This window comes from Methyloceanibacter sp. wino2 (assembly GCF_003071365.1).
Taxonomy (GTDB): Bacteria; Pseudomonadota; Alphaproteobacteria; order Rhizobiales; family Methyloligellaceae; genus Methyloceanibacter.
Genome location: NZ_CP028960.1, coordinates 226173 through 687545, shown reverse-complemented (window position 1 = coordinate 687545; position 461373 = coordinate 226173). Strand labels below are relative to the sequence as shown.

The window sequence follows — 461373 nt, the reverse complement described above, 5'->3', positions numbered from 1 at the left end:
GCGCACCGATCACGGCCGAGGTCAGCACGATCACGACGATGGTTCCGTAGAGGGCCACCGTGGGCAGCTTGCTCAACATCGTCGTGCCGATACCGCCGGCGATGAGCACCGTGGCCATGATGACGACAGGGCCCACATCCATGGTGGTCTTCCTGAGCGCGGCGGCCACGGAGTCCAGGCTCGCGCGCTCCAGGCGGTAGCGGGTGAGATAATGGATGGTCGCGTCGACCGCGATGCCAAAACCGACCGCAAAGGCGACAAGGCTGGTGAACTCGAGGCCGCCCTCCACGAGGTGCAGATAGGCGCCGCCCATGGCGATCGGGAATAGGTTCGGCAGGACGCTGGCAAGGCCGGCCCGCAGCGACCGCATGCCGACGCCGATCAGCACGAGAATGAGACCGATCGCCGTGATTAGGCTGATGTTGAGCTGCTTGATCATTTCATGGCTCGCCGCCGACGACACCGGCACGATCCCGGTGACGGCGATCTTGAGCCCCGGGTTCTTTGCCTCGATCCTCCGCATCTTGCGCTCGACCTTGTCGAGGATCGGCGTCATCTGGTCGGACGTCATGGCGTGGAACTGTGCCGAGATGCGGATCGCGTTCTCATCGAGAGCCACGAAGCTCGCGGCGAAGTCCCGCGTGTTCTTGGCTTCCAGAAAACCGATCAGCCGGTCCTCACCGACTTCGCCGCCGCCGAGCCACTCCTCGACCGTATGGAGCGAGGTCACCGCACCAAAAGCGGGCTCGTCGTCGAGGACCTTATGGACCTGCCGAATGATCTCAATTGTCTTGTACGACTTCAGAGCGTGCTTCTTGGGGAAGTACAACAGCACCTCGAGCGTACTCGCGCCAGCAAGCTTGCTGTCGTAGGCCTGGATCGCCTTCAGGGCCGTACTTTCCGGCGGCATGTTGTTGGCATAGCTGTATTGCGGCTCGTTCAGGAAATGGAGCCAGAGACCGCCTGCAGTCAGCACCAGCCCGATCAGGGCGATGGCCCGCGGAAACGACGAGACCGCGTCCGCCGCCTTTTCGCAAAGGCCGTCGATACCTTTCCGGAAAAGATCGGTCTTCTGCGTCTTGCCGTGGACCTTCTTGGCGAAGCCGCGAAGGAGGAGTACGGACAAAGCCGGGACCATCAGCAGCGTGAGGATCAGCGACATGGCTGTGCCGGACGCCGTGGTGATGCCGAAATGCGCGATGAACGAATGCGGCATCCAGATCAGCGATGACATCGCCAGAGCCGTCGTCAAGGACGTCAGTACGCAGGCCGGTCCGACGCGCTTGACAGCTCCCTCGATCGCCTCCTCCAGGGGATCGCCGCGTTCGAGACCGCGGCGTATCGAGAACAGCAAGTGTAGGCAGTTGGACAACACGATCACGAGGATGATCGTCGGCGCGATGCCCGTCAGCAGGTTGATGTCCTGGCCGAACAACCACATGCCGCCCCGCAGCCAGGCCACGGCAAGGATGGCGGGTACGACGGCGATAATGATGAGAGGAATGCTGCGCAGGAAGATCCAGCAGACGATGATCCCGAGTCCGACCGCGACGAGGCCGAACATTTGCTGGTCGCTCGAAAGCCCTGACAGAATCTCGTCGCGTATCACCGCAAGCCCGGTCAGGCGCGCAGTCACGTTGGTCCCGGCCAAGGTCTCTTGAGTGGTCTTGCCGATTTCGGCGACAAGCGCGCGTTCGGCCGCTTGCCCTTCCGTGTCCTGCGCTAATTGCTCCAGCGTGAGCGCGAAGACTGCGATGGTCCAGTCGTCGTCCAAGAGCTTGCCCTTGACCAGCGGGTGATCGGTTATCTCTTTTCGCGCAGCGTCGTTGTCTTGGAGTTTCGAGAGGTCTTCCGGAAAGACCGGCAGGGACTCGGCGTCCTCATCCTCGGGCGCCGTGACCGCGGTGAACATGGACAGCACGCCGGTGACGCCGTCGATCTTCAGCAGATTGTCGCGAAGAGCGCGAAGCGCCTCGAGATCCTTGGTGTTGAACGGCGTCGTGGATTCAGTGACGATCTGAAGGTCGGGCTGGCTGGCGGGGAAACGCTCGTTGAGGAGATCGAGCTGGACGAATGCCGGATCGTCAGAGCGGAATATTTCGCGAACGTCGCTTGAAAAGCGGTTGTGGGTGGCGCCGAAAATTGCAAACGGCGTAATCACCGCGATGATTAGGAGGCATAACCAAGGATATCGTAGAGAAACGAGCCCGAGTTTCTCTATTCCGAAACCAGCCGTCATCGAAAATCTTCCTCTCAGTCGCGCGCCCCGAATCGAGTCTACTTCTGCCCACCGGCGCAAACCATTAGCCCCGACCTGTAGCCTTAATTGGCGGACTTGAACAGGTGCCTTGGAACAGGTGCCGTACAGGACACCCGGTCCCGAAAACCCTCGGTTTTCCGCCCGTACTCGCCCGTTCCGTGGTCGTCTCCGTGCCTTTCATGCGGCGGGATACGGTGAGAACTGCTTACGAGCCACTAGTGACGGAATCTCTAAGGCGTTCCAAAGGCGCCGGCAGCCAATGATTGGCCGTGGCCGCCCCGTGAAACGGTCCCGATTGGACGCCCCCGTGCGCCCCCTTGAGCTTGGAGCCTTTTATACAGTGGTCTGTGTAGCAATCCAGAGAGGGTAGGGACTTGCGTCGGGCGGTGCTCTCCGGCGCCGGCTGGCTCAACTGCGGCGACACGGCGCAGTTGGGAGGGCTGCCGCGTCGCTACACTCTATGCTGGCGAAGACTGGCGTCGATGTCACGGGGGTGATATGGGCACCGCACATCTTTGGCTGCGCAACTGGGGGAAACTGGCATGAGAGAAGCAATTTCGGCCGCCGCCGCCGCGGAGCTGATCCCGGACGGCGCGACCGTTTTGATTGGCGGCTTCATGGGGGTCGGCTCACCCCTCCGGCTCATCGATGCTCTTGTCGCTGCGGGGCGCAAAGATCTCACCATCGTCGCGAACGATACGGCGATGCCGGGCAAGGCGATCGGCAAGCTGGTAACCGCCGGCGCCGTCTCCAAGGCGATCGTCAGCCATATCGGCCTCAACCCCGAGACCCAGGCCAAGATGATTTCCGGCGAGATGGAAGTCGAACTCGTGCCTCAAGGGACGCTGGTCGAGCGCATTCGCGCAGGCGGTGTGGGGCTTGGCGGTGTACTGACGGCCACGGGCATCGGGACGCCGGTCGAAGAGGGTAAGGAGAAGGTCGAAGTGAACGGCAAGCCTTACCTTCTCGAGATGCCCATCAAGGGTGACATTGCGCTCCTTGCGGCGAGCCGCGCCGACTATGTGGGCAATCTGGAATTCTCGCTGACGGCCCACAATTTCAATCCTGTCATGGCACTGGCGGCCGAGACTGTCATTGCCGAGCCGACAAGCATTGTCCCTATCGGCGTCATCCCGCCCGACGCGGTGAAGACGCCCGGCATTCTGATCGACCATTTGATTGAGAGGGCTCCCGTATGAACCCGAAGGAACGCATCGCGCGCCGCGTCGCGCTCGAGGTCAAGCCCGGTTCGCTCGTCAATCTAGGCATCGGCTTGCCGAGCATGGTCGCAAACTATCTGCCCGACCAGGTTGATGTTTTCTTCCAGGCCGAGAACGGCGTGATCGGCCTCGGCGCCCGTCCGCCCGAGGGCATGGAAGATCCGAACCTGACGGATGCCGGCGGCGGTTTCGTCACCGCCGTTCCCGGCGCGGCCTCTATCGACTCGGCCATGTCGTTTGGGATCATTCGCGGCGGCCATCTCGACATGACGGTCCTGGGCGGGCTGCAGGTCGACGAGCGTGGCTATCTGGCGAACTGGATGGTGCCCGGGAAGATGGTGCCGGGCATGGGCGGCGCTATGGATCTCGTCGCCGGCGCCAAGCGCGTCGTCGTCGCCATGGTCCACACCGCGAAGGGCACGCCCAAGATCGTGCCGGAATGCGCTTTGCCGCTCACGGCCGTCCGCCGGGTCAGTCTGATCGTGACGGAAATGGCCGTGATCGAACCGACGGAAGAGGGGCTCGTCCTGCGCGAGGTGGCTTCCGATTCCAGCGTGGACGACGTCATCGCCGCCACATCGGCGAAGCTGATCGTCGATGAACCGCCGTTGGAAATGAAGCTCGCCTAAGTTCCGACGGCTACACCGGACACGCGCGCGAACTCACTACCGCGGCGCCGCGGACCCGCGCCCCCGGAACAACAGCACGAAAACGTAGAACAGCCAGACGCCGATAGCCGACACGGCGGCCGCCACATACGTCCAGGCCGCCGCATCGAGAACGTGATCGACGCCGTCGATCTGCGTGTCGCCCTCGATGATGCCGTGCGTCACGAGCAGGTTCTTCGCGCGGCGGCTGGCGTCGAACTCGACGGGCAGCGTCAGCAGCGCAAAGACGAAGGACGCGCCGAAGAGAATGACGCCGCTCCAGGTCAGGGCGTTGGCCTGAAGAACCAGGCCCGCCACGAACAGCCACGGCGCGATCTGCCCGGCGAATTGCACGAAGGGCACCACATGGGTGCGGAATTCCATGGGCCCGTAATCCTCGGCGTCCTGGATTGCGTGGCCGGTTTCATGCGCGGCAATACCAGCAGCCGCGACGCTCGGCGTGAAATAGACGTCCTGACTCAACCGCAGCACTTTTGCGGCTGGATCGTAGTGGTCGCTGAGGACGCCCGGCGTGGATTCGATGGCTACGTCCTGCAGACCCTTGGCGTCGAGCAGTCGCCGCGCGACCTGCGCACCGGTGATCCCGCTGGTGGTCCGCACCTGGGAATATTCCGTGACGTTCTTCTTGATCCGCGCCTGCGCATAGAAGCCCAGCAAGAGACCGGGCGCGACCAAGATCCAAAATAGCGGGTCCTCGAACATGGCTCTCGCGGAAGGCACTGGGAGCGGGCTGTCCCGGCGGATGGCCGATGAGCTTCGAAGAGCTCCGCCGCCGAGCCGCTCCTTTTGGTCTACCCGCGCCTCTTCCAGGTGTTGAATGCGAACGCGATTAGAACGGCGAGGATCACGCCAATCCCCACGGCGGCCAGCACGCCCCAAATCGTGACGGTTTCGCCCTGCATGGTGCGATCCTCCCAAGACAACATGCCGCGCGGGCACATGCGCGCGCGACGCCGGGAGTCTACGCTATTTTCGCGTGCCGCCTGAAGTCTTGCTTATGAGGTTTTATCGCGCCGGTCCCAGAGCCCAGGCGCGTGCCGGCTGCTTGTTCCGCCCCAGGAGGCGCTTGAACAGACCGCGATTGCGCGGCGCTGCCTGGACCTCGCGCGTTTCGCGCGTAGCTTGCGGCGCCAAGGCCCGGCTGAAGAGGCCCCGCCGCTGAGGCGGAAGTGCCGCGGCGATGCGGTCGACAGCGGGTTCGGCCACCGGCTGCTTAGGATGTGTAGGCTCCTGGACGCTCGCGACCGTCGTGGGCTCATGCCGCTGGACGTCTGGGTGATCCTCGGCCGGCGTGTTGGCTGCAAGGGCCGCCGTCTCGACCGTGCCCGCAGAACTCGAACTCTGGCTGCCGTACGGTTCCGACGTTTCGTTCGCGGCCAGCATCGTGGTCGCGGCCCGCGGGCGAACGCGAATGCCATCGCGGAGCGACCCGAGGGTCGGGCCCCAAGATGTCAGAAGCGGCTTATCGTTGTGGATGGGAATCTCGTTCGCGCTGAGTGCCATCTTGGACTCAGGCGGCTCAGTCAGCACATAGGCGATGCCGATGAGTAGAGCGATAAAGAGTACAAACCTTGTCATGGCCAGATCTCCGAACCTGGCCCCCCGTACCGTTTAGATGGGGGAGCGCGTCTCGCGTTTCAACCGGGCCCCTCGATTGATTGGGCGATAGGCCGCCTGTCCCCCCGAATCCGGACATCGGCGCGACGCCACGAAGACGCTACCGCATCGGTGCCCCCAGCGCTTCTTGTTCTTTCTCCGATGGTTAGCTCGCTTGGTTAGCGGCCATGGTTAGTGAAACCTTGGGGACCCTTGATCGGCCTTCAAACACGCGCGATCGCCGATCCAAGGCCCTTCCATTGTCCCAAAGGACGAGACAGGGAGGCCCTTGCAGGGGACGCGGAGACTGGCATTCTTGCACTGCAGCAAAACGAGCAATTCCCAAGAGCCAGGAAGGGGTACCCCATGAGTGCGCTCTACAGTGTCCTGATCGCCGATCCGATCCACGATTCGGGCCGCGATATTCTCGACAGCGACGCCCGCATTCGCGCCGATGTCGAAACAGGGCTCGACGAGGAGGCATTGATCGCGCGGATCGGCGACTATGACGCCCTGATCGTCCGTTCCAAGACCAAGGTCACCAAACCCGTCATCGAGGCGGCGAACCGCCTGCGGGCCGTCGGCCGGGCGGGGATCGGCGTCGACAACATCGACATCCCGTCCGCCACCGAGCGCGGGATCGTCGTCTTCAATACGCCGGACGCGAACGCCACGACCACGGCGGAACTTTCCATCGCCCACCTGATGTCGCTCAGCCGCAATCTGCCCCAGGCGGACCGCGCCGTGCGAGGCGGCGAGTGGAAGCCAGCGCGCTACTCCGGCGTCGAGCTCTCCGGCAAGACGATCGGCGTGATTGGTTTTGGGACGATCGGACGCCTTGTCGCTGAGCGATGTGCGTCCCTGAAAATGCGGGTGCTTGCCTATGACCCCTTCGTTGCGCCGGAGATCATGGCCCAACACGGAGCCGAGGCCGCCGATCTCGAGACGCTACTCGCATCCGCGGACTACGTCACGCTTCATTGCCCCTTGAGCGACAAGACGCATCACCTACTCGACGCGCCCCGCTTGGCCACGATGAAGCCGGGCGCCCGCATTATCAATTGCGCGCGCGGCGGCCTCATCGACGAGGCGGCGCTGCTCGATGCCTTGCAGAGCGGACACCTCGCCGGTGCCGCGCTCGATGTCTACGAAGCCGAGCCGCCCACGGGATCGCCGCTGCTCGGATTGGACAACGTTGTCTTTACACCGCATCTGGGCGCCTCGACGGAGGAGGCGCAGCAAGCCGTGAGCCTTCGCATCGCCGAGGACATGATCAAGTTCCTAAGTACCGGTGCCGCTGAGACAGCAGTCAATCTGCCCCGCGTTACGGCCGACCAGCTCACACAGACCGGGCCATACCAGAGCCTGGCCTATGCGCTCGGCCGTCTCGTGGGAGCGCTCTGCGAAGGGCCGATCTCACAATTGGACGTGCACCTGTTCGGCCGGGTAACGGAGTTGGATTCGCGGCCCATCACCGCCGAGGCACTGGTGGGGTTGCTCAGCCAGCGCATGACCGGGCGGGTGAACCGGGTCAACGCCGGCCATCTCGCCAAGGAGCAGGGCATCGAGGTGACCGAGTCGCGAACCGAGGAGGCGCGGGATTTCGTTTCGCTGGTGGAGATCTCGGCGCAGAGCGGCGGGCGTACGACGACCGTGGCGGGAACGTTGCTCGGCGGCAGCCATGCGCGACTTGTGCGGATCGACGGTTACGACGTGGAAGCCATCCCCAAGGGGAACTTCCTCTTCACGCGCCATCAGGATCAGCCGGGCGTCGTCGGCGCACTGGGCAGCATCTTGGGCCGCGAGAACATCAACATCTCGCGCATGCAGGTGGGCGTGGGCGATGACCCCGACACCGCCATTGCGCTGATCAGCATTTCGGCTTCCCTGTCGGCCGCGGCCATGGAGGAGATCCGGTCGCTGCCGCCCATCGAGCAGGCCGTGGGCTTTGCGCTGTGACGGCGTCCGGCAAGCCCTTCGACATCGTCTGCTTCGACTGTGACAGCACCCTCAGCCGGGTGGAGGGCATCGATGAATTGGCGCGCCGCTCCGGGGTGGAGCAAGAGGTGGCTCCGCTGACGGCGGCGGCCATGGCGGGCGAGATCGCGCTCGACGCCGTGTACGGGAGGCGCCTGGACCTCGTGCGGCCTGACCGGGCGGCGGTCGAATGGCTGGCGCAGCTCTACGTGGAACAGATGGTCCCGGGCGCGGAGGAGTCTGTGCAGGCTCTGTGCGGCGCCGGGACGGACGTTCACATTATCAGCGGCGGACTGCGGCAGGCAATTCTGCCCTTGGCAGACACGCTCGGCGTGCCGGTGGCGAATGTCCACGCCGTCGACGTGATGTTCGGCGGCGACGGTGCCTATTGCGATTTCGACCGGAACTCGCCCCTGGCCCAGCCAGGGGGCAAGGCCGAAATCTGCCGCCTATTGAGCGGCGGGGAACGGTCGGTGGCCCTCGTCGGCGACGGCGCGACGGACATCGAAGCGCGTGAAGCCGGGGCCTTTATCGTCGGCTTCGGCGGCGTGGTCGTCCGCGAGACGGTGAAATCGGGGGCCGACGTCTTCGTCGCCGGGCCGTCGCTCACGGCGGTTCTCGACGCACTCCTGTAAAGCTAGGCTGCGGCAATCATGAAAATGGGAGGCACCGAACGGCGCCTCCCACAAAACTCTCGCATCACGCCTGTGACGTCTCGGGCCGCTAGCTCTTCATCGCGTCGTTGAAGTTCTTAGCTGTCGTCTCAAGCGACTTCGCAAAGGCATTGCGCGACTGGTCGAGCGCGTCGCTCATCGCCGACCAGGAGGATTGGCCAGCCTTGGTCAGTTCGTCGACTTTCGCCGCGAGATCCGCTTGGGCCTTCTTGGCGTCCGCCTGGAGCTGCGCGACCTGTGCCTGCGCTTGCGCCTTGTTCTTGTCGTGGACGTCGCTCACGCGCGCCATGTACGCGTTGACCGTGTCCTGCCAGGCTTGAACTTGCGCTTGGGCCCGCGCCTGGAACATTGCCTGATTGTCCTTCAGAAGACCGGCCCAGTCGCCGGCGTTGTTCTGAAAGTTGGCCCAGAGGGTTTCCATGTCGGCCTTGGCCTGTGCCACGGAAGCCTCGCCCTGCGCTTGCGCGGTCTTGATATCGCGCTGGCCTTGCTCGACCCATTGATTCAATTGCGCAATGGCCTGCTCGGCTTGCGCGCGCGAATTCGCATCGAGCTTATCGAGATTGGCCTGCAGCGTTCCGGCGTTGGCGGCCATCTCGTCGAGACGTGCTTTCGCCCAATCGACGAAGACATTCACACTGTTCTGAAGGGGAGATTGTTCACTCATATCTCAGGCCTCACTTGCTTGGAGTTTCCAGGGACAGCCAATTGGACACCAATTCCATTGCCGCTCTCTTCTTGTATGTGCGGCTGCTGGCCGAAAGCCGCGTAGCGACAGCATTGAAAGCATTGTCGGGACGCTGCAGCGATACGGGACTCCCGTAACAGCAATGTGGTGACTGTCGGCCTAACTGCACAGATCAATACCTGCCGGCATGCGAAAAACTTTGGCTCCGCCGACTACGGCGCGAAGAGCGCAGCACCGCATCGTTGGGTGTGCCCAGACATCATCCGGCCAGAACAATGGCGAGAGGCCAAGTTCCGGTGGCTAGCCACAACATTTGCAACATATTCCCGTCATTTTTACCAAGCCTGCGTTTTGGCACGGTTCTGGAGGCCATGTTACCAAAGCCAATCAGAGGTGCACTGGCTGGCTTTTCAGGGGTTTAGGGTGCTGAAACGACGGGTTGAATCCGGTCCGCGCTTCCACCGGGAAACGTGGCTCGCCGCGGCGCTGAATGTTCTGGCCGAGGAAGGCCAGGCAAAGCTGCGGATCGACAAACTCGCGGCCGATCTCGGCGTCACCAAAGGCAGCTTCTATCATCATTTCAAATCGCGGGACGATTTCGTCCAGAAGCTCCTCGACTACTGGTCTCGGAGCTACACGGATCGCGTCATCAAGGAGATCGGGGCCCTTCAGGTGCCCGCGCGCGAGCGCGTCCTCGAGATGATGCGCCTCATCGTTCGCGAGCGGTTGGATCGGTATGACATCGCCTTTCGGAGTTGGGCGGCTCAAGAGCCGTCCGTGGCCGAGACGGTTCGGAAGGTCGACGCCAGGCGCCACCTCTTTTGCCGGTCGCTTTTTGCCGAGATGGGTTTCGAAGGCGCGGAGCTCGAATTCCGCACCCACGCTTTCCTCGCGTATCAGGTGGGGAAGGGGATCATCTATGTCCCCGAAGCATTGCGCGATCCCGACGAGCGGCTGCGGTGGGCGGAAGGCTTTTTCGCCAATCCGTGTTTGCCGGGCGACGTTTGCATCCCGGCGGACGCCGGGGCCGACGTGACTGTCTAGGCCGGCGGTGGCACACGACTTCGCACCTCTGAGATTCAATCCGCGCAGGCAGGCCCGCCGCGTCAATCCGCCTGGGGCGGTATCGCTCCGAAACGATCGAAAATTTCCTGCAAGCTCGCCGTGTCGTGCTCGTCAAGGCTCGTGCCGTGTTCAAGCGCGTTTCCGAAGACCATAGAGCCTGCGCCCGAGGCTGCGAGCGACTGACGTGCTGAGCGGCCTTGGCCGAGAGCACCGCCGAGGATCTCCTTCAGGATATCGCCGAAGATGCCCCCGCCTTGAGGCTGCACCTGTCCGCCGCCAGCGGGAGTGCCTGTGCCGCCCGGGCCGACGATCACCGGTTTGACGCGCCCCTCCTGAACGGCCTTGCCGAGTTCCTTCAAGATCTGTCCGAAGATGTCGCCGCCCGGTGTCGCCGGGCCGCCCGGGAAGGTTTGATCGCCGCCGGATGCAGGGGGACGGGGAACCGGCTGCGATTGTGTGTCTGTGTCCGGCAGTTCGGCAGAGACGTCCGGGACGGGAAACTTCGGCCGTGCGGGCTCCGCAGGCGCGCGGCGCCCGTCGCCGACCGAATCCAGGATATCGCCAATAGGCGGCACCGGACTTTGCCCCGGCTGATAGGGCGCCGACGAGCCGCCGCCTTGCTGGAAAATCTCGCGGAAGATATCGAAGATTCCCCCGCCGCCGGGCCCCGGCTGTTGGGGCACAGGCTGTCTCGGCATCGGTTGCCGTGGCATCGGCTGTTGTGGTGCGGGTTCGGCCTGACCCGAACTGCCGCGCATCAGACCCGACAGAAGCATCCCCACCAAAACAGGCAGGATCTTCTCGAGGATCGCCCCGCCCACGCCGGACAGTTGCTGCGCGTGGGCGGCGACCGCTCGGCTGGCCTGCGGTGACCCGAACAGGTTGGCCAAGACCGCGTTGCCGGAAGCGACCCCTTCCGGCGAGAGCGCGACGTCCGGGTCATCGTACATGGCGTAAAGACTGGGCTGGCGCCCGGCCACATCGAACAGGTCACCGAGCCCTTCGGGCGTCGCGGTGGACCGTTTCAGGCCCAGGGAGATCGCAGGCAGAAGGGCGGCGACGGCGGCCTCGGTCTGTTCAGGCGTCAGGTCGTAGGCACGTGCGATGAGGTTCATGGCGTCGCCGTGCTGGGAGGCGGCGAGGATGTCTTGCAACGTTGCCATGCTGGAATCCTCCTTCCGTGAGTTGCCCGCAGCTCAAGCGCTGAGGGTCTTCTGTATGTCGGCCAATGTCGCTTTTTCCGCGTCGCTCACCCTGACCCCGCCAAAGCCGAGAAAGCCGCCTTCCTTGGAGGCTTCCGCAACCTTCAAGCTGATCTCTTCCAGCCAGGCCTTGAAGGCGGCGGCGTCTTCAGGCGCCTTGGTATCCAGAATGCGGGCGACATCGGCGAGGACGGACAAAGCCTTGGGCACGATGTCGTCTGGCGTGGCGCCGGCAAAGCGTGCCTTCAGGGCTTCTATGATTTCACCGCGCCCATCCGCGGACTCGAAGTCGGTGACGACGGCTTTGACCAACGGACTGGCATTCGGATCCGACTTGGCCGTGGCGAGGGCTGTGCCGCTTGCAAACGACTCCTTGAGCATTCCCCACAGTCCGCTGGGGTCGGCAGCTGTGATCGCCATGCCGGCGATCGTCGGGCTCATCAGGATCGTGATCCATTCGTCTTGTGTGAAGCTTTGTTTGTCGGCCATCGGCACCTCCTCATAGAACGTAAGTTCCTATCAAAAGAACTGCACAATATCGAAGCAACGCGATCTTCGCGGGGGCGATGTGCGTGCCCGACCATCTAGAACGGACAGTGTATCCTGATCGTTCTCCCGCATTCGGCAACCTTTTTGGCGAACAAAGTCCGTGCGTGGCGGTTAATGACAATGATGGCCTTGTAAATTGGCGTAGTTGGTTACACCTAACGGGTTATTCGTGGCAGACAACGGGCATCAGAGGGGGATGTATGCGCGGTGGAGCATTCGGCCTTGGCGTAAGACGCGCCAGTTTCGCAGTCACGGCGGTCGTCGTGAGTGTGTTCATGGCCGGACAGCCGTCGGCGAAGGCGGCTACAGACGAGGTCAGCATGGAACTCAATAAGTTGAGCAACGATGCGGCCGGCTGTCAGGCCTATTTCGTCTTCGATAACCAGGGCGCTGCCGAATACGACAAGCTGAAAATCGATCTGGTCGTTTTCAACTCCGAAGATGTTTTCGAGCGCCGGTTCGCCATGAGCGTCGCGCCGCTCGATGCCAAGAAGCGCACCTTGCGGATGTTCGAGTTCAAGAAGATCGCCTGCGACAAGATCGGGAGTTTCCTGATCAACGGTGTGCTTGAGTGCCAGCAGGGCAAAAAAACCAAGTCAGATTGCGTTCAGCGCCTCGTGCCGTCGAGCCGGGTCGACGTTGAGCTGACGAAATAGATCGGCGCAGAAATCGAGATTTGCGTCACGTTCTTGTAACCAGTTTCCCGGAAAACGGGTGTGTGATTCCACTCGTTTGACCGCAGCGAGGAAGAATTATGAGGTTTACGCACCTCTCCACCTTGGCAGTCTTATTCGTCCCGGCGCTCCCGCTGTGCGCGGGTGCGGCTGAAACGCAGCCTTCGGCCATGAGTGCTTCGCTTTCGGCCATGAGTGCTTCGGATGCGGCGGAAATCTCCAAGGCGCCGCTGGTCGAGCTGATCGACACCGGCCCCGCAGGTATCACCGATGCACCGGTCGTCGCTGGCGACAGCGAACCCATCGAGACCTCCGAGCTTGACACACAGGAACAGGAGCTGTCCGACGGGCTCGACGTGGTTCAGGTCATGCAGCCAATTGCAATGTCCGAAAACCTTGATGCCGCGGAACCGCGCCACGAGCAACTGGCGGGCCTCCAACTGCCCGACGCCGTGCCGCTCGAGGCCGCCAAGCTCATGCCGGTCTCGCTGACGACACCGTCTCTCAAGGAAATCGCCCTCCAGTCCAAAGCGGTGCCGGAGCCGTTGGCTGAGACGGTAGCGCGCGACGACCTGGTGGAAATCGAGCCGAGCGAACCGATTGAGCCCGTGGAAATCGCGTCCACGGACATCAGCGGGCGGCATATCGCCGAGCCGCTAACGCTCATCATCTCGCTGAAAGACCAGCAGCTCCATGTCTACCGCGGACTTGAGCGTGTCGAGAGCACCCGCGTGTCGAGCGGCAAGACCGGATACCAAACGCTGACCGGCGTTTTCGGCATTCTGGAGAAGAAGCCGGAGCACTTCTCTAACCTGTATGACGCCGCACCGATGCCGTGGATGCAGCGCCTGACGCGCTCGGGAACCGCATTGCATGCCGGTGCCGTGCCGAACTATCCGGCGTCCCATGGCTGTGTACGCATGCCCTATGCGTTTGCGCCTAAACTCTTCCGCATGACGGAGGTCGGCGGCAAGGTCGCCATGACGACGGGGCCGATGGTCGCGCCGAAGCGCATCGAGAGCGCCGCCCTGGTGATGCCGGCAGCGGCGGCGGACCCGAGTGATGTATCGGCTGACGACAGCGTCGATGCGGGCCTTCGCGCCGGCGCCCTGGCGGCCGCCTTTGCGCCCGAGGAGAAGCTTGCAGTTGCGACCGGTGAGGCCAGCGACGTCGAAGAAGATGAAAAGCCCTGGCATATTCTCGTGACCCGCCGTGAGGAGCGAGACATCGCGATCGGCACGCAAGAGGCTCTCGCGGCCATGGGCTACCTCGAACCCCAGGATCAATTCGTCGGCTACCTCGGGGACGGCACCAGGAAGGCCATTCGTGCCTTCGAAAAAGATCATGGCCTGCGGCAGCGGGGGAGCTTCAGCGAGGACATCGCGGCCAAAGTCTACGAGGCCGCCGGCAAGGGCCCGCTTCCCGATGCCTATCTGTTCTTGCGCAAAGGCTTCAGCCGGGTCCGGCATGTTCCGGTGCAGCTGAACGATCCCAAGAAGCCGCTCGGGACGCATCTTTTCACCTATGTGCAGCCCAGCGACGGGAGTGATCCAGGCTGGGTCGGGTTCAGCCTTGAGGGCGAGGACTCCCAGTCGGTGCTCGACCGGATCACGATTCCCGACGATATGAAGGACGAGATCGCCGGGGGCCTGACGTCGGGCGCGTCGTTCATCGTCGCCGATGTCGGCAAGCACTCATCTGTCCTGCCAGAGGGTGACGACTTCATCGTGCGGACGACTGACTCGGCCAAGTCCAACGTGGTCGCGGAGAAGGCAAAGGCCGAACAGCGCAATCTTGCGCGTCAACGCGCCTCGCAGAAGAAACGCTTCGCCCGCGAAGAAACGCAGCGTCGTCGCGTCATCACGAGACAAAGGACGACCACGCGGCGCTCAGTCTCGGCTCCGCGCGGATTCGGCCTCTTCCGGCGCGGTCGCTAGGCCAACGGCTTCCGCTCACGCTCGCCAAGCCGGGCTCCTTGAAGCGGGGTTCTCAACGCTGACCGTGGGACGTCTCGTATTCCTCGCGCAAGCGGCGCCTTAGCAGTTTGCCGTTCGGTCCTTTCGGTAGCGACTCCACCTCCGCATAGATGCGCGGGCATTTGTAGCGCGCGAGCTTTTCGGCTGCGTGCCGCTCTATATCCGCCAGGTCGACGGGCCCATGCGGCACGTAGAATGCTGCGATCACCGTCGTGTCCGCCTTGACCAGCACCTCGACGGCGGCGCTCTCGGCGATGTCCGGGTGGGCGTTGAGAACGTTCTCGACTTCGAGAGGCGAGACCCGGATGCCGCCCGCATTCATCATGTCGTCGGCGCGTCCGAGATAGGTGAGCGCCCCGTCCGGCGCCATGCTCACGAGGTCTCCCGTCAAGAACCACTCACCGTCGAAGCGGGCCGCTGTCTCCGCCTCGGCGTTCCAATAGAACAGCATCACGCCGGGGTCGCGCCGCGAGACACTGAGGACGCCGTGTTCGCCGCGGGCGACGCAGCCGTTTTCGCCGAGCACCGCCACGCGCCGTCCAGCTTGCGGAAACCCGAGCGTCCCATGAGGGGCCGGGTGAGCCGGACTGCCTGATACGAAGGTGGAGCATTCGGACATGCCGAAGGCTTCGAAGATCGGCGTGCCCGTGGCCTCTTCCCAATGCGCCCGCGTCGCGTCCGGCAGCTTCTCGCCGGCCGACAAGCCATGGCGCAGCGAGGCGCAACGACCGGGCGGCGTTCTGAGGAGTTGCCGATAGACTCCGGGCGAGGCCGCGAAAAGGGTGGTCTCGTGCGCGCCGATGAGGGCGCCAAGCTGGTCGGGCGTCACGCCCTTCGCAGGGATCAGAGACGTGGCGCCGTGCGACCAGGGATCCAGCAATCCTGTCCCGAGCGTGTAGGTCCAGTTGAAGGATCCCGCATGCATCAGCCGGTCGTCCTCGGTCAGCCCATACCACCCGTCCCACATCATGCGGCGCGCCCAGATGGCCCGATGGGCGTGGGTGACCGCGCGCGGACTGCCCGAGGTGCCGGAGGTATAGATGATGTAAGCGGGACGGTTCGGGTCGCCGAGCGCGTAGCCGCCGGGCGGTAACCTGTAGAGGGCCCGGAAGGCGTCCTCTCCCATCACCGGGCATGGCGTGTTGGACGGGACGGCGACCCCGGCGCCGGCGACGATCAGCCGGGGCGAAACGTCCTCGCAGATCTGCGCGACCTCGTCTTCCGTCAGGAGCGCGGACGTCGGAACGGGAATGATGTCGGCGGCAAGCGCCGCGAGGTAGCAGATAGGGAACTCGACGCTGTTGCCGAGGCGCATGAGGAGCCGGTCCCCCGGCTCGAGACCTTGTTCCTTGAGCCCCGTTGCGGCGCCGAGCACGGCTGCCTCCAGCGCTCCGTAGCTCCAGGTCTCCGCGCCATCGGGCGAGAGCACGGACAGCGCTGTTTTCTCGCTGAGGTCGCCCGCCCGGGACAGGACGTACGCTGCCAGGTTGAACGGCTCGGGGCAGGGGGGTGGAGGGCCCTGATCGAAGATCGCATCCATGCCAGGCCTGCTACGCGCTTCGCCTGTGCCTTGCAAGCCTTGCCGCATCCTCAACGCGACGCGGTCTAGCCGCCGGTCGCGGGTTGACCCTCGGGCGTCAGGATCAGCGTCGACAGCGGCGGCAAGGTCAGCTTCACCGAGTAGGGGCGCCCATGGCACCGCACCTTTTCGGCCTTTACCGCGCCCAGATTGCCGACGCCGGAGCCGCCATAGAGCTTGCAGTCCGTGTTGACCCGTTCGAGCCAACGTCCACCGGACGGAACGCCTACGCGGTAGCCCTCACGCGTCACCGGGGTGAAGTTGCAGACGACGAGGGCGGGCGCATCGCCGTCATTGCCCAGGCGCAGGAAGGAAATCACGCTTGCTTCGTTGTCCGTCGTGTCGACCCACTCAAAGCCGCGCGGTTCCGTGTCGTAGACGTGCAAGGCAGGCGTTTCGCGGTAGAGCCGGTTGAGATCGCCGATGAGTTTCTGCACGCCCTGATGCATGCCGTCGGCGAGCAAATGCCAATCGAGACTGTGGTCGTGATTCCACTCCGCCTCTTGCGCGAACTCGCCACCCATGAAGAGAAGCTTCTTGCCCGGATGACCCCACATGAAACCGAAATAGGCGCGAAGGTTCGCGAATTTCTGCCAGCGGTCGCCGGGCATCTTGTTAAGGAGCGAGCCCTTGCCATGCACGACCTCGTCATGGGACAGCGGCAGCACGAAGTTCTCCGAATAGGCATAGAGCAAGCCGAAGGTGAGCTTGTCCTGATGATGACTGCGATGGATGGGCTCGTTCTGCATGTAGACGAGCGTGTCGTGCATCCAGCCCATGTTCCATTTGAAGCCGAAGCCGAGCCCGCCCACGTACGTCGGCCGTGAGACGCCGGGCCAGGCGGTAGACTCTTCGGCGACCGTCGTAGCGCCGGGCTCTTGCGCGAACACGAGTTCGTTCAACCGCTTCAGGAAGGCGATGGCCTCGAGGTTCTCGTTCCCGCCGAACTTGTTGGGGATCCACTCACCATCCTCGCGGCTGTAGTCGAGGTAGAGCATCGAGGCGACGGCATCCACGCGCAATCCGTCGATCCCGAACCGCTCCATCCAGAACAGCGCGTTGGCCAGGAGGAAGTTCATCACTTCGCGCCGGCCGTAATTGTAGATCAGCGTATTCCAGTCTTTGTGGAAGCCGAGCCGCGGATCCTCGTGCTCGTAGAGAGCCGTGCCGTCGAAGCGGCCGAGACCATGAGCATCGGTCGGGAAGTGGGCCGACACCCAGTCGACCATGACGCCGATCCCGGCGGCGTGAAACCGTGCGACGAATTCGGAGAACTCTTCCGGCGTGCCGAAGCGCGAGGTGGGCGCAAACAGTCCGATGGGCTGATAGCCCCAGGACCCGTCGAACGGATACTCGCTCACCGGCATCAGCTCGATATGGGTGAAGCCGAGCATCTGCACATAGGGAATGAGCTTGTCCGCAAGCTCGGCGTAGGAGAGGTAGTCATTGCCGGGCCCGCGCATCCACGAGCCCAGATGAACCTCGTAGATCGAGATGGGCGCGTGGATGTCGTGAGCCGCTTGCCGGTGTTTCCGCCACTCTGAGCCGGCGGCCGGGCGGCGGGGCATCGGATGAACGATGGAGGCCGTAGCAGGCGGATGCTCCTGCTGAAAGCCGAACGGGTCCGACTTCAGCGGCAACAACTCGTTGCCGGGCCCAGGATCTCGTATTTGTAAAGCGCGCCGGCCTCGAGACCCGGCACGAAGATTTCCCAGACACCTGCCTCGGGACGCTTGCGCATCACATGACGGCGGCCGTCCCAGTCGTTGAACGGGCCCACCACGCTGACGCGCGCCGCATTGGGCGCCCAGACGGCGAAGCCGACGCCCTCGACGCCCTCGTGCCGGATGAGATGAGCGCCAAGCTTCTCGTAGAGCCGCAGATGGGTGCCTTCACCCAACAGATGCAGATCAAGTTCGCCGAGGATCGGACCGAACCGGTAGGAGTCGTCGATCTCCTCCGTCTCGCCGTCCCGCACGCAGCGCTTGAGATAGGCGCTCGTGAAGGTCATCGGCACCTTGGCGCCGAAAATGCCTGCCTCGTGCAGCCGGACAAGCGGAATTTCCTCGCCCGTCTCCGGATCGAAAACGCTGACGGAGTCCACGTCGGGCAGAAAGGCGCGGACCGATGCGCCGTCGCGCGACCGCTTCAGCCCGAGTACCGCATACGGATTGCCGTGCTCGCCGCGCGCAATGGCGTCCATGTCGGCTTGGCTCGGCATCCAGCTCTTGCGGGGCAAAGGCGTGGCGGAGGTCGGGGCGGGTCGCGGCACGATAGGGTCTTTCACGGGGCTAACGATCTTGGGCTTAGGGTTCCATGTGGACTAGGAAAGGATGACGATACTGCGGCGCATGAGACGGTCTCGGGCCAACAGTTGTGTATCGTCTAGCTGTCCGTACGTGACAGCCTCGCTCGTAAGCGCTCTATGTCGCTCAAGGCGATACGGCGTGGGCCCGACTCAATCAAGCCCTGATTGGCGATATTTCGCAGAAGCCGCGCGATAACCTCCCGGCTGGTTCCGAGGTGACGGGCGATTTCATCCTGTGACAATGCCACGATGCCGGCGCTATCGGCCTTCGCGAGCAGGAGCGCGATGAGCCGTTCCTCCTGCGGCAGCCGCATACGTTGCTCGAGGAGTTGGAGCAGGGAGAAGACACGCGCCGATAGCTGATCGAACAGAAAGCGCTGGGCGGCCGGCTCGTGCGAGAACAGCTGGCGGAACACGCCGCCGGGGATCGCCAGAAACGCGGCGCCATCCTTGTCGGCGGCGGCAAAGGCCGGGTAGGGGATCTCGGAGAACAGGCTGTTCAGCGCGAGGATGCAGCTCTGCCCCGGTTCGACCCAGTAGAGCGTGCCTTCGCGGCCGTCCTCCTCGATGTAGTAGACGCGAATAGCCCCGCCCCGGACCAGATACACGCCGTCGACGGGATCGCCCGGCCGGAGCAGGTCTGTCCCGGGCGTCACGGCCTTGGGCGCGATCGAGCCGAGGAGGCGGTCACGGGCCGCTTGGCTCATGGCGCGGACGAAGGGGAAAGCGGCGGAGACGTCGTCTTCTACGGTCATCCGCCACTTTTAAGCGGAATAGGCGGGGTCAGGCCACCTTCGCGAAGAACATGTCGCCAGGCGTCGCCATGGTGACCTCGGTGATTTCGTCGAACGGAAGACCGACCTTGTCGTGAACGCGCCGGACCGCGTCCGCGTCGGGGGCCATGTTGAGGCAGAAAGCCCGTCCCGCTTCAAAACCGACATGGACGCGAAGGCTCACGACGCCTTCTTCCTCGCAAGCCGCTTCGTACTTCTTGTAGAAACCGGCGAAGTCTTCCTTAGAGATGCCTTGTGGGAATGTGCCGTTCGCCTGGTCGTGAGTGTCGACGAAGAATTTCATCTTTTGCATGGGTCTCGCTCCTTGTGAGATCGGCGCGTGTTTGCGCCGCCCTTTCGAAGCACAGGCCGCGGGGCGCGTTCTGGAACAATTGTTACGGTGGGCCGGGGGCGGAGTTCCTACGCCCAGCGGCCGGCGGCCGCACGGTCGGCAAACCAGAGCACTTCGCCCAATGCCCGGATATGGGAGGCGGGGAAGCTGTCGTCACCGGAGAGGATCTTGTCGAGAACCTCACGCTTGCCCTCGCCGGAGACGAGGAAGGCGACGATCTCGCTCGCATTGATCGCCGGATAGGTGAGGGTGACGCGTTCCTCGACCCGGCCTTTGGGCACCGGCGCCACCCAACGATCGCGCACCTGCAGCACCGGTTCGTGGGGCAGGAGCGAGGCGGTGTGGCCGTCGTCGCCAAGTCCGAGCAGCGTGATGTTCAGCAGGGGCTTGCCGGGCTGCAGCGTGTCGGCGCCGTAAAGCCCCTGCAGCATCGCCTGGTAATCCGCGGCGGCTTCGTCGAGCGTCACGCCGTCCGTCTTCACGGGATGCACGTTCTGCGGCGGCACAGGCACATCGTCGAGAAACGCCGCCCGCGCCATGCCGTAATTGCTGGCGGGGTCGGATGGCGGCACGAAGCGCTCGTCGCCGAGAATCCAATGCACCCGATCCCAGGGCATGGCGGACTTTACCGGCTCCTGGGCGAGGAGCTCGTACAACGGCTTCGGCGTATTGCCGCCGGACAAGGCCACGATCGTCCGCTCGGTCCGCGCCGCTGCGTGCTCGCAGAGGAACTTGGCGCCCTTGTGCGCCAGATCGGCGGCGTCCTCGCAAATCCGCAATGTGCCAAATGCCGGTGTCATATCGCCTGCCTCTTCTCGGTTCGGGGTCGGGACACGATAGGGGCAGAAAGTGACACGTGTCGCAACCGTGCGATGGGAAGATGTTTAGGGGTGCCGCGGGTTTCGACACCGCACGTCGACTCGCGATAGGGTAAGCCGCGCCCGGATCGATCCGAGGGACCTCTATGACCAGAGACATCGTCACTGATGACATCGTCATCGCCGCGTCGATCTTGTCCGCCGACTTCGCCAAGCTCGGTGAAGAGGTTCGCGCAGTCGACCAGGCCGGGGCCGATTGGATTCACATCGACGTCATGGACGGGCACTTCGTGCCGAACATCACCATGGGGCCGAATGTGGTGAAGGCCATCCGCCCCTATACGAAGAAACCTTTCGACGTTCATTTGATGATCGCGCCGTGCGATCCGTATCTTGCCGATTTCGCCGAGGCCGGAGCGGACATGGTGACGGTGCACGCGGAGGCCGGGCCGCACCTGGACCGGTCTGTTCAGCTGATCCGCAGTCTCGGATGAAGGCCGGGGTGGCGCTTACGCCATCCACCCCGGAAAGCGCCCTTGAATACGTGCTCGATAAGCTGCATCGGGTCCTGGTGATGACCGTCAATCCGGGCTTTGGCGGTCAGTCGTTCATTCCCGAACAGCTGCACAAGATCCGTGCGATCAGACGGATGATCGGGGACCGCCCCATCCACCTCGAAGTGGACGGCGGCGTTCACCTCCAGACGGCGCCGCTCGCGGCCGAAGCCGGCGCGGACGTCTTTGTGTCCGGCTCCGGTGTGTTCGACGGCGGCGACTATGAGGCCAACATCGAGGCGCTGCGGGACGCGGCTATGTCGGCCCGCGCCGCAGCCTAACGCCCTTACGAAAACTTGTGTGCCCGGTAGCGCTCGATCAGCGCGTTGGTCGATGAATCGTGGCTGAGCTTCGGCGCGTCCTTCGCTTCGAGTTCGGGGATGATGCGGTTGGCCAGCACCTTGCCGAGCTCCACGCCCCACTGATCGAACGAGTCGATGTTCCACACCGCGCCTTGGGTGAACACGCTGTGCTCGTACAGCGCCACGAGCCGTCCCAGCGTTTTCGGATCGAGCTTGTCCGCGAGGATCATGTTCGTCGGCCGGTTGCCTTCGGTCACGCGGAACGGCGTCTGCGCCGCCGGGGAGCCTTCCGCCGTCAGTTCGGCGGCCGTCTTGCCGAACGCCAGCGCTTCGGCCTGCGCGAATAGGTTCGCCATCAAGAGGTCGTGGTGGTGGGCGAGGGCGCTGAGCGGCGTCAGGAAGCCGATGAAGTCGCAGGGGATCAGCTTCGTCCCCTGGTGGATGAGCTGGTAGAACGAGTGCTGCCCGTCCGTGCCCGGCTCGCCCAGATGATGGGACCCGTCTGCAGGTCCACATGCTTGCCGGCCATGTCCACGTGTTTGCCGTTGCTCTCCATCTGCAGCTGCTGCAGATAGGCCGGGAAGCGCTTCATGTGCTCCGAATAGGGGAGCACGGCGAGCGTCTGGGCGCCGAAGAAATTGTTGTACCAGACCGTCAGCAGACCCATCAGCATCGGCAGGTTCTTCTCGACCGGCGCGGTGCGGAAATGCTCATCCATCTCGTGGAAGCCCGCCAGCATGTCGCGGAAGCCGTCCGGCCCGATCGCGATCATGGTGGAAAGACCGATCGCCGAGTCCATCGAATAGCGGCCGCCGACCCAGTCCCAAAACTCGAACATGTTGGCGGTGTCGATGCCGAACTTCTCCACGCCCTCGGTGTTGGTGGAGTTCGCCACGAAGTGCTTGGCGACGGCGTCCTCCGAACCGAGCCTTTTCACCGCCCAGGCGCGCGCCGTCGCGGCATTCGTCATGGTCTCGAGGGTCGTGAAGGTCTTGGAGGAGACGATGAACAGCGTCTCCTCGGCGTTCAGATCATGTGTGGCTTCGTCGAAGCAGGCCCCATCCACGTTCGAAACGAAGCGAAACGTCATGTCGCGGTCCGAGTAGGGGCGTAGCGCGAGATACGCCATCTCGGGGCCGAGATAGGACCCGCCGATGCCGATATTCACGACGTTCTTGATGCGCTTGCCCGTATGGCCGACCCACTCACCGCTCCGGATCTTGTCGGCGAAGGCGCCCATGCGATCCAGAACGCCGTGCACGTCCGGCACCACGTCGTGTCCGTCCGTCTCGATCACCTCGCCGCTGGGCGCGCGCAAGGCCACGTGCAGCACGGCGCGGTCCTCGGAGACGTTGATTTTCTCGCCGCGGAACATGGCGTCGCGCCGCTCGGCAACCTTACGCTCCTTGGCGAGCTCGGCGAGCAGCCCCACCGTTTCCTCGGTGATGCGCTGCTTCGAGTAATCGAGCGTCAGTCCCGCGCCCTCGACCGTGAACTTTTTCGCGCGGCCGGCGTCCTCGGCGAACAGATCGCGCAAATGCACGTCCTTGATCTTGTCGTGGTGCACGGCAAGCTTCTGCCAGGCAGGCGTATCGGTGACGTTGGACATGTCGAAAACTCCCTAGCCGAGGGCCTTGCTCTTGGTTTCGATGGACTGCAGCAGGTCCTCCCACGACTTCACGAAGGACGCCGCGCCTTCCTTCTGCAGCTGTGCCGCAAGGTCTGAAACGGAGATGCCCGATTTCTCGAAGGCGGCGAGCGTCTCTTCGCAATCGCCGCCGTTCGGGGGCAACACGCCACTGAGCTTGCCGTGGTCGGCAAAGGCCAGAAGCGTCTTGTCCGGCATGGTGTTGACCGTGTTCGGCGCGGCCAGCGCCTCCACATAGAGCGTATCGGGCGCGGACGGGTCCTTGGTGCTGGTGGACGCAAAGAGCAGCCGCTGCGGCCGCGCGCCCATGGATTCGAGCCGCTGCCAGCGGTCGCTGTCCAGAAGGTTCCGGTAGTCGCGATAGGCTTGCGTCGAGACCGCGATGCCGAGCTTGTCCTTCAGGTCCGCCGGCACCTTGTCGATGATCGCTTTGTCCCAGCGGCTGACGAACACCGAGGCGACCGAGCGCACGTCCGGCGAGAGCCCTTCGGCAACGCGCCGCTCCAGGCCCTTCATGTAGGCATCGGCGGCATCGATGCAGTGTTGCGACGAGAACAGCAGGGTCACGTTGACGGACACGCCCGAGTAGATCGCTTCCTCGATCGCGGGTAGGCCTTCTTTCGTGCCGGGGATCTTGATGAACAGGTTCGACTTGTGTGCCCGCTCGAACAGCCGCTTCGCTTCGCCTACGGTCGCCTCCGTGTCGTAAGCGAGGAGCGGCGAGACTTCGAGAGAGACAAAGCCGTCGACGCTCGCAGTCCGTTCGTGCACTGGCAGGAACATGTCCGCCGCGCGCGACAAGTCTTGCAGGGCAAGCTCGAAGAACAGCGCTTCGCCCGAGTAGCCCGCCTTGAACAGGCGCTTGACCTCGTCGTCGTAGCTGTCGCTCTTCGAGATGGCGTTGTCGAAAATCGTCGGGTTCGACGTGAGGCCCGTCACGGAATACTCGTCGATGTATTTCTTGAGCGTGCCGCTATCGAGCATGTCGCGGGTGATGTCGTCGATCCACAGGCTTTGTCCGAGATCGTGCAAGGCTTTCGTGGGCTTCACGGGTCTATCTCCTCATTGTGCCGTCAGAGCGTACTGAAATCGTGCGTCATCAATTCGGCGATGCGGGCGATTTCGATATCCGCCGGCGGCAAGTCTTTCAATTTTTCAGGATCGTTGGCGTAGTGGCCTTGGCGCGGGAAAACGGTGGTGACCTTGTCGCCCCAGGCGCGCTTGACCGCGTCGAGGACGCTGAGCTTGTCGTCGATCAGGACGTAGTGCTCGGCCGGGAAGGCCCGCTTCACGGCGTCCAGCTCGTTTTCCTTGTGCACGTAGTTCAGAACACGCCCGTCGAACGCCGTGATCAACCCGGCCCGCTCCAATTTGTGCGGCTGGTAGACGCCGTCGCCGTCGGTGAGGATCACGGGCAGGCCCCATTGGCTGACATGGCGAACGGCGGCCAACGCGTCCGGGAACAGCCGCTCGGCGAAGGGGTAGTCAATGACCCAGTTCGCCAATTGGCCAATGCGCATGTCGTCCAAATGCGCGAGACGGAAGCGCTCCAGCGTGCCGAGAAAATCGGCGTAGCCATGCTTGTCTCGCTGCTCTTCGTAGATCGCCCAAAGCTCGTCTCTCGCGGCATCGCCAAAAGTCGCCGCAACGTAGTCGCCCAAGTCCGACTTCATGCGGTCGTTGTCCAGCAGCGTGTCGTCCACGTCGAACAGAAAGACGGCCTTGTGGGTTTCGGTCATAGCGTTTGACGTTTTCGCGTTCGGCTATTTCGGGCTTGGGTTGAGCCAGCGTCCATCCATGCCGAACAGTTGCTCGGCTTCGGTCGGTCCCCATGTGCCCTGGTCGTAGCTGTAGACCGGCGTGACGTTGTCGAGAATGTTTCCGACGATGCGCCACTCCGCATCCACGATGTCTTCGCGGGTAAAGAGGTCCGCGATGCCCTCCATGGCGTCGCCCAGAAGCCGCTGATAGGGCGGCCGGTCCACGCCTGGCTGCCGCGTCAGCACCAGTTCGACGTCGTCGCCGATCATGCGGTCGCCTGGAACCTTCACGCGCGTGCCGAGTGCAATGGCGACGTCGGGCTGAATCCGGAACCGCATATGGCCGCAGCCGATGGCCTTGATCTCGCCGAACGTCTCGCGCGGCGGCCGTTTGAACTCGACGACGGCCTCGGCCACGCTGACGGGCAGGCACTTGCCGGTGCGGATGAAGATCGGCACGCCTTCCCAGCGCCAGCTGTCGATATAGAGCTTGGCGGCGGCGTAGGTCTCCACCGTCGATCCCGGCTTCACACCGGGGACGCTCTGATAGCCCTTGTACTGGCCGCGCACGAGATGGTTAGCGTCAAGCGGACGTACGGATTTCAAGAGGCTCGCCTTGCGGTCGCGCAGCGCCTCGTGCTCCTGGCCCGTTGGTGGGTCCATGGTGAGCGAGGCGAGGATCTGCAGCATGTGGTTCTGCAGCACGTCGCGGATGGCGCCGGCGCTGTCATAGAATGAGCCGCGATCCTGCACGCCGAAATTCTCGGCCATGGTGATCTGGATGCTGCGCACATAGTTGCGGTTCCAGAGCGGCTCGAAGATCGAATTGGCGAAGCGGGTGTACAGAATGTTCTGCACCGGCTCCTTGCCGAGATAGTGGTCGATGCGGAAGATGTTCTTCTCGGAGAAATACTTGTCGAGGATCTGGCTGAGTTCGTCCGCCGATTCCCGGTCACGCCCGAACGGCTTCTCGACCACGAGCCGCGCATTTTCCGCGCAGCCCGATTGCGCGAGCTGGCCGGCGACCTCGGAAAAGAGAAACGGCGGAATAGCCAGGTAGTGCAGGGGACATTTGGCGTCGCCCAACTCCTTACGCAGCTGCGCGAAGACCTTCGGATCGGCATAGTCGCCCGAAACGTAATGAAGCAGGCTCAAGAGCTTCTTGAAGGCATCGCTCTTGATGTCGCCGCCATGGGTCTTGACGCTTTCCTCGGCGCGCTTCTTGAACTCATCGAGAGACCATTGCGTCCGGGCCACCCCGATAATGGGAATGTCCAATCCCTCGTCGCGGACAAGGCCGAGAAGCGCGGGAAAGATCTGCTTGAATGCGAGATCGCCGCTGGCGCCGAAGAAGACGAAGGCGTCGGAATGCGTATTGTTCGGGATGGCCATGGCGCTGTCTATCTAGTCCTTCTTCTCGAGATGGCCGCCGAATTCGAAACGCATGGCGGACATGAGCTTGTCGGCAAACTCCGCATTGCCGCGCGAGGCGAAGCGCGAGAACAGCGCCGATGAGATGACGGGCGCCGGCACGCCCTCGTCGATCGCGGCAAGGAGGGTCCAGCGGCCTTCGCCGGAGTCCGAGACGCGGCCCTCGAAATTGGCAAGGTCCGGGCTCTTACGCAGCGCGCTTGCGGTGAGGTCGAGCAGCCACGATCCGATCACGCTGCCGCGCCGCCAGACTTCGGCGACTTCGGGCAGGTTGATGTCGTACTGATAATATTCCGGGTTCCGCAGCGGCGTCGTCTCGGCATCCGTGGTTTGCTTCGTCTTGCCGATATTGCCGTGGTGCAGAATGTTCAGCCCTTCCGCATAGGCGGCCATGATCCCGTACTCGATACCGTTGTGGACCATCTTGACGTAATGTCCCGCGCCGTTCGGCCCGCAATGCAGATAGCCGTTCTCGGCAGGTGACGCTTCGCCGGTCGCGCCCGGGGTGCGCGGGGCTTCGTCCACACCCGGCGCCAGCGTCTTGAAGATGGGGTCGAGGCGGGCGACCACGTCGTCTTCGCCGCCGATCATCATGCAATAGCCGCGATCGAGGCCCCAGACGCCGCCGCTGACACCGACATCCACATAGTGAATGCCCTTGTCTTTCAATTCGCCCGCGCGGCGGATGTCGTCGTGATAGTAGGAGTTGCCGCCGTCGATCATGATGTCGCCGGCGTCGAGCAGCGGCGTGAGTTCGGCGATGACCGCGTCCACGGCGCCCGCGGGCACCATCATCCAGACCGCACGGGGCTTATCGAGCCCGTCCACGAACGTCTTCAAATCGGTACTGCCCTTGGCGCCCTTCGCGATGAGGCCGTCGACAGCCTCGGCGTGGGTATCGAAGACGTGGCAGTCGTGTCCCGCCTTCATGGCGCGAATGACCATGTTGGCGCCCATCCGGCCGAGGCCGATCATGCCGAGTTGCATTGCGTCTCTCCTCGATTCGTAATCTCAAGACATGCGCTCCGGGATCGCGGAGCGCGGCAGTTCTATCGTCCCAATGTTTTCTTCGCGGCCTCGGCGACTTTTTCAGGCGTGAAGCCAAAATGCTCCGAGACGACCTTGAGCGGCGCCGACAGGCCGAACGTGTTCATGCCGAGCACGATGCCCTTAGGCCCGGCGTACCGGTCCCAGCCGAGCGGGGAGGCCTCCTCGACCGTGACGCGCGCGGTGATCTCTGGCGGCAGAACCGAACGCTTGTAGGCGTCGCTTTGGTCCTCGAACATTTCGCGGCAGGGCATCGACACGACGCGCGCCTTGATGCCGTCCTTGGACAGGAGTTCACGTGCCGCCACGCAAAGCGCGACTTCGCTGCCGGTTCCGATCAGGATCACATCCGGCTTGCCGCCGTCCGCGTCCACCAGCACATAGGCGCCCTTGGCGAGCCCCGACGCGGGCGCCATCGTGGAGCGGTCGAACGTCGGAACGGCTTGTCGCGTCAGAACCAGCGCCACGGGCCGGCTCTTATGCGGCATCATCAGGCGATAGGCTTCGGCGGTCTCGTTGGCATCCGCCGGCCGGATCACGACGAGCCCCGGCATGGCGCGCAACGATGCCAACTGCTCGACCGGTTGATGCGTCGGCCCGTCTTGGCCGAGGCTGATGGAATCGTGCGTCCAGATGTGGAGCACGGGAATATCCATCAGCGAGGAAAGACGGATCGACCCGCGCGCATAGTCCGTGAAGATCAGGTAGCAGGAATCGTAGGCCCGCAAGCCCGACAGCACCATGCCGTTGACCACGGCGCACATGCCATGCTCGCGGATGCCGTAGCGCATGTTGTGGCCGGCATAGTCGCCGAGTTCGCCATAGGCCTGGAAGTCGCCGGCGTCCGGGTAGTCGAGAATGACCTTCGTGCTGCCGGCCACGTCCGCGGCGCCACCCAAAACCCAAGGGACCTTTGCGGCGATGGCGTTCAGGACCTTGCCGGAAGCCTGGCGCGTCGCGATCCCGGTGGGGTCCGCATCGAAGCTCGGAATGTCCGCGTCCCAGCCTTCGGGCAGTTCCCGGTCGCGGATCAGTTCGATCTGCTTGGCTTGATCGGGATGGGAGCGGGCGTAGTCGGCGAAGAGCGCTTCCCATTTGGCGCGCAGGTCCGCGCCGCGGCTTCCCATATGAGATGTGAAGTGTTCGCGCACGCCGTCCGGCACCACGAAGAACTTGTCCGGATCGAAGCCGAAGAACTCCTTGGTCCGGCGCACCTCGTCGGGACCCAACGGTTCGCCGTGCGCGGCGGGCGTGTCGTGCTTGCCGGGAGAGCCATAGCCGATGTGACTGTGGATGATGATGATCGTCGGTTTGTCGTCCGTCGCCAGAAAGACGTTCAAGGCGCCGGCCAGTTCGCCGAGATCATTCGCGTCGGATACGCGCACGACATTCCAGCCATAGGCATCGAAGCGCTTGGCCACATCCTCCGTGAACGTGATGTTGGCGTGGCCGTCGATGGTCACGTTGTTGTTGTCGAAGATCCAGCACAGATTGGACAGCTTCAGATGTCCGGCGAGGGAGGCGGCTTCGCTGCCGACGCCTTCCATCAGGCAGCCTTCGCCACACAGCGCATAGACATTGTAATCGAAGAGTTCGAAATCGGGTTTGTTGTAGGTTGCGGCCAGCCATTTGCCGGCGATGGCCATACCGACGCTGGTGGCGACGCCCTGGCCTAGCGGCCCCGTGGTCGATTCCACGCCCGTCGTCCAGCCATATTCCGGGTGACCTGGGCAGCGGCTGCCTTCCTCGCGGAAGCTCTCGATGTCGTCGAGCGTAACGGCCGCGCCATCGTGGCTTTGGTAGCCGATGTCCGCCGCTTCGATCCCCGCAAGATGGATCAGGCTGTAGAGCAGCATCGAGGCGTGGCCGGCCGACAGAACGAAGCGGTCGCGGTTGATCCAATGAGGGGCCTTGGGATCGTAGCGGAGAAACTGCTGCCAAAGCGTATAGGCGACGGGCGCCGCGTCCATGACCGTGCCCGGGTGTCCGGAATTGGCCTTCTGGATGGCGTCGATCGACAGCGTTCGGATCGTGTTGATCGCCAGCTCGTCGATCTTGTCTTGAGTCTGCGCCACGGTGCCCGAACCTCCTACGCTTCTCATGCTCAAGCCTTCAGGTGCGCGAAGGCTTCCGTCAAAGTCACAAACGCGAATGACAGGCCGGTGAAAGTCTCCGTTCACCGCGTGTGCCAGCCTGATAAGCCGATGGCGGCTCCGAGGAGACCGGAGCCAGTACGCACAGTGTCCGTCTCTGGCGTTTCGATCAAGTCTTAGAACTGACGCATGAGTCTTGTACGCGATAATTTTGCACAATGTCTTAGGAAGCCTGGAGCATGGTAAGCGGATCGCGCATCATGCAGGCTCTTCAGTCGACCAGGCGGGCTTGGACGAGGAGGGCGACCTATGGCGGATGCGACAGCCGATTCACCGGCGAGTTCCCACGCGAAGACGCAATCCGGGTCCGGTAATGGGTCCGCCACTGTTAACCAATCCGACTTGTCCAATCTCGATATCGGCAAGCTCGAGCAGAAGCTCGGCACCTCGCCCGGGACAGGGCTGAGCAAGGCCGAAGCCGATAAGCGGCTCGCGCAGTACGGCGCCAACGAGATCGCCGAAAAGACGACAAACCCGTTCCTGAAGTTCCTGTCCTATTTCTGGGGACCGATCCCGTGGATGATCGAGGCCGCGGCCATTCTTTCCGGTATCGTCCATCACTGGTCCGACTTCGTCATTATTACGGTGCTGCTCCTCGCCAACGCCATCGTCGGCTTCTGGGAGGAGTATCAGGCCGGCAACGCCATCGCCGCGCTCAAGGCCAAGCTCGCGCCCCATGCGCGCGTCAAGCGCGGCGGTGCCTGGTCGGACGTGCCCGCGCGCCTTCTCGTGCCGGGCGATATCGTCCGTTTGCGTCTCGGTGACATCGTCCCGGCCGACTCCCGCTCGCTCGGCCCTGATGCCGTCGAGGTCGACCAGGCCGCGCTGACCGGCGAGTCGCTGCCCGTGTCGAAGGGCAGCGGCGACGTTCTATATTCGGGCGCGATCCTGCGTCAGGGCGAGGCCGACGCGATCGTCTATGCCACGGGCGGGGACACGTTCTTCGGCAAGACCGCCGCGCTCGTGCAGGAAGCCCATACCACCAGCCATTTCCAGAAGGCTGTGATGAAGATCGGCGATTACCTGATCATCATCGCCATCGCACTGGTGACGCTGATCTTCGCCGTCGCGCTGTTCCGGGGCGACGACGTCATGGAGACGCTGCAGTTCGCCCTCGTGCTGACGGTCGCCGCTATCCCCGTGGCCATGCCCGCCGTGCTGTCCGTGACCATGGCCGTCGGCGCCCGCCGGCTTGCGGCGCGCCAAGCCATCGTCAGCAGGCTCGCGGCCATCGAGGAACTCGCCGGCGTCGACGTTCTGTGTTCGGACAAGACGGGCACGCTAACCCAGAACAAGCTGACCCTCGGCGATCCCGTCTCTGTCGGCGGTGAGAGCCAGGACGATCTCGTTCTCGACGGGGCGCTTGCCTCCCGCGCCGAGGACCAGGACACGATCGACATGGCGGTCATCGCGGGCGTGAAAGATACGGCCGAACTCAAGGACTACACTGTCGGCCACTATCAGCCCTTCGACCCGGTTCACAAACGCACCGAAGCGACGGTCACCGACAAGAGCGGCAAGACGTTCAAGGTCACGAAGGGCGCCGTCCAGGTGATCCTCGCGCTGTCGAAGAACGCGGACGCCGTCAAAGAGGATGTCGACAAGACGACAGATGCGTTGGCGAAGCGCGGCTATCGGGCGCTTGGCGTGGCGAAAGCCTCCGATGGTGGCGACTGGGAGTTCCTCGGCGTACTGCCGCTCTACGATCCGCCGCGCCCGTCCTCGAAGGACATGATTGCGCAAGCCGAGGCACTCGGCATCGACGTGAAGATGATCACGGGCGATCAGCTTGCCATCGCCAAGGAGATCGCGAGCCAGCTCGGCCTTGGAACGGACATTCTCGATGCGAGCCAGTTCGGCGACACCAAGGCCCACGAAACGTCAAAGCTCGACCACGACATCGAAACGGCCGACGGCTTCGCGCAGGTGTTCCCCGAGCACAAATTCCACATCATCGATGTGCTGCAGAAGCACGGCCATATCGTCGGCATGACCGGCGATGGTGTGAACGACGCGCCTTCGCTGAAGAAAGCGGACTGCGGCATCGCGGTTTCGGGCGCCACCGATGCGGCCCGTGCCGCGGCGGCCATCGTGCTGCTGACGCCGGGCCTGACGGTCATCGTCGACGCGGTCCAGGAAGCGCGCAAGATTTTTCAACGCATGAACAGCTATGCGATCTACCGCATCGCGGAGACGATCCGCGTGCTGCTGTTCATGACGCTCTCGATCATTGTCTTCAACTTCTACCCCGTCACCGCGATCATGATCGTGCTGCTGGCGCTGCTGAACGACGGCGCGATTCTCTCGATCGCCTACGACAACGTGAAACCGTCGCCGAAGCCCGAAGCCTGGAACATGCGGCGCGTGCTCGGGGTCTCGACGCTGTTGGGGCTGGCCGGCGTCGCCGCGTCCTTCGGCATGTTCTATATCGGCGAAGACGTCTTGAAGCTCGACCGCGAAGTGGTACAGACGCTGATGTATCTGAAGCTCTCGGTGGCGGGGCACCTGAACATCTTCGTCACGCGCACGCGCGGGCCGTTCTGGTCGATCGCACCGGCAAAGATCCTTTTGATTGCCGTGTTCGGCACCCAGGCCTTGGCGACGATCATCGCAGTCTCGGGACTTCTAATGCCCGCCATCAGCTGGGAACTCGCCGCGATGGTCTGGGGCTATGCGCTCGTCTGGTTCCTTTTCAATGACCGGGTGAAGCTGCTCGCCTACCGCATCTTCGATCCCGCGGCCAAGCCCGTGATCGATCAGCGCAAGACGCCTGCGCCTGCCGCCGCATAAGGCAGGCGCGCGTCTAGTTGATGCGCGTTGATGCGTGCTACTCGCGTTTGGCTTCGACGATGGTCATGAGCGCAGCCATTGGCGGGCGCCCTGAGTCGGCCGCGATCTCCGATACGCTGAGATCGGTCGACAGAACGACGAAGCCTTGTTGTTCAAGGATGTCGGCAATGCTGTCTGCGGGCAGTTCCAGGACGCGCGCGAGATCGTCGAGTTTAGCCTTCTCCAGAGACTGGAACAGAACCGGCATCGGATTCTCGCGCCCGGAGAGCGCCGCGGGCACGACAAAGGCCGCAGCAACGACCGCGGCGACGGCGACCGGGGCGATGATCGTACCGCGCCGGAAATACGTCTTCATGCCACCCCAATTCCGGACGATATGAAGACCGATGGCGACAACAAAGATCACCGCGAGCCATTCGTGCATCTCTTTCACGAGGTCCTCGCCGATGCCGAAAAACATGGCGAGGCCCGAGCCTGCCACGACAAGGAACAGGGCCGCGGAGATCGCGGTGATGTACTTCTTCAACGTATCGTTCATCTCGTCTTTCTCGTTCTCTCGCTCATTTGCTTCGAAGCGCCGTCCGCCCAGGCTCGGCGCGTCCGCTGCCACGCGGGCGAAAGGATCGGCCAAAGGACGCCGATCGTCAGCGCCGCGGCGAAGAGGCGGAGGGCCGCAATTGTGAACTCGATCTGCATCGGCAATCCCGCAGGTTGGGTGACCCCTTCAAGGTGCGAGCTTGACACTAGGCGCCGATCTTTGCCGGGGTCGTGCTCGACCGTTTCGGAACGTTTCCCGCGCCGGAAATTTGTTTCGAAACGTTGCTGGGGTGCGAGTTGCTTGGTTTCGTTACAAAATTTTCCGGCAACGCGCGCTGCAAGACGCTAATTTGACACTCGTCAACGCGGGCGCACGGTGCACTCGCATAAGGCCGTGACCCGAAGGAAGTCCATGAACGAAGTCGTGCCCCCTGAGAAGATCAAGCCGGAGGACACAAAGGCCGAGCTCGAGTCCGTCTTAGGGCTTGGCAAACCGGCATCGCGCCTTCGCCGGTTTCGTCCTGTCATCATTCTCGGCCTTGTCGCGGCCGCCGCACTGCTCGCCTACACGCTCTTCGGGGGCGGCGGGTCGACCAACGGTGTCAACTACGTCTCGGAGCCCGTGACACGCGGCGATCTGACCGTGACCGTCACGGCCACGGGCACGGTTCAGCCGACCAATGACGTCGAGATCTCGAGCGAGCTGTCCGGCATCGTCCGCACCGTCCTCGTGGACTACAACAGCGCCGTGACCGAGGGGCAGGTCCTCGCCGAACTCGACACGCAAAAGCTCAAATCCGCTGTCGACAGTTCCAGCGCCAGGCTGCAAGCGGCCAAGGCCAAGGTCAGCGAAGCGCAAGCCAGTGTGGCGGAGACGCGGCTGGAGTTCGAACGCAAGGGCAAGCTGGCCAAGACCCATGCGGGCTCTATCCTCGATCTGGAAGTGGCCGAAGCCAATCTCAAGCGCGCCCTGGCGTCGGAGGAAAGCGCCAAGGCCGACGTGGCTGCTGCGAGCGCCGATCTCGCCCAGGCCGAGACCGACCTGGAAAAGGCACAGATCCTTTCACCCATCACCGGTGTCGTCTTGAGCCGCAATGTCGAACCCGGCCAGACCGTGGCTTCCTCGCTGCAGGCGCCCATTCTGTTCACCATCGCCGAGGACCTCAAAAAGATGGAGGTCCAGGTGGATGTCGACGAGGCGGATGTCGGTAAAGTTCACGAAGGCCAGAAAGCCAGATTCACCGTCGACGCCTATCCCAGCCGGCACTTCGATGCCGAAATTCGGGAGCTCCGTTACGGGTCGGAAGTGGTTCAGGGCGTCGTGACCTACAAGGCCGTGCTGACCACGGACAATTCCGAACTGCTGTTGCGGCCGGGCATGACCGCGACGGCAGAAATCATCGTCGCCGAAGTCAACGATGCGTTGACCGTGCCCAATGCGGCCTTGCGGTTCACGCCGCCCAGCACCGAACCGCGCGACCAGCGCAGCTTCCTGCAGAAGCTGATGCCGGGGCCCCCGCGGCTGCGCCGGCCGAGTTCAACAGGCCAGCCGGCGGGGCCGGAACGAACCGTCTGGACGCTCAGCGATGGCGCGCCTGAAGCCCGTTCCGTCACCATCGGCGCAACCGACGGCAAGCGCACTGAGATCGTGAAAGGCGACCTCAGCGTGGACGAGGGTCTGATCGTCGACACGGAGACGGCCAAGTGAGCACGGACAAGGCCCGCAGCAGCGCTGCGCCGACCGTCATCGACCTGCGCAACGTCTCGAAGATCTACGGACACGGCGAGGCCGAGGTGCGGGCGCTCGACGGCGTCGACCTGACGATACCCAGCGGCGAATTCGCGGCGGTCATGGGGCCGTCCGGGTCGGGCAAATCCACGACCATGAACATTATCGGCTGCCTGGATCAGCCGACGTCCGGCAGCTACCTGTTCAACGGCGTGGAGGTGGGCGGTCTCGATCGCACCCAGCGCGCGCTTCTGCGCCGTAACTATCTCGGCTTCGTGTTTCAGGGCTTCAATCTGCTGGCTCGGACCTCCGCCGTCGAGAATGTCGAACTGCCGCTGATCTATCGCGGCATGCGGCAGGCCGAACGCCGTCCGCTTGCGATGGACGCCCTCGAGCGTGTCGGCCTTGCGGGACGGGCCGGACACACGCCGGCGGAATTGTCAGGCGGTCAGCAGCAGCGCGTCGCCATCGCCCGGGCGATCGTGACGAACCCCGCGGTGCTGCTTGCCGACGAACCGACCGGCAATCTCGATACCAAGACGAGCGATGAGATCATGACCTTGCTGGTAGACCTCAACCGGTCCCGTGGGATCACGGTGCTCATGGTCACGCATGAGCCGGAGATGGCGCGCTATGCCAGCCGCGTTGTCGAGTTTCTCGATGGCCGTATCGCCCGCGACAGCGCCGTCCTAAAGGCCGCCTGATGTTCTACGAGACCTTGAAGCTTGCGGTTCAGGCGATCCGGCGCAACGCGCTGCGCTCGTTCCTGACGCTGCTGGGTATCGTCATCGGCGTCAGCGCCGTCATCGCCATGGTCACGATCGGCAACGGCACGACGGCCAAGGTCAAGGAAGAGATGGCCAAGCTCGGCACGAACGTCCTGTTCGTCCGTCCCGGGCAATGGGGGCCGGGACGGTCGAGCGCGACCGCGAAGCCGTTCAATGCGCGCGATATTATCGAGATGCGCGAGCAATTGCGCGGCGTCCGTGCGGTCGCGCCGTTGGCGCAGCAGTCCGTGACCGTCGTCTATGGCAATGAGAGCCGGAGCACCGGCACGATCGGGACCGACGCAAGCTATGTGGTCGCGCAAGATTGGAATCTCGCGGAGGGCCGGAATTTTCTCGATAGCGAGACGCGCAGCGGCCAGGCCGTCTGCATTCTCGGCAAAACGGTGCAGGACGAGCTGTTTGGCGGCGAAGACGCAATCGGCAAACGCATCCGCTTGAGCAATGTCTCCTGCGAGGTGATCGGTATCCTGGAGTCCAAGGGCGAATCCGGTTTCGGCAACGATCGCGACGATGTGGTTCTGATCCCGCTTCGCGCCTATCAACGGCGCATCGCCGGCAATACCGACATCAACCGGATCACCGTGTCGGCGGAAGACGGCACCGATACATCGAAAGTTCAGGCGGACATCGAACGGCTGCTCAGGGAACGGCGCGGCATCTCCGCCGGCAAGGAGGACGATTTCGGCGTCGCGGATATGAAACAGATCGCCGACACGCAAGCGGCGACCACCGGCGTCTTGACCATGCTGCTTGGCGCCGTGGCCGGCGTCAGCCTGCTGGTCGGCGGCATCGGCATCATGAATATCATGCTCGTCTCCGTGACCGAGCGAACGCGCGAGATCGGCATCCGGCTGGCGATCGGCGCGCAGGAGAGTCAGGTGCTGATGCAGTTCCTGGTGGAGGCTGTCGTGCTTTCCCTGTTCGGCGGCGTGGTCGGCGTCCTATTGGGGCTGGGGCTTGCGGGCGCGGCCTCCGCCGGCATGGCCATCCCGTTCGTCTTCGATCCCGGGATCGTGCTAATCGCCTTCGCCTTCTCGGCTCTGATCGGCGTGGTGTTCGGCTATTTTCCGGCCCGCCGCGCTGCGCAGCTCGATCCGATCGATGCGCTCCGGCACGAGTAGCGCTAGGACGCTTGCGTGATCCAGAGCCGGGCCTGAGCCGCCTCGGCGAGCGGGTAGACGCGGACCGAACTCGGCAGGAAGACGGCGAAGATCTTCACCGCGCCCGCGATCCACTCGATGTCGGTGATAACGGCAATACGGTCCCACTTGGTGAAGTGCTCCATGCCGGTCTTGAAGTCCTCCCAAGCCGCACCGGCATCGTAGCCGGTAAAGTCGGGCGCGACCTCGTACAGCATGCGGACCTTGTCGTGGGATTGGAGCGCCTTCTCCACCGCTGGAATCAGCACGTCATCGTAGTCCTGCCGCGAGACATTGCCGTGGCAGGCAATGGCCACGACGTTGCTCGGGAAGCCTTTGAGTAGCTCGATCATGAAGCGCTCCTTGTATCTGAAGGACGGACCCTCAAGGACCCTTGGAAACGCACGTCTCGTCGCCGGCGTTCCACGTGCAGCCGAAACTGCTCGTATTGCAGGTCGACTCGCCGAGATGATTGGAGCAGGGGTCCGATGCCGGGGCAGGACCGGGGAGGCAACCTTTGTTGTTGGCCGCGTCGTACCAGCATTCGGGCTGGGACGCGCACATGGCGGAGTCGCGGATGGCCTGGCAGCGGATCTCCTCGGCTTGGGCGGCGGTCCCGCAAAGCGTGAGCGCGACGGCAGCGATGCCGAAAGCAATAAAACCCGAGCGCATGATTCCTCCGATTTGTTTTGTTTGGGCGTCCGACCCTTTTCTTACCGAAGCGCGCGGGCGGTGAACAGCCCCGCCGGGGCGCGCGGTCCGAGGCGTTCCGGCGCGCCAAGGACCGCATCAGACGGCGTCCTACTTTAGGCTTCTAGACCGGCCGGTATGGTCCGGGGTAGAGCGTGGGGCGGAATTGCCGAACTCTCGCGTAAACGGCAGCCGGTTTTGTGACGATGTTGGCCGGGCTTTAGCGCCCTACGGCGACGGGTCGTGGCGGGATCGGGGAGGGGGCTCGACGACAGTGCGACTTGTTATCAATTGCATGGATATAGCCCTGGAAACCCTCTCTGGACGTGCTATCAGCAGCGGGACTTCACAAGCGGCACGGCGCCGGGCGCGGACCCGGCGGGGCATTCTATGCCCGTAGTTTCAACGACTTGGATGGACAAGGTCGTTACCGGGCCCTGTTGCCGCGCAAAGCCCCTCGGTACATCCAGGCCGGATGCGACGCGGGGAGCGTCAGGTTTGACTAGGACGGCGGCGCTAGACCGGCCGGCCGTTCACAGAGCTTAGGAGAGAGCGTTTCTATGGATATCCCTCACATTCCGGTCGGCGATAATCCGCCCCACGAAGTCAATGTGATCATCGAGATCCCGCAAGGCGGATCGCCGGTGAAGTACGAAGTCGACAAGAAGTCGGGCGCGCTTTTCGTCGACCGCTTCCTGCACACGGCGATGTTCTATCCGGCGAACTACGGCTTCATCCCGCACACGCTCTCCGAAGACGGAGATCCCGTCGACTGCATCGTGATCACGCCGACGCCCGTGGCGCCGGGCGCGGTCATTCGTGCACGTCCTGTCGGGGCTCTTCTCATGGAGGACGAGGCCGGGATCGACGAAAAGATCATCGCCGTGCCGATCGACGAACTCCATCCGTACTACAAGCGGGTGTCGAGCTATCGCGACCTGCCCGAGATTCTCGTCGAGCAGATCGGCCATTTCTTCGAGCACTACAAGGATCTGGAACCGGGCAAATGGGTCAAGGTCGTGCGCTGGGCCGAGGTTGGCGAGGCGGGCGAGCTGATCCGCGCCGGAATTGAGCGCAACGCGGAAGCCTAGGGGCGTCCGGATCGCTTGATCCAACTCAAGGTGGCGGCCTTCCCTCTGTCGTCCAGTACCCGGACAGCGCGAGATCGATCCGCGCAGCCCGGGGGAACGTCATGACCGATCCAAAGCCTGAACTAGCCGGCTTCCACCGTCAGGTCCTCATGGAGGACATGATGGAGACAGTCGGCGTGGAGCAATTCGATGTCGTCGATCTCGACGGCGGCCAATCCTACATCCGCGCGCGTGCGAATTGTCATGCCTGCGAATGTAAGGACGCGTGCACGAATTGGCTCGCCGCCCACACCGCAGGCGATCCGCAACCGTTCTGTCCGAACGCCACCCTGTTCCAGGCCGTCAAGAGCTAGCGCATACAGCATGGTGCCGTGCGGGCCGGCCGGGGAAACGGTCAAATGCGTGCCCGGGCAGTAGGGTCTGTTTCAGTATTGTGAAAAAACGGGCGTGCGTCGCTGCCGCGCGATGGTATTATTGGCCTGGGAGTAGTCTAGGGTATTTCGGGCCTTACAATACAAACTGGTATGCATCTCGACTTGGTAACAATGTCGGCCGCAGACATTACTGTGGCCGCAGTGCTAGCTGGCATGTTGCTGCTCACTTGGGGCCGCGACGGCTGGTCGCTTGAGGCTGCGCCGCGCTTCGTGGGCTCGTGGGGCCTCGCGGTGTTGGTTTTCAGCCTGGGCGGTATGGCCATGCTCTGGTCCATCACGTCGGGCTTCACGGGTGGCATGGTGCTCGGGGCGACCCTGGCGACCCTGGCGTGGGGCATGAAATGGCATGCCGTGCGGCGCTTTGCCGGGCGCCCGTCGGCGCCGTTCCTGATCCTGCTCGGTCCGGCAGTCCTGCTGCTTTCCGTGTTGTTGGGGCTTGCGACGTCGATGGACGACCGCTTCGTGGTCGTTTGCTCGATCTTGGCCGCTTATGGTTTCGCGTCGGCCTATGAGTTGAGACGGATGCCCGATGCATCCCAGTCTTGGCCCGCCATCGCGCTCTTGGTGCTCGCCAGTACTTTGTATGTCTCCTGGATCCCGGTCGCCGTCACGGTGCCGCTCGAGTCCGTCGCCGCGGCCATGACCAGCAAATGGCTGCCCTTTGTCGTGCTCGCGACCCTGCTGCTGCGCGTTGCGCTGGCCTTCATGGTCTTGTCCATGGCGAAGGAACGCGACGAGGAGGAGCAGCGGCGCAATGCGCTGACGGATAGTCTCACCGGGTTGCCGAACCGGCGGGCCCTGTTCGAGATTGCGGAGTCGGTCGTGGAGCGGCGCCTGCACGGCGGGGGCACGCCGGTCTCGCTCATCATCGCCGATCTCGACTACTTCAAGGATACGAACGACACCTTCGGGCATACGCTCGGTGACGAGGTACTGCGCCTCTTTGCCAAGGTCGCGCAGCTGAGCCTTGAGGAGAACCACGTCATCGGCCGCCTCGGCGGCGAGGAGTTCGCGGCCATATTGCCTGGCGTCGGTGCCGAGGAAGCGGTCGAAGTGGCCGAGCGTCTGCGGACGCGTTTCGCCGAGTCCGGCGGGTTCGTGAGTGGCCTTCCGGTTGGCGCCACGGTGAGTATCGGCGTGACCGCCGACCGGCAAGTCGACTCCGGGCTCTCGAGCCTCTTCCGCCGCGCGGATGCGGCCCTGTATGCCGCCAAGAGCGCGGGCCGGAACCGGGTCGTGTTCATCGGCTCCGACGACACGGTCGTGCCGGTCGGCGAAGGGCGCGTCGTGCGTACGTCTCCAACACGGCTCTTTGCGAGGCCCGGTCTGTTGGAGTTCTCGCAGGTGCGGTCCGCCTGACGCTATCCGCCGCAGCACCAACGGCCTTATGGCGGTCGATCCGCGCTGCCGCCACATGTACCTTCCTGTTACGCAAGGCTAGAATAATCGCCACAAACGGCATCGGCGTGCCGCTACCGGTCGTATTGGGAGGGGATTGTGTCCGGAGAGACCCCGGCGAGTGACGCAAAGGAAATCGAGCTCAAGCTCGTCTTTGACCCCGAGCACGCCTCGGCCGTGTTGGCGCACCCCCTCCTGGCGGCAGGAGATGGCGCGGCGCCTGGGCCGCGCGTTCTTGAAACGAAAGAGCGCGAGCTTCTTTCCGTCTATTACGACACGCCGGACGATCTTCTGAGAAAAGCCGGCGTCTTCTTGCGGGTGCGCAGTACCGGCACGGGCTATGTCCAGACCATCAAGACCGCGCGCGCCGAGAGCGAGTTCTTGGAACGGAGCGAGTGGGAATGCGATCTGCCGACCAAAAGCTACGACCTGTCCGCGGCCGCGGGAACCGCTCTCGAGCCGCTGCTCAGCGACGCGGTGCGCGAAGGCCTCGGCCCGCGTTTCGAGACGAGGTTTTTGCGCCGGACATTTCTGATCGACGACGGCGGGAGTCTGATCGAGGTGGCGGTCGATCAGGGCGATATCGTCGCCGGTGAGGAGAGGGCGCGTGTTTGCGAGCTTGAACTCGAACTGAAGTCCGGGACCGCGGCCGTCTTGTTTGGACTGGCGAAGCGCCTCGCCGAAACCGTGCCGTTGACTCTCAGTGTCAAGACCAAGGCGGAACGCGGTTTCGATCTGCTCGACGGCGGCGAGCCCGAATTCGAAAAGGCACTCCCTGTCGACATCCCGCCCGATGAGACCTGTGCGAACGCATTCCGCATCGCCGCGCGCAATTGCTTGCGACAAGTGCTCGCGAACTTGCACGGGACCCGTGAGGGCAAAGCCGAAGCGTTGCACCAGATGCGTGTCGGGCTCCGGCGCATGCGGGCAGCCGTGCTGCTGTTCGGAGACGTCGTCGACAGCCCGCAGCGTCCCCGAATTGCCGCCGAACTCAAATGGATCGCCAGCCACCTCGGGACCGCTCGCGATCTCGACGTGTTCAGCTCCGACATCGTGGCACCGCATCGCGCGGAGTATCCCGACGATCCGGGATGGAAGGCCGTCGAGGATCGTGTGCGGGAAGCGCGGGCGCAGGCCCAAAGAGCGGCCGTCGAAGCAACCGGTTCGGCGCGCTTCCGCATGGCGCTTCTGGATCTCGGGGCGTGGATCGAGTTTGGCGATTGGACTCACAGCGATAACCCGCTCGCGGGAAAGCCCGTCGCGGACTACGCGTCGGCGAAGCTATCGCGGCTGCGCCGAAGCGTGGTGAAGAAGGGGAAGGGCCTGCCGAAGCTGAGCGTGGCCGAGCGCCACAGGGTGCGCATCCATGCCAAGCGGATGCGGTACGGAAGCGAATTTTTCAGCGCGACGTTTCCGGGCAAGAGACAAGCCAAGAGGTGCCGGAAATCCCTCGCGGCGCTGGAGCTGCTGCAAGACTCGCTCGGGACGCTCAACGATATCGCCAACCGGCAGACGATCTTCAACATCGGCGGCGCCGGGCATGAGTCCGGGACGATGCCCATGCCGAAAGTGGATCCCGGCGAAGAGAAGGCTCTCATGAAAACGGCGAAGCACGCCTATGCGCGCTTCGCCGACGTCAAGCCCTTCTGGAAGGCCTAGGCGGACTACTCCGCAGGCGGAACGGCGCTGTCGCGGGCGGCCGGGTGATTCTTCACATCACCGCGCATCCGGCGCGCATGGTCTTCGAGCTGGCGTTCCGCGGCGTTGAACGCATCGCGAACCGCGAGATAGACATCCTCGTGGGCATGGTCGAGCGGTTTCGCCCGGTCCACGACAAGGTCCTTGCCGGGGACGCTGATGTCGATGTGAACGCTGTAGAGCTTTCCCTTGTGGTGATGTCGGTGAGGGGCTTCGACGACGACCGTGCAGCCTATGATACGATTGTAGAGCCGGCCGAGCTTGGCGGCCTTTTCGCGGATTCGCGTTTCGACTGCCTCAGAGGATCCATGTTGCGGAAGCTGATATCCAAGGGAAATTCCATAAAGCGCCTCCATACTGCGTCTCAATTCTGCAAACGATACCCACTATTTTGCTCCCAAATGTGGAGAAAAGGCGAGCGTCTTGTTTGCGTTGAGTCAAAGCGCCGATACGGTGCGGCGGACAGCGTGTACAACTAGCCGAACGGAGTATTTCGAGGTCCGTCATGAAGCCCACACGAGTGCTACTTCCCATCAATTCGAAAGGAACGACGGCCACCTGTTCCGACGTGGCTTTCGGGCTTGCGCGGCGTTTCGAGGCCGAGCTTGAGGTCTTGCATCCCTGTCCGCCGCCGTCCCAACGCTTGCCCTATGCGACGGAGCTCAGCCCCGTCTACTTCGAAGCCTATCTGGACGTGTCCCGGAAGCAGGTCGAGTACGAGGAAAAGCAGGCGGTGGCCTGGTTCGAAAAGGCTGCGGCCAAGTGGGACGACGTCGAATCGCAATTGCTTACCGTCGAAGGCCTCGTGGGGCCGGCGATTGCACAGCGGGCGAAGACCGCGGACTTCAGCGTGTTGCCGACCGTCTCGGCGGCCGACGACGAGATGTTCGGGGAAGCCCGGGATGCCGCGCTGTTCTCATCGGGGCGCCCGGCGCTGTTCGTGCCGGACGAAGCGAGCGACCATATCGGCGAGACGGTCGTCATTGCTTGGAAGGATTCGGTCGAATCCGCCCGCGCCGTTGCCGCGGCCGCGCCGTTTCTCGAAGGAGCGCGGCGGGTCCGGCTGATCAGTCTTGTTCCCGATGGCGAACCCGAAGACGAGACGGCCACGGCGATGGCCAACTATCTGAAAGCGGCATGCCTGCCGGTCGAGTTGACGTCGGCCCCTCTGGGCGCACGGGACGTCGGCGATGCCATCCTCGAGGAGGCGGGTTCAGGCGTTCTGCTCGTCATGGGCGGATATGGCCGCTGGCGCTGGCAGGAATGGGTGTTCGGCGGTGCGACCGATCACGTGCTGCGCAACACCGACGTTGCCGTCTTGATGAGCCATTAGACGTGCCGCGCTCCAGCCTGTCCGGCGTAGGCGCGGAAGGCACATGACGGACGCGTAGAAACTGACGCGCAAAAAGGGGCGCGGGCCTTCCGGCGTCGCGCCCCATATCGTTCTGAGAGCGAACGGCGATGGAAGCCTATTGAGCGCTCTCGCCCATGCCCATCGCGTCCTTGGTCACTTCCTTGCCCATATCGACCGCGGCATCGGAGCCTTCCTTCGCCATGCCGGCAGCGCCTTCGACGGCGCTATCCATCATGCCGCCGGCGGCTTCGCCCATGCCCATGGCGTCTTTGGACATTTCCTTGCCCATGTCGACCGCGCCGCGACCGGCGTCCTTGGCCATGTCGGCCGCACCCTCGACGGCGCTTTCAGTCATGCTGGCCGCGCCTGAAGCGGCATTCTCCGCGGCGCCGGTTGCACCTTCCACGGCGTTCTCCGTGGCCTTGCCGGCCGTGTCGGCGGCGCCTTCGGCGCTATCCGCTGCCTTATCGGCAGCGTCTTCGGAGAGTCCGAGGGCACCCTTGATGGTGTCCAGCCAGCTCTCTTCGGCGTGCGCCGTTCCGAGGCCGAGGCCAATCGTCAGCGCAAGCGCGACGCAAGCCTTTTGGGTGATCGTCATTGGTTTCGTCTCCCTGTCTTGAAGTCCCGAAGTCTTGAAGTTCTGTAGTCTTGAAGTTTCGTAGTCCCTTGCCGCCGTGTGTGACGGCAATCCCGATAGGTCGAATCGACCGGGGTGTGCGATGGACCCCATCACACACCCCGATTGTGCATTGCAAAGATAATCGACGGTCTAGTTGCCGCCGCCGACAACGCCTTCGACCGCGCCCTTGGTCATCTTGGCTGCGCCGCCCACAACGCCCGCGGCGCCGCCGACAACGTTCTTGCCGGCTTTGACGGCGCCTTCGCCGACGCCCTTCGCGACGCCGACCGTGCCGCCCACGGCGCTCTTACCGACGTCGCCAGCGCCCTTGACCGGATTCTTGGTCATTTCGGCAGCGCCCTTGGCCATGCCGCCGACACCTTCGACGGCGCTCTTGCCCGCATCGACCGCGCCTTCACCGGCCCCTTTGGCGGCGCCGACAGTGCCTTTGGCTGCGCCGTCGGTCATGGCCTCCGCGCCGTCCTTGACGTCGCCGGCCTGCGCGGCGGCAACCCCGAGAAGCAGCATGAAAGCCGTCGTGGTGCCTGCAATCTTGGTGAATGTCATGAGCTTGGTCTCCTTAAGGTAGGCCCCCGAACGGGCCAAATTCAACATCGCCACCCCCATATGGGAGCGGCTCTCGACCTTTCCAGCGGTATGGCGTGAAAGGACAAATGCCTCGGCATGCCCTGTCGAAAATGTCGCGGGCAGGTGCGGGGAAAACGGCCGAACGGCACGGAGGTTCCGTGTCGCAAATCGAAGCGGCGGCAAAAAGGCGATGGTCAGGGTCTATAGCGATCGCGGGGAGGCCTGCCCCGGCAAAATCGCCCAATTGGAGGGGTATGTAGACGACCTCCGGCTATGTCCCGGTTTTCCCAGTCTTGGTCGGGAACATCTTGCAATGCTATTACCACGAGTGGCATTGCTATTTGGCCACTTCGGGCGTGGACTGCGTAGGGCCTACCCGTGCGATTCCAATGCGTTACGTAGCGCGCTTGAGGCTGATGATAGGCGCACCCGGGTACTTGCATAGGTAAGGCCGATGACAAGCCGCGAGGGTTCATTGCTTGTCTTGGTCCGCTGCACTGTGGAGACATACTGAAAGTGCTGCAAAAGCTCTGGTATGATCAGCCAGTTCGCACCCAACTTATTGTGGTCGTGGCGGCGATCAATCTCTTTGCCGCCTTGTTGGCCGGCGTCGTTGCGATTCTCAACACGCGCACGGCGACCAAGGCCGAGATGGAGTCGTCGCTCGAAGTCGCCGAACGCTTCGTCGACGTGACGCTCAGGGATCTCTCCCGGCAAGGCAAGCTGGATGACCTCGACGAGGAACTGCCGCCCCTGCTGAGACATCTGCGGCACGTCCGCATCATGTTCTTGAGCGACTCCGGCCAGCTGGCCATCATTTCGCCCAAGGGCGCCGCCGCCGGGGTCAAGGGATCCCATGCTCCCGGCTGGTTCGTTTCCCTGGTCCATCCCGAGATCGCCCAAAGGAAGGTGCGCCTTCTCCCGGACGGTTCGCATCCTGTGATCATTCTCGGAGAGCCGTCCGACGAAATCTCGGAGGCCTGGCAGGACTTTCTCTCGCTTGCGCTGATCTGGGGCGCCATCAACGCCATTGTCTTGGTGGTGCTCTACATTGTGCTCGGGCGGGTGCTCAATCCGCTTGCGAGCCTATCTCGAGGCATGCACCAGCTGGAGGGTGGTGAGTATTGGGCCAGGTTGCCGAGTGCGAAGGTCAAGGAAGTGGCCGTCATCACGGATCGGTTCAACATGCTGGCAAGCGCGCTGGACGTGGCACGCAAGGAGAACGAGAGCCTCTACCAGCAGCTAATCAACGTTCAGGAAGCCGAGCGCCGCGAAATCGCCAACGAACTCCACGACGAGGCGGGCGCCTGTCTGTTCGGCATTGCCGCGAACGCGTCGTCGATCCAAACCACGGCAGGGCATTTGGACGGGGAACGGGCGACGAGGATTTCCAGCCGCGCCGGTGAGATCCTCTCGATTGCGGAACGGTTGAAGGTCATGAACCGGGGGCTTCTCAAGAAGCTGCGGCCGGGCCCGCTCGGCCAGGTCAAGCTGGCGGACCTGATCGTCGAGCTCACCGCTGGTCTTCAAAGCCAACACCCCGATACGCAGATTCATACGGCCGTCGGATCGGTCGCGAAATCCTACGGGGAGTCTGTCGATCTTGCGATTTATCGCTGCGTTCAGGAGGCGATCACCAATGCGATCCGCCACGGGCATGCAGGAAACATCGATGTGGATCTGGACCAGATGCAGCTCGCGAACGGCGCCGGCGATTACGAAGCGGTCCGTCTGACGATCGCGGACGACGGCAAAGGCATGGAGCCAGACAAAGCCAAAGGTTTCGGACTTACGACCATGACGGAGCGCGTCAGATCGGTCGGCGGTACCTGCGTGATCGAGGGTGTCCCATCCAAGGGCACCACCGTTCGCGTCGAAATTCCAATCAAGCAGAAAAAAAATGAATCTACGGCGCCCGTTCGGGCGCGAGAATCGGTCAGGGAGCTATCATGACTAGAGTCCTCGTCATCGACGATCATCCGATCGTTTTGCAGGGAACCCGGCAGTTACTGGAGGATGTCGGCGTAAAAGAAGTGCATCAGGCACAGAGTTTGGCCGACGGTTTCCGTGCCTACAGAATGCAGAAGCCCGACGTGATCATTGTCGACCTTGCCATGCATAGCGGGTCGCTCGGCGGCCTGTCGTTTATCCGTCGCCTGCGGCTGCACGATCCGAACACACCCATCCTGGTTTTCACGATGCATTCCGATCCGGTGATCGTGTCGCGTGCGCTCGAGGTCGGGGCCACGGGTTACGTCCTCAAGGATACGCCGCCCGAGGAAGTTCAAACGGCGTTTCAGCGCGTCCGGGAGAACAGGCCCTATCTCAGCCACGACCTCGCGTCGGAGGTTGCCTTCATGGAAGCGCGCGGTACGACCAATCCGCTACGCCGCATGACGGTTCGCGAACTGCAGACCCTTGCCCTCGTGGCGGAAGGGAAGCCGTACGGAGTCATCGCCGAGCATCTGCACGTGAGCTACAAGACCGTGGCCAACACCTGCACGCAGTTGAAGGCAAAGCTTGGTGTGCGGACGTTGCCGGAACTCATGCGAATCGCCATTCAGCATCTTCCAGCCGCCAACAGTAAAATGCAGCGGTAGCATTGCCATAAGTTCGCCGGCCGTTACGCGGCCGCCGCGAGTCTAGTCAGCAAGCATACTGGAAGGTCTGTGCTAGGATTCGGCGCAACGCATAGAATATCGAAGTCTCTCGAATGACTCGATTGGCAAGACTGCGGGTGCAAAGTGGCAACCTGCGGGATGCTATCTTCCAACTACTATGGTGAAAGTCGTCTCGGCATTCTGCGCTAACTTGGAAGTCGCGAATGCCGCACGATGACAAGTGAGATCGCTGCGATTGGCAATTGCCAGTCATCCCGCGCAGCCCACTCCGATTCGCATCACTGGCATTCCGAACCAAGGTCGGAGAACGAACGACCACGGCTGGGACACAACCAGCCAACGCGTGTCGGTCTCCGGCAAGTGGATGCTTGGTCTCTTGCGGCCGAGTAGCTAGGGAGAGGAGAAAGATATGAAACTCAAGTTAGGTGTCCTGACCGGCACCGTCGTCGCAGTGACGATGGGGCTCGCTGGTCAGGCGTCGGCCATGAATACCGACGAGGAACAGCTGAAGCGTATGGCTGATCCCGACCAGTGGCCCGCCCCTGGTCGTGACTTTGCTCTGACGCGTCACAGCAACCTGTCCGACATTACGACGGATAATGTGAACAAGCTGCAGATGGCGTGGATGCAGGGCACGAACGCCCTTCGCGGTCACGAAGGTCAGCCGCTTGTGATCAAGGACGTGGGTGGCAAGACCATGCTGTTCATGATTTCGGGTTGCCCGTCCATGGCCAATTGTAACGTGGTTCAGGGTCTGGATCTTTCGGATCCCGACAATCCGAAGCAGGTTTGGTCGTATGTGAAAAAGACCGACCGCGACGAGTCGGCTGTGCCGCGCGCTTGCTGCGACACCGTCAACCGCGGCGGTTCCTATGCGGACGGCAAGTTCGTGTTCGGCACGCTCGACGGCTTCTTGATCGCGCTCGACGGCCAGACCGGCAAGGAAGTCTGGGTTGTGAAATGGGCCTATCCCGAGAAGGGTGAGACCATCACGCCGGCTCCGTTGATCGCCGACAACAAAGTGTTCATCGGTTTCGGTGGTAGTGAGTTCGCCGCTCGCGGCCGCGTCGGCGCCTTCAACCTGGCGGACGGTTCCGAGGCTTGGGTGTGTCACACCACGGGTTCGGACAAAGACGTCTGCCTGACGCCCGAGACCAACAAGGCCAACCCGCATTACGGCACGGCCGGACAGGATCTTGGTATCAAGACCTTCCCCGGTGAGGATTGGAAGATCGGTGGCGGCACGGCGTGGGGTTGGTACTCCTACGATCCGGACACCAAGCTGGTCTACTACTCGACCGCCAACCCAGGTCTGTGGAGCCCGCAATATCGCTGCCCCGACAAGACCCACGAGGAGTGCAACGCAGTCGATCCTTCACTCGACGGGCAGGTGGGTCGCTTCGACAACAAGTGGACCCTCAGCATGTTCGCTCGGAAGATCGAGACTGGTGAGGCTGTCTGGGTCTACCAGATCACGCCGTTTGACCAGTGGGACTATGACGGCATCAACGAGAACATCATCACGGAGATGGAAGTCGACGGTAAGAAGCGGAAGGTTCTCTCCCACTTCGACCGCAACGGCTTCGCCTATGTCTGGGATGCTGCCGACGGTACCGTTCTGCGCGCCACGAAATACGTGACGACGGACTGGGCCGAGAAGATCGATCTCAAGACGGGCCGTCCGATCAAGGTGCGCGATCATTCGCCGCTCGAGGTTGGCCGCAACGTCTCTGCCTGCCCGTCCGCGATGGGTGGCAAGGACCAGCAGCCCGCTTCGGTCGATCCGAAGGAGCCGAACCTGTTCTATGTGCCCACCAACAACTGGTGCATGGAGCTGGAGCCCCAGGAGCGCACGCACACGAACCAGGGCACGGTCTACGTGTTCGCGAACGTGTACATGTATCCTGAGAAGCAGGGCGTGACCGGCAAGATCAAGAAGTACGACGTCCTGACGGGTAAGACGCTCTGGGAGATCCCGGATCCGTATCCGAACTGGAGCGGCACCATGAACACCGACGGTGGTCTGATGTTCTACGGTTCGCTGGGCGGTGATTTCCGCGCGGTCGACCGGGAGACCGGTAAGATCCTGTGGAGCCGCAAGTTGGGCTCGGGCATCATCGGTAACCCGATCACGTTCAAGACCGGCGGCAAGCAGTACGTCGGCGTGTACTCCGGCATTGGCGGCTGGATCGGTCTTCCGGTCACCGCTGGTCTGGACCTGAGCGATAAGTTCGGCGCCATCGGTGCGACGGCCATGACCAAGGCCGCTGGCCTGCAGCATGTCCCGCAGGGTGGCACCCTGAACGTCTTCCGCATCTACGACTAACACTCGTATCTGCTAGGACACTTAGAGGATTGGCGCCCGGTGCAGCACAGCACCGGGCGCTTTTCGTTCGACGGCGGCTTTGACGGCCGAATGGCATGCGCGTGAGTCGCAATCACTTGGCGGAGACGAACGCGTGACGCCGGCGCTTGCGGTCGATGACGGCGCGCCGCGCATTTTCGCCAGGCCGAGTCTTCCCGCCGGGTGAGGCGCATTGGTCATCGGCGACGTCTCGCCCGACGTGAAATTCAGACGTGAAATGCAGATGAGAAAGCGCTCTACCGCGTGCGCACAGTCGAATCTTGTGCGGCGCAACAAATGAAAACTGGATTTGGCAGAAATCGTTGCCATCGGCACATTTCACTTGCAATGGCATTACATTTGGCAATTATGAGGGGGTAGCTCGGCAATGAGTGAGTGACGAAGTTCCACAGAAAGAACGGTGCAACGTGACTTACAAAGAGTCGGGCGCAATTTCCTCGTGAGGTGTCACCGCGTCTTGTGTTCAACGGAGAACCCGCAGCCAGTAGCGGGCGCGAGGCGAGATTTTGCTTCTGCGTTTTCTGGCAGTCTCCAATTTCCACAAACACGTTGGCAGCTTCGGAATTTGCTGAGGGCTCATTGACCTTAAGCAACGCTTAGGGTTGGGGCGCCAAGGCATAAAGAATTGCTCAGAGTTCGTTTCGGTGAACTGAGTAGCTAGGGAGAGGAGAAAGATATGAAACTGAAGTATGGTGTCCTGACTGGCACCATCGTCGCAGTGACGATGGGTCTTGCTGGCCAGGCGTCGGCTATGAACACCGACGAAGAGCAGCTGAAGCGCATGGCTGATCCCGACCAGTGGCCTGCCCCTGGTCGTGACTTTCAGCTGACGCGTCACAGCACGCTCTCAGACATTACGACCGATAACGTCAACAAGCTGCAGATGTCTTGGGCCCAGGGCACGAACGCCCTTCGTGGTCACGAGGGTCAGCCGCTTGTGATTAAGGATGTTGGTGGCAAGACCATGCTGTTCATGGTTTCTGGTTGCCCGTCCATGGCCAACTGTAACGTTGTTCAGGCTCTCGATTTGACGGATGCCGACAACCCGAAGCAGGTTTGGTCGTATGTCAAGAAGACCGACCGTGACGAGTCGGCTGTGCCGCGCGCTTGCTGCGACACCGTCAACCGTGGCGGCTCCTATGCCGATGGCAAGTTCGTTTATGGCACTCTCGATGGTTTCGTGATTGCCCTGGACGGCCAGACCGGTAAGGAAGTTTGGGTCGTCAAGTACGCCTATCCCGAGAAGGGTGAGACCATCACGCCGGCTCCGTTGATCGCCGATAACAAGGTGTTCATGGGCTTTGGTGGCGATGAGTTCGCCGCTCGTGGCCGCGTTGCCGCCTTCAATCTTGCAGACGGTTCCGAGGCTTGGGTGTGCCACAGCACGGGTTCCGACAAGGACGTGTGCCTGACGCCTGAAACCAACAAGGCCAACCCCCAATTCGGTCAGGCTGGTGAGGATCTTGGTATCAAGACCTTCCCCGGTGAGGACTACAAGATTGGTGGTGGTGCTGCTTGGGGTTGGTATTCCTACGATCCCGAGCTGAAGCTGGTCTACTACTCGACCGGTAACCCCGGCCTGTGGAGCCCGTCCTATCGTTGCCCCGATAAGACCCATGAGGAGTGCAACACTGGTGCGTTCGACAACAAGTGGTCGATGACGATCTTCGCTCGTAAGATCGAAAACGGCGACGCTGTCTGGGCCTATCAGATGACTCCGTTTGACCAGTGGGACTATGACGGCATCAACGAGAACATTCTTACCGACATGGAAATTGACGGTAAGAAGGTGAAGGCTCTCACCCACTTCGATCGTAATGGCTTTGCCTACGTCATGGATCGTACCGACGGCACGCTTCTGCGCGCCACGAAGTACGTGACCACGGACTGGGCTGAGAAGGTCGACATGAAGACCGGCCGTCCGATCAAGGTGCGTGACCACTCGCCGCTCGAAGTTGGCCGTAACGTCTCTGCCTGCCCGTCTGCGATGGGTGGTAAGGACCAGCAGCCTGGTGCTGTTGATCCGAAGGAGCCGAACGTCTTCTACATGCCCACCAACAACTGGTGCATGGAGCTCGAGCCTCAGGAGCGCACGCACACGAACCAGGGCACGGTTTACGTGTTCGCGAACGTGTACATGTATCCTGAAAAGCAGGGCACGACCGGCAAGATCAAGAAGTACGACGTCCTTTCGGGCAAGACGCTCTGGGAAATCCCGGATCCGTATCCGAACTGGGGTGGTACGATGGTCACCGACGGTGGTCTGGTGTTCTACGGCTCGCTGGGCGGTGACTTCCGCGCAGTCGACCGGAGCTCCGGTAAGGTCCTGTGGAGCCGCAAGCTGGGTTCGGGTATCATCGGTAACCCGATCACCTACAAGGTTGGTGGCAAGCAGTACGTTGGCGTGTACTCCGGCATTGGCGGCTGGATCGGTCTTCCGGTCACCGCTGGTCTGGACCTGAACGATAAGTTCGGCGCCATCGGTGCTACGGCCATGACCAAGGCCGCTGGCCTGCAGCATATCCCGCAGGGCGGTACGCTGAACGTCTTCCGCATTTACGAGTAACTCTCGTAAACGTGTAGAATAATTGGCGCCCGATGCCCTTGTGGCATCGGGCGCCTCTTTTTATATATTCCGGGAAGAAATAGACCCCCATGGCGGGTAAGCCTGGTGGGATCAAGTCCCGCCGATCGGCCCCGCCTTACCAGTTGAGGCGAACGCCCGTGCCATTCCGAATTTCCAGACTTTCCGCGACAATTGCAGTCGCTGCGCTTGCGATCTCTGTTGTGTCGGCCCACGCCGACGACAAGCAGCCTGTCCGGCGCGATCTCAATAAGACCTATGAAGAACTGACCCCCGCCGAGCACATCGCGATCCGTGCCGCCGCGAAGGCCGCCTATAAGAGCAAGAAGCTCAAGACCCTGAATGTCTGTGCCGACCCCGGGAACATGCCGCTCTCCAGCATTCAGCGAGAGGGCTTTCAGAACAAGATGGCCGAAATCCTCGCCGACGCGACTGGCGCCACGATCAAGTATCACTGGCAGCCCTTTATCGAGCGCGGCCTGACCCGGTCGACCTTCGACGAACGCCTCTGCGACGTCATGTTCGACATTCCCACGGGCTATGAGCGTCTGCTTACGACCGAGCCGGTCTACAAGACGCCGTATGTCTTGGTTTACCGCAACGACAAGGGCTTGAAGCTGTCGGGCCTGGACGATCCCAAGTTGAAGGATCTGACCATCGGCGTCTTCCAGACCTCCGGTGTGCGCCAGGCGATGGCGAAGCGCGGCATCATCGACAACGTGAAGCTGCAGCTCCAAACCCACGACGGCGACCTCGTGCCCGAGAATCAGCCCTGGTACGTGATCCAGAGAATGCTGGATGGAGAATTCGACGTTGCAGCCGTATTCGGGCCGTTCGCCGGTTGGGTGAAGACCATGAAGAACGAGCCCGTCGACATCGTTCCCATCAACCTCGACGACGACACGGTGCCGATGGAATTCGAGATGTCGATCGGCGTGCGTCCGACGGACGTCTTCCTCAAATACCTCCTCGAATGGGCCATGGACGACAAGGCTGAGGAACTCACCGCGCTGATGAAGGAATACGGCGTGCCGCTGGTCCAGTGCAGCAAGTGCTACGTTCCCGGTGATCTGCCGGCCCACGGCAGCTACATCAAGCTTGCCGATCAGAAGTTCGAGGCGCGTCCCGATCTCGCTTCGCCCGATCAGATCGTGACCCAGGAGAAGCTGGAAGGCTGGCTGGAAGACGGGGCGGATCCCAATCAGGAACTGAGCAACGCGCTCCTGTCCGGCGACAAGGACCGCATCAAATTCCTCGTGTCCAAGGGCGCCGACGTGAACAAGCCGGACTTGCAGGGCTGGACCCCGTTGACGGCCGCAGCCCGCCAACGGCGGGACGAGACGATCGACCTTCTGGTCGAGTTGGGCGCCGATCCCAACAAGGCTGACGGCAATGGCATGACGCCCTTGGCGGCGGCGCTGATGCGGGACCACGTTCCCTCGATCAAGACTCTGATCGAGCACGGCGCCGATGTTGAGGTGCCGGGTCAGGAAGACTTCCGGCCGCTCGCCCTGGCGCTGGCGGAGAAGAAGTACGAGGCCGCGAAGGCGCTGATGAACGGCGGTGCCGATGTCAGTGTCGCCTCGGGCAAGCAGGGCTTGACCCCGCTGATGGTTGTCGCGGCGCAGACAGGCCCTGCGGAAGGGTCGATCTTCTTGCCGGGAAGTGTTCGCCCCACCGACATTGCCAAGGCGCTGGTCGATGAGGGTGCCAATATCGACGCACAGGCGGCGAATGGCATGACGGCGCTGATGATCGCGGCTGCAAACAACAGTGCCCCGATGATCGGCCTGCTGATGGCGGCCGGCGCCGACCCGGACGTCAAGAATACGGAAGGCCAGACAGCCGTCGATGTCGCCAATCTCAACGACAACAAGGAAGCCTCGCAGGCGATCCGGGTTCTGTCGTTGTCGCGGCCCAGTGCTTCGACGAAAGCAGACAGCGACGACAGCAGCACCGTGAAGCAGTGATACGATGACCGGAATTCTGCGGAAAAACTGGGGGGCTGCGGCGATCGCCGCGGCCCTTTTGTTTGGAGCGGTCGGTTTCGCGCAAGCGGCTGACTATCCGGATTTCGACGATGCCTCGGTAACGGCACGAACAGAAGCGGTCATCAAAGAGCGGTCGCAGGACGGTGTGTTCGTCTTTCACGATCCCAAGCTCAACAAGGACCTCAATCTCGTCTACGAGAAGATGCGTGTCGTACGCGGCATGAAAGGGTACGGCTGGTTCGCGAATGCGATCTTCCACGACAAGGAAGATCCTCGGAAACAATACGCGCTCGACTTCTGGTTCAAGCCCCAACGGGACGGGGACAGCCTCGATCTCATTGATATCCGCGTTCAGAAGGGACCGAAGCGCGAAGGCGATGGGTACATCATGGTGACCCGTCTGCCGGTCGCTTGGTGGTGGCTGCCGGTGCAGGAGCATCCGGGCGACATGGAAGTGGTGCGGGCTTGGCACGTGATGAGTGCCATCCACAACTACATCGCCGAGAACAAGAACGACGACGGCGCGCTTGAACTGAAGGACGAGAAGACCGGGGAGACCATCCCGCTGGAGTTCGTCGAAATGCACCAGCCGGTTCGCTATCTCAAGAAGGACGGCCACTACTTTGCCTGTACAGACTTCCGGCGCGTCGGCAGCAAGGACGAGTATTTCGACGTGGACTTCTGGGTCGACGAGAAGACGGGCCGGCTGAATGTGACGGACGTGAAGATCCACAAGGTCCCCATCAATGAGGACGGCATCTGGATCCAGGTGCCGCGCTACACCTTCGAGGATATGGATTTCGAGATCACCCAATAGGCCCGAGGGCGAGGGCGCGTCGCCGGGTGGGCCCGCTTAGGGCGCATCGCTTTGCCGCATGTGACATACTCTTGCGCTTCGCGCCATTTCGACTATGACGGTTGCAAAACGGCCAAAGCGCCCAAGAATCCAAAGAAAAAATTCCTATTGTTCCCAATCGAAAGATTGCACCCCTTCCGGGGCTGAGGAGGACAACGCCATTTCGATCGTGGCGAAGAGTAAGACGGGCCGCTTCATGAGCGGCGCGGCTGGGCAACACGGAACCGGCAACGCAGGGCGATCGCGTCCCGCGCCGGGGAAGATTTGGCATGCTCAACTGCCGTGCGAGTCCTTTGCCCGTGGGCTTTTTTCCGACTTTTTTCTGACGCAACCGCCTTCAAAGGCGGTAGTGTGGCGCGGCATGCCCTCAATTGAAGGCATGTCAGCCAATTGCTCGAGGAAGGTCGAAATAGGCGTTTTTTGATTTCGATAGGCTCAACCAGAACTGAAACTAGGGTAAGGAAGACGTACCGTGCGCAAGATTATTACTGGAGTAGTAGCTGCCGCCTTTGTCGGCGCGATTGGCCTGTTTGCATTGGATGCTCGTGCTGAGGAATGCTGCGAGAAGGGCGACACCACGCCCCCGCTGGAACTCATTGAGAAGACCCCGGTTGGCGGTCTCCACAACCCCTACAACGACGAAATCGATGGCGTCGCGGAAGCGGGACATAAGATCTATCTGTCCTATAGCTGCAACGGCTGCCATGGCGGCGGCGGTGGCGGCGGCATGTGTCCGCCTCTGACGAACGATGCCTGGGTCTACGGCGCCGACGACGACACGGTGTTCCGCTTGATCGCCGAGGGCTCTGACAAGCTGCAGGAGCAGGGCTACAAGCGTGTCCGTAAGGAAATCGTGACCGGCCCGATGCCGCCGTTCGGCACGATCGCCAAGACATCCGACGATCTGTGGAAGGTCATCGCGTTCATCCGCTCGAAGAACCCGAGCTCGATGAAGAAGGTGAACGAGCCGGCCCAGACGCCCGGTCAATAGGCTTCGCAGCCTACCAATTTGGTCGTGAAAGGCCGCCGCCCCATCCCGGGACGGCGGCCTTTTTGCGTCCTAAAACATTGGTAATGAAAAGCACCATCACTTGGCATTGGTTCCTGAGCGCGCCTATATCATTAGTACAGAACCGTCGTCCTCTTGCCTTGGCGCATAAGCCGTATTGTGCAGCGCACATTGCCAAGGGACTGAAGGTCTGAGACAGAAGGGCGCAAAGCCCTCGGCAAAAAATGTTGGTCGGAAACGTTCAAGAGAGATGGTGCCGTTGCGTTCAATTTCCCCCCGTGTGCCCCATACCCGCTTTTTCGGACTGGTAAGTGCGGCACTCCTCTTTTCAGCTCTTGCTGTTGGATCTTTGCCCGCTGGTGCCCAAGACGCCCCGGGCACAGATGACGTCGAGACGCCAGCCAAGACCGGCGACGCGCAGCCGAAGGCTAGCGACGACGCTGCCGCGGATGCCGGCAAGCCGAAGGCTGCAAAGCCGGACGCCGCCAAGAAGACGATGCATGTCGTCTATCTCGGTAAGGAATACGAAGAGCCGCTCCCGCTCTCCTACGCGGAGAAGGTGATCACCGACAAAGGCATCCAAGGCGCGCGCCTCATGCTCAAGGAGGCGAACCAGGCCGGTAATTTCGTCGGCTATGGCTTCGAGCTCGAGGAAGTCATCATCCCCGCAGACGAGGACATCGTGGCGAAGGCCAAGGAAGCGCTGGCGGCCGGCCACCGCTTCTTCATCGCCGACCTGGAGCCCGACGATCTGCTGGCCGTGGCCGATCTGCCAGAGGCCAAAGACGCGCTCATCATGAACATCCGCTCCAGCGCGACCAAGCTGCGCCAGGAGGAATGCCGCCAGAACGTCTTCCATATCATTCCGGACTACGCGATGCGCGCCGACGCCCTGGCGCAGTACCTGATCTGGAAGAAGTGGCCGAAATGGTATGTCATCCGCCGCGATACGCCCGAGGATCAGGATTATCTCGCCCAGGTCCAGCGTGCGGCCAAGCGCTTCGGCGGCAAGGTGGTGGAAGACCACCTCTACGACCTTCCCCCTGGAGCCCGGAATCTGGACTCGGGCCATCAGCAGATCCAGCAGCAAATGGCGCTGGAGACGCAGCGTGCGCCGGAGCACGACGTCGTTTGGTCCATCAATAGCGACGACGATTTCGGCGACTATCTGATGTACCGCACCACCATGCCCCGCCCGGTAGTGGGTACGCAGGGCCTTCAGGCGACGGCCTGGGACAAGTCCTACACGGAGTCGGGCGGCATGCGCTTTCAGCGCGCGATTCCGCGTCTGGCAAACCGCCCGCCGGTCGAACGGGATTATACGGCCTGGCTGGGCCTCCGCGCTCTGTCGGACGCGGCGCAGAAGTCCGGCACGGTCGATCCCAAGGGCGTGAAGGATTACATGCTGTCGGACGAGTTCCGGCTCGAGGCCTTCAAGGGCCAAGCGCTGAGTTTCCGCCCCTGGGATCACCAGATGCGCCAGCCGATCATTCTGGGCGGCGGCACCCGCGTACCGGTCTCCACGTCGCCGCAGGAAGGCTTCCTGCATCCGAAATACGTCACCGACACGCTCGGCTTCGACAAACCAGAAACCAAGTGCAAATTCTAACGAGCTGCCGCAAAGGGTACCAAATGACACGCATCGGCCTTGCAACTGTTTGTGCGACGGCGTTTGTTCTCGCCGCCGCTCCGCTGGCTCACGCCGAGACGATCTTCGTCTCCAACGAGAAAGACAACACCGTCACGGTCATCGACGGCGACACGATGGAGACCATCGATACGATCGAGACGTCGCGCCGTCCGCGCGGCATCGTCCTGAGCCCTGACAACAAGGAACTGTTCGTCGCGGCCGGTGACGGCGACATCATCGACGTTGTCGACACCAAGACGCTCAAGATCACGCGACAGCTCGAAAGCGGCCCTGATCCGGAATTGATGGACATCGATCCCGACGGCAAGATCATCTATATCGCCAACGAAGACGACAGCATGGTCACGATCATGGATCTCGGCTCCGGCGACGTCTTGGCCGAGGTGCCGGTGGGCGTGGAGCCCGAAGGCATGGCAGTCAGCCCGGACAACAAGTACACCGCCGCCACCTCGGAAAGCACGAGCATGGCGCATATCATCGACAACGAAACGCATCAGCTGATCGCCAACGTGCTGGTCGACTCCCGGCCGCGCGAGGCGAAGTGGACCAAGGACGGCAAGGAGCTGTGGGTCTCTTCGGAAGTGGGCGGCACGGTTTCCGTGATCGATCCGTCCACCTGGGAGATCACCAACAAGATTCGCTTCGAGGTGCCGGGCGTGCGTCCCGAGCAGCTTCAGCCGGTCGGCATGGACTTCGTCAAGGACGAGTCGCTCGTCATGGTGCCGCTCGGTCCGTCCAACCGCGTTGCCGTCATCGACACGGCCAAGAAGGAAGTCGTGGACTACATCCTGGTCGGTCAGCGCCCCTGGCACGGCGAGACCAGCGCGGACGGCAAGAAATACTACGTGGCCAACGGCCTGACGAACGACATGACGATCATCGACCTCGACTCGCTGAAGGCGGTCAAGTCCGTGCCCGTCGGACGTCTGCCCTGGGGTGTCGCCGTGATGCCGGGCAAGCCTGACGCCTAGGTCACAGGCAATACATTGCAGGTGAATTTGGCGGCCGCTCCATCATCGGGAGCGGCCGTTTCTTTTGCGCGAGCGTGAGCGTTGCTGCCGACAGCGCGCGGCCGTAAAGGCCTAGGTGCCCTGGAAGCTGGTCTCGGCGGGCTTCTTCACCTCTTTCAGATGAAGGATCGCCTCTTTCACGTACGGATCGAGGCCGTCTCCACCTTGGTCGAGATAGGCGAAGATCGCCTCGCGCATCCGCGGGTCCCAAAACTTCTTGATATGGCTGGCGATCCCCGGAACGATTTCGTCTTCCTTCTGGTACTGGAAGAACTTTCCGATCTGGTTCGCCATGTAGACGAGATTCTCGGGCTTCATAAACGCAAGGCTCTCCGTGATGCGAGGCGAGGGGGCGGAGGACTACTCCGCCGCCACCAAAGGTTCGGCGATACGGCGCGCTGCCTTCGACAGCTCCTCGTACTCCTCCTGCCACTCGGACGGCCCGTTGGACGGCGCGACCTGAACGGCCGTCACCTTGTACTCGGGGCAGTTCGTGGCCCAGTCGGAGAACTCGGTCGTCACCACGTTCACCTGCGTCGTCGGGTGGTGGAACGTGGTGTAGACAACGCCCGGCGCCACACGTTCGGTGATCAGCGCCCGCAAGGTCGTCTCGCCGGTGCGGCTGGCGATCTTCACCCAGTCGCCGTCGCGCACGCCGCGGTTCTCGGCATCGAAGGGATGAATCTCGAGGCGATCCTCTTCGTGCCAGACGACGTTCTCCGTGCGCCGCGTCTGCGCGCCCACATTGTACTGGGACAGGATGCGTCCCGTGGTCAGCAGAAGCGGGAAGCGCGGGCCGGTCTTCTCGTCCGTTGCCACGTATTCGGTGACGACGAACTTGCCCTTGCCGCGCGTGAAGCTCTCGATATGCATGACCGGGGTGCCTTCCGGCGCCTCGTCGTTGCACGGCCACTGCACGGAGCCGAGTTCGTCGAGCTTCTCGTATGAGACGCCCGTGAAGGTCGGCGTGAGGCGTGCGATCTCGTCCATGATCTGCGACGGATGATCGTAATGCATCGGGTAGCCCAGAGCGTTGGACAGCATCTGGGTGATCTCCCAATCCTCATAACCGTTCACCGGCGCCATCACCTTGCGCACACGCTGGATGCGGCGCTCGGCGTTGGTGAAGGTTCCGTTCTTCTCGAGGAAGGTCGAACCGGGCAGGAACACATGGGCGTAGTTGGCGGTCTCGACCAGGAACAGGTCCTGCACCACCACGCATTCCATCGCGGCGAGGCCGGCGGCCATGTGCTGGGTGTTCGGGTCGGACTGAAGAATGTCTTCGCCCTGGATGTAGATGCCCTTGAACGAGCCATCGAGCGCGGCGTCGATCATGTTGGGAATACGCAAGCCCGGCTCATCGAGCAGCGGACGGCCCCAAAGGGACTCGAACAGCTCCATGGTCGCCGTGTCGGAGACGTGGCGATAGCCGGGCAGCTCGTGCGGGAAGGATCCCATGTCGCAGGAACCCTGCACGTTGTTCTGACCGCGCAGCGGGTTCACGCCCACGCCTTCACGGCCGATATTGCCGGTCGCCATGGCGAGGTTGGCAATGGCCATGACCGTGGTGGAGCCCTGGCTGTGCTCGGTGACGCCGAGACCGTAATAGATGGCCGCGTTGCCGCCCGTCGCGTAAAGCCGGGCCGCTTTGCGGATCAGCTCGGCGGGAACGCCGGAAATCTTCTCGACCTCTTCGGGCGCGTGACGCGGGTCGGCGACGAACCGGGCCCAATCCTGGAACTCGTCCCACTCGCACCGCTCACGGACGAAGTCCTCGTTCACGAGGCCTTCGGTGACGATGACGTGGCCGAGAGACGTCACGACGGCGACGTTCGTGCCGGGCCGCAGAGGCAGATGGTAGTCGGCCTTGACGTTCGGCGACTTCACCAAGTCGGTTCTGCGCGGATCGACAACGATCAGCTTCGCGCCCTGGCGCAGGCGCTTCTTCATGCGCGAGGCGAACACCGGATGGCCGTCCGTCGGGTTGGCGCCAATCACCAGGATGACGTCGGATTTCTCGACGGAATCGAAGTCCTGCGTGCCGGCGCTCTCGCCGTAGGTCGTCTTCAAGCCATAGCCGGTTGGCGAGTGGCAAACGCGGGCGCAGGTATCGACATTGTTGTTGCCGAAGCCGGCGCGGATCAGCTTCTGCACCAGGAAGGTCTCTTCGTTGGTGCAGCGGGAAGAGGTGATGCCGCCGATCGAGCTCTTGCCGTATTTGGCTTGGATGCGTTTGAACTCCGACGCGGTGTATTGAATGGCTTCTTCCCACGAAACCTCACGCCACGGATCGGTGATCTTCTCGCGGATCATCGGCTTGGTGATGCGGTCCTTGTGGTGCGCGTAGCCGTAGGCGAAGCGTCCCTTCACGCAGGAATGGCCGCGATTGGCCTTGCCTTCCTTCTGCGGGATCATGCGGACGAGTTCGTCGCCGCGCATCTCGGCCCGGAAGGAGCAGCCCACGCCGCAATAGGCACAGGTCGTCACGGTGGCCGTGTCGGGCGTACCGATCTCGATCACGGATTTCTCGTTGAGCGTCGCGGTCGGGCAGGCCTGCACGCAAGCGCCGCAGGACACGCACTCGGACTCGAGGAAGCTCTCCTGCATCGAGGGCGAGACCACCGACTGGAAGCCGCGATTGGCGATCGTCAGCGCGAATGTGCCTTGCACTTCCTCGCAGGCGCGGACGCAGCGGGAGCAGACGATGCACTTGGAGGGTTCGTAGGTGAAATAGGGGTTTGAGTCGTCGATGCCCGGATTGGGATGTTTCTGACCGTCATAGCCGTAGCGCACATCGCGCAGGCCCACGGCGCCGGCCATGTCCTGCAGTTCGCAATCGCCATTGGCCGAGCAGGTCAGGCAGTCGAGCGGATGCTCCGAAATGTAGAGCTCCATCACGCCCTTGCGGAGCCGCTTCAGACGGTCGGTCTGCGTCTTGACCACCATGCCCTCGCCGACAGGCGTGGTGCACGAGGCGGGTGTTCCGTTACGGCCTTCGATCTCGATCAGGCAAAGCCGGCAAGACCCGTAGGAGTCCAGCATGTCCGTGGCGCAGAGCTTGGGGATTTGAGTCCCCATCTCCATCGCCGCCCGCATGATGGACGTTCCCTCCGGCACCGTTACCTCGGCGCCGTCGATGGTCAGCGTGACGAGCTTCTCTGACTTCGATTTTGGTGTTCCGTAGTCGGTTTCCGGATTCAAAGGCATCGGATTTTCCTCACTCAGCGGCCTCGAGGCGCTTCTTCTCGGCGCCGAAATCTTCAGGGAAATGGGTTAGCGCGCTCATTACGGGATAGGGCGCAAAACCTCCGAGCGCGCAGAGGGAGCCCAACTTCATCGTGTTGCAGAGATCTTCGAGGATCTCCAGGTTCTCGGCCCGGTTCTCGTTGGCGACGATCTTGTCGATCACCTCCATGCCACGCGCAGAACCGATCCGGCACGGGGTGCACTTCCCGCAGGATTCGATCGCGCAGAACTCCATGGCGAAATGTGCCTGTTGCGCCATGTCGACGGTGTCGTCGAACACGACGACACCGGCGTGGCCGATGAGACCATCGCGGGCCGCGAAGGCCTCGTAGTCGAACGGCGTGTCGAAGAGTTCGCGGGGGAAGTAGGCGCCGAGCGGGCCGCCCACCTGAACCGCGCGAACCGGACGGCCGGAATAGGTGCCGCCGCCGATGTCGTCGACCAGTTCGCCGAGCGTAATGCCGAAAGCCGTCTCGTAGAGACCGCCATGCTTGATGTTACCGGCCAGCTGGATCGGCATCGTGCCGCGGGAACGGCCCATGCCGAAGTCATGATAATACTTGCCGCCCTTGTCCATGATGATCGGGACGGTCGCCAGCGACAGGACGTTGTTGATGATGGTCGGCTGCCCGAACAGGCCGATATGGGCCGGAAGCGGCGGCTTGGCGCGTACCTCGCCGCGTTTGCCTTCCAGGCTGTCGAGCAGGGACGTCTCCTCGCCGCAGACGTAAGCGCCCGCACCGTCGCGGACTTCCATGTCGAACGCAAAGCCCGACCCGGCCACGTTGTCGCCGAGAAGGCCTGCTTCGCGCGCCGAGTCGATGGCGGCGCGCAAGGCGACGCTCGCATGCGGATACTCGGAGCGCAGGTAGATGTAGCCGTAGGTCGCGCCAACCGCGACGCCGGCGATCGTCATGCCCTCGATGAGCACGAAAGGATCGCCTTCCATGATCATGCGGTCGGCGAACGTGCCGCTATCACCTTCGTCCGCGTTGCAGACGATGTATTTCTGCTGCGGCGGACAGTCGGCGACCGTGCGCCACTTGATCCCGGTGGGGAAGCCCGCGCCGCCGCGACCGCGAAGGCCGGAGGCCAGGACTTCCTCGATAATGCCGTCGGGGCCGACCTCGAGAGCCTTTTTCAGGCCGGCGTAACCGCCATGGGCCTTGTAGTCCTCCAAGGACCGCGGATCGGTGGTGCCGACCCGGGCGAAGGTGAGGCGGGTCTGGTTCTTGAACCAGGGATACTCATCCACGACGCCGATGCATTTCTTGTGGGGCTTGCCCTCGAGCATGCCGGCATCGATGAGGTCGTCCACCTTGGAGGCCCGAACCGGGCCGTAGCCGACGCGGCCTTGGTCCGTTTCCACTTCGACCAAGGGCTCCAGCCAGTACATGCCGCGCGATCCGTTCCGCACGATCTCAAGATCGAGTCCACGTTCCTTGGCTTCTTTCTCGAAGCGTTTGACGACGGCTTCGGCCCGAGGGCCAGTGCTCCGGAATCGCGGGAAATATAAATGCGGGTCACGCCTGCGCCTCCTTGAGCAGCTCATCCAGCCGCTCCTCGTCGAGCCCCGCGTACACATCCTTGTCCAGCATGGCGGCGGGGGAGGAATGACACAGTCCGAGGCAGTAAACGGGCTCGAGGGTCACGCGGGCGTCAGCCGTGGTGCCGCCCATCTCCACCCCGAGCTTCTCTTTCGCGCGCTTCTCCAGCGACCGCACGCCGGCGGCTTGGCAGGATTCGGCGAGACAGATCTTGAGGACACGGCGTCCCGGCGGTTCACGCCGATAGTCGTGATAAAATGTCACGCACCCATGCACTTCAGCCCGTGTAATATTGAGGGCCTCGGCAATCAAGGGCTCCGCCTCTAGCGGAACGCAACCGAAAACCTCCTGCAGAGCATGGAGGATAGGGAGCGTCGCGCCCTTCTGATCCTGATGCTGCGCAATGATCTCGATTGCGCGCTCAGACGTCCATTTTTCGTACTTTTGCATTGCCCAGGAACGTTTCTTCAACCGTGTTCAAAATGAACATTTAGAATTATGAAATCAATAAAGCAAAGCCGTTAGGGGATCGGGATTCCTGATCGAACCGATAGGCATTTGCCTCGGATTTCCCGGTTGTTAGATCGTTTTTTTCAACCGTTAGGCATCTGCGATCTCCGGTGACGCTTTCATCGCCGCTATGCCCTCCAAAACCGGCGCAAGTTGCTTGGCCTCCGCCACGAGCGCGCTGATCAACGGCGTCAGCGGGTTACGGTGGGGTACGACGAGCCCGATCGAGTGCGTCACCACGGGATCGACGATCGGGATGGCGCGCACGTTCTTGGTGACACCCAACACTTCTGCCAGTCGTGACGGCATGACGCTGGTCCATTTGCCTGTCCGCACATGCGCGATGAGAACGATGACGGAGTCCGATTCCAGCCTCGGCTCCACTTCCGCGCCGACCTCCGCCAGCTGCGCATCGATGATCCGGCGATTCTGCATGTCGGGTGTCAGCAGGCAGAGCGGCATCTGGCCGACCTCCTGCCATGTGACGCTTTCCCGATCCGCCAGCGGGCCCTCGCTGGAGGCGAGCAGGCGGTAGTACTCGGTGTAGAGCGGCACGGATTGCACCCGGCCGAGCGGTTCATTGTCGAGATAGGTCAGCCCGGCGTCGATCTCCAGATTCTCCAGCATGCTCAAGACCTCGATGGAGGTCCTGGAGTGGATGGTGAAGCGCACGTCCGGATGGTTCGACTGATAGGGGGTCGTCAACATGGCCACGATGGGCAGCGCCGTCGGGATGGCGCCGATCCGCAAATGCCCGGCAAGACCATGTTTTAGCGCATCAATTTCCTGGCGCATGGCGCGCGTGTCCGAAACGATCCGCCGCGCCCAGTCCAGCACGCGCTCGCCTTCCGGCGTGAACCCGCGGAAGCGCGAGCCGCGCTCGACGAGAAGCACCCCAAGCGTGTCCTCGAGCTGCTTGATTCCGGCCGAGAACGTCGGCTGGCTCACGCCGCAGCTTTCTGCGGCGTGACCGAAGTGGCGCTCCCGCGAGAGCGCGATGAGGAATTCAAGCTTGTCGATCATGCCGTGCCCGCGCGCCGTCCCGGTACTAGTTTGGCAGCCAATTCCGATAGTGGAGGCAGCACGCCGTCACAGCAACCTTTGAAGTGGTCCAGCCTAGTCCTTCTTCTCCGCCCGGAAGGTTTTGTGACAGGTCTTGCAGGCGTCGATGACGTCCTTGAACTTGGCTTTCCACTCCGGGGATTCACTGGACACCGCCTCTTCCAGTGCCGCTGCTGCTGTCGCCAGCTTCTCGGTATCCGTTGTGAACTTGTCCCACTGGGTCCAGACCTCGGGTTTCGCCTCGCTGGGATGACCGCCGGAGCCTTCGGGGAAGAGCTGCGGAATCTCGGCGGAGGTGGCCTCGATCTCCTTTGCGGCAGCGCTTGCCTTCGCCGCATCGAACGAAGTCTTACCCTTCGCCATGTCGCCGAGGACCTTCATGGCGTCCTTCTGCTTATCCATGAGGTCCATGCGCTCCTTGACGACGCCTGTCGCTTCTTCGTGGGCGGACAGAACGGCGGGTGTCAAAACCAAAGCGCAAACGGCAACGAGCTGAGCCAACTTCAATTTCATTAGAGTCTCCCGAGCAGGCATTGTTGAACGTGGCGCGGTTGGACGATGGGCTGGTCCCAGTTTGCTCAGCCCGTGTTACGCCGTCCCCCGAATCGCGACCGACTAGACTAAGGGCAGTATTGGGGCCTCAGGAAGACAGGCCCCGGTCACGCTCGCGTGATCGGCGCCGTCGAGCGTTCCGGAGCCGAGGAAAAGGCAAAGCCGATTGAGAAATAGTCGCCGGACGGCGCCAAATCGGCTAACACGGGGGCCGCAATTTTCGCGGTCGCTGCTCCGGATGTCTGGGGTGGGGCCACGGGTTCGATGCCGAGGGTCCGACGCCATGACGACAAAACTTCCAGCGTACGCACTTGTCGCCGATATCGGCGGCACCAATGCGCGCTTCGCGATCGCCGATCTTACCTCGCTCGATCTCTCGGACATCCGCACCTTTCCCACGGCCGAGCATGCGACCCTCGCGGCCGCCATGCGCGCGTATCTTCAGGATGCGCCGCAGAAGGTCGCCCATGCCGGCTTGGCCGTGGCGGCGCCGCTGCTGGAAGACACCGTCTCGTTCACCAACGCGACTTGGACGTTCAAGCGAAGCACGCTCGCCCAGGAAGCCGGGCTCGACGCGGCCTACGTGTTCAACGATTTCGAGGCTCAGGCCTATGCGCTTCCCGTTCTGACCGCGGATGAGCTCTACACGCTGCACGGCGGGACTGCCGTGGAGAAGGCGCCCAAAGTGGTCCTCGGCCCGGGAACGGGCTTGGGCGTGGCAAGCCTCGTTTGGTCGCCGACCGGCTGGGTGCCGGTGCCGGGCGAGGGCGGGCATCAAACCTTCCCCGCGGAGAACGAGCGCGAACTCGCGATTCTGGAGCGCATGCGCAAAGGACTTGAGCGTCTCTCCGTGGAGCGCGCGCTGTCGGGTCCGGGCCTTGCCGATATCTACCGGGCGGTCGCCGAGTCTTACGGTTTCAGCGACGCGGAGCATACGCCGGCGGAAGTCGAACAGCTTGCCATCGCCGGCGAGGACGACATGGCCGTCCAGGCCTTGGACTATTTCGTCAAGTGGCTGGCGCGGTTTGCCGGCGACATGGCGCTCGCCTTCGGTGCCCGTGGCGGGGTGTATATCGGGGGCGGCATCGCCCCCAAGATGCTGGCTCGGTTGGAGCAAGCGGATTTCCGTGAGGAATTCGAGCGCAAGGGCCGCATGAAACCCTTCGTGGAGACGATCCCGATCAACGTGGTCATCAGCGACTATCCGGGCCTGAAGGGGGCCGCCGCGGGGCTGCGCACCAAACTCGCAAACGCTTAAGGGTCAGCCCGCCGCCGCCGCCCCGATGGCGCGGCCCACATCGGCCAGCGCATTGTCTCGCGCGGCCGCATCCGCCTTCGAGCCGGTCAGAAAGGCGGCGATCAGAATGGGCCGGCCGTCTTCCCCCCACGCCATGGCCACGTCGTTGCTCGTGCCGTGGGGCCCGGTTCCGGTGCGGTCTCCGACCCGCCATGTCGGCGGCAGGCCGGCCCGAAGCCGATCCTTCCCCGTCTGATTGGCGACGAACCATTCAGTGAGCCGGTCTCGCGACAGCGGGGACAACGCATCGCCCAGAAACAGCTTTTGCAGATCGCCCAGCATCGCCTCGGGCGTTGTGGTATCGCGCAGCTCGCCGGGGCCAAATACATTCGCGTCTGGCTCCATGCGGTCGATCCGCGTGACGGTATCGCCCAGCGAGCGCACATAGGCCGTTGCCGCTTCCGGGCCCCCGAGCCTTTCGAGGATGAGGTTGGCGGCAGTGTTGTCGCTCCACACCATCGCGGCTTCGCACAGCTCCGAGATGGTCATGGTGCCGCCGGCATATTCTTTGGCGACGGGGGCGTAGTCTAGGATCGCATCGGGCGGGACCGGGATTTCGCGCGAGAGCATCTCGTCGCCCTCGTCGACCCGGTGCAGCACGGCCGCCACCACAAGCAGCTTGAACGTGCTGCACATGGGAAAGCGTTCGCCGCCATGATACGCCGCCTTCAAGCCGTCGCCGGAGACGGCCACGCCCAGCCGACCGCCAATTTTCTTTTCGATTTTAGCGAATTGACTGGCGAGATCGGCTTCGGCGGCAAGCGCTTGGGTAGCGGCTTCGGCGCCTCGGGCGAGGGCGAGCAGCGATATGGCCGTAGCGCCCTGAGCGAACTGGCGGCGGGTGAGCATGGGCTCCGTCTAGCGGAGGAAAGCGACCGAAAAACGTCCGGTCGCTTTCCGAAAAAGTCCCTAGACCGGATACGGCTCGTTGCACTTCTCTCCCGCCGCGCGCTGCTGCTCCAGAAGCGCCGAGAACTCGGGAATGCCGAACGTGGTCGCCACGCCGCCGTTCTCATCCAGGATCTCGTAGACCACGTCCTTCACGTTGCGGTTGGAGAAGAACACGATGACGTCCTCATCGCCGCCGCCTTCCGTATGCGTCTCACCCGGGCCGGCGGACACGTAGCTGCCGACGGGCCGGATCTCCTTGATCTCGCCGTTGGGGCGATAGATCCGCAACTCGCCCTGCAGTACCAGAGTCCGGTAGGGGACCATGTGGTTGTGCATGGCGATCTTGGAGTTGGCGTCGAACTTGAACAGCAGATCGACAGTGCCGTTCTCAACGTCCACCTCGCAGATGTGATAGGCGATGTGGTCGATGCCATCGATCGTGCGCCAGTTGATGTTGCTGTCGTCAAATCCCTTGCCTGTCATGGCTTCCTCCTTATTGGACTGTCGTTGTTGTCCGCCGCCGGAGGGCCAAATCTATTCGACAAGTTTTTGGACAAGCCTTTTGGCCAAACTTCCCATCGGCAGCGATGCGGAAGGACGGTAGGGTCCGGAGAGGACTGCACTTGCCATTTGGTGCCAAACGGACAGCGCCTCAGGAAATGGAGCCATGCGGAGCTACGCGCTCACCAAAGCGAGCACTGTCGGGCCGATCGCCGATATCGTGGCGGCGTCCGGCGGCTCGATTACCAAGGTCTTCCGGAAGGCGGAGCTCCCGCTCACGCTGTTGGAGCAGCCTCAGCGACTGATCCTATTGCGCGATCAGTTTCATCTCCTGGAGACAGCCGCCCGCACTATCGGCGATCACAGCCTGGCCGTCCGCCTCTCGACCGAAGCCGGGATCCCGGGCCTCGGAGCCTATGGCGCGCACCTGATTACTCTGCCCACCTTGGGCGAGGCCATTCTCGAAAGCAGCCGCTCTCTCGCCAGCCTCTTGCAAGGAGCGACCACCATCGCGCTGGCGGTGGAAGGGCGCTGGGCCAAGTGGACCTATTGCGTCACGGAGAATTTGGGGCTCGGCCAGCAGAAGAACGAGATGCTGGCCATAGGCTACATGCTCGCTTTTCTCCGATACTTTGCGGGGCCGAGATGGACGCCCGACCGGGTGGAAGTCGCGGGCCGCTTCGACGGACGCCGGGAGATCGAAAAGGTCGTCTCTTGCGATGTGATCAGCGGCGACCGGGCCGGGGTCGTCTTTCCGGCGAGGCTTCTGGCGCTGACCAACCCGCGCCCGCCCCAAGATCGCGAGCCCGACTATCCGCCCGTGCCCGCCGAGACCGAGTTCACCGAGGTGGTCCGTCACATCCTGCTGTTGCAGCTTGATCAAGGAGAGGCCGGTATCGACAGCGTTGCCCGGCGGCTCGGTCTCTCGCGCCGAACCCTGCAGCGCCGCTTGTCGGAACAGGGAATGAATTTCGAAGGGCTGGCCCAGCGAACCGTGCGCGATCAGGCGCGCGGCCTCCTAGAGGAAACCGAGGTTCCGATCACGGATATCGCCTACGAGCTGGGCTACTCGGATCCGGCCCACTTCACCCGAGCCTTCCGGCGCTGGACGGGTGAGACGCCGCAACAGTGGCGGCGTCGCTTGGTCCAATAGAGTGTATCGGAAGAAAGGCGCTGCCCCCGGGGGCAAGCTTATTTGAACTCGACCTTGACGATCTCGTAGGACTTGCCGCCGCCGGGCGTCGAGACTTCGACCACGTCGTTCTTGCGCTTGCCGAGCAGGGCGCGGGCGATCGGGGAGGTGATGGAGATCTTGCCTTCCTTCACGTTGCCCTCGACTTCGCCGACGATCCGGTACTTGACCTTGTCTTCGGTATCTTCGTCGATCAGCGTGACCGTTGCACCGAACATGACCTGGTCGCCTTTGAGCTTGGACACGTCAATGATGTCCGCGCGGCTGAGCTTGTCCTCGAGATCGGCGATGCGCGCCTCCGTAATACCCTGCAGCTCCTTGGCGGCATGGTATTCGGCGTTCTCGGACAGGTCTCCGTGCGAGCGGGCTTCGGCGATCAATTTGATGATCCGCGGCCGTTCGGCGGTCTTGAGATTCTTGATCTCGGCCTCGAGGGATGTGTATCCCTCTGCGGTCATCGGCACCTTTTCCATGTCAGTTCAAACTCCTTAAGGGCGGGCCCCCTTTGACAATACTGTCAAGGAATTGACCCACCGAAGTCAAGAATCTGTTGATTTAGACCGTTTTCTAAAGCTAGCCGGTGGGCTCCGCGGAGCCTCAGCCAACGTAGCTTTGTAGAGGGGCGACGGTCAGGCTGCCTGCCCGCAAGGCCCGAATGGCCTCGGTAGCGGCGAGCGCGCCGGCGAGCGTTGTATAGTAAGGAATGTGGTTCAGCAAGGCCGACCGGCGTATCGACATGGAGTCCGCCAGAGCCTTGGCGCCCTCGGTCGTGTTGAAGACGATGTCGATATCGCCGTTTGTGATGGCGTCGACGATGTGCGGGCGCCCCTCGAGGACTTTGTTGACCCGCTCGCAGGCGATCCCATGTGCGGCAAGATGGCGCTGGGTTCCCCGCGTTGCGACGATGCGGAACCCCATCTCGATCATAGTCCGCACCGGCGCGAGCAGCTTGTCCTTGTCGAGATCCTTCACGGAAACGAAGACGGTTCCCGACAGGGGCAGCTTGGCGCCACCGCCGAGCTGGCTCTTGGCGAAGGCGACGGCGTAGTCGCGGTCGAGGCCCATCACCTCGCCGGTCGAGCGCATCTCCGGTCCCAGCACGGGATCGACGCCCGGGAACCGGGCGAAGGGGAAGACGGCTTCCTTCACGGCGATATGGTCGAGCTTCGCCGGTGTCAGGCCGAAATCGTCGAGCGGTTTGCCGGCCATGACCTCGGAGGCGATGCCGGCGATCGGCTTGCCGATGACCTTGGCGACGAACGGCACCGTGCGCGAGGCTCGCGGGTTGACCTCCAGGATGTAGATGTCGTCGTTCTGGATCGCGAATTGAATGTTCATCAGCCCGACCACGTTCAGCGCCCGCGCCAACTCCCTCGCTTGCCGTTCGAGTTCCGCAATGATTGCCGGTTTCAAGGAATGGGGCGGAAGCGAACAAGCGCTGTCTCCTGAATGCACGCCCGCTTCCTCGATGTGCTCCATTACCCCGCAGATAAAGACGTCGCGGCCGTCGGCCAGCGCGTCCACGTCCACTTCGATGGCATCGCGCAAATACGAGTCGAGCAGGACGGGGCTCTTACCGGACACGACCACGGCCTCGGCGATGTAGCGCTCGAGTTGCGCTTCGTCATGGACGATTTCCATGGCGCGGCCGCCGAGCACGTAAGACGGCCGGATCACCACGGGGAATCCGATCCGCTTGGCGATGGCGACCGCCTCCTCGGCCGAGCGGGCAATGCCGTTGTTGGGCTGGCGCAGACCGAGCTGTTCGATCAGCGCCTTGAAGCGGTCGCGGTCCTCGGCGAGATCGATGGCGTCGGGTGACGTGCCGAGAATGGGAACTTGCGCCTCTTCCAAGGCCGCCGCCAACTTCAGTGGCGTCTGGCCGCCGAACTGGACGATCACGCCCTTCACGGCGCCGTTCGTCTGTTCCTTCTGCACGATCTCGAGCACGTCTTCTTCCGTGAGCGGCTCGAAATAAAGGCGGTCAGACGTGTCGTAGTCGGTCGAGACGGTTTCGGGATTGCAATTGACCATGATGGTCTCGAACCCGGCCGCCGACAGCGCGAAGGCCGCGTGGCAACAGCAATAGTCGAACTCGATGCCTTGGCCGATCCGGTTCGGGCCGCCGCCGAGAATGATGATCTTGTCCGCGGCGCTCGGCCGCGCTTCGCAGGACTCGCCGCCGGTGAACCGCGTCTCGTAGGTCGAGTACATATAGGCCGTGGGCGAGGCAAACTCCGCCGCGCAGGTGTCGATGCGTTTGTAGACAGGGTGTACGTGCAGTGCATGCCGCGCGCTGCGGACGTCGGCGGGTGTCAGCCCGGCAAGCGTGGCCAGGCGGTCATCCGAGAAGCCCATGGCTTTCAACGCACGGAACGCGCCCGGCGTTTGCGGCAGTCCGTGTTCGCGGACGCGGGTCTCCGTGTCGATGATGTCCTGAAGCTGCCGGATGAACCACGGGTCGATGCGGCAGCTGTCATAGATCTGCTCGTGATCGACCCCGAGCCGCAGGGCTTGCGCCACCTTCAGCAGGCGGTCGGGCGTCGGCGATCCGAGCGCTTCGCGGATCACGTTCTTGTCGTCCCCCTGGCCAAGACCCTCGAAATGGAACTCGTCCAACCCCGTCAGGCCCGTCTCCAGTGACCGCAGTGCCTTCTGCAAGGACTCCGGGAAGGTCCGGCCGATGGCCATGGCCTCGCCGACCGACTTCATGGCCGTGGTAAGTGTCGGAGCGGAACCCTGAAACTTCTCGAAGGCGAAACGCGGAATCTTCGTGACCACGTAATCGATCGTGGGTTCGAACGAGGCGGGTGTTGCGCCGCCCGTAATGTCGTTCTCAAGTTCGTCCAGCGTGTAGCCGACGGCGAGCTTGGCGGCGATCTTGGCAATGGGGAAGCCGGTCGCCTTCGACGCCAGCGCCGAGGAACGCGACACACGCGGGTTCATCTCGATGACGATGAGCCGTCCGTCGTCGGGGTTCACGGCGAACTGAACGTTCGACCCGCCGGTCTCGACGCCGATCTCGCGCAACACCGCGATCGAGGCGTCGCGCATGATCTGGTATTCCTTGTCGGTGAGCGTGAGCGCCGGCGCCACGGTGATCGAGTCGCCTGTATGCACACCCATCGGATCGATGTTCTCGATGGAGCAAATGATGATGCAGTTGTCGTCCTTGTCGCGGACGACCTCCATCTCATATTCCTTCCAACCCAGCACCGACTCTTCGATCAGCACTTCGCAGGTGGGGGAGGCGTCGAGGCCGCGCTCGACGATCTCGAGAAACTCTTCGCGGTTGTAGGCAATGCCGCCACCGGTGCCGCCGAGCGTGAACGAGGGACGGATGATGGCCGGCAGGCCGACGTCCTGCATGGCCTCAAGCGCTTCGATCAGGCCTTTTTCGACATAGCGGCGCCGCCGCTCGGTCTCGTGCCGGCCCCAGTCCGCTTCGAATTCGAGCATCGCTTCGGCGCGCGCGTCGGGGTCCGAGTGCTCGGCCTCGATGCGCTCCACCTCCGCCTTGTACGTCTCACGGTCTGCGCGTTTCAGAGAGCCCGCATCGGCGAGGCGCGACTTGGGCGACTCGAGCCCGATCTTGTCCATGGCCTTGCGGAAGAGTTCACGGTCTTCCGCCTTGTCGATGACGTCGGCCTTCGCGCCGATCATCTCCACACCGTACTTCTCCAACACGCCGGCGCTCTCAAGGCTGAGCGCCGTGTTGAGGGCCGTCTGGCCGCCCATCGTGGGCAGCAGGGCATCGGGCCGTTCGCGTTCGATGATCCGTGCGACGAACTCGGGCGTGATCGGCTCGATATAGGTGGCGTCGGCGAGATCCGGGTCCGTCATGATCGTGGCCGGATTCGAATTGACCAGGATGATCCGGTAGCCCTCGTCTTTCAGCGCCTTGCAGGCTTGCGTGCCCGAATAGTCGAACTCGCACGCTTGGCCAATCACGATCGGTCCGGCGCCGATGATCAGAATGGATTTGATGTCTTCGCGTTTGGGCATCGTTCCGGCCGGGCTATGAGGTCTTCCGCGCGGCCATCAGCTCGACGAAGCGCGTGAAGAGGTAATGACTGTCTTGGGGGCCGGGCGAGGCCTCCGGATGGTATTGCACCGAGAAGACGGGCTTGTCCTTGACCTTCAGCCCGGCGTTCGAGCCGTCGAACAAAGACGTGTGAGTCTCGGTGACCGTCTCGGGCAGGCTTTCCCGTGTCACGGCGAAGCCGTGGTTCATCGAGGTGATCTCGACCTTGTGGGTCTCGAAATCCTTGACGGGGTGATTGGCGCCGTGATGGCCCTGGTGCATCTTGGCCGTCTCGGCTCCGAGCGCCCGGCCCAGCATCTGATGGCCGAGGCAGATGCCGAAGGTCGGGACCCCGCTGTCGATGATCTTCTCCAGCTCAGGCACCGCGTATTCGCCGGTCGCCGCCGGATCGCCCGGACCGTTCGAGACGAAAACGCCGTCGGGCTTGCGTGCCAGAATGGACTCGGCGCTGGTGTCGGCCGGGACCACGGTGATCTTGCAGCCCACAGTCGCCAGCTCGCGCAGGATGTTGCGCTTCAATCCGAAGTCGATGGCGACCACATGGAAGCGCGGCGACTCCTGACGGCCGTAGCCCTCGCCCCAGCGCCAGGACGTCTCGTCCCAGGTGTAGCTTTGCCCGCAGGTGACGTCCTTGGCGAGATCGAGGCCGACCATGCCGGACCACGCAGCGGCCTCGCGCTTCAGCGCGTCGATATCGAAAACACCGTCCGGGGAATGCGCGATCACCGCATTCTGCATGCCGTTCTCGCGAATGAGTGCCGTCAGCGCCCGCGTATCCACGCCGGTGATGGCGATGATGCCGCGCGCCTTGAGCCACGAGTCCAGGTCCTGCGCGGCGCGCCAATTGGACGGCGCGGTGATCGAGGTGCGCAAGACACAGCCCTTCACGCCGGACGAGGCGGCGAGATTGGAGGTTTCGATGTCCTCGGTGTTGGCGCCCACATTGCCGATATGGGGGAAGGTGAAGGTGATGATCTGTCCGGCATAGGAGGGATCGGTGAGGATCTCCTGATACCCGGTCATGGCCGTATTGAAACAGACTTCGCCCACGGCGCTGCCGGTCGCGCCCGCGCCGCGCCCTTCGATCACGGTCCCGTTCGCCAGAACGAGCAGGGCCGTCGGCGCTTCGTCCGCCCAAGGCTGCGTCCTTGGCGCATGCGTCCGCGCAAGGGGCGAGGACCCTGTGTCGTGCTCGTCAGTCATCCGCGAATATCTATGTTCGGCCGGTGTCGGTGGTCGCCAAAACGAAAGCTGCAAACGGTGGGGCGTTGCGCTCTGGTCAGTCAGGCGTGAGAACCACGATTTTTAAGGAGCGCGCGTCCTTAAGATGCGTTCTTTACGTCAGCTTTGTGACGGGGTCAATGGCGGAGCTCAAAAATTTTCTTGTTAAAACAATGCCTTAGATGCGCAAATTCGCTTGCGTGTCCGGGCGCCGTCGATTAGGTTGGGAGCTTCCTTCGAAAAGCAGCCCGAAATCGAGACAGATGCGCGAGACCATCACCGCCGCACTGAAAGCCGCGACCAAAGCGCGCGAGATGCAACGCGTGTCCACGCTTCGCCTTGTCAGCGCCGCCATCAAGGATCGCGATATCGCAGCCCGGACTTCGGGAGCCGAAAAGGCGACCGATGCCGAACTGCTCGAACTCTTCGCCAAGATGATCAAGCAGCGCGAGGAGTCGCAGAAGATCTACGCTGACGCCGGGCGTACCGAGCTTGCCGCGCAGGAAGGCGCCGAGGCCGACATCATTCGCGAGTTCCTGCCCAAGCAATTGTCCGACGCGGACATGGCCAAAGCCATCGACGACGCGATCGCCGAGACGGGCGCGAGCGGCATGCGCGACATGGGCAAAGTCATGGGCGTGCTCAAAGGCCGCTATGCGGGCCAGATGGATTTCGGCAAGGCCAGCGGCGCCGTGAAGGCCAAGCTCGGCTGATCCGTCGATTTGCTCCAAGAGTTGAGTGTGGTTAACGCGCGACTGCCTTGCGGCGCACGACCGTACCGGCACGTCGACCTGCGACATCTTTCCATCGATCGGAATTCGATCATCGTCAGTGCCCTGATCGTGCATTGTGCAGATGCACAAAAATGCGCGCCGGACACACATTACAAACGCGTCTTAGACACGCCAAAACCACATTGCGTTAACGCTTCCGTCACACTCGCGCGAAGCCGAAACGAGTCGCGACTCTTGATCGGCTTTCCTGATCGAGACATTCAAAAATGCCCACAAAATCAGCAGGTTTTTCGTTCTGAATTTCTGATCGAGTCATCAGGAAAATCGTGCGGCAGCGAGCCACGCGGCAGTATGTCATTGCGCTGCACCATAGACATGACGCGATGCAACAATATCTATGAGTGCAACGGGGCGCGGAATCAGTTCGCGTCCGATTTTGAGATTGGAGGCCTACCGATGTTCAAGAACATCCTTCCTATTGCCGCCGCCGGCGCGCTTTCGCTGTTTGCGGCTACAGGCTTTGCTAGCGCCGACGACTCGCATGCGACGAATCTCGGTCCCGTCGGACCGTACCAGCCGATTCTCGCAAAGGTCGGTGACTCTCGTCTTCTTGCCTATTACGAGCCCGATCAGGGCAAGTGTGCGGTAAGCGCCGTCATGTCGACGGCGGCAGCCGACGGTGCAGTCGAAGCCAAGCGCGTGCGTGTCGCGCTGCACCCTGGTGAACTGTTTCACCTCGACGGCGTGAAGAACGAGCGTGTGGTTTTCACCTGCGCGCCCGATGCCAAGGCCATGACCGTCCTCAACAAGGGTGAGGTTCTGACCAGGCAGGCGAGCAACGTCGTTTACTAGACGACGTCTTTGACGAGAGCCCTTGCTGCTGCGAGCGGGGACCTGGCCGGGCGGAACATACGTTCCGCCCGGTTTTACTTTGTCAGTTTCTTTGCAGCACTTTCCCTTGTTAGCCGCCCTCAAGCAGGGCAGCATGCGCGCGGTTTTCACTGCAACGCAAAGGGACAATCTGATGAAACTTTTAAAGTTTGCGGCTGTCGTGCCGTTCGCGGCCGTGGCGCTCTCGGCTGTGCCGGCACACGCTGTGCCGAAGTATGCATGCGCCGTGCACGAAGTTTTCGAGTGCACCGCCGTTTCGGGTTGCAAGCGCATCAAGCATGAGACAGCTGGCATCCCGCCCATGCTGACTCTCAACGTCAAAGAGAAGAACCTGTTCTCGGGTCTCTTCGGCGGTGGCGCTCTCCTGCAACAGGGCGATGTCTACGACGACGAGAAGGTCTTGATCATGCGCGGGCGCAAGGGGCTCCAGACCTGGTCGGCGGTTGTCGAAAAGCCGTCGGGTAATATGTCCGGAACGATTGCGCAGGCCGGCCGTGCCTTCACGCAGTTCGGGACGTGCGTCGAAGCCAAATAGGCTTCGCGACGCGCGAGAGAACATGCGTGCCGTCAAAGCGGCACACTGAATTGGGGCCGGGAGCAAAAGCGTCCGGCCTTTTTTCTGCGCTGTCGTCGCTGTTGCCTACGGCTCGTCGCGATACGGGCTACGCCGTGCGGCTATCCGTTCGCGCCGTTTCATTAGATAGAAGAGCGCGAAGACCCCGATCCCGAGGAGCAGAATGCCTCCGACCCAGGCGAGAGCCGTGCCGTAGACATAGATGAGGCCGATGCCGATCGCCGGCGTGACGCTCGATGCAACGACATCGGAAAGGTCGATGTCGAACCGCCACCAGACGAAGAGGGCGATCACGGCGAAGAGCGCGAGCAATACGACCAGAACAACTTCCATCGTCACCTGTCCCCGAAACGTCTCGACATCCGTAGAGTGCACTTTCCGGCCGCGTGGACAACGAGCATCGCTCGAACGTCAGCAGCCCCGCACGTGCTAGAGTCCTTGCTCGATGGCCTTGAGCACGGAGTAGCGCAGCCGGCCGCCGCCTCTGAGGGCGATGACGAAACGCACGCGTCCATGATTGGCCGTGTCGGCATAGCCGGCCAAAGTCCTGATCCCCGACATGGTGCCGGTCTTGTTCGTGCCGCCGTCGTGTCCGTGCATCAGCTCCGCATAGGTCACGAAGAGATCGAGAACCTTGGCGAGCCCCTGCGCCGTGAAGCGGTTGCCGCGGCTGAGACCGGAACCTTCTTCCAGATAGATGTCGTCTTGAAGCCCGTGCGCGGCCAGCATCTCGTTGGCGACCTTGAGAGACTTCTCGAGACTCACGGGGCCGCCGTAACGCGCCGCGCCGATCTCCAGGAAAACCTGGTTGGCGATGTAGTTGTTGGAGCCGATCAGAAGCAGATTGATGATGGCCGCGAGGCTTCGTGACTGCTGATGCACGTAAACAGGTTGAAGTCCTGGCGGCACCGGCCCGATCGTGATCTTGCCCTCGACCTTGCCGCCGGATTTCTCGATGAATGCTTCGAGGAGTTCTCCCGCATAGATCAGGCTGAGCTCGGGATCCTTCGCAAGGCTGATGCGGCCGCGTCCGTTCGGGCCCCGTGACCTGAACTGACTCACGGCCAACGGCGTAAGGGGCGTCTGTTTCTCGCCGGGATAGACCTTGGTGCCGCGGCGCACCGCGCTGATCGTGTTGAAGTTCACCGCCAGCGCGGAGTTCAACGCGTTGTACGAGCGGCTGTTGTCTTCGATTCCCGGGATGCTGACCTTCTCGGGGTAGTAGCTGGGATCCAGCACCATGCCCGTGATCGGCTCAGTTCCGATCGCCGCGACCAGTTCCGGCGCCAGCAGGGCTAACTCCTCGGAGACCAGCATCGGGTCGCCGCCGCCGCGCACGTAGAGCACGCGATTCTCATCGAGATAGAAATGCGTCTTGAAGCGATAGGCCGGCCCCAAGACCTCCATCGCGAGCCACGAGGTCACGACTTTCGCGACGGAAGCCGGCACGAACGGCTTGTCGGCGTTCTGCGTGATGAGCTCGGTGCCCTGTTCGTCGATCACATAGACAATGCCGTTGGGCGCCAGCGCTCTGACGCGTTCCTTCGCGCCGGCGAACGCAGCCGCGGCGAGTCCTTGGGCGGGCAGGAGAACGAAGGCAAGGATCAGCAGGCGGGACCACATGGCAGCTCTCTTTTACAGGCCGACCGGACGCAATGGCTAGACTGATCTTGGTTTGCGACAGCGGCGTTTACATGACCACCCGCACGCGGGTGGTATCAAACGGTGACATTGCGCGGCGGCAGCGCCAATCGCGCGAGCGCGGCGTGCCGAACGCTTGCCAGCCAAAGCGTGCCTTCCGATTGCGCTACGGCGGTCACGAATGAGAAGCCGCGGTGCCGCATTCGGATATTGTAGACGAGCCGTCCATCGAGATCGTAGGCCTGCACCCACACGATACGTTTCGGGCGCGGCTGCAGGACGCGGGGCAGCTTCAGCGCGAGCGTCCGCAAGGCCGGGTGCCGGGGCAGCAGGAAGTCGAGCAACGCAATGCGCGGCGCCGGCAGCGCCACCCACAACAGTCCCGTGCTCGATAGGCTGATGTTGTCGGGGAAGCCGTGCAGCCCGGTGACGAAATCGCTCCACGTTCCGGCGCGCTCGCCCTTCAGCCAATAGCGGCGGATCCGGTAGCCGAGTGTTTCAGCGACATAGAGACAGGACTCATCCGGTGCGAGGGCAATCCCGTTCGCGAAGGAGAGGTTCCGGTCGAGGACGGTGGTATCGCCATTGGGATGCACACGGATCAATTTTCCTGATGTCGCGTGCGCGATGGCGTCCGCCTGGTAGTCGTCCCACGTTGCCGTTTCGGACGACGTTGTCAGGTAGATGCTCCCGTCCTCGGACCGGGCGGCGTTGCTGCAAAAGCGCAAGGGTGCGCCGTCGATCTCGTTCAGTACGACTGTGACGCGCCCGGTCGCGGGATCGACGCGCAGCAGGCCCTTGTCGTGATCGCACACCAGCAATGTTCCGTCCGCGCAGGCCTCGAGACCCAGCGGCCGTCCGCCCGTATTGCCGAGAACGGCAGTGCCGTCCGTCGTCAGGCGCACCACATCGCCATTGCCGAGCCCCGTGACCACCGATCCATCTTGCTCGATCAGGACATCCTCGCCGCCGGAGCCGGGGAGGCCGTGCAGGGACAGCGGTGCCGTAATCGCCTCGTCGCGCGACTCGTTCATCCGGAATTTAGGCGGCGGCTGCCAGCGGACCGGTCTGTGCAAAGCCGACTGTCTCGAAGCCATGCTTTGCGATGCCACGTTCCGCGGGGCGAGGGAAGGGCGCGGTTAGCGCCGGCCGGGTTGCCCCCGCTTATTCCGGCAGAGGCCCAGGGACCAGGTCGCGGTAGGCGCGCCAGCTGGCAAGACCGAGCCACGGGAACACGACGATCAGCGCGATGAAGCCGGTCGCGGCGCTCGCCAGGGTCAAGACGCCGAGGATCGCGGCCCACAGGAGCATCGGCCAAAAATTCTCGGCCACGGCCCGGACGCTGGTGGCGATGGTGGTGAACACCCCTGTATGGCGATCGAGCAGCATCGGCGCGGCCACGACGACTCCGCAATAGGTGAGAAAGGCGATCAAGCCGCCGGCGAGCGTGCCCGTGACAAGCATGGTGTTCCCGTCGGACGTCGTCAGAGCGAAGGTGACGAAGTCGTCGACGGTCCGATGCAACTGATAGGTCGACAGGCCATACACGATCTGGGCGATACGCCCCCAAAGCAGGTAGATCATCAGCAGGAATAGACCGAGATAGGCAAGATCGCCGCGGACGGCGTCCCGGACATAGAGCATCTCTCCGAGCGTCGGCTTCTCGCCGCGCTCGATGCTGCGTCCCGCCTGGTACAGCCCCATGGCGATCATTGGGGCGACGAACACGAAGCCGCAGGTCAAGGCCAAGGCCCAAAACTCCGCGTTGGAGACGACCAACGCGTAGCCGATGGCAAAACTCACGATCGCGAGGAGAAGGCCATAGGTCAGGCAGGGCACCGGCGCCTTCCAAAGATCGCGCCAGCCTCCGGCGAGCCACCGGAACGGCGCCTTCCAATCGACAATGGCGATATCGGGCAGTCCGCCTGAAGTCTCCACACCATCCTCCCCCAAAGTGGTCCCGCAGCGAGCAACGGCCCTATGGCCGTCGCCGGCAGAGCGGTCACATGCTCGCGAAATGGGGCGTATGCGTCCTTGCGGCACATCAAGCCCACGCGGGTCCTTAGGGGCTTAGCCGGGTCAGCGCAAGGCGGATCTAGGACGCTTCGGCCTGTCCGCCGGTGGACGCCGTGAGGCCCGGCGCCTTGGGTACGTCATGCGGCTGGGCCGATTGAACGTCCCGCGCCGCCGGATCGAGCTTTGTCCTATTGGGCTTGGTCTTCGCCAGAACGCGCTGCATCTGCTTCGGCAGATACGGCTCGGCGCGGTTCAGTTTCTCGTCCAGCCCCTTGTTGCGCTGGCGCAGGAGCCGGGCCCAGGCGGCGATGGTTGGGCTGCTGGCGATCAGGAGCGTCAGTCCGATCACCATGAGAATGAGACCGGTCGGGATCGGCAGCCAAACGGTGGCAAGGCCCGCGATCATGCAGACCGCGCCGGTGATCTTCAAGATGAGGTTGCTCAGGCCCGAGCCATTCCTGCCGCGCATCCGTCCTGGGTAGTGAACGCCGGTGACAGTTCTATGGCGCGACCGTGGCGCGGGCGGGGAACGCCGATCCGCCGCCGGCATGTTCGCGATCAGTCTTGACCGTCGGCTTGGCCATGTCCCTCCAGCCGCCGAAGCAGCGCGGCCATGGTGTAGCGCGTCGTCTCGATGGCCTCGACAGGTAGGCCTTCGGCGAGGTCGTTGACCCAAGGCGCCTGTAATTTCATGGCCGCGTCGAACCTGCGCCTACCCTCGTCGGTGAGAACGACAAGCTGAGCGCGCTTGTGATGCGGGTTCGGCTTGAACATCACGAGACCGTCTCTCTCCAGGTCGTTGACGATGCGCTGGATGTTTTGGCGGTTGGCGCCCATGTCGCGCGCCAGCCAAGCCACCGGCTGCGCCCGCTCCGCGGCAACGATTGTTCCGAGCACTTGCCAGCGTCCGCTCGTGAGACCTAACCCGGAAATCAGCCGGTCTCCGGCGGCGAGGACGCGGTTGTTGAGGCGAAACAGATCGAGAATGAGGTCGGTCAGGGCGCTTCCGGCCGGCGTTCGCAGTCGAGGGGTCATGATTGGTTCCATAGGCTGATATTGACATCATCATGTCAAATATATATGTGAGCATTATATCAAATTGACATCATGCTACCAAACCGAACGGAGCTTTTCATGTCCTTCATACGGCCACTGGACCCCGCCTTTCCGATTGACCGTCAACTGGCGGTGGATGCCTCCCCCGTCGTGCTGGTGAACGTCTTCACGCTCGAAAAAGCGGACGAAGAGCTGTTTCTGAAGGCGTGGGAGCAGGACGCGGAGTTCATGAAGCGGCAGCCGGGCTTCATATCCACCCAGCTCCACCGCGCGATCGGCGAGAGCCCTGCCTATCTCAACTATGCGGTCTGGGAATCGACGGGCCACTTCCGGGCGGCGTTCGAGAATCCCGAGTTCGTGGCAACGCACGCGGCCTATCCGTCATCCGCCGTGGCCGCGCCGCACCTGTTCCAGAAGGTCGCTGTGGCCGGGATTTGCGTCGCCTAGCGGCCGCGAACGCCCCGGAACGGAGAGTGTGGTGATGCTTAAGATCCTTCATCCAGTCGCGGGCGCGGTCGCGCTCGCGACGATTGCGACCTTCTGGCTCTCAACGGCCTTCAGCGAGCTATTCGCGTCCGAAGCGGCCGTGACCGCCGTCAAGACGGCCATACCGTGGGGCTTTCTCCTGCTGATTCCGGCCCTTGCCGCTGCGGGAGGATCGGGCTTTGCCCTGGCGCATGGGCGCCGAGCCGGGTTGATCGGCCGGAAGATCAAACGGATGCCGCTCATTGCCGCGAACGGCATCCTGGTCTTGATCCCGGCGGCGCTTTTTCTCGCCTTCAAGGCGCGCGCCGGAGAGTTCGATGCCGTCTTCTATCTGGTGCAAGCGGTCGAACTCGTGGCTGGCGCAGTGAACATCACGCTTCTTGGACTCAACATGCGCGATGGCCTCAAGATGGCGGGGCGGTTGCGCGCCCGGCAGGGGTGACCCATTCCGGGCAGACCGCCCCTTTGGCGGCGCAGTGCCCGCCGGGATCGGCCGATCCCACCGTTTCTCTTTTGTTCCAAACAGTGGATAGTGTTGAAGATTGAGAATCGCACCGCGCTTCGGCGCGCCGATAAGCCCACTGTCGTTGAAATGAAGTTCTCCGATTCGTTCTTGGATGAGGTCCGTGCCCGGCTCCCTGTGAGCCAGGTCGTGTCGCGCCGCGTGCAGCTCAAGCGCGCCGGGCGTGAGTTCAAGGGGCTGTCTCCCTTCAACAAGGAGAAGACCCCGTCCTTCACCGTGAACGATCAGAAAGGCTTTTATCACTGCTTCTCGTCCGGCCGGCATGGCGACATCTTCCGCTTCGTCATGGAGACGGAAGGTTTAAGTTTTCCCGAAGCCGTGGAGCGGCTGGCGGGGGAGGCGGGCGTGCCGATGCCGGCGCCCGATCCCCAATACGAGCGCACGGTCAAGGAGCGGCTCGGGCTCATGGACGCGCTCGAAGCCGCCGCCAAGTTCTTCGAGCAGGCGTTGCGGTCGGGCACAGGGCGCGACGCGCTCACCTATGCCGAGGGGCGCGGGCTGAGCCGAGAGACCATCGCCGAGTTCCGCATCGGCTATGCACCCGGAGGACGCGACACGCTCAAGAACGCGCTGCTGCAAAAAGGCTTCAGCGAGGCGCAGCTTCTCGATGCCGGGCTGATCATCAAGCCGGACGACGGGCGTCCCACCTACGACCGTTTCCGCGACCGGCTGACGATCCCGATTCTCGACGTGAAGTCGCGTGTCATCGCATTCGGGGCCCGCGCGCTCGCTCCAGATGCGCAGCCGAAATATCTGAACTCGCCGGAGACGCGACTATTCGACAAGGGCTCCCAAGTGTTCAACTTCGCCCGCGCGCGCGGTTCCGCCTTCGACAAGGGCGAGTTGATCGTCACGGAAGGTTATATGGACGTGATCGCGCTGCACCAGGCGGGTTTCAAGAACGCGGTGGCGACGCTTGGCACGGCCTTCACGGCGCGGCAGATGGAGCAGCTGTGGCAGCTCGCGCCCGAGCCCGTGATCTGCTTCGACGGCGACCGGGCAGGCGAGGCCGCCGCGGCGAGGGCCGTGGATCGAATGCTGCCCGTGCTGCGCGAAGGCCATTCGTTCCGGTTTGCCTTCCTGCCCCAGGGCCAGGACCCGGACGATCTCGTTCGCAGCGCCGGGCCGTCCGCCTTCTCGGCCTATCTCAAGAACGCCATGCCGCTGATCGACATGGCCTGGCGCCGGGAGATGCGCGCCGGCGCCATCGATACGCCGGAGCGGCGCGCCGCCTTTGAAGCGCGGCTCGAGGCGCTGCTGAACGAGATCGAGAATGTGCGTGTCCGCGAGCACTATCGCCGCGAGATCAAGAACAGGCTGTTCGAACTGTGGCGGCCGCAGCCTCGGTCCGGCAGAAACGGTGGGCCCGGCAAGAGAAACGGAGCGAAGCCCGCCCGCCGCGAGGCGCTGCCGCCGCCAACCGCCTATGGGTTCGGTACGATTGTTGCGCTGGCGCTCGTGAACCATCCTTGGCTGCTCGATCAGTACGCCGAAGAGATCGCGAGCGTGGATGTAACGGACAAGAAGCTTGCCGCGTTGCTCGCCGCCGCCACGAAAGCGATCCACGATGACCATGCCATTTCGCGCGACGCGTTGATCGCGAAACTGCGCGACGGATCCAACGGGGAACTGCTGGACCGGCTGTTCTTGGAAAGCCATCATGCGCGGCACGCCTTCCTGAAACCCGATATGCCGCGCGACGAGGTGGAGGAGCAGTTCACGGACATGCTCTATCGCTGGCGCGCGCTGCCGACGCTCAGCCGTGAGATCGCCGAGAGCGCCGAGGTCATCGCCGACATGTCCGAAGCCGAGTTCGAACGCTTTGCCGTTCTGCAGCAGGAAGTGGCGAGCGTCGGCCTCAAGCAGGACACGGACGACGCGGCCATGCGCGACGCGAAGCAGCGTTTTCAGGACATGCTCGCGCGCCTAAAAAGCGCGCCCCCCGCCAAAGGCCGCCGCCGGCAGGGCTGAGTCCCACGCATTGTGCGCTGCCCTCGGCGCATAGCCGGCCTAGAGAACATCCGAGACACTATCGTACCCCGCGCGCCGCCATGGATAAGCGGCGGCAGGAATGTGCGCGCGGCATGTCGTGAGGCTTGCGACCGGCAACGGCCATTCTGGATCTTGCTGGATCTTGGTCTTGGGCGGGCACCTGGCCGACCTTGCGACACGTACAGCGGTTATGGGGCAGGCCTATCGGAAGTTCGTCCGTACACGTACACCTTTCTAATCTGCGCCCGTATTGTTTAGCTTTTTTTCGACTGTTGCTCATTTGCACTAGCTGCCGTGCAACGACTCACCCAGGCTTTGCATCACATAGACGCAAGTGTGACGTGCGGTGCTGACTGACCGAGGGAGAGCGGGATGTCGCGATGGGATCGGCGTAAACGGCGTGCGTTGGTAAGGCGTGGGGCTTCTGATCCGCGCAGTACGGAGAGGTCGGATTCGGCGCTCCGAACATTTTCACAAAGACCGATCAGCAAACTGATCACCAGACAGTCGTTCGATCGCCGAACGCTGCTTCTGGGCACGGCGCTCGCGGCCGTCGCTGTATTCGCGCCCGTTGCCGCTCCTACGCCGGCACAGGCGCAGGTCGACTGCCTGACCGGAAACCCGCCGCCCGGCCCGATCGACGTTACAACACCTGGCGACGCCATCGTCTGCGCGCCGACCGAATACCGTACCACTGCGGGCGGCACTGTTATCAATCTCACCACCAATGGTGATGGCCGAAGCATCACCATCGACAACAGTGGGCCGCTAACCAGTATCCATCCCACCTTGGACTCTGTTGGCATTTTTGCCTCCACTGCAGGGACCAATAGCGACATCAGCCTCACCAATAGCGGTGCCATCACGGTTTCGGGCGACAATGCCACGGCCCTTAGCGTGGTGACGAGCAGTCCGGACAACGCCCTGATTGTCGACAACAGTGGAACACTCATCGTCACGGGCGCGGATGGCGCCAGCGGGATGAGCGTGTCGGGTACGAGCCAAGTTCCGGCGCGCATCTCGAATAGCGGCGACATGATCGTGAGCGCCGGTTCACAACCCGCCACCGGATTTAACTTTCAGGGGGCGGTTGGGCTCATCCTCGACAATAGCGGTGATCTCACGGTGACTTCCGCAAACAACTCGGGCGTCGGCATCTTCGCGCAGGCCGTGGCAGGTTTTTTTGACATCACGAATAGCGGCGATATCACGGTAAGCGGACGGGGCGTCGCGAGCGGCATTTTTGCGCAGTTCGGACCGGCCGGGCAACGCATTAGCATCGACAACAGCGGCGATATCAACGCGACGACGACCCAAGGTTACGCCTCCGGTATCCTTGCTCAAAACACGGGCGATGATGCGCCAATCGACGTTTACAACAGTGGCGGTATCACCGCCGATGGCGACGTTGCACGCGGCATCTACGCCACGACTGGTGGCTCCCGCAGCCCGATCACGATCGTGAATGGCGGCCCGATCGCCGTGAACGGTCCGACGGCAATTGGCATCGACGTGGAGAGCAGCGGCAACGAGAGCACGGTGTCGGTGAGCAACACGGCGGCGATCGACGCGACAGGACAAGGGCAGACGGTCGGTATCTTTGGCCGCGTTGGGGGGTCGACAGCCGCTCCCACCGCCACGTCGGATAGTCCACTGACCATCCTCAACAGCGGTGAGCTTACGGTTCTGGACACCGGACCTTCCGGTCGGGCAACCGGCATATATGCGACGTCCAATGGCGTGATTGGCCTAGGCCCGATCGCCATTACCAACAAGGGTGCAATCGATGCCCGCGCCACGGGCGCGAACAGCTATGCCTACGGCATCAACGCGTTCAGCATCAGCCCGAACAGCGCGATCACGATCGACAACCAGGCGATGGTCACGGTTCGGGCGCGCGAGCAGGCCGTGGGTCTGCAGGCCGTCGTTACGCCGACAGCCGAGGTGGACCCGGGCTTCACGCCGATCTCGGTCACCAATAGCGGCGATATCCACGCAAAGATCACCGACACGACCGGCGGTCCTTACAACTATGCCATCGGCATCATCACGCTCGCGATCGGCCCGAACGCGCCCATCTCGATCAACAATTCCGGCTCGGTGTATGCGGAGGGCGGCCCGCGCAATGTGGGCGTCTATTCGTATAGCTACTACGTCGGCAATAAGACGACGATCACCAATACGGGCGAGATCGGGGCGCAGTCTCATCTGGCCATCGACGTGAAGGGTCTCGGCAACGCCGACATCTTCAACGCCGGAACGATCACGGGCTTCGTGGATCTGACGGAACAGAATGACCGCTTCGTGAACCGGGCGGGCGGTGTCTTCGAGACGAAGAAGACGTCTCTGTTCGGCGGCGGCGAGGATGTGTTCTCGAACCAGACCGGCGCCACTGTGCTGGCCGCGACGAATGCCTCCAAGCGTGAGTCGAGCGGCTTCCGGGGGCTGGAGACCTTCAAGAACAACGGCGGCACGATCTCGCTGGTCGACGGCGGGGTGGGGGACACATTCACCCTCGCCAACACGCCGGGGTCTGCGGATCTCAAATTCGAAGGCGGCGGGTACCTGGCTGTGGATGCGTCCTTGCGCGGGGCCGGCTCGAAGGCGGACAACTTCATCGTCGACGGCGACGTGTCGGGCGTGACCAAGGTGATGGTCAACAATACCAGCACCCTGCCGGGCGTCTTCAATTCGCAAGGCATCCCGGTCGTGTTCGTGGAGGGTCAGACCCCGAAGGCAGGCAACTTCGTGATGGCGGACGGACCCATCGATACGGGGCTGTTCGACTACGACCTCTATTTCGTGCCGACAGGCTCCGGATATTGGGAGCTGCGCAGCTTTGCGGGCGCGTCCGCTCATATGCTGCCGAAGCTGCTGACCGCGGCCCAGGATCTGTGGCACGAGACCTCGAGCACCTGGTTCGACAGGACGGCGGATTTGCGGGTGGTGCTGAACGGGGGCGGGGCCCCGGCCTATGACGCCGGCGCCAAGTCCATGAGCGAACCTTCGTCAAATGGCCTGACGCCCGGCGTCTGGATCAAGGGCGGCGGCTCGCGTCTGGATCGCAACGGTTCGGCCACCACCTCGGCCTATGGGCGCAATTACGACTACGACCTCGACAACGAGCTCTCCACGGTCGACCTGCAGATGGGCGTCGACATGGGCAGATACGATGTGCTCTCGGAAGGCGATGTGCTGGTCTTCGGCGTGCTCGGCGGCTTCGTCGGCGCCGGCCTCGACTACGACAGCCTCGCCGACAGTTTCAACTTCTCCGGCGGCCAGGTGGGAGCGTATGCCACCTATCTCAAGGACGGTCTCTTCGTCGATACGCTGCTGAACGTGCATCTCTATGAGATCGACACGCCGAATCTGGGCTTCCCCGACAGCCTGAACGCCACCACGGTGGGCCTCAGAACCGACGCCGGCTACCGCTTCGGTTCATTCACCGGCGGGGCCTTCTTCGAGCCGCTGGCGACGATCGAGATCGCCTGGGCCGATATCGACGGCTTCAACGTGGGCGGCAACAAGGTCAGCTTCTCCGACGATGCCAACGTCAGAGGCCGGATCGGCGGGCGTGTCGGCACCACCACGGAAGCCTGGGAAGGCACCATGATGGAGCCGTTCCTGATCGCGAGCCTGTGGGGCAACCTCTCGGAAGACAATGCGGCGACGCTGGTGTCCTCCGGCACGACCTTCCAGTTCCAGGACGATCTGGACGACGTCTGGGGCGAGTTCTCGGCCGGCGTGAACCTGTTCAACTTCTCCCAGACCACCGCCGTGTTCGCCAAGGTCGACTACACCTTCGGCGAGGACGTGCAAGGCCTCGGCGGCAAGGCCGGCATGCGCGTGGCTTGGTAAAAAGGAGCCGTTGGCCCAGAGCCCGTGCCGTACCCGCTATCCCTTCGATTCGAGGAATTTCTTCAAGCCATCGAAATCCATGACCGGGGCGATCTGGTGCACGTTGAGATCCGTCCAGGGGTCGAACAGGGCCATGATCGCTTCGGCGCTGTCTGATTCGAAGATGCTCCAGGTTTCCTGCTGCGTGAGCGATATCCACGCGCCGAGCAGCTTCACGCCTGAGGGTTCGACCACGCCGTTCTCCATGAATCGCGCCAAGCTCTCATCGCGCGCGTCGGGATCGATCGTCACATAGCAAACAAAAAGCATGGTGTGCTCCACTCGCTAAGCCGTCGCCGTTGGCCGCACGGCGCCAAGCCTTAGGGCAAGCCCGTACGGTAAGAAGATTGGCGATTGTATACGACATCGCGTTGACCGCACGCGCCGATGATTGCTGGCGGACAGTCCTGACCGGACCAGACAAATCCCGGAATCCTCCTTGATTTTAGCGTCCCACGCGACCATTCTCCGCGGCAATTCAAGGATGCGGAAGGAGCCTTATGGCGAAGGAAGAAATGCTCGAATTTCCGGGGGTGGTCACCGAACTCCTCCCGAATGCCACTTTCAGGGTGAAACTCGAGAACGAACACGAGATTATCGCCCACACGGCGGGACGTATGCGCAAGAACCGGATTAGGGTGCTTGCTGGTGACAAAGTTTTGGTCGAGATGACCCCTTATGATCTCACTAAAGGTCGGATCACTTACCGGTTTAAGTAGCAAGCTCGGGCTGAAACGGAGCACGCCGGCGCCAGCCGAGTCGGAGCCCGTGGCCGCCGCTGTGCCGGGTAAGATCAAGGCGCCGAAGCGGCCGACGCGCCGCCGCGCGCCGAAGCCGGGCTCCAGCTTTCGGCCTAAACTCGTGCTCGCCTCCGCGTCGCCGCGCCGTTTGCAGCTGCTCGAACAGGCAGGGCTTGCGCCGGATGCGCTGCGCCCGTCATCGGTCGACGAGAGCGTGTCGAAGGGCGAAGTGCCGCGTCAGATCGTGCGGCGGCTGGCCAAGGCCAAGGCCGAGGCTGCGCTGAAGCTCGTCAAGAACGAGCCGGAACTCGCCAAGTGTTTCCTGATCGCCGCCGATACGGTTGTGGCCGTCGGCCGGCGCGTGCTCGGCAAGGCCGAGCTCGAGAACGAGGCGGCGGACATGCTGCGGCTTCTGCGCGGCCGCGCCCATCGCGTCTACACGGCGGTGACCATGGTAACGCCCGAGGGGCGGTGGCGCGAGCGCGTGGTCGAGACCCGCGTGCGCTTCCGCAACATCACCGACCAGGAGATCGGCGCCTATCTCGCCAGCGGCGAATGGCGCGGCAAGGCGGGCGGCTATGCCATTCAGGGCATTGCCGGGGCCTTCGTCATCAAACTGGTGGGCTCCTACACGAATGTGGTGGGGCTGCCGCTGACCGAGACGGTCAGCATGCTGGCGGGCGAGGGCTATCCGGTCGCGCTACTGTGGCTGGCCAAGGCCGAGGTCGACTCCGAGTGACCGCCGGCCGGGACAGCAAAGCGGCGCAAAAGGCGGTCGCGCGCTGCCCGATCTGCCGCAAGCCGACAGTCAAGGCCCATCGTCCCTTCTGCTCGAAGCGCTGCGCGGAGCTCGATCTCGGGCGCTGGCTCAAGGGCGCCTATGCGGTTCCCGGAGACCCGGCCGAGGAGGCCTATCCCGAGCCGCCCGCCGGCTGGGACGAAGACTAAGCCGGCGCTTTTGCCGGGCACACGCGGAGGCAAAAACCCGCGAAGTCCGGTCTCGACAGAGCCCGGCCGATTGCCTATAAGCCAGGGCCTTACGGGATAGGGCCTTGCATGCAATTCTTGCCAAGCGGCCCATCGCGTCCAGCCTGACAGTAGGCACGCCCAGGTAGCTCAGTTGGTAGAGCAGCGGACTGAAAATCCGCGTGTCGGTGGTTCGAATCCGCCCCTGGGCACCACTCTCCGCCCTTCGCCGACGAGCCCCAATCGCCCGGTCAGGAAAACATCCGCCGTATTGCGCGTAGCGGTGACGTGAGGCGCCAGGAAGAGCTTTCCTGGATGGAGCGGAGTTTCTCGGACAGGCGTTGCTTCTCCGCCAGCTCTTCGCTCACCTTTTCTGCCTCGTCCTCCAGAGCGGCGAGGTGCGCGCGCAAGTTTCGGGCCTCGGCGTCTTTGCGGCCGATGATCCGTCGGTACTCTTCGAAGATCACCTCCGCGCCGGTGTCGAGGTTTGCCTCCGCGGCCAGCTTCAGAACGTATTTCAGGGGATCCCTCCGATTGACGCGCATCCGGAACGCCGTCCAGAAGTCGGCGAGGTCGCGATCCACATCGACGGGATGCGGTTCGTAAATAGCGTGCCGGCCAGGCGCGGCCTCTTTGAGTTCTCGCAGCCGTTGCCGCCAAGCCGGTCCGCACTGAAGTCCGACGACCGCCTCGTGAAGCTTCGCCTCGGTCGAAGCGCGCAACGTGTCCGACTTCGCCAGTGAGATGGCCTGGGCCAGATAAGCTTCGACATCGGCGGGTTGGGGCACCTCCGAGAGAGGGAAATCGTGCGCGGAAAAGGGCGGCACCACGCAGGCGGGGATCCGCACCACCGGCAGCCCGGAGACAGCGGCTTCCAGCAAGGCGGTATGCGAGTCGAAGGGAAAGCCTTCGAGATAGATGTCCGCGGCGGCGTGGTATGCGGCCACGTCGTGCTGAACGCCCACGGGGATCAGACGGTCCCCGAGCGCTTCCACGGCGGCGTCCCAGTCGTCGTCCTCGGCGCTCGGTCCGACCGCCACGAGATACGCGGCCGGCAGCGTGCTCAAAAGCGCTCGCACCATCGCCAGAAAATCGAGATCGCCGAGCGCTTTGTATTTGTATGCCGCGCCAACGGTCACGAAGACGATGGCCGTTTCGGGAATGCCCAAGCGGGCACGCACCGCTTGGCGATCCTGCGCCATGATCGACGGGTCGCGCGGGCTCGGCAGCGGAATGCGAAACAGAAAATTCCTGTCCACGCCGCGATTGCGGCGCGCCAAGTCCACGCTGGCCTGGCGAACGTTGACCACGAGGTCGGCAATGGAGGCGCCGACCCAGAACACGTGGTCCGCATGGTTCAACAGCAGAACCGGCGGCCCGCCGGCAACGCCGAACGCGACTGTCGGGACGACGTCCCACATATGGGTATGCAGCACGACACGGTCTGCCTCGCGTGAAGCAAGCTCCCGCAGCACTCGAGCCCTTTCGCGCAGTGACGGAATGCCGCCAAGCGCCGTTACCGTTCCGCCGCTTCGTTCGACCGCGGCTTTCAATTCAGGAAGAGCAAGCGCGTCCATGGAGGTCAGCGCCAGATGGTGTTCATCTCCGCTGTCGTCGTTTTCGATCCACCGGTGCAGCAGCGCCGTATGGCCGCCGACGGCGTAAGCGATCGACAGGACGTGAAGCCATCGCCGAGGTTCGGAGTTGGCGGCCGGACGCTCCTCCGGGGCAGCGCCAAGTCGTGCGGCGATCTGGAGGGCCGCGTTCTCGAGCCGCGACGAGGTCAGTTGGCCAAAACCGAAGGCACTCGCCAAGTTGGCCGCAACGTGCAGCCAGTTGACGGCCGCGTCATCGTCTTGGTCCTTCAGACATGCTTCTGCGTGCCCCAGGCACCAGTCGAACAGACCCCGGCATAGCGTCTGGCGCGCGACGATTTCTTTGGCAGAGGGCGCAGGAGACGGCGACATGGCTATCGGCACCGCATGGCTCAATTTCCGGCAGGCAGGCGATCGATTGTCTCGCGCGCATACCATGTCCCGCCGGTTGGTTCGAATCCGGCCTTGGCGAAGGCGCGCAAGGACGCCGTGTTCTTGGGGAATATCTCCGCGAGAAGCCGCAAGTGCGGCGCCAGCCCGTTGGCGGCTCGCAGAGCCGCGCTGCCGATGCCTTTTCCGCGCGCACTTTCGGTGATCAGGATGCTGACCTCGAAACCTTCGTCGCCGCGGCGGTCGAGGCGAAGCACCCCTCTGGGCCTGCCGTCCACCATGATGACCATCGGATGGCACGAAGGATCGGCGAGCTTCTCCGCCATCCAGGCGGCGTGTTCTTCACGCGATGGCGAATTGGTATTGCGCGAATGGGTGCGTGCGCCGGGTTCCCATTGCCAACCGAAGATCAACAGCTCGTCGCTTGCGTCCATGGGCCGGAGCCACACCTGCGCGCCGGAAGGGGTTCGTTCGGCGCCGACATCGGCTTGAACTAGTCGTGACATGGAGCCCATCGCGACGCATGGGCCTTCACGACAGAACGTGCGAGAGACGCATCGGATCCCGCCGGGAGCGTCTCTCCAAGCCTTATGCGTTGCTTTTCGCTCATACGCGCCCTCGCTCCCTGAGCATCAAGTCAATTGAGAGCGTGCCCTCCTTGTCAAGGCATCTTTCCCGCATATTCAGCAGCTATTGTTCGAGCATGGGCAATGGTTTGGAGCTAAAAACCTGCCCTGGTATTGGCGCTTGTATGACCCGCAGGGGAGGCTAGACGTGGAGGCTGCAGGTCCGGACATTCCCTTTTTCCGGCTCGATCTCGACGACGAAGACATCGCTTCGGTGGTCTCCGTCCTTCGAGGCGGCTGGCTAACGGCCGGCCCGCAAGTGGCGGCGTTCGAGGACGAGTTCGAACAGTTCATGGGAGAGGGTGTTCGAGCCGTTGCGGTTGCATCCAACACGGCGGGAATGCATCTAGCTCTCGAGGCGCTCGGGATCGCCCAAGGCGATGAGGTCATCGTTCCGACGCTGACCTTCACGGCCACGGCGGAAGTCGTTCGCGCTCTCGGTGCCGATGTGGTGTTCGTCGATATCGATCCGCAAACGCTCTGCATCGATCCCGACAAGATTGCCGAGGCGATTACCCCGAGAACGCGCGCCATCATGCCGGTCCATTTCGGCGGGCTCCCTTGCGACATGGGCCGCATCTACGCACTGGCCGAACCCCATGGAATTCACGTCGTCGACGATGCTGCCCATGCGCTGCCGGCCTCAATAGACGGTGTTCACGTCGGGGCCGGCGCCTCGGATGCCGCGGTCTTCAGCTTCTATGCGAACAAGACGATTACGACGGGGGAGGGCGGCATGATTGTCTCGCGCAACGAGTCGCTCATCGAGCGCTGCAAGCTGACGCGGTTCCACGGCATCGATCGCGATAGCTTTGACCGCTCAGCCCCGGATCTTGCGAAGCTCTGCTACGATGTCGTCGCTCCAGGCTTCAAGTACAACATGAATGACATGGCCGCATCGCTCGGCCGGACGCAGTTGTCCCGGGCGCACGACTTTCATACTAGACGCCAGCACATCGCCGCCCGATACCACGACGGCGTTGCCGGGCTTCCCTTGACCCTGCCGGCGTGGCCCAAGTCCCACCAGACCCATTCCTGGCATCTCTATCCAATACAGTTCCACGATCGCGCGGCGCGCGACCGGTTCCTAGAGCACCTCTCCCGGCATGGGGTAGGCTTCTCGATCCACTACAGGCCGCTGCACCAGATGACCTATTGGCGCGAGCGCAACAATCTACGCGACGACCAGTTTCCGGTGGCAACGCGGTATGCGGAACGGTGCGTCAGCCTTCCCATTTTTGCATCGATGCGAGACGACGAGATCGCCAGGGTCATCGACGTCGTCCAGGCGGCATTCCACTAGCGTAGGTAGGATAAGTCCAACTCATTGGGACCTGGCTGCGCGGTCTTTTCGGCGGAGGGTGACTCGCGTCTGTCTTGCTGGTGGTTCGCGTTCCGCATTCCGGCCTTCGCGGCGGTCCTCGTCATCGTTTGGCTGATGATCGCGCGGGCGCCGCCGGGGCTTCATTGAGCCGCCCGACCTCGCCACACCCGGCAGGCTGATCCGCTCGCGGGCCAGAGGGGGCTGAGATCTCATGGTCCAGCCTCGCTAACGTCTTAATTTGCGCTTCAAAGTCAAAGGATTCGGCGCCTGCAGAGGGGAGTCGGCCCTCCCGGGCCCGCGAACCGAGCCCTGGGCATCGCCCCCCGGCTCGTGCTCTAATGGACTGAAGGGGGGCGCGATTCTAGGATCTGCGCCGGCCGTCGGCGTGGGCGGTCAAGTTTGGGGGGAAATGCGATGTCGGCGATGCAGCCCATTTCGAGGCCTGGGAGACTCTGCGCCTGATGTCGGCTGGGTTTGGCCTTGAGAGGATTGGGCTTCTCGCCCTGCGCTTTCCGCGCGCGACCCTTCTGCTCATTGTCTTGATTACGGTGCCGCTGGCGTACTTCTCGACGAAAGTCGGCTTCTCGAGCGACATTCGCGAGATCTTCCGTTCCGGAACCGTCGACTATGCCAAGTTTCAGCTGGTCGAGGAGCAGTATCCGGACAGCGGCCAGGATGTCCTGCTGCTCATCCGGTCCGACGACCTCTTCACGGTCAAGAACCTCGAGCGGCTGCGGGATCTCCATCTCGAGCTGAGCTTCGCGAATGGCGTGCGCGATGTCGTATCGATGTTTTCGGCCCGCCATCCGCCCGACAATGCCGGCGGCGCCGAGCCGCTCTTCCCTCCGGAGATCACGGAGAAGGATTTGCCGGAGGCGAAAGAAGCGATTCTCCACCATCCGCTCGTAGCCAAAAAGCTCCTGTCGCCGGATGGGCAGACCACGCTCTTCGTGATCGCGATGCAGCCTTACCCGGATATCGACGACTTGCGCGTCGTCGCGAGTGAGTTGCGCGATGTGACGGAGCGCATGCTCGAAGGGACCGACATGACGGTCCAATATTCGGGTCTGTCGTTTTTGCGGCTCGAGATCGTTTCGTCGCTCATGGCCGACCAGATGACGTTCATCTCCGTCGGCTTCCTGATCGTCCTGCTCATCTCCTGGCTCTTCTTCCACAGCATCACCTATGTCTGCGTGGCGGCGCTTCCGTCCGTCATCGCTGTGATCTGGCTGGGCGGCATCACGGGCTTGCGCGGAACGGAGGTCGACGTCATGAGCGGGGTCGTGCCCGCCCTCGTCATCGTGCTCGTAGTGGCAAGCTCGCTCCATCTTCTCTTCAAGGTCAGACGCGAGCTCGCAGAGGGCGCCGATGTCTACGACGCCGTGGATCGGTCCGTGCGCGAGATCGGGCCCGCCTGCGTGCTGGCCTCGCTGACCACGGCAATCGCGCTGTTCTCGCTCACCCTGGTGCCGCTGAAGATCGTGGCGGGTTTCGGACTCACAGCGGCGATCGGTACGGCGATTGCGTATCTTGTCACCATCACGGTCGTCCCGTCGCTGGCCTTTCTGCTCTTCAGCCGTGTGAAGAAGAAAAAGTCGCTCGGGAACAAGGCCGACCTGGCCTTCGGCGCGGCAAGCCGTTGTTGCCACGGCGTTGCGCATTTCGCCTTGGTGCGGCCGCGGTTGGTGCTCGGATGCGGTCTCATCCTCTTGGTCGGCGCGGGCATTCTCTATTCCCAGATCAGTCCCCGCTATCAATATCGGGAGTACCTGCCCGAGCGCAGTCCGGCGCATCTCGCCATGAACGCCATCGACGACCGGCTGGCGGGAACCGAGAATATCTTCGTCCATATTCAGATGCCGCCGGGCGCGCGTATAGACAGCCCCGAGAGCGCGGAGCTCGTGAACAAGGTCGATGGGATCGTCGCCGGTTTGCCTCTGGTGCGCAGCGTGACGTCGCTCCATGGCATCGAAAGTTGGGCGGTTGCCGGCGAAATGACCGAAGATCAATTCTTCGGCCTCCTCCAGGAAGCCAAGACGCCGCTCATGGATAGAATCCTATCGGTGGACGACAACTCGACGCTTGTCACCGGGTATTTCCCAGGGACGGATGCCGCGGATCTCCTGCCGGTGGTGAAGGAGCTGGAAAGCAAACTCGATAAGTTGCGCGCCGCCTATCCGGGGGTGGTCTTCACCGCGACGAGCCTTTCGGTTCTGTCCGCGAAGGCGAGCTACGAGATGATCGCCCAGCTGAACAGAAGTCTTCTTCTCGCGATCTGCCTCAACATCCTGCTTGTCGGTCTGGTGTTCCGGTCGGTGCGCGCGGGCCTCTACTGTGTCTTGCCGAATCTTCTTCCGATCATGGTCGTTGCCGGGTTCCTCTATCTCTCCGGGTTGGGCTTGCAGTTCACCAGCGTCGTCGCCTTCACCATCGGATTCGGTATTGCGGTCGACAACACGATCCACATTCTCAACTATTACGGCTTGATGCGCTCTCACGGCCGGGCCGTGCGACCGGCGCTGGAAGAGACGCTGACCACGATCGGGCCGGTTCTGACGGTCGGGACGGTTGTTTTGATCTCCGGATTCGCCGCAACACTGCTGAGTCAGCTGCCGAATCTGCGTCTTTTCGGCGAAGTCGCCATTATGTTGCTTGCCACGGCCCTGTTGGCGAACCTACTGATACTCCCCGCAACGATTGCAATCCTGGAAGGTGGTCCGCTAAAGAAGAGCGGATCGCGGCATTGATGGCGGATTGGGGGCGTCAGCCATCATGCTCAGTGGGCAATGAGCGGAGGTACATTTATGCAGGTGATGGGGAACCGTCTTTCGCGCGGGAGTTCGATGGTGCCAGGTCGGGAATTTGCGCAGGTCACCGGACGCGCGTTTTTTGGGTTCGCACTGCTTGCCCTCATGGTGGCGGTGGCGCCGAGCACAGCGGCATCGGCGGCCGCGCTGGCCGGAGAATGGAGCGGCGAGGGCACGGTCACCCAGACCGAAGGGCCGACTGAGAAGGTCCGGTGCCGCGTCAGCTATAAACAGGAAAGCGCCAAGGTCTTCGGTGTTGTCGCTCAGTGCGCCTCGACGTCGAAGATGATGAAGCAGATCGGCGAACTCCTGGAAGTGCGCCCCGGTGTCTACACTGGCGAATTCCTCCTCACGCAGTACGACGTCAGCGGCCGGGTCCGCGTTGTCGTCGAGGGTGAAACCCAGACGGTGACGTTCAAGAGCCCCCGCGGCGAAGGCGAAGTCATCCTCAACCGGCGATAGGGTCGCCGCTCACGGGCGCGTCTCGCACCCGGGGATTACGACTGCCCTGAGGTCGAAACGCCTTTCGCCTTGACCTTGGCCTGCCAGATTTGCGTGTCGCCTAAGATGAAGAGCACATCGTTCTTCGGGCCGCCAAAGGTGAAATTGGCGACACCCGGCGCATCTATCTCGCCCAGAAGATCGCCCTCCGGCGAGAACACCTGCACGCCGGTCGCCGACGACGTGTAGACCCGTCCTTTCGTATCGAGCTTGATTCCGTCCGGGCAGCCCGGCGCGACCGTCGCGAACAGTCTGTCGCCGCGCAGGTGACCGCCCTTGTGCACGTCGAAGGCGCGGATGTGGTGCGGCAGGTTCACGAAATACGTGCCGGGAGCCTGATTAGCGCCCGTGTCGGTGATGTACAGCACGCTCTCGTCGGGCGAGAAGGCGAGGCCGTTCGGCTTGTTGAACGAGTCCGCCACCACGGCCGTTTCACCGCTCGCGGGATCGTGGCGATAGACATAGGCGCCGATCTTGGCGGCCGGTTTGAAGCCTTGCAGCTCGCCGTAATTGGGATCGGTGAACCACACGGTGCCGTCCGACTTCTCGACGATATCGTTCGGCGAGTTGAGCGGCAGCCCGCGCCAGGAATCGACGAGCGTTTCCAACGCGCGCGTCGCAAGGTCCATCCGGCTGATGCGCGCATGCTCGTCCAGCGTGCCTTGTTCGCAGATCAGGAGCCGGCCCTTGCGGTCGAGGCACATACCGTTCGCCATGTTCGACGGCTGCCGCACGACCTCGAGCGGGCCGGCTTCGAAGGGGAACCTGTCGCCCTTCAAGGCAAGCCGCATGATGGCGATGTTCTTGGGGCCGGGCTCCGGCACGGTGGTGAAATAGAGCGCGTGTTCGGCGGCGACAAAGACCGGGCCTTCATGGGCGTTGGTCTCGATCAGGACCAGCCGTTTGAAGTCCTTGCCGAGGACTTTCCGGAATCCGGCCTGGAAGCAGGTGTAGCTGTCGGCTTCTTGCTTTGCTCTTTCGTCCGTCATGGCAGACCTCCGTTCGAGCGGCGCGAAAACGCCAATAGCACGCCTCTATAACAAAGGTTCCACAACCTTGCTGACGGCGACGCCAAGCGTGCGCTGTGCTTCCGGATCAAGGTGCACGCCGTCAACGGCGCTCACCTTGACGACTTCGCCCGCGTCGAGAAAACCGATGCCGAAACGCTTGGCGACCGTCTCATAGGCGCCGGCAAGCCCCCGCGAGGTGCCTTGCCCGCCGGAATACATCAGGGACATTTCAGGGTTCAGCGATCCAAGTGGCGGCGGGGCGATCACCACCATCTTCGGTGCGGTGCCGCCCGGGCCCGCCTGGCTCGCGTTCACCGTCCGGACCATCGCCATGAGATTGATGCCGGCCCGGCCCGCGGTGAGCCCATAGCAGGGCGCACTGTCGTTCGTCCCCAACATGACCGCGACCACGTCGAGCGGTGAGTGGCTCTCCAGGAGCGGCGGCAGCATCGCCATTCCGTTGCGATAGGGACGGGCGGGATCGTCGGTGGCGATCGTCCGCGCGTTCAGCCCTTCCTCGACCACCCGGCCGCGCCCCTGCAGCGCGGCTTCCAACGCGCGGGGCCAGCGGTCTTCCGGCACAAACCGCGTTCCGTCTTTGGGATTGTAGCCCCAGGTGATCGAGTCGCCGAAGCACAGGATGGTTTTCGTCACGGATGTCTCCCCGGTCGCTTGGTGCCGCCAAGGCGGCTCTCGTCAGTCTCGCCGTCATTGTGCGGCCGGCGCAACGCGCCAAACAGTATTGCCCACATCGTCGGCCACGAGCAGGGCTCCGGTGCGGTCTTCGGCCACGCCGACGGGGCGCCCGTAGGCCTTGCCGTCCGCGCCGAGAAACCCCGTGAGGATGTCTTCGGGTCCTCCCGACGGCATGCCGCCCTCGAACGGCACGAAGATCACCTTGTAGCCGCTCGGGGCCGGCGGTTCCAGGACCCGTGCTGGCCGACGAAGGCGCCGCCCCGGAAGCGCTCGGGAACAGGTCGCCGGTGTAGAAGGCAAGCCCGAGCGAGGCCGTGTGCGGTCCGAGCGCATAGTCGGGAACGATCGACGTCTTCACGAGATCGGGGCGCTGCGGCTGGACCCGCGTATCCACGTGGTCGCCGTAATAGCTGTAAGGCCAGCCGTAGAAGCCGTTCTCCTGGACCGAGGTCATGTAATCCGGCACGAGATCGCTGCCGAGTTCGTCCCGTTCGTTGACCGAGGTCCACAGCGTGCCGCTGTCGGGCTGAAAAGCGAGGCCCACGGGATTGCGAAGGCCCGACGAGAACAGGCGCGAAGACCCGCTGTCGAGATCGATTTCGTGGATCGCCGCGCGTCCGGCCTCGCTGTCGAAACCGCGTTCGCCAACATTGCTGTTGGAGCCCACCGAGACGTAGAGCTTCGTGCCGTCGGGGCTGGCGATGATGTTCTTCACCCAGTGGATGTTGACCGGACCGGCGGGGAGTTCCGCAACCAGTTCGCCTTTTTCGGAAATCTCCGTGTCGCCGGCTGCGTAGGGAAAGCGGAGGACGCTGTCGGTGTTCGCCACGTAGAAACTGTCGCCGACGAGCGCCATGCCGTAGGGCGAGTTGAGCCCTGACAGAAATGTCGTGCGCGTCTCGGCCACGCCGTCGCCGTCGCCGTCGCGCAGCAGCGTGATGCGGTTGGGGCTCTCCACGCCGGCGCCCGCCCACCACATGCCGAGCTTCATCAGGTGCCCCATGATCCCGTCGGTCATGCCGGGTTGCGGTGGCGCGGCGCTCTCGGCGGCCAGCACGTCGCCGTTGGGGAGGACATAGAGCATGCGCGGATGGTCCAAATCCGAGGCGAAGGCATTCACTGTCAGGCCGTCCGCGGCTTGCGGTGCCTTCCCATCCGGCCAGCCTGTCGCTTCGGCGATCACGACCGTGGGCAACGTGGTTTCGACAGGCGGGGGTAATTCGGGGTTCGGGCCCGTGCCGGCCGATACGGGCAAGGTGGCTTCCTCGCCGCAGCCCGGCAGAAGCACGCAAATCAAAGCGGCGAAGAGACCGGCGATCAGACGTCTATGCATGGAGCTTCGGATCCTCGCGGGCGCCAACTTTGGCCAAACCTGGGCAGGGATGGGACGTCGGCGGTCAAATTGGTGTGAAACGGCCATTAAGTGCTTCGGCTGTTTGGGTTTTTGGGTGCCCCGCTGCGACATTGCGGCCTTTCAGCCTATGGGACCGTGCAGGCGAGTGAGATAATGTGATAAGCCCACGGCGAAGTCGTGAATCGCAGTCTTGCGGGCGACGGTAGTCATCCTCCTCGGATCATTAGAATGCAGCAGAGAAACGAAAGCGCCAAGCGCGAGGCACAGGACTCGAAGGGCGGCAAGCCATCCGTGTCCGATACGCCGGCATCCAAGTCGCCGTCCGGATCGGAACAGGAAGCGTCCGCGTCGGGCCGTGGCGGCAGACTCCTTTTCATCACGCTGGCTGTGCTGGCCGTGGCCGGGCTCGTGTACTGGTACATGTCGGCTCCTCAGGAAGCGCAACAGGCCGGTGCTCCCGATGGCGCGCCACCCGCGCCCCCGGTGACCGTGTCCGCGCCGCTGGTCGAGACGCTGCGGGAGTGGAGCGACTTCACGGGACAGTTCATTGCTCAGGAATCCGTCGAGATCCGCGCCCGGGTCAGCGGCTACCTGGAATCGATCAACTTCAAAGACGGCCAGTTGGTGAAGAAGGGCGAACTTCTCTTCGTCATCGAGCCGCGTCCGTTCGAGATCGCGCTGGACTCGGCCAAGGCCGATCTCGCTCAGGCCGAAGCTCAGCTCGACCTTGCCAAGGTGCAGCTCGAGCGCACGGCCGAACTGCATAAGAAAAGCTATGCCTCGGGGCAGACCTTCGACGAGCGCGCCGCGGAAGTGAAGAACGCGACCGCGGCCCGCGATCGCGCCCGCGCGGAAGTGGATCAGGCGCAGTTGAATCTCGATTACACGCGCGTCATGGCCCCCGTCTCGGGCCGCGTGGGCCGTCATGAAGTGAGTGTCGGCAATCTGGTCGTCGGCGGCACCGGCGAGACGACCTTGCTCACGACCATTGTTTCGCTCGATCCGATCTGGCTGATGTTCAACATCAGCGAGGGCGACGGCATGACCTACAAGCGCCTCATCCAGAAAGGCGAGGTGCAGTCCGCCCGCACCAACAGCGTGGCGGTCGAGGGCCAGCTCATGGACGAGACGGACTGGCCGCTGAAGGGCACGATCGACTTTGTCGACAACCAATACGACCGTTCGTCCGGCACGATCCGCGTCCGCGCATCGTTTCCCAACAAGGACCTGTTTATCACGCCCGGACAGTTCGGCCGCGTGCGCGTGCCCATGTCCCAGGAGAAGCCGACGATGCTCGTGCCCGACGCCGCCGTGGTCACGGACCAGTCGACAAAGCTGCTGTTCACCGTGGCCGAAGACGGGACGGTCGTACCGAAACCCGTGGAGCTTGGTTCTGTGACGGATGACGGCTTGCGTGTCGTCCGGAGCGGCATCACCCGCGACGACAAGGTCGTCATCAACGGCTTGTTGAGGGCGCGGCCCGGTCAGAAGGTCACGCCGCAGCCCGGCGAAATCAAACCTCAAGGGCAACAGGCCTCCGCTCAATGAAGCTCTCGCACTTCTTCATCGACCGGCCGATCTTCGCCGCCGTTATCTCGATCCTCATTACGCTGATCGGCGGCGTCGCCTATTTCAGCTTGCCGGTTTCACAGTATCCCGAGATCGCGCCGCCATCGATTCAGGTGACGGCGCAATACCCCGGCGCGTCCGCCGAGATCGTCGCCAATACCGTCGCCACGCCCATCGAGCAGGAAGTGAACGGCGTAGACGACATGATCTACATGACGTCTCAATCGACCGGCGACGGCTCGATGTCGCTGACCGTGACGTTCAAGCTGGGCACGGACCTCGATACGGCCCAGGTGCTGGTGCAGAACCGCGTCGCGATCGCGACCCCGCGTCTGCCCGAGGAAGTGCGCTCGCTCGGCGTCCAGGTCGTGAAGCAGTCGCCGGACCTCATGATGGTGATCCATCTGAGCTCGCCCGACGATAGCCGCGACATGCTGTACGTCTCGAACCATGCGACGCTGCATGTGAGGGATGTGCTGTCGCGTATCGACGGCGTCGGAAATGTCAGGATCTTCGGCGCGCGAGACTACGCGATGCGCGTCTGGCTCGACCCCGACAAGCTGGCCCTCCGCAATCTTACCGCAGGCGACGTCATCAGCGCTTTGCGCGGACAGAACGTGCAGGTCGCGGCCGGCGTGATCAACCAGCCGCCGGTACCCCAGCCTGGAGCCTTTCAGCTCAATGTCGAGACGCAAGGGCGTCTGACGACGCCCGAGGACTTCGGCAATATCATCGTGAAGGTCGAGGGGAGGGGCGTGTCGTGCGGGTGCGCGACGTGGCCCGGGTGGAACTTGGGGCCGCGGACTACAACCTGAATGGCTATCTCGATGGCCGCATCGCGATCCCGATGGGCATCTTCCAGCGTCCGGGCTCCAATGCGCTCGATACGGCCGCCGAGGTCGAGGCCGCCATGGAGGAGCTTTCGAAGTCCTTCCCGGCCGGTCTGCGTTACGACATCGTCTACAACCCGACGGTCTTTATCTCCGAATCGATCGAGGCGGTGCTGCATACGATGTTCGAGGCCGTCATCCTGGTGGTGCTCGTCATCGTCATCTTCCTCCAGACATGGCGCGCGTCGCTGATCCCCATCGTCGCAATTCCGATCTCGCTCGTGGGCACGTTCACTGTGCTTTCGGCGATCGGGTATTCGCTGAACAACCTGTCGCTCTTCGGCTTGGTGCTCGCGATCGGCATCGTGGTCGACGATGCGATCGTGGTGGTGGAGAATGTCGAACGTAACATTCGTGAGGGCCTCAAACCGCGTGAAGCGGCCTACCGCACGATGGACGAGGTCGGCACTGCGCTGATCGCAATGACCCTCGTCGTTTGCGCGGTGTTCATCCCGACACTGTTCCTGAGCGGCATTCTCGGCCAGTTCTTCCGCCAGTTTGCGGTGACCATCGCGACAGCCACGCTGATCTCACTCGTCGTGTCGCTGACCTTGAGTCCGGCACTGTGCGCGTTGCTGTTCAAGCCGCATGAGGCCGGCGAGAAGAAGGGGCTGATCGGGCGGGTGCTCGACCGGGCCTTCGGTGTCTTCAATCGTGGCTTCGATTGGGTGGCGAACAAATATGGCGCGCTCACGGGCCGGCTCTTGCGCATGTCCGGCATCATGCTGGCGATCTATGCCGGACTGATCGGGTTGACCGTCTTTCAGTTCCGCGCGGCTCCAACGGGCTTCATTCCGAACCAAGACCTCGGCTATCTCATCAACATCATTCAGTTGCCGCCGGGCGCCGCCCTGTCGCGTACCGACGAGGTGGCTCTGAAGGTGACCAAGATCGCCCTCGAGACGCCGGGCGTCGCTCATGCGGTTCCGATCGTTGGCCTGGACGGCGCCACCTTCACCACGAACTCGAACTCGGCCGTGGTGTTCACGCCGCTCGAGCCGTTCCAGGAGCGGGCGAAAAAGGGCCTGAGCGCGGCCGCCATCTCCGGTGCGCTCAACCAGGGCTTCGCGTCCATCGAGGATGCGTTCATCTTGAGCATCTCGCCGCCGCCGGTGCGCGGTATCGGCACCACGGGCGGCTTCAAGATGGAGGTGCAGGACACCAAGGGCGCGCCGTTGTCGCAGCTTGCGGAGGTCGCGCAGACGCTGATGGGCGCGGCGAACCAGGACCCCGGTCTTTCGCGCGTGTTCACGACCTTCAACACGGGCACGCCCAGTGTCTACGCGGATATCGACCGGGTGCGCGCCGAAATGCTCGGTGTGAACGCCGACGATATCTTCCAGACGCTCGAGGTCTATCTCGGCTCACAATACGTGAACGACTTCAACTTCCTCGGCCGCGTGTACCGCGTGACGGCGCAGGCGGACGGCAAGTTCCGCCAGGATCTGCACGCGATCTCGCAACTCCAGGCGCGCAATGCGGCAGGCGAAATGGTGCCGCTGGGTTCGGTGGCCGCGTTCCGCGATATCACAGGGCCCTACCGGGTTGAGCACTTCAACCTGTTTCCCGCGGCGGCCGTGCAAGGCGGAACGAAACCGGGCTTTTCGAGTGGCTACGGATTGGAGGCCATGGAGAAGCTCGCGGCCGAAGTGCTCCCTGAAGGCTATTCCTACCAATGGACCGAGCTCGCCTATCAAGAGAAACAAGCCGGCGACACCGCCATCTTTGTGTTCGCCGCGGCGGTTGTGTTCGTGTTCCTGCTGCTCGCCGCTCAATATGAGAGCTGGGGCTTGCCGCTCGCGGTCATCTTGATCGTGCCCATGTGTCTGCTGGCTGCGGTCAGCGGATTGATGCTGCGCGGGATGGACATCAACATTCTGGGCCAGGTCGGCTTTGTCGTCTTGATTGCCTTGGCCGCGAAGAACGCCATTCTGATTGTCGAATTCGCGCGGCAGAACGAGGAGCAAGGCCAGGACCGGTTCCAGGCCGTGGTCGAGGCGGCGCGCGTGCGCTTGCGGCCTATTCTGATGACGGCATTGGCCTTTATTCTCGGTGTCGTGCCGCTCGTCATCGCGACCGGGGCCGGCTCCGAGATGCGCCAGTCCCTGGGCACGGCCGTGTTCTCTGGCATGCTGGGCGTTACGGCGTTCGGCCTGATCTTCACGCCGATCTTCTATGTCGTGGTGCGGAAGTTCATGCCGGACCGGAAGTTGCCGGAGGAAGAGAGCGCCAAGCCTGCGGAGTAGGGCGTTTTGCGTCCGAAGGCTGCGGGACCGGACGCTCGTGTCAGGGCCTTAGGACCTCGTTGCGGTGGGCAAGCTCAGGCCGGTGTTGCCCAATCCAGTAGCATCCGACTATGATGCCTAAAAAATACGACTACGGGACGGAAACGGACGTGAGGAACGGGCGATCCAAGGCGCTTAATGGAGACGGCTGAGTTTGCCGCAAGACACAGAGACGCTGATGGCAGGGGAAGTTCCGACGGACTCTGCCGAGTATTACGCCAAATTTTTCAATGAGATGAAGGATTCCGAGGGCAATGTGCGGCCTGCCTATAAGCAGCTCGCCAAGTTCCTCGACGGCCTTTCGCTCGAATCCCTTGCGACCAAGCAAGAAGCCGCCGATGCGCTCTTCCGCAGGCTTGGCATCACCTTCGCCGTCTATACGGAAGGCGGTTCGACCGAGCGCCTGATTCCCTTCGATTTGATCCCGCGAATCCTGCACCACTCCGAATGGGAGCTGGTCGAGCGCGGTTGCCTTCAGCGGGTGAAGGCAATCAACATGTTCCTGTACGACATCTATCACAACCAGGAGATTCTGAAGGCCGAACTCATCCCGGCGGAGTTGGTGTTCAAGAACCCCGCCTACCGGCCCGAGATGATCGGTGTCGATCTTCCGAAGGATGTCTACGCGCACGTCGCCGGCGTCGATCTTGTCCGCACCGGCGAGCGCGACTTCTTCGTGCTCGAGGACAACGTCCGCACCCCGTCGGGCGTATCCTATCTTCTCGAGAACCGGGAAATCATGATGCGGCTGTTCCCGGATGCCTTTAACGGCCAAGCCGTGTCGCCGGTCGGCAACTATCCCGAGCGCTTGTTGGAGAATTTGCGCGCGGTTGCGCCGGGCGGGGCGGAGGACCCGGTCGTCGTGCTGCTGACGCCCGGCCGCTACAACAGCGCCTATTTCGAACATGTATTTCTGGCCGAGCAGATGGGCATCGATCTCGTCGAAGGCGTCGATCTGTTCGTGCGCGATGGCTATGTCTGGATGCGGACGACTGAGGGTCCGGTCCGCGTCGATGTTATCTATCGCCGTCTCGACGACGACTTCATGGACCCGCTCGCGTTCTATCCCGGATCGTTGCTCGCGGTTCCGGGCCTTCTGTCGGTGATCCGCGCAGGCCATGTTGCCCTCGCCAACGCGCTCGGAACGGGCGTGGCCGACGACAAGGCCATGTACACTTACGTGCCCCGCATGATCGAGTTCTATCTCGGCGAGCACGCGATTTTGAACAACGTCCAGACCTACATGCTGCGCGATCCCAAGCAGTGCCAGCACGTTCTCCAGAACATCGAGAACCTCGTTGTGAAAGAAGTCCAGGGCTCCGGCGGCTACGGCATGCTGATTGGGCCGGCCTCGACCAAGGCGGAGCAGGAGGCCTACAAGGCGCGCGTGCTGCAGGACCCGGCCAACTTCATCGCTCAGCCCACGCTCACGCTGTCCACCTCGCCGACCTTGTGCAACGGCAACATTGCGCCGCGTCACGTGGACTTGAGGCCGTTCGTGCTCTCGGGCAACGAGACATCCGTCATCCCGGGCGGGCTGACCCGCGTGGCGCTTCGCGAAAAGTCCCTAGTCGTCAATTCGAGCCAAGGCGGCGGGACGAAGGACACTTGGGTTTTGGAGCGTGGAGCATGCTGAGCCGGACCGCCGAGGATCTGTACTGGATGGCGCGCAACATGGAGCGCGCCGAGAACACCGCCCGCATGCTCGAGGTGAGTTTCCGGTTGGCCCTCCTGCCGACCTCGCTCGACCGCGAAGAGCAGTTCGAGCCGATCCTGACCATCGCGCCGGGCGACGATAATTTCCACGAGCGCTACGACGCGCTGACCCACGAGAACCTGGTGCGCTACGTCGCGCTGGATCCGGAGAACAACGGTTCAATCTACTCGCTCATTCGCAATGCACGCGAGAACGCGCGTGCCCGCAGGGCCTCGATCTCGAGCGAGGCGTGGGAGACCCTGAACGCGACCTGGCTGCAGATGCAGAGCTTCGACTACGACGAGGTCGAGCGCTGGGGCTTTCGGGATTTCTTCGACTGGGTCAAGGAACGGTCTCATCTCTTCCGGGGCGTGGTCTTCGGCACCATGCTCCACGACGACGGGTTCCGGTTCTTGCGCCTCGGCACCTTCATCGAGCGTGCCGACAACACGGCCCGCATCCTCGATGTGAAGTACCACGTCCTGCTGCCCGACACCGAACAGGTCGGCGGGTACGTGGACTACTATCAGTGGGCGGCGCTGCTGCGGTCGGTCGGCGCCTACCGCGCGTATCGGCGCATCTACCACGACACGATCTATCCCTGGCGCGTGGCCGAACTCCTGATCTTGCGCGAAGACATGCCGCGCTCCCTGCATCACTGCTACGCCATCGTACTGTCGACCTTGGACGAGCTGTCCAAGGAGAAGCCGCTGGAGTGCCGCCGGCTCGCGGGCCAGACCCATGCGCAACTTTGCTACGGGCAGATCCAGGCGGTGTTCCGCGAAGGGCTGCACGAATATCTGACCCGCTTCATCGAGGACAACCACGCCTTGGGGTCGCAGATCCAAGAGGACTTCCTGATGACCCCGATGGTGATGGCGGAGGCCGTCTAGCGCATGCTTATCCGCATCGAGCATTCCACGTCCTACGAGTACACGGAGCCGCTTCTGGCGACGACGCAGTACTTGCGCATGACACCGCTTTCCGGTCGCACCCAGGCGGTGGAGAACTGGGCCCTGATCTGTCCGGGCGCCACCACGACGCCCTGGCAGGACCAATACGGCAACGCATGCCATACGCTTACGGTGACCAAGCCCGTCGAGCGCCTCGACCTCCGGGTCAGCGGCCTTGTGCGGACGCGCGACACCAGCGGCGTCGTCGGCGTGGCGTCCCCGGAACTGCCTGTCATGCTGTATCTTCGCGAGACGCCGGCGACGGTGGCCGCGGAGCCGATTCGCGAGCTTGCGGTCGCGGCCCAGGGCAAGGACGAGCGCGACCGGATCGAGGTCCTGCACGACATCATGTTGGCCATCGCCAAGGCCGTCGCCTACAAGCCCGGCGAAACCCACGTCCACACGACGGGCGCCGAGGCTATGGAGCAGGGCAGCGGCGTATGTCAGGACCTTGCGCACATCTTCTGCGCGGCCGCCCGCTCGCTTGACATTCCGGCCCGCTACGTCAGCGGGTACATGACCCAAGGCATTGGCCACGACGCTCATGCGGCCAGTCATGCCTGGGCTGAGGCATTCGTTGACTCTCTCGGCTGGGTAGGGTTCGATCCCACCAATCGCGCTTGCCCAGATGAGTCGTACGTCCGGACCGCGATCGGTCTCGACTATTCCGAAGCAGGTCCCATGCGTGGCGTTCGGGCAGGCGGCGGTGACGAAGAGATGAGTGTCCGGGTTAGTTTTCCAAACCAGCAATAAAGCCGGGGACGGTGGGATCAGTGACGTATTGCGTCGGTATTCTGCTTGATGAAGGGGTGGTGCTCGCGTCCGATTCCCGCACCAATGCCGGCATCGATCGCGTTTCGACCTTCCGTAAGATGTTCACCTTCGAACGTCCGGGCGAACGGTTCTTCACACTGCTTACGGCTGGCAATCTGTCGCTGACGCAAGGCGTGATCAGCCTCATCGGTGAGTGGCTGGATTCCGACGATCCGGAGAAGGACCTCTACGCCGCCACCTCGATGTTCAACGCCGCGCGGATCATCGGCCGGGCCCTGCGCGAGGTGCACAAGGTCGATTCCGGGTATTTGCAGCAGCACGACATCGACTTTTCCGCCTCGTTCGTACTCGGCGGGCAGGTGCGGGGCGGCAAGCTTCGGCTGTTTCAGATCTATGACGCGGGCAACTTCATCGAGGCCATGGGCGACACGATCTATTTCCAGATCGGTGAGGTCAAATACGGCAAGCCTATCCTCGACCGGGTTCTGCGGCGGGAGACGACGTTGAAGGACGCCGCCAAGTGCGCCTTGATCTCCTTCGATTCGACCATGCGCTCGAACGTCTCGGTGGGGCCGCCCATCGATTTGATGATCTACCGGCGCGATACGCTGAGCCGTGCCTTCACCATCCGGCTCGAAGAAGACAACCCGTATCTGCAAGAGCTTCGCGAGGGCTGGGGGACGGCGCTCCTCAATGCCTTCCATACTGTCGGCCACGACCCCGGCTGGGTCCTGTGACCGCGGCGCGCGGCGACGGGGACTCGCCGGCGATTGACCTGGAGGACTTGCGGTGAGCCTGGAGGATGCCGGAGCCCTGATCCTCCGTCTTGCCGTCGGGGGCTTGTTCCTGATGGGAGCCTGGGGCTCGGTCAAGGACAGGGCCGCACGCAAGTTCACGACGGCCGAAACGGGGCTCGTCTTCAAACGCAATCCGACGTTCTTTGCCTATGCGGGCATCGCCATGATGGGGCTCGGCGGCTTGTCGATCGTTTTCGGCGTCTTCCCCAGGTTGGGGGCATTGGTGCTGACGGTCTTCCTGTTCGGCGGCGCGATGATCCACTTCGCCAAGAGAGCCCAACTCGAAAGCTACGAGAAAGAGATCGAGCCTGCGCTGACCGGTGACGGCACGCGGCCGGCGCTACAGGCGCTCCACGCGCTGACCGCGGCGGGCGTGATGGGTCATTTCACGGCGGGGCTGAAAAATTATGCCTTGGCGGGGGCCACGGCCTATCTCGTTCTTGCAGGCGGTCGCACCCCGATGATAATCGGCTTTGGTCCGGACGGGACTTTGCAGGGGATGTTGACCGGCTTCTAGCGCCGCGTTTGAGGAACACGGATTAGAGGAACGATGGCCGAATCCAAGCAGCCGGCGGATCACGAGGGGGGTGCTTCAGGCGGGGCGGGCGCACCCCAGACTCTCCTCAGCATCCTGCGCGCCGAGTCCGGTCTCATTGCGGGCATCGTGACCACTGCGCTGTTCTTCACCGTCGGTAAGGGGTGGCTCGGCTACCTGGACAGTCTGCCGTGGCTTGGCCTGATGTTCGTCTGGCTGTTCGGGGTCATGATTTGGTGCGCGTTCGGCGTCGTGCGCCATGCGGACGCCCTGGCCGAACTTTTGGGCGAGCCTTACGGCACGCTGATTCTGACCCTCTCGGTCATCAGTATCGAAGTCGCAATTCTCGCGACCGTCATGCTGGGCAAGACGCCCAACCCCACGCTGCCCCGCGAAACCATGTTCGCCATTCTCATGATCGTCCTCAACGGCATGGTCGGGACGGTGCTCGCGGTCGGCGGTCTGCGCTACGTGCAGCAGCAATACAATCTGCAAGGGGCGCTGGCTTATCTCGCGGTCATCACGCCGCTCGCCTTTCTGGCGCTGGTGATCCCGACCTTCACGGAATCGACATCGGGGCCGACACTGCAATGGCAGCAGGCGATCGTCATCGGCGCGATGACGGCGCTCCTCTACGCGGCGTTTCTCAGAATCCAAACGACGCGGCATCGGAAATTCTTCGTGCAGCCGAAGCTCACCGCGGGCAAGGGGGTAGGGCAAACCCCTGCCGTCACGCCGAGCGGCTCAGACACGGACATGGGTGACTCCGGCCATCACGGCCCGATCTATTCCGGTCCTGTCCACGCGGTGCTGCTGCTCGCGACGCTGCTGCCGGTCGTTCTCCTGTCGAAGCCGCTGGCGGCGCTTCTCGACCACGGTATCGCCCAGATCGGCTTGCCCAACGCCTTGGGCGGCGTCGTGATCGCCATGCTGATCCTTTCGCCCGAATGGACGGCCGCGCTTCAAGCGGCCATGCGCGATCAATTGCAGCGCGCCGTCAATCTCAGTCTCGGCAGCGCGCTCTCGACCATCGGACTGACCGTTCCCGTCATGCTGGCGATCAGTTTGTTCACCGGAACCCCCCTCAAGCTTGGCCTCAGCTCGGTCGACATCGTTCTGCTCTCGGTGACGCTGTTCGTCTGCCACATCACCTTTTCGGGCGCGCCCACCAACATTCTGCTGGGGTTCGTGCATCTGGTGTTGTTCGGCACCTATGTGCTCCTGATCTTCAAGCCCTAGCGCTCGCGTCGCGGCCCTCGGCCGGGTGCATTTTCTGCCAACTTGTGGGGAACAAAGCACGCATTCGCTTACTCATGGTTGTGGCCTTGGCGCTTCCGCACAGCGTGGTTGCCGGGCTTTTTGCAACGCTCCGTCTACGATGACTGACCAACAACCACAGGTGGAGTAGGCGCGTGACGGCGGACCGGCTAGGCGACGCGGCGGGTGAGGCTACCCGCCGCGCCCTGGCCATCGGGTCGTGTGTCCTGCTCGCTGTCGCCGCAGGTGCCGTGTTCTCAGCCGGTGTCGCCAAGGCCGATGAGGCAGCGCCGCGGCGCGAAGTCTTCGGCGGCGTCGAGACCGCCAACAACTACACGAGCATCTATGCTGGCGGCGGCTATGCCTTTGGCGAGGGGTTTGACGCGCCGGGCTGGCGGCTTCGGGCCGTCGGGGCCTGGGGCCCCTACGATTATGACGGTGCGCTGTTCGACGGTGCCGCCTATCGCCGGACCACGTTTGACGGTGAGGTCGCGTTTCTCTCCGTGCAGGCCGGGTATGAGTTCCATCGCGGCCGCACAATCGTGCGTACCTACGCGGGCATCGAAGCCGTCGACCAATCCATCACCCCGTTCGATCCGAACAACTCGGTCCAAGGAACGGAACTCGGTCTCAGGCTCACGCTCGAGACCTGGACGGACATCTCCGATCGCTGGTTCCTCTCCGCGGACGGCGCCTATGGCACGGCCTTCCAGGAGTACTGGCAGCTCACTCGTATCGGCTGCCGCATGGGACCGATCTTCGCGGTCGGACTCGAGGGCGGTGTGCTCGGCAATCAGGAATACGACGCGGGGCGCGGTGGCGCTTTCGTTCGCGGCAAGTTCGAGGCTTTCGAGGCCACCGTGTCGGGCGGTTTTACGGGCGACTATCTCCTAAGCGACCCGAGCGGTTATCTCGCGGTTGGCCTCTATCGCAAGTTCTAGAGAGATCATTGCCGCGCAGCCGAAGCGCCGCTGAAAGAGGGAGGCGGCACCACCGCCATCGAAGGCTGTCTGCTTCTGCCGGCGGGCAAAGTGCACTGCCGGCCCCGCCCCGGCAGTGCTTTGAAACGCGAACCGCCCCGGCGGACGGCCCTTCGGATGGTGCGTTCTGTGTAGAGAGTGTCCAGGAGGGGACTCGACTCGAAGACAATTGCGCTTCGACAACGAAGACCCGAAGACTCGCTCCATCGGAAAGAATGACACGAAGCTCGCTGGCAGCGCAATTGGACGTCGCGCTTATACCCGTACTTTCTTACGTGCTGTGGATGCGCGCTTGCGCTTCATCGCCCGCGTCTCAAGGAGCGCTCGCTGCGGGGGCATTCGCCCCATTGCTCTTGGGTTGCTCGGGGCTTGCGGTCTTTGGTGCGCGCAAGCTCGCAGCCCATGCGGCGAAGCGCTTGTTTAAGGCATCGCCGTTCTCCGCCCACCAGAGTTCGTCGAACCGAAGTGCTTTCCGGGAGTTCTCCGGCGCCGTCGGGAGAAACCGCTGCATGTCGACGCCGATGGCAGGATGCTTGCCGACTTGCGCGAGGGCCGATGTCCGCATGGGACCATAGGACGTGAGCCTTGCCTGGGCGGCCAGTTGGGCGGGCTCGGTTGCGAAACGGATGAAGCGCATGGCCTCGTCCTTGTTCGGCGCGCTCTTGGGAATGGCCCAGGCGTCAAGGTCGTAGATCTGTCCGTCCCACAGGATCTCGAGATTGCGGTCGACAACCGCGGCCCGGAAGATCCGGCCGCTATAGCCGGCAGCCATTGCGGCCCGGCCTGTTATGACCCACGCCATCGGTTCCTCGGGCTTGCTCCACAGAAGGACGTTGCCTTTGATCTTATCGAGAGCGGCAAAGGCCCTGTCAGCGCCTTCGGGCGTTGCAAGCTCCTGGTAGATGCTGCCTGGCGCGACGCCGTCCGCCAGCAGGACCAACTCGAGAGTGCGCGGGGCGTTGTCGGGGAGGGCGCGTTTGCCGGGGAACCGGCCCGTATCGAGCAGCGCGTCGATCGTTGTCGGCGGGCCGCCCTGGAACGCCTTCCGGTTGGCGACGATCGCCATGGCCCAGGCGACGGAGGCGACGCCGCATTTCGATATGGCCCCCGGCAGGAAATCGTCCGCCGTATCGCCATCGGTCTTCAGCGACTCCGGATCGAGAGGCTCCAAGAGACCTTCGTTGCAGAGGGTCTTAAGGGCGCCGGCCGAGACATCGACGACGTCTACCGGTGTCTTGCCGTCCTTAATCAGTGATCTGACGTTTTCAACGTTGCCGCCATAGATCTCCGTGGCGATGGCTGTGCCGGTCTTCCTCGCATACGGCTCCAAGAGCGCGATCTGCTGGGCGCGGCCATAGGCGCCGCCCCAGGTCGCGATGTTCAACGTCTGTTGCGACCATGCCGCCGACGGAACGCTCCAAGCCAAGACGAACGCGAGCGCCGCGGCAACGCGGGCCCGGGGCAAGCCGTTCGAAACGCGGGGGGTGGCGGAGTGGTGCAACACAAGCAATGACCGTCGGTTGTCGTCGTCTTCGTTATAGGCAGCCATTCAAGGCGTGCGCTACTGCTTCTCCGTGTCCTGTTCCGGTACGGCGACCTCTGGATCCGCCGCCGGCGCGCGCGCCATCTCCGGAGCCGTGAGCGAACCGTTGATCGTGATGCCTGGCTCGGTCCCGGAAACGGGGTCGTCGGCATCAGGAGAAGCCTCAGAATCCGCCATTCGCAGGTCCCAATCAAGGGTCTGACGCGCGATGTCCAGGCCTCCCGCACCCGAGACGGGTTGGCCGCCGGTGGTCATGTGAAAGCTCTGGCACCACAAATGCCCGGCCGAAAGGCTGCAGTCCGCTTTGAGCTCTGAAAACGGGGTGGCCGCCCCCTCGCTCCATCCCGTGGCCTCGGCGTCCGGCTTGGACAGCAGCGTCGTCAGATCGATCGGCAGCGTTCCGTCTTTGGCCGTCACCGCGACGGTGCCTGCAAGGCCGCGAATGAGTTCCTCGTGCGAGGTGCCTCCCGTCGACACGTCGGCGTTCACCGTGCCCGAGCCCGTGATCGGCACGCCGAGGCCGAGTGATTGCCGGCATGAATCGATCGCGACGTCAGCGAGACTGCCCGCCAACGCCGCTTCCACGCGCGACGAGGAGAGATCGAGATCGAACCGGCCTTCGGCCTGGCCGCCGCAAATCTCCAACGAGCCGATCTCGCTGGAGATGACCCCGTTCTTGGCGTTGATGGTAAGGCCGCCGCCGCCGAGCTGTAGAGCGCCGGCCGATAGGCGGCCTGTCGATACGCGCAGGTCCGCATCAAGATGCTTCAGCAGCACCCAGTCGAACAGGGGAGCGTTCGCCCGTGAAGCCGAGGCGCCGGAAAGATACGGGTCGAGCGATAGGGTTTCGAAGTCGAGCGTACCGTCGATGCGCGGGCGTGGTCCAGCAGTAAGCGCCAATAAGCCCACGGCCTCGTTCCCATCGAAATCAAAGGTGCCGTCGTCGAAAGTCAGGGTTGGTCCGAGCCAATGCACGCGACCGGTGGCGCTCGCATCCTTCAGGCTCTCGCCCTCCGGCAAGACGACCCCGACCCAAGCCAGGAAGCGGCGGATGTCGGGCAAATTCGCCTCCAGACGGCCTTCGCCGCCGAGTTCGTCGCCCAGCTGCATCGTCCCCGCAAACCGGGCCGTCAGAGGCGCGGAGGTGACTTTCAGCGTGAGCGGCGAGCTTTGTCCGTCTTCGGTTTCCCTCGTTCTGCCCCGGTCCATCGAGAAGGTGACTTGCTCGCCGTTGAAGACGAACGAGCCCACGGCTTCCAACGCGCCGGATTGTCCGCGCGTGTTCAGCCGGAGATCGAGCTTGCGAAGGAGCGGCTGGCCCGTCGCCGGCTCGACCACGCCTCGATGGATGCGCACGCTTTCGAGGGGCGCGCCCGCCATAAAGGCCGTGAGCTTCCCAAGCACCGCTTTCGCCGTTCGCGCATCCTCCCCGGGTTTGAGCGTGAGTGTCGGGCCGTCCAGCCGCAGCGCACTGAACGAGACATTGCCTAGGAGGAGATCGGGCAGCGACAAGGTGAGGCGGAATTTGGGAGCGGTCACGGCTTGGACGCTCGGCAGTTTCTCGGCGCCCGACAAGGAGAAGGCACCCTCGATCGAGGGCGGCAGGTAGCGCACGCTCAGGGGCTCAGGAAGTCTTACGGTTCCACCGGTCCAGTCCGAAAGGGAGGCTTCGACACGGTCCCGGAGGTCTGCCGGGGGTCCCGCAGGCCGCAGGAGCAGAACCAAGACGCCTACGGCGATGACCGCGAGAAGTACGGCAAGAAGCCATTTCCAAATAGATTGGCGCGGCCTCATCCCGACCCTTCCACATACCCGGCTGCATGGGTTCTGCCCGCGCGGATCGGCTGTCCGTGAACGAGCGGCGGACAGTGCACCCCGACAGGTGCCGACGACCCAAGCTAGGCGAACCCAAGGGGTTCATTCTCTTGGGTTATCAGGAAATTGGCAACGCCAATTCCTCCTTCGTACCCGGCGTTTGAGCCCGCGAGGCCGACGTACCGGGCCGGCTCTTGGCAATAATCCCGTGGAGAAACAGTACCGGCACCAAGCTCACCAGGACGATGGTCAGAGCCGACAGACCAGCCTCCTCGTAGCGATAGAGCGAGGCCAGGGTAAAGACCTGTGTCGCGAGCGTATCGAAGTTGAAGGGACGCAGCAGCAACGTGGCCGGGAGCTCCTTCATGGAGTCCACGAATACGAGCAGCGCGGCCGCGCCAAGAGTGGGGCGGAGGAGAGGAAGATGGACGCGCCAGAGCATCTGGGTCACCGATGCCCCCAAGGTCCGGCCGGCCGCATCGATATTGCGCGTGATCTTGCTGAGCCCCGCTTCCACGGAGCCGAGCGAGGCGGCCAGAAAGCGGATGGTGTAGGCGACGACGATGGCGAAGGCGGAACCCGAGAGGATCAGCCCCGTGGACACGCCGAACAGAGAGCGGGCCGCGTCGTCGATCGTGTTGTCGAGACCGGCGAGCGGGATCAGGATGCCGATGGCAAGAACGGTCCCCGGGACCGCATAGCTCACGGCGGGCACGAAGCTCGCAATATGCACAAGCTTCGACTGGGTCTGACGCCGCCCATAGGCGAGGACGACGGCGAAGATCACGCCGAGTATGGCAGCTGCAAGGGAAAGCGTGAGACTGTGCATGGCCGCGCGCCAGAAGTCCTCGGTCAGTCCGGACGCAAGGTGAACGATGGCGTCGCCCGCCAGTACGTAAGTGGGCAGGATGAAGCCGATCAGGATGGGCAGGGCGCAGGCCAGCGTCGCGAAGCCCGCCTTCCATCCTGTGAGCTGCGACTCAGGCAAATCCCGGTACTTGCCGGTCGTATGATGAAACCGCTTGCCGGCGCGCAGCGCGCGCTCCAGTCCCAGCACCGCCAGCACGAAGAGCAGCATCACGCAGGAAATCTGGGCGGCGCCCGCGAGGCTGCCGCGATCGAGCCACGTGTCGTAGACGGTCACGGTGAGCGTCCGCACCCCGAAGAACTCGACGGCGCCGATATCGTTCAGCGTTTCCATGAGCGCCAACGCCGTTCCAGCGGCAAGGGCAGGGCGGGCGAGTGGCAAGGCAATTTGCCAGAATGTTTCGGCGGCGCTGCGGCCCAGCGTGCGGCTCGCCTCGATCACGCAGATCGACTGGGCAACGAAGCTGGCGCGCGCGGTGATGTAGACGTAAGGGTAGAGGACCGCCCCCATGACGAAGATCGCGCCTGTCAGGGTCCGAATATCCGGGAACCAGTAGTCCCGGGCGCTCTGCCAGCCGAACAGGTTTCGCAGCACCGTCTGCACCTCTCCGGAGTAGTCGAAAAGCTCGATGTAGCAAAAAGCGATAATGTAGGTGGGCATCGCCAGGGGCAGCAGCAGCAGCCACTGGAACAGCCCCCGGCCTGGAAAGCGGTACATCGTGACGAGCCACGCGGTCCCGGTTCCCGTGACGAGAGCGATGGCCGCGACCCCCGCCATGAGGATCAGCGTGCGCCGCACGGCGCCCGGCAGGACGTTCTCGATGAGATGGGGCCAGGTGTCGCCGCTCGACTGCAACGCCATGATGGCGATCGCGAACAGCGGCGCCGCCGCGAGCAAAGAGAGGATCAGGGCGCCTGCGGACCAGGAAAAGTTGCCCTTCTCAAACAGCCTTGCGAACCGGCGCCTCAAGGACGCCGGCCGAACCTGCGCGACCTGCCCTGAAGGCAGATCAGCGCGGGACAGAGAGCGAGCCTCCATGCGCACGGGCCTCGGAGGCGACCAGCGCGGCCACGATCTCCTGGTTGAGGCGGTAATCGGCTTCATCGAGCGCGTCGGCGAAGGCGTTGGCGGCATCGATGACCGGGTCAACCGTGTCCGATCCCGTCAGGGCGAGTGCGCAGGCCTGCATGGCCGGGCAGCGATGATGCTGCGAGGCGGCGATCAGGGACATGGCCATGCACTCGTCGGCGCAGAAGCGCCGGCTGTCGAGCGCGTTGTACTCGATCGGGCGGGAGGCCGCAGCCCGCGTGGCGCGCACCCAACAGGCAAGTTCGGTAACGGCGCGCTTCGCGCGTGCCGGACCGAGAACCCGATTGAAGGTGTTCCAGCCGTTTTCCCAGCAGGTGATGTCGCCTGTGTCATACCCTGCGAGCCAGCAGCGGAAGCCGACGCCTACGAGCCATTCGGGCCCGGAGAAGGCGTGGACTTCGCCACGTGTTTCGTGATGGTTGGTGAATCGTGGTTGAAAGCTCATTACCGCCCCCTTATGAGCTCGGCCCGTCGTCGAAGCCGACTTTATCGATCATCTCACTTGCCGCCTTACGCAGTGCGGCGATCTCGTTCAGCGATATTGGATCCGCCTTGAATGTTCCCCAGGACTGGACAAGGTCCGACCACGGAACACCGTCCTTGGTCGGGTATTCGTGGTTCACTTCCGCGTACATGTTCTGACCCGTATCCGAGGCCAGAAATTCGATGAGCTTGAGCGCGTTGTCCTTGTTCGGCGCGTTCTTCGCCAAGACGACGCCGGAGACGTTGACGTGCGTGCCACGGCCGTCCGTGTTCGGGAACAGCATCTTCACGGACTCGGCCCACTCCTTCTGCTCGGGATGGTCCTCGTCGGTCAGCATCTTGCCCATGTAGTAGGTGTTGCCGATCGCCAGATCGCATTCGCCCGCGTAGACGCCCTTCACCTGAAGACGGTCGTTGCCTGCAGGCTTGCGGGCGAGATTGGATTTGACGCCGCGCAGCCAGGTCTCGGTCTCCTCGGGCCCAAGATGCGCGATCATCGAAGCGACAAGCGCGACGTTGTAGGGGTGCTGGCCGGAGCGGATGCAGATCCTGCCGCGCCATTTTGGGTCGGCGAGTTCTTCGTAGGTGATGCTGTCCTGATCGACCCGGTCCTTGGAGGCGTAGACCACGCGGGCGCGCCGCGTCAGTCCGATCCATTCGTCGTCGGTGCCGCGGTAGGACGCAGGGATCGACTCATCGATCGCCGCCGACGTCACGGGTTGCGAAATGCCCGATGTAACCGCCTGGCTGAGATTGCCGATGTCGGTCGTCAGCAACAGGTCGGCCGGGCTGTTGCGCCCCTCGGCCTGGATGCGTTCGATCAGGCCTTTGGACGCGAAGATGACGTTGGTCTTGATACCGGTCTCGGCGCTGAACTCTTCGAGCAGCGGTTCGATCAGATAGGGTTGCCGGTAAGAATAGATGTTCACTTCGCCGGGCGCTTCGGCGCGGGCCGGGATGTGAGAAACGGAAGTAGCGAGAAGTGCCGCAGCCGTGGCCGCGCACGCAAATGTCCAGCGCATTCAATCCTCCAATGGCCAGGGTTCAAGGCCCTGGTATCGGACAGTGGTACCTCTCCCCGGAACACGCCGGGGACACATAATATTCGCTTAAAGCTGCCGGACTGGCGGGTGTCAATAAGATTATGTAAATGAAACGGAACTTAGAAGCCTTCTAAACCAAAGATTGGATTTAGAAGAATTCAAATAAATAAGTATTCGCAAGAAGAGACCTCCATACTTAACAGTCTGTTCTTGCAACGTGAACGCGTCTTCTCGGCGCCGGAGAGCAAATTTGCCGTATGGCCGTGGTTCTGGAAGCGGGGCCGCGTCGCTTCGCCGCTAGCGCCGGAACAGGCGTTCCTTCGGGAAAATCACATCGGCGGAGGTGCCGACGCCAGGTTCGCTCGTGAGTTCGAGCCGGGCGCGAATCGCATCGGTCAACGCCTTGGTCAGCGGAAGACCGAGCCCCGTTCCGGATTGGTGCCGGGGCGAGGTGTCCAGTTGGTGGAAGGGCTGCATGGCATAGGCGATGTCGTTCTCGCTCATGCCGACGCCGCTGTCGCGAACACGCAAGCGCAGTTCGTTGCCGACCATCGTACCGGAGACGATGACCTGCCCGCCCTCGCGCGTGAACTTGATGGCGTTGGTGAGGAGGTTCAGGAGGACCTGCCGCAGGCGCCTTGGGTCGGCCAGCACCAGAGGCAGGTCGTCTGCGAAGGATGTGCGCAGCACGATCCGGGTCCGCTTGGCGAGCGGCTGTAGGCTTGCGACGCACGCTTCCACGACCTCGGCGACGTCGACGGAGGTGAAGTCGAGTTCGAACTTTCCGGCCTCGATCTTCGAAATGTCGAGCAGGTCGTTCAGTAGGCTGAGCGCATAGAGCCCGCTCTGATGAATGTCTTCCGCGTAGCCCTTGTAGCGAGTGTTGCCGATCGGGCCGAAGCGCTCATGCAGCATCAGCTCGGCGAAGCCGATGATCGAATTGAGCGGGGTTCGCACCTCGTGGCTGACCTTGGCGAGGAAATCGAGCTGCCGTGCCGCGGCTTCCCGGGTCCGCTCGCGCAACGCGGCGGCCACGGCAGCGGCTGTCTCCGCCTCGTCGCTCCGGTCCTTCGTAACGGTCGTGCTTGGCGCCGGCTGCGGTGGCGCTAGCTCTGGTGCGCTCTCGGTAGGCGCGGGCTCGGCAATTGCGGGCGCCACTGCCACGGCCACCGGCTCCTCTGGCTCGGTTGGGGCTTCTGTCTCAGCCGTCTGGCTGGCGGGAGTAGTGACCGCACTGGCGGCTGTATCGGCCTCGGGTGCGGGCGGTTCGGGCTCGAGATCCGACGGGTCGACCAGACGCAGGAGCTGCACCTGCCCGCCTTGGTCGAGCGGGCTCAGCAAAAAGGTCACGCTCAGGCGCCGCCGCGACCGGGAGACGGCCGCGATGCCGCCGATCGGCTCGCGCGGCGGATGTCCACGCAACTCGGCCAGGCCGCCGGGCAGGATCGCGTCGAGGCCCCCCGCTTCGATCAGCTCGGCCGGTGAGCGATAGCCGAACGCATAGGCGAAGGCACTGTTGAGGGAGTTGAGGGCATCGCCCTTGAGAATGCCGATCGCGGCCGGCATCGCCTCGATCAGGGCTTCGACGCCGGCGGGGTCGAGTTGAGGCGTGCTCAGCTGCTCGTCCGCGCTGCCGTCTGTCGCTGCGGGCGCGGCAAGACTGCCATTGGCCGTCTCGCCATTGACGTTCGCGGGCTCACCGACCGAAGCGGGGCCGGACAACACACGGCCCTCGAGAGCGCGCGCGATATGCTCAAGCGCTTCCCGGTCGTCCTGTCCTATCCGATTTTGCAGCCTGAGGTCGGTCATGATCCGCCCCGGTGAGACCCTTCCTGAGCACGTCTTACGCACATTTGATGTGCATCTCTGCCCAGCCAAATGGTGCCTGTCTAGCGGCGTCAGATCGACTCGACCACCAAACCTAGCCCAATTGGATTCGATCCATAGGCCGAAAGCAAGATTTTCATCCAGCACCGATAAATAGAGCCTTTTTTGACGGCTCTGTCACTTGAATCAGCGCGGCGCACAAAATATAGTGCAGTGCAACAAAAGCGGCGGCTGAGAGTTTAATCCGCGTTCGTTCCAAGACCTGGCGAATTGAGGAAAACAACGGAGAGGTGCCCCCGATGGCCGAGACTTCAGAACTGCCCCAGACGCCCATGGAAACCATGGAGAAAATGACGGAGTCGTTCGAGACTGCCGCCAAGGAATTCGACGCCCTGAAATTCGATGCCGAGGTGCCCGAGAGCGTGCGCTCGATGGCGGAGAACACCGTCAATCAGACCCGCGAGGCCTACGAGCGTGGCAAGGAAGCGCTGGACGAATCGATCGACGCGCTGGAGCGCTCCTTCGATGCGGCGGGCCAGGGCGCCACGGCTTTCAATCGCAAGCTGATCGATATCGCGCAGCGTAATTTGAACTCGGGTTTTGACTACGCCAAGAGCCTGGCCGGCGCCAAGACCCTTGCCGAGCTCGTGGAGCTGCAGTCGTCCTACATCCGCAACCAGTTCGAGGTGTTCGCGGGCCAGGCGACGGAGATCCAGGAGCTGACGAAGAAGATTGCGACCGACACGTCCGGTCCGCTCAAGGATCAGATGACCAAGTCTTTCGAGACGGTGCGCAAGGCCTCTTAAGCCAGGCGCCGCCGCCTCGCGTGGCCAAGTATGTGTAGCGTAGCCGAGTATCGCGTCGTGTAACCGAGTTGAAGCGTAACGAAGGTGCAAAAAGTCGCCTGTAACAGCGTTTGTCAGTAGCGTATTGCGTTATCACTCTTGAGGCTCGGGTCTTATCCCGGGCCTTTTATTTTCAGTTTGTTTTCTGCGGCTCTTGATTTTCCGCGCCCGTCGTGAAATCTGCGCCTCCGGCGTGTTGCGGGGGCGATCGGACGGCTTGCTTGCAAGCGCAAAGGGCTGCCCTTAGGGTCCGGTCGAGGTGCCCGCCAGGCAACCGGTCCGAGGCGCTTTTTCGACGACGTTCCCGGACGCACGGCCGTCCGGCTCTCGAATGCCCTCGGGCAAGAGCAGGAGCCGTCAGGCAGATGTGCCGCTGTAGCTCAGTTGGTTAGAGCGCTTGATTGTGGATCAAGAGGTCACTGGTTCGAATCCAGTCAGCGGTACCATTCTTTGCGTTGCTCGCCACTCAGCCTTTGGATCGCGTCTCGAGATAGATTTCGAGGTTGTAGTGCCCGAACACGTAACTGGCTTCGCGCGCCAATTCGGCGGCAATATCCTCAGGGTCGCTGCCCCCATCAATGTACCGCTTGATGAGCGCGTTGAGCTCCCTTGCGAACTCCTTTGAGTCTGCCATCCGACGATCCTCCCGTTGGATTGTCCTTCAAGGATGTTCTCTTGCTGAGATCGACACAAGCCTCAAGGCGGACTGCTCAGGACCCCGGAACGTTGGCGTCGGTTCCGGCGATTGCGCACTGGGGTGCGTCCCGGCCACACCTTCGTGAGGCACGAAAAAACCAGCCGGGTGCGCGGATTGCGCCCTTGACAGGGGCCGGGCTGCTCGCCAAGTCATCCTGATACGTCAGATGTCGGACGCCAGAGTGCGCGCGTTTTTTTCGCAGTGCCCGCGTCGCTGAAAAAATCCGGTATTTCCGGGAAAAACCGGACAATTTTCCGGATTTGAGGGTTTTCGGGCGGAAATCGCCGCCCGCCCAAGGTGCATGCTTAATTGACGATTAAGGATGCGCCCGTTAATCGCTTCTGGTCCGTCTGGAGGGTTGGGCGGAACCAGAGACAACCGAAGAGGCTTTAGCCCTAGACAGGCCTGACCACAGGCACAGCTAGAGCCGCCGATCGGCGAGGCGCTTTTGAGCGCTTCCCGCCACGATACTGGCGCCGTTTTCGCCCGCGCGCCCCGGAGTGACATGCATGGCCACCAAGACCGCCCAAGCCGAAGATCAAGAGACCGAGACTCAGTCCCAGGACGGACCTGTTCTCGACATGTCCGACGCCGCCGTCAAGAAGCTTATTAAGACGGCGAAGCAGCGCGGCTTCGTCACCTATGACGAACTCAACGAGGTGCTTCCGTCCGAGGAAGTCTCGTCCGAGCAAATCGAGGACACGATGTCCATGCTCTCGGATATGGGCATCAATGTGATCGACAGCGAAGAGGCGGAAGAAGGAGAGAACGCGGACGGAGAGGGCGGCAAGGCCGTCGTCGCGCAGTCGGCCGTGGCCAAGCCCGAGACCACCACGCGCGAGCCGGCCGAGCGCACGGACGATCCGGTGCGCATGTATCTGCGCGAGATGGGCTCGGTGGAGCTTCTGTCCCGCGAGGGCGAGATCGCCATCGCCAAGCGCATCGAGGCCGGCCGCGAAGCCATGATCGCCGGGCTGTGCGAAAGCCCGCTCACCTTCCAGGCCATCATCATCTGGCGCGACGAGCTGAACGAAGGCAAGATTCTGCTCCGCGACATTATCGATCTCGAAGCCACCTATCAGGGCCCTGACGCCAAGCAGGTGCCCTCGCAGCCGCTGCCGGGCGAGGAGCCCGAGGAGGGCGAGGACAAGGCCAACGGCGCCGCCAAGGCCGAAGGCAAGGACGACGAGGAATCCGAGGAAGAGGGCGCCGAGGGCGAGTCCGAGGAAGATGACGACGACGACATGGAGAACTCGCTTTCGCTCGCCGCCATGGAGGCCGAGCTGAAGCCGCAGGTTCTCGAGACCTTCGACCTCGTCGCCAGCAACTACAAGAAGCTCCGTAAGCTGCAGGATCAGCAGGTCGAGAAGGCGCTCAAGAACGAGGACCTCTCCACTAGCCAGCATCGCCGCTACAAGCAGCTCAAGGACGAGATCGTCACCGAGGTGAAATCCCTCCAGCTCAATGCGAACCGCATCGAGACCCTGGTGGAGACCCTCTACCTCATCAACAAGAAGCTGATGGGCTACGAGGGCCGGCTGCTCCGCCTTGCCGAAGGCTATGGCGTGAAGCGCGAGGACTTCATCGGCGAATATCAGGGCAACGAGCTCGACCCCAACTGGCTGCGCCGCGTGGGCCGCCTGAAGAAGAAGGGCTGGGCCGACTTCATCCACGACGAGCGCGGGCTCGTGAAGGAGCTGCGCGGCGAGATCCACCAGCTGGCCACCGAGACCGGCCTGCAGATCGCCGAGTTCCGCCGCATCGTCTCCATTGTGCAGAAGGGCGAGCGCGAAGCGCGCCAGGCCAAGAAGGAGATGGTCGAGGCGAACCTGCGTCTCGTGATCTCCATCGCCAAGAAGTACACCAACCGCGGCCTGCAGTTCCTGGACCTGATCCAGGAAGGCAATATCGGCCTGATGAAGGCCGTCGATAAGTTCGAATACCGCCGCGGCTACAAGTTCTCGACCTATGCCACGTGGTGGATCCGCCAGGCGATCACCCGCTCGATCGCGGACCAGGCACGCACCATCCGCATCCCCGTGCATATGATCGAGACCATCAATAAGATCGTGCGCACCTCGCGCCAGATGCTCCACGAGATCGGCCGCGAGCCGACGCCGGAGGAGTTGGCCGAGAAGCTCGCCATGCCGCTCGAGAAGGTCCGCAAGGTCCTGAAGATCGCCAAGGAGCCCATCAGCCTCGAGACGCCGATCGGCGACGAGGAAGACAGCTATCTCGGCGACTTCATCGAGGACAAGAACGCGGTGCTCCCGATCGACGCGGCCATCCAGTCGAACCTGCGTGAGACCACCACGCGCGTGCTGGCCTCGCTCACGCCGCGCGAAGAGCGCGTGCTTCGGATGAGGTTCGGCATCGGCATGAACACGGACCACACGCTCGAAGAGGTCGGCCAGCAGTTCTCGGTCACCCGCGAACGCATCCGCCAGATCGAGGCCAAGGCCCTGCGCAAGCTGAAGCACCCGAGCCGCTCGCGGAAGCTGCGGAGCTTCCTGGACAACTAGGCACTTCGTGCCTTTTATAGATTGCAGTAATGCCCGGCCTCGCGCCGGGCATTTTACTTGGGCGCCCCGCGCTCAAGTAGGCCAGAGCCCTGAAGTGGCGCGAATCGCGTGTGCGCAGTAAGTTCGTGCTCAAGTAGCGCGCTAGCGCGATAGCACACGAAACATGCGCTCAAGCAGCCGCTAGGCGATAGGGCAAGCAAACTCGCCCTCAAGTAGCCGCTAGGCGATAGGGCAGGGAAAATGACCGGTCTGGAGATCATCAACGCGATGCCGGTCTGGCTGCTCGCGAGCCTCGTCATCGGCGCGAGCGTAGCTTTCAGCGTGGGGCTGCAGCTCGCGGTCCGCTGGACGTTCGGCGTCAAGGTCATCGCCACCAATCACGAGGTCGCCGGCTTCAAATATGCCGTGGTCGGCGTCGCCTATTCGGTGCTGCTGGCCTTCGTCGTGGTGGGCGTGTGGCAGGAGTTCGAGGACACCAAGCACGCCGTCGATGCGGAGGCCGAGCGCTTCTACAATCTCTACCGCAACAGCTACAACTATCCGGAAGCGGACGGCGCGAAGATCCGCAGTGCGCTGATGGTCTATGCGGTCGCCGTGCGCGACGACGACTGGCCGCAGATGGAGATCGGCCGCCACGGCAGCAAAGCGGCGTCCGAGGCCTATGCGAAGCTGAGCTACACGCTGGGGCAGATCCAGTCGAACGATCTCGCCCTGATGCCGACCATCCTGCACGGCATCGACCTGTTGCAGCAGACGGCGGACTTGCGGCTGGAGCGGCTCTCGGACGTGGGCGGCCACATGACCCCGGTCATCTGGGGCGTGCTCGTCCTCGGGGGCGTCATCACGCTCGCCTATCCCGCCTTCTTCGCCACGCAGAAAGTGGGCCCGCAAGTGCTGATGACGGCGGGCCTCGCCATGATCGTCGGCGCGACCTTCTTCCTCGCCATCCACCTGAACTTCCCGTTCTCAGGCCCGGTCCACATCACCCCGGACCCGATCGACGCGGTCATCCAGCGCATGAAGACCGAAGGGCCGGTCGGGGCGGAGTAGGGGGCTTGGCGCCGGGGTCTGAAAGCCTTGCCGATACTAAGGCCCGCGACAGGACAAGATCGAGTTACCGACAGGCGCTGGAGAAATCAACGGGTGCATTGAACAGGTTTTCGCGTTTGTATTTTTCCCTCCTAAGAATTTGCCGCATTGGTGAGGTCATGTACACGATGCGCTTCAATTCTGCATCGGAGCACTTCGAGTAGCGCTCTGCAACGGAACGCACGACATTCCGCAGTCCGTCTCTTAAGCTGTCGTCCTCGATTTCCGGAAATAACCTTGTATGTGGAATGCTGACAAACAGCCGATCTTGCTCGGTTGATATGTGCAACTCGGGAATGGCCTTTTTTATCCTTCGAATGTTTAGCTCGGCGACATACGGCCCATCTTTCTGACGCAGTATGAAGCATGTTGTCATACGTTTGCCCGCGTGCCTGCAATGCTCGTACTCGACCATGTAAAATAGCTTATGTAAGCCAAAGTAGCTCACAGTGCCGCACGCTCCGAGCAATTGTCGGACGATCGCCGATACAGGGGGCGATGCAGGCCTAGCCGTTGTAGTGGCACGTTTAGGCGACCTCAAACGCCGCAAGGACTCCGCAACGAACCTATAGTCAGCGAGCTGATTCAAGAAGCTTCTGTGGATCAGGGCGCGTTGGCCTGGGTGATAGAGTGGGATCAACTGTCGCCCATACCAGTGCCATTTCTGCCGCACGCCTTCTGCCAAGGCGACGCTGTGGTCCTCGACGAGTCTCAGAGCCTGCAGAGCTTGTCGGCCGAGAGTCACGACAATCTTGGGATCAACTAGGTCTATCTGACGCTTGAGAAACCTAGAGCAGTTGACGACCTCACCACGGCTCGGTGTTGCGTTGTTTCCCTTCGTATCCCTTGGGTTGCACAGCACAGCATTTGTGATGAAGCAATCGTATCGACTGAGGCCGGCTTGTTCGATTAGGTTCTCGAAGTTTTCTCCCGCCTGGTCACCGTGAAATGGTATCGCGGATGCATCGGCTCCGAGGCGCCCAGGTGCCTCGCCGATGAACATCACGGGCGCACTCACGTAGCCGCTCGAATGACCGAAAATTCGACTGCTGTTCTGCATCCGGTCGCATTGGCGACAGATACGCACCTGCTCAATCAGGTCACTTAGAGTCTGAGGTTCTGGCGCTCTCATATATTGGCTAGCGTCCGCGCATCTTGTTGGCTGGAGACATAAGCATGCATCGAGTGGCAGACCAACCTACCCGTCTGCTTTCCAGTTTCCGAGCAAATGAACCTTTGCAGGTCCGCCAAACCAACAAAGTTGCCCAGCGCCTTATCGATGAAGTCATGGTTTCGATAGACCGCCGCCAAGTCCACCGTGCCGTTTGCATGCCAAAGCAACTCAATGAATTGCAGACACGGTCCACCACGCGTGCGTGGAGGATCTAATGTTGGTGCTGAAAGATGAAACACTAACCCCGTCCGCGAACTCCGCGTCCACGTTCTCATCTTCTCTATCGCGACTTCTAGTTGGTTCGCAGTGCCATGAAATGCCAACAGCCTTTCAAAGTACGTTTCCCCCCAATTTGAAAACATCAGATGCCGACGCCTCAGCCGGTCCAAAAATGTGACTGCACGGTCATAGAAGTCTTGTCTGTCAGCGGATGGTGGGTAGAAGCGATAGGGGCATATTGTGGATGAAACGCCAGCGACAGAATCCTTTCCAGACGGGACTTGTCGACCGTCATAGATGTGAAGGTTAGGTGTTTGTGACCCACTTGGATTGGTGATCTCAGTTACGAGGTGAAACGCCTCGCCGCGCGACCCGACAATCTCTCGAACACCTAACTTCCATGCTTCCAACTCATCCGTAGATGTAATCAGAGTTGGCATGCGCGGAGCTACCGTTCCTTGTTGTCCTTGGCTTGACTTGTTTGACCAGGCGCCAAAGCGCCATCGTTCGGGGAACTCCAGTCCTGCCACGCACCGCGGATTGTCGGTGTAACGACAACGCCAATCAAAATGGCAAATATTGCCATCGCAGCCCATTTAATTATTGCGTTCTGCAGCTCAATGGTTCCGATCCGCTTGTCATAGTCCTTTTTCAAGTCGCCAATTTTTGCGTTCAGACCCTCAAATGACATTACAGGGCCGCTGATCTTGGATACCAAGTCCGTGTTGATGGAATTAAAGCCATCTTTGTCTCGTATCATCTTGGTATTTGGATCGTCGAGGCTCGCTAGCCACATCAAAAAACATTCATCTCCACGCCTAAGGTGAATAGGCCTAGGACCGGCGTTGAACACAGCAAAGATGAGGCGACCAGAGTAGCCAGGATCAACGTGAAAACCAGAGACGTTCACAAGCCCGCGAAACTTGATGCGAGTCTTTATCGAGATGAATCCTATGGCACCTTGAGGGATCTTGATGTGTTCCTCGGTGAGTAGGAATGCAAATTGTCCAGGGGGGATCGTAAAGGCGCCGGCACGTCCGATTTGCTGGATAGTTATTTTTTTTGGATCCTGTTCCGCCTCAGATGGAGAAACATAGGCCTCTGAACCCATGCGAAGGGTGTATGCGGCGCAATCGACCCTGTCGGGATCGTAGCCCTCTGTGACTATGGAAGGGAGCTCCCGTAACAAGGTCTCCCCACTCCAAAATGGCATCGGGCCTCCCTTCGTTGAATTAGTTGTCGAGGTAGAAGCAACGAGCCTTCAGCTCTTTCCTTCTATCCGTCGCAGCTGAGACCAAATCAAGGGAGCGCTCGTCGGCAGCGTCTACAATCCAATGCATCACATCAACGTTGGCCCTTCGTGCGAGGGCGACGAACTCTTCGAGGTGATCAATCTTTTCGCAAGCATCCGCAAATCGACCAACAGCATCCGCTAAGGTCCGAAGAGGATCAACTTGCCTTCTGCTTCGCTGTGGGCTCCTCTCTCCGTCGCCGAGTCTCTGGTGGAGGGTGTTCGCTGCGCTGAGGCTAATGAGGAATGCATCCACAAGTGTTCGTTCGATCGGCTTGGACTCTTCTGCTTCCCTTGCCAATCGCCCCACATACTTCGCGAAATGGAGACCGTAGTGTTTGAGACGCTCCGTCTTGTGCAGTGATGTGATATCTGAGTGGTGCCGCACATCATGAGCGTACTGGTCCTTCTGGAGCTGTAAGAAGTCCTCATCTGAAAACATGGTGGCCTTTTCCGACTGAGATCGCGCAGGTAGAGCATACGAATCACTGCTAATTTTAGCGCCAGAAACGCTTGGGAAAGCCCATTCAACACATTCGTCCCCAGAACATATAGAGAACATAATTGTCAGATTCAAGACGATGTATTCCTTCTTTCTCGGCGCTACCGGCCGCCGACCTAGTTAATCACCCCTTATCCCCACCCCCCGAAACCGGCCGTACACTGCCTCCATCCCTCGTTCGTGAGGACGCGAGCTGCAGACCGTCTGCTCTCGGGGCGGGGGATGCAGCGCCCGAGGTGGCGCGGTACGGATGGTGTCGAAGTCTCAGTGGAGGCCGGTGCCGGAAAACCGCGTCGCGGCTAACGGACCAGCCTCGGGGGTCCCTAATCCGCCCACCTGCGCTGTAACGCGTGGGTCGTCGGGTGAGGCGCGCGTTCGCGCGTGCCTGTGCCACTGGAGGTAAGCCGCGCGGCATGGGGCTCTAAAACATCGCTGCGGCCTTGAGGCGAGCTTCGCTCGGTTTTGTTATTGTATGCGAAGCACTGTCCAAAGGCCATGCGGGGCGCCGGAAGGCTGCCCACCAAAACTAAACGGACGGCGGCCGACCAGCGCCCCGCACGTCCCGCTTCGCGGGTTTGAGTTTTGAGACGTAGGGAGTTTGAGGAACCTGGTGCCGGACGGCAGCGGGGGTTTTGGCGCGCCCGCGCTCAAGCAGGCCGCTAGGCTGGTAGGGCAAAAACCAGAGCCTCTTAGAGGTCCCCTTCGGACACCATCAGGGCGGCGTCGTTGGGATCGCGGTGCACATGCAGGTTGAGGCTGTGGGCGAGTTGGAGCATGGGGCCGTTCTCCGAATGGATCGTGCCCCAGATATGCGTGTAGCCCATCTCGCGCGCTGCCTCGAACACGAGCTCGAGTGCCTTGTGGGCAAGGCCGAGGCCTTCGGCTTCCGGGCGGAGCGTCACGGAATATTCGGCCGTTTTGCCGTCCTGGCTGCCGGTGATGCGCGCTCCCCCTAAGATCTCGCCTTCGAGCGGCCCGTCGCCTTCCAGCACGATGCACAGATCGCGCTCGGGGTCGGGCGTGCAGAAGTCGCGCGCCATGTCTTGCGAGAGGTGCGGCAGGTGATGCAGCACGCGGAACCAGCGGCCCCGGTCCGTCATGGCGTCGTAGCAGCGGATGAGCCTTCCTGCGTCCGTCTCGTTGATGGGGCGGGCGAGATGGGGATGGCCGTCCTTGCCGGCGATGGTCACCTTGCGGCGGAGGAGTCGCTCGCGCAGCGGCGAGAAGGGCCGCGCCGAGACAGGTCGCGCCGACGTCAGCGTCGACACCTTGTTGATGGGCGCTGAGGTGGCGGGCGCCTCGTTGACGGCGGGTGTCATGTTGGCCGGCGCCGGGATGGCGCACGCGGGGGCCGTGTCGAGCGCATGGCTCATCCGGATGGCCTGGCCGGTCTGCCCGGCTTGGCCGTCTCGAAGGGCTTGGCTGTTATGGTGGGCTTGGCCCATGAATTCTGCGTCCGGTCTTGTTTCTCGAAAAAGCCTCTTAGAGGCTAGGCCTCTTCGGAGGTCCTTTGGCCGACCTTGACGCTGCTCCCTTGGCTGAGCCGCCGATTCACTCGGCTGTTGTCCTTGGAGATAGGCATAGCTTGGGCAAAAGCCATGGCCGGATGGTGAAGTTTTTGCGGCGCAACAAGCGGCGTTTCGTCTCACGCGCGCAGGGTGTTTCGCGCTCAAGCAGCCGCTAGGCGGTAGGCCGACGACCCCGCGCTCAAGCAGCCGCTAGGCGATAGGGCCCACAAAAACTTGAGCATCGGCCCCGATGCGGACACCTGGATGCGTGATAAGGTCCGCGTCATGACCGATACGTTGATTCATCATCTCAAGGACGCGCCGCCGCCCCCGCTGGGGCCGAGCGACACGGAGGCGTGCGTCTCCGGGCAGATCGCCGATGCGATCATCGCCTCGGGGCTCACAGACCGCCCCATCGGCGACCTGATCCAGACGGTCATGGACCGGCTGACCCAGGCCGGCGTGCCCCTGGCGCGGATGATGGTTGGCTTTCGGATCCTGCACCCGCTGTTCGACGGCATGACCATTGCCTGGACGGCCGAGAACGGTGTGGAGGTCGAGTATTATCAGGCCCTCACGGAGGACAATCCGGATTTCACGCTAAGCCCGTTCTACTGGATGATCAAAGGCCAGGTGCCGGAACTGCAATTGCGGATCGACCGGGACGCGATGGTCGACAAGTTCCCGCTGCTGCAGCGCCTGCGCGAGCAAGGCTTCACTGGCTATTACGCGCGCGTGGTCACGTTCGGGGAAGGGCCGATGCAGGTCGGCACCACGGACGGGCTGGCGCTGTCCTGGTCGACGAAATCACCCGCCGGCTTCTCGGAGCGGGATATCTGCATCATGCAGCAGATCCTGGCGCCGCTGTCCTTGGCCTTGCGGGTGATGATCAAGGATCAGATCGCGCGGAATACGCTCAACGCGTTTCATGGGCCGCTGGTGGGTGAGCGCATCCTGTCCGGCACGGTCAAGCGCGGCGACGGCGAGCGGCTCGCCGCTGCGCTGTGGTACAGCGATTTGCGCAACTCGACGGGGCTTGCCGACCAGCTCTCCGTGGAGGGCTTCCTCGAATTGCTGAACGTCTATTTCGATTGCGCGGCCGGCGCCGTGATCGAGGAGGGCGGTCAGGTGCTCGATATCGTGGGCGACGCGATCCTCGCCTTCTTCCCAGCCGATGCGGCGGGCGAAGAGGCGGCGGCGACGTCCGCCTTGCGGGCGGCGCTCAAGGCGCAGGAGCGGCTGGTCGAGGCCAAGGCGCGCGAGTGCAAATGCGCGGTCGAGATCAATTTCGGCGTCGGCGTCCATTTCGGCGATGTGGTGTTCGGCAACGCGGGCACGCGCGAGCGTCTGAAATTCGGCGTCATCGGCCGCGCCGTGAACGAGGTCGCCCGGACTCAAGATATGTCGAAGCTATTGGGCCAGCCGATCGTGGCGACGGACCAGGTAGTGAGCCGCGCGCGGCCCGACGCGGGCCTCAGGCTGAACGATATGGGTTTGCACGATTTGCGCGGAATTCCGGCAGCCAAGCGTCTGTGGGCCCTGCGGCACAATGCCGATATTGCGCCCGCTAACGCCGGGTAACTGTGGATTTTTTTCTAGAACTGTCACAATTGACGGGTAGAAAATCGCAGATTCGCGCGGATGTTGCGTTGCAACACCCCCACTCTTGCTCTATATCCACAAACGAGAGCAATAGGTCCTTGGAAGGGCCTGCTTGGGATTCATATTAGGAATCTTGGGGCGAACAATTGTTCCTGACCATGTTGAAGACAAAGCTGCACCGGGCCACGGTGACCGGCGCCGACTTGCATTACGAAGGCTCGATCGGGATCGATCGGGACCTGCTTGATGCGTCCGGCATCCTGCCCCATGAGCAGGTGGATGTGCTGAACATCAACACGGGCGCACGCTTCACCACCTACGCCATCGAGGCTCCGCGCGGCTCGTCAGAGATTGCCGTGAACGGTGCTGCGTCCCGTCTCGTGCAGAAGGGCGACAAGGTCATCATCGTCGCCTATTGCCAGCTCCCGGCCGAGGAAGCCCGCAACTATCATCCGAGCGTGGTGCTGCTGGGCGAAGGCAACGAGATCGTCTCGACGTCTTAGAAGCGCGCTACGCGAACACGCCTACAATCCAAACGGAAATGTTTCGTCGGGCCCATGAGGATGGGCTTGAGGCCTTGCGTCGACGGCGTTCGTTTCGGTGAACCAAATCCACGCGTCGAACTGTTTCGATAGTTCCGCCTGGAAGTAGTGCGATAGCAGTTCCGTCTCCGGCCGGTAGATGACGCCGATGGCCCGTTCCAGCATGGGTTCGGCAAGCGCTTCGCGCACGCTGTCCTTTTGTCCCGTTCCGGTCTCCAGGAAGAAAGCCTCGATGCCGGCGTCGCGGGAGCGTCCCTCGTAGGAGTCGTTGCGGGCAGGGCGCACACGCTTGATTTCCATAGGCTCGTCCCAGTTCGAGGCAGCGGCGACCGTGCCGCGATCCGTGCCGAAACCGATAAGCGCGCAGTCCTCGCCAAAGCGCGCGCGCGCCAGCTGGCCGATATTCAGTTCACCGCGTACCTGGCCCATCTCGGTGAACTCCGCATCGCCGATATGGGAGTTGTGGGCCCAAACCACCGCCTTCGCGTCGGGACCGCGGTGCTCCAGAACACGCTCCAGCGTGTCGAACATGTGCTGGTCCCGCAAGTTCCACGACTGCGCCGCGCCGTAATACATGATGCGGTAGTACTGCTCGGCGGCCACGACGATGCGGGCGTTTTGCTCCGCATTGAAAAAGGCGCTGCCGTCGCGGGCTAGATAGCCCAGACGCTTCTTCAATAGATCGACTAGGGCCTGGGTGACGGGCCTCTCGCATATGGCATAGCCCTGCGACAGCGCCATGCGGCCGTAGCGGGCCGGGTCCGAGCGGAACGGCGCCAAGCAGCCGTAACGCTCGCGTGCGATGCGGGCGGTTTCAGGATCGATATTGTCCAGATAGTTGAGAACCGCGCCGATCGAGGTCGCCAGGCTGTAGACGTCTAGCCCGTAGAACCCTGCGCGCTTGTCGGGATCGGCGATGCTCTCGTTGATAGCCTTCAGGCGTTGCAGGAAAGCATTGACCTGACCGTTGCGCCACATCCAGGCCGGGAAGCGGGTGAATGCGCTGGCGGGAGTCTCAGGCCTGGGAAGGCCACGCACGAAAGCGTCGTAGACCGCAGCGTCCGGCCAGTCGGCTTCCACGGCAACAACATTGAACCCATGTTTTGCGACGAGCATCTCGGTGATGCGGGCACGCGCTTCGTAGAATTCGGCAGTGCCGTGCGTTGCCTCACCGAGAAGCACGACGCGCCGGTCCGCGAAGCGCTCCGCGAGTGCGGTCAGTTCCGTGAAGTCGCCGAAGGGTTCCGCGGCGCCGGCGATCACGTGGCTGAGGTCGGTGTGGGGAGCCCGTGCCTGCGGCGCGGGCGTCAACAGCCCATTGGCAATGCCAGATGTTTCGGAATCGATTTGGGTTTCCGCCTTGGCTTGGCGTGGGGCCTCCCAGCCTTCTTCGCCGATAAGGGGAACGAAGGTCACGCCGCCATGGTCTTCCTCCTCGAACGTATCCTCTCCGGTACGCCGTACGCGAATAAGGGTCTGGTACACGTCCCGGCCCACCGGGATGACGAGACGTCCGCCAACTGCAAGCTGCCGCTTCAAGGCCTCCGGAACTTTGGGACCGCCCGCCGACACGATAATCGCGTCGAACGGTGCCTCCGGCGGCCAGCCCTTGGTGCCGTCGCCGCAGATGATCTCGACATTGTCGTAGCCGAGCCGGGCCTCCCGCTCGCGCGCCAGATCGGCGAGTTCTTCGTGGCGCTCGATGGCGTAAACGGACGAGGCGATGCGGCCTATCACGGCGGCGGCGTAGCCGGAACCGGCGCCGACCTCGAGGACGGTGTCGCCGGGGCGGATCTCGGCCAACTCGATCATCCGCGCGACGATATAGGGCTGCGAAATGGTCTGCCCCGCCGCGATCGGCAGGGCCGAGTCCTCATAAGCGAACTCGGAAAGGGGCTGTGACACGAAGACTTCGCGCGGCACCTGCGCCATGGCGGCAAGCACATCGGCGTCGCTGATCCCGCGGGCCTCGAGATGGCGCATGACCATCAAGGCCCTGTCGTGTGCGTGCGGGTCTTCGGTATGCGGGTCTTGGGCATGGATGCCGTCCACGCCCGGGGAGTTTCCGGGAGATGACATCATGGTCGAAGACTACACGATGCCGCGAAGGCCGACCTTGATTCTGATCAGGGGACGGCGCGTTTCGGGGTGTCGTCAGAAACCGCCCGAGACGCACCGTTTTCCCGTATTCCGGGTAAGTTCTACCTAAGCTCCCATGAGACCTGGACTTTCGCTTCGACCGACATCGTGCCGCCCTCCACGGGAACCTGCTTTGCTTCGGCCATCATCGGGGCCGCGGCCGCCATGGCGCGATAGGGGCGGGGCGTATAATCGCCGCTTTCGGTGATCTTGATGACGGGGCCGAGCTCCACGCCGGCCGCTTCCGCGTAGAGCTTCGCGTTGTCGATCGCGTTGGTCATGGCAAGCCTGCGCGCCTCGTCCTTCATTTTCTCCGGTTCGGCAATCCCGAAACTGATCGAGTTGATCTCATTGGCGCCCGCCTGCACCACCTTGTCCAGGACGTCGCCGAGCTTGTCGATGTCGCGCACGGTGATGTTGACGTTGTTGCTGACCCGGTAGCCGGTGATGAACGCGGCCTGCTCGTCCTTTTTGCGTTCGTAGACCGGCGAGACGTTGAAGTCCGTCGTTTGGATGTCCTTCGCCTTGAGGCCAGCCTCCTTGAGCGTGCTGACCACCTTGGTCATTGCGTCGGTGTTCTTCGACAGCGCGTCCTGCGCGGTCTGCCCTTCGGAGGTTACGCCTGTGGAGATGCTCGCCATGTCCGGTGCGGCCTTTACGGTGCCGGAGGCTGAGAGGGTGATGGTCCGCTTGGCTCCGGCTGCGGAAGCCGAGAGAGGAAGCGCGGCGGCGAGCACGGCGATCGCTGGGACAAGCATACGAAGTGGGCGGGCAAAGGTCATGGGGAGGCTCCAGGTCTTTCGAGGTGGTCCTTGAGTTTGGGACACATAAGGAATCTGTTATGAGGCGGAATTGTGAGGCTGGGCAGAACGCTCTAAAAGGCCAGCCTCTGCCGCGCACGACTCGTTACGCGCGGCGTGTGACATTCGGATCATCATCCGTCATTCGCACATCGGGGGCCCGTAGCTCAATTGGTTAGAGCCGGCGGCTCATAACCGTCTGGTTGCTGGTTCGAGTCCAGCCGGGCCCACCACCCTTGGAGCGTTCAACGATACAGGCACGTGGACGCGCGTTCACAAACTCGGGTATGTCGGCTTTCGCATCATCCGGCGGGGGAGGTGCTTCTTTGCAAAAGGAATCAGAACGCCGGCCATCAGGATGAGACCGCAACCCGCCAGAAGCCCGTCGATAATCCAAGCCACCGGATCGGCCATGCCTTCGCCGCGGAAGTTCGCGACATGGGCCACGGCGACGGCGCAAAGGGTCAGCCCCGTCAAAAGCCGCAAGATCCGGGCGCAGGCCGACTCGCCGGGGGCGAAGTAGCCGATGACGAGCGCAAGCCCGAAACACACGAGATAGCTCGTGAGGGCGAAATTAGACGCGGCGGCAAGTACGACCAGGGCCGCGGCGGCCAGCGCGAAGGGCTGGCTCCATGCGAGCGCGGCCCAGATCCGCTCCCAGAACGGCTCGGGATTTCCTTTTTCGCGCTTCCGGTGAAGCCAGATGGTCACGCCGGTGTGCGTGACGATCGTCAGCGCCAGTCCAAGCAAGCCGTAGGCGATCTTGACGAGCGTGCCGCCGAACCACCCGAAATGGATCGGGTGAAGCGCACCGAGAATCTGCTGGCCCACGGAGCCTCGTTCGAGGCCGCCGTCGCCCACGAGTTCACCGGACCCGTCGAAATAGTAGGGATTCGCCGTCGACAGATGTCCGGGCGTCTGCATGGAGAGGTGGGTCATCTGCCCGGCGGTCCCGGCATGTTCGACGTGCACGCTTCTGAACTCCGCGTCGGGGTGCTCCTTCCTAACCTGCGCGATCATGGCGTCGAGATTGGGCAACGGCGCTAGCTTGTGATCCTTGCCCGCTTGCGGACCGATGAGCACTGCGAATGCCTTCTCGGAGTCGCCTTCATACGCCGCCAGCGCCAGCACGCCGATGACCAGGACGGACAAGCCCAGAAGGGCGCCGGTCAGCGAAACGGCGATGTGAAACGGCAGTCCCCAAACACCGAGCCTGTTATGCAAATCGGCATCCTGCAGCCTTCGTGACCCGCCCAAGCGAAACGAGAAGGCGTCGCGAAAGATCCGTGGATGCGACAGCACGCCAGAGATCAGCGAGGAGAGCAGGGCGACGCCGGTCAGTCCGACAATGAACAGGCCGTAGGTTTGTGGCAGATGCAGATGGATGTGCAGCTTGGCGAGAAACTCCGACCAAGGCGCATGAGCTTTTTCGACGATCTGACCTTGTTCGTTGGCGAGCCATTCGCCCTCGGCGCTGCTCTCATGATCATGGAAACTGACGCCAAGATGAGGCGTTCGCGATCCGTCCCAGGCGATGAAGAGGTCGGGGACCTTCGAGCCCATCTTCGCACGGCCAAAGGCCGCGCGCATGGCGGCTTGGAGTGCGGCCGGTGCGGGTTCCGCGGCGACCAGCGGGGCATTGGGCTGCTCCCAGCGCTTGAACTCGAGCACGAACACGGCAAGCGTTCCCGACAGGCAAACGATGTAGATGAGCGCCGCAAAGGCGAGGCCGAGCGCGGAGTGGCCGGCCAGCATGGCGCGGACGAAGTCCGGCGAGAGCCAGTTCTTCTTTCGGGGTGTGCGGATTGAGCTCGGTGTGTCGGTCATGAAAGGAGGCTCGGAAGGAAGGCGATCCCGTAGCCCGCAACACAGATGGCGAAGAGGATGGCAGTTGCCCGCAGGAGCTTCGAGTCGGCCAGCGTCCAAGCCATGCCCGCGCCCCACAGCACCGGGACCATGATGCCGCCGATGACCATCTTGTCCGTTGCGGGCATTGGCATGGCGACGGCGAATGCGACGCCGACACCGATCGACGCGGCGCCGGCAAGCACGATGGCCAACAGGCTCTTGGCGATCGCCCGCGTCCAATTGGTGTTGCGCTGCTCGGGTTCCGCCGGCTTGTCGCGTCCATTGGAGCGCCTTGCACGGAACTGAACCGTCGCGCCGACGCCAAGCAGTGCCACCAGCGAGAAGACGATCAGGGCGAAGGCGGTTCCACGTTCGCCCCCCAACGCGTCCACGAAGATGGCGAAGCTTGCAGCGATCGCAAGCCAGCCCGTCGCGACGACGGCCGTCATGCCGCTACGTCGTTTTGCAAGCCAAGCCCACCTCAGGAGTGCGATGCCCGTGGCGAGCAGGCCAATGGCCACCGCGATCAGGCCCAAATCCGAACTCCATCACACATATGTCGCCTTCTTTCCCAGCAATCTCATGCAGCGGTGCCCACCCGCCGCCGCATGGGGGGCAGGTGAGCACCGGAACCTCAGTCGCAAGCGCGGATCAGTATCTGTATGTCGCGCTGCCGATAATCGTGCGTGCTTGGCCAATGCCGCAGGTGAGGCTGAACGCGCCGCACGACACGAGATACTCCGTGTCCGCGATGTTCTGTCCCGTGACGGCCAGTCGCCAGTGATCGGTCTCGTAGCCGATCGAAGCATCGAACAGCGTGACGTCAGGCGTGGTGACTGTGTACTGCAGACCGGTCGTCAGGTCCTCGCCCACATCCGTGACTTCGCCGATGTAGCGCACGCCGCCACCGATCGACACGCCTTCGAGAAGGCCCCCGCCGAACGTGTAGATGCCCCAAAGAGACGCAAGGTGCTCAGGCATGTTCGGATCCTCGGTGCCGATCTTGTAGCCGAGCGGATCGGGATAGTCGGTGAATTCGGAGTTCGTGTAGGTGTAGGACGCGATCACCTTGAGCTCGGGCGTGAGATTGCCGATCGCCTCGAACTCGAAGCCCCTGATCCGCCGCGCGGCGCCGATCAAAGTCTCGAAGAGCGTGTCCGGCGACACGGTGAGATTCTCTTCTTCAATCTCGTAAGCGGCGAGGTTCACGGCGAATTGCGATCCGCGCGGCTGGATCTTCAGGCCGACCTCGATCTGATTGCCTTCGCGTGGTGTCGCACCCCGGCCGTTTGTTCTGACATAGAGCGTGTCGGAAACGATCACGCCCGGCTGAGGCGTAAAGGACTGCGACCAGGACACGTAGGGTGCGAAGCCGGCGTCGAACTCGTACATGAGCGCAGCCCGGCCCGAGACTGCTTGCTCGTGATCGTCGGGCGATCCTTCAAACCCGATATTGACCCAGTCCTGCCGAATACCGGCAATGCCGATCCAGTTTCCAAGACGCATCTGATCCTGAAGGTAGATGCCCGTCTGGTACTGAGCCTGATTGGGGTTCCGTGTCGGTTTGACATCCTTCGGGCTGACGGGCTGCAGGTTGTCGAGGTTAATTTGATAGCTGGAGCGCTTATGATTGCCCTTGAAGACGTTGTACTTCTTCTGCGTGCCCGGATAGCCGGCGAAGTCGAGTATGTAGTTGCGGTCGATGCCGAGCCCCGCGACATAGTCGTTCGACAGTCCGGACGTAATGCCCGGTGCTTGTGTGAGGGCCTCTGCGAGGACGGAATCCCGATAGCCCGGCGGCAGGAAGGGAAGAAACGGCGCCAGTTCCGCGTCCACGGCTGACGTGATGCCGGCCCTTACTTGCGGCAGGATGAACGAGTACGCCTGATCGTAAGCCAATGCCTCGGCCGCCGGGATGGTCGCCGGATTGACGCCCGACGCGGTCAGAAGATTGTCGATCAGGTTGATGTCGGAGGAGCTCTCTCTGAAGCTCATATAGTCGGCGCCGCCGGTGACTTCGTGCTCGAGCTTCCCGGTGTCAAATTCGCCGGTTAGATACGTGTCCGTGGTGAACACGCGCGTGTCCGTCTCGGACACATACCGGGACCGGGCGAGTTCCGTTTCGTCGGCGTTGAGATACGGGGCGTAGTCGGGGATGACCAGCGGCACACCGAGGAATTCCTCGAACGGTCCGTTGAGGATGTTCAGCCGGGCACTCGTCAATCCTGCCGGGTAGGTGGAATCGTATTGGTTCTTGGTGTGGGTGTAGCGCATGCCCGTGTGGAACTTCAGGCCGCTGTCGAACTTCTTGTCGACCAGGAGCGTGCCGGACTCCTGCTCGCTGTCGTAATAGTCCGTCGGAATGCCGGCAAACGTGCTCTGGGGAATCTTGCGGCCTTGGGCGTTCGGATAGAGCGTTCCCTCCAGAGGAAAGAACTGCGCCGAAGAACCGGTGTCGTCCTGTTGGAAATTACCCAGCAGCAGAACCTCGGTATCCGCATCCGGCCGGTACGCGATCGAGGGCTGAAGCATCCAGCGGTCGTTGTCGACGTAATCGACTTGCGTCTCCGAAAGACGCCCAAGGCCGGTGATGCGATAGTAGAGACCGGCTTCCTTGGAGATCGGTCCGCTGAGGTCGCCTCTAAGCTGCTTGAACTCGAACGACCCGTAGTCGATGCCCGCTTCGGCGAAGGGCTCGAGCGTCGGGCGCTTGGAAATGCCGTTCACAATGCCGCCGACACTGGTGGCGCCGTACAGCATGGCGGACGGGCCGCGCAGAACCTCGATGCGCTCGAGGGCGTAAGGCTCGATCGGAATCGTATTGTAGTAATAGCCGCCGTGGATGCTTTTCGCCAAACCGTCGACGAATAGCGAGCCCTCGGTGCCGCGAATAACGATGTTGTCGTTCCGTGTGTCGACGCCGAAACCGTTGGCGAAAACGCCAGGGGTATAGCGAACGGCTTCGTCGAGGGTCTGGACGCCCTGCTCCTGCATCTGCTCGACACCGATGACGCTGATGGACTGCGGCGTTTCGATGAGGGGCGTGTCGGTTTTCGTGCCTGTTGCGGAGCGCGTCGCCACGTAGCCCTCGACGGGGCTGTACGCCGTCGGCTCGCCTCCGGCGAGGGAGTCTTCAACGCCTTCCGGCGCCGGGACGTTCAAGGGAGCGGGAACGGCCGTCCGAACGGGAGCGACAGGCTGCCGTGGGGCTGGGGTGCGAACGTAGCTGGTGGTGCGGCGTGGTGTAGCCGCCGGGGCCGGGTCGGCCTCAGGAGTGGGCTCGCGCCCTTCGACCACCATGGGGTCGAGTTCGACGCCCGAAGCGGTGTCCGCTTCCTGGACAGCATCGGACTCGGACGCGGTGTCGGCCTGTTCGGTCGAGGAGGAGTCTGACGGTTCCGTTGAAGACTCTGAAATCTCGGCGGACGACTCCGAGACGGTCGGCGAAGCCTCTTGCGCCTTGGCGATGCCTAGACCCGTGCACGCTGTTACGAGAAGCAGCGCAGCCGAGTGAAAGCGAACATAACCGAACAGGCTGCCAGTAATGGCAGCCGTCTTAGCGAAAATCCCCAATTTAACCCCCCAATCACTTCCAAAAGGTCGGGTCTTTGACCCATTAACCTTCCGTTAAGCGTAGACGGAGGGGCGATCAGATCAGTACTGAATTCTCCTCAACAAGTTTGTTGAGAGCTGTTGTGCGACAACTTGTTCAGAGATGCGTTCTTCGAACAGTACTGCAGGGGGACAATGAATCGAAAGCATACCAATTAGTATCGAGGTCTGCTTCAGACCTTCTCAGAGGCTTCGATTCCACGGCTGTGGGGAAAATATTTATCTAAGTATATTTGCTCACAGATACAGCCACAAGGTGTAATGCGGTTAGGGCCATTGGCGCCGCTGGCACGGCATTTATCGAGCCAACGCGGGCGAGAACGAATGCTCGCAGGCCTTCGGTGCTTCGCGCAGGGGTCCACGTTCGCACACGTGCAGCTCAGGGCCGGGTCTTGACAGACCCAGGTCGGTGGGAGAAGAGAGCGGTGCTGGGCGTTGGAGAATATTAGTGCGCTTCTTGAATTTCGGGAGGCGGCCCGCGCTCAGTGCTGCCAGCCTTCTTACGCTTTTCGCGTGGGTTTTCGGAGCAATTCCGAGCCCGCTTACACCCATCGTTGTGCCTGCCGTCTACGCGCAGGCGGCGCTGCAATCCGACGCGCCAGTGCCGGTTTCGCCGCTCGGCGAGACCCCCTTGCAGTCCGAGGAGGCGGCCCCGCCGAACGGCGAGCCCTCTGCTGCGGAGGCTGTCCCGGAGCCCGAGGTCACACCGGAACCAGTCGAGCCTGCTGGCGAAGAGACGGCCGCAAACCAGGGCGACACCCTTCCGCATAATCTGTCCCCCTGGGGCATGTTCATGGCCGCGGACATCGTGGTGAAGGCGGTGATGATCGGTCTGGTCATCGCATCAATCGTCACTTGGACGGTGTTCCTGGCCAAGTCGCTGGAGCTGTCGGCGGCCAGAGGCAAGGCGCGGCGTGCGCTTGGACTCATCGCCAAAGAGAGTTCCCTGGCCGGTTCCGCGCGGCGGCTCGGAAAGGCCCGCGGGGTCGTTCCCGCGTTCGTCGACGCCGCGAGGATGGAACTGAAACTCTCTCAGGGTGGCGCGGACGCGGCCGGAATCAAGGAGCGTGTGGAGTCGCGTCTCGACGGGCTGCGTGTTGCCGCGGTCCGTCAGATGAACGCGGGCACGGGCGTGCTCGCCACGATCGGCTCGACGGCGCCGTTCGTCGGTCTGTTCGGCACGGTCTGGGGCATCATGAACAGCTTCATCGGCATTTCGAAGGCCCAGACGACCAATCTTGCCGTGGTGGCGCCGGGCATCGCCGAGGCCCTTCTGGCGACGGCGCTGGGTCTGGTTGCGGCCATTCCGGCGGTGATCGTCTACAACTACTTCGCCCGCTCAATCGCGGGTTACCGCGCGCTTGTGAGCGACGCCGCGGCAGAGGTCATGCGTCAGCTTTCGCGCGATCTGGATGCCGCACCGAGCGCAGACAAGCCCGAAATCCAGGCGGCGGCGGAGTAGCGCGATGTCGATGAAGTTCAACGACGACGGCGAGGATCTCACGGAGAACGGCGAGATCAACGTCACGCCGTTCATCGACGTGATGCTGGTGCTCCTTATCATCTTCATGGTGGCGGCGCCGCTGTCGACGGTCGACGTTCCCGTAGATCTGCCGGTCTCGACGGCCGCGCCGAAAAAGAAGCCGGACAAGCCGCTCTACCTGACCATCAAATCGGACTTCACGATCGCGGTCGGCAACGACACCCTGGCGCGCGGCGGCATGGCCGCGGCACTCGACAAGGAGACGAATGGGGACCGGAAGCGCCGCGTGTTTCTTCGGGCGGACAAGACCGTGCCTTATAGCGAGCTGATGGAGGTCATGAATCTTCTGCGTGCCGCCGGCTACCTCAAGGTGGCGCTGGTCGGCCTTGAGGGCACGACGGTGAGCGAGGGGCAGCAGCACGTTGACGCTCCATAGCGATGTCTTCAAGGAAGGCGCCCCGAGCTTCCACCGGTGGTGCGAGATCGCGGCGCTGATCCTGGTCCTTCATGTGGGGGGAGGGATCGCGGCAACGGTCACGTGGCCGAAGGAGGTCGAGCCGGACCCTGCCGGTGCGGTGGTGATGGAACTTGCCGCGATGGCGGTCGCGCCGCTCAGGCCCGAGGATCTGGCGATCGGCCCACTTTTGCGGGAGTCGGTGCCGACGCTCCAGCCCATCGACGAAGCCGTGCCTGAAGAGTCCGAGTTTCCCGAGCTCGCGGAGGCGCCGCTGGCGCCGGACCCCGAGGTCGCACTGCCGAAAGCCGAAATGGTGGAGACGGTGCAAGAGGCCGAAACGGTGGACACGCTGCGCGAGGCTCAGCCCGGCATCGAGTTGAACGCGGCCGCGGCGGTGGCCACGGCACCGCCGAAATTGGACGCGGTTCCCGGCGAGACCATCACGGCGCAATCCCTTGGCGCGAATGTCAGATCCAACCCCGCGGAGATCGCGTGGCAGAAGGAAATCCTGTTCCACCTCAACCGGTACAAGCGCTATCCCGCGGCCGCGCGCGCCCGGGGCGTTCAGGGTGTAACCAAGGTCGAATTCAAAATCGACGCCGCGGGCAAGCTCGTCGATGCGCGGATCATTCGCGGATCGGGGTCGGAGCCGTTGGACGAAGAGGCATTGGCCGTGTTGCGCCGGGCGAGCCCGTTTCCGGAGCCGCCGGACCGGCAGCCCGGCGAGCAGGTCCATCTCGTATTGCCGATCGAGTTCCTCATTCGGCGCTGAGCCGACATTCACGGTTGACACCGAGGCGATAGAGATGCGGCACTCGAACCGCTTCCTTTCGGCCCGCTTGAGGAGAAATCTCGGTGCGCAAGCTTGCACTCCACTGGCAGATACTCATCGCCATCGTCCTTGCGGCCGTTGTCGGGTCGATTGTCAAGCAAGTCACGACTGATACTTTCGCGCCGGGGTTCTTCGGAGTCAGCTTCGTTTCGGTGTTCGAGTTTGTCGGCGCGATCTTTCTCAACGCCCTGAAGATGATCATCGTGCCGCTGATCACGTCGTCGATCATCGTCGGCGTTGCCGGGATCGGATCCGGCGGCAATATCGGCGCGCTCGGCATACGTACGTTGCTGTTTTATGCGGTGACGACGCTGGCCGCTATTCTGATCGGTCTCATCACCATCAACATCATGACGCCGGGCTATGTCGACGGCGAACCCGCCGGCGACATTCTGGCGCTCGAGGGGCCACCCGAAGATATCAGCGACAGGATCGAAGGTCGAGGCGTCGGCGACGTCGTGGAATTGTTCAAGCGCCTGGTGCCGCCGAATATCGTCATGGCGGCGGCCGAGGGGCAGATGCTCGGGCTGATCTTCTTTGCCATCCTGTTCGGTTTCTTCATGACGAGGCTCCAGCACGACTATGCCGAGCCCTTGTTCAAGTTCTGGAACGGCGTCTTTCACGTCATGATGCACATGACCGAGTTCATCATGAAGTTCGCGCCGATTGGCGTGTTTGCCCTCATCGCTGCGGTGATCTCTCAAACAGGGTTTGCGGCTGCGAGACCGCTGGCCAATTTCGCGCTGGCGGTTGTCGCAGCGCTCCTTCTGCATTCGCTGATCACGTTGCCGCTGCTCTTGCGGTTCATCGGCCGGGTCAAACCGTTTGCGACGTTGCGGGCGATGTCGCCGGCCTTGCTCACCGCCTTCTCGACATCGTCGTCCTCGGCAACCTTGCCGGTCACCATGGATACGGTCGAAGAGAAGGTCGGGGTCTCGAACCAGGTGTCGAGCTTTGTGTTGCCGCTGGGCGCCACGGTGAACATGAACGGGACGGCGCTTTATGAATGCGCGGCGGCGATGTTCCTGGCTCAGGCCTACGGGCTGGAACTCAGTTTCGGCGTGCAGTTCACGATCGTCACGATCGCGCTTCTGACATCGATCGGCGTTGCCGGTGTGCCGTCAGCGTCGCTGGTTGCGATCGCGATCATTCTCGCCGCCGTCGGTTTGCCGGTGGAAGCTATCGGTGTGCTCATGGTCTTCGACCGGGTGCTCGATATGTGCCGCACCAGTGTGAATGTCTGGGGCGATGCGTGCTGCGCGACCATCATTGCGCGGCTGCGGGGTGAGGAAACCAAGGTCGCGATCGACACCCCCACGAGGACTCGGTCATAGGGGAGCCGGGCCCTCTTTGACAGGCGAGGGTGGCGGAGAAGCTCAGCTTTGCGTGATCTCGGCGCTTAGCATCGGAGGCGCAATTCGGGTCATTTCAGGGCACGCTGCCTTAGTTCGCCCGCGAGGGAACCAACCTCCAAGACCGGCGTTTTTTCGTCCGCCTGCAGCAATCGCAGGTGCGTTCAAACGGAGGAAAAGACCATGAAGTATTTCGTCACCATGCTCGCTCTCGCTACCACGCTTGCCGCCGCTGCACCGGCTTTCGCCGGCCCGGACAACCAGGCCGACTGTGAGGCCGCTGGCGGTACGTGGAACGCCGACAGCAGCTCCTGCACGGAGTAGGTCGTCGCGCGGAGCGGCGGGCCGGACGCGGCCTGCCGCACGCGCCCACGACACCATCAGACAACTGATCAGAAATCGTAACCCAGCAGCTCGATTTCCGGTTGGTACCAATTCGCCACCTGCTCTTGGAGCGCCGGCGTGTAATAGCTGCGGTAACTGCGTTCCGAATCCTTGTTCGGCGTCACGTTGACTTTCGGCACGCTGACTTTCATCTCGACACCGGCTCGGCTGAGCGCCGTGTTCAGATCCTCTTCCAAATTCTCGTAGCGGCCGAGGAAGTCGACGGCCAATGCTCCGTCCAGCATGTAGAGTTCGTGATTGTCCACATAGGCCGTGGGCCGCTGCATGTAACGCTCGAAGCTGGGGCGCGTCTTCTTCGACTTGGTCTTGTAGTTGTACCAGGACACCTGCCGGTCCCATGGATTCCGGTCGAACGCGAACTTGAAGTAGCTGTTCCAGATCTCCTCGCCCACATAGTTTCGGATGCGCCAGGCGGGCATGTGCTCGTAATAGCCGATGGTGGGATGCCAATAACGTTCTGGCCGGCCGAGGAGCTTGCGCCAGAGCGGCCGCTGCGGCTTCAGCGGATGGTCGATCCGGTAGTTTTGCGGACCGAGACCTTTGCGGTCCTTCTCACTCGCCGCGCGATAGGGTGTGATGACGTCGTCCGGCCCGCAGAGCTGCGAGATCGCGGCTTCGATCGCCGTTCCGGCCGTCTTCTTCGTCTTGATGAAGATGAATTTGTGCTTGTGTGAGAGGATCATGGGTCCGTGTGCCGCGAGACGTGCGGGCCGGACCCTAGTCGGTTCCGGGGCGCTTTCGCAAGCCGGATTGGTGCCTACTCGTGGAGCGAGGCGGCGAGTTCCTCGAGGAGCGCGCTGAGGTGAATCTCCGAGATGTGAAGGGCCCTGGCCATCTCGTGCAGCTCTTTGCGTTCTTCGCCGGCGACCCTGTTGTCCGCCAGGAGCACGCGATAGGCGGCGCACAGGATCTCGTCCTTCGTGGTCAGGTCGAGGGAGGGAGCCAGGTCCGCGAGAACGTTGCGGATATCCTCAGCTTCGTTCTGATGGGCCGCGCGCGCGACCGCATCCGCCCCCAGCGCCTTACCGGTGCAGTCCTTGAAGATATCCTGAATGAGGCCAACCTCGCGCGAATCCAGGTGCCCGTCGGCACTCGCCATGGCGACCATGGCTTTCAAGATCACGTCGCAGCTGCCAGTTTTGTCGCTCACGGAGGGCTCCTTTTCTCGCGTCACGGCTCGGCCGCGTAATGGCTGGGCGGATTGTGCTGAAACCCGGCCGGTTTGCCAAGCACGCTTGAAGGGCTTTGAAGAGGCCGCCAGGGTGCGGTATCAACCTGCCGCCGGTCCAGAAGGGTTGCCGCATCGATGTCAGACACAACGCCCCTTCGGGTCATCTTCCTCGCCGATACGCGGCCCGGGCACTACCACATCGCCCAAGGCGTAATTGCGGCCCTGGCGCGGCTGCGGCCGGTCGACGTCACCCGGATTGAGGTGAAACGCAAATGGATCGTCCCGACAAGGTGGCTGCGGGCGCGCATCAACGCCGACAGCTTCTATCCGCCGCGCATGCTGCGCATGGCCTACCGCATCGACGCGGACACGCTCCCCGAAGCCGACCTCGTGGTCTCGGCGGGCGGCGAGACGCATATGCCGAATATTTGCGTCACGCGGTTATTGGAAGTGCCCAACATCTTTTGCGGCTCGCTACTGCGGGGGCTCGAGCCGGACAATTTCAGCTTGATCATCTCGTCCTACGAGCGCGACGAAGGCAGCGACAAGCATCTGGTCGTGCTGAAGCCATCCTCAATCGATCCGGACGAGCTTGGGCGGCCTGCGACCGTGTCCCGCTATGGACTGGAGAACCTGCCAAAGACCCTGGGCTTGCTTGTCGGCGGTCAGGCAGGGGGCTTCCGGTATCGCGACAGCGATTGGGCTGCATTACTCGCCTTTGTCGCGGCGGTGTCGAAGGCCTGGGGCACGCGGTGGCTGATCTCCACCTCCCGGCGCACGCCCGATAGTGTGGCCGACAAGATCGCCGAGATGGCCCGCGACGAGAGCGTGGTGGAAAAGTTCGTCGACTTCCGCACCGCCGGGCCGGGCACCCTACCGCAGATCTTCGCGAAGTCGGACGCCATCGTCTGCACTGAAGATTCCAGCTCCATGATCTCCGAGGCGGTGTCGGCGCGGCTGCCCGTCATTGGCGTGTCGCCGCGTGCTGCCCGCTTCACCGAGGACGAGCAGCTCTACCGGGACTTCCTGATGGGCAAGGGCTGGTCGCGCACGATCCCCATCGCCGAGCTGACGCCGGACCACTTCGCGGAGGTTCTGTCCACGATCGAGCCCTTGCAGGAAAACCCGCTCGATGCCCTGGCGCAGAAGCTGAAAGTCCGGTTGCCGCAGTTATTCTGATCCTGGCCGCCGGAGAAGGCTAGCGCCTGTGGCGCTTGTCGTAGTTGCGGCGCTGACGGCGCCTGTCCTTCTGGATCTCGTTGCCGACCACGCCGCCGACCAACGCCCCTCCAATCACGCCCACCGCGCTGCCGCGTGTAAGCGCGGCGCCGACGCCAATGCCGATCGCGCCGCCGACCAGCGCCCCCTCTTGAGCCATCGCGGGACGAGGAGCGGTCATCGCCAAGGTTGCGATTGCCACACCAGCCAAGAGGGCGAGACCACGCTTGTGAAACTTGGAAACGGTCATGGCTAGTTCCCCTCGCTCTTCTTCGTTTCGTATTCGGTGACTTCGTCGACGTTCAGCGCGCCGTCCTTGTTGGTGTCGGCCGCCTCGAAATCGGCGAGCTTCTCAGCGATGACTTCCTCGAGCGACAGGCTCCCGCTCTTGTCGCTATCGCCGTCGCCGAACTCGGCATCTTTGGCCAGGTCACCCAGTTCCTCAGGCTCAAGCGCGTTGTTGGCGTTCGTATCGAGTTTTTGGAAAACCTCGATGGGCGCGAGCAGATATTCGGTCTTGCTGAGGAGCAAGTCCCCATCCTTGTCGGCCAGAATGAAGTTGACCTCCACGACGGTGTAGTCGGCCTCGGCGCGCCCCGCGGGCAGCGCGAGTAGGCAAAGGGCAAGCAGCCCCAATACGGCATTTTTCAAGCGTTCCTCCCTGGGCTCCGGTCTTCGCTCTGTCGTCGGCCTCTTGGCCGCGTCAGCTGCCGGGAGCTGGCGGAACTATCATCCTGCCCCCGAGCCATTTCAACCCTGTGATGAGGGAAACATGTTTCGACTCGGATAGGCCGCTACGACATTGAGTTCGCGCGCACGACCCGCTAAAGCTGCGGGCAAATTTCCTCTATTCGAGACACACGCCAAGGGACCCCGAATGGCCAACCCGCAATACGTCTACGTCATGACCAAACTCAACAAGACCTATCCCGGCGGGAAGCAGGTCTTGAAGGATGTGACCCTCGCTTTTCTCCCCGGCGCGAAAATCGGCGTGGTGGGCGTGAATGGCGCTGGTAAATCGACGCTCTTGCGGATCATGGCCGGCGACGAGAAGGAGTTCACGGGCGAGGCTTGGGCTGCGGAAGGCGTCCGCGTCGGCTATCTGCCGCAGGAGCCGCAACTCGATCCGGCCAAGGACGTGATGGGCAACGTCATGGAGGGCGTGGCCGAGAAGAAGGCCAAGCTCGACCGCTACAACGAGCTCGCGGTGAACTACTCCGACGAGACGGCCGACGAGATGGCGCAGCTCCAGGACGAGATCGACGCCCAGGATTTGTGGGATCTCGATACCCAGGTCGAACAGGCCATGGATGCGTTGCGCTGCCCGCCCGGCGATGCGGATGTGAGCAAGCTGTCGGGCGGCGAGCGCCGCCGCGTGGCCCTGTGCCGGCTGCTCCTCGCGAAGCCCGATATCCTGCTGCTCGACGAGCCGACGAACCATCTCGATGCGGAGAGCGTTGCGTGGCTCGAACATCACTTGCGCGACTATCCCGGCACGATCGTGATGGTGACCCACGATCGCTACTTCCTGGATAACATCACCGATTGGACACTCGAACTCGATCGGGGGCAGGGCGTTCCCTACAAGGGCAACTACTCGTCCTGGCTCGAGCAGAAGCAGAAGAGGCTGGAGGTCGAGGGCAAGCAGGAAGAGGCCAAACAGCGCACGCTTGCCCGCGAGCTCGACTGGATCCGGGCGAGCCCCAAGGCGCGGCAAGCCAAGTCCAAGGCCCGCATCAAGGCTTATGACGAATTGCTCGCGGAGGCCGGCGCAGACAAAACCACGAAGGCGCAGATCACCATTCCGCCGGGCCCGCGGCTGGGTGACGTCGTGATCGAGGCCGAGGGCCTGGAGAAGGCTTTCGGCGACCGGCTGCTCGTGGACGATCTGTCCTTCAAGCTGCCACCGGGCGGCATCGTGGGCGTGATCGGGCCGAACGGCGCGGGCAAGACCACGCTGTTCCGCATGATCGTGGGCCAGGAGACGCCGGACAACGGCGCGATCCGTGTGGGCGATACCGTGAAGCTCGGCTATGTGGATCAGTCCCGCGACGCGCTCGACGAGAAGAAGTCGGTCTACGAAGAAATTTCCGAAGGCGCCGAAGTGGTGACGCTTGGCAAACGCGAAGTGCCCTCGCGCGCTTATGTGGGCTGGTTCAACTTCAAGGGCGGCGACCAGCAGAAGAAGGTCGGCCAGCTCTCGGGCGGTGAGCGCAACCGCGTCCACCTCGCCAAGATGCTGAAGTCCGGCGCCAACCTGATCCTGCTCGACGAACCGACCAACGATCTCGACGTGGAGACGCTATCGTCCCTTGAAGCGGCATTGGAAGACTTCGCCGGCTGCGCCGTCATCATCAGCCATGATCGCTTCTTCCTCGACCGCATCGCCACCCACATCCTCGCTTTCGAGGGCGACAGCCATGTGGAGTGGTTCGAAGGCAACTTTGAGGATTACGAGGAAGACAAGAAGCGCCGACTCGGCGAGGACTCGATCGTGCCGAAGCGCATCAAGTACAAGAAGTTCGCCCGGACCTGAGTGAGCCCGGGCGTCTTTACGGCCTAGCTCGCGGGCTTGACGAATTTCAGCGTCATGCGATCACTCTCGCCGATCGCCATATATTTCTCGCGATCCTCGTCGCCGAGAGTTAGCGAGGGGGGCAGAGTCCACACGCCCTTGTCGTAGTCTTTCGTGTCCTTCGGATTGGCGTTGATCTCGGATTTCTCAGCGAGTTCGAAGCCCGCCTTCTCGGCAATCGCGATCACGTAGTCTTCGGTCACGTACCCTTTGCCGCCTTTGGGGTCCTGCTCCACGTCGGGATCGCCACGATGCTGGACGACGCCGAGCACGCCGCCGGGCTTCAATGCGTTGAACATGGCGGTGAAGGTCGCATCCTCAGCACCCCTTCTCATGAGACTATGGGTGTTGCGAAAGGTGAGGACGAGATCGGCCGGCTCCGAAAGCTCCATGTCCCCCTCGTTGGTGAGCGTTGTGCGTTTCACTTCTCCATAAAGCTCGGGCGCGTCCTTCATTTTCTGGTCGAAAGCCTCGACCGCTCTCTGACCCGGCGCGTAGGAGGGGTCGCTCGGGCGTTGGGCGGCATAGAACGTGCCGCTGTCCTTGAGGTAGGGCGCGAGAATTTCCGTGTACCAGCCCCGACCTGGGTAAACCTCGACCACCGTCATGTCCGGCTTGAGTCCAAAGAAAGTCAGCGTCTCGTACGGGTGGCGGTATTTGTCACGCGCCTTGTTCTCCGCCGACCGGTGGTCGCCTGCAACAATCTCATTCAGGCGGCTGTCTTGGGCCGGTGTCTCTTCCGCGCGCGCCGCGAACGAAGCGATTGCGAAGAGTCCGAGCATCGGAAGCAGAAGGGTGGAGCGTGTACGCAGTGCGATCATCTAAGTCCTCTTGGCTGGATGGCAGATTCGCAATCAACGTAGCAGCTTATGGCGACACACAAGCCCCTGCGTCCGTTCAAGATTTGTTGAATTGGGGGCTCGCGGGATCAGACCGTGTGGCTGATGGCGGCGTAGTAATCGAGCGCGTAGTCCGCCACCAGCCGCGACTTGTCGCCGGGATTGACGATCGCGCGTGCCGAGATCCAGCGGTCTGTATCCTTGTCGAAGTAATCCGCAAACTTTTTGCCGGTGAAGACGCCATGCTCCATGCCGTAGAACATGATCTTGGCGGCAAGTTCCGGTTCGAGCGCACGGTCGGCGGCCTTGTCCGAAATTGTGAGATCGACACCGAATCTGCGCTGCATTTTTGTGTAGTTGTCCCGGCCCGTGAGCTGCACGAATCCGCGTCCGTGAAACAAGATGCCGTCACCCGGATAGATGTTGCCGAGCTGACGCGCGACGCGCGGGCGGTCTCCCTCGATGTCGTACATGTGGAAGAAGTAGCGGGGCCCGCCATACTCGTTGATGGGCTGGATCGTGGCGCCCGTCTCGTGGTGGGTGGTGCCGAGCGCGTAGGCGAGCCAACGCTCGTCCTTGCGGGCATGGTGCGCCTCCCACGTATCGAGAATGAAGTTCAGGCCCTCGACCTGCTTTTGCCTCATCCTGCCCTTGAACAGCACGCGCCGCGCAAAATCGAAGAAGAACCTGCGATTGATCCCCATAGTGGGCCTCTTTCCGTTGCCGCTGCCCAAAGAGCGCCGAGAAAACCTGACCGCATTTTAGCCCTTTCGCGTGAGCCTGGGGGTTGCGGGCGGATAGGAGAAGATATAAACATATCTTTATGTCAGATGGTCTCCAGCATACCGCTCAATCGCCCGAGGCACCGTCGGCCGTGGCCGGGAAACGCACGGCTGCGCAAGGCCTGGACGAGGGGCAGGGATTGTCCAGCGCGCAAGTGCTTGCGGCACTGCGCGGTGCTGGCGAGGCCACGCGCCTGCGCATTCTAGCGCTGCTGGCGGCGACCGAGCATAACGTGAAGGACCTCACGCAAATTCTGGTGCAGAGCCAGCCCCGTATCAGCCGGCATTTGAAGCTCATGGCCGAGGCCGGGATCATCACCCGCTTCCGCGAAGGCTCGTGGGTGTTCTTCCGCATCGCCGATACGGGCCCTGAAGGCGCGTTGGCGCGAGCCATCGTTGACAGTCTCGATCCGTCGGACCTGACGCTGGCGCGCGACCGGGCGCGGGCGGAGGCGGTTCAGAAGGCGCGGGCCGAGGCCGCACAGGACTATTTCAAAGCCCATGCCGCCGAATGGGACTCGATCCGGGCGCTGCACGTGGCCGAGAGCCAGGTCGAAAAGGCGATGGAGCAGGCGCTGGGCCCCGGGCCCTTCGAGCTACTGGTCGACCTCGGCACGGGCACGGGCCGCATCCTGGAGCTGTTCGGTCCCCGCGCGGATAAGGCGCTCGGGTTCGACCTGAACCACGACATGCTGGCCTATGCGCGGGCGAAGCTGGAGCGCGAGGGGCTTGGCCAGGCACAGGTGCGCCACGGCGACCTTTACAACATTCCGCTGCCCGATGGCGCGGCCGACGCGGTCGTCGTTCATCAGGTGTTGCACTTTCTCGACGATCCGGCGGCCGCCGTTGCGGAAGCCGCGCGTCTGCTCGCGCCCGGCGGTAGGTTGCTCGTGGTCGATTTCGCACCGCACGAGCTCGAGTTCCTGCGGGAGCAATCGGCACATCGACGGTTGGGATTTGGCCGCGCGCAGCTCGGCCGCATGATGGAGACAACGGGGCTCAAGCTTGTGAGCTTCCAGGATCTGAACCCGCTTGGTTCCGCGTCGCGGGACAAGGCGTCTCCGGAAGGCAAGTTGACGGTCTCTCTGTGGCTCGGCGAAAAGCCGGCCGCGACGGGCAAGACAAGAAGACGGAATGGCAAGGTGGAGGTCGCCGCATAATGTCCGGAACTGAAGACACGCAAGGCCAGCAACCGCCGAAGCGCCGGTTTCTCGGTCGCGGCGACATTGAGGTTTCGTTCGAGTTCTTCCCGCCGAAGAACCCGGCGATGGAGGAGACGCTCTGGCGTGCGATCAGGCGGCTGGAGCCGTTGCGCCCCAAATACGTCTCTGTGACCTACGGGGCCGGGGGGTCGACGCGCGAGCGCACGCACGCCACCGTGGCGCGCCTCTTGAGCGAAACGACACTCATTCCGGCGGCGCATCTCACGTGCGTGAACGCGACCAAGGAAGAGGTCGACGACATCATTCGTGAGTATTGGGATCTTGGGGTTCGCAACCTCGTGGCCTTGCGCGGCGACCCGCCGGAAGGCGTCGGCGAACGCTATGTTCCGACTCCGGGCGGCTATGAAAACGCTGCGGCGCTGGTTGCCGGCATCAAGAACATTGCTCCTTTCACGACTTCGGTGGCGTGCTACCCGGAGAAGCATCCGGAGTCGCCGTCGGTCGAAGCTGACATCGACATGCTGAAAGCCAAAGTCGATGCCGGTGCGGATGGAGCCATCACGCAGTTCTTCTTCGATAATGAAGTTTATTTCCGCTATCTCGACAGGGTGCGGGCCGCGGGCATCGACATCCCGATCATTCCGGGCCTCATCCCGATCAACAATTTCAAGCAAGCTGCCAGTTTCGCGAAGAGATCCGGCGCGAGCGTCCCCGACTGGCTGGAGCGGCGCTTCGAAGGGTTGGAGGACGATGCGGAAACGCGCCATCTCGTGGCCGCCGCGGTTGCGGCTGAGCAGGTACTTGGCCTCGTCGACCAGGGCATCACCTCGTTTCACTTCTATACGCTGAACCGGGCCGATCTCGTCTACGCGATCTGCCATCTGCTTGGCTTGCGGCCGGCCAAGGCGTTCGCGCATAAGGCGGACGAGAGTTCGGAGCCGACAAAGATCGCAAAGGTGGCGTCATGACCCGCGAAGAACGTATCAAGCGTCTCTACGAGGCCGTCAAAGAACGTATCCTCATTTTGGATGGCGCCATGGGCACCATGATTCAGCGCCACAAGCTGGACGAGGACGGCTATCGGGGCGAGCGCTTCAAGGATTTCGACCGCGATCTGAAAGGCAATAACGACCTCCTGGTCCTCACCCAGCCGGACATCATCCGCGACATCCATAGTGCTTACTTGGAAGCGGGCGCGGATATCATCGGGACGAACACGTTCAATGCGCAGGCCATCAGCCAGGCCGATTACGGCCTGGAAGACCTGAGCTACGAGATGAACGTCGCGGCCGCAAAGCTCGCCCGCCAAGCGGCCGATGAGTGGGAGGCCAAGACACCGGACCGGCCGCGTTACGTTGCCGGCGCCATGGGCCCGACCAACCGCACCGCCTCCATTTCGCCCGACGTCAACAATCCGGGCTTCCGCAATGTGAGCTTCGACGAACTGGTTGACGCCTACTCGACGCAGGTGCGCGGACTGATCGAAGGCGGCGTTGATCTGATCCTGATTGAGACCGTATTCGATACGTTGAACGCGAAGGCCGCGGGCTTCGCGGTCGAGGAGGTGTTCGACGAGATGGGCGTGCATTTGCCCATCATGATTTCGGGGACGATCACGGACCTGTCCGGGCGCAACCTGTCCGGCCAGACGCCGGAAGCGTTCTGGTACTCCATGCGCCATTTGCGGCCGTTCTCCATCGGCTTCAATTGCTCGTTCGGTGCCGAGCAGTTGCGCCCGTCCGTGGACGAGATCTCGAACGTGACCGACACCTATGTCAGCATCTATCCCAATGCGGGCCTCCCCAACGAGATGGGCGCGTATGACGAGACCCCCGCACACATGGCGGGGCTACTGGAGGATTGGGCCAAGAACGGGCTGATCAATATCGTCGGCGGCTGCTGCGGCACGACGCCCGAGCACATCCGGGCGATCGCGGAAGCGGTGGCGCCGTACAAGCCGCGCGTCATTCCTAACGTGGAGCATGCGCTCCGCCTCTCCGGCCTTGAGCCGTTCGTGCACGGGTGAGCGGCCAGGTGACCTTCGACCCCGTGGAAGCAAAGCAACTTGTGGAGCAACTTTTCCGGATAACCGACAAGCTCCAGGAAATGACCAAACGGCCTTTCACACCGGACGGTCACTTGGTTGGCAGTTTGGGAGAGGTCTTGGCCAAGAGCGCCTATGATCTCGAGTTGACGGACCCTTCGACGAAGGCATGCGATGCGTGGACCAAGGATGGCCAGCGGGTCGAGATCAAGGCCACATTCAACAATCGAGTAGCTTTTCGCGATCACGATGCTGACTTTCAGCCGGAAAAATGTCTTGTCCTCCGACTTGGGCGGGATGCCGGCTTTGAGGAAATTTACAATGGGCCGATGTCACCGATTGTCGAGCGCCTTAGCTCTCGAAAGCTCCCCAGCAATGGGCAAAGGCAGATAACCCTCGCGCAGCTGCTAGAGCTCAACAAAAAAGTGAACGACGCTGACCGGCTCCGCCGCAAGACCACTGAGGCCAAGTAGGACAATGACCAACGCTGCCCAAAATTTTGTGATGGTTGGTGAGCGGACCAATGTCACGGGCTCCGCCCGCTTCCGCAAATTGATCGAGGCCAACGACTACGCAGCCGCGCTCGAAGTCGCGCGCCAGCAGGTCGAGAATGGCGCGAACATGATCGACATCAACATGGACGAGGGCATGTTGAATTCCGAGGAGGCCATGCGGACCTTCCTCAATCTTATCGCCTCGGAACCCGATATTTCGCGGGTGCCCATCATGCTGGACTCGTCCAAATGGTCCGTGATCGAGACGGGGCTCAAATGTGTGCAAGGCAAGGCGGTGGTGAACTCCATCAGCATGAAGGAAGGCGAGGAGCCGTTCCTGGAGCATGCGCGCAAGGTTTTGCGCTACGGCGCGGCCGTGGTCGTGATGGCGTTCGACGAAACGGGCCAGGCGGAAACGGCCGAGCGTAAATTCGAGATCTGCAAGCGGGCTTACGAGCTGCTGACGAAGGAGGTGGGCTTCCCGCCCGAGGACATCATCTTCGATCCCAACATCTTCGCCGTCGCGACCGGCATCGAAGAACACAACGACTACGGCCGCGCCTTCATCGAGGCCACGCGGCGCATCAAGGCCGAACTGCCGTACGTGCACATTTCCGGCGGCGTTTCAAATCTGTCATTCGCGTTCCGCGGCAATGAGCGCGTGCGCGAGGCCATGCACACGGTGTTTCTCTATCACGCCATTCAGGCGGGCATGGATATGGGCATCGTCAATGCGGGGCAACTCGGCCAGTACGACGACATCGAGCCGGAACTGCGCGAGCTTGCCGAGGATGTGATCCTTAATCGCCGCGACGACGCCACGGATCGTCTGCTGGAGGCTGCCGAGCGCTACAAGGGCGGCGCCTCGCAGAAGAAGGAAGCGGATCTGTCCTGGCGCGAGAAGCCGGTCGAGGAGCGGCTTACCTACGCGCTCGTGCACGGGATCGGCACCTATGTCGAGGAAGACACCGAAGAAGCGCGGCAGCGCGCCGAGCGTCCGCTGCACGTGATCGAAGGCCCGCTGATGGACGGCATGAACGTGGTCGGCGATCTGTTCGGCGCAGGGAAAATGTTTCTGCCGCAGGTCGTGAAGTCCGCGCGCGTGATGAAGCAGGCGGTCGCCTATCTCATGCCCTTCATGGAGAAGGAAAAGGAGGAACTCGGCGTCGTCGACCGGCCCGCGGCCGGCAAGGTCCTCCTCGCGACCGTCAAGGGTGATGTCCACGACATCGGCAAGAACATTGTTGGCGTCGTGCTCCAGTGCAACAACTACGAGGTGATCGACCTCGGCGTCATGGTGCACTCGCAGGTCATCCTCGATACCGCGAAGGAACAGAACGTCGACATTATCGGCCTGTCGGGCTTGATCACGCCGTCTCTCGACGAGATGTGCCATGTCGCGTCGGAGATGGAGCGGGAGGGGTTCGATATTCCGCTGCTCATCGGCGGCGCGACAACGAGCAAGGTCCATACCGCCGTCAAGATCAGCCCCAACTACCAACGCAACCAGGCGATCTACGTCACGGACGCCAGCCGCGCGGTGGGCGTTGTCTCCGGCTTGATCTCGAAGGAGCACCGGGACGCCCACATCGCAAAGGTTCGCGCGGAATACGTTCAGATGGCCGAGAAGTACGCTCGCGGTCAGGCGGAGAAGTCACGGGCAAGCATCGCACAGGCGCGCGCCAATGCGCTCAAGCTCGACTGGGTTGGCTATACGCCGCCGAAGCCATCGTTCCTGGGAACCCGGACCTTCGAAGCCTACGATCTCGCGGAGCTCGCGCGCTACATAGACTGGACGCCGTTCTTCCATGCCTGGGAGCTGAAAGGGACATACCCGCGCATTCTCGACGACGACAAATACGGCGAGGCCGCGCGGCCGCTCTTCGAAGACGCGCAAGCGATGTTGAAGCAGCTAATCGACGAGAAATGGCTGACGGCAAATGCCGTGGTGGGCTTCTGGCCTGCGAACAGCGTCGGCGACGATATCGAACTCTATACGGACGAGAGCCGGGAGAAGCCGTTCGCGACCTTCCATACGCTACGCCAGCAAATGGCGCGCGATACGGGCAAGCCGAACCTGGCCTTGGCCGATTTTGTCGCGCCGAAGGAGACGGGACTCCCCGACTATTTGGGCGGCTTCGCTGTGACGACCGGCGTCGGAGAGGACGAGGTCGCGCGCCGCTTCGAACTCGCCAATGACGACTATTCCAAGATCCTGGTGAAGGCGCTTGCAGACCGTCTGGCCGAGGCTTTCGCAGAAGCGATGCATGAAAAGGTGCGTCGTGAACTCTGGGGCTATGCGCCGGACGAGAAGCTGTCAAACGACGCGCTGATCGCGGAGGACTATGCGGGCATTCGCCCAGCGCCCGGCTATCCGGCCCAGCCTGACCACACAGAGAAGCGTACGCTCTTCCGCACGCTGGATGCGGAGAAGGAGATCGGCATCAAGCTCACGGAGTCTTGCGCCATGTGGCCGGGAGCAGCCGTGTCCGGCATGTACTTCTCACACCCGGACGCCCGGTATTTCGGCGTCGGTAAGATCGGCCGCGACCAGGTCGCCGATTACGCGGCACGCAAGGGCTGGTCTCTGGACGAGGCCGAGAAGTGGCTCGGGCCGATCCTCAATTACGATCCGAAGCAGGTCACCGACGCGGCGGCGTAAAAGCCAACACAACAGAGGGGGCGCCAAGACGGGGTCGTCCGTCTACGGCGTTTGTTCTCTGCTGGCTTGATGTTGGCGGGCCTTGGGCCCAATTGCTCGCCCTAGATCATTCCAAGAATGACGGCGGCGAGAAAGCTGAACGATAGTACGACCGAAGCCACGGTCAGTTTGGCTGTGAATTCCATCGGAAGTTCTCCTTTCCGATTGGAGGGGTGCCCGTTCTGCAAGGTCATCATTTTACAAACTCCCCGAATTACGTGCCAAGCTGTTTCCTTGTTGCGCCGCACAAACAACTGAACGCCGCAAGCGTTGCCATTCAACGCGTCAAGTGGAATTCGGTTCGCGCGTGACGCATTTTATTTTGATTTTCGGCCTTGGATTGAGCGCCGTGCAGAGGACTGGCCGGTGCGACATCGTTGCGCGCGGGCCGGTGCATAGCGTGTGGACAATTGGCCTGGCGAATCGGGCTCGGGGCCTTGCTCGCGCCCAAAAACGGCGGTGCTAGGCGAGCGCCTTTCTGTACAGCACTTCGGCGAAACCGTCCGTGACGAGATCGGGCAGCGTCCCGACTTCGACGAATCCGCGGCGGTCGTAGAAGCGCCGTGCGGGGCCGTTGAACTCAGAGGCGCAGACCCAGACATTGCGCGTCCCGGCCCGCTTGGCTTCGGCCTCGACGAACGTCAGAGCCTTGGTCCCGAGCCCGTGTCCTTGATGACCGGGAAGGATGGCAAGGAGTTCGACGTACGGGCCTTTGAGCCAGGGAAAGCGTGTACAGATAACGCCCGCCGTCGTGCCGCCGACGGTTATGGCGTAGTGCTGGGTACCCCCGTCTCCACCAGCCAGAAAGCGAGAAAGGCCGTCTTCCGGAATGGCCAGTGTCGACCACGGGGGCATGGTCGCGAGCGCCGCGGCCAACGTCTGCCGCGCATCGTCCGTGATGGGGCACAATTGCGCGCCCCCGAGATCGGCCGTTGGCAGGAAGGGCGACGGCATCACTTTCTATGCGCCCGGCGGCGCTTCTTGACTTGCGCGTAGCGGTGCTGATCGCCCGGGTGTTCGATGTAGCAGCTCTGCGCGATCACCGGTTCACCGGCTGCGAGCAACTCGCTCACAGTCACGAAGCGGTAGCCGTCCTCTTTCAGCTTGGGGATGGCGATCTTGAGGGCCTCCGCCGTATTGCGGCCATGTCCGTTCGCGTGACCGATGACGATGGCGCCGGGATGGGCCTGGTCGATGATGGCCTTGGCGATGCGCTTGGCGGAGAGACCGGGATCGGGATCGCCGGTCACGATGTCCCATTGAATGGCGAGCTGTCCCGCATCGGCGACGGCGGACAAAGACTTGGCGCTGCACCAGCCGTACGGGAACCGCATCAGGGTCAGTTGGTCTTGCGGGGCGGCGTGCTCCGCAAGGTCCGCGGCGCAGCTCTTCGCGACGAGCTGATCGCGGGCGCGGAGGAAGGCAGCCTCCGTCAGATGAATTTCGTCGTCGATTGTGGCCGCGCTTGCTTTCGTGAAATCGCGGTGGGCGAGGCCATGGCCGCCGATCTCGAAGCGGGTGTCGGCGATGAGCTGGGCGGCCCGTTCGGGGTGGCTTTCGAACCACTTGCCACTCACGAACAGCGTGGCTTTGACGTCCTCCGCGCGCAGATAGTCGATGACATGGCCGTCATAGCCGGTCCGATGCCCGTTGCTCTCACAGATGTCGAAGGTGAGGGCGATGACCTTGTCGTCGGGGGAGACCTTCACGCTGCGGATCGAACCACGCAGCGGCTTGGCAATAGGCGCCCGCTCGGGCCGTGCAATCTTGCGCAAGGTCTCGAGATCCACGCGCGTCCGGTCGAATTTGGAAGCCCGTTCCTTGTCTGTGCCCGCGAGCGCGTCACTGCTCCAGCAGCGGGAAAGGAGGCTGTCTTCCGGGTCCGCCGCTGCAGGCGCGGGATCTTCCGCTACGGCGTGGGACAGTCCGGCCATCAGGATGCCAAGGGCGACGAATGCCCGCCCGCACAGAACCATTGCCGCCCATCCCCAAAAAAACCTGATCGATGGCTTCTTGAGCCGGTTTGGCGGCACGCGTCAATGAAAAGATCGGCGATGAAAAGCGAGGAGGCGTTGGGGCCCTAGCGGACTGCGCCCATAGACAATGGCGCCTGCGAAATCATCGGGCAATCGAGCGTCTTCTCGAGGGCGTCGGCGAGCTCTTCCTCGTTGTTGGCCTTGATGTAGAGCCCGTTGTTCTCATTCGCGAGACACATCAGATCCATGACGCTGTTCTGGCCCGTCCAGGAATAGCCCGAGTAGCGAAAGCCGATCACGTGGATGGTGAGCCGCGCCGCGTTGTCGTGAAGCCGCTTGGCGAGCTCGCACGGCGCCCGGCCGCAAGTCTCCTCGCCGTCCGTCACGACGACGATCACGCCGGGATTGTTGCGATAGTCAAGTGCCTCGGCCGCCTGCTCGACCCCGGAGGTGAGAGGCGTTTTACCCGCCGGGATGATCCGGTTGACGGCCCGCATGATTTTCTTGGCCGCGTTGGCGGTCGGCTTCAGGGCGAGCGACACGTTGCACTGATTGTAGGGTCCGGGACCGTATGTCACGAGACCGACGCGGCGGTAGCGTGTCGCGCTTGGAAGAACCTGCGCCAGCGCCCAGCGCACTTCATCGATACGGGGCTTGGAATTGGGAATGCCGAGCTCCTGATTCCCCGACATGGAGCCCGAAGCGTCGAAGACGATCATGGCGTCGTCGGTGCAGGGCGCCTTCGACGGATCGGCCGTCTCGGCGTCTTGCGCCTGCGCGATAACGGACGAGCCGGCCAAGGCGGTGGCTGCAATGCCAGCGACCAACCATTTACGCCAACGCATTGCAATTCCGCTGCCACGATCTTGCATTTTGTCTGGGCTCCCTAGGCAATTTTGCGCAGCATAACCTAACTCGATTTGGTGCGGAATGGCAGAAAATGAGGGAATTTGAGGGCGCAACCGCGACGCCTGAGGCTATGGGCTGAAGATCAGGATCACGTAGACCAAGAACAGCAGCAGGTGCACCACGCCGTTGATCACGTTGGTCCGGCCGCCGCCAAAGGTCATGCCGCTCACGAACAGGGTCAGGACCAGCAGGACCGTTTCCAGCTGCGTCAGCCCGAGTTCCGCATCGCGCCCGGTGATCATGCCGATGGCCAGAACCGCCGGCACCGTCAGCCCAATCGTCGAGAGCGCCGAGCCGAGACAGATATTGATCGATCGCTGCAGCCGGTTCGCCAGCGCGGCGGAGAAGGCGCTTAGGCCCTCCGGGGTCAGGACCAGCACCGCGATCAGCACGCCGCCGAGTTCGTCCGGTAGGCCCAGGTCCTCGATGCCGTAGTTGACGATCTCACCGAGATACTCGGCGAGGACCACCACCGGCAGCAGGCAAAGGACCAGCATGATCGTGTGGAAGGTTAGCGAATGGGTTTTCTCCCCTTCCTCGCCAGTATCCGCCCCGTCCGCGCGCGCCGAGGCTGCTGTCCCATTCTGCTCCGGCTCGTCAAAGAACGAGCGGTGGCGCATGGTCTGAATGATCACGAAGGCCGCATAGAAGAGCAGGGTGATCGCTCCGAACAGGATCGCTTTCCCGGGAGCATTCACCGGATCGGGCGCGGTCTGCGTATAGTTGGGGACCACCAGGGCGAACACGGACAAAGCCGTGAGCACGACGAGGAAGGCCCGCGCGCCCGCGAGGTTGTAGTCCTGCTCCCAGTAGCGTAGCGCCCCCATGACCAGGGCAAGGCCCACCATGCCGTTGAGCACGATCATCAGCGTGGCGAACATGGCGTCGCGGGCTAGCGTCGGGTTGTTCTCGCCTTGCAGCATGATCGAAGCGAGCATGGCGACCTCGATGATGATCACCGAAAGCGTCAGGATCAGCGTGCCGTAGGGTTCGCCGAGTTCCTCTGCCACGGCTTCGCCCTGCTGCATCACCGCATAGGCGCACCACATCATGACCGGAAACAGCCAAACGAAGAGCAGGGTGGACTTCAGGTGATTCTCGAGGTTCGACAGGAGGTCGGCGCCAAACAGGACGAAGATTACGGCCGTAAGGCCGCCGACCACTGCCGGCGCGATTGCGTGCAACAGGATGTGCTTATTCATGACTGCTCTATGAGACGGGGCCTGCGGGAAGGTCCGCCCCTTGGAAAGGCTTGCGGGAACGACTTTGGACTGATTCTGGTACCGGTATAACAGGGGGGACCTGACGGTGAAGCTAGCCGAGCGACCGGCTTTTATGTAATAGCCGTTTACATGACCGATCCCAGCCGCCGTTGGCAGCGGCGCTCCTATCACCACGGCAACCTCAAAGAGGTGCTGGTGGAAGCCGCGCGCAAACTCATCGAAGAGCACGGCGCCTTCGGCTTCAGCCTTACCGAAGCGGCGCGGCTGGCCGGCGTCAGCCCGGCGGCGCCTTATCGGCATTTCCGTGACAGGGACGCCTTGCTTGCGGAAGTCGCCCGCAGCGGGTTCGAGCGTTTCGCGGCGCGTTTGGACGCGGCCTGGAATAACGGTATTCCGACGCCGCTATCGGCATTCGAGGCCTTGGGCCGCGCGTATCTCACCTTCGCCCGCGATGAGCCGGCCAGCTATGCGGTCATGTTCGAGACAGGCGCGTCGGTGGACGAGGGCGGTGAGGCGATCCAAGCCGCCACGTCATCGCCGGCTGCCGAAAAGGCCTTCAACGTGCTTCTTGAGGCCGCTGCCGCGTTATGCCGGCAATTGCCGGAGAGCGAACGCCCGCCGCTGAAACTCGTAGCCATGCACATCTGGACGATGTCCCATGGCGTCGCATCGCTCTTCATTCAGGAGGGCAGTGCGGCCAAGAAGGTACCGCTCTCGGCGGAAGAGGTGTTGGAGAGCGGCCTGCTCATCTATTTGAAGGGTCTCGGTGTGCTGCCCGAGTCGCCGGACGAGGGCACGTCCGCGGAGTAGCGCTAGCGGCTGGCGGTTCTGGAGACCTGGCCCGCTTGCGTAGCGCTCGCCTCGAGCCATCTCAGGACCTGATTCCAGTCCGCCCGCGACCCGTTGTAGATATTGCGGTCGCACTTGCCCGGCACGCCCGGCACGCTTCCCGTTGCGGTGAACTGCCAGAAGGCCCATTTGCGGCCGGGATATCTCTTGTGCGGTTCCGCCGCGACCGACCGGAGCCAGAAATGATAGTCCTGGAATTGGCCCTCGAGGATGTCCTTATGAAACCTCGGGTCGGTGTAGATGATCGGCCGTTTGCCGGTATGGCGCTCCATCGCCTCGAGAATGATCTTGATCTTCTTGAGCGCGAGATCCCGGGAGACCTTCTTGGGGCAGGTCTTCGAATCCGGGTGCCACTCGAGATCCAGAACCGGCGGCAGCGCATCGGGATCGGCGGGCACGTTCCGGACGAACCAGTCGGCCTGCTCCGAGGCATAGCGGCACCAATAGATGAAGTGATAGGCGCCGCGCGCGACGCCGGCGCGCTTGGCCGCATTCCAGTTCTGACGAAACTTCGGATCGAGGTGGTCGCCGCCCTCGGTCGCTTTGATATAGGCGAACTCGATGCCCGCCTGGCGGACCCGGTTCCAGTCGATGTCGCCCTGCCAGTAGGAGACGTCGATTCCTTGGACCGGCATGGAATGGGCCCGTTTCACGCCCGCATGCGGCTTGTGGTCCTTCAGCGACCGGGCCACGGCCGTGCCGCTCCCGAACGCTCCGGCAGCAACGGCTACCGCGACGGCAAAACTGACAAATTGGCGATACGCAGAACTCATAGTGACGCCCCCAGAAAACGCCCGATAACCGTACATTTTTCAGCGAATTGACGGGGAACTCTCGCGACTTGCGGTTAATTTTGTCTTGGCCGGTGGCGCACCTTGAGTCGCACCGGTGGCCTCCGAAAACCGCAAAAGGTAGACGAGAATCAGGCGCGGGGGCGTTGAACGGCTTGTCAGCAGGGCCCATATATGTGAATGTGAATAACATTCACTTACCCCCTGAAAGGACCCCGATGCAGCTAGTTGCGACCCTCGACGAGTACGGAAAGCCCGCTTGGTTCGCCGCGACGATCCTCGGCTTTATCGTCTGGTGGCCAATCGGCCTTGGTGTTTTGGCTTATCTAATCTGGAGTGGACGAATGGGATGCGGAAATAAGAAGGCTTGGCGCTCGTACTTCAAGGAAGAGGCGCAGCGGTTCCAAAGTGGTTTCGGCTCGACCGGCAACCGTGCCTTCGACGCCTACCGCGAGGAAACCCTGAAGCGGCTCGAAGAAGAAGCCGATGAGTTTCAGGCTTTTCTGAAACGGCTTCGCGATGCCAAGGACAAGGCGGAGTTCGACCAGTTCATGGCCGAGCGGAAGCAGGTTCAACCGGTGCAGACAAGCTAGGCGCGTTCGTCCCCTGCGAACGAGTTCTGGAAGGCGCGGGGTCTTGCCCCGCGCCTTTAATTTTGTGTGCGGTCCGGTCTTTTCATCGCCAAGGTGATTTGTAGGATGCAGCCCAACGCGCCCGCGCAAAGGGTGCGGCACTGAAACTCGTAAGCGTTCGAGGTAGGAAGCGATGACTTGTTCCATGGGCCGCCACGCGGCTTTTCTTGTTGCCGGCGTAGGCTTGTTCGCATGCGTCACGCAGGTCCAGGCCAGCGAGCTCGAGGATCTCATCAAGAGCCCCAGAAATATCTCGGGCAGCAAATCGAGATGAAGGCGTACTGCACCAAGGGCGGCAGGTCGGGCGACGTGTTGGGCTATGAGTGCACGACAAAGGACGGCGTCTATCTCGACACGGACGACATCACCCCGGACGAGGCGAAGGAAAAGTTTGCCGACGACTGCGCTGGTGGAAAATGCGAGGCGACGGTCACCTTCGAGCCGCACTCCTACTCGGTGTCCGGTGTGATCGAGCCGGACAGGGAAGTCGTCATCTTCAATGCCAAGACCGCGAAGGTCAGCTTCTAGGCGAACGCATTTTCGGCGAGCCTAGGCCTCTCCATTTTCATCGGTTTCGTTCTCGAGGATGCTCTTCGATCCGAAGTAGCGAAGGGCGAACGGCAGGACGAGCGGGTTGAAGCCGGCCTGGATCACGAGGCGCCGCAGCCACGGCTTCGACTGCGCCGTGGGCATGAAGATCTTGGCGAAGGCCGCGGCGTCCTCCTGCCGTCTAGCGATTTCGGGCTTCATCATCGCCTCGTAGGAGGTGAAGGCGGCGACATGGTTGCCGTCGTAGCGCTGCAGTTCCTGCGCAAGGAGATACGCGCCTGCCATCGCCATATGCGAACCCTGTCCAGCCAGGAGCGTCAGGCATCCGCAGGCATCGCCGAGCAGCGTGACTCGGCCGCGCGACCAGCGCGGTATCGCGATCTGCGTCAGCGTGTCGAAATAGAGGGGCTCGGTTCCTTTATACGAGTCGAGTAGCGCCTCGCCGATCCAGCCGGAGCCTTTGAAGGCGCGCCGGACGAACGAAAGCTGCTGGTTGTGCGGGACATCCACCTCGTCGAGCCGGAACACGAACGTGGCGTCGAGCGAGCGATCGCCGAGTGGATAATAGAAGGCGACGCGGTTCGGCTCCTCGTGGATCTGCGCCGTCCGGCGGACCGGTAGGTCGTGGTCCTCGATATGGAACGCCGCGACATAGGCCCCGAGAAAACGCGCGAACTGGCTCTCCTCGCCGAACATCAGGCGGCGAACGCCCGAGTGCACGCCGTCGGCCCCGAACACGAGCGCGAATTCGTCGGAGCTGCCGTCGTCGAACCTGACGTCGACATGGTCTTCACGTTCTAGCAGGTCCGCGATCTCTTTGCCGAACCGGACTTGAACACCAAGGGCCTCAGCGCGGTCGAAAAGGATGCGTACGAGATCAGGTCGGCGCACATAGACATACTTTCCGTCGAGCGCGCGTTTGATACGCTTGATCGGTACGGACGTGTACGGCTTCCCGTCCGCGTTCACGAACTGAAGTTTGTCGATGGGATAGCGCAGTACACGGAGCTTGTCCGTGAGGCCCAAGCGCTCGGCCACGTCCCAGCCGGAGCCGAAAAAGTCCATCATGTAGCCTTGGTCGGGCAGTTCGGGACTCTGCTCCACCACGACGGGGTCCCAGCCATACTCCTTGAGGCAAATGGCGAGCGTGAGCCCGGCGATCCCTGCGCCGGAAATTAAGACCCTGCCGTTGATCGCCATGCACTCTTGCCCTTCGCGCGCGAACGTTCTTGCCAATTGCCCCAGGCATCGGCGCGCCCATACCTCGCGCCAACGCTTATCATCTAAGCGGACTTATCCCCGGACGGCTTACCATACCCGCCGCCGGTCGGTGTTCTGATTATCACGGCTTCGCCGGGAGCGATTGAGGTTTGATCGGAGCCTCTCAGCCGCTCTAGAGTTCCGGAGTTCCGGCGCACCCAGTTCTCTCCGGTGCGGCCCGGTGCGCCACCCTTTGTGCCAAAGGGCTGCCGCTTGCGAAAGCCCGACAGGATCGCGCAGTCCATCTCCTCCAAAAATCTCAGCGTCCGGACCGTCCCGTCGCCCGCGCGCCAACGCCCCGCGCCGCCCGAGCCGCGTTCAATCTCGAAGCGCTCCAGCAGCACGGGGTAGCGTAGTTCGAGGACCTCCGGGTCTGTCAGACGGGAATTTGTCATATGCGTCTGGACGGCGGAGGCGCCGTCGAAGCCGGGTCCCGCCGGCGCGCCTGAGCAGATCGTCTCGTAATACTGCACCCGCGCGTTGCCGAAGGTCAGATTGTTCATCGTGCCTTGCGCCGACCCCAGGACACCCAGCGCACCGTAAAGGCAGTTCACGACAGTTTGGCTCGTCTCCACATTCCCGCCCGCGACCGGCGCCGGATAGCGCGGTTTCAGGAGCGACCCTTCTGGCACGACGATGTCGATATGCCGGAGGCAGCCTGCATTCAGCGGAATGTCGTCGTCCACCAGGGTGCGGAACACGTAAAGCACACAGGCCCGCGTGATGGGCTCGGGCGCGTTGAAAGTCGTCTCCGTCTGCCCGCTCGTGCCGGTGAAATCGACGAGGGCCTTGTTGGTCTCGCGGTCGACCGTGATGGCCACCTCGATGCGGCTCCCCTGGTCCGTCTCGAGCGCGAAACGCGAATCCTTCAGCGTGCCGATGACTTTGCGCACGGCCTCGGCCGCGTTGTCCTGGACGTGACCCATATAGGCTACGACCGTGGCGAGGCCGTACTGGCGCACCATCTTGCGCAGCTCGATGACACCTTTCTCGTTGGCGGCGACCTGAGCTTTCAGGTCCGCGATATTCTGCTCGACGTTCCGGGCCGGGTAGGGCGCGTCGGTGAAGAGACGCCGTACGGCGTCTTCCTGGAAGCGCCCCCCGCCGACTAAGCGGAACGGATCGATATAGATGCCTTCCTCTTCGATCGTCGCGGCCTGCGGGCTCATGGACCCCGGCGCGATGCTCCCGACATCGGCGTGGTGGCCGCGCGCGGCGACGAAGAAGAGGATCTCCGCGCCCGCTTCGTCGAACACGGGCGTCACGACCGTGATGTCGGGTAGATGGGTCCCGCCGTTGTAGGGCGCATTGAGCATCCACACATCGCCGGGGCGAAGGTCGCGGCCCACCTCCCGCACGATCGTTTCCACGCTCTTGTCCATCGAGCCGAGATGCACGGGGATATGCGGCGCGTTCGCGATCAGCGCACCGCTTGCATCGAAAATGGCGCAGGAGAAGTCAAGCCGTTTCCTTGATGTTGACTGAGCGTGCCGTGTTTTGAAGCGCATAGCCCATCTGTTCGGCGATGGAGACGAAGAGGCTGTTGAACACCTCCAGCATGACCGGATCGGCTTCGGCGCCGACGGCCTCTTTGGTCAGCTTCTCGCGCGTGCGCGTCAGCAGGAGGTGGTTCTTCGCCGTCACGGCCGCGCGCCACGCGGGTTCGACCACGACGGTCTGGTGGTCCTCGATCAGAAGGGCGGGACCCTCGATAGCGGCGCCCGGTGTCAGATCGGTGCGGGTGTAGACGGGAACGTCATGCCAGTTCCCATGGGTGAACATGTCGGCCCGCGTGTGTGGGGCAGGCTCGGCGCGCTCGTTGGGAAGGGAGATGTTGGCCTCCGTGATGGGGACACCACCGCCAATGGCTTCCACTTCGACGGCTTCGATCTCGATTTCCTTCTCGGGGCTGATGAACCCGAAGCGCTTCTGATGGGCCGCCTCGAACGCCGACCGCATCGCCGCCAGCGATGCGACGGGAATGGGCAATGAACTGTCCGTGCCGGCGTACCGCAGATGCGCCTGAGCCTCGACCGTGGCCTTGTCGGCATCGATGCCCTGCAGGGAAAGTTCGCGCCGGGCGTCGCGCTCTATGGGGGCTTGGGTCTCGGCGAGTTCTTCAAGTCCCTCGCCGTCGAGCGGCGCGAGCACCGCCTGCGTGCGCGTCGCGCGGACGCTCGCGAGCCCCATGCCATAGGCGGACAACACGCCCGAGAACGGATGCAGCAGGACGTTTTCGATGCCGAGTGCATCGGCCACGAGGCAGGCATGCTGCCCGCCCGCGCCGCCGAAACAATTGAGCACGTAGCCGGCGACGTCGTAGCCGCGCTGCACGGAAATCGTCTTGATGGCATTGGCCATGTTGGCGACAGCGATCTTGATGAAGCCTTCGGCGATCTCTTCCGGTTGGCGCCCGTCGCCGAGCTGCCGGGCAAGTCCATGAAACGCCTTCACCACCGCGCGGCGGTCGAGAGGCTGGTCTTGGTCGGGACCGAAGATGCGCGGAAACAGGTCAGGCTGGAGCTTGCCCGTCATCACGTTGGCGTCCGTGACGGTCAGCGGACCGCCGCGGTGATAGGCGCACGGTCCAGGGTCGGCGCCCGCCGAATCCGGCCCACTCGGAACCGGGACTCGTCGCAATGAAGGATCGATCCACCGCCCGCAGCCACCGTGTGAATCAGCGTCATCGGGGCGCGGACGCGCGCGCCCGCCACGACGCTTTCGAAGGTGCGCTCCAGCTGGCCGTCGTAGTGGCACACATCGGTCGATGTGCCGCCCATGTCGAAGCCGATGACTTTTCCGAATCCGGCCGCTTCCGCTGTCTCCACGGCGCCGACGACGCCACCGGCGGGGCCAGACAGGATCGCGTCTTTGCCGCGGAACAAATGCGCGGACGTGAGTCCGCCCGAGGACTGCATGAACAGCAGTCGCGGCGTGTGGCCGCCGGCATTCGCGCCGCCATCCTTCGTGCCACCGTCGGCCGACAGCGCGCCCGCCACGCGGTCCACGTAGCGGCTGAGCAGCGGCGACAGATACGCATCCACCACGGTGGTGTCGCCCCGGCCGACGAATTTCACGAGGGGACTGACTTCGTGGCTCACGGAGACCTGCGCGAAGCCCATCTCGCGGGCGAGCTTGGATGCCGCGTGCTCATGACCGGGATGGGCGTAGGCATGCATGAAGACGATGGCGACGGACTTGATGCCCTCCTTGCGGGCGTCTTCGAGAACGGCGCGTGTGGCATCGAGATCGAGGGGAACCTCAACCGTGCCATCGGTGTGCACGCGCTCGGGCACCTCGGCGACGCGCTCATAGAGCATCGACGGCTTCTCAATATGCCGCGCGAAGATCTTCGGCCGCGCCTGGTAGCCGATCTCCAAAGCGTCGCGAAAGCCCTCGCTGACAATCAGGAGAACGCGGTCGCCCTTGCGCTCGAGCAGCGCATTGGTGGCGACGGTCGTGCCCATGCGCACGGTTTCGATGAGGTGAGGGGGCAGGGGCGCATCGCGCGCCACGCCGATCAGATCGGCAATCCCGGCGATGGCAGCGTCCTCATAGGACTCCGGATTCTCCGAGAGCAGCTTCGCGGTGACGAGCGCGCCGTCGGGCGTGCGCCCGACAATGTCGGTGAACGTGCCGCCCCGGTCGATGAAGAACTGCCACTTGCCGGTCATGCCGCGGTGTATCCGCCTGTCACGCGATCCGCTTCAAGCCTGCCGCGTATTGCTTCCAGCGCCGGACATAGACGTCGGCACCCCGGGCGATCATGGCGCGCATCTTGTCGTCCACCTCGCGCACGGCCTTGGCGGGCGATCCGATGATCATGGAGTTGTCGGGAAACTCCTTGCCCTCGGTGACGAGAGCACCGGCGCCAACAAGGCAGTTGGAGCCGATCTTGGCGCCGTTGAGGACGATCGCGCCCATACCGATCAGCGTATTGTCGCCGATGGTGCAGCCATGAAGGATAACGTTGTGCCCGATGACGCAGTCCTGGCCGATGGTCAGCGGGAGGCCTGGATCGGTGTGAAGAGTGGAGTTGTCCTGAACCTGCGAGCGCGTCCCGATCTCGATCCACTCGTTGTCTCCGCGCAGCACCGAACCGTACCAGACACTGGCGTCGGACTTCAGCCGCACCTTGCCCGTCAGCACGGCTGTTTCGGCGACCCAATAGAGCCCGTCTTCGGGAAATTCGGGTGCCTGCCCGTCAAGCTCGTAGACCGCCATCGTTGCTCCTTTCGCCGCTTCGCTGCCGTGGATACAATTCTGAGGCATCCTTGTCATGCAAGTTCGGGACGGACATCCGGCCGCCCGGCGTGCTCGAACCTCTTGTAACAAGGGGATCGCCCCGGTAAGGAAAAGCGCCCCTAGAAGATTCTCAAGGGTTTGAGCGAGCTGATGAGCACCGAAGACACCAAAAAGGGCGGAAATCCGCTGACGATCTTTATCGTTTCGCTTTGCGCCGCCATCGTGATGGCAGGCGGCTTCGCGATCGTGATCGAGGCCTTTGTCCTTGCCGCGGCCAATCTCTTCGAGCTGGGATCGACTTTTGTCTGGGTCGCGAGCGGCGCCAACGCCCTTCTGGCGCTGTGGTTCGCCGTCTGGACCTTCGTCCGGTCGTGGCATGTGGAGCGGCGCCTTGGGGCCGGCCTCGAGGTCGATGAGCCGAAAATGTCGATACTGGCCAATCTGCGAGGATAGCAGCAGGCAATGCGCCCGGCAGCGAGACGCTACGGGGACGAATATCCCATGCGGTGCAGCTGAAAAGCCCGTATGGTTTAACAGGATCAAGAGTTTCAAGGGGGTCCACTATGTCGGTTTGGGGAAAGCTCGCAGGTGCAGCCGCAGGTCTCGCGGTCGGAGGGCCGATCGGTGCGCTGGTCGGCGGTGTCGCCGGACACTATGTGATCGACCGGGACGGTGAACAGAAGGGCGGCGGCGACGGTGAGGACCAGGTGGCCTTCACGGTCGGTGTCATTGCGCTGGGCGCCAAAATGGCCAAGGCGGACGGCGTCGTCACCATGGACGAGGTGAATGCCTTCAAAGAGGTCTTCAAGGTCCCCGACGGCGAAATGAAGAACGTGGCACGGGTGTTCAACCTCGCCAAGCAAGAGGTCTCCGGCTACGAGGCCTATGCCGACCAGCTCGCGGGGATGTTCAAGGGCAACCGCAAACTGCTTGAAGACGTCCTCGATGGTCTGTTCCACATCGCCAAGGCCGACGACGAGTTCGATCCCAGCGAAGAACAGTTCCTGCATCAGGTCGCCAAGCGTTTCGGGTTCACCGACACCGAATTCAGCTACATCAAGGCGCGGCACGTGGTGGCGTCGAAGCGCAATCCTTACGAGGTGCTCGAGGTCCAGCCGACCATCTCCAACGACGAGCTCAAGGCCCAGTACCGCAAGCTCATCGCGGACAACCACCCGGACAAGCTGATTGCCCGCGGCGTGCCGGAAGAGTTCATCGCCATCGCCACGGACAAGGTCGCCGCTATCAACGAGGCCTATCAGCAGATTGCGAAAGAGCGCGGTCTCTAGGGCCGCGTATTCCGCTGCTGCCACGCGTGCGGGAATCCTGGGGCCGGCTCAGCGCCGGTGCAGGGACCGACTTGCAGCGTGGATGATCTTGCATGAGGACACGGTCGGATGACGTCTTCGCCCGACAGTAAGCTCGCCGCGCACTGGGTTCCGTCGCCCAATTTCGAGCCGCGTCGCGACGGACGGCGGCCGGATATGCTGATCCTCCACTATACGGGCATGGAGGCCCACGATGCCGCGCGCGATTGGCTGGCATCGGAGGACTCCAAGGTGTCCGCGCACTATGTCGTCGACGAAGATGGGACGATCACCCAGATGGTGCCGGAGTCCGAGCGGGCCTGGCACGCGGGACAAAGTCACTGGGCCGGCGAGACGGATTTAAACTCCGCATCGATCGGCATCGAGATTCACAATCCCGGTCATGATTTCGACTATCCGCCGTTTCCGGACGTGCAGATGCAGGCGGTGGAGGCGCTGTGCCAGGACATTTTGAGCCGTCATGCGATTCCGGCCGCACGCATCCTGGCTCATTCGGACATCGCACCAGGGCGCAAGCGCGACCCGGGCGAGCGCTTCGATTGGGCGCGGCTCGCCCGCGCCGGCATCGGCCTCTGGACCGAGCCGGTACCGGCCGGCGAGGATTCCGGCCTTGGTCTTGGCGACGAGAGCGCGGCGGTCGCCGACCTGCAGCAGGATCTCTTGGATTTCGGCTACGGGGTGGAGGCCACTTCGACCTACGGCCGCGGCACCGAGAGCGTCGTGGAAGCGTTTCAGCGGCACTATCGGCCGGAGCGCGTCGATGGCCGCGCGGACCGTTCTACGTGCGAGACGCTGAAGAGACTGCTTGTGCTCCGTGCGGGCGCTGCCGTCTGATACTGCCGCGCTGACTTAGCCTTGGCCGTCACGAAAAAGGCCCGCCCAAGAGTTGGGCGAGCCTTTGCTGCCTAGCGTTCGGCGCTGAACGCGCCGTCGGCGTGACTAGTTGTCGTTGTAGAAGCTCTCGGCCTTGGCCACGTTGCCTTCGGGGTCCTTCATGAACTCCTCTTTGGCTTCCTGCTTGCTGAAGCAGTAGAGCTTGTCGCCGACCTTCTCGTGGACCGAGCAGTCCGTGTATTTCTTCGTGCCCTGGGTCAGGCCCCAGGCGCAGTTGTTGCCGAATTCACCGAGAGCACCGGCGGCAAGAGCAGCGGAACCGGAAAGAGCAATCACGGTGCCGGCAACCGCAGCGGCAAGAACAACCTTCTTCATAAATTCTTCCTCCAAGACTTTACGTACGAGACTTTCGTGTATCTGGCGTATTCGGCCGATGAGACGGCATTGAATCGTCAGAAATGCCCGCGCCGTCAATGGACAATTGCTCTACCAACCCGAGGAAGTGAAGCCAGCCGGTGGGAAGGTCCGGCGCTACGCGCCGGATCTTCCGAAGACACGTCGTTGAGAGACGCTGTCGGCATGCGCCTTGGACGTGGGGCAGAGCCTACTGATTGTCGTTGTAGAAGCTCTGCGCTTTTTTGAGGTTCCCCTCGGTGTCCTTCATGAACAGGGTCTTGGCCGTCTCGTTGCCGAAGCAATAGGTCTTGCCGTCGATCTCCGCATTGACGGAGCAATCGGTCTCGACCTTCTTCTCGAGGGCCAAGCCCATGGCGCACATGTTGTCGTACTCACCCGTCGCGGCGATCGCCGAGCCGGTGAAGAGAAGAACGCCTGTGATAAGGACGGGGGTCAGAAATTTCGTCATGGTTTCCTCCATTACTCTCTCCGTTCCATGTCTCCGCTTTGCGGGCAGGCCTTGTTGGTCCCGCCTATCGCAAGCGTTTGATCATGTTACAGAGGGACAACGCGCCGGGAGTGTGACTGGGATCACGCAGAGGCCATCACAACTTCGCGATTTCCAGCCGGAACTTTGGCAAAGAAAAGCCGCCCCGTTGGCATGAGGGGCGGCGGATCGTTTCTGGTGGGCCGCCCGAAGACGGGCCCACACCATTAAAGCGTTTCGTCGAAGTCCATGCCTTCGAAGGTGTAGCGGTCGACCTGGGTCCAGATACCGTCCTCTTGGACCGGGACCTTGTGAACCTTCACATTGCCGACCTTCAGCGAGCCGTCCTTCTCGTCGACCCAGAAGTCGAGATCGTAATACTCGTCCTTGCTGCCGGGTTTACGGAAGTCGGTGCAGGCGAAGTATTTGTCCTCGCCTTTGAGGCGACGCACCGGCCGGTGCATCTCGACGAATTGCAGGGTCAGATCCTCGCCGGTCTTGTCATCCTTGACGGTGATGTTCCCGTCCTCGTCCTTGTTCTCGAGGATGTAGTCGTGGATCGAAGCCATCACTTCCCAGGCCCGCGTACCTTCGATGCTGCCGGGATGTTCCTGCACGGGCAGCCACCACCAGGCAACGGGGAGCCGCGTGATCATGAAGTAGCCGTCGCCGTCGCGCTTGGGGCCCTTTTGCACGCGGATGTCCTGGAGCGTGAGCTGCTGTCCTTCGGGCTTGAACCAAAAGTCGAGGGCATATTGCTTCTTCGGCTCTTCGATATCGCTGAAGATGACATTGGCGAACCAGCCGTACCCTTCCATGCCGCGCACGATCTTGATCTCGTCGAACTTCAGATTGAGGTCGGCGTTAAGCTTGGGGTCATGGAACACGAAGGCGCCACCATCAGAGCGTTCCTCGATGACTTCCTTCACCCGCGCATTCACGTCCTTGTCGGTGAAAACCTTCTGGCCGGAGGCCGCCTTGGCCTCCTGCTCGTCGAGAAACATCTTGGCCTTGGCGATATTGCCTTTCGGGTCCTTCAGGAACGCGGACTTCGAATTCTCGGACGAGAAGCAGTAGACCTTGCCGTCCTCGTCTGTCCAACTGACCGAGCAATCCGTCTTCACCATCTGCCCGTCGGCGAGCCCCATGGCACAGCTCTCGTCGAACTCTGCGTCGGTATCTCCGTGATCATCCATGGCGACCGCAATCGCCGGGAGGCCCGTTGCAAGCATGCCCGCCAAGAGCGCTCGCAATGTCAGCCGGGTAATAAACCGTGTCGGTGTCGTGTCCGTCATTGTCATCGGTCCTTGGGCGTTTCGTCTCGTTGGCCACGCGTTAGTGTTTGTTCCATTTTGAGGAGCGTTGGTCCTCAACCTCCTTAGGTCCTGATCACGGCGCTCGTCTGTGACCTGAGTTACGTTGTGCGCGCGTCACGCTTGCGAGCCCGATTGCAGCGTCGCGCCGTGGGAGGCGCTATCGCCCGCGCCGTAAGCGGCGAGGGCGCTTCGGTTCAGAACCTCGATCGATCCGCGCGAAGAGCGCACCCAGCCCATGCGCTCCCATTCGGAGATGTAGCGGCTGATGACTTCGCGCACGCTCCCGAGATCCAGAGCCAGTTGTTGATGCGTTTTCGAAATAACGCTCGCGTCCTCTGCCTCCGCGAGCAGGCGCCGGGCCAAGCGAAGATCAAGGCTTGCGAAGGCCACCTCGTCCACCAGCATGATCAGGCTCGACAGCAGGTCGCCGTAGTTCGACAGCACGTAGTTCCGGAACTTCGGCGACGCGGACATGAGCCGATGAAACATGTCCGCGGGTATGGCTGCGAGCAAGAGGTCGGCCTGGACAGTGCTTTCGGCGGGGAAGGGGTTCCCGGCCATCAAACAGGATGTCGTCAGGACGCAGGTTTCGCCGGCCCCGACCTGGTAGAGCATGATCTCCCGGCCGGTCTCCGAGGTCTTGAAGACGCGCGTCTGCCCCTCGATGCACATGAGGTAGTTCCGGCAAAGCTGACCCTGATAGTAGGCCACGTCGCCGCGCCGCAGCCGTTGGAACTGCGTGACGTCGAACAGGGTGTCTTTCGTCTCCGCCTCAAGCTCTGCCAGCTCCGGAAAGACGGTGAGCCAGCGTGCGATGAGAACCTGATTGGTCATTGCTCGAAGTCGTGTTGCCCAGGGTTGCAACGTGTCCGCGCGCCGCGGAAACGCTCTGTTTTTGCCATTATGCGGCAAGTTGACGCGAGCATATGGGAACATTGGTAACCCGGGGATCAAAAAGCCGTGACGAGTTCGGAAGGTTGGCAACCGCGACGTCGCCGGGTTTTGGGCAGAAAGCCGCAAGGCCGGAGCACTTGACGATAGGCTCCGGTTCCCCCTTATGTCGGGCAGTCAGCAGGCCGGATGGCCGCTCCTCAAGCTTGAGGAGAGGAAAGTCCGGGCTCCATGGAAGCACGGTGCCGGATAACGTCCGGCGGGGGCGACCCCAGGGAAAGTGCCACAGAAAGCAAACCGCCGTTCGACGGCTGCAAGGCCGGACAAGGGTAAGGGTGAAAGGGTGCGGTAAGAGCGCACCGCGTCTTTGGTAACAAAGGCGGCAGGGCAAACCCCACCGGGAGCAAGACCGAATAGGGGCCGCAGGGGCGAATTTTCGTCCAAGTCTGTTTCCAGACCGGCGGCCCGGGTTGGTTGCACGAGGCGCCTCGCAAGACGCGCCCCAGATGAATGGCCATCACCTCGCACCATGCGAGGTACAGAACCCGGCTTACAGGCTTGGTGACATGTTTAGGGCCGGCGTGTGGGAAACCTCACGCCGGCCTCCAATTTTCAGCCCCTTGAGCGTACTGCTGCGGCGTCTTTGGGAACAACGCTCCCGTTTCCGTGTTTATTCGAGTAGACTGTAAACTCAACGAAAGGAGATCGTCATGCTTGGATGGGCTTTGACATTTCTCGTAATCGCTTTGATCGCAGGACTACTTGGCTTTGGCGGCATCGCCGGCGCATCGGCTGGTATCGCCAAGATTTTGTTCTTTATTTTCCTCGTCCTCCTCGTCGCATCGCTGATCATGCATGTGGTGCGAGGCGCAGCGCGCTGACGCGCGGGCATATCAGCCGACAGAATAGAAGAACGGCCGGCGGTGAAATCACGCCGGCCGTTCTCTTAGGAAGCGCCGCGATGGGGGGAGGGGCGCTTCAGCTTTGGCTCAGTGGCGACGCGCGTCGCCCTGTCTCTTACGCCAGGTCGAACCGATCCGCGTTCATGACCTTGGCCCAAGCCGCGACGAAGTCCTGCACGAACTTCTCCTTGTTGTCGTCCTGGGCATAGACCTCGGCGTAGGCGCGCAGGATCGAGTTCGATCCGAAGACGAGGTCCATGCGCGTCGCGGTCCATTTGACCTCGTCGGTCTTGCGGTCGCGGATCTCATAGATGCCGTCTTCCGTAGGCACCCACTTGTAGGCCATGTCGGTCAGGTTGACGAAGAAGTCCGTCGTCAGCGCACCCTCACGGTCGGTGAAGATACCGTGCTTGGTGCCGCCATGGTTGGTCCCCATGGCGCGCATGCCGCCGACCAGAACGGTCATCTCAGGCGCCGTCAGGCGCATGAGCTGGGTACGGTCGAGCATCAGCTCTTCCGGCGTGACGACGTAGTCCTCCTTCAGCCAGTTGCGGTAGCCGTCGGCGAGCGGCTCCATCGCGTTGAAGGACTCCGCGTCGGTCATCTCGTCGGTGGCGTCGCCACGACCGGGCTCGAACGGCACGGTGACGTCGAAGCCCGCGGCTTTCGCGGCCTGCTCGACACCGAGATTGCCGGCAAGCACGATGACGTCGGCGATGCTGGCGCCGGATTCCTTGGCGATCGGCTCGAGGACGGACAGCACTTTCGCCAGACGCTCCGGCTCGTTGCCTTCCCAGTCCTTCTGCGGGGCGAGGCGAATACGGGCACCGTTGGCGCCGCCGCGCATGTCAGACCCACGATAGGTGCGGGCGCTGTCCCACGCGGTGGAGACCATGTCGGAGAGGCTGAGACCGGATGCTGCGATCTTGGCCTTGACGGCGTCCACGTCGTAGTCGGTGGTGCCAGCCGGGATCGGGTCCTGCCAGATCAGATCTTCCGCAGGGACGTCCGGACCGATGTAACGAGGCTTCGGACCCATGTCGCGGTGGGTCAGCTTGAACCAAGCCCGCGCGAACACGTCCTTGAAGTACTCGGGATCCGCCATGAACTTTTCGCAGATCGCCTTGTAGGTCGGGTCGAACCGCATGGCCATGTCGGCATCGGTCATCATCGGGTTGTGGCGCTTGGACGGGTCCGTTGCGTCGACCGGCTTGTCCTCTTCCTTGATGCCGATCGGCTCCCACTGATACGCACCGGCCGGGCTCTTGTTCAGCCACCAGTCGTAGCCGAACAGCAGATCGAAATAGCCCATGTCGAACACGGTCGGGTGCGTGGTCCACGCGCCTTCGAGACCGGACGTGACGGCGTTGGCAGCCTTGCCTTCCATGTGCGGATTGGCCCAGCCGAGGCCCTGCATCTCGGGGCCCGCGCTCTCCGGATCCGGACCGAGCTCGTCCGCATCGCCATTGCCGTGGGTCTTGCCGACCGTGTGACCGCCAGCGGTCAGCGCGACGGTTTCTTCGTCGTCCATGGCCATGCGCTTGAAGGTCTCGCGCACCTGCGCGGCGGTCTTCAGCGGGTCCGGCTTGCCGTTCACGCCTTCCGGGTTCACGTAGATCAGGCCCATCTGCACGGCCGCCAGCGGGTTCTCCATGGTCATGGGATCTTCGAGATCGCCGTAACGACCGTCACTCGGTGCCAGCCACTCCTTCTCGGCACCCCAATAGGTGTCGATCTCCGGATGCCAGATGTCCTCGCGGCCGAAACCGAAGCCGAAGGTCTTAAGACCCATGGACTCGTAAGCGATGGTGCCGGCCAGGATGATGAGGTCGGCCCAGGAGACCTTGTTGCCGTACTTCTTCTTGATCGGCCACAGCAGACGGCGGGCCTTGTCGAGGCTGACATTGTCCGGCCAGCTGTTCAGCGGCGCGAAACGCTGGTTGCCGGTACCGCCACCGCCACGGCCGTCTGCCAGACGGTAAGAGCCAGCCGCGTGCCAGGCCATACGGATCATCAGACCGCCATAGTGGCCCCAGTCTGCCGGCCACCATTCCTGGCTTTCGGTCATCAGCGCGGTCATGTCTTTCTTGAGCGCATCGAAGTCGAGGGTCTTTACTTCCTCGCGATAGTCGAAGTCCTTACCCATCGGGTTGGTCTTCGTGTCGTGCTGGCTCAGGATGTCCAGGTTGAGAGCATTCGGCCACCATTCCATGACGGAGCTGCCGCTTTCGGTAACCGCTCCGTGCATCACGGGGCAGCCGCCCGATTTCTCGACTTTCGCGTCCATTTCCTCATCTCCTACTTTTATTTGCTTGGTCTTGGGGTGCCCCAAGGGCATGCGCCGGTTGAGGGCACAGTGCGCGCTGAGTGCGATAAGGGCAAATCGTATTTCCTTATTGCGATCATAAGAAAAACTAATACTGACGCGTGTCAGCCAAGGCCCGAGGACTCAGCGCAAAACGACCCTAGCGGCGTCCCAAGACAGGTTTGATTCAGCCTCCCAGGAAGTCCTGGATGAGCCGGAGCGTCGCCTCGGGCTGCTCCTCCTGAGGCATGTGTCCGCACTGCTCGATGATTTCGAGCCGGGAGGTCGGCATGTTGCGCCGAAGCTCGAGGCCAATGTCGAGCGGCACAATCTTGTCGCTGTCGCACCAGGCGATGAGCGTCGGCTGCTTGATCGTCGGATAGCGCTTCGAAATCTCGTCGAGGCCTTGCGGTACGATCTGGCGGGCACTGTGGATGACCGCGTGCTTGCCCGCCGTGGTGCGCAACGGAGCAGCATACATCTCGACGGTATCCTCGCCGATCTTGGTGTCGTCGAAATAGGCGAGCTTGAGCGCGACGCGCGCCTGCACCTCAGGCGGCACCATGCGGACGCCGAGATGAGACATCAGCGGCATGTCCATCATCTTGAAGGCGACGGGGATGTTTTGCGGGTACGCGATCGTGTCCAGCAGTACGAGCCTTTCGATCCGTCCCGCGAGCCGTGGGTCGTCGTCGAGCGCAAGCATCAACGAAATGCCGCCTCCATAAGAATGGCCGATGAGGGTCAGGTTCTTGAGGTCGTTATCGAGGATGAGCTGCTTGATGAGTTCGGCTTGGTCGAAGATCGAGTAGTGCTCGTCGAGCGGCTTGTCGGATTGTCCAAAGCCTTTCAGGTCGACGGCGATCACCTTGTGGTTTTCCGCTAGCGCCGGCGCGATCCGCCGCCAAGTGTACGTGCTCGATCCGAACCCGTGGATCAGAAGAATGGGCGAGCCTTTGCCCTTGGTCTCGTAGAAGAGCCTGACCGGTGCCTCGGGCGGTCCGAGCCGCATGAAGGCGGGACCGTCGGCCATCATCGAGACGGCGGCGGCTCGCACGGCCGGAACGCTCGCGGCCAGCACCAAAATCGTGAAAGCCGTCAGGCCTAAAATGCGGTGGAGAGTTCTTCCCTGCATAGCCGCCAATCGCGCATCGCCATCCCGTCAATGGCTTGTCTCAGGCCGTCAGTAGGCGTCGCAATTGCGCCGGCTATGTGGCCATGAGGATCAGCCTCGCCGGGCGTCCTCGAACTCACGTCGGTCGCGCCCCTGAAGCACATCTAGCGCGCTTCGCGGCTCGCCGACAATCGGCGGGCGCACATGGTTCGTTGCGCGCAAGGCTGAGGTGCACCCATTTCCCATGAAATCACCGTATATCCCGACCGTTTCCATTGACGCCCATGATATCCCATGCTATCCCATAAATGCCCGTTCGGTGAGTGGGGTGGAGGAAGCAAGGCAGCGCTTCCTTTGAGGCCACGGGGGGATCCGCGCCGCTTCCTCCACCCGTTACCGAATTCGCGGAAGGCCAGCGCCGAAGCGCAGTTTTTAGTTCCGTGTTCATCCAGTCGGCTTCGTAGCGCGTGAGGGGGAGATGGATCAGTTTGTCTCATCATTCACCAATAGGATCGACGCCAAGGGCCGTGTCTCGGTTCCCGCATCCTTCCGCACGGTTCTCGCCAAAGACGGGCTCGACGGCATCTACTGCTATCCATCGCTTGATGCGCCCGCGCTCGACGCCGGCGGCCAGCGCCTCGTGGATAAAATCAATTCTCTCGTCGAAGACATCGCGCCGTACTCCGATGAGCGCGATCAGCTCGCCACGGCGCTCTTCGGCACATCCGAAATTCTCTCAATCGATCAAGACGGTCGTACGATTCTTCCCGAGCGCTTGCGCGAACACGCCGGCATCACCAGCCACATCACCTTTGTGGGGCTCGGAGAAAAATTTCAGCTCTGGGAGCCGAAACGTTTTGAAGCGCATTTGGCGGAGGCGCGGGACAAAGTCCGCGACCTCCGCAAGTTACTCGGCGCGGGGCGCCGCGGAAGCGGCGGTGCAGAGGGAACACGGGAATGATGACGGACCGCGGCAGGCCATTGTCTGTCGCTGGCGGACTGGTCCGTCACATTCCCGTGTTGCTTTCCGAGGTTCTGACGGCGCTCGGGCCTGAAGACGGCGACATCATCATCGACGGCACGTTTGGAGCGGGGGGCTATTCGAGAGCCATTCTCGAAGCGGCCGACTGCCGTGTACTCGCGATCGATCGCGATACGGAGGCGCTGGCCAACGCGCCGGCGCTCGCATCGGACTTCCCGGGGCGTTTCGAGGCCGTGCTCGGCTGCTACAGCGACATGGAAAGCCTCGCTAGTGAAAACGGCATCGAGGCCGCAGACGGCATCGTGCTCGATATCGGCGTGTCGTCGATGCAATTTGATGAGCCGGAACGCGGCTTCTCCTTCGCCAAGGACGGTCCGCTCGACATGCGCATGGGACCGGACGGTATCTCGGCGGCCGATGTCGTCAACACCTTCGAAGAAGCTCAGATTGCTGAAATCATTTATGTTTTTGGAGAAGAGCGCCGCTCGCGCGCCATCGCCAAGGCCATCGTCAGGGCCCGCGCCGAGGCGCCGATCGCGCGGACCGGCACGCTGGCGGACATCGTGGCCGGTGTGCTCGGCCGTGGCCGGGACCACACGAAACACCCCGCCACGCGCACGTTTCAGGCCCTTCGGCTCTATGTGAACGCGGAATTGGAGCAACTCGCAGAGGGTCTCAGCGCCGCCGAACGGCTCTTGAAGCCCGGCGGGCGCCTGGTGGTGGTCACGTTTCACTCCCTGGAAGACCGAATCGTTAAGCGTTTCTTCACCAGCCGCAGCGCGCCGCCCCAAAAAGGGTCACGGCATCTGCCCGATCACGAAGGCAAAGAATTTTTGCCAAGCTTCCAGCTTCTTAACCGTCGCCCCGTAGAACCGAGTCAGGATGAGGTCCGAAGCAACCCGCGGGCCCGGTCAGCCCGGCTCAGAGCCGGGCGCAGGACCGAGGCTCCGGCCAAAAAACCGGACTTCGCCGGGCTTGGGGTGCCCGAACTGCGCCGAACGGGGGGCGCTTGAAATTTTGCGTTGAGGGGCGCGTCGCTGTTTGGACGCGGTGTCGTGATGTTGCGTTTTGTGAATATCTGCCTGGTGCTCGGCCTCGCCGCCTTGGCCACCGTGATCTACCAAGTGAAATACGAGGCCCGGAGCCTCGACGAGAAGATCGTACTGCTGAAGCGGCAGATCGAGGAAGAGCGCGACTCTCTTGCTGTAGCGCGGGCCGAATGGAGCCTTCTCAACAGCCCCGAGCGCATCGAGCGTCTCGCCAAGAAGTACCTCGAACTCAACCCTGCCAATCCGCAGCAGATCGTCATTCTGGACGAAGTCACCGAGAACGATTTCGCGCGGGTCCGCCAGTTGGCGCAGTCTGCCAAGACGGGTGATGCCAAAGCCGCAAACTACAAGGCGGCGAACTAGGCACGGATCCGAATGGCACAGCCCGAAAACCCGACTCCCACCCCAGCCGAAGCGCGCGCGGCGCGCGCCTATCACACACGCTGCCGTACCCGGTTCCGGCTGGCCTGCCTGGGCTTCGCCTTGGCGTTCGTCTTGATTGGCGGACGGCTCGTATCGCTCGGCCTCGCCGGCAGCGGGCCGGGACGCGGTGGCGCTTACGACATCTCGACCACCATCCATCGCCCGGACATCCTCGACCGCAACGGTCAATTGCTGGCGACCGATATTCGCGGCGCAACGCTCTTCGCCGATCCCAAGCGCATCCTCGATGCCGATGAAGTCGTGAACGGCGTCGCGAGCGTGCTGCCGGACATCAACCGGGCCAAGCTCCGCAAGCAACTTTCAGGAAGCGGACGCTTCGTGCGCATCGCCCGCGAGTTGGCGCCCAGCGAGCAGCAGCGGGTACACGATCTCGGGCTTCCGGGCCTAGGCTTCATTCAGGAGTACCGGCGCTTCTATCCGGTCGGGCCGACCGCCAGTCATGTCGTGGGGCTGGTCGACGTGGACAATCGCGGTCTCGGCGGCATCGAGAAGTTCATCGACAACAATCCGCAGCTGACGATGATGAACCCGCAGACGGAGTCGGGCGGTGAGACCGTAGCGGTGTCGCTCGACGTCGGGGCGCAGCACGTCTTGCGGGAAGAGCTCGCGAACGCGATGAAGCTCTATGAGGCCAAGGCGGCCTCGGGCATAGTCATGGACGTGCATACTGGCGAGGTCGTCGCGCTCGCATCGCTGCCCGATTTCGATCCTCATCGCCGCGAGGAGGCGCTGGACAAGAATCGGATCAACCGCGTCGGCTTCGGCGTCTACGAACTAGGCTCGGTCTTCAAGGCCATCACGGTCGCGGGCATCCTCGATTCCGGTTTGGCGAACGTCAATTCCGTCTACGACGCGACCAGCCCCATCTATTTCGGCCGCTTCTCGATCAGCGACTTCCACGGCAAGCGCCGCCCGCTCACTGTGACCGAGGCCTTTATCTACTCGTCGAACATCGCCTCGGCGAAAATGGCGGTGCATATGGGCGTGCCGGCCCACCAAGCGTTTCTCAGGAAGCTGGGTCTGCTCGATCCTGTCGTCACCGAACTCGGTCCAAGCGCCGCGCCGATCGTGCCCAAGCATTGGAAGAAGCTGAACACGATGACGATTGCCTTCGGGCACGGACTGTCGGTGACGCCGCTTCAATTGGCGACGGCGACCGTCCCACTCATGAATGGAGGCTATGCGATTCCGCCTACGTTCCTGCCGCGTACCCGCAAGGAAGCGATGGCGGAGGCGAAGCGTGTCGTCTCGCCGGAGACCAGCGCGGCCATGGTGAAGCTGATGCGGGAGAATGTGCTGCGCGGATCGGGCAAGCGGGCAAACGCGGAAGGCTATCGCGTCGGCGGCAAGACTGGGACTGCGGAGAAGGTGGTCAACGGGCGCTATGCGCGCCACTCGCTGCTGAACAGTTTTCTGTCCGTCTTCCCGACCGATGATCCGCAATACGTCGTCCTCGTGACCTTGGACGAGCCTCAGCGCGTCGAGGCCACGAACTGGAATTCCACTGCCGGCGTGAACGCGGCCCCGACCGTCGGGAAGGTCGTGGCGCGGATCGCACCGATCCTCGGGGTGCAGCCCAAGCTCGGCGAGACCGCCTCGCGGTTTGACGCCAAGACATCGGCCACCTATTAGAAGACGGCCGGGGCAAAAACCACCCGTCGCGGCCCAGAGTTTTTCTATTGATATGAGCCGGTTGCGGGCAATCCGACATGACCCTCGGTGAATTGGTAGGACCGGAGGCGAAGCTGAGCGCGGCGGTTGCGGCGCTCCCGGTTGCAGGTGTTGCTGCCGACAGCCGGGAAGTGAAGCCGGGCTTTCTCTTCGCGGCCCTGCCAGGGGTCAACACGGACGGTGCCCGGTTCGCAGCCGACGCCGTGACGCGTGGCGCCGTCGCCGTCTTGGCATCCGAGCCGATGGATGTGGGCGCTCCGGTCATCGCGGTTCCCGATCCCCGCAGAACACTTGCATTGATCGCCGCGCGCTTCTTCGGTTCGCAGCCCGAGACGACGGTGGCCGTCACGGGCACCAACGGCAAGACGTCGGTCGCGGCTTTCACGCGTCAACTCTGGAGCGATGCGGGCCATGCGTCGGCGAGTCTCGGCACCGTCGGTGTCGTCTCGCCGAGCGGCACCAAGGTACTGCGGCACACCACCCCCGATCCCATCGAACTGCATGGTCTTCTCGCCGGCCTCGCAGGCGATGGCGTAACGCATCTCGCGCTGGAAGCCTCCAGTCACGGGCTGCAGCAACGGCGGCTCGATGGCGCCGTGCTGAAAGCGGGAGCGTTTACCAACATCTCGCGCGATCATTTGGATTATCACGCAAGCTTCGAAGACTACTTCGCCCAGAAGCTGCGACTGTTCACGGAGCTTCTGCAGCCCGGCGCGACCGCAGTCATCGACATGGACAGCGCGGAGAGCACGCGTGTCGCCGACGCCGCCAAAGCCCGGGGCCTGACGGTTCTCAGCGTCGGGCGGGCAGGCGAGACGTTGCGCCTCGTCTCGGCGGAGATCGAAGGCTTCGCGCAGCGGCTCGAGATCGAACACGCAGGAAAGATCTACACGGTGCTGCTGCCGCTCGTGGGCGAGTTTCAGGCGAGCAATGCGCTGGTAGCTGCCGGGCTCGTCATGGCGACGGGCGCGAGCGCGGAAGAGGTGTTGTCGCGCCTCGAACATTTGCAGGGCGCGACGGGACGTTTGGAACTCGCAGGAACATCTCACTACGGCGCGCCGATCTTCATCGACTACGCCCACACGCCCGATGCGCTCTCCAAGGCGCTCGATAGCTTGCGGCCCTACGCGGACAAACGGCTCTTCGTCGTCTTCGGCTGCGGCGGTGATCGCGATCGCGGTAAGCGCCCGCAGATGGGTGCGGCCGCGGCGGCCAAGTCCGATGTGGTCATCGTCACGGACGACAATCCGCGCAGCGAGGACCCCGCCGCCATACGCGACGAGATTCTGGTCGCCGTTCCGGGAGGCCGCGAGATCGGCGATCGCGCGACGGCGATCTCCGAGGCGATACGCATGATCCGCGCGGGAGACGTCTTGCTTGTGGCCGGTAAGGGCCACGAGACCGGCCAGACCGTTGGAACGACCGTCATCCCGTTTTCCGATCACGACGCGGTCGCCGCCGCGCTGACCAAGGGGGCACGACTTGGCTGATCCACTCTGGACCTTGGGCGAGCTTACGGAAGCTACGGATGGTCGCTGCGAGGGAGACCCCGCCGCGCCGATTACCGGGTTCTCCATTGACAGCCGCGCCATCGAGCCCGGCGAAGGCTTCATCGCGATCCGTGGGCCGAACCGCGACGGCCACGACTTCGTTCCGAAGGCCCTGGAGGCGGACGCCGGTTGCGCCGTGGTCGAGGAGACGTTTCCGGCGGACACTTCAATCGCGCCGCGCGACGCCGATGCGCCCACCGAGTTCGACGAGACGCGTCTGGTCCGAGTGCGCGATACGTTCGATGCGCTCAACGATCTCGGCCGGGCGGGCCGCGACCGCACCGACCATGCCGTCGTGATTGCGGTCACCGGCAGCGCGGGCAAGACGGGAACGAAGGAAGCGCTGCGCGTCGCGCTGCAGCCGAGCGGCAGCGTTCACGCCTCGGCGAAGTCCTTCAACAATCACTGGGGCGTGCCGCTCACGCTTGCCGACATGCCGCGCGACATAGACTACGGCGTGTTCGAAGTGGGCATGAACCACGCCGGTGAGATCGCGGCGCTCACGCGTCTGGTGCGCCCCCATATCGCGATCGTCACGACCGTGGCGCCGGTCCATCTCGGCTTCTTCGCTTCGGTGGAGGAGATCGCGGATGCCAAGGCGGAGATCTTCGAGGGGCTGGTACCGGGCGGGTCCGCCGTCATCAACCGCGACAACCCGCATTTCGAACGCTTGGCCGCGGCCGCGCGCAGCGAGGGCGCGGAGGTTGTGTCGTTCGGCGAGCATGAGCAGTCGAAGGTTCGGCTCATGCACTGCGAACTCGGCCCGGACGGCTCGACGGTCAAGTCGGACATTCTCGGCGAAACGCTGACCTACCGCGTGGGCGCGCCGGGACGCCATGTGGTTCAGAATACACTCGCCGTTCTGGCGGCGGCGAAACTCGCCGGTGCCGATCTCAAGGCTGCCGCCGACGCGCTCGGCGCGCTTCAGCCACCGGCGGGCCGCGGCCAGCGGTTCGTAATCGCGACGGAACGAGGACCCGTCTGCATCGTTGATGAGTCCTACAACGCCAATCCGGCATCCATGCGCGCGGCACTCGCGACCCTGGGGCTGACGCCCCGCAGCGAATACAAGCGGCGGGTTGCCGTGCTTGGCGACATGCTCGAGCTCGGCACGGAAGGCCCAAGACTTCATAAAGAACTGGCGGAAGCCGTTGACGCGGCTGGTATAGATGTTGTCTTTGCGTCCGGCGCGGACATGGCCTCGTTGTTTGAAGCATTGCCGAAAGAGCGCCGTGGGGCTTACGCCAAAACGTCGGAGGAGCTGGCGCCGGTGCTATTGTCGAGTGTGCAGCCCGGCGACATCGTGATGGTGAAGGGTTCGCTGGGCAGTCGCATGGCGCCGCTTGTCGAGGGGCTCAAGCGCGAGTTCGAAGACCGTTAATTCCGGCCGCTGGAGCCGCGGGGCCCCAAAGGGCCGTCGATCAAGGGGGGTAGAAGCGCGATGTTTTACTGGTTGGCGGAACTTGCGCCTGACGTCGCCGTTCTCAATATCTTCCGCTACATTACGTTCCGCACCGGCGGGGCCATCGTCACCGGCCTGCTGTTCGTGTTCTTCTTCGGGCCGCGCGTGATCCGCTCCTTGCGCGTGCGCCAGGGCAAGGGTCAGCCGATCCGCACCGAAGGTCCCCAGAGCCACATCATCCAGAAGCAGGGCACACCGACTATGGGCGGCCTGATGATCCTTTCGGGCCTCGTGGTTTCGGTGCTGCTGTGGGGCAACCTCTCCAACCCCTATGTCTGGGTCGTGCTGCTGCTGACGCTGGTCTACGGCGCGGTCGGCTTCTACGACGACTATCTCAAGGTCACGAAGCAATCGGTGCTGGGTTTCGCGGGCCGCATCAAGATCGTCATCGAGGCGGGCGCGGCGATCATCGCGACCTACATCATCGCCTCTGTCGGTGAGCCGCCGCTCTCCACCACACTGACCATTCCGTTTTTCAAGGACACCGTAATTCCGCTAGGGATGTGGCTGTTCGTGATCTTCGGCACATTCATCATCGTGGGCGCCGGCAACGCGGTGAACCTCACCGACGGTCTGGACGGTCTCGCGATCGTGCCGGTCATGATCGCCGCCGCGACATTCGGCTTCATCGCCTATGTGGTCGGCAACTCCCTCTTCGCCGACTACCTCCAGATTCATTTCGTCAACGGCACCGGCGAGCTGGCCATCATCTGCGGCGCGCTGGTGGGAGCGGGGCTCGGCTTCCTCTGGTTCAATGCGCCACCCGCGCTCATCTTCATGGGCGATACCGGATCGCTCGCGCTTGGCGGTGCGCTCGGCACGATTGCGGTGGCGACGAAGCACGAGCTGGTACTGGCCATCGTTGGCGGTCTCTTTGTTCTCGAGGCCGTCTCGGTGATCGTTCAGGTCGCGTCGTTCAAGATGTTCGGCAAGCGCGTGTTCCGGATGGCGCCGCTGCACCATCACTTCGAGCAGAAGGGCTGGCCGGAATCGACCGTCGTCATCCGCTTCTGGATCATCTCCGTGGTGCTGGCGCTCGCCGGTCTGGCGACACTGAAATTGCGGTAGACTTCGTCCATCATGATTCCCGTTACGATCTTCGCTGGGCGCAAGCTGGCGGTCGTCGGCGCTGGCCTCAGCGGTCTTGCGACAGCGCGGTCCCTGCAGGAGGGCGGCGCGGACGTCGTCCTATGGGACGACAAGGAAGCGGGCCGCGCTCAGGCTGCCGAGGCCGGGTTTGCCGTCGAGGATCTGTCCGAGGCGGACTTCGGCGCGTTTGCCGCGCTCATTCTCGCGCCCGGCATTCCGCTGACCCACCCCGAACCCCATTGGAGCGTGAAGAAGGCGCGCGCCGCCGGCATCGAAGTCATCGGCGACGTGGAGCTGTTCTTCCGGGCCCGGGAGGCCTCCGGCATCGACTGCAAGGTCGTCGCCATCACCGGCACCAACGGCAAGTCCACGACGACGGCGCTGACGGCGCACCTCTTGGAGTCGGCGGGGAGGGATGTCGCCCTTGGCGGCAACATCGGCAACGCCGTGCTCGACCTCGCCCCGTTCGCGCCGGGGCGTGTCTATGTCCTCGAACTGTCGTCCTATCAGATCGACCTGACGCCCTCGCTGAAGCCTGACGCGGCGGCGCTCCTGAACATCACCCCCGACCATCTCGATCGCCACGGGTCGCTCGACGGTTATGCGAGCGTCAAGGCGCGGATCTTCGCGCAGCTTGCGCCCGACGCGACCGCCGTGATCGGCGTCGACGACGTGCCCTGCCGGGCCATCGCGGAAACGCTTCAGGGGCCCTATGCAGTCAAGCGCATCTCAATTGGCCAGACCGTGCAGAACGGCGTTTGGGCGAGCGATGCGACGCTCATGGAAATGGAAGGCGGCAAGGAAGTCGCGCGCGCCGACCTTGCAGGGATCGGGTCGCTGCGCGGCGCCCACAACTGGCAGAACGCCGCGACCGCGTATGCGCTGGCCCGTAGCCAAGGCGTCGCGCCGGATGTGCTCCAAGAGGGTCTCAGGAGTTTCGGCGGTCTCGCACACCGCATGGAGCAGGTGGCCAAAGCCGGCAAGGTGCTGTTCGTGAACGACTCCAAGGCCACCAACGCGGATGCCGCCGGGAAGGCCCTGGGCAGCTTCGACACCATCTATTGGATCGTCGGCGGCGTGGCCAAGGAGGGCGGCCTTGCGGGACTCGAGCCCTTCTATCCCAGAATTGCACGCGCCTATCTCATCGGTGAAGCCTCGGATGCCTTCGCGGGACAGCTCGGGGACGCCATCTCCCATGTTGCCTGCGAGACGCTCGACCGTGCCGTCGAGCTGGCGGCGGCCGATGCGAGCCAATCGCAAGCGGATGAGCCGGTTGTGCTATTGTCCCCCGCCTGTGCGTCGTTCGACCAGTATCCGAATTTCGCCAAGCGGGGCGACGCCTTCAAAGAACTCGTGATGCAGCGTAACGGTGTCACAAGCCTTAGCGAGTAGGGTTGCGTGTCATGAGGATCACGCGCGCCGACAAAAGCGTCCTTTCCGATTGGTGGTTCACCGTCGATCGGCTGATGCTTGTCGCCTTGATGCTGCTGATGGGCGCGGGCGTGGTGCTATCGCTGGCCGCCAGCCCGCCCATTGCCGAGAAGCTCGGGCTTGATCAGTTCCATTTCGTGCGGCGCCATGTGGCGATGCTCCTGCCGGCATTTGCGATCATGTTCGCCGCTTCCACCTTGACGCCGAAGCAAATCCGGCGTGCGAGCCTCATCATCTTCCTGATCGGCATCGCCTTGATGATAGGCATTCTGTTCGTCGGGCCGGAGGTGAAAGGCGCCAAGCGCTGGCTGCACATGGGTCCCATCGGCATCCAGCCCTCGGAATTCGTGAAGCCCGCCTTCATAGTGCTCACCGCCTGGCTCTTCAACGAGAGCCAGAAACGCAAGGATGTCCCCGGGCTGGAGCTTGCGATCCTGATTTACGCCGTGTTCGCGCTGCTCCTCATCCTGCAGCCGGATTTCGGCCAGACGCTCCTCGTCAGCATCGTCTGGGCGGACTGTTCTTCATGGCAGGGATCAACATGATCTGGATCGTGGTCCTGATCGGCCTTGGCGTCCTGGGGCTGCTCTCCGCCTATTTCCTGCTGCCCCATGTGGCCTCGCGTATCGACCGGTTCCTGTTTCCGGCCTCCGGCGATACCTACCAGTCGGACCGCTCCCTGGAGTCCTTCCTGCGCGGCGGGTGGTTCGGGCGCGGGCCGGGCGAGGGGACCGTCAAGGATGTCCTGCCCGACTCCCATACGGACTTCATCTTCGCCGTCGCGGCCGAGGAATATGGCCTGATCGCCTGTCTGATCCTGTTGATCTTGTTCGCTTTCATCGTGCTGCGGGGGCTGTCGAAGGCCTCTCAAGAAAGCGATGGCTTCATCCGGCACGCCATCGCGGGGCTCGTGATGCTGTTCGGATTGCAGACTTTGATCAATATGGCCGTGAATGTCGGCCTGTTGCCCGCCAAGGGGATGACGCTGCCCTTCATTTCCTTCGGCGGTTCATCCATGCTTGCCATGGCGCTCACCATGGGCTTTACGCTGGGGTTGACCCGCAAAAGACCGAGGGCGGGGCGTTTGGAGTATTCGGCAAGCGCCGCGCATGATGGGGATCCTGCGAAGGCCAGGGGCAGACGGCTTGACCCAGACCATTCTACTCGCCGCCGGAGGCACGGGCGGACATCTCTTCCCGGCGACGGCTCTGGCCCAGGAACTGACGCGCCGCGGCTTCGCGGTGGAGCTGGCGACCGACGAGCGGGCCGGGCAGTACGGCACCGACTTTCCCGCCCGTGCCACCTACGAGGTGCCCTCGGCCACATTCTCGGGGCGGTCTCCGGGCGCGGTGATGAAGACGCTGTCCACGCTGGGGAAGGGCTATTTCCGGGCCCGGCGCCTGCTTGAGATGGTGCAGCCCCATGTGGTGGTCGGCTTCGGCGGCTATCCCACGCTGCCGCCTCTGCTCGCCGCGCGCTCGCTGGCGATCCCCACGGTCCTGCATGAACAGAACGCGGTGATGGGGCGCGCCAATCGTCTGCTGTCCCGTTTTGCCGATGCCATCGCCTTGTCGTTCGCGACGACGAAACATCTGCGGCGCAGTGCGGAGAAACGGTCGGTCGTGACCGGCAATCCCGTGCGCGATGCGGTCGTGGGGTTCCGCGATCAAGACTATGCGCCGCCGGAAGCCGCGGGCCGGCTCCTGCTGCTGATCTTTGGCGGCAGCCAGGGCGCGCGCTTCTTCTCCGAGATGATGCCGGAAGCTCTGGCTAGGCTGCCGTCGCCCCTGCGCTGGCGCTTGACGGTCGTGCAGCAGGCGCGGCCCGAGGATGTCGCTGAAGTGCGCGACGCCTATCGTGAAGCGGAAATCACGGCCCACGTGGCGCCGTTCTTCAAGGATTTGCCCGAGCGGATCGCGAACTCCCATCTCATTGTCTCCCGGGCCGGCGCGTCGACCGTGGCCGAGGTGACCGCGATCGGGCGTCCGGCCATTCTCGTGCCGCTGCCCCATGCGATCGACAACGATCAGCTCGAGAACGCACGCCGCCTCGAAGAAAGCGGCGGCGGCTGGTGTATGCACCAGTCCAGTATTTCGCCGGAGTTCTTGGCCGGTCGGCTGGAGGAATTGCTCGCCAATCCGGACAGGCTGGCGCAGGCGGCCGCCAAATCCAAGGCCATGGGCAATGTCTATGCGGTGAACAGGCTCGCCGACCTCGTGGCGGATCTAGCCGGACCGGACGGAGCGTAGGCGACCATGCATTTGCCACCGCCTGACACCACAGGCCTGTTTCACATCGTCGGCATTGGCGGCATCGGCATGAGCGCCATTGCCGAGGTCATGCACACGCGCGGCTACCGGGTCCAAGGCAGCGATCTCAAGGACGGGCCCAACCTGGCGCGGCTTCGCGATCATGGGATCGAGTGCCTCATCGGGCACGACCCCGGCAATGTCGAGGGCGCGTCCTACCTCGTGATCTCCAGCGCGGTGAAGCCGGGCAACCCGGAGTTCGAGGCGGCGCAAGAACGCGGCATCCCGATCATCCGGCGCGCCGAAATGTTGGCCGAGCTCATGCGTCCGTGCACGACCGTGTCTGTGACCGGCACGCACGGAAAGACCACCACCACGTCGTTGGTGGCGGATCTCCTTTATGGCGGCGGGCTCGATCCGACCGTGATCACCGGCGGCATCATCAACGCTTGGGGCACCAACGCCCGGATCGGCCAGGGCGAATGGATGGTCGTCGAGGCCGACGAGTCCGACGGCACCTTCCTCAAGCTGCCGACCCAGATCGGCGTCATCACCAATCTTGATCCGGAGCACATGGACTTTTGGGAGTCCGAGGAAGTCCTCCACCAAGCCTTCGAGCAATTCATCGAGAGCATCCCGTTCTACGGCACGATCGTGGCCTGCATCGACCATCCGGTCGTGCGCAGCCTGATGGCCGCGCTCGGTGGCGCAGAGAATGGACGGCGCACGCTGACCTATGGCGTGTCGCGTTCGGCGGATCTGCGGCTGTTCAATTTGCGCCCCGATCACGCGACCATGACGTTCGACGTCCGTCTCGGCTCCGGCGTCGCCGGCGGCGCGCGTGAGATCAAGGATTTGATGCTTCCGGCGCTGGGCCACTACAATGCGCTGAACGCGATCGCGGCGCTCGCCGTTGCCACGGAAGCCGGTATCAGCGATGAGGCGATCCGGGCCACGTTGGCGAACTTCTCTGGCGTGAAGCGCCGCTTCACGCGTGTCGGCGAATGGCAGGGCGTCGCGATCTACGACGACTATGCCCATCACCCCGTGGAGATCGCGGCGGTCTTGCGGGGTGCGAACGCGGCTGGGAAGGGCCGCATCGTCGCGGTCATGCAGCCGCACCGCTACACGCGCCTCCAGGCCTTGTTCAACGATTTCTCGGCGTGTTTCGACGACGCCGACGTCGTGATCCTCACGCCGGTCTACTCGGCTGGTGAAGCGCCTATCCCCGGCATCGACCGGGACGAACTTGCCGCAGGTCTGCGGCGTCACGGTCATGCGAATGTGCTCATGGTCGACGATGGAGAGTCGCTGGTAAGCACGGTCGCCTCGGTAGCGCAGGACGGCGATCTTGTGGTGGGGCTCGGCGCCGGCACGATCACCGATTGGATCAATGCGCTGCCTGCCAAGCTCGCCGCGCAGGGAGGCGCCTCGTGAGCGGAACGAAATTGTACGAAATACTCGTTGCGGCGATGCCGGACTTGCGGGGGCGCCTCGGCGCCGGATCGGTCCTCAAGGACTACACGTGGTTCCGCGTCGGGGGTCCCGCCGAAGTGCTGTTCTCGCCCGCCGACGAAGCGGACCTCGCCTATTTCATGAAGGCGCTGCCGGCTGACGTACCGGTAACGACGATCGGGCTCGGCTCGAATCTCCTTGTGCGCGACGGCGGGATCGACGGTGTTGTCATCCGCCTCGGCCGCGGCTTCAACCAAATCGAAGTCGAGGAGGGGAGTCGGCTTCGCGTCGGCACCGCTGTGCCCGATACGAAAGTGGCGCGGGCAGCGGCAGACGCAGGGATCGCCGGGCTTGCCTTCTACCGGGGCATTCCGGGCGGCATTGGCGGCGCCTTGCGCATGAACGGCGGCGCGCACGGAACCGAGACCTGCGATGTCCTCGTCGAGGCGCGGGCCGTCGACCGGTCGGGCAACGTCCACGTCCTCTCTGTGGAAGACATGGGCTACACCTATCGCCATTGCGGCGCTCCAGAGGACTACATCTTCACCGAGGCGCTGTTCCAGGGGCGCCCCGGCGATCCGGCCGAGATTCTCGCCGAGATGGACGAGATCGCCGCTTATCGCGAAGAGGTGCAGCCCATCAAAAGCCGTACGGGCGGGTCGACCTTCAAGAACCCGCAAGACAACAAATCCTGGCAGCTCATCGACGCGGCCGGCTGCCGGGGGCTCGCCGTGGGCGATGCGAAAGTCTCCGAATTGCACTGCAACTTCCTCATCAACGAGGGCAATGCCTCGGCGGCCGATCTCGAAACGCTCGGCGAGACCGTGCGGGAGCGCGTCAAGGAAACGAGCGGCGTCCAGCTCGAATGGGAAATCAAGCGGCTCGGCAAGCCCGCCTAGCCGTCGTCCCACCCCATCCTTGGGCGTGGCCCAAAGTCCGCAGCCTCCCATTTTTCGCTCAAAATCAATCGGCGTGCGCCGTCGCGCAATTACGGTTAATGCAGCGTTAACCAAATCGGAGTGTCTTGCGTAGTGAAGGACGCGAGGCGCTCTTTCCGCGCTTCCGTCCAAGTCACAAGGGCCGTTCCATGACCGAAAAACAAACCCACGTCGCCGTTCTGATGGGAGGTCTGTCCTCCGAGCGCGAGATATCGCTCCGGTCCGGCACCGCCTGTGCCGAGGCCCTCGAGGGAGAAGGCTACAAGGTCACCAAGGTCGATGTGGGCCGGGATGTCGCGGAGCGTTTGGCCGCGATCAAGCCGGATGTCTGTTTCAACGCACTCCACGGCAAATACGGTGAAGACGGCTGCATCCAAGGCGTTCTCGAGACCATGGGGCTGCCCTACACCCATTCGGGCGTTCTGGCCTCGGCGCTCGCCATGCACAAGGAACGCGCGAAGGCCGTTCTCCGCGAGGCCGGTGTGCCGGTGGCCGAAAGCCGGGTCGTGAGCCGGGCCGAAGCGGCCAAGGGGCACCCCATCGACCCGCCTTACGTGATCAAGCCGCCGGCAGAGGGCTCATCCGTCGGCGTTTACATCATCCGTGAAGACCAAGCGCACCCGCCGCAGGAGTTGATGTCCGCCGATTGGGCGCTGGGCGAGGAACTCATGGTGGAGCGTTTCATCCCTGGCCGCGAGCTCACCTGCGCCGTGATGGGCGACGAAGCGCTGGACGTGATCGAGATCCGTCCGGCCGAGGGCCTCACCTTCTACGACTACGAGTCGAAATACGCCCCGGGAGGGTCAATTCACGTCCTCCCGGCGCCAATTAAACTAAATGTTTACCAATTGGTACAGAAGCTGTCGGTAGCGGCTCATAGGGCACTGGGCTGCCGTGGGGTCAGTCGGAGCGACTTCCGTTACGACGACCGGCCGGATGGAACGGGGGAACTGATCTGTCTTGAGGTCAACACCCAACCGGGCATGACGTCCACGTCACTGGTGCCGGAGCTTGCCGCCCATAAAGGGCGATCATTTGGTGAGCTGGTCCGTTGGATCGTGGAGGATGCGTCGTGCAATCGCTAGGCACGTCAAGAGGTTACGGCAGACAAGGAGGGTCCCGCAGGGCGCCGATGGCGAACCGCGCGGCGAGCCCCTACGAGCGCCAGCTCCCCGTGCCGCAAGGACGCCGGTCGGTCGCGACGAAGGGACCGAGGCAGATACAGCTCGGCCGCACGCGCCGGGGCCCCCTCGGCGCCAAGTGGCAGCTCCTGTGCGCCGCGTTCGTAGCCAGCGCGGTGCTCTATGGCGCGATCGTCGGCGGTCAAATCGAAAAAATTTTTAACGCGACGGTAACAGGCGCCGAGCGTGCCGCCGTTGCGATGGGTTTCGGGGTCAAGCGCGTGGTCGTCGAGGGGCAGAAGAATGCCACCGACTATGCGATCACGACGGCTCTCGGCGCCGGGCCCGAGACGTTCATGCTGGGGTTCGATACGGACGCCGCCAAGGACCGTCTTGAGGCGGTTCCGTGGATCCGCCATGCGCGCGTGATGCGCCTTTTGCCCTCGACCTTGCAGGTCGAGATCGAAGAGCGCGACCCATACGCGATCTGGCAAAACAAGAGACAGACCTTCGTCGTCGACAGCGAAGGCGTCGTGTTGGCGCCGGCGTTGCCTCAAGCCTTTCCGCACCTGCCTCTCGTCGTCGGCGAGGGCGCCGGTAAGCACGCGGCAGCCCTCTACCAGACCCTTGAGCCCTACAAGGATCTGAGAAGCCGGATGCTTGCGGCCCTGCGCGTCGGCGACCGCCGCTGGACGCTCAAGCTGCGCACGGGCACCGAAATCATGCTGCCCGACGGCAATATCGAAATGGCTCTGGATGCGCTTCAGAAGCTCGAGCGCGAGCGCGGGGTGTTCCAGCAGGACATCGCGGCCATCGACATGCGCCTCCTGGACCGGGTCACGCTGCGGCTGCGCGAAACCACGGCCGCGTCCGCTCAGGACGTCACGACGCCTGCCGGCGTGCCCACATCGGCGACCGGCACGATCAATCAGCCCGTAATCCATCAACCCAACGGCAGAACGTAAGAGGGAGCTTGAGGGCACGGGGATGACCTACAACCCAACGATCAGAGGAAAGCGCCAGCGCATCGTTACCGCTCTCGATATCGGTACGAGCAAAGTGTGCTGCCTGATCGGCAAGACCTCCGACATGCCCGATTGGGCCGAGGGCGGCGCTGACGCCGTCCAGTTCGACGTGCTCGGCTTCGGTCATACACGCGCCGAAGGCCTCAAGGCCGGCATGGTGACCCATCTGGACAGCGCCGAGCGCTGCATCCGTGCCGCCGTCGATTCCGCCGAACGCATGGCCGGTGTGATTGTCGAGGACGTGCACGTCTCGGTGACGGCCGGACGCCTCAAGAGCGACAGCTTCTCGGCGGGCGTTGGACTTCCGTCCGGTTCTGTTCGGGAAGACGATGTGCAGCGCCTGCTCGCCGGCGGCCGCCAATACGCCGCCCGCGACCGGCGCACGGTGCTGCATGCTCTGCCCACTGATTTTCGCCTCGACGACAACGGCGGCATCTCCGAACCGCACGGCATGTGCGGCGAACGCCTGTCGGTCGATCTGCATACCGTTACCGCGGACGATGCCGCGACCCGCAACCTGATGCTCAGCGTCGAACGCTGCCATCTCGGCGTCGGCGGTCTGGTGGCGGCGCCCTATGCCAGCGCGCTGTCCGTCGTGACGCCCGATGAAGCGAAGCTCGGCGTGGCGGTCATCGACTTCGGTGCCGGAACGACGACTTTGTCGGTCATCGCCGACGGGCATTTCCTGCATGCCGATGCGATCGCGCTCGGCGGTCACGGCGTGACGGTCGATATCGCGCGCACGCTCGGCGCACCGATGGAGCATGCCGAGCGGCTCAAGACCCTGCACGGCAGTGCGTTCGCAACGCTGTCCGACGAACGCGAGATCATCACCTATCCGTGCGTGACCGGCGTCGCGCAGGGGAACATCAATCAAATCACGAAGGCCCAGCTCGCCTGCGTCATCCGTCCGCGCGTCGAGGAAATCCTCGATCTCATGCGCCACCGGCTCGCATCGAGCGGCTTCCCGGCCGAGGTCGCCCAGCATCTGGTGCTGACCGGCGGTGGAAGCCAGCTCACGGGCCTCGTCGAGCTTGCCTCGAACATGTTTGGACGCCCGGCGCGGCTTGGCCGCCCGCGCGTCATGACGGGATTGCCGCCTGCCGCCGCCGCGCCGGATTTCTCCGCCGCGATCGGTCTGCTTCTGCATTGGGCGCGCGGTGACGAAAGGCTCGGAACCCAAACCGGGCAACGGTTCTTGCGTACGGGGACAGGCTACTTCGCCCGGATGGGCGAGTGGATCATGGAGAATTTCTAACGGACACGAAGCCGGACGCCCCGCGTTAAATGGGGGTGTGGGTGTCGGCTCAATAGCAAGGGGCAATTCGCAAGGATTGGAAGCCACCATGACGATCAATCTCAAAGTGCCAGATCTGACCGAGCTCAAGCCGCGGATCACCGTTTTCGGTGTGGGTGGCGCCGGCGGAAACGCCGTGAACAACATGATTGAGCGCGGGCTCAACGGGGTCGAATTCGTTGTCGCCAATACCGACGCGCAGGCCCTGGCAAGCTCGAGCGCCGAACGCCGCATCCAGATGGGCAACAACGTCACCGAGGGTCTCGGTGCCGGGTCCAAGCCGGAGATCGGCGCTGCCGCCGCCGAAGAAGCCATGGCGGACGTGAAAGCCCACCTCGTCGGTTGCCATATGGCCTTCATCACGGCCGGTATGGGTGGTGGAACCGGAACAGGCGCTGCGCCCGTTATTGCCCGCGCCTCCCGCGAGGAAGGCATTCTGACGGTCGGTGTCGTCACCAAACCGTTCCAGTTCGAAGGCGCGCGCCGCATGCGCGCCGCCGAGGCCGGTATCGAGGAACTGCAGAAATACGTCGATACCCTGCTCATCATTCCGAACCAGAACCTGTTCCGGATCGCCAACGAGAAGACGACCTTCACGGACGCTTTCGGCATGGCCGACGACGTGCTGCGCTCCGGTGTGGGCTGCATCACCGACCTGATGGTCAAGGAAGGCCTCATCAACCTCGACTTCGCCGATGTCCGGACGATCATGGCCGGCATGGGCAAGGCCATGATGGGAACCGGCGAGGCGAGCGGCGACCGGCGCGCGATCGACGCTGCCGAGGCTGCCATCTCGAACCCGCTGCTCGACGATGTCTGCATGAAGGGCGCGAGCGGTCTTCTGGTCTCGATCACGGGCGGCAGCGATCTGACGCTTTATGAAGTCGACGAGGCTGCCAGCCGTATCCGCACCGAGGCGGATGAGGACGCCAACATCATCGTCGGCGCGACCTATGACGACGAGCTCGACGGCTTGATCCGCGTGTCCGTGGTTGCCACGGGGATAGGGACACTCTCGGCCGAGGAGCAGTCCCCGGAGACGGCGGCACAGCCGCAAGCCGACCGCGGGCGTCTGACGGAGCGTCTGGCCGGGCTCACGATGGTCCCGGGCGGCAGCCCCGACGAGCCGGTCGATCTGGACGAGAGCCTCATGGTGCCTGCGCAGGAGCCGGCCAAGGATGCTCAGGTCTGGCATGCGCCGAATGACGTGACCATCGAGAAGCGGCCTCAGGCTGTCGGCGGCGTTGCCCTGCCGCGGCCGCCGGCCGCGCCGAAGCCGTCGGAAGCGCCGCGCAATTTCCAGCCTGCGCCTCCGGCCGCCATCAAGCGGCCCGTACGCCGCATGCCGAGTGTCGAAGAGCTGCCCATGGTGGCTCAGAAGGCCCTCCAGGCGAAGGCGGGCGAGAACGATGCCGCCGGCCTGGATGCCCACAAGAAAAAGGTCGGATTCTTGGAGCGCCTGGCGAACGTCGGGCGGGGCAAGAAGGACGACGATGCGGAAATGTCGCCCAAGATGGAGCCGGACTTCGCGCCGACCCCGGTGGCGGGCCGTCCGGCACCGCGTCCTCCGGCACCGCCTGCGGCCGCCGCACAAGCTCAAGCCGCCCCGGCCCAGCCGCCCCGGCCCCTGAATGTGCAACGGCCGGCCGTGCAGCAGGCTCGGCCGCCGCAGCGTCTCGATACCCAGCCGCGGGTCGTCCACACCCAGGCGGCTGCAGCCGTCGCGCAGGTAGAATCGCTCGGGGACGACGACCTCGAGATTCCCGCTTTCCTGCGCCGTCGCGCGAACTGAGACGGGGGGCGGGCGTTAACGATAATGCCCGCCCCGTCACTCCGGTTTTAGAAAAATATATTCTAGATCAATATATTACGAGCATTACAGGCCCGTAATAGAGTGTAAGAAACCGTGATTTGTCCCATGTCTGACCGAGGGGGTATGGTTCCTAATAGATTGATTGGCCGACTCAAATAGGCACACCCAATAGAGCGACAATAATGGGTGACGCGATCCGGGAAATAGGGAAAACGGATCGATGATAATGCCGAAGACAGCCGATCGATTGGGGGGCTCGGAGCTTTCTCCGGGCTTGAGTAGGGGCCTAAAGACTGCGCGGGGGCCAACGGGGGCCATGAAAGGTTTCATCGGGGCAAGGCAAACAACGCTTGCCAACGAGATTTCACTCACAGGTATCGGGGTCCATAGCGGCGCTCCTGTTTCCTTGACACTGTGTCCGGCCGACAGCGATACCGGCCTTCGCTTCCTAATTTCCAATGATGACGACGCGGATGGCGTTGAGATTGCTGCGGATCAGCAGTGTGTCTCCGGCGTTACGCTCTGTACGGTTCTCGGCGACGGGAACGGGGCTTCGGTCGCGACTGTCGAGCACGTGCTTGCCGCGCTACGCGGTCTCGGCGTCGATAACGCCCTGATCGAGATCGACAGCGGCGAAGTGCCGATCATGGACGGCAGCGCCGCTCCGTTCGTCGAAGCGATCGACGAGGTCGGGATCGCCGAACTCGAGGCACCCCGCCGCTTCCTGAAGGTTCTCAAGCCGATCTGCGTCGAGGAAAACGGCGCCGTCGGCGAACTGACCCCCTACAATGGCTTCCATCTCGACGTCGAGATCGACTTCGAGACCCCGCTGATCGGCAAGCAGAACCTGTCGATCGAGCTCAATCCGGGCGCTTTCCGCCGCGATATCTCCCGCGCCCGCACGTTCGGCTTCATGAAGGACGTCGAGCAGCTCTGGGCCGCCGGCCTTGCACTCGGTGCCTCTCTCGACAACACGGTCGCCATCGGCGAGGACCGCGTCATCAACCGTGAAGGCCTGCGTTACGCCGACGAGTTCGTGCGGCACAAGGCTCTCGACGCCGTTGGCGATCTGGCTCTGGCTGGTGCACCGATCCTCGGCGCCTATCGCAGCCGTCGCGGCGGGCATCGGCTCAATGCGCTGGTTCTCAAGGAGCTGTTCGCGGATCCGGACGCCTGGACCATGGTCGAGGCCCCGCGCTACCGCGACGTGCGTCATGCCGAACTTACCCCCGGCCTGGCGGCAGCCCACTTTGCGGCCGATCGCAGCTAGCGCGCCTCGTTCCTAAACGATTTGAAGTAAATTTGTGGCATCGTGCCGCTAATCTAGCGGGACGATGTCTGCCGTTTGAGGCGCCTGAGGCCCAAAAGACACCATAATACAGGAGTTTGTTGTGGCCTCGTCCGCTTAGCGCTTGCCCTTGGCGGATTTTGCGTGACATTGACCGCATTGATGACCGGCGATTTGAGGGGGAACATGTCCGGACCGGCTCGGCCGTCTTTTGGGACAGCACAGGTGGAACGGAACGGACGGCTGCTCTCGGGGCTGCTGTCGGTTGCGCTTCTTCTCACCGTGCCGCTGGTCGGCGGTTGTGGCTCCTTCGGAGGCTTCGACTCCCTCGGCTCGGGCGGCGGCCCGCTGGGCAAGTGGTTCGGCAAGAAGGACGAGGTCCCGCCGCTGAACACCGACCCCGCCGAAGTCATCTACGGCCAAGCCGATCAGATGGCCGATCAAGGCAAGTTCAAGGAAGCCGCCCGCCAGTACGAAGAAGTCGATATTGCCCATCCCTATTCGCGGGAAGCGCGCCGGGCCATCATCATGGCCTCCTACTCCTATTACCGCGCGGGCAAGTACGACGAGGCCATCGCTTCCGCCGACCGGTATTTGACGCTGCACCCGGGCACGAAAGAGGCGGCCTTCGCGCAAGACATTATCGCGAAGTCCTATTACGACCGGATCCTCGATCCCAAGCGGGATCAGACCTTCGCGCGCCGGTCGCTGGGCGCCTATGAAAAGCTGGTTCAGCGCTACCCGTCGTCGGAATACGCCGCCGAGGCTGCAAACCGCATCCGAATCCTGCAGGATCTGATCGCCGCGAGCGAGATGCAGGTCGGGCGTTACTATCTGCGCCGGAACAACTATCTTGCGGCCATCAATCGCTTCAAGACGGTGGTCACCGAGTACCAGACCACCGAGCAAGTCGAAGAGGCCTTGATGCGGCTGACCGAGGCCTATATGGCGTTAGGTATCGTCAATGAGGCCCAGACGGCGGCCGCCGTGCTTGGCCATAACTTCCCGGACAGTAAGTGGTACAAGCACGCTTACAAACTCCTAGGACAGCGCGGTCTCGAGCCTCAGCAATATCAGGGGTCGTGGATCACCCGGGCTTGGAAGACCCGAAGCTGGACCGGCGCCGGGCAAACCTAATAGGCCACCGGTGTTAGCGGCCCTGTCGATCCGCGACATCGTCCTGATCGACAAGCTCGATCTCGAGTTCGGCGAGGGCCTGTCCGCGCTGACCGGCGAGACGGGCGCCGGCAAATCCATCCTCCTCGATGCCTTGTCGCTCGCTCTTGGCGGGCGTGGCGATGCGTCTCTGGTCCGGCGTGACGCCGAAAAGGGGCAGGTTACCGCCAGCTTCGAACTCGCGCCCGAGCATCCCGTGTTTGCGCTTCTGTCGGAAAACGGAATCGCGATCGAGGACTCCGTGCTGATCCTCCGGCGGCTGCAAGGCACTGATGGGCGCAGCCGCGCTTTCATCAACGACATGAGCGTCAGCGTGCAGCTTCTGCGGCAGGTGGGGCGGGCGCTGGTCGAGATCCACGGCCAGCATGACGAGCGCGCCCTGATCGATCCGAGCGGCCATCGCGACCTCGTCGATGCCTTCGGCGGGCTGGAGCGCGACGCCGACAAGGTCGCCGCCTGCTACGAGGCTTGGGCCGACGCCGACGCCGCGCGCCTGCGTCACGAAAGCGAAGTCGCCGCCGCCCGCGCCAACGCGGACTATCTCGCGCACGCTCTGGACGAGCTACAGAAGCTCGGGCCGGAAGCCGGCGAAGAGGAGACTCTGTCGTCCCGCCGGCAGCTTATGATGAACGCCGAGAAGATCGCGTCCGAACTCGACGAGGCCATGGACGCGTTGCAGGGGGAGGGGACGGCCGGTGCCCGGCTCGCCTCCGCGCTACGGCGGATCGAGCGTCAGGCTGCAACGGCGGGGGCCGACGCAAGCTCGCCCTTTGCCGCCGTGGCGGACGCACTCGAGCGGGTGCTGAGCGAGACCGAGAATGCGCGGGGGCGAATAGAGGAAGCCCTTGCTGCCACCGCCTTCGAACCTGGAGAACTGGAACGCACCGAAGAGCGGCTGTTCGCGCTGCGTGCGCTTGCCCGCAAGCATCGCATACAGGTCGACGCGCTGCCCGCGCTCCAAGAGAAACTGGAGGCCGATCTCGCGGCGATCACCACGAGCGAGTCCAAGGCGGCTGAGCTCGCCAAGGCTGCCGAGCAGGCCCGGGAGGCCTACGAGCAGGCGGCACTCGCCTTGAGCAAGGCTCGAGCCAAGGCCGCCAAGAAACTGGACAAGGACGTGGCGGGCGAACTGGCCCCGCTGAAGCTCGAAAAGGCGCGCTTCGTGACCCAGGTCGACACGGTCGATCTTCAAGAAGGCGGACCCTCGGGGTCGATCGCATCGCCTTTTTCGTTTCGGCCAATCCCGGCACCGAACCGGGCCCGATGATGAAGGTCGCGTCCGGCGGCGAGCTGGCGCGGTTCATCCTGGCGCTGAAGGTTGTGCTGGCCTCGCGTGGCTCTGCGCCCACGCTCATCTTCGACGAAGTCGAGTCCGGCGTCGGCGGCGCCACCGCGGCCGCGGTCGGCGAACGGCTCGCGGGGCTCGGCGAGAATGTCCAGGTGCTGGCGGTGACCCACGCGCCCCAAGTCGCGGCGCTGGCGCGCGCGCATCTGCGCATCGCCAAGGAGACGGTGCCGACAGCTAAGGGTGAGGCCATGACCACGCGCGTCGCGGTGCTCGGCGACGAGGAACGGCGCGAGGAAGTCGCGCGCATGCTGGCCGGTCAGACCATCACGGACGAAGCGCGCGCCGCCGCCGACCGTCTGCTGCGCAAGTCGGCGTGAGGCGCGAGGACATGGCCAAAAAACCCACGAAGAAACCCGCAAAGAAGTCCACGAAGCAGGACGAACGGGCCGAGAAGCCCGTCGACGATCTGACCGAAGACGAGGCCGACAAGGAACTGGCGCGGCTTGCAGCCGAAATCGCCCATCACGACGCGCTCTATTACCAGAAGGACGATCCGGAGATTTCGGATGCGGACTACGACGCGCTGCGCCTGCGCAACGAGGCCATCGAAGCGCGCTTCCCGGGACTGATCCGCGAGGACAGTCCGGCAAAGAGGGTCGGCGCCGCACCGGCAGACGGCTTCAGCAAGGTCACCCATGCAGTGCCGATGCTGTCGCTCGGCAACGTGTTCGACGACGAGGGCGTGCGTGACTTCGTGGACCGCATCCGCCGTTTTCTCGGCCTCGATGCGGATACGCCGCTGGCCTTCACCACCGAGCCCAAGATCGACGGGCTCTCGATCGGCCTGCGCTACGAAGGGGGCCGCTTGGTGCAGGCGGCCACGCGCGGTGACGGCTATGTGGGCGAAAACGTCACGGCCAATGTCATGACCATCGGCGACATTCCCAAACAGGTCAAAGCGCGTGACTTCCCCGATCCGTTCGAAGTGCGCGGCGAGATCTACATGAGCCACAGCGCCTTCACCGCGCTGAATGCGGAGCAGGAAAAGGCAGGGGCCAAGATATTCGCCAATCCGCGCAATGCCGCGGCAGGGTCGCTGCGTCAGTTGGACTCGTCGGTGACCGCTTCGCGGCCGCTCCAGTTCTTCGCCTATGCCTGGGGCGACGCTGCAAGCCTGCCGGCCGACACCCAATGGGGCGTGTACGAAGCTTTTGCGAGATGGGGCTTTCCGCTCAATCCGCTGGCGAAGCTCACGGACTCGCTCGATGAGATGCTCGGCATCTATCGTGAGATCGAGGAGGGCAGGGCTGGTCTCGACTACGATATCGACGGCGTCGTCTACAAGCTCGACCGGCTCGACCTGCAGCAGCGTCTCGGCTTCGTTTCGCGCTCGCCGCGCTGGGCCATCGCGCACAAGTTTCCCGCCCAGAAGGCGACCACGATCCTGCGCGACATCGAGATCCAGGTGGGCCGCACCGGTGCGCTGACCCCCGTCGCCAAGCTGGAGCCGGTGACGGTCGGCGGCGTCGTGGTTCAGAACGCCACCCTGCACAACGAAGACGAGATCGCGCGCAAGGACGTCCGCATCGGCGACACGGTCATCCTGCAGCGGGCGGGCGACGTGATCCCGCAAATACTCGGGCCGGTCCTCGACAAGCGGCCCAAGAGCGCCAAGCCGTTCAAGTTTCCGACCGTCTGTCCCGCCTGCGGCAGTCACGCGGTGCGCGAGATCAATCCGAACACGGGCAGGGAGGACGCGGTGCGCCGCTGCACCGGCGGCTTGATCTGCCCGGCGCAGCGGGTCGAACGGCTGAAGCACTTCGTCTCGCGCAATGCCTTCGACATCGAGGGGCTGGGCGAAAAGAACATCCAGGCCTTCTACGACGAGGGCCTCATCCAATCGCCGCCGGACATTTTCACGCTGGCCGCTCGTGATGCCAAGGCCGACGAGAGGCTCGAAAAGCACGAAGGCTGGGGGGCGACCTCCGCGCAGAAACTGTTCGATGCCATCGCCGCGCGGCGCAACGTGTCACTCGACCGCTTCATCTATGCGCTCGGCATCCGCCATGTGGGCGAGATCACGGGCCGGCTGCTCGCGCGCAGCTACGGCACGATCGAGAACTTCCTCACAGCTATGGGCCAAGCCGCAAAGGATCGCGAGGGCGAAGCCTTCAAGGACCTCGAGAATATCGACGGCATCGGCCCGACCGCTGCGGCCGCGATCGCCGACTTCTTCGGCGAGCCGCACAACACGGAAGTGATCCACGACCTCCTCGAGGAGGTGAAGCCGAAACCGCTCGAAGCCGTCGACAACGCCTCGCCGGTATCCGGCAAGACGGTAGTGTTCACCGGTACGCTGGAACACATGACGCGGGCGGAAGCCAAAGCCCAGGCCGAACGGCTCGGCGCCAAGGTCGCTGGCTCCGTGTCGAAAAACACCGACTACGTCGTGGCGGGCCCTGGCGCCGGTTCCAAGCTCAAGAACGCGAAGGATCTCGGCGTCGAGGTTCTGACAGAGGACGAGTGGCTGAAGCTGATCGAGTAGGTCAGCCGTAGCGCAACTTCATCGCGACAATCGTCAGAGCCAACGCCAGCGTGACGATGTTCGCCAGGATCATCGGCCAGTTCCAGAGCATCAGGCCGAAGACCAGCCAGAAAGCCACGCCTGTTGCGAACACAAGGTACATCTGCAGCGAGATGGCCCGCGTTTCCTTGTGCCGGATGATGTGCAGCGCCTGGGGCACGAACGCGATGGTGGTGAGTGTCGCCGCAATGGCCGAAACAACGAATTCCATGTGTCGCGCTAGCGGATCGGGGCGGTGGCGTGACGGAGCCAGGGCCGGTCTTCGCTCGCGATCAACGGTTCGATCTTCTCCCGGACGCGCGCGTGGTAGTCGTTCAGCCAGGCAAGCTCCCAAGGCATGAACTGCTTGGGATCGATCAGACGCCGGTCGAACGGCACCAGCGTCAGCGTCTCGAAGCCGAGCATCTTGCGCTCGCCGCCTTCGATGTCTTCGGCCGGCGTGACCAGGATGAGATTCTCCAGGCGGATGCCGTACTGACCCTCGCGGTAGTACCCGGGCTCGTTGGAGAGGATCATGCCCGGCTCCAGCTCCTCGGTGCCGAGCCGCGAGATGCGTTGCGGGCCCTCATGCACCGATAGATAGCTGCCGACGCCGTGCCCTGTGCCGTGATCGAAATCCAGCCCGGCCGCCCAGAGCGGTCCGCGCGCGAACGGGTCCAGGTCCTGCCCGCGCGAGCCGGCCGGAAAGCGCGCCGCCGCGATGGCGATATGGGACCGGAGCACGAGGCTGTAATGGCGCTTCATCGCCGCCGTCGGCTGGCCCACGGCGACCGTGCGGGTCACGTCCGTGGTGCCGTCCGCATACTGGCCGCCGGAGTCGATAAGGAAGAGCGAGTTCTTGTCGAGCACGCGCTTCGATTCCGTGGTCGGGCGGTAATGCACCACGGCCCCATGGGGCCCGGAGGCAGCAATGGTGTCGAAGCTGATGTCCTTGAGCTGACCGGTCTCGCGGCGGAAATCCTCGAGCTTCATCGCTGCCGAGACCTCGTCGACGCGTCCCGTCTCCGCGACTTCGTCAAGCCAGGCGAGAAAGCGCGCCATGGCCGCGCCGTCGCGCACATGCGCGGCGCGCGCGCCTGCCTGTTCGGCTTCCGTCTTGATCGCCTTGGGCATGGTGCAGGGGTCGTTGCCCGACACGTGCTTGGCGCCGCCCGCTTGCAGCACGCTGGCGAAGCGCATCGACGCGGATCCGGGATCGAGGCGGATTTTGGCGCCGGACTTCGCAAGTTCCGTCAGGGCCTCGTCCAGCGCGTCGGGCGCGGCGATCTCGGTGAACGGCTTCAGCGCGATGCGCACTGACTCGCTCACTTTTTGCGGATCGATAAAGAGCGTCGGGCGCCCCTTGGCCGGCACGATGGCATAGGCGAGAGCGACCGGCGTGTGCTTGATGTCGCCGCCGCGAAAGTTGAACAGCCAGCAGATCGAATCCGGCGCGGTCAGAAGAACCGCGTCGTGCTCGGCCTCGACTAGGTCCATCTGCACCTGCATGAGCTTCTCGCCCGAGCCTTTGCCGGCGAGCTCCATGGGCTGCATGAAGATCTCCGCGCGCGACGGGCTGGGGCGATCCTTGCCCCAAATTTTATCGATAGAGTTCTCGTCAACGGGCGTGAGCCGAATACCGGCGGCGCTCAGCGTCTTGGTCAGGCGCTCGATTTCTCTGATCGTGTGCAGCTTCGGGTCGTAGCCCAGCCGATTGCCACGCGCGAGCGTCTCCTTCAGCCATTCGGAAGGCTTGGCCTTCGGGATTTGGAGGACCTCGAAAATGTCCGTGTCGACCTGTTTCGGTGCTTGCAGGATGTAGCGTCCGTCCACGAACAGCGCCGACCCCTTGTCCGTGACCACGGCGACGCCGGCCGAGCCGGTGAAGCCCGTCAGCCAAGCCAGCCGTTCTTCGGACGGCGGCAGAAACTCGTTTTGGTGCTGATCGCTATGGGGAACGAGGAAGCCTTTGAGCTGCCGCTGCTTGAGCTCCCGCAACAATGCCTTGACCCGCTCGCCGCTCTCCGCCGGAGCGCCGGTCTCATCGAACACTTGATACATGCGAAGCTTTGTAAGCCGAAGCGTCGCCGCCAATCAATCGAACAAAGTGCTTGCGTTGCGACGGCCGAGCAGCAGGGCCGCCCAACCGTCGAGAAGGATTCGCTTTTCCAGATCGAAGCCGAGCGAGGCGTAGCGCGCCGTGGTCGCCCAGGCTTGGTTTTCGGTGATGCCGGACAGGAGCACGTAGCCTCCCGGCCGGACGGCGCGCGCCATGGCGGGGGCGAGGTCGTAGAGCGGGCGCGCGAGGATATTCGCCACGATCAGGTCGGGCGCGAGACGCTGGAGGGTCGGGTGCGCCAGGCCCTCGGCGACGAAGGCATGAACGGACTGGCTGACGCCCGCCTTGGCCGCGTTCTCCTCCGCGATCTCGACGGCGATGGGGTCGTTGTCGGTGGCGACGACGGGGCGATCGAAGGCCAAGGCCGCCGCAATGGCGAGGATGCCCGTGCCCGTCCCGATATCCAGAACCAAGTCCGGACGCCCCCGTTTCGCAAGTTCGTCCAGCGCCAGCAGGCACCCGCGCGTGGTCGCATGGTGCGCCGTGCCGAAGGCCTGGTCGGCGTCGATCTCGATCGTGTAGCGGTTGCGGGAGACGCGCTCCCGGTCGTGGCTGCCATGGACGAGAAAGCGCCCCGCGCGAACCGGCCCCCGCTGCCCCTGGCTGATCGTGACCCAGTTGGCGTCGGGCACCTCTTCGATACGCAACGGCGACGCAGGGCTGCCATCCGTGGCGCTGTCGACAAGCGCCTGCAGACGGGCTTCGTCTGGAGCAGCGTGGTAGAGCGCGGAGACCTCGTAGAGGCCGTTGCCCAACTCGAAATAGCTGACGGAGAGCGCTTCCGGCTCCCCCGCTGCGTCCAGGGCCTCGTCCAGCAGTTCGGCAATGCGTGCAGCGCCGGGCCCGTCGGCTTCGACGGTTGCGCGATAGGTCCGGGGCCATGCGGCTTCACTCACAGTGCTCTCCATTTTGGACGGCGATAACCGCGCGCCACAGCTCATCCACGGCCGGGTCGGAAACGCCGAGCTGATCCAGATGCTCGCGGACATTGGCGATGTAGTCGTAGCTGGACCCGGCGATTCCCTCGGCCACGAGGATCATCGCCGCACGCGCCCGCAGCGTCAGGCCGTCTTCGAGAAGGCGCGGGCCATCATAGATGTAGGTGCGCGCCGTGATCGTCTCGTCGGGGAGATGGACGGCGATGTCGGACGCGTGACAAGTCTCGCGCTCCGACAGGTAGGCCTCGATCTCTGTCTGATGCTCATCGGGAAAGTCGAAGGCGATTCCTCTACAGAGGTGAGCGTCCTCGCGCGCCGGCGCGAGATTGAGGGTCAGACCCGGCTGCGCATGCGTGCCCCAGCGTTCCAACGACTTCTTGTTGAAGACGCGGCGGTGTTCGGGCGCCACGGCATGCACACGCCGGCGGCAGCCATAGCGGGTTTCCCATCCGTCCCACATCAAAGAGCCATAGCCGAAGAGCCACATCGTCAATGTCACCCGGCGCCGCGTCAGACCCGCTCGACGAAGCTGTCGACCACCTTCTTGCGGCCGGCCTTCTCGAAGTCGACGGTCAGTTTGTTGCCGTCGATAGCGGAGACGCGTCCGTAACCGAACTTTTGATGGAAGACGCGTTGCCCAACTCGAGCCCTGAACCTTCCGCGGTGCTCGCGGCCACAAGCGTGCCTTCGATCGTGATCGGCTCGCGCCGCGGCCCGCTTCCCGAACGCTGTCGGTTCGCGCGCGCCCGCTGCCAGCCCGGCGTTTCGTAATTGCCGGACGCGAACATGTCCTCGCTGTCGAAGCGGCTGGGGCCGTAGCCGCGCAGGCCGTCGTCCTCGGCCACCTGCACATGTTCGTGCGGCAGCTCGTCGATAAAGCGTGAGGGCACTGCCGTCTGCCACATGCCGTAGTTCCGCCGGTTCTGGGCGAAGGTGATCTTCGCGTTCTTCCGCGCGCGCGTCAGGCCGACATGAGCGAGGCGGCGTTCTTCTTCGAGGCCGGAACGGCCGGCCTCGTCGAGGCTGCGCTGATGGGGGAGGAGGCCTTCGTCCCAGCCGGGCAGGAACACCGTGTCGAACTCGAGCCCTTGGCCGAGTGCAGGGTCATCAGATTGACCCGGTCGGTACCTTCCTCGGTCGCCGCATCCATCACCAGCGACACATGCTCCATGAAGCCCGCGAGCGTATCGAACTCTTCCATGAAACGGATGAGCTCTTTCAGGTTCTCAAGCCGTCCTTCGGCCTGCTGCGAGCGGTCCGCCTGCCACATGCCCGTATAGCCGGACTCGTCGAGGATCAGTTCCGCAAGCTCCGTATGCCGCATGGTGTCGACCATGGAGCGCCAGTGGTCAAAATCGGCCAGGAGCCCCGCGAGTGAGCGGCGCGGCTTCGGTTTCAACTCCTCGGTCTCGACGATGAGCCGTGCCGCTTGTGTGAGGGGGATTTCGTTGGCACGCGCCAGCTGATGCAGGGATTTCAGCGTCGCCTCGCCAAGCCCGCGCCGGGGCACGTTGACGATGCGCTCGAATTTCAGATCGTTGGACGGGTTCAGCGTCACGTCCAGATAGGCGATCGCATCGCGGATTTCCTGCCGCTCGTAGAACCGGGGCCCGCCGATGACGCGATAGTCGAGACCGAGCGTGATGAAGCGGTCTTCGAAGGCGCGCATCTGGAACGAGGCGCGCACCAAAATCGCGATTTCGTTCAGCGCGTGCTCGTGGCGTTGGAGCTGCTCGATATCCTCGCCGATGACACGCGCTTCTTCTTCGTCGTCCCAGCAGCCTTGCACCACGACCTTCTCGCCGTCGTCGCCCTCGGTATGCAGGGTCTTGCCGAGCCGTCCCTGATTGTGCGCGATCAGCCCGGACGCGGCGCCCAGAATATGCGCCGTCGAGCGGTAATTGCGCTCGAGCCGGATGACCTTGGCGCCGGGAAAGTCCGTCTCGAAGCGAAGGATGTTATCGACCTCCGCGCCGCGCCAGCCATAGATCGATTGATCGTCGTCGCCGACGCAGCAGACGTTCTGCGGTTCGCCGTCCTCACGCTGAGCGAGCAGCCGGAGCCATAGATACTGGGCCACGTTGGTGTCTTGGTACTCGTCGACCAGCACGTAGCGGAAGCGCTGCTGATAGCGGGCCAGCACATCCGGATGGTCCTGGAACAGCCGCAGGTTCTCCAACAGCAGATCGCCGAAATCGACGGCGTTCAAATCCTTCAGGCGCCGCTGATAGGCCGTATACAGATCGCGTCCCTTGCCGTTGGCGAAGCCATAGCTCTCGCCGTCGGGGACGCGCGCGGGTCTTAGGCCGCGGTTCTTCCAGCCGTCGATCATGCTGGCGAGGACGCGTGCCGGCCAGCGCTTCTCATCGATGTTTTCCGCCGCGAGAAGCTGCTTGATCAGCCGGATCTGGTCGTCCGTGTCGAGCACGGTGAAGGACGGCTTGAGATCGACGAGTTCCGCGTGACGCCGCAGGATCTTCACGCCGATGGCGTGGAACGTGCCGAGCCAAGGCATCCCCTCGACGGCGCCGCCGATAAGCTCGCTCACGCGCTGTTTCATCTCGCGCGCCGCCTTGTTGGTGAAGGTAACGGCGAGGATCTGGCCGGGATGGGCGCGGCCCAGACGCAACAGATGCCCGATGCGCGTGGTCAGAACCCGCGTCTTGCCCGTGCCGGCGCCGGCCAGGACCAGAAGCGGTCCGTCGAGCGTCTCGACGGCCTCCCGCTGCTCGGGGTTAAGTGCTTCCAGGTAGCGGTCCGCCCCGCGCCGCATGGCGCGCTGCGAGATCGAAAGCGTCTCGGCGGGAGGTGTCTGTGGCGCCTCTTCGAACCCGTCACCCGGAGGGGGGACGTTTTCGGCGGCGCCCGTGCGAATCTTGCCCATGGCGTGGGACTATAGCACCGCGCGCGCGCGCAACAGCCGGTGCGTACCTATGTCCACTGCCTGCTGGGCCGGAGTGTGGAGACGGCTGGGCGACGTGTGCGTACGAAATGCCACACTCACAAAATGTTGCACTGCAAGACTTGAAGGGGGGAACAACCGGTGGCAAATGGGGTGTACCGCTTGTGGGCTGTGATTTGGAGGTGGGAATGCTTCGTGTTTGGAAGGCGGGCTTCGCCTTGCTTGGGTTCTCTGTGCTGTTTTTCGGGGCCGTCCAAACGGCAGATGCCGGCTGCGAAATCGTGAAGGCGACCAACAGCGCGGACTCGAAGGCTGCCGCCGCAAGGGCCGCTTATGCGAACGCTCTCCAAACGGCAGAACAGATCCGCCGCCGCCGGGGCTGGAAATACGTCACGCTGCGTCCCCGCAAGGTGACGCCCGACCCGTTCTGGAAGGCCGTGCGGCCGGTCGTGACGCCCGACATGCTGCTGAAGCCCGATGTGGTGACACGCAAGACCTATGCGCAGTGCTGGAAGGGCGTCGTCGTGCCCTATGTCTGCACAGCCGGCGCCACGGCTTGCGGCAACTAGCCTGCCGCCTGTCTTCGCCCCGAAACCCGGCGTAAAAGCCGTCCCTGAAAGCGACAACTAGACTGAATTTGTTCAGGATCTCGGTCTAGACTGGGGCCATGACGACAGTCTCGGCAGTCGAAGTGCTTGGCGACCCGGCCTCTCCGGAGGCCATGGAGGGCCTTTTTGCGCGGTTTTCCGCCCGTTTTGGCGACCGTTTCTCGCGCAGTGAGGCGTTGCGGGAGCAGCACGCCAACACCCTGACCTGGCTGAAGGTTCAGGCCCCCGACGCTGTCCTGTTTGCCGAGAGCACCGAAGAGGTCTCCGAGGCCGCGGCAGCCTGCGCGGCGGCGAGGGTTCCGGTGATCCCGTTTGGGGCCGGCAGCTCGCTCGAAGGCCATTTGAACGCCCCGTTCGGCGGGCTCTCGCTGGACCTGTCCCGCATGAACGGGATTCTCGCCGTGCACGAGAACGATCTCGATTGCGCCGTGCAGGCCGGCGTCACCCGCAAGCAGCTCAACGAACACCTGCGCGATACCGGCCTATTCTTCCCTGTCGACCCGGGGGCGGATGCGAGCCTCGGCGGCATGGCCGCGACGCGGGCCTCGGGAACCAACGCGGTCCGCTACGGCACCATGCGCGACGCCGTGCTCGGTCTGACCGCCGTGCTCGCCGATGGCCGGATCATCACCACCGGCGGCCGGGCCCGGAAATCCTCGGCCGGTTACGATCTCACGCGGCTCCTGGTGGGCTCGGAAGGCACGCTGGGCGTCATCACCGAGTTGACGCTGAAGCTGTTCGGCATCCCCGAGACTATCCTGGCCGGCGTCTCGACCTTCCAAACGCTGGAAGGGGCCTGCAACGCGACCATCGCGGCGCTGCAGATGGGCCTGCCTCTGGCCCGTATCGAGCTGCTGGACGAGGTGCAGGTGCGCGGTTGCAATGCGTATTCGAAACTATCGCTGCCGGAGCAGCCAACCTTGTTCCTGGAGTTCCACGGGAGCGAGGCTGGCGCCCGCGAGCAGGTCGAGATCTTCTCGGAGATCGCGCAAGGCGAGGGTGGCGGTGCTCTAGAGTGGGCCGCGCGGCCGAGGACCGGAGTAAGCTATGGCAGGCGCGCCATGACGCCTATTGGGCCGCGAAGGATTTGCGTCCCGGAACCGATCTGATCGCGACCGACGTGTGCGTGCCGATCTCGTCGCTGGCGGCCTGTGTCACGGAAACGAAGCAGGATATCGAGAGACTGGACCTGATCGCGCCGATCGTCGGCCACGTGGGCGACGGCAATTTCCATGTCATGCCGCTGATCGATATGAGCTCGGCGGACGAGATGGAGCGGGCGCGGCAGTTCTTGGATCGTCTGATCGAACGGGCGCTCCGTTACGAGGGAACCTGCACCGGCGAGCATGGGGTCGGTCAGGGAAAGATCCGCTACCTGGTCGCGGAGCATGGCGAGGGTGTGGACGTAATGGTTGCCATAAAAAAGGCACTCGATCCGTTGAATATCCTGAATCCTGGCAAGATTTTTGCTGCAGATTTGTAAGTGTTTCCCGCAATGGCCCTGAATGGTTTGCGCTACTATTGAGAGGAACGGCGTACGCGGCAATTGGCTCAGTGTCTTTCGAAGGCTCTTGGCCTTTTGTTCTGCACGGGGACCATGCGCCGGCACACCCAGCCCTAGGCAGAGAGATCGGTGAATTCGTTTCTGCTGACACTCACGGCACTGTTGATATTGGTGCTGAGCGCGCTTTTCGCGGCGCCGCTCTTCGTCGATTGGGACGACTATCGTCCCGCGATCGAAGCGCAGATGACGAAGCTCGTGGGCCGCGACGTCAAGGTGGACGGCGAGGTCCAGCTGATCGTGCTGCCCGCGCCATATCTCAAGTTCGACGACATCAGGGTGGCCAATGCCGACGGCAGCCTGGACACACCTTTCCTCGAGGCTTCGTCCCTCGAGGCCAAGCTCAACGTGGGGACATTGCTGACCGGCAAGGTCGAGGCGCATGAGCTCACGATCATCAATCCACGGTGAGGCTTCAGGTCGATGGCACGGGCACCGGCAATTGGAGCGATCTCGGACAGCGCAAGCCGGGCGCGGCGTTCGTGCCCAGCGACGTGCTGCTCGACTCCGTACGCGTGACCGGCGGGACGCTGGAGATTTCGAAAGAGGGCGGCCCCGCCTTCGTGTTTACGAATATCGACGGTGAGGCGAGCGCCTCGTCCCTCGCGGGACCCTACAAGGTCTTGGCGGACTACGACTTCGAGGGCAGGTCCCAGTCCATCCGTTTCTCGACGGGCATCATCGACGACAGCGGCAAGTTCCGGGTCAAGACGGCGCTGCGGGATCCCGACCGCTCGGCGTCTTATCAATTGGACGGCAGCATCTCGGGCCTGCGCACCGTGCCCGCCTATGACGGCACTTTCATCATGCGCGTCTCGAAATTCGAGACATTGAACGCGGACGAACCTGCACAAGGCGACGCCGAGCCGGAGCCGGTGCTGGAAGAAGGCGAGATCTATATCGAGCCGGCCACGGAGCCGGTAAGCGAAGTGGACCCGGAGGTCGTGACGGAAGAGACCGCGCCGCGCGGCCTCCGCGATGCCACCTCCTTCCTCGAAGTGAAGGGACCCCTCAGCGCCACGCCGGACCACGCCGAACTGACCGGTTTCGAGCTCACACTCCATGCGTCCGGACGGCCGCAAATTCTGAAAGGCGACGTCGCGCTCGACTTCCGGCCGCCGTTCAAGGCGGACGCGACATTGGCGGCACGCTGGATCGATTTCGACGCGCTGTTCGGCGCGGCCGGGACCGACAATCGGCCTGCGCCTGCGGCGGTCGTGCGCATGTTCGCCGACTGGGTCTTGGACGAGGCTGCGAAGGTCGGGCAGGGGACGCTGTCCCTCGATGTGGAACAGGCAGGCCTTGGCGGCGATCTCGCCGGCGGGCTCGCGCTCGAACTCGCAAGCACCGACGGGGGCGTCGCCATCGAGAAGCTGAATGCAACGCTCCCCGGTGAGAACCGGGTCTCGGCATCCGGATCCTTGCGCAAGGGCGAGTCGGGGCCGCTCTTCGAGGGACCGGCCTCGATCGACGGCTCCGGCTTGCGGGCGCTGACGCGCTGGGCGGCCGGCGATCGCGCCATCACCGGACAGTCCTTCGTCGGCGACTTTTCTCTTTCCGCGGATGCCAAGGTGGGCGAGGGCGAGGTCGTCCTCTCGAATGCCAACGGCGCCGTAAGCGGTACGCCGTTCGGCGGCAACTTCCTCTACCGGTCTGGCGAGACCAATCTCATCAACATCGATCTCAGAAGCGAGCGTCTCGACTTGCGCGAAACGCTCGGCGGCGAGCCGATCTGGTCCGCCTGGCTGCCGTCGCAGAACGGCGAAGCCACGCCGCAAGCCCCTTCCGAAGGCGCGAGCCTTCTCAGGCAGCTGCGTGGCGACGAGGTGCATGCGCGCTTGGAGATCGGCGAACTCCTGCTGCCCGACATCACGCCGGGCCGGCTCGATGCGGAACTCTCTCTCACCGATGGCGATCTCGACGTCCGGTCGCTGGCGTTCATCGCGCCTGGCGCCATGACCCTCGACGCCAAAGGGCGGATCGTCAGTGTGTCGGAGGCACCGTCGGGCCAGATCGATTTGTCGCTGCAGGCGCAGAGCACCGACAACCTGCGGGCGCTCGCTGGCCTTGTCGGCTTTGGGAACCGTGTCGTGAAGTCTGAACATTTCTCGGCGCTGGCCCCCTTCGATGTCAGGGCCGCACTGGTCGCCGCGCGCGTGGGCGAAGCGACGGACGCATCGCTCGAACTGAGCGGCCAGGTCGGCGGGTCTGATCTCGCGGTCGTCGCCAAGGCAAAAGGCACGCTGGCGAACCCCCGCGACGCCGAGATCGACATTTCGGGCAGCGTTATGGGCGAGCGGCCGCAGGCGCTTCTCGTCCTCTGGTTCCCGGATCTTCCCCAAGACCGGCTCGCCGAGGCCGCGGGTGGGGAGGGCACGCTGTCCATCAAGGCCGCCGGCATCCCGAGCCAGCAACTCTCCGGCCGTGCCGCCCTGGAAACCACCGCCCTGCAGCTCGCGTTCGAGGGCATCGGGGCTCTGAAAGATGACGGGACGACGCTGAACGGCTTCGGCTCCGTCGCGACGACGGATGCGAGCCTGGCGCTACCCTTGCTGGGCCTCGACCCGCCGCCGAGTGCGTTGGGTGTACCGCTGTCGGTCAACGCCAACGTCGCGGCTGCGTCCGGCAAGGTCGATCTCGAGCAGGTCAAGGCGACGGTCATGGAGCAGCCGATCGAGGGCGCCGCGCATTTCGACCGCACGGGCGACGTCACCGCGTTCGACATCACGGCGCGGGCGGAGCGCATTTCTGTTCCCGCGCTGATGGGCCTCCTCGTGGCCTGGGAACGGGCCGAGTCCACCGAGGAGATGCTGGGCTCCGTCGACGGCGATGCGGCGACGGTCTGGCCCGCACGTGGACTCGCACTCGGACTTCTCGAAAAGGCGGAAGGCAGCCTCGCGCTCAGCGCCAAGACTTTGTCGCTCGGCGAGCCGTTCCAATTATCCGACGGAAAGCTCAAGGCAAAGGTCGATCGCGGGACGCTGGCCATCGAGTCCATCGATGGCGGCTTGTACGGCGGCACGCTTACAGGGTCGGGTACGCTTTCGCCCCGTGGCAGCCGCGCGGCACTGACGGCAAGAGCCGATCTCAAGCAAGGCAGCCTTGCCGCCTTGAGCGAGGCGATCGCGGGTGCGCCGCTTGCTAAAGGCGCATTCGATCTATCGTTCGATGTCGCAGGCGATGGTCTGAGCCCACCCGGCATTGTCGCCGACCTCGGGGGTAACGGTGTCCTGACGCTTGGGGCGGGCGAACTGACCTCGTTCACCGCGGCGCCCTTGCGGCAGATTGCGGCCAAGGCGGCGGCGAGCAATGTGGCCGCCACCGCCGAACAGATCGACGCCGATGCCGAGCGAATTCGGGGCGAGCTCCGACAAGGGCGCTACGCCTTCGAACCTGCCACGCTGAACTTTGAGGTGAAGAACGGCACCGTGCGCTTCGCACCGGCGAGTCTTGTAAGCAAGGACGTCGAGACGGCGCTCAAGACCTATGTGGATCTCGTTGGTCTCAAGCTCGACAGCGAATGGCAGATGCGTCTGACCTCTGCGCGCGCCGCGAACGTGCCGCCGCTGACAGTGGTCTTTGCCGGTCCGCTCGACAACGCGGGCACCATCTCGCCGGCGGTCGGCACGGCCGCAATCGAGAACAAGCTCACCATCGATCGCCTGCGGGAAGACGTTGAACGGCTTGAGTCGCTCGACGTCTCAGGGGGCCGCGCGCCTGCCGACGCTCAGGCAGCGGCAGCGGCCAAGGAAGCAGCAGCGCGAGAAGCAGCCGCCAAGGAAGCAGCTGAAAGAGAAGCTGCTGAAAAGGCTGCGGCGGATGCTGCAGCGAAAGCCGCTGCCGAACGCGCTGAAGCGGCCCGCATAGCCGCCGAGAAGGAGGCTGCGGAGAGGGCTGCGCGCGAAACAGCCGAGGCGGAAGCGCGCGCCGCAGAACAAAAGGCTGCCGCGGAACGGGCAGCTCAGGAACAGGCGGCGCAAGAAGCAGAGGCTGCTGCCCAGAAAGCAGCTGCCGAGCAAGCTGCGGCAGAGAGGGCCGCGGCGGCTGAAGCAGCCGATCAACGCGCGGCGGCAGAAGAGCGTGCGGCCGATGAGGCGCGCGCCGAGGCGGAAGCCCGCGCCGCCGCCGAAGCCCGCGCGGCCGCAGAAGCGAAAGCCGCAGCAGAATTGGAGGCGGCCAAGCGCGCTGCCGCGGAAGCCCAAGCTGCGGCCGAGAAAGCCGCGCAGGAAAGAGCGGCGGCCGAAGCGAGAGCAGCCGCCGAAGCCAAGGCAGCAGCGGAGGCAAGAGCAGCCGCAGAGCAGGCTGCCGCGGCACGCGTGGCAGCAGAGGCACGCGCCGCGGCGGAGCGCGCGGAGCGGGAACGTATCGAGGCTGAGGCGAAAGCCGCAGCCGCCGCAGCCCAAGCCAGCACCGCGACTGAAGCGAATGCGGCCGCGTCTGTCCCCCACGAATTTCTGCCGCCGCTGCCGACCCACGCACCGGCCAACGACAATGCCGAGCCGGGCGATCCTATCGCGGATCTTCTCGAGGACGGGACGATAGCGGAAGACGCCGAGGCGGAGGAACCGCCCGTCGCTGCGCCACCGCAGCAGAGGCGCCGGCGCGTGATCCGCCGGTCCCGGCGCGACGACTGGCGCCGGAACTATGGCCCATTCGGTGGCCTCTTCGGCGGCCGCTAAGCGGCAGCGTCTAGGAGGTCTCGGGTTTGCGCGCCTCTTTCATGCGCGCCAGCACGTAGAGGCGCAGCGCGGCCGACAGGCTGGTCCCGTCGCCCCGTTCGGTTCGTTCCAGATCGATTTCGCCGACGAGCGCCGCGATCGACTTGCCCTGATCGCGCGCCAGTTCCGCCAACGCGTCCCAGAACGGTTCTTCCAGTGAGACGCTGGTCCGGTGCCGGGCGATGGTGAGCGAGCGCTTGTTGCGGGCATTGGCCATCGGTGCGGAGCCGCTACTTTTTCGGAGCGACCATCTCCTCCGGGCGGACGAGCCTGTCGAAATCCTCCTCCTCGACATGACCGAGCCGCACGGCCTCTTCCTTCAGCGTGGTGCCGTTCTTGTGCGCGGTCTTCGCGATCTCGCTCGCGTTGTCGTAGCCGATATGAGGCGCAAGCGCGGTCACCAGCATCAGGGACCGCTCCATATGCTCCGTGATGCGTTCCCGGTTGGCTTTGATGCCGACCACGCAGTTCTTGTTGAAGCTGTCGGCCACATCAGCCAGGAGCCGCACCGACTGGAGAAGCGCGTAGGTCAGGACCGGTTTGAACACGTTGAGTTCGAAATGCCCCTGGCTGCCCGCGAAGGCGACGGTGGTCTCGTTCCCGAACACGCGGGCGCAGACCATGGTGACCGCCTCGCACTGGGTCGGGTTGACCTTGCCCGGCATGATCGACGAGCCGGGTTCGTTCTCCGGCAACAGCAACTCGCCCAGACCTGAGCGCGGTCCCGATCCGAGCAAGCGAATGTCGTTGGCGATCTTGAACATGGCGGTTGCGACGGCCGTCAGGGCGCCATGGGTGAACACATAGGCGTCGTTGCCGGCCAGCGCCTCGAACTTGTTCTCGGCCGGAACAAAGGGAAGCTTCGTCAGTTCCGCCATCTTGCGGGCGAAGATGTCCGCGAAGTCCGGATGGCTGTTCAGTCCTGTGCCGACGGCCGTGCCGCCCTGGGCCAGCGCGTAGAGGCCGGGCAGGGTCATCTTGAGCCGCTTGATGCCGAGGTCGATCTGGGCCGCATAGCCGCCGAACTCCTGGCCGAGGGTAAGCGGCGTCGCATCTTGCATATGCGTTCGGCCGATCTTCAGAATGTCCTGAAAGGACTCGGCTTTTTCCTTGAGGGCGGCGTAGAGCCGGGACAGGGCCGGATCCAGCCGGTAGGCGATCTCCTCGGCCGCGGCCACGTGCATTGCCGTCGGGAACGTGTCGTTCGAGGATTGGCCCATATTGACGTGGTCGTTCGGATGAACCGGCTTCTTGGTGCCCAATTCTCCGCCGAGGATCTCGCTGGCCCTGTTCGCGATGACCTCGTTGAGGTTCATGTTGGTCTGGGTACCGGACCCGGTCTGCCAGACCACGAGCGGGAAATGCCCTTCCATCTTGCCGTCGATGATTTCGGTCGCCGCGGTCGCGATGGCATCGGCTAGCTTGGAATCGAGGCGCCCGAGCTCCTGATTCGTGAGCGCCGCGGCCTTCTTGACCAGGGCCATGGCGCGGATCATGGGCTCCGGCATCCGTTCGTCGCCGATCTGGAAATTTTGGCGCGAACGCTGGGTCTGCGCGCCCCAATAGCGGTCGCCGGGGACCTCTATCGGCCCAAAGGCGTCCGTCTCCGTACGCGGTGCGGACGAGGATTTCGGGGCGTCGGCTGCAGACATGAGCGAGATTTCCTTTTTGTAACTTGGAGATTGGTCGAGGAGCAGGTTTCTGGAATCCTTGGCCTGCCAACGACCGGACAATCTGAGCCTAACGCTATACCATTGCGGCGAGGGATGAGAGAACCTGGGATGTGGCGAAGATCGCCACAATGGCGGTGAGGGCGCGCGGGCCGGAAAGGCCAAGGCGCCTGACGAGGAGGATGTGTGACGGCGGCGTCCAGTAAGATCGTGCTGCCTCAGTCGAAGACAGTGCAAGCTTGCGAAACCTATGCCCGGTTCGCGGCCGTATTGGTCTGCGTCATCGGCGAGGTCGTGCTGGCGGCATGGATCGGCATCTTGCCAGAGCGCTTCCTGCCGAGCCTGGCCGGCATGCCCCCCATCGCGGCCATCGGCGTCATCCTCGCAGGCCTCGGCCTCTTATGCTTCACCTACAAGCGGATCCGCTTCCTCTCGCGAACCATCGGCCTCGTGCTGGCCTTGTTCGGGCTCTTGATGCTCGGCCAGGCGGCCTTCGGCGACATCGGGCTGAATACGTTTCTGATTCCGGAGGAGGCCATCCCGCAGGCTCAGTTGAGCCATGAGTTCTCCTTTGCTCAAGCCGCGCCGCCCGCGCCGCTGCCGGTCCCCGAAGGGACGTCGCCCGGGATCGTGGTGGCGCTCATCCTGTTCGGCGTGGCGTTGTTCTATGCCGAGCATCACCGGGTGGCGCCCTCGGTCCTCAGCCAAGTCTTGACGCTCGTCTTGCTCGCCCAGGTTCTGCTCGTGGTGACGGGTGCGGCCTATGGCGTCGACATGGACGGCGATCCGTTTCCGTTTATGCGGCTCACGGTCTATGGCGTGATCGCGTTCGTCTTGCTGGCGACAGGGCTGATCTTGGCGTCCCCGGAACGGGGCATTGCGTCCGCGATTCTGGAGCAGTCTCCCGCGGGCGAGATGCTGCGCCGGCTCCTGCCGGGGATTTTGACCGTCCCGCCCGTGCTGGGATGGTTCGCGCGGGAGGCCGAGGTCAACGCGCTCTACGACAGCGCCGCGACCCTCGTCATCTTTGCCGTGGCCAGCATTGTCGTGCTCGCTCTGTTCGCCTGGACGGCGCTTGGGGCCGTGCGCAGGGCCGATAGCGGCAGGCAGGTGGCGCTCATGGATTTGCGCGGCCAACGCGAATGGCTCTCGACGACATTGGGCTCGATCGGCGACGGCGTGATCGCGACGGACCCGAGCGGAAGCGTGCTGCTGCTCAACAGGGTCGCCGAGGAACTGACGGGCTGGCCGGCGGCGGAAGCGCGCGGGCGGCCGATCTGGGTCGTGTTCCGTGTCGTGGACGAGGAGACGCGCAAACCCGTCGACGACCCGGCTCTGAGAGCGCTCCGCGAGCGCGAGGTGTCCCGTATGGAGTCCGGCGCCATGCTTTTGACGCGCGACGATCGCGAACTCCCCGTGGAGCATTCGGGCGCCCCGATCATCGGGCAGGACGGCTCACTCGCCGGCGCCGTGCTCGTGTTCCGCGACGTCACCGAGCGGCGGCGCACGGCGCAGCGCCAAACCATGCTGGTCGGCGAACTGAACCACCGGGTGAAGAACGCGCTGGCGATCGTTCAGTCGCTCGTCCAGGCCAGCCTGCGCCAGGCCAAGGACCCGACGACGCAAACCATGGCCCGCACATTGGCCGAGCGCTTGCGCGCCTTGCACCGGGCGCACGATCTGCTGCTCGAATCTCAATGGTCCGGCGCGAGCCTGAAGGCGATGGTGGAACGTGAGCTCGAGCCCTACAAGCGCGAGGGCGGACCGAAGGTCGTGATCAAGGGGTCCGACGTGCTGCTGCCGCCGCAATGCACCTCGATCCTCGCCATGACGCTGCACGAGCTCGCCACCAACGCAGTGAAATACGGTGCGCTGTCGCAGAACGATGGTCAGCTGAACGTCGCCTGGAAGACGCAGCGGCGAAACCGGCTCGTCCTCGTCTGGGAAGAGAAGGGCGCTCCTCTCGTGCAGAAGCCCACGGCCCGGAAAGGGTTCGGATCGCAGCTCATCGATCAGGGCATACGCCACAATCTCGGCGGCGAGACCAAGACCGAGTTTCGCAAGTCCGGACTCTATGTGGAGCTCAGCGTACCCCTGACGCCGTCCAACGAGCCGCGCGCCGCTCCCGACAAGGTTCACGCGCCGGCTGCCTAGGAGCAGGGAGCCCCGGTCGGAGCCTTATTCCAGGACGCTGATTTCCTCGTTGGCGTGACGGAGACGCTCGGAGAATTCGCGCGTCAGATTGCCGAGAATAGTGATCATCACGTTGGGATGCTCTTCGGCCAACTCGTGCAACTCTTCGACGCCGAGCCCGTAGCAGATCACCTTCTCGTTCGCGATCACGTCGGCGGAGCGTGTACCGCCGTCGAGCAGCGCCATCTCGCCGAAGGTCAGGCCCGGCCCGATCGAGGCCACGCGCTTATGACGGCCCGGCTTGTCGTGGAGCTTGATCTCGACACTGACCGTGCCGCGCGCCAGCACGAAGAAGAGTTTGGCGGGATCGCCCTCGCGCATGATGACGTCGCCCTTGTCGAAGACGAGCGGCCGCACGATCCCTTCGACCAAACGGCATTCTTCGGGCGTGAGACCGTCGAACAGGTTGATCTGATTGAGCGAGAACTTGGTGCCGGTGCTGGAGCCTTTGCCGGTGAGAAGCTGATCCTCGCACCACTCCAGCGCGGCGTCCGCATCGCGGAACTGGCGCAAAGCGTGTCCTTCCGCCGTCTCGGCCAGCACGCGCGTCAGCCGGTCGAGTGATCCCTCGTTGTCGATGGACGCAAAGACGAGCTCCGTGTCGCTCTTCGCCATCGCGCGCACCGCCCGGCCGATCAGTTTGCACGCCGCGTTGTCGGCATGGTGTACGCGCTTGAAGTCGACGACGATGTATTTCGAGTCCTTGGCGAGCTCGGTCAGCTTGCGCAACAGTTGCTCCGTCGAGCCGAAGAAGAGGGCGCCTTGCGCCTCGAGCACGGCGATCTTGTGCCCTTCCTCCGCGAGGAGCGTACGCTCTTCCAGCGTGCGCAGCCGGTTCGAGCGAACCATGTCGGCGCGGTAATCCCGTCGGAGGACGCTGCGGACGTTGGTGTGGTTGTAGAAGGAGTGGAGCTGGAATTCCCGCGACATATCCTGGCACACGGCGATGCCGCGCACGCTGTTTCCCTGCGTGTCGATCGGGGGCGCGTAAACGCAGATCCCGATCTGTCCGGGGATCGCGGCGATGACGCAGCCCGATACGCCGCTCTTGGCCGGCATGCCGACTTCGTAGGCCCACTCACCGGCATAGTCGTACATGCCGCAAGAGTTCATCACCGTGAGCACGTCGCGCACATATTGGGTGTCGAATATCTTGTGATCGGTGACGGGGTTCGTGCCGTCATTGGCCAGCGTTGCCGCCATGACCGCGAGATCACATGCGGTGACGCTCAGCGCGCACTGGCGGAAGTAGAGTTCGAGGACTTCCTCCGGATCGTGCTCGATCATGGCGGTGTTGAGCATCATGTAGGCGATGGCGCGGTTGCGATGGCCCGTCGCCAGCTCCGACTTATAGACCGCTTCATCGATCTCGATCTTGCGGGCGGCGAGGCTCGAGAACAATTCGAGCATGTTGTTGGTACGCTGCTTTAGCGTGTCGCCTTGCATCATTTCGGCGACCGCGATCGCGCCCGCGTTCACCATCGGATTGAAGGGCCGGTTGGCGGCCTCGTCGAGCACAATGGAGTTGAATGCCTCGCCGGTCGGCTCCACGCCGACCTTCTCCAGGACGCGCGAACGCCCGTGGTGCTGCAGGGCGTAGCCGTACATGAAGGGCTTGGAGACGGATTGGATCGTGAACGGCACGCGGGCATCGCCCACCGTGTAGAGCTGACCGTCCACGGTGGCGATGGCGATACCGAACAGCTTTGGATCGACCTTGCCAAGCTCGGGGATATAGTCCGCCGGCGCACCACCCTCGATTTTCGAGACGCGTGCGTGGATCTCGTTCAGATAATCCTGAATGGGCGCAAGGGCCCCGCCGTCCGCGTTGGGCGCGCCACGGATTAGATCGAGTTTGTTCAAGTATGCGTCTCCCCAGCCGATGCGTGACACCGCACCCCGCGAGCATCAATCAGAAATCATGCCATGTCGACCGTCCTGCCAAACGGGCGGGTTGGCCAACTCGGACGTGCTCTGATGGCTAATGTGTGGGCATGCGGTCGCCGGGGCGCACAAGAAAGCGGCTGATTCGGGGGGGCGCTACTTCTTGCGGAAGTTGTCGAGCTGCACGACCTCGGCCGGAGGCCGGGACATGACCACTTCGACCGGTTCGGTTTCGCTCGCTTCCTCTGCCGGTGGCTCCGTACCCGGACGGTCGTCGGACTGGTCGCTCACCACATCGGGCAGAGCGGAGGCCATATGTTGGCGCGCCGAGTCGTTGGCGGCGCCCGGCTTTCCGAACTGGAGACCGAATTGCGCCGACGGATCGTAGAAAGCTTTCACCGCGCTGAAGGGAATCACCAGCCGCTCGGGCACATTCGCGAAGGACAGCTTCACCTCGAAGCGCTCGTCCCACACGAACAGGTCCCAGAACTGGTACTGGAGGACGATTGTCATCTCCTCCGGGTACTGTTCCTTCAGGCGTTTGGAAATGGAAACGCCCTCGGCGCAAGTGTCGAAGGCGATGTAGAGATGGTGCTCACCAGGGAGCCCATCGCGCTGGACTTGTGTCAGGACTTCGCGCACCACGCCGCGGAGCGCGTCCTGTGTCAGAAGATCGTATCGAATTCCATCGTCTGCCATGTAATGGCGCCGCTCCATTCTTTGGCGACGTAGGCAGTCCACCCCGTCAGAAGTGGAGGGCTTCTGTTGCCCGGTGCCCTCCGAAACCGCGCCTAACCTCTGCGAGGAGGCTAGGGCTTTAATTTAGGCTATCGCGCCGCATTACGCAGCGAGACGTGCCTCCGCATAGTTGTCATTGGCAACTATAAGGTTCGGCCCGATAACGGCGGATACCATGCCGAGCGAAAGTACGACCTTTACACCCTCGTCGATCCTATTTCGGCCCCGCCACGTTTCAGTCGTTACCGACTTAACGTCGCAAGTCCCATGCCACAGTTCTCTGGTCCGCACGTCACGTGCTCGAGAGACTGAAACCTGGTGGAGCCGCCGGGTACCGCCCCCGGGTCCGAATGGTTTATTACGTCAACCGTTTATCGCCATAGTCGGCCGAAGCCGACACCACATATATAAGCCCCAAAGAGGTTAATTGAAAGATCGGGAGGTAGATAACCCCCAATCTTCACCCCTTGAATAGGCTTGTTGCACAGTGAGTTGGCAGAGCCGGATCGGATGCGCTAGTCGCGTTCCATCTTGAGGACGCGGCCGGTCGTGGCATCGACGTGCATCTCGATATCGTCGCCGCGGGCATCTTCGCCCTCGACTTTCCAGATATTCCTTCTGCGCTTGTATTCGATGTCTTCGAGGTCGACGATACCCCGGTCGAAGGCCATCTGCCGGACCCGCTCGATGCCGATGCTCTGGGCATAGGCGGCGGTGGAGACGAAACCGAGGGTAGTGCAGGCCGCAAGGCCGAGGACAACTGTCAGACGACGCATTGAATGCTCCTTCTACAAGGTCTATCGACAAAGTAGCGAGCCCGGCCTGTGAGTCTCGGCATTCCGGACCTCGGTGAATATAGGGACACTCTGACGTTGCGCCAATATCTCGAGCTCCTCTCTCACGTCCGCCATGCGGGCCTCCGCAAGGAGGATCGGACCGGCACCGGCACCCTCAGCCTATTCGGGGCGCAAATGCGCTTCGACTTGAGCGAGGGGTTCCCGCTCATGACCACCAAGAAGCTGCATGTGAAATCGATCATCCATGAGCTGTTGTGGTTTCTGCAGGGCTCGACGAATATCCACTATCTCAAGGAACACGGCGTCAGGATTTGGGACGAGTGGGCCGACGAGAACGGCGATCTAGGGCCGGTCTACGGCAAGCAGTGGCGCTCATGGCCGACCCGCTCAGGGGGCGAGGTCGATCAGATCACGGCGCTGGTGGAAGGCATCAAGCAGAACCCCGATTCGCGGCGTCACATCGTCAGCGCGTGGAATGTGGGCGAGATTCCCAACATGGCGCTCCCGCCTTGCCACTGCCTGTTCCAGTTCTATGTCGGCGACGGACGGTTGTCCTGCCAGCTCTATCAGCGCTCCGCGGATATGTTCCTCGGCGTACCGTTCAACATCGCGTCCTATGCCCTTCTCACGCATATGGTCGCGCAGGTCACGGGGCTGGAGCCGGGCGACTTCGTGCACACGTTCGGCGACGTGCATCTATATCTGAACCATCTGGCCCAGGCCGACGAACAGCTGTCGCGGACCCCCCGGGCGCGACCGCGTCTCGAGATCAACCCGGAAGTGACCTCGCTGTTCGACTTCGTCTACGACGATTTTGATATAGTCGGCTACGACCCCTATCCGGCGATCCGCGCCGAGGTGGCTGTGTGACCGACGAGTCCGGAGGACGGTCGCCCGCCATCGCCCTGGTCGTCGCCATGGGCGAGAACCGCGCCATCGGCCTGGACGGCGGGCTGCCCTGGCACTTGCGGTCCGACATGAAATTCTTTCGCGCCGTGACCATGGGCAAGCCGGTGGTCATGGGTCGCTTCACCTTCGAATCGCTGCCGCGGGTTCTCGACGGCCGCCTCAATATCGTCATGACCCGGAACGGCTCCGTCACGGAGCCCGGCGTGGTCGTGGTGCGGGACCTGCCAGCGGCGCTGGAAGAGGCGCGACTCTGGGCCGCCAAGGAGGGCGCCGACGAAATCGCCGTCATCGGCGGGGAGGCGGTCTTCGCCGAAGTCCTGCCCCAAGCCGACCGGATCTATCTCACCGAGGTCCACGCTTCCCCGGAAGCCGATACCTGGTTCCCGGACCTCGACCCGGACGAGTGGCGCGAGGTCTCGCGGGAAGCCTTCGAGGCCGGCCCGAAGGACGACCACGATTTCAGCATCGTGATCCTGGAGCGGGTTTGACCGAATAGGGCCGCCTTCGATTGCGCGCCCTTTGGTCCTGGCCTATAACCTCCCGGATTCTTGTCGCGGTTCCGCCACTTGGTGCGCCTAATCTCCCCTGCAATAGGCGCGGCCCAATCACGGCGGCTTCGCGCGCAGCCCCCTCAGCAATCAGGACGAGAGACAATATGCCTTGGAGCAATCAGAGCGGCGGTGGCGGCAACAATGGGCCCTGGGGGCCCAGGCCGGGCGGTTCCGGCGGTGGCGGCCAGCAACCTGACCTGGAAGACATACTTCGCAAGAGCCAAGACAAGCTGCGCCAAGCCATGCCCGGCGGTGGCGGCTGGCTGCTTCCGGCCGTCCTGGCCGTGCTCGTCGCCGTTGTGATCGGCTTCTTCGGCTTCTTCGTTCGGGTGAACACGGACGAGGTCGGCATCGTGCTGCGCTTCGGTGAGTATGTGCGCCAGCTTCCGCCTGGCCTGCACGTCCGCCTGCCGTATCCAATCGAGGAGGTCATGCTCCCGAAGGTGACGCGCGCCAACCGGATCGAGATTGGCATTCGCTCCGCTCAAGGCGGCGGGCTTTCGGTGCGGGACGTGCCCGAGGAAAGCCTGATGCTCACGGGCGACGAGAACATCGTCGACATCGACTTCGTCGTGGTCTGGAAGATCAGTGACGCGCCCGACTATCTCTTCAACATCCAGAATCCCGAAGGCACCGTGAAGGACGTCTCCGAAAGCGCCATGCGTGAAATCGTCGGACAAAGCGATATCGAGCCCATCCTGACGTCGTCTCGCGCCCAGACCGAAGGCAAGGTGCAGCAGCTCATTCAGCGCACGCTCGACGGCTACAAGGCCGGTATCGAGATCACGCAGGTTCAGCTGCAGAAGGTCGATCCGCCGGCTCAGGTCATCGACGCGTTCCGCGACGTGCAGGCGGCTCGCGCTGACGAGGAGCGTCTGCAGAACGAGGCCCAAGCCTATGCCAACCGGGTCGTTCCGGAAGCCCGCGGTGAGGCCGAACGGATCCTTCAGAACGCTCAAGGCTATCGCGATCAGGTCATCGCCGAGGCAAAGGGTGAGGCGGAACGCTTCGAGAAGGTGCTGCTGGAATACGAGAAGGCGCCGGACGTGACGCGTCAGCGCATCTTCATCGACACGATGAAGGAAGTCTTCTCCAAGACCGACAAGATCATCATCGACAAGGATGGCGGCGGCGGCGTGGTGCCCTATCTGCCACTCACGGAATTGCAGAGGAAACCGCCGCAATCGCCGGCATCGTCCACGTCGGCTCCTTCGCTCCAGACCGGAGGGCAGCAGTAATGAAAAAGGCAACTCTTACGCTCATTCTGCTGCTGATCGGCATCCTGGCCATCGGCGCCTATCTGACGCTGTTCACCGTCTACCAGACGCAGCAGGCCCTGGTTCTCGAGTTCGGTAAGGCGAAGCGGGTCATCGATGACCCGGGCCTGAACTACAAGATCCCGTTCATCCAGAACGTGGTGTTCTTCGACAAGCGGCTGTTGGATTTGGATTCGGCGCCTCAGGAAGTCATCGCCGCCGATCAGAAGCGGCTTGTGGTTGACGCCTTCGCGCGCTGGCGGATCACCAATCCGCTGCTGTTCTACCAATCGGTGAACAACGAGTTCAACGCACGGACACGGCTCAGCGATTTTCTTGAAGCCGCGCTTCGCCGCGTCCTCGGTTCGGCAAGCTTCGAGGCCGTCGTGCGGGACGACCGCAACGAGCTGATGCGGAAGATCACCAACGAGATGAACGAGAACGCCCAGAAGTTTGGCATGACGGTCGTCGATGTCCGGATCAAGCGGGCGGATCTGCCCGAGGCCAACAGCCTTGCCATTTTCCGCCGGATGCAGACGGAACGTCAGCGCGAGGCCGCGGAGATCCGAGCCGAAGGTGAGGAGGCGTCCCGCCGCATTCGCGCAGACGCCGACCGCCAAGTGACGGTGGTAAAGGCCGAAGCGACTGGTGAATCCGAGCGGATTCGCGGTGCGGGCGATGCGGAGAAGAACCGCGTCTTCGCCGAAGCCTTCGGCAAGGACCCCGACTTCTTCGCCTTCTACCGCTCCATGCAGGCCTATGAAGGCGCCTTGCAGTCGGGCGATACCAGGATGCTGCTCAGCCCGGATTCGCAGTTCTTCCAATACTTCAACGACGCTTCGGGCGCCGGTCGCGGTGCTTCGTCCAGCATGCCGAAAGGGGACAAGAGCGCCGTAAGCCGGCCCTTGAGTTCGACGCCTTAGGCGGGTTGTACGGGCATGGAAGACCTGGGAGTGGCCATCGGTCTCGTCCTTGTGATCGAGGGCCTGGTCTGGGCCCTTGCGCCCCGGTTCGGGCGCCGGCTTCTGGAAGCGGCGTCCGATACACCCGAACAGTCCCTGCGGCTGGCGGGCACCCTCGCAGTGGCGGTGGGTGTCCTCCTCGTTTGGCTTATAAGAGGCTGATGGTGGGTCGCCCGGCCGGTGCCGCCGGTCTGCTCCTGCGCACCTCTTGGGGCGAAACCGTGCTTCCTCAGGGCCTACGACTCTCGCTAAAATGGGCGGAACGCTCCGAGGCCTCGGCGCGCTTGAGCTTGGTACGATGACAGGAGTGCGCAGAAGGATGTCCGGACGCAACGGCCAGAGCTGGGCTCGTCGTTTTCGGGGCGCATGCGCCGTGCTTATCTTCTGCGCTATTGCCGCAACTGCCGGTCTCGGGGTTGCCGCGCTCCTCGCGCCGGCGCCGGGTTTTGCGAAGGGCCCCGTGTCGGTCGCCGACATTGCCGAGGGACTCCAGGACGCCGTCGTCAATATCTCGACCACGCAGACCCTCAAGGAACGGAACGGGAGTCGGCCCGGCCGGAAGGGACCGAAGACCAGCCCCTTCGACGAGTTGTTCGACGACTTCTTCGACGAGGAGGGACCCGACGGTTCCCCGCGCAAGGTCAGTTCGCTCGGATCGGGGTTTGTGATCGATCCCTCGGGACTGATCGTCACCAACAATCACGTGATCGAAGGCGCCGACGAGATCATCGTGAATTTCACCGACGGGTCGAAGCTGAAGGTGATTAAAATCCTCGGCCACGATCCCGAGACCGATCTCGCTCTGCTGCAGGTCAAGCCGCGCAAGCCGCTCAAGGCGATCACTTTCGGAGATTCCTCCATCTTGCGCGTGGGCGACTGGGTGATGGCCATCGGCAACCCCTTCGGCCTCGGCGGGAGCCTGACCGTGGGCGTCGTCTCCGCCGTGAAGCGCGACATCAACGCGGGGCCTTACGACAACTTCATTCAGACCGACGCGGCGATCAATCGGGGTAACTCCGGCGGTCCCTTGTTCAACATGGATGGTCAGGTCGTGGGCGTGAATACCGCGATCATTTCGCCGACGGGGGGATCGATCGGCATTGGGTTCGCTGTTCCGTCCAACACGGCTGTCCGGGTTCTGAACCAGTTGAAAGAATTCGGCGAGACGCGGCGCGGCTGGCTCGGCGTGCACGTTCAAAACGTCACCGACGAGATGGCCTCCACCCTTGGCCTGGAGGAGCCGATGGGGGCTTTGGTGGCCTCCGTCGCTCCCGAGGGGCCGGCGGGCAGCGCCGGCATCAAGCCGCGCGACGTCATTCTCGACTTTGGCGGACAATCCATCCGGAACATGCGCGATCTGCCACGCGCGGTCGCGAACGGCACGGTGGGAGCGGACGTGCCCCTCAAGGTCCTTCGCGACGGCGAGCTCTTGGATCTCACCGTGACGCTCGGCCGGCTGCCTGCATCTGAGGATGACGAGGCGATCGAGCCAGAGGATTCCGACGGTGTGAAAGAACTCCTTGGACTTACGATCGAGCCGTTGACCGCCGATCTGCGGGCCAAGTTCGAAATCAGCGGGACCGTCGATGGGGTTGTGGTGACGGCCGTCGACCCGGACAGTCCGGCGGCGAAGAAGCGCATAGAGGTTGGCGACGTGATCGTCGAAGTGACCCAGGAGGCCGTCCATCGGCCTGAGGAGGTCGTTGCCAGGCTGCGTGCCGTGGAGAAATCGGGGCGCCGCAAGATCCTATTTCTTCTCGCCAACGCGGATGGCGATCTGCGCCTCGTCAACGTCCCGATCAGCTGACGTGGCTCGTCGCCGTCGGCGCGAACCCCAATAATGGCCCATCGTGTTTGAAGCCGTTCTCATCGCCGGACCTACTGCTAGCGGCAAGTCAGCGGCGGCCCTGGCGCTGGCCGATCGCCTCGGCGGTGCGGTCATCAATGCCGATTCCATGCAGGTCTACCGCGAGCTGCGGATATTGACCGCGCGTCCCAGCGTGGCGGAGATGGCGGGCGTTCCCCACCACCTGTACGGCACCGTGCCCGGACGCGAGGCCTATTCCGTCGGGCGATGGGTTGGCGAAGCGGCCACCGCGATCAAAGAGGCGCGCGCGGCCGGACACGTGCCGATCCTCGTCGGCGGCACCGGGCTCTACTTCATGACACTGCTGCGGGGGCTTTCGCCCGTCCCCGACATTCCCGACGAGGTCAGACAGCGCTGGCGCGACACTGCGGCCACCGCGCCCGCAAGCGAACTCCACGCCGCGCTGGAGGCTCGGGACCCGGTCATGGCCACGCGCCTCGAGGCCACGGATACGCAGCGTCTCGTGCGCGCCCTGGAGGTCGTCGAGGCTACGGGCGTGTCGCTTGCCGAGTGGCAGGAGACAGAAGGGGAGCCGGTGCTTCGTGACGAAGGGCTGCTGAAGCTTGTGGTCGCGCCGGAGCGGGACGTGATCTACGCCGCCATCGACGCCCGATTCGACACCATGCTGGAGCGTGGCGCGCTTGCTGAAGTGGAAGCACTGACAGAGCTCGGTCTCGATCCGGGGCTTCCTATCATGCGGGCCTGCGGCGTCCCTGAACTCGTTGGCCACTTGGCCGGCGCCATGAGCCTGGACGAGGCGGCCGAGAAAGCGAAGACGTCGAGCCGGCGCTATGCGAAGCGCCAGATGACGTGGGCGCGCCGCTTCATGGCCGATTGGACGTGGGTTCCGGACAGCGAAGCCGCCGTCGCATTAGAGCCGGAACCAGGTCCAAACGAACGCTAGACCGTCACCTGCGTGCCGATAGCCACGACGCGGTCGGTCGGCAATTGGAAATAGGCCGACGCATCGTCCGCGTTATGCGCAAGATAGACAAAGAGCCGGTCCTGCCATTGCGGCATGCCGGATCGCGGGTCCGGCCGTATCGTCCTTTGCGACAGGAAGAACGACGTCGACATGATGTCGAACTGCCAACCTTTCCGGCGGGCGATCGCGAGAGCTTTCGGAACGTTCGGCCGTTCCACAAAACCGAAATGCAACGTCATCCGCATGAACTTGTCGCTGATCGGTTCCAACTGAACCCGATCCTGTGGCGCAACACGCGGGATGTCCTCGTTCTTGATGGTGAGGATGACGTTGTGCTCGTGCAGCACCTTGTTGTGCTTAAGGTTATGCAGGAGCGCGGTCGGCGCGAACTCCGGATCGGCGCTCAGGAACATGGCGGTTCCGGGCACGAGATGCGGCGGTTTGGTCTCGAGGCTCTTGATCAGAGGCTCGAACGGCACCTCGATGCGGCGTGTCTTCTGTGCCAGGAGCCGCGTGCCGCGCCTCCAGGTGAGCATGACGAGAACCAGGATCATGCCGACGAGCACCGGCAGCCAAGCTCCCTCGACGATCTTCAGCATGCTGGCCATGACGAAGGCGGTGTCGACGAAGGTCAGCGGGGCCATCAGGGCGATCGCCCAGTAAAGCTTCCAGCGCCACAGTTTCCAGATGACGATGAAGCCGAGAATGCCTGCCACCCACTCCGTCGCCGCCACCGCCAGCACATAGGCGGAGGCAAGCTCGCTCGACGACCGGAACATGAACACCAGCAGCAGAACGCCGGTCAGTAGGACCCAGTTGACCCGCGGCATGTAGATCTGGCCGGCCTGCGACTCCGATGTGTGCCGCACTTCCATGCGCGGCAGAAGTCCGAGCTGCATGGCTTGCCGCGTTATCGAGTAGGCGCCCGTGATCACGGCTTGGCTCGCGATGGCAGTGGCCATCGTCGCCAACGCAACCATGGGATAGAGCGCCCAGTCGGGGAACAGTAGGAAGAAGGGGTTCGACAGTGCGTCTGGATGCGCAAGCACCAGCGCGCCTTGTCCGAAATAGTTCAGGAGCAGGGCGGGGAGAACCAGAATGAACCATGCCGTCTGAATTGGCTTACGTCCAAAATGGCCGAGATCGTTGTAAAGGGCCTCGGACCCCGTCACGACCAGGAACACCGCACCGAGCGTGATGAGGCCGATCATGCCGTGTGTGAAGAGAAACTTGAGGCCGTAATAGGGGTTCAGCGCCAGAAAGATGCGCGGGTATTCGGCGATCTCGACCGCCCCCGCGATCGCCAACACTAGGAACCAGACGGTCGTGATCGGAGCGAACAGCGCCGAGACGCGCGCCGTCCCGTGGCTCTGCACGGAAAACAGCGCGACGAGAATGATCACGGTGATCGGGAGCACATAAGGCTCGAACGCGTCCGTGGCGACGTTGAGACCTTCAACGGCCGACAGCACCGACAGGGCAGGGGTGATCAACGTGGAGCCATAGAACATGGCCGCGCCGACAATGCCCAGTCCCAGTACGAGCGGCGTGCGTTTGCCCAGTGCGGTGAACGCGAGCGCGGTCAGCGCCAAGGTGCCGCCTTCGCCGTTGTTGTCCGCGCGGAGGAGCAGCACAACGTATTTCAGCGTGACGACGACAATCAGCGACCAGAAGATCAGCGACAGGACGCCGAATACGGCGGCCTCCGTCACGGCGCCGTAAGAACCGCCCGCGGCGAGCACGGCTTCGCGCAGCGCGTAAAGGGGGCTCGTGCCGATGTCGCCATAGACGACGCCGATCGACCCGAACGTCAGCGCCCAGAACGCGCGGCTCGTTATAGGCGCGTTCGCCGGCTCATGGCCGTGGCCGTGTCCATTGCCGTTGGCAACGGCCGGTTCTGACGATGCGGTCTGCTGCATTCAGGATGTGATGAACTGGAAAAGCGTTTTCAGTTACGGGCCCACCAGAGCGTCTCTGCGCCGGCGTGGCTTTGTCCCTCTTATCGAGGTTGCCCCACTAATCGGTATGAGCCTTAGGCGTATCGTCAGCCATTGTCTAGAACGCTTGTGGGAAAAGATGAGGCCCTTTGTCCTCATATTTCCCAATCGTGTAATTAATTTACAAAAACAGACTTAGTTACGCAATATATGAAAAGATTGGTGCGAAAAAACTTACCATACATTCGCATTTGTCGTTGACCCTGTGACACCGAGGCCCTAGGGTGCGCGGCCTAATCCGGCACTTTTGCCATTTTGATCGAGATTAACCGGGCAGTGGTTGGTCCAGCCGCTGAGGCCCGGTTTTGTCAGTGGAAAGAGACATGTCTGCCAACGAAAACGGCGCAGCCACGATGACCGGCGCGCAGATCGTGCTTCAGGCGCTCGCCGACCAGGGGGTGGATCACATCTTCGGCTATCCGGGCGGCGCCGTTCTGCCGATCTATGACGAGCTATTTCAACAGGACCGGCTGCAGCACGTGCTGGTCCGTCACGAGCAGGGCGCAGTCCACGCGGCCGAAGGCTATGCGCGTTCGACCGGAAAGGTCGGCGTCGTGCTGGTGACGTCGGGTCCCGGCGCGACCAACGCGGTGACGGGGCTGACCGATGCACTCATGGATTCGATTCCGGTTGTCTGCATCACGGGCCAGGTGCCGACGCATCTGATCGGCAACGATGCCTTTCAGGAATGCGACACGGTCGGCATCACGCGTCCCTGCACGAAGCACAATTATCTGGTGAAGGACGTCAATCAGCTCGCTGAGGTGCTGCACGAAGCGTTCTACGTCGCACGCTCGGGCCGGCCGGGTCCCGTCGTCGTGGATATCCCCAAGGACATCCAGTTCATGACGGGAACCTACAAGGGCGTCTCGAACTCTCAGCACAAGAGCTATGTCCCCCGCAGAAGGGCGATCAGAACGCGATCGACGCGGCGGTTGAGTTGATGATCAATGCCAAGAAGCCGGTCTTCTATACGGGTGGCGGTGTCATCAACGCGGGACCGGCGGCGAGCAAAAGCCTGCGCGAACTCGTGCGCATGACCGGCTACCCGATCACCTCGACGCTGATGGGGCTTGGCAGCTATCCGGCTTCGGACAAGCAGTGGCTCGGCATGCTCGGTATGCACGGCACCTACGAAGCCAACAACGCCATGCATGACTGCGATGTCATGATCTGCATCGGCGCGCGCTTCGACGACCGCATCACCGGCCGGCTCGACGCGTTCTCGCCGGGCTCGAAGAAGATCCACGTGGATGTCGATCCGTCCTCGATCAACAAGAATGTCCATGTGGACCTTCCGATCGTCGGCGACTGCGCCTTCGTGATCGATCAGATGATCGAGACTTGGAAGGCTAAGAAGCCGTCCCTCGACAAGGAGGCGCACGCGCGCTGGTGGGATCAGATCGAGACCTGGCGCAAGCGCAAATGCTTGCACTACCGGAACAAGAGCGACGTGATCATGCCGCAATACGCCATAGAGAGGCTGTTTGCGCTGACACGCGATCACGACACCTACATCACCACGGAAGTGGGCCAGCATCAGATGTGGGCCGCTCAGTATTTCCATTTCGACGAGCCCAACCGCTGGATGACATCCGGCGGTCTCGGCACGATGGGCTATGGCATTCCGGCCGCGGTCGGCGTGCAGATGGCGCACAAAGACTCGCTCGTCATCGACATCGCGGGCGAGGCGTCGGTGCAGATGACCATGCAGGAGATCTCAACGGCGGTTCAGTACGATCTGCCGATCAAGATCTTCATCCTGAACAACGAGTACATGGGCATGGTCCGTCAGTGGCAGGAACTGCTTCACGGCGGCCGCTATTCGCACTCCTATAGCGAGGCGCTGCCCGACTTCGTGAGACTGGCAGAGGCCTACCACGCTGTCGGCATCCGCGCTGAGAAGCCGGACGAGCTCGACGACGCGATCCTCGAAATGATCAAGACGCCGCGTCCGGTCATCTTCGACTGCGTGGTCGACAAGCACGCCAATTGCTTCCCGATGATTCCGAGCGGCGAGGCGCACAACAATATGCTGATGGGCGACGACCTGACGGAAGAGGATATCGAGAAGGCCATCTCCGAAGAAGGCAAGGTGATGGTCTGATGGGGCAGCCTGGTTCCGCTTACTCCCTCGAGAAGCCCGTAGAGACTCTCGAGACGCACACGATGAGCGTGCTCGTGGACAACGAGCCCGGCGTGCTCGCGCGCGTCATCGGCCTGTTCTCGGGCCGCGGTTACAACATCGAGTCGCTGACCGTGTCCGAGACCGAGCACGAGGCGCATCTGTCCCGTATCACCATCGTGACGACGGGAACGCCCATGGTCATCGAGCAGATCAAGAACCAGCTCGACAGGCTGGTGCCGATCCACTCGGTCACGGACCTCACCGTCTGCGGCGAGACCATCGAACGGGAACTAGCGCTGGTGAAGGTGGCGGGCGTCGGCGAGAAGCGCGTGGAAGCGCTGCGCCTTGCCGAAACCTTCCGCGCGAAGGCCGTCGACGCCTCGCTCGAGCATTTCGTGTTCGAGATTACGGGGCGCCAATCCAAGATCGAACAGTTCGTCGCCTTGATGCAGCCCCTCGGCCTGGTCGAGGTCTGCCGCACCGGCGTCGCGGCCATCGCCCGCGGGGCTGAGCGGATGTAGCTCTCACGAGGTCATCCGACACTTGTCTTTTTGCGGGTCCGGCGGCACAACCCGGACCCAATCGTCACAGCCAAGTTTTGAAGACATTGAAATTGTAGAACGTAGGGGAAGAGGTATGCGTGTCTATTACGATCGGGATGCCGATCTCAATCTGATCAAGGGCAAGAAGGTCGCCATCATCGGCTATGGCAGCCAGGGCCACGCCCATGCTCTGAACATGAAGGATTCCGGCGTCGCCGAAGTGGCCATCGGCCTGCGCCCCGGCTCCAGCTCCGCCGCCAAGGCCGAGGGCGAAGGGCTCAAGGTCATGAGCGTCTCCGAGGCCGCCGCCTGGGCCGACGTGGTCATGATGCTGACCCCGGACGAGCTCCAGGCTGATATCTGGGAAAAAGAGCTCAAGCCCAACATGAAGCAGGGCTCCGCGCTCTTCTTTGCCCATGGCCTCAACATCCACTTCAACCTGATCGAGCCCCGCGCGGACATGGATGTCGGCATGGTGGCGCCCAAGGGCCCCGGCCACACGGTGCGCGCCGAATACAAGCGCGGCGCCGGCGTGCCGTGCCTCGTGGCCATCGCCCAGGACGCCACGGGCAACGCCCACGATCTGTCGCTGTCTTATGCCGCCGCCATCGGCGGCGGCCGCGCCGGTATCATCGAGACCACGTTCCGCGAGGAGTGCGAAACCGATCTGTTCGGTGAGCAGGCCGTGCTCTGCGGCGGCCTCGTCGAGCTGATGCGCAGCGGCTTCGAGACCCTGGTCGAGGCGGGCTACGCCCCCGAGATGGCCTATTTCGAAACGGTCCATGAGGTGAAGCTCATCGTCGACCTCATCTACGAGGGCGGCATCGCCAACATGAACTACTCCGTGTCGAACACGGCCGAGTACGGCGAGTACGTCTCCGGGCCGCGCGTCGTGACCGGCGACAGCAAGGCCGCCATGAAGGACGTGCTGACCGACATTCAGAATGGCACCTTCGTGAAGAACTGGATGCTCGAGAACAAGATCAACCAGCCGAGCTTCAAGGCCATGCGCGCCAAGTGCGACGGCCACGAGATGGAAGTGGTCGGTGAGAAGCTGCGCGCCATGATGCCGTGGATCGCCGAGAGCAAGATGGTCGACAAGTCGAAGAACTAATCGCTTGGCGATTTTCTCTTAGAGACATCGAATGGCCGGGCTCGTCCCGGCCATTTTTTGTTTGGGCAGGCGCGTTCCGCGGCGTCTTGCTCTAAGGTTCCCCATCGTCATACGGACGCAGAAGTTTAAGGACACCATCCCGAGGTTTTGAGGGCCTTCGGGGCAGGGGGGATCGCCATGTACACCGCTCGTATCGCCAAGATCGTCATGGTCGCGTGTCTCGCGGCTTTCTGCCTGCTGGTCGTGTTCGGCAATCTCACCGACTACCAGTCCAATTTTCTGTTCGTGCAGCATGTGATGAGCATGGACACGACCTATCCGGGCAACAAGCTGATGTACCGGGCGGTCACGGAGCCGGCGTACTGGCAGGCGGCCTATAGACTTATAATCTTCGGCGAAGCAACGGCGGGCGTGCTCTTCCTCGCCGGCGCCATTCGTCTATTGATGGTCCGGCGCGCCCCGGGGGCCGTCTTCGACCGCGCCAAAGCCCTGACGGTCATGGGTGCGCTGGTCGCCTTTCTGGTGTGGTTCTTCGGATTCATGGTGGTTGCCGGGGAGTGGTTCGCCATGTGGCAGTCGGCGACGTGGAACGGCCAGGAGTCGGCCTTCCGCTTCTACATGACGGCGCTCGCGGTCTTGATCTTCGTCATGCTGCCCGACCGTGACCTCAAGGAGCCCGCCATAGTCGCGGCGGCTCCCATACCCGCCAGCGCGCCGGCCAAAACGGCGCCAGCCAAGAAAACAGCGGCGCCAGCCAAGAAGAAGGCCCCGGCGAAGAAGCGTGCGCCGGCCAAGAAGCGGACGCAGGCGAAAACGAGCGCCGCCAAGACGAGTGCAGCCAAGAGCCGGCTGGCCGCGGCCAACGACAAGATGGGGGAGGAGAGCTGACCGATGGACAGCACGGAGTTGGAGGCGTTCCTGAAAAAGTTCTACGCCGCGCGCATCGAAGGAGACGTGGAAGCCATCGGCGCGATGTTCGCAGACGATGCCCGGTTCCGGATTGTCGGCTCACCCGAGTTCAGTATGTTGGCCACATCGGTCCAGGGACGCGAGGGCATCATGAGCCTGTTCAGAACCCTCTCGGACAGCTTCGCACTGGACGAATTCTCGATCGAAGACTTGCTGATGGATGGGAACAGGGCGGCGATCCGCTGGAGCGCCCGTGTCCAAAATATCACATCCGGCGAGACCTTCACCACGGAGCTGGCCGATTTCATTGAAATCGGCTGTGGAAAAATTATATCGCTCAATGAGTTCCTCGACACCGCACTCGCCGGCTAGAGGCCTCCGCCGGCCGAACCTTTCCATTGAGTTCTGCCACTTCGGGGCCGAAATTGGGTGGTCGAATGGCGGAATGATGCGCATAATCCCGCAAATCAGCTGGATTTTGAGAGATTCGGTTCAAGTTTGCGGGGAAGAGGAGCCGAGACGCGGGGACGGTGGACCAGAGGTCCAGAGGGAGCCAGGAATGACAACATTCAGCTTGAGATCAGCTGCCATCGGCATTGCGGCTGTGGTCTCATTCGCTGCCCCGGGGTTTGCCGCCGAGCCTGACGGCCCGGCCGAACTCGTCACGCGTTCTGAAGCAATCCGGATTTCGGTGCAGGATCAGGTGGGCGCCGTGCCCATGAAGGACACGGCCGAGCAGATCGCTCTCGCCGAATACTACTCCGTCCCCGACCGCAAGCTTCTTTGGGTCGGCGAAAACGGCCTGAGCGCCCGCGGCAAGGCTGTGGTTCAGGAGATCGCGAAGGCCGACGATTACGGGCTGCGCGCTTCGGACTACAAACTGCCGAACCTGGCCGGCTTCGACGCGAGCGGGCCCGATGCCGTGACGAAGCTCGCGGATGCCGAGCTGAAGATCAGTGCGGCGGTCATCGAGTATGCGCGTGACGCGCGGGGCGGCCGGATCAATCCGCAGAGCCTCAGCAAGAATCTCGATCCCAGTCTTTATCTGCCGGACCCGGCTGAGGTCATCGGCTTCATCGCCATCCGCTCCGACCCCGCCGCTTACTTGCGGAGCTTCCAGCCGACCCATCCCCAGTTCGAGGCTCTGCGCAAGCAGCTGATCGCTGAACGCAAGGGCGACACGGCTCCGGCGCCCGTCGCCGACAAGCCCGAAGACGTGGAAATTCCCGCAGGGCCGACGCTGAAGCTCGGCGTCAAGCACGGCCAGGTGGCGTTGCTGCGCAAGCGGCTCGAGACTCCGGCCAAAGAGGGCGCCGACGAGTACGTCTTCGACGAGGATCTTCGCGACGCGGTCATCGCGTTCCAGCGCACCCAGGGCGGCAAGCCAGACGGCATGGTCGGCTCGGGCACGCGGCGCATGTTGAACGGCGGCGAGACCTCATCGACAACGGTGGTGTCGGGCCAGCAGAAGATCGATCTGCTGCTTGTGAACATGGAGCGTTACCGCTGGTTGCCGCACGACCTCGGCGCATTCTACGTCGACGTGAACATCCCAGAATTCAAGGTGCGGGTCTTCAAGGAAGACGAGCCCATTCACGAGACGCGCGTGATCGTGGGCAAGACGCACACGCAGACACCCATCTTCACCGATGAGATGGAAGAGATCGTGTTCCGCCCGAATTGGTATGTGCCGAACTCGATCAAGCAGAACGAGATCGCACCCTATCTGCGCAGGGGCGGCGGCTTCTTCTCCAGCGGGTGGGATACGTCCGTGCTGCGGCGTCAGGGCTTGCGGATCCGTGGGGCCAACGGCCGCGACATCGATCCCGACCGGATCGACTGGAGCCGCAACGACATTCGCCGCTACGAGCTTTATCAGCCGCCGGGCCCGCGCAACGTGCTGGGACTGGTGAAGTTCCGCTTCCCGAACACGCACGACGTCTATCTGCACGACACCACGCAGAAGAATCTGTTCTCCAATCCGGTGCGCGCCTACAGCCATGGCTGCGTGCGGGTCCAGAACCCGGACAAGCTCGCGACGGTTCTGCTCGGACACGATCAGGACTGGTCGGCGGCACGGGTCTCGTCGGCGATGCATAACGGCGCGGACGCCAACAAGGTCTTCATCAAGAACCGTATCCCGGTGTACCTGACCTACTTCACGGCGGTCGCGGACGAGAACGGTGAGTTGAAGCAGTACAAGGACCTGTATGGCCACGACCGGCGGATGATCGCCGCGCTCAACGGCCGGCCGATCCCGGCCGGGCTGCCGGACAACGTCACGGCGTCGAGCGGCGGCGGTGAGCGGCGTGTCTCCAGGCGGTCGCGGCGCGGGGACAACCCGTTCGCGGGCATCTTCGACTTCTAGAGATAGACCGCACGCTCACTTCGAGAGCGGCATGAACAGCGCAATTGCCGCGCAGGTGGCAAGGCCGACGATGATGTTCATCGGCACGCCGATGCGCAGGAAGTCGCTGAAGCGGTAGTTCCCCGAAGCATAGACCATCGTGTTGGTTTGATACCCGATGGGTGTGGCGAAGCTGGCGCTGGCGCCCATCATGATGGCGACGAGCAACGGCCGGGAGTCGAGGCCAAGGCTCTCAGCCAGGCCGATGGCGATGGGCGTCAGCACCACGGCCACGGCATTGTTGGTGATGAGCTCGGTCAAGACGGCAGCCAGGAAGTAGACCACGACGAGCAGCACATAGCCCGAGTTCCGGCCGAGCATCGGCTCGATCGCAGCCACAATGGCCTCCACCGCGCCTGTCTTCTCCAGGCCAATGCCGATCGCGAGCATGGCGAAGATCAAGACCAGGATCCCGCCGTTGATCGACTCCCAGGCTTCCTCCGCATCGATGCATCGCAAGAGCAGGATGGCGGCCACGCCCAGCACCGCCAAGCCGCCGATGGGCATGACGTTCAAGGCGGCCAGCGCGACGACGCTGGCGAGCGCGATGATCGCCACCGGGGCTTTCTTGCGCCGGTAGCTCCGTGACCGGGGCTGGGACATGTTGATGAGATCCGCCTCGTCGGCCGCCGCGGCCAAGCCCTCCGGCGTGCCTTCAAGCAGAATTCTATCTGCCGCGCGCAGCTGAACCTGCTCGAGGGCGATGCCGGGCAGGTAGCGATGGCGGCTGATGCCGAGAAGGCGGACACCAAACCGGCCGAGCCGCATGGCGCTGACCGTGTGGTGCGCGCCGCGGCCGGGTGCCAGCACCGCTTCGACGATGATGTGATCCCGGTCGCTCTCGCCGCCGCCAACACCGAGGATGTCGAACCCGCGCTCGCCGTGCAGGGTGAGCACCTCGGGCATGGTGGCCTGGATGACAATGCGGTCGCCCGCCTCGAGCACGTGCTCGGCGAGCTTATGGCGGCTCGACGTGCCGTTGCGCTGCACGGCCAACAGCCGGATGCCCTCCCGGTTCAGCTCCTTGATCTCGCCCAGAGCCTTTCCGGAGAAGCGGGAGCCCTCGCATACCGTCAACTCCGTCAGAAAATTGACCTTGCCGTCTTCGTCCATCAGGTCCGCCGCGCTCATGCGGGCCGGCAACAGCACGCGCGCGAGCAGCAGCATGGTCGCCATGCCGACGGTGGCCGCGACAAGGCCGACCGGCGTGATTTCAAAGATGGAGAACGCTGGCAGTCCTTGCTGGCGTGCGACGCCGTCCACCAGAAGGTTGGTCGACGTTCCGATCAGCGTGCAGGTGCCGCCGAGGATTGCGGCATAGGAGAGGGGGATCAGCAACTGAGTCGGCGCCATGTTCACGGTGCGCGCCAACCGTACGGCGATGGGGATAAGGACCATGACCACCGGCGTGTTGTTCATGAAGGCGGAGGCGACCATTGTCCCCAGGAGAAACAGAAGCAGCACCGTCTTGGGGCGCTCCTCCGCGTGCGACGTGACCCATGAGGCGGCGGCTTCCAGGGTGCCCGTCCTGACCAGCGCGCCGGAGAGAATGAACATGGCCGCGATCGTGATCGGGGCGCTGTTCGAGAACACGCCCATCACGTCCTTCGTGTCGATCAGGCCGAGCACGAGAAAAGCGGCCGCGCCCGCCGTCGCGACGACGGACGGCGGATACCGCTCGAGCAGGAAAGCGCCGAACGTTGCCGCCAGGATCACGAGCGCGATACCTGTCTGATACTGATCGATAAACTGAGCCAAAGCGGTGCTTGTCCCCTGTTGCCGCGATTGCGCGGACTGTGATCAAAGTTCTATTGCCTGTCCATGGGATCGCCCGGCAGCTCTATTTCATCGCGCGGGGTCCACAAGCGAAATCCAACCTGGAAGAGCCGCTTGGCAGGCTTGGCTTTTTCGGGCCCCGGTCGGCGATGAGGGTAAATTTGCCAAACTTGCGTCCACCGGACTTTCCCGATTGCCCCAGCGGGGTCAATGCGGCGTCTTGCGCTTGCTCTTCGGGGCCGTACACCCTATTTTCCGGTCATCGCAGGCTTCGGAAGGGCCTTCGCGGAGAAGGGCAATGATGCAGCGCTTTGAATTGCAGATGAAAGACGGGCTGGGCAGCATGCTGCCGCGGCAGTCGGCTCTGCGCGCGCGCACCCTTCCGCTCCTCCTTATGTGCCCCTGAGCACCGGCGGTCTCGGCATGCCGAGGCGGGCGTTCAGGGGATGGCGAAACGAACCTCCACGAAGTCAGAGGCTTGAGAAGTCAGCGGCTTGACCGGTCGTGATAGACTGAAGGCCATTCGTTTTAAGGACGAGCACCATGAATACCGAGACGAACGCGCGCGACGAGAAGGATCGCGTCATCATATTCGACACCACGCTGCGCGACGGGGAACAGTGCCCCGGCGCCACGATGACCTTCGAGGAAAAGCTGGAGGTCGCCGAACTTCTCGACGAGATGGGCGTGGACGTGATCGAGGCGGGATTCCCGATCGCCTCCCAAGGCGACTTTGAAAGCGTCCAGGAGATCGCCCGGCGGTCGAAGAACGCCGTCATCTGCGGCCTGGCGCGGGCCCAGCCCGGCGACATCGATCGGTGCGCCGAGGCCATCCGGCCTGCGGAGCGCGGCCGCATCCATACCTTCATCGGCACCTCGCCACTCCATCGCAAATATCAGATGGATATCGACGAGGCCGAATGTCTGGCCCGCGTGACGGCCTCCGTCAGCCGGGCCCGCGGCCTCACCGACGACGTCGAGTGGTCCGCGATGGACGCGACCCGCACGGAGATCGATTTCCTGTGCCGCTGCGTGGAAGCCGCGATCAAGGCCGGCGCGACAACCGTGAACATTCCGGACACGGTCGGCTATGCCTATCACGACGAGTTCGGTGATCTGATCCATGTTCTGCAGGAGAGGGTGCCGGGCGCGGACGAGATCATCTTCTCTACCCATTGCCACAACGATCTGGGCTTGGCCGTGGCCAACTCGCTGGCGGGCGTGACCGCCGGCGCGCGTCAGGTCGAATGTGCCGTCAACGGGCTCGGCGAACGCGCGGGCAATGCGGCGCTGGAAGAGATCGTCATGGCGATCCACACGCGCGCGGATGCGTTGTCCGTGTGGACCGGCGTCGACACGACGCTCCTGACCCGGGCGTCGAAGCTGGTGTCGCGCGTGACGGCCTTCCCGGTTCAGTACAACAAGGCCATCGTCGGCCGGAACGCCTTCGCCCATGAAAGCGGCATCCACCAGGATGGCGTGCTGAAACATGCGGGCACGTTCGAGATTATGACGCCGGAGAGCGTGGGCGTGAAAGAGTCGTCGCTGGTGATGGGCAAGCACTCCGGGCGCCATGCCTTCCGCGAGAAGCTGAAGGAACTCGGCTACGAGTTGGGCGACAACGCCTTCGAGGATGCCTTTGTGCGCTTCAAGGGCCTGGCCGACGTAAAGAAGCATGTCTACGACGAGGACATCGAAGCCCTGGTGGACCAGGAGATCGCCTCGGCGCAGGACCGGATCCGGGTGACGTCGCTGACGGTGATCGCCGGAACGGGGGGGCCGCAGAAAGCGACCATCACCCTCGTTATCGACGACAAGCAGCACATGTACGAGGCTGTCGGCGACGGGCCGGTCGATGCGACCTTCCAGGCCATTCGCGCGCTCGTGCCGCACGACGCCCGCTTGGCTCTGTATCAGGTGAGCGCGGTGACCGAAGGTACCGACGCCCAGGCCGAAGTCATGGTGCGTCTGGAGTCCGACGGCAAGATCGCCACCGGCCGCGGCTCCGACACGGACACGATGGTTGCCTCCGCGCGGGCCTATGTCAGCGCACTGAATAAGCTGCTGGCGCGCGGGGCGCGCAGGAAGCCGGAGACTATGCTCGCGTCCTAGCGTCCGGACGGGCTCCAGGAACGAATTTGGCAGAATGATTGTCGGCCCGGCGCCATGCGCCGGGCCGATGTCATTTCCACCGCCGGGATGCCCAGCAAGTGGGCAGTCCCGGATCGCCTGTTGCAAAGGAAGCGCGCAGGTCGGCCAATTCACCACCGATCCGCGCAAGTCGAAAAAAGTTTTCGCGAAACAGTCTGTTCACGCATTGCCCATGCAGGAGATTTGACGCAACATACCGACCGTTGCGGCGGGGTGCGACCCCATTGATTGGGGGCGTTTTCTGCCGTCGTGGGTGTCTTCATCCGTGATCGGCGGCCTGACCGGCGGACCGATCCGGATATCAGTAACGCGTGAAGCTCGTCGGCAGGCGGGCAGGTGGGGCGGTAAATGTTCTCGTGGTTGGGCTCTTCCGCGGACATGGCCATTGATCTTGGCACGGCGAATACGGTCGTCTACGTGCCCGGACGTGGAATTGTTCTAGACGAGCCGTCCGTGGTCGCAATCGAGCAGCGCGGCGACGATCAAAGAGTCATCGCGGCGGGCCACGAGGCCAAGACGATGCTCGGAAAGACCCCCACCAAAATCGTCACCGTCCAGCCGCTCCGCGATGGCGTCATCGCCGACTTCAACGCTGCTGAGGAGATGATCAAGTTCTTCATTCGCCGCGTGAATAGGCGGCGCCTGTTCGGCAGCCCGCGGGTCATGATTTGCGTTCCGGCCAGTGCGACCTCGGTCGAGCGGCGCGCGGTCCATGAGGCGGGGCTCTCGGCAGGCGCGCGGCGCGTTTATCTGATTTCCGAGCCCGTGGCCGGCGCGATCGGGGCAGGGCTGCCGATCAACGAACCCCGGGGCTCGATGGTTGTCGATATCGGCGGCGGCACCACGGATATCGCCGTCATGTCCATGGGCAGCGTGATCTATTCGAAATCGATCCGCACGGCCGGCAACGCCATGGACGAGGCGATCGTCAATTATGCACGCTTCAAGCATCACCTCATGATCGGGGCGCCGAACGCCGAGGTCGTGAAGAAGGAGTCCGGGTCGGCTGTCGCAAAGGCCAACGGCACCCACGTCACGATCAAGCTCAAGGGGCGCGATCTGCAACGCGGTTTCCCGGCCGAGATCACGCTCGGGCCACACGAGATCGCAGATGCGCTGACGCTGCCGATCCAGCAGATCGTCGGCGGTATCCGTCAGGCCCTGGCGGACGTGCCGCCCGAACTGACGGCCGATATCGCCGAGTCGGGCATCTATCTGACGGGCGGTGGCGCATTGCTCGAGAAGCTCGACGTCCGGCTTCAGCAGGAAACAGGTGTGAAATTCCAGATCGCGGAGGACCCGTTGCGGAGCGTGGTTCGGGGAACCGGCATGGCGCTCGAGCGGCTGGATGAAATGGCGGATCTGCTGATCAAGCCCTAGGTATGTGTTATAATAGCTTCGTCTAGGCGCGAGGCCCTTTAAGTGAGGACCACGGACGCCCTGGTGGCGTTCCAAGAGACTGAACGCAATGCCCAAGCGCAGCCCATCTCTGTTCCAACGACACCGGCCTTCTTGGTCGGCGCCGGTGGAGTTTCTGAGCTTCGGCCTCTACTTCCTATGCGCTGTTTTGTTGGTTCTCAGCCGGATCGGTCATGGGATCCTCGAGGACGCCCGCGACGAACTGGTCGATCTGTCGGCGCCGTTCCTGGAACTGGCCTCGGTGCCGGCCATCGAGGCGCGGCGGGCGGTGGATCGCGTTCGCCTCTATGTGCGCGTCCATCAGGACGCGGTCGGAGAAGTCGACCGGCTGACCAAGCAGAACGAGGAGCTGAAGCAGTGGCGCTGGCGCACCCAGCTCCTGGAGCGCAAGGTAGCTCACCTGCGCAAACTTCTGCACGCCGCCGAAGAGCCCGCGCTCGTCTACGCGACCGGGCAGGTAATCGCCGACGCGCGCGGTCCGTTCGTGAGAAGCGCGCTGGTGAATCTCGGGCGCAACGACGGTTTGCGGATCGGTTACGCGGTGATCAACGGTGACGGGCTCGTAGGACGCACCGTGGAGGCCGGTGACAGTGTCGCCCGGGTGCTTCTGCTCAACGATCTCAACAGCCGTATCCCGGTCCTGGTGGGGCCGCGCGGTGCGCGCGGCGTGGCTCTGGGAGACAACAGCCCCGAACTCCAGCTTGGATTCTTGGAAGAGGGCGCGGAGATCTATGCGGGCGATGAGGTCTACACCTCCGGCAGCGATGGCGTTCTACCGCGCGGTCTGCGGGTCGGCATGGTCGTCGGGGAGCCCGGAGCCTACAGAATCCGGCCCTTCGCCGATCTCAATTCGCTTGATGCCGTCAGCGTACTGTTCTTCGATGCGCCCGCCCTCAAACGGACGGACCCGGAAATTGTCGCCGGCAACCGCGGGCCTCTGTCGGCTTCACCTGACGCCGAGCCGGAGGAAGACCGGACAGCCGCGGCTCCGGCCGTACCACTCGCGCCGGTTGCGGCCATATCCCCCGCCACGATATCGCCGCCGATCACCGAGCAGGCGCAAGCTGAGCGATGACGCGGTTCCTCCCGGTATTCTCTGTCTTCATCGCGGTGATCGCCACCGCCGTACCTTGGGGATTGCCGGCCGACGCAACATTTATTCTGCCTCTGCTGGTCGTGATGATGGTGTTCTGCTGGCGTGCGATCCCCGGTACCGAACTTCATCCCGCGGCGGCGGCCGTTCTTGGATTGCTCGCTGACCTTCTCAGCGGCGGCCCCTTGGGTTTCTGGGCCCTGATGTGCCTGGTCGCCGCGACGGTCGGGCTCAAGCCTGGCTCGTTCCGGGAGCGCCGTGATCTTTGGAAGCAGTGGCTCGTCTGGACCGCGCTTATCTCCGTACTCGGACTGTTCGGCTGGCTGCTGGCCAGCCTGTTCTACCTGCGCTGGATCGATTGGTGGCCGATCGTATTCGGCGTCGCAACGTCGATTGCCGTGTTCCCGGTCGTGCTGTACGGGCTGCTCTGGGTCCAGTCCGGACAAATCGGTCATTCGCGCCGGACGCTCTTCCGGAGGGCCGCATGAGGAGGTCGAAGGCGCTTCACTACGGGGCGAAGAAAAAGCCCGATTACGTCCGCAAGCAAAGCTACCGCTTCTCGCGGCGGGCGCTGCTGGTCGGCGGCGCGCAGGCCGGCCTGTTCGGGCTGCTGGGCTGGCGGCTGCACCAGCTTCAGATCGAAGAGGCCTCCGACTATCGGCTCCTCTCCGACGAGAACCGCCTGATGATTCAGCTCGCGGCGCCCTCGCGCGGATCCATCCGCGACCGCACGGGCGCGATCCTCGCCGAAGACAAAGAGAATTTGCGTCTGCTCGTGGTGCCGGCGTTTTCCAAGAACCTCCCGGAGACGCTCGATAGGCTCTCTCGGATCGTGGACATCCCCCGGGGCGCCCGCGATCGCGTCATGCGCGCGGCGGCCCGCCAGAGCGGCTACTACCCCGTGCTCGTCGCGGAAGGGCTGACGTGGCGCCAGTTCGCGTTGCTCAACGTCCTGGCGCCGCAAATTCCCGGGATGCAGACGGATCGCTCGGCCTATCGCAAATACCATCATGCGCGTCCCATGGCCCATCTGGTGGGCTATGTGGGCATGGCCGGCAAAGAGGAGGTGGACCTCGATCCGGTTATGCGGCTTCCCGGCTTCCGCGCAGGACGGGCGGGTGTCGAGAAAACCTTCGACGAGCAATTGCGCGGCACGCCCGGCACGCAGAAATTCGAAGTGGACTCGCGCGGCCGCGTCGTCCGCGAACTGGGCTCGACCCCGAGCACGCCGGGCAAGGACCTCGTCCTCAGCATTGACCATCATCTCCAGGCGGTGGCGCAGGAGCGCCTGAAGGAGCACAGGGTCGCCTCAGTGGTCGTACTCGATGTCGAGACGGGAGGGATCCTCGCGCTCGCCTCTACGCCTACGTTCGACCCCAACGAGGTCGTCTTCAAGGTCGATCCCAGAGCGTGGGGCAGGATCGCGCGCGCCAAGGATCAGCCGCTCCAGAACCGGGCCATCCGCGGCCAGTATCCTCCCGGCTCGACCTTCAAGGTCGTCACGGCGCTGGCGGGGCTCCATGCGGGCGTGATCACCCCGCGGGAGACGATGAGTTGCCCCGGCGTCTATCGGCTGGGCCGCGCCAGGTTCCGTTGTTGGCGCGCTCATGGCGGCGGCATCGATGTGCACCAAGCCCTCAAGCAGTCCTGCGACGTCTACTTCTACGAAACCGCAAAACGCATGGGCATCGATCACCTGGCGGCCGTCGCCCGGCATCTCGGCATGGGGCGGGTCTACGATTGCGGACTGCCGGGCCAGAAGGAAGGGATCATTCCCGACGTGGCCTGGAAGCGCGCGCATCTGATGGAGCCGTGGTACGGCGGAGAGACGGTCATCGCGGGCATCGGTCAGGGCTTCGTCTCCTCCACGCCGCTCCAGCTTGCTGTCATGGCGTCCCGTGTCGCAACGGGCCGGGCCGTCCTGCCGAAGCTCGTTCTCACACCGGACGATCCGGAGCCCGACTGGCCGGCGCTGCAACTCGATCCCAGACATCTGGATATTGTCCGCAAGGGTATGTTTGGCGTCGTCAACGAGCCCCGTGGGACCGCCCGCCGTTCCGCGCTGGAGATTCCCGGGGTCATGATGGCTGGTAAGACCGGCACATCGCAGGTCGTGAACGCGCATAACGAGCACAAGCTCTCTCCTTATGAGCGCGAGACACATGCGCTGTTCATCGCCTACGCACCGGCCGACAAGCCGCGTTATGCGGCCGCCTGTGTCGTCGAGCATGGCGGCGGCGGATCGAGCGCCGCGGCGCCCATCGTCAAGGACGTCATGACCGAAGCGCTTCTGCGCGATTCCGCCAAGGCGCCGGCCTTCGCGGGCCTGAGCAGGGATGAAGTCGCGCGGCAGGTCGCCGTCGCCGGAGACGACGGATGAAGATGCTGTTCGCGCAAGGACCGGCGGTAAAGCTGGATCTCGCCAAGAAGCTTCTGCTGCTGAACTGGCCCTTTCTGGCGCTGATCACGGCGATCGTTCTCATCGGCATCGCCGCGCTTTATTCGGTGGCCGGCGGCTCGTTCGATCCATGGGCGTCGCGGCAGGTCATGCGTTACTGCGTCGGCCTGGCGCTGCTGTTCGCCATTGCCTTCTCGGACATTCGCTGGTGGCTGAAAGGCGCTTACCCGCTGTTCATCCTGGCGCTCTTCCTCATGGCGCTGGTGCCGCTCATCGGCGTGGAAAGCGGCGGCGCGCGGCGCTGGCTGGGCGTCGGGGAAATGAGCTTCCAGCCCTCGGAAATGATGAAGATCGCCCTGGTCCTGGCGATCGCCCGCTATTATCAGTGGCTGCCGCCGGAGAAGATCTGGCGCCCCGATGCGCTGATCCCGCCGCTGCTCATGATCGGCGTGCCGGCGCTGCTGGCGCTGGCCCAGCCCGACCTCGGCACAGCCGCGCTGTTCGCGATCATCGGCGGCGGCATGATGTTCCTGGCCGGCGTGAGCTGGTTCTACTTCGCCGGGGCTATCGTCGCGGTCGTAGTCGCGCTGCCCCATGCCTGGGAGATGCTGCACGACTACCAGAAGCAGCGCGTGCTGACCTTCATAGACCCGGAGACGGATCCGCTCGGCGCGGGCTACCACATCCTGCAGTCCAAGATCGCTATCGGCTCCGGCGGGTTCAGCGGGAAGGGGTTCATGCACGGCACCCAGGCCCAGCTGAACTTCCTGCCCGAGAAGCACACCGACTTCATCTTCACGATGTTCTCGGAAGAGATGGGATTTGTCGGCGCCGTCATCCTGCTGGCGCTCTATCTGCTGGCACTGGTGTTCATCACCTTCATGGCGCTGCGCTGCCGCAGCATGTTCGCAAAGCTCATCGCGGGCGGCATGGGGCTGACACTGTTCGCGTATGTGTTCATCAACGTGGCCATGGTGACCGGCCTCGTGCCCGTGGTCGGGGTGCCTCTGCCGCTCGTCTCCTATGGCGGCACATCCATGCTGACCATGATGATCGGCTTCGGCTTCGTGCTGAATGCCCATGTCAACCGGCGGGTGACATTCCGGCAATCTGAGCTCGGCGGCCTCTGGTAGGCCAAACCGCATTTTTTGGCGCGACCGACCTGGACAGCCCGCCTGTCTCGGTGCTAAAGGCTCCTCCCTTGGCGCTTCGACAAGCGCCAGACCAGAGCGGTCACGCCACGTGACGTTGAAAGCTCTGAGGGCGCATAGCTCAGTTGGTAGAGCAGCTGACTCTTAATCAGCGGGTCCAAGGTTCGAGTCCTTGTGCGCCCACCACCATTTCGGGAAACGCATTTCCCCGGTGACCCCTTGCAGCGATGCTCCGTCCATTTGGGCGGCGGGGCATATTAGGCAACGATCCGTTCGGCACTCCACATTCCGGCATTGTCGAGAATGAGGTCGGGATCCTTGTACTGCTCGCGCAGCAGACGCTCGTAAAGTTTGCCTTCGCTCGCGCTATCGATGGGGGGCGTCTTGCCGACCAGTCGAGAAAGCGCCTCGTCAAGGGCGGCGGCTGTTCCGCTTCCCTCGTCAAATTGAGCTTTCTTGCGCCAGACCAATTCGGCCGGGAGCAGATCCTCGCATGCCTTGCGCAGGATCCATTTTTCCGTCGTCTCGTGCGTCCGCTCGTCAACCCTGATCTTCAGAGAGGCGGGAATCGATTGAGCGAAGTCGATCAGGTCCCGATCAAGAAACGGCGTCCTTGCCTCCAAGCCTTGAGCCATCGTTATTCTGTCTACTCGTTGCAGGTTGATATTGTGCATGGCGCCAAGCGACCGCGTGAGTTCGTCCGCGAGGGCTCTGGGCTTTCGAGCGTAGGCGTGGTGGTACGCATAGCCAGCGAATAACTCGTCCGCGCCCTCGCCGGTCAACACCGCCTTCACATGGCGACGGGCCAATTTCGTCACGAAATGTGTTGGCAGGGCACTCGGCACGACGTCAACATCGGCGCTCTCAAGGTGGTAGATCACATGCGGCAGGATCTGAACGAGGTCGTCGGGGGTGAACACGTGCTCGTAATGGTCTGAGCCGATATGTTCGGCGACCGCGCGTGCGGCCGCAAGATCAGGACTTCCTTCGGTGCCGACGGAAAAGGTCTTTAGCGGACGGTCGATAGCGCGTGCCGCGAGCGCCGCGATGACTGAGGAATCCAGCCCGCCGGACAGAAATGCACCCACCTCGACGTCGGCCACCATCCATTTTTGCACTGCAGCTTCGAGGACGAGACGCAACTCACGCCAGATCGGTTCCGGTTTCTCACCGGGCTCCAACTCGGCGGCACCTTGTGGCACGCGATACCACTCGCGAAAACCGTCCACGCTGTCGAACATTGCGCCCGGGTCAATGGTCTCGACATTGCTCAGGCCAAGCCCATCGAACGCCTTCAACTCCGAGGCAAGAGCCAAACCGTCGCCTATGCGGGCCATGTAGAGCGGTTTGATCCCCAGGGGATCGCGCGCGGCGATGATTCGATCCGGCGTCGCCAAGACGAACGCAAACATGCCGTCGAGCCTTGAGATCCATCGCGCGGCATCCGAGCGGAACAGACGCAAAATCGTCTCACTGTCGCTAAGGGTCTCAAAGGCACTCTCACCAAGAATGGCCCGCAAGTCTGCGTAGTTGTATATTTCACCGTTGGCTACGAGCAGATTGTCGGCGCAATAGATCGGTTGGGCTCCCGTCTCCAAACCAATGATCGATAGCCGGCAGTGGGCCATCACTGCGGGCACGTTAGGGACCTGGCTCACACGCACCTCATCAGGTCCGCGATGGGCGATCTTGTCGATCATCCTCCGTGCCAGGTCCAGATCATCGATTTTCCAAAGACAGACAAAGCCACACATTTTTGCCCCGCTTGATTGTTGTTGAAATTGCCGTTGCGGCAGGAGAGCCATACTACAAACAAGGACCACTTGTGGAGGCGGTCACAGCTGGGCGTGCCTGTTTGGGCTCATGAGGAGGCGTCTGGCCGGCGAGAATGGTAGGGAGGCGAGGTGCCGAAAGCGGCTGAAAAGCGGCCAAAATCTCCTTGGTCGCTCATCCTCGCTAGGGTTTGGACCGTTTCGCCAATCGCGACACCTGGTGCACTAAGGCATCCGGGAAATTCTCCCGCGAGATCATGCCAAGACTTCCCGCAAGTCTGCCAGTGTAGTTCCTGCTCTATCAGTGGATTGTCAGTCTCGTCCCAATAGACTTTTCCCAAAACAGGGGGGAGCCTATGGACAAGACGGCTAGAATAGCCGCGCTCGGCACGTTCGTTGGGATGATGTTGGCCGATTCACTCGCGTGGGCAGAGTTTGAGATCCCGTAAGTTGACGGAGAGAAGGCGAGATCGAGGTCGAATATCGCGGCGCGCAGCACTGGGGGTCGCCCTCGACCACTGACGATGCGATTCGGCAAAGCCATGAAGTCGAGTTCCAGTATGCCGTTTCCGACTGGTGGATGGTGAGAGTCACGCCAAATGTCGAGCAGCAGTTTGGCGGCGACATCGAGTTTGTGTCGGTCGGGTTCGAGACGCAGTTTGTACTCGTGCCACGCGATGGCGGCTCTTTCGGTCTCGCGCTGATGCTCGGCTATGGACCTTTTTCTCAGTTCGTGGACGGCGGCGAGCCCGACGAGTTCGAGTTCGGTCCGGTGGTGGAGCTTTCCCAAGGCAGGTGGCTCGCCACGCTCAATCCGGTGCTGGTCGAACAAATAGACGACGCCGATCAGGAGGCTCTCGGCCTGGAATACGCCGCGCAGCTTCAATATCGCTTCGCCCCGCATTGGTCAGTCGCCGCGCTTGGCTTTGGAGAGATTGAAGACCTCGCGAACGCTGGCCCCGCCAGAGAGCAAGAGCATCTGTTTGGCTCAGGTGTGTACTGGTTCTCCAAGCCCTACGCCGAAGCTAACGAGATGGAGAGCCCCGGCAACGACGCCGAATGGGTCATGGGGGTCGGTGCACTTTTTGGTTTGACCGATAATTCGAACGACGTGGCTCTCCGCGCAACGGTTGCCCTGGAGTACTGAGGTGACGAGACCCTGAAGGTAGGCAAGACCGAAGTCCGATAGGATCAGAAGCAGTCACCGGATGCGCATCGACGTTGACCCGGGAGTTGCCGCTCACGAGTCCTTGGAAGCTTCCGGCCCGGTCTTACCTTCGAACGTCTCTCCGTCCGTGTCGACGATCGTAACCTCGAGCGCGTTCTCGTCGCCCTTGCCGAAGGAGAAGCGGAAGTTGGGATTTGTCGAGATCGAGAACGTGGCGTCGAGGGAGAAGACTTCCTCTCCGTCGCGCGACACCGAGACATCCTTGACGTAGCGCATCGGAATGTAACCGCCGCTATCGATGTCCATCTGCATGCCGTTGCTGTTCGGGTGCTTGATCATCACCTGGCCGGTCCAGTTCGGGCTGCCGACCTGCTCCGGCGGGACGGCCTTCACCTGGATGCGGCCGAGCCCTTTGCGCTCTTCATCGGGGTCTTTCGCATTCATGGCCGCGCACCCGCCGGCCGCCTGCACGTATTTCGTCGCCATGTGCAGCGTGCCGTCTTCCGTCTCGAGGACGGCACGCACATGGGAGAATCGCTCGATGCGGACGCGGGTGTTGAAGAAGCGCTCTCCCTCGGCGCCTGCTGCCGGCCCAAATGTCAGCGTTGCCACCTTCGGGTCCGGGTTCTGATCGATGAAGAGCGTCAGCGATTTCGGCCGACCCTCGACAGAGGCGGGAATGTGCACGGTTAGGGGAACGACCGCGGCATCCAGTGCGGTCACGGGCGCATCGAGCGTGACCATGCCGTCCTCTTCGGCGATGGCGCGGTCGCCGAAGGTTTGTGCCCGCAAGGCCGTCCAGACGTCCGGCAAATCGGCTTCGCCGGCCATGGCCGGTTGGGGAGCGGCCATGGGCCACGCCAAAATCGTCGCCAAGGCGAGCAGGGCAAGGGGGGTGGCAGCGCGCATGTGGCCTCCTTAGGTAGGGTCTCGAAATTACCATGGCGCGGTCGCGGGCGAGTGGCAGAAGAGGCGTCATCAATGCACTGAAAGCATGAGCCTTTTTCAAACGGCGGCCGTCCAGAGTTCTGGTTACGACCGCCACTTCTCCAAGGCCCGCGAATGGAGTCTTGACCACCCGGCAGGCCGCCGCGGCATGCCACCGATCCGCGGCCTTTGCCTTGGGCCGGCCCGTCTTGCACTATGATGGCTTCGGTGCGTGGAGGGACTTATCGATGAGATTTCTGCTTTTGGTGATCGTGGCCATCGCGATCCTGGCCTTGGTGCAGAGCAAGCGGCACGGCTGCAAGTTCGGGGACGACAACTGGCTCTCGTGTGTCGTCGACAACACGAAGAAGGAGTACTACTCGGCGTTGCCGCCCGATACGCGCTTAGTTGAGGCGGACGCGGCGCGGGCCTCGGCGATGTAGTGCGCTCGGAAGGCGCGGGCGATCGGCCCCGGTTCACCGGTGCCGATGGCGCGGCCGTCGATCGTCACGATCGGGAGCACGAAGGCTGACGCCGCCGTCAGGAAGGCTTCGCGTGCGCCGTAGGCCTCCTCCACGCTGAACGGGCGCTCCTCGAAGGACACGCCGTCGACCTCGGCCAGCCGCAGGATCGCGCGCCGCGTGACGCCCGGCAGGATTTGCGGTCCCAGGGGCTGGGTGCGGAGCACGCCCTGCGCATCCACGATGAAGGCCGAGGATGACGTCCCCTCGGTCACGGCGCCGTCCTCGACCATCCACGCTTCATAGGCGCCGCGGGCTTTCGCTTCCTGCTTGCCCATGGCCTGAGCCAGCATGGAGGTCGACTTGATGTCCCGCCGCTTCCAGCGAATGTCGGGAATGGTGATCACGTCCACGCCGGTCTCGGCTTGGGGTGTGTTCACAAGCGGGCGCGTCTGGGTAAAGGCGACAACGGTCGGGAGAGGCGAGGGGGGATAGGCGAAGTCTCGCTCGGCGGAGCCGCGGCTGATCTGGAGATAAACGACCCCTTCGTCCACCTGGTTCTCGGCGATAAGGGTCTCGTGCACTTCGCGCAGACCCTCGTCCGGCATGGGGCGGGGAATCTCGATCTCGCCGAGCGACCGGTCGAGGCGCGCGAGATGCCCTTTGAAGTCCACAAGCCGCCCATCCAGGACCGCCGTCACCTCGTAGACGGCGTCGCCGAAAAGGAATCCCCGGTCGAATACGGAGACTTTCGCCTCTTCCTCGGGCTCGAATGCGCCGTTCACATAGACGATGCGGGACATTGGCGGGTCGGAAACCTCAGGAAGCGCAGACGGGCTTGATCCTTAGCCCCGCCTCTTCGATCAGCGCGCGGTCGTCGGCTGCGTCGTTGTTGGCGGTGGTCAGCAGCTTCTCGCCGTAGAAGATCGAGTTGGCGCCGGCGAGGAAACACAGGATCTGCGCCTCGCGGTTCAGCGCCTCACGCCCCGCCGACAACCGTACGAACGAGGTCGGCATCAGGATGCGCGCCGTCGCCACCATGCGGACGAGTTCGAGCGGCTCGACCTTGGTCTGGCTTTCGAGGGGGGTTCCGGGTACGGGCACCAGGGCGTTGATCGGCACGCTTTCCGGGTGCGGGTCCAGCGTGGCCAGTTCCTGGAGCAGGCGCGCGCGGTCCTCGATGGTCTCGCCCATGCCGATGATGCCGCCGCTGCAGACTTCGACACCGGCGCTACGCACATTGGCAATTGTCTCCAGCCGGTCCTCATAGGTCCGCGTGGTGATGATCTCTTCGTAGAACTCGGGCGAGGTATCGAGGTTGTGGTTGTAGGCGGTGAGTCCCGCCTCGGCGAGGCGGTCCGCCTGATCCTTCGTGACCATGCCCAGCGTGACGCAGGCTTCCATTTCGAGGTCCCGCACACCGCGCACCATGTCGAGGACCTTGTCGAACTCGGGCCCGTCTTTCACCTGGCGCCAGGCTGCGCCCATGCAGAAGCGGGAGGCCCCGGCGTCCTTGGCGAGCTTCGCCTTGGAGAGGACGTCGTCCACGTCGAGCAGGGACTCACGCTCCAGGCCCGTCTTCTTGGCGTAGTGCGCGGACTGCGGACAGTATTTGCAATCCTCGGGGCAAGCGCCGGTCTTGATGGAAAGCAAGCTCGCGAGCTGAACCTGCCCGTCCGCATGGAACCGGCGGTTGACGGCGCGCGCTTCGTCCAGCAACTCAAACAGCGGCGCCTGAAGCAGGTCCACGATTTCGAAGGTTTGCCAGTCATGGCGTATGGCAGGGCGGGGCTCGCCCTCTCGTTCCGCCTGGCGAATTAGACCCTTGAAAGGATTCAAGCTTTCCAACGTTTCTGTCACGGGACTCCAAGCCATTGATTGCTGGGGATAAGACCTAACGCTAATACAGGATCATGCAGGCAAGCGAAAGCCGATATGAAGCCTTCCTCGAGAAGCTGAGCCGGGAGCGGCTACGGCGGGATCTGACCGAGATCGCCGCGCGCGAGGCGCGGACGCTGGAGGTGTGCGGCCGGACCTATGTCAATCTGGCCAGCAACGACTATCTGGCCTTGCGCTTCCACGAGGCCCTGATCGAGCGCGCCTGCGCCTGGGCGAGGGAGTTTGGAACGGGCTCGGGGGCTTCGCGCCTCGTCACCGGCAATCTGGAACTCTTCAGGCAGATCGAGCAGAAGGTCGCTGCGCTCAAAAATAAGCCGGCGGCGCTGGTGATGGCCTCGGGCTTCCAGGCCAATGCGGGCGTCTTGAAGGCGCTGTTCGACAAGCAGGTCCTCGGCGCCGACCCGCTGGTCTTTTCCGACCGCCTCAACCACGCCAGCATGCATTTCGGCTGTCAGGCCGCGGGCGTCGCCCAAATCCGGTACCGGCATCTGGACGCAGGTCATCTCGCTGACCTGCTGGACCGGCACGCCACGCACCAGCGCCCTAAATTCATTCTGACCGAGAGCGTGTTCTCCATGGACGGCGATATTGCGCCGATCCCCCAAATCGCGAAGCTCGCGCGCGAGCATGGCGCGATGCTGGTGGTCGACGACGCCCACGCCACCGGCATCCTCGGGGAGGGCGGCCGCGGGCTGTCCCAGGGCGCCGACGTGGTGATCGGCACCTTCTCGAAGGCGCTGGGGAGTTTCGGCGCCTATGTCGCCTGCTCGGACACCATGCGCGATTACCTCGTGAACCGCTGCGGCGCGCTGATCTATTCGACGGCACTCCCGCCGCAGGTCCTGGGCGCGATCGATGCGGCGCTCGACCTCCTGCCGACGCTCGATGCGGAGCGCGCTCGCGTGGCGGATCTTTCGGCCCATTTCCGCCGCGAGGCCCACGGCCTTGGATACGACACGGCGGGGTCCTCGACCCAGATCGTGCCCGTGGTCGCCGGCACGGCCGAAGACGCCCTTCGAATGAGCGAGGCCTTACGCGAAGCCGGGTTCTGGGCGACCGCCATCCGCCCCCCGACGGTGCCGCAGGGGACGTCCCGTGTCCGCTGCGTGTTCACGGCCGCCCACGGGCCGGAGGATGTGGACGAGCTATTGGCGGCCTTGGAGGCTTCCGCGAGCCGCTTGGCCGAGGCGGCGTCGAACTGAGATGCATTTTGTTCTCGTTCACGGCTGGGGATTCAACGCGTCCATCTGGGCACCCCTGATCGCGCAACTCGGGGGCGCCGAAACGACTGTGGTCGACCTGGGCTTCGTCGAAGGCGCTGAGAGTTCTGTCGATCCAGACTGGCCCGAGGATGCGATCGCGATCGGACATTCGCTCGGCGTGCTGTGGCTGCTCAAGAACGGGGGCGCCCGGTTCCGGGGGCTGGTGTCCATCCAGGGTTTCGACCGCTATTGCCCCCATGTGCCGAAGTCCCGTGTCGTCGCGTTGAAGCGGGGCATCGATCGCGATCCGGCCGGTACGATGGAGGCCTTTTGGGGATCATGCGGGGCGCCCGGCTTTGCGCCGGCGGCGGCTTTGAACGCCGACCGCTTGCGCGAAGGGCTCGATTGGCTAATACAGTGGGACGCAGAGGACATTCGGAAAAGCCTTAGATGTCCAGTTCTTAGCCTTGCAACCCGAGACGACCTCATCGTCCCGCCGGCGATGACCGAGGCCATTTGGGGCGAGGAGAATGTGGTTTGGCGGGCCGAAGGCGGCCATGTCCTGCCGATCAAGTTTCCGGAGTGGTGTGCCAAGCATGTCGTTGAATTCGCCAATTCTGTCTCGCCGTAGCGCCGCCATCGCGGCCCGGTTCGGCGCGAAGGCGGACGTGTACGAAGCGCATGCCGGGCTGCAGGCCGATGTCGCGGCAAAGCTCGCGAAACACCTTCCCGATCTCAAGACACCGAAGGTGCTGGAGCTCGGTTGCGGGACCGGACTGCTGAGCCGTCATCTCGTGGCGCGCTATCCCGAAGGCGAGTTCCATCTGACCGATGCCGCTCCCGGCATGATTGGAGCCTGCCGCAACAATTTGGACGGCGCGGGCGCGAACGTCTCTTACGAGGTCATGGATGCAGCCGCACCCATCGCCTACGAGAATCTCGACCTGATCGTCACCAGCATGATGCTCCACTGGCTGAACGGCCCGGTCGCCGTGCTGACGGGACTGCGGCGCCGGCTGGCACCGGGCGGCGTGCTCCTGTTCGCGACCTTAGGCCCCGACAGCTTCGCGGAATGGCGCACCGTGCTCGCCACCGAAGGTCTGCCGAGCGGCACACCGTATCTGCCGGAACTGCCCGGCGTGGTCGAAGAAGAGCATCTAACGCCCGATAAGGATTCACATTCCTTCCTCCGGCGCATGCAGGCCGTGGGCGGTCTTCATCCCCGCGACGGGTACGACCCGCTCTCGCCGGGCGCGCTGCGCAGGGCCATCCGCGCGACCAATATCCGCTTCGGCGGCCGCGTGACCTGGCACATCGTCTATGGGCGTCTAGAGCGACCCTGAAGCCAGCCGGTCCATGCCTTCGATCATGGTGGCGTAGGCGCGGGCGAGTTCCTCGTCCGTGATGCAGTAGGGTGGCATCAGATAGACCGTCGAGCCGATGGGCCGAATGTTGAGCCCGTTCGCCAGATACCAAGCCCGAAGTTTTAGGCTCGCCTCCGACTGGTACTGGGTGTCGCTGCCGAAATCGAAGGCGAGCGCCGATCCGAGCGTCCGGGGCCGCATCACGTCGGTACGTGCCGCCAGGACGTCGAGCATCGTGCGGTGATGCGCATTGATCTCGGCGATCCGCGCCATCGTCTGCTCTTCTTCGTAGAGGCCGAGTGAGGCCAGCGCCACCGCGCAGGCCAGCGGATTGCCGGTGAACGAATGGCCGTGCGGTAGGGCCCGGTCGAAATCGTGTCCGAGAAAGATATCGAACAGCTGATCGCGCACGACCGTGGCCGCGAGCGCCATGTATCCGCCCGTCAGACCCTTGGACAGGCAGACGATATCGGGCGTGACCTCCGCATGCTCCATGGCGAAGAGCTTGCCGGTACGCCCGAAGCCGGTCGCGACCTCGTCGAAGATCACCAGCACCTTGGCCTCGCGCGCCATGGCCACCATGCGCTTGAGAAAGCTCGGGCGGCAAATGCGGATGCCGGCCGCGCCCTGCATCATCGGCTCGATGATCATCGCCGCGATGTTTTGCTTGTGGTTTGCCAAAAGTGCCTCGAGCGCGGACAGGGCTCCGGCCTCGCGCTCCTCGACCGCATCGTCGCCTTCGAACGTGGCGGGGTAGGGCACGACCCGGACGTCGCACATCAAATCCTTGAAGGCGCCGAACATCTGGGAACTGCGGCCGACCGACATCGCGCCGAGCGTGTCGCCGTGATAGCCGCCGTCGAAGGCGATCAACGTCCGACGGGTTTGGCCGCGATTGACCCAGGATTTGTAGGCGACCTTGATGGCGGTCTCGACGGCGGTGGAGCCGTCATCGGTGAAGAACACCCGGTTCAGATCGCCGGGTAACAGCTCGGAGAGCGCCTTGGCGAGATTGACCGCCGGCGCATGGGTGAAGCCGGCGAACATGATGTGTTCCAACGTGTCAGCCTGGCGGGCGAGCGCCGCGTTGATCTTGGGATGGGCATGCCCATGCGTGCACGTCCACCAGGACGAGATCATGTCCAGAATCTCGCGCCCGTCCGCGTCGAACAGCGAGGCGCCCTTGGCGCGCGCGATCACGGGCGGTTCGACTTCGATACCGTGCTGCGTGTAGGGGTGCCAGACATGGCGCTTGTCGAGCGCGATGATCTCTTCTGCGGACTGCGAGCCCTGTAGATTCGAGTGTTCGTTCACGGCCTTACCGTTGCAAGTTTGAGAAGATCGAGTTCCGGCTCGATAGCCTTCAGCGTGTCGCGGTTGACCGTCTCAAGCTGTGGAATCTCGGCGATCACTTCGACCTTGCCGAAGCGTTCGATGGCCGCCCGGTTATGCGGCGTTTCGGGCCCGCTGATGACGACACCGGCGAGCGGTAGCCCGCGCCGTCGGATGGCTTCCAGCGAAAGAAGCGTATGGTTGATGGTCCCGAGCGTCGAGCGGGCGACGAGGAGAATGGGAAGATCAAGCGCGTCCGCAAGATCGATCATGTAGGCACCGTCCGCAATCGGCACCATCAGGCCGCCCGCGCCCTCGACCACGACGAGCCCGTCGTGCGGCGGCAGTTTGATCTTCTCCATGTCCAGCGCGATGTTGGCCCGGCGCGCGGATTCGTGCGGCGCCATGGGCTCGGGCAGGAGATAGGCCTCGGGCAGGACGCGGCTGACGGGGAGCTCGGCCAGTTGCTGAACGGTCGCCGAGTCCGTGGTTGGAACGGTGCCGGCCTGGATCGGCTTCCAATAGGCGCCGTCGAGTTGGGTGAGCAGCCAGGCGGACACCAGCGTCTTGCCGACCTCGGTGTCGGTGCCTGTAACGAAAAAGCCGGACAATGCGGCACTCCTAGCGTTGTTCGGGCGCGGGTGGGGGACTTTATCGGCCCGGGACCGGGAGGCAAGAGTGCCAGGGTACGACCTTTGGCGGCCAAAATGCCGCTCACATCGTTTTCGTCTAGACGGCAAGCGCCGAGTTGGGCGAAAAATCGCATCCATGAGCCGATTTCTGACGATCTTTCTCGTGGCGTTCTTTGGTTGCGCCTCGATCGCGACTGCCGACGGCAAGACGCTTCGGATGGCCTACGACGCCGATCCGACCTCGCTCGACCCCCATGAGCAGCTCGCCAGCGCGACGCTGCAGCTCTCGCATCTGGTGTTCGATCCGCTGGTCCGCCGGCGACAGGACAACTCGTTCGAGCCGCGCCTGGCGGAAAGCTGGGAGCAGGTCGACGACGTCACCTTGCGCTTTCATTTGCGGGAGGGCGTCACGTTTCACTCGGGACGGGAACTGACGGCGGACGACGTGGTCTGGACTTTCGAGCGCCTCAAGAAGAGTCCAGATTTCAAAGCCTTGTACGAGCCATTTGAATCGGCGAAGGCAGTGGACGCGCACACGGTCGACATCGTCACCAAGGCGCCGTATCCGCTCACGCTCAATCTGGCCACCTACATCTTCCCCATGGACCGCGAGTTCTATTCAGGCATGGACGAGAACGGCCGGCCGAAAGATGCGGTAGTGAAACACGGGTCGTCTTTCGCGTCGTCCCACATCAGTGGGACGGGGCCGTTCCGCGTGTCGAAGCGCGAGCAAGGTATCCGGCTCGAGCTGGAGCGCGTCGACGACTACTGGGACAAGGACTCGCCCGGCAATGTCGAGAAGATCATCCTCACACCGATCAAGGAGCCTGCGACCCGGGTGGCCGCGCTGCTCGCCGGCGACGTGGACTTCATCGCACCCGTTCCGCCCACGGACTTCAAGCGCCTGGAGGCAGCGTCCTGCTGCACGCTCGTCACCATGCCGTCGACGCGGATTTTGACCTTCGAGTTGAATCAGGATCGCGTCGAGGCCTTCCAGGATCCTCGCGTCCGCAAGGCCATGAGCTATGCCATCAACCGCGAGGGGATCGCGAAGAAGATCATGCGGGGCTTTGCGACGCCCGCCGGGCAACTCAGTCCCGAAGGCTACGCTGGGCATGATCCGGATCTGACGCCCCCTTACGACATAGAGAAGGCCAAGGCGCTGATGAAGGAGGCCGGGTACGAGGACGGCTTCTCGGTGACCATGATCGCGCCCAACAATCGTTACGTGGGGGATGCCCGTATCGCCGAGGCGGTGGCCGCCATGCTGGCAAAGATCAACATCAAGGTCGATCTGCAGACCATGCCGAAGGCCCAGTATTGGCAGCGCTTCGATCAGCGCGATGGCGATATCCTGATGATCGGCTGGCAGTCAGACACGCAGGACTCGGCGAATTTCTATGAGTTCCTGGCCATGACGCCGGATGCCAAGACCGGGTACGGCCAGTACAACGCGGGTGACTACTCGAACCCGGAAGTGGACCGGCTGACAATGCAGACGCAGACGATGATGGATCCTGAAGCTCGCGCCGAGGTCCTTAGGCAGATCGAGCGCATCCTCGCCGACGATGCGGCGCTGCTGCCCATTCAGTGGCAGCACCTGGCCTGGGCCGCACGCAAGAATGTGAATATCGAGCCCATCGTGAATGCCATAGACATGCCCTATCTTGCCGACCTCGTGATCGACTAGGTCGCGCCTTCTGGGGAGGATTGGCCATGTTCAAGAAAATTCTGCTCGTGCTCTTGGTGCTGATCGGCGCCTTCGCGATTTACGTCGCACTCCAGCCCGACGAGTACAGGGTCGAACGCTCGGTGACCGTCGCCGCACCCGCGGGCACCGTCTTCGGAAACGTCGACAATTTGCGCAAATGGGAGGCGTGGTCGCCTTGGGCGAAGCTCGACCCCGATGCCAAGGTCGCATTCGAAGGACCCGAGGCAGGGAAGGGCGCCGCGATGACCTGGGACGGCGACGACAATGTCGGGGCCGGCAAGATGACCATCGTCGAAAGCGATCCCGATAAGGCCGTCAACATCGAGGTGACCTTCACCAGGCCGTTTGAAGGCGGCACCAACTCGGATTTCAGCTTCACGCCCAAAGCCGACCCGACAGGGAGCGAGCAAACCGAGGTCACCTGGGCGATGCATGGGACGCACAACTTCGTGGAGAAGGCGTTCTGTGTCGTCTTTAACGGCCTCGGCATGATGGGCAACGACATCGACAAGGGCCTGTCCCGGCTGAAGTCCGTCTCGGAGCAGTCCTGAACCAGAGTTCGACTGTGGCCGCCGTGGTCCAGGTCAATTGGTCTGATATCGGCGCCTAGGCTATAGTTGCATCATGTGGTTCGCCGAAGCGCGCATCCCCGCGCGGGCGGCTATGAGCGGCAACGGCTTAGGGGGGCGCGGCAGCGACATTGGCATTGCCCGCTAAAGGTAATGGTTTGGGATTTCCTGAAGGACGACACCCAGCCGCGGTTGCCCAATCGCGCGCGCGTCGTTCTGACCATGGCCTTGGTTGGAATCCTGACAGGTCTGATCTCGAGCCTGCCGTCGCCCTTGCCGTCGATCCGCCTCGAAGAAGACGGGCTGATCCTCAACGCCGCCAGCAGCCCGCTCCATGCGGGCCTCGCGTTCGCGATTGGTATCGCTGCCTGCATGTGGGCCTGGGTGTCGCGCGAGGCGAGCAAGTGCCTGCTGACGGCCGTGCTGGTCTTCCTCGGCTGGCTGGCAGCCGTGAACACGGCCAACGACCTCTATCAATTTCTGATCGGTTCGGGTGCGTTCGGCTCCGAGACTGGTGCGAAGGCGACACGCGAAGCTTCCGGACTCATTATCGGGGGCGTGGTGGCCGGTGCTGTCGGGGCGGGCCTGTCGGCTTTCGGCGCCGGAATTCCGGCAGCGGCGATCCGCCGGCCGCAAAACTGGGGGCTGATCGTGCTTGCGGGCGCGGTGGCGGGCATCATGCTGTACCCGGCGGCCGTGCTGCGCATGCCGCATGTGATGTTCGTGCCGTGGCAAGCCTTGGTGGCGGCGTCCATCGGCTTTGGTTTGACGCGGCGTTGAGCGGCTTCGGCCCGGCGCGGCGCCTCGATCCGGGGACGCGGCGCAATGGATAGTTTGCTTTCCGCTCTTGCCTTCCTCGCGCGGCGGCTCGTTCAGGCGCTGCTCGTCATGCTGGCGATCCTGGTCATCGCCTTTGCGGTACGCGAGAGCCTTGGCGATCCGATCCGCGAGTTCACGGGGCAGGTCGTTTCGGAGTCGGAGCGTGCCGAGTTGCGCAAGGAGTTAGGTCTCGACCGCCCGTGGCCCGTCCAGTTTGCCGACTATCTCGGCCGGGCCGCCCACGGGGATCTCGGCACGTCCTTCATTTACAAGAAGCCGACCGTCGATGTGGTGCTGGCCAAGTTTCCGGCGAGCTTCGAATTGGTGCTGGGCGCGAGCCTCATCGTGCTGCTCTTTTGCGTCCCGGCAGGCGTCTACTGCGCCGTCCGGCCCAACCGGCTCGGCGCAAGGCTGGTTTTGGGCTTAAGCGTGCTCGGGATCTCGATCCCCGTGTTTCTCACCGGCATCGTGCTCATCACGGTGTTCTCCGTCTGGCTCGGGTGGCTGCCGGCGTTCGGACGCGGTGAGACCGTCGCCATCGGGCCCTGGACTACAGGGCTCCTCACCCGCGACGGCCTGGAGCACCTTCTACTGCCGGCGCTCACGCTCTCCTCGATCATGCTGCCGCTCTTCGTCCGGCTGGTGCGCAGCGCCATGCTCGGCGAGCTGGGCCATGACTATGTGCGCACCGCCTGGGCAAAAGGAGCATCGCCCTTGCGCGTCTGGATCGTCCACGCGCTACGCAACGCGCTGCTTCCGCTCGTGGCGGTTGGCGGCCTGCAGGTCGGCACGCTGGTCGCCTATACCCTTCTGACGGAGACCGTATTCCAGTGGCCCGGCATGGGCTTTCTGTTTCTGGAGGCGGTGACGCGCTCCGACATTCCCCTGATCACGACCTATCTCGTGCTCGTCGGGCTGCTGTTCGTGGTGGTGAATACGCTGGTCGACCTTTTGAGCCTGGCGCTCGACCCCCGCGTCAGCCTGGAGGGGGCACGATGAGCGCGTCTTCCACAGCCGCCGGGCCGAATGGTGTGATCGCCTTCACGCGCGGGCGGCCGGGCGTCGGCCTTGCCTTCATCGTGCTGGTCGTCATCGCAGTGGCGGCCTTGTTGGCGCCGGTGATCGCGCCGCAGGACCCATTCGATCTTGCGGGGTTCGACATTCTGGATGCCGAACTGCCCCCGGCCTGGCAGGAAGGGGGCGAAGCGCGCTTTCCGCTGGGGACCGACGCGCAAGGCCGCGACCTCCTCAGCGCCATCCTCTATGGCGCCCGCATCTCGCTCCTGATCGGGATACTGGCGGTTCTGATCCAGGCCGCGATCGGCGTGACCTTGGGGCTGCTCGCGGGCTATTTCGGGGGGCGTGTCGATGCCGTCGTCACCCGCCTGGCGGATATCCAGCTCGCGCTGTCGACCCTCATGATGGCGATCGTCGCCATGGCGCTGGTGCGCGCCGGCCTCGGCGGTGAGGCGCTCAACCTGTTCGCCGTACCGCTGCTGGTCGTCGTGATCGGCCTCGCGGAATGGCCCATTTTCGCCCGCACCACCCGCGCAGCGGTGCTGGTCGAGGCCACCAAGGATTATGTGCGTGCGGCCCGGGCGGTGGGCGACACCGATTGGACCATCTTGCGCCGCCACATCCTCCCCAACAGCCTCTCGCCCTTGATCATCGTGGCGACAACGCAGGTGGCCGGCGCGATCATGGCCGAGGCGGCCTTGTCCTTTCTCGGGCTCGGCATGCCGGTCACGAAGCCGTCGCTCGGCACGCTGATTCGCTCCGGCTACGACCTCATGTTCGCGGGGAGCTGGTGGGTCACGGTTCTACCCGGCCTGGTTCTCATCGCCGTGCTGATCTCGATCAACGTCCTGGGGGACGGCTTACGCGATTGGCTGGATCCGCGCCGCCATTCGGGCTGATCCTCCGCCGAAATGGCGCCCTAAACGGCCAAAGCGCTTGATAATTTGGGCTACGGCGACCCATAAGATATACAGGGGCGCGAGCCTAGTCGCCCGGGGAGTGGCGCCATGGGGCGGCCCGGATATGCGTCCGGCCGGCCTGCGAACGGCAGAAATCCCCAAAAAGCTGAGCCCTGAGAGCAGAGCCTCGAAGGCACCGCGGAGGAGACGTCATGGAGACCCCGAGCCCGGCCAATCCGGATCTCATCTTTGCTTTGCGCCGTGTGACCGAGAGCGCAGCCTGCGCGGCCTTCAACTGGATCGGCCGAGGCGACGCGGATGACGGCGGTAATGCGGCGCTGGAAGCCATGCGGGCCGCGCTCGCGGAGATCGAAGTCGACGCGGTGGTCGTCATCGGCGAGGCCACGGCAGGCGAGGCCCCGCAGCCGCATCGCGGCGAGCGCTTGGGGCGCCCCACCGCGGCCTTCAAGGCCGATATCGCCGTCGATCCGGTCGAGGGCACCAGCTACCTCGTGCGCGGCCTCACCAATGCCCTGGCGGTTTTGGCTGTCGCGCCGCGCGGCGCCATGATGGACCCGGGGCCCGCCTTCTACATGGAGAAGTTCGTGGCCGCGGCGCCCGCGCGCGGCAAGATCGACCCGTCCTGGCCAACGGCAAAGAAGCTCGAGGAACTTGCGAAGGTCCTGGGCAAGGATATCTACGATCTGAACGTCTTCGTTCTGGAAAAACCCCGCCACCGCGAGCTTGTAAACGAGATCCTGGCCGCGGGCGCCCGTGTGGCGATGTATCCGGCAGGCGACGTGGCCGGCGCACTTATGGCGGCCGTTCCGGGTTCGTCGATCGATGCGCTGATGGGAACGGGTGGTACGCCGGAAGGCATCATGTCCGCCTGCGCCGTTCGCGCCATCGGCGGTGAGTTCCTGGCCCGCTTCGATCCTCAGCTCCAGACGGAGACACAGGCCGTGCACGATGCCGGCATCGACACCACGCGCTGGTACCAGCGCGACGAACTCATAACCTCGGACGATGTGTTCTTTTGCGCGACGGGCATCACCACGGGCCTTATGCTCGAAGGCGTGGAGCGCGGAAAATCGCACTATAAAGTGCAGACAATGATGATAACCGGTGCGACGGGCGAACGGCAGATCATGACGAGCTATCTGCCGACCGACCGCCTTGCGAGTGTGGCGGCTCGCGACGTCGCCTAATAAGCCATAACGGTTGGAGACGCCTGGGAAGGGATATGCCCAAGCGAGTAGATCATCCGATCATCCTCGGAATCGTGGGTGATTCTGCGTCTGGAAAGACGACCTTGTCGGCCGGAGTCGCACAGATTCTGGGCGAGGAGCATTGCTCGGTCTTTTGCACGGACGATTACCACTGCTTTGAGCGGAAGGAGCGGAACGACGCCGGTCTCTCCGCCCTCGACCCGCGCGCGAATTACATCGACGTCCTCGAGCAGCACCTGCGGCTCTTGCGCAAAGGCGAGCCGGTCCTGAAGCCCGTCTATTGCCACCACAACGGGACTCTGGGGCGTCCGCGCTATTTCAGACCGACCGAGTTCGTGATTGTGGAAGGCCTGCTCGGCTACAGCACGCGCGCCATGCGGGACTGCTACGACGTGAAAATCTACCTCGATCCGGTCGACGACCTGAGGATCAAGTGGAAGATCCACCGGGACACGACGAAGCGGAACTACAAGCTGGAGGACGTTGTCGCCTCTCTCGAACGGCGAAAGCGTGACAGCTCGAAATTCATTCATCCGCAGCGCACGTTCGCCGATATCGTCATCCGGTTCCTGCCGCCTCAGGAGCTGGACGACACTGATACCCATCTCAGCGTGCGGCATCTTTTGCGGCCCACATTGCCGCACCCGGACTTCTCGCCGCTGTTCGACGGCAGCAGCAATGCGGGCCTGCATCTCGAGCTCGCGCGCGATAGGGATGGAAAACCCGTCGACGTACTTGAGATCAACGGCAATATCTCCGACAAGAGAGCCGAGCGGATCGAGGATCTGCTCTGGAATCTCATCCCGGAGGCGGGTCACTTGCGCGACCAGGTCGGTCGTATCGATATCGCCAACGGAGCCAATGGCGCGCGTAAGAGCCACCCGCTGGCGCTGACCCAGCTTCTCGTGGGCTATCACGCGGTCAAGGCGGCGATGGGCGTTCGCGCTTACTAGGCGTTGGACGCGTCACAACAACACGGGGCTAGGGGCCATCGATGCAGGATCAGGCAGTGGCGGATGTGACACATAAGGATATGGCGAACGCTATCCGGGCGCTTGCCATGGACGCGGTGCAGAAGGCGAATTCCGGCCACCCCGGCATGCCGATGGGCATGGCCGATGTCGCCACGGTCCTTTTCACGCAGTTCCTGAAGTTCGACGCCGCTCACCCCGACTGGCCGGACCGGGACCGGTTCGTGCTCTCGGCGGGCCATGGCTCGATGCTGCTCTATGCGCTGCTCTATCTGACCGGCTATCCGGACATGGATATCGGCGAGATCGAGCGCTTCCGCCAGCTTGGCGCCCGCACTGCCGGCCATCCCGAATACGGCCATGCACCCGGCATCGAGACGACGACGGGCCCGCTGGGGCAGGGGATCGGCAATGCGGTGGGCATGGCCCTCGCCGAGCGTCTGCAGAACGCCCATTACGGCGACGACATCGTCAGCCACTTCACCTATTGCCTGGCCGGTGACGGCTGCCTGATGGAAGGCATCAGCCAGGAGGCGATCTCGTTCGCCGGGCATTTGAAGCTCGGCCGGTTGATTGTCCTCTTCGACGACAACCAGATTTCGATCGACGGTTCGACGGACCTTGCCGTCAGCGACGATCAGCTGCAGCGCTTCGGCGCCTCCGGTTGGCACACGGCGGCCGTGGACGGTCACGATGCGGAAGCGGTGGCGCTCGCCATCGAGAATGCGCGCAACGTCACCGATCAACCCTCCATCATCGCCTGCCGCACCGTGATCGGTTACGGCGCGCCCAACAAGCAAGGCACGTCCTCGACCCACGGCTCGCCGCTGGGCGATGAGGAGATTGCCGGCGCGCGCGAAGCGCTGGGCTGGCCGCATCCCCCGTTCGTGGTGCCGGACGAGATCCTCGCCGTTTGGCGCGAGGCGGGCCAGCGCAACCGGGCCGCGTTTGAGCGCTGGACGGAAGCGGCCGCAAAACTGGATACGGACGAGCGCACCCATCTCGTCGACCCCGTGGATACGAAGGTGGCCGCGGCCATCTCCGAGGCCGTTGCCGGCATCAAGGCCGATTTCGCCGCCGAAGGCGCGAAACTGGCCACGCGGCAGTCTTCGCAGAAAGTGCTCGAGCGCCTCGTTCCCGTCGTGCCGGGCCTGGTCGGCGGTTCGGCGGACCTCACCGGTTCCGTCGGTACACTGACGAAACAGCACGGCATCGTGAAGACGGGCGACTTTTCCGGGAACTACATTCACTACGGCGTGCGCGAGCACGCCATGGGCGCCGCGATGAACGGCATGGCCCTTCACGGGGGGATCGTGCCCTATGCCGGCACCTTCCTGGTGTTCTCCGACTACTGCCGTCCCGCGATCCGGCTTTCGGCGCTGATGGAGCAGCGTGTGGTCTATGTGATGACCCATGATTCCATCGGGCTCGGCGAGGACGGTCCGACGCATCAGCCGGTCGAGCAATTGGCCGCGCTCCGGGCCATTCCCAATCTCAACGTGATGCGCCCGGCCGACTCGGTGGAATGCGCCGAGTGCTGGGACATCGCGCTCAAGTCCAAGTCCTCGCCCGCGATCATGACACTGACGCGTCAAGGCCTGCCACTGCTGCGGACGGCGCCTACCAACGAGAACCTCTGCGCCCGGGGGCGTACGTCCTAATCGAGCCGGACGGCGGACGCGACGTCACCTTGCTCGCAACCGGATCGGAAGTCTCGCTGGCCGTCGAGGCGGCGAAGCTCCTAGACGGTGAGGGGGTCAAGGCCGCGGTCGTATCCATGCCCTGTTGGGAGCTGTTCGAAGCCCAGGATGCGGCCTACAAGGACGCCGTCCTGGGGTCGGCGCCGCGCGTGGGCGTGGAGGCGGCTGTCGAGTTCGGCTGGCAGGAATGGCTGGGCCCGAAGGGGGCCTTCGTCGGCATGCGCGGATTTGGTGCTTCCGCCCCGGCTGGAGAACTCTATAAGCATTTCGGTATCACGCCCGAGGCCGTTGCGGCCGCGGCGCGCGAACTCATTGTTTAAGTCATAGATACGTAAAGGGTAGGGAGGTTATGGCCACACCACGCGTTGCCATTAATGGATTTGGCCGGATCGGCCGTTTGACGTTCCGGGCCTTCATGGAGGCCGGCCGCGACGATCTCGACTTCGTGGCGATCAATGATCTCGGCTCGGCCGATATGAACGCCTTGCTGCTCGAGTACGATACCGTGCACGGCAAGTTCCCGGGCGAGATCTCCGTGGACGGCAGCAGCCTCCGCGTCAATGGCAAGGACGTTGCGGTTCTGGCCGAGCCCGATCCCGAGCAACTGCCGTGGGACGAGCTTGGCGTCGACATCGTCATGGAATGCACCGGCCGCTTCACCAAGCGCGAAGCCGCCGCTCAGCATCTGAAGGCAGGCGCGAAGCGCGTGCTCGTGTCTGCGCCATGCTCGGGCGCCGATCTCACCGTCGTCTATGGCGTCAACGACCAGAAGCTCACCGAGGCCGACGTCGTGGTGTCCAACGCGTCCTGCACCACCAACTGCCTCGCCCCCGTGGCGGAAGTCCTGCACAAGTTGGTTGGCATCGAGCGCGGCTACATGACCACGATCCATGCCTACACGGGCGATCAGCGGACGGTGGATACGCTCCACAAGGATCCGCGCCGGGCCCGCGCGAGCGCCGCGAATTTGATCCCGACCTCGACCGGCGCGGCGAAGGCAGTCGGCCTTGTCCTGCCTGAGCTCGAAGGCAAGCTTGATGGCGCCTCCATCCGCGTGCCGGTGCCGAATGTGAGTCTCGTCGACCTCACGTTCCAGGCGGGCCGCAAGACCAGCGCGGACGAGATCAACGAAGCCATGGCGGAAGCTGCCTCCAAGGCGCCGCTGCTCGGTGTGCTCGGCATCAACGACAAGCCTCTCGTGTCGTCGGACTTCAATCACAGCCCGCTCAGCTCCGTGTTCGACGCGACCGGCACCCAGGTGATCGACGGCACGTTCTGCCGTGTCGTTGCCTGGTACGACAACGAATGGGGCTTCTCCAATCGCATGAGCGACACCGCCGTCGCGATGGGACGCTTGCTATGACGTCAGGGAACGGCATGGCGGACATCGACCTCGCCAGCATCAAGACCATCGACGGGCTTGATGTGGCGGGGAAGCGTGTCCTTGTCCGTGCCGATCTCAACGTGCCTGTCGAAGATGGAGCCGTCGCGGACGCGACGCGCATCGAGCGTGTCCTGCCGACGATCGAAGCCCTGCGGAAAGCAGGAGCGAAAGTCGTTCTGATGTCGCATTTCGGCCGCCCGAAGGGCGAGCGCTCACCCGAGACGTCGCTCAAGCCGGTCGCCACGAAGCTCGCCGAGCTTCTGGGTGCGGACGTCACGTTTCTCGATGACTGCATCGGCCCCGACGTCGAGGCCGGGATCGCGTCGCTCAAAGACGGTGATGTCGTGCTGCTCGAGAATTTGCGCTACCACGCCGGCGAGACCAAGAACGATATCGGCTTTGCCAAGCAACTCGCCGCTCTCGGCGACATCTATGTGGACGATGCGTTTTCCTGCGCCCATCGCGCCCATGCCTCCGTGGAGGCCATCGCGCGTCTCATGCCTGCTTATGCGGGGATGGCGATGATGGCCGAGATCAATGCCCTGAGTGCCGCGCTGGAAAACCCGAAGCGTCCCGTGATGGCCGTGGTCGGTGGCGCCAAGGTCTCCACCAAGATCGAGGTGCTGACCAATTTGGCGCAGCGCATGGACATGATCGTGGTTGGCGGCGGCATGGCCAACACCTTCCTCTTCGCCGACGGTATCGACGTGGGCAAGTCTCTGTGCGAGCCGGACTTCGTCGACACCGTCAAGGAGATCACCGAGAAGGCCAAGGCATCCGGGTGCGAGATCGTGCTGCCGGTCGACGTCGTGGTTGCGAAGAGTCTGGCCGAGGATGTCGAAACATCCGTGTGCGGTGTCGATGAGATTCCGGACGACGCGCTGGCACTGGATCAGGGACCGAAGAGCGTCGAGCTGCTGATTGAAAAGCTCGAAGGCGCTCACACAATTCTTTGGAACGGCCCGCTCGGCGCGTTCGAGATCGCACCCTTTGGCGCGGCGACCTTTGCGCTTGCGACAGAGGCGGGCGCCCGGACGAAAGCCGGAAAACTCATTTCTGTCGCCGGAGGCGGCGATACGGTGCGCGCGCTCAACATGGCGGGCGCGGCGGACAACTTCACCTATATCTCGACGGCCGGTGGGGCCTTCCTCGAGTGGCTCGCCGGTGAGCAATTGCCGGGCGTCGCCGTTCTGGCAGACTGCGCAACGCCGCCCCAGTCGGCGGTGGCGTGACCATGCCGGGCGAGATCGTCATCGCGCCGTCGATCCTGTCGGCTGATTTCGCCAAGCTCGGCGCGGAAGTCGAGGCGATCGACCGCGACGGGTGCGACTGGGTCCATCTCGATGTGATGGACGGTCACTTCGTGCCGAACATCACCTTCGGTCCGGATGTAGTCGCCGCGCTTCGTCCGCACTCGGACAAAATCTTCGACACGCATCTGATGATCGCGCCGTGCGATCCTTATCTCGAGGCGTTCGCGAAGGCCGGTTCCGACATCATCACGGTGCATGCGGAAGCGGGCCCCCATCTGGACCGATCGCTGCAGCACATCCGCAGCCTGGGCAAGAAGGCGGGTGTGAGCCTCACGCCGTCCACGCCGGAGGGCGCCATCGAGTACGTGCTTGACAAGCTCGACCTCGTTCTGGTGATGACCGTCAATCCGGGCTTCGGCGGCCAGACTTTCATTCCGGCGCAGCTCGAAAAGATTCGCGCCATCCGCAAGATGATCGGCGAACGCCCGATCCATCTGGAAGTCGATGGCGGCGTGAATGTCGACACCGCCGGGCTCGTCGCCGAGGCCGGCGCCGATGCGCTCGTGGCGGGCTCCGCCGTATTCAAGGACGGCGACTACGCGAAGAACATCGCCGCCATCCGCGCAGCCGCCAAAGCGGGCGTCGCCGCCTGATGTCACACCTCCAGCCGTGCCAAGCCGTCATCTTTGATCTCGACGGCACGCTTGCAGACACGGTGGGGGACCTTACGCTGGCTATCGAGAGAACACTGGCCGATTTCGGCCTGCCGCCCCATCCTGAGGATGTGGTCCAGGGCATGGTGGGAAACGGCCTCAGGAAACTGGTCGACCGCGCCTTCGCAGAGCATGGCGTGACCCTCGACGATGCGGAGCACCAGAAGGCATTCGCGCGGCTGCTGGTGCACTACAGCGACGATCCCTTCGAGAACTCGAAACTGTACCCGGGCGTCCGTGAGACGCTGGAGCAGCTCAACGCGGCGGATATCGAGTGCGCGGTGCTGACCAACAAGATGGAGCCAATCGCCCACGATGTCCTCGAGGGGCTCGGGATTGCCGGATTGTTCAAGGTGGTGCATGGCGAAAAGGATGGGCGCCCGCGCAAACCCGATCCCGCCAGCGCTCTCGAACTCATTCAGGTACTCGGCACGGAGCCTGAGACGACGCTCCTCGTGGGCGACAGCCAGACCGATCTGAAAACGGCGCGTGCGGCCGGGCTACGGTCGGTCCTGGTCTCGTATGGGTACTCCACGGTTCCGGTTACGACGCTCGAACCGGACGCCGTCATCAACCATCTTCACGACTTGGTGGGCGGTCTTGCTCTTGCCCCGGAAGCGGACTAGCACAGGCCTATGGACGTCACCTATTACGGCGCGCTTCTGGCAGGCTTTCTGAGTTTCCTCAGCCCATGCGTCCTGCCACTGGTTCCGCCTTATCTATGCTTCCTCGGCGGCACCACGTTCGACCAGCTCACCGGCGAAGACGAAACCCCAGCCCATGTCTACCAGACGGTGGTCTTGTCCTCCGTCGCGTTCGTGCTGGGCTTCACCACGGTCTTCGTGATTCTCGGCGCCACGGCGACGGCCTTGGGGTCGCTCGTGGTGACCAACCTGCCGATCCTGTCGAAGATCGCGGGCGTCGTGATCATCATCGCCGGCCTGCATTTCCTCGGGGTCATCCATATCCCCATTCTCCATCGCGAAGCGCGCTACCACGCCGACACGCGTCCCGCGGGCCTGTTCGGCGCCTATGTCATCGGCCTTGCCTTCGCTTTCGGCTGGACACCGTGCATCGGTCCCGTGCTCGGCGCGATTCTGGCGGTGGCGGCTGGCGAGTCGACCGTCAGCAAAGGCGTGAGCCTGCTGTTCGTCTACTCGCTGGGGCTCGGTATTCCCTTCATCTTGGCCGCCGTGGCGGTGAAGCCGTTCATGAAGGCCCTCGGGCGCTTCAAGAAGCACTTGGGCAAGGTCGAGAAGATCATGGGCGGCCTTCTCGTCTTGACCGGCATCCTTTTCCTGACGGACTCCATGACACTCATCGCAGGCTGGATCCTGCAGGCCTTCCCGTCTTTGGCGACGATTGGCTGATCCTTCAGCGCGCACGCCGCCGGCGTGCAGGGTCGATACCTGCGCCAGGCCGGCGCGCGCCACTCACTGATTTCCGGGGAACAAAAACAAAATGACAGCAGACAGAACCCTGATTGCACTCACCGTGGCCGGTTCGGATTCATCGGGCGGCGCGGGCATCCAAGCCGATCTGAAGACTTTCTCCGCACTCGGCGTCTATGGCGCGAGCGCGATCACGGCACTGACCGCGCAGAACACACAGGGCGTCGACGATGTCATGGCCGTGCCGCCGGAGTTCGTGCTGGCACAGATGCAGTCTGTCGCGCGCGATCTCGATGTCGGGGCCATCAAGATCGGGATGCTGGCCACGGCCGAGACAGTTGAGGCGGTGGCGACTGGCCTCGACCTGTTCGAAGACGTCCCCGTCGTGCTCGATCCCGTCATGGTGTCGACCAGCGGCGATCTATTGCTCGATGAGGATGCGGTCGGCGTGCTGCGGGACCGGCTCCTGCCGCGCGCGACCGTCGCCACGCCCAATCTCGCGGAATGTGCGGCCTTGCTTGGAGAGCCGCCGGAAAGCCGGGAGCAGATGATGGAAGGCCGTGCGGAGCGGCTGCGGGCCCTCGGGGCGGACGCAGTGCTACTGACCGGCGGCGAATCCATGGCCGAGACGGCGCTCGACATTTTCGCCGACGCGAACGGCGTTCAAAGGATCGAGGCGCCCCGCCACGAGACCCAAAATACACATGGCACCGGCTGCACGCTGTCCTCGGCGATTGCCGCGGAGCTCGCCAAGGGCGAGACCGTCGAAAAGGCGGTCAAGCTTGCCAAGATGTATGTCACGGCGGCGATCATCGCCGCGGACGAGATTCATGTTGGGCAGGGCGCCGGGCCGCTGCACCACTTCCACGCCTTCTGGCAGAAGCCGTCGTAGGGTGCCGCCTAGCTTTCGGCGACCACGACCGAGTGCTGTTCGCCGAGGCCTGAGATGCGCAGCACCATGTCGTCGCCCGGCTTGAGGAACACGCGCGGGTTCCGCGCCATGCCCACGCCTGGCGGCGTGCCCGTGACTACGACGTCGCCGGGAACCAGCGTCATGTACTTGCTGATATAGCTGACGAGTTCGGCCACGGAGAAGATCATGGTCGAGGTATTGCCCGTCTGCATGCGCTCGCCGTTGAGATCCATGGTGAGATCGAGATTCTGCGGATCGGGAATCTCATCCGAAGTGACAAGCCACGGACCGAGCGGACCGAACGTCTCGTAGCTTTTGGCCTTGATCCATTCGCCGGGGCCGCCCTTCTGAAGGCTGCGCTCGGACACGTCGTTGCCGATGCAATACCCGGCCACATAGTCGAGCGCGGTCTCGACGGGCACGCGTTTCGCGGTGCTGCCGATGATGAAGCCGAGCTCCACCTCGTAGTCCATGCGTTTGAAGTCCGCGGGCGCCAAGACCTGATCGTTCGGGCCGCAGATCGAAGAGGTCGCCTTCACGAAGACGATGGGCACTTCGGGGATGGGCAGGCCGGTCTCTTCGGCGTGGTCGCGGTAGTTCAGCCCGATGCCGAAGAACTTGCGGACATTGCCGACCGGTGCGCCGAGACGGGGATTGCCGTCGACGAGCGGGAGGGACGCGGGATCGATCTCGCGCAGGCGCTGCAGGCCCGCCGGCGTGAGGACCTCGTCCGCGATGTCGTCCACGACGCCGGACAGGTCACGAATGGCGCCATTGGCATCCAGAATGCCGGGCTTCTCCTGCCCGAGTTCACCGTAACGTACGAGCCTCATCGTCTCCCCCGCGAGAATGTTTGGGGCATGATGCACATGGCGTTGAGCCGTGCAACGCCGGGAACGCGAATTTCTTCGCCGCCACGAGCCTCATCGATAGGAACGATTGAAGGACGCCGAAACGTCCGCAAAAAGCTCTCCGTGGCCGTCTCGTCGGAGGCCGTTGCGCATTTGCCACAAGACCGTCGAAAGATTTCCCCCTTGAGCGCATGCATGAGCCCCCGGCACGACCAAAATTCGGACAGAGACGCCCCGGGGCCTCGCTCGCAATGAATACATAAAGCATTGAATTATAAGGACTAATAGAGCCATGATGGACGCGGGAACGGCGCCTTTTGCATTTCCGCAACACTGCGACAGCGAAGTGCATTCATAGTGCTTCGCTTTGTTGAAGCGTCGCGCCGCCCTGGGATAGCTTTGCATCACACCACGGGGGACGGGCTGGGGGGCCTTCTTCTCCCGAAGAAGAACGAAGCGGGTGACACCGCGAGGAATTTGAGCGACGGCTCAGGAACAAAATGGGGGGCGAGTCGAGACCTCATGAAGGCTTTACGCCTTCAGCTTTCGGCTCGTTCGCAGGGAAGACCGGCCCGGCTTTGCCCGGGCCGGTTCTTTTTTGCCCAATCGCAATCGTCGCCGCCGCAACCCTCAATGCTATACACCGAGCTTCGCCAGGGTCCGCTCGATAGCCCCGATATAACTGCCGCCGAACAGCCGCACATGCACGAGCGTCGGATACAGATTGTAAATGTCCCGCCGCAAATCGTGAAAGCCGGGCTCTAGCGGCAAAATCTCTTCATAGGCCTCGAAGAAGGCGCGCCCGAACGTCCCGAACATGGTGGTGAAGGCCAGTTCGATCTCGGGATGACCGTAATAGATGGCCGGATCGACGAAGCCGGCGATGCGATCGCCCTTGACCAGCACATTGCCTGTCCAAAGGTCGCCATGGAGAAGGCTGGGATGGGAGGGCTCGGCGAGATACTCGCCGAGAACGGCCGCCAGCCGCTCGATCCGGCCGTAGAGGGGAAGGGGCAGGGTGCCTTCATCGCGCGCGGCCTGCGCCATATGGAGCAGGCGATGATCGCGGAAGAAGGGCACCCACTTTTCACTCAGCGGATTCGGCTGATGCAACGGGCCGATCAGTGTGTCGTAGGCAAACCCGAACCGATCGCGCGGCGTGGCATGGAGCTGTGCCACCAGCGTCGCCGCATGGCGTTCCACAGCGGGCGTAATGGACCCGCCGTCGTTATCAATGAAGTCCATCACCAGGAGATCGGCTTCGGCCGCATAGACGTGCGGCACGGGCAGCTCCGACAGGCGCGCCAGATCGGCAAGCATGGCGCCTTCGAGTGCAAGGCTGGGACCGCGTGTCGAATCGCTCGTGCGCGCTTTGACGGCGACCCGGCGCCCGTCGCTCAGTGTGGCCACCAATCCGGTCAAACCGAAGCCGGCCGAGAGGGGAGCGCGCGACACCACGCGGGCACCGAGAATCGTGTCCAGGCGATGGTTTAGCAGGGCGTCGGGATCGTCCATTTCAACTGCGATTTTTGGTCGTACACAGATCGTATGCAATGTCACAACGCTGATACAAAACCAGCTTATTCGCCGATTTACTATGTTGGACACGCGCAGGGAAGAAGAGGAGCCGTCCGACGCTGGCGTCCAGCGTTATCGTGCTCTTTTTATTTCGGACATCCACCTTGGCACCAAGGCTTGCCAAGCAGAAGCGTTTCTGGACTTCCTGAAGACGCACAAGGCGCCGAAAATTTATCTTGTCGGCGACATCGTAGACTTCTGGCGCATCCGGCGCGGGGTCTATTGGCCGCAGCCCCATAACGACGTCCTGCAGAAGCTGCTCCGCGAGGTCCGCAAGGGCACTGACCTCGTCTACATTCCCGGCAATCACGACGAAGCCATGCGCGAGTATTGCGGGTCCCAGTTCGGCGGCATCGCCATCGAGCGGCAGACCGTCCATACCGGTGCGGACGGGCGGCGCTATCTGATCATGCATGGCGACGAGTTCGATGTCGTGGTGCGCTACGCCAAATGGCTGGCCTTCCTTGGAGATTGGGGCTATGTCACCGCGCTGTGGTTCAACACCCACCTGAACGCGGTACGCCGGTGGTTCGGCATGCCTTATTGGTCGCTTTCGGCCTATCTCAAGTACAAGGTCAAGCGCGCCGTGAATTTCATTGGTGAGTTCGAGCACGCGTTGGTACAGGAAGCGCGCCGGAGTGGCGCCCAAGGCGTAATCTGCGGACATATTCACCATGCCGCTATGCGTCAGGTAGAAGACGTGGTTTATATCAACACGGGCGATTGGGTCGAGAGCTGCACGGCAGTCGTCGAGACCGAAGAAGGAGTCTTCCAGATCATCCGTTGGAATCCTCATACTGGTGTGCGTGAGCCCGAGACTTCCTCCAAGGAGCTTGAGGCGGCCGCCTAATGCACGTTCTCGTCGTCACCGACGCCTGGTACCCCCAGGTCAACGGAGTTGTGCGCACCTACGAGCGGCTTGCGCAGGAAATTCCCAATTTTGGCGCGGAAATCAGCTTCCTCGTTCCGTCGCAGTATCGCACGCTTCCTTGCCCCACCTATCCTGAGATCCGGCTCGCGCTAGCGACGCCGGGCATGGTCGACCGCTACATCGAAAGCGTCGGGGCGGACTTCGTTCACATCGCGACGGAAGGGCCGCTCGGTCTTTTGGCGCGCCGCCATTGCCGCAAGAACAAGCGGCCGTTCACCACGAGCTATCACACCCGCTTCCCCGAATATGTCTCGGCGCGCCTGCCTGTGCCCGAATCCTGGTGCTACAGCTTCCAGCGCCGCTTCCACAATAGCGGGGCCGGCATGTTCGTGGCCGCACCTTCGGTAGAGGAGGATCTCGGGGCCAAGGGGTTCAAACGCATGATGCGCTGGACGCGCGGCGTCGACGTGGATCTGTTCCGGCCGCAAAACGTGCGGCTGTACGGCGACGGCCCCGTCTTCATGTATGTGGGCCGCGTGTCCGTCGAGAAGAATATCGAGGCTTTTCTGAAGCTCGATCTTCCCGGGCGCAAAGTCGTTGTCGGCGGGGGCCCGCAGCTGACCGAGCTCCAGCGCGCCTACCCGGATGTGCACTTCACCGGTCCCAAGGAAGGCGAGGAGCTTGCCGCGGCCTACGCCTCCGGCGATGTCTTCGTCTTTCCCAGCCTTACGGACACGTTCGGCCTGGTGCTCCTGGAAGCCCTGGCATGCGGGGTCCCGGTGGCGGCCTATCCCGTCCACGGGCCCAAGGACGTCGTGACCGACCCGACCGCCGGCGTGCTCCATAGCGACCTGCAGACGGCGGCGCTGCAGGCCCTGGACCTCAACGGCGAGGATGCCCGGTCCCATGCCTTGAACTTCAGCTGGGAAAACTCGGCACAGCAGTTCCTGGATAATGTGCTGGCGGCCCATAATCTCGGCCTGCCCGAGCGGCGGCGTCTCTTGCCCCGCCTGCGCCCCAGCCGCTTGATGCGTAAGAAAACAGCGGCCTAAGCAGCCTCTCCGAAAACGCCCCCCAAAAGAAAACGGCCCGGTTGGGGAACCGGGCCGGTGCATATTGTCATGCGTCAGTTTGGGGGACGCGTTGGGGGATCTTGCGTCTTCCTTCAGATGGTTCCGCGTCACGGGGCTTTCAAGGGCGAGCCATATTGATTTTTTGCTCCGGCGGCGCTTGGCCAGCCACAAAAGAAAACGGCCCGGTGGGGGGACCGGGCCGTTCGCATTCGCATGCGTCAGTTTGGGGGACGCGTTGGGGGATCTTGCGTCTCCCATGAGATGGTTCGCCGCCATGGGGCTTTCAAGGGCGCGGCGAATTAATTTTTCGGTCCGGCGACGCTTGGCCAGCCACAAAAGAAAACGGCCCGGTGGGGGGACCGGGCCGTTCGCATTTTCATGCGTCAGTTTGGGGGACGCGTTGGGGGATCTTGCGTCCTCCCAGAAATGGGCAGGGCCTATAGGCTTTCAAGACCCGACAGACGATTTTTTCCGATATGAGCTTAAGATACTGAAAATATTGACTTAAACGTCACCCGAAAAGCGCCGCGCGTTGTGCGGCGACAAGCGCTTCGAGGGTCAAAGGCTCGGGCCGCTCGAAAGGGCGCGGTCCGTCGGAGAGGAGGGCGGACGCCGTTGGCTCGGTAGGTGCGGGCAGGGTTGTAGATGCTGGCAGCTTAACAAGCGCGGGCTCGTCTGCCGGGGCCGCGTCGTTTGCAGGGACTGGGACGGCCTCTTCGGGCACGAGACGGTTCGTCCGCCGCGGTGTCGGTTCAGATACTGGTTCCAGACCCGCATGAGGATGCTCGTCGCGAGCGGGTTCGCTCTCGTCCACGGTCGCTGCGCCGGCGCGTGTCTGCTGCGGCTCCGTTTCGAAGGCCCCGCTCACGTCGAGAGCCTTAGCAGCATCCAGAAGGTTCTTCGTTTCGTGGTCGCTCCAGTCCTCGATCAACGCATCGATGCGGCGCTCCACGTCGCGCAGCAGGTTCAGGGCATCGGCTGTCTGCTGTCCCGCGATCTCCCGCCGTGCACACGCCGTGTAGATGTCGGCGGCGCGCTCATCCAGCCTGTCGCAACAGTCGAGAGCGACGCCCTGCTCGCGCAGCGCCCATGAAACGCTTTGAATCTCTTCCAGTGCCTCGAGCACATCGGACGTCGCGCGGGCCGAGGCTTCGACGATCTGCTCGAAGGCGCACGGTGCCGCAATCGGATCGGATACCGGGATGTCCACGAGCTGGAGTTCGCCGATCTCCCGCCGCAATTCGCCGATGGTTTCGCTCATCGCAACGAGCTCGGACACGAGGCCATGCGATTGACGAGTCCGTTCCGGCGCGACCGAAGCGGACTCGAGCCGCACGAGCGCGTCCAACAGCAATTTGACTTCCGGTGTGGGGTGCTGACGCGCATAGTCCGCCAAGAATCGGCGGCCAAGCTCGGACCCTCTCAGCGTCGTCTCAAGCGCGGCATATTCCGCATGCTCGGCTGAGCTGGATTGCGGATCGCTGTCGCTTCGAGACAGAGCCTGTGCGGCGCCAGTTGCGCGGTTCAGCATGGTGCAACCAATCTATCTGATTCGATGGTGCACTCGAAGGTAGTCATCGTCCTAAAGGGAATGGTTAACGAACATGGACGGCTTCGCGTCACCTGAGAATGCCACGCAGGCGACGAGCCGTGCTCTCGCTTGGCGTCTGGGCTTTCTCTACGCGGTCCTGTTCCTGATCATCGGCTGCTATCTGCCTTACCTGCCCGTGTGGTTGGAGTGGCGTGGCTTCACGCCCGATCAGATCGCCATCCTGCTCGCGACCCCGCTGTTCGGCCGCATCCTCATCGCGCCTTCGATCAGCTTCGTTGCCGACCTGCTGGGAGACAGACGCTTCGTGCTCATCCTGTCGGCCTGGGGATCAATGATCGCCTATGGCGCGCTCTGGGTCTCGAGCGGCTTCTGGCAAATGTTCTTCGCCATGGTCCTCGTTGCCTTGGCCTCGACCGCGCTGATGCCCTTGACCGAGACGATCGCGATCACCGGTATACGGCGCGCCCGGCTCGACTACGGCAAGGTCAGGCTTTGGGGCTCGCTCAGCTTCGTCGCGGCCAGTCTCGGAGTCGGTGTCGTCATCCAGCAGGCCGGGGCCGGGCTCGTCGTGCCGCTGCTCGTGGGCGCGGCCGCGTTGATGATCGTGGGCACCTATTTCATTCCGCACGACCTTGCGGTGACGCGCCGCGCCAAACCTACAGGCGAGGGGACGCCCCCGCGGCGGCTTCGCTTGTCCGACGCCACCGCACTCATGCGCTCGCCGCTGTTCCTGCTGTTTCTCGTCGCGACCAGTCTCGTGCACGGGAGCCATGCCATGCTCTATGCGTTCGGCTCGCTCCACTGGCGCGCGCAAGGATTCTCCGGCGGCACGATCGGCGCGCTGTGGTCAATCGGCGTCATCGCGGAAGTCCTGCTGTTCGCCGTGTCGGGCCGCATCGTTGGGCGCATTGGTTCGACACGCCTTCTGGTCTTGGCCGGCTTCATGACGGCGCTGCGCTGGAGCCTTATGGCGTTCGACCCGCCGCTGTGGGCGACGGCGATCCTGCAGACGCTGCACGCCATGAGCTTCGGCGCCGCGCACCTCGCCGCCATTCACTTTCTGACTCACGCGATCCCGGAGGATCGCTCCGCCACGGCTCAGGGTCTGTTCTCGGCGGTGGTCGCCGGCCTTGTGATGGGAACGGCCACGTTGCTGTGCGGCCCGCTCTACGCAAGTCTTGGCGGGGAGTCCTACGCGGTGATGGCGGCGATCGCCGCAGTGGGGACGCTCGCTGCGATGCTGCTGCGCAGGCACTGGCATGGCGGCATCGTCGTCGAACACGCAAGGCCGGAGCACCCAGCTTCGGACGCTCAGCCCCAAAGCGCGGGTGAGGGCGGGTAGACGTCTCCGTTCTCATAGGCAAGCGCGGCGCCCCGGTCGCGTGCGAGCAGCAGCGGCCCGTCCAGGTCGACCCAGTCCGCCGTCTGCGCGACGAGGAGGGCCGGCGCCATGGCAAGCGACGTCGCCACCATGCAGCCGACCATGATCTTGAGGCCGTGCGTACGGGCGTGTTCGGACATGCGCAGCGCTTCGGTGAGCCCGCCCGTCTTTTCGAGCTTGATGTTGACGGCGTCGTAGCGGCCGACAAGCTGTTCGAGGCAAGCGCTGTCATGAGCCGATTCATCCGCGCAGATCGGAACGTCATGGGCGATCTCGGCAAGCAGCGCGTCGTGGTCCGCCGGAAGCGGTTGCTCGACGAGCTCGACCCCTGTTTCGTCCGCCACGGCGAGAAGCGGTTGAAGCTGGTCCGCGCCCCACGCCTCGTTGGCATCGACGATCAGACGGGCATCGGGCACCGCATCCCGGACCGCCCGCATCCGCTCCGCATCGCCATCGCCGCCCAATTTGAGCTTTAACAGCGGATGGGCGGAAGCTTCATGCGCCCGCGCGGCCATGACCGCTGGCGCCCCCAGCGAGATCGTAAAGGCCGTCGGGACCGCCTTGAGGGGCGCCAACCCGATGCGCTCGGCAACCGTCCGTCCCGTCTGCTTGGCTTCAAGATCCCACAGCGCGCAGTCGACCGCGTTGCGTGCGGCACCAGGCGGCAGGAGCCCTTCGAGGCGGGAGCGATCGAGACCGCGGCCGAGCTCAGGGCGCAGGTTTTCCATCGCGGCGACCACGCCGTCGACGCTTTCACCATAGCGGGCATAGGGAACGCACTCGCCCCGGCCGGTCGCGCTGCCGTCGCCCATCTCGGCCACAACCACGACCGCTTCGGTCTTCGATCCGCGCGCGATGGTAAAATTGCCGCGAATAGGCCAGTGTTGCACGCGAACCGAAAGGGTCAGCGGCTTGCCGTCGCCAATACGCTCGGCGGGTTCGCTTCCCATCGCAGCTTTATTTCTCCGTTGTTTTCGGCCAAAACGGTTGCGCTGCCATTTGCGCCGAATGCCACAAAGAAGCTTAGATTCTGAGCCAGGCCAAGCCCTTACATGCTAAAGCGTGACAATCAATTCGTCCTTTCGACCGAAATCGAGGCCCCGGGCTTTCGGGTCGAGTTGCGTGGCACGACGTTTCGCCTGGTTGCCACGGGCGCCTGGACCATCTCCGAAGTCGCGGTTCTGGACGAGGAACTGAAGCGGCTGAAGGTCCCCATCCCTCCGTCATCCGAGTTCACGGGCGAAATGGATATCTCGGGCATCGCCGAGATCGACACGTCCGGTGCCTGGCTCCTGCAGCGCACCGCGTCAGCATGGCAGCGCGGAGGTTTGAAGACGCGCTACGCCGGCGCCACGGATAGCTTCCGTATTCTCATCGAAGAAGTTCATCGCCGCGCGCAATCCGATCTGCCGGAGATCGACGAGGTCCCGCCGCTCCAGCAGTTCGTCGACACGATGAAGACAAGCGCGTCGAGCATCTGGCGAGACACGGTCGCCCTGACCGCGTTTCTTGGCGAGGTTACGTTTGCCGCTGTTCGTGTGGTTCGTGAACCCTGGCGGTTCCGTCCGATCTCCTTCATCCATCATCTCGATCATGCGGGCCTGCGGGCATTGCCGATCATCTTTCTGATCTGCTTCCTGATCGGCGCGGTGGTCATGCAGCAAGGCGTGGTGCAGCTGTCCTACTTCGGGGCCGAGGTCATGGCCGTGAACATGGTCGCGATCCTCTCGCTGCGGGAAGTGGGTATCCTGCTGACGTCGATCATGGTGGCCGGCCGTTCCGGTTCGGCCTTCACCGCGGAGATCGGCTCCATGAAGATGCGCGAAGAGATCGACGCCATGCGTACGCTCGGCATCGATCCCATGGACACGCTTGTCCTGCCGCGCGTCGCCGCACTCATTGTGGCGTTGCCGCTCCTCACCTTCATGGGAGATATCGCCGCGCTCGTTGGCGGCGGCGTCATGGCATGGGTGATGCTCGGACTGGATCCGCCTCTCTACATCGACAAGCTCCAAGAGATCGTCAGTTTCCGGCATTTCATGGTCGGCATGATCAAGGCGCCGTTTGCGGCCGTGATCATCGCACTCGTTGGGTGCCTCGAGGGCTTGCGGGTTGAAGGCAGCGCCGAGTCCTTGGGCGTTCACGTGACCTCCGCCGTGGTCAAGGCGATCTTCCTCGTGATCTGCATCGACGGCATCTTCGCCATGTTCCTCGCGGGGATCGGCCAGTGATCGTCGAGGACGGACGCGAAATCCTGATCCGCGTGCGCGGGCTCGCCAAGAGCTTCGGCACGCATCAGATCTGGGAGTCGCTCAACCTCGATGTGTACCGGGGGGAAATCCTGGCCATCGTCGGCGGCTCGGGCCAAGGCAAGTCCGTGTTGATGCGGGTGATCACGGGTCTGGTGCGACCCGACAATGGGGTCGTCACGCTGTTCGGACAGGAAGAACACACGCTGTCGCCCGAGGCGCGGCTTGCGATCGAACAGCGCTGGGGCATCCTCTTTCAGGACGGCGCGTTGTTCTCGTCTCTCACGGTGTTGCAGAACATCGAGGTCCCCATGCGCGAGCACCTGAACCTGTCGCAGTCGATGATGGACGACCTCGCGTTCCTCAAACTAACGATGGTGGGGCTGCCGCCCGAGGCGGCCCACAAGTACCCATCCGAGCTGTCCGGTGGTATGCGTAAGCGCGCAGGGCTGGCCCGCGCGCTCGCGCTCGATCCTGAGATCGTGTTTCTCGACGAGCCCACGGCCGGTCTCGACCCGATCGGGGCCACGGAGTTCGATCACCTTATTCGCAAGCTACAACAGACACTTGGGCTTACGGTCTATATGGTCACGCACGACCTTGATACGATTTTCACGGTATGCGACAGGGTGGCGGTTCTGGCCGACAAGAAGATCGTCCGGACCGGATCGCCCGAAGAGCTACAAAGCACCCCCGATCATCCGTGGATTGAAGAGTACTTCTGTGGCGAACGCGCGCGCGCCGCGAGCCCTACCGAGGAGCGGCGGGTGGTCAGCTGACCGGCGCCAGGTTCTTTCTGAGAGGATCCGATGGAAACTCGAGCCAACTACCTGATGATCGGCGGCTTCATCCTGGGCGCGCTCGCGCTCATCTTCATCTTTGTGTTCTGGGTTGCGAACATCGCCGGCGGCGGCAACCGCTATCAGATCGTCTTCGATAGCTCGGTGGCTGGGCTGACAACGGGATCCCGCGTCGGGTTCAACGGCATCAAGGTCGGTGAGGTGCAGTCCTTCGCGCTCGATCCGCAGGATGCACGAAAAGTCCGTGTGGTGATCAGCGTGAGCGACAACACGCCGATCCGCGAGGACTCGCTCGCGACCATCAAGTCCATGGGATTGGCCGGCGGTAGCGGCGTCGAGATTTCGCCGGGCTCCCCGGATTCGCCGCTGCTCGTGGCCACCGATGAACATCCCATCCCGACGATCGAGGCGGCACCGATGGCCGGTGCTGGTATCTTCGACGCGGCGCCGGCTGCCCTCAATACGGCGAATGCCTTTATCAAGCGCTTGGACGCGTTGATCGCCGCGAACGAGCAAGAGATCAACAATACGATGAAGAACGTCGATGAGTTCACCTCCATGCTGGAAGGCAAGAACCAGGAGATAGAGCAGGCGATCGTCGATTTGCGATCCGGCGCGGAGGACTTCAAGCAGATCAGCGCCAAGCTCGACAAGAACCTCGACGAGCTGACCCTCGAGGCAAAGAAGGGCATGCAGGACTTCAGCGCTGCGATGCAGCAGGCCCGGCAGACGGCGGCCACCATGGACCGTGTCCTCAAGAAGTTCGAAGCCAACCCGGCGAGCTTCCTGTTCGGGGGCTCGCGGCAAGGTAACGTTCAGCGCCGGTAGCGTGTTACCCGGCTAGTACGTAGCCGGGCCCGTGGGCGTTCCCCCCGCCTCGCACCGATCACGCGAGGTTTGCGGCGGCCGCGCCCAGAGGTGCAACGCAGGCAAGGCAAAAGAAAACCCCCTCACTCCGGAGATGGAGGAGGGGGTTTTCCTTTGGGGGAGCCGGACCGGTGTGGTTCGCCTCCGCTAATCTTGTCGTGGCGCGGGACTAGCGCAGCCGGCCGCTCGCATGGGCAAGCAGGAGATAGACCCGTCCGGTCTCGGACGTCAGGTAGTTCTGCAGCATGTTGCCGGCCGGATCGGACTGCTCGGCTTCTGCCAGCAGCCGCTCGAAGTCAGAGACATACCGGTCGACCGTATTGCGGAACTCGGGATCGCGATCGTAGCGGTTCGAGATCTCGTCGAACGTAGCCTGGCCTTCGTAGGTGTAGATGTGCCGTCCGAGCACGCCCCGTTCGCCGGCACGCATGCGATACCAGACCTCCGTAGCAGTCCTGATATCGATCGAGCGTGCGAGCTCGTCGATGCGGAGCTGGCCGGCGCCCGTCGAGGCATAGCCGCCACGCTGCTCGGGTTCCGCCGGGGCCCAGCTCTGCCGGCTTTGACCACCTGACATTTGCGGCGGCAAGCCGCCTGCGGCCTGGTCCAGATCGGTCGCTTCATGACCGCCCGCCACCTGGCGCCCGTGAGCGTCGAAGCGCGGCATTGGCGGCAGGCCGTAGTCGTCAGTCGCAGGCCGGGGTTCCTCGGCGGGAGGCGCGTAGGAAGCCGGTGCGGGCTGCTGCGGGGCCGGCTGCTGCGGAGCAGGCTGACCGTAAGGGTCGGGATTCAGCGTAAGCGGCGCGGCACCCAGCGGATCGGCCGCAGGAGGCGTCGGTGTCGGTGCCGCAGCAAACGAACCGGCTGTAAACGGAGCCGGCTGGGCGCTGGCCTGAGAAACCGCCTGCGTCGCGGCGTACTGAGCAGCCTGATTTGCCGCCTCGGAAGCCGCGCGGGATGCGGCTTCCTTTGCAGCCTGGCTTGCCGCCTCGGAAGCGGCGAGAGTCGCGGCCTCCGTTGCAGCTTGGCGTGCAGCTTCTTTCGCCGCCTGCGTTGCCGCCGCCGTGGCAGCCTGGGCGGCGGCCTGCGATGCGGCTTGCGTCAGGTTCGGCGTCATCGACTCGATTTCACGCAGCTGATCGTTGAGTGCCTTGCGGATCGCCGTGGTCGCCTGCGCGGCCTGCTCGGGCATGCTGTCCAAGCGCGCCTGCATGTTCTGGCGGAGCGAGTCGAGATCGACCGCCGTCTTCTGCGCCTGTTCGCGCATGCCGCGCGAGGTGTTGTCGAACTGACCACGGATCTGTTCGAGCTGGCGGCCGACCTGCGTGATGACCGTCTCGAAGTTGCCCTTGAGGTCGGTGACGGCGCGGGCGGTATGTGCCTGAGCCTCTTCGCGCAGCTTCTCGATCTGGCCGAGTGTCTGCTGAACCTGACCGGCCGTCTCGTGGCCGAGGGAGGTCGTGATCTGCTTGGCCCGTTCCTCCGCCTGGGTGAGGGCGCTTTCCATGAGGCCGGAGTAGTTCCGCATCATGCCGTCGAGTTCCGTCGCCTTGGTGTTCACCGTATGGAGCAGCGAGATGATGGCCTGATGGCGTCCCTCGAGGATCGAGTCGATCTTGGCGTTGGACGAGTCGAGCGCCTTGGCGGCCGTGAGGATCGCCTGGCCCTGGCTCTCGAAACGCTGAGTCAGCCCATGGATCTGATCCAGCAGCCCGCGGGAGACCTCACGCAGCGTGCCGGTCTGATTGGTCAGGATATTGACAGCCTCGGTGGACTGCGCCCCGACCTGTTCGGCGGTCTGCTGCATCATCTGCGAGTTGTTCGCCAGGACCTCGTTGAGCTGCATGGTCTGGGACGAGAAGACCTGACCCACCATGCGCGTGTGCTCGCCGAGCATCTTGTCGGTCTCGGCCGTGTTCTGGCCGAACGTGGTCTCGATGACCTTCAAACGCTCCGCAAGGGCGTTGATCACGTACTGAGCGCGCTCGTTCATGACCTTGTCGAACGACTGCGCCTGCTCGGTGATCGAGGCTTCCAGGCCCTTCGCCCGGTCGAGCAGCGTCTGCGTGAAGGCATCCGCCTGGCCGGTGATCAGCTTGGTGAAGGTGTCCGAGCGCTCCGCCAGCGTCTTGTCGAGCGCGATGGCGCCCTGATTGACGGCGGAGGTGAACTGCGCCGTGCGGTCCGCGAGGGTCTTGTCGACCTTCGACGTCTGCTCCTCGACGGCAGCGGCAAGACCGGCGGTCCGTTCCTGGAGCGTCTGGTCGAAGCTGACCGCGCCTTGGGCGACGACGCCGGTGAGGGCCTCTGTCTGGTGGGCGATCGTCTCGCCGAGCTTCGCGGTGCCGGCGGCGACCGTGGCGTTCAGGGCCTCGGTGCGATCGGCAAGCGTCTTCTCGAAGGTGACCGCGCTCTCGGCGACCATGTTGGTCAGTCCGTCGGTCTTGTCCTGAAGCGTCTTCTCCAGGGTGACGGCGCTTTCGGCCACCACGTTGGTGAAGGCCGCGGTGCGCTCGCTCAGCGACTGGTCGAGCGTAACGGCGCTCTCGGCGATGACGGAGTTCAGCGTATCCGTCCGATCCGTGAGCATCTTGTCGAGCGTGACAGCGCTCTCGGCGACGACGGAATTCAGCGTATCCGTCCGGTCCGTGAGCATCTTGTCGAGCGTCACGGCGCTCTCGGCAGCCACGTTCGTGAAGGCTTGCGTCTTGTCCGTCAGGGTCGTGGACAGAGCCTCGGTCTTCTCACCAAGGGTCGTCTCAAGCGCAACGGCGCCTTGGGCCAAGAGGTTCGTCAGTTCGTTCGTCTTGTCGGTAAATGTCTGTCCCAGCGCAACGGCGCTTTCGGCAGCAAGATTGGTGAACGTCTCGGTGTGGTCGCCGAACGTCTTGTCGAGCGTGACGGCGCTCTGGGCTACGACGGCGGTCAACGCTTCGGTGCGTTCGCTCATCGTCTTGTCGAGAACGATGGCGCCTTCCGCGACGGTGGACTCGAGCCCCTTGATGCGCTCCGAGAGCGAAGTCTGAAGGGCTTCCGTACGGTCCTTCATGGTGTTGTCCAGAAGGGTCGTCTTTTCCGTCACGGTGGTTTCCAGCGACGTCAGGTTCTTGGTGGCGGCGTCGATAATCTTGGTGAGGCGGCCCTGTTCCTTCGTCATGCGCTCAATAAGGCCGGGCACCTGCTCGGAGATCTTGGTCTGTGCCTGATGGACCTGCTCGGCGGCTTCGTTGGAACGTGCGACCAGGAGTTCGGTCAGCTGGGTGCCGCGCTCGGAGAGGCGCTGGTCGATCGACCCGCTGGCATTGGCGATGTCGCGGGAAATCTGCGCGCCCACGCCCTTCAAGGCCTCGCTCACGCGCTGGCTGTTGTTGGTGAGCGCATCGCGCTCCGTCGCCAGTTCGTTGATGAGATTCCGGACCCGAAGCTCGTTCTCGCCATAGGAGCGCTCAAGAGCGGCGACCTCGTTGTGAACCATGGCTTCGAGCTCGGAGGCGCGGCCGATGGCGCGCGAGATGGCGTCGTTCATCGCCGCGACCTGGCGGCGGATGGTCTGGCCGACCGAGGCCACGGACTGTTCCGCAAGCTTGTCGGGCTCCGCCAGACGTACGGCGACCTCGGTCATGGCGGACGCCATGAGACGCAGTTCCTGGGCACGCCAAACGAGGAGGGCCAGGAACCAGAAAATGATGATCGGGACGAGGATGGCAGCCGTCGAAGAAAGAACCGCGCTGGCCGTGCTGCTGGCATCGGAGATCACGCCGAAGGCGAAGAAGCCGCCCAGGATGAACCAAGCGACCGAGGCGCCGAGCGCAATCAGAAACGGTGTGCGGGCAGGACGCTGCTGCAGTGCGAAGATCAAACCGCCGATGGACGGGATGTCGTCATTGGCGGGGGCCGACAGACGGCGCTGCGGCGGCGGGCCGGCCGGCCGGCGTGTCCGGGCCAGATGCTTGGGCGAGGGGGCCGTGCTTGCGCTCTCGGGTGCGTCTCCGGCGCCAGCGTCCTCCTGTGGTGTCTTGAGAGGCCGCGATGTCGCCTGGGGCTTGGGCTGGTCCTTGAACTCGACCTTCGGCTCTTCGCGCTTTTGAGCCGCTTCGCCGCGCGGCTCGTCGCGTCTACGCTGTTCGGCCTTGAGCCGGTCCGCCAAAGAAGAGCGTCGGGGCAGGGTCGGCGTGTCCTCGACATCGTCGTCGGACGAGCCCCCCATCATTGCCTCAAGCGGCCCCTTGGTCTGATCCTTCTCGTCGGATGCTTCCTTTTCCGGAGCCGACTTCGCTTGTTCCTGCGCCATTACGCGTTCCTCGCACCACTTGATACTCAGAGTAGGAGAAGTTTTGCCGTCCGACACAAAGACCGCCAGTGGCAGCGCATCGCGTCCGGGGAGGACCGCCTCTCATCTGGCCTTATCTAACCAGAAGGTCCCCAACGCTTTTTCCCCCTCATGCCAACATCGTTAACGAATTCTTAGCGATAAACAAAGCTGAATCGGTTACTTGGGTTAACGGCCAATAACCCATTATAAAGAAAGAAAATTCCGTAGGCCAGTGCTGCGAATCGCCTATAGTTAAGTGCCTGCCGATCCTTGGGCGGATCAATTCTTAGTTGCGCAAGGGACACAGCAGTTGCCCTGATGCAACAAATTTGCATCTCGCTTGTTGGTTTTGCCGTGGAATCAGGGGCAAGGTCCGGTTGCAGAACGGGATTTTAGGCGGAACATCGCAACGGAGCACCGCTATGGCTGGTGAGCATGCGCAGCAGGTCGGTACGGTAGGATCGGCAGTCGACGGTGAAGAGTCGGAGGCGCCGGTCGATATGGCCCATTTGGCGCGCTACACGCTTGGGGATGAGGCGCTGGAGCGCGAGGTCCTTGAGCTGTTTTGCACACAGTCGGTGTCGTATCTGGAGCAACTCCGCGCGGCCACATCGCACAAGGATTGGTGCCATGCCGCCCATTCGCTCAAGGGCTCGGCCCGCGCGGTCGGGGCTTGGCGCATGGCGCGGGCGGCCGAGTATATCGAGGCGCTGCGTGAGGATATTCCACCCGAGGTGCGCGCGGCGCAGATTGGGGAACTGGAAGCCTCTCTCCAGGAAGCATCGGCCTTCGTGGCGAACCTGAGTGACGATCGCGGCCCTTAGAGGTGCCACGCCTTCTTGTCGCATGGCTCTGGCGCCATCAGGTCAATTGCCCTATAGAGCACGGGCCGATTACGGGAGGGACATCCCGGATCGGGCAATCTGCCGGGCACAGTGATCATCGACACCGAAGGCCCGAAGTCCGAAATGCAAAGCCGTTTTCAAGCCTCCCTACATCATGCTCAAAGTCACCTTCATTCAACCGGATGGAATAGAAAACACGGTCGAAGCCGAACCGGGCATGACCTTGATGGAAGCCGCCGTGAAGAATTCGGTGCGCGGGATTGCGGCCGAGTGCGGCGGCGCCTGTTCCTGCGCGACATGCCACGTGTATGTCGAAGAGGCTTGGCGCGAGGCCACGGGCGAGCCTGAGGCGATGGAAGAGGACATGCTAGACTTTGCGTTCGATGTTCGTCCTTCGAGCCGCCTTTCTTGTCAGATCAGACTGACCGAAGAGCTCGACGGGCTCACGGTCCGGATTCCAGAAAAACAATTCTGAGGCACTATGTCAGTGGACGTCATTAAGACCGATGCGGTCATTATCGGCGCGGGGCCGGTTGGACTCTTCGCCGTTTTCGAGCTCGGCTTGCTCGACGTGAAGTGTCACGTCATCGATATTCTCGATCGCCCGGGCGGTCAGTGTGCGGAGCTTTATCCCGAAAAGCCGATTTACGATATTCCGGCCATTCCGGTCGTGACGGGGCAGCAGCTCACCGATCAGCTCATGGAGCAGATCCAGCCCTTCGGCCCTGAGTTTCACTTCAGCGAGCAAGTGGATTCGATCGAGAAGACCGAGGACGGCTTCCGGCTCGCGACCGACGCAGGCACGACATTCGAGTGCAAGGTCGTTGTGATCGCCGCCGGCGGCGGGTCTTTCACGCCTAAGCGTCCGCCGCTCCCCGGCATCGAGAATTACGAGGGCACGTCGGTCTACTACTCCGTCCGTAAGATGGACGCGTTCAAGGACAAGGACGTTCTGATCGTCGGCGGCGGCGATTCCGCGCTCGACTGGACCTTGAACCTTCAGCCTGTCGCCAAGTCGCTCACGCTGCTGCACAGGCGCTCGGAGTTCCGGGCCGCACCCGCTTCCGTTCAGAAGATGATGGAACTGGTGGACGGCGGCGACATCTCGTTCAAGCTCGGACAGGTCACCGAACTCCACGGCGACAACGGTCAGCTGACCGGCGTGACCGTCAAGGGGTCGGATGGTGCGACCTTCGAACATCCGACCGAAGTCATGCTGCCGTTCTTCGGCCTCACCATGAAGCTCGGACCGGTCGCGAACTGGGGGCTCAATCTCGAAGAGAACCTCATTTCCGTCGATACGGAGAAGTTCGAGACGAGCGAGAAGGGCATCTTCGCCATTGGTGACATCAACACCTATCCGGGCAAGCTGAAGCTCATCCTGTCGGGCTTCCACGAGGGCGCTCTCATGGCGCAGGCCGCGCATCGGATCATCTATCCCGACAAGAAGCTCATCTTCCAGTACACGACATCGTCGTCGAACCTGCAGAAGAAGCTCGGCGTCAAGTAACGTCGCTTTGTCGTTCGGAGAGGGAAGCCGCTACGCCAAGGAGCGGTAGACCGCCACGGTGTGGGGGCTGAGCAGCTTCAGCTTGAACTCATCGATCTGCGAGGGCTCGACGCGTGCGAAGACGCCGCTGGCTTCCACCAGGTCGGCCGCGATCGGGTCGACCAGGATGAGATAGAGCCGCCGCGGCGTCATCCGATACGCCATCACGATATTGTTCAGCACCTCGGCAAACACTTCGCGCGCGAACGGATTGAAGAAGAAGTGCACGGAGGCGCCGTCGGGCGGCCCCACCTCTACCGCGTCCGCAAGAACGCATTCGACATTCCGGCACCGCATGCTGGAACGCGGATACTGGGCGATGTTCATCTCCGCGTTGTCGTGCAGTTCGGCTGCGAATTCGACGCCGGCGACAGCGGCAAACGGATGCTCGGCCGCCAGAAGCATAGCGCGGCCCTTGCCGGCGCCATAATCCACAAAGGTGAACTCGGACAGGTCCTCGGTCACTTGCGCCAGCGCCCAGTCGAAGACTTGGCAGGGGACGGGTCGGTAGTCGTGCCCGAAGGCCCGGTTGGGACTGTCGATCGTCAGCGTCGACAGCGCTTGGGGATCCTTTGTCGGCACGAAGAACAATTGCTCCCGCGATGCATCGAGCACACGTTCGTGGAGCTTGCGCACGAGCGACTGATGCTCGGCCTTCAGCCTGTCCATCCAAGAGCCGGTGGGCAGCGCCTTCTTCGCAGGCTTCTTCTCAGGCTTTGTCTTGGTGGCTTGTTGGGGCGCAGGCTGCGGTGCGGGAGTGGCAGCCGCGGGCGCAGCCGCTACGGGTGCTGCGGCTTGTTGCGGGGGAGGCGACTGTGTCGGGGGCTGTGCTTGTGGCTGCGTTGCCGCCTTGTTCGCGATCTGCGCCATGCGCTCCGCGAGCCGCCCGCGGATCGCAACCTTGCTCGAGGCAGTCACATCCGCAGTGGTCCGTGCACTGACGGCTGAAGGGCGGGCAGCCGAAGGATCGACAGCCGCCGCCGCGCCGCGGTCCTTAGAAGACGCAGCAACAGTATTCTCCGCCGGTTGTGAGCCGCGGGTTATGGCCGTCATCGACAATTCCCCCTTCTGCGCAACGATTAGGCAGAGTGGCATGCGACGCAAGCATTCCTAAGGGGGTTAGGTTAACGGTGCCCGTCCAAGTTGCCAGAGAAATATGGTATCCTCTTGATTCGCTGGGAAGACTCCGGCGTTTCGCCGGCATCGACCCAAGCTGCGGGGATTAAGGCGTGCACGCACGAGATTTGTACGATTCCGTAAGACCGGGCCTTGTGGCGATGCTCCCGAGGCTGCAGCGCTTTGCCGATGTGCTCGCTGGCGGGCGCGGCGCGGGCCGCGGCCTGTTACAGCGAGCGCTGCAGTACATGCTGGCCGAACAGCATCGCTATCAGCGTGGCACGGCGCTGGATGTGTGGGCCTTCAGCGAGGTCTATCGCCAATGGCGCTACGAGCTGAGCGGCGAATCCGATCCGATGGTGCAGGCAAAGATCGACGATGTGGCGTTCGGCGCCTTGTTTGACCTCGAAGAGGAGCCGGGCTTTCGCGACGAGCCCGTGATCGATTTTCTAGTCGCATTGCCGCCGCAGCAGCGTCTGACGCTTCTTCTCGTCTACGGCGAGGGATTTGAACACGAGGATGCGGGACGGATCCTCGATGTGTCGTCCGAGATGATCGCCGCGCGTCTCATCCGTATGAGTACGTCATTGGCGGACCGGCTGAGCGATCGTCCGCCGGCACAGGCCGCCGCGATTGTCGAAACACTATATCCCGAGGGACACAGAGCTTCACCATGACCGAACTCTCAGATGAACTCTTGGTGGCGTATGTGGATGGTCAACTGGCGCGGAAGCAGACCCGCGCTATCGACAAGGTGCTGGAACAGGACGATGTACTGGACGCCCGCGTCACGGCGCTTAAGCACGCCCACGCTCGGCTCGAGGCGGCGTTCGAGGCAATCCTTGCAGGGGAAGAGGCCGACATTTCCGAGGTGGCCGCGCCGCCGGTGGAAGATGGGTTCTGGGTGCCCTGGCGCACATTCAAGATCACCGCGGCCTCGGCCGGTCTCGTGATTGCGCTGGCGCTCGCGATGCTCGGCTATGGCTGGCCGCTGGCCAAACCCGGCATGGGATCGGCTCCCGGCGCCGTGACGGACTCCGGCGCAGGCACCGCAGCTCAGGTCGAGCTCGAGGTCGCGCCCGAACCCACCGCCCCTTAGCTTGCCATTCCTTAGAACGTGCGGAAGTCGCCGGCGAGATACCGGTTCAGCTCGGGACGGATTTCGTCGACTCGTTCGCGCGTGCAGTACTTCGCATCCTGCTTTGCGCGCGCGGTCGTGGATTCGAGCGAGTAGTCGTACGCTTTTTGGATTTCCTGCATCCGCCGGGCGTCCGCGCCGTAGGATTGTTCGAACGCGAAGTAGCGCGCGCGCAGCTGTGCCGGGTCGAATACGAAGCCGCAAATGGAGGCACGCGCCGAAAGCCAGCCCACGCGGGTCGGACGATCGTTGGGCTTGGCCTTCTTCGTGAAGCCAGGAATTCCGTCAGCCGCCGGAAGCCCGCCGCTCCAAAGCCCGCCAATAGCGCTATCGTCACCCGGCGCTTTGGCATTGTTGCCGCCGCCTAACGAACTCATCGTACCGCAGCCTGAGAGCACCACGACAACGCCGAGCGCGGTGATGGCCGCGATGTAGGGGCGGGACCGTGTGGAGGACTTCGATTGCATGACGGCGCGATCTTATCGGCGCGGTGCGGCCAGCTAAAGGGGGGACAGGTTGCAGAAACAGAGAAAGGCGGAGCTTTGTCGGCCCCGCCTCCCTGTTGCGATGTCGAACCACCCGCCCGTTCGGGACGTCTGGTCGGCGCCGCGGGACCTTTCGGCCCCTTGGCCACGGTTTTGGCTGCAAGGTCTCCCACGAGTGGGCTCCCGAGAGCCGGCGCCGCGACCTGACCACGGCCCTTATTTTCCGTCGCGTTGCTACGACGCGGCTTCCGCTCTGGCCAAGCGAGAAGCCTGACAGCGGTGGGATCAGTGGCGCGAAACACTCTGCCGGGTTCACCACACGGTACTGCGGCGCAACCGCCAGACCGTAGAATTTCGCGTCTACTTTTCCCGCCGCCTTCAGCCACCCACGGCATGGATGACCTCGGGCTTGCCTTGCCCTAACGAGTCTGCCGCCGTTTCCCGGCGCCTCCAGATTTCTCCGTCAGCCCCTTCCACAACCGGCCAACTCGCAAGATCAAGACTATACGATTGGTTTTTCGTTGCAGCAGGTGCGTGAGGCTTATCCCCGCAATCCACCGGAGGCCGATTAAAATCAATCAGATCAATGTGTTAATAATACACAGGCGGGCAGGTTGCCGCAGGCCCCGTTTGTGCCCGGAAAAACGCGGGCGAGCCGTTGCCGCTGCCGTTTTTCTGACCCTGTTCGGCGCGTATGCTAGGGTCCTGCAGGGGGATTTTCGAGCGGATGAATAGGCTGGTCGGCAAGGCAATGGCGTTTATGGCGGCATCGCGCGCAGCGCTTTTTGCTGCTCTGTCGCCGCTGCTTGCGTTCGCATCGAACGTCGGACGCAACGTTGCCCGCCGCTCCGCCGAAACCTTCCCAAAGCTTGCCGTTCGCGCCCGATGGCTGCGTGGACGCGCCATGCGGTTACCGCGCCCTGCCGTCCGGCTCATCGCCGCGAGCACGGCTGTTGTGCTGACACTCGCCGCCCTCGCTCTGCCCGGCAGGAACGATGGGCGGATGCTGGCCTCGGTCGAGTTGGCGCTTGGGGGTAGTGGCGTCGTCGTCGTCGCCGGCACGCGCGCGGACGAGATCCTGATCGCGCCGCCGCCGCAAACGCTCGCAGCAACCGGCAGCATCCCGACCCCGCCGGCGACGGATGCGCCAGAGCAGCAACTCGCAAGCGCGGCGCCGCAGCCCGAAGAACCGGAACAGGCGGAAAAGCCGGCACAGACGCAAGAGCCGAACCTCGCGGGCCTCGCCGAAATTCCGCCGGAGCTGCTGGCGAAACAAGGCAAGCGCAACGGAGCCGGGTCCGCGCGCAAAGCGTCCTTCGCGGCCTTTTCCGAGGCGCAAGAGAATTTGCCCTGGAAGGAAGTCGAACCCGTCGTGTTCACGCCGATGGGGCCGGGCCAACAGCACAAGTCGGGGACTGCCCCGGCGCAAAGCCCGGCACCGGGCATCACCAAGGTGTCGAGTGCCGACATCGGCAAATGGACGAAGGGCAAGGCGACCAAGATCATGGGCGCGGATCGCACGAAGCCGCTCTACCATTTCGTCGTCTGGCTCGAACCGCCGAAGGCGATGCAAGCGCGCGTGGCCGGCGTGTCCTACGACTTCAGTTCGCCGGCCGTGCAGCCCCAGTCTCAGGCCTCCAGCGACCCTGGTAGCGGTTTCAAGATCAACGCGGCGGGACTTGCGTGCGCCGACGAGATCACCGTGACGCTGCGCTTCGACGACGGCCGGGTCGAGACGACCCATATCGACGGCTGCGAGCTGTTCAACAAGGCCTGAGCAGCGGGCCCGGGCTTAGTTGAGCCCGGCCACTTCCGCCACGAGTTCGCGAAAACGCGGCCGCTGCTGCTCGATATAGGGCAGGGGACGGCAGACATCGATCGTGGCGATCCCGATCCGCGTCGTCAGCGCTCCGTTGAAAACACCCTCGCCGAGCTTCCTCGATAGCCGCGCCGTGAGCCCGTGCCCGACGAGTTGCTGAATGACGTCGTCGCCCAGGGCGATCCCTCCCGTCAGCACGATGTGGGTGACCACCATGCGCGCGAGCTTCATCAACGAGAAGAAACCAGGCCGCGCGCCGTAGAGCGTCGCGAGCTTCCGCAGCATGCGCAGGTTCTGCGCGGCGACGAACATCATGTCGACGAGCGCATTGGGGCTGACCGCGGTCACGACCGAGACGCGCTTCGCGGACGAGGCCACGATGCTGCGTGCAACCGGATCGAGCGGCGCGACCAGCGTGCGCTCGCTGAGACGCAAGAGCTCCTCGGCGTTCATGATGTCGTTCTCATGCTCGGCGAGACGCTGCATGCCCCAGGCGAGGTCGTCGCGGCCGCGATAGAAGCGCTTCAGGCGCCGGGTCACGTCGATCGCGAGCGGCTTATCGTTTTGACGCGCGGCGCTGTCCGCTTCGTGACGGATCTTGTCGAGCCGGCCGAGGCGCATGAGGCCGGCGAGTTCGCGCAAGATGATCATGAGCAGCGCGAGCAATACGAGCGCGAGCAGCACGACGGCGACCCAGCCGATCCAGTCGTCGCGGGCGATCAGGGCGAGGACATAGTCGTACAGCCACAGGGACGCGAGGAGGCCGATCAGGCTGCCGAGCGCGCCGATGAAGATGCTGCCCCAGCGCAGGCCTCGCTCGAGCTTCGGCAGCCCCGCGACCTCGGCCTCCGTCTCCGGCGTACCCGGCAACGGTTCCGGCTCGGGCGCCATGACGATCTCCACGTCCTCCACCCGGAACGAGGCCGGTTTGCGCCGTGACGTGTCGGCGCCGTTCGATGTGGTCTTGCCGGATGCTGCTTTGGTCATGTCAGACGGTCTCCGAGAAGCACCTGCATGGCGCGGTCCAGCCGGATATTCGGGAAGGGTGCGAATCCGCCCGCCGGCAGAGGCTGTGGATCCGGCGGCCGGAAGCGCACGAAGCGCACGTCGGCGTCGCTGGTTTTCCAGCCCGACATCGCTTCCTGCGGATCGGCCGGGAGGTCACCCGGAAAGATCGCGAAGGCTTCAGTGCCGTCGAATGTGCGGTGGCCAATTTTCTCCCCGGGCAGCGGATAGCCGACAATGCAGGGCAGCGTTTTCGCCGTCCCTCTTGGCTTCGGCCTCGCGCGTCGCGCGGATCGCCGCCATCGCCAGCACCTTGACGTCGGAGCCGTGATGCTGCGCCTTCTCGATCGCCTTCTTGGCGAGCAGCGACAGGATCGCTTCGAGCCGGTCGTGACTCTCATGATGCAGGCGATCCGCCTTGGTTGCGGCCAGAACGATGCGGTCGATGCGCGGCGAGAACAGGCTCGACCACAGGCTGTTCGACCCTGTGCGGTAGCACTCCAAGATCTCGCGCATGGCTCGTTCCAGGTCCGTCATCGCCGCCGGTCCGCCATTGAGCGCGGAGAGCACGTCGATCAAAACGATCTGCCGGTCGAGCCGTGCGAAATGATCGCGGAAAAAGGGGCGGATGACGTGGCGCTTATAGGCTTCGAAGCGCCGCTCCATCAGGGACCATAGTGTATCCCGTGAGAAGCCGGTCTCGGTCTTCGCATCGAGCGGCGCGAAGGTCAGCGCTGGCGAGCCTTCGAGATCGCCCGGCATCAGGAAGCGCCCGGGCGGCATGGTCGACAAGGCATACTGATCGGCGCGGACCCCATGCAGATATGCCTTGAACAAATCCGACAAGGTCGCGGCGTGTGCCTCATCAGCGGGACCGGCGGGATCGGTCTGCGCGAGAGCTTCCTGCCAAGCCTTCGCCGCCGGGTTGCGGGCGGCATCGTAGCTACGCTTCACCGCATCCCGCGACCACTCTGCGTAACTGAGATCGAGCAGCGGCAGGTCGAGCAGCCATTCGCCGGGATAGTCGACAATGTCGATATGCAGCCGCTCGCGGCCGAGCTGGCGTTTCCAAAACTTGGCGGACTCGTATTCGAGCGTGAGCCGGAGCTGACTGATGCGTCGCGTGCTCTCGGGCCATTCCGGCGGGTTCGCCGTCAGGTCGGCCAGGTGCTTCTCATATTCGAACCGCGGAACAATCTCGTCCGGTTGCGGTTCGAGATAGGCGCGCAAGAGGCGCCCCTCCGCCGCGGGATCGAAAAAGGGCAGGCGCCCCCCCGACATGAGATTGTGCACCAGCGCGGAGATGAAGACTGTCTTGCCGGATCGCGCCAAACCCGTCACGCCGAGACGGATGGTCGGCGTCACCAGGTTCGATGCGTAGTCGCCGATATTGCGAACGGCATCGCCGGCGGCGTCGGTATAGGTCGAGAGTGGCACGCTACAGCTCTGTCCTTTCCTCGCTACCCCCGCCCGACCACGCCTGCGGCCGCTTCTGGAGAATGTGGCAGGGACCGGGATATTTGGTATCGCGCGGGTTCGCGCTGCACAACAAATGTGCGGATGAAGTGTACATGGTGCTTTGTCTGCGTGACGACCAGGCAAGAGCGCATGGCTCATCAATTTCTGTGTCTGTCAACAGCGACTGCGTCTTGACTTGCCAACGCGGTTCCGTAAATACGGGGCAGTCCGACGGGGGGTGCCGACACGGCGAGTGAACGCCGGTGCAGGCACCGAGCCAACAAGAACGGAACGCGTTTGGAATGTCTCTGATGGCGACTGCGAAAAAGAGCAAAACTCTCCCCGAGGACTACACGCCGTCGGAAGACGAACCGTTCATGAACGATCTGCAACGGGCCTATTTCCGGCGGAAGCTCCTGGACTGGCGCGACGAGATTCTGCGCTCGACCAAAGAAACTCTGGAGCACTTGCAGAACGACTCCGAACAGCACGCCGACATCGCCGACCGGGCGACGTCCGAGTCCGAACGTGCGCTTGAATTGCGCGCACGCGACCGCCAGCGCAAGCTGATCGCCAAGATCGACGAGGCGCTCGCGCGCATCGACGACGGCACCTACGGCTACTGCGAAGAGACGGGCGAGCCAATCAGCCTCAAGCGCCTCGATGCGCGTCCGATCGCGACCTTGAGCGTCGAAGCGCAGGAGCGGCACGAACGCCGCGAGCGCGTCTACCGCGACGAGTAAACTCTCACACTGCAGATAGGGGCGCGGCCACGCTTTCGAGCGGCTTCCGTTCGGCGTCGACCCCGTACCGCGCGACGATGACCGCTGCCGCGAGCATCAGTCCGGCCCCAAATAGGTAGCCGCCGAACAGGCTGAAGCGCGACCCGGTGTCGATCAGCGCGCCGAACAGGAACGGTGCGCCGATGCCGCCGACGCCCGTGCCCACCGCATAGAAGAACGCGATCGCCAGCGCGCGGACTTCCAGCGGGAACGTCTCGCTGACCGTGAGATAGGCCGAGCTCGCGGCCGCGGAGCCAAAGAAGAAGATCACCGTCCAGGCAAACGTTTGCCATGCGGCCGAGAGCACGCCCGCGGCGAAGAGCGCGCCCGTCAGCGCGAGCAGCAGTCCGGAAATCGCATAGGTAAGGGCGATCATGGTGCGGCGCCCGACCGTGTCGAAGAGGCGCCCGAGGAGCAAAGGTCCGAGAAAATTTCCCGCCGCGAAGGGGAGGAGGTACCAGCCCACCTGGCTGGCATCGATCCCATAGAAGTCGGTCAGGACCAGTGCATAGGTGAAGAAGATCGCATTGTAGAAGAACGCCTGGGAAGCCATGAGGGTGAGGCCCACAAGCGTGCGCTGCCGATGGAGATCGAACAGCGCATGCCAAACTTCGCGCAAGGGCGTGTGGCTCCGGGTCTGTATGCGAATGGCCGGCTCGTCATGATCCGGTACATGATGGCCGCGATTGCGGTGATGGTCCTCGATCTGGTCGAGGATGTCGTGCGCTTCGTCAGCGCGGCCATGGGTCATCAGCCAGCGCGGCGACTCCGGAACCCATCGGCGGATGATCAGGATCCCGAGACCCAAAACTGATCCAATGAAGAAGGCGGCGCGCCAGCCAATGTCGGGCGGTAGAAACGCGGGGTCGAGCAGCACGATCGACCCGGCGGCACCGGCGCCCGCCCCAATCCAGAAGCTGCCGTTGATGGCAAGGTCCGTATGGCCGCGATAGCGCGCCGGGATGAACTCCTGGATGGCCGACGCAATTGCTGTGTACTCGCCGCCGATCCCCGCGCCCGTGAGGAAGCGAAACAGAGCGAAGCTGGCGAAGTTCCAGGAGAACGCGGTGGCGGCTGTGGCGACGAGATAGACGCCGAGGGTGATCACGAAGAGCCGCTTGCGGCCCAGCCGGTCTGTGAGCCAGCCGAACAGCACCGCGCCGAGCACGGCCCCCGCGAGATAGAAGCTCGAGGCGAGGCCGACCTCCGCATTGCTGAGTTGAAGAACCGGGCTTTCTTTCAGGGCGCCGGCGACGGCGCCGGCGACAGTCACTTCGAGGCCGTCGAGGACCCAGGTGATGCCGAGAGCGACAACGATCAGCGTATGGAAGCGGCCCCAGCGCAGGCGGTCGAGGCGCCCCGGGACGGACGTCTCGACGATCCCGGTCTGGGGCGAATTGCTCACGTGCCGTCCAGCGTGTCCGGCCCGCTTCCGGGACGCGGCAGGACCGGGAAGTCGAAATAGGTATCGGGGAAGGGCTCCGGCTGGAACGTGAAGTGCCAGATCTCCTTCGGGTAGTTCTGAAAACCGTGACGGCCCATGACGTCGAGAAGGAGTTTGCGGTGCTTCTCCTCGTCCGGCGTGAGGCCCTTTGTGACCGTATTGGCCTTGGTGTCGAAACAGTCGAACCCGGTCCCCATGTCGAGCCCGTTGTCGGCCGGATCGCCTTCGGTGCAGGGCTCGGGCTTGTCGGGATCGGCTTCCGCGGGCGAGGGCTTGCTGCCGGTCGGCACGATGGTGACGTCGAGGGTCGCGCCGCGCGAGTGCCCGGATCGCGTGGCGATGTAGTTCGGGAACAGGTCTTTCTTCGACAGGTTCGGGTAATGCATCCGTTTTGCCTCCGGATCGTCCGGTTTCGACGACCACGCCACGAACGCGGCCACAGCCTGCGCTGGACGATAGCAATCGAAGACCTTGATCGAGTATCCGAGCGGCTTCAGATCGGCCTGTGCCGCCTTCAGCGCTTCGGCTGCCTCGCGCACCAGAATGCATTCCGGCGCGTCGTAGCCGGGCACGCGGCGTCCGGTGAAGTTGTCGCTGCCCGCGTAGCGCATGTCTTGTTGGATGGTGGGGTCCACGTCGCGCAGATACACGAAACTGTCGGGCATCGTGCTCTTCGGCGCGTTTTTGGTCGGCGTGCCGGCAGTGCTCATCGAGGCCCCGAGGAGGACGACCGCCGCCATCAGGGCGGCCCAAGCCAAACTGTCGCGCACGGTCATGGCCCGAGAATTCCAGCCGGGTATGACTGCGTCAACACGCACAAAAAAACTCCCCGCGTGAGGCGGGGAGTGGAGAGTGTTTGGGGGACTGACATGACTGGCATAACCAGTCGGTGTCGGACCATTAGCAGGGAACTGCCGGCGTTCTCACGGTTGGCGAACAAAGTTACCGGCGTTTGCTTCATCCGCTTGCCCGGGTGGGCCGCCGTAAGACCGTGAATTAACGCTAACGCAAGTGCGGGGGGACCTCAAGGAAAACCCGCCGTTGCACAAAAGCAACAGTCAATACGAAATGTCCTTTCGGACCCTAGGGTTGGCCCATTTTGGGTGCGGGCCTCGGGGCGGTTTTTGCGATCACCACGTCGCCGTGCGGCGGCTGGAGTGGTGCGGGACGGCCTTTGATTCCCGTTTCGACGACGAGATCGACTGGTCCGCCGATGATGAGGAGGTGCTCCACATCGTCCCGCCGCACGAGACACAGCTTGCGGTTCGGGTCGACCTGGGCCGTCTCCACCACCGACAGCCGCCGTTCGCGGCCCTTCTTGGTGGTCCCGGCCTCTCCCTGGCCAAACAAGGCTTTGAATGCCCAAACCGTCAGCACGAGCAAGGCGACGATGAAGAGGAGTGCCGCAATGCCCAGGATGGCGGTGTTGAGGTCGAAATCCATGGCCGTCGCTCCCTGGCGCTGGCTTCATACGAAAGCCAAACTTTACCGCACCTTAGCCCGATTGCCGCATGTTGAAACCTAGTTCATTCCTGGAGCGCGGATTGGCACTGGGCCTTCGTGACAATCTCCGGTCAAGCCAAGTCGAATCGGATACTTTCTCATGCCATGTCGGATATCGATGCGCCCATGCGCTACGCTGAACCCATGACGGACCGGACCAGCCGCGACGGCAGTATTACGCTCGTGGTTCTGTTGGCGCTGGCGCTCGCCGTCGCCGCGGTCGGTCTGGCCATGCTCAGCCGCGAAGTTGCCGAGCCCTTCGTGCTCGCGATCCTTGCGGCGCTCGCCGTCGTGGGCGTGTTCTGCCTATTTGCCGGCGCTGTCGGGATCCTGCATTTCGGCCAGCGTCACGAGCGCAACGACCTTACCAAGGACTTCGTCGACAACCTGCCTCACGGCGCGCTCATCGGCGATGCCTCGGGCCGTGTGTTCTACGCGAACCAGGCCTATCGGGAGCTTCTCGGCCTCGACGCCGAGGCGCCGGTTCCCGCACCCGATCGCGCCTTTGGCGGCAATCCGTATCTCGCCGAGCCGATCTTCCGGCTCGCCCGCGCGGCGCAGCAGGGACGGGCGCGCAAAGAAGAGTTCCGTTTGCCCCCGCCCGGCGAGGTCGAGGACGAATCCGCCGTCGAGCCCCGCTGGTTCCGGATTTCGGTGCAGCCCATGCCGCCGGAGGCAGGCTCGGGCCGGAAGGGTCAACTCACGGTCTGGCAGGTCGACGAGGTGACGCAGGATCGGGTGCGCGAGGAGTCGAGCTTTGCAAAGGTTCAGGCAGCCATCGACTATCTCGACAACGCCCCGGCCGGGTTCTTCACGGCGGATTCGGACGGCCGCATCGAGTATCTCAACGCCACGCTCGCGCAGTGGCTCAAGCTCGACCTGACCGACATAGCCGCCGCGCCGCCGAAGCTCTCCGACATCATGTCTCAGGACAACGCCGCGCTCCTGGCCGGCGCGGGCCGTGGCGATGCGCAAGGCACCGCACAGAGCGGCGTCCGGCGCTTCGACATTGACCTTCTCCGCACCGACGGCACCACGATGCCGGTTCGGGTGCTGCACCGTCTGCCGCGGGGCAATCAGTTCGCCCATATCCTCATTCTGAGCAGGGGACCCGGGGAGGCCCAGGAAGCCGGCTCCGCCGAGCTGCGCTTCACCCGCATGTTCCAGTCCTCGCCCTTCGCCATTGCCACGGTGGATGCGGAGGGCGCCGTCAGCGGAACCAACGCGGCTTTCTCGCGGCTGTTCGGCACTGACGCGGACGCCGATCCCGGCAAGACGAAGCTCGAGGATCTTGTCGACGGCGCGAACCGGCAGGCGTTGCACACGGCACTGGAGGCCGCCATTGCGGGCCAGGGCCTGATCGATGCGATCGACGTGACGTTTGCCGGCCCCGAGCCTCGCAGCGGCCGCATCTACCTCAGTGCCATCTCCGACAAGGACGACAAGAGCGAAGCAGTGATCGCTTACGCGCTGGACACGACCGAGCAGCGCGCGCTCGAAGCGCAATTCGCGCAGAGCCAGAAGATGCAGGCGGTGGGGCAGCTCGCCGGCGGTATCGCGCATGACTTCAACAACATGCTGACGGCGATCATCGGCTTTTCCGACTTCCTGCTCCTGAACCACCGGCCGACCGACCCGGCCTTTCAGGACATCATGAACATCAAGCAGAACGCGAACCGGGCCGCCGGTCTCGTTCGTCAATTGCTCGCCTTCTCGCGGCAGCAGACGCTGCGTCCGCAAGTGCTGCAGCTGGGCGATGTGCTGTCGGACCTTTCCATTCTGCTCGACCGTCTCTTGGGCGAGAACGTCGAACTCAGCCTGGATACGGCTGGCGACCTCTGGCCGGTCAAGGCGGATCTGCATCAGTTCGAGCAAGTCATCATCAATCTTGCGGTGAACGCGCGCGATGCCATGCCCGACGGCGGCAAGCTGGCGATCCGGACTGCGAATGTGGACGAAGCCCAGTCCCGCGAGTCCGGCGGCAGCCATATGCCGCCCGGCGAGTACGTGATGATCGAGGTCCGGGACACCGGCACCGGCATGAGCGAGGAGGTCAAGCAGAAGATCTTCGAGCCGTTCTTCTCGACCAAAGAGATCGGCCGCGGCACCGGGCTCGGACTTTCTACCGTCTACGGCATCATCAAGCAGACCGGCGGCTACGTGTATGTCGACAGCGAGGTCGGGAAGGGCACGGCCATGCGCGTCTACCTGCCGCGCCACGTGGAAGGCGCCGCCGAGGTCGACCAGGAGCCGGTCAAGCTGGAGCGCAAGCCCGAGAAGCCCAAGGATCTAACCGGCCGCGGTACGCTGCTGCTCGTCGAGGACGAGGATGCGGTGCGCAGCTTCGCGGCCCGGGCCCTCGGCACCCGCGGCTACGAAGTGCTGGAGGCTTCGACCGGTGCCGAGGCGCTGGAAGTCTTCGAGGAGCACGAAGGCAAGGTAGACCTCGTGGTGAGCGACGTGGTGATGCCGGAAATGGACGGCCCGACGCTCCTGAAGGAGATCCGCCAGAGAGACCCGGACATCAAGATCATCTTCATGTCGGGGTATGCGGAGGATGCGTTCAAGCGCAATCTCGACGAAAATGAAGAGTTCGGGTTCCTGCAGAAGCCCTTCGATCTCAAAACGCTGGCGGCGACCGTGAAATCCGCGCTTGAGGACTAGTCCGGCGGCTCCGTCCTCCGGGCTCTGCGGCCCCAAGGGGGGTTCCCTTGGGCGGAAATCGCGTCTAGGACGCCCCCTAACCATCCCTTTAGGAGACGACAAGCGTGCCAGACTACGAGGTCATGCCGTCCGACGAGGACGGCGACGACAACAAGCGCCGCAAACGGCATAAGAAGAAAAAGATGGGGCTGACCGTCGAGCGCTATGGCGGCCGGTTGCTTTATATGTGGTTCGGCATGCGCTTCATGACGCTGATGCGGCTGTTCTGGCGCGGCCGCTTCTCCTTCACGCTGAATTGCATTCCCGACACGCTGGCGCTCTTCCTGTTCGTGCCGTGGAACACACCGCTCACCTGGATCTCCGAGGCGATCTACAAGAAGAAGGCCGAGAGCCTCAAGCTCGACACGCCGCCGATCTTCGTCGTCGGCCATTGGCGCAGCGGCACCACGCTGATGCACGACCTCTTCTCGGAAGATCCGAACCTGGCCTTTCCGACGACCTATGAGTGCTTCGTTCCGCACCACTTCCTGCTGACGGAAGGCACGCTCGATCACCTGGCCAAGGGCCTCCTGCCCAAGCGCCGGCCGCAGGACGACGTGCCGGTAGGCTTCGACCGGCCCCAGGAGGAAGAGTTCGCCATGCTGATGCTGGGGCAGGGCTCGCCCTTGATCACGATGGCATGGCCGCGGCTCGGCCCCCAGGACACCGACTTCATCGACTTCGACGGCGTGCCCGAGGCGGAGGTCCAGCGCTGGGCGGACGCGTATATGTGGTTCTACCGGCGTCTGATGGTGAAGCATGGCAAGACGCTCGTGATGAAGACGCCTCCGAACACCGCGCGGATCAAGCTGCTGACGAAGCTTTTCCCGGACGCGCGCTGGGTGCACATCTCGCGCAGTCCGCTGAAAGTGTTTCCGTCCACTGTCAAGCTGTGGCGCGCACTCTATTCGGCGCAAGGCCTGCACAACCCGCCTCAGTGCGACGAATGGCTCGACGACTACGTCTTGGACCTCATGGAGCGTGTCACAACCGTCTATGAGCGCGACAAGCATCTGATCCCCAAGGAGAACCTCTACGAAATTCGCTACGAGGATCTCGTGAAGAACCCGATCGATTCGATGCGGGACATCTACGAAAAGCTCCGTCTAGAGAGCTTCGATGAGGCGGAAGGTCCGATGCGCACGTTTCTCGCCGACCGCTCGGACCATAAAGTCTCAAGCTACAAGATGCCGAAGGACCTCACGAAGCGCATCGCGGATCGGCTGAAGCCCTTCATCGACGCCCACGGCTATCGCGAGGTTGTTGACGCCGCGCTCGCTGAGCCGGACGCCGAGGGCGAGCCGAAGGTTCCGGAGACGGCAACTTCGTAGAACGCGGCGCGTGGCTGCTCGCAACAAAGCCGGTCAGAACGAAGCCGCCTCGTCGAGGTCGTCGTGGGTGACGAGCGCCAGGATCTCATTGGACGCGAAACCCAGTGACATGGGCCGGAAGACGCCTTCCACCACGGCGACATCGTAGAGCTCGCCGATGGCGCCATCGATACGGAACCAGTGCACGACGGCGCCTGTTTCCAGGTCGATGACCTGCACGCCGCACCATGGTTCGGAGTCCGTTTCGGCGAGCTTCTTGTCCAGCGCTAGGCCCTCAAATCGCTCGTAGCGCGGTTTGGAGAGGCCGACGAAGGCGTATTTGCCGTGGAAGCCGAGGCCCCGCACGAAGCCCGGGCAGAATGCGACCACGTGAAGTCTCGCGTCGGCGGCCTTGTCCGCGGTCTCCACCCAGCATAGCTCGCCGGTGCCCGAGTTCAGAACATAGAGCCTGCCGTTGTACATGCGCGGGGAGTGCGGCATCGAAAGCCCGCCGACGACGATCTCGCCCGTGGCGACGTCGATGATGATGCCGCCGTCATAGCGCCGGTCGCGCCAGCCGTCGATCGTGTCGGACTTGCTGACCGCCGTGACGTAGCGGGGGACGCCGTCCTCCATGGCGAGGCCGTTCAGATGGCAACGGTCTTCCTTCACGATCTTCGAAATGAACGGCGGCTTCCAGAGCGGCGTGAAGCTGTGACGCGACGACGGCGTCGCCAGACAATTGAAGAGTGTGTTGACGAACACGATCCGTCCGTCCTTGAGCAGGCCGACATCATGGGCGTCGATCTCGCCTGTTACGAACAGTTCGCGCGGGACATAACAGGCGTCATACAGATTGTTGATCTGCTGCTGGGGTCCCAGAACGTTCTTGAAGCGGATGATCTGAAACAGCGTCGCAAGCAGGATCGTGTCCTTGTCGGGGACGGCGATACCCATGGCCTTGCGGAAGAACCGTTCGTCGACGAGGAGTCCGCCATCGGTGTTCTGGCCGAGCAGGTAGAACTTGCCCGACTGATAGGACGAGATCCCGAGCCCGATCCCGCTGTTGCCGAGAAACCCCGAAAAACCCGGCGACATCGAATATTTGACCTGCGGCTGCTCCGGCGCTTTCGGCTCTTCCGTCGCGGCGTCCTGCCCGGCTCCGGCAGTGGCCTGAGCGCTTGGCTGCTCGTCGCGATCGGTCATGTTCATCCTCTCCGGAACTTCCGCGGCCAAACCGTGTTGCGTGGGCGCCCGATAAAGTCGCGGCGCATCCGCGCAAACGTAGTAGAGCGCCCGGCCGTGAATGACAACGCGCGATCGGCGTCAGTGCGCGAGCGACGGAGCGAGCCGGCCCGGTAACCGGTCGTTAGGACTTCGGACCCCGAAAGCGCCTTGCAGACCCGTTCTGTCTCACGGTGGCACGCTTCGGCGCAAACCATTCAACTTGTATGCAAGTTGGGCTCGTCTTGTCTGCACCCGTCCGTATCGTCCCAGGAGCGGATGTCCGGCAACTGCATAGGGAGCAGCGCCGGCTTGGGGTCTAGGGGGAAACTATGTCCAAGCTGTCAGCACGGGTGCCCGTGCTGCTGTCATTGCTCGTGGCCGCGGTCGCGGGCGGCAGCCAGCATGCCTATGCCGATTGCACAGGCACAGCCCCCAACTTCGAATGTTCCGGCGGCAGCGCGGAGCAGGCCATCGACACCGACAATGCGACAGTCGTCACGCTCCCTGGCTTCAGCGTCTCCGCGACCGACCAGGCCGCGCTTTCGATCTCGGGCAAGGGCCAAATCACCTATACGGACGCGAATGCTTCCTCCCTTGCTTCAGTGCTGGAGACGGCACTGTCCGTGTCCTCCACCGGCAACGACGGCTCGACGCCGGGCGGCGTTGACGTCAGCACGAACGGAACGCTCAGCGGTGCAATCGGCATCGACGCGACAAACTACGGAACGGGCTCGCTGAGTATCGACGCCCTCGGTGCAGTCGAAGGCACGAACGGAAACGCGATCACCGCGCTCAACAGGAATGCCAATGGCGGGGGTCTCTCGATCCTCACTACAGAGACGGTGGTGGCCAAGCGCACCGGCATCAGCGCCACCAACTACGGAACCGGCCTTCTGAGTATCGACACAAGCGCCGGCGTCACCGGCGAGACCGGCATCGAGGCCGTGAATCGCGGCGCCGGTTCACTCGCGGTGGACGCGCGCGGACCCGTCACGGGCACGCTGTACAACGGCATTTCGGCGACGAATTTCGGCACCGACCTTTCGATCACGACAGAGGACGCCATCTCGGGCGCCATCACAGGCATCAAGGCCAGCAATTTCGGTCTTGGATCGACGACGATCGAGACCGGCGGCACGGTCGATGGGCTCAGCGCTCACGGGATCGAGGTGGTCAACGAGAACGCAAACTCGAACAGCCTGACCGTTATTACCAAAGGCGCCGTGACCGCCAGCCAGATAGGCATCAGCGCCGTCAATCACGGCAGGGGCCCGCTCACCGTGCAAACGATCAGCTCCGTCAGCGGTGAGACCGGCATCGATGCCGCCGGCGAGGGGGCAGGTTCCCTGTCGATCGATGCGGGCGGAACGGTCACCGGCACGAGTTCCAACGGCATCACCGCCAAGACCTACGGCACGGATCTTTCGGTTACCACCACGGATACGGTTACAGGCGCGCGCACAGGCATCGCCGCGACGAATTACGGGACCGGCACCTTGACGATCGACACGCAGGGCGACGTCACCGGGACCAGCGGATCCGGCATTCAGGCGTTGAACACGGCCGGCACGGATCTTTCGGTTTCGACCGCCGCGGGAACCACCGTGAGCGGACAAACTGGTATAGCTGCGGACAATGGTGGCAGCGGCACGCTGAACCTCGATATCGCCGGCAACATCGAGGGCACCGCCGCCGAGGGCATCTCCGCCACGAACAGCGGCGCAACGTCGATGATCTCAACGCAAAGCGGGGCGAGCGTTCGCGGCGCAACGACCGGCCTGCGGACCGTTCACGAAGGGGCCGGCGCGTTGACCTTGGATATCGCGGGCGCCGTGGAGGGTTTGGGCGGCGAAGGTCTCTACGCCACCAGCAGCGGCTCGGAGGCGATCACCCTGAACACGACGGGAAATATCTCCGGCACGACGGACGGCGTCTATCTGGGCCATGGCGGCGGCGGCGCGATCAATGTCGACATTGGCAACGGCAGCATCGTCTCGAGCTCCGGTACGAACGCCGACGACTTCGCGATCGAGACCTCGGGCGGCCGGACGAACCTTGTCGTCAGCGGCACGCTGAACGGCGGTGCCGGCGGCGCGGCGAAGTTCGATCGGAGCGAGGTCAACGCGTTCAACGACCGGATGGAGCTGCATCCGACCGCCGCCGTAACCGGCAAGGTCCTGGCGGGTCCCGGCATAGACACGCTGGCGTTCGCCGGCGGAGGACACGGCACATTCGATCTCGACGACATCGACACAGGCGACCGGACGAAGCAGTTCCAGGAATTCGAGATTTTTCAGATCGACAGCGGCACGTGGAGCTTCGACGGCACCACGCCATACACTTTCACCCTCAACGGCGGCACACTGAAGGGCACCGGCACGTTCGGCGAGGTGATTTCGAATGGCGGCACGATCTCTCTCGGCAACTCGATCGGGACCATGACGATCAACGGCGACTTGACCCTCCGCAGCGGTTCCGTGTTCGAAGTCGAAGTAAACGCGGATGGTCGAAACGACACGGCCATCGTCAACGGCTCCGTGAACCTCACCGGCGCGACGTTGCGGGTGCTGGCCCAGAAGGGCAGCTACAAGACGCGCACCAACTACACGATCATCGAGAATGACGGGTCCGACGCCGTCAACGGCAGGTTCGCCCGGCTCGAAACCAATTATGCGTTCCTGACCCCGAGCGTCGTCTATGACGGCGGCGACGGCAACGACGTGGTCCTGACCCTCCTGCGGACGGTCGTCCCGACCACGGGCAGCGGCAGTGGCGCCGGCGGAAGCGGCACGGGCGGCGTCAGCTATCTCAGCTTTTGCTCGGTGGCCGAGACCAAGAACCAATGCAACGTGGCGGAGGCGCTCGATGCGTTTCCGGCCGACAATGCGCTCTTCTACTCCGTCCTGACTCAGACCGAGGAGGGCGCGCGCGAAGCCTTCAATGCGCTGTCGGGCGAGATCCACGCGACGGTCGCGGGCACGCTGGTGGACGACAGCCGCTATGCGCGCGACGCCGTCATGGGCCGCTTGATGCAGGCGAACCACCGCGGCGGGGCGCTCGGCTCCAGCGGGCCGCTCGTCGCCAGTTACGGCAACCAAGACATGATGCTCGGCGGGACGGGCTATTACGACGGCAAGACGCTTGTCGACCAGCCGCAGCCACTGGCGTTCTGGACCCAAGGCTTCGGCGCCTGGGGTGACTTCGGTGGCAACAAGAACGCAGCCTCGGCAGATCGCAATCTCGGCGGCTTCATCTCCGGCATGGATGCGAACATCGACGACACTTGGCGCGTCGGTGTGGCGACGGGTGCGTCTTTCTCCGATGTGAGCGTGGACCAGCGTTACAGCACCGCCAACGTGCAGAGCTACTATCTCGGCGGCTATGCCGGCGGCATGGCCGGTGACTTCGCGCTACGCGGCGGCGGCCTGTGGGCCTGGAGCGAAGTCGAGACATCCCGCGCAGTGGTCTTCCCGGGCTTCTACGAACGCCAGAACGCAAGTTACGACGCGGACACGGGCCAGCTCTTCGGCGAGGTTGCCTACCCGACGCAAATGAACGGCGTCGATCTCGAGCCCTTTGCAGGTCTCGCCTATGTGTCCGTCGAGAGTGGCGGCTTCACCGAGAAGGGCGGGGCGGAAGCGTCCTTGCACGGCACGAATTTCTCTCAAGACGTGGGCTACACGACGCTGGGTATTCGCGCCGCGAAGACCGTGATGTGGGGCGATATGGAAGTGACCCCGCATACGGAAGTGGCCTGGCTGCATGCCTTCAACGACGTCACGCCGGGTGCCTCGCTCGCGTTCGCTACGACGGGCAGGGGCTTCGACGTGACCGGCGTGCCGCTGGCTGAAAACTCAGCGCTCCTGGATGCGGGCCTCGACTTCGCGATCAGCGACCAGCTCTCCGCCGGTGTATCCTACTCGGGCCAGTATGCGGACGACATTTCCGACAACGCCGTCAAGGGCCGTTTGACCTGGCTGTTCAACTAGTTTGAACAGGTTTCGCCGCGCTTATTGCCACTCTTGCAACTTGCCGGTTCGCCCACGAATCTGTGAGGGTCGTACCCTGAGAGCTTGACGATCTCACCGGGCAGGGTGCGCCCGGGTTCAAGGCTCGTTTGGGGGACATCATGCGGCAAGGTGCCCTGAGGCGGCAGCTCTTGCTCTCCACGACGATGTTGGCAGCGACGATCACGGGATACGGTCGACGCGCACATGCCGACCAGATCTGCGATCAGCAAGGATCGACAACGACGTATGTCTGCCAGGGCACGAGCTCGGACCCGCAGAACCTCATCGACATCGACAACGTACAAGTCGTCACGGCCGATCCCTTCAGCGTCAGCACGATCATCTCCTATGCCATCACCATCAGCGGTGACGGTGCGCTGTCCTATACCGACTACAATGGTGCCACGCTCTCCTCCGATATCGACAACGCCTTCTACATCAAGTCCTACGGGGACGATGGCTCCACGCCGGGCAGCGTGACGGTCGTTTCGAACGGGACGTTCAATGGCGACTTCCAGTCCTACAATTTCGGCACGGGAAACCTCTCCATCACGCTGAACGAAGGCGGCAGTGTCAGCGGCGGCGGTTGGGGCATCTATGCCGACAACCGTGGTTCGTCGGCCTATGTAACGGTCAACGGCGAGGTGACCGCCGATATCGGCGTGTTCGGGGAGGCCGGCACGGGCGTTTACGTCAACAACGACGGCAACGGCCCGCTCGTCGTCACGATTGGTGCCTCCGGCAGCGTCTCGGCCGAGGGGTACGGTATCAATGCCAAGGCCACAGCCGGCCCGCTCACGATCAATGCCTATGGCGACGTGACCGGCAAGAACGACGCGGCCATCGCCGCATACAGTTTCGCAGGCACAGACATTACGGTGACGACGGGCGCGTACGCCACCATTACGGGCACGACCGGGTTCGCTGTCGACAGCGATGGCTACGGTGAGATTGCCATCAGCGTCTATGGCGATGTGACCGGCACGGACGGAGATGGCGTAGGGGCTTCGAGCAGCCGCGGAACGGACATTTCGGTCACTGTCGGCGCCGGGTCGACCGTCAGCGGCTATTCGGACGGTGTCGACGTGGGCAACGACGGTTCCGGCAGCGTGACGGTGTCGGTCAATGGCACCGTGAGCGGCGGCAACTCCGGCATAGAAGCGTTGAACTCGTCCGGAACGGACGTGACGGTAACGACCGGCACAGGCAGCTCGGTCATCGGCACCTATACCGGCATCAGCGTCATGAATGCCGGAAGCGGCGCGACCACGATCAGCACGAATGGTGATGTCACTGGGCAAACTGGAATCGAGGTCAACAACTACACTGGAAACAACGCACAGATCCAAGTTGGGGCAGGCAGCACGGTCAGAGCAACCAGCGGCAGCCAGTACGCGGTGTATGTCCGGTACGGAGGCGCCGATATCAGCGTCGCAGGCGCGGTGAAAGGGTCCCGCGCCGTTCGGTTCGATCAAGCCAACGCCTACGTTAACACGCTGACGATCGAGGCCACCGCGGACATCGACGGCACGGTGAGCGCCGGTCCCGGAAAGAACGACGCGCTGATCCTCTCAGGCCCCGGGCAGGGCGAATTCGACCTCGACGACATCGATACCGGTTCGGGCACGCGGCAATTCCGGAATTTCGAAACCTTCGAGATGGAGAGCGGCAATTGGACGTTCACCGGCGGGACGTCCATGCCGCTCACCGTCATGGGCGGCGTGGTGAAGGGCACGGGTACGTTCGGCATGCTCGACATCATCGGCGCCACGCTGGCTCCCGGCAATTCCATCGGGACCATCCGCGTCAATGGCGGTCTCACGCTTTCCGGCGGCGCCGTCTACGAGGTCGAAGTGGATGCGGCGGGGAACGCCGACAAGGTCGTCGTCAAGGGGACGGTCGATCTCACCGGCTCGGCTTTGCGCGTGCTCGCCGCGAACGGCGACTACAAGCAGAGCACCGACTACACGATCATCGACAACGACGGAGGCGACGCCGTCAAAGGGCGGTTTGGGTCCGTCGAGCACGAGTTCGCCTTTCTGAAGCCGAGCGTCGACTATGACGGCGGGGACGGCAACGACGTGGTGCTGACGCTGACGCGCTATCACGGCACCCACAATGGCGGCGGCCCGAGCTTCTGCTCGGTGGCCGACACGCAGAACCAATGCCATGTCGCCAAGGCGCTCGATCGCTTCCCGACGACCAATCCGCTGTTCCTCTCAGTTCTGTTCCAATCCGCCGAAGGCGCACGGCAAGCCTTCGATGTGCTGTCGGGCGAAATCCATGCGACGGTGGCGGGAACGCTCGTGGACGACAGCCGCTACGCGCGCGAAGCGGTGCTGGGGCGTATGATGCAGGCGAGCCATGCAGGCGGAGCGCTGGGGAACGGTGGACCGCAAGTAGCGAATTACAATGCCGGTGCCATGCGTCTCGGCGGCACCGTCACTGGCGAAGAGGTTATAGCCGAAGCCGCATCTCCACCGCTGGCCTTCTGGACGCAAGGCTACGGTGCCTGGGGCACGTTCGATGGCGACGGCAATGCCGCCACGGCGGACCGCAATCTCGGCGGGTTCATTTCCGGCATGGATGCGCGCGTCGCCGGCTCCTGGCGCGTTGGCGTGGCGACTGGCGCGTCTTTCTCCGACGTAAGCGTCGAGCAGCGTTTCAGCGGCGCCAACACCAAGACCTATCATCTCGGCGGCTACGTGAACGGCGATCTCGCAGGCTTCGCGCTGCGTGGCGGCGGCCTTTGGGCCTGGAGCGAGATCGAGACCTCCCGCGCAGTCGTCTTCCCGGGCTTCTACGAACGCCAGAAGGCGGACTACGATGCCGACACGGGCCAGCTCTTCGGCGAGGTCGCATATCCCACGCAAGTTGCCGGCATCGAGTTCGAGCCTTTCGGCGGCTTCGCTTACGTTTCCGTCGAGAGTGAGGGGTTCGGCGAGAAGGGCGGCGCGCAAGCATCCTTGCGCACGTCCGGCATCGACCAGGGCGTGGGCTACACGACCGTCGGTCTGCGCGCGGCCACGACGATGCTGTGGGGCACCATGCAGGTAACGCCGCACGTCGAAGGCGCCTGGCTGCATGCTTTCGACGACGTGACGCCGGGCGCCTCGCTGGCCTTCGCCACTACCGGCATCGGCTTTGATATCGACGGTGTGCCGCTGGCCGAGGACAGCGCACTCTTGGATGCAGGCGTCGACCTCGCAGTGACGGACCGGCTCTCGGCCGGCGTCTCTTACCAAGGCCAGTATGCCGACAGCGTCTCCGACAATGCCGTCAAAGGCCGCTTCACGTGGCTGTTCAACTAGGTCGAGTCGAGGGTGCACTTGCACCAGTGGTCGTGATACCTGTCTGAGAGCCTCAGCATTTCGGAAGTCTCCGGTGCGCTCCAATCAAACGACGTCTCCCTCGCGACTTGAGTTCGTTCAGGTCGGTTCGCGGCGCTACACGCTCATCGTGCTCACGGCGTATTTTGCGCTCGCGCATCTCGATCGGCAGGTGCTCGCGGTGACGTTGTCGCCGATTGGACGCGAGTTCGCGCTCAGCGATATCCAGCTCGGACTACTGTCCGGTTTGGCCTTCGCGGTGCTCTTCTCCACGCTGGGATTGCCGCTCGCCTTGGCGGTGAGCAGTCTCAACCGCCGCAACGTGATCGCCATCACGATTGCCGTGTGGAGCGCCATGACCATGCTGTGCGGGCTCGCGCAGAACTTCTGGCAGCTCTTCTTGGCGCGCGTGGGCGTCGGGGTCGGCGAAGCCGGCGCCTTGCCCGCAAGCCACGCCATCATTTCGGACCGCTACGAGCCGCGCGAACGTGCGGGCGCCATGGGCGTGTTCATGTCCGGTGCGAACATCGGAACGGCGCTCGCCCTGGTCGGGGGCGGGTTCGTGGCGCAGTTCTTTGGCTGGCGCGCGGCGCTTCTGCTTGCGGGGTTGCCGGGCCTGGTGCTGGCCGGGATCATTCGGTTGACCGTGCCCGAACCGCCGCGACCGCACGACGATGCCGGCAGGGCCACGCTGCGGCTCTCCTTGTTGTCCGAGACCGTGGCCAAGATCTTTCGCGCGCCCCCGATGGCTTTGATGGTGCTGGCCACAGTCCTGAACACGATCACGACCTTCGGCATGGTCGCCTGGCTGCCGACATTTCTTGTCCGCGAGCACGGCATGGTGTTGTCCGCCGTCGGCCTGTATCTCGCCGCAGCCATCGGTGTGGCGGGCGCTCTTGGAACGATGTTCGGCGGGCAACTCGCGGGGCGCCTCGCTTTGTGGCGGGCACATTGGATCGCGTGGACGCCCGCCGTGATACTGCTCCTCACGAAGCCCTTCGCCATTGCGGGGTTGCTGGCTGGGAGCAAGGCGACCGCACTGTTGCTGTTGCTCGTCCCGTGCGCTCTCGGCGCCGTCTATATCGCGCCGACGATTGCGGTGCTGCACGCCGCGCTGCGGAGCGAAGAGCGGCCCGTCGGGTCCGCGCTGTTGTTGTTCGGTATGAACATGATCGGCATGGTCCTCGGACCGCTGATCGTCGGCGCAGTTTCCAACGGCTTCGATGCTTCCGGCGGCAGTCTCGGCGCCGGGCTGGTCGCGGTCCAAGCCTTCGGGATCACCGGTGCTATCGTGTTTCTTGTGGCTGGTTGGACCATCGGCGCGGCACCGGAAGAGCGTGAGCCACAGCAGGGTCCAGCAACAAGCACTCAAGCAGCCGCTAGGCGATAGTGCAAACGAGCAAGCGCTCAAGCAGCCGTTAGGCGATTGTGCAAACGAGCAAGCGCTCAAGCAGCCGTTAGGCGATAGCGCAAACGAAAAGTGCGCCGCCCCGAAGGACGACGCACTTAACTTCCCTCAAATCCGTGTGCGGACGAGTGCCGCTACACCGCGTCCTTGGCCGCCTTGACCGGGCGCGCCTTGATGACCTTCCGTGCAGGCTTGGCCTTGAACACGGTCGGCTCCTTGGTGAAGGGATTGATGCCTTTACGGGCGCGAACGGCCGGCTTCTTGACGACCACGAATTTGGCGAAGCCCGGCAGCATGAACTCGCCGTTCTTCTTCATTTCCTTGTAGCCGACGGTCGCAAGCGTCTCGAGAACGTCTTTGACGTCCTTCTTGGTCATGTCGAGCTGGTCGGCAATCGTTTGGATGAGTGCGGTCTTTGTAAGCATTATGTAGCGCTCCTAAAGTAGGACGGCGCTCGCAAAAGCCCGTGGGTACAAGCCTTCTTCGCCGTCCGAGCCAGGTCCGGCTCTTCATACCCATTGAGGGATGGCCGATTCGCACGGCTTTGTCTGCTTTTTTGGAAACGGCCTGTGAGTATTTCGCCCGTAAATTACAGGGCGAATCGCATTTTTAGCCCGCCTTGGGCCCGTCCGCGGGAGGCTCGTCGGCCGTCGGCGCGTCGTCGTGGACGGCCGCATTGGGGACCACGTCGCTGCGGGCGGCAATGTCCCAGACGGCGATGAACAAGGCCGCGATCAGTGGGCCGACCACCAAGCCGTTCAGGCCGAGAAGCGCGATGCCGCCCAGTGTCGAGATCAAGACGACATAGTCGGGCAGGGCCGTGTCCTTGCCGACGAGGTAGGGTCGCAGCAGGTTGTCGACGAGACCGATTACGCCCGCGCCGAACGCCATGAGAATGAGGCCCTTGCCGATGTCGCCGGTGGCGATGAGATAGACCGCGACCGGGAACCACACGATCGAGGCCCCCACCGCCGGCAGCAGCGACAGGAAGGCCATCACCACGCCCCAAAGCACGGCTGCATGGATGCCCAGCGCCCAAAAGATGAGACCGCCTAGAAAACCTTGCGCGATGGCGACCAGGATCGTGCCTTTGACCATGGCGCGCACGACGACTGCGATCTTTTCGAACAAGGCGCCCTTGTACTCGCTGGCGAGGGGAACCGCGTGGATGATCTTCTGCGAGAGCTTGCCGCCGTCGCGCAGAAAGAAATAGAGGAGGTAGAGCATGATCGAGGTGCCGAGCAGGACGTTGGCCGTGCCTTGCCCCACGAGGACCGCCTGCGTCGCGAAGAACTGGCTGCCTTCGGCGAGGAGCGAGATGACTCGCGCCTGCATGTCGGCCACGTCCGTCACCCCGAAATGAGCCAGGAAGTCTGTCGCCCAAGTCGGCAGCGCATCGAGGAAGCGCTGAAGTATCGTGCCGAGATTGACGTCCCCCGACTGGATGTTCTCGTAGAGCGTAGTCGCCTCGCTGACGATCGATGCGCCCGTGAACGCCACGGGGACCAGCACGATCCCGACGATGCTGAGCAGAGTCAGGAACGTGGCCAAGTTCGGCTGGTTCGGAAGGTGACCGATGAACCACCGCTGCACCGGCGAGAAGACCAAGGCCAGGATCACCGCCCACAGAACGGCGCTGTAGAACGGCAGCAGGATCCAGGCAAAGGCCAGCGACACCAGCACGAGCAGCAGGACGAACATCTTGTCCTGTAGGGCGCCCTTTTCCACTTGGCGGCTCATGCGTTGCGCTCCTTGCCTCGGTTGGGATCAATCATAGTGATTCATGATCCGCCACGAAGCGCTTTTCCCGGTGCGGGACCTGGATCCCCCGGCAAATCCGCTATACGCAGCGAGAACATCTTGCGAACATAGAACAAAGCATGTACATTCCCCTTCTAACGCAATCGCCGGCTCGCCGAAGCCCAACCGGGTGTGGACGAGGGCCCCGAGGGCCGGGCACCGCCATTTACGCAAGCCCTAAGGCTGTGAAATAAGGAGATTCGTCGATGTCGAACGCCGCGCTGCGCCTTGTAGAGGCAGGAGGGGAAATGGACAAAGAGAAGGCGCTGGAAGCCGCGATCTCCCAGATCGAGCGGGCTTGCGGCAAGGGCTCCATCATGCGGCTCGGCCAGAACGAGACCGCCGTGGAGGTCGAGTCCATTCCCACGGGCTCTCTCGGGCTCGATATCGCACTTGGCATCGGCGGTCTGCCGCGGGGCCGGGTGGTTGAGATTTACGGACCGGAATCGTCCGGCAAGACGACGCTGGCTCTTCACGTCGTGGCGGAAGCGCAGAAGAAGGGTGGGGTGTGTGCCTTCGTCGATGCGGAGCACGCACTCGACACGGTCTATGCCCGAAAGCTTGGCGTCGATCTCGAGAATGTTCTGATTTCTCAGCCCGACACGGGCGAGCAGGCGCTTGAAATCGCCGACACGCTGGTCCGGTCCGGAGCCATCGACGTTCTAGTCGTGGATTCGGTGGCCGCGTTGACGCCCAAGGCCGAACTTGAGGGCGAGATGGGCGACTCTCTGCCGGGCCTCCAAGCGCGTCTCATGAGTCAAGCCTTGCGGAAGCTGACCGGCTCGATTTCGAAGTCGCGCTGCATGGTCATCTTCATCAACCAGATCCGCATGAAGATCGGTGTGATGTTCGGGTCGCCTGAGACCACGAGCGGCGGCAATGCCTTGAAGTTTTATGCCTCTGTCCGCCTCGATATTCGCCGCATCGGCGCCATCAAGGAGCGGGACGAGGTGGTCGGCAACCAGACGCGGATCAAGGTCGTCAAGAACAAGGTCGCGCCGCCCTTCAAGCAGGTCGAATTCGACATCATGTACGGCGAGGGCGTTTCGAAGATGGGCGAATTGATCGATCTCGGCGTGAAGGCGGGCATCGTCGAGAAATCCGGGTCCTGGTTCTCGTATGACAGCGAGCGCATCGGCCAAGGCCGCGAGAACGCGAAGACCTTCCTGAAGGAGCATCCGGACATGGCCGAGCGGATCGAGCGCGCCATCCGGCAGAGCGCGGGGCTCGTCGCCGAGCAGATGCTGGAAGGCGAGGGGCTCGAGGATAAGGGCGACGACGGTGAGGCGCCGGTCGAGGAGGAGACGGTGACGTCCATTTCGGGCGGCGGCCGCAAGAGCAAGCGCGGCTGAGCATGCCGGATCCGGCCGGGCCGTAAGGGGCCTCCAGGATCCAATCGATCAAAGATCGCGATGGTTGAGGGCGTCCCGGTGTTCCCGGGGCGCCCGCTGCATTTTGGCGCCCATGATTTGGGGCACCCCGTTTCGTTGTGACTGCTGGACAGGGCCGGAGCGAGACCGTATGTCTGCCCCGACCATCTTTCCCGTCGGCGATCGCCGAATGGGAGGTCGTGATGCGGCCGGGCCCGGAGAATCGGTTAGGGTCGGTCGCTGGGTAGGGTCGCAACTCGCAGCAGACACGCGCAGTCGAGAGCCGGTCCGTGCGTCCAGGGAGAGGCGTCAGTCGGGGCCGTCGGCAAAGGTTCTGCGCAGGCGGCTGCTGCAATTTTGGGTGCTGCTGAAGTGAGCGCTGGAAAATCCAAGAAGAGTACGGTCAAGACGGCGGCGAACGCAGCCGCAACCGCGCATGAAGCGCCGTCGCGTGCCAACGAGCTGCGCGCAGCCTTCCTTCAGTATTTCGCGGACAATGACCACGTAGTGGAACCGTCCGCGCCTCTGGTGCCGCGGCACGACCCGACTTTGATGTTCACGAACGCTGGCATGGTGCCGTTCAAGAACGTGTTCACCGGCCAGGAAAAGCCGAGCGCCTTGCGGGCAGCCTCGTCGCAGAAATGCGTGCGCGCCGGCGGCAAGCATAACGATCTGGACAATGTGGGCTACACCGCGCGGCATCACACGTTCTTCGAGATGCTGGGCAATTTCTCCTTCGGCGATTACTTCAAGGAACAAGCGATTGCGCTCGCCTGGGAGTTCCTGACCGGGACGCTGGCGCTGCCGACAGAGAAGCTCCTCGTCACGGTCTATGTAGACGATGACGAGGCCGCTGAACTCTGGAGGAAGATCTCCGGGTTCGGCGATGACAAGATTCTGCGGATCGCCGGATCGGACAATTTCTGGTCGATGGGCGATACGGGCCCCTGCGGGCCCTGTTCGGAGATCTTCTACGATCACGGGGCGCATTTGCCGGGTGGTCCGCCCGGCAGCCCCGATCAGGACGGCGACCGTTTCGTCGAGATCTGGAACCTGGTGTTCATGCAGTTCGAGCAGCAGGCCGACGGCAACCGGATCGACCTGCCGCGCCCCTCGATCGACACGGGGATGGGACTCGAACGTATCGCGGCCGTCATGCAGGGAACTCATGACAATTACGAGATCGATCTGTTCAAGACGCTGATCGCGGCGTCGGTCGATCTTACGGGCGTCCCGGCGCAAGGCGCTGAGGCGCCGAGCCACCGCATCATTGCGGATCACTTGCGGGCGTCGTCCTTTCTGATTGCCGACGGTGTCCTGCCCTCCAACGAGGGGCGTGGCTATGTCCTGCGCCGCATCATGCGCCGGGCCATGCGGCATGCGCATATGCTGGGGGCGAAGGAGCCGTTGCTGCATCGGCTGGTCCCCACCCTCGTGGGTGAGATGGGGCGGGCCTTCCCGGAGTTGCAGCGCGGAGAGGCGCTCATTGACGAAACGCTCAAGCTCGAGGAGACGCGTTTCCGCGAGACTCTCGAGCGGGGCTTGCGTCTGCTCGACGAGGCGCTTGAGGGGCTATCCTCCGGCGACACGCTGTCCGGCGAGGTCGCCTTCAAACTCTACGACACCTACGGCTTCCCTTACGACCTGACGGAAGACGCGCTGAAAGCCAAGGGCATCGGCGTGGACGCGGCCGGCTTTCAGGCGGCGATGGAGCGGCAACGGGCCGAAGCCCGGAAGTCCTGGTCGGGTTCGGGCGAAGCGGCCACGGACAGTCTCTGGTACGAACTCAAGGAAGAGGTCGGCGCGACCGAGTTCCTTGGATACGAGACGGAAGCCGCATCGGGTGAGATCGTGGCGCTGGTGAAAGACGGCGCCCGTGTCGACAAGCTCGAAAAGGGCGACCGCGGTATCGTCATCGTCAATCAGACGCCCTTCTACGCGGAGTCCGGCGGCCAGGTCGGCGACCAAGGGACGTTGTCGATTGGAGACGAAACCGTGTTCGCGGTTTCCGACACGCAGAAGAAATTACATGGCTTGTTCCTCCATGACGGTATCGTGGAGAAGGGGAAGCTGCTGCGCGGTGAGACGGTCTCGCTGTCCGTGGACCACGGACGCCGGACGGCGACGCGCGCGCACCATTCGGCTACCCATCTACTGCACGAAGCCTTGCGTCAGGTCCTCGGAACCCATGTGGCGCAGAAGGGCTCGCTCGTCGAGCCGGGACGGTTGCGGTTCGACTTTTCCCATCCGAAGCCCATGAGCGCGGAAGAGCTTAAGGCCGTCGAGGACTTGGCGAATGCCATGATCCTGCAGAACAGCGCCGTCGAGACGCATCTGATGACGCCGGACGAGGCCATCGCCCGCGGTGCGCTCGCGCTGTTCGGCGAGAAATACGGCGAGGAAGTGCGCGTCGTGTCCATGGGCGTGACCCCGGAAAGCGATAAGGCGGGCCACGCCTATTCCATCGAACTTTGCGGCGGCACCCATGTGGCCCGGACCGGTGACATCGGCCTCCTGAAGATCGTGGGCGAGAGCGCCGTGGCCGCGGGCGTGCGCCGCGTGGAGGCGCTGACCGGCGAGGCCGCGCGCGGGTTCTTAGGCGCGCAGGACAGGCGCGTTCGCGAAGCGGCCGAGATTCTCAAAGTGCCGCCGGACGAGTTGGTCGAGAGGTTGGCAGCGATCGTCGAAGAGCGCCGCAAGTTGGAGCGGCAGCTAACCGATACAAAGCGCGAGCTGGCACTGCGGCCCGAAAGCGGCGGTGCGGCCGGCGGCTCACCTGTCCGGGAGATTGGCGGCACGAAGCTTCTCGCGCGTGTGGTTCATGGCGTCGCGCCGAAGGATTTGCGCGGGCTCGTCGACGAGGCGAAGCAGCAGATCGGTTCGGGTGTCGTCGCGGTGGTCGGCGTGAGCGAGGAAGGGAAGGCCGGGCTTGTTGTCGGTGTCACCGCGGATCTCACGGGCGCACACAGCGCCGTCGATCTCGTGCGCGTGGGAGCGGATATCCTCGGCGGCAAGGGCGGGGGCGGGCGTCCCGATCTGGCCCAGGCCGGTGGTCCCGACGGCGCCAAGGCCGACGCCGCGTTGGAGGCGATCGCCGCGCAGCTCGGGTCCGCGCCCGAGAGCGAGCCGGCGCCCTCGGCCTCCAGGCGCGCTGGACAAGCCTAGGTCATGACCTCGGCCCGCTGGCGCCACTGGCGCCGAAAGGTCCACGAGATTCTGGAACTCGGCGGCGACGTCCATCCGGCCGGATACATCGTCAACGGCTTCATCATCGTCCTGATCGTCGCGAACGCGCTCGCCTTTGCGGCCCAGACGGTCGAAGAACTCGCCACGCGCTACGACGCTTGGTTCCGCGCCTTCAACGTCTTCTCCGTGATGGTGTTCACCATCGAGTATGCGTTGCGCGTCTGGAGTTCTGTCGAGATTCCAGTCCTGTCGCGCATGCCGCCCTGGCGGGCGCGGGCGATCTTCGCCAGCCGCCCGATCATGATCATCGATCTCCTGGCCTTTGCGCCCTGGTATTTGACGTGGCTGTTTCCGGCGGACCTGCGCTTCCTGAGGCTGCTGCGCGTCCTGCGTCTCTTCAGGCTCGCGCGTTTCTCGCCTGCGCTGCAGACGTTGTTCCGCGTGTGCAAGGAGGAGTCCGGGGCGCTGCTGGGCTCGCTCCTCCTGATGCTCATCCTGCTGCTCTTCGCCTCGACCGGAATCTACTTTCTCGAGCGCCATGCACAGCCCGAAGCGTTCGGATCGATTCCCGCCGCGTCCTGGTGGGCCTTGGCCACACTAACGACCGTGGGGTATGGCGACGTCGTTCCCGTCACGCCTCTGGGCAAAATGTTGGGTGGCGTCATGATGCTGCTGAGCGTCGGCATGTTCGCACTGCCCGTGGCCATCATCGCCACGGGGTTCAGCCGAGAATCCGTACGCCATCAGTTCGTGGCCACGTGGTCCATGGTTGCGCGGGTCCCGTTGTTCGAGGACATGAGCCGCGCGGAGCTTGCCGATATCACCAAGGTACTCGATACGCGGAGTTACGAGCCGGGCGTCCCCATCGTCCGGGCCGGCGACGTAGGCGAAAACATGTACATCCTCGCGAGCGGGGAAGCGCGACTTTTGCTCGGCAAAGGTCGGACGGTCATCCTGAAGGAAGGCGACATCTTCGGCGAGATGGCGCTCCTGGAACACCGGCGGCATGAGCACGACGTGATCGCTACGACCCATTGCCGGCTCTACGTGCTCGACAATCGGGCCCTGGCGCGGCTGTCCCGCCGCCACCCGGGCATGCTCGACCGCATTCGCCGTGCGGCGACGGAACAAGACGAAAGCGAAGTGACGCAGACCTAGGCCGCGGCGACGTCTCCGGCCATGGCTACCCGCATGTTCTGGTCGATCTTGTCGATAAAGCCTTCGGTCGAGAGCCAGGCTTGGTCGGCGCCGACGAGCAGAGCCAGATCCTTGGTCATGAAGCCCGACTCGATCGTGTCGACGGAGACGGTCTCGATGGTTTTTGCGAACCGGGCGAGGGCCTCGTTGTTGTCGAGCTTGGCGCGATGCTTCAGCGCGCCGGCCCAGGCGAAGATCGAGGCGGTGGAGTTCGTCGACGTGGCCCGGCCTTCCTGATGCTGGCGGAAATGGCGCGTGACGGTGCCGTGCGCGGCCTCGGCTAGAACCGTGCTTCCATCCGGCGTCATCAGCACCGATGTCATCAGGCCGAGCGACCCGAACCCTTGCGCGACCGTGTCGGACTGCACGTCGCCGTCGTAGTTCTTACAGGCCCACACATAGCCACCCGACCATTTCAGAGCCGCCGCGACCATGTCGTCGATCAGCCGGTGTTCGTAGGTGAGGCCGGCTTTGGCAAACGCGTCCTTGAACTCGGTCTCGAAGACCTCCGCGAACAGATCTTTGAAACGCCCGTCATAGGCTTTGAGGATCGTGTTCTTGGTCGAGAGGTACACCGGCATGTTGCGGCTGAGGCCGTAGTTCATGGAGGCGCGCGCGAAGTCGCGGATCGAACTGTCGAGATTGAACATCCCGAGAGCCACGCCTGAGTCCTCAAACGTATGCACCTCGCGCTCGATGACCTCGCCGTCCTCGCCCTCGAACTTGATGGTCAGCTTGCCCTTGCCCGGAACGCGGAAGTCCTGAGCGCGATAGATGTCGCCATAGGCATGGCGGCCGATCACGATGGGCTTGGTCCAGCCCGGAACGAGGCGCGGCACGTTCTTGCAGATAATGGGCTCGCGGAAGATGACGCCGCCCAGAATGTTACGGATCGTGCCGTTGGGCGAGCGGTACATTCTCTTGAGGTTGAACTCCTCCACGCGCGCTTCGTCTGGCGTGATGGTCGCGCATTTGACGCCGACCCCGAATTCCTTGATTGCGTGCGCGGCGTCGACCGTCACTTGGTCGTCAGTCGCATCGCGGTGTTCGATGCCGAGGTCGAAGGGCACAAGCTCCACATCGAGATACGGCTCGACGAGCTTTTCCTTGATCATGTCCCAAATAACGCGGGTCATCTCATCGCCATGCAAATCGGCGATGGGGTTCTCAACCTTGATCTTGTCCACGCAGCAATCTCCAAAAAATGGGGTGTCGTCCGGGCCCGAAGGCAATGCGCCGCCGCCCATTGCGAGCCGGGGCTCCCTGTAGCATCGTCCGGCCATGATGGAAACAAATGACCCGGTCGGCAAGCCGACGAAAGAGCGCGCCGGCGCCGCACCCCCTTCGATTGTCCTGGTAAAGCCGCAACTCGGCGAGAATATCGGCTTCGCCGCCCGTGCAATGGGTAATTTCGGCTTGCACGATCTGCGGTTGGTTGCACCGCGCGACGGTTGGCCCAACGAGAAGGCTCTTGCCGCCGCAGCGGTGGCTGAACCGATTGCGAGCGCGGCAACGGTCTTCGAGACGCTCGAAGAGGCGCTGGCTGACTGCAACTACGTGGCCGCCACCACGGCGCGGCCGCGCGAGATGATTAAGCCGGTGTTCAGCCCCGAAACGGCGTCGACGACGCTCCGCAGGCGGACGCAATCCGGCGAGCGCTGCGCTGTCATGTTCGGCGGCGAGCGCAACGGTCTCGATAACGACTCGATCGCGTTGGCCGACGCCATCATCACCGCGCCGGTCGATCCGAACTTCGCCTCGCTCAGCCTGCCGCAGGCCGTGTTGCTGTTCTCGTACGAATGGATGAAGAGCGGCAACCCGGAAGCCCTCGGCCGGGCCACGACGTTCGACGGTCCGGCAAGGGAAGGGCTGGCGACGCCGGGGACGGGTCCCGCGAGCCGCGCCTCACTCTTCGGTCTGTTCGAACACATGGAAGGAGCTCTGGACGATGCCGGTTTTTTGCGGCCGCCGGAGAAACGGCCGACCATGGTCCGTTCGATCCGGAACATGTTTCATCGGATGGAGTGCACCGAGCAGGATGTCCGCACATGGCGCGGGATCATCTCTGCGTTCACCAGGCGCCCAACATCATCAAAGGGTTAGCCGCGTCGGGGACCGTCACAGTTCCGCCCCGTTTCTCCTGTTGCGATGACCGTCAACAATGGTAGCTTCCGCCAGAATAATGAGAGGGGCGTCCGATGAGAATTGCGTGGGCAAAGCTTGGTGGTGTGGTTGGTGCTGTCCTAGTGCCGTTGTGCGGAGTGTCGGCCCTTGCGGCTGCACAGACCACTGACGGCCAGCCGGCCATGACGACCCTCGCTGCGGAGGAACTCACACAGCGCAGCAAGCCGGCTCCCCGCCAAGGCGGTGGGTTGAGCGATCGCGGCGTGCGCACGATGTCCATCTACGCGTCCACGCTGATACCCGACCGCGTCAAGGGCCCCGACGGCAACATGGTCGACATCGACAAGTCGGATCCGGCCAAATTCCTGATTCCGATGGACACCGCGCGCCGTGTCATCCAGGCCGCGACGCGGTCCGCCTATGCCGATGTCTGTGATCTGCCCGAGCTCGGCAAGGCGAACTTCCAGACGATGCTGGCAACCGAGCAGGGGAAGCAGAACTGGACTCAGGAGCAAATCGTGATGATCGAGACGTTGCATCTGTTCGCGACGTCGTTCTTTGCCGGCAAGGCTGCCGTACCGATCGAGCCCGATTCGGCCCCTTCGGACTGGCAGAACAAGGTCGTGGAGGAGGGGGACGGCCCGGCGCAGAAATTGGTGCTCCCGCCGCCGCCTGAGTGCCCGCCGGAGCGGAAGGCGCAGGTCGAAGCCGCCATCAACGCCTATGTGGCCTCCGCCGGGGCCCAATAATCGGCGGAAGACCCGCTAAAGGCCCCGAGAGCGGAATTGACATTTTCCGGGTATTCCGTGTAACAGAACGGCTCGGCTCGGCCGTTAAGGGCTGAGTGCGGACCGCCGGACGGATTTGGTGGTCCCAGATCAACCACCATCAATAGGTTTTTACGGCAGACGCGGGCACGTGGACCGCCCGTGGAAAGCCTGATTTGGCTTTGGAGTCTTGACGAATGACGAAACGCATTCACGCCAAGCATAAGATCGATCGCCGGCTTGGCGAGAATATCTGGGGACGGCCCAAGAGCCCCCAGAACAAGCGCGAGTACGGACCTGGCGAGCATGGCCAGCGCCGCCGCGGCAAGCTATCGGATTACGGCCAGCAGCTTCGCGCCAAGCAGAAGCTGAAGGGCTATTACGGCAACATCACCGAGAAGCAGTTTAAGGCCATCTATCACGAGGCCTCGCGCCAGAAGGGCGACACCTCCGAGCGCCTCATCGGCCTGCTCGAGCGCCGTCTCGACGCCGCTGTGTACCGGGCCAAGTTCGTGCCGACGGTCTTCGCCGCGCGCCAGTTCATCTCGCATGGTCATGTGAAAGTGAATGGCCGCCGGGTCACGATCCCCTCCTACCGCTTGAAGGAAGGGGATGTGATCGAGGTGCGCGACAAGTCGAAGGATCTCGGCATGGTGCTGGAAGCTGCTCAGAGCAGCGAGCGCGACGTGCCCGATTATGTCGACGTGGATCACGGGAAGATGGTCGCCACGTTCACGCGTGTGCCGACACTGTCGGACGTTCCTTATCCGGTGATGATGGAACCGAACCTCGTCATCGAATTCTATTCGCGCTAAGCGCGGGACCACATCCAGACGATTTTGCGGCCTGCACCGGGTTCCCGGTGTCAGGCCGTAATCATTTGTGAGGCCGCGATGATCAGGGCGGCCCCTGCGGCGATCAGAACGACGGCGGCTGCCTTCGCCAGACCCTCTCCGAAGGGGGCGAGCTTTTCGATCGCCACGAAGACCGACAAGGCGGCGATCCAAACCAGGTTCATCACCCCGCCGACGAACAGCAGCAGCATGAGGACGGCACAGCAGCCGACGCAGAAGGCGCCGTGTCCCAGCCCCATGCGCCAGGCCCCGGCTGGGCCGGGGCGCCAATGCTGGGCGAGGTAGGCCGCCGGGCCGCGGCAATGCTTAAGGCATGCGGTCTTGAGCGGCGTCAGTTGGTAGATTCCGGCTGCGATGAGGAGCGCGCCCGATAGAACCGCGCTCCGCGAGTTCATCATCATCGTCATCAGCCCCGCCCGCTCCAGTGCGAACTGAATGACGACAGCCAACACGCTGAAAAGAATCCACAAGGTCAGATAGCCGCCAGCGAACGCGATGATGCAAAGCGGGGCCTCTTTTGTATCGGCTTTCGCATCGGCGCGCTGGACCACCTTGGCATAGAGCAGCGCTGTGGGGGCCGCGGAAGGGAGCATCATCGCCACCATCATCACCGCCCACATGACGAAGGCGATCGTCCAGTAATAGGGGATCCAAGGCCAGCTCTCGCCGGCCGGCAGCGTCATGGGCAGCCACCAGCCGCTCATCGCAATGACGCTCATGCCCGTCCCGGCGCCGGCTAGGAGGGCCGCCCACGCCAGAAGGATCAGAACCAGCAGCGCGCCGGCAACGACTGTATTTTCCCGCCGGAGAAGCGCTTCAAGCATGGCAAGCGTGGCCGCCCTAGGCGTGGACAACGCCCTTGTTCGTCAAATGGATGTGGGCGAACTGGCCGTAGCTGTTCACGAGCGACAGCGGCATGGGGCCCTTCGCCGTGGAGGAGCCGCTTCCCATTTCCGCGATCAAGTACTCGAAGCCGTTCGGCAGATCGATGCGGGCCCGGTGCTTTTCGCCGGTAACCGGATTGCGGATCGGCTCTCCCTGCATTTCGACGAAACCGTCGACGCGCACGCTGCCCGTCCGCTCCTCCACGTCAATCTCGATGTGGATGGGCCGAATCTCGGGCGGCAATACCTCGGTGAAGGTCGCCGCGAAGACGTTCCATATGGTCTTGCCCGGCTCGGTGTTTTCGCCGGAAAAAATGGAAAGCAGGGCGTTGCGCTGTTCCTGGCTCGCCCGCTCATCGATGATCAGAAAGGCGGTTCCATTGCCTTCGTGAATAGCCTTGGGCCAGGAAAACATGCCGACCACGTTCAGTCCGCCAAGGTCGACGTCACCGAAGTGACCATCCTCGAAACGGTAGGCGCCTATAGCGTGGCAATCCCCGTGGGTCGGGCGCGCATTGAACTGACAGGGGCAGCCATAGTCGCAGTTACAGTTGATGAATTCGACACCCTTCAACTCCCAGTCGATCATGGCGACGCCTCCCTGATTTGAGCGAAGTTCGTGCAAGAGCGAGCATAGGCCGACCACGGATCGAATCAACTCGGATGGGCAAATAGGTAAGCGTACAGCCGACAGAAAAGCCCGGGAGCCGAAGCTCCCGGGCCGACAAATTCGTCTTGGACGCGGTGCGCCGGCTAGGCCGTCTGCGTGTCCGCGTTGCTGGCGATGCCCTTGTCCTTGAGCATGTCCTGCAGTTCGCCCGCCTGAAACATCTCACGCACGATATCGCAGCCGCCCACGAACTCACCCTTCACGTAAAGCTGGGGGATCGTCGGCCAGTTGGAGAAAGCCTTGACGCCTTCGCGGACGCTCATGTCGTCCAGGACGTTGATGTCTTCGTAGTCGACGCCGAGGTGGTTCAGGATCTGCGCGACCTGCATGGAGAAGCCGCATTGGGGCATCGCCTTCGTGCCCTTCATGAACAGCACGATGTCGTTGTTGGCGATCTGTTTGTTGATCCAGTCGTTGACGGCTTGATCTGTCATTGCTGGTGTCCTCTCTCGAACGTTTATTGCTGGGGGGCGGAAGTCTTCAGAGCGAGCGCATGCAGCACGTCGCCCATATTGCCCTTGAGGGCGTCATAGACCATCTGGTGCTGCTGCACGCGGGACTTACCGCGAAACTCTTCGGATTCGACGGACGCCGCATAGTGGTCGCCGTCGCCAGCCAGGTCTTCGATTTCAATCTTCGCGTCGGGAAAGCGCTCGAGAATCAGGCGCTCGATATCCGTGGCGGCCATCGCCATTTCAGTCACTCCTAATCTAGGGTCCACACCAATTTAGCGCCGGACCTCGATCTTATCCCCGCGTCATAAAGCGCGGCAACCAATCTTCATAGGCGGCGCGCAGCATGCCGAGCGGCAGAGGCGCTTCGCCGGGCAGCGTCATCGTGTCGGTACCGACGGTGCCGATCACCCGGACGGGCACGCTGTAGACGGCTGCGACATCCTTGATCGTGTCGACCTTGTCGGGCGTTGCCGTGACCACGTAGCGGCCCTGGTCCTCGCCGAACCAGATCGCGTGCGCCGGGATGCCCTCAGGAGGCGCTTCCAAAGCCACGCCGCGTTTTCCGGCCATCGCCATTTCGGCGAGCGCCACCAGCAGACCGCCATCGCTGACGTCGTGGACCGCGTTGACCGTGTCGGCCTTGATCAGCCCGCGGACCAGGTCGCCGATCACGCGTTCGCTGGCAAGGTCTACGGGCGGCGGGGCGCCGTCCAGGCGATCTTCCATAACGGACATATAGATCGATTGGCCGAGATGACCAGTCTCGAGGCCAAGCAGCAGGATCACATCCCCGTCAGCCTTCAGCGCCATATCCGCCATATCGGCGATATTGGCGATCAACCCGACGCCGCCCACAGCCGGGGTGGGGGGATCGCGACGCCGTTGGTCTCGTTGTAAAGGGACACGTTGCCCGACACGACCGGGAAATGGAAAACCTTGCACGCTTCCGCCATGCCTTCGATGGCGCCAACGAATTCACCCATGATTTCGGGGCGTTCGGGATTGCCGAAATTCAGGCAGTCGGTGATGGCGAGCGGCTTGGCCCCCGTCGCGGTGAGATTCCGCCAGCATTCGGCCACCGCCTGCTTGCCGCCTTCATACGGGTCGGCGGCGCAATAGCGCGGGGTCACGTCGCAAGAGACCGCGAGGCCCTTGTCGGTCCCGTGTACGCGGACGACGCCGGCATCGCCGCCTGGGCGCTGCACCGTGTCACCCATGACCATGTGGTCGTATTGCTCGTAGATCCAACGCCGGGACGACAGATGCGGTGAGCCGAGCAGGCGCTCCAGCGCGCTCAAGATGCTGGGCGGGGCCGTGACGTCTTCGGCCGCGATGGTGGGCAGCGGCTCACGCTTCTCGTACGGCCGCGCGTAGATGGGCGCTGCGTGCGCCAGCGCGGGCAGGGGAATGTCCGCTTCCACCACGCCGTTGTGGTGCGCCACGAAATGACCGGTGTCTGTCGTCTTGCCGATGACGGCGAAGTCGAGCTCCCACTTCTTGAAGATGCGTTCGGCCACGGGCTCGGAGCCGGGCTTCAGCACCATCAGCATGCGTTCCTGGCTCTCTGACAGGAGCATCTCGTAAGCGGTCATGCCCTCTTCGCGCATGGGCACGAGATCGAGATCGAGATCGATGCCGACGCCGCCTTTGTCCGCCATCTCGACGGACGAGGATGTCAGGCCCGCCGCACCCATGTCCTGGATGGCGATGATGACGTCCTCGTTCATCAGTTCGAGGCAGGCTTCGAGCAGCAGCTTCTCCGTGAAGGGATCGCCGACCTGGACGGTCGGGCGCTTCTCCTCGGAGCTCTCGTCGAACTCGGCCGAGGCCATGGTGGCGCCGTGGATGCCGTCGCGGCCCGTCTTGGAGCCCACATAGACGACGGGAAGGCCGACGCCTTTCGCGGCGGATTTGAAGATGCGGTTCGCATCGACAAGTCCGACGCACATGGCGTTGACCAGGATGTTGTCGTTGTAGCGGGGGTCGAAATTGGTCTCGCCGCCGATCGTCGGCACACCCATGCAATTGCCGTAGTCGCCGATGCCGGAGACGACGCCGGCAACCAGGTGCCGCGTCTTGGGATGGCTCGGGCTGCCGAAGCGCAGCGCGTTCATGTTGGCGACGGGCCGCGCGCCCATGGTGAAGACATCGCGCATGATGCCGCCGACACCCGTGGCCGCGCCCTGATAGGGCTCGATATAGGAGGGGTGGTTGTGGCTCTCCATCTTGAAGACGGCAGCCTGCCCGTCCCCGAGGCTGACCACGCCGGCGTTCTCGCCCGGACCCTGGATTACTTGCGGGCCCGACGTGGGCAGCTTCTTCAGCCAGACGCGCGAGGACTTGTAAGAGCAGTGCTCCGACCACATGACGGAGAACACACCCAGCTCCGTCAGCGTGGGCTCCCGCCCCAGCTCCTTCAGAAGACGCTCGTACTCCTCCGGGCTGATGCCGTGTTCGGCAACGAGCTCTTCGGAGAGTCCCGGCGTCTCGGGCTTCACGTCTGCCGCCCCGCTCAATGGAGAGTCTCCACGAGAGAGGAGAACATCTTGGCGCCGTCCGTGCCGGACTGGGCCGGATCGATGAGCCGCTCCGGATGGGGCATCATGCCGAGCACGGTGCCGGTGTCGTTGTAGATGCCGGCGATATTGCCCGTCGAGCCATTGGGATTGGCTGCCTCGGTGATCGCGCCATCCTCTTCGCAGTAGCGGAACGCGATGCGGCCCTCGTTCTCCAGGAGATAGAGCGTGCCCGGATCGGCGAAATAGCAGCCGTCCTTATGAGCGATCGGGATGCGCACCACTTCGTCCTTCTTGTAATGGCTGGCGAATGCCGTGTCGTCGCGCTCGACGCGCAGGCGGACATCCTTGCAGATAAAGCGCAGGGTCGCGTTGCGCATCAGCACGCCCGGAAGAAGTCCCGCCTCGGTGAGGACCTGGAAGCCGTTGCAGATGCCGAGCACCGGCGTACCGGCCTCGGCCCGGCGCACGACCTCGCGCATGATCGGCGAATGCGCCGCCATGGCACCGGAGCGCAAATAGTCGCCGTAGGAGAACCCGCCAGGGAGCAGGATCAGATCGCTCTTCGGCAGCTCGGAGTCGCCGTGCCACACCATCTTGGGCGCGGCGCCCATGGCGCGCTCCAAGGCGACAGCCGCGTCGCGGTCGCAATTCGATCCCGGAAAAACGATGACGCTGGCTTTCATGAGTCTCGAAGGGCCTCGCTTCTGGCGGAGAAGGTCTCCATTGCGCGCGAGGCGCGCCGGTTACGCCGCCTCGAGCTCATAGGCATAGTTCTCAATGATGGTGTTTGCGAGAAGCTGCTTGCACATCCGCTCGATTTCTTCGCGGGCGCGGGTCGGATCGCTCTCGGCGACTTCGACCTCGATGAACTTACCCTGCCGGACGCCCTCGACGCCGCCGAAGCCCAAGGCATGCAACGCCCCTTCGATGGCCTTGCCTTGCGGATCGAGCACGCCGGGTTTGAGCGTGATGGTGATGCGTGCCTTCATGGCTTCCTTCTCAAGTCTTCGGGCTTGCTCTCGCGACGCCTATTTGGATTGGACCAGGACGGGACCGCTGCGGCCGGGCGTCGGGTTCTCGGTATGCAGGCCAAGCCGCCGAGCGACTTCCTGATAGGCTTCGACCAGCCCGCCCATGTCGCGGCGGAAGCGATCCTTGTCGAGCTTGTCCTGGGTGTCGACGTCCCAGAGGCGGCAGCAGTCCGGCGAGATCTCGTCGGCCAGCACGACACGCATCTGCTCGCCTTCCCACAGACGCCCGAACTCGACCTTGAAGTCGACGAGGCGGATGCCGACGCCGAGGAACAGGCCCGTCAGGAAGTCGTTGATGCGCAGCGCGAGCGACATGATGTCGTCGAGCTCCGGCGGCGAAGCCCAGCCGAAGGCGGTGATGTGCTCTTCGGAGACCATCGGGTCGTCCAACTCGTCGGCCTTGTAGTAGAACTCGACGATCGAGCGGGGCAGGGTGGTCCCTTCCTCCAGCCCTAAGCGCTTGGACAGCGAGCCCGCGGCCACATTGCGGATCACCACTTCGAGCGGAATGATCTCGACCTCGCGAATGAGCTGCTCGCGCATGTTCAGGCGCTTGATGAAATGGGTGGGCACACCGATCTCGTTCAGCCGCTCGAAGATGTACTCGGAGATACGGTTGTTGAGGACGCCCTTGCCCTCGATACAGTCGTGCTTCTTGTTGTTGAAGGCGGTCGCGTCGTCCTTGAAATGCTGGATGAGCGTGCCGGGCTCCGGCCCTTCGTAAAGGATTTTGGCCTTGCCTTCGTAAACGCGCCGGCGACGGTTCATTTTCTTGTCCTCACTGAGCTGTTCACGACTGTCAAACGCCGAACGCGCGCAAAACGGGATAACCCCAATGCCGCGCGCCACGTCTCAAATCGCCATCGCTGGAATCGATCTAGAAATCTCGTATGGAGACTAGCCTATGGCGCGAGGGGTACAACGGGCCGGGGGGCGGCGCAATGGCTTTCAGGGCCTCGCGGGATTTGTTGATTTGCACTGCTTTCTTGGGTATCACCCGCCCTTGAAAGCAGGGTTTCCCCCCATAATTGTTACAGACGGCGCCCCGTGTTTGGCGGGGCTTTGGAGGCAGCGCCGATGACGAGCTTTAACGATCGCGAAAAGAGCTACGAGAAGAAATTCGCCCTCGACGAGGAGTTGCAGTTCAAGTCCACAGCCCGCCGGAACAAGCTCCTGGGCCTCTGGGCCGCTGAAAAGATGGGGCTTTCGGGAGACGATGCCCAAGCCTACGCCCGCGAAGTGGTGAAGGCCGACTTGGAAGAGCCAGGCGAAGAAGACGTTTTCCGCAAGATCCGGGGCGATTTCGACGGCAAAGAGATCGAGCAGTCCGACCACCAGATCCGCCGCGCCATGGCGGACCTCATGGTCGAGGCGGTGCGGCAAATCGAAGCCGAAGCCAAGGCGTAAGACTTCTCGGGTCCGGCAGGGCCCCTCGAGACCCGGTCCGGACCCGAATAGGGCCCCAGGGAGGGAGCTATGGCCAAGGACCTTTTCCGCAGCGCGGCCCGGAAGAAGCAGACGCTCTTCAACGCCTGGCTGATGATGAACAACCCGCTCGCCGTCGAGTTGATCGGCGAAGCGGGCTGGGATTGCGTCACCATCGACCAGCAGCATGGCGCCGGCGGCAACGAGACCATGCTGTCTTGCCTGACGGCGGCGAAGGCGGCGGGGCTGCCTGCGATCGTCCGCGTCGCCAACAACGATCCCGGCCTTGTGGGCCGGGCGCTGGATGCGGGCGCGCAAGGGGTCATGTGCCCGCTGATCGAGAACGTGGCCGAGGCGGAGGCCTTCGTTCAGGCGGTGAAGTATCCGCCCCGAGGCAACCGCAGCTGGGGACCATATCGGGCCAAGATCGGGGTCGCGGGCGACTATTTCACGACCGCCAACCGCTTCACGATCGCCTGCCCGCAAATCGAGACCAAAGGCGCTCTCGATGACCTCGATGCCATCCTCGGCCTCAAAGGCGTGGACATGGTCTGTTTCGGTCCGAACGATCTCTCCGTGGCGCTCACGGGGCGCATCGATATCTGGGCAAAGGAAGTCCAGGAGGCGATGAAACAGGTCCTGGCCAAGGCGCGCGAGCATGGCGTCATGACGCTCATCTTCTGCAACGACATCGACTTCGCGAAGCCCCGCATCAAGGAAGGCTGGGACGTCGTCGCCATCGGCACCGACACCGGCTGGCTCGCTTCGGCGGCTGCGGCCACTCTGGCGGCGGTTGAATCAACCTCTTAGGCGCCCCGCGCCAACCGCCTCAAAGGATTCGCAGAATCACGAGGGCGGCGCTCTGCGCCGACCGTTGCATCCTTGCACCAGGGCGCGCGCCATAATGTCCTTGAAGCCACGACGAAGGCTGAATTCCCCAGAGTCCTATGCCACTATACCGGCTTGAGACTCGCCTGGTGTGCGAGCGGAATGGGTGGATTGAATGGGCTACTTGCGGACCGTCATTGCTGGATTGATTGGCCTCGTGCTGGGGGCGGGCGTGTTGGCTATGGACACGGCCCAAGCGACCGAGGCTGCCACGGCGACGGCTCTGAACCTGCGCGATGGTCCCGGTACCGGCTATGCCAAGATCGCCACGATGCCCGCCGGTTCGCCGGTCAAGGTCAAGGGCTGCCGTGACGGCTGGTGCGGCGTGATCTGGCGCGGGCGGAAGGGCTATGCCAGCCAGCGCGGCTTGGCGCTCGGCTATGCGGATTACGCGGAACTGGTTGAGCCCGAGGTCTGGCCGATCTTCCCGGCCTATCCCTACCGGTCCGGCTATTACTCGAAAGCCGACTGGTATTTCGACATGCCGCCTTACACGGCCATCTCACCCAAATTCTATCGCAAGCGGTTTCTCATGATGGCGCAGGAGCGGGACCGCTACCGCTACGTGCCGAATATTTTCCGCGGGGGCAGCGGCTACTACGACGACACCCCGATCGGATACGTCAACACGCAGGCCGCCGCCGCGGCCCTGCGGGATCCCGAGTAGCACCGTAACGAGACGGCAACGAAGGCGTTCTTAATCCGCGAATACGCGGGCGAAGAGGTCCTCGACGTGCTTGGTGTGATAGCCGAGATCGAACTGGTCGCGGATCGTGTCTTCCGACAGCGCTGCGGTGACATCCGGGTCCGACAGGAGCTCGGTCAGGAAGTCCTTGTTCTCCTGCCAGACCTTCATCGCATTGCGTTGAACGAGCCGATAGGCGTCCTCGCGCGACACGCCCGCATTGGTCAGTGCCAGCAGCACGCGTTGCGAATGAATGAGGCCGCCGAGCCGGTCCATATTGGCCTGCATGCGCTCGGGGTAAACCACCAGCCCCTCGATCACGCCTGTTAGCCGCGCCAGCGCGAAGTCGAGGGTGACCGTGGCGTCAGGCCCGATCATGCGCTCGACCGAGGAGTGCGAGATATCCCGCTCATGCCATAGCGCCACGTTCTCCATGGCGGGAATGGTATAGCCGCGCACGATGCGGGCGAGCCCGGTCAAATTCTCCGACAGCACCGGGTTGCGCTTATGGGGCATGGCGGACGAGCCCTTCTGCCCCGCCGAGAAGTACTCCTCGGCTTCCAGCACCTCGGTGCGCTGCAAATGCCGGATCTCGGTGGCAACGCGCTCGACCGAACTCGCGATCACCGCGAGCGTGGAGAAGAACGCCGCGTGGCGATCCCTTGGGATCACCTGGGTCGAGATCGGCTCGGGCCGTAGCCCGAGTTTGTCGGCCACATAGGCTTCGACGCGCGGGTCCACATGGGCGAACGTGCCGACGGCGCCCGAAATGGCGCAAGTCGCGACTTCCTCGCGGGCGCGGACCATGCGTTCGCGATTGCGGGCGAATTCGGCATAGGCCTGGGCCAGCTTCAACCCGAACGTCGTGGGCTCGGCATGAATGCCGTGGCTGCGGCCGACCGTGACTGTGTCCTTGTGCTCGTAAGCGCGTTTCTTGAGGGCCGCGAGCAGCCCATCGAGATCGGCAATGAGAATGTCCGCCGCTTCCGTGAGCTGCACGTTGAAGCAGGTGTCGAGCACGTCGGAGGAGGTGAGACCGGCGTGGAGGAACCGCGCCTCGGGCCCCACGTGTTCGGCGACCGAGGTGAGGAAGGCGATCACGTCATGCTTCACTTCACGCTCGATCTCGTCGATCCGGTCGATGTCGAACCCGCCGCGCGCCTTGGCGGCTTCGGCGGCCTCTTTCGGAATGAGGCCGAGCTCGGCCATGGCCTCGGCCGCCGTGACCTCGATCTTGAGCCAGATGCGGAATTTGTTCTCGGGCTCCCAGATGTCCGTCATCTGGGAGCGGCTGTAGCGCGGAATCATAAAGGTTCAGGCCTTTCTCAGGCGCCTACTGCCGCCCATGGAGGGCGGCAGTAGGGCCGAGTGCTTACGTCTTAGAGCTCAACCGTCCGAGGCTCGCGGATGCCGAACAGCGCGATGTAGACCGCGGCCCCGACCGCAAGCGCCATGAAGCCCAGGCGCGGCGGAAGCAGCATGTCGAGCAGGAACGTATAGAAGTCATTGAGCGAAGAGGCATAAAGGCCGGCGAGCGACCAGTCCACCTGGCTCGGATAGATTGCGTGGATATAGGCGAAGCGCAGGAAGCCGCCGAAGCTGCAGAAGGCCACCAGGAAGATGAATAGGGCGAACAGCATCCGGATCAAGAAACCGCGATGGGCCACGAAGCGCTGGCACCACCAGGCCACTAGGGCCGCCAGCAATCCGGCGAAGCCGACAATGCGAACCGAGTGCTGGGTCTGCTCGTTGACGAGACTGGTGTTCATGTAGTCCCCGACCATCAGGGCCCACGTGGACACACCAATCACGATGGCGAACGCCGCCGCGAGAATGAACCCGACCACCTTGCTGAATGTTAGCTTTTCCATTGCAGCTTCCCCTCCAACCGCTCGATTGCAGGGGGAATATGCAAGGGAAACGGCTGGACTGCAATGGATGCGCGCACCCAGGCTTGCCGCGATTTGCGCTTTGTGGTCCGATCCGCCCCCGAGACAAGAGAAAGGCGACAAGCTGATGGCATTCGACGACCTCAAGGCAGAACTCGCGCTGCTGATCAACCAGATGGAAAACCAGCCCGAGGATCGCCACGAGCTCTATGAGCAGGTCCGCGAAAAGCTCAATGAGATGCGCGCCTTCGGCATGCCGCTGCCGGAGGATCTCGTGCGCCTCGAAGAAGAGCTGGAAGCCGAATTCGCCGCCGCGAAGAAGCCGAAAACCAGCTAGGCCGCCGAAGCGGTCCTAGAATTCTCGCTTACGAGTTCTCGTCGATCTGCTCGTAGGTCCCGTCCGCCCAGCGATAGACCGCATAGGGCGGCAGGTTGGGGTCGCCTTTGTCGTCGAACTGGAAATCGCCGATCACCGAGTGGATCGTGCTGTCGTCGAGCGCCTTGACGACGGCCGGGGCATCGGTCGTTCCCGCCTTCTTGGCCGCCTCGGCCCAGGCCTGGATCGCCGCGTAGGTATAGAGCACGTAACCTTCCGGCGAGATGCCCTTCGCTTCAAGCCGCTTGACGACGTCCTCGGCGGCCGGGTTTTTCCGCGGGTCCGGGGAGAAGGTCATGAGCGTGCCTTCGCCGGCCGGTCCGGTGATGGACCAATATTCCTGGGTCACGAGCGCATCGCCGCCCATCAGCACCGTATCCATGTCCTGGTCGCGCATCTGGCGCAGGATGAGCCCCGCCTCGGTGTGGTAGCCGCCGAGGAAGAGCGCATCCACATCGGCCAGCTTGAGCTTGGAGACGAGGGCGGAGTAGTCCTTCTCGCCCGCCGTGATGGATTCCCGGAACACCTCTTTAACACCGTTGGCGTTGAGGGCCTTCTTCACCTCGTTGGCGAGGCCGCGCCCATAGGCTGTCTTGTCGTCGATGATGGCAATGTTCTTGTCGCCGAAATGCTTGGCGAGATAGGCGCCGGCGACTTCGCCTTGTTTGTCGTCGCGGCCGCACACCCGGTAGATGTTCGGCCCCGCGCGCTTGTCCGTCAGGGCCGGGTTCGTGGAGGCGGGAGAGATCATCACGAGATTGCTCTCCGCATAGACGTTCGATGCGGGGATCGACGAGCCGGAGCAGAAATGTCCGGCCACCAGCGCGACGTTGTCGCCGGCCATCTGGTTGGCGATCGCGACGGCCTGCTTCGGGTCGCAGGCATCGTCGCCGACTTCCAGCTTGAGCTTCTTGCCGAGAACCCCGCCAACGGCATTGATATCGGCCACAGCGGTCTCGCCGCCTGTGGTCATCTGTGTGCCGAGCGATGCGTATTGCCCTGTCTGGGGACCGGCGACAGCGACCTTGATGACGTCGGGATCGTCTTCGCCGTTGCAGCCCGTGAGTGCGATCGCGCACACGGCGACGGCGAGCAGTCCAGTCAAACGCATCATGCCGGTCTCCCTTGGATAGTTGGCGTCCCGTAACGTAGTGACAGGTCACGCGGTCGCCAACCCACCCGGTCGCCCATATAGTGGGCTGTCCAGACTATCGATCCTTCCAGGTTAGGGGGCTCGTCCGCTCATAGAGCCAGTGATACTGCGTGACCATCTGCGTCGTGCGCATGGTGCGGAAGCCGAGCAGCCCCGCCGCGACAAGGACCGCATAGGTGACGACGTAGTAGTACGGGGACAGCAGGGTGCCGTCGAACAGCGCGTAATCGAAGAAGCGCACCGCGGCGGCCAATAGCGCCATATAGAAGAACAGCCGCCACAGCGGACGCCAGCCGCGCGCCAGGCCGCGCCCGGCGAGAAAGGCGGCGGCGCCTCCGATGACGAGCGTGAAGAGCACGAAGACGCGCAAGCCGTCGTCGCTGATCCACGGTGCAATCGTCTGGGTTGTCGTGCTCACGATGCGGTCGGCTCCTTGGCCGCTGCGGTGGCACCCTCGAGATACGCGTTGCGCACATCCTCGGAGGCCAGCAAGTCATCGCCCGTGCCCGTCATTGTGATGCGTCCATTGACCATCACGTAGCCGCGGTCCGCCAGCTTGAGCGCGTGATAGGCGTTCTGTTCGACCAGGAACACGGTCAGGCCGTCCGTGTTCAGCTCTTTGATGGCTTCGAAGATCTGCTTCACTACGAGCGGCGCAAGTCCCAGCGAGGGCTCGTCGAGCAGCAGCAACTTGGGGCGCCCCATCAGCGCGCGCGCAATGGCGAGCATCTGCTGCTCGCCGCCCGACAGCGTGCCGCCACGCTGGCTGGCCCGGTCCTTCAGCCGTGGGAAGAGGTCGAACACGCGCGCGGCATCGTCATCGAAGCCGTCGGGCGCGTTGGCGATGATCGCGCCCATCTGCAGGTTCTCCATCACTGTCATGCGCCCGAAGATCCGCCGCCCCTCGGGCGATTGGCAGATGCCGAGCCGGGCGATCTCGTGGGTGGGACGCTGGGTGATGTCCTGACCGTCGAAGACCACGCGCCCATGGGACGCGCGCGGCCGGCCGCAAATGGTCATCATGGTGGTGGACTTGCCCGCGCCGTTCGCGCCGATCAGAGAGACGATCTCGCCGGGGCGGATCTGGATGCTGACATCGTGCAGGACGGGCAGCCTGCCATAGGCTGCCGTCACATCTTCGAGCGCGAGGAGCGGCACGGGTGCGGCGGCGTTCATGTTCGTGCCTCCATCGCGGCGGCGTCCTCGTCCGATACGCCGAGATAAGCCCCGATCACGTGCGGATCGTTGCGAACCTCGGTCGGCGTGCCGTCGGCGATCTTCTTGCCGTAATCGAGCACGATGACGTGGTCCGAGATGCGCATGACAACGCTCATGTCGTGCTCGATGAGGAAGATGGCCGTGCCGTCCTCCTCGCGGATCGATTGGAGCAGCGTGTTGAGCGCTTCGCTCTCTCGGGCGTTGAGGCCCGCCGCCGGTTCGTCGAGGCATAGAAGCCGGGGCCGCGTACACATGGCCCGCGCGATCTCGAGACGACGTTGATCGCCGTAGGGCAGCCCGCCCGCCGCTTCGTCCGCGCGCGACAGAAGTCCGATCCGGTCGAGCCATGACTTGGCGAGATCGATCGCCTCCTGCTGGGTGCGTCCGAACTGGCCGAGGCCGAAAATGGCGCCGAAGGAATAACCGGACGCGCGCGATAGCTCGTTGTGCTGCGCGACCATGAGATTTTCGAGAACCGTCATGCCGGGAAACAGGCGGATGTTCTGAAACGTCCGCGCCACGCGGGCGTCGGCGTTGATCTCGTAATCGGAGAGACGCTCGAGATAGAAGGGTGTTCCATCGTTTGCATCGAGCGTGAGCATGCCTTCGGTCGATTTGTAGAACCCGGTGATGCAGTTGAAGACCGTCGTCTTGCCGGCGCCGTTCGGACCGATCAGGGCTGTGATGTCGGAGCCGCCAACGGAGAACGACACGTCGTCCACGGCGGTGAGGCCGCCGAACCGCATGGTCAGATGCTCCACGTGGAGGAGCGGATCCTCGTCCCAGGGTCTGGCGCCGCCGTTCATCCGCGCCCCTCGCTGACGAGATCGCCCGAGATGGTTTCGCCATTGCCGAGAGAGATCGTGGGCGCACGCGAGGAGACGAGGCCGCGCGGCCGCCACACCATGATGCCCACCATGGCGATGCCGAAGAGAAGCATGCGGTAGAGCGCCGGGTCGAACTCTTCGCCGAAGACGGCTTGGAGTCCCTCGGTATGGCGCAAGGCTTCGAACCCGCCGACCATCACGACAGCGGCGATGGCGACGCCGAGCTGGCTCCCCATGCCGCCGAGTACGACGATGGCCAGGATGATTGCCGACTCGATGAAGGTGAAACTCTCTGGACTGACGAACCCTTGGCGCGTGGCGAAGAAGCAGCCGGCTAGCCCGCCGAACATGGCGCCGGTGGCAAACGCGCTGAGCTTGGTCACGGTCGTGTTGATGCCTAGCGAGCGGCAGGCGATCTCGTCCTCGCGCATGGCTTCCCAGGCGCGGCCGACAGGGAGACGCCGCAAGCGCAACGTCACGAGGTTGGTCGCGAACGCCAGAACCAGAATGAGATAGTAGAGAAAGATGAGGGCGTGCAGACCGTCATAGGGAATGCCGAAAAACTTGTTGAAGGTCATACCCTCGGCGAAGGGCGAGAACGGCAGGCCGAAAAAGGTCGGCTTGGGAATGCCGGCGACGCCGTTCGGGCCGCCCGTTACGTCCGTCCAGTTGAGCAGAACCATACGGACGATCTCGCCGAAGGCCAGGGTGACGATGGCGAGATAGTCGCCGCGCAGGCGCAAGACGGGAAAGCCGAGAATGATGCCCCAGAGTGCCGCCGCAGCCCCCGCAATCGGCAGACAGATCCAGAACCCGAGACCGAAGTGTGTTGCCAGCAGCGCGAACGTGTAGGCGCCCACCGCGTAGAACGCCACGTAGCCCAGGTCGAGCAGCCCCGCGAGCCCCACGACGATGTTCAGCCCCCAGCCGAGCATCACGTAGGTCAGGATAAGGATCGACAGGTCGAACCAATAACGTAAGGGGAGGCCGATCCGGAACATCGACTCGAGCGCGTAGGTCACGATCGGGAAGAACAGGGCGAAGAGGATACCGCCTGCGATGAAGATCTGCGCGTAAGGCAGGTCCGGGAAGCGCTGGACAATGAAGCGCCGCACCAGGCCGAGGCCGACGAAGAGAAGGACGACGGTTCCGAGAAGCTCGTAGGCGGGTTCGCCGACGATGAGGCCCGTCGCGAGCCAACCGGCGCCGAAGACGAGCGCCACGGCCAGCGTCACCCGGTCGCGCCGGTCGAAGGGTTCGGTGTTGAAGAGTTTCGCGAAAGGCGCGGTGAGCGGATACTCGGCCTGCCAGACAAAGAGGTTCAGCGCCAGGCGTCCGAAGAACACGATTGCGACGACCGTCAGCAACAGGGCTGGCCGCGGCTCCAGGGTGAGGCCGGTGGCGTCGTCCACCGTACGCAGACCCAGTACCAGCGAGAACAGGGCGAAGGCGATGATCGCGGCGAGCAGAGAATCGCTCAGTGCCGAGACGAGTTTGCGGTCGCGGGTTTTGCCGGTTTCCGCCAACCTCACACCTTTTCAACCTCGGGCCGCCCAAGCAGACCCGTTGGGAAGAAGATGAGCACGATGGCAAGCATCGAGAATGCCGCCACGTCCTTGTACTCGATGGTGAAGTACGCCGACCAGAACGTCTCGATCAGCCCGATGATGAGGCCGCCCAGCATCGCGCCCGGGATCGAGCCGATGCCGCCGAACACCGCGGCGGTGAATGCCTTGATGCCGACGATGAAGCCGATGAAGAAATCGATGACGCCGTAATAAAGGAGGTAGAGCATGCCGGCGACGGCGGCGAGGCCGGCCCCGAGCACGAAGGTCAGCGAGATCGTGCGGTCCACATTCACGCCGGACAGCGCGGCCATCAGCCTGTCCTGCTCACAAGCCCGCTGCGACCGGCCGAGTGCTGTCCGATTGATGAGGAGCCAGAACCCAGTCATGACCAGAATTGTGGTTACGACGATCAGGATCTGAATGTTCGAGACGATGACCGTGAACGAGCCTTGGCTGTACAGTTCGTAGCCGCCGGTGATCACGGGCTGCAGCGGCTTCACCCGCGCGCCCTGCGCAATCTGGATGAAGTTCTGCAGCACGATCGACATGCCGATGGCCGTGATCAGCGGGGCGAGGCGGAAGGAATCGCGTAACGGCCGGTAGGCCACGCGTTCAACGGTCCAGCCCCACACCGCGGTCAGTCCGATCGCGATGATGAGCACCAGAAGCAGTGCGAGCGGGATCGCGGTGACGCCGATGGCGGTGAGAGCGAGAAACGCGATCAAGGCGATGAAGGCACCGACCATGAAAATGTCGCCGTGGGCGAAATTGATCATGCCGATGATGCCGTAGACCATCGTATAGCCGATGGCGATGAGGCCGTAGATCGACCCCAGCGTGACGCCATTGATGAGCTGCTGCAGGAAATAAGCCATGGATGCCTGCTGCGCCTTCCCCCGTTTGGCTGTGCAGACTCATAACGAGGACACGCGAGCGCCGCACCGTCGGGCCACCGGCGAGCGGCAATCAGGCCCGCGCGCCAAAACCGCGTCTTTTTTAGCAAGAAGGGCGCGTCCTGTGCATGCCCAAATTCAGAGCAAAAGGTGGGAGCCGTCGCAGAATGGCGGGTCGCCCGTGTCCTTGCAGCCACAGAGCAGCGCCGTTTCCGTGCGTTCCGCCGTGAACATCAGCGGCTCAATCCCCGTGCCCTGGTGGGACCCGTCGCAAAACGGCTGTTTCTTGCTGCGCCCGCAGGCACACCACGCGTAGCGTTTGCCCTCTTCGAGCTCAACTTGATAGGGGTTGAGCTGTGGGCGTTCCGGCTCGTCGGTCATTCAGTTTTCCCAGCTTTGTTGTCTAACCAGTAGCCGCGTCCTGCTTAGCCAATTCGGCCTGGAGTGACAAGGAAGGGCTCCCGCCGCGCGTTAACAGGCCCTTGGTTTCTTGGCCTCTAGTCTGCCGTGAATCAGCGGCGCCGGCGAAATGCGGCAGGGAAACGAATTTTTGGAAGACCCCTTGAGTCGAAAGCCTATCCGCATCATAGAGGTCATGAAGCTGCGTCCGGCCTGCTTTCGTTCGACTCTCACGCGGATACGAAAGAGGCGGGACCGCGCAGCATCGCAGCGGGGGCATTGTGATTCTGGAGGCCGTCTGTGGCTGAACTGATCTTTGCTCTTCTCGCGCTGGCGCTGTTTTTCGCGCTGGCGATGAACCGTGCTTCCTTCCGGACCTGGGCGATCGCCACCGCGATCTACACGCTGGCACTTCAGATCGCCTTCGGATTTCCCGTTTGGTCCTTCGCGGGCTGGCTGGTGGCGGGGCTGCTCTATGCGGCCAGCTTGCCGGGCATCAAGCGCACCTACATCACCACGCCGGTGTTTCGCGCGTTGAAGGGCGCGATGCCCTCGATTTCCGAGACCGAGCGGGAAGCGCTCGAAGCCGGCACGACCGGCTGGGATGCGGAACTCTTCAGCGGACGCCCGGACTTTTCCAGATTGCGCCGCGTGGCGCCGATCACGCTCACGGACGAGGAGCAGGCCTTCCTCGACGGTCCCACCGAGGAGCTGTGCCGGAAGATCGACGATTGGCGCATCCGGCACGAGCTTCACGACATTCCCGACGACATCTGGCAGTTCGTCCGCGACAACGGCTTCCTCGGCATGCTCATTTCCAAGGAGCATGGCGGGCTCGGCTTCTCGGCGCAGGCCCAGTCGCTCGTGCTTGGCAAAATCTCGACCAAGAGCCCGGACGTTTGCATCATCGTGATGGTGCCTAACTCACTCGGGCCAGGCGAACTGATCGAAAACTACGGGACGGCCCAGCAGCAGGCGCATTATCTGCCGCGGTTGGCGAAGGGCCTCGAGATTCCCTGCTTTGCGCTCACGGGTCCCTTCTCCGGGTCGGACGCGGCCTCCATGCGCGACGTCGGCGTGGTCACCAAGGGCATGCATGGCGGTATCGAGACGCTCGGCATTAAGCTCACCTGGGACAAGCGCTACATCACGCTCGCGCCCAAGGCGACGCTGCTGGGTCTCGCCTTCCGCCTTCAGGATCCGGACAACCATCTGGGGCAGGGCGAGGAGGTCGGCATCACGTTAGCGCTAATTCCGACCGATCACCCCGGCGTCGAGACCGGCCGCCGCCATTTGCCGTCAGGAGCCGCTTTCCCCAATGGTCCCACGCGTGGCCGCGATGTCTTCATCCCGATGGACTGGATCATTGGTGGTCCCGACCGTGCCGGCCAGGGCTGGCGCATGCTGATGAGCTGTCTTGCGGCGGGGCGTGCCGTGTCCCTGCCGGCGACGGGTGCCGCCGCGGCCAAGGCCGTCGCGCGCCACAGCACGGCCTATGCCCGCGTGCGCAAACAGTTCGGACTGCCCATCGGTTACATGGAAGGCGTCGAGGAGCCGCTCGCCCGCATCGTCGAGAACGCTTATGGGCTGGAAGCGGCGCGCGCGGTCACGTGCTCCATGGTGTCCGCCGGCGAAAAGCCAGCCGTGATCTCCGCGCTGCTGAAATATCTGTCGACCGCGCGCATGCGTGAATCGGTGAACGATGCGCTCGACATTCATGGCGGGCGCGGCATTTGCGATGGACCGTCGAATTATCTGCAGGCCGCCTATCAGATGGTGCCCGTGGGCATCACGGTGGAGGGCGCCAATATCCTGACGCGCTCGCTCATCGTGTTTGCGCAGGGCGCGCTGCGCAGTCATCCCTATTTGTTGCCCGAGATCGAGGCGCTGAGCGACGAGGACCGCGCCCAAGGGATCGAGCGCTTCGAGACGGTGTTCGACGATCATCGCGCGTTTCTCTTGTCCAACGCCACCGGCGCGCTGTTTCACAATGTGACCTTCGGCGCCTTCGCGGCCGCGCCGCTCGATGCCGGCGACATGAAACACTGGTGGAAGCAGTTGTCGCGCGCTTCGCGGTCGTTCGCGCTCGTTGCCGACGTGACCGTCGCGCTTCTGGGCGGCGGCCTGAAGACGAAGCAGAAAATCACCGGCCGCATGGCCGACGCGCTGGCCGAACTCTATCTGCTTTCGTCGATCCTCAAGCGCTATCAGGACGATGGACGCCAATGGGCCGACCGCAAGCTCGTGGACTATTGCGCGCAGAATTGCCTCGCGCGCTTCGACGCGGCCCTGCGCGGCGTGCTCGACAACTTCCCTATCCGCTCGGCCGCCTGGATCATGGGGCCGCTCGTGTTGCCTTTCGGCGTGCGGCGCGGCGCGAGCGACAAGGACGGCAAGGCGCTCGTGCGTCAGGCGCTGGAGCCGGGCGCGTTCCGCGACCGTCTCACCCGGTACATCTATGTTCCGGGCAATACGGACGATGCCCTGGGGCTTCTCGAAGCCGCATTTGAAAAGACCGTCGCCAACGAGGAGGCGGAGAAGAAACTGGAGCGCGCGATCCGCAAGGGCGAGGTCCAACGCTTCCACGATCGCGACTGGATCAAGCAAGCCGAGGAGAAGGGTGTTTTGACATCCGACGAAGCCCGCGAGCTCGCAGAACTGCGCGACCTGGTCGCCCGCGTGATCGCCGTCGACGACTTCGCGCCCGACGAGATCGCTCGCAAACCACAGCCGGGCCAGAGCGGCCCGGCCCCCAATCAGCACATCGCCGCCGAGTAGAATTGCACCTATGCCAATCACCATTGCCGACTTGAAAGACTGGACGTTCACGGTCGACTACGAGCGCATCGCCTGGGCGGTCGCCGACCGCGAAGGCGAGAGCATGAACGCGCTCGGGCGCCGTCCCACCGAGGAGCTGGAGAAGATCGTCTCGGCGGTCGAGGGTGCCGAGGCCGGAGAGATCAAAGGCCTTGTGCTGATCAGCGCGAAGGATACGAGCTTCATTGCCGGCGCCGACATCAACGAGTTCGACGCCTACGACACCGAAGACAAGATCAAGGATGCGGTGACGCAGACGCTTGCGCTGTTCGACCGGATCGAGAAGCTCCCCGTTCCGGTCGTGGCGGCAATCCACGGCTACTGCCTCGGCGGCGGGCTGGAACTGGCGCTCGCCTGCCATTGGCGCATCGCCGACCGCGAGGAGGGGACCCGCCTCGGCTTCCCCGAAGTCAAGCTCGGCATCTTTCCCGGCCTGAACGGGACCGTGCGCGCTATTCGCTCGGCAGGGCCGCTCGACGGTATGACCGCCATGCTCACGGCCAAGATGCTGCGCCCCACGGCGGCGCGTGCCATGGGCCTCGTCGATCAGCTCGTTCCCACACGGCACAATCTGCGCTGGGCCGCGCGCAAGGCCGTCCTGAAGAAGCTGCGCTCCAAGGGCGCGCCGTGGTGGAAGAAGGTCATGGCGAAGCAGCCGGTGCGCGGGTTCCTCGCCAAGCAAATGCGTGAGAAAACGGCTGCGAAGGTCCGCGAGGAGCATTACCCGGCTCCGTTCCGGCTGATCGATTTGTTTGAGACGTGCGGCGACGATCCCGAAGCCATGCGTTTGGCGGAAACGGAGATGTTCGCGCCGCTCATGGTGAGCGACACGTCCCGCAATCTGCGGCGCTGTTTCAAGCTCTCCGAGATGCTCAAGGGCTCGGCGCCCAAAAGCTCAGCCAAAGAGGACGCGTTCAAGCCGCGCAAAGTTCACGTCATCGGCGCGGGCACCATGGGCGGCGATATCGCTGCTTGGTGCGTGGCTTGCGGCATGCAGGCCAGTCTCCAGGACCTCGACGAAGCCCAAATCGACAAGGCGCTGTCGCGGGCCAAGAAGCTGTTCAAGAAGCGCGTGCGCGGGAAGACGGCCTTCGACTCCGCCGTGGCGCGCTTGATCGCGGACCCGGAAGGCAGGCACATCAAGCATGCGGACGTGATCATCGAGGCGGTCGCCGAGAAACTCGAGGTAAAGCAGAACTTGTTTGCCGACCTGGAAGGCAAAGCAAAACCTGGCGCGGTACTCGCGACCAATACGTCGTCGCTGAAGCTCGAAGAGATCGCCGCGCCGTTGAAGGATCCCGGCCGGTTGGTCGGCATTCACTTCTTCAATCCGGTCGCCCAACTGCCGCTCGTTGAGGTCGTGCGTGGCGATTCCACGCGCGAAGAGGAGATTGGCAAGGCTTGCGCTTTCGTGACCGCGATCAACAAGCTGCCGCTTATCGTCAAGAGTTGCCCCGGCTTCCTCGTGAACCGCGTTCTCGCGCCCTACATGATGGAAGCCGTCCGGCTCTATCAGGAAGGCCAGCCGCGCGAGAAGATCGATCAAGCCGCGCTGAAATTCGGCATGCCCATGGGGCCGATGGAGCTCATGGACATGGTCGGCCTCGATATCTGCAACAAGGTCGGCGAGGAACTGTCGCTCGCGCCGGAAGGCGAGGGCTCGCAGGACAACGTGCTCGCCAGCCTCGTCAAGCAAGGCAAGCTCGGCAAGAAGACCGGCCGCGGCTTCTACCAATGGGAAGACGGCAAGCCGAAACGCGAGCCGATGGATTTCTCGGACACGGAGCTTACCCGTTTGGGTGAGAAGCTCATGGCGCCGCTTCTGGCCGAGGCGGCCCGCGCGGAAGCCGAAGGCGTGGTTGCCGACGCCGATCATGTGGACGCCGGCGTGATCTTCGGAACGGGCTTTGCGCCGTTCCGGGGCGGCCCGCTGCACTACGCCAAAACGAAGAATGCCGCCGCTGACAAGGAAGCGGCATGACGCTCACAGGACCCGCCCGGTCCCGGAAGGAATGTGCATGACGAATACGACTCTACGTCGCGTTGCGGTGCTTGGCGGGGTTAGAACGCCGTTCTGCCGGTCGCACACGGCGTATGCGGAACTTTCCAACCTCGACATGCTGACGACGGCTCTCGCGGGCCTCGCCGAGCGCTTCTCCCTAGAGGGCATGCATATCGACGAGGTGGTCGGCGGCGCCGTGGTCACGCACGCGAAGGATTGGAACCTGGCGCGCGAAGCGGTGATCGGCAGCCCCTTGGCCGCAACGACACCCGGCATCACCATGATGCAGGCCTGCGGCACGAGCCTTCAGGGCGCGCTGGGCATCGCGGCCAAGATCGCGACGGGTCAGATCGAGTGCGGCATCGCCATGGGCTCGGACACGACGAGCGATGCGCCCATCGTCGTCCAGAAGAAGCTCGCCAAGCGCCTTATCGAGGCCTCCCGGGCCAAGAGCTGGGGCCAGCGCCTCGCAGCCTTCAAAGGCATGAGCCCGGCTGAACTCGCTCCGGTGCCGCCGGACACGCGCGAGCCGCGCACCGGCCTCGGCATGGGCGAGCATTGCGAGCTGATGGCCAAGGAGTGGGGCATTTCCCGCGAAGATCAGGATTTGCTGGCTTATGAGAGCCATAAAAAGGCCGCTGCCGCCTACGACGACGGCTTCATGGACGATCTCGTCGTGCCCTGCGCCGGCGTTTTCCGGGACAACAACATCCGCCCGGATATCTCGCTCGAGAAAATGGCCGAACTGAAGCCGGCGTTCGACAAGCAGAATGGGACGATTACTGCCGCGAATTCGACACCGTTAACCGATGGGGCTTCCACGGTGCTGCTGGCGAGCGAAGAATGGGCGGATTCCAAGGGAATTCCGGTTCAGGCCTATTTAACTTTGGGTCGTACTTCTGCCGTAGACTATGTCGAAGGTGAGGGGCTCTTGATGGCGCCGACCGTTGCTGTTAGCGATCTATTGCAGCAGGCGGGCTTGGCCCTTCAAGACTTTGACTATTACGAGGTGCACGAAGCGTTTGCTGCGCAGGTACTTGCGACGTTGAAGGCATGGGAGTCCGAAGAATATTGCCGGGTCCGGCTGGGGCGTGACGCGCCGCTGGGGCCCATCGACAGGTCCAAGCTGAATATCGAGGGCTCGTCGATTGCGATCGGCCACCCTTTTGCTGCCACGGGCGCCCGAATCCTGGCAGTTTTAGCCAAACTCCTTCATAATAGGGGTGGCAAAAGAGGTTTGATTTCAGTGTGTACCGCTGGCGGAATGGGTGTCGCCGCGATCCTCGAAGGGGTCGGAACATCCAACGCAGCGGATGCGGGTTTGAACGAGAGCGCCGAATAATAGGTGCTCCACCGCCGGATCGAGTGCCGGGTCCAACGAGACCCGTCGGGGACAGGGAGTAATTGAGACACTGCCGAGGCGCGGTCCGCGACCGCGCCTGACCCATGACGGAGGTTCTTATGCGGCACAAAGTTTACTCTGCGGTGATCGGCATGGCGCTTGCGGCCGTGCTCGTTCCGGCGAGCGCCACCACCGCACAGGCTGGCGATCCCACGGGCTATTGGCGCAAGGCCGACCAAGGCAAATATCCCGCGAAGATGCAGCTGTATTACTGCGGCGGGCGCTCCATCTGCGTGAAGATCGCCTGGCTGCAAAATCCCCGCGACAGCAAGGGCCGCGTCTTGCAAGACGTGCGCAACGTGAACCCGTCCTTACGCGGGCGCACCATCGAAGGCATGCACATTATCCGCGGCATGAAGCAGGTGAGCGCCAGTCAGTGGAAGGGCACGGTCTACAATCCTGAGGACGGCAAGACCTATTCGGCGTCCGTCACGCTCGCATCGTCGTCGAAGATCGTCCTCAAAGGTTGTGTCGCCGCGTTCCTTTGCCGCGAGCAGGTGTGGCTGCGGACATCCGCGCCGCCGCCGCCTGAAGAAGAGAAGAAGCCCGAGCCTCAGGTCGAGGCATCGGCAACACCGGCTCCTGCGCCTGCTGCGCCTGCGGCAGCCGCCCCGGCGCCCAAAGCCGCGACAGCCTCCGCGGCATCGACCGGGCTGGCAATTGACAATGTTGCCAGCACCGAGATGCAGACGCCGGCGGCGCCGCAGGGCGGGGCGCCCGGACTGAGCTACCTCAAGGGCGAAAAGGCCAATCAGCACCCTGCGGGCTACACGGGAGAGAGCGTGTCGAGCATGTTCTCGATGGCGTCCCCGGTCGTCCCCAGCGGCGCGCAGACCGCGGCGCAGCCCGCGCCGGCTCCCAGACCGGCAGCTCCCGCAGCGCCGGCGCAAGCTGCCGCCACGCCCCAACCGGCGCCCGCACCCGCGTCGCGCCAAGCCTCGATCCAGTCCGAACCGGTCCAGCCCGAGTCAGGTCCGCCGGAAGCAGCCGCATCGGATGCGGAGTCCGCAGTACCTGAGGAATCTGCCGAGGCTGCTGCCGACACGTTCGACCAGCGGCTGAGTTGGCGCGAACGGCGCCAGATGCGCCGTCAGAAGCGCCTCAAGGAACTGCAGCAGCAGGGGCAGAACCTCATTCCCTGGATGCGCCAGTAGCCGGCCCGGTCTCTCAATCCGGATATAGCAAGAGCCCTCGCCTGGGGGCATGAGCGCTGCTGCGCTTAAGCGCCTGTTTCGGCGCGGAGCGCTTTCTTGGACAGCTTGCCGATCATTGTCTTGGGCAGTTCGTCGCGGAACTCGATCGCGACGGGCAGTTCGAGCTTTGACAGCTTCGGCCGCAAGAACGTCATGAGGTCGACGGCGGTCTCGGTTCTACCGTCGTGCAGGCGCACATAGGCCTTCGGCGCTTCACCTCGATAGGAGTCCGGGATGCCGACGACGCAGCATTCGGCCACGGCCGGATGCTCATGAAGCGCGTCTTCGATGCGGCGCGGATAGACCTTGAAGCCGGCTGTGTTGATCATGTCCTTGATGCGGTCGACGATGAAGATGAAGCCGTCCTCGTCCATGTAGCCGACGTCCCCGGTCCGGAAATACTTGCCGACAAAGACCGCCGCCGTCTCGTCCGCCTTGTTCCAGTACCCGCTCATCACTTGCGGTCCCGCGATGCAGATTTCGCCCGGCTCTCCCATCGGCATTTCTTGTTCGGGGTTCTCGAGCGACCGGATTGTGATCTCCGTCCGGGGCAGCGGCAGCCCGATCGAGCCGTCCTTGTGCCCGTCGAACGGATTGCAGGTCGCCACGGGCGATGTCTCGCTAAGCCCGTAGCCCTCCACCAACCACCCGCCAATGAACTTCTCGAAGCCCTTCTTGACGTGCATCGGCAGGGCCGCGCCGCCGGAGATGCAGAATTGCAGTGACGAGAGGTCGAACCTGTCGATATGGCGATGGTGGAGCAGGGCTTGGAACAGGGTAGGGACGCCCGGCATGACCGTGGGCCGCAACTTGCCGATGAGCTTCAAGGTTCGGCCCAGCTCGAATTTCGGCATGAGGACGATTTCCATGCCGTTGGCGACTCCGAATGTCATGACCGTCGTCATGGCGAATACGTGGAACAGAGGCAGCACCCCGAGAATCCGGTCCACCACCTCAGGCGGCCGTTGGCCCCACAATCGAACCTGCGCCGTGTTGATGAAGATATTGGCGTGACTGAGCATGGCGCCTTTGGGGGTGCCCGTGGTGCCGCCCGTATATTGGAGAACCGCCACGGCCTCCGGCTTGATCGTGGGCCGGACGAAGCGGCCGTTATTGGCGAGAAGATCGCGTTCGCGCACGATCTTGCGCCGCTGGCGCGACAGACCGACTTTCGCGCGCCGGACTTTGCGCGTCATCATCAGCCCGATCTGTTTCAGCGTCGGCAGGAGAGAGGCGAAATCGGCGACCACGGCCCGCCCGAGGGTTCCGTCTGCGAGGAGCGGTTCGATCTTCTTGAACAGAAGATGGAGGTCGAGCGTCACCATGATTTCGGTGCCGCTGTCCCGGATCTGGAAGGCGAGCTCCTCGACGCTGTACAGCGGGTTGAAATTGACGACGGTGCCGCCCGCTTTGAGGATGCCGAAAAAGTAGATGAGATAGGTCGGTGAGTTCGGAAGCAGCAGCCCGACCCGGACGCCCTCCCGTACCCCGAGCGCCGCCAGGCCCTTGGCCGCACGGTCAGAGAGGGCCCCGATCTCCTCGTAGGTCAGGGTCTTGCCTTCGAAGTAGGTGCACATTCGCGAGCCGTGACGCTCGACCGCCTCGTCGAGGAGGCTGTGGACGAGGCCGGGCTTGAACTCGGCCGTCCAGGACAATCCAGGAGGATAGGATCTCAGCCAGGGCCGGTCCCGGGCGTCTGGTGCGGCCTGCTGTGCCGCTGGATTTGCCTTAACGGCCATTTGTGTGACAGGTGTCTGCCTTGAATTTGCGTTGCGATTCGGATGCTTAGCGGCGCCGCGCAATGCGCTGGGGAGGCAATTCGCCGCAAGCCCCGATTCATCTAGTATTGTAACACGGGGGTTGGCAAAGCGCGTGCGGACAGGCATATGACGCCCACAGAATATGCTGAAACGAAGGCAGGGGCAGGCGCAAAAACGCCCATTTTGTTAGCGATTAGAGCGTATAGTATCGGACATCGAGCGAGCATGGCGCGGCTAGACTCGGCCAGTTTTTAAGTCTATTCCAATGCCTGACTTGCCCTCGAACTCGCTATGTTTTAGCCAGGGAACATTATATACGGACCCCTCAACGGGGCAGGGAGATTGATATGGACGAGGTGGCCACCAAGATCATTGAGATTCTGCGGAAGAATATGAAGGATCCCTCCAAGGAGGTTACGCTCGAGACGCCTCTGAGCGACCTGGAGATTGAATCCCTCGATCTGGCAGTGATCGTCTTTGATATTGAGGATACCTTCGGAATCGAAATTCCCTATAATGCGAACGAAGAAGTCGAAGCGTTCGCGACGGTCGGCTCGGTTGTCGATCGCGTGAAGGGAATTATCGCAGAGTCGAAGGCCTCGGGCGCAGCAGCTTAGACCAGCCCAACCGCTCGGGAGCTTTCCGGGGTATCGGCCAGGCTTGGAGTTACGGCTTAGCACTACATGACACACTCTAACGGACGCAGGCGCGTCGTGGTCACAGGCCAGGGCGTCGTCACGCCTTTGGGCACGGGCGTTGAGAAGTTCTGGTCTGGATTGAAGGCTGGCTCTTGCGGCATTCGCGAGGTTCAGAGCTTCGAGACCGACGAGCTTTACATCACCATTGCCGGCGAAGTCCCTGATTTCGACCCTCGAGAGCGCGAGCTGAGCAAGCAGCTCCTGATGGCGGACAAGTATTCGCAATATGCGGGCTGTGCCGCGCGCGAGGCTGTTGCGCAGTCGGGGCTCGAAACGCCCATCAGCGACGAAGACGCCTATCGTACGGCCTGCATCATCGGGTCCGGTGTCGGCGGCCTGACCACGCTCGAATTCTCCTACAAGATGCTCTTCAAGGAGAACAAGCGCGCGACCCATCCGCTGACCCTTCTGAAGGCGATCGGCTCGTCCGCCTCGGCGCATGTGAGCATCGAGTACGGCATCAAGGGCCCGACCTTTGGCGTCGTCAGCGCCTGTTCCACCGCGACCCATTCGATCGGCGTCGTCTACCAGATGATTCGCAGCGGCCTGATCGACACCGGCGTCGCCGGCGCCGCCGAAGCGTCACTCAACTGGGGCGCCACCCGTGCTTGGCAGGCCATGCGCGTGCTGAGCCCCGACGGACTGTTTCCCTTTTCCAAGGCGCGCAACGGCACCGTTCTCGCCGAAGGTTCGGGCATCCTGGTGCTCGAAGAATACGAGAAGGCGAAGGCGCGCGGCGCACCGATCCTGGCCGAGCTCATGGGCTTCGGCATGACGGCGGACGCTGCGGACATGGTGAACCCTTCCATTGACGGCGCCTCGACGGCCATGAAGATCGCGCTGGACGATGCGCAGCTCGCGCCGTCCGACATCGACTACGTCAACGCCCACGGCACGGCCACGGCGGTGAACGACGTCAACGAAACCCGTGCGATCAAGCACGTGTTCGGCAACGCAGCCAACAACCTCTCCATCTCGTCCACGAAGTCCATGCACGGGCACACGCTCGGCGCATGCGGCGGCATCGAGGCGGCGGCGTCCATCAAGGCGCTCGAGGAGAACTTCGTGCCGCCGACGATCGGCCTCACGGAGACGGACCCGGAGTGCGATCTGGACTACACGCCCAACGAAGGCAAGAAGCGCGACATCAACTACGTGATGTCCAACTCGTTCGCCTTCGGCGGCCTGAACGCCGTGCTCGTGTTCGGTCCGAGCCCGGCTTAGCGTCGACCACTTCAACGCAGAATAGCTAGTTACCCAGCCACGCGAGGGCGTGCTTGAGAAAAGCGTGCCCGTTTTGGCGTTGCCATTCGCCGTGCGCCATGATCACGCGCTCTGCGGGCCAGCCGAGGAGTTTGTCGCGCGCGGCGCGGGCGGGCTTCCGGTCGGTGAAGGACAGACGCCATTCGCGCGGCGCCCCCGGTTTCTTCAGCGTGATGCCGTCCAGCGCGGCCATCGGCCGCTGCCACCACGACCAGTGCTCCAGCAAGAAGTCCTCGCTGAAGGCTTCGATGAGGTCGGCGAGGATCACGGTCTGTGACGGCCGGTGGAAGAAGACGACTTCGTCCATGGCGAACGAGCCTCGGAACCAGGCCTGAATGATATCCGGCTTCCACGCGTCGGGCGGCGTGTCGTCCAAGGGCGCCTGAAACGGCAACTCCGGAAAGCGTTTGATGGTGGAGGCCGGTCCCCACAGTGCGGCATCCGGATAGGCCGCGTGCCATTGCGGCAAATAGAGGTGATGGATCTTGTTGGGGCTCACCAGATGGGCGACCCGCCCCAGCGCATCCACCTCGGCCCTAAGATCCTCGTCCAGCTTGACCGGCGACCAGACCCACAGATCGCCATTGTCGAACCGCGCGATCACCATGCGCGTGGGATAGGGGAAGCTGTAGAAGTCGACGATCGGCCCTTCGGCCAGCCACAGATTGTCGCCGACGGGGTCAAGCATCGTCAGATCAATCCCAGCCCGCGGAAACTCGTGTGTCCTTGCTTGCCGACGATGATGTGGTCGTGGATGACGACGCCGAGAGGCTTCGCGGCGGCGATGATCTGCTTGGTCATCTCGATATCGGCGCGGGAGGGGGTGGGGTCTCCGCTCGGGTGATTGTGGACGAGCACGATGGCAGTGGCGGAAAGCTCCAGTGCCCGCTTCACCACCTCGCGCACATAGACGGGCGTGTGATCCACGGTGCCTTCCTGCTGGATTTCGTCGGCGATGATCTGGTTGCGCTTGTCGAGAAACAGAATGCGGAACTGCTCCTTCGCCTCGAAGCCCATGGCCGCGCGGCAGTAATCCAGCACCCCTTGCCACGACGACAGCACGGGCCGCTCCAGGACTTCGCCGCGCATGAGCCGCAAGGCGGCGGCCCGCACGAGCTTGATCTCCGTCACGGCCGCGTCCCCGAGACCCGGCACTTCGAGCAACAGGTCCTCAGGTGCGTTCATGGCCTCGGCGAAGGTGCCAAAGCGGGCAAGAATGGCCTTGGCCAAGGGTTTCGTGTCCCGGCGCGGCATGGCCCGGAACAGCACCAGCTCGAGCAGTTCGTAGTCGGGGAGGGACTGCGCGCCGCCTTCGCGGAAGCGCTTTCGCAGCCGTTCGCGATGGCCGAGGTAGTGGGCTTGGCGGCCTCGTGGAACCCAGTGCCCTCTGAGGCCGCTTGGCCGGCTGAGCCAGCCGTATCGTCAGAGCTCAGTTTTTCCTTCGAGCTCATTGGTGTGGAGTCCCGGTTGGTCGGCTCTCCGAGCGGCTCACGCTCTAGGCGCGCACAGGTGGACGATCGAGTCCGGCCGACGACAGGGTGAAAATCTCGCACCCCGTGTCCGTCACGCCGATCGTGTGCTCGTATTGCGCGGACAGCGAGCGGTCGCGTGTCACGGCGGTCCAACCGTCGGAGAGGATCTTCACGTGCGGCTTGCCGAGATTGATCATGGGCTCGATCGTGAAGAGCATACCGGGCTTGAGCGGCAGGCCTTCGCCGGGCTCGCCGTAGTGAAGAATGTTCGGCCGGTCGTGGAAGACCTGGCCAAGGCCGTGGCCGCAGAAGTCACGCACCACGCCGCAACGCTCGCCTTCCGCATAGGCCTGGATGGCGTGGCCGATATCGCCGGTCGTCGCGCCCGGCTTGACCGCCTCGATGCCGAGCATCAGAGACTTGTGGGTCACCTCGAGCAGGCGCTCGGCGGCGCGGGAGATCGCGCCGACCGGATACATGCGGCTGGAATCGCCATGCCAGCCGTCGACGATGAGGGTGACATCGATATTCACGATATCGCCTTCCTTGAGCGCACGCGGGCCCGGAATGCCGTGGCAAACGACGTGATTCACGGAGGTGCAGATGGATTTCGGGAAGCCGCGATAGTTCAACGGGGCCGGCGTTGCGCTATGAGACGTGGCGAAGTCGAACACCAGATCGTCGAGGAATTCGGTGGTCACCCCGGGCTCGACGTGTTCGACGAGCATATCGAGGGCTTCAGCCACGAGCTGGCCCGCCTTCGCCATGCCGGCAAATGCTTCGGGACCATGCAGCTTGATTCTGTTGTCGCGCGTCTGGGCGCGGGCGATTTCTAGTTCGGACATAGGACCGGATTATAGGGAGCGTTAGCCATACAGCTAGTGCGAATTCGCCTGAGGTTCAAGACGAGGCGGTCGCGCGGGCCCGCGTTCGGACCTGAATGGGCCGTGGGAGGCCGAGACCCTCCAAAGAAACGCTGGATGCCACGGCCAGGGCCTCAACCCCGGCTGCCACCGCTGTCTGGAAGGTGGCCGCATAGGCAGGGTCGATATCGTCGGCCAGCGCGAAGGCCTCCGCATCGCCCCGTTGGACGAAATAGACCATGACGGCGCGCGCCCCGGCCGCCACCATGCCGGAGAGTTCGCCTAAGTGCTTGGTGCCCCGCGCCGTCACCGAATCCGGGAATTCGGCCAATCCGGCCTCCCGCATCAAGTGGACGTTCTTGATCTCCACATAGCAGGGCGGGCGGGTGTCATCCTCAAGCAGGATGTCGATCCGGCTGCCAGTGCCATAGCGGACCTCGCGGCGGATGGAGGCATAGCCGGACAGCTCCGGAATGAGACCCCGTTCGATGGCGGCGGCCACCGCGCCATTGGGGCTGGACGTATTGATGCCGACCAGTGCCGGGCCTCGGCCGAGATCGACCTCGATCAACTCCCAAGAGAAGGCCAGTTTCCGCTTCGGGTTGTTCGATTTCGACAGCCAGACACGCGAGCCGGGCTCCGCGAGCCCCAGCATGGAGCCGGGATTGGCGCAGTGGGCCGTGACCGTCTCTCCGGTGAGGAGCTCAATATCGGACAGGAAGCGCTTGTAGCGCCTGATCAGCCGGCCCTCGACGAGCCCAGATGGAAACCGCATGAGCATGGGGAAACCTAGAAAGGCCGCCCCGAGGCGGCAAGCGTCCTATCGGTGCTGTCCCCACTAGACACGTGCCCGAACTTCCCCTTCACTCCCGGCCATGAGCGAGGAGACGCACACCCCCGAGACGGTCACGGCCGCGCTGATCGTGATCGGCGAGGAAATCCTGTCGGGGCGCACGATCGATACCAACACCCCCTATATCGCCGCCCAACTCGGCAGAGCCGGGATTGCCCTGCGCGAAGTCCGGGTCGTGGCGGATATCGAAGCCGAAATCGCCGACGCCGTGAACGCCTTGCGGCAGCGATACTCCTATGTGTTCACGACAGGTGGGATCGGTCCTACCCACGACGACGTGACCACGGACGCGATCGGCCTGGCCTTCAATGTTCCGGTCGCTATCAATGACGAGGCGGTCGAAGCTATGCGCCTGCAATACCGTCCTGAAGACCTGACGCCGACACGCCTGAGAATGGCGCGCATTCCCGAAGGCGCGGCACTCATCCACAATGCGGTTTCCCGCGCGCCCGGCTATATGATCGAGAACGTTATCGTCATGGCCGGCATTCCGGCCGTGATGCAGGTCATGCTGGACGAGGTCTTTCCGCGCCTCGCCAAGGGACGCTCGCTAAAGGCGTGCGCGGTACGGGTGAACGCAGCGGAGAGTGACGTGGCGACACCGCTTGCAGCACTCCAAGCAGCCTATGCCGACGTGCAGATGGGCTCCTATCCCTTCGTCGAACACCGGCGCTACGGCACCTATCTCGTACTTCGTTCCGTGGACGACCAAAGGCTCGGCGAAGCCCTCGAAGCCCTTTGGGGCATTATCGGCGAACACGGTTTTACGGCCAGCCAAGTCGAAGAATCTTAACGCCGGCCGGCCAGGCGGTACATTTCGAATCAGTTTGGCTCCTGAACCCCTGGTTTCAAAGCTGTGGAAATTTTTCGCGCTTGAGGCCGTCCAAAGAGCAGGCCGGGCCATTTTTTGACACGCGGCCCTAAGCGATTCGGACTGGCGTGGTCGCCGGGAAGTCCGACGTCTGCTCTTTTCCAGGACGGTTCTCTCCGGAACGAGCAGCGCAATTTGCCGGCCGGGCGCGCGCGGACATATGAGGCAAGCTTCAATATGCAACGTATACGGAGCAGCGTACTCTTCGCAGGCAACGATGCGCCGATGCAAACAGTGGCGCCGCCAGCCCGCGACGAGGGAGGGCTTGCTGCCGGGTGCGCCGTCTCCAAAGCCCCGAGACAATCAATCCGTAGACAGAGTATCAATCGGTTTTTATTGTCGGGCGGAGCCGCGCTGAAGGTCCGTCACGGGAGGCCGTGAGTCAGCATGGCGGAACTGCAACCGAGGCGCGGCGCGACCGCTGGGTGGCGCCCCTAAGCGCCATGGTGCGAGGCCCGCAACCTATTGATTTTGCGCAATAAAAAAGGCGCGAGGAGCATTGCTCCCGCGCCTTTTTGCGATGCTGTCGCGAAGGACTAGGCCCTTTTGGTGGCCCTCTTTTTCGCTGGCGCCTTCTTCTTGGCGACCCGCTTCTTCGCAGCTGTCTTTTTCTTCACGGGCCGCTTCTTCGCGGCCGTGGTCTTGCGAGCGGTTTTCTTTTTCGCCGGCGCCTTCTTCTTGGCGACCCGCTTCTTCGCAGGAGCCTTCTTCTTCACGGGCCGCTTCTTCGCAGCCGTGGTCTTGCGCACAGTTTTCTTCTTCGCCGGCGCTCTCTTCTTAGCGACGGTCCTTTTCTTGGCGACGGTTTTCCGCTTGGCCGACGCCTTCTTCTTTGTTGCGGTCTTCTTCTTCGCTACTGCCATTTCTAGATCCCTTCCTATCGGGTGGCTGGCTAATCGGATGACACTAAAACTACACCCTAACTACACCCGCTCGTCGATCCGCACGTATCGCATTTCAGACACGTCCCGTTTCGGACGAGGGTAAAGTTGCCGCATTCTCCACATGCTTCCCCTTCATAACCCTTAACGCGCGCTTCGGCGACGAGCGCCGATGCACCGCGTTGGGCCAGGGCTTCGACAGCCAGCGCCACATGTTCGACCGTGCTGGAAGACGTCGTTTCGAGCGACGCGGTCGTCGGACCCGCCGTTTCGGTAAGCGACTCTTCCTCATCGTCTTCGCTAAGAGCTTGCACCCGCGCCGTTGCGGATTGCGCATCGCCTGCCGCGGCGCGTTCGCCGAGCCGCCCCCGGGTGAAGCCGGGCGAGACGAGCAATTCGGGGCGCTGCTGGCCTTGGCCGGCATCGGCCGATCCAACGGTGGTGCTTCCAATTTCGTTGGGGTCGACATGCGCCAGTTCGAAACGGCCGAGATAGGACACGGCCAGTTCACGGAACAGATAGTCGAGAATGGACGTGGCGTTCTTGATGGCCTCGTTGCCGCGCACGGGACCTGCCGGTTCGAAACGCGTGAAGGTGAAGGCGTCGACGAACTCGTCAAGCGGCACGCCGTATTGCAGACCGACCGACACCGCAATGGCGAAATTGTTCATCAGCGATCGGAAGGCGGCGCCTTCCTTATGCATGTCGATGAAAATCTCGCCCAGACGGCCGTCGTCGTATTCGCCGGTCCGCAGATAGACCTTATGACCGCCGACCACGGCTTTCTGGGTATAGCCCTTGCGGCGATCCGGCAGACGCTCGCGGTCCGCCGAGGCGCGTACACGCTCGATCACGCGCTCGACGATGCGCTCGGTGACGACGGTGGCGCGCTGGACGGCGGGCTGATCGGACGCGACCGCCGCCAGCACTTCGTCCTGCTCGTCCTCGTCCTCGGCCAAGAGCTGGGCATTCAGCGGCTGCGAAAGCTTGGAGCCGTCGCGATACAGGGCGTTTGCTTTCAGGGCGAGACGCCAGGACAGGAGATAGGCCGCCTTGCAGTCCTCGACGGAGGCCTCGTTCGGCATGTTGATGGTCTTGGAGATGGCACCGGAGATGAACGGCTGTGCGGCCGCCATCATCCGGATGTGGCTTTCCACGGACAGGTACCGCGTGCCTTTGCGCCCGCAAGGCGAGGCGCAGTCGAACACCGGCAAATGCGCGGGGTCGAGACCCGGCGCTCCTTCGAGGGTCATCGCACCGCAGGCATATTCGTTCGCGGCGTCGATGTCGGCCTTGGCGAAGCCGATTTCGGCCAGGAGGTCGAAATCGGGAAGATCGAGTTGCTCCGCGGTAAGGCCCAGCGTACCGACGCAGAAGTCCTCCCCAAGGGTCCACTTGTTGAAGACGAACTTGATGTCGAAGGCGGATGAGACAGCCTTTTCGACCACGTCCAGCTTCTCGGGTGTGAAGCCTTTCTCCGCGAGGGCCTCGAGATTGACGCCGGGGGCGCCCTCGAGCGAACCGCGGCCGACGGCATAGTCGATGATCTGCTTGATCTCGGCTTCGTCATAGCCAAGCGCTTCAAGCGCCTGAGGCACCATGCGGTTGATGATCTTGAAATAGCCGCCGCCGGCGAGCTTCTTGAACTTCACCAAGGCGAAGTCCGGCTCGATACCCGTCGTGTCACAGTCCATGACGAGCCCGATCGTGCCCGTGGGCGCGATAACGGTGGCTTGGGCGTTGCGGTAGCCATATTGGCGTCCGAGTTCCAGCGCCTGATCCCAGGCACGCATGGCGTGGGTGAGGAGGCTCGGGTCGGGGCAGGCGGCATGGTCGAGCGGCACCGGCGGTGTCGACAGCTCCTCGTAGCCGTGCTGTTCGCCCCGTGACGCCCGCGCATGGTTGCGGATGACCCGCAGCATGTGCTCGCGGTTCGCCTCGTAGCCGGGGAAGGCTCCGAGCTCGCGGGCCATCTCCGCGCTCGTGGCATAGGACACGCCCGTCATGATCGCGCTCAGCGCGCCGCCAATGGCCCGGCCTTCGTCGCTGTCATAGGGGATGCCGGAGGCCATCAGGAGGCCGCCGATATTGGCGTAGCCCAGTCCAAGCGTCCGGTACTCGTAGGACAGCTGCGCGATCTGACGCGAGGGGAACTGCGCCATGGTGACGGCGATTTCCAGCACGACCGTCCACAGCCGGATGGCATGCTCGTAGCCTTCGACGTCGAAGCTGCCGTCCTTGGCGCGGAAGGCCATGAGGTTGAGCGAAGCAAGATTGCAGGCCGTGTCGTCCAGGAACATGTATTCGGAACAAGGATTCGAGGCATTGATCGGGCCCGCGGTGGGGCAGGTGTGCCAGTCGTTGATGGTCGAATGGAACTGGATGCCCGGATCGGCGCAGGACCATGCGGCATAGCCAACCTGGTCCCAAAGCTCCCGGGCCCTCACTGTCTTCGCGACGCCGCCGGTCTTGCGCAGGATCAGATCCCAATCGCCGTCTTCCTCGACGGCGGTCAGGAACTCGTCGGTGACGCGTACGGAGTTGTTCGAGTTCTGGCCCGCGACCGTACGGTAGGCCTCCGAATCCCAATCCGTGTCGTAAGTGGGAATCTCAAGCGAGGTGTAGCCCTGGCGCGCGAACTGGATGATGCGCCGGATCATGCTGTCCGGCACCTTTGCCTTGCGTGCCGCCTTGACCTCGCGCTTCAGCGCCGGGTTCTGCTTGGGATCGAAACAGCCGTCATTGTCGCTGTCGCAGTTGACACAAGCCCGCAGCACCGCGTTCAGACGGTCCGACAGAACCTTGGAGCCGGTGACAAGCGCGGCAACCTTCTGCTCTTCGTGGACCTTCCAATTGATGTAGGACTCGATGTCCGGGTGATCCATGTCGACCACCACCATCTTGGCCGCCCGGCGCGTCGTACCGCCGGACTTGATCGCGCCGGCGGCCCGGTCGCCGATCTTCAGGAAGCTCATCAGGCCGGAAGACTTGCCGCCGCCAGACAGGGGCTCGTTCTCGCCGCGCAGCGACGAGAAGTTGGTCCCGGTGCCCGAGCCGTATTTGAACAGGCGCGCCTCGCGCACCCACAGGTCCATAATGCCGTTCTCGTTGACGAGGTCGTCTTCGATCGACTGGATGAAGCAGGCATGCGGCTGGGGATGCTCGTAGGCGGACTCGGAGGCCTTCAGGATGCCGGTCTCGAAGTCCACATAGTAATGACCCTGGCTCGGCCCATCGATGCCGTAGGCCCAGTGCAGGCCCGTGTTGAACCATTGCGGGCTGTTGGGTGCGCCCATCTGCTTCGCCAGCATGTAGCGCATCTCGTCGAAGAAGGCCTCGGCGTCGTCTTCGGACGAGAAATAGCCGCCCTTCCAGCCCCAATAGGTCCAGGTTCCCGCCAAGCGGTCGAAGACCTGCCGCGCATCGGTCTCGCTGCCGAACCGATCGGCCTCCGGCAGCGCTTCCATCGCGTCCATATCGGGCACGGAGCGCCACAGCCAAGAGGGGACCGAATTCTCTTCGACGCGCTTCAGCTTCGCCGCGACGCCGGCCTTGCGGAAATATTTCTGAGCCAGAATGTCAGCCGCGACCTGGCTCCAATGGGTCGGCACCGAGAAGCTCTCGAGAGCGAACACCACCGATCCGTCCGGGTTCTTGATCTCGCTCGCACTCTCGCGAAACTCGATACCGGTGTATGGAGATTGCCCCCGCTCTGTAAAACGTCGTTGAATCCGCATCTTAGCTCATGCCCCCTTCGTGAATTTCGGCCCCAAATCGTGCGTCAGTGCGAACTTTCAGACTGAGCCGATTCGAACTCGCCCTCAACACCGGGCAATCAATATCTTGATGTTGAGAGGTTGAAATATACTAAACCCTGTGTGTGGGGATATGCAAAGAATGTGGATAGCCGGTGGATGAGCTGCAAGCACCGGCAGGGAAAACCACCACAAATCGGTCATTTGGCCCCTAGGGCTCTGCTCGGGGTCGACTCGGCGCACGCGTCTTCCAGCAGTGCATAACGTGTTGACGAGGCCACGACATATGGGGGTCGGGCGGTGGCCGTGGCGCAGAGCAGGGCATAAATCGCGTGCCCGCGCGGCCCTTCGTCCGCTGGACAGGGGCCCTGTGGGCGGGCCATAGTCGCTTATAGCGCACTGCACAAATTCGCGGCTGGGACGTGCGCATCCAATGGTGAAGGCTGACGATGGGACTCTTCAGTGACTTGTTTACCTGGTGGCACGGCGACACGCTGGGCACCCGGCTCTACACGTGGCGCAAGGGCGAGCGCGTCGGCGAGGACGGGCTTGGCAACGTCTACTACAAGGAGCGGAACGGCACGCGCCGCTGGGTGATCTACAAGAACCTCTCCGAGGCCTCGCAGATCCCGCCGGAATGGCACGCCTGGATCCACTTCATCACCAACGAGCCGCCCACGGACGAGGACTACAAGCCCCGGCCTTGGGAAGAGGCGCACCGCCCCAACCTGACCGGCACGTATGAAGCGTACCGGCCGCCGGGATCGGTCATGCGCCCGCGCGTGCAGGAGCAGCCGCTGGATTACGAACCCTGGTCGCCGGAATCCTCGTAAGACGATCCTCGAAGGCGAGTTCCTCGAAGCCAAGTAATGCACGGACCCATATCCGATACTCTTGAGGCTCATGCGGGCCCCCGCATGCTCCAACGCTGGTCTGCCTCCGACTTCGCGAAGAATGGGCAGTTCATCCAGGACATGGCCGGTCCCATCTTTGCGCTGCTCGCGCCCAAGCCCGGTGAGCGGATCCTGGATCTGGGCTGCGGCGACGGCACGCTGACCGCGGAAATCGAAGCCGCGGGCGCCGACGTGCTCGGGGTCGACAACAGCGTCGAGTTACTGGCGGTCGCCCGCATGAAGGGCCTCTCGGTGAAGCGTGCCGATGCCCATGAACTCGACTACGTCCAGGAGTTCGACGCGGTGTTCTCCAATGCCGCGCTGCATTGGATGCAAGACCCGGCCCTCGTCATCGATGGCGTGGCGCGGGCGCTGCGGCCGGGCGGCCGGTTCGTCGGAGAGCTCGGCGGTCACGGCAACATTGCTTCAATCGCCACGGCCTTGCGCGCCGTCGTCAAGGCGCGCGGCGGCGACCCCGCGCAAGCAGTGCGCTGGTACTTCCCGACGATGGAGGAGTACGGCGCGCTGCTGTCGAGCCACGGATTCATCGTGCGGGACATGGCGCTCGTGCCACGCTCGACACCCTCAAGGGGGACATGCAGGGCTGGCTCAGCACCTTCTGCCGGTTCTTCTTCGACAGGTTCGAAGAGCCGGAGCGCAGCGATGTCCTGGAGGAGGCGCTGGAGCTCTTGAGACCCTCGCTTTGCGACACGCAAGGCCGCTGGACGGTCAATCACATCCGGCTTCGCTTCAGCGCGGAGCGCACTCCGAGTTAATAAACGCCTAGGAAAGCTGGGGCATCTATGTCACACCGTTGCCTCAATGATCGCCCACGCGTGTCGTGAGTAGCGGTGTCGCTCCCGCCGGCAAGTTTGGCTTAGGAGCGTTGCTAGTCGCGATCCTGGGGGCGGAAGCGAGCGAAGAGATGGGCATCAAGGGGAGCAATAGGGGACAGCGATGGGCCGGCCGCGCCGCTTCGGCCGCGCTTGCAGCCTGTGCGTTGGCTCTTCCCGCAAGCTCCGCCGGCGCCGCGCCGATCGAGAACGAGACGGCCGTCTTCGCCGCCTTGGACAAGGTGACGGGCCGCATCCAGCATCTCGAGATTCCGATCGATCAGACCGTCGAGTTCGGTGCCCTGAGGGTAACGCCGCGCATCTGTAATTCGCGGCCGCTCACGGAGAAGCCCGATACGGCGTCCTTCGTCGAAGTAGACGAGGTCAAGTTGACGGGCGAACAGCAGCGCATTTTTACCGGCTGGATGTTTGCCGAAAGCCCAGGCCTTCACGCGGTCGAGCACCCTGTGTTCGATGTCTGGCTGACGAAGTGCAAGGATCCGATCGGCGGTCCGCCGCCCGAAAGCGCGGAGACCGAATCCGAAGAGGCACCGGAGGAAGCAGCGGCCGCCGAACAGGCGCCTGCACCGGCCCCGCCGCCTCAAGCGGCTCAGCCGTCCCGTCCTGCCGCACCGCCGCCCGCTGCCCGGCAGCAGCAACGGCCCCTTCTTCCTTGGCTACAACGCTAACGTCGCTGCGGTGCTAAGGGCGACCAGGCGCTGAAGCCCGGCTGACCAGTTCCAGGATCTCGGCAGGATCCGTATCGACGGGCAGGGCGGCAAACGAAGCCGCGGCCATATCCGCGCTATCGCCGCTACCATCTGCACTACCGTTGCCCAGGTCGCAGTCCAACGCCTCTTCCAAAAGCTGCTGAAAGACCTGCCGGCTGATCTCGATGGCGCCGAATTGCGCGAGGTGGTCGGTGATGAACTGTGTGTCGAGCAGGGTGAAGCCGCCGTATTTCAGGCGCGCGACCAGATAGACGAGTGCGATCTTGCTGGTGTCCCGTGCCCGGGAAAACATGCTCTCACCGAAGAACGCCCGGCCCAGATGGACACCGTAGAGTCCGCCCGTCAGCGCACCGTCCTGCCAGACCTCGACCGTGTGGCAATGTCCGAGCGCGAACAGCTCCCCATAGAGGCTGCGAATGCGGCTGTTGATCCAGGTGCTGCGGCGGCCGGATCGCGGTTCGGCGCAGCCGTCGATCACGGCGTCGAAGTCGTTGTCGATCCTGACTTCATAGCCGCCTCGGCGGATTGTCTTGGCGAGGCTCCTGGAGACGTGCACCGCATCCAGCGGCAGGATCCCGCGGCGCTCGGGCTCGATCCAATAAAGCGCGTTGTTGTCCGCGCTTTCCGCCATCGGAAAGATGCCGCACGAATACGCCTTCAGCAGAACCTGCGGCGTGATCTCGATCGTGACGTCGTCCAGAGAGGTCATGACCCAAGAGTCCCCGACGCGGGAGCATCTGGCAAGTACCTGTCAGACGGCTTGGTGGAGGACAGTTGGCCCGCGTGATGCGGCCTAGCGCTCGCCGTTCGGCGCCAGATGGTCCTCGAGCCAATGGATATCGTAATGGCCGTTGACGATGTCCGGCTCATGGATGAGCGAGGAGAACAAGGGAATGGTCGTCTCGATGCCATCGACCACGAATTCTCCCAAGGCCCGCTTGAGACGCATGAGGCACTCATTGCGATTTCGCGCGTGCACAATGAGCTTGCCGATCAGGCTGTCGTAATATGGAGGGATCGTGTAACCCGCATACGCGCCTGAATCGACCCGGACACCGAGACCGCCCGGCGGATGGAAATGGGTGATGGTGCCCGGAGAGGGCCGGAATGTGAGCGGGTTCTCCGCGTTGATGCGGCACTCGATGGCATGCCCCTCGAAACGAACGTCTTCCTGCTGGATCGTCAGCGGGGCGCCCGAGGCGATCCGTATCTGTTCGATCACGAGATCGAGCCCTGTGATCATCTCGGTCACGGTGTGCTCCACCTGGAGTCGCGTGTTCATTTCGATGAAATAGAACTCGTTGTTCTCGTAAAGAAACTCCACCGTGCCGACGCCGCGATACTTCAACTCGCGCATGGCGCTGGCCACGATCTCGCCGATGCGCACGCGTTCGCTCTCGTTCAGCGCGGGCGAGGGGGCTTCTTCCCAGAGCTTCTGATGCCGCCGTTGGATGGAGCAATCGCGCTCGCCTAAGTGAATGGCGTTGCCGTTGCCATCGGCGAGAACCTGCACCTCGATGTGGCGCGGCTTGCCGAGATACTTCTCCAGGTAAACCGTATCGTCGCCGAAGGCGGCGCCGGCCTCCGTGCGGGCCGTGCTGAGGGCCGCTTCGAGTTCGTAGTCGAAATGGGCGAGCTTCATGCCGCGGCCGCCGCCGCCGGCGGAGGCCTTCACCATCACCGGGTAGCCGATTTCCTCGGCGACGACTTTCGCGGTCTCGAAATCGGAGATGGGGCCGTCCGATCCGGGCACGACCGGAATGCCAAGGGCCTTCGCGGTTTCCTTGGCTTTGATTTTGTCGCCCATGATGCGCACGTGCTCGGCAGTCGGGCCGATGAACGTGATGCCGTGCTCTTCGAGGATTTCGGCGAAACGGGCGTTCTCGGCCAGAAAGCCGTAGCCGGGGTGAACGGCATCGGCGCCTGTGATCTCGCAGGCCGCGACGATCGCAGGGATATTGAGATAGCTCTCCTTGGCTTGCGGCGGGCCGATACAAACGCTTTCGTCGGCGAGGCGCACATGCATGGCGTGCGCATCGGCGGTCGAGTGGACGGCGACGGTGGAAATGCCGAGTTCTTTGCAGGCTCGCTCGATGCGAAGCGCGATCTCTCCCCGGTTGGCGATCAGGATCTTGTCGAACATTTCTGTCTGGCTGTTCCTACTCGATCACGACGAGGGGTTCGCCGAACTCGACCGGCTGTCCGTCCTCGACGAGAATTGCCGTGACCTTGCCGGACTGAGGCGAGGGGATGTGGTTCATCGTCTTCATCGCTTCGATAATGAGAAGCGTCTGACCCGACTTTACCGAGCTGCCGATTTCGATGAATGGCGCCGCTCCAGGCTCGGGAGAGCGATAAGCGGTTCCCACCATCGGTGAGGAGACCGAGCCCGGATGGGCACCCGCGTCCTCCGACGGCGTGCGGCGCTTCGGCTCCGCATGCTCAACTGCGGCTGGTGCAGGCGCTGCAGCGACGGCCGCCGCCGTCACATTGACGTTGCGCGCGACGCGGAAGCGGCGTCCGTCGATTTCGATCTCGATTTCCGTCAGGCTGGTTTCATCTAGAAGCGTCGCGAGCTCCCTGATGAGGTCCGTATCGAGGCTTCCCCCGTCTTTTGTCATTGGCGTCCTTTCATGGTCGTCGTCCCCTCAGGCGTCGGAAATCGCGGAGGCCAGAGCCTCGATCGCGAGTTCGTAGCCAAGGCCACCGAAACCGCAGATTACCCCTTCGCGGCCCCGGAAATATAGGATTGGTGGCGGAATGCTTCGCGCCTGAAGATATTCGATAGGTGAACCTCGACGACAGGCACGTCGCAGGCAAGCAATGCATCGAGCATGGCTATTGAAGTATGCGAATAGGCGCCCGCGTTGACGATGAGGCCGGCACCCCTGGTGCGTGCCTCTTGGATCCAGTCCACAAGCTCGCTCTCGCCGTTGCTCTGCCGGAACTCGACCGCAAGCCCCAGCGCCTCGGCCTTGCGGGTGCAGCGCTGCTCCAGATCGGCCAGGGTCTCGGTTCCGTAGACCTCCGGTTCGCGAGTCCCCAGCAGGTTCAGGTTCGGGCCATTCAGGATGTAGATCGGCTTGGCCATGGTGAATTCCCGGTGGGCGATCCAGGGCTTACGCGCCCCGGCCTGTAGATTCAGACAGAGCCGCGCGCGAAATTGGCGAAATGCAGTGCGGCAGCGGGCCGTTTATCAGCTTTTTGGAACTTGAGCAAAAACCGTTGAGCCCCCGATAGGCGCTTGAGCGCCTCGGGGACCCGTGCCTGGCCTCAGATCAGATGTCAGCAGCTGGTCTTGCAGCCCTCTTTGCGGATGACCTCGACGTTCTCGACCAGCTGGTCATACAGATCGTCCGGCGCGCCCGGAATAGTGCGGTCTCCGATCAGGTAGAGCGGGGTGCCCTGGAGTCCGAGACTCTGCGCCAGCGCATAGGCTTCGGCGAGGCCGTCCGCGACCTCCTGGCCCTCCATGTCCTTCTCGAGCTGAGGCACGTCGAGCCCGAGTTCGTTGGCGATCCGCAGAACCTTCTCCTTGTTGGCCTTGCCCGGCTCGCTGAAGAGCTTCTGGTGCATCTCGAGATATTTGCCCTGCATCTTGGCGGCGAGGGCGCCCTTGGCTGCATCCTCGGAGTCCCCGCCGAAGATGGGGAGTTCCTTGAAGACGACGCGGACCTTGTCGTCGTTGTCCGTCAGCTTCATCACGTCCGGCATCGCACGGCGGCAATAGCCGCAATTGTAGTCGAAGAACTCGACCACGGTGACGTCTCCATCGGGGTCGCCGGCCGTGAAGGACTTGTCCGAGCGGAACAGAGCGTCGGCGTTCTCACTGATGGCCTTGTTCTGCTGCTGATCCTGCTCCTCCTGCTGGCGCCGGTCGAGTTCGGTCGTCATGGCGACGAGGATCTCTGGGTTCTTCGTGAGATACTCTTGGACGACGTCTTCGATGGCCTTCTTGTCGGAGATGCCGCCCGAGAGACTGGCGGTCGCGGTGCTGTCGCGCCAAACGACAAGGACGGTGGCGGCGCTCACAATAGCGGCGACGACCGCTGCGACGAGGGCGGTGGCCAGGCCAGTCTTAAAGGTCATACTGAGGTCTCCGAAAGTTTGCGTGGGCCCTACGCATCATTTTTTGCGTTCGGGCATTTTGAAATCGAGAATGTCTTGGGCGCGCAGCCATTGCGGCGTGCCGCCCGGTAAACCGTCTTGTGCCCTCTTGGCCATCATCTGGGCCTCGCGCAGGCGTCCTTCATAGAAATAGGCCTCCGCAGACGCAAGCGAGGCACGGGCCAGGAAGTTTTGCCGCGCGCCGGAAGCCTGAGCTTGATCGCCCTTGCGACCGTACGCCATCGCAAGTTGACGGTAGCCCATAGCCGATTGCGGTTCCTGCACCAAGGCTTTCTTCAGGTTGCGGATGACCTCGTCGAGATAGCGCTTGTCTTCTGTGCTGAGCATGGCTTGCGCCAGCATGATCTGAATCAGCGCCTCGTGGGGGGCGAGCTCCACGGCCTTCCGCAAAGGCTCGATTGCTTCCCGGCCTCGGCCGCTTTCGAACAGAAACTGGCCTTTGGTCTCATAGAAATACGGCCATCGCGGCTGGGCCTCGATCAGCTCATTGAGATACGGCATGGCGGCGTCAACGCCCGACTTCCGATAGGTCGCGATCGCGCGGGCATAGGTGGCCGCCAGCGTATCGTCGTCCTTGTAGCGGTTCAGGGACGCTTCGGGCTTCTCCAGGAAGCCGGACAGCTTGGCGCGCATGAGGTCGTGCCGGTATTGAAGCTCCGGCGGATCTTTGACGTCGTAGTAGGGGCTCTGTTCCACCAGGGTCCGAAGTTGCGAGATACGCGTCTGCGGGAGTGGGTGGGTCATCAGGTAAGGATTGATCCCCTGAATGCCCCGCATCTTGTCGGCCAGCACGTCGAAGGTCTCGATCATGCCGCGTCCCGATTGGCGCGTCGCGTTCAGAAACGTCATGGCGGCTTGGTCGGCGGAGGATTCTTCGGTCTGGCGGTATGCCAGGAAGCTGCGCATCGCCGCATCGGTGCCGCCGGCCATCGCACCCATGCCGAGCTGGCCCGCAGACGGAACGCCGGCGAGACTTCCGCCGATCGCCGCGGCCAAGCCCAGAATCTGCAGCGCCATGGCCGTCGATTTCATTTGCGAAACCTGCGAGCGCAATCGCGCCAAGTGACCGCCGGTGATATGGCCGGTCTCGTGCGCGATGACGCCGATCACCTGGTTCGGCGTATCCGAAATCATGAGCGTTCCGGCATGCATGAACATGTTGTGGCCATCGACGACGAAGGCGTTGAAGTTCTTGTCGTTGACGAGGTGGATCTTGATGTTCTGTGAGCCGAGACCGGCGGCCCGGAAGATCGGTCCAGCGTATTCGCGGATCAGCGCCTCGGTTTCGGCGTCGCGAATAATACCGCCGGCGTTCGCGACGCTGGGCGCGACCAGTCCTGCAACCAGGGTCGCCGTCAGCGCCAAACGCGACAACGGTGGTCTGCGTCGGGAAGAGGGCTCTGCCGTGAGTTTGGCCAGGATCGGCATGATGGACGTGATCGTATTGGCTCGGCTGTTTTGCGCAAAGACGCAGTTTTATTTTGCCTCACGAGGGGGCTACGTTGGCACGCCGTTAATGGCCCCCGCCATTGCCAAGGTCGTTTTGCTTGGGGCCTGATTACGGCGACAACGTGACACCCGCCAGCCTGCTATCCATCAACAATGCGCGAGGAGCGCAAGCCGTGAGCAGTCCGTCCGAGTTTTCATCGTTACCCCGGCCGCCGGCTGCAAGCCGCCAGATCGATCCGTTCATCGTCATGGACGTGATGCGCGAGGCGAACCGGCGCGAGGTGGCCGGTGAAGACATCATCCACATGGAGGTGGGACAGCCCGCGACCCCGGCGCCCCGCGCGGCCCGCGAACGCGTCGTGCAGGCCATGGCGGAGCATAATCTCGGCTACACGCTGTCGCTCGGGCTCCCGGAGCTGCGGGAGCGGATCGCCGCCTATCTCAGGGCGCGTTACGGCGTCGACATGGGGCCTGAGCGCATCGTCGTCACGGCGGGTTCGTCCGCCGGCTTCGTGCTGGCCTTTCTCGCCGTGCTCGACCATGGCGACAGCTTCGGTTTGCCGTCGCCGGGCTATCCCTGCTACCGCCAAATTCTGAAAGCGCTCGGGTTTCGCCCGCATCTGATCGAAACGTCCGGCGCCGGACGCTGGATGCCGACCGTGGCTGATGTCGAGGCGCTGGGGGCTTCGGGCGCAGCGGGCTTGCTGCTGGCGAGCCCCAACAACCCCACCGGCACCATGACGCGGCGCGCGCGCTTGAAGGAGCTGGCCGAGGCCTGTGCACGGCAGGGCCTCTGGCTGATTTCCGACGAGATCTATCACGGCCTCGAATATGAGGCGGCTGCGGAGACGGCGCTTGCCTATTCGGACTCCGCCATCGTGGTGAATAGCTTCTCGAAGTATTTCAGCATGACCGGCTGGCGCGTGGGCTGGCTCGTCGTGCCCGAAGCCTTGACGCGGACTATCGAGCGGCTGGCGCAGAACCTCTATATCGCGCCGCCCACGGTGTCTCAGGTCGCAGCGCTTGGCGCCTTCGACGGCATCGACGAACTCGAAGAGATCAAGAGCCGCTATGCGCGGAACCGTTCGCTCTTGCTGAACGAACTGCCGCCGGCCGGGCTCTCGAACATTCTGCCTGCGGACGGCGCGTTCTACCTTTACGCCGATGTCCGAGACTTGACCGATGACAGTGCGGCGTTCGCGCAAGCCATGTTGCGAGAGATCGGCGTCGCCACGACGCCGGGGATCGATTTCGATCCCGAGCGAGGACGGTCTTATCTCCGGCTGAGCTATGCGGGGGCGGAGCGCGAGATGCGCGAAGCCGCAAGGCGCATCACCGCGTGGCTGAAGACGCGCTGACGCCGGGCTTGCCGGTGGACAGCGCAAGAAAAGCGACCCGTGCACGAAAAGAGGCGCCCGAAGGCGCCTCTAATACGGTCTTGCTCTGAAGCGATCGGCGAACTCTAGCCGCGCGACCACCAGCCCTTGCGCTGGGGCGCGGGCTCCTTGTCGCCCTCGCTCTCGATACGAATTTCAGGCTTGGGCTCGGACGCGACCGGCTCGTCACGCGACGATGCGATGCTGAGCGCCGGTTCCGTCTCTCGCGGCGCGGGCTCGGCCTGTTGTTCGGCGTGATCTTCGTCCGGCTCGTCGGCGTTTGTCTCGGCAACGTACTCGCTGACCGAGACCTCACGAACGGGCGTGTCCTCGGAAGAGTTGTCATCCGTTGGGGCGTCGCCGCCTTGTTCGTGCTCGTCCCGCGTTTCCGCATTGAGTGCGGCAACGGGTGCAGCACTCTTGTCAGCGGTCTCCGACTCCGCCGGGTTCGTCTCGGCGTCCGCGACGGCCTCGTCACCTTGGCCATCCTGCTGGTCGGCCGACTGCTCCGCGCCATTACGCTGACCGCGCCCGCGTCCGCGCCGGCCGCCACGGCGGCCTCTGCGGCGTGACTTCCGGGGCTGCTGCTCGGAATCGCCGTCGGCTGCTTCATTGTCCGAACCGCTGGCCGCTGCTTCGTCGTCCGAGGACGAGGTCTCGCTCGTCTGACCCTCGGTGTCGCCATCGCTTTCGCCGCGGCCACGGCCACGTCCACGCCGCCGGCGCGAGCGCCGCTTGCCGGACTCGCCGTCGCCGTCTTCGGATTGCGCGCCTTCTTCGCGATGATGCGCCCAATCCATATGGATCACGGCGCTGTCGCCGGTTGCCGGGCCGCCTTCCGTCGAACGCTCGATGACGAACTGCGGAATATGCAGGTCCTTGTCGGCCTCGACCGTGATGGGCACGCTGTAACGTGCTTCGATATCCTTCAGATGCGCGCGCTTCTGATTGAGGATGTAGAGCGCAACATCTACCGCGGTGGTGGCACTCAGCGGCACGACACCGTCGGTGATCAGCCGGTCTTCGATCGAACGCAGAATGTCGAGCGCGACCGACTCCACCGAGCGCACGATGCCGGTGCCTTGGCACATGGCGCAGGCATTGGTCGAGCCCTCCAGAACGCCGGTCCGCAGGCGCTGGCGCGACATCTCCAACAGGCCGAAGGCGCTGATGCGTCCAACCTGGATGCGGGCCCGGTCGTTCTTCAGCGCGTCTTTCAAGCGACGCTCGACTTGCCGGTTGTTGCGCCGCTCATCCATGTCGATGAAATCGATCACGATGAGGCCTGCCAGGTCGCGCAGGCGCAGTTGCCTCGCGATCTCCTCGGCCGCTTCCATATTGGTCTTGAGCGCGGTGTCCTCGATATTGTGCTCGCGCGTCGCCTTGCCCGAGTTCACGTCGACGGCCACCAAGGCTTCGGTTTGGTTGATGACGATGTAGCCGCCGGACCGAAGCGTCACTTGCGGTGAGAACATCGCTGCCAATTGCCGCTCGACCTGATACCGGATGAAGATCGGTTCGGGTTCCTTGTAGGGCTTCACGTTCTTGGCATGGCTTGGCATGAGCATGCGCATGAAGTCCTTGGCCTCCCGGTAGGCGTCGTCACCGGCAACCAGAACCTCGTCGATATCCTTGTTGTAGAGATCGCGGATCGAGCGCTTGATCAGGCTGCCTTCCTCGTAAACGAGGGCAGGGGCCGTCGAACCCAAGGTGAGATCGCGGACCGTCTCCCATAGGCGCAGGAGGTAGTCGTAGTCGCGTTTGATTTCGGTCTTGGTCCGCTGGGCGCCGGCCGTGCGGATGATCAGCCCCATTCCTTCCGGCACCTCGAGTTCGCCTGCGATCTCGCGCAGACGCTTCCGATCCGTCGGTTGGGTGATCTTGCGGGAGATACCGCCGCCCCGCGCCGTATTCGGCATCAGGACCGTGTAACGACCCGCAAGAGAAAGATACGTGGTCAGCGCCGCGCCCTTATTGCCGCGCTCTTCCTTCACCACCTGAACCAGAATGATCTGGCGGCGCCGAATGACCTCTTGGATCTTATAGGGACGGCCGCGTCTGCGGCGAGCACGTTCGGGCAGTTCCTCGAGCGCATCCTCCGAACCGACCGACTCGACGCGATCCTTGGCCGACCTGCGGCGGCTGCCGCGCTCGTCGTCGTCGCCGTCCGTGTCGTCGTCGTCGGACTCGTCGTCGTCGGAATCCTCGTCGTCGTCGGACTCCTCGTCCGAGTCTTCGCCGTGATCGGTGTCCGCATCGACGTCGTTTTCGTCGGCGGCGTCCTCGTCAGAGGATTCCGGCTTGCGCGCCTCGATGGCGTTCTCGTCAGATGGGTCTTCGCTCCGCGGCGCCTCATCGGCGTCGCCAGCCTCGGCATCCTCTTCCTGGGCCGGGGGCTCGGCGGGCTCTGAGACTTCGTGGGTTAGGTCGGAGGCCTCGAGTTGGATGTCGGAGCCGTCATTGTCGTCGCGGTCGTCGCGCGGCGTCGTATCGACCTCGTCATCGTCGTCGAACTCGAATGTGGCGATCGGAAGCGCGTCCGCGGGGGATGTTTCTTCGTCCGCCGCCGTTTCCTGCTTGCGGGTCTCTCTACGGGGTTCGCCACGACCGCGGCCACGGCGCCGGCGCCCGCGCCGACGTCCGCCGCTCGACGCGGCGTCGTCCTCCGCAGCCTCCTCGGCAGAGGCGCGGCTTTGTTCGGCGGCCTCCTCTTCGAGGAGCGCTTGGCGATCCGCAACAGGGATCTGATAATAATCAGGATGAATTTCAGAAAATGCCAAGAAACCGTGCCGATTTCCGCCGTAATCGACGAACGCGGCCTGGAGAGACGGCTCTACTCGCGTGACTTTCGCGAGATAGATATTACCTCTTAGCTGTTTTTTTACTTGCGGATTCGTAATCAAATTCCTCGACACGATTTCCCTTTACGACGACCCGGGTCTCCTCCGGATGCGCCGCATCGATAAGCATCTTGTTTGCCATGTTGTATGTTCTCCGCCGCGCGGCGTTCGGCGGTGAACGGCGTCAGCCGTTTCGCCGGGCCCGGGCCTAAGGGCCGCGCGGACCTAATGTCAGTCGTCCATGAATCCAGGCGATGCCCCGCCGAGAGCCCGTTTGCGGGGCTTCGGGAGCGGACTGTGTCAGCCGCCGAGCATAAAGGGGCAATGGGAAAGCACCGTGATTACGGTAGCTTATCTGGCCGCCCTGACTCTGCATCGCGATTTCCTAAGTGGCCGCAATTAAAACGCTGCGGCCCGTTCTGTGCTAAGGCGGCACGTATTCCTTTAATTGCCGCCGCATTCCTGCGTCAGAGCCGCTTTTTCTAGGCCCGACGCGCCAAATTGGTTCTGCCCGTCCCGCCGATCAGCGTCCAAGGGCTTCAGACTCATTGACATGAGTCACCCACTATTAGGGTGTTGCCGGGATATTTGGCAAGTGCCGTCAGTCAGATCGGCCCTCCGTCACAACGGACGCTTAACCAGGCGTGGTTAATATTTGGGTCCTATGGAGGATCGATTTGGGGCACGACGCGGCCTCAAAAAAGGTCCAGTAGCCGCTCAACGTGAACGAAACGGCGCTCGTCGCGTTGGGTGCGCAAGGCGGAGTTCGAGTAGGTCAAGTAGGACGAAATGCGCATTATGCGACACGTGGCGGGGAGAGCACTGGCGTTGCTTCTGGCGCTCCCCATCGGAGTCCTTGCGTTCACGGCCGTGGCTCAACCCGCAATGGCCGAGCGCGGAGCAGTCGCGCGAGATGCACGTCTCGCCGGGGACCGCGAGCGCACACGGTTCATTGCCGACCTATCCAAGAAAGTGGATGTGAGCGTATTCGCGCTCGGCAATCCCTACCGGGTGATTGTCGACGCTGCAGACGTCAGCTTCCAGATGCCGGACGGAATCGGGAACGAGAAGCGCGGCCTCGTCACGGCCTTTCGCTACGGCTTGTTCGCCCCCGGTAAGTCGCGCATCGTTTTGGATATCAGCGGTCCGTTCTTGATCGATCGTTCCTTCGTGCTCGGCGCGCGCGACGACCAGCCGGCGCGGCTTGTAATCGACCTCGTGCCGACGGACGAGAAGACCTTCCTGGCAAAGCAGCAGGAGCAGCGCAGCAAGGCGGCGGAGTCCGACCCAACCCCTGTCCCACTGGCCATGGCGCCCTCGGGCGATGAAAAGCCCGTCGTTGTTCTGGATCCCGGTCACGGTGGTGTCGATCCGGGAGCCAAGAGCGCCAACGGGGTTCAAGAGAAGGACGTGGTTCTGGAGTTCGCCAAGCGGCTCCGGAACAAACTGGAGGCCACGGATCGCTATCACGTGTACATGACGCGCGACGACGACACGTTTCTGCCGCTGAAGGAGCGGGTCAAATACGCCCGGGAGAAGGGCGCCGGCTTGTTCATCTCGCTTCATGCCGACTACTTTCCGACCGAGATCGACGACGTGCGGGGCGCTACGGTCTTCACGCTCTCCGAGGAAGCGAGTGACGAAGAGGCGAGAGCCCTGGCCGCCAAGGAGAACTTCTCGGACGCGATTGCCGGTGTGGAGCTCCCGAAGGACTCCGACGAGGTCGTCACGAATATCCTGATCGATCTGGCACAGCGCGAGACCAACAATCGTTCGGTGGTGATGGCTCGTTCCATCGTGGGAGAACTGGCCGCCAAGGGCAGGCTTCACACCAAGCAGTTGCGCTCAGCGGGCTTCCGGGTTCTCAAGGCGCCGGACGTCCCTTCGGTCCTCTTGGAACTCGGCTTCCTGTCGAATGAGGAGGACGAGAAACAGCTCACCTCCGAGGTCTGGCGTGAGCGCATGGCGGGGGCCATCAGCGCCGCGGTCGACAATTATTTCAAGAAGCGCCTCGCCCGGGCCCCGTTCTAGCGCTCGCAATCCCCGGATTCCACGGTACTATTGCGTTTTGTTGCCATATTCTTGGTTAGGTTGAAGTTGGGAATCCCGCCGGTTTGGCAGGCGGGTCAAAATAGTAGAGCTCACATGGACATCACGGCACCGGTAAAGCCCCCTAAACAGGGGAAAAAGAAGAAGCGCGGCGGGTTTTTCCTGCGGCTCTTGGGCTTTGTCTTTGCCGCGTGCATGATCCTGTCCATCGCTGTCGCGGGCGCGGTGGCCTTTGTCCTGTGGAAGGTGTCCCAGGAACTGCCCGACTACGAGAATCTCGCCCGGTACGAGCCGCCGGTCATGACGCGTATTCACGCCGATGACGGACGCCTCATTGCCGAGTATGCGCGGCAGCGGCGTATCTACGTTCCGATCACGGCGATTCCGAAGCGGGTCATCGATGCGTTCCTGTCCGCCGAGGACAAGAATTTCTATCAGCATGGCGGCCTGGACATCCAAGGTATTGCCCGCGCCCTCATCGCGAACTTGAGCGCGATGCAGTCCGGCAGCGGCGGTAAGCAGGGCGCCTCGACCATCACACAGCAGGTTGCGAAGAACTTCCTGCTGACGAGCGATCAGAATATCGAGCGCAAGCTCAAGGAGGCGATCCTCGCCATCCGTATCGAGCGCGCCTTCACCAAGGACCAGATCCTCGAACTCTACCTCAACGAGATTTATCTCGGCGGTGGCGCCTACGGTGTCGCGGCCGCGGCCCAGCGTTATTGGGACAAGGCGCTCAACGAGCTCACGCTGGAAGAGGCGGCCTATCTCGCGGTCCTGCCGAAAGCGCCAAGCCGCTATCATCCGATCAAGCAGCACAAGCGCGCTCTTGCCCGCCGCAACTGGGTTATCGACCGGATCGTCGAGAACGGTTATGCGACGCCTGAAGAGGGCGACGCCGCAAAGGCTGCGCCGCTCACCGTCCTTGCCAAGAGATACGGTCCGCGCATCCACGCATCGGAGTATTTCGCCGAGGAAGTTCGCCGCGAAATTCTGGATCGCTTTGGCGAAGACAAGCTTTATGGCGGCGGGTTCTCGGTCCGCACGTCGCTCAATCCGCGCATGCAGGCGATCGCGCGCGAAGCGCTCGTGGATGGGCTGACGCGATACGATCGCGCCAACGGCGGTTGGCGCGGCCCGGAAAAGAAGATCGAGATCTCGGGAGACTGGGGTAAGACCCTCGCCGACATTCCGGTGTGGAGCGATATCGAGCCATGGAGGCTCGCGGTCGTCCTCGAGGTGAGCAACAACGACGCGAAGATCGGGCTGCGCCCGGGCCGCGACAAGCAGGGCCAGTTGGTCACGGAACGTGAGACCGGCACCATCCCGGCAGCGCAGGTCCGGTGGACCCGAAAGCCGATCAAGTCGGCCCTGAAGCCCGGTGACGTTGTTTATGTGGCGCCGGTTGAGGCAAAGCCGAAAAAGGACGACGAGGGCGAGGCGTCGGAAGAGACGGTCGCCACGACGATACCCGGGGAATGGTCGCTTCAGCAGGTTCCCAAGGTCAGTGGCGCGCTCGTGGCGATGGACCCGCATTCGGGCCGCGTTCTTGCCATTGCCGGCGGATTCAGCTTCCACCAAAGCCAGTTCGACCGGGCGACCCAGGCTCTGCGGCAGCCGGGCTCTTCGTTCAAGCCGCTCATCTATCTGACGGCACTGGACAACGGCTATGCGCCGAACAGCGTCATTCTCGACGGCCGCATCTGCGTGAGCCAAGGCCGAGGCATGCCGCCCTGGTGTCCTAAGAACTATTCCGGCGGCGGGGCTGGCCCCTCGACGCTGCGCCGGGGCATCGAGAAGTCGCGGAACCTGATGACCGTGCGTCTGTCGCGGGATATCGGGATGCCGGTCATCGCCGAATATTCGCGGCGGTTCGGCGTCTACGACAATCTGATGCCGGCGCTGTCCATGTCTCTTGGCGCTGGTGAGACCACGCTTCTGCGTATGGTGACGGCCTATTCGATGATTGCAAACGGCGGCAGGAAGGTGGAGGCGACCTTCATCGACCGCATCCAGAACCGCTACGGGCGCACCATTTGGAAACACGACAAACGCGACTGCAACGGATGCGCGGCGCGGGAATGGACGAGCCAGGCGGAGCCCGAGCTTGTTGAGGTCAATGAGCAGATCGTTGATCCGATCGCCGCTTACCAGATGGTCGGTATCATGGAGGGCGTCGTCACGTCCGGTACGGCCCGGCGTCTGGTCTCGCTCAAGCGGCCGATTGCCGGCAAGACGGGCACGACCAACAACTACAAGGACGCTTGGTTCATCGGCTATACGCCGGACCTCGTCGTCGGCTCCTATGTGGGATACGACCAGCCGAAGCCCATGGGCCGAAGCGCGACGGGCGGCGGTCTCGCGGCGCCGATCGTGAAGCAGTTCTTCGAAGAGGCTTTGGAAGGTGTGCCGCCGAAACCGTTCCGCGCGCCGGAGGGCACGGTCATGGTGCCTGTGAACCATCAGACCGGCCTGCCAGCCCGGAAGGGACAAGCGGGAACGGTCATGGAAGCATTCAAGCCTGAGCAGGTTTCCGCCGCGGCCGCCGCCGCGGCACAGGGGGCTCAGAACGGTGGAGGCGGGCAGGGAGAGTCCTTCCCGAACTATCCAACGGCAGCCGCAGCACCTGCCGCGGCACAGCAGCAGGCCGCGAGCCCGCCGCCGGCCGCAGCGCCGCAGCCGCAACGCCGCCGCCAGCAGCGACGCGGGTTTTTCGGGCGCTTCTGACCGTCGCCTGAACGCATCGGCTACAATCCGATGATATGAGAGATCGCGGGCGCGGACCGGTTCCGCGCGCGCTTTTGTTTCACGAACCAACAAGACATCACGAGGGTAAGATGCGAGCCGAAACCGAGGCGCTTGTTAACGAGATCAAAGAGTCGCTCTCCTTGTTGCGGAGGCATCTTTGACCCGGACCAAGCCAGGGCACGCCTAACGGAGCTCGACCGCGAAGCCGAAGATCCGGATTTCTGGAACGACGCGGCGCGCGCGCAAGGGCTTATGCGCGAACGCCAGCAGCTCGAGGCCGCACTCGCCGCCTACGATAGCATCCAGGCAGAACTCGACGACAATCTGACTCTTGCCGCGCTCGGCGAGGAAGAGGGCGACGAGAGCATCGTCACCGAGGCCGAGGACTCCTTGCGTAAGTTGCGCCAGGAGGTGCACAAGCGGGAAGTCGAAGCGCTGCTGTCGGGCGAGGCCGACGCAAACGATGCGTATGCGGAGATTCACGCCGGCGCCGGCGGTACGGAGAGCCAGGACTGGGCCCAAATGCTGGAGCGCATGTACATGCGTTGGGCCGAGAACCGTGGCTACAAGGTCGAGCTGATCGGCGAAAGCCCCGGGGAAGAAGCGGGGATCAAGTCGGCCACCGTTCTGATCAAGGGGCTCAACGCCTATGGCTGGCTCAAGACGGAATCCGGGGTGCACCGCCTGGTGCGCATCTCGCCGTTCGATTCCAATGCGCGCCGTCACACCAGCTTCGCCTCGGTTTGGGTCTATCCGGCGATCGACGATGCGATCGAGATCGAGATCGAGGACAAGGACGTCCGGATCGACACATATCGCGCGTCGGGGGCGGGTGGTCAGCACGTCAATACGACGGACAGCGCCGTGCGCATTACCCATGTTCCGACCGGCATCGTGGTTCAGTGTCAGAACGAACGGTCGCAGCACAAGAATCGCGCCACCGCGTGGTCGATGCTCCGGGCACGTCTCTACGAAGCCGAGCTCAAGCGCCGCGAAGAAGAAGCGACGGCCTCAGCCGCATCCAAATCCGAGATCGGCTGGGGGCACCAGATCCGCTCATACGTGCTGCAGCCCTACCAGCTGGTGAAGGATTTGCGTACGGGCGTGGAGAACACGAACCCGCCGGCGGTTCTCGACGGAGACATCGACGGCTTCATCGAGGCGGCTCTGGCGGAGCGGATCAACACCGACGCCAAAACGAGCGCCTAAAGGCAAACACGAAAACGAAGAAGCCGTGGACGGGAGGCCCCGCCCACGGCTTCGGAATCGCTAAGAGCCAAGTTCGCCGCGAGGACTACTCAGCGGCGTTGCTCGAGAAAGGATTGCCCGCGGACGGCGCGGGTGCGTTGTGGCCGGCACCAGAGGAATCCGCCGCCAGAGGATCCTCGGACCGGCGCGACTTTCCTTCGAAGTAGGCGCCTTGCTCGATCGCCAGGCTCTGATGATAGATGTCGCCCTCGACATGGGATTGGGACTGAAGGCTCACACGCAGGCCCCGGATGGATCCCAGAACCTTCCCGCGGATGACGACGTCCTCGGCGATTACCGAACCGTCGACTTGGGCCTTGTCGCCCAGGAGCAGCGAGCCGCAATGAACGTCGCCCTTGATCTGACCGTCGACTTGAATCTCACCCTTCGATGAGACGTTTCCCTCGATCGTGAGGTCCTCGCCGATGATGGATGGGATCATCTTGCCCATTGCCGGGGCCGCTGGCTTCGGCTGGGGCGACGGCCGCTCGGTGAACGGCGAAGATTTGGACTCCGGAGCAGGGCTGGGCCGTTCGCCACCCAGCTTGGCCATTGGACTGCTCGGCTCAGGTTTCTTTGTGAACATCGCTGGGTTCTCCCCCTCAAAACGCGTGACGCAACGCGAAATACAACCCGGCATTCGGGCCCACACAACCAAAACCGTTACGCCCATAGAAATTCGCTATGGCAGCGTAGACGGCCAAGGCGCAACACCCTGTTGCTCCGTAAACATTATCGTTTCCGGCCTGTCTTGTCATGTTGCTTGTCATGGCCTTGCGCTAGGGTGTGTCCTGTTCTGCTTAGAGCTTGATTCGCCTTGGTTTAGCCGATTTTGAACCATCTTAATCCAACGAGACCTTAGAGCGTTGCCTCGCGCACATGGTAACGACACGTTTGCGTCGGCGCGCGTGCCGGACACGTTTCCTCGTACCGGAAATTCGAGAAAGTCGGGGCAGGGATCGCCTCGGCTCGATGGCCTGGATGCGCACCGGGTAGAGGATGCGATCTTGCGGAGGCGATACATGCGAAACAGCGTTCCTCACTTGAAGAACGCGGCATGGAGACCCCGGCACGTCATTGGGGTCCGTGGCTGAATGGACGAACAGATCGCAGGAGCCCTCGCCAAGATTACCAAGCATGGCGGCAAGGCCATCCGGGCGCTCCCGGAGCAAGGGCGCCAACTGGTCAAGAGTGTCCCGGCGCCTGTGCAGATTCAGCTGGCGCGGCTGTCGTCTCGCGGCGCCCATGTGTTCCGCGAGATTTTCGCAGGGATTTTCGTTCTTGGGCTGATCGCCGTCGTCTTGGGCTATGGGCGTTTGTCGCGCGGTCCCATCTCGCTGCCGGGTCTCGTGGCGCCGATCGAGCATGCGATCAACGATCAACTGACCGACCTCACCGTGAAGATCGACGACGCCGTTCTGCAGCGGGGCGACAATGGTCCCGGTGTGGTCCTGCGTTTGCGCGATGTCCGTTTGATTGACCCGGAGGGGGAGGTCGTGGCGCAGGCGCCGCTTGCCGCGGTCGGCCTCAGCGGTTCGGCCCTGCTGTCGGGCAAGATCGCGGCGGGTAGCGTCGACTTCATCGGTTCGCGGCTGCTCATGACCTATAACGAGCAGAACGGCCTGTCTTTGGCGTTCTCCAAACCTGGCGAAGACGGCGCTCCGCTCATGCGGGGGCCGATCTCCTCGGACCCGGAAGGTGCCGAGCCGCCCGTCGACCCCGCGAAGAGCGCCAAGCGCTTCAACCTGACGAATGCCGTCAATGAAGCGTTCCAGCGTGTACGCCGGTCCGACACGTCCTATCTGACGCGCTTCGGGCTGAAGGACTCGATCGTCGTTTTGTACAGGGACGGCGCACAGACGTTCTGGCAGGTGCCCGATTTCGCGCTCAATCTGGACCACCACGATCGCCGCAGCGTCCTCGTCGGAAACGCCAATGTGGCGTCGAGTCGTGGCGATTGGCAGCTCGAGGTCCGCACAGCCCAGAATGCCAGCACCAAAGGGCTAGAAACGCAGATTCTGGTCAACAACCTGGTGCCGTCCGGGATCGCCGGCAACTTCCCGACCATCGGCTTGCTGCGGGCGCTGGATATGGCCGTGGACGGCGAAGCTCTGGCGAACCTCGCGCCCAATGGCGATTTCATTGGCGGCGAGGCGAAGGTCCGCTTGGCGCCCGGCCAGATTACGCCCCCATGGGATCCGGATACGCCCGTGCGGATCGAGCGCGGCGAACTAACGCTTCGCTACATCACGGAGACCCGGGTCATCGAACTTGCTCCGTCCACACTGCGATGGGGCAAGGACTCACACGCGACTTTCAGCGGCGCGTTCGTTCCGGTCTTCGACGACAAGAACGAGGTCCAGTCCTGGACCTTCGACATCAAAGCCAACGACTCCGTTCTCGGTGTCGAGGAATTTGGCCTCGGTCCGACCGAGGTCGACCGATGGCATATGAAGGGCAGTGTGTCGGCCGCCGACGGCAGCGTCACGATCTCGCGCTTTGTCCTCCGGGCAGGCGATGCGGAGATTATCGCGAAGGGGAAGATCACGGACTCGTTCGGCGATCCCGCGGTCCGGTTGTCCGGAACGATCAGCCCGATGCCGATGGAAATGTTCAAGCAGATGTGGCCACGGTTTCTCGCAGGCGCAGCGCGCCAATGGGTCTTGGAGAACGTCGAGGGCGGCCAGGTTCTCGGCGGCTCGTTCAACGTCGCGCTCAAGCCGGGGATGCTCGACGACATCAAGGAGAAGAGGCCCATCCCCGCCGATGCCGTCGAGATGGACCTGAAGTTCACCGAAACGTCGGTCGCCTACATTCCCGAATTACCGCCCGTCCGCACGGGCGAGGGAACGTTGAAGCTCGCCGGCGCGCAGTTCTCCGTGGACATTCCCGCAGGCAAGGTCACCGTGGCCAACGGCATGGAGATCGACGTCAGCGACGGCCGGTTCTTCGTCGCGGACATCCGCGACAATCCGAATATGGGCGTTGTGACTTTCCGTGGAGCGGCGCCGACACCGGCGGTCACCACGCTTCTGGATTATCAGCCGTTCGGATTCATCACCGGGGTCGGTTTGAAACCGGACTTCCTGGGCGGCACGGCCACGGGCGAGTTCACCTTCAACATTCCCCTCGTGGAGAACCTAAATCCCAGGGACATCAAGATCGCAGGCGTGGCGCACTTGCAGAATGCCATCACGCCGGGCCTCGTCGGCGATCTCGCGATCGAGGGCGGCGCTGTCGACGTCAATCTGACAAGCGAAGGCGTCAGCGCATCGGGCAATGTGACGATCAAGGGCGTGCCGGCCTCGGTGCACTGGCAGCGTCTGTTCTATGCGCCCGAGAACGAGCAACCGCCGATTTCGGTGACCTCGGTGCTCGACGCGGCATCGCGCGAGAAGCTCGGCCTCAAGGTCAACGACATCGTGAACGGGCCGATGCCGGTGACGCTCTATCTCAGCGGTCTGAGCAAGGGGACCGGTCAGCCGGATACGTCCAGGATGACGATGGTCGGTGATCTGACCGACGCCGAGCTCGTGTTCCATGCCTTTGGCTGGAAGAAACAGCCGGGCCAGGACGCAAAGCTCAGCTTCGTCGTGAACAAGAAGCCGGACGGCACGACGGACCTCGAGGACTTTCAGATCACCGGACAGAACCTGGCGATTTCCGGACAAGTCGCCCTCGACACCGAAAATGAGATCAGGACGCTCTCGTTCCCCAAGTTTGCGTTCGGCACACTCACGGACATGTCCATTCAGGCGCAGCGGCGTGACGACGGCGTGATGCAAATCCACGCCGAAGGGCCGTCCTACGATGCCAGGGACTTCTTCCGTACGTTGATTTCGGCCGACCAGCTGACGGACAGCACCAAGGCGGAATCCGGCGACGACACAAATATCGAGCTGACGGCGAAAATCGGCCGGCTCGTTGGATACGACAACAGCTATGCGACGGACGTGGACGTTGCGTTGACCAAGCGCGCGGGCGAACTGGTCGCCTTGAACGGGCGGGGACTGCTCGGCGGGCAGAAGTCCGTGAATGTCGAGTTGCAGCATAGTGACGGCGCCCGAATCCTCGTGGCCAATGCGGACGATGCGGGCACGGCCTTCCGGCTGATCGGCTTCTACCGCAGCCTCCAGGGAGGCATCGCATCACTACGGGTCAACATGGATGCGGGCGGCGTCCGCAAATCCGGCACACTGCGTGTCCGTGATTTCGCCATCGTCGGCGACAGCGTCGTTGCCGATGTCCTCAGCGATCCGAGTTCGGCGGCGGCGCTCGGTCAGCACCAGCACGACGTCAAACGCCAGATCGTGTTTAAGCGTCTGCGCGCGCCCTTCATCGCCGGCGGCGGAAAGTTCCAGCTCGACGATGCCTATGTGAATGGTCCTGAGCTCGGTGCGACGCTGCGCGGAACGATCGATTTCAATGCGCGGAAGCTCGACCTCGGCGGAACCTACGTGCCGCTATATGGACTCAACTCGGCTCTCGGCGCGGTGCCCGTTCTCGGGCGCGTCCTGGTCGGCCGGCAAGGTGAAGGCGTCGTCGGCATCACCTTCGCCATCAAGGGCAAGCTCGACGACCCGACCGTGCTCGTCAATCCGATGTCGGTGATGACGCCCGGCATCTTCCGCCAGATCTTTGATTTCAACAGCGGCGTGCCCCAAGGGACAACATCGGCGGGCACGGAGACGTGGGGAGAGAACACCAGCACGGAACGGCCCCGCAAGAAGCGGCGCTTGCGTCCGCTGCAAAATGCGCGGGAGCGGCGGGGCCTGAACTAGACCGGCCGGATCAGGGCGTGGCGCTTCTTGCCGAGCGACAGCTTGATCACGCCGTCCGCCGTGAGATCGGCGGGGGTTAGAACCTGCCGCTCGTCGTTCACCGCCACGTCGTTGACCTTAAGCCCGCCGCCTTTGACCTGACGCCGCGCCTCACCGGTGGACTTCACGAAACCCGCTTGAACGCTGGCCGTGAGCACGCCGAAGCCGCTTTCCAGCTCCGCCTTGGGGATTTCGATCGTCGGCAGTTCGGCGGCGAGCTGCCCTTGTTCGAACGTGGCGCGCGCCGTCTCTGCAGCCTGTTCGGCCGCTTCTCGTCCATGAACGAGCGCCGTCGCTTCCGTCGCGAGAATCTTCTTGGCGTCGTTGAGTTCGGCGCCCTGAAGGGCCGCCAGCCGGTCGATCTCGTCGAGGGGGAGTTCGGTGAAGAGCTTGAGGAAGCGCGGCACGTCCGCGTCCTCGGCGTTCCGCCAAAACTGCCAGTAATCGTACGGGGACAGCATGTCCGGGTTGAGCCAGACAGCGCCGTCGGCCGTCTTGCCCATCTTGGCGCCGGAGGAGGTCGTGAGCAGCGGCGTGGTCACGCCGAAGAGCTCGACGCCGTCGGTCCGCCGGCCGAGTTCGATGCCGGTGACGATATTGCCCCATTGGTCGGAGCCGCCCATTTGCAGGCGGCATCCTTCGCGCCGGTGGAGCTCCACGAAGTCGTAGGCCTGGAGCACCATGTAGTTGAATTCGATGAAGCTGAGATTCTGCTCGCGGTCGAGCCGAAGCTTCACCGAGTCCTGGCTGAGCATGCGGTTGACGCTGAAGTGCCGTCCGTAGTCGCGCAGGAACGAGATGTAATTGAGCTTCTCCAGCCAGTCGGCGTTGTTCAGGAGGATCGCATCGCGGTCCCCGGTTCCGAAGGTCACGAACTTTGAGAAGACGCGCTGAATGCCCTCGATGTTCGAGGCGATCGTCGCGTCGTCGAGCAGCTTGCGGGCTTCGTCCTTGCCGGATGGATCGCCCACCTTCGTCGTACCGCCGCCGATCAGCACGATGGGCCGGTGACCAGTCTGCTGCAGTTTCCTGAGCAGCATGATGCTGACGAGGTTGCCCACATGCAGGCTCGGTGCCGTGCAATCGAAGCCGATGTACCCGGTGATGATCTCTTTGCGGGCGAGGGCGTCGAGCGCGTCCTCGTCGGTGCACTGGTGGATATAGCCGCGTGCGGAAAGCTCGTGGAGTAGGTCGGACTTTGCGGTGGTCATCGTCGGACGTGCAGATTGTAGCGAATGGAATCGAGCGCGGCGTGCGCCCGCCCGAGCGTCTATCAGGTTTGGCGCGTCAATGCACGATCACGAATCCACGCTCGCGATCAGTGAGAACCGGCACGTGAGGGCCGGGGTCAGGCAGCCTAGGCTGCCGACTCCTTCTTGGCCTTGCCTTTTTGCGGCTTGGGTTTGCCGAGGCGCTTGTCGAGATAGCCGTCGATGACCTCCATGAGGCCTTCCATCTGGTCCTCGAAGAAATGGTTGGCATCGGGGACCGTCGCATGATCGACGATGGCGTCCTTCTGGGTCTTCAGCCTTTCCACGAGCCCGCGCACGGATTCGGTTGGAACGACTCGATCTTTTGCGCCGTTGACCATCAGGCCCGAGGACGGGCAGGGGGCCAGGAACGAGAAGTCGTAGAGGTTCGCGGGCGGGGCTACGCAGATGAAGCCCTCGATCTCCGGACGGCGCATCAGAAGCTGCATGGCGATCCAGGAGCCGAAAGAGGCACCGGCAATCCAGCAGGAGGGTGCGTCGGCATTGTAGGCCTGGAGCCAATCCAGCGCCGTCGCGGCATCCGCAAGCTCGCCTGGACCGTTGTCGAACAGACCTTCGCTGCGGCCGACGCCGCGGAAATTGAAGCGCAGGACCGAGAAGCCGCGCTTCTGGAAGGCGTAATACATGTGGTAGACAACCTGATTGTTCATCGTCCCGCCGAATTGCGGGTGGGGATGGAGAATCAGGGCGACCGGAGAATTAGCCGCCGGCTGATGGTGGTAGCGGGCTTCGATCCGGCCGGCTGGGCCGCTAATATTGACTTCAGGCATGTATGCTAGGGCCTCGGCTGGTCTGGTAAGCAGACAGGATTGGTCTTGCGTATATGGGGCCGGTTTTTCGGATTTTCAGGCTCCGCCGCGCGTTTGCCGCCGCGGCATTGCTTGACTTGGCCCCATCAGAATCCTATAAAACAAGAGATTAGAATTGTTCCAAACAAGGCTGTTCCGATCTAGCTGGGCGCAAGGATCGAGCCGACTGTCAGGCCGGGCTTCTTAGCACGGGCTACAGGGGCTCGTGCAAGCGATAACCGCCTAGAAGGGCCGACGGGACCGAAATCAGTCCTCCGGCTTCGAAAGAGCATGAACCAGCGCGCCTACCTTGACCACAATGCGACAGCTCCCTTGCGGCCGGAAGTCCGCGAGGCGATGCAGGACGCGTTCGATCTGGTGGGCAACCCCTCGTCCGTCCATGCGGAGGGCCGCGCCGCGCGGGCGGCGATAGAGGAAGCGCGCACCAAGGTTGCCGCTCTCGTCAATGCCCGGCCCGAAGACGTGATCTTCACGAGCGGCGGCTCTGAGGCGAATGCGCTTGCGTTGGCGCCGCCTGGTGGCGGGGCGTCGTGGAAGGCGTTCATCTCGTCGATCGAACATCCGTCCGTCCTGTCGGGCGGCCGCTTCAGACCCGGCGCACGGACTGTGCTCCCGGTGACGGGTGAGGGCATCGTCGATCTGGGCAGCCTGGCCCGGATGCTTGCCGAAGAGGTCCCGGAGGGCAGTCGTCCCTTCGTGTCCCTGATGGCGGCGAACAATGAGACAGGCGCCGCGCAGCCGGTCGCTGAGGCAGCGGGCCTCGTCCACGAAACGGGCGGCGTGTTGCATACGGACGCGATCCAAGTGGCCGGTCGGCTCCCGCTCGACATGAGTGCGCTGGGAGCGGATCTTTTGACGCTTTCGGCCCACAAGATCGGCGGGCCCAAGGGCGTCGGCGCCGTGGTCCTGGCGGCGGGTGCGAGCGTTCAGCCCCTGATGACCGGTGGCGGACAGGAAAGCCGCCGCCGTCCGGGCACAGAGAATGTGGCCGGCCTTGTCGGCTTCGGTGTGGCTGCGGATCTGGCAGCCAAGGAGCTGTCGGCTATGGGCGAGATCGCAAGGCTCCGCGATGCGCTCGAAGAGGGTGTGCGGACCATTGCGCCCGATGCCGTGGTGTTCGCGCAGTCCGTAGCGCGGTTGCCGAATACGTCCTTGATTGCGGTGCCGGGCCTGAAGGCGGAAACGCTTGTGATCGGCCTCGACCTTGCCGGCGTATCTGTCAGTGCCGGAAGCGCGTGCTCGTCCGGCAAGGTCGAGACGTCGCACGTTTTGACCGCCATGGGGGCAGATCCGGAAGTGGCGCGAGCCGCGATCCGGGTGAGCCTTGGTTTTCGCAGTTGCGATAACGATATCCAAGACTTCCTCAGTGCATTTGGCGACCTCGTCAAACGGCTGAGGAAAGACGAGAAAGCGGCGGCTTAGCGGTATTTCGCCGTTCCGTACGCTTAAGACCGAAACGAGATTGGGAAAAAGACGATGCCTGCAGTCGATGAAACCGTTGAACGCGTCAAAGAAATCGACGTCGACAAGTACAAGTACGGCTTCTCGACCGAGATTGAATCGGTCATGGCCCCGAGAGGGCTGAACGAAGACATCGTCCGCTTCATTTCGGCCAAGAAGGGCGAGCCCGAATGGATGCTCGAATGGCGGCTGGAAGCCTATAAGCGCTGGCGCACCATGCAGGAGCCCACCTGGGCCAAGGTCCACTATCCGAAGATCGACTTTGAGGACCTCTACTATTACGCCGCGCCGAAGAGCACCGAGGGCCCCAAGAGCCTCGAAGAGGTCGATCCCGAGCTGCTCAAGACCTATGAGAAGCTCGGTATTCCGCTGAAAGAGCAGGAAGTGCTCGCGGGCGTGCAAGGCGCGCCGAAGGTTGCCGTGGATGCTGTCTTCGACAGCGTGTCCGTGGTTACGACCTTCCGCGAGGAGTTGGCCAAGGCCGGCGTCATATTCTGCTCCATCTCCGAGGCGGTGAGGAACCACCCCGAGCTCGTGAAGAAGTATCTGGGGTCGGTCGTGCCGGTCACGGACAATTTCTACGCGACGCTGAACTCGGCCGTGTTCTCCGACGGGTCGTTCGTCTATGTGCCGGAAGGCGTCCGCTGCCCGATGGAGCTGTCCACCTATTTCCGCATCAATGCGGAGAACACGGGACAGTTCGAACGCACGCTGATCATCGCCGACAAGGGCGCCTATGTGAGCTATCTCGAAGGCTGCACGGCGCCGATGCGCGACGAAAACCAATTGCACGCGGCGGTGGTCGAACTGGTCGCACTGGAAGACGCCGAGATCAAATACTCGACCGTGCAGAACTGGTATCCGGGCGACGCGGAAGGGAAGGGCGGGGTCTACAACTTCGTGACCAAGCGCGGCGACTGCCGTGGCGACCGCTCGAAGATCTCGTGGACGCAAGTCGAGACCGGATCGGCCATCACCTGGAAGTACCCGTCCTGCATCCTGCGCGGCCATGGCAGCCGCGGCGAGTTCTACTCGATCGCGATCTCCAATGGCTATCAGCAGGTCGACAGCGGCACCAAGATGATCCATCTTGGCCGCGACACGTCGAGCCGCATCATCTCCAAGGGCATCGCCGCCGGGTTCTCGGATAACACCTACCGCGGCCTCGTCTCGGCCCATCGCAGGGCCACAAATGCGCGCAACTTCACCTGCTGCGACTCGCTCCTTATCGGCGACAGATGCGGGGCCCATACGATCCCGTATATCGAGGCGAAGAATTCGTCGGCCACGTTCGAGCACGAGGCGACCACCTCGAAGATCTCCGACGATCAGTTGTTCTACTGCCTGAGCCGTGGCCTCTCCGAAGAGGAAGCCGTGGCGCTCATCGTGAACGGCTTCGTGCGCGACGTGCTGCAGCAGTTGCCGATGGAGTTCATGGCCGAGACGCAAAAGCTGATCGGCATTTCGCTGGAAGGCAGCGTGGGCTAGATCCTGCGCGCTCTTCCATCCTCGCAAAGCGATTCAAGACCAAGACTTTAGAAAGACCAATTGATGCTTGAGATCAAAAACCTCCACGCCAAAGTCGACGGGCGCGAAATCCTGAAGGGCCTCGATTTGACGGTTCCGGCCGGCGAGGTCCACGCGATTATGGGCCCGAATGGTTCGGGCAAGTCGACGCTCTCCTATGTGCTCGCGGGTAAGGAAGACTACGAAGTCACCGAAGGCTCGGTCACCTGGAACGGCAAAGACCTGCTCGAGATGGAGCCGGACGAGCGCGCGGCCGCCGGAGTCTTCCTCGCCTTCCAGTACCCGATGGAGATTCCGGGCGTCGCGACGATGACTTTCCTGCGCAGCGCCGTGAACGCGGTGCGCAAGGCCCGCGGCGAAGAGGAATTTTCGACGCCTGACTTCCTCCGTACCGTGAAGGAGAAGGCCAAAGGACTGCAGATCGATATCGAGATGCTGCGCCGTCCGCTCAATGTCGGATTTTCCGGCGGCGAGAAGAAGCGCAACGAGATCCTGCAGATGTCCTTGCTGGAGCCCGGGCTGTGCATTCTCGACGAGACCGATTCCGGTCTCGACATCGATGCGTTGCGGATCGTCTCCGAAGGCGTGAACGCACTGCGTTCGCCGGAGCGCTCCATGCTCGTCATCACTCACTATCAGCGGCTTCTGAACTACATCGTGCCCGATAGGGTGCATGTGCTTTCGAAAGGCCGCGTTGCGCGCTCGGGCGGCCCGGAGCTGGCCCTGGAGCTCGAAAAATCCGGATACGCCGAATACGGCCAAGACGAAGCCTCGGCGGCGTAAGGGAGCATGCTGATGGACGTACCCGTCCAACAATTCACGACCAAGGCCGAGCAGGATCTGCTCGATCTCTTCGAGCACGCGGCGGACGCATTGCCCGGCGATGCGGCGATCGCGGCCATGCGGAAGAGCGCAATCCAGACCTATGCGGGTCTCGGCTTGCCCCACCGCCGCGTGGAAGAATGGAAATACACCGATCTGCGCGGCGCGCTCGACAGCATCCCGCCGCTTCTGGCCGAAGCGGACACTTCCGTCAGTGATGCGGATCTGGAGACGGCGATCGGCAAGGCCTTCATGGCGTTGCCGGCCTACCGTCTCGTCATCGCCGCCGGCGAGTTCCGCGCGGACCTGTCCGACGTCGAGGATCTGCGCAAGGCCGGTGTCGAGATCGCGCCGCTCGCGCAGATGCTGGAGTCGCCGCCTGCCTGGCTGGCGGCGAGCCTTGAGGAAGCCGGAGGACGCGGCGAGGATGTGGTGATCGCGCTCAATACGGCGCTGATGACGGCAGGCATCGCGGTGCGGTTGCCCGAAGGCCTGACGCTTCAGAAGCCGATCCATCTGATCCATCTCGATGCCCCGGGCAAGGCCGGTTCGATCTACACGCGCAACGCCGTTGTTGCGGAGGAGGGCGCCTCGGCGACCCTTATCGAGAGCTTCGGCACGTTCGGTGTCTCGGGCATTCAGCGCAACGTAGTCACGACGGTGTCGTTGGCGGCGAAATCGGCGATTCAGCACCTCAAGCTGCAGCGCGAAGCCCTTGAAACGATTCACCTGAACGTCTGGGCGGCCAATGTCGGTGCGGAGGCGCGCTACAACGCATTCCATGTCTCGACGGGTGCCGCGTTGGCGCGCAATCAGGTCTATGTCCGCTTCGACGGCGAGAACGCGGCCACGGATATTTCCGGCGCGACGCTGGCGCGCGGGACCCAGCATTGCGACACGACACTCGTGGTCGAGCACAACGTCCCGGCCTGTGAAAGCCGCGAACTATTCAAGCTCGTCCTCAACGACGAGGCCCGTGGCGTGTTCCAGGGCAAGATCGTCGTCGCCCAAGACGCCCAGAAGACCGACGGCAAGCAGATGTCCCAGGCGCTGCTCCTTTCCGAGACGGCCGAGTTCGACTCGAAGCCCGAGCTGGAGATCTACGCCGACGACGTCGTCTGCGGTCATGGCGCCACGTCCGGCCAGATCGACGAAGAGCTGCTGTTCTACCTGCGCGCGCGCGGCCTTCCCGAAGCCCAGGCGCGGGCGCTTCTGATCCAAGCGTTTGTTGGCGAGGCGTTCGAGGCCCTGGACGACGAGACGATCGGGGATGCCTTCACCGCCGTTGCCGCCGAGTGGCTCGGCACGCCGGCGGAGTAGGGGGACCCGATGAATGTCATGTCCCCGTCCTCCGGCACCTCACAAACGGCCTCGTTCGACGTCGAGCGCATCCGGGCGGACTTTCCCATCCTATCGGAGACGGTACATGGCGAGCCGCTGACCTATCTCGACAACGGCGCTTCGGCTCAGAAGCCGCTTCAGGTGATCGACACGATCACCCAGGCCTATTCAGCCGAATACGCCAACGTCCATCGTGGGCTTCACTATCTGTCGAATTTGGCCACGGAGAATTTCGAGAAGGCGCGCGGAAAAGTGCGGGCCTTCCTGAATGCGGCCCATGATGAAGAGATCATCTTCACCCGGAACGCGACCGAGGCCATCAACCTCGTGGCCTCGTCGTTCGGGTCGCCCCGTATCGAGGCGGGCGACGAGATCCTCATTTCGATCATGGAGCATCACTCCAATATCGTGCCGTGGCATTTCCTGCGCGAGCGCCAAGGCGCGGTGCTGAAATGGGCACCGGTCGCAGACGACGGGACGTTTCTGCTCGATGAGTTCGAGAAGCTGATCTCGCCGCGCACCAAGATGATCGCGATCACCCAGATGTCGAACGTGCTCGGCACGATCGTTCCGATCAAGGAGGTCGTGCGGATCGCGCATGACCATGGCGTGCCGGTGCTGGTCGATGGCGCGCAGGGCGCGGTCCATCTCCCTGTCGATGTGCGCGATCTCGATTGCGACTTCTATACCTTCACGGGCCACAAACTCTACGGCCCGACGGGCATCGGTGTTCTTTACGGGAAAAAGGCGCTGCTGGACGCCATGCGGCCCTATCAGGGCGGCGGCGAGATGATCGGCTATGTCACCACCGACGAGGTGACCTACGCGACGCCACCCCATCGCTTCGAGGCGGGAACGCCCGCCATCGTCCAAGCGATCGGACTCGGCGCCGCAATCGATTATGTGGAATCGATCGGCCGGGAGAATATCGCCGCGCATGAGCACGAAGTGCTGACCTACGCCATGGACCGGCTGGGCGAGTTGAATTGGCTGAAGATCTACGGCCAGGCCGAAGGGAAGGGCGGTATCGTCTCGTTCGAGGTCGACGGGGCCCACCCGCACGACATCAGCACCATCCTGGACCGCTATGGCGTGGCGGTCAGGGCCGGCACACATTGCTGTGAGCCGCTCCTGGCGCGCTTTGGTGTCACCTCGACATGCCGGGCATCTTTCGCCATGTATAATAGCCAAGACGATGTGGATCGATTGGTGGACGCGCTGCACAAGGTGCGCGCCATGTTCGCCTAGGGCTAAGATGGGCCCTAAGGAAGGCTTCCCAGATGGTTGAAAAGACTCAACGAAGCGAAGACACTGACATCCCAAACGAAATGTCGCCGGGGCTGTCTCAGTCCGTACCGGGCCATATTCAGTCCGCGGCTGAGGCCCCAGAGGCCGGCGATCCTGGCGCTGCGCCGGATCCGTCGCCCTTCGACGAGGACGCACCGTCCTCCATCCCGCCCGATGAGCTCGAGCGGCTGCACGGCGATCTCGTCAGCGCGTTGAAAACGGTGTTCGACCCCGAAATTCCCGTCGATATCTACGAACTCGGCCTGATCTACAAGATCGACGTCGATGACGACCGGAATATCGAGATCGAAATGACCCTGACGGCCCCGGGATGTCCGGTAGCGGGCGAAATGCCCGGCTGGGTCCAGAATGCGGTCGCGTCCGTGCCGGGGGTCGGGCAGGTCGACGTCAATCTGGTCTTCGATCCGCCTTGGGACATGTCGCGGATGTCCGACGAGGCGCGTCTCGCCCTCAACATGTTCTAGGCGTTTGATATTCTAGGCACTTGAAGTACCAGGGAATCCGTCCCATTTTCGAAGCATGACCAATCGACCGCGCCCTCAAGCCATGAGTCTCACCGAAGCCGCCGCCGAGCGGCTGCGCAAACTGGGTTCTGCCTCGGGCCCGGAGATGGAGGCTGTTCGCATCGGCGTCAAGAACGGTGGTTGTGCCGGTATGGAGTACACGATGGAGTACGCCGCCGAGCGCAAGCCCCATGACGAAGTGGTCGAGGACAAGGGCGTGACCATCCTTATCGACCCGTCGGCCCTGATGTTTCTGCTCGGAACCGAGATGGATTATCAGGTCAGTCAGATGCGGTCGGGGTTCGTGTTCAACAATCCGAACCAGACCAGCGCCTGTGGCTGCGGCGAGTCCGTGATGCTCAAGCCCGCAGGTCAGCCGGATCCAGAGCCGGCCAATATCGCCGAATAACGGCGTTTTCCGAAAAACTTAGGTTGCGCGCACCGGCCGCATCATGAAGGCGGGGACGTGGTCTCCCATGCCCACGGGCTGGTTCTCGCGGCCCTGGCCGGAGCGGGATTTGCCCGCCGAGTTCGGCTTGGCTTTGGGTGCTGGCTTGGGAGCCGGCTTCGCCTTCGCGGCTGGCCGCGCGTCGCCGTCGTTGGACTTGCGATCAGCGTGCTGCTGCTTGGGAGGTTCGGCCGCTTCCGCCTCGGAAGACTTTTGGCCGCTGCGCCGGGAACGGCCGCCTCGGCGGCGTCCGCGTCCGTTTTCGCGGCCGGCGCTCTTGGCTTCCTCAACTTCCTGCGGATTGGGCGCGCCATCCACCCAGGCAATCTCCTCGCGCAACAACGATTCGATGGCCTTCAGAGCCTTGTGGTCCTTGGGCGTGACAAGCATCGCGGCGTGACCCTCACGGCCGGCTCGGCCCGTGCGGCCAATGCGGTGCACGTAGTCTTCGGGATGGACCGGAACGTCGTAATTGAAGACATGGCTCACTGCGGGAATGTCGAGCCCACGGGCCGCCACGTCGCTGGCGACGAGGAGCGGAATCTCGCCGCTACGAAAGGCATCGAGCGTTGCTGTGCGCTGGCGCTGATCCATGTCGCCGTGCAGCGCGCCCACATTGAAGCCGTGGCGCTGCAACGAGCGGAAGACGACACCCACATCCTTCTTGCGATTGCAGAAGATGATGGCGTTGTTGACGTCTTCCTCCCGGATCAAGCTGCGCAACGCTTCGCGTTTCTCTGCCGGTTGATCGCCCGTCTTTTTCAGACGCTGCGTGATGGTCGCTGCGGCGGACGCGGGCCGGGCGACTTCGATGCGCTCCGGCGTATGTAGGAAGTTGTCGGCGAGCCGCTGGATTTCGGGCGGCATGGTCGCGGAGAAGAAGAGGGTCTGCCGCGTGAAGGGGAGGACCTTACAGATGCGCTCGATGTCCGGGATGAACCCCATATCGAGCATTCGGTCGGCCTCGTCGACGACGAGGATCTCTATGCTGTTGAGCAGGAGCTTGCCGCGCTCGAGGTGATCGAGAAGGCGGCCCGGCGTGGCGATCACCACATCCGCGCCACGGTCCAGCTTCTTGTTCTGCTCCTCGTAGGAGACGCCGCCAATCAGCAGGGCGACGGTCAGCCTGTGGTTCTTGCCGAGAAGTTCGAACGCCTCGGCGACCTGAGCGGCGAGTTCGCGCGTCGGTTCCAGGATCAACGTTCGCGGCATGCGTGCCCGGGCGCGTCCGCGTTCGAGGCGCGTCAGCATGGGGAGCACGAAGGAGGCCGTCTTACCGGTACCCGTCTGCGCTATCCCCAAGACATCGCGGCCAGAGACGGCTACGGGTATCGCTTGGGCTTGAATAGGAGTCGGCGTATCGAACCCGGCCGCTTCGACCGCAGATTCGACTTTTGGGCTTAAGCCAAGATTTGAAAAGCTCATGAGTTAGCAAAAATGCGACGCTGGCTCTGGCCTTGCGTCTTGTTCTATCGCTACAAAGATTAGCTGTTACGATTCGCCGGGCGCACTCAACACAGCACCCGATCATTACGGCCACATGACCGTGGATAGCTTGAGAATGACATAGGCGGCATTGGCGAAACGCGCAAGGGGCAAAAGTTCGCAGTTGTTCCGAGCGTTAAGAACATCGGGCCGCGCCTTGCGGTTTCAACAGGATAGAGAAGTCGATGAGGACGAAAGACTACGCCGACGTTGCCATCAAGCCGCCGATCCTATTTCTCGGCGCTCTTTTGCTTGGCTACGTCCTGACGCTCTGGTTCCCGATCGGCCCTGGCCTTGCGCAGCCGAACGGCCTGGGGCTCACGGTCGGCTTGGTCTTTGTGGTGGTGGGCTTTGTACTTGCCGTCTTTCCGGCCCGGCGGTTCCGCAAGGCGGGGACGAGCGTGGTTCCGGGTGAGCCGTCGACGGTGCTCGTCAAAGAGGGCGCCTACAAGGTTACCCGGAACCCCATCTATATCGGTCTGATCCTGATCTATTTCGGCCTGTGCCTGGTGCTCACCAGTATCTGGATGCTGCTTCTGCTCGTCCCGACGGCGATCGTCCTCCACCTAGGTGTGGTGAAGCGCGAAGAAGACTATCTCAGCTGGAAATTCGGCGACGCCTATCGCAGCTACATGAACCAGGTCCCGCGCTGGCTCTGAGGCTCCGGCTCGCTCCCACGGCAGGTCGCGCCAGATGTCTAGGTCTTAGATATCGAGATCTTCGGCTTCGGCGAACGCGGCCCGTTCCTGGATGAATTTGAAGCGGGCCTCGGGCTTGTTCCCCATGAGCTGATCGACGGTCTTGGTCGTGCCCGGACGATCCTCGTCGTCGATCTCGACCCGCAACAGCGTGCGCGAGGCCGGGTCCATGGTCGTCTCCTTCAGTTGCTTGGGAAGCATTTCACCCAAGCCCTTGAAACGACTCACATCCACCTTGCCGCGGCCGTTGAACATCTCCTTCATCAGCACATCCTTGTGCGCCTCGTCACGCGCATAGGCCGTCTTGGCGCCCTGGCTCAGCCGGTAGAGCGGCGGCACGGCGAGATAGAGGTGACCGTTTTCGATCAGCCCCTTCATCTCTTGATAGAAGAAGGTGATGAGGAGCGAGGCAATGTGGGCGCCGTCCACATCCGCATCAGTCATGACGACAACCTTGTCGTACCGCAGATCCTCCTCCCGATACCGGGTTCGAGTCCCGCAACCAAGCGCCTGGATGAGATCGCTAAGGAGCTGGTTGTCGGCGAGCTTCGATGAACTCGCGCTGGCGACATTCAGGATCTTTCCGCGCAACGGCAGTACGGCCTGCGTGGCCCGGTTACGGGCCTGTTTGGCGGAGCCCCCGGCGGAGTCGCCCTCGACGATGAATATCTCCGTGCCGTCAGATCCCGTCGATGAACAATCGGCGAGCTTGCCCGGGAGCCGCAGGCGCCGCGTTGCGGTCTGCCGGCTGACTTCCTTCTCTTTGCGGCGGCGAAGACGTTCCTCGGAACGATCCACCACCCAGTCCAGAAGCTTTCCGGCTTGATTGGGATGCCCGGTGAGCCAGTGATCGAAGGCATCGCGCACGGCGTTTTCGACGATTCTGGCGGCTTCCTGGGTGGCCAGGCGGTCCTTGGTCTGCCCCTGGAACTCGGGTTCGCGAATGAAGACCGAGAGCATGGCCGCGGCCGTGCCGAGCACGTCGTCGCCCGTCACCTGGGACACGCGCTTGACGCCGGTCAGCTCGCCGTAGGCGCGGAGGCCCTTGGTCAGGGCGGCGCGCAGGCCCGCCTCATGCGTGCCGCCGTCGGGCGTCGGGACCGTGTTGCAGTAGGAACTTATGAACCCGTCCGCGCTCGCGACCCAGGAGATCGCCCATTCCACCGAGCCGTGGCCTTCCGCCCGCTCCACCCGGCCGGCGAAGATGTCGTTGGTCACGGTGGTCTGGCCGTTGATGCTGTCGGCGAGGAAGTCCTTGAGCCCGCCCGGGAAGTGTAGATCGGCCTTCTCGGGAACGTCGCTGCCGGCGGAAATCAGGGATTTGTCGCACGACCAGCGGATTTCGACGCCCCGGAAGAGATACGCCTTGGAGCGCGCCATGCGGAACAGACGTACCGGCTTGAAGGCAGCGCCCTTGCCGAAAATCTGCGGGTCGGGTCGGAAGCGTATCCTGGTACCGCGCCGATTCTTGATGGGTCCGAGGTCTTCCAGCGGACCGTCGGGGAGCCCACGCGTGTAGGTCTGCCGGTAAAGCTCCTGGCTGCGGGCAACCTCGACCTCGAGCGTTTCGGACAGCGCGTTGGCCACCGACACGCCGACGCCGTGCAGACCGCCGCTGGTGGCGTAGACCTTGGAGTCAAATTTTCCGCCCGCATGCAGCGTCGTCATGATGACTTCGAGCGCGGACTTGTTCTTAAACTTGGGATGGGGATCCACCGGTATGCCGCGGCCATTGTCGTTGACCGTCAGCGTGCCGTCCTTGTCGAGCGACACTTCGATCCGGCTGGCATGGCCCGCGACCGCTTCGTCCATGGCGTTGTCCAGCACCTCGGCGAAGAGGTGGTGCATCGCCTTCTCGTCGGTCCCGCCGATATACATGCCCGGACGCTTGCGGACGGGCTCGAGACCTTCGAGGACCTCGATATCCGCAGCTGTATACCCGGCCTCCGCACCGCTGGCCTTCGCACTCGGCTTCGCTGGCGTCTTTTGTGGCGCGGGCTTGGCGCGGGTAGGCGTCGGCGCGGGGGCGTCGAACAGGTCGTTCGCGGCTGAGGATTTTCGTCTCGGGGCGATCGGTGGAGTCCTCCTGGCCGGGGCGCGCCGGCACCCTCGAAAAACAGAGAATCAGTGACGTTTGGAACGCGATTCTAGCTCGCACGGAGACCCGTCATTTTCAAGGCCCGCGGGAAGGGGACGGATCAGCCAAAGGCTTCAGCCGATCTCCTTGCCATCCGGGTGGGTGATGACCATCACCGAGGGCCTCGGCGGCATCTTGGGATCGAAGTCCGGCCAGCGCGTCGCGGGGTTCTCAAAGACAGATGGACCCTTGAAATTCGCATAGCCGTCGACGCCGTCGGCGCCGGGATGCTGCACCGATAAGAACAGCGTTTTGCCGTCTGGTGTGAAGCAGGGGCCGCAGAGTTCCGCACCCATAGGAACCCGGAAGAACATGCGCGGCGTGCCCCGGCGAATGCCCTCGGTCTCCAGCGCAAAGAGCCCGTCGGCTCGACCTGTTTGCTGCCAATACTTGCCCTGGTCGGTCGCAATCCACAGACGGCCCTCGGGGTCCACGGTCGCATTGTCGGGAGAGACGAACCAGCTGTCCTCGGTCGTCGCCGCGTTCCAATATGCTCCGAGCTCCATCTTTGTGGGATCACCACAGCGTACCAGGATGTTCCACGTAAAGGTATCGGCACCGAAATCGCCACCATCGGGGATCATCTCGATGATGTGCCCGAACTTGTTGTTAGGGCGCGGGTTTGCCGCGTCGACTGTACCGGCATTGCGCTTTGTGTTGTTGGTGAGCATCACATAGACACGGCGCGTTTCTTCGTTCGGCTGAACGTCCTCGGGCCGGTCCATCTTCGTGGCGCCCACCTCGTCGGCGGCAAGGCGTGCATCGATCAGCACGTCGGCCTGGTTCTCGAACTTGCCCGCGGAGCACGCTTTGGCCAGCTTGCCCTCACCGTATTTGAGCGGAATCCACTTGCCCGTCCCCTCGGAGCTGAACTGCGCGACTGAGAGCGTTCCATGCTCCAAGAGCGTCGCGTTGTGGGCTTTGTTGCCCTTGATGTAGTGATCCCGGCTCACGAAGCGATAGACATACTCGTTTTGTGCGTCGTCGCCGCTGAAGACGACGGCCCGCCCGTCATTGCTCAGTGTCGTCTCGGCCCCTTCATGGAAAAAGCGGCCAAGTGCCGTGTGCTTCACGGGCACAGATTCCCTCTCTTCGGGGTCGATCTCAACGATCCAGCCGAAGCGGTTGGGCTCGTTCTCTTCCTCATCGAAATTGAAGCGCTTGTGGTATTTGCCCCAGCTCTGCCACCGCGTGGGGATGCGGTAGCGCTTGTAGCTGGCTTTGTACTTGCCGTCGTGATCAACGTCTGGCTTGAAGTTGGCGTCGAGCTCCTCGGTCCAGAAGCCGCCGTGAATGTTCTCCTCGGCGGTTAGGTAGGTGCCCCACGGTGTCTTGCCGCCGGCGCAGTTGCTAAACGTACCGAAGACTCTCTTGCCCGTGCTGTCCTCACGGGTCTTCATACGCGCGGTGCCCGCGGCGTCACCGTCAATGGTCATTTCCGTGTTGAGAGTAATGCGGCGGTTCCTGTCTCCGTGCACGACTTCCCACTTGTCGTTCACCTTCCTAACCTCGACCACGGTGACGCCGACGGCGGCCATCTCGATATTTGCGATCTCCTTCGTCGTCTCCCGAAAGTTGCTGTCGCTCTGATCTCGCCCTAGCCCGGGGAACATCAGCTCTTCGTTCGTGTATTCGTGATTGATGCAGAGCAAGCCGTGCTCGCTGCTGCCGTCGATCGGGAAATAAGCGATGTAGTCGTTGTTGTAGCCGAACCGGTATTCCTGCTCTTCGGCGGTGAGGGTTCGAGGGTCGAACGGCTTGTCTTGCACGTCGGCGCAGACCGGATCGCCCCAGCTCAGCAAGACTTTGGCATCATACCCTTCCGCCACATGATGATACTCGTTGGCGCCGGCCGCCACTTCATCGAAGCTGAAGCGATCTCCCACGCTGGCCGCTTCCGCTTTTGATGCGGCAAGGGCGGCAGGCCCGAACAGCGCGGTCGCGGCGGTGACGCCGAGCGCGCCTTTCATGATGTCGCGTCTACTGTATCGCCGGGCTATGACGTCGCCGATGGTGTCGCCCGCCACCGGACTCAGCGGCTCGTCATCGGCCGCTTCCATCGCGGCAGCGCGTGTGGGGTAGGTGTGGGGGTCGGACATCGTTGGCCCTCAAACTTGTTCATCTCAGCGGGCAACATCTTGCGCGCGCAGTGTTACAGTTTTTCAACTGTCCGTAGTCAGATGATCGCGGCGCGAACCTTCGCCGAGACCCATTCCGACACGGCGACCGTGGCCAGAATAACGATGAAGATGACGGTGACCTCGGCCCAGGCGAGGCGCGCCAGGGACGATTGTAGCTGCAGCCCGATGCCGCCCGCGCCCACAAGCCCGAGGATCGTGGATTCGCGGATATTGATGTCCCAGCGGAACACGGAGATGCCCGCGAAGGCCGGTGCGATCTGGGGCCACACGGCATAGTCCATGATTTGCCAGCCCGAGGCGCCGGTCGCGCGCACGGCCTCGACCTGGGTCTCGTCGATCTCCTCGATAGCTTCGTAGAGCAGCTTGCCGATAAAGCCGATCGACCGCAGGGCAATGGCGATGATGCCGGCCAGCAGACCCGGTCCGATGATGGCAACCAGCAGCAGCGCCCAGATCAGCGAATTGATGGAGCGCGACGCGACGATGATCAGCAGCGCGAGCGGACGGAGCAGAGCCGCGCTCGGTGTCGTGTTACGGGCAGCGAGAAAGGCAACCGGCGTCGCCAGTACGATCCCGAGCCCGGTGCCGAGCGTTGCGATATTGATCGTGTCCCAGAGAGGCCCCCAGAGGCGCTCGAGATAGGACCAGCGGGGCGGCCAGGCGCGCGACAACAGATCGGCGGCTTGTCGCGGTGCATCCTCGACGAACAGCCAGATCGTGTTCTTGTTCATGATCTGCCAGCTGAGGACGAACAGAACGGCCAGCGCGAGCCAGCCGAACCAGATGGCCCATTGGGTGAGGGGCGTGCGGCGCTGCCACAAGAGTTGGCCGTTTTGCGTCGTCACCGGCATCACTGCACCCATTTACGCAAATGGCTGGACGCGTACTCGGCCACGAGTACCACGGCGATGATCATGAGGAGGATCGCGCCGGCGGTGTCGTAGTCGTAGCGCGACATGGCCGTGTTGAGCGTGGCGCCGATGCCGCCCGCGCCGACAATGCCGATCACCGCGCTCTCACGGAAATTGATGTCGAGCCGGTAGAGCGACAGGCCGATCAGGCGCGGCATGACCTGGGGCTGAATGCCGTAATTGACGACCTGCCACCACGATGCGCCGGTCGCGCGGATGGCTTCGGCCTGTGCCTCCTGGATATCCTCGATGTCTTCGGCGAGGAGCTTGGCCATGAAACCGATCGTGGCGAACGACAGGGTGAGGAATCCGGCGAAGGGTCCGAAGCCGAACATGGCGACGAACAGGATGGCGATGATGATTTCCTGGAAGGCGCGCGAGAGCGCGATGATGGACCGGCAGACGGCATAGACGGGCAGGGGCGCGATATTGCGTGCGGCGCCAAGCCCGATGGGAATGGAGATGAGGCAGCCGACCACGGTGGACGTCACGGTCATGGTCAGGCTCTCCACCATACCTTGCCAGATGTCGCGCGAGCGCGACGTGAAATCGGGGGTGAAGAAGCCCTCGAGGACGCGCCAGCCGTTACTGACGCCGTCCAGCACGCGCTGCCAATTGATGTCGAGCGTCGATAGAGCGGCAATCAGATACAGCGCCGCGCCGACATAGAGACCCCAGCGGAGCCATGCATTCCGGATGAGCGGTGGGCGGGACCAGCTGATGGACGGCGCGGCGGGCCTCATGTGAGACCGGCCATGCGTTCTTCGCTGGCGCGCCGGTCTTCCTGCGCCTCCGGTGTCTCCGCCGCTTCGTCGTCGGTGTGGATCTGCGTCCAGTCTTCTTCACCGTAGATGTCGGTGAGCACCGCGCGATCCAGTTTTGCGGGGAGGCCATCGAACACGATCTCGCCCGCGCGCAGACCGATGACACGGTCGGCGAACATCTTGGCGAGCGGCACGTCGTGCATGCTGATGATCGCCGGCAGGCCGCGCTCGCGGCAGACCTCGCAGATGAGGCGCATGATCTGGCGGGCCGTCTTGGGGTCGAGCGAGGCGGTCGGTTCGTCTACCAAAAGCAATGCCGGGTCCTGCTCGAGCGCCCGGGCGATGCCCACGCGCTGCCGCTGACCGCCGGACATGTCGCTTGCCCGCTTGTCGACATGTTCGGCGAGCCCCACGCGGTCGAGCAGGGCGAAGGCCTTGTCCAAGTCACTTTGCGGAAATCGCCGCAGGAACGAGCGCCAGAAGGACACGTAGCCGAGGCGCCCGGACAGGACGTTCTCCATCACGGTCAGCCGCTCCACGAGCGCGTATTCCTGGAAGATCATCCCCATGAGCCGCCTGGCGCGGCGCAGGCCCCGGCCACCGAGACGGGTGATTTCAGTGCCCTTCAGTTCGACGGTGCCACCGCTCGGTTTTACGAGCCGGTTGATGCAGCGGATGAGCGTGGACTTGCCGGAGCCCGACGGTCCAATCAGGGCGACGACCTGGCCTGCCGGGACCTCGAATGAGACGCCGCGTAGCGCCTCATCGCCGCCCTTGTACCGTTTTGAAAGTGAGGAAACGCGCAGCATGTCGTATCCGGGCGAGGCCTGTCCGGCCGTGGGTCGCGGCATCGTATGAGAAAGGCGGGAGCGGCGCAAAGACGCTTCCCGGCCTCTCGTGACGGCCAGATCTAGTTGCAGGAATAGGCGACGCCGTTGGCTTCGTCGATCTGGCGGATGACGGCCCAGTCGTCCTTGAACGTGATCGGGATGAACTTGGTGTCTCCGGATTTGGAGAACTCTTCCAGCAGCTTGGTGCCGCTCCAATCGAACGAGAAGAAGGCTTCTTTGATCTTGTCCTGAAGCTCCGGCGTAAGATCGTAGGCCACGCCGAAACCGGTCGTGGGGAAGGTCTGCGAGGTGTAGATGGTCTTGAGCTGGTCTTCCGTGACGAGGCCGCGGTCGATCATCCGGGCCTTGACCGAGTTCGCCACCGCGGCCGCGTCGTAGTCCTTGTGGGCCACGCCCAGGATCGAGTTGTCGTGCGCGCCGGAGAAGCGGGGCGTGAAGTCCTTGTCCCGCTCCAAGCCGAATTCGGACTTCAGCAGCGCCGAGGGCGCCTTGAAGCCGGAGTTGGACGTCTCGGCGGTGAAGGCGAGCACGCGCCCCTTCAGGTCCTCGGGTTTCTCGATGCCCGAACCTGGATAGGTGATGATCTCCATCTCATATCCGTAGGTGCCGTCGTCGCTCGCCATCATGGTGAAGGGGCGGAAGCCGGCGCAGGCCACCGCAAGCGGATTGGAGCCGGTGTTGACCCCGGCCACATGCAGGCGCCCGGCCCGCATGGCTTCGATCTGCGCCGCGTTGGATTGCACCGGAAAGAACTGCACGGGCTTGCCGGTGACCTCGGACAAATGGTCGAGGAACTCTTGCCACACGTCCACGTAGACGGCCGGATCCTCTACCGGCGTGTAGGCGAAAATCAGCGTCGAGGGATCGACCTGGTCCGCGGGATCGGCCGGAATGTCGGCGATCAGGTCGCCGTCGTTGTCCTGATAGCGGCTGTCGAGCTGGAAAGCCGCACTGGCCGGCAGGCACAAAACCGCCGTAAGGATCAGCGAAACGAGAAGTCGCATCATCATGGGAGCCGTCCTTCGGTTTCCGTCCACAGATCCCCGCCCGCTCAATGGTTTGGCGCGGCAGCGGCACTTATAGACACGCGCGATGGCTGACGCTAATGGGCCGTCGTGACAAATTTGCGAATAGGAGAGAGCCATGGCCGAACGCCCCCCTGTCTGTGATTTTGGCTGGAAGGCCCCCGGTTTCGCCTTGGTCGGCATCGACGGAAAGACCCATACGCTCGAGCAACTCAAGGGCCCGAAGGGCACGCTCGTTGCCTTCATCTGCAATCACTGTCCCTACGTCATCGCCGTGGTCGACCGCATCGTTCGCGACGCGCGCGATCTCGAAGCGCTCGGCGTGAACACGGTTGCGATCTGTTCGAACGACGCGACGACCCATCCGGACGATTCATACGACAACATGAAGCGCTTCGCAGAGCAGCACGGCTTCGCCTTCCCGTATCTCCACGACGAGAGCCAAGAAGTCGCCCGTGCCTATGACGCGATGTGCACGCCCGACTTTTTCGGCTTAAACGCCGATCTCGAATTGCAATATCGCGGCAGGCTGGATGCAAGCGGCCGCGATCCTGCGGGCCCCGACGTCAGGCGGGAGCTGTTCGACGCCATGAAAAAGGTCGCGGAAACCGGCCGCGGACCGGAGGATCAGACCGCCTCCATCGGGTGCTCGATCAAGTGGAAAGCGGCCTGAGGCCGCCGTCGCGATTAACCAGCACTTAAGCGTATCGCTTTCCCGTTTCTTTACTTGCGGGTCCCTAAAATTCGTCTCGAATTTAGAGGATCTCGAGCGCCATGCTGATGCGTTACGCAGCAATTGCCGGGGCAGCCGCCGCCACACTGTTTGGCGCCATCAATTTTGGCGCCGCAGACGCGGACGTGATGCTTGTCGACGCTGGGCACAGCGGGCTCGGCGCCAACGCACCGGTGTGGGTCCTCGCCATGGTTGTGGGGGCAGCGGTCTATTCGATCTGCCGCGAGGCCACTGTCAGCGTGCCGCCGGCGATTGAAGCTTGGGCCGGCGAAAACAAGACGTGGCTGTTCGCGGGTTCGGCACTTCTGGTTCTGGCGGCATACGCGCTGGCGTAGGCGTGCTGAACCGAAACGGAATGAAGCAGTTTGGGGGAGCCTGGTAGGAACCGAATGGCTTTCGCATCCGACGGGGGAATGCGGAAGAAAAAGGCCAGAGGTTCAACAAGGCCGGGCGAAGAGAAGGGGGCGTCCGCATTTCGCGGCCGCCCCCGATTTCGTTTGAAGCGTCCTGTGCCGGGCTGCGGCTAGACGCTGTAGTACATGTCGTACTCGACCGGGTGGGGCATCATCTCGAATCGCTCCACCTCTTCCATCTTCAGCTCGAGATACGCATCGATCGCATCGTCGGTGAACACGTTGCCCTTCTTGAGGAAGGCGCGATCCGCATCCAACGACTCGCAAGCCTCACGCAGCGAGCCGCTGACGGTCGGAACCTTCTCGAGCTCTTCCGGCGGAAGGTCGTACAGGTTCTTGTCGATCGCCGAACCCGGATCGAGCTTGTTCTCGATGCCGTCGAGGCCAGCCATCAGCATGGCCGAGAAGGCGAGGTAGGGGTTGGCGGTCGGATCGGGGAATCGGACCTCGATGCGCTTCGACTTCGGACCCGTGCCGAGCGGAATGCGACACGAGGCGGAGCGGTTACGCGAGGAGTAAGCCAGGAGCACCGGCGCCTCATAGCCCGGGACCAGCCGCTTGTAGGAGTTGGTGCTCGGGTTGGTATAGGCGTTGAGCGCCTTCGCGTGCTTCAGGATGCCCGCGATGTAGTGCAGGGCCGTGTCCGACAGATCGGCGTATTTGTCGCCCGCGAAGGTCGGGCCGCCATCCTTCCAGATCGACTGGTGCACATGCATGCCCGAGCCGTTGTCGCCGAAGACCGGCTTCGGCATGAAGGTGGCGGTCTTGCCGTAGACGTGGGCCACATTGTGGATCACGTACTTGTAGATCTGCATGGCATCGCCGGTCTGGATGATGGGGCCAAACTTGATGCCGAGTTCGTGCTGGGCCGCGCCCACCTCGTGGTGGTGCTTCTCGGTGACGACACCCATCTCCGCCATGACGGAAAGCATCTCCGAACGCAGATCCTGCGCGGAGTCGACCGGCGGCACCGGGAAATACCCGCCCTTCATGCGCGGACGGTGACCGAGATTGCCCATCTCGTATTCCGTGCCGGAATTCGTCGGCAGTTCCGTCGAGTCGACCCGGAAACCGCAATTGTACGGCTCGGCCGAGAAGCGCACATCGTCGAACACGAAGAACTCGGCCTCGGGGCCGAACACTGCCGTGTCGCCTACGCCGGTCTGCTGCATGTACGCCTGGGCCTTGCCGGCGATGCCGCGCGGATCGCGCTCGTAGGGCTCGTTGGTCAGCGGCTCGAGAACGTCACAGAAGACGGCGAGCGTACTCTGCGCGAAAAAAGGATCGATGACGGCTGAATTGCAGTCCGGCATCAGCTTCATGTCCGACTCGTTGATCGCCTTCCACCCGGCAATCGAGGAGCCGTCGAACATCACGCCTTCAGCGAACGCTTCCTCGTCCATGAGGCCCGCATCCATTGTGACGTGCTGCATCTTGCCCCTGGGATCGGTGAAGCGCAGGTCGACGAATTTGATCTCTTCGTCCTTGATCTTTTTGGCGGTGCTACTTGCGTCTGCCATGTTCTCTCCCTTCCGCGAATGACACCCTCGCCGCCTCGTACGAGGCGGCGACAGGTTGCTCCAGTTATGTGAAAGTTATGAGTGAAATGCGGCGGATGAGCCAGTCTAATTGCGACTAGATGGCATCGTCCCCGGTCTCGCCGGTGCGAATGCGCACGGCTTCCTCAACTTGGGAGACAAAGATCTTTCCATCGCCGATGCGGCCGGTCTTCGCCGACGACACGATGGCCTCGACAGCCTTGTCGACCATGTGGTCCACGAGCACGAGCTCGAGCTTCACTTTTGGCAGGAAATCCACCACGTATTCGGCGCCGCGATAGAGTTCGGTGTGGCCCTTCTGGCGACCGAAGCCCTTGGCTTCAGTGACGGTAATACCCTGAAGACCAATCTCCTGAAGAGCCTCCTTCACTTCATCAAGCTTGAACGGCTTGATGATCGCTTCGATCTTTTTCATTCTCCGTAATACCTCCCAGTCTAAAGTTGCAGCGCCTCGCCGCGTAGTGCGCCGCCATGCAATCGTAGTCAGGACCAAGCCTTAGCACACCCTATGCCAATCTAATGGGCGGACGATTTACACGTAGAATCATTATCTTAGAGGATTTACGCAAAATGTGGAGGCGAACCGGTCGAAGTTGGTGGCGACGCAATAGGCAGTACGCATAAAAACTAGGCAGATGCAACGGGCCCCAAGACTTCACCGGACACCGGCTTGGTGTTTTGAAGCTCTCATCCCTTAGGCAGGACGATGCTGGAACTCTTAACCGCGAAAGAAATGGGCCGCGCCGACAAACTGGCTATAGAGAGCGGCGTTGCTGGCGCTGTTCTCATGGAGAATGCGGGGCGAAGTGTCGCCGATGAGGTCTCGCTACGGTTTCCCGACGCCACGACGGTCGCGATACTTTGCGGACCTGGTAACAACGGCGGCGATGGCTTTGTCGCGGCGCGCCAGCTTTTGGAGCGGGGCTATTTCGTTCGCCTCGGCTTCGATGGCGATCCGAGCAAGTTGCCGGCAGACGCGGCCGCCATGGCGGCGCGCTACACGGGCACCATTCATCCCCTCGAGCCGGTTCTGTTCGACGGCGCGGATGTCATCGTTGACGGCTTGTTCGGCGCAGGGCTAGCCCGGCCCATCGAGGGCAAGTTCGCCGTCCTCATCGATGCGGCGAATGCGAGCGGTATCCCGATCATCGCCATCGACGTTCCGAGCGGCGTTGACGGCACCACCGGCTTGATCCTGGGCACGGCGATACGCGCGTTGAGCTCGGTCACCTTCTTCCGGTTCAAGCCTGGGCATTTCCTGATGCCGGGTCATCTGCATTGCGGTGAGCTGCACCTTGCCGATATCGGCATCCCCGACGAGGTGCTCGCGACGGTGAAGCCGGCGCTTTACGCCAATGAACCGGGCCTGTGGCTCGATCGCTATCCGTGGCCGACGGTGCTGGGCCACAAATATCTGCGCGGCCACGCCGTCGTGGCTTCGGGGCCTGCCGACGCGACGGGGGCGGCCCGGTTGGCTGCGCGCAGTGCCTTGCGGGCCGGGGCAGGGCTGGTGACGGTCGCATCGCCGCGCGACGCGCTGGCCGTGAACGCCGCGCAGTTGACCGCGGTCATGCTTCGGGAGGCGGACGGTCCTCAAGGCCTTGCCGCGCTTCTGGCCGACACCCGCAAGAATGCCTTTCTCATCGGCCCCGGCCACGGTGTGGACGAGGAGACGCGGCAGATGGTGCTGACGGCCTTAAAGGCTGAACCGGCGGTCGTGCTGGATGCCGACGCGCTCACGTCCTTCGCAGAGAACCCTGACGAGCTGTTCGACGCCATTGGAGCGCGAAAAGCCCCGGTCGTCATGACGCCCCATGCGGGCGAGTTCGCGCGGCTCTTCGGCGATGTGCCGGGGGCCTCGAAGGTCGACCGGACACGGACCGCCGCGTCGCGCTCCGGCGCCACCGTCGTTTTGAAAGGACCCGACACCGTGATCGCGGCGCCCGATGGCCGCGCCGCCATTGATACCAACGGCACGCCGTGGCTCGCCACGGCAGGTTCGGGCGATGCGATGGCCGGGATGGTGCTCGCCATGCTCGCGCAGGGCCTTGGCGGCTTCGATGCGGGGTGTATCGCGGTTTGGATGCACGGGCAGGCGGCGAAACTCTTCGGGCCAGGCCTGATCGCGGAGGATCTGCCGGAGCTGATCCCCGAAGTCTTTGAGGAGCTTGAGGAATATGGAAGCGACGGTTGAGCGCCCGAGGCGCGGTTCTCGCGACCGTTTGTTGACACACTCGGCGGTTATGAGGGACATCTAGACAAGGCACCGCATCGCGTTGTGCCGTCGGGGTTCACCGAACCGCTCTAGCGAAGGATCGCTCACGATCATGGGCCGCAACCGCCCCTCAAAGAGCCGTCTACGCACAAAGACACTTCTCATCGGCGCCGCCCTGGTCGCGGCTTCGGCCGGCGCGGCCGTTGCTGCCGATCAGGTGCTGCTGCGCGCGCGGGAAGGCGCGGCCGCCATGCTCCGTGGGCAGTACGATCGAGCGGTGACGCTTTACGACGAGGCCGTCGGCACGCCGGACGTGTCCAAGTTCGTCCTGGCCAGCATTTACAGCGATCGCGGCGTCGCCAAGTGGCGCATGAAGCAGACGAAAGAAGCGATCGACGATTTCAACGAATCCATCCAGCTCGCACCCGACAACGCCATTGTCTACAACAACCGAGGCAATGCCTTGATGGACCTCGGTCATCCGGAAGAGGCCATCAAGGATTTCGACCGCGCGATCGTGCTGGATCCCAATTACGGAGCAGCCTTCAACAATCGCGGCAATGCCTACGCCGCGCTGCAGAACTACGACGCGGCCTTTCAGTCCTTCCGCAAGGCCACGGCGCTGCTGTCGCGCACCGCTGCACCCTACAACGGGCGGGGACGCTCCCATATGGAGCGGGCCCGATACCATGCCGCTCTACGAGACCTTGACCGTTCGATCAGGCTCGATCCCAAGCTCGCGGCGGCCTATCGCAACCGCGCGGTGGCGAATTTCGAGTTGGGCAACTACGCGGCGGCTGCCGACGATGCGACACAGGCCCTCGACCTCGAACCGGAGCAAGATAAGTCCAAGCTGTTCATGTTGCGGGCGCGCTCTTATGCAGCGCAGAACAGCTTCCGCGAGGGCGTCGCCGACTTCGATCGGGTTCTCGATCTCGAGCCGGAAAAGGTCGATGCGTTTATGGAGCGCGGCGAGTTGCTCGCCAAGAACAAGCGCTACGACGCGGCGATCAAGGACTTCAACAAGGTTCTGGAATTGGAGCCGAAGAACGCCAAGGCCTATGCCTTGCGCGGCGAGACAAAGTACTTCGACCGAAAAGCGGACGAAGGATATATCGACGTCAATATCGCGCTCATCCTGACGCCGGACGACCCGCGGGCGCTGCGCATACGGGGGGACATCTTCCGCGCGCAGAAGCGGACGGAGAATGCGATTGCCGATTATCAGAAAGCCGCATCGTTGGATCCGTTCGAGGAGAACGCGCGCACGGGTCTGGAGCAGCTGCGGGCGCCGGTGCCCCCCGACACCAGGAAGCCCTTGGGCGAGCCCGTTGCGGGGTGGATCATCACGGAGAAGTCCCCCGGGCGCTACGTGGCAACGAATGCGGACTATCGCGGCGTCACGGTCCCCATGGAGATGTTCGGCGCTGGCAAACCGAAGCTTCTGGCGTGGGACAAGCTCAAGGGCGCCCAGTCCAGCATCGGTCTCCTGAGATACGATGCCGGGACCCCGACCGGCGACGGTGCCTTCGAGTATGTCGCCGTCATCGATACGAGGAAGAAGGAAGTTCTGGCAATCGAGCCTGAGCGCTGGGGCGACAAGGCGGCGACCTGGACATGGCAGACGGCCTCGCTTTCGGTCACGGACCCGGACGGGAATGTCAGCGAAGTCGAGTTGCAGCCGGAACGGACCCGCAGTGCGCCCGTGGCTCGGCGTCGGCGGGACGACGGCGGTGGTTTCTTTGGTTTCGCCCAGCAGCAACCGCAACGCCCGGCGCCTCGCCAGCGGGCCCGCCGCAGGAGCGGCGGAAACAGCAACCCGCTCGGTTGGCTCTTCCGCTAACGGCCGGGCACATGCCACTGGCAGGGCGGCGCTTTCCGCGATAACACCTCTGGGATGACTCACTTTCTTGCCAGCGTCCGGAACGCGGCGGAGGCCGAACGCGTCCTCGCCGCGGGTGCCGATATCGTAGATCTCAAAGAGCCCGACGAAGGGGCGCTCGGCGCCGTCGCGCCAAGCGTTATCCGTGAGTGCCTGAGAACGATCGGCGGCCGCAAGCCAGTCAGCGCGACCGTGGGCGATCTGCCCATGAACCCCGCGACTGTCGCGGAGGCCGTGGCAGCAACCGCCGGGCTTGGCGTGGATACGGTAAAACTCGGGATTGTGGCGGAGGGCGATCCGTGGGGTTGTTTCGATGCGCTGCGGAGCCTGAGCGCGCCTTCGGATCTGGTCCTGGTTTTCTTCGCTGATGTGCCGTCCGACGTTGACGCGATCGCAGCAGCCAAGGCCAGCGGCGCGTGCGGGGTGATGCTGGATACGGCCGGCAAGGAACGCGGATCGCTGACCGATCATATGACGTTGGACGAGGTCAGGCGCTTCGTGGACCTGGCGCGCCAAGCGGAACTGCAGGTGGGGCTCGCCGGCTCGCTTCGGGCCCACCATGTACAGCCGCTGCTTGCGCTACGGCCTGACGTCATCGGCTTTCGAGGGGCGCTGTGCGAGCAGAGTGCGCGTGGGTCTAACCTCGATCCCAAAGCTTGCGCCGAGATCGGCCGGCTCGTGGCTGACGGGCGCACGGCCCCGGAAGCCCGTTTCGAGGCGCGCGCAACCTCCGCGGTGTGCTAGAGCATCAGCTTAGCCCGGCCGGGAAAGCCGGGCAGAGGTGAGGAGACCGGAGCGCAGAATGGAACGAAGATTGGGACATGTGAGCACGGCGAGCGCCACCGGCGAGCCCTTGGACCGTATTTTCGTGCACGACTACGTGCTCGAAGTGGAAATCGGCGTTCACCACAATGAGAAGGGCGTCACCCAGCGCGTCCGCTTTTCGGTCGACATCGACATCACGTCGGATCCCACGACTCTCGACGACGATATCGACCGGACCCTGGACTACGACTATGTCATCAACGGCATCAAGGCGATCATCTCTCGCGGCCACATCAATCTCGTCGAGACTCTCGCCGAGGACGTCGCCCAGCATTGCATCTCTCATCCGCGTGCGGAGCGTGTGGAAGTGATGATCGAGAAACTCGACAAGGACCCGGGCGCGGTGGGCGTTCAGATCGTCCGGAGCAAGCAGGAGGCCTAGACATGCGTGCCGCATTGCAGGCCTCCGCGACGGCTCTTGAGCCGACCGATTTGCCGCTGGCCGTGGTGAAGCTAGGCGGCAGCATCGTGCGCGGCGGTACGCTCGCCGGGTGGCTCGATGTCATCTCGGATGCGCAGCGTCCGATTGTTCTCGTTCCTGGCGGGGGAGCCCTGGCCGACGAAGTCCGGCATTGTCAGCGCCAATTGGGATTTGGGGATTCCACAGCCCACCGCATGGCGCTGTTGGCCATGGATCAGCTTGCCTGGGCCATCGCCGGCATGACACCGGGCTACGAGGTCGGCACCACGATCGAGGATCTCCGCAACGTCCATGAGCGGGGGCTCGTTGCCGTTTGGGCGCCGTCGGCCTTTCTCGCGGACCGGACGGATGTCGAAGCCACCTGGCGGTTGACCTCCGATAGCCTTGCGCTGTGGCTCGCGGGAAAGCTCGGCGCTGCCTCGTGCTGCGTCGTGAAATCGGCTCCGATTGCGCGTCGGCCGTTGAGCGCGGATGCGCTTCGTCATGACGGCGTTGTCGACGAGGCCTTTCCGGCCATGCTTCGCGAGACCGGCGTCTCAGCTGCGATGTTCGGACAAGGCGACGAGGGAGGTCTCGCCGCCCATCTTGCAGGCGAGAGCCCGGCGCGAAATCCGGTCACCGCGTGAGCGAGCCAGGCATGGCCGAGAAAATCCTGTTTGTGACCGGGCATCTCGCGGAACCGCGGCTGAAGGCGGTTCTCGAAGGCATGGATGCCGAGTTCGAGTGGCGGGTCGAGGACATCGGCGTCAAGGTCGCGGCGCTCATGACCGAAGACATCATCATGCGGCGGCTGGAAGATGCGCGCGGCGCCGACAAGATCCTGTTGCCGGGCCGCTGCCGGGGCGACCTGGAAAAGCTCTCCGCCCATTACGGCGTGCCTGTCGAGCGCGGGCCAGACGAGGTGAAGGACATCCCGGTCTTTTTCGGCCGTGCGCGCCGGGCCTCCGACATGTCGAAATACGACATCAACATCTTCGCCGAGATCATCGATGCCACGGAAATGAGCATCGAGGACATCCTCGCTCGTGCAGAGGACTACAGTTATCGCGGCGCGGACGTGATCGACCTCGGCTGTCTGCCGGATACGCCGTTCCCGCATCTCGAAGACACGGTGAAGGCGCTCAAGAAATATGGCTACAAGGTCAGCGTCGACTCTGCCGATCCCGAGGAACTCCTGCGTGGCGGACAAGCGGGGGCCGACTACCTGCTCAGTCTCGATGAGACGCGGCTGCACATCGCCGACGAGGTGTCGTCCGTCCCCGTCCTGATCCCGGCGGCACACGGAGATATGGACTCCCTCTATCGTGCCATGGCGCTTCTGGACGAGAAGGGGCTGCCTTATCTCGCCGATCCGGTGCTCGACCCCATCAATTTCGGCTTCATGACCTCGCTGGGGCGCTATGCGCAATTGCGACGTGAGCGGCCCGATGTGGACATCCTGCTGGGCACCGGCAATCTCACCGAACTCACCGAAGCCGACACCACGGGGATCACCGCGACGTTGATTGGCATTGCTTCGGAGCTGAACATTGAGAACGTGCTCGTAGTGCAGGTGAGCCCTCATACGCGTCGGACCTATGAGGAGCACGACGCGGCGCGGCGCTTGATGTTCGCTTCGCGCGCCGACGGCGAGCTGCCGAAGGGCTATACGGACGAGCTGCTGGGCCTGCACGCGAAGCGGCCGTTTCCCCTGACGCCGGAGGAGATCGCCGAGAACGCCGCCGCCGTACGCGACAAGAACTTCCGCATCGAGGTCGCCGAGGACGGCGTGCACATCTACAATCGTGACGGTCATCACGTGGCCGAGGACATCTTCGAGTTCTTTCCCAAGCTTGACCTCGAAGGCGACGCAGGCCACGCCTTCTATTTGGCGGCCGAGTTGGCCAAGGCGGAGATCGCCTGGCGTCTCGGCAAACGCTATGCCCAAGACGAGCCGCTCGATTGGGGTGTGGCGGCGGACAAGCCGAGTGATGACAGAACGCGCCTCAAAGAGGCGGGCCATACGCTGGCCATGAAGAAGAAACGGGAGGAATCGTGATGTCGCTCGAGGTGCCGGCATGCCCATGATCCGCGAGTGCATCGTCACCACGCTGAGCGACGAGGGGAAACTCCACATCGCGCCGCTCGGGATCATCGAAGACGGGGAAGGGTGGGTCATTGCACCGTTCCGGCCCTCCACGACCCTCGACAATCTCCGGGCGACCCCCTTTGCCGTCGCGAGCTTCACCGACGATGTGCTGGTCTTTGCCGGTTGCCTCACTGGCAACAAGGACTGGCCGACGCGGCCCGCCAGGCACATTCCGGGGGCCTTCTTGGAGAACGCATTGGCTCATCTCGAGCTCGCGGTCGAGCACGTGGAGGAGGACGATCTGCGTCCGCGCTTCCACTGCCGGATTGTGTACGAAGGCAATCACGCGCCGTTCCAAGGCTTCAACCGGGCGCAGGCCGCGGTGATCGAAACGGCGATTCTGGCCACCCGCCTCAAAATGCTGCCGCGCGAGAAGATCGAGACGGAGCTGGCCTATCACCAGATCGCCGTCGAGAAGACAGCAGGGCCGCGTGAGCATGAAGCCTGGCGCGTCCTCGTCGAAAAGATCGAGGATTTCTACAAACACGCTGAAACGAGCGACTAGGTCCCCTCGACCTCGGCGGCCATTGCGGTGATTTTTGCCACGGTGTTCATGTTGCGCACCGTGCCGTGAGCGGCCGCGGGGACCTTGAGTTTCGATCGCCCCATGCCGTCCGGATAGTGGATGTAGATCTCGCGCTTCCCAAGGTGGAGCGTCTCGTTCTTCAGGGCGGACACAGCGTCTATGTCCCGCGCACTGGGTGCGTCATCGAGGAAGAGCACCATGACCTTGTTCGGAGATGCGCCGGGGAAGGGGTTGTCCGTCAGGATCGCGGATAGCTCGTCCACGGTTCGCACCAGAACGGCGACGGGCTTGCCCGCATAGGTCTCAAGCGCCTCTTCGAGCTTGTCCTTCACGTCGTCCTCTTTGGCGTCGCTCGAAAAGACGACGTTGCCTGAGGCGATATAGGTGCGTGGGGAGGAGAAGCCTGCGCGTTCGCACATCGTCACGAGGTCGCGCATCGGCAGCTTGCCGGTGCCGCCGACATTGACGGCGCGGAGCAGGGCGGCGAACGCTGTCATTGTCGCCGCCCTCTCTGAGCGTTAGGCGCGCGCCTTGGCCGGTTCGGTGAGGTAGGAATTCACCGACGACAGCAGCAGGTGATAGGCGCGATCGACGATCTCTTCGAGCGACTGCGTGCGCGCGAAGATTTTGTTGGCCTTGGCCATGAGTTCCTCCCGCGTCGGCAACTGCGGCACATGGATATGCGCCAAGGCGTCGTGGGTGCGATCCTGCGCGCGCGCCAGCGCGTCACGCAGGGCGTCCAGCTCAACGCCGTTCAATGTGTTGGAGAGGGTGCTCGCAATGCGGGCTGAATTGAAGTGACCGGCGAGCTGCTCGGCGGCGCGGTTGATGACGCCGACGCCCAGACCGTGCTCGTTCCGCACGACCTTTTTCGGCGGCATGCGCAGATCCCAGACGAGACCGACCCAGGACAGCGCCTTGAGGATGTAATAGGTCGGATCCCATTCGTACCAGCGAAAGCCCTGCCGTACGCTGCTCTGGAACGCGTGGTGATTGTTGTGCCAGCCTTCGCCCATGGTGAAGATGGCCAGGAGCCAATTGTTGCGGGAATCGTCGCCGGTCACGTAGCGCTTCTTGCCGTGCACATGGGCGAGCGAGTTGATGCAGAAGGTGCCGTGATAGACGGCCACCGTGCTCCAGAAGAAGCCGACGAACAGGCCGGACCAGCCGGCGATCAGGAAGCAGATTACGGCCAAACCGAAGGCCGGGAGCAGCGGGTATTTGTCGAGCCAGCGCAGCTCCGGATAACGCATCAGATCGGGGACCTTCTCCTCGTCGAAATCGTCATGCTGCCGAGCGAAGATCCAGCCGAGATGGCTGTAGAGGAAGCCGTGCTGACGCGGGGAATGTGTGTCGAGCTCGGTGTCCGAATGCAGATGGTGATGTCGGTGTTTGGCGGCCCACCACAGGACGCTCTTTTGTGCGGTGCTTTGACACAGAACGGCCAGAACGAACTGAAAGGCCCGGCTCGTGGAATATGCCCGGTGGGAGAAGAGGCGGTGATAGCCTGCGCCGATGGCGAAGATGCGGATCCAATACAGGGAGATGCCCAGGATAGCGGCCTCCCAGGTCACGCCCGACCAAATGGCGCCGAAACAGGCAAGATGTACCAATAAAAAGGGAATCGCCGACGGGTAGACGATATCGTCATGCACGTCGACGGGCTGGGTCTCACTTGCCATATTCGTCATAAATCCTTTGCGGTTCAATTCACTAACAGCGCGAAATGGTATCGGAGACTTTGAGAATCAAAGCCTTGCGCTATCTCAATGTGGGAAATGTCGCGCCCTCAAGCAAGCTGTGCCACGGCGACGGCCGGTGCGCAACGGGAGACCATCTCCCGGGCCTCGTCGGCGTGAGGAATCAGGTCGGCGAAATCCCGATAGGGGCGCCCCAGCCGGCCCGCGAGGGAGACCGCCAAAAACCGCCCGCATCCGGCCCCGACGACGGGTACTTCGGGGCCGAGTTCCTCCCTTTCGATGACCGCACGGGCGTCGGCCTCGATCTGGTCCAGGAGGCGCCGGCCGAGGAAATGGGCGAGGGCCCTCCAGGCCACGATGTCGGCATCCTCGGCGTCGCGCCCCAGCATCCGGGCCAGGCGTGCGGCGCTCTCTTCCAAGTCCTTGCCCCGGTTGTCGGCGGACGGGAAGGGATCCGCGTCCTCCGGCAACTCCCCAGTGAGGCGGTAGACATCGGCCATGGTGGCGAAGCGTTCGGCCGCGAGACCTTGCATCCGGCCCTTGAACGGGGCCTGGGCGGCGATTGCCATCACCGGCGTGCGGACGACACCGCGATAGATGAGTTCGCCTTCCGTCAGACGGTCGCCGTCGGTGCGGCCTACGGCGCAAGGGCGGCCGTCCTTGAATGGAATGAGATCCGTCGTCGTCGTGCCGACATCGACCAGGAGCCCGCTGTCCTCGACGGTCGCGGCGAGCGCGGCGCTGGCGTGCCAGTTTGCCGAGGCGACGTCCTGCCAACCGGTAATGGCGCCACGCGCGTCCACAAACCCGTCGAGACTGTAGAAGCGGACCCCGTCGCCAACCGACTTGCGCATCAAGCCGACGAGATAGGCAACGCCCTCGTAACGGCTGGCGAAGACGTCGGAGAGCTCGCCGGTCATGGTGACCGCGTGGCTGGCATCGCTGACGCCGATTAGGGCAAGGGCTTCCTCGACGGCGAGATCGAACTTACGCGGTTCGGCAAGGGCAGGGCAGGGAATCTGCGCGACGGACGCCACCCGGCCGTCCTCGACGCAGGCCAGCTTCACGTTGACGCCGCCCAAATCCCACCCAAAACACATGGCCATTGAGACCCCATTTCCTCAAACGTGATTGCCCAATAACTCAGTACTTAAGACGTCATTTCCCCGGACGCCGATACGCGGCATGATAGCTACGAGATTCGAAAGGCACATTCACCATGGCGCCGACATCCGAAATTCCCGGAAATCAGCCCACCGTCTCGTTCGCCGTCGTACCGGTGCTCGATCTGAAGGACGGAGGTGTGGTGCACGCGCGGGCGGGCAAACAGGCGCATGCGGGAAAGCGCGCGGACTACCGCCCGATTGCGACCCCGTTCGGGCCGCCGCACGACGCGCCGGCCATCGCCAGAGCGCTTCTCGGTATCACCTTCTCGCCCGTTCTGTACATTGCCGACCTCGACTCGATCCTGGGGCGCGGCAACAACTTCGAACTCGTCCGGGCACTCGCCGATGCGGTTCCTGAAACCGACCTCTGGATCGATGCGGGGTTCTCGAACCTGGACGATTGCGCCTTTTGGCTGCCCCTCGGGGCGACGCTTGTCGTCGGCAGCGAGACCATCGGCAGCCTTGAGGACTGGAAGGCTATGTGCACGAATTTCGGCCGCAATCTGGTCCTGTCGCTGGATTTCGACGAACAGGGCCTGCGGGGCCCGAAAGAGTTGATGAGCCAACCGGACCTCTGGCCCGAACGCGTCATTCTCATGAGCCTTGGCCGCGTGGGAACCGAAACGGGTCCCGACCTCGATCTGTTGCGTAAGGCCATCGCCAGCGCCGGCGACCGGCATGTCTACGTGGCCGGCGGAATCGCGACGAAGGACGACGTAGCGACGGTCATGGATGCCGGCGCGCGCGGGGTCCTCGTGGCGACGGCGCTGCATTCGGGCGCCATCGGACAAAAAGAAATCGCCGCCCTCTGGGGAGGGCGGCGATCTTAAGTCTGACAAGCGGTCAACCCCGCGAATTAGAAACCAAGTTTCTTGAGCCACCGACGTATCGGGCCCGGCTCATCTTCGCCACCGGAGGTCGCCCGATCCGCAGCTTCTCCTGTTCAACCAGCGGCGAACGGGTGAGCGGCAGAGTCCTTCTTGGCGGTGACTTCCGAAGCCTTCGGCTCGCCGGCGACGGCGCGGGCGATAGCTTCCTTGGTCGCCTGATAGTTGAAGTCCTGGATCTTCTTGTCGTCCGCGGCTTCCCAGTGGATGAAGACGCCAACGCAGACATAAAGATCGTCAGCCTCGTCAGCCGGGATAACACCCTCGGCGACGGAGTCAGCAACGGCCTTGGCAACCGCGTACTGAGCAGGGCCAAACATCTGAACAGCCTGACGGGCGTCCTTGATGGTGACCTTGTTGTAGAGAATCGTAGCCGGCTTGCAGAGCAGGTTCGGAGCAACAACGGCGAGCAGCGTGGTGAAGCCGTCCTTGTTGTTCGTCAGCGCGTTGCAGAAGGCCGACTCGGCGGCGCTGCCACGCGGGCCGAGAATGAGATCGATATGGGCAACTTCGTTGCCATCGCCGACGAGCGACTCGCCGATGCATACACCAGTGATTTTGGCCATGAGGCCCCCTCCCTAGTACGTGAGACGTGATCAAAACAAAAAACAAAGGCGCCGCCGGAGACCCGGCAGAACCAACGGAAGAGCACAGGATGCGCTCCAGCGTTCGCAGCCCCACCTGGGGCTCCGCGAGGGTGAACATAAGGCCGGACCTGAAGGATGCAAGCCGATTGTTCGCCGTTCAGACCGATTTGGGCCGAATTCTTTGCAGGAAGTTATCCGCCGATTAGGGCGCCTGCGAACTCGGTTGCAACCGTAAGGTCCGCCGACGTCCCAGGATTCAGGCCGCGCTCCTTGAGCGAGGCATCGAATGCGGCCAAGGGAGCGGCCATTTCTTGGGGCGTGTTGGTCTGGGACAGCCCTGCTTCGATGGGCCGGGCCTCGTCGAGGACCTCACCGGCCGTATGCGTCCCGAATTTGCGCTCAATCAGCGTGTCGGGGATGTGCGCGAGGAACCCGAGATACACGTAGGTCGTGACCCAAGGGACATCGCCCCACCGCTCCGTCCCGCCCGCGCGCCATTTGAGGCCGAGATCGAAAATGTCGACGAAGTCATTCGCATAGTTCCAGGCGATTCGGTCCTGAGATTGGGCGGCACGCATGGCGTCGAGCAACGTTATGTCCGGATCCGAAGTGACGTCGTGCTCCGGAGCCGTGCCAAGCCCGCCGGGCTCGGCCATCCGTATCGCGCGGTAGGCAGCTCTGGCATCCGCCACCGTCAAGGATGTGAGGACCAGGGTGAGGGCCTGCCGCAGGCCCGAGCCCCCTGAGAGGAGTGCTGCCTGGGCGAGGGGGGCGGCGAGCAGAATGATGCCGAGATTGGTGTTGTGGCTGACGACACCGCGCGTGGCCTCGACCGCCGCTTCGATTCGCTCTCCAACGCTGAGACCCGCAGCGCCGATGACCGGTGCGGCAGCCGCCGCGCTTTTCTCGAAGTCGGCGACTTCCATGCGATGGCCGTCCGCATGGCGATGGACGTTTCCCGGCTTCAGGGCATCGAGTTCCGCCAGGCAGGCGTCATGGAAGGCAGTCGCGACGGCTTCGCTGGTCAGCGCTGCGCTCACGCTTCACCCCGCGCATCACGTGTGCTTTCGGGCAAGGCCGCGGCGAGAAACGCATCGACCACGGTGTCGGACAATCTGAGACTTGTGACTCTCTGTAATCCGTTCCAAGCCGGCATGGAGTTGACCTCTAGGACGAGAAAGCGTCCATCGCGTCCTTGGATGATATCAACGCCGGCATAGTCGGCGCCAACGCAGGCGGCGGCCCGCACGGCGAGATCCGCAAGCTCCTGGCTGGCGATTGCGGCTTCCGCACGCGCGCCGAGCTTGATGTTGGTGATCCAGTCCTCGCCGTGCCGGATCATCGAGGCGACAACGCGGCCGCCGCAGACGAACAAGCGCCAATCCTGGTGGTGTTCCTGGGCAGGCGGAACGAACTCCTGCAGATAGTAGACGCCATCGACATCCTCGGGCGGCGACAGGTCATCCGCCGTTTCGAGCAAACGGATGCCTTTACCCTGCGCTCCGAAAAGGGGCTTCTCGACGGCCTTGTGGCCCTCCAATGCCAGGCGCGACACGACTTCTTGCGCGGTCGCGCGATCGACGCCTGCGAAAGTGCGCGGGGTCGGCAGGCCGGCCTTCTGCAGGAAGAACGTTGTCGTGGATTTGTCGACGCAGCGTTCGATGGCGCGAGCATCGTTCCACACCGTGACGCCGAGCTCTCTCAAGGCATGCAGCAGGCCGAGATAGAGCGTCACCTGTTCGAAGCTCCCGCCCGGAATGAACCGGACGAAGGCGCCGCGCGGGCAATGATCTCCAAGGCCTGGGATGGAGAGGCCCGTGGCCGTCTCGGTGGAAAAGCCGCACTGGGCGAGGGGGGCGATCACGGGCCGGATGCCCCGCCGCTCGAAAGCGCGCCGCAGGCTCTTGCCGTGCCAGTCCCGTCCATCGCCGAATAGGACGATGGACGGTGTTATGGGCATGTCGTGGGTCATCGCCCCTCGATAGTCGCTTACGAGAACGACCGATTGAGGACGGCCTCGTCGATGGCGCCGCCTTCAAAGCTCTTGCCGGTCGACAGGCACGTCACCGTCACCTTGGCCGGACTGAAGAGCATGGGGTCGATCTGATAGAAGTCGCCTTTGACGGCCGCGAAGATCTCGGCGAACGGCTTGCCGTAGTCCTTCGAGTTCTTGCTCGGAAGTTCCTCCGCGAGTTTTTTGGCTGCCGCCTCGTCGCCTTCCACATAGAGCTGCGCCCGGCCGCCATAAATGATGGCGTCGTTGGTGCGGCCCATGGCTTCCACGAAGCCGGGGACCGGCGGCGGGATCGGTACGGTCGCCATGCCGTCGACAATGTGCTCGAGCGGGAAATGCAATTCATGGGCTTTGTGAAGTGCGACTTCCAAGCTGCGGCCGGCGACTTGGACCGAGCCGGCAAGGCTCGATGTCGGCGCGAACAGGAAGGTGAGCTTCTCCGGCGGCAAGCCGCAGGCCTTGGCCACGTCCTCGACAAGCGCGGCTGGCGGCGCGTTGTCCGCTTCGAGCACGAGCGTCGCGGTCTCCGCCTTGTCGCGATAGTCGAGCTCCTTGAAGAGCGGCTCAGACGATCCCATCGCACGGGCCGGACCCGAGCCCAGCATGTAGAAATCTTTGCCGTCGGCATCCTTGCCCGAGATGCTCCAGCCGGCGTATTGCGAGCCGAGGCAGGCCAGAACCGGCTGGCTCGTGTGGACGGAGATCAGGAAGGGCCATTTGTCGCTGGTGCTGGCTGTCTCGAAAGACACGACGCCGAGTCCGGCAAGGCAAATCTCGGTGAGGCGACGCCCCGCTTCGAGGCCGCCTACCGAGTCCACGCCGCAGTCGATCAGCGTTTCCCCCAAAGAGCCCTTGGATACGCCAACCCGCAAGGCATCGGCATTGTCGATCAGATCGCGCACCAGCGGGGCGACCTGAGTATTCAAACTTGGTTTTGTCATGTGATCCTTCGTTTTCGCGGGGCCGTCTTTTTATTGCGCCTATCAGTCGCGGACCCGTCGCTCGTCGACAAGTCCATTATGGGCGGAGAATCGATCCGTGTACGATGGATTCTCGGCCACGTTCAATGCCGCCAGAAGCTCTCTGGCACGCATTTGAACGAGGTTGCGAGCCTCATCCCCCGATTCCGCCCGCGCCAGTAAAGTGCATATCGGGCGCTCTTTGTCGATCTGTTCCGCGGGTTTAGGCAAATCGGCGGCCCCGTCCGGCCAGGTCATTGCCGCAGGTATCGTGAGGGGCTCGGGCGCGAAGACAATCATCGATGCGGCCGCACTTTCGAAGGCCGGCCTCTGGGCCGGAAGGCGATTGTGCAGTGCGGCGTTCACATAAATGTCCATCAGCGGGAGCGCTGGGTTCGCGAAGATGTCGAGCGTCGCGCCGGGCCGTGGATTGATCTCGAGCAAGAGCGGCGTATCTCCATCGAGCAAGAAATCGGCGCTGTTCAGACCCTTCAACCGGAACTCTGTGGTCACCCGCGCCACGATCTCGCCCATGCGTTCGGCGGCCTCGGCGCCTAGCCGCGCCGGCTGCGCGGCGCCGCCATAGCGCCACGGCCTGCCGGGGGCCGGCGCGCCCCATTGTTCGCTGAAGCCAAGAACGGCCGCCTGCGTTCCGTCGCCGGCGAATAAGGCCGAGATTGACCGCCCGGGGACAAGTCTTTGAAAATACGCATTACTTGCGGCTGGCCGGTCGCGGGCCGGTGCGATGTGGCTGCCCCCGGCGCCGCCCGGCCGCTTGGCAACCCAGCCCTCGGGATCGGGCGGCGGCTCAAGGCGGGTGTCGGGATGGGGAATGGCCATCCGTGTCAGCGCCGCGAAGAAACGTCCCGGATCGTTGATTTCCGAAACAGTGGCGGCCTCGTTGCCGAGGAGCGTCCACCGCGCCGCGACGGCATCCAGAAGCGCCGGGCGATCCTCGAAACCCGAGCCATAGATCAGGCCGGGCGGCGGGGAGGGCGCTTCCGCGCAAAGGGCTTCCAGGACAGGCTCCAGAGACTCCCACTGAAAACCCCGCGCCATGTCGCCTGGAACTTTTAGCGCCCGATGGGCGAGCGTCTGCGTGTCGACGTCGGCGAAGAAGTCCGCGACCAGGGCCACGTAGCCCGCATCGGCTGCGGCGCGGGCCAGCGCGCGGCCTGAGACCGCGACGATGAGGAGCGAACCGCGCGCGGGCTCCGGCAATTTAGGAGGTGAGCTCCTGAGCCAATCGATAAGCGGCGCGGAAGTCGAGATAGACGGGCTTTTCGGCCTCGATCATCTCTTTGAACATGCCGATCTCGGTCTTGTACTTGATGTCGCCGATCGCCAGCGCGCCGATGCCGACAGCGCCGTCCGCACCCTCGACAGGAACGCCGTTGTCCTGAATGCCGACACCCTCGATACCGAGCGGCGGAACGGCGTTCACATCGGCGACGACTTTGAGGTTCTTGGCGGGCTTGAACTGCTCGAGGCCCAAAATCTGACGGCCGGCGGGACCAGCGGAGAAGATGACGTCGGCGCTCTGCGCGAGTTCTTCCTTCTGTTCCTCGGTCGTGCCGTCGGCGTAGCCGAGATCCACGTTGAAGCGGTCATTGGCTTCCATGGTCAGGCGGCGCACGCGCTCCGGACCGTCATAGCCGACGAGAAAGGCCTTGGCGCCGTCCATGGAAGCAATGACAGCGGAAGCAAAGGCAACCACGCCCGTGCCGCCATAGACGATGACCCGCTTGTCCTTGAAGTCGGTCTTGAAGGTCTTCTTCAGGGCCGTCTTGGCGCAGGCCACCATGGCCGCGGCGGTGGTGAACGATCCGGCTGGATCGGCGAACACCGATACCTCGAACGGGGGCACCATGGCCTTCTTGGCCTTGTCCATCATGTCGAGCGACTCGATGGCGCGCTTGCCGCCGATGAAGACGGCCTGGCGTTTGATGCCCTCGGGGCTGCGGGAAAAGATGGCGTCCTGCACGAGGCCGTAAATGTCCTCGATCGTGGCGTTCGTATAGGGAATGGCGTGATCGTAGCCGGCGTCGATTCCCATGTTGATGTCGAACGGGCTCATATATTTGAGCGGCGTGATCATGTGCAGAATACGTGGCGGGGCCATCGCTGCCATCTCCCCAGACTTGATGCGGCCTGCGCGCTTCTCCACGCGGTCGGCCGGGTGTGTTGCTCTTATGACTTCCGCTTTAGCACATCGAGCGCGACTGGAAAGAACCTCAAACGCCCGTTGAGCCCAGATTCTTGGCCGACGTCAGGTGCGGGGACGTGATCTCGGCGCCTTGGTTGCGGCCCTTGGCGATCATGAGCTCCAGGGCGGAGCCGTCGTCGCGCGCACGCGCGACATCGAAGGCAATCGCGAACAGACGCTCCGCCTCGGCCTCAGAATCGGCGAAGGCAAAGCCGGTCGGCCCCCAGGAACTCTGACCGAGCCCGGTCACGCCGTCCGCCCGCAAGGCTTCGAGGACCGCGCCGACGCGGGGGCTGGTGAAGATGCCGCCCTGGCTCGGCGCGAAATACTCGCCCATGCGCGCCTGCAGGTATCCGACCTCCTCGCAGAAGACGTCGAAATTTTCGTCCTGAAGCGCCGGCAAGGCGCGTTCGAGAACCCGCGTCTCGAGAGCCGACCGCGCATCCTCCGAATAGGCGGGGGCGGTTTCGAAGGCCGCCACCTCGTCCGCGCCGTCGAGGCCCTTGGAGTGCGGATCGAATATCAGCAAGGCCCGCCAATGCTCCGGGAAGGGGACTCGTGCTACGAGCCACGGCAAGGCCCCGTCGTACGGTCCGCTGTCCAGGACCGCACCGCCGGTCTCGAACGTTGCGATGCCGATCCCGGAGCGCGCGCCCCGTCCGAGGATGCCCGCGATTTCGGGCGCGGAGAGGTCCAGCCCTTCCAGCGCTCCGAAGGCGGCGCCGACCGCCAGCGCGAGCTGCGTACCGGAGCCGAGCCCGGCATGCGAAGGGATCGCCTCCGTGACGTCCAAGCGATAGGCGTGGTCGATGCCGTAGGCCTCCGCGATTTTGCGCAGATAGCGCGCCGCGCGTTGCGCCTCCGGCCCGGTGACCAGGGTCTCGCCTGCGCGCTGCAGGGTCAGCCGCGTCCACGGCCGGTCGAGCGACAGCCCGAAACTGCCGAAGGGCCGCGCCGTCCGCCCGCTGGGGTCGAAGAACCCAAAATGCAGACGCGCCGTCGTGGCGACCGACACTGCGGGCCCGAGGCTTTCGTCGTGGTTCTCGGTCTGGGACTGGGACAACTCAGTCAACATCGTTTCCATAAGGGCCAAAACTTCTTGGGCACGCAAATTTGAGCACTAGAACATGCCGTTCGGATTGGCCGAGCTTTCCGGCGCAAGTTGAAGGACGTCCCAGTGCTCGACAACCTTCCCGGCATCGTCCAGCCGGAAAATATCGATGCCAATCCAGTCCTGATCGCCGGGCCATTCCTGAAGACAATGCAGCACCACGAAATTCCCCTCGGCCAGGATCCGCTTGAAGGTCACGCGCTTGCCGGGATAGCGGCGCTGCATTTCCTCAAAGTACTCGATAAACCCGTCCGTCCCATCCTTCACGTGTGGGTTGTGCTGGATATAGGTGTCTCCAATATAACGCGCGACCGCCTCGGCGGGGCGGCACTGGTTGAAGGCTAGGTCATAGAAGGCCGTTGCGGTCTCTTTGTTGCGCTCAATGTCGGGCATACGCGTTCCCTTTGAACAGCCTCCATTGATCCGCTCAAGGCCCGCCGATATGCTCAGCGTGGCTACAGTTTGATGAGCGACGCAACGATCAAAATGTTGCGGCGCACTGTTTCAAAAGACGAGAGCGATGGCAACGAAAGAGCGCACCTACAGCGAGGCCGAGGTCGAGAAGCGTCTGAAAGAAGAGCTTCCTCACTGGTATCTCGAAGACGGCTGGATTCGCCGCAAGTACAAGACCAATAGCTGGAAGGGCACGCTGATGGTGATCAACACCATTGGCCATCTGTCCGAAGCGGCCTGGCACCACCCGGACATCACCGCGTCTTACGCCTGGGTCGAGGTGCGGCTGATGAACCATGCGGCAAAAGGAATCAGCGACAAGGACTTCGAACTGGCCAAGAAAATCGAGGATGTCGTGCACTGGCAGCCCGGTGGCGAGGGCGGTTCCCTGGAGGGGACACCCGAGGACGACATGCGGTTCTCCTACATCAAATACGACAAGCCCAAGAGCTGACCGTTGAGCGAGCCGTTCGCTCGCATGCTTAGTCCGTAGGCAATCTTGTCATCGCGCGCCGATCGGCCCCGATCGGGTGACCCGTGACAGCAAATTTGTCGTCGAACCCGACTGGCTGTGCTTGCGCCGGGGAGGCCATCTGTTTATCTCTGTAGCCGATTCAAGAAGAAGTGCCTGGGAGGACAACGAGTTTGGACAGCACGCTCCAACGTGCAGCGGATTTACTCGCACAGGCACGTTTCCCGGTCTTCGGCGGTCTCTTTACCGATGTGGATGGCGCCACGGCGGCGCTCGCTCTGGCACAGAAACTCGGCGGTGTGGTCGACCATGCCGCGAGTGAAGGCACGTCGCGCGCAGCGCGCGTGATGCGCGAGACCGGCTCGACTCCGGCGAGCTTCGGCGAGGTTCGCAATCGCGCCGACACCGTCGTTCTGATTGGCGACGGTCCGCGCGAGCGCGACGCTGATCTCCTGGAAAAACTGTTTCCGGCCAAGAACCTGCCGCGCCCCGGCGATAACAAGCGCGAGCTGATTGTTGTCGGCACGAAGAAGGGCAAGACGCCCGCAGGCATTCGCACCACCGAGATCGGCGGCAAGAACCCGCTGCCGGAGCTTGTGGCGTTGCTGGGAGCCGCCACGCGCGAGATGCCGTTTGAGACTCGCGACGCAGCGCTTGGCAAGAAAGTCCTCTCAGCCGGACAAAGGCTGCGGGACTCTGCGTTTGTCGTGTTCGTCTACGATCCGGCCGAGCTCGAAGAGCCGGTCATGCATACGGTGCTCGAGACCGTTCGCTATCTCGTCAAGACGACCCGCGCGTCCACGCTTGCTATGTCCGCGCCCGGCAACGGCGACGGCGTGAATCTCTGTTCCATCTGGACCTGTGCCTTGCCGGTACGGACGAGCTTCGCAGGCGAGATCCCTGAGAACAACATGTGGGCCTTCGAGACGGAGCGCCTGCTCAAGAGCGGCGAGGCTGATGCCCTCGTCTGGATCGACGCGCTGGACGGCGCCGAGGTAGCGCCGCCGACGCGGGCTTTCCGGGGCGTCCCGTCCATCGTGCTGTCGTCGAAGCCTGTGAAGGCGGGCCGCGACGATGTAGTGATCGAAGTGGGCGCGGCCGCCGCCGACCACGATGCCGCGCTCTACCTGCCGCCCATCGCGGGTATCGGCGTGGTCAAGGCCAAGTCCGCAAAGTCCGACAAGCCGACCGTGGCGGACGTGTTGAATAAGATCGGTACGCTGATCGACGAAAAGGGAGCCGCTTGATGCTCATCCAGCTTAAGGGCGGCCGGGTCATCGATCCCGCGAACAATCGCGATTCCGTGGGCGATGTCTATCTGAAGAACGGCCGCGTGGTCGCGGCGCCCGAGGGTCGCGAGCCTGACGAAGTCCATGACGTGTCCGGCAAGATCGTCATGGCGGGCGCGATCGACGTGCACTCGCACATCGCCGGCACCAACGTGACGCTCGGCCGTCAGTTGATGCCCGAGCTTCCGCTCATCGCTGCCTCTGAAGGCCAGCCTTACGGTCCGTCTCCCGCGGTGTGGGGCTCCTATGCCACCGGCATCCGTTATGCGGAGATGGGCTACACCACGGTGATCGAGCCGGCGATGATCCCGACCCATGCCATCCAGGCCCACAAGGAAATGGCGGCGATCCCGATCATCGACTGCGCCGGCCTCGTGGTGCTTGGCAACGACGACTACACGCTCAACCTGCTCCGCAAGGGCGACGTCAAGAGCGACGAGTTGAAGGATTACGTCGCCTGGACGTTGGCGCACTCGAAGGCGCTCGGCCTCAAGGTGATCAACGCCGGCGGCTCCGAGGCCTTCAAGTTCAATGCGCGCACGTTCGATCTCGATGAGCAGGTGCCCGAATACGGCGTGACCTCGCGCGGCATCGTCGAAGCGATGCAGCAAGCCATCGCCGATCTCGGCGTGCCCCATCCGCCGCACGTTCACACGAACAATCTCGGCATCGCCGGTAATGTCGACACGGCCGTGGCGACGCTGAAAGCGACCGGAGGACACCCGATCCATCTGGCGCATATCCAGTTCTATGGCTACGGCAAGGAAGGCGATAAGGGCTTCTCGTCGGGCGCACCGGCGCTCATGGAAGCAATCAACAAGCACAAGAAGGCGACGGTCGACGTGGGGCAGGTCATGTTCGGCCAGACCATCACGATCTCCGGCGACGTGCTGCGCCAATTCGACGGCCGCCGTGCCGCCAACCCGAAAAAGTGGGTGATCAACCAGGCCGAAGGCAACGGCACGGGCGTCGTGCCGTACAATTACAAGAAGAAGAGCTTCGTCAACGCGCTGCAATGGGCCATCGGCCTCGAGATCTTCCTGCTCGCGGAGGACCCTTGGCGGGTGCTGTTCTCGACCGATCATCCCAACGGTGCACTCTTCACGCGCTATCCCGAGATCTTCCATCTCTTGATGGACAAGAACGAGCGCTCGCGCTGGTTCGATGCGTTGCCCGAGGCTTCGCGTCAGGTGTCGGGGCTCGCCGGTATCTCGCGCGAGATCACCCTGTCCGAACTGGCGATCATGACGCGCGCGGCGCCGGCGAAGGTTTTGGGCCTGACCGACCGCGGCCATCTGGCGCCGGGCGCGGTGGCCGATGTCGCCGTCTACACCGAGCAGAAGAACAAGACGAAGATGTTCTCCGCCGCCGACCTGGTGTTCAAGTCCGGCAAGCTCGTCGTGCGCAAGGGCACTGTCGTCGATCTAAGCTGGGGGCAGTGCTACCACGTGGATCCCGGCTTCGACCGTCAGATCGAAAAGCGCGTGCGTTCTTACTACGAGACCTATTATGGCGCCGACCCCTCATGGTTCGGCGTGACCGAAACCGTTTCCGATCGTCCCGATCGGTTCGCGACCATTCGTTGTGCGAGCTGACATGCCAGAGCTGAAAGTCAAAGGCGTCACCATTGTCGAGACGTTCGCGGAAGCCTTCCCCATGGTGGGCACGCGCGTCATCATCACCGCGCCGACCGCCGAGTGGGCCATGATCTCGGCCCGCACCATGACGGGCTTCGCGACTTCCGTGATCGCGTGCGGCGCGGAAGGCGGAATCGAGCGCACCCTGTCGAAGTCCGAGACGCCCGACGGGCGCCCTGGCGTCGCCGTGCTGCTGTTCACCATGGACGCGAACATGCTGCAGACGCAGCTGCGCAACCGGGTAGGGCAGTGCGTGCTGACCAGCCCCGGCTCTGCGTGCTACGCGGGGCTCAAGGGCGAGAAGAGTCTGAAACTCGGCTCCTCCTTGCGCTTCTTCGGTGACGGCTGGCAGATGTCGAAAGTCATCGGCGGACGCCGCTACTGGCGCATTCCCGTCATGGGCGGCGAGTTCGTTTGCGAGGAAAAGACCGGCATGACGACCAAGGCGGTGGGCGGCGGCAACCTTCTCGTCGTCGGCAAGTCCCACAAGGCCGTGCTCGCGGCTTGCACCCGGGCGGTCAAGGCCATGGCCGAGGTGCCGGATGTGATCACGCCGTTCCCCGGCGGCATCGTGCGGTCGGGCTCGAAGGTCGGCTCAAAATATGCGGGCCAGATCGCATCAACCAATCACGCCTACGCACCGGGGCTGAAATGGCATGCGGACTCGGAGCTGCCGCCGAGCGCCGAAGCGGTCTTGGAGATCGTGATCGACGGGCTGACGGCGGACGCGGTCCATGAAGCCATGCATGAGGGCCTCCACGCGATTGCCAAGGGTGGCGCGCGCGAGGGCATCACCCACATCACGGCCGGCAATTACGGCGGCAACCTCGGGCCCCATCACTTCCACCTTAAGGAGATTGTCGGGTGAGCGCGCTTAGTTTCGAGCTCAAGGGACGGCCTGAGCAACGGCTCGACCTGTCGTCGTTGGTGCCAAGCCGTCTCGACGGTCTGAACCGCAAAGAGATCGAGGCGTTGTCGGTTGCGACGACGCGCGAGGCTCTGACGGTAGGCGACGCCTTCAAGGTGAAGGGCAGGGATGTCCAGAACCTCCACTTCGTCGGGACCGACGATCGTTGCGACAAGATCGGCGCCAAGCTTGCCGGCGGCGAGATCGTGGTCGACGGCGATGTCGGCATGCTGCTCGGTGCGCAGATGAAGCGCGGTAAGATCGCAGTGGACGGCAGCGCGGGCGTGTCCGTGGGCGCAAGCATGTCCGGCGGTGAAATCAGTGTACGGCGCGATGTCGGCGACCAGGCCGGCGGCGTCGCCTTCGGTGAGACCTTCGGTATGAAGGGCGGGTTCATTTCCATCGGCGGCGATGCGGGATCGCTTCTGGGAGAGCGTCTGCGGCGCGGGCTCATCGTTGTCGGCGGCAAGGCTGGCGACTACGCGGGCGGCCGGATGGTTGCTGGCACGCTTCTGCTTCGGGGCGGCGCGGGCCGCTACGCGGGCTACGGTAACCGCCGCGGCAGTCTCATTTTCGCAGACAAGCCGCGCCACCTCATGCCGACCTATGTGGACAGCGGCGTCATGGAGTTCGACTACCTTCGCCTGTTGGAAACATGGCTGCGCGAGCAGGGCATGCGGATTCGCCTCGGCGGCCGCGCCCGCAGGCTCATGGGCGATATGGCCGTTCTCGGCAAAGGCGAAATGCTGATCCTCGAATAGAGCGGGGCAGCCCGCGCCGGCGGACACTTGACGCCGGATGGACGCTTCTCCTTTATGCTGGGCGTTTAAGCTGGGTCGCCTTGCACTTTTCCATGACGTCTTCGCCCTTCGTTCTTCTAGATGACAGTCTCACCTCCGGTGAGCGCAGCCTGCTTTTCGAGCAGGCCGAGGAGATCGTCTGCGTCGACAGACCGGAGGACGTCGATTCCGGGCTTCAGCGCATTTCCGATGGGCTGGCGCGCGGCCTCCATGCGGCCGGCTATTTCTCCTACGAGCTCGGCTATTGCCTCGAGCCGAAACTAGCCGGGCTGATGCCCGCGAACCGCGCGGTGCCGCTTTTCTGGGTGGGCCTGTACGGTGAGCCCAAGCGGATGGGGACGAAGCTGTCCGCCACTGGCTCGGTGAGCGCGGCGGGGCAGGCCACGCCAAGATCTCGAACTTGGAGTTGTCGTGGACCCGGGAGGAGTATGGTCGCGCGTTCCGAACCGTTCAGGACTACATCGCCGCCGGTGACGTCTATCAAATCAATCTCACGCAGAAATATCTGTTCGACTTCGAGGGCGATCCGACCGCGCTTTACGCGGCGCTGCGCCGGCGCCAACTCGTCGCCTATGGCGCGCTGATCGAAACGCCGGACCTTGCCGTTCTCTCGCTCTCGCCGGAACTGTTCTTCCGCCGTGAGAATCAACAGCTCTCCACGCGGCCCATGAAGGGCACCGCCCCGAGAGGCCGGACGCCGCGTGAGGACGCGCGCCTCAAGACCTGGCTCGCCATGGACGAGAAGCAGCGCGCCGAGAATCTCATGATCGTGGATCTCCTGCGCAACGATCTCGCGCGGGTCTCGCGGATCGGCTCGGTGGAGGTGACCGACCTCTTCACGGTCGAGACCTATCGCACCGTGCATCAGATGACCTCGGGCATTACGTCCGAACTGCGCTCCGACATGGAACTCGCCGATATGCTCGGCGCGCTGTTTCCCTGCGGCTCGATTACCGGCGCGCCGAAGGTGCGGGCGATGGAGATCATCCGCGAAGTGGAGAAGGAGCCGCGCGGCATCTATACCGGCGCCATCGGCACGATCGCGCCGTCCGGCGAATGCCAGTTCAACGTGGCTATCCGCACGGCGGTCCTGTCGGATGGGCGCGGTGAGATGGGAATCGGCGGCGGCATCGTCGCGGACTCGAAGGAAGACTCCGAACATGCGGAATGCCTGCTCAAGGCGCAGTTCCTGACAGAGTCCGGCGGGCCGTTCGAACTGATCGAAACGCTGCGGTGGCAGAGCGAGCGCGGCTACCACCTCCTCGAACGCCATCTTCTGCGGCTCCAGGCATCCGCGGCCCATTTCGGTTATCGCTATGACCGGAACACCGTCGTCGCAGCACTGGAGGCGGAAGCAGACAAGATTACCTCGCCGGTGGCAATGGTGCGTCTGCTGTTGTTCGAGGACGGGACGGTGCAGGTCAGCTCACGCGAGATCGAACTGCCGACCAAGGACACGGTCTGGCGGTTCGTCATCTCGGACCAGCGCGTCGATGAGACGGACCCGTTCTTCTACCACAAGACCACGCGGCGCCAGTTCTACGATGGGGAGATGGAACGGCAGAAGGACCTCACAGGGTGCGATGAGGTCGTCTTCCTCAATAAGCGCGGTGAACTGACGGAAGGCACGCGGACAAATCTCTTCGTCGAAAGGGATGGGCGCTTGTTCACGCCCGCGCTCCGCTGCGGACTTCTGCCCGGCACGTTGCGGGAAGAACTCCTCGACCTTCCGCGCGCCGCCGCCAGCGAAGCGGTACTGACCGAGGCCGACCTCAAGCAGGCCGATCGCGTCTATCTCGGCAATTCAGTCCGGGGCCTGGTTCGAGCCGAGCTGTTGCAGGATGCCGGGAGTCCGGACGGGGATCCTTTAGTTTGATCGCCCGTTGGGCTGAAGCAGCAACAGACATCCCAAAAAGAAAATGCCCAGATCCGAAGATCTGGGCGCTTTCCCGGTGTGCGCTCTGCGATGCGCTCCCCTCGCAGTCTGTTCAAGCCGCCTGATGTCAGGTCGTCTTGGAACTCTTGTCGTCTGCGCTGTCCTTGGGCCGTTCCGTCTGAACCTTCTCGGCGGCCTTGCCGAACGATGCGGCGATCTCGGACCACGCCCGCAGGAAACCGTTGCCCACTTCCTGGGCGCCCTGGCGCAGAGGCTCGGCGCGGTCCCAAAGTTCGCGGGCCTTGTCCTTGGCCATGGCGGCGGACTTCTTGCCCTGCTCCGTCAACGTGGCTTGCGTCTGATCGGCTTGGTCAAGCGCCGTCTTCTGCAGCTCTTCGATTTGGGCGGCCGTCGTATTGCGATAGGCATTGGCGCGGCTCAGCACATCCTGGAAGCGCAATTCCATATTGCCGAGAACGGTTTCGCCGAGGGCACCGGCGTGATCGCGTAGGGCCTTCACTTGGCTGCCGAGCGTCTCCAGGTCATGCTGCAGGTCATCCCACTCTTTGTCGGCTTGTGTGGCTTTGTCAGTCTTCGCTTTATTGTCTGTCATGTTTGTCTTCTCAGTCTCTTGGACATCATCGGTCATGGCGGGTCTCTTGAGGCTTGGACGAAGAATCAACTGTCAGTGTGGTCTTAGCGCAATCAAGTGACGATAGGACAATTCCCCGCAATTCCTTAGCCTGGAAGACCATCTTGGCCGTTACAGCAAGACCTGCCGCTTTAGGGGCGGTACGGTCGAACCTTAAATCTTGGCCTTGTTCGGAGCCTCCAGGTATTTCCGGTGAGGCTTACACATTTGGTCTGTTGGGCCAGACATCAAGGGGTCGGTGTTGATTTGAATTGCGCCTGTCGTAGCCTGCGCCGTGTCCGGCCAGGGCAGAGACGAGTCGCGGATGCACCAGGCGCGGCGCGGGGAATGGCGTCTAAAATCGTTTCGGGGGACTAATGCTAGGACAGATTCTCAGCGCGCTGCTTCCAGCGATCATCACCATCATGCTCGGCTACTTCGCCGCCTGGCATCACGATTTTTCGCAAGACGAGGTGCCGACGCTCAACCGCATGGTGATGACCTATGCCCTGCCGCTGGCCTTGTTTGTCGGTGTATTCAGCGCGGGACGCGAGCAACTGCTGAGCAGTTTGCCGCTGGTTTGTTTCCTCCTTCTCGCGATCGTCGGCACGTACGCGCTGGTCCTTCTGGCGGCTGTTTTCATCTTCCGCCATCCCATCGGCTTGAGCGCCCTTCGCGCCTTGATGGCGTCCGGGCCGAGCACGGCCTTTGTCGGTGTTCCCGTACTAGGCTCTCTGTACGGCGACACTGCGAGCATCCCCATTGCGGTCGGTGGCATGATCATCGTGATTTTCCTCCTCCCGACGACGCTCGTTTTATTGGAGCTCGATGCGGCACGGAGCGAACAGGCACTGGCAGGGACAGATGGGGCGGCAACGGCGCCGCCGCATCGCGTCGATATTCCGGGAACGATCATGAAGTCGCTTAAGCGGCCGATCGTCTGGCTTCCGAGTGCAGGCGTCGTCATGGTGCTTCTGGGCGTTGACCTCCCACAAGTCGTCGACCAGTCCTTGTCGTTGCTCGGCCATTCCTCGTCCGGTGTAGCCTTGTTTGCGTCGGGGATCATCCTTGCGGGCTACAATGTGAAGTTCAGCGTGCCCGTCCTTAGTCTCGTTTTCATCAAGAACGTGCTTCAGCCCGCACTGGTCTGTCTGGGCATGCTGTCCCTCGGGTACAAGGATCCCATCTTGGGCCAAGCCGTCGTCACGACGGCGCTGCCGGCGGTCTCGGTCGTGGTGATGCTGGCGGTCCAGTTCCGCACAGCCATTCCGGAGGCCGCGTCGGCGCTGCTGATCAGCACGTTCGGCTCACTGCTGACGATCAGCCTGTTTATTTGGATTATAGGTTAGGCGCTTCGGGACGCGGGCACGGAGTCGGTGCCGACCAAGTCGGACGGGCCGTCTTCGTCGGCATCAATGTTCAGTGATTCAGCGATACGCCGGCGGGCGCGATTGACGCGGCTCTTGATCGTGCCCACGGCGCACCCGGAAATTTCCGCAGCTTCCTCGTAGGAGAAACCGGCCGCGCCGACCAGGACGAGGGCCTCACGTTGATCGTCCGGAAGCTCCGACAGCGCCTCCTCGAAGTCGCGCATATCCATGTGGCCGTGCTGCTCTGGGATCGACGACAGCTTTGCCGCATAGGCCCCATCGACGTCCTCGACCTCGCGCTTCTTCTTGCGGCGTTCCGAGAAATACGTATTCCGGAGGATGGTGAAGAGCCAGGCTTTGAGGTTGGTTCCCTCCTGGAACGACGACAGGTTGTTCCACGCCTTGTAGAGCGTCTCCTGCACGAGGTCGTCGGCCCGCTCGCGGTCGCCGCAGAGCGACACGGCGAAGGCCCGCAGGCTGCCGATTTGGCCCACGAGCGCATCTTTGAGGCCCGGTGAAACGGTCTCTGGCAAGTTACTTCTCTCCGCTGTCGTCGAGATCCTTGAGAAGCCTCAAAAGGTGCTCGGGAACCGGTTCCTCGGCGACAGAATCGAACATCGCTCGAACCTGTCGGCCGATATGGGCTTGGAGGGCGGGGGACATACTTGCATCCGGCTGGGCCGCAGGCTCGACGATGCCATCGTCTGGCTGCTGGGTGCTCTTACTGGCGTCGACAGACATGCGCCTTTGAGCCTTATCCTTATCGTCTTCGGTCACAACGGTTCCTTATCGGTACGATCAGCACGCCGATTGTAACCGATAACCGCTGTACATCTGCACCGGAAAAACCCGCAATCCTTCAATCGGTTCCAAACTCAAGACGATTTTGCCAAAGTTTCGTGGCAGCTTTTTGCCTGGCAGCGATCCAGCGCATTGTTTCTTTCGCCTCCGTGTGTGAGACAATGGGCGGTCGATTGGCCAGTATCTCAGGCTCTTTTGGGGATCACCGTTCCATGCAGTTGTCTCAGACCATCGCGCCGCATTTGCCGTTGCTCAGGCGGTTCGCGCGTGCCCTCGCTGGCTCCCAGACCGCGGGCGACGCCTATGTCGCGGCGACCCTCCAGGTCTTGGCGGAGGATCCGTCCCTGTTCGACAACGGTCTTGATCCCCGGGTCGCGCTCTACCGCACCTTCGTCAGCATGTGGAATTCCGTCGGCCTGAATCTCAAGACCGAGGTTTTCGACCGGGGGGACTCGCCGGTCGACCGGCAGCTGGAACAGATCACCCCGCTGGCCCGGCAAGCGTTCGTGCTCTGCTCGGTCGAAGGGTTTTCAGTCGACGAGACCGCCGACATCCTCAACACCACGCCTAGCAACGTGCAGGCGCTGCTGGATGATGCGGGCCGGGAGATTGCGGCGCAGGTCGCAACCGATGTGCTCATCATCGAGGACGAGCCGATGATTGCCATGGACCTTGAAGCAATCGTGGAGGGGCTGGGGCACCAGGTGGCGGGCGTCGCCCGGACCCATGCCGAGGCGGTCGATGCGGCGTCGAGCAAGAAGCCGGGGTTGGTTCTCGCCGATATTCAGCTTGCGGACGGCAGTTCGGGGCTCGACGCGGTCAATGAGATTCTGGGCTCGTTCGAGGTGCCGGTGATCTTCATCACGGCCTATCCGGACCGGCTGCTCACGGGCGAGCGTCCCGAGCCGGCCTTCTTGATCACCAAGCCCTATCAACCCGATACGGTGAAGGCGATCGTGTCGCAGGCGCTGTTCTTCGAGCAGCACGCCAAACGCAAGAGCTGATTGATAGCGCCCCGTCGTGACGGCTCGCGGCGCTAGATCTTGCCGAGGAACTTAAGCACGAGCAGCAAGACGATGATCAAACCTACGAGGCCAGCCGGGAACGCGCCCCAGGCGCGGCTATAGGGCCAGGCGGGCAATACGGCGAGCAAAACCGCGACCAGGATGATGAGGAGAATTGTTGAGCCCATTTCGTCTCTCTGAGCGTGGTTCTTCGCGATGACCCTCGGGATCGCGCCGACCATAGACTATTCTCCGTATGACGCTAGGCTTCGGCGGTCCGCAATTATCAGCCCGACTGGCGAAACCGATTGCCGCTCCCCACGTTTCCGTAGGGACAGTGCCCGGTCGAGGCGCAGGAAGGATTCGACGTGATCAATCCAAATCCCATCCTTGTTGTGGAGGACGAGTTTCTCATTGCGCTCGATATCGTGGCGGCTCTCGAGAATGCGGGGCTGGCGGTCGTCGGTCCCGCGAGTACGGTCAGCGATGCGTTGAGTGCGATCCAGAGCCGTCCCTTACGCGGTGCTCTGCTCGATGCCCACCTGGGAGGCGAATCCGCCAGCCGTATCGCGGATGTCCTGGCAACGCGCGGGCTGCCGTTTGCCTTTGTCAGCGGTTATGGGCGCGAAAGCCTGCCGCCGGCCCACAATGCAGCCCCTCTGGTTCGAAAGCCGTTCACGGACCAGGAGATCCTCGCGGCGGTCGCCGGGTTTTGACAACCGCGCCGTGCAACAATTCGGGAAGTGACGCGTTTGGCGTAGGCGCAGTCGCGCTTGTGTCTTGGCGCGGGCCAACGGCGGGTAGGACCACGGATGTTACTGACCTGGGCGATAATATTTGCGGTGGTGGCGCTGATTGCCGGCGTGTTCGGTTTTGGCGGGGTCGCATCGGCGGCAGCCGGTGTCGCACGGGTCCTGTTCTTCATCTTCCTCCTTGTGTTCCTGGTCACGCTGATCGCGGCACTCGTTTAGCCGGGGCAGATACGCGGGTCTTTCTGTGAGCGGCGCAGTCTCTATGCAGGCGCATATGACCATGGCTTCGGGGACGGTTCTCACCGTGGTCGGTGTTCTCCTGGCCTGCGGGCTGCTGATCTACCTCCTTGTCGCGCGCAAGAACGGGCAGACGCGCGAGGCCGCCAGGCAACAGCTGGAAGACGACCTCGAGCGGCGCACGCAGGAATTGGCTGAGGCGGAAAAGCAGTTCGGGGTCGAGCGGTCCGCCAGCGAACAGCAGCTTCGGCTGTTGCTCCGTGAACTGACGCACCGGTCCAAGAACCTTCTGGCCGTGATCCAGGCCATTGCCCGCCAGACGGCACGGCAGACAGCGACCGTCGACGAATTTCTCGACCGGTTCGGTGCACGGCTCCACGGGATTGGGATGTCCCACGACCTTCTCGTCGCGGACGACTGGCATGGGGCCTCGTTGCGGATGCTGGTGGAACAGCAGCTGGAACAGCATATGGACGGCCCCGGCAAGCAGGTCACGATCGAAGGCGAAGACGTCGTGCTGAAGCCCGAAGCCGTTCACAACCTTGGTATGGCGCTGCACGAGCTAACCGCGAATGCGGAGAAGTACGGCTCGCTATCGAAGCCGGAAGGCGCGGTGCATGTGGGCTGGCAGGTCTGCGAGGACGAGAAGGCCCTGAAAGTCGTCTGGGCGGAAAGCGGCGGCCCGGACGTGGAGACACCGTCCAGTTCGGGTTTCGGGCGCGCGATGATCGAAAATATCGTCGGCCAAGCCCTTGCCGGCAAAGTGGCTTTGTCCTTCCCGGTCGAGGGCGTCCGCTGTGAGATCGTGATTCCGGCCTCCCACATCACCTCGCGGGGGTAGGGCGCTTCGGCCGTTATCCAGGCCCCTCATCCGGACCGCTCCCGATAAAGCGCTCGTGAACAGCTGTGCGCCGAAGTTGAATTGAAGGTCGGCCGGTAATCCTTAGATTCTTGTCATATCCATTGGCTTAGACGATCACGACAGCCGCCAATGGGGAAGGAGCCATGATGGTATCGCGACGACAGATTCTACTCGGCACCGCCGGCGTTGCGGCGGCTGCGGCTGGCGGCGCGGTTCTGCTGCGCGGGCATGGTTCGCCGGCGACCGCCGCTGCGGACGGCAAATTCGAGATTACGAAGACGCCCGAAGAGTGGCGCAAGATTCTGACGCCCGAGCAATACGCGGTGTTGCGCGAGGAGGACACCGAGGCGCGCTGGACCAGCCCGCTGAACAAGGAAAAGCGGCAAGGGACCTTTGTCTGCGCCGGTTGCGACCTCCCGGTCTTCAAGTCGGAAACCAAGTTCGAATCCGGCACTGGCTGGCCGAGCTTCTACGCCCCGATCGAAGGCAATGTCGGGGTTCAGCAGGACTTCAGTTGGGGCATGTCGCGCGACGAAGTGCATTGCCGCCGCTGTGGCGGGCATCTCGGTCATGTCTTCAACGATGGGCCGAAACCGACCGGTTTGCGGTACTGCATCAACGGCGTTTCGCTCAAGTTCGTACCGGCTTAGAGCCGCGTATTCCTTTTTCCTCCCTGACCGACTGCGGCGTGGCTTCGTTCGAGGCCGCGCCGATTCTTTTTGCGATCGGGGCCGCGGTTTTCGGGAACCAAGCCAAAGGGTGCACGTTCTGATCCCGTGGCGGGGTCTGTAATGCGTACCCCGCTCGCCGTACGGGTAATACGGGGGTGAGGGAGTCGGGCTCGGCTCCCCTCGCTCGTACTCAGGTCGGCAGCGTCGGACGACGCACCATGTCCCGCCACGCCCCATCCTCTCAATTGGTTTCAATGGGTTCGCGCTATGTCAGGTAGCGCGCGAGAGTGACAGGCCAATCCCGTCATCAAACCGGTCGCCCCGCCGTGCTACGCGGCGAGCCTGAACGGCCTGATCTCCCACAATTCCGTTTCCCTTTGCCGGACTGCGCCAAGAAAGTAGGATCGGCGCATGAGTTCCACCGAATTGGAAATGCGACGTCTTCGTCATGAGCGCCCGCACGGTCGGCGAGAGGTGCGAGAGCGCTTGCCGGGAGCTGTTTGGGTGGCGCTCTGTCTGCCGCTTCTCCTTGCCGGGTGCGACGGGGGCAACGCCAAGCCGGACCAAGCCGCCAAACAGCAGGTGGAAGTCGCCACGGCGGAGTCCGCCGAGATCCCGCTCGTCGACGAGTTCGTGGGCCAGACGGCGGCGGTCAAGCTCGTTGACGTGCGCGCCAAGGTCCAAGGCTATTTGACGGAACGGCCGTTCACGGAAGGGGCTGACGTCAAAAAGGGCGACGTGCTGTTCGTGATCGACCAGCGGCCGTTTCAAGCCGAGGTGGACCAGAACAAGGCAGAGCTTGAGCAGAACCAGGGGCGGCTGGATTTCGCTAAGGAGCAGCTTACGCGATACGAGAAGCTGAAAGACGAAGGCACGGCATCGGTCCAGAAGTACGAGTCTACGCGCGCCGAAGCCATCGAGGCGGCAGGCGAATTGGCGGCCAGTCAGGCCGCGCTGCAGAACGCCAAGCTCAATCTGGATTACGCAACCGTCACGGCGCCGATCGACGGACGCGTGAGCAACACGCTTGTCAATATCGGCAACCTCGTGAGCGCGGAAGACACGCTGCTCACGACGCTCGTCCAGCTTGATCCGATCTATGTCTATTTCAGCCCGAGCGAAGAAGACTATCAGAAGATGGTGCCGTTCCAGGCAAAGGGGCCGCTGAAGGTCGCCATGGTGCTGTCGTCCGGCACGGCCTTTTCCCATGAGGGTGCCGTCGACTTCGTGGACAACCAGGTCGATCCCAATACCGGCACCATCAAGATGCGGGCGGTCATCCCCAATCCCGACAAGACCCAGCGGCCCGGTCAGTTCGTGACGGCGAAGGTCACACTCGCGGACAAGCACCGAGTCGTCCTGATCCCGGCGAAGGCCGTGGCCCAGGACGAAGGTGGGCACTACGTCTATGTGGTTGGCAAGGACGAAAAGGTAAACCGGCAGAGCGTCACGATCGGCCCCGAATACGAGTCGAGCTACGTCATCGAGAAGGGCGTCAAGCCGGGCGACCGGGTCGTCGTCACGGGCCTACAGAAGGTCCATGCCGGCGCGGAAGTCGAGATCGTGACGCCGGGAAGCAAGGCCTCCGGAAAGACGGGTGCGGACAAACAGGAGGCTCAGGCCTCTGACGGTTGAGAGGGTTGAGCATGTCTGGTCCGTAGCCGCTCGACCAGCACGTAGAAGACCGGGACCACGAACAGGCTGAGGATGGTCGCGGCGAACATGCCGCCGAACACCGCCGTGCCGAGCGAGTGCCGCGCACTTGATCCCGCACCTGTACTGAACACCAGGGGCGTCACGCCGAGGATGAAGGCGAACGCGGTCATGAGGATCGGGCGCAGCCGGATCCGTGCCGCTTCGATCGCAGCCTCTTCGATGGATAGGCCTTCGGCGCGGCGGCGGCGCGCGAACTCGACGATAAGAATGGCGTTCTTGCTCGCCAAGCCGATGAGCATGATGAGACCGATTTGGCAGTAAAGGTCGTTGCTCAGTCCACGCAGGGCCTGCGCGCCGAGAGCGCCCAGCATGGCGAGCGGCACCGCGAGGATCACGACGAACGGCATGGACCAGCTCTCGTACTGCGCGGCGAGACACAGGAAGACCATGAGGAGAGCTAGGACGAAGATGTACGGCAGAACGTTCCCGGCCTTGATCTCCTGATAGGCGTTGCCGGTCCACTCATAGCCCATGGTGTTCGGCAAGATGTCCGCCGCAACGGCTTCCATGGCCTGAATAGCTTGATTGGAGCTGTAGCCCGGTGCTTGAGAGCCGTTGATCGGCGCCGACCTGAAGAGATTGTAGTGGCTGATATTGCGGGCGCTGACCTCGGCGTTCAGGGTGACAAGCCCGTTCAAGGGGATCATGTCGCCTTTGTCGTTCCTCACATAGATCTTCGAAATGTCCGTGGTCAGCGCGCGGGCATCCTTCTCTGCCTGCAGATAGACGCGGTAGACGCGGCCGAACTTGTTGAAGTCGTTCACGTAGTAGCCGCCGAGATAAACCTGCAACGCCGTGAAGACCTCATTGAGTGAGACGCCTTGGCTGAGGACCTTGTTTCGATCGACGTCGATCCGGTAGCCGGGAGTCCGCGCGGAGAATGTCGTGAACAAGCCCTGGAGTTCGGGACGCTTGGACGCCGCGGCAATGAAGGCCTGTGTGACGCTTTCGAGTTCGGTCAACGTGCCGCCGCTATAGTCCTGGAGTTCGAACTGGAATCCTCCGGTAGCGCTGAGCCCCGGAATTGACGGCGGGTTGACCGCGTCGACCTCCGCCTCGGCGAACGTGGCGAATTTCGCGTTCAGCGTTGGAAGAATATGCGTCAGTAGCTGCTCGTCGGCGGCTTTGCGCTCGTCCCAAGGTTTGAGGATAGCGAACAGCGATGCCGTGTTGGGTGCCGAGTTCGAGTTGAGCAGGCTGAAGCCACCAAAGGCGATCACATGCGCTACACCCGGCGTCGCCATCAGGTCCTTCTCGACCTGCTCCATGACCTTTTGCGTGCGCTGGAGAGAAGTTCCTTCGGGCGTTTGCAGGAGCACGATGAAGTAGCCTTGGTCCTCCGGCGGGACGAAGCCTGTCGGCACCGTCTTGAAGAGATAGCCCGTGACAAGCAAAGCCACGAGGAACAAGCTGACGACCACCACCCAGCCCTTGATCAGGATCCCGACGAGCCGCTCGTAGCCCTGGTTGAGCCGTGCGAAGCCGTCGTCGAACCACGCAAACAGCTTGTGCTTCTTCTTGGCCTCGTTTTTCAACAGCACGGCGCACAGCGCGGGGCTCAAGGTCAGTGAGTTGAACGCGGAGATCGCGACGGCGAAGGCGATCGTCAGGGCGAACTGCTTGTAGAGCCCGCCCGTGATCCCCGGTGTGAAAGCCACGGGGACAAAGACGGCCATGAGAACCAGCGACGTTGCGACAATGGGACCCGTGACCTGCTTCATGGCCTCGTTGGCGGCCTGGTGGACCTCCATGGTCTTGCTCTCGAGGTTTCGCGCGACGTTCTCGACGACGACGATGGCGTCGTCGACGACCAGACCGACGGCAAGCACCATTCCGAACAGCGTCAGCGTGTTGATCGAGAAACCGACGGCTAGGAGCGCGGCGAGTGTTCCTATGAGGCACACCGGGATCGTCACGACCGGAATAAGCGTGGTGCGAAGCCCGTGCAGGAACATGAAGATGACGAAGACGACCAAGGCGATGGCAAAGCCGAGCGTCGTCAGCACTTCCTTGATCGACGCCCGGATGAAGCGGGTCGTGTCGTAGATGATCTCGTATTCGAGGCCTTCGGGAAACCGCTGGGACAGCCGCGCCATCTCCGCCTCGACCTCATCCGCCAGGTCGATGGCATTGGCGTCGGGAAGCTGGAAGATCCCGAAGGGCAGGGCGGGCTGGCCGTCGACATTGGCCGTCTCGTCGTAGACTTCGGCCCCCAGTTCCACGCGGCCGATGTCATTGATCCGCACGATCCGTCCGTCGGATTCGGCGCGGACGATGATGTCGCCGAACTCCTCGGCCGTCTGCAGCCGTCCCAGCGTCGACAGGGTGAACTGGAACACCTGTCCCTCCGGGGCCGGCTGTTGCCCGAGGGCGCCGGCGGCGACGACCTGGTTCTGGTCGGAAACGGCCTTGGTCACATCCTCGGCGGTCACGCCGAGGCTGGCCATCTTCTGGGGATCGAGCCAGATGCGCATGGCGAATGTGCGCTCGCCGAACATCTGCACCTCGCCGACGCCGGGGATGCGCTTCATGACGTCGAGGATGTGGATCGTGATGTAGTTGCTGATGAACAGCGTGTCGTAGCGGCCGTCGGGTGAATACAAATTCGGCGCCAGCGTGATGTCGCTCGACTGCTTCGTCACCGTGACGCCGGCCTGGACGACTTCGTCGGGCAGTTGGGACGATGCGATTTCGACGTTGTTCTGAACATCGACCGCGGCGATATCGAGATCGTACCCCGTCTCGAACGTGACCGTGATCGTCGACGTGCCGTCATCGGAACTGACCGACGACATGTAGACCATGCCTTCGACACCGTTGATCTGTTCTTCGAGAGGCGTGGTGACGCTGTCCTCGACCGCGCGGGCGTTGGCTCCCGTGAACATCGCGGACACCACAACCGTGGGCGGCGCGATGGGGGGATATTGGCCGATTGGCAGGAATGGCATGGAAACGGCGCCCAGCACGACGATCACGATCGCCAGGACGGTCGCGAAGATCGGCCGGCTGATGAAAAACGCGCTCAAGACCATGCTCCCCCGGCGCGCCGTCGGGCTGCGCCGTCACGCACCGTGGCCAACGCCTGGCCTCTGGTGATCGCCCCACGCGACCATAACGTGAGGGGCGCCGGTTATCAGATGAAAAAGTCGGGAGCCGTTCGATCGAGTTTTATGGAAATCCATAAATTGTTGGAGACGGCCAGCGATTTATGGTGAAGTTAAGCGGAACTACTGCTGCGAGTTCTCATGCACCTGGATATGTATACGATGGCGGCCGTGAGCGTCGTCATTACCTTTGTCCTCGGCGTATTGATGGTGGGCGCGGCTCTTCATCAAAAAAACGCTGAGTTGGTAGGGGAATGGGGCGGTGCCATCGCACTGGATAGTGCCGGTATACTTGCGATTGTTCTCGCATGCGAGTTCAACTCTTCTACCATACTGCTCGTTGGCTTGGAGCTGCTGGTCGTCTCAGACTCCATAAAATGGGCGGCCTCGAGACGTTTCTGCGGCCGCCGGGTTTCGATCCTGTACGCATTGATCGGCCCGATCGGGCTGCTGCTGACAGTTCCGCTGGGTCTCGGCTTGCAGGTTGCCCTTGCGTGCATCATTCGGGCGACATACGCGGTCGCCGCCGCAGGTGAGCTCAGACATGTCGAGGAAGGCCGCAAGCCTTACCAACTTCGTCCCACCACGCTCCTGTTGTTCGCGGCAGGAATAGGCTTGAGCTGGCTTCTCATCCTGGACTACCAGCCATACGCGGTAAGCGGCCTGTTCGGTTCGCCCTTCTTCCCGATGATCATTCTGGCCACGGTGCTCCTGCGCGTGGTTCTGGCTCTGGCCATCATTGGTCTGGAGACCGATCGGGACAAGTCGGTCAGCCGTTTGGCCGCGCTGACAGATCCCTTGACCGGCGCGCTCAACCGCAGGGGCTTTTTCGAGGAGGCTCAGCGAGCCATTGACTCTGCGGAGTGCGGTGGTGCGCCGGTGGCCGTCATGATGCTCGACCTGGATAATTTCAAACAGATCAACGATCGCCACGGTCATCTTGTTGGCGACCGTGTCTTGGTGCTCTTCGCATCGCTGGCCGGGAAGCTGCTGGGCCCCGATGTGCAGTTTGGGCGGTACGGCGGTGAGGAATTTGCGGCGGTCCTTACGAACACGAACGTTGCGTCTGCGCTCGATGCTGCGGAGGCTGTGCGCAGGGCCTTCTGCGACGCCGATGCAGTCGTCACCGATCGTCCGGTGAAGACGACGGTCAGCATTGGCATTGCAATTAGCGATGGGGAGACGACGTGTCTCGATGCGCTGTTGAGGCGCGCCGACAAGGCGCTGTACCGGGCGAAACAGTCCGGACGCAATTGCGTCGAATTCGCCGGCGACTGCACCACGACAGGCGGCGGTGAGCAGACCATTGCGCCTGCGGGCCGCATTCGATCGCAGTCACGGTTCTCGGCCGCCTGAAGGCAGAACGCAGATCTGCGCGCGGGACGCCCTGTGCGGGCGCGTCTGTAATTACGGAAAAGAGGTGGCTCCCCGGGCCGGACTCGAACCAGCGACCCAGCGGTTAACAGCCGCTTGCTCTACCAACTGAGCTACCGGGGATCAGGGCAGGGCGGTCAGTCGCGCGCCGTGCCGAAGCGCTAGATAGCAAAACGATGACGTGCTTTCCAGCGCTTTACGCGCCAGCGACAAACGGACCTTAGTGATAGTTGCCGCGCGCGCCGGGAGGTCTTATCTCCGGCATCGGTCCGGTTCAAGTCGAATTGGGCAATTTCTCAACCAGGTGGCTGGGCTCGCACGCACAGCCAAGAACCGGCACGTCAAAGCATGGCCCCCAAGGTCCGCATCTTCGACCATCACATTCACCTGCCGAAATCCAAGCCCATGCGAATCGGATTGGGGACGATTCTCGTTGGCGGCGGCCTGTTGGGCTTCCTGCCGGTCCTCGGCTTCTGGATGATTCCCTTGGGAGTCCTGGTTCTGTCCGTGGATCTGCCGGCCGTGCGCCGGTGGCGGCGTCAGCTCACCGTGTGGTGGAGCCGGCGCAAGGACGAGAAGCAAAATGTCGATGGAACAAAACCTTAGGCACTAGCGCCTGCAGGTTGTTGGAGGCCACGCCCGGAATCGAACCGGGGTATACGGATTTGCAGTCCGCTGCGTCACCACTCCGCCACGTGGCCATCGGGCTGGACTTTCTAGCGCAGTTATCGCGCGTGTCCAGCCTCTCTTTGGTTTGGAATACAACCCCACAACTTAATCGGAAGTAACGGCCCATGGGGCGCCGCGGTGATAGACAACACGCGCCTGTGCCGGGTCAAGTGCTTTACGCAGCGGACGAGGGCTCGCCCGCCGTCGTCGGGCGGCGAAACATGGACAAATAATGTCGGCTTACGCGACGTATGGCCACTGTTGCGTCGATCCCACAGTGCATTGAGTTTTTTGCGGAAATGGGAGTGGACAACCCGTTCCTGGGTATCTTTTGGCGCTTGGCTTGCTCTATTGTGGGACATGGCAACGGTCGGGGCTCCGTTGACCGTTGGGAGCAGGAAACAGAGTGTCTGGTTTGCAGGGTATGTGGCTGTGGTTAGGCCGCGCGGCACGGTCGTCGCGCCGCGGCATCTTTGCGCTTGGTGTTTGTCTCGTCGCGGGCACGGTGTCGATGCCCGCCGCCGCCGAGTCGTTGGAACAGGCGCTTGCCGACGCCTATCTTCTCAATCCGGTACTAAATGCCGAACGTGCGCGGTTGCGCGCGATCGATGAGCAAGTCGCACTGGCCAAGTCCGGTCTGCGTCCGACGATCACCGGTTCCGGATCGACTGCTTACAACAATCAGAACAGCAATCTGAGGGGCAGGGCGAACGTACTCTCCTCCTTCGGCGGAGGTGTCGGGTCGAGCGGTGTGACGCATCCTCATGGCTACGCCCTGACGCTCTCGCAGCTGCTGTTCGGCGGCTTTCAGAATTTGAACGCCATCCGCGAGGCCAAGTCCCTCGTGCAGGCGCAGCGGGAGACCTTGCGCCAGGTCGAGCAAACGGTGCTCCTCGATGCCGCGACTGCCTATGTGAACGTGGTTCGCGACCAGGCGGTGGTGCGCCTTCGCGAGAACGACGTGCGCGTGCTGACCGAGCAGTTGAAGGCGACGCGCGACCGATTTGATGTGGGCGAGGTCACGAGGACCGATGTGGCCCAGGCCGAAGCACGGCGGTCCGAAGCGTTGGCGACTTTGGCATCCGCTCAGGCCAACCTGAAGATCAGCCGGGCGACGTACGAGCAGGTGATCGGTCATCCGCCGGGCACCCTGATGGCGCCGCCGTCGATCCGTCATCTACTTCCGAACTCGCTCGATGAAGCCATGACCCTCGGAGACGGTGAGAATCCGGTCATCCTGACGGCCGTTTACAACGAAGAGTCATCGCTCTTCGCCGTCGAGCGGATCATGGGCGAATTGCTCCCCTCGGTCTCTCTCGAGGCCCAATACGAGAAGGCGTTCGACCAGAGCAGCACGATCAGCGATATCGAGACCACGTCCGTGACCGGGCGCCTCAGCGTCCCGCTCTATCAGGGCGGCGGCGTCTCGGCCCGAGTGCGTCAGGCGAAAGAGACCAATAACCAGTTGAAGCGCGAGGTCGAGAATGCGCGCCTTAGCGTCCATGCGGACGTCATCTCCAACTGGGGCATTCTGCAGTCGTCGGGGCCGGCGATCCGTTCCGCCGAGGCCGCCGTTGGTGCCAACAAGATCGCCCTGACGGGCGTTCGCGAGGAAGAAAAGGTCGGCCAGCGCACCACGCTGGATGTCTTGGACGCCCAGCGTGAACTCCTCAACTCCCAGATCGGCCTTGTTTCGGCGCTCCGCGACCGGGTCGTTGCCGAGTATTCGCTGTATAGCGCAATCGGCCGGATGGATGCCCAAACACTGGGACTTTCAGTGCCTTACTACGATCCGTTCGAGCACTACGAGATCATCAAGAATAAGCTCTGGGGCCTGGCGCCGCCCGAGCCGCCGCTAGCCGATAACTGAACAAATCCCCAGCCCCAACGTTAACTATAGACCTCAATGTCCGTGCCAACCGGAGACGTGGCCGTTAGCATTGTGTTAAGTTATTGATTGGGATTGGCCCTGGTGGACTTCCGCCGGGCAGTATCAGTTTGAGAGGCGGCAAGGGATTAAGTAATGAGCAGCACCGAGCGCGCTCCTGAACCGACGATGGAAGACATTCTTGCTTCCATCCGCCGGATCATCACCGACGATGACACAGGCAAGGCTCCGGCCGACAAGGCCGCTGCCCAGTCCGAAGACGAGGGGCTTGAGGGCGAAGCCGACAACCAGATCATCGACGACATTGCCCGTGTTCTGACTTCCGGCGGCGACGCACCGGCCAATGAAGACGAGGAGATCATGGATCTCACCGGCGAACTGGGCGGTCTGGAGCTTATCGAGGAGGAGCCCGAAGAGCTTCCTGAGGCAGTCGAGGTTGTCGATACGACACCCGAGTTCGTGGATTCGATTGAGGACAGCGAGGAACTCCTGGCGCTGGACGATGCCCAGGCCGACGTTCTCGAGCCCGATCTCCTCGAGCCCGATGTCCCTGAAGCGGCCGTCGAGATTGTCGAGACGGTAGAGGTATTCGAAACGGTCGAAATCGCCGAGTTGGCCGAGCCCGAGGAAATGGAGCTTCCGGTGGAAGAGACGGCTGCGCCCGAAATGCCGCCGATGGCGCCGCCGCCGCTCCCGGAGCCTGTTGCCGAAGCAGTCCCCGAGGCCCCCAAATTGTCGGCCAGCGAGGAGGCCGCGACCGCGCTTGAGCGCGCCATTGCGGCACTCAAGGCCGGACAGTCTCCGACGCCGGCCCCGGCGCCCATGCCGAGTTTCACTGCCCCGGCGCCAGCCGAACCGGAAGCCGAAGAGCCGACGACCGGTGTTATCCCGCTTCCCACCGACATTCCGATGGCCGTTCCGATGGAAACGCCGGAACCGGATACGGAGACGCACCTCGATCCCGACGTTGATTCCGTTTTGGAAATGGCGGAGGACGCGGCCGAAGAGGAACTGCCTGCCGAGGACGAGTTTGTCCTGATGGACGCCGAATCCGAGGTCACGATGGTTCTCGAAGAGGCAGAGCCCGAGCAGGAGACGGAGAGTGCGCCGTTCTGGCCGCCTCAGGATGCCGAGCCGGTAGAGCCCGCTCCGGCGCCGGTCTTCGCGCCGACCGTCGCGGAAATTGCGCAGGAAACTGTCGCGGTGGCCACCAACGGCGCCGTCCCGCACGGGACGCCTGGGGGCAAGTCCTTGGAGGACAGCATCAAAGAGATGCTTCGTCCGATGCTGCGCGAGTGGCTCAACGAGAACATGCCGCGCATGATCCGTGAGGAACTGGACTCCGACGCGCTGCAACGCGGACAGGACTGATCCGCGTCCAAACCTGGGCAGACCGTCGCGTCGGCACAGACGATCATTGACAGCATGGAAGCAGCGGTCGTAGGACCCGCAGGCGCAGTTTTTCGCCCGGCACCACGGTGCCGGGCGGTTCTTTAGAACCTTACGTAGCCAGGCGTCCACGACTATCCATGCTCGACAAGACATACCAACCGAAGAATTTTGAAGGCCCCGTTTACGAAGCGTGGGAGCGCGCGCGCGCATTCGCCGCAGGCCGCGGCGATCGCGAAGACGCGCGGCCGTTCGCAGTCGTCATTCCGCCCCGAACGTCACGGGGTCGCTGCATATGGGGCACGCCCTCAACAACACGCTGCAGGATGTTCTGGTCCGGTTCGAGCGTATGCGCGGGCGCGACGTCCTGTGGCAGCCCGGGACCGACCACGCCGGCATCGCCACGCAGATGGTCGTCGAGCGCCAGCTCATGGAGCGGCAGGAACCCAATCGGCGGACCTTGGGCCGCGAGAAGTTCATCGAGCGCATCTGGCAGTGGAAGGAAGAGTCCGGCAACACGATCATCGGCCAGCTCAAGCGGCTCGGCTGCTCGTGCGACTGGTCGCGCCAGCGCTTCACCATGGACGAGGGCCTGTCCAAGGCCGTTCGCAAGGTCTTCGTGGAACTGCACGCCGCCGGGCTGATCTACAAAGACAAGCGCCTGGTGAACTGGGACCCGCAGCTGCTGACGGCGATCTCCGATCTCGAGGTCGAGCAGGTCGAGAGCAAGGGCCATTTGTGGCATTTGCGCTACCCGATCGAAGGCATGACCTTCGATCCGGAAGACCCATCGACCTTCATCGTCGTCGCCACGACCCGTCCCGAAACCATGCTGGGCGATACCGCCGTCGCGGTCCATCCGGACGACGAACGCTACAAGCACCTCGTCGGCAAGAACGTCATCCTGCCGGTGGTGGGGCGCCGCATCCCGATCGTTGCGGACGAGTATTCGGATCCGGAGAAGGGCTCGGGCGCCGTGAAGATCACGCCGGCGCACGACTTCAACGACTTCGAGGTCGGCAAGCGCCACGGTCTGCCCATGATCAACGTCCTGAGCAAGGACGCGCGTCTCGATATCGGTCCGGAGACCGACTTCATGCTCGGCGTCGAGATGACGCCCCAGCTCGAAACCAAGGTTCTCGAGTGGAACGGCGTGTTCCGGTTCGCCGCGCGGACCATGATCGTCGAGTGCATGGAGAACCACGACTATCTCGAGAAGATCGAGCCTCACGTCCACGCGGTACCGCATGGCGACCGCTCCGGCGCAGTCATCGAACCCTTCCTGACCGATCAGTGGTATGTGGACGCGGCGACGCTCGCCAAGCCCGCCATCGAGGCGGTCCGCAGTGGTCGCACGACCTTCGCGCCTAAGAACTGGGAGTCGACCTACTTCCATTGGATGGAGAACATCCAGCCCTGGTGCATCTCGCGTCAGCTCTGGTGGGGGCACCAGATCCCCGCGTGGTACGGCCCGGACGGCGAAGTCTTCGTTGCCGAAAACGAATCTGCCGCCAAGGCCTTGGCGAAGGCGCATTACGGCAAGGATGAAGTTCTGACGCGGGACGAAGACGTGCTGGACACGTGGTTCTCCTCGGCGCTGTGGCCTTTCTCGACCCTTGGCTGGCCGGACAAGACGCCGGAACTCTCGCGCTATTACCCGACCGACGTCCTCGTCACGGGCTTCGACATCATCTTCTTCTGGATCGCCCGGATGATGATGATGGGCCTGCATTTCATGGACGAGGTGCCGTTCCGAGACATCTACATCCATGCGCTGGTCCGCGACGCCAAGGGCCAGAAGATGTCGAAGTCCAAGGGGAACGTGATCGATCCCCTGGAGCTTATCGACGCCTATGGCGCCGACGCGCTGCGATTCACGTTGGCGGCCATGGCGGCGCAAGGGCGCGACATCAAGCTTTCCAGCGGCCGGGTCGAAGGCTATCGCAACTTCGCGACCAAGCTCTGGAATGCGTCCCGCTTCGCCATGATGAACGACTGCATTCCGGTCGAGGGCTTCGATCCCAAGAGCGCGCAAAGCACGCTGAACCGTTGGATCGCGGGTGAGATGGAACGCGCGGTGTCGGCCGTCACGGAGGCGCTCGAGGGCTTCCGCTTCAACGAAGCCGCCGGGGCGATCTATCACTTCATCTGGCACATCTACTGCGATTGGTATCTCGAGCTCATCAAGCCTGTTCTTGTCGGCGACGACGAGGCGGCCAAGGCCGAGACCCGCGCGATGGCGGCCTACGTACTCGACAAGGCGCTGCAGTTGCTGCACCCGTTCATGCCGTTCGTCACCGAAGAGCTGTGGGAGAAGCGCGCCGCCGAGGGAACCTCGCGGGACAGCCTTTTGATGCTCACCGAGTGGCCGACCCACCAGGGCCTTCAGAACGCCGCCGCCGACGAGGAGATCGGATGGGTGATCCGGCTCGTCACCGATGTCCGGTCGGTCCGGGCGGAAATGAACGTTCCGGCGGGCGCCAAGGTCCCGCTGGTCATCACTGGGGCCGACGACAAGACCAAGGCCCGCATTGCCGCCCATCTCGAAACCGTGTCGCGGCTGGCCCGGATCGAGAGCATCGATTTTGCCGATACACCGCCCGCAGGGTCGGTCCAGATCGTTCTGGACGAAGCCACGATCGCCCTACCGCTGGAGGGGGTCATCGACATCGATGCCGAGGCAGATCGGCTGAAGCGCGAGATCGACAAGGTCGGTGCGGAAATCACGCAAATCGACGCCAAGCTCGCCAACGATAAATTTGTGTCCCGCGCGCCACAGCACGTGGTCGAGGAGCAACGCGAGCGGCGGGCGGATGCCGAGGCCACGGCCAGCAAGCTGACCCAGGCCCTCAAACGGCTGGAAGCGGCCCTTTAGCGGCAAAATAAAGGCCCTGCGGTCATTATTGGGGCCTTTTCAAGCGATGGTCAGGCGCTCGTTTCAGGCGTCTGACGCCGCTCGCAATGCCGTGTGACATCGAATATCGTCGACTGTAACTGAAATACAACAGAGAGAAGGCCAAACGCCTCGTTTGCGCCATAAAACTTTGTGAAATCGAAACCAGTACAGAGGACAATGGGTCCGTTGGGCACTCGCGAAAATAATGCGAGGCAGACAGACCAGGGAGAGACTGGCTGACACGCTGGGCTAAGACGGAATACCGTCAGCGCTGCCGTCGTTAGCTGGCAGTGAGTAATGGACGCCAAGACTTTCGATAAATCACGTTTGCCGAGCCGGCACGTGACCGAAGGGCCTTCGCGGGCTCCACATCGCTCCTACTACTATGCGATGGGGCTGACGCGCGGCCAGATTCATCAGCCATTCGTTGGTGTCGCCACCTGCTGGAACGAGGCCGCTCCGTGCAACATCGCCCTGATGCGTCAGGCTCAGGCGGTCAAGCAGGGCGTTGCCGCCCACAACGGCACGCCGCGTGAGTTCTGCACCATCACCGTGACCGACGGCATCGCCATGGGCCACCAGGGCATGAAGTCCTCGCTGCCTTCGCGCGAAGTGATCGCCGACAGTGTCGAACTGACCATGCGCGGGCATTGCTACGACGCGCTTGTCGGCCTCGCGGGTTGTGACAAGTCGCTGCCCGGCATGATGATGTCGATGTGCCGGCTCAACGTGCCCTCGATCTTCATCTATGGCGGGTCGATCCTGCCGGGCACCTTCAAGGGACGCCCCGTCACGGTCCAGGATCTGTTCGAAGCCGTCGGCCAGGTGTCGGTCGGCAATATGTCGCTCGAGGATCTGGACGAGTTGGAGCAGGTCGCGTGCCCGTCGGCGGGTGCCTGCGGCGCTCAGTTCACCGCGAATACCATGGCGACCGTTTCCGAAGCGATCGGCCTTGCCTTGCCGTACTCGGCCGGAGCGCCGGCGCCTTACGAGATCCGCGACCGCTTCTGCATGGCCGCGGGCGAGAAGATCATGGACCTCATCGCGCTCAACATTCGTCCGCGCGATATCGTCACCCGGAAGTCCTTGGAGAATGCCGCAGCCGTTGTCGCCGCTTCGGGCGGTTCGACGAACGCGGCGCTGCATCTTCCGGCCATCGCGCACGAATGCGGAATCGAGTTCGACCTCTTTGATGTCGCCGAGATTTTCAAGAAGACGCCGTACATCGCCGATCTGAAGCCGGGCGGCAAATATGTGGCCAAGGACATGTTCGAAGCCGGCGGCGTGCCGCTGCTCATGAAGACGCTTCTGGACAACGGCTATCTGCATGGCGACTGCATCACCGTCACGGGTCGGACGATCGCCGAAAATCTTTCCAAGGTCGAATGGAACCCAGACCAGGATGTCGTGCGTTCTGCTGATAACCCGATCACACCGACAGGCGGCGTGGTGGGGCTCAGGGGATCGCTGGCACCCGACGGGGCCATCGTCAAAGTCGCAGGTTTGAAGAACCTGAAATTCCGTGGGCCCGCTCGCTGCTTCGATAGCGAGGAAGAGGCATTTTCGGCCGTGAGTGCGAAGAAGTACAAGGAAGGCGAAGTCCTCATCATTCGCTACGAGGGTCCCAAAGGCGGCCCTGGTATGCGCGAGATGTTGTCGACCACCGCCGCGTTGTATGGCCAAGGGATGGGCGACAAGGTCGCGTTGATCACGGACGGCCGGTTCTCGGGCGCCACGCGCGGCTTCTGCATTGGCCACGTGGGCCCTGAGGCGGCCGTGTGCGGTCCTATCGGCTTGGTGCGCGACGGCGACATGATCACGCTCGATGCCGAGGAAGGTATCATCGACCTCGAAGTCAGCGAGGAAGAGCTGGCCGAGCGCGCCAAGGATTGGACGCCGCCATCCCCGAATTTCGAGAGCGGCTGCATCTGGAAATATTCGCAGCTCGTCGGCGCGGCACGCGAAGGCGCGGTGACCCATCCGGGCGCCGCGGCGGAAGGGAAGTGCTATGCCGATATTTAGCGCATCCCAACTCGGCAGCGCGCTCGCGGCCTTCATCGTCCTGACGCCGGCCGGTGTCGGCAGCACCGATACGCCGCCGCCCTTTACGTCGGCGACGGAAGCCTATCGGCAGGGCGTCACGGCCCTCAATACGGGCCGCACGGAATCGGCGCTGCCCGCGCTTGAATATGCGGCCGGGCATGGCGTACTCGGCGCGCAGCTCAAGCTGGCGCGGATCTATGCCGAGGACGGTGCCGTCCCGAAGGATGACTCCAAGGCGTTCCGCTACTATCAGCGCATTGCCGATCAGTATGCGGACGTTCCGGCTTCCAGCCCGATCGCTCGCTATGTTGGCGAGGCCTTCTGCGCTCTCGGACAGTACTACGTCGAAGGGATTGCGGAGCTGCCGCTGCAGGCCGATCCGGCCTACGGCGCCGGATTGCTGCGCCATGCGGGCGCCTATTTCGGCGACGCCGAAGCGCAATACCGCCTTGGGCGGCTCTATCTGACAGGCACGGGCGTCGAGAAGAATCCGAGCATTGCGGCCAACTGGCTGACCATGGCGGCGCGCAAGCAGCACGCCAGCGCACAGGCGCTGCTGGGCGAGATGCTTTGGAGCGGCGAGGGTGTCGGGCA

378 protein-coding genes, 6 tRNA genes, 2 other RNA genes and 18 pseudogenes (2 of these 404 running past the window's edge) are annotated in these 461373 nt (G+C 63.3%); 224 read left to right on the top strand and 180 right to left on the bottom strand.

Going from position 1 to position 461373, the window contains the following annotated elements; translation table 11 throughout:
- Positions 1 to 2239, bottom strand: the 5' portion of a protein-coding gene (locus DCY11_RS03125; protein ID WP_108681218.1) for an RND family transporter. 116 nt of this gene lie to the left of the window's left edge; the window shows 2239 of its 2355 coding nt (coding positions 1–2239); it begins with the start codon at positions 2237 to 2239; its stop codon lies off the left edge, out of view.
- Positions 2240 to 2802: 563 nt separating this feature from the next.
- Here DCY11_RS03125 and DCY11_RS03120 point away from each other — a divergent pair.
- The gene (locus tag DCY11_RS03120; protein ID WP_108681217.1) at positions 2803 to 3459 is read left to right on the top strand and encodes a 3-oxoacid CoA-transferase subunit A; all 657 of its coding nucleotides are present in this window, start codon (positions 2803 to 2805) and stop codon (positions 3457 to 3459) included.
- The gene (locus DCY11_RS03115; protein WP_108681216.1) at positions 3456 to 4109 is read left to right on the top strand and encodes a 3-oxoacid CoA-transferase subunit B; all 654 of its coding nucleotides are present in this window, start codon (positions 3456 to 3458) and stop codon (positions 4107 to 4109) included. Before DCY11_RS03120 ends, DCY11_RS03115 begins: the two co-directional genes overlap by 4 nt.
- Before the next feature lie 36 nt (positions 4110 to 4145).
- Here the strand turns inward: DCY11_RS03115 and DCY11_RS03110 are convergent, their stop codons facing one another.
- Both DCY11_RS03110 and DCY11_RS03105 read right to left on the bottom strand, forming a co-directional pair.
- Complete coding sequence (locus DCY11_RS03110; RefSeq protein ID WP_108681215.1) at positions 4146 to 4850, bottom strand: zinc metallopeptidase; 705 nt, start codon at positions 4848 to 4850, stop codon at positions 4146 to 4148.
- A gap of 303 nt (positions 4851 to 5153) precedes the next feature.
- Complete coding sequence (locus DCY11_RS03105) at positions 5154 to 5726, bottom strand: hypothetical protein (protein WP_108681214.1); 573 nt, start codon at positions 5724 to 5726, stop codon at positions 5154 to 5156.
- A 384-nt stretch (positions 5727 to 6110) separates the two neighbouring features.
- Between DCY11_RS03105 and serA the strand changes: the two genes are divergently transcribed.
- Positions 6111 to 7703, top strand: a complete 1593-nt coding sequence (serA, locus tag DCY11_RS03100) for a phosphoglycerate dehydrogenase (protein ID WP_108681213.1) — start codon at positions 6111 to 6113, stop codon at positions 7701 to 7703.
- The gene (locus DCY11_RS03095) at positions 7700 to 8356 is read left to right on the top strand and encodes an HAD-IB family phosphatase (RefSeq protein ID WP_108681212.1); all 657 of its coding nucleotides are present in this window, start codon (positions 7700 to 7702) and stop codon (positions 8354 to 8356) included. The genes serA and DCY11_RS03095 overlap by 4 nt, the downstream gene beginning before the upstream one ends.
- A gap of 88 nt (positions 8357 to 8444) precedes the next feature.
- Here the strand turns inward: DCY11_RS03095 and DCY11_RS03090 are convergent, their stop codons facing one another.
- Positions 8445 to 9062: a hypothetical protein gene (locus tag DCY11_RS03090; protein WP_159079767.1), complete on the bottom strand. Its 618-nt coding sequence runs from the start codon at positions 9060 to 9062 to the stop codon at positions 8445 to 8447.
- Positions 9063 to 9506: 444 nt separating this feature from the next.
- On the opposite strand from DCY11_RS03090, the gene DCY11_RS03085 reads away from it, so the two are divergent.
- Positions 9507 to 10127 (top strand): TetR/AcrR family transcriptional regulator, encoded by a 621-nt coding sequence (locus tag DCY11_RS03085; RefSeq protein ID WP_159079766.1) that lies wholly within the window; start codon positions 9507 to 9509, stop codon positions 10125 to 10127.
- A gap of 62 nt (positions 10128 to 10189) precedes the next feature.
- Here DCY11_RS03085 and DCY11_RS03080 read toward each other — a convergent pair whose 3' ends face one another.
- Positions 10190 to 11311 (bottom strand): DUF937 domain-containing protein, encoded by a 1122-nt coding sequence (locus DCY11_RS03080; protein WP_108681209.1) that lies wholly within the window; start codon positions 11309 to 11311, stop codon positions 10190 to 10192.
- 33 nt (positions 11312 to 11344) lie between these two features.
- Positions 11345 to 11839, bottom strand: a complete 495-nt coding sequence (locus DCY11_RS03075) for a hypothetical protein (protein ID WP_108681208.1) — start codon at positions 11837 to 11839, stop codon at positions 11345 to 11347.
- A gap of 260 nt (positions 11840 to 12099) precedes the next feature.
- On the opposite strand from DCY11_RS03075, the gene DCY11_RS03070 reads away from it, so the two are divergent.
- Together DCY11_RS03070 and DCY11_RS03065 are read left to right on the top strand one after the other, a co-directional pair.
- Positions 12100 to 12555, top strand: coding sequence for a hypothetical protein (locus DCY11_RS03070; protein WP_108681207.1), 456 nt, complete (start codon positions 12100 to 12102; stop codon positions 12553 to 12555).
- 188 nt (positions 12556 to 12743) lie between these two features.
- Entirely contained in the window at positions 12744 to 14510 is a 1767-nt protein-coding gene (locus DCY11_RS03065; RefSeq protein WP_159079765.1) for a L,D-transpeptidase family protein, read from the top strand.
- A 52-nt stretch (positions 14511 to 14562) separates the two neighbouring features.
- Here DCY11_RS03065 and DCY11_RS03060 read toward each other — a convergent pair whose 3' ends face one another.
- The 5 genes and pseudogenes from DCY11_RS03060 to pgl all read right to left on the bottom strand — a co-directional run bounded on the left by DCY11_RS03060 (position 14563) and on the right by pgl (position 20361).
- Positions 14563 to 16089, bottom strand: coding sequence for a class I adenylate-forming enzyme family protein (locus DCY11_RS03060; protein ID WP_108681205.1), 1527 nt, complete (start codon positions 16087 to 16089; stop codon positions 14563 to 14565).
- Positions 16090 to 16154: 65 nt separating this feature from the next.
- Positions 16155 to 18349 (bottom strand): annotated as a pseudogene (gene glgB, locus DCY11_RS03055) (1,4-alpha-glucan branching protein GlgB).
- A 164-nt stretch (positions 18350 to 18513) separates the two neighbouring features.
- Positions 18514 to 19191 (bottom strand): Crp/Fnr family transcriptional regulator, encoded by a 678-nt coding sequence (locus tag DCY11_RS03050; RefSeq protein WP_108681204.1) that lies wholly within the window; start codon positions 19189 to 19191, stop codon positions 18514 to 18516.
- A gap of 28 nt (positions 19192 to 19219) precedes the next feature.
- Positions 19220 to 19522: a DUF4242 domain-containing protein gene (locus tag DCY11_RS03045; protein WP_108681203.1), complete on the bottom strand. Its 303-nt coding sequence runs from the start codon at positions 19520 to 19522 to the stop codon at positions 19220 to 19222.
- 107 nt (positions 19523 to 19629) lie between these two features.
- On the bottom strand, positions 19630 to 20361 hold the full coding sequence (pgl, locus tag DCY11_RS03040; protein WP_108681202.1) for a 6-phosphogluconolactonase: 732 nt from the start codon (positions 20359 to 20361) through the stop codon (positions 19630 to 19632).
- A gap of 164 nt (positions 20362 to 20525) precedes the next feature.
- Between pgl and rpe (DCY11_RS03035) the strand changes: the two are divergent.
- A pseudogene (gene rpe, locus DCY11_RS03035) lies at positions 20526 to 21214 on the top strand (ribulose-phosphate 3-epimerase).
- 5 nt (positions 21215 to 21219) lie between these two features.
- Here rpe (DCY11_RS03035) and pgi read toward each other — a convergent pair.
- From pgi to tkt (DCY11_RS03005), 6 genes and pseudogenes are all read right to left on the bottom strand, one after another.
- Positions 21220 to 22844 (bottom strand): annotated as a pseudogene (pgi, locus tag DCY11_RS03030) (glucose-6-phosphate isomerase).
- A gap of 12 nt (positions 22845 to 22856) precedes the next feature.
- Positions 22857 to 23933: a transaldolase gene (gene tal, locus DCY11_RS03025; protein ID WP_108681201.1), complete on the bottom strand. Its 1077-nt coding sequence runs from the start codon at positions 23931 to 23933 to the stop codon at positions 22857 to 22859.
- Between the two features lie 23 nt (positions 23934 to 23956).
- Positions 23957 to 24622, bottom strand: a complete 666-nt coding sequence (locus DCY11_RS03020) for an HAD family hydrolase (RefSeq protein WP_108681200.1) — start codon at positions 24620 to 24622, stop codon at positions 23957 to 23959.
- 24 nt (positions 24623 to 24646) lie between these two features.
- Positions 24647 to 26035, bottom strand: a complete 1389-nt coding sequence (gene zwf, locus DCY11_RS03015) for a glucose-6-phosphate dehydrogenase (protein WP_108681199.1) — start codon at positions 26033 to 26035, stop codon at positions 24647 to 24649.
- Positions 26036 to 26047: 12 nt separating this feature from the next.
- Entirely contained in the window at positions 26048 to 27061 is a 1014-nt protein-coding gene (gene gnd, locus DCY11_RS03010) for a phosphogluconate dehydrogenase (NAD(+)-dependent, decarboxylating) (RefSeq protein ID WP_108681198.1), read from the bottom strand.
- Positions 27062 to 27123: 62 nt separating this feature from the next.
- Positions 27124 to 29223: a transketolase gene (tkt, locus tag DCY11_RS03005; protein WP_108681197.1), complete on the bottom strand. Its 2100-nt coding sequence runs from the start codon at positions 29221 to 29223 to the stop codon at positions 27124 to 27126.
- Positions 29224 to 29523: 300 nt separating this feature from the next.
- Between tkt (DCY11_RS03005) and DCY11_RS03000 the strand changes: the two genes are divergently transcribed.
- The gene (locus DCY11_RS03000; protein ID WP_108681196.1) at positions 29524 to 32064 is read left to right on the top strand and encodes a plasma-membrane proton-efflux P-type ATPase; all 2541 of its coding nucleotides are present in this window, start codon (positions 29524 to 29526) and stop codon (positions 32062 to 32064) included.
- A gap of 37 nt (positions 32065 to 32101) precedes the next feature.
- Here the strand turns inward: DCY11_RS03000 and DCY11_RS02995 are convergent, their stop codons facing one another.
- Positions 32102 to 32695, bottom strand: a complete 594-nt coding sequence (locus DCY11_RS02995) for a DUF4405 domain-containing protein (RefSeq protein ID WP_108681195.1) — start codon at positions 32693 to 32695, stop codon at positions 32102 to 32104.
- 318 nt (positions 32696 to 33013) lie between these two features.
- Between DCY11_RS02995 and DCY11_RS02990 the strand changes: the two genes are divergently transcribed.
- Genes DCY11_RS02990 through DCY11_RS02980 form a run of 3 tightly spaced genes read left to right on the top strand, consistent with a single transcriptional unit; the run spans position 33014 to position 36239 of the window.
- Positions 33014 to 34309, top strand: coding sequence for an efflux RND transporter periplasmic adaptor subunit (locus DCY11_RS02990; protein WP_108681194.1), 1296 nt, complete (start codon positions 33014 to 33016; stop codon positions 34307 to 34309).
- Complete coding sequence (locus DCY11_RS02985) at positions 34306 to 35034, top strand: ABC transporter ATP-binding protein (protein ID WP_108681193.1); 729 nt, start codon at positions 34306 to 34308, stop codon at positions 35032 to 35034. Before DCY11_RS02990 ends, DCY11_RS02985 begins: the two co-directional genes overlap by 4 nt.
- Entirely contained in the window at positions 35034 to 36239 is a 1206-nt protein-coding gene (locus tag DCY11_RS02980) for an ABC transporter permease (RefSeq protein WP_108681192.1), read from the top strand. The genes DCY11_RS02985 and DCY11_RS02980 overlap by 1 nt, the downstream gene beginning before the upstream one ends.
- 2 nt (positions 36240 to 36241) lie before the next feature.
- On the opposite strand, the gene DCY11_RS02975 is transcribed toward DCY11_RS02980, so the two are convergent.
- Both DCY11_RS02975 and DCY11_RS02970 read right to left on the bottom strand, forming a co-directional pair.
- Positions 36242 to 36610 (bottom strand): STAS/SEC14 domain-containing protein, encoded by a 369-nt coding sequence (locus DCY11_RS02975; protein ID WP_108681191.1) that lies wholly within the window; start codon positions 36608 to 36610, stop codon positions 36242 to 36244.
- 31 nt (positions 36611 to 36641) lie between these two features.
- Positions 36642 to 36929, bottom strand: coding sequence for a hypothetical protein (locus DCY11_RS02970; RefSeq protein ID WP_108681190.1), 288 nt, complete (start codon positions 36927 to 36929; stop codon positions 36642 to 36644).
- A gap of 578 nt (positions 36930 to 37507) precedes the next feature.
- Between DCY11_RS02970 and ppa the strand changes: the two genes are divergently transcribed.
- The 4 genes from ppa (at position 37508) to DCY11_RS02950 (ending at position 41529) form a co-directional block, all read left to right on the top strand.
- On the top strand, positions 37508 to 38038 hold the full coding sequence (ppa, locus tag DCY11_RS02965; RefSeq protein ID WP_108681189.1) for an inorganic diphosphatase: 531 nt from the start codon (positions 37508 to 37510) through the stop codon (positions 38036 to 38038).
- A 101-nt stretch (positions 38039 to 38139) separates the two neighbouring features.
- A complete protein-coding gene (locus DCY11_RS02960) occupies positions 38140 to 38391 on the top strand; it encodes a DUF6455 family protein (RefSeq protein WP_108681188.1) in 252 nt (83 codons plus the stop codon).
- A gap of 234 nt (positions 38392 to 38625) precedes the next feature.
- Positions 38626 to 39831 (top strand): GGDEF domain-containing protein, encoded by a 1206-nt coding sequence (locus tag DCY11_RS02955; RefSeq protein ID WP_159079764.1) that lies wholly within the window; start codon positions 38626 to 38628, stop codon positions 39829 to 39831.
- 138 nt (positions 39832 to 39969) lie between these two features.
- Positions 39970 to 41529, top strand: coding sequence for a CYTH and CHAD domain-containing protein (locus DCY11_RS02950; protein WP_108681186.1), 1560 nt, complete (start codon positions 39970 to 39972; stop codon positions 41527 to 41529).
- Between the two features lie 5 nt (positions 41530 to 41534).
- Here the strand turns inward: DCY11_RS02950 and DCY11_RS02945 are convergent, their stop codons facing one another.
- Positions 41535 to 41924, bottom strand: a complete 390-nt coding sequence (locus DCY11_RS02945; protein ID WP_208430500.1) for an HPF/RaiA family ribosome-associated protein — start codon at positions 41922 to 41924, stop codon at positions 41535 to 41537.
- A gap of 149 nt (positions 41925 to 42073) precedes the next feature.
- Here DCY11_RS02945 and DCY11_RS02940 point away from each other — a divergent pair, with 149 nt between their 5' ends.
- Positions 42074 to 42901, top strand: a complete 828-nt coding sequence (locus DCY11_RS02940; protein ID WP_159079763.1) for a hypothetical protein — start codon at positions 42074 to 42076, stop codon at positions 42899 to 42901.
- A 136-nt stretch (positions 42902 to 43037) separates the two neighbouring features.
- On the opposite strand, the gene DCY11_RS15405 is transcribed toward DCY11_RS02940, so the two are convergent.
- On the bottom strand, positions 43038 to 43520 hold the full coding sequence (locus tag DCY11_RS15405) for a hypothetical protein (protein WP_159079762.1): 483 nt from the start codon (positions 43518 to 43520) through the stop codon (positions 43038 to 43040).
- A gap of 171 nt (positions 43521 to 43691) precedes the next feature.
- Entirely contained in the window at positions 43692 to 44108 is a 417-nt protein-coding gene (locus tag DCY11_RS02930) for a hypothetical protein (RefSeq protein WP_159079761.1), read from the bottom strand.
- Positions 44109 to 44645: 537 nt separating this feature from the next.
- Between DCY11_RS02930 and DCY11_RS02925 the strand changes: the two genes are divergently transcribed.
- From DCY11_RS02925 to DCY11_RS02915, 3 genes are all read left to right on the top strand, one after another.
- On the top strand, positions 44646 to 46082 hold the full coding sequence (locus DCY11_RS02925; RefSeq protein WP_159079760.1) for an ATP-binding protein: 1437 nt from the start codon (positions 44646 to 44648) through the stop codon (positions 46080 to 46082).
- Positions 46079 to 46729, top strand: coding sequence for a response regulator transcription factor (locus tag DCY11_RS02920; protein WP_069444434.1), 651 nt, complete (start codon positions 46079 to 46081; stop codon positions 46727 to 46729). The genes DCY11_RS02925 and DCY11_RS02920 overlap by 4 nt, the downstream gene beginning before the upstream one ends.
- Positions 46730 to 47159: 430 nt before the next feature.
- Positions 47160 to 49076 carry a PQQ-dependent dehydrogenase, methanol/ethanol family gene (locus DCY11_RS02915; RefSeq protein WP_108681182.1) on the top strand — a complete coding sequence of 639 codons (1917 nt, stop codon included), beginning with the start codon at positions 47160 to 47162 and terminating at the stop codon, positions 49074 to 49076.
- Between the two features lie 21 nt (positions 49077 to 49097).
- Here the strand turns inward: DCY11_RS02915 and DCY11_RS15400 are convergent, their stop codons facing one another.
- Positions 49098 to 49424 carry a hypothetical protein gene (locus DCY11_RS15400; protein ID WP_159079759.1) on the bottom strand — a complete coding sequence of 109 codons (327 nt, stop codon included), beginning with the start codon at positions 49422 to 49424 and terminating at the stop codon, positions 49098 to 49100.
- Between the two features lie 367 nt (positions 49425 to 49791).
- Here DCY11_RS15400 and DCY11_RS02910 point away from each other — a divergent pair, with 367 nt between their 5' ends.
- The 6 genes from DCY11_RS02910 (at position 49792) to DCY11_RS02885 (ending at position 58177) form a co-directional block, all read left to right on the top strand.
- Positions 49792 to 51681, top strand: a complete 1890-nt coding sequence (locus DCY11_RS02910; protein WP_108681181.1) for a PQQ-dependent dehydrogenase, methanol/ethanol family — start codon at positions 49792 to 49794, stop codon at positions 51679 to 51681.
- 221 nt (positions 51682 to 51902) lie between these two features.
- Complete coding sequence (locus tag DCY11_RS02905; protein WP_159079758.1) at positions 51903 to 53669, top strand: quinoprotein dehydrogenase-associated putative ABC transporter substrate-binding protein; 1767 nt, start codon at positions 51903 to 51905, stop codon at positions 53667 to 53669.
- A 4-nt stretch (positions 53670 to 53673) separates the two neighbouring features.
- Positions 53674 to 54507 (top strand): hypothetical protein, encoded by an 834-nt coding sequence (locus DCY11_RS02900; RefSeq protein ID WP_108681179.1) that lies wholly within the window; start codon positions 53674 to 53676, stop codon positions 54505 to 54507.
- Between the two features lie 511 nt (positions 54508 to 55018).
- Entirely contained in the window at positions 55019 to 55537 is a 519-nt protein-coding gene (locus tag DCY11_RS02895) for a c-type cytochrome (RefSeq protein ID WP_208430499.1), read from the top strand.
- A 367-nt stretch (positions 55538 to 55904) separates the two neighbouring features.
- Complete coding sequence (locus DCY11_RS02890; RefSeq protein WP_159079757.1) at positions 55905 to 57164, top strand: ABC transporter substrate-binding protein; 1260 nt, start codon at positions 55905 to 55907, stop codon at positions 57162 to 57164.
- A gap of 23 nt (positions 57165 to 57187) precedes the next feature.
- Positions 57188 to 58177, top strand: coding sequence for a PQQ-dependent catabolism-associated beta-propeller protein (locus DCY11_RS02885; RefSeq protein WP_108681177.1), 990 nt, complete (start codon positions 57188 to 57190; stop codon positions 58175 to 58177).
- Positions 58178 to 58288: 111 nt separating this feature from the next.
- Here DCY11_RS02885 and DCY11_RS02880 read toward each other — a convergent pair whose 3' ends face one another.
- From DCY11_RS02880 to DCY11_RS02855, 6 genes and pseudogenes are all read right to left on the bottom strand, one after another.
- Positions 58289 to 58534 (bottom strand): formate dehydrogenase subunit delta, encoded by a 246-nt coding sequence (locus DCY11_RS02880; RefSeq protein ID WP_108681176.1) that lies wholly within the window; start codon positions 58532 to 58534, stop codon positions 58289 to 58291.
- 42 nt (positions 58535 to 58576) lie between these two features.
- Positions 58577 to 61423 carry a formate dehydrogenase subunit alpha gene (gene fdhF / locus DCY11_RS02875; RefSeq protein WP_108681175.1) on the bottom strand — a complete coding sequence of 949 codons (2847 nt, stop codon included), beginning with the start codon at positions 61421 to 61423 and terminating at the stop codon, positions 58577 to 58579.
- Positions 61424 to 61433: 10 nt separating this feature from the next.
- Positions 61434 to 62989: pseudogene (locus tag DCY11_RS02870) on the bottom strand (formate dehydrogenase beta subunit).
- Positions 62986 to 63459 carry a formate dehydrogenase subunit gamma gene (locus DCY11_RS02865; RefSeq protein WP_069444443.1) on the bottom strand — a complete coding sequence of 158 codons (474 nt, stop codon included), beginning with the start codon at positions 63457 to 63459 and terminating at the stop codon, positions 62986 to 62988. Before DCY11_RS02865 ends, DCY11_RS02870 begins: the two are co-directional and overlap by 4 nt.
- A gap of 150 nt (positions 63460 to 63609) precedes the next feature.
- Positions 63610 to 64542 carry a LysR family transcriptional regulator gene (locus tag DCY11_RS02860; protein WP_108681174.1) on the bottom strand — a complete coding sequence of 311 codons (933 nt, stop codon included), beginning with the start codon at positions 64540 to 64542 and terminating at the stop codon, positions 63610 to 63612.
- A gap of 93 nt (positions 64543 to 64635) precedes the next feature.
- Positions 64636 to 65094, bottom strand: a complete 459-nt coding sequence (locus DCY11_RS02855) for a cytochrome c (protein WP_159079756.1) — start codon at positions 65092 to 65094, stop codon at positions 64636 to 64638.
- Positions 65095 to 65416: 322 nt separating this feature from the next.
- Between DCY11_RS02855 and glk the strand changes: the two genes are divergently transcribed.
- A complete protein-coding gene (gene glk / locus DCY11_RS02850) occupies positions 65417 to 66391 on the top strand; it encodes a glucokinase (protein WP_159079755.1) in 975 nt (324 codons plus the stop codon).
- 3 nt (positions 66392 to 66394) lie between these two features.
- Here the strand turns inward: glk and bla are convergent, their stop codons facing one another.
- Together bla and DCY11_RS02840 are read right to left on the bottom strand one after the other, a co-directional pair.
- Positions 66395 to 67279 carry a class A beta-lactamase gene (gene bla, locus DCY11_RS02845; protein WP_108681171.1) on the bottom strand — a complete coding sequence of 295 codons (885 nt, stop codon included), beginning with the start codon at positions 67277 to 67279 and terminating at the stop codon, positions 66395 to 66397.
- 60 nt (positions 67280 to 67339) lie between these two features.
- Positions 67340 to 67804: a cupin domain-containing protein gene (locus tag DCY11_RS02840; protein WP_108681170.1), complete on the bottom strand. Its 465-nt coding sequence runs from the start codon at positions 67802 to 67804 to the stop codon at positions 67340 to 67342.
- Between the two features lie 184 nt (positions 67805 to 67988).
- On the opposite strand from DCY11_RS02840, the gene DCY11_RS02835 reads away from it, so the two are divergent.
- On the top strand, positions 67989 to 68975 hold the full coding sequence (locus DCY11_RS02835) for an AraC family transcriptional regulator (protein WP_108681169.1): 987 nt from the start codon (positions 67989 to 67991) through the stop codon (positions 68973 to 68975).
- 38 nt (positions 68976 to 69013) lie between these two features.
- Here DCY11_RS02835 and greA read toward each other — a convergent pair whose 3' ends face one another.
- The 3 genes from greA to carA form a co-directional block, all read right to left on the bottom strand.
- The gene (gene greA / locus DCY11_RS02830) at positions 69014 to 69487 is read right to left on the bottom strand and encodes a transcription elongation factor GreA (protein WP_069444449.1); all 474 of its coding nucleotides are present in this window, start codon (positions 69485 to 69487) and stop codon (positions 69014 to 69016) included.
- A 124-nt stretch (positions 69488 to 69611) separates the two neighbouring features.
- On the bottom strand, positions 69612 to 73019 hold the full coding sequence (carB, locus tag DCY11_RS02825; RefSeq protein ID WP_108681168.1) for a carbamoyl-phosphate synthase large subunit: 3408 nt from the start codon (positions 73017 to 73019) through the stop codon (positions 69612 to 69614).
- A 13-nt stretch (positions 73020 to 73032) separates the two neighbouring features.
- Complete coding sequence (gene carA / locus DCY11_RS02820) at positions 73033 to 74262, bottom strand: glutamine-hydrolyzing carbamoyl-phosphate synthase small subunit (protein ID WP_108681167.1); 1230 nt, start codon at positions 74260 to 74262, stop codon at positions 73033 to 73035.
- A gap of 281 nt (positions 74263 to 74543) precedes the next feature.
- Here carA and DCY11_RS02815 point away from each other — a divergent pair, with 281 nt between their 5' ends.
- The 3 genes from DCY11_RS02815 to DCY11_RS02805 all read left to right on the top strand — a co-directional run bounded on the left by DCY11_RS02815 (position 74544) and on the right by DCY11_RS02805 (position 76440).
- Positions 74544 to 74993, top strand: a complete 450-nt coding sequence (locus tag DCY11_RS02815; protein ID WP_108681166.1) for a GatB/YqeY domain-containing protein — start codon at positions 74544 to 74546, stop codon at positions 74991 to 74993.
- A 255-nt stretch (positions 74994 to 75248) separates the two neighbouring features.
- On the top strand, positions 75249 to 75866 hold the full coding sequence (locus tag DCY11_RS02810; RefSeq protein ID WP_159079754.1) for a hypothetical protein: 618 nt from the start codon (positions 75249 to 75251) through the stop codon (positions 75864 to 75866).
- A gap of 172 nt (positions 75867 to 76038) precedes the next feature.
- Positions 76039 to 76440 (top strand): hypothetical protein, encoded by a 402-nt coding sequence (locus tag DCY11_RS02805; protein ID WP_159079753.1) that lies wholly within the window; start codon positions 76039 to 76041, stop codon positions 76438 to 76440.
- 105 nt (positions 76441 to 76545) lie between these two features.
- On the opposite strand, the gene DCY11_RS02800 is transcribed toward DCY11_RS02805, so the two are convergent.
- The 6 genes from DCY11_RS02800 to DCY11_RS02775 all read right to left on the bottom strand — a co-directional run bounded on the left by DCY11_RS02800 (position 76546) and on the right by DCY11_RS02775 (position 81171).
- Entirely contained in the window at positions 76546 to 76812 is a 267-nt protein-coding gene (locus DCY11_RS02800) for a hypothetical protein (protein ID WP_108681163.1), read from the bottom strand.
- Between the two features lie 96 nt (positions 76813 to 76908).
- Complete coding sequence (locus tag DCY11_RS02795; protein WP_108681162.1) at positions 76909 to 78102, bottom strand: D-alanyl-D-alanine carboxypeptidase/D-alanyl-D-alanine-endopeptidase; 1194 nt, start codon at positions 78100 to 78102, stop codon at positions 76909 to 76911.
- Positions 78103 to 78197: 95 nt separating this feature from the next.
- A complete protein-coding gene (locus DCY11_RS02790; protein WP_159079752.1) occupies positions 78198 to 79154 on the bottom strand; it encodes an SMP-30/gluconolactonase/LRE family protein in 957 nt (318 codons plus the stop codon).
- A gap of 130 nt (positions 79155 to 79284) precedes the next feature.
- Positions 79285 to 80058, bottom strand: a complete 774-nt coding sequence (locus DCY11_RS02785) for a DUF2189 domain-containing protein (RefSeq protein ID WP_108681160.1) — start codon at positions 80056 to 80058, stop codon at positions 79285 to 79287.
- A 157-nt stretch (positions 80059 to 80215) separates the two neighbouring features.
- A complete protein-coding gene (locus DCY11_RS02780; RefSeq protein ID WP_108681159.1) occupies positions 80216 to 80605 on the bottom strand; it encodes a hypothetical protein in 390 nt (129 codons plus the stop codon).
- Positions 80606 to 80694: 89 nt separating this feature from the next.
- A complete protein-coding gene (locus DCY11_RS02775) occupies positions 80695 to 81171 on the bottom strand; it encodes a MarR family winged helix-turn-helix transcriptional regulator (RefSeq protein WP_108683639.1) in 477 nt (158 codons plus the stop codon).
- Between the two features lie 99 nt (positions 81172 to 81270).
- On the opposite strand from DCY11_RS02775, the gene DCY11_RS02770 reads away from it, so the two are divergent.
- From DCY11_RS02770 to DCY11_RS02755, 4 genes are all read left to right on the top strand, one after another.
- Positions 81271 to 81639: an antibiotic biosynthesis monooxygenase gene (locus tag DCY11_RS02770; protein WP_108681158.1), complete on the top strand. Its 369-nt coding sequence runs from the start codon at positions 81271 to 81273 to the stop codon at positions 81637 to 81639.
- 34 nt (positions 81640 to 81673) lie between these two features.
- Positions 81674 to 82120: a hypothetical protein gene (locus tag DCY11_RS02765; RefSeq protein WP_108681157.1), complete on the top strand. Its 447-nt coding sequence runs from the start codon at positions 81674 to 81676 to the stop codon at positions 82118 to 82120.
- 90 nt (positions 82121 to 82210) lie between these two features.
- Complete coding sequence (gene dnaG, locus DCY11_RS02760; protein ID WP_108681156.1) at positions 82211 to 84172, top strand: DNA primase; 1962 nt, start codon at positions 82211 to 82213, stop codon at positions 84170 to 84172.
- Positions 84173 to 84982: 810 nt separating this feature from the next.
- On the top strand, positions 84983 to 88051 hold the full coding sequence (locus DCY11_RS02755; protein ID WP_108681155.1) for a hypothetical protein: 3069 nt from the start codon (positions 84983 to 84985) through the stop codon (positions 88049 to 88051).
- A 36-nt stretch (positions 88052 to 88087) separates the two neighbouring features.
- Here the strand turns inward: DCY11_RS02755 and DCY11_RS02750 are convergent, their stop codons facing one another.
- A complete protein-coding gene (locus DCY11_RS02750) occupies positions 88088 to 88360 on the bottom strand; it encodes a DUF3303 domain-containing protein (RefSeq protein ID WP_159079751.1) in 273 nt (90 codons plus the stop codon).
- A gap of 230 nt (positions 88361 to 88590) precedes the next feature.
- Here DCY11_RS02750 and infA point away from each other — a divergent pair, with 230 nt between their 5' ends.
- The 4 genes from infA (at position 88591) to DCY11_RS02730 (ending at position 90011) form a co-directional block, all read left to right on the top strand.
- Positions 88591 to 88809, top strand: a complete 219-nt coding sequence (infA, locus tag DCY11_RS02745) for a translation initiation factor IF-1 (RefSeq protein WP_045365920.1) — start codon at positions 88591 to 88593, stop codon at positions 88807 to 88809.
- A 49-nt stretch (positions 88810 to 88858) separates the two neighbouring features.
- On the top strand, positions 88859 to 89569 hold the full coding sequence (locus DCY11_RS02740) for a Maf family nucleotide pyrophosphatase (RefSeq protein ID WP_371515025.1): 711 nt from the start codon (positions 88859 to 88861) through the stop codon (positions 89567 to 89569).
- Positions 89566 to 89778: a DNA gyrase inhibitor YacG gene (locus DCY11_RS02735; RefSeq protein WP_108681152.1), complete on the top strand. Its 213-nt coding sequence runs from the start codon at positions 89566 to 89568 to the stop codon at positions 89776 to 89778. The genes DCY11_RS02740 and DCY11_RS02735 overlap by 4 nt, the downstream gene beginning before the upstream one ends.
- 157 nt (positions 89779 to 89935) lie before the next feature.
- A tRNA-Phe gene (locus tag DCY11_RS02730) sits at positions 89936 to 90011 on the top strand.
- 36 nt (positions 90012 to 90047) lie between these two features.
- Here DCY11_RS02730 and DCY11_RS02725 read toward each other — a convergent pair.
- The gene (locus DCY11_RS02725; RefSeq protein ID WP_108681151.1) at positions 90048 to 91763 is read right to left on the bottom strand and encodes a hypothetical protein; all 1716 of its coding nucleotides are present in this window, start codon (positions 91761 to 91763) and stop codon (positions 90048 to 90050) included.
- A gap of 20 nt (positions 91764 to 91783) precedes the next feature.
- Entirely contained in the window at positions 91784 to 92287 is a 504-nt protein-coding gene (locus DCY11_RS02720) for a GNAT family N-acetyltransferase (protein WP_159079750.1), read from the bottom strand.
- A 268-nt stretch (positions 92288 to 92555) separates the two neighbouring features.
- Between DCY11_RS02720 and DCY11_RS02715 the strand changes: the two genes are divergently transcribed.
- From DCY11_RS02715 to DCY11_RS02700, 4 genes are all read left to right on the top strand, one after another.
- The gene (locus DCY11_RS02715) at positions 92556 to 93710 is read left to right on the top strand and encodes a DegT/DnrJ/EryC1/StrS aminotransferase family protein (protein ID WP_108681149.1); all 1155 of its coding nucleotides are present in this window, start codon (positions 92556 to 92558) and stop codon (positions 93708 to 93710) included.
- 24 nt (positions 93711 to 93734) lie between these two features.
- A complete protein-coding gene (locus DCY11_RS15730; RefSeq protein ID WP_208430498.1) occupies positions 93735 to 93878 on the top strand; it encodes a hypothetical protein in 144 nt (47 codons plus the stop codon).
- A 314-nt stretch (positions 93879 to 94192) separates the two neighbouring features.
- Complete coding sequence (locus DCY11_RS02705; protein ID WP_108681148.1) at positions 94193 to 96478, top strand: RND family transporter; 2286 nt, start codon at positions 94193 to 94195, stop codon at positions 96476 to 96478.
- Positions 96479 to 96574: 96 nt separating this feature from the next.
- Positions 96575 to 97000, top strand: coding sequence for a hypothetical protein (locus DCY11_RS02700; protein WP_108681147.1), 426 nt, complete (start codon positions 96575 to 96577; stop codon positions 96998 to 97000).
- A gap of 35 nt (positions 97001 to 97035) precedes the next feature.
- On the opposite strand, the gene DCY11_RS02695 is transcribed toward DCY11_RS02700, so the two are convergent.
- The 3 genes and pseudogenes from DCY11_RS02695 to DCY11_RS02685 all read right to left on the bottom strand — a co-directional run bounded on the left by DCY11_RS02695 (position 97036) and on the right by DCY11_RS02685 (position 100078).
- Positions 97036 to 98028, bottom strand: a complete 993-nt coding sequence (locus DCY11_RS02695; RefSeq protein ID WP_108681146.1) for an SMP-30/gluconolactonase/LRE family protein — start codon at positions 98026 to 98028, stop codon at positions 97036 to 97038.
- A gap of 45 nt (positions 98029 to 98073) precedes the next feature.
- A complete protein-coding gene (locus tag DCY11_RS02690; protein WP_108681145.1) occupies positions 98074 to 98703 on the bottom strand; it encodes an SGNH/GDSL hydrolase family protein in 630 nt (209 codons plus the stop codon).
- A gap of 54 nt (positions 98704 to 98757) precedes the next feature.
- A pseudogene (locus DCY11_RS02685) lies at positions 98758 to 100078 on the bottom strand (sorbosone dehydrogenase family protein).
- A gap of 249 nt (positions 100079 to 100327) precedes the next feature.
- On the opposite strand from DCY11_RS02685, the gene DCY11_RS02680 reads away from it, so the two are divergent.
- From DCY11_RS02680 to bcsS, 9 genes and pseudogenes are all read left to right on the top strand, one after another.
- Positions 100328 to 101647 carry an efflux RND transporter periplasmic adaptor subunit gene (locus DCY11_RS02680; RefSeq protein WP_108681144.1) on the top strand — a complete coding sequence of 440 codons (1320 nt, stop codon included), beginning with the start codon at positions 100328 to 100330 and terminating at the stop codon, positions 101645 to 101647.
- Positions 101644 to 104804, top strand: a pseudogene (locus DCY11_RS02675) (efflux RND transporter permease subunit). The gene DCY11_RS02680 and the pseudogene DCY11_RS02675 overlap by 4 nt, the downstream one beginning before the upstream one ends.
- Before the next feature lie 217 nt (positions 104805 to 105021).
- The gene (locus tag DCY11_RS02670) at positions 105022 to 106479 is read left to right on the top strand and encodes a circularly permuted type 2 ATP-grasp protein (RefSeq protein ID WP_108681143.1); all 1458 of its coding nucleotides are present in this window, start codon (positions 105022 to 105024) and stop codon (positions 106477 to 106479) included.
- Entirely contained in the window at positions 106473 to 107432 is a 960-nt protein-coding gene (locus DCY11_RS02665; RefSeq protein ID WP_108681142.1) for an alpha-E domain-containing protein, read from the top strand. Before DCY11_RS02670 ends, DCY11_RS02665 begins: the two co-directional genes overlap by 7 nt.
- A 3-nt stretch (positions 107433 to 107435) precedes the next feature.
- A complete protein-coding gene (locus DCY11_RS02660; protein WP_108681141.1) occupies positions 107436 to 108245 on the top strand; it encodes a transglutaminase family protein in 810 nt (269 codons plus the stop codon).
- 11 nt (positions 108246 to 108256) lie between these two features.
- The gene (locus DCY11_RS02655; RefSeq protein ID WP_305791482.1) at positions 108257 to 109003 is read left to right on the top strand and encodes a proteasome-type protease; all 747 of its coding nucleotides are present in this window, start codon (positions 108257 to 108259) and stop codon (positions 109001 to 109003) included.
- Between the two features lie 52 nt (positions 109004 to 109055).
- Positions 109056 to 109580 carry a DoxX family protein gene (locus DCY11_RS02650; protein ID WP_108681139.1) on the top strand — a complete coding sequence of 175 codons (525 nt, stop codon included), beginning with the start codon at positions 109056 to 109058 and terminating at the stop codon, positions 109578 to 109580.
- A 33-nt stretch (positions 109581 to 109613) separates the two neighbouring features.
- The gene (locus DCY11_RS02645) at positions 109614 to 110837 is read left to right on the top strand and encodes a calcium:proton antiporter (protein ID WP_108681138.1); all 1224 of its coding nucleotides are present in this window, start codon (positions 109614 to 109616) and stop codon (positions 110835 to 110837) included.
- Positions 110838 to 111010: 173 nt separating this feature from the next.
- Entirely contained in the window at positions 111011 to 111796 is a 786-nt protein-coding gene (bcsS, locus tag DCY11_RS02640; protein ID WP_159079749.1) for a cellulose biosynthesis protein BcsS, read from the top strand.
- A gap of 352 nt (positions 111797 to 112148) precedes the next feature.
- On the opposite strand, the gene DCY11_RS02635 is transcribed toward bcsS, so the two are convergent.
- The 6 genes from DCY11_RS02635 to DCY11_RS02615 form a co-directional block, all read right to left on the bottom strand.
- Positions 112149 to 113384 (bottom strand): extracellular solute-binding protein, encoded by a 1236-nt coding sequence (locus DCY11_RS02635; RefSeq protein WP_108681136.1) that lies wholly within the window; start codon positions 113382 to 113384, stop codon positions 112149 to 112151.
- 12 nt (positions 113385 to 113396) lie between these two features.
- Entirely contained in the window at positions 113397 to 115172 is a 1776-nt protein-coding gene (locus DCY11_RS02630) for an AsmA family protein (protein WP_108681135.1), read from the bottom strand.
- 139 nt (positions 115173 to 115311) lie between these two features.
- A complete protein-coding gene (locus DCY11_RS02625) occupies positions 115312 to 117099 on the bottom strand; it encodes an iron ABC transporter permease (protein ID WP_159079748.1) in 1788 nt (595 codons plus the stop codon).
- Positions 117071 to 117595 carry a hypothetical protein gene (locus DCY11_RS15395; RefSeq protein ID WP_069444478.1) on the bottom strand — a complete coding sequence of 175 codons (525 nt, stop codon included), beginning with the start codon at positions 117593 to 117595 and terminating at the stop codon, positions 117071 to 117073. Before DCY11_RS15395 ends, DCY11_RS02625 begins: the two co-directional genes overlap by 29 nt.
- A gap of 10 nt (positions 117596 to 117605) precedes the next feature.
- Positions 117606 to 118655, bottom strand: a complete 1050-nt coding sequence (locus DCY11_RS02620) for a Fe(3+) ABC transporter substrate-binding protein (RefSeq protein ID WP_108681133.1) — start codon at positions 118653 to 118655, stop codon at positions 117606 to 117608.
- Between the two features lie 318 nt (positions 118656 to 118973).
- Positions 118974 to 120485, bottom strand: a complete 1512-nt coding sequence (locus tag DCY11_RS02615) for a HAMP domain-containing sensor histidine kinase (protein ID WP_108681132.1) — start codon at positions 120483 to 120485, stop codon at positions 118974 to 118976.
- Between the two features lie 317 nt (positions 120486 to 120802).
- On the opposite strand from DCY11_RS02615, the gene DCY11_RS02610 reads away from it, so the two are divergent.
- The gene (locus tag DCY11_RS02610; protein ID WP_108681131.1) at positions 120803 to 121309 is read left to right on the top strand and encodes a phasin; all 507 of its coding nucleotides are present in this window, start codon (positions 120803 to 120805) and stop codon (positions 121307 to 121309) included.
- Between the two features lie 408 nt (positions 121310 to 121717).
- Positions 121718 to 121794: transfer RNA gene (locus DCY11_RS02605), tRNA-His, on the top strand.
- Positions 121795 to 121814: 20 nt separating this feature from the next.
- Here DCY11_RS02605 and DCY11_RS15390 read toward each other — a convergent pair.
- Positions 121815 to 121982 (bottom strand): hypothetical protein, encoded by a 168-nt coding sequence (locus DCY11_RS15390; protein ID WP_159079747.1) that lies wholly within the window; start codon positions 121980 to 121982, stop codon positions 121815 to 121817.
- Between the two features lie 572 nt (positions 121983 to 122554).
- Here DCY11_RS15390 and rpoD point away from each other — a divergent pair.
- Together rpoD and DCY11_RS02595 are read left to right on the top strand one after the other, a co-directional pair.
- Positions 122555 to 124567, top strand: coding sequence for an RNA polymerase sigma factor RpoD (gene rpoD / locus DCY11_RS02600; protein ID WP_108681130.1), 2013 nt, complete (start codon positions 122555 to 122557; stop codon positions 124565 to 124567).
- A 240-nt stretch (positions 124568 to 124807) separates the two neighbouring features.
- Positions 124808 to 125617: a DUF4239 domain-containing protein gene (locus tag DCY11_RS02595; protein ID WP_108681129.1), complete on the top strand. Its 810-nt coding sequence runs from the start codon at positions 124808 to 124810 to the stop codon at positions 125615 to 125617.
- Between the two features lie 64 nt (positions 125618 to 125681).
- Here the strand turns inward: DCY11_RS02595 and DCY11_RS02590 are convergent, their stop codons facing one another.
- The 4 genes from DCY11_RS02590 to DCY11_RS02570 all read right to left on the bottom strand — a co-directional run bounded on the left by DCY11_RS02590 (position 125682) and on the right by DCY11_RS02570 (position 130287).
- Positions 125682 to 126674: a uracil-DNA glycosylase gene (locus DCY11_RS02590; RefSeq protein ID WP_208430497.1), complete on the bottom strand. Its 993-nt coding sequence runs from the start codon at positions 126672 to 126674 to the stop codon at positions 125682 to 125684.
- 823 nt (positions 126675 to 127497) lie between these two features.
- Positions 127498 to 128262, bottom strand: coding sequence for a deoxycytidine triphosphate deaminase (locus DCY11_RS02580; protein ID WP_108681126.1), 765 nt, complete (start codon positions 128260 to 128262; stop codon positions 127498 to 127500).
- A 19-nt stretch (positions 128263 to 128281) separates the two neighbouring features.
- Entirely contained in the window at positions 128282 to 128782 is a 501-nt protein-coding gene (locus DCY11_RS02575) for a hypothetical protein (RefSeq protein ID WP_108681125.1), read from the bottom strand.
- 749 nt (positions 128783 to 129531) lie between these two features.
- Positions 129532 to 130287 carry a GNAT family N-acetyltransferase gene (locus DCY11_RS02570; RefSeq protein ID WP_108681124.1) on the bottom strand — a complete coding sequence of 252 codons (756 nt, stop codon included), beginning with the start codon at positions 130285 to 130287 and terminating at the stop codon, positions 129532 to 129534.
- 327 nt (positions 130288 to 130614) lie between these two features.
- Here DCY11_RS02570 and DCY11_RS02565 point away from each other — a divergent pair, with 327 nt between their 5' ends.
- Together DCY11_RS02565 and panD are read left to right on the top strand one after the other, a co-directional pair.
- Positions 130615 to 131931, top strand: a complete 1317-nt coding sequence (locus tag DCY11_RS02565; protein ID WP_108681123.1) for an adenylate/guanylate cyclase domain-containing protein — start codon at positions 130615 to 130617, stop codon at positions 131929 to 131931.
- A gap of 179 nt (positions 131932 to 132110) precedes the next feature.
- The gene (panD, locus tag DCY11_RS02560; protein ID WP_371515024.1) at positions 132111 to 132455 is read left to right on the top strand and encodes an aspartate 1-decarboxylase; all 345 of its coding nucleotides are present in this window, start codon (positions 132111 to 132113) and stop codon (positions 132453 to 132455) included.
- A 21-nt stretch (positions 132456 to 132476) separates the two neighbouring features.
- On the opposite strand, the gene DCY11_RS02555 is transcribed toward panD, so the two are convergent.
- Both DCY11_RS02555 and DCY11_RS02550 read right to left on the bottom strand, forming a co-directional pair.
- Positions 132477 to 134483: a protein-L-isoaspartate(D-aspartate) O-methyltransferase gene (locus DCY11_RS02555; protein ID WP_108683638.1), complete on the bottom strand. Its 2007-nt coding sequence runs from the start codon at positions 134481 to 134483 to the stop codon at positions 132477 to 132479.
- A 212-nt stretch (positions 134484 to 134695) separates the two neighbouring features.
- Entirely contained in the window at positions 134696 to 135415 is a 720-nt protein-coding gene (locus DCY11_RS02550) for an SIMPL domain-containing protein (protein WP_108681122.1), read from the bottom strand.
- A 174-nt stretch (positions 135416 to 135589) separates the two neighbouring features.
- On the opposite strand from DCY11_RS02550, the gene DCY11_RS02545 reads away from it, so the two are divergent.
- Positions 135590 to 135666, top strand: a tRNA-Ile gene (locus DCY11_RS02545).
- 40 nt (positions 135667 to 135706) lie between these two features.
- On the opposite strand, the gene DCY11_RS02540 is transcribed toward DCY11_RS02545, so the two are convergent.
- The 3 genes from DCY11_RS02540 to DCY11_RS02530 all read right to left on the bottom strand — a co-directional run bounded on the left by DCY11_RS02540 (position 135707) and on the right by DCY11_RS02530 (position 140854).
- Entirely contained in the window at positions 135707 to 137260 is a 1554-nt protein-coding gene (locus tag DCY11_RS02540; protein ID WP_108681121.1) for a PepSY domain-containing protein, read from the bottom strand.
- Positions 137257 to 137817, bottom strand: a complete 561-nt coding sequence (locus DCY11_RS02535; protein ID WP_108681120.1) for a hypothetical protein — start codon at positions 137815 to 137817, stop codon at positions 137257 to 137259. Before DCY11_RS02535 ends, DCY11_RS02540 begins: the two co-directional genes overlap by 4 nt.
- Positions 137818 to 137932: 115 nt before the next feature.
- Positions 137933 to 140854 carry a TonB-dependent receptor domain-containing protein gene (locus tag DCY11_RS02530; protein ID WP_108681119.1) on the bottom strand — a complete coding sequence of 974 codons (2922 nt, stop codon included), beginning with the start codon at positions 140852 to 140854 and terminating at the stop codon, positions 137933 to 137935.
- A 487-nt stretch (positions 140855 to 141341) separates the two neighbouring features.
- Between DCY11_RS02530 and exbB the strand changes: the two genes are divergently transcribed.
- The 5 genes from exbB (at position 141342) to DCY11_RS15385 (ending at position 145341) form a co-directional block, all read left to right on the top strand.
- Positions 141342 to 142355: a tonB-system energizer ExbB gene (gene exbB, locus DCY11_RS02525; protein WP_245409430.1), complete on the top strand. Its 1014-nt coding sequence runs from the start codon at positions 141342 to 141344 to the stop codon at positions 142353 to 142355.
- Positions 142356 to 142359: 4 nt separating this feature from the next.
- On the top strand, positions 142360 to 142812 hold the full coding sequence (gene exbD / locus DCY11_RS02520; RefSeq protein WP_108681118.1) for a TonB system transport protein ExbD: 453 nt from the start codon (positions 142360 to 142362) through the stop codon (positions 142810 to 142812).
- Entirely contained in the window at positions 142799 to 143605 is an 807-nt protein-coding gene (locus DCY11_RS02515; protein ID WP_108681117.1) for an energy transducer TonB, read from the top strand. Before exbD ends, DCY11_RS02515 begins: the two co-directional genes overlap by 14 nt.
- A gap of 83 nt (positions 143606 to 143688) precedes the next feature.
- Positions 143689 to 144999 (top strand): dicarboxylate/amino acid:cation symporter, encoded by a 1311-nt coding sequence (locus DCY11_RS02510; protein ID WP_108681116.1) that lies wholly within the window; start codon positions 143689 to 143691, stop codon positions 144997 to 144999.
- 201 nt (positions 145000 to 145200) lie between these two features.
- The gene (locus DCY11_RS15385) at positions 145201 to 145341 is read left to right on the top strand and encodes a hypothetical protein (RefSeq protein WP_158007441.1); all 141 of its coding nucleotides are present in this window, start codon (positions 145201 to 145203) and stop codon (positions 145339 to 145341) included.
- Positions 145342 to 145409: 68 nt separating this feature from the next.
- Here DCY11_RS15385 and DCY11_RS02505 read toward each other — a convergent pair whose 3' ends face one another.
- Together DCY11_RS02505 and DCY11_RS02500 are read right to left on the bottom strand one after the other, a co-directional pair.
- On the bottom strand, positions 145410 to 146105 hold the full coding sequence (locus DCY11_RS02505; RefSeq protein ID WP_108681115.1) for a sulfotransferase family 2 domain-containing protein: 696 nt from the start codon (positions 146103 to 146105) through the stop codon (positions 145410 to 145412).
- Between the two features lie 74 nt (positions 146106 to 146179).
- Positions 146180 to 146572: a TerB family tellurite resistance protein gene (locus DCY11_RS02500; RefSeq protein ID WP_245409429.1), complete on the bottom strand. Its 393-nt coding sequence runs from the start codon at positions 146570 to 146572 to the stop codon at positions 146180 to 146182.
- 156 nt (positions 146573 to 146728) lie between these two features.
- On the opposite strand from DCY11_RS02500, the gene DCY11_RS02495 reads away from it, so the two are divergent.
- Positions 146729 to 147772, top strand: a complete 1044-nt coding sequence (locus DCY11_RS02495; RefSeq protein ID WP_108681113.1) for an ELM1/GtrOC1 family putative glycosyltransferase — start codon at positions 146729 to 146731, stop codon at positions 147770 to 147772.
- 19 nt (positions 147773 to 147791) lie between these two features.
- On the opposite strand, the gene DCY11_RS02490 is transcribed toward DCY11_RS02495, so the two are convergent.
- On the bottom strand, positions 147792 to 148061 hold the full coding sequence (locus DCY11_RS02490; protein WP_108681112.1) for a prenyltransferase: 270 nt from the start codon (positions 148059 to 148061) through the stop codon (positions 147792 to 147794).
- 2 nt (positions 148062 to 148063) lie between these two features.
- The gene (locus DCY11_RS02485) at positions 148064 to 148462 is read right to left on the bottom strand and encodes a hypothetical protein (protein WP_108681111.1); all 399 of its coding nucleotides are present in this window, start codon (positions 148460 to 148462) and stop codon (positions 148064 to 148066) included.
- Positions 148463 to 148688: 226 nt separating this feature from the next.
- On the opposite strand from DCY11_RS02485, the gene ettA reads away from it, so the two are divergent.
- Entirely contained in the window at positions 148689 to 150347 is a 1659-nt protein-coding gene (ettA, locus tag DCY11_RS02480) for an energy-dependent translational throttle protein EttA (protein ID WP_108681110.1), read from the top strand.
- Positions 150348 to 150370: 23 nt separating this feature from the next.
- On the opposite strand, the gene DCY11_RS02475 is transcribed toward ettA, so the two are convergent.
- A complete protein-coding gene (locus DCY11_RS02475) occupies positions 150371 to 151207 on the bottom strand; it encodes a class I SAM-dependent methyltransferase (RefSeq protein WP_208430496.1) in 837 nt (278 codons plus the stop codon).
- Between the two features lie 107 nt (positions 151208 to 151314).
- The gene (locus tag DCY11_RS02470; RefSeq protein WP_108681109.1) at positions 151315 to 151929 is read right to left on the bottom strand and encodes a hypothetical protein; all 615 of its coding nucleotides are present in this window, start codon (positions 151927 to 151929) and stop codon (positions 151315 to 151317) included.
- 119 nt (positions 151930 to 152048) lie between these two features.
- Between DCY11_RS02470 and DCY11_RS02465 the strand changes: the two genes are divergently transcribed.
- From DCY11_RS02465 to metH, 5 genes and pseudogenes are all read left to right on the top strand, one after another.
- Positions 152049 to 153167 carry a metalloregulator ArsR/SmtB family transcription factor gene (locus DCY11_RS02465; RefSeq protein ID WP_108681108.1) on the top strand — a complete coding sequence of 373 codons (1119 nt, stop codon included), beginning with the start codon at positions 152049 to 152051 and terminating at the stop codon, positions 153165 to 153167.
- Positions 153167 to 154138 carry a methylenetetrahydrofolate reductase [NAD(P)H] gene (gene metF, locus DCY11_RS02460; protein ID WP_108681107.1) on the top strand — a complete coding sequence of 324 codons (972 nt, stop codon included), beginning with the start codon at positions 153167 to 153169 and terminating at the stop codon, positions 154136 to 154138. The genes DCY11_RS02465 and metF overlap by 1 nt, the downstream gene beginning before the upstream one ends.
- Positions 154135 to 155189, top strand: a pseudogene (locus tag DCY11_RS02455) (homocysteine S-methyltransferase family protein); the annotation flags it as partial. The gene metF and the pseudogene DCY11_RS02455, both read left to right, overlap by 4 nt.
- A 15-nt stretch (positions 155190 to 155204) precedes the next feature.
- The gene (locus DCY11_RS02450) at positions 155205 to 155687 is read left to right on the top strand and encodes a hypothetical protein (protein WP_159079743.1); all 483 of its coding nucleotides are present in this window, start codon (positions 155205 to 155207) and stop codon (positions 155685 to 155687) included.
- A 28-nt stretch (positions 155688 to 155715) separates the two neighbouring features.
- A complete protein-coding gene (metH, locus tag DCY11_RS02445; protein WP_245409491.1) occupies positions 155716 to 158370 on the top strand; it encodes a methionine synthase in 2655 nt (884 codons plus the stop codon).
- Positions 158371 to 158871: 501 nt separating this feature from the next.
- On the opposite strand, the gene DCY11_RS02440 is transcribed toward metH, so the two are convergent.
- The 4 genes from DCY11_RS02440 to DCY11_RS02425 form a co-directional block, all read right to left on the bottom strand.
- Positions 158872 to 159363, bottom strand: coding sequence for a GNAT family N-acetyltransferase (locus DCY11_RS02440; RefSeq protein WP_159079742.1), 492 nt, complete (start codon positions 159361 to 159363; stop codon positions 158872 to 158874).
- Positions 159363 to 160385, bottom strand: coding sequence for a polysaccharide deacetylase family protein (locus tag DCY11_RS02435; RefSeq protein ID WP_108681102.1), 1023 nt, complete (start codon positions 160383 to 160385; stop codon positions 159363 to 159365). Before DCY11_RS02435 ends, DCY11_RS02440 begins: the two co-directional genes overlap by 1 nt.
- Before the next feature lie 104 nt (positions 160386 to 160489).
- Positions 160490 to 161230 carry a VWA domain-containing protein gene (locus DCY11_RS02430; protein ID WP_159079741.1) on the bottom strand — a complete coding sequence of 247 codons (741 nt, stop codon included), beginning with the start codon at positions 161228 to 161230 and terminating at the stop codon, positions 160490 to 160492.
- A gap of 132 nt (positions 161231 to 161362) precedes the next feature.
- Entirely contained in the window at positions 161363 to 162496 is a 1134-nt protein-coding gene (locus tag DCY11_RS02425) for a calcium:proton antiporter (RefSeq protein WP_108681100.1), read from the bottom strand.
- Positions 162497 to 162646: 150 nt separating this feature from the next.
- On the opposite strand from DCY11_RS02425, the gene DCY11_RS02420 reads away from it, so the two are divergent.
- The gene (locus tag DCY11_RS02420; RefSeq protein WP_108681099.1) at positions 162647 to 163327 is read left to right on the top strand and encodes a TetR/AcrR family transcriptional regulator; all 681 of its coding nucleotides are present in this window, start codon (positions 162647 to 162649) and stop codon (positions 163325 to 163327) included.
- A 2-nt stretch (positions 163328 to 163329) separates the two neighbouring features.
- On the opposite strand, the gene DCY11_RS02415 is transcribed toward DCY11_RS02420, so the two are convergent.
- Complete coding sequence (locus DCY11_RS02415) at positions 163330 to 164139, bottom strand: GH25 family lysozyme (RefSeq protein WP_108681098.1); 810 nt, start codon at positions 164137 to 164139, stop codon at positions 163330 to 163332.
- 236 nt (positions 164140 to 164375) lie between these two features.
- Between DCY11_RS02415 and DCY11_RS02410 the strand changes: the two genes are divergently transcribed.
- A complete protein-coding gene (locus DCY11_RS02410) occupies positions 164376 to 164750 on the top strand; it encodes a DUF2852 domain-containing protein (protein WP_108681097.1) in 375 nt (124 codons plus the stop codon).
- Positions 164751 to 165059: 309 nt separating this feature from the next.
- On the top strand, positions 165060 to 165317 hold the full coding sequence (locus DCY11_RS02405) for a hypothetical protein (protein ID WP_108681096.1): 258 nt from the start codon (positions 165060 to 165062) through the stop codon (positions 165315 to 165317).
- Between the two features lie 21 nt (positions 165318 to 165338).
- On the opposite strand, the gene DCY11_RS02400 is transcribed toward DCY11_RS02405, so the two are convergent.
- The 3 genes and pseudogenes from DCY11_RS02400 to DCY11_RS02390 form a co-directional block, all read right to left on the bottom strand.
- Entirely contained in the window at positions 165339 to 166538 is a 1200-nt protein-coding gene (locus DCY11_RS02400; protein WP_108681095.1) for an FAD-dependent monooxygenase, read from the bottom strand.
- 83 nt (positions 166539 to 166621) lie between these two features.
- Positions 166622 to 170272: pseudogene (locus DCY11_RS02395) on the bottom strand (hydantoinase B/oxoprolinase family protein).
- Positions 170273 to 170291: 19 nt separating this feature from the next.
- On the bottom strand, positions 170292 to 170822 hold the full coding sequence (locus DCY11_RS02390; RefSeq protein ID WP_108681094.1) for a gamma carbonic anhydrase family protein: 531 nt from the start codon (positions 170820 to 170822) through the stop codon (positions 170292 to 170294).
- Between the two features lie 171 nt (positions 170823 to 170993).
- On the opposite strand from DCY11_RS02390, the gene DCY11_RS02385 reads away from it, so the two are divergent.
- From DCY11_RS02385 to DCY11_RS02375, 3 genes are all read left to right on the top strand, one after another.
- Complete coding sequence (locus tag DCY11_RS02385; protein ID WP_108681093.1) at positions 170994 to 171296, top strand: hypothetical protein; 303 nt, start codon at positions 170994 to 170996, stop codon at positions 171294 to 171296.
- Between the two features lie 110 nt (positions 171297 to 171406).
- Positions 171407 to 172132 carry a TerB family tellurite resistance protein gene (locus DCY11_RS02380; protein ID WP_108681092.1) on the top strand — a complete coding sequence of 242 codons (726 nt, stop codon included), beginning with the start codon at positions 171407 to 171409 and terminating at the stop codon, positions 172130 to 172132.
- A 108-nt stretch (positions 172133 to 172240) separates the two neighbouring features.
- Positions 172241 to 173005, top strand: coding sequence for an N-acetylmuramoyl-L-alanine amidase (locus tag DCY11_RS02375; RefSeq protein ID WP_108681091.1), 765 nt, complete (start codon positions 172241 to 172243; stop codon positions 173003 to 173005).
- A gap of 105 nt (positions 173006 to 173110) precedes the next feature.
- On the opposite strand, the gene DCY11_RS02370 is transcribed toward DCY11_RS02375, so the two are convergent.
- From DCY11_RS02370 to DCY11_RS02355, 4 genes are all read right to left on the bottom strand, one after another.
- Entirely contained in the window at positions 173111 to 173380 is a 270-nt protein-coding gene (locus DCY11_RS02370) for a hypothetical protein (protein ID WP_045366304.1), read from the bottom strand.
- Between the two features lie 229 nt (positions 173381 to 173609).
- The gene (locus DCY11_RS02365; protein ID WP_159079740.1) at positions 173610 to 173870 is read right to left on the bottom strand and encodes a hypothetical protein; all 261 of its coding nucleotides are present in this window, start codon (positions 173868 to 173870) and stop codon (positions 173610 to 173612) included.
- Between the two features lie 245 nt (positions 173871 to 174115).
- Positions 174116 to 175183, bottom strand: coding sequence for a hypothetical protein (locus DCY11_RS02360; RefSeq protein WP_159079739.1), 1068 nt, complete (start codon positions 175181 to 175183; stop codon positions 174116 to 174118).
- Between the two features lie 135 nt (positions 175184 to 175318).
- The gene (locus DCY11_RS02355; protein ID WP_159079738.1) at positions 175319 to 176038 is read right to left on the bottom strand and encodes a Crp/Fnr family transcriptional regulator; all 720 of its coding nucleotides are present in this window, start codon (positions 176036 to 176038) and stop codon (positions 175319 to 175321) included.
- 234 nt (positions 176039 to 176272) lie between these two features.
- Here DCY11_RS02355 and rnpB point away from each other — a divergent pair.
- Positions 176273 to 176664: RNase P RNA component class A (gene rnpB / locus DCY11_RS02350), an RNA gene on the top strand.
- Positions 176665 to 176805: 141 nt separating this feature from the next.
- Positions 176806 to 176976: a DUF1328 domain-containing protein gene (locus DCY11_RS02345; RefSeq protein WP_069445168.1), complete on the top strand. Its 171-nt coding sequence runs from the start codon at positions 176806 to 176808 to the stop codon at positions 176974 to 176976.
- Between the two features lie 136 nt (positions 176977 to 177112).
- Here the strand turns inward: DCY11_RS02345 and katG are convergent, their stop codons facing one another.
- Entirely contained in the window at positions 177113 to 179284 is a 2172-nt protein-coding gene (gene katG / locus DCY11_RS02340; protein WP_108681087.1) for a catalase/peroxidase HPI, read from the bottom strand.
- A 205-nt stretch (positions 179285 to 179489) separates the two neighbouring features.
- Positions 179490 to 180437, bottom strand: coding sequence for an alpha/beta fold hydrolase (locus DCY11_RS02335; RefSeq protein WP_108681086.1), 948 nt, complete (start codon positions 180435 to 180437; stop codon positions 179490 to 179492).
- Positions 180438 to 180894: 457 nt separating this feature from the next.
- Between DCY11_RS02335 and mraZ the strand changes: the two genes are divergently transcribed.
- From mraZ to ligA, 20 genes and pseudogenes are all read left to right on the top strand, one after another.
- On the top strand, positions 180895 to 181377 hold the full coding sequence (mraZ, locus tag DCY11_RS02330; RefSeq protein WP_108681085.1) for a division/cell wall cluster transcriptional repressor MraZ: 483 nt from the start codon (positions 180895 to 180897) through the stop codon (positions 181375 to 181377).
- Positions 181374 to 182411 (top strand): 16S rRNA (cytosine(1402)-N(4))-methyltransferase RsmH, encoded by a 1038-nt coding sequence (gene rsmH / locus DCY11_RS02325; RefSeq protein WP_108681084.1) that lies wholly within the window; start codon positions 181374 to 181376, stop codon positions 182409 to 182411. The genes mraZ and rsmH overlap by 4 nt, the downstream gene beginning before the upstream one ends.
- A 45-nt stretch (positions 182412 to 182456) precedes the next feature.
- Positions 182457 to 182810, top strand: a complete 354-nt coding sequence (gene ftsL, locus DCY11_RS02320) for a cell division protein FtsL (RefSeq protein WP_069445173.1) — start codon at positions 182457 to 182459, stop codon at positions 182808 to 182810.
- A gap of 12 nt (positions 182811 to 182822) precedes the next feature.
- Positions 182823 to 184523, top strand: a complete 1701-nt coding sequence (locus tag DCY11_RS02315) for a penicillin-binding protein 2 (RefSeq protein ID WP_108681083.1) — start codon at positions 182823 to 182825, stop codon at positions 184521 to 184523.
- Positions 184524 to 184600: 77 nt separating this feature from the next.
- Complete coding sequence (locus tag DCY11_RS02310; RefSeq protein ID WP_108681082.1) at positions 184601 to 186052, top strand: UDP-N-acetylmuramoyl-L-alanyl-D-glutamate--2,6-diaminopimelate ligase; 1452 nt, start codon at positions 184601 to 184603, stop codon at positions 186050 to 186052.
- Positions 186045 to 187493: a UDP-N-acetylmuramoylalanyl-D-glutamyl-2,6-diaminopimelate--D-alanyl-D-alanine ligase gene (locus tag DCY11_RS02305; protein ID WP_108681081.1), complete on the top strand. Its 1449-nt coding sequence runs from the start codon at positions 186045 to 186047 to the stop codon at positions 187491 to 187493. The genes DCY11_RS02310 and DCY11_RS02305 overlap by 8 nt, the downstream gene beginning before the upstream one ends.
- 60 nt (positions 187494 to 187553) lie before the next feature.
- On the top strand, positions 187554 to 188642 hold the full coding sequence (mraY, locus tag DCY11_RS02300) for a phospho-N-acetylmuramoyl-pentapeptide-transferase (protein ID WP_108681080.1): 1089 nt from the start codon (positions 187554 to 187556) through the stop codon (positions 188640 to 188642).
- A gap of 12 nt (positions 188643 to 188654) precedes the next feature.
- A complete protein-coding gene (gene murD / locus DCY11_RS02295) occupies positions 188655 to 190055 on the top strand; it encodes a UDP-N-acetylmuramoyl-L-alanine--D-glutamate ligase (RefSeq protein WP_108681079.1) in 1401 nt (466 codons plus the stop codon).
- An 11-nt stretch (positions 190056 to 190066) separates the two neighbouring features.
- Positions 190067 to 191172, top strand: a pseudogene (ftsW, locus tag DCY11_RS02290) (putative lipid II flippase FtsW); the annotation flags it as partial.
- A gap of 31 nt (positions 191173 to 191203) precedes the next feature.
- A complete protein-coding gene (gene murG, locus DCY11_RS02285; protein WP_371515023.1) occupies positions 191204 to 192343 on the top strand; it encodes an undecaprenyldiphospho-muramoylpentapeptide beta-N-acetylglucosaminyltransferase in 1140 nt (379 codons plus the stop codon).
- Between the two features lie 6 nt (positions 192344 to 192349).
- Positions 192350 to 193780, top strand: a complete 1431-nt coding sequence (murC, locus tag DCY11_RS02280; protein WP_108681077.1) for a UDP-N-acetylmuramate--L-alanine ligase — start codon at positions 192350 to 192352, stop codon at positions 193778 to 193780.
- Between the two features lie 35 nt (positions 193781 to 193815).
- Entirely contained in the window at positions 193816 to 194697 is an 882-nt protein-coding gene (gene murB / locus DCY11_RS02275; protein ID WP_108681076.1) for a UDP-N-acetylmuramate dehydrogenase, read from the top strand.
- 188 nt (positions 194698 to 194885) lie between these two features.
- A complete protein-coding gene (locus DCY11_RS02270; protein ID WP_069445181.1) occupies positions 194886 to 195821 on the top strand; it encodes a D-alanine--D-alanine ligase in 936 nt (311 codons plus the stop codon).
- 47 nt (positions 195822 to 195868) lie between these two features.
- Positions 195869 to 196822, top strand: coding sequence for a cell division protein FtsQ/DivIB (locus tag DCY11_RS02265; RefSeq protein WP_108681075.1), 954 nt, complete (start codon positions 195869 to 195871; stop codon positions 196820 to 196822).
- Between the two features lie 22 nt (positions 196823 to 196844).
- Entirely contained in the window at positions 196845 to 198140 is a 1296-nt protein-coding gene (gene ftsA / locus DCY11_RS02260; protein ID WP_108681074.1) for a cell division protein FtsA, read from the top strand.
- Between the two features lie 88 nt (positions 198141 to 198228).
- Entirely contained in the window at positions 198229 to 199971 is a 1743-nt protein-coding gene (gene ftsZ / locus DCY11_RS02255) for a cell division protein FtsZ (RefSeq protein WP_108681073.1), read from the top strand.
- 337 nt (positions 199972 to 200308) lie between these two features.
- A complete protein-coding gene (lpxC, locus tag DCY11_RS02250; RefSeq protein ID WP_108681072.1) occupies positions 200309 to 201262 on the top strand; it encodes a UDP-3-O-acyl-N-acetylglucosamine deacetylase in 954 nt (317 codons plus the stop codon).
- A 243-nt stretch (positions 201263 to 201505) separates the two neighbouring features.
- Positions 201506 to 202417: an outer membrane protein assembly factor BamD gene (locus DCY11_RS02245; protein WP_245409428.1), complete on the top strand. Its 912-nt coding sequence runs from the start codon at positions 201506 to 201508 to the stop codon at positions 202415 to 202417.
- A gap of 10 nt (positions 202418 to 202427) precedes the next feature.
- Positions 202428 to 204121: pseudogene (recN, locus tag DCY11_RS02240) on the top strand (DNA repair protein RecN).
- Between the two features lie 11 nt (positions 204122 to 204132).
- Positions 204133 to 206289: an NAD-dependent DNA ligase LigA gene (ligA, locus tag DCY11_RS02235; protein WP_108681070.1), complete on the top strand. Its 2157-nt coding sequence runs from the start codon at positions 204133 to 204135 to the stop codon at positions 206287 to 206289.
- Position 206290: 1 nt separating this feature from the next.
- Here ligA and DCY11_RS02230 read toward each other — a convergent pair whose 3' ends face one another.
- The 5 genes and pseudogenes from DCY11_RS02230 to DCY11_RS02210 all read right to left on the bottom strand — a co-directional run bounded on the left by DCY11_RS02230 (position 206291) and on the right by DCY11_RS02210 (position 212248).
- Complete coding sequence (locus DCY11_RS02230) at positions 206291 to 206539, bottom strand: SemiSWEET transporter (RefSeq protein ID WP_108681069.1); 249 nt, start codon at positions 206537 to 206539, stop codon at positions 206291 to 206293.
- An 8-nt stretch (positions 206540 to 206547) separates the two neighbouring features.
- Positions 206548 to 208368: an aminopeptidase P family protein gene (locus tag DCY11_RS02225; protein WP_108681068.1), complete on the bottom strand. Its 1821-nt coding sequence runs from the start codon at positions 208366 to 208368 to the stop codon at positions 206548 to 206550.
- A gap of 33 nt (positions 208369 to 208401) precedes the next feature.
- On the bottom strand, positions 208402 to 209322 hold the full coding sequence (locus DCY11_RS02220; protein ID WP_159079737.1) for a 50S ribosomal protein L11 methyltransferase: 921 nt from the start codon (positions 209320 to 209322) through the stop codon (positions 208402 to 208404).
- A complete protein-coding gene (locus DCY11_RS02215) occupies positions 209315 to 209863 on the bottom strand; it encodes a gamma-glutamylcyclotransferase (protein WP_159079736.1) in 549 nt (182 codons plus the stop codon). Before DCY11_RS02215 ends, DCY11_RS02220 begins: the two co-directional genes overlap by 8 nt.
- Before the next feature lie 11 nt (positions 209864 to 209874).
- Positions 209875 to 212248 (bottom strand): annotated as a pseudogene (locus DCY11_RS02210) (ATP-dependent helicase).
- 206 nt (positions 212249 to 212454) lie between these two features.
- Between DCY11_RS02210 and DCY11_RS02205 the strand changes: the two are divergent.
- The 4 genes and pseudogenes from DCY11_RS02205 (at position 212455) to DCY11_RS02190 (ending at position 219114) form a co-directional block, all read left to right on the top strand.
- Positions 212455 to 212835 carry a hypothetical protein gene (locus DCY11_RS02205; protein ID WP_108681065.1) on the top strand — a complete coding sequence of 127 codons (381 nt, stop codon included), beginning with the start codon at positions 212455 to 212457 and terminating at the stop codon, positions 212833 to 212835.
- 98 nt (positions 212836 to 212933) lie between these two features.
- Positions 212934 to 214357 (top strand): annotated as a pseudogene (locus DCY11_RS02200) (FAD-binding oxidoreductase).
- Positions 214358 to 214507: 150 nt separating this feature from the next.
- The gene (locus DCY11_RS02195; protein WP_108681064.1) at positions 214508 to 214846 is read left to right on the top strand and encodes an AsmA family protein; all 339 of its coding nucleotides are present in this window, start codon (positions 214508 to 214510) and stop codon (positions 214844 to 214846) included.
- Positions 214843 to 219114, top strand: a complete 4272-nt coding sequence (locus DCY11_RS02190) for an AsmA-like C-terminal region-containing protein (RefSeq protein WP_108681063.1) — start codon at positions 214843 to 214845, stop codon at positions 219112 to 219114. The genes DCY11_RS02195 and DCY11_RS02190 overlap by 4 nt, the downstream gene beginning before the upstream one ends.
- Positions 219115 to 219124: 10 nt before the next feature.
- Here DCY11_RS02190 and DCY11_RS02185 read toward each other — a convergent pair whose 3' ends face one another.
- Both DCY11_RS02185 and fumC read right to left on the bottom strand, forming a co-directional pair.
- Positions 219125 to 219370, bottom strand: a complete 246-nt coding sequence (locus DCY11_RS02185) for a ribbon-helix-helix domain-containing protein (RefSeq protein ID WP_108681062.1) — start codon at positions 219368 to 219370, stop codon at positions 219125 to 219127.
- Between the two features lie 13 nt (positions 219371 to 219383).
- Positions 219384 to 220805 carry a class II fumarate hydratase gene (fumC, locus tag DCY11_RS02180; RefSeq protein ID WP_108681061.1) on the bottom strand — a complete coding sequence of 474 codons (1422 nt, stop codon included), beginning with the start codon at positions 220803 to 220805 and terminating at the stop codon, positions 219384 to 219386.
- A gap of 204 nt (positions 220806 to 221009) precedes the next feature.
- Between fumC and DCY11_RS02175 the strand changes: the two genes are divergently transcribed.
- Positions 221010 to 222977 (top strand): sensor histidine kinase, encoded by a 1968-nt coding sequence (locus tag DCY11_RS02175; protein ID WP_159079735.1) that lies wholly within the window; start codon positions 221010 to 221012, stop codon positions 222975 to 222977.
- 24 nt (positions 222978 to 223001) lie between these two features.
- Here the strand turns inward: DCY11_RS02175 and glsA are convergent, their stop codons facing one another.
- From glsA to DCY11_RS02155, 4 genes are all read right to left on the bottom strand, one after another.
- A complete protein-coding gene (glsA, locus tag DCY11_RS02170; protein WP_159079734.1) occupies positions 223002 to 224879 on the bottom strand; it encodes a glutaminase A in 1878 nt (625 codons plus the stop codon).
- A 177-nt stretch (positions 224880 to 225056) separates the two neighbouring features.
- Positions 225057 to 225599: an SspB family protein gene (locus tag DCY11_RS02165; RefSeq protein WP_108681058.1), complete on the bottom strand. Its 543-nt coding sequence runs from the start codon at positions 225597 to 225599 to the stop codon at positions 225057 to 225059.
- A gap of 51 nt (positions 225600 to 225650) precedes the next feature.
- Positions 225651 to 226075, bottom strand: a transfer-messenger RNA (tmRNA) gene (gene ssrA, locus DCY11_RS02160).
- 78 nt (positions 226076 to 226153) lie between these two features.
- On the bottom strand, positions 226154 to 226414 hold the full coding sequence (locus DCY11_RS02155; RefSeq protein ID WP_069445195.1) for a PepSY domain-containing protein: 261 nt from the start codon (positions 226412 to 226414) through the stop codon (positions 226154 to 226156).
- Between the two features lie 96 nt (positions 226415 to 226510).
- On the opposite strand from DCY11_RS02155, the gene DCY11_RS02150 reads away from it, so the two are divergent.
- The 7 genes from DCY11_RS02150 to miaA all read left to right on the top strand — a co-directional run bounded on the left by DCY11_RS02150 (position 226511) and on the right by miaA (position 232884).
- Positions 226511 to 227305, top strand: coding sequence for a thymidylate synthase (locus tag DCY11_RS02150; protein WP_108683635.1), 795 nt, complete (start codon positions 226511 to 226513; stop codon positions 227303 to 227305).
- Positions 227302 to 227832 carry a dihydrofolate reductase gene (locus tag DCY11_RS02145; protein ID WP_245409426.1) on the top strand — a complete coding sequence of 177 codons (531 nt, stop codon included), beginning with the start codon at positions 227302 to 227304 and terminating at the stop codon, positions 227830 to 227832. Before DCY11_RS02150 ends, DCY11_RS02145 begins: the two co-directional genes overlap by 4 nt.
- Before the next feature lie 167 nt (positions 227833 to 227999).
- Positions 228000 to 229133, top strand: a complete 1134-nt coding sequence (hflK, locus tag DCY11_RS02140; RefSeq protein WP_108681057.1) for an FtsH protease activity modulator HflK — start codon at positions 228000 to 228002, stop codon at positions 229131 to 229133.
- Entirely contained in the window at positions 229133 to 230074 is a 942-nt protein-coding gene (hflC, locus tag DCY11_RS02135; RefSeq protein ID WP_108681056.1) for a protease modulator HflC, read from the top strand. Before hflK ends, hflC begins: the two co-directional genes overlap by 1 nt.
- 15 nt (positions 230075 to 230089) lie before the next feature.
- Positions 230090 to 230275 (top strand): DUF2065 domain-containing protein, encoded by a 186-nt coding sequence (locus DCY11_RS02130; protein ID WP_069445199.1) that lies wholly within the window; start codon positions 230090 to 230092, stop codon positions 230273 to 230275.
- A gap of 136 nt (positions 230276 to 230411) precedes the next feature.
- Positions 230412 to 231920 carry a Do family serine endopeptidase gene (locus DCY11_RS02125; RefSeq protein ID WP_371515022.1) on the top strand — a complete coding sequence of 503 codons (1509 nt, stop codon included), beginning with the start codon at positions 230412 to 230414 and terminating at the stop codon, positions 231918 to 231920.
- Between the two features lie 43 nt (positions 231921 to 231963).
- Positions 231964 to 232884 (top strand): tRNA (adenosine(37)-N6)-dimethylallyltransferase MiaA, encoded by a 921-nt coding sequence (gene miaA, locus DCY11_RS02120; RefSeq protein ID WP_108681054.1) that lies wholly within the window; start codon positions 231964 to 231966, stop codon positions 232882 to 232884.
- On the opposite strand, the gene DCY11_RS02115 is transcribed toward miaA, so the two are convergent.
- Positions 232881 to 234824: a potassium transporter Kup gene (locus DCY11_RS02115; RefSeq protein ID WP_108681053.1), complete on the bottom strand. Its 1944-nt coding sequence runs from the start codon at positions 234822 to 234824 to the stop codon at positions 232881 to 232883. The two genes, miaA and DCY11_RS02115, sit on opposite strands and share 4 nt — an antisense overlap.
- 431 nt (positions 234825 to 235255) lie before the next feature.
- On the opposite strand from DCY11_RS02115, the pseudogene DCY11_RS02110 reads away from it, so the two are divergent.
- The 6 genes and pseudogenes from DCY11_RS02110 to DCY11_RS02085 all read left to right on the top strand — a co-directional run bounded on the left by DCY11_RS02110 (position 235256) and on the right by DCY11_RS02085 (position 241963).
- Positions 235256 to 237009: pseudogene (locus DCY11_RS02110) on the top strand (acetolactate synthase 3 large subunit).
- A complete protein-coding gene (ilvN, locus tag DCY11_RS02105) occupies positions 237009 to 237551 on the top strand; it encodes an acetolactate synthase small subunit (RefSeq protein ID WP_108681052.1) in 543 nt (180 codons plus the stop codon). Before DCY11_RS02110 ends, ilvN begins: the two are co-directional and overlap by 1 nt.
- A 115-nt stretch (positions 237552 to 237666) precedes the next feature.
- The gene (gene ilvC / locus DCY11_RS02100) at positions 237667 to 238686 is read left to right on the top strand and encodes a ketol-acid reductoisomerase (RefSeq protein WP_108681051.1); all 1020 of its coding nucleotides are present in this window, start codon (positions 237667 to 237669) and stop codon (positions 238684 to 238686) included.
- A gap of 177 nt (positions 238687 to 238863) precedes the next feature.
- Positions 238864 to 239574 carry a DUF2165 domain-containing protein gene (locus tag DCY11_RS02095; protein ID WP_108681050.1) on the top strand — a complete coding sequence of 237 codons (711 nt, stop codon included), beginning with the start codon at positions 238864 to 238866 and terminating at the stop codon, positions 239572 to 239574.
- A gap of 3 nt (positions 239575 to 239577) precedes the next feature.
- Entirely contained in the window at positions 239578 to 239967 is a 390-nt protein-coding gene (locus tag DCY11_RS02090) for a nuclear transport factor 2 family protein (protein ID WP_108681049.1), read from the top strand.
- A gap of 187 nt (positions 239968 to 240154) precedes the next feature.
- Positions 240155 to 241963, top strand: coding sequence for a murein L,D-transpeptidase (locus DCY11_RS02085; protein WP_159079733.1), 1809 nt, complete (start codon positions 240155 to 240157; stop codon positions 241961 to 241963).
- A 15-nt stretch (positions 241964 to 241978) separates the two neighbouring features.
- Here DCY11_RS02085 and DCY11_RS02080 read toward each other — a convergent pair whose 3' ends face one another.
- Positions 241979 to 243760, bottom strand: a complete 1782-nt coding sequence (locus DCY11_RS02080; RefSeq protein ID WP_108681047.1) for an SLC13 family permease — start codon at positions 243758 to 243760, stop codon at positions 241979 to 241981.
- A 561-nt stretch (positions 243761 to 244321) separates the two neighbouring features.
- Here DCY11_RS02080 and DCY11_RS02075 point away from each other — a divergent pair.
- The 7 genes from DCY11_RS02075 to DCY11_RS02045 all read left to right on the top strand — a co-directional run bounded on the left by DCY11_RS02075 (position 244322) and on the right by DCY11_RS02045 (position 252176).
- Complete coding sequence (locus tag DCY11_RS02075) at positions 244322 to 245890, top strand: 2-isopropylmalate synthase (RefSeq protein ID WP_108681046.1); 1569 nt, start codon at positions 244322 to 244324, stop codon at positions 245888 to 245890.
- 387 nt (positions 245891 to 246277) lie between these two features.
- A complete protein-coding gene (locus tag DCY11_RS02070) occupies positions 246278 to 247309 on the top strand; it encodes a rod shape-determining protein (protein WP_069445209.1) in 1032 nt (343 codons plus the stop codon).
- Positions 247310 to 247454: 145 nt separating this feature from the next.
- Positions 247455 to 248423: a rod shape-determining protein MreC gene (gene mreC, locus DCY11_RS02065; RefSeq protein WP_159079732.1), complete on the top strand. Its 969-nt coding sequence runs from the start codon at positions 247455 to 247457 to the stop codon at positions 248421 to 248423.
- A complete protein-coding gene (gene mreD / locus DCY11_RS02060) occupies positions 248420 to 248929 on the top strand; it encodes a rod shape-determining protein MreD (protein WP_108681044.1) in 510 nt (169 codons plus the stop codon). Before mreC ends, mreD begins: the two co-directional genes overlap by 4 nt.
- Entirely contained in the window at positions 248926 to 250821 is a 1896-nt protein-coding gene (gene mrdA, locus DCY11_RS02055) for a penicillin-binding protein 2 (protein WP_108681043.1), read from the top strand. The genes mreD and mrdA overlap by 4 nt, the downstream gene beginning before the upstream one ends.
- Positions 250818 to 251972, top strand: a complete 1155-nt coding sequence (gene rodA, locus DCY11_RS02050; RefSeq protein WP_108681042.1) for a rod shape-determining protein RodA — start codon at positions 250818 to 250820, stop codon at positions 251970 to 251972. Before mrdA ends, rodA begins: the two co-directional genes overlap by 4 nt.
- Before the next feature lie 128 nt (positions 251973 to 252100).
- A tRNA-Lys gene (locus DCY11_RS02045) sits at positions 252101 to 252176 on the top strand.
- A 71-nt stretch (positions 252177 to 252247) separates the two neighbouring features.
- Here DCY11_RS02045 and asnB read toward each other — a convergent pair.
- A complete protein-coding gene (asnB, locus tag DCY11_RS02040; protein WP_245409424.1) occupies positions 252248 to 253690 on the bottom strand; it encodes an asparagine synthase (glutamine-hydrolyzing) in 1443 nt (480 codons plus the stop codon).
- A 652-nt stretch (positions 253691 to 254342) separates the two neighbouring features.
- On the opposite strand from asnB, the gene DCY11_RS02035 reads away from it, so the two are divergent.
- The gene (locus DCY11_RS02035; protein ID WP_108681038.1) at positions 254343 to 254909 is read left to right on the top strand and encodes a hypothetical protein; all 567 of its coding nucleotides are present in this window, start codon (positions 254343 to 254345) and stop codon (positions 254907 to 254909) included.
- Between the two features lie 93 nt (positions 254910 to 255002).
- Here the strand turns inward: DCY11_RS02035 and DCY11_RS02030 are convergent, their stop codons facing one another.
- Positions 255003 to 255839: a quinoprotein dehydrogenase-associated SoxYZ-like carrier gene (locus DCY11_RS02030; RefSeq protein ID WP_108681036.1), complete on the bottom strand. Its 837-nt coding sequence runs from the start codon at positions 255837 to 255839 to the stop codon at positions 255003 to 255005.
- 266 nt (positions 255840 to 256105) lie between these two features.
- On the opposite strand from DCY11_RS02030, the gene DCY11_RS15380 reads away from it, so the two are divergent.
- Positions 256106 to 256300, top strand: coding sequence for a hypothetical protein (locus tag DCY11_RS15380; protein WP_159079731.1), 195 nt, complete (start codon positions 256106 to 256108; stop codon positions 256298 to 256300).
- Here the strand turns inward: DCY11_RS15380 and DCY11_RS02025 are convergent.
- Both DCY11_RS02025 and bioB read right to left on the bottom strand, forming a co-directional pair.
- Positions 256234 to 257121, bottom strand: a complete 888-nt coding sequence (locus tag DCY11_RS02025; RefSeq protein ID WP_108681034.1) for a D-amino-acid transaminase — start codon at positions 257119 to 257121, stop codon at positions 256234 to 256236. The genes DCY11_RS15380 and DCY11_RS02025 overlap by 67 nt on opposite strands.
- A 16-nt stretch (positions 257122 to 257137) precedes the next feature.
- Complete coding sequence (gene bioB, locus DCY11_RS02020; protein ID WP_371515021.1) at positions 257138 to 258067, bottom strand: biotin synthase BioB; 930 nt, start codon at positions 258065 to 258067, stop codon at positions 257138 to 257140.
- A gap of 164 nt (positions 258068 to 258231) precedes the next feature.
- On the opposite strand from bioB, the gene DCY11_RS02015 reads away from it, so the two are divergent.
- Genes DCY11_RS02015 through DCY11_RS02005 form a run of 3 tightly spaced genes read left to right on the top strand, consistent with a single transcriptional unit; the run spans position 258232 to position 260762 of the window.
- Positions 258232 to 259419, top strand: a complete 1188-nt coding sequence (locus DCY11_RS02015) for an 8-amino-7-oxononanoate synthase (protein WP_108681030.1) — start codon at positions 258232 to 258234, stop codon at positions 259417 to 259419.
- A 1-nt stretch (position 259420) separates the two neighbouring features.
- Positions 259421 to 260050, top strand: coding sequence for an alpha/beta fold hydrolase (locus DCY11_RS02010; RefSeq protein ID WP_108681028.1), 630 nt, complete (start codon positions 259421 to 259423; stop codon positions 260048 to 260050).
- Positions 260016 to 260762 carry a methyltransferase domain-containing protein gene (locus DCY11_RS02005; RefSeq protein ID WP_159079730.1) on the top strand — a complete coding sequence of 249 codons (747 nt, stop codon included), beginning with the start codon at positions 260016 to 260018 and terminating at the stop codon, positions 260760 to 260762. Before DCY11_RS02010 ends, DCY11_RS02005 begins: the two co-directional genes overlap by 35 nt.
- Here DCY11_RS02005 and bioA read toward each other — a convergent pair.
- Both bioA and bioD read right to left on the bottom strand, forming a co-directional pair.
- Positions 260748 to 262097 carry an adenosylmethionine--8-amino-7-oxononanoate transaminase gene (gene bioA, locus DCY11_RS02000; RefSeq protein WP_108681023.1) on the bottom strand — a complete coding sequence of 450 codons (1350 nt, stop codon included), beginning with the start codon at positions 262095 to 262097 and terminating at the stop codon, positions 260748 to 260750. The two genes, DCY11_RS02005 and bioA, sit on opposite strands and share 15 nt — an antisense overlap.
- The gene (gene bioD, locus DCY11_RS01995; RefSeq protein ID WP_208430495.1) at positions 262094 to 262726 is read right to left on the bottom strand and encodes a dethiobiotin synthase; all 633 of its coding nucleotides are present in this window, start codon (positions 262724 to 262726) and stop codon (positions 262094 to 262096) included. Before bioD ends, bioA begins: the two co-directional genes overlap by 4 nt.
- A gap of 157 nt (positions 262727 to 262883) precedes the next feature.
- Between bioD and DCY11_RS01990 the strand changes: the two genes are divergently transcribed.
- The 14 genes and pseudogenes from DCY11_RS01990 (at position 262884) to thiD (ending at position 277295) form a co-directional block, all read left to right on the top strand.
- Positions 262884 to 264437: an ABC transporter substrate-binding protein gene (locus DCY11_RS01990; RefSeq protein ID WP_108681019.1), complete on the top strand. Its 1554-nt coding sequence runs from the start codon at positions 262884 to 262886 to the stop codon at positions 264435 to 264437.
- Between the two features lie 26 nt (positions 264438 to 264463).
- Entirely contained in the window at positions 264464 to 265009 is a 546-nt protein-coding gene (locus DCY11_RS01985; protein WP_108681017.1) for an SRPBCC family protein, read from the top strand.
- Between the two features lie 171 nt (positions 265010 to 265180).
- Complete coding sequence (locus DCY11_RS01980; protein WP_108681015.1) at positions 265181 to 265807, top strand: hypothetical protein; 627 nt, start codon at positions 265181 to 265183, stop codon at positions 265805 to 265807.
- 45 nt (positions 265808 to 265852) lie between these two features.
- Complete coding sequence (locus DCY11_RS01975) at positions 265853 to 266845, top strand: ABC transporter permease (RefSeq protein ID WP_108681013.1); 993 nt, start codon at positions 265853 to 265855, stop codon at positions 266843 to 266845.
- Positions 266842 to 267762: an ABC transporter permease gene (locus tag DCY11_RS01970; RefSeq protein WP_108681011.1), complete on the top strand. Its 921-nt coding sequence runs from the start codon at positions 266842 to 266844 to the stop codon at positions 267760 to 267762. The genes DCY11_RS01975 and DCY11_RS01970 overlap by 4 nt, the downstream gene beginning before the upstream one ends.
- A gap of 212 nt (positions 267763 to 267974) precedes the next feature.
- A complete protein-coding gene (glpX, locus tag DCY11_RS01965; RefSeq protein WP_108681009.1) occupies positions 267975 to 268970 on the top strand; it encodes a class II fructose-bisphosphatase in 996 nt (331 codons plus the stop codon).
- Between the two features lie 35 nt (positions 268971 to 269005).
- Positions 269006 to 269944, top strand: coding sequence for a phosphoribulokinase (locus DCY11_RS01960; protein ID WP_108681007.1), 939 nt, complete (start codon positions 269006 to 269008; stop codon positions 269942 to 269944).
- 41 nt (positions 269945 to 269985) lie between these two features.
- A pseudogene (gene tkt, locus DCY11_RS01955) lies at positions 269986 to 271982 on the top strand (transketolase).
- Positions 271983 to 272011: 29 nt separating this feature from the next.
- Positions 272012 to 273025 carry a type I glyceraldehyde-3-phosphate dehydrogenase gene (gene gap, locus DCY11_RS01950; RefSeq protein WP_108681005.1) on the top strand — a complete coding sequence of 338 codons (1014 nt, stop codon included), beginning with the start codon at positions 272012 to 272014 and terminating at the stop codon, positions 273023 to 273025.
- Positions 273022 to 274278, top strand: a complete 1257-nt coding sequence (gene pgk / locus DCY11_RS01945; RefSeq protein WP_245409423.1) for a phosphoglycerate kinase — start codon at positions 273022 to 273024, stop codon at positions 274276 to 274278. The genes gap and pgk overlap by 4 nt, the downstream gene beginning before the upstream one ends.
- A gap of 2 nt (positions 274279 to 274280) precedes the next feature.
- Positions 274281 to 274952 (top strand): ribulose-phosphate 3-epimerase, encoded by a 672-nt coding sequence (gene rpe / locus DCY11_RS01940; protein WP_108681003.1) that lies wholly within the window; start codon positions 274281 to 274283, stop codon positions 274950 to 274952.
- The gene (locus tag DCY11_RS01935; protein ID WP_108681001.1) at positions 274952 to 275638 is read left to right on the top strand and encodes an HAD-IA family hydrolase; all 687 of its coding nucleotides are present in this window, start codon (positions 274952 to 274954) and stop codon (positions 275636 to 275638) included. The genes rpe (DCY11_RS01940) and DCY11_RS01935 overlap by 1 nt, the downstream gene beginning before the upstream one ends.
- 9 nt (positions 275639 to 275647) lie before the next feature.
- Positions 275648 to 276382, top strand: coding sequence for a cytochrome c biogenesis CcdA family protein (locus tag DCY11_RS01930; protein ID WP_108680999.1), 735 nt, complete (start codon positions 275648 to 275650; stop codon positions 276380 to 276382).
- A 91-nt stretch (positions 276383 to 276473) separates the two neighbouring features.
- Positions 276474 to 277295, top strand: coding sequence for a bifunctional hydroxymethylpyrimidine kinase/phosphomethylpyrimidine kinase (gene thiD, locus DCY11_RS01925; RefSeq protein ID WP_108680997.1), 822 nt, complete (start codon positions 276474 to 276476; stop codon positions 277293 to 277295).
- 8 nt (positions 277296 to 277303) lie between these two features.
- On the opposite strand, the gene DCY11_RS01920 is transcribed toward thiD, so the two are convergent.
- Both DCY11_RS01920 and DCY11_RS01915 read right to left on the bottom strand, forming a co-directional pair.
- Entirely contained in the window at positions 277304 to 278149 is an 846-nt protein-coding gene (locus tag DCY11_RS01920) for a fumarylacetoacetate hydrolase family protein (protein ID WP_108683632.1), read from the bottom strand.
- A gap of 654 nt (positions 278150 to 278803) precedes the next feature.
- A complete protein-coding gene (locus tag DCY11_RS01915) occupies positions 278804 to 279682 on the bottom strand; it encodes a fructosamine kinase family protein (protein ID WP_108680995.1) in 879 nt (292 codons plus the stop codon).
- A gap of 82 nt (positions 279683 to 279764) precedes the next feature.
- Here DCY11_RS01915 and DCY11_RS01910 point away from each other — a divergent pair, with 82 nt between their 5' ends.
- A complete protein-coding gene (locus tag DCY11_RS01910) occupies positions 279765 to 280595 on the top strand; it encodes a UDP-2,3-diacylglucosamine diphosphatase (protein ID WP_069445234.1) in 831 nt (276 codons plus the stop codon).
- Positions 280595 to 281668: a glycosyltransferase family 1 protein gene (locus tag DCY11_RS01905; RefSeq protein ID WP_108680993.1), complete on the top strand. Its 1074-nt coding sequence runs from the start codon at positions 280595 to 280597 to the stop codon at positions 281666 to 281668. The genes DCY11_RS01910 and DCY11_RS01905 overlap by 1 nt, the downstream gene beginning before the upstream one ends.
- A 532-nt stretch (positions 281669 to 282200) precedes the next feature.
- On the opposite strand, the gene DCY11_RS01900 is transcribed toward DCY11_RS01905, so the two are convergent.
- Positions 282201 to 283220 (bottom strand): hypothetical protein, encoded by a 1020-nt coding sequence (locus DCY11_RS01900; protein ID WP_108680991.1) that lies wholly within the window; start codon positions 283218 to 283220, stop codon positions 282201 to 282203.
- A 73-nt stretch (positions 283221 to 283293) separates the two neighbouring features.
- Here DCY11_RS01900 and DCY11_RS01895 point away from each other — a divergent pair, with 73 nt between their 5' ends.
- On the top strand, positions 283294 to 284583 hold the full coding sequence (locus DCY11_RS01895; RefSeq protein WP_108680988.1) for an MFS transporter: 1290 nt from the start codon (positions 283294 to 283296) through the stop codon (positions 284581 to 284583).
- Here the strand turns inward: DCY11_RS01895 and dgcA are convergent.
- Positions 284553 to 285572, bottom strand: a complete 1020-nt coding sequence (gene dgcA / locus DCY11_RS01890) for an N-acetyl-D-Glu racemase DgcA (RefSeq protein ID WP_108680986.1) — start codon at positions 285570 to 285572, stop codon at positions 284553 to 284555. The genes DCY11_RS01895 and dgcA overlap by 31 nt on opposite strands.
- Before the next feature lie 102 nt (positions 285573 to 285674).
- Here dgcA and DCY11_RS01885 point away from each other — a divergent pair, with 102 nt between their 5' ends.
- Genes DCY11_RS01885 through DCY11_RS01875 form a run of 3 tightly spaced genes read left to right on the top strand, consistent with a single transcriptional unit; the run spans position 285675 to position 288499 of the window.
- The gene (locus DCY11_RS01885; RefSeq protein ID WP_108680984.1) at positions 285675 to 286853 is read left to right on the top strand and encodes an ABC transporter permease; all 1179 of its coding nucleotides are present in this window, start codon (positions 285675 to 285677) and stop codon (positions 286851 to 286853) included.
- The gene (locus tag DCY11_RS01880) at positions 286850 to 287650 is read left to right on the top strand and encodes an ABC transporter ATP-binding protein (protein WP_108680982.1); all 801 of its coding nucleotides are present in this window, start codon (positions 286850 to 286852) and stop codon (positions 287648 to 287650) included. Before DCY11_RS01885 ends, DCY11_RS01880 begins: the two co-directional genes overlap by 4 nt.
- A 30-nt stretch (positions 287651 to 287680) precedes the next feature.
- The gene (locus DCY11_RS01875) at positions 287681 to 288499 is read left to right on the top strand and encodes an MlaD family protein (RefSeq protein WP_108680980.1); all 819 of its coding nucleotides are present in this window, start codon (positions 287681 to 287683) and stop codon (positions 288497 to 288499) included.
- A 208-nt stretch (positions 288500 to 288707) separates the two neighbouring features.
- Here the strand turns inward: DCY11_RS01875 and DCY11_RS01870 are convergent, their stop codons facing one another.
- Positions 288708 to 292829 (bottom strand): hypothetical protein, encoded by a 4122-nt coding sequence (locus DCY11_RS01870; RefSeq protein ID WP_108680978.1) that lies wholly within the window; start codon positions 292827 to 292829, stop codon positions 288708 to 288710.
- A gap of 443 nt (positions 292830 to 293272) precedes the next feature.
- Between DCY11_RS01870 and DCY11_RS01865 the strand changes: the two genes are divergently transcribed.
- The 3 genes from DCY11_RS01865 to DCY11_RS01855 all read left to right on the top strand — a co-directional run bounded on the left by DCY11_RS01865 (position 293273) and on the right by DCY11_RS01855 (position 295205).
- Entirely contained in the window at positions 293273 to 293674 is a 402-nt protein-coding gene (locus tag DCY11_RS01865; RefSeq protein WP_108680976.1) for an Hpt domain-containing protein, read from the top strand.
- Positions 293675 to 293849: 175 nt separating this feature from the next.
- Positions 293850 to 294170 carry a 2Fe-2S iron-sulfur cluster-binding protein gene (locus DCY11_RS01860; RefSeq protein WP_045366504.1) on the top strand — a complete coding sequence of 107 codons (321 nt, stop codon included), beginning with the start codon at positions 293850 to 293852 and terminating at the stop codon, positions 294168 to 294170.
- 6 nt (positions 294171 to 294176) lie between these two features.
- Positions 294177 to 295205, top strand: coding sequence for an NAD(P)/FAD-dependent oxidoreductase (locus DCY11_RS01855; RefSeq protein ID WP_108680974.1), 1029 nt, complete (start codon positions 294177 to 294179; stop codon positions 295203 to 295205).
- Between the two features lie 30 nt (positions 295206 to 295235).
- Here DCY11_RS01855 and DCY11_RS01850 read toward each other — a convergent pair whose 3' ends face one another.
- The gene (locus DCY11_RS01850; protein WP_108680972.1) at positions 295236 to 296162 is read right to left on the bottom strand and encodes a class I SAM-dependent methyltransferase; all 927 of its coding nucleotides are present in this window, start codon (positions 296160 to 296162) and stop codon (positions 295236 to 295238) included.
- A gap of 359 nt (positions 296163 to 296521) precedes the next feature.
- Between DCY11_RS01850 and DCY11_RS01845 the strand changes: the two genes are divergently transcribed.
- Positions 296522 to 297037: a sigma factor-like helix-turn-helix DNA-binding protein gene (locus tag DCY11_RS01845; RefSeq protein ID WP_108680970.1), complete on the top strand. Its 516-nt coding sequence runs from the start codon at positions 296522 to 296524 to the stop codon at positions 297035 to 297037.
- The gene (locus DCY11_RS01840; protein ID WP_108680968.1) at positions 297034 to 297459 is read left to right on the top strand and encodes a hypothetical protein; all 426 of its coding nucleotides are present in this window, start codon (positions 297034 to 297036) and stop codon (positions 297457 to 297459) included. The genes DCY11_RS01845 and DCY11_RS01840 overlap by 4 nt, the downstream gene beginning before the upstream one ends.
- 11 nt (positions 297460 to 297470) lie before the next feature.
- On the opposite strand, the gene DCY11_RS01835 is transcribed toward DCY11_RS01840, so the two are convergent.
- Positions 297471 to 297965 (bottom strand): hypothetical protein, encoded by a 495-nt coding sequence (locus DCY11_RS01835; protein WP_108680966.1) that lies wholly within the window; start codon positions 297963 to 297965, stop codon positions 297471 to 297473.
- 745 nt (positions 297966 to 298710) lie between these two features.
- On the opposite strand from DCY11_RS01835, the gene DCY11_RS01830 reads away from it, so the two are divergent.
- Positions 298711 to 299760, top strand: a complete 1050-nt coding sequence (locus tag DCY11_RS01830) for a hypothetical protein (protein ID WP_108680964.1) — start codon at positions 298711 to 298713, stop codon at positions 299758 to 299760.
- Positions 299761 to 299775: 15 nt separating this feature from the next.
- On the opposite strand, the gene DCY11_RS01825 is transcribed toward DCY11_RS01830, so the two are convergent.
- Together DCY11_RS01825 and DCY11_RS01820 are read right to left on the bottom strand one after the other, a co-directional pair.
- Positions 299776 to 300789, bottom strand: a complete 1014-nt coding sequence (locus tag DCY11_RS01825; RefSeq protein ID WP_108680962.1) for a YcjF family protein — start codon at positions 300787 to 300789, stop codon at positions 299776 to 299778.
- Positions 300786 to 302244: pseudogene (locus tag DCY11_RS01820) on the bottom strand (YcjX family protein). The gene DCY11_RS01825 and the pseudogene DCY11_RS01820 overlap by 4 nt, the downstream one beginning before the upstream one ends.
- A 332-nt stretch (positions 302245 to 302576) precedes the next feature.
- Between DCY11_RS01820 and dksA the strand changes: the two are divergent.
- Positions 302577 to 303008, top strand: a complete 432-nt coding sequence (gene dksA, locus DCY11_RS01815; RefSeq protein ID WP_069445248.1) for an RNA polymerase-binding protein DksA — start codon at positions 302577 to 302579, stop codon at positions 303006 to 303008.
- Positions 303009 to 303012: 4 nt separating this feature from the next.
- Here dksA and DCY11_RS01810 read toward each other — a convergent pair whose 3' ends face one another.
- The 3 genes from DCY11_RS01810 to DCY11_RS16100 all read right to left on the bottom strand — a co-directional run bounded on the left by DCY11_RS01810 (position 303013) and on the right by DCY11_RS16100 (position 305934).
- Positions 303013 to 304452 (bottom strand): MFS transporter, encoded by a 1440-nt coding sequence (locus DCY11_RS01810; RefSeq protein ID WP_108680960.1) that lies wholly within the window; start codon positions 304450 to 304452, stop codon positions 303013 to 303015.
- On the bottom strand, positions 304449 to 305309 hold the full coding sequence (locus tag DCY11_RS01805) for a M15 family metallopeptidase (RefSeq protein WP_208430494.1): 861 nt from the start codon (positions 305307 to 305309) through the stop codon (positions 304449 to 304451). Before DCY11_RS01805 ends, DCY11_RS01810 begins: the two co-directional genes overlap by 4 nt.
- Before the next feature lie 265 nt (positions 305310 to 305574).
- Positions 305575 to 305934 (bottom strand): flagellar biosynthetic protein FliO, encoded by a 360-nt coding sequence (locus tag DCY11_RS16100; protein ID WP_108680956.1) that lies wholly within the window; start codon positions 305932 to 305934, stop codon positions 305575 to 305577.
- Positions 305935 to 306099: 165 nt separating this feature from the next.
- On the opposite strand from DCY11_RS16100, the gene cckA reads away from it, so the two are divergent.
- On the top strand, positions 306100 to 308658 hold the full coding sequence (gene cckA / locus DCY11_RS01795) for a cell cycle histidine kinase CckA (protein WP_108680954.1): 2559 nt from the start codon (positions 306100 to 306102) through the stop codon (positions 308656 to 308658).
- A gap of 104 nt (positions 308659 to 308762) precedes the next feature.
- Complete coding sequence (locus tag DCY11_RS01790; RefSeq protein WP_159079728.1) at positions 308763 to 310028, top strand: sulfotransferase; 1266 nt, start codon at positions 308763 to 308765, stop codon at positions 310026 to 310028.
- 33 nt (positions 310029 to 310061) lie between these two features.
- On the opposite strand, the gene DCY11_RS01785 is transcribed toward DCY11_RS01790, so the two are convergent.
- A complete protein-coding gene (locus DCY11_RS01785) occupies positions 310062 to 311213 on the bottom strand; it encodes a TIGR03032 family protein (RefSeq protein WP_208430493.1) in 1152 nt (383 codons plus the stop codon).
- A gap of 350 nt (positions 311214 to 311563) precedes the next feature.
- Between DCY11_RS01785 and DCY11_RS01780 the strand changes: the two genes are divergently transcribed.
- From DCY11_RS01780 to DCY11_RS01770, 3 genes are all read left to right on the top strand, one after another.
- A complete protein-coding gene (locus DCY11_RS01780) occupies positions 311564 to 315223 on the top strand; it encodes an autotransporter domain-containing protein (protein WP_108680948.1) in 3660 nt (1219 codons plus the stop codon).
- 140 nt (positions 315224 to 315363) lie between these two features.
- Positions 315364 to 318555: an autotransporter domain-containing protein gene (locus DCY11_RS01775; RefSeq protein WP_108680946.1), complete on the top strand. Its 3192-nt coding sequence runs from the start codon at positions 315364 to 315366 to the stop codon at positions 318553 to 318555.
- A gap of 73 nt (positions 318556 to 318628) precedes the next feature.
- A complete protein-coding gene (locus DCY11_RS01770) occupies positions 318629 to 319963 on the top strand; it encodes an MFS transporter (protein WP_159079727.1) in 1335 nt (444 codons plus the stop codon).
- 152 nt (positions 319964 to 320115) lie between these two features.
- Here the strand turns inward: DCY11_RS01770 and DCY11_RS01765 are convergent, their stop codons facing one another.
- Positions 320116 to 320406: an HU family DNA-binding protein gene (locus DCY11_RS01765; RefSeq protein WP_045366533.1), complete on the bottom strand. Its 291-nt coding sequence runs from the start codon at positions 320404 to 320406 to the stop codon at positions 320116 to 320118.
- A 184-nt stretch (positions 320407 to 320590) separates the two neighbouring features.
- Entirely contained in the window at positions 320591 to 321721 is a 1131-nt protein-coding gene (locus tag DCY11_RS01760) for an AI-2E family transporter (protein ID WP_108680941.1), read from the bottom strand.
- A gap of 266 nt (positions 321722 to 321987) precedes the next feature.
- On the opposite strand from DCY11_RS01760, the gene recA reads away from it, so the two are divergent.
- The 3 genes from recA to DCY11_RS01745 all read left to right on the top strand — a co-directional run bounded on the left by recA (position 321988) and on the right by DCY11_RS01745 (position 327495).
- Positions 321988 to 323133: a recombinase RecA gene (gene recA, locus DCY11_RS01755; RefSeq protein ID WP_108680938.1), complete on the top strand. Its 1146-nt coding sequence runs from the start codon at positions 321988 to 321990 to the stop codon at positions 323131 to 323133.
- 480 nt (positions 323134 to 323613) lie between these two features.
- Positions 323614 to 326316, top strand: coding sequence for an alanine--tRNA ligase (gene alaS / locus DCY11_RS01750; protein WP_245409540.1), 2703 nt, complete (start codon positions 323614 to 323616; stop codon positions 326314 to 326316).
- Positions 326317 to 326319: 3 nt separating this feature from the next.
- Positions 326320 to 327495: a cyclic nucleotide-gated ion channel gene (locus DCY11_RS01745; protein ID WP_108680934.1), complete on the top strand. Its 1176-nt coding sequence runs from the start codon at positions 326320 to 326322 to the stop codon at positions 327493 to 327495.
- Here the strand turns inward: DCY11_RS01745 and DCY11_RS01740 are convergent.
- A complete protein-coding gene (locus tag DCY11_RS01740) occupies positions 327492 to 328721 on the bottom strand; it encodes an NADP-dependent isocitrate dehydrogenase (RefSeq protein ID WP_108680932.1) in 1230 nt (409 codons plus the stop codon). The genes DCY11_RS01745 and DCY11_RS01740 overlap by 4 nt on opposite strands.
- A 94-nt stretch (positions 328722 to 328815) precedes the next feature.
- Between DCY11_RS01740 and DCY11_RS01735 the strand changes: the two genes are divergently transcribed.
- From DCY11_RS01735 to rpsD, 3 genes are all read left to right on the top strand, one after another.
- Positions 328816 to 329637 (top strand): RNA methyltransferase, encoded by an 822-nt coding sequence (locus tag DCY11_RS01735; protein ID WP_245409422.1) that lies wholly within the window; start codon positions 328816 to 328818, stop codon positions 329635 to 329637.
- Positions 329638 to 329840: 203 nt separating this feature from the next.
- Positions 329841 to 330407 (top strand): hypothetical protein, encoded by a 567-nt coding sequence (locus DCY11_RS01730; RefSeq protein WP_108680930.1) that lies wholly within the window; start codon positions 329841 to 329843, stop codon positions 330405 to 330407.
- A 215-nt stretch (positions 330408 to 330622) separates the two neighbouring features.
- Positions 330623 to 331240, top strand: coding sequence for a 30S ribosomal protein S4 (gene rpsD / locus DCY11_RS01725; RefSeq protein ID WP_045366540.1), 618 nt, complete (start codon positions 330623 to 330625; stop codon positions 331238 to 331240).
- A 50-nt stretch (positions 331241 to 331290) separates the two neighbouring features.
- On the opposite strand, the gene DCY11_RS01720 is transcribed toward rpsD, so the two are convergent.
- The 8 genes and pseudogenes from DCY11_RS01720 to purC all read right to left on the bottom strand — a co-directional run bounded on the left by DCY11_RS01720 (position 331291) and on the right by purC (position 337606).
- Entirely contained in the window at positions 331291 to 332103 is an 813-nt protein-coding gene (locus DCY11_RS01720; RefSeq protein ID WP_108680928.1) for a DUF2182 domain-containing protein, read from the bottom strand.
- A 16-nt stretch (positions 332104 to 332119) separates the two neighbouring features.
- On the bottom strand, positions 332120 to 332752 hold the full coding sequence (locus DCY11_RS01715) for a DUF1326 domain-containing protein (RefSeq protein ID WP_108680926.1): 633 nt from the start codon (positions 332750 to 332752) through the stop codon (positions 332120 to 332122).
- Between the two features lie 164 nt (positions 332753 to 332916).
- Complete coding sequence (grxD, locus tag DCY11_RS01710; protein ID WP_069445266.1) at positions 332917 to 333267, bottom strand: Grx4 family monothiol glutaredoxin; 351 nt, start codon at positions 333265 to 333267, stop codon at positions 332917 to 332919.
- A gap of 23 nt (positions 333268 to 333290) precedes the next feature.
- On the bottom strand, positions 333291 to 333527 hold the full coding sequence (locus tag DCY11_RS01705) for a BolA/IbaG family iron-sulfur metabolism protein (protein WP_069445267.1): 237 nt from the start codon (positions 333525 to 333527) through the stop codon (positions 333291 to 333293).
- Between the two features lie 52 nt (positions 333528 to 333579).
- Positions 333580 to 335786 (bottom strand): annotated as a pseudogene (gene purL / locus DCY11_RS01700) (phosphoribosylformylglycinamidine synthase subunit PurL).
- Between the two features lie 14 nt (positions 335787 to 335800).
- The gene (purQ, locus tag DCY11_RS01695) at positions 335801 to 336490 is read right to left on the bottom strand and encodes a phosphoribosylformylglycinamidine synthase subunit PurQ (RefSeq protein ID WP_108680924.1); all 690 of its coding nucleotides are present in this window, start codon (positions 336488 to 336490) and stop codon (positions 335801 to 335803) included.
- A 60-nt stretch (positions 336491 to 336550) separates the two neighbouring features.
- Complete coding sequence (gene purS, locus DCY11_RS01690) at positions 336551 to 336796, bottom strand: phosphoribosylformylglycinamidine synthase subunit PurS (protein WP_045366549.1); 246 nt, start codon at positions 336794 to 336796, stop codon at positions 336551 to 336553.
- A gap of 39 nt (positions 336797 to 336835) precedes the next feature.
- On the bottom strand, positions 336836 to 337606 hold the full coding sequence (gene purC, locus DCY11_RS01685; protein ID WP_108680922.1) for a phosphoribosylaminoimidazolesuccinocarboxamide synthase: 771 nt from the start codon (positions 337604 to 337606) through the stop codon (positions 336836 to 336838).
- Positions 337607 to 337915: 309 nt separating this feature from the next.
- Here purC and DCY11_RS01680 point away from each other — a divergent pair, with 309 nt between their 5' ends.
- The 3 genes from DCY11_RS01680 to DCY11_RS01670 all read left to right on the top strand — a co-directional run bounded on the left by DCY11_RS01680 (position 337916) and on the right by DCY11_RS01670 (position 339818).
- On the top strand, positions 337916 to 338245 hold the full coding sequence (locus tag DCY11_RS01680) for a DUF1476 domain-containing protein (protein ID WP_069445271.1): 330 nt from the start codon (positions 337916 to 337918) through the stop codon (positions 338243 to 338245).
- A gap of 69 nt (positions 338246 to 338314) precedes the next feature.
- Positions 338315 to 339073 (top strand): HpcH/HpaI aldolase/citrate lyase family protein, encoded by a 759-nt coding sequence (locus DCY11_RS01675; RefSeq protein ID WP_108680920.1) that lies wholly within the window; start codon positions 338315 to 338317, stop codon positions 339071 to 339073.
- Positions 339074 to 339266: 193 nt separating this feature from the next.
- Positions 339267 to 339818: an SH3 domain-containing protein gene (locus DCY11_RS01670; protein WP_108680918.1), complete on the top strand. Its 552-nt coding sequence runs from the start codon at positions 339267 to 339269 to the stop codon at positions 339816 to 339818.
- Positions 339819 to 339848: 30 nt separating this feature from the next.
- Here the strand turns inward: DCY11_RS01670 and purB are convergent, their stop codons facing one another.
- Positions 339849 to 341144: an adenylosuccinate lyase gene (purB, locus tag DCY11_RS01665; RefSeq protein ID WP_108680916.1), complete on the bottom strand. Its 1296-nt coding sequence runs from the start codon at positions 341142 to 341144 to the stop codon at positions 339849 to 339851.
- Positions 341145 to 341215: 71 nt separating this feature from the next.
- The gene (locus tag DCY11_RS01660) at positions 341216 to 341707 is read right to left on the bottom strand and encodes a hypothetical protein (RefSeq protein ID WP_108680914.1); all 492 of its coding nucleotides are present in this window, start codon (positions 341705 to 341707) and stop codon (positions 341216 to 341218) included.
- A gap of 145 nt (positions 341708 to 341852) precedes the next feature.
- Here DCY11_RS01660 and DCY11_RS01655 point away from each other — a divergent pair, with 145 nt between their 5' ends.
- On the top strand, positions 341853 to 342062 hold the full coding sequence (locus tag DCY11_RS01655) for a hypothetical protein (protein WP_069445501.1): 210 nt from the start codon (positions 341853 to 341855) through the stop codon (positions 342060 to 342062).
- Positions 342063 to 342090: 28 nt separating this feature from the next.
- On the opposite strand, the gene DCY11_RS01650 is transcribed toward DCY11_RS01655, so the two are convergent.
- The 7 genes from DCY11_RS01650 to DCY11_RS01620 form a co-directional block, all read right to left on the bottom strand.
- A complete protein-coding gene (locus DCY11_RS01650; RefSeq protein ID WP_208430492.1) occupies positions 342091 to 343215 on the bottom strand; it encodes a branched-chain amino acid ABC transporter substrate-binding protein in 1125 nt (374 codons plus the stop codon).
- Positions 343216 to 343309: 94 nt separating this feature from the next.
- Positions 343310 to 343672: a DUF6867 family protein gene (locus DCY11_RS01645; RefSeq protein WP_245409421.1), complete on the bottom strand. Its 363-nt coding sequence runs from the start codon at positions 343670 to 343672 to the stop codon at positions 343310 to 343312.
- Positions 343669 to 344430, bottom strand: a complete 762-nt coding sequence (locus DCY11_RS01640; RefSeq protein WP_108680911.1) for an ABC transporter ATP-binding protein — start codon at positions 344428 to 344430, stop codon at positions 343669 to 343671. Before DCY11_RS01640 ends, DCY11_RS01645 begins: the two co-directional genes overlap by 4 nt.
- Positions 344427 to 345278 (bottom strand): ABC transporter ATP-binding protein, encoded by an 852-nt coding sequence (locus DCY11_RS01635; protein WP_108680909.1) that lies wholly within the window; start codon positions 345276 to 345278, stop codon positions 344427 to 344429. The genes DCY11_RS01640 and DCY11_RS01635 overlap by 4 nt, the downstream gene beginning before the upstream one ends.
- Positions 345275 to 346825 carry a high-affinity branched-chain amino acid ABC transporter permease LivM gene (livM, locus tag DCY11_RS01630; RefSeq protein WP_159079726.1) on the bottom strand — a complete coding sequence of 517 codons (1551 nt, stop codon included), beginning with the start codon at positions 346823 to 346825 and terminating at the stop codon, positions 345275 to 345277. The genes DCY11_RS01635 and livM overlap by 4 nt, the downstream gene beginning before the upstream one ends.
- Positions 346826 to 346827: 2 nt before the next feature.
- Positions 346828 to 347742 carry a branched-chain amino acid ABC transporter permease LivH gene (locus tag DCY11_RS01625; protein WP_108680905.1) on the bottom strand — a complete coding sequence of 305 codons (915 nt, stop codon included), beginning with the start codon at positions 347740 to 347742 and terminating at the stop codon, positions 346828 to 346830.
- 156 nt (positions 347743 to 347898) lie between these two features.
- Complete coding sequence (locus DCY11_RS01620; protein ID WP_108680903.1) at positions 347899 to 348141, bottom strand: CDGSH iron-sulfur domain-containing protein; 243 nt, start codon at positions 348139 to 348141, stop codon at positions 347899 to 347901.
- A gap of 318 nt (positions 348142 to 348459) precedes the next feature.
- On the opposite strand from DCY11_RS01620, the gene DCY11_RS01615 reads away from it, so the two are divergent.
- The 4 genes from DCY11_RS01615 to DCY11_RS15375 all read left to right on the top strand — a co-directional run bounded on the left by DCY11_RS01615 (position 348460) and on the right by DCY11_RS15375 (position 355534).
- A complete protein-coding gene (locus DCY11_RS01615) occupies positions 348460 to 350937 on the top strand; it encodes an acyl-CoA dehydrogenase (protein WP_108680901.1) in 2478 nt (825 codons plus the stop codon).
- A 10-nt stretch (positions 350938 to 350947) separates the two neighbouring features.
- A complete protein-coding gene (locus DCY11_RS01610; RefSeq protein WP_108680899.1) occupies positions 350948 to 352957 on the top strand; it encodes a 3-hydroxyacyl-CoA dehydrogenase NAD-binding domain-containing protein in 2010 nt (669 codons plus the stop codon).
- Positions 352958 to 352994: 37 nt separating this feature from the next.
- Entirely contained in the window at positions 352995 to 354320 is a 1326-nt protein-coding gene (locus DCY11_RS01605) for an acetyl-CoA C-acetyltransferase (RefSeq protein ID WP_108683628.1), read from the top strand.
- Positions 354321 to 354439: 119 nt separating this feature from the next.
- Positions 354440 to 355534 carry a DUF2147 domain-containing protein gene (locus DCY11_RS15375; protein WP_159079725.1) on the top strand — a complete coding sequence of 365 codons (1095 nt, stop codon included), beginning with the start codon at positions 354440 to 354442 and terminating at the stop codon, positions 355532 to 355534.
- A gap of 65 nt (positions 355535 to 355599) precedes the next feature.
- Here the strand turns inward: DCY11_RS15375 and DCY11_RS01590 are convergent, their stop codons facing one another.
- The gene (locus tag DCY11_RS01590) at positions 355600 to 357312 is read right to left on the bottom strand and encodes a long-chain fatty acid--CoA ligase (RefSeq protein WP_108680895.1); all 1713 of its coding nucleotides are present in this window, start codon (positions 357310 to 357312) and stop codon (positions 355600 to 355602) included.
- A gap of 368 nt (positions 357313 to 357680) precedes the next feature.
- Here DCY11_RS01590 and DCY11_RS01585 point away from each other — a divergent pair, with 368 nt between their 5' ends.
- Together DCY11_RS01585 and DCY11_RS01580 are read left to right on the top strand one after the other, a co-directional pair.
- Complete coding sequence (locus DCY11_RS01585) at positions 357681 to 357950, top strand: acyl carrier protein (protein ID WP_045366578.1); 270 nt, start codon at positions 357681 to 357683, stop codon at positions 357948 to 357950.
- Positions 357951 to 358016: 66 nt separating this feature from the next.
- A complete protein-coding gene (locus tag DCY11_RS01580) occupies positions 358017 to 359255 on the top strand; it encodes a beta-ketoacyl synthase (RefSeq protein ID WP_108680893.1) in 1239 nt (412 codons plus the stop codon).
- A 25-nt stretch (positions 359256 to 359280) separates the two neighbouring features.
- On the opposite strand, the gene DCY11_RS01575 is transcribed toward DCY11_RS01580, so the two are convergent.
- The 4 genes from DCY11_RS01575 to sfsA form a co-directional block, all read right to left on the bottom strand.
- Positions 359281 to 359982 (bottom strand): DUF4336 domain-containing protein, encoded by a 702-nt coding sequence (locus DCY11_RS01575; protein ID WP_108680891.1) that lies wholly within the window; start codon positions 359980 to 359982, stop codon positions 359281 to 359283.
- A gap of 2 nt (positions 359983 to 359984) precedes the next feature.
- Positions 359985 to 360626 carry a DNA repair protein RadC gene (gene radC / locus DCY11_RS01570; RefSeq protein WP_108680889.1) on the bottom strand — a complete coding sequence of 214 codons (642 nt, stop codon included), beginning with the start codon at positions 360624 to 360626 and terminating at the stop codon, positions 359985 to 359987.
- Between the two features lie 163 nt (positions 360627 to 360789).
- The gene (gene map / locus DCY11_RS01565; RefSeq protein WP_108680887.1) at positions 360790 to 361611 is read right to left on the bottom strand and encodes a type I methionyl aminopeptidase; all 822 of its coding nucleotides are present in this window, start codon (positions 361609 to 361611) and stop codon (positions 360790 to 360792) included.
- A gap of 55 nt (positions 361612 to 361666) precedes the next feature.
- Positions 361667 to 362404, bottom strand: coding sequence for a DNA/RNA nuclease SfsA (sfsA, locus tag DCY11_RS01560; RefSeq protein ID WP_108683627.1), 738 nt, complete (start codon positions 362402 to 362404; stop codon positions 361667 to 361669).
- Positions 362405 to 362504: 100 nt separating this feature from the next.
- On the opposite strand from sfsA, the gene DCY11_RS01555 reads away from it, so the two are divergent.
- Positions 362505 to 363275: a molybdopterin-binding protein gene (locus tag DCY11_RS01555; RefSeq protein WP_108680885.1), complete on the top strand. Its 771-nt coding sequence runs from the start codon at positions 362505 to 362507 to the stop codon at positions 363273 to 363275.
- A 614-nt stretch (positions 363276 to 363889) separates the two neighbouring features.
- Here the strand turns inward: DCY11_RS01555 and DCY11_RS01550 are convergent.
- Together DCY11_RS01550 and DCY11_RS01545 are read right to left on the bottom strand one after the other, a co-directional pair.
- Positions 363890 to 364216, bottom strand: a complete 327-nt coding sequence (locus tag DCY11_RS01550) for a histone H1 protein (RefSeq protein WP_108680883.1) — start codon at positions 364214 to 364216, stop codon at positions 363890 to 363892.
- Positions 364217 to 364272: 56 nt separating this feature from the next.
- Positions 364273 to 367971: a vitamin B12-dependent ribonucleotide reductase gene (locus DCY11_RS01545; RefSeq protein ID WP_108680881.1), complete on the bottom strand. Its 3699-nt coding sequence runs from the start codon at positions 367969 to 367971 to the stop codon at positions 364273 to 364275.
- Between the two features lie 467 nt (positions 367972 to 368438).
- Between DCY11_RS01545 and DCY11_RS01540 the strand changes: the two genes are divergently transcribed.
- The 3 genes from DCY11_RS01540 (at position 368439) to DCY11_RS01530 (ending at position 370404) form a co-directional block, all read left to right on the top strand.
- Positions 368439 to 368822 carry an NADH:ubiquinone oxidoreductase subunit NDUFA12 gene (locus DCY11_RS01540; protein WP_108680879.1) on the top strand — a complete coding sequence of 128 codons (384 nt, stop codon included), beginning with the start codon at positions 368439 to 368441 and terminating at the stop codon, positions 368820 to 368822.
- Between the two features lie 84 nt (positions 368823 to 368906).
- A complete protein-coding gene (locus DCY11_RS01535; protein WP_208430490.1) occupies positions 368907 to 369575 on the top strand; it encodes a trans-aconitate 2-methyltransferase in 669 nt (222 codons plus the stop codon).
- 193 nt (positions 369576 to 369768) lie between these two features.
- Complete coding sequence (locus tag DCY11_RS01530) at positions 369769 to 370404, top strand: DUF2155 domain-containing protein (RefSeq protein WP_245409420.1); 636 nt, start codon at positions 369769 to 369771, stop codon at positions 370402 to 370404.
- Between the two features lie 13 nt (positions 370405 to 370417).
- Here the strand turns inward: DCY11_RS01530 and aat are convergent, their stop codons facing one another.
- From aat to DCY11_RS01500, 6 genes are all read right to left on the bottom strand, one after another.
- Positions 370418 to 371155 carry a leucyl/phenylalanyl-tRNA--protein transferase gene (aat, locus tag DCY11_RS01525; protein WP_108680877.1) on the bottom strand — a complete coding sequence of 246 codons (738 nt, stop codon included), beginning with the start codon at positions 371153 to 371155 and terminating at the stop codon, positions 370418 to 370420.
- Positions 371156 to 371239: 84 nt separating this feature from the next.
- Positions 371240 to 372589, bottom strand: coding sequence for an acetyl-CoA carboxylase biotin carboxylase subunit (gene accC / locus DCY11_RS01520; protein ID WP_108680876.1), 1350 nt, complete (start codon positions 372587 to 372589; stop codon positions 371240 to 371242).
- A gap of 16 nt (positions 372590 to 372605) precedes the next feature.
- Complete coding sequence (gene accB / locus DCY11_RS01515; RefSeq protein ID WP_108680874.1) at positions 372606 to 373067, bottom strand: acetyl-CoA carboxylase biotin carboxyl carrier protein; 462 nt, start codon at positions 373065 to 373067, stop codon at positions 372606 to 372608.
- Between the two features lie 98 nt (positions 373068 to 373165).
- Positions 373166 to 373537: a type II 3-dehydroquinate dehydratase gene (locus DCY11_RS01510; protein WP_371515020.1), complete on the bottom strand. Its 372-nt coding sequence runs from the start codon at positions 373535 to 373537 to the stop codon at positions 373166 to 373168.
- A gap of 194 nt (positions 373538 to 373731) precedes the next feature.
- Positions 373732 to 374535 carry a DsbA family protein gene (locus tag DCY11_RS01505; RefSeq protein ID WP_108680872.1) on the bottom strand — a complete coding sequence of 268 codons (804 nt, stop codon included), beginning with the start codon at positions 374533 to 374535 and terminating at the stop codon, positions 373732 to 373734.
- Positions 374536 to 374571: 36 nt separating this feature from the next.
- Positions 374572 to 375948: a M48 family metalloprotease gene (locus DCY11_RS01500; RefSeq protein ID WP_159079724.1), complete on the bottom strand. Its 1377-nt coding sequence runs from the start codon at positions 375946 to 375948 to the stop codon at positions 374572 to 374574.
- 323 nt (positions 375949 to 376271) lie between these two features.
- Between DCY11_RS01500 and DCY11_RS01495 the strand changes: the two genes are divergently transcribed.
- Positions 376272 to 377381, top strand: a complete 1110-nt coding sequence (locus DCY11_RS01495) for a pyridoxal phosphate-dependent aminotransferase (protein WP_108683625.1) — start codon at positions 376272 to 376274, stop codon at positions 377379 to 377381.
- Between the two features lie 104 nt (positions 377382 to 377485).
- On the opposite strand, the pseudogene DCY11_RS01490 reads toward DCY11_RS01495, so the two are convergent.
- A pseudogene (locus DCY11_RS01490) lies at positions 377486 to 380381 on the bottom strand (Rne/Rng family ribonuclease).
- Positions 380382 to 381028: 647 nt separating this feature from the next.
- Here DCY11_RS01490 and DCY11_RS01485 point away from each other — a divergent pair.
- The 3 genes from DCY11_RS01485 (at position 381029) to prfB (ending at position 386245) form a co-directional block, all read left to right on the top strand.
- Positions 381029 to 382270 (top strand): N-acetylmuramoyl-L-alanine amidase, encoded by a 1242-nt coding sequence (locus DCY11_RS01485; RefSeq protein ID WP_245409419.1) that lies wholly within the window; start codon positions 381029 to 381031, stop codon positions 382268 to 382270.
- 114 nt (positions 382271 to 382384) lie between these two features.
- Complete coding sequence (locus DCY11_RS01480; protein WP_108680866.1) at positions 382385 to 385015, top strand: penicillin-binding protein 1A; 2631 nt, start codon at positions 382385 to 382387, stop codon at positions 385013 to 385015.
- Between the two features lie 110 nt (positions 385016 to 385125).
- Positions 385126 to 386245 (top strand): peptide chain release factor 2 gene (gene prfB, locus DCY11_RS01475; protein ID WP_371515019.1). Its coding sequence is split into 2 segments (ribosomal slippage): positions 385126 to 385191 and positions 385193 to 386245, totalling 1119 coding nucleotides; the frame shifts between segments, so codons are not numbered across the junction.
- Positions 386246 to 386330: 85 nt separating this feature from the next.
- Here prfB and DCY11_RS01470 read toward each other — a convergent pair.
- Complete coding sequence (locus tag DCY11_RS01470; protein ID WP_159079723.1) at positions 386331 to 386870, bottom strand: polymer-forming cytoskeletal protein; 540 nt, start codon at positions 386868 to 386870, stop codon at positions 386331 to 386333.
- A gap of 508 nt (positions 386871 to 387378) precedes the next feature.
- Between DCY11_RS01470 and DCY11_RS01465 the strand changes: the two genes are divergently transcribed.
- A complete protein-coding gene (locus tag DCY11_RS01465) occupies positions 387379 to 391065 on the top strand; it encodes an AsmA-like C-terminal domain-containing protein (protein WP_108680859.1) in 3687 nt (1228 codons plus the stop codon).
- On the opposite strand, the gene tyrS is transcribed toward DCY11_RS01465, so the two are convergent.
- Together tyrS and DCY11_RS01455 are read right to left on the bottom strand one after the other, a co-directional pair.
- A complete protein-coding gene (gene tyrS, locus DCY11_RS01460) occupies positions 391062 to 392315 on the bottom strand; it encodes a tyrosine--tRNA ligase (protein ID WP_108680857.1) in 1254 nt (417 codons plus the stop codon). The genes DCY11_RS01465 and tyrS overlap by 4 nt on opposite strands.
- Positions 392316 to 392461: 146 nt before the next feature.
- Positions 392462 to 393145, bottom strand: a complete 684-nt coding sequence (locus DCY11_RS01455; RefSeq protein WP_069445318.1) for an alpha/beta hydrolase — start codon at positions 393143 to 393145, stop codon at positions 392462 to 392464.
- Between the two features lie 309 nt (positions 393146 to 393454).
- On the opposite strand from DCY11_RS01455, the gene DCY11_RS01450 reads away from it, so the two are divergent.
- The 7 genes from DCY11_RS01450 (at position 393455) to DCY11_RS01420 (ending at position 400555) form a co-directional block, all read left to right on the top strand.
- The gene (locus DCY11_RS01450; protein WP_108680854.1) at positions 393455 to 394606 is read left to right on the top strand and encodes a cysteine desulfurase family protein; all 1152 of its coding nucleotides are present in this window, start codon (positions 393455 to 393457) and stop codon (positions 394604 to 394606) included.
- Between the two features lie 54 nt (positions 394607 to 394660).
- Positions 394661 to 396133: a Fe-S cluster assembly protein SufB gene (gene sufB / locus DCY11_RS01445; protein WP_108680852.1), complete on the top strand. Its 1473-nt coding sequence runs from the start codon at positions 394661 to 394663 to the stop codon at positions 396131 to 396133.
- Between the two features lie 63 nt (positions 396134 to 396196).
- Positions 396197 to 396955, top strand: coding sequence for a Fe-S cluster assembly ATPase SufC (gene sufC, locus DCY11_RS01440; RefSeq protein ID WP_108680850.1), 759 nt, complete (start codon positions 396197 to 396199; stop codon positions 396953 to 396955).
- A gap of 12 nt (positions 396956 to 396967) precedes the next feature.
- Positions 396968 to 398314, top strand: a complete 1347-nt coding sequence (sufD, locus tag DCY11_RS01435; RefSeq protein WP_159079722.1) for a Fe-S cluster assembly protein SufD — start codon at positions 396968 to 396970, stop codon at positions 398312 to 398314.
- A gap of 18 nt (positions 398315 to 398332) precedes the next feature.
- Positions 398333 to 399583 (top strand): cysteine desulfurase, encoded by a 1251-nt coding sequence (locus DCY11_RS01430; protein ID WP_108683624.1) that lies wholly within the window; start codon positions 398333 to 398335, stop codon positions 399581 to 399583.
- A gap of 32 nt (positions 399584 to 399615) precedes the next feature.
- Positions 399616 to 400107: an SUF system Fe-S cluster assembly protein gene (locus tag DCY11_RS01425; RefSeq protein WP_174202129.1), complete on the top strand. Its 492-nt coding sequence runs from the start codon at positions 399616 to 399618 to the stop codon at positions 400105 to 400107.
- Between the two features lie 82 nt (positions 400108 to 400189).
- On the top strand, positions 400190 to 400555 hold the full coding sequence (locus DCY11_RS01420; protein ID WP_245409418.1) for an iron-sulfur cluster assembly accessory protein: 366 nt from the start codon (positions 400190 to 400192) through the stop codon (positions 400553 to 400555).
- Between the two features lie 18 nt (positions 400556 to 400573).
- On the opposite strand, the gene DCY11_RS01415 is transcribed toward DCY11_RS01420, so the two are convergent.
- Positions 400574 to 402019: a DEAD/DEAH box helicase gene (locus DCY11_RS01415; RefSeq protein WP_108680843.1), complete on the bottom strand. Its 1446-nt coding sequence runs from the start codon at positions 402017 to 402019 to the stop codon at positions 400574 to 400576.
- A gap of 245 nt (positions 402020 to 402264) precedes the next feature.
- Between DCY11_RS01415 and DCY11_RS01410 the strand changes: the two genes are divergently transcribed.
- Positions 402265 to 402738, top strand: a complete 474-nt coding sequence (locus DCY11_RS01410) for an isoprenylcysteine carboxylmethyltransferase family protein (protein ID WP_108680841.1) — start codon at positions 402265 to 402267, stop codon at positions 402736 to 402738.
- A gap of 45 nt (positions 402739 to 402783) precedes the next feature.
- Here DCY11_RS01410 and parE read toward each other — a convergent pair whose 3' ends face one another.
- The 6 genes from parE to phnD form a co-directional block, all read right to left on the bottom strand.
- Complete coding sequence (gene parE / locus DCY11_RS01405) at positions 402784 to 404814, bottom strand: DNA topoisomerase IV subunit B (RefSeq protein WP_245409539.1); 2031 nt, start codon at positions 404812 to 404814, stop codon at positions 402784 to 402786.
- Between the two features lie 174 nt (positions 404815 to 404988).
- Entirely contained in the window at positions 404989 to 407013 is a 2025-nt protein-coding gene (locus DCY11_RS01400; protein WP_108680837.1) for a PhoX family phosphatase, read from the bottom strand.
- 77 nt (positions 407014 to 407090) lie between these two features.
- A complete protein-coding gene (gene phnE, locus DCY11_RS01395; protein WP_108680836.1) occupies positions 407091 to 407906 on the bottom strand; it encodes a phosphonate ABC transporter, permease protein PhnE in 816 nt (271 codons plus the stop codon).
- Complete coding sequence (gene phnE / locus DCY11_RS01390; RefSeq protein WP_108680834.1) at positions 407906 to 408709, bottom strand: phosphonate ABC transporter, permease protein PhnE; 804 nt, start codon at positions 408707 to 408709, stop codon at positions 407906 to 407908. The genes phnE (DCY11_RS01395) and phnE (DCY11_RS01390) overlap by 1 nt, the downstream gene beginning before the upstream one ends.
- Complete coding sequence (gene phnC, locus DCY11_RS01385) at positions 408706 to 409539, bottom strand: phosphonate ABC transporter ATP-binding protein (RefSeq protein ID WP_108683623.1); 834 nt, start codon at positions 409537 to 409539, stop codon at positions 408706 to 408708. Before phnC ends, phnE (DCY11_RS01390) begins: the two co-directional genes overlap by 4 nt.
- 101 nt (positions 409540 to 409640) lie before the next feature.
- Positions 409641 to 410585 carry a phosphate/phosphite/phosphonate ABC transporter substrate-binding protein gene (phnD, locus tag DCY11_RS01380; RefSeq protein ID WP_371515052.1) on the bottom strand — a complete coding sequence of 315 codons (945 nt, stop codon included), beginning with the start codon at positions 410583 to 410585 and terminating at the stop codon, positions 409641 to 409643.
- 139 nt (positions 410586 to 410724) lie between these two features.
- Between phnD and DCY11_RS01375 the strand changes: the two genes are divergently transcribed.
- On the top strand, positions 410725 to 411279 hold the full coding sequence (locus tag DCY11_RS01375) for a thioredoxin family protein (protein ID WP_108680832.1): 555 nt from the start codon (positions 410725 to 410727) through the stop codon (positions 411277 to 411279).
- A 107-nt stretch (positions 411280 to 411386) separates the two neighbouring features.
- A complete protein-coding gene (locus DCY11_RS01370) occupies positions 411387 to 411674 on the top strand; it encodes a hypothetical protein (protein ID WP_208430489.1) in 288 nt (95 codons plus the stop codon).
- Between the two features lie 188 nt (positions 411675 to 411862).
- On the opposite strand, the gene glnA is transcribed toward DCY11_RS01370, so the two are convergent.
- Together glnA and DCY11_RS01360 are read right to left on the bottom strand one after the other, a co-directional pair.
- Positions 411863 to 413272 (bottom strand): type I glutamate--ammonia ligase, encoded by a 1410-nt coding sequence (gene glnA / locus DCY11_RS01365; RefSeq protein WP_069445331.1) that lies wholly within the window; start codon positions 413270 to 413272, stop codon positions 411863 to 411865.
- Positions 413273 to 413387: 115 nt separating this feature from the next.
- A complete protein-coding gene (locus DCY11_RS01360) occupies positions 413388 to 413726 on the bottom strand; it encodes a P-II family nitrogen regulator (protein ID WP_108680828.1) in 339 nt (112 codons plus the stop codon).
- Positions 413727 to 414017: 291 nt separating this feature from the next.
- Here DCY11_RS01360 and DCY11_RS01355 point away from each other — a divergent pair, with 291 nt between their 5' ends.
- The 7 genes from DCY11_RS01355 to DCY11_RS01325 all read left to right on the top strand — a co-directional run bounded on the left by DCY11_RS01355 (position 414018) and on the right by DCY11_RS01325 (position 421287).
- Positions 414018 to 415505, top strand: coding sequence for an NAD(P)H-hydrate dehydratase (locus DCY11_RS01355; RefSeq protein ID WP_174202128.1), 1488 nt, complete (start codon positions 414018 to 414020; stop codon positions 415503 to 415505).
- Positions 415506 to 415638: 133 nt separating this feature from the next.
- Positions 415639 to 417369, top strand: coding sequence for a tetratricopeptide repeat protein (locus tag DCY11_RS01350; RefSeq protein WP_108680826.1), 1731 nt, complete (start codon positions 415639 to 415641; stop codon positions 417367 to 417369).
- 54 nt (positions 417370 to 417423) lie between these two features.
- On the top strand, positions 417424 to 418152 hold the full coding sequence (locus DCY11_RS01345) for a (5-formylfuran-3-yl)methyl phosphate synthase (protein ID WP_108680824.1): 729 nt from the start codon (positions 417424 to 417426) through the stop codon (positions 418150 to 418152).
- Positions 418153 to 418210: 58 nt separating this feature from the next.
- Positions 418211 to 418615 carry a dihydroneopterin aldolase gene (locus DCY11_RS01340; protein WP_108680822.1) on the top strand — a complete coding sequence of 135 codons (405 nt, stop codon included), beginning with the start codon at positions 418211 to 418213 and terminating at the stop codon, positions 418613 to 418615.
- 2 nt (positions 418616 to 418617) lie between these two features.
- Positions 418618 to 419280: a hypothetical protein gene (locus DCY11_RS01335; protein ID WP_108680820.1), complete on the top strand. Its 663-nt coding sequence runs from the start codon at positions 418618 to 418620 to the stop codon at positions 419278 to 419280.
- 11 nt (positions 419281 to 419291) lie between these two features.
- Positions 419292 to 420692: a DUF6513 domain-containing protein gene (locus tag DCY11_RS01330; RefSeq protein ID WP_108683620.1), complete on the top strand. Its 1401-nt coding sequence runs from the start codon at positions 419292 to 419294 to the stop codon at positions 420690 to 420692.
- A 19-nt stretch (positions 420693 to 420711) separates the two neighbouring features.
- Entirely contained in the window at positions 420712 to 421287 is a 576-nt protein-coding gene (locus tag DCY11_RS01325; RefSeq protein ID WP_108680818.1) for a DUF447 domain-containing protein, read from the top strand.
- On the opposite strand, the gene DCY11_RS01320 is transcribed toward DCY11_RS01325, so the two are convergent.
- The 3 genes from DCY11_RS01320 to DCY11_RS01310 form a co-directional block, all read right to left on the bottom strand.
- Positions 421284 to 421805, bottom strand: coding sequence for a DUF1697 domain-containing protein (locus DCY11_RS01320; RefSeq protein ID WP_108680816.1), 522 nt, complete (start codon positions 421803 to 421805; stop codon positions 421284 to 421286). The two genes, DCY11_RS01325 and DCY11_RS01320, sit on opposite strands and share 4 nt — an antisense overlap.
- A gap of 21 nt (positions 421806 to 421826) precedes the next feature.
- On the bottom strand, positions 421827 to 422990 hold the full coding sequence (locus DCY11_RS01315) for an acyl-CoA desaturase (protein WP_108683619.1): 1164 nt from the start codon (positions 422988 to 422990) through the stop codon (positions 421827 to 421829).
- Positions 422991 to 423097: 107 nt separating this feature from the next.
- A complete protein-coding gene (locus DCY11_RS01310; protein WP_108680814.1) occupies positions 423098 to 424114 on the bottom strand; it encodes a hydantoinase/oxoprolinase family protein in 1017 nt (338 codons plus the stop codon).
- 113 nt (positions 424115 to 424227) lie between these two features.
- Between DCY11_RS01310 and DCY11_RS01305 the strand changes: the two genes are divergently transcribed.
- Positions 424228 to 425004, top strand: a complete 777-nt coding sequence (locus DCY11_RS01305) for a HisA/HisF-related TIM barrel protein (protein ID WP_108680812.1) — start codon at positions 424228 to 424230, stop codon at positions 425002 to 425004.
- Positions 425005 to 425117: 113 nt separating this feature from the next.
- Here the strand turns inward: DCY11_RS01305 and fae are convergent, their stop codons facing one another.
- The 8 genes from fae to DCY11_RS01265 all read right to left on the bottom strand — a co-directional run bounded on the left by fae (position 425118) and on the right by DCY11_RS01265 (position 432331).
- Positions 425118 to 425627, bottom strand: coding sequence for a formaldehyde-activating enzyme (gene fae / locus DCY11_RS01300; protein ID WP_069445338.1), 510 nt, complete (start codon positions 425625 to 425627; stop codon positions 425118 to 425120).
- A 212-nt stretch (positions 425628 to 425839) separates the two neighbouring features.
- Positions 425840 to 426688 (bottom strand): triphosphoribosyl-dephospho-CoA synthase, encoded by an 849-nt coding sequence (locus tag DCY11_RS01295; RefSeq protein WP_245409417.1) that lies wholly within the window; start codon positions 426686 to 426688, stop codon positions 425840 to 425842.
- Positions 426685 to 427620, bottom strand: a complete 936-nt coding sequence (locus DCY11_RS01290) for a RimK family alpha-L-glutamate ligase (protein WP_245409416.1) — start codon at positions 427618 to 427620, stop codon at positions 426685 to 426687. Before DCY11_RS01290 ends, DCY11_RS01295 begins: the two co-directional genes overlap by 4 nt.
- A gap of 17 nt (positions 427621 to 427637) precedes the next feature.
- On the bottom strand, positions 427638 to 428603 hold the full coding sequence (gene mch, locus DCY11_RS01285) for a methenyltetrahydromethanopterin cyclohydrolase (protein ID WP_108680810.1): 966 nt from the start codon (positions 428601 to 428603) through the stop codon (positions 427638 to 427640).
- 42 nt (positions 428604 to 428645) lie between these two features.
- Entirely contained in the window at positions 428646 to 429842 is a 1197-nt protein-coding gene (locus DCY11_RS01280; RefSeq protein WP_108680808.1) for an ATP-grasp domain-containing protein, read from the bottom strand.
- Position 429843: 1 nt separating this feature from the next.
- On the bottom strand, positions 429844 to 430743 hold the full coding sequence (locus DCY11_RS01275; protein WP_245409415.1) for an NAD(P)-dependent methylenetetrahydromethanopterin dehydrogenase: 900 nt from the start codon (positions 430741 to 430743) through the stop codon (positions 429844 to 429846).
- A 112-nt stretch (positions 430744 to 430855) separates the two neighbouring features.
- The gene (locus tag DCY11_RS01270; RefSeq protein ID WP_245409414.1) at positions 430856 to 431911 is read right to left on the bottom strand and encodes a beta-ribofuranosylaminobenzene 5'-phosphate synthase family protein; all 1056 of its coding nucleotides are present in this window, start codon (positions 431909 to 431911) and stop codon (positions 430856 to 430858) included.
- Positions 431912 to 431947: 36 nt separating this feature from the next.
- A complete protein-coding gene (locus DCY11_RS01265) occupies positions 431948 to 432331 on the bottom strand; it encodes an ester cyclase (protein ID WP_108680804.1) in 384 nt (127 codons plus the stop codon).
- A 127-nt stretch (positions 432332 to 432458) separates the two neighbouring features.
- Here DCY11_RS01265 and DCY11_RS01260 point away from each other — a divergent pair, with 127 nt between their 5' ends.
- The 5 genes from DCY11_RS01260 to DCY11_RS01240 all read left to right on the top strand — a co-directional run bounded on the left by DCY11_RS01260 (position 432459) and on the right by DCY11_RS01240 (position 437457).
- The gene (locus tag DCY11_RS01260) at positions 432459 to 432845 is read left to right on the top strand and encodes a 4a-hydroxytetrahydrobiopterin dehydratase (protein ID WP_108680802.1); all 387 of its coding nucleotides are present in this window, start codon (positions 432459 to 432461) and stop codon (positions 432843 to 432845) included.
- A 191-nt stretch (positions 432846 to 433036) separates the two neighbouring features.
- Positions 433037 to 434110 (top strand): hypothetical protein, encoded by a 1074-nt coding sequence (locus tag DCY11_RS01255; protein ID WP_108680800.1) that lies wholly within the window; start codon positions 433037 to 433039, stop codon positions 434108 to 434110.
- Positions 434110 to 435747 carry a formylmethanofuran dehydrogenase subunit A gene (locus tag DCY11_RS01250; protein WP_108680798.1) on the top strand — a complete coding sequence of 546 codons (1638 nt, stop codon included), beginning with the start codon at positions 434110 to 434112 and terminating at the stop codon, positions 435745 to 435747. Before DCY11_RS01255 ends, DCY11_RS01250 begins: the two co-directional genes overlap by 1 nt.
- Before the next feature lies 1 nt (position 435748).
- The gene (gene fhcD / locus DCY11_RS01245) at positions 435749 to 436657 is read left to right on the top strand and encodes a formylmethanofuran--tetrahydromethanopterin N-formyltransferase (RefSeq protein WP_208430488.1); all 909 of its coding nucleotides are present in this window, start codon (positions 435749 to 435751) and stop codon (positions 436655 to 436657) included.
- Positions 436654 to 437457 carry a formylmethanofuran dehydrogenase subunit C gene (locus DCY11_RS01240; RefSeq protein ID WP_108680796.1) on the top strand — a complete coding sequence of 268 codons (804 nt, stop codon included), beginning with the start codon at positions 436654 to 436656 and terminating at the stop codon, positions 437455 to 437457. Before fhcD ends, DCY11_RS01240 begins: the two co-directional genes overlap by 4 nt.
- Positions 437458 to 437573: 116 nt before the next feature.
- Here DCY11_RS01240 and DCY11_RS16025 read toward each other — a convergent pair whose 3' ends face one another.
- Entirely contained in the window at positions 437574 to 437708 is a 135-nt protein-coding gene (locus tag DCY11_RS16025; RefSeq protein WP_256385627.1) for a hypothetical protein, read from the bottom strand.
- Positions 437709 to 437896: 188 nt separating this feature from the next.
- Between DCY11_RS16025 and pabB the strand changes: the two genes are divergently transcribed.
- On the top strand, positions 437897 to 439372 hold the full coding sequence (gene pabB / locus DCY11_RS15820) for an aminodeoxychorismate synthase component I (RefSeq protein ID WP_245409413.1): 1476 nt from the start codon (positions 437897 to 437899) through the stop codon (positions 439370 to 439372).
- 127 nt (positions 439373 to 439499) lie between these two features.
- Here the strand turns inward: pabB and DCY11_RS01230 are convergent, their stop codons facing one another.
- On the bottom strand, positions 439500 to 439985 hold the full coding sequence (locus DCY11_RS01230; protein WP_159079721.1) for a hypothetical protein: 486 nt from the start codon (positions 439983 to 439985) through the stop codon (positions 439500 to 439502).
- A gap of 395 nt (positions 439986 to 440380) precedes the next feature.
- On the opposite strand from DCY11_RS01230, the gene DCY11_RS01225 reads away from it, so the two are divergent.
- Entirely contained in the window at positions 440381 to 441352 is a 972-nt protein-coding gene (locus DCY11_RS01225; protein WP_108680792.1) for an AEC family transporter, read from the top strand.
- Here the strand turns inward: DCY11_RS01225 and DCY11_RS01220 are convergent.
- Together DCY11_RS01220 and DCY11_RS01215 are read right to left on the bottom strand one after the other, a co-directional pair.
- The gene (locus DCY11_RS01220; RefSeq protein WP_108680790.1) at positions 441349 to 441906 is read right to left on the bottom strand and encodes a sigma-70 family RNA polymerase sigma factor; all 558 of its coding nucleotides are present in this window, start codon (positions 441904 to 441906) and stop codon (positions 441349 to 441351) included. The two genes, DCY11_RS01225 and DCY11_RS01220, sit on opposite strands and share 4 nt — an antisense overlap.
- Position 441907: 1 nt before the next feature.
- Complete coding sequence (locus DCY11_RS01215) at positions 441908 to 442114, bottom strand: NepR family anti-sigma factor (RefSeq protein WP_159079720.1); 207 nt, start codon at positions 442112 to 442114, stop codon at positions 441908 to 441910.
- Between the two features lie 272 nt (positions 442115 to 442386).
- On the opposite strand from DCY11_RS01215, the gene DCY11_RS01210 reads away from it, so the two are divergent.
- On the top strand, positions 442387 to 443178 hold the full coding sequence (locus tag DCY11_RS01210; RefSeq protein WP_069445353.1) for a response regulator: 792 nt from the start codon (positions 442387 to 442389) through the stop codon (positions 443176 to 443178).
- Between the two features lie 32 nt (positions 443179 to 443210).
- On the opposite strand, the gene DCY11_RS01205 is transcribed toward DCY11_RS01210, so the two are convergent.
- Positions 443211 to 443366 carry a DUF3309 family protein gene (locus DCY11_RS01205; protein ID WP_045369815.1) on the bottom strand — a complete coding sequence of 52 codons (156 nt, stop codon included), beginning with the start codon at positions 443364 to 443366 and terminating at the stop codon, positions 443211 to 443213.
- 180 nt (positions 443367 to 443546) lie between these two features.
- Here DCY11_RS01205 and DCY11_RS01200 point away from each other — a divergent pair, with 180 nt between their 5' ends.
- The 5 genes from DCY11_RS01200 to DCY11_RS01180 all read left to right on the top strand — a co-directional run bounded on the left by DCY11_RS01200 (position 443547) and on the right by DCY11_RS01180 (position 447335).
- The gene (locus tag DCY11_RS01200; protein ID WP_069445354.1) at positions 443547 to 443894 is read left to right on the top strand and encodes a response regulator; all 348 of its coding nucleotides are present in this window, start codon (positions 443547 to 443549) and stop codon (positions 443892 to 443894) included.
- 96 nt (positions 443895 to 443990) lie between these two features.
- A complete protein-coding gene (locus tag DCY11_RS01195) occupies positions 443991 to 444149 on the top strand; it encodes a DUF1328 family protein (RefSeq protein ID WP_108680786.1) in 159 nt (52 codons plus the stop codon).
- Between the two features lie 55 nt (positions 444150 to 444204).
- The gene (locus tag DCY11_RS01190; RefSeq protein WP_159079719.1) at positions 444205 to 445008 is read left to right on the top strand and encodes a sensor histidine kinase; all 804 of its coding nucleotides are present in this window, start codon (positions 444205 to 444207) and stop codon (positions 445006 to 445008) included.
- 167 nt (positions 445009 to 445175) lie between these two features.
- Entirely contained in the window at positions 445176 to 445679 is a 504-nt protein-coding gene (gene msrB, locus DCY11_RS01185; protein WP_069445517.1) for a peptide-methionine (R)-S-oxide reductase MsrB, read from the top strand.
- Positions 445680 to 446186: 507 nt separating this feature from the next.
- Entirely contained in the window at positions 446187 to 447335 is a 1149-nt protein-coding gene (locus tag DCY11_RS01180) for an efflux RND transporter periplasmic adaptor subunit (RefSeq protein WP_159079718.1), read from the top strand.
- On the opposite strand, the gene DCY11_RS01175 is transcribed toward DCY11_RS01180, so the two are convergent.
- On the bottom strand, positions 447317 to 450442 hold the full coding sequence (locus DCY11_RS01175) for an efflux RND transporter permease subunit (protein ID WP_174202127.1): 3126 nt from the start codon (positions 450440 to 450442) through the stop codon (positions 447317 to 447319). The two genes, DCY11_RS01180 and DCY11_RS01175, sit on opposite strands and share 19 nt — an antisense overlap.
- A gap of 240 nt (positions 450443 to 450682) precedes the next feature.
- Between DCY11_RS01175 and DCY11_RS01170 the strand changes: the two genes are divergently transcribed.
- Complete coding sequence (locus DCY11_RS01170; protein WP_159079717.1) at positions 450683 to 451876, top strand: GGDEF domain-containing protein; 1194 nt, start codon at positions 450683 to 450685, stop codon at positions 451874 to 451876.
- Between the two features lie 65 nt (positions 451877 to 451941).
- Here DCY11_RS01170 and DCY11_RS01165 read toward each other — a convergent pair.
- Positions 451942 to 452017, bottom strand: a tRNA-Asn gene (locus tag DCY11_RS01165).
- 225 nt (positions 452018 to 452242) lie between these two features.
- Between DCY11_RS01165 and DCY11_RS01160 the strand changes: the two genes are divergently transcribed.
- A complete protein-coding gene (locus tag DCY11_RS01160; protein ID WP_245409412.1) occupies positions 452243 to 452500 on the top strand; it encodes a hypothetical protein in 258 nt (85 codons plus the stop codon).
- A gap of 21 nt (positions 452501 to 452521) precedes the next feature.
- On the opposite strand, the gene DCY11_RS01155 is transcribed toward DCY11_RS01160, so the two are convergent.
- Positions 452522 to 452595 (bottom strand) — tRNA-Cys (locus DCY11_RS01155).
- 374 nt (positions 452596 to 452969) lie between these two features.
- Here DCY11_RS01155 and DCY11_RS01150 point away from each other — a divergent pair.
- The 5 genes and pseudogenes from DCY11_RS01150 to DCY11_RS01130 all read left to right on the top strand — a co-directional run.
- Entirely contained in the window at positions 452970 to 454433 is a 1464-nt protein-coding gene (locus DCY11_RS01150) for a TolC family outer membrane protein (RefSeq protein WP_245409411.1), read from the top strand.
- Between the two features lie 153 nt (positions 454434 to 454586).
- Positions 454587 to 455822, top strand: coding sequence for a DUF2497 domain-containing protein (locus tag DCY11_RS01145; RefSeq protein WP_108680775.1), 1236 nt, complete (start codon positions 454587 to 454589; stop codon positions 455820 to 455822).
- Between the two features lie 158 nt (positions 455823 to 455980).
- Positions 455981 to 458715 (top strand): annotated as a pseudogene (locus DCY11_RS01140) (valine--tRNA ligase).
- Positions 458716 to 459033: 318 nt separating this feature from the next.
- A complete protein-coding gene (gene ilvD, locus DCY11_RS01135; RefSeq protein WP_108680773.1) occupies positions 459034 to 460758 on the top strand; it encodes a dihydroxy-acid dehydratase in 1725 nt (574 codons plus the stop codon).
- Positions 460745 to 461373, top strand: partial view of a tetratricopeptide repeat protein gene (locus DCY11_RS01130; RefSeq protein WP_108680771.1) — the 5' portion only. The gene runs 358 nt beyond the window's last position; only the first 629 of its 987 coding nucleotides appear in the window; the start codon lies at positions 460745 to 460747; its stop codon lies beyond the right edge, outside the window. The genes ilvD and DCY11_RS01130 overlap by 14 nt, the downstream gene beginning before the upstream one ends.

Excerpts from the sequence above, each read along its gene's own strand:
- DCY11_RS03120 (WP_108681217.1), top strand. The coding sequence starts at position 2,803 with ATGAGAGAAGCAATTTCGGCCGCCGCCGCCGCGGAGCTGATCCCGGAC.
- DCY11_RS03115 (WP_108681216.1), top strand. The coding sequence starts at position 3,456 with ATGAACCCGAAGGAACGCATCGCGCGCCGCGTCGCGCTCGAGGTCAAG.
- DCY11_RS03110 (WP_108681215.1), bottom strand. The coding sequence starts at position 4,850 with ATGTTCGAGGACCCGCTATTTTGGATCTTGGTCGCGCCCGGTCTCTTG.
- DCY11_RS03105 (WP_108681214.1), bottom strand. The coding sequence starts at position 5,726 with ATGACAAGGTTTGTACTCTTTATCGCTCTACTCATCGGCATCGCCTAT.
- serA (WP_108681213.1), top strand. The coding sequence starts at position 6,111 with ATGAGTGCGCTCTACAGTGTCCTGATCGCCGATCCGATCCACGATTCG.
- DCY11_RS03090 (WP_159079767.1), bottom strand. The coding sequence starts at position 9,062 with ATGAGTGAACAATCTCCCCTTCAGAACAGTGTGAATGTCTTCGTCGAT.
- DCY11_RS03080 (WP_108681209.1), bottom strand. The coding sequence starts at position 11,311 with ATGGCAACGTTGCAAGACATCCTCGCCGCCTCCCAGCACGGCGACGCC.
- DCY11_RS03075 (WP_108681208.1), bottom strand. The coding sequence starts at position 11,839 with ATGGCCGACAAACAAAGCTTCACACAAGACGAATGGATCACGATCCTG.
- DCY11_RS03070 (WP_108681207.1), top strand. The coding sequence starts at position 12,100 with ATGCGCGGTGGAGCATTCGGCCTTGGCGTAAGACGCGCCAGTTTCGCA.
- DCY11_RS03065 (WP_159079765.1), top strand. The coding sequence starts at position 12,744 with ATGAGTGCTTCGCTTTCGGCCATGAGTGCTTCGGATGCGGCGGAAATC.
- DCY11_RS03060 (WP_108681205.1), bottom strand. The coding sequence starts at position 16,089 with ATGGATGCGATCTTCGATCAGGGCCCTCCACCCCCCTGCCCCGAGCCG.
- DCY11_RS03050 (WP_108681204.1), bottom strand. The coding sequence starts at position 19,191 with ATGACCGTAGAAGACGACGTCTCCGCCGCTTTCCCCTTCGTCCGCGCC.
- DCY11_RS03045 (WP_108681203.1), bottom strand. The coding sequence starts at position 19,522 with ATGCAAAAGATGAAATTCTTCGTCGACACTCACGACCAGGCGAACGGC.
- pgl (WP_108681202.1), bottom strand. The coding sequence starts at position 20,361 with ATGACACCGGCATTTGGCACATTGCGGATTTGCGAGGACGCCGCCGAT.
- DCY11_RS03020 (WP_108681200.1), bottom strand. The coding sequence starts at position 24,622 with ATGACCGAAACCCACAAGGCCGTCTTTCTGTTCGACGTGGACGACACG.
- zwf (WP_108681199.1), bottom strand. The coding sequence starts at position 26,035 with ATGGCCATCCCGAACAATACGCATTCCGACGCCTTCGTCTTCTTCGGC.
- gnd (WP_108681198.1), bottom strand. The coding sequence starts at position 27,061 with ATGCAACTCGGCATGATCGGCCTCGGCCGGATGGGCGCCAACATGGTC.
- tkt (WP_108681197.1), bottom strand. The coding sequence starts at position 29,223 with ATGAGAAGCGTAGGAGGTTCGGGCACCGTGGCGCAGACTCAAGACAAG.
- DCY11_RS03000 (WP_108681196.1), top strand. The coding sequence starts at position 29,524 with ATGGCGGATGCGACAGCCGATTCACCGGCGAGTTCCCACGCGAAGACG.
- DCY11_RS02990 (WP_108681194.1), top strand. The coding sequence starts at position 33,014 with ATGAACGAAGTCGTGCCCCCTGAGAAGATCAAGCCGGAGGACACAAAG.
- DCY11_RS02980 (WP_108681192.1), top strand. The coding sequence starts at position 35,034 with ATGTTCTACGAGACCTTGAAGCTTGCGGTTCAGGCGATCCGGCGCAAC.
- DCY11_RS02975 (WP_108681191.1), bottom strand. The coding sequence starts at position 36,610 with ATGATCGAGCTACTCAAAGGCTTCCCGAGCAACGTCGTGGCCATTGCC.
- DCY11_RS02970 (WP_108681190.1), bottom strand. The coding sequence starts at position 36,929 with ATGCGCTCGGGTTTTATTGCTTTCGGCATCGCTGCCGTCGCGCTCACG.
- ppa (WP_108681189.1), top strand. The coding sequence starts at position 37,508 with ATGGATATCCCTCACATTCCGGTCGGCGATAATCCGCCCCACGAAGTC.
- DCY11_RS02960 (WP_108681188.1), top strand. The coding sequence starts at position 38,140 with ATGACCGATCCAAAGCCTGAACTAGCCGGCTTCCACCGTCAGGTCCTC.
- DCY11_RS02955 (WP_159079764.1), top strand. The coding sequence starts at position 38,626 with ATGTTGCTGCTCACTTGGGGCCGCGACGGCTGGTCGCTTGAGGCTGCG.
- DCY11_RS02945 (WP_208430500.1), bottom strand. The coding sequence starts at position 41,924 with ATGGAGGCGCTTTATGGAATTTCCCTTGGATATCAGCTTCCGCAACAT.
- DCY11_RS02940 (WP_159079763.1), top strand. The coding sequence starts at position 42,074 with ATGAAGCCCACACGAGTGCTACTTCCCATCAATTCGAAAGGAACGACG.
- DCY11_RS15405 (WP_159079762.1), bottom strand. The coding sequence starts at position 43,520 with ATGACGATCACCCAAAAGGCTTGCGTCGCGCTTGCGCTGACGATTGGC.
- DCY11_RS02930 (WP_159079761.1), bottom strand. The coding sequence starts at position 44,108 with ATGACATTCACCAAGATTGCAGGCACCACGACGGCTTTCATGCTGCTT.
- DCY11_RS02920 (WP_069444434.1), top strand. The coding sequence starts at position 46,079 with ATGACTAGAGTCCTCGTCATCGACGATCATCCGATCGTTTTGCAGGGA.
- DCY11_RS02915 (WP_108681182.1), top strand. The coding sequence starts at position 47,160 with ATGAAACTCAAGTTAGGTGTCCTGACCGGCACCGTCGTCGCAGTGACG.
- DCY11_RS15400 (WP_159079759.1), bottom strand. The coding sequence starts at position 49,424 with ATGGCAACGATTTCTGCCAAATCCAGTTTTCATTTGTTGCGCCGCACA.
- DCY11_RS02910 (WP_108681181.1), top strand. The coding sequence starts at position 49,792 with ATGAAACTGAAGTATGGTGTCCTGACTGGCACCATCGTCGCAGTGACG.
- DCY11_RS02900 (WP_108681179.1), top strand. The coding sequence starts at position 53,674 with ATGACCGGAATTCTGCGGAAAAACTGGGGGGCTGCGGCGATCGCCGCG.
- DCY11_RS02885 (WP_108681177.1), top strand. The coding sequence starts at position 57,188 with ATGACACGCATCGGCCTTGCAACTGTTTGTGCGACGGCGTTTGTTCTC.
- DCY11_RS02880 (WP_108681176.1), bottom strand. The coding sequence starts at position 58,534 with ATGAAGCCCGAGAATCTCGTCTACATGGCGAACCAGATCGGAAAGTTC.
- fdhF (WP_108681175.1), bottom strand. The coding sequence starts at position 61,423 with ATGCCTTTGAATCCGGAAACCGACTACGGAACACCAAAATCGAAGTCA.
- DCY11_RS02865 (WP_069444443.1), bottom strand. The coding sequence starts at position 63,459 with ATGCAAAAGTACGAAAAATGGACGTCTGAGCGCGCAATCGAGATCATT.
- DCY11_RS02860 (WP_108681174.1), bottom strand. The coding sequence starts at position 64,542 with ATGATCGACAAGCTTGAATTCCTCATCGCGCTCTCGCGGGAGCGCCAC.
- DCY11_RS02855 (WP_159079756.1), bottom strand. The coding sequence starts at position 65,094 with ATGAAATTGAAGTTGGCTCAGCTCGTTGCCGTTTGCGCTTTGGTTTTG.
- glk (WP_159079755.1), top strand. The coding sequence starts at position 65,417 with ATGACGACAAAACTTCCAGCGTACGCACTTGTCGCCGATATCGGCGGC.
- bla (WP_108681171.1), bottom strand. The coding sequence starts at position 67,279 with ATGCTCACCCGCCGCCAGTTCGCTCAGGGCGCTACGGCCATATCGCTG.
- DCY11_RS02840 (WP_108681170.1), bottom strand. The coding sequence starts at position 67,804 with ATGACAGGCAAGGGATTTGACGACAGCAACATCAACTGGCGCACGATC.
- DCY11_RS02835 (WP_108681169.1), top strand. The coding sequence starts at position 67,989 with ATGCGGAGCTACGCGCTCACCAAAGCGAGCACTGTCGGGCCGATCGCC.
- greA (WP_069444449.1), bottom strand. The coding sequence starts at position 69,487 with ATGGAAAAGGTGCCGATGACCGCAGAGGGATACACATCCCTCGAGGCC.
- carB (WP_108681168.1), bottom strand. The coding sequence starts at position 73,019 with ATGCCCAAACGCGAAGACATCAAATCCATTCTGATCATCGGCGCCGGA.
- carA (WP_108681167.1), bottom strand. The coding sequence starts at position 74,262 with ATGACTGACGAGCACGACACAGGGTCCTCGCCCCTTGCGCGGACGCAT.
- DCY11_RS02815 (WP_108681166.1), top strand. The coding sequence starts at position 74,544 with ATGCGCGAGACCATCACCGCCGCACTGAAAGCCGCGACCAAAGCGCGC.
- DCY11_RS02805 (WP_159079753.1), top strand. The coding sequence starts at position 76,039 with ATGAAACTTTTAAAGTTTGCGGCTGTCGTGCCGTTCGCGGCCGTGGCG.
- DCY11_RS02800 (WP_108681163.1), bottom strand. The coding sequence starts at position 76,812 with ATGGAAGTTGTTCTGGTCGTATTGCTCGCGCTCTTCGCCGTGATCGCC.
- DCY11_RS02795 (WP_108681162.1), bottom strand. The coding sequence starts at position 78,102 with ATGTGGTCCCGCCTGCTGATCCTTGCCTTCGTTCTCCTGCCCGCCCAA.
- DCY11_RS02790 (WP_159079752.1), bottom strand. The coding sequence starts at position 79,154 with ATGAACGAGTCGCGCGACGAGGCGATTACGGCACCGCTGTCCCTGCAC.
- DCY11_RS02780 (WP_108681159.1), bottom strand. The coding sequence starts at position 80,605 with ATGCGCGGCAGGAATGGCTCGGGCCTGAGCAACCTCATCTTGAAGATC.
- DCY11_RS02775 (WP_108683639.1), bottom strand. The coding sequence starts at position 81,171 with ATGACCCCTCGACTGCGAACGCCGGCCGGAAGCGCCCTGACCGACCTC.
- DCY11_RS02770 (WP_108681158.1), top strand. The coding sequence starts at position 81,271 with ATGTCCTTCATACGGCCACTGGACCCCGCCTTTCCGATTGACCGTCAA.
- DCY11_RS02765 (WP_108681157.1), top strand. The coding sequence starts at position 81,674 with ATGCTTAAGATCCTTCATCCAGTCGCGGGCGCGGTCGCGCTCGCGACG.
- DCY11_RS02750 (WP_159079751.1), bottom strand. The coding sequence starts at position 88,360 with ATGCTTTTTGTTTGCTATGTGACGATCGATCCCGACGCGCGCGATGAG.
- infA (WP_045365920.1), top strand. The coding sequence starts at position 88,591 with ATGGCGAAGGAAGAAATGCTCGAATTTCCGGGGGTGGTCACCGAACTC.
- DCY11_RS02725 (WP_108681151.1), bottom strand. The coding sequence starts at position 91,763 with ATGTCGCCGTCTCCTGCGCCCTCTGCCAAAGAAATCGTCGCGCGCCAG.
- DCY11_RS02720 (WP_159079750.1), bottom strand. The coding sequence starts at position 92,287 with ATGTCACGACTAGTTCAAGCCGATGTCGGCGCCGAACGAACCCCTTCC.
- DCY11_RS02705 (WP_108681148.1), top strand. The coding sequence starts at position 94,193 with ATGTCGGCTGGGTTTGGCCTTGAGAGGATTGGGCTTCTCGCCCTGCGC.
- DCY11_RS02700 (WP_108681147.1), top strand. The coding sequence starts at position 96,575 with ATGGTGCCAGGTCGGGAATTTGCGCAGGTCACCGGACGCGCGTTTTTT.
- DCY11_RS02695 (WP_108681146.1), bottom strand. The coding sequence starts at position 98,028 with ATGACGGACGAAAGAGCAAAGCAAGAAGCCGACAGCTACACCTGCTTC.
- DCY11_RS02680 (WP_108681144.1), top strand. The coding sequence starts at position 100,328 with ATGCAGCAGAGAAACGAAAGCGCCAAGCGCGAGGCACAGGACTCGAAG.
- DCY11_RS02670 (WP_108681143.1), top strand. The coding sequence starts at position 105,022 with ATGGCAGGGGAAGTTCCGACGGACTCTGCCGAGTATTACGCCAAATTT.
- DCY11_RS02665 (WP_108681142.1), top strand. The coding sequence starts at position 106,473 with ATGCTGAGCCGGACCGCCGAGGATCTGTACTGGATGGCGCGCAACATG.
- DCY11_RS02660 (WP_108681141.1), top strand. The coding sequence starts at position 107,436 with ATGCTTATCCGCATCGAGCATTCCACGTCCTACGAGTACACGGAGCCG.
- DCY11_RS02645 (WP_108681138.1), top strand. The coding sequence starts at position 109,614 with ATGGCCGAATCCAAGCAGCCGGCGGATCACGAGGGGGGTGCTTCAGGC.
- DCY11_RS02635 (WP_108681136.1), bottom strand. The coding sequence starts at position 113,384 with ATGGCTGCCTATAACGAAGACGACGACAACCGACGGTCATTGCTTGTG.
- DCY11_RS02630 (WP_108681135.1), bottom strand. The coding sequence starts at position 115,172 with ATGAGGCCGCGCCAATCTATTTGGAAATGGCTTCTTGCCGTACTTCTC.
- DCY11_RS02625 (WP_159079748.1), bottom strand. The coding sequence starts at position 117,099 with ATGGAGGCTCGCTCTCTGTCCCGCGCTGATCTGCCTTCAGGGCAGGTC.
- DCY11_RS15395 (WP_069444478.1), bottom strand. The coding sequence starts at position 117,595 with ATGAGCTTTCAACCACGATTCACCAACCATCACGAAACACGTGGCGAA.
- DCY11_RS02620 (WP_108681133.1), bottom strand. The coding sequence starts at position 118,655 with ATGCGCTGGACATTTGCGTGCGCGGCCACGGCTGCGGCACTTCTCGCT.
- DCY11_RS02615 (WP_108681132.1), bottom strand. The coding sequence starts at position 120,485 with ATGACCGACCTCAGGCTGCAAAATCGGATAGGACAGGACGACCGGGAA.
- DCY11_RS02610 (WP_108681131.1), top strand. The coding sequence starts at position 120,803 with ATGGCCGAGACTTCAGAACTGCCCCAGACGCCCATGGAAACCATGGAG.
- DCY11_RS15390 (WP_159079747.1), bottom strand. The coding sequence starts at position 121,982 with ATGGCAGACTCAAAGGAGTTCGCAAGGGAGCTCAACGCGCTCATCAAG.
- rpoD (WP_108681130.1), top strand. The coding sequence starts at position 122,555 with ATGGCCACCAAGACCGCCCAAGCCGAAGATCAAGAGACCGAGACTCAG.
- DCY11_RS02595 (WP_108681129.1), top strand. The coding sequence starts at position 124,808 with ATGACCGGTCTGGAGATCATCAACGCGATGCCGGTCTGGCTGCTCGCG.
- DCY11_RS02580 (WP_108681126.1), bottom strand. The coding sequence starts at position 128,262 with ATGCCATTTTGGAGTGGGGAGACCTTGTTACGGGAGCTCCCTTCCATA.
- DCY11_RS02575 (WP_108681125.1), bottom strand. The coding sequence starts at position 128,782 with ATGTTTTCAGATGAGGACTTCTTACAGCTCCAGAAGGACCAGTACGCT.
- DCY11_RS02570 (WP_108681124.1), bottom strand. The coding sequence starts at position 130,287 with ATGGGCCAAGCCCACCATAACAGCCAAGCCCTTCGAGACGGCCAAGCC.
- DCY11_RS02565 (WP_108681123.1), top strand. The coding sequence starts at position 130,615 with ATGCGTGATAAGGTCCGCGTCATGACCGATACGTTGATTCATCATCTC.
- panD (WP_371515024.1), top strand. The coding sequence starts at position 132,111 with ATGTTGAAGACAAAGCTGCACCGGGCCACGGTGACCGGCGCCGACTTG.
- DCY11_RS02555 (WP_108683638.1), bottom strand. The coding sequence starts at position 134,483 with ATGGTCATGCGCCATCTCGAGGCCCGCGGGATCAGCGACGCCGATGTG.
- DCY11_RS02550 (WP_108681122.1), bottom strand. The coding sequence starts at position 135,415 with ATGACCTTTGCCCGCCCACTTCGTATGCTTGTCCCAGCGATCGCCGTG.
- DCY11_RS02540 (WP_108681121.1), bottom strand. The coding sequence starts at position 137,260 with ATGACCGACACACCGAGCTCAATCCGCACACCCCGAAAGAAGAACTGG.
- exbD (WP_108681118.1), top strand. The coding sequence starts at position 142,360 with ATGTCGATGAAGTTCAACGACGACGGCGAGGATCTCACGGAGAACGGC.
- DCY11_RS15385 (WP_158007441.1), top strand. The coding sequence starts at position 145,201 with ATGAAGTATTTCGTCACCATGCTCGCTCTCGCTACCACGCTTGCCGCC.
- DCY11_RS02505 (WP_108681115.1), bottom strand. The coding sequence starts at position 146,105 with ATGATCCTCTCACACAAGCACAAATTCATCTTCATCAAGACGAAGAAG.
- DCY11_RS02495 (WP_108681113.1), top strand. The coding sequence starts at position 146,729 with ATGTCAGACACAACGCCCCTTCGGGTCATCTTCCTCGCCGATACGCGG.
- DCY11_RS02490 (WP_108681112.1), bottom strand. The coding sequence starts at position 148,061 with ATGACCGTTTCCAAGTTTCACAAGCGTGGTCTCGCCCTCTTGGCTGGT.
- ettA (WP_108681110.1), top strand. The coding sequence starts at position 148,689 with ATGGCCAACCCGCAATACGTCTACGTCATGACCAAACTCAACAAGACC.
- DCY11_RS02475 (WP_208430496.1), bottom strand. The coding sequence starts at position 151,207 with ATGATCGCACTGCGTACACGCTCCACCCTTCTGCTTCCGATGCTCGGA.
- DCY11_RS02470 (WP_108681109.1), bottom strand. The coding sequence starts at position 151,929 with ATGGGGATCAATCGCAGGTTCTTCTTCGATTTTGCGCGGCGCGTGCTG.
- DCY11_RS02465 (WP_108681108.1), top strand. The coding sequence starts at position 152,049 with ATGTCAGATGGTCTCCAGCATACCGCTCAATCGCCCGAGGCACCGTCG.
- metF (WP_108681107.1), top strand. The coding sequence starts at position 153,167 with ATGTCCGGAACTGAAGACACGCAAGGCCAGCAACCGCCGAAGCGCCGG.
- DCY11_RS02440 (WP_159079742.1), bottom strand. The coding sequence starts at position 159,363 with ATGCCGTCGCCCTTCCTGCCAACGGCCGATCTCGGGGGCGCGCAATTG.
- DCY11_RS02435 (WP_108681102.1), bottom strand. The coding sequence starts at position 160,385 with ATGGTTCTGTGCGGGCGGGCATTCGTCGCCCTTGGCATCCTGATGGCC.
- DCY11_RS02430 (WP_159079741.1), bottom strand. The coding sequence starts at position 161,230 with ATGCGTTGGCGTAAATGGTTGGTCGCTGGCATTGCAGCCACCGCCTTG.
- DCY11_RS02425 (WP_108681100.1), bottom strand. The coding sequence starts at position 162,496 with ATGAATAAGCACATCCTGTTGCACGCAATCGCGCCGGCAGTGGTCGGC.
- DCY11_RS02420 (WP_108681099.1), top strand. The coding sequence starts at position 162,647 with ATGACCGATCCCAGCCGCCGTTGGCAGCGGCGCTCCTATCACCACGGC.
- DCY11_RS02415 (WP_108681098.1), bottom strand. The coding sequence starts at position 164,139 with ATGAGTTCTGCGTATCGCCAATTTGTCAGTTTTGCCGTCGCGGTAGCC.
- DCY11_RS02410 (WP_108681097.1), top strand. The coding sequence starts at position 164,376 with ATGCAGCTAGTTGCGACCCTCGACGAGTACGGAAAGCCCGCTTGGTTC.
- DCY11_RS02405 (WP_108681096.1), top strand. The coding sequence starts at position 165,060 with ATGAAGGCGTACTGCACCAAGGGCGGCAGGTCGGGCGACGTGTTGGGC.
- DCY11_RS02400 (WP_108681095.1), bottom strand. The coding sequence starts at position 166,538 with ATGGCGATCAACGGCAGGGTCTTAATTTCCGGCGCAGGGATCGCCGGG.
- DCY11_RS02390 (WP_108681094.1), bottom strand. The coding sequence starts at position 170,822 with ATGGCGGTCTACGAGCTTGACGGGCAGGCACCCGAATTTCCCGAAGAC.
- DCY11_RS02385 (WP_108681093.1), top strand. The coding sequence starts at position 170,994 with ATGAGCACCGAAGACACCAAAAAGGGCGGAAATCCGCTGACGATCTTT.
- DCY11_RS02380 (WP_108681092.1), top strand. The coding sequence starts at position 171,407 with ATGTCGGTTTGGGGAAAGCTCGCAGGTGCAGCCGCAGGTCTCGCGGTC.
- DCY11_RS02375 (WP_108681091.1), top strand. The coding sequence starts at position 172,241 with ATGACGTCTTCGCCCGACAGTAAGCTCGCCGCGCACTGGGTTCCGTCG.
- DCY11_RS02370 (WP_045366304.1), bottom strand. The coding sequence starts at position 173,380 with ATGAAGAAGGTTGTTCTTGCCGCTGCGGTTGCCGGCACCGTGATTGCT.
- DCY11_RS02365 (WP_159079740.1), bottom strand. The coding sequence starts at position 173,870 with ATGACGAAATTTCTGACCCCCGTCCTTATCACAGGCGTTCTTCTCTTC.
- DCY11_RS02360 (WP_159079739.1), bottom strand. The coding sequence starts at position 175,183 with ATGACGGACACGACACCGACACGGTTTATTACCCGGCTGACATTGCGA.
- DCY11_RS02355 (WP_159079738.1), bottom strand. The coding sequence starts at position 176,038 with ATGACCAATCAGGTTCTCATCGCACGCTGGCTCACCGTCTTTCCGGAG.
- DCY11_RS02345 (WP_069445168.1), top strand. The coding sequence starts at position 176,806 with ATGCTTGGATGGGCTTTGACATTTCTCGTAATCGCTTTGATCGCAGGA.
- katG (WP_108681087.1), bottom strand. The coding sequence starts at position 179,284 with ATGGACGCGAAAGTCGAGAAATCGGGCGGCTGCCCCGTGATGCACGGA.
- DCY11_RS02335 (WP_108681086.1), bottom strand. The coding sequence starts at position 180,437 with ATGCAGGGAAGAACTCTCCACCGCATTTTAGGCCTGACGGCTTTCACG.
- mraZ (WP_108681085.1), top strand. The coding sequence starts at position 180,895 with ATGGATCAGTTTGTCTCATCATTCACCAATAGGATCGACGCCAAGGGC.
- rsmH (WP_108681084.1), top strand. The coding sequence starts at position 181,374 with ATGATGACGGACCGCGGCAGGCCATTGTCTGTCGCTGGCGGACTGGTC.
- ftsL (WP_069445173.1), top strand. The coding sequence starts at position 182,457 with ATGTTGCGTTTTGTGAATATCTGCCTGGTGCTCGGCCTCGCCGCCTTG.
- DCY11_RS02315 (WP_108681083.1), top strand. The coding sequence starts at position 182,823 with ATGGCACAGCCCGAAAACCCGACTCCCACCCCAGCCGAAGCGCGCGCG.
- DCY11_RS02310 (WP_108681082.1), top strand. The coding sequence starts at position 184,601 with ATGACCCTCGGTGAATTGGTAGGACCGGAGGCGAAGCTGAGCGCGGCG.
- mraY (WP_108681080.1), top strand. The coding sequence starts at position 187,554 with ATGTTTTACTGGTTGGCGGAACTTGCGCCTGACGTCGCCGTTCTCAAT.
- murD (WP_108681079.1), top strand. The coding sequence starts at position 188,655 with ATGATTCCCGTTACGATCTTCGCTGGGCGCAAGCTGGCGGTCGTCGGC.
- murG (WP_371515023.1), top strand. The coding sequence starts at position 191,204 with ATGATGGGGATCCTGCGAAGGCCAGGGGCAGACGGCTTGACCCAGACC.
- murC (WP_108681077.1), top strand. The coding sequence starts at position 192,350 with ATGCATTTGCCACCGCCTGACACCACAGGCCTGTTTCACATCGTCGGC.
- murB (WP_108681076.1), top strand. The coding sequence starts at position 193,816 with ATGCCGGACTTGCGGGGGCGCCTCGGCGCCGGATCGGTCCTCAAGGAC.
- DCY11_RS02270 (WP_069445181.1), top strand. The coding sequence starts at position 194,886 with ATGACCGAAAAACAAACCCACGTCGCCGTTCTGATGGGAGGTCTGTCC.
- DCY11_RS02265 (WP_108681075.1), top strand. The coding sequence starts at position 195,869 with ATGGCGAACCGCGCGGCGAGCCCCTACGAGCGCCAGCTCCCCGTGCCG.
- ftsA (WP_108681074.1), top strand. The coding sequence starts at position 196,845 with ATGACCTACAACCCAACGATCAGAGGAAAGCGCCAGCGCATCGTTACC.
- ftsZ (WP_108681073.1), top strand. The coding sequence starts at position 198,229 with ATGACGATCAATCTCAAAGTGCCAGATCTGACCGAGCTCAAGCCGCGG.
- lpxC (WP_108681072.1), top strand. The coding sequence starts at position 200,309 with ATGAAAGGTTTCATCGGGGCAAGGCAAACAACGCTTGCCAACGAGATT.
- ligA (WP_108681070.1), top strand. The coding sequence starts at position 204,133 with ATGGCCAAAAAACCCACGAAGAAACCCGCAAAGAAGTCCACGAAGCAG.
- DCY11_RS02230 (WP_108681069.1), bottom strand. The coding sequence starts at position 206,539 with ATGGAATTCGTTGTTTCGGCCATTGCGGCGACACTCACCACCATCGCG.
- DCY11_RS02225 (WP_108681068.1), bottom strand. The coding sequence starts at position 208,368 with ATGTATCAAGTGTTCGATGAGACCGGCGCTCCGGCGGAGAGCGGCGAG.
- DCY11_RS02205 (WP_108681065.1), top strand. The coding sequence starts at position 212,455 with ATGCTTCGTGTTTGGAAGGCGGGCTTCGCCTTGCTTGGGTTCTCTGTG.
- DCY11_RS02185 (WP_108681062.1), bottom strand. The coding sequence starts at position 219,370 with ATGGCCAATGCCCGCAACAAGCGCTCGCTCACCATCGCCCGGCACCGG.
- fumC (WP_108681061.1), bottom strand. The coding sequence starts at position 220,805 with ATGTCTGCAGCCGACGCCCCGAAATCCTCGTCCGCACCGCGTACGGAG.
- DCY11_RS02165 (WP_108681058.1), bottom strand. The coding sequence starts at position 225,599 with ATGGCAGACGATGGAATTCGATACGATCTTCTGACACAGGACGCGCTC.
- DCY11_RS02155 (WP_069445195.1), bottom strand. The coding sequence starts at position 226,414 with ATGCGTCGTCTGACAGTTGTCCTCGGCCTTGCGGCCTGCACTACCCTC.
- hflK (WP_108681057.1), top strand. The coding sequence starts at position 228,000 with ATGCCTTGGAGCAATCAGAGCGGCGGTGGCGGCAACAATGGGCCCTGG.
- hflC (WP_108681056.1), top strand. The coding sequence starts at position 229,133 with ATGAAAAAGGCAACTCTTACGCTCATTCTGCTGCTGATCGGCATCCTG.
- DCY11_RS02130 (WP_069445199.1), top strand. The coding sequence starts at position 230,090 with ATGGAAGACCTGGGAGTGGCCATCGGTCTCGTCCTTGTGATCGAGGGC.
- DCY11_RS02125 (WP_371515022.1), top strand. The coding sequence starts at position 230,412 with ATGACAGGAGTGCGCAGAAGGATGTCCGGACGCAACGGCCAGAGCTGG.
- DCY11_RS02115 (WP_108681053.1), bottom strand. The coding sequence starts at position 234,824 with ATGCAGCAGACCGCATCGTCAGAACCGGCCGTTGCCAACGGCAATGGA.
- ilvN (WP_108681052.1), top strand. The coding sequence starts at position 237,009 with ATGGGGCAGCCTGGTTCCGCTTACTCCCTCGAGAAGCCCGTAGAGACT.
- ilvC (WP_108681051.1), top strand. The coding sequence starts at position 237,667 with ATGCGTGTCTATTACGATCGGGATGCCGATCTCAATCTGATCAAGGGC.
- DCY11_RS02095 (WP_108681050.1), top strand. The coding sequence starts at position 238,864 with ATGTACACCGCTCGTATCGCCAAGATCGTCATGGTCGCGTGTCTCGCG.
- DCY11_RS02090 (WP_108681049.1), top strand. The coding sequence starts at position 239,578 with ATGGACAGCACGGAGTTGGAGGCGTTCCTGAAAAAGTTCTACGCCGCG.
- DCY11_RS02085 (WP_159079733.1), top strand. The coding sequence starts at position 240,155 with ATGACAACATTCAGCTTGAGATCAGCTGCCATCGGCATTGCGGCTGTG.
- DCY11_RS02075 (WP_108681046.1), top strand. The coding sequence starts at position 244,322 with ATGAATACCGAGACGAACGCGCGCGACGAGAAGGATCGCGTCATCATA.
- DCY11_RS02070 (WP_069445209.1), top strand. The coding sequence starts at position 246,278 with ATGTTCTCGTGGTTGGGCTCTTCCGCGGACATGGCCATTGATCTTGGC.
- mreD (WP_108681044.1), top strand. The coding sequence starts at position 248,420 with ATGACGCGGTTCCTCCCGGTATTCTCTGTCTTCATCGCGGTGATCGCC.
- mrdA (WP_108681043.1), top strand. The coding sequence starts at position 248,926 with ATGAGGAGGTCGAAGGCGCTTCACTACGGGGCGAAGAAAAAGCCCGAT.
- rodA (WP_108681042.1), top strand. The coding sequence starts at position 250,818 with ATGAAGATGCTGTTCGCGCAAGGACCGGCGGTAAAGCTGGATCTCGCC.
- asnB (WP_245409424.1), bottom strand. The coding sequence starts at position 253,690 with ATGATCGACAAGATCGCCCATCGCGGACCTGATGAGGTGCGTGTGAGC.
- DCY11_RS02035 (WP_108681038.1), top strand. The coding sequence starts at position 254,343 with ATGGTGAGAGTCACGCCAAATGTCGAGCAGCAGTTTGGCGGCGACATC.
- DCY11_RS02030 (WP_108681036.1), bottom strand. The coding sequence starts at position 255,839 with ATGCGCGCTGCCACCCCCCTTGCCCTGCTCGCCTTGGCGACGATTTTG.
- DCY11_RS15380 (WP_159079731.1), top strand. The coding sequence starts at position 256,106 with ATGAGATTTCTGCTTTTGGTGATCGTGGCCATCGCGATCCTGGCCTTG.
- DCY11_RS02025 (WP_108681034.1), bottom strand. The coding sequence starts at position 257,121 with ATGTCCCGCATCGTCTATGTGAACGGCGCATTCGAGCCCGAGGAAGAG.
- DCY11_RS02015 (WP_108681030.1), top strand. The coding sequence starts at position 258,232 with ATGCAGGCAAGCGAAAGCCGATATGAAGCCTTCCTCGAGAAGCTGAGC.
- DCY11_RS02010 (WP_108681028.1), top strand. The coding sequence starts at position 259,421 with ATGCATTTTGTTCTCGTTCACGGCTGGGGATTCAACGCGTCCATCTGG.
- DCY11_RS02005 (WP_159079730.1), top strand. The coding sequence starts at position 260,016 with ATGTCGTTGAATTCGCCAATTCTGTCTCGCCGTAGCGCCGCCATCGCG.
- DCY11_RS01990 (WP_108681019.1), top strand. The coding sequence starts at position 262,884 with ATGAGCCGATTTCTGACGATCTTTCTCGTGGCGTTCTTTGGTTGCGCC.
- DCY11_RS01985 (WP_108681017.1), top strand. The coding sequence starts at position 264,464 with ATGTTCAAGAAAATTCTGCTCGTGCTCTTGGTGCTGATCGGCGCCTTC.
- DCY11_RS01980 (WP_108681015.1), top strand. The coding sequence starts at position 265,181 with ATGGTTTGGGATTTCCTGAAGGACGACACCCAGCCGCGGTTGCCCAAT.
- DCY11_RS01975 (WP_108681013.1), top strand. The coding sequence starts at position 265,853 with ATGGATAGTTTGCTTTCCGCTCTTGCCTTCCTCGCGCGGCGGCTCGTT.
- DCY11_RS01970 (WP_108681011.1), top strand. The coding sequence starts at position 266,842 with ATGAGCGCGTCTTCCACAGCCGCCGGGCCGAATGGTGTGATCGCCTTC.
- glpX (WP_108681009.1), top strand. The coding sequence starts at position 267,975 with ATGGAGACCCCGAGCCCGGCCAATCCGGATCTCATCTTTGCTTTGCGC.
- DCY11_RS01960 (WP_108681007.1), top strand. The coding sequence starts at position 269,006 with ATGCCCAAGCGAGTAGATCATCCGATCATCCTCGGAATCGTGGGTGAT.
- gap (WP_108681005.1), top strand. The coding sequence starts at position 272,012 with ATGGCCACACCACGCGTTGCCATTAATGGATTTGGCCGGATCGGCCGT.
- pgk (WP_245409423.1), top strand. The coding sequence starts at position 273,022 with ATGACGTCAGGGAACGGCATGGCGGACATCGACCTCGCCAGCATCAAG.
- rpe (WP_108681003.1), top strand. The coding sequence starts at position 274,281 with ATGCCGGGCGAGATCGTCATCGCGCCGTCGATCCTGTCGGCTGATTTC.
- DCY11_RS01935 (WP_108681001.1), top strand. The coding sequence starts at position 274,952 with ATGTCACACCTCCAGCCGTGCCAAGCCGTCATCTTTGATCTCGACGGC.
- DCY11_RS01930 (WP_108680999.1), top strand. The coding sequence starts at position 275,648 with ATGGACGTCACCTATTACGGCGCGCTTCTGGCAGGCTTTCTGAGTTTC.
- thiD (WP_108680997.1), top strand. The coding sequence starts at position 276,474 with ATGACAGCAGACAGAACCCTGATTGCACTCACCGTGGCCGGTTCGGAT.
- DCY11_RS01920 (WP_108683632.1), bottom strand. The coding sequence starts at position 278,149 with ATGAGGCTCGTACGTTACGGTGAACTCGGGCAGGAGAAGCCCGGCATT.
- DCY11_RS01915 (WP_108680995.1), bottom strand. The coding sequence starts at position 279,682 with ATGGACGATCCCGACGCCCTGCTAAACCATCGCCTGGACACGATTCTC.
- DCY11_RS01910 (WP_069445234.1), top strand. The coding sequence starts at position 279,765 with ATGTTGGACACGCGCAGGGAAGAAGAGGAGCCGTCCGACGCTGGCGTC.
- DCY11_RS01905 (WP_108680993.1), top strand. The coding sequence starts at position 280,595 with ATGCACGTTCTCGTCGTCACCGACGCCTGGTACCCCCAGGTCAACGGA.
- DCY11_RS01900 (WP_108680991.1), bottom strand. The coding sequence starts at position 283,220 with ATGCTGAACCGCGCAACTGGCGCCGCACAGGCTCTGTCTCGAAGCGAC.
- DCY11_RS01895 (WP_108680988.1), top strand. The coding sequence starts at position 283,294 with ATGGACGGCTTCGCGTCACCTGAGAATGCCACGCAGGCGACGAGCCGT.
- dgcA (WP_108680986.1), bottom strand. The coding sequence starts at position 285,572 with ATGGGAAGCGAACCCGCCGAGCGTATTGGCGACGGCAAGCCGCTGACC.
- DCY11_RS01885 (WP_108680984.1), top strand. The coding sequence starts at position 285,675 with ATGCTAAAGCGTGACAATCAATTCGTCCTTTCGACCGAAATCGAGGCC.
- DCY11_RS01875 (WP_108680980.1), top strand. The coding sequence starts at position 287,681 with ATGGAAACTCGAGCCAACTACCTGATGATCGGCGGCTTCATCCTGGGC.
- DCY11_RS01870 (WP_108680978.1), bottom strand. The coding sequence starts at position 292,829 with ATGGCGCAGGAACAAGCGAAGTCGGCTCCGGAAAAGGAAGCATCCGAC.
- DCY11_RS01865 (WP_108680976.1), top strand. The coding sequence starts at position 293,273 with ATGGCTGGTGAGCATGCGCAGCAGGTCGGTACGGTAGGATCGGCAGTC.
- DCY11_RS01860 (WP_045366504.1), top strand. The coding sequence starts at position 293,850 with ATGCTCAAAGTCACCTTCATTCAACCGGATGGAATAGAAAACACGGTC.
- DCY11_RS01855 (WP_108680974.1), top strand. The coding sequence starts at position 294,177 with ATGTCAGTGGACGTCATTAAGACCGATGCGGTCATTATCGGCGCGGGG.
- DCY11_RS01845 (WP_108680970.1), top strand. The coding sequence starts at position 296,522 with ATGCTCCCGAGGCTGCAGCGCTTTGCCGATGTGCTCGCTGGCGGGCGC.
- DCY11_RS01840 (WP_108680968.1), top strand. The coding sequence starts at position 297,034 with ATGACCGAACTCTCAGATGAACTCTTGGTGGCGTATGTGGATGGTCAA.
- DCY11_RS01835 (WP_108680966.1), bottom strand. The coding sequence starts at position 297,965 with ATGCAATCGAAGTCCTCCACACGGTCCCGCCCCTACATCGCGGCCATC.
- DCY11_RS01830 (WP_108680964.1), top strand. The coding sequence starts at position 298,711 with ATGAATAGGCTGGTCGGCAAGGCAATGGCGTTTATGGCGGCATCGCGC.
- DCY11_RS01825 (WP_108680962.1), bottom strand. The coding sequence starts at position 300,789 with ATGACCAAAGCAGCATCCGGCAAGACCACATCGAACGGCGCCGACACG.
- dksA (WP_069445248.1), top strand. The coding sequence starts at position 302,577 with ATGGCGACTGCGAAAAAGAGCAAAACTCTCCCCGAGGACTACACGCCG.
- DCY11_RS16100 (WP_108680956.1), bottom strand. The coding sequence starts at position 305,934 with ATGGATTTCGACCTCAACACCGCCATCCTGGGCATTGCGGCACTCCTC.
- cckA (WP_108680954.1), top strand. The coding sequence starts at position 306,100 with ATGTCGGATATCGATGCGCCCATGCGCTACGCTGAACCCATGACGGAC.
- DCY11_RS01785 (WP_208430493.1), bottom strand. The coding sequence starts at position 311,213 with ATGACCGATCGCGACGAGCAGCCAAGCGCTCAGGCCACTGCCGGAGCC.
- DCY11_RS01780 (WP_108680948.1), top strand. The coding sequence starts at position 311,564 with ATGTCCAAGCTGTCAGCACGGGTGCCCGTGCTGCTGTCATTGCTCGTG.
- DCY11_RS01775 (WP_108680946.1), top strand. The coding sequence starts at position 315,364 with ATGCGGCAAGGTGCCCTGAGGCGGCAGCTCTTGCTCTCCACGACGATG.
- DCY11_RS01765 (WP_045366533.1), bottom strand. The coding sequence starts at position 320,406 with ATGCTTACAAAGACCGCACTCATCCAAACGATTGCCGACCAGCTCGAC.
- DCY11_RS01760 (WP_108680941.1), bottom strand. The coding sequence starts at position 321,721 with ATGAGCCGCCAAGTGGAAAAGGGCGCCCTACAGGACAAGATGTTCGTC.
- recA (WP_108680938.1), top strand. The coding sequence starts at position 321,988 with ATGTCGAACGCCGCGCTGCGCCTTGTAGAGGCAGGAGGGGAAATGGAC.
- DCY11_RS01745 (WP_108680934.1), top strand. The coding sequence starts at position 326,320 with ATGACCTCGGCCCGCTGGCGCCACTGGCGCCGAAAGGTCCACGAGATT.
- DCY11_RS01735 (WP_245409422.1), top strand. The coding sequence starts at position 328,816 with ATGATGGAAACAAATGACCCGGTCGGCAAGCCGACGAAAGAGCGCGCC.
- DCY11_RS01730 (WP_108680930.1), top strand. The coding sequence starts at position 329,841 with ATGACGACCCTCGCTGCGGAGGAACTCACACAGCGCAGCAAGCCGGCT.
- rpsD (WP_045366540.1), top strand. The coding sequence starts at position 330,623 with ATGACGAAACGCATTCACGCCAAGCATAAGATCGATCGCCGGCTTGGC.
- DCY11_RS01720 (WP_108680928.1), bottom strand. The coding sequence starts at position 332,103 with ATGCTTGAAGCGCTTCTCCGGCGGGAAAATACAGTCGTTGCCGGCGCG.
- DCY11_RS01715 (WP_108680926.1), bottom strand. The coding sequence starts at position 332,752 with ATGATCGACTGGGAGTTGAAGGGTGTCGAATTCATCAACTGTAACTGC.
- grxD (WP_069445266.1), bottom strand. The coding sequence starts at position 333,267 with ATGACAGATCAAGCCGTCAACGACTGGATCAACAAACAGATCGCCAAC.
- DCY11_RS01705 (WP_069445267.1), bottom strand. The coding sequence starts at position 333,527 with ATGGCGATGGCCGCCACGGATATCGAGCGCCTGATTCTCGAGCGCTTT.
- purQ (WP_108680924.1), bottom strand. The coding sequence starts at position 336,490 with ATGAAAGCCAGCGTCATCGTTTTTCCGGGATCGAATTGCGACCGCGAC.
- purS (WP_045366549.1), bottom strand. The coding sequence starts at position 336,796 with ATGAAGGCACGCATCACCATCACGCTCAAACCCGGCGTGCTCGATCCG.
- purC (WP_108680922.1), bottom strand. The coding sequence starts at position 337,606 with ATGAACCGTCGCCGGCGCGTTTACGAAGGCAAGGCCAAAATCCTTTAC.
- DCY11_RS01680 (WP_069445271.1), top strand. The coding sequence starts at position 337,916 with ATGACGAGCTTTAACGATCGCGAAAAGAGCTACGAGAAGAAATTCGCC.
- DCY11_RS01675 (WP_108680920.1), top strand. The coding sequence starts at position 338,315 with ATGGCCAAGGACCTTTTCCGCAGCGCGGCCCGGAAGAAGCAGACGCTC.
- DCY11_RS01670 (WP_108680918.1), top strand. The coding sequence starts at position 339,267 with ATGGGCTACTTGCGGACCGTCATTGCTGGATTGATTGGCCTCGTGCTG.
- purB (WP_108680916.1), bottom strand. The coding sequence starts at position 341,144 with ATGATTCCGCGCTACAGCCGCTCCCAGATGACGGACATCTGGGAGCCC.
- DCY11_RS01660 (WP_108680914.1), bottom strand. The coding sequence starts at position 341,707 with ATGGAAAAGCTAACATTCAGCAAGGTGGTCGGGTTCATTCTCGCGGCG.
- DCY11_RS01655 (WP_069445501.1), top strand. The coding sequence starts at position 341,853 with ATGGCATTCGACGACCTCAAGGCAGAACTCGCGCTGCTGATCAACCAG.
- DCY11_RS01650 (WP_208430492.1), bottom strand. The coding sequence starts at position 343,215 with ATGATGCGTTTGACTGGACTGCTCGCCGTCGCCGTGTGCGCGATCGCA.
- DCY11_RS01640 (WP_108680911.1), bottom strand. The coding sequence starts at position 344,430 with ATGAACGCCGCCGCACCCGTGCCGCTCCTCGCGCTCGAAGATGTGACG.
- DCY11_RS01635 (WP_108680909.1), bottom strand. The coding sequence starts at position 345,278 with ATGAACGGCGGCGCCAGACCCTGGGACGAGGATCCGCTCCTCCACGTG.
- DCY11_RS01625 (WP_108680905.1), bottom strand. The coding sequence starts at position 347,742 with ATGGCTTATTTCCTGCAGCAGCTCATCAATGGCGTCACGCTGGGGTCG.
- DCY11_RS01620 (WP_108680903.1), bottom strand. The coding sequence starts at position 348,141 with ATGACCGACGAGCCGGAACGCCCACAGCTCAACCCCTATCAAGTTGAG.
- DCY11_RS01610 (WP_108680899.1), top strand. The coding sequence starts at position 350,948 with ATGCCAATCACCATTGCCGACTTGAAAGACTGGACGTTCACGGTCGAC.
- DCY11_RS01605 (WP_108683628.1), top strand. The coding sequence starts at position 352,995 with ATGACGAATACGACTCTACGTCGCGTTGCGGTGCTTGGCGGGGTTAGA.
- DCY11_RS15375 (WP_159079725.1), top strand. The coding sequence starts at position 354,440 with ATGCGGCACAAAGTTTACTCTGCGGTGATCGGCATGGCGCTTGCGGCC.
- DCY11_RS01590 (WP_108680895.1), bottom strand. The coding sequence starts at position 357,312 with ATGGCCGTTAAGGCAAATCCAGCGGCACAGCAGGCCGCACCAGACGCC.
- DCY11_RS01585 (WP_045366578.1), top strand. The coding sequence starts at position 357,681 with ATGGACGAGGTGGCCACCAAGATCATTGAGATTCTGCGGAAGAATATG.
- DCY11_RS01580 (WP_108680893.1), top strand. The coding sequence starts at position 358,017 with ATGACACACTCTAACGGACGCAGGCGCGTCGTGGTCACAGGCCAGGGC.
- DCY11_RS01575 (WP_108680891.1), bottom strand. The coding sequence starts at position 359,982 with ATGCTTGACCCCGTCGGCGACAATCTGTGGCTGGCCGAAGGGCCGATC.
- map (WP_108680887.1), bottom strand. The coding sequence starts at position 361,611 with ATGTCCGAACTAGAAATCGCCCGCGCCCAGACGCGCGACAACAGAATC.
- sfsA (WP_108683627.1), bottom strand. The coding sequence starts at position 362,404 with ATGCGGTTTCCATCTGGGCTCGTCGAGGGCCGGCTGATCAGGCGCTAC.
- DCY11_RS01555 (WP_108680885.1), top strand. The coding sequence starts at position 362,505 with ATGAGCGAGGAGACGCACACCCCCGAGACGGTCACGGCCGCGCTGATC.
- DCY11_RS01550 (WP_108680883.1), bottom strand. The coding sequence starts at position 364,216 with ATGGCAGTAGCGAAGAAGAAGACCGCAACAAAGAAGAAGGCGTCGGCC.
- DCY11_RS01545 (WP_108680881.1), bottom strand. The coding sequence starts at position 367,971 with ATGCGGATTCAACGACGTTTTACAGAGCGGGGGCAATCTCCATACACC.
- DCY11_RS01540 (WP_108680879.1), top strand. The coding sequence starts at position 368,439 with ATGGGACTCTTCAGTGACTTGTTTACCTGGTGGCACGGCGACACGCTG.
- DCY11_RS01535 (WP_208430490.1), top strand. The coding sequence starts at position 368,907 with ATGCTCCAACGCTGGTCTGCCTCCGACTTCGCGAAGAATGGGCAGTTC.
- aat (WP_108680877.1), bottom strand. The coding sequence starts at position 371,155 with ATGACCTCTCTGGACGACGTCACGATCGAGATCACGCCGCAGGTTCTG.
- accC (WP_108680876.1), bottom strand. The coding sequence starts at position 372,589 with ATGTTCGACAAGATCCTGATCGCCAACCGGGGAGAGATCGCGCTTCGC.
- accB (WP_108680874.1), bottom strand. The coding sequence starts at position 373,067 with ATGACAAAAGACGGGGGAAGCCTCGATACGGACCTCATCAGGGAGCTC.
- DCY11_RS01510 (WP_371515020.1), bottom strand. The coding sequence starts at position 373,537 with ATGGCCAAGCCGATCTACATCCTGAATGGCCCGAACCTGAACCTGCTG.
- DCY11_RS01505 (WP_108680872.1), bottom strand. The coding sequence starts at position 374,535 with ATGACCTTTAAGACTGGCCTGGCCACCGCCCTCGTCGCAGCGGTCGTC.
- DCY11_RS01495 (WP_108683625.1), top strand. The coding sequence starts at position 376,272 with ATGGACGTGATGCGCGAGGCGAACCGGCGCGAGGTGGCCGGTGAAGAC.
- DCY11_RS01485 (WP_245409419.1), top strand. The coding sequence starts at position 381,029 with ATGCGCATTATGCGACACGTGGCGGGGAGAGCACTGGCGTTGCTTCTG.
- DCY11_RS01480 (WP_108680866.1), top strand. The coding sequence starts at position 382,385 with ATGGACATCACGGCACCGGTAAAGCCCCCTAAACAGGGGAAAAAGAAG.
- DCY11_RS01470 (WP_159079723.1), bottom strand. The coding sequence starts at position 386,870 with ATGTTCACAAAGAAACCTGAGCCGAGCAGTCCAATGGCCAAGCTGGGT.
- DCY11_RS01465 (WP_108680859.1), top strand. The coding sequence starts at position 387,379 with ATGGACGAACAGATCGCAGGAGCCCTCGCCAAGATTACCAAGCATGGC.
- tyrS (WP_108680857.1), bottom strand. The coding sequence starts at position 392,315 with ATGACCACCGCAAAGTCCGACCTACTCCACGAGCTTTCCGCACGCGGC.
- DCY11_RS01455 (WP_069445318.1), bottom strand. The coding sequence starts at position 393,145 with ATGCCTGAAGTCAATATTAGCGGCCCAGCCGGCCGGATCGAAGCCCGC.
- DCY11_RS01450 (WP_108680854.1), top strand. The coding sequence starts at position 393,455 with ATGAACCAGCGCGCCTACCTTGACCACAATGCGACAGCTCCCTTGCGG.
- sufB (WP_108680852.1), top strand. The coding sequence starts at position 394,661 with ATGCCTGCAGTCGATGAAACCGTTGAACGCGTCAAAGAAATCGACGTC.
- sufC (WP_108680850.1), top strand. The coding sequence starts at position 396,197 with ATGCTTGAGATCAAAAACCTCCACGCCAAAGTCGACGGGCGCGAAATC.
- sufD (WP_159079722.1), top strand. The coding sequence starts at position 396,968 with ATGGACGTACCCGTCCAACAATTCACGACCAAGGCCGAGCAGGATCTG.
- DCY11_RS01430 (WP_108683624.1), top strand. The coding sequence starts at position 398,333 with ATGTCCCCGTCCTCCGGCACCTCACAAACGGCCTCGTTCGACGTCGAG.
- DCY11_RS01425 (WP_174202129.1), top strand. The coding sequence starts at position 399,616 with ATGGTTGAAAAGACTCAACGAAGCGAAGACACTGACATCCCAAACGAA.
- DCY11_RS01420 (WP_245409418.1), top strand. The coding sequence starts at position 400,190 with ATGAGTCTCACCGAAGCCGCCGCCGAGCGGCTGCGCAAACTGGGTTCT.
- DCY11_RS01415 (WP_108680843.1), bottom strand. The coding sequence starts at position 402,019 with ATGAGCTTTTCAAATCTTGGCTTAAGCCCAAAAGTCGAATCTGCGGTC.
- DCY11_RS01410 (WP_108680841.1), top strand. The coding sequence starts at position 402,265 with ATGAGGACGAAAGACTACGCCGACGTTGCCATCAAGCCGCCGATCCTA.
- DCY11_RS01400 (WP_108680837.1), bottom strand. The coding sequence starts at position 407,013 with ATGTCCGACCCCCACACCTACCCCACACGCGCTGCCGCGATGGAAGCG.
- phnE (WP_108680836.1), bottom strand. The coding sequence starts at position 407,906 with ATGCCGGTGACGACGCAAAACGGCCAACTCTTGTGGCAGCGCCGCACG.
- phnE (WP_108680834.1), bottom strand. The coding sequence starts at position 408,709 with ATGAGGCCCGCCGCGCCGTCCATCAGCTGGTCCCGCCCACCGCTCATC.
- phnC (WP_108683623.1), bottom strand. The coding sequence starts at position 409,539 with ATGCTGCGCGTTTCCTCACTTTCAAAACGGTACAAGGGCGGCGATGAG.
- phnD (WP_371515052.1), bottom strand. The coding sequence starts at position 410,585 with ATGCGACTTCTCGTTTCGCTGATCCTTACGGCGGTTTTGTGCCTGCCG.
- DCY11_RS01375 (WP_108680832.1), top strand. The coding sequence starts at position 410,725 with ATGGCCGAACGCCCCCCTGTCTGTGATTTTGGCTGGAAGGCCCCCGGT.
- DCY11_RS01370 (WP_208430489.1), top strand. The coding sequence starts at position 411,387 with ATGCGTTACGCAGCAATTGCCGGGGCAGCCGCCGCCACACTGTTTGGC.
- glnA (WP_069445331.1), bottom strand. The coding sequence starts at position 413,272 with ATGGCAGACGCAAGTAGCACCGCCAAAAAGATCAAGGACGAAGAGATC.
- DCY11_RS01360 (WP_108680828.1), bottom strand. The coding sequence starts at position 413,726 with ATGAAAAAGATCGAAGCGATCATCAAGCCGTTCAAGCTTGATGAAGTG.
- DCY11_RS01355 (WP_174202128.1), top strand. The coding sequence starts at position 414,018 with ATGCTGGAACTCTTAACCGCGAAAGAAATGGGCCGCGCCGACAAACTG.
- DCY11_RS01350 (WP_108680826.1), top strand. The coding sequence starts at position 415,639 with ATGGGCCGCAACCGCCCCTCAAAGAGCCGTCTACGCACAAAGACACTT.
- DCY11_RS01345 (WP_108680824.1), top strand. The coding sequence starts at position 417,424 with ATGACTCACTTTCTTGCCAGCGTCCGGAACGCGGCGGAGGCCGAACGC.
- DCY11_RS01340 (WP_108680822.1), top strand. The coding sequence starts at position 418,211 with ATGGAACGAAGATTGGGACATGTGAGCACGGCGAGCGCCACCGGCGAG.
- DCY11_RS01335 (WP_108680820.1), top strand. The coding sequence starts at position 418,618 with ATGCGTGCCGCATTGCAGGCCTCCGCGACGGCTCTTGAGCCGACCGAT.
- DCY11_RS01330 (WP_108683620.1), top strand. The coding sequence starts at position 419,292 with ATGGCCGAGAAAATCCTGTTTGTGACCGGGCATCTCGCGGAACCGCGG.
- DCY11_RS01325 (WP_108680818.1), top strand. The coding sequence starts at position 420,712 with ATGCCCATGATCCGCGAGTGCATCGTCACCACGCTGAGCGACGAGGGG.
- DCY11_RS01320 (WP_108680816.1), bottom strand. The coding sequence starts at position 421,805 with ATGACAGCGTTCGCCGCCCTGCTCCGCGCCGTCAATGTCGGCGGCACC.
- DCY11_RS01315 (WP_108683619.1), bottom strand. The coding sequence starts at position 422,990 with ATGGCAAGTGAGACCCAGCCCGTCGACGTGCATGACGATATCGTCTAC.
- DCY11_RS01310 (WP_108680814.1), bottom strand. The coding sequence starts at position 424,114 with ATGGCCATGTGTTTTGGGTGGGATTTGGGCGGCGTCAACGTGAAGCTG.
- DCY11_RS01305 (WP_108680812.1), top strand. The coding sequence starts at position 424,228 with ATGGCGCCGACATCCGAAATTCCCGGAAATCAGCCCACCGTCTCGTTC.
- fae (WP_069445338.1), bottom strand. The coding sequence starts at position 425,627 with ATGGCCAAAATCACTGGTGTATGCATCGGCGAGTCGCTCGTCGGCGAT.
- DCY11_RS01290 (WP_245409416.1), bottom strand. The coding sequence starts at position 427,620 with ATGACCCACGACATGCCCATAACACCGTCCATCGTCCTATTCGGCGAT.
- mch (WP_108680810.1), bottom strand. The coding sequence starts at position 428,603 with ATGACAAAACCAAGTTTGAATACTCAGGTCGCCCCGCTGGTGCGCGAT.
- DCY11_RS01275 (WP_245409415.1), bottom strand. The coding sequence starts at position 430,743 with ATGGCCCCGCCACGTATTCTGCACATGATCACGCCGCTCAAATATATG.
- DCY11_RS01270 (WP_245409414.1), bottom strand. The coding sequence starts at position 431,911 with ATGGAAACGATGTTGACTGAGTTGTCCCAGTCCCAGACCGAGAACCAC.
- DCY11_RS01265 (WP_108680804.1), bottom strand. The coding sequence starts at position 432,331 with ATGCCCGACATTGAGCGCAACAAAGAGACCGCAACGGCCTTCTATGAC.
- DCY11_RS01260 (WP_108680802.1), top strand. The coding sequence starts at position 432,459 with ATGGCAACGAAAGAGCGCACCTACAGCGAGGCCGAGGTCGAGAAGCGT.
- DCY11_RS01250 (WP_108680798.1), top strand. The coding sequence starts at position 434,110 with ATGCTCATCCAGCTTAAGGGCGGCCGGGTCATCGATCCCGCGAACAAT.
- fhcD (WP_208430488.1), top strand. The coding sequence starts at position 435,749 with ATGCCAGAGCTGAAAGTCAAAGGCGTCACCATTGTCGAGACGTTCGCG.
- DCY11_RS16025 (WP_256385627.1), bottom strand. The coding sequence starts at position 437,708 with ATGGAGGCCGCGCGCCAGCCCATCGGAAATGCGCTGAAGCCCGGAATC.
- DCY11_RS01230 (WP_159079721.1), bottom strand. The coding sequence starts at position 439,985 with ATGACAGACAATAAAGCGAAGACTGACAAAGCCACACAAGCCGACAAA.
- DCY11_RS01225 (WP_108680792.1), top strand. The coding sequence starts at position 440,381 with ATGCTAGGACAGATTCTCAGCGCGCTGCTTCCAGCGATCATCACCATC.
- DCY11_RS01215 (WP_159079720.1), bottom strand. The coding sequence starts at position 442,114 with ATGTCTGTCGACGCCAGTAAGAGCACCCAGCAGCCAGACGATGGCATC.
- DCY11_RS01210 (WP_069445353.1), top strand. The coding sequence starts at position 442,387 with ATGCAGTTGTCTCAGACCATCGCGCCGCATTTGCCGTTGCTCAGGCGG.
- DCY11_RS01205 (WP_045369815.1), bottom strand. The coding sequence starts at position 443,366 with ATGGGCTCAACAATTCTCCTCATCATCCTGGTCGCGGTTTTGCTCGCC.
- DCY11_RS01195 (WP_108680786.1), top strand. The coding sequence starts at position 443,991 with ATGTTACTGACCTGGGCGATAATATTTGCGGTGGTGGCGCTGATTGCC.
- DCY11_RS01190 (WP_159079719.1), top strand. The coding sequence starts at position 444,205 with ATGACCATGGCTTCGGGGACGGTTCTCACCGTGGTCGGTGTTCTCCTG.
- msrB (WP_069445517.1), top strand. The coding sequence starts at position 445,176 with ATGGTATCGCGACGACAGATTCTACTCGGCACCGCCGGCGTTGCGGCG.
- DCY11_RS01170 (WP_159079717.1), top strand. The coding sequence starts at position 450,683 with ATGGCGGCCGTGAGCGTCGTCATTACCTTTGTCCTCGGCGTATTGATG.
- DCY11_RS01160 (WP_245409412.1), top strand. The coding sequence starts at position 452,243 with ATGGCCCCCAAGGTCCGCATCTTCGACCATCACATTCACCTGCCGAAA.
- DCY11_RS01145 (WP_108680775.1), top strand. The coding sequence starts at position 454,587 with ATGAGCAGCACCGAGCGCGCTCCTGAACCGACGATGGAAGACATTCTT.
- ilvD (WP_108680773.1), top strand. The coding sequence starts at position 459,034 with ATGGACGCCAAGACTTTCGATAAATCACGTTTGCCGAGCCGGCACGTG.